General features: G+C 59.3%; 343 protein-coding genes, 43 pseudogenes and 1 other annotated feature. Of the genes and pseudogenes, 242 read left to right on the top strand and 144 right to left on the bottom strand.

Going from position 1 to position 461,373, the window contains the following annotated elements:
• Positions 1 to 534 precede the first annotated feature (534 nt).
• The 5 genes from ACLFLU_RS07350 (at position 535) to ACLFLU_RS07370 (ending at position 10,221) form a co-directional block, all read left to right on the top strand.
• The gene (locus tag ACLFLU_RS07350) at positions 535 to 1,515 is read left to right on the top strand and encodes an ArdC family protein (protein ID WP_426413919.1); all 981 of its coding nucleotides are present in this window, start codon (positions 535 to 537) and stop codon (positions 1,513 to 1,515) included.
• Positions 1,516 to 1,620: 105 nt separating this feature from the next.
• Positions 1,621 to 3,732 (top strand): ParB/RepB/Spo0J family partition protein, encoded by a 2,112-nt coding sequence (locus tag ACLFLU_RS07355; protein WP_426411634.1) that lies wholly within the window; start codon positions 1,621 to 1,623, stop codon positions 3,730 to 3,732.
• 261 nt (positions 3,733 to 3,993) lie between these two features.
• Positions 3,994 to 8,289 carry a strawberry notch-like NTP hydrolase domain-containing protein gene (locus tag ACLFLU_RS07360; RefSeq protein ID WP_426411635.1) on the top strand — a complete coding sequence of 1,432 codons (4,296 nt, stop codon included), beginning with the start codon at positions 3,994 to 3,996 and terminating at the stop codon, positions 8,287 to 8,289.
• Positions 8,290 to 8,587: 298 nt separating this feature from the next.
• Positions 8,588 to 9,640 (top strand): DUF7146 domain-containing protein, encoded by a 1,053-nt coding sequence (locus tag ACLFLU_RS07365; protein ID WP_426413920.1) that lies wholly within the window; start codon positions 8,588 to 8,590, stop codon positions 9,638 to 9,640.
• Between the two features lie 263 nt (positions 9,641 to 9,903).
• On the top strand, positions 9,904 to 10,221 hold the full coding sequence (locus ACLFLU_RS07370) for a DMT family transporter (protein ID WP_426411636.1): 318 nt from the start codon (positions 9,904 to 9,906) through the stop codon (positions 10,219 to 10,221).
• A 205-nt stretch (positions 10,222 to 10,426) separates the two neighbouring features.
• Here ACLFLU_RS07370 and ACLFLU_RS07375 read toward each other — a convergent pair.
• The 11 genes and pseudogenes from ACLFLU_RS07375 to ACLFLU_RS07425 form a co-directional block, all read right to left on the bottom strand.
• Positions 10,427 to 10,688 (bottom strand): annotated as a pseudogene (locus ACLFLU_RS07375) (IS30 family transposase); the annotation flags it as partial.
• Positions 10,689 to 10,808: 120 nt separating this feature from the next.
• Positions 10,809 to 11,711: a terpene synthase family protein gene (locus ACLFLU_RS07380; RefSeq protein WP_426411637.1), complete on the bottom strand. Its 903-nt coding sequence runs from the start codon at positions 11,709 to 11,711 to the stop codon at positions 10,809 to 10,811.
• Entirely contained in the window at positions 11,708 to 13,270 is a 1,563-nt protein-coding gene (locus ACLFLU_RS07385) for a hypothetical protein (RefSeq protein WP_426413921.1), read from the bottom strand. The genes ACLFLU_RS07380 and ACLFLU_RS07385 overlap by 4 nt, the downstream gene beginning before the upstream one ends.
• Positions 13,271 to 13,351: 81 nt before the next feature.
• Positions 13,352 to 13,515: pseudogene (locus ACLFLU_RS07390) on the bottom strand (polyprenyl synthetase family protein); the annotation flags it as partial.
• Positions 13,516 to 13,669: 154 nt separating this feature from the next.
• Positions 13,670 to 15,013, bottom strand: a complete 1,344-nt coding sequence (locus ACLFLU_RS07395; RefSeq protein ID WP_426411638.1) for a cytochrome P450 — start codon at positions 15,011 to 15,013, stop codon at positions 13,670 to 13,672.
• The gene (locus ACLFLU_RS07400) at positions 15,013 to 15,858 is read right to left on the bottom strand and encodes an SDR family oxidoreductase (RefSeq protein WP_426411639.1); all 846 of its coding nucleotides are present in this window, start codon (positions 15,856 to 15,858) and stop codon (positions 15,013 to 15,015) included. Before ACLFLU_RS07400 ends, ACLFLU_RS07395 begins: the two co-directional genes overlap by 1 nt.
• The gene (locus ACLFLU_RS07405) at positions 15,845 to 16,153 is read right to left on the bottom strand and encodes a ferredoxin (RefSeq protein ID WP_270163345.1); all 309 of its coding nucleotides are present in this window, start codon (positions 16,151 to 16,153) and stop codon (positions 15,845 to 15,847) included. Before ACLFLU_RS07405 ends, ACLFLU_RS07400 begins: the two co-directional genes overlap by 14 nt.
• Before the next feature lies 1 nt (position 16,154).
• Complete coding sequence (locus tag ACLFLU_RS07410) at positions 16,155 to 17,444, bottom strand: cytochrome P450 (protein ID WP_426411640.1); 1,290 nt, start codon at positions 17,442 to 17,444, stop codon at positions 16,155 to 16,157.
• Between the two features lie 93 nt (positions 17,445 to 17,537).
• Positions 17,538 to 18,740: a cytochrome P450 gene (locus tag ACLFLU_RS07415; RefSeq protein ID WP_426413922.1), complete on the bottom strand. Its 1,203-nt coding sequence runs from the start codon at positions 18,738 to 18,740 to the stop codon at positions 17,538 to 17,540.
• Positions 18,741 to 18,955: 215 nt separating this feature from the next.
• The gene (locus tag ACLFLU_RS07420; protein WP_426411641.1) at positions 18,956 to 19,543 is read right to left on the bottom strand and encodes a hypothetical protein; all 588 of its coding nucleotides are present in this window, start codon (positions 19,541 to 19,543) and stop codon (positions 18,956 to 18,958) included.
• A 685-nt stretch (positions 19,544 to 20,228) separates the two neighbouring features.
• Positions 20,229 to 20,776, bottom strand: a pseudogene (locus tag ACLFLU_RS07425) (IS6 family transposase); the annotation flags it as partial.
• A gap of 142 nt (positions 20,777 to 20,918) precedes the next feature.
• Between ACLFLU_RS07425 and ACLFLU_RS07430 the strand changes: the two are divergent.
• The 6 genes from ACLFLU_RS07430 to ACLFLU_RS07455 all read left to right on the top strand — a co-directional run bounded on the left by ACLFLU_RS07430 (position 20,919) and on the right by ACLFLU_RS07455 (position 26,927).
• Complete coding sequence (locus tag ACLFLU_RS07430) at positions 20,919 to 21,851, top strand: polyprenyl synthetase family protein (protein WP_426411642.1); 933 nt, start codon at positions 20,919 to 20,921, stop codon at positions 21,849 to 21,851.
• A gap of 596 nt (positions 21,852 to 22,447) precedes the next feature.
• Positions 22,448 to 23,377, top strand: coding sequence for a DUF2493 domain-containing protein (locus tag ACLFLU_RS07435; RefSeq protein ID WP_426413923.1), 930 nt, complete (start codon positions 22,448 to 22,450; stop codon positions 23,375 to 23,377).
• Positions 23,378 to 23,610: 233 nt separating this feature from the next.
• On the top strand, positions 23,611 to 24,057 hold the full coding sequence (locus ACLFLU_RS07440) for a hypothetical protein (RefSeq protein WP_426411643.1): 447 nt from the start codon (positions 23,611 to 23,613) through the stop codon (positions 24,055 to 24,057).
• A 562-nt stretch (positions 24,058 to 24,619) separates the two neighbouring features.
• Positions 24,620 to 24,940: a DUF736 domain-containing protein gene (locus tag ACLFLU_RS07445; protein ID WP_426411644.1), complete on the top strand. Its 321-nt coding sequence runs from the start codon at positions 24,620 to 24,622 to the stop codon at positions 24,938 to 24,940.
• A 534-nt stretch (positions 24,941 to 25,474) separates the two neighbouring features.
• Complete coding sequence (locus tag ACLFLU_RS07450) at positions 25,475 to 26,062, top strand: type IV toxin-antitoxin system AbiEi family antitoxin domain-containing protein (RefSeq protein WP_426411645.1); 588 nt, start codon at positions 25,475 to 25,477, stop codon at positions 26,060 to 26,062.
• Positions 26,055 to 26,927 (top strand): nucleotidyl transferase AbiEii/AbiGii toxin family protein, encoded by an 873-nt coding sequence (locus ACLFLU_RS07455; protein ID WP_426411646.1) that lies wholly within the window; start codon positions 26,055 to 26,057, stop codon positions 26,925 to 26,927. Before ACLFLU_RS07450 ends, ACLFLU_RS07455 begins: the two co-directional genes overlap by 8 nt.
• Positions 26,928 to 27,074: 147 nt before the next feature.
• On the opposite strand, the pseudogene ACLFLU_RS07460 reads toward ACLFLU_RS07455, so the two are convergent.
• Positions 27,075 to 27,158: pseudogene (locus ACLFLU_RS07460) on the bottom strand (type II toxin-antitoxin system ParD family antitoxin); the annotation flags it as partial.
• A 415-nt stretch (positions 27,159 to 27,573) separates the two neighbouring features.
• Here ACLFLU_RS07460 and ACLFLU_RS07465 point away from each other — a divergent pair.
• The gene (locus ACLFLU_RS07465) at positions 27,574 to 27,894 is read left to right on the top strand and encodes a DUF736 domain-containing protein (protein ID WP_426411647.1); all 321 of its coding nucleotides are present in this window, start codon (positions 27,574 to 27,576) and stop codon (positions 27,892 to 27,894) included.
• A 633-nt stretch (positions 27,895 to 28,527) separates the two neighbouring features.
• Here ACLFLU_RS07465 and ftsZ read toward each other — a convergent pair.
• The 5 genes from ftsZ to ACLFLU_RS07490 all read right to left on the bottom strand — a co-directional run bounded on the left by ftsZ (position 28,528) and on the right by ACLFLU_RS07490 (position 33,043).
• Complete coding sequence (ftsZ, locus tag ACLFLU_RS07470; protein WP_426413924.1) at positions 28,528 to 29,541, bottom strand: cell division protein FtsZ; 1,014 nt, start codon at positions 29,539 to 29,541, stop codon at positions 28,528 to 28,530.
• 201 nt (positions 29,542 to 29,742) lie between these two features.
• Positions 29,743 to 30,126, bottom strand: a complete 384-nt coding sequence (locus ACLFLU_RS07475; protein WP_426411648.1) for a hypothetical protein — start codon at positions 30,124 to 30,126, stop codon at positions 29,743 to 29,745.
• A 223-nt stretch (positions 30,127 to 30,349) separates the two neighbouring features.
• Positions 30,350 to 31,471 carry a hypothetical protein gene (locus tag ACLFLU_RS07480; protein WP_426411649.1) on the bottom strand — a complete coding sequence of 374 codons (1,122 nt, stop codon included), beginning with the start codon at positions 31,469 to 31,471 and terminating at the stop codon, positions 30,350 to 30,352.
• Positions 31,468 to 32,715 (bottom strand): type II toxin-antitoxin system HipA family toxin, encoded by a 1,248-nt coding sequence (locus ACLFLU_RS07485; RefSeq protein WP_426411650.1) that lies wholly within the window; start codon positions 32,713 to 32,715, stop codon positions 31,468 to 31,470. Before ACLFLU_RS07485 ends, ACLFLU_RS07480 begins: the two co-directional genes overlap by 4 nt.
• Positions 32,708 to 33,043, bottom strand: a complete 336-nt coding sequence (locus ACLFLU_RS07490; protein ID WP_027545516.1) for a helix-turn-helix domain-containing protein — start codon at positions 33,041 to 33,043, stop codon at positions 32,708 to 32,710. The genes ACLFLU_RS07485 and ACLFLU_RS07490 overlap by 8 nt, the downstream gene beginning before the upstream one ends.
• A gap of 189 nt (positions 33,044 to 33,232) precedes the next feature.
• Here ACLFLU_RS07490 and ACLFLU_RS07495 point away from each other — a divergent pair, with 189 nt between their 5' ends.
• Both ACLFLU_RS07495 and ACLFLU_RS07500 read left to right on the top strand, forming a co-directional pair.
• The gene (locus ACLFLU_RS07495; protein ID WP_426411651.1) at positions 33,233 to 33,508 is read left to right on the top strand and encodes a hypothetical protein; all 276 of its coding nucleotides are present in this window, start codon (positions 33,233 to 33,235) and stop codon (positions 33,506 to 33,508) included.
• Between the two features lie 81 nt (positions 33,509 to 33,589).
• Positions 33,590 to 33,744: pseudogene (locus ACLFLU_RS07500) on the top strand (DUF932 domain-containing protein); the annotation flags it as partial.
• A 188-nt stretch (positions 33,745 to 33,932) separates the two neighbouring features.
• Here the strand turns inward: ACLFLU_RS07500 and ACLFLU_RS07505 are convergent.
• A complete protein-coding gene (locus tag ACLFLU_RS07505) occupies positions 33,933 to 34,184 on the bottom strand; it encodes a helix-turn-helix domain-containing protein (RefSeq protein WP_027545514.1) in 252 nt (83 codons plus the stop codon).
• A 162-nt stretch (positions 34,185 to 34,346) separates the two neighbouring features.
• On the opposite strand from ACLFLU_RS07505, the gene ACLFLU_RS07510 reads away from it, so the two are divergent.
• The 8 genes from ACLFLU_RS07510 to ACLFLU_RS07545 all read left to right on the top strand — a co-directional run bounded on the left by ACLFLU_RS07510 (position 34,347) and on the right by ACLFLU_RS07545 (position 39,060).
• A complete protein-coding gene (locus ACLFLU_RS07510) occupies positions 34,347 to 34,619 on the top strand; it encodes a DUF2285 domain-containing protein (RefSeq protein ID WP_375865366.1) in 273 nt (90 codons plus the stop codon).
• A 164-nt stretch (positions 34,620 to 34,783) separates the two neighbouring features.
• Positions 34,784 to 34,978: a transcriptional regulator domain-containing protein gene (locus tag ACLFLU_RS07515; RefSeq protein ID WP_426411652.1), complete on the top strand. Its 195-nt coding sequence runs from the start codon at positions 34,784 to 34,786 to the stop codon at positions 34,976 to 34,978.
• Between the two features lie 163 nt (positions 34,979 to 35,141).
• Positions 35,142 to 35,555 (top strand): DUF2285 domain-containing protein, encoded by a 414-nt coding sequence (locus ACLFLU_RS07520; RefSeq protein ID WP_426411653.1) that lies wholly within the window; start codon positions 35,142 to 35,144, stop codon positions 35,553 to 35,555.
• A gap of 134 nt (positions 35,556 to 35,689) precedes the next feature.
• Positions 35,690 to 35,971, top strand: coding sequence for a helix-turn-helix transcriptional regulator (locus ACLFLU_RS07525; RefSeq protein ID WP_200471988.1), 282 nt, complete (start codon positions 35,690 to 35,692; stop codon positions 35,969 to 35,971).
• A gap of 22 nt (positions 35,972 to 35,993) precedes the next feature.
• Complete coding sequence (locus ACLFLU_RS07530) at positions 35,994 to 36,875, top strand: replication initiator protein A (protein WP_426413925.1); 882 nt, start codon at positions 35,994 to 35,996, stop codon at positions 36,873 to 36,875.
• A 291-nt stretch (positions 36,876 to 37,166) separates the two neighbouring features.
• Positions 37,167 to 37,631 (top strand): DUF2840 domain-containing protein, encoded by a 465-nt coding sequence (locus tag ACLFLU_RS07535; RefSeq protein ID WP_426411654.1) that lies wholly within the window; start codon positions 37,167 to 37,169, stop codon positions 37,629 to 37,631.
• Positions 37,628 to 38,140, top strand: a complete 513-nt coding sequence (locus tag ACLFLU_RS07540; RefSeq protein WP_426411655.1) for a S26 family signal peptidase — start codon at positions 37,628 to 37,630, stop codon at positions 38,138 to 38,140. Before ACLFLU_RS07535 ends, ACLFLU_RS07540 begins: the two co-directional genes overlap by 4 nt.
• Positions 38,141 to 38,394: 254 nt before the next feature.
• Complete coding sequence (locus tag ACLFLU_RS07545; protein ID WP_426411656.1) at positions 38,395 to 39,060, top strand: lytic transglycosylase domain-containing protein; 666 nt, start codon at positions 38,395 to 38,397, stop codon at positions 39,058 to 39,060.
• Between the two features lie 106 nt (positions 39,061 to 39,166).
• Here ACLFLU_RS07545 and tnpC (ACLFLU_RS07550) read toward each other — a convergent pair whose 3' ends face one another.
• The 4 genes and pseudogenes from tnpC (ACLFLU_RS07550) to tnpA (ACLFLU_RS07565) form a co-directional block, all read right to left on the bottom strand.
• Positions 39,167 to 40,702, bottom strand: a complete 1,536-nt coding sequence (gene tnpC, locus ACLFLU_RS07550; protein ID WP_426411657.1) for an IS66 family transposase — start codon at positions 40,700 to 40,702, stop codon at positions 39,167 to 39,169.
• 72 nt (positions 40,703 to 40,774) lie between these two features.
• A complete protein-coding gene (gene tnpB / locus ACLFLU_RS07555) occupies positions 40,775 to 41,128 on the bottom strand; it encodes an IS66 family insertion sequence element accessory protein TnpB (RefSeq protein ID WP_074124987.1) in 354 nt (117 codons plus the stop codon).
• Entirely contained in the window at positions 41,125 to 41,688 is a 564-nt protein-coding gene (locus ACLFLU_RS07560) for a transposase (protein WP_426413926.1), read from the bottom strand. Before ACLFLU_RS07560 ends, tnpB (ACLFLU_RS07555) begins: the two co-directional genes overlap by 4 nt.
• Before the next feature lie 210 nt (positions 41,689 to 41,898).
• Positions 41,899 to 42,000, bottom strand: a pseudogene (tnpA, locus tag ACLFLU_RS07565) (IS66 family insertion sequence element accessory protein TnpA); the annotation flags it as partial.
• A gap of 260 nt (positions 42,001 to 42,260) precedes the next feature.
• Between tnpA (ACLFLU_RS07565) and ACLFLU_RS07570 the strand changes: the two are divergent.
• The 14 genes and pseudogenes from ACLFLU_RS07570 (at position 42,261) to ACLFLU_RS07635 (ending at position 56,608) form a co-directional block, all read left to right on the top strand.
• A complete protein-coding gene (locus ACLFLU_RS07570) occupies positions 42,261 to 44,024 on the top strand; it encodes a relaxase/mobilization nuclease domain-containing protein (RefSeq protein ID WP_426411658.1) in 1,764 nt (587 codons plus the stop codon).
• A gap of 34 nt (positions 44,025 to 44,058) precedes the next feature.
• Positions 44,059 to 46,040 (top strand): annotated as a pseudogene (locus ACLFLU_RS07575) (conjugal transfer protein TraG).
• A gap of 6 nt (positions 46,041 to 46,046) precedes the next feature.
• Positions 46,047 to 46,475 carry a CopG family transcriptional regulator gene (locus tag ACLFLU_RS07580; RefSeq protein WP_426411659.1) on the top strand — a complete coding sequence of 143 codons (429 nt, stop codon included), beginning with the start codon at positions 46,047 to 46,049 and terminating at the stop codon, positions 46,473 to 46,475.
• Positions 46,476 to 46,675: 200 nt separating this feature from the next.
• Positions 46,676 to 47,596 (top strand): P-type conjugative transfer ATPase TrbB, encoded by a 921-nt coding sequence (gene trbB, locus ACLFLU_RS07585; protein WP_426411660.1) that lies wholly within the window; start codon positions 46,676 to 46,678, stop codon positions 47,594 to 47,596.
• The gene (locus ACLFLU_RS07590) at positions 47,593 to 47,934 is read left to right on the top strand and encodes a TrbC/VirB2 family protein (protein WP_426411661.1); all 342 of its coding nucleotides are present in this window, start codon (positions 47,593 to 47,595) and stop codon (positions 47,932 to 47,934) included. Before trbB ends, ACLFLU_RS07590 begins: the two co-directional genes overlap by 4 nt.
• Positions 47,934 to 48,197 (top strand): VirB3 family type IV secretion system protein, encoded by a 264-nt coding sequence (locus ACLFLU_RS07595; protein ID WP_375865381.1) that lies wholly within the window; start codon positions 47,934 to 47,936, stop codon positions 48,195 to 48,197. The genes ACLFLU_RS07590 and ACLFLU_RS07595 overlap by 1 nt, the downstream gene beginning before the upstream one ends.
• 9 nt (positions 48,198 to 48,206) lie before the next feature.
• Entirely contained in the window at positions 48,207 to 50,648 is a 2,442-nt protein-coding gene (gene trbE / locus ACLFLU_RS07600) for a conjugal transfer protein TrbE (protein WP_426411662.1), read from the top strand.
• Positions 50,645 to 51,376 (top strand): P-type conjugative transfer protein TrbJ, encoded by a 732-nt coding sequence (gene trbJ, locus ACLFLU_RS07605; RefSeq protein ID WP_426413927.1) that lies wholly within the window; start codon positions 50,645 to 50,647, stop codon positions 51,374 to 51,376. Before trbE ends, trbJ begins: the two co-directional genes overlap by 4 nt.
• Positions 51,376 to 51,759, top strand: coding sequence for a putative entry exclusion protein TrbK-alt (gene trbK-alt / locus ACLFLU_RS07610; protein ID WP_426411663.1), 384 nt, complete (start codon positions 51,376 to 51,378; stop codon positions 51,757 to 51,759). Before trbJ ends, trbK-alt begins: the two co-directional genes overlap by 1 nt.
• Positions 51,756 to 52,985 (top strand): P-type conjugative transfer protein TrbL, encoded by a 1,230-nt coding sequence (gene trbL / locus ACLFLU_RS07615; RefSeq protein WP_426411664.1) that lies wholly within the window; start codon positions 51,756 to 51,758, stop codon positions 52,983 to 52,985. Before trbK-alt ends, trbL begins: the two co-directional genes overlap by 4 nt.
• A 488-nt stretch (positions 52,986 to 53,473) precedes the next feature.
• Positions 53,474 to 54,157, top strand: coding sequence for a conjugal transfer protein TrbF (gene trbF, locus ACLFLU_RS07620; protein ID WP_027545494.1), 684 nt, complete (start codon positions 53,474 to 53,476; stop codon positions 54,155 to 54,157).
• Positions 54,154 to 55,149, top strand: coding sequence for a P-type conjugative transfer protein TrbG (gene trbG, locus ACLFLU_RS07625; protein WP_426411665.1), 996 nt, complete (start codon positions 54,154 to 54,156; stop codon positions 55,147 to 55,149). Before trbF ends, trbG begins: the two co-directional genes overlap by 4 nt.
• On the top strand, positions 55,146 to 56,357 hold the full coding sequence (locus ACLFLU_RS07630) for a TrbI/VirB10 family protein (RefSeq protein ID WP_426411666.1): 1,212 nt from the start codon (positions 55,146 to 55,148) through the stop codon (positions 56,355 to 56,357). Before trbG ends, ACLFLU_RS07630 begins: the two co-directional genes overlap by 4 nt.
• A 5-nt stretch (positions 56,358 to 56,362) precedes the next feature.
• Complete coding sequence (locus tag ACLFLU_RS07635) at positions 56,363 to 56,608, top strand: DUF2274 domain-containing protein (protein WP_426411667.1); 246 nt, start codon at positions 56,363 to 56,365, stop codon at positions 56,606 to 56,608.
• On the opposite strand, the gene ACLFLU_RS07640 is transcribed toward ACLFLU_RS07635, so the two are convergent.
• Complete coding sequence (locus tag ACLFLU_RS07640; RefSeq protein WP_426411668.1) at positions 56,575 to 57,564, bottom strand: LysR family transcriptional regulator; 990 nt, start codon at positions 57,562 to 57,564, stop codon at positions 56,575 to 56,577. The two genes, ACLFLU_RS07635 and ACLFLU_RS07640, sit on opposite strands and share 34 nt — an antisense overlap.
• Before the next feature lie 9 nt (positions 57,565 to 57,573).
• Complete coding sequence (locus ACLFLU_RS07645) at positions 57,574 to 58,203, bottom strand: acyl-homoserine-lactone synthase (RefSeq protein WP_426411669.1); 630 nt, start codon at positions 58,201 to 58,203, stop codon at positions 57,574 to 57,576.
• Between the two features lie 276 nt (positions 58,204 to 58,479).
• Between ACLFLU_RS07645 and ACLFLU_RS07650 the strand changes: the two genes are divergently transcribed.
• Positions 58,480 to 58,713, top strand: a complete 234-nt coding sequence (locus ACLFLU_RS07650; RefSeq protein ID WP_084302324.1) for a hypothetical protein — start codon at positions 58,480 to 58,482, stop codon at positions 58,711 to 58,713.
• Between the two features lie 130 nt (positions 58,714 to 58,843).
• Here ACLFLU_RS07650 and ACLFLU_RS07655 read toward each other — a convergent pair.
• Positions 58,844 to 58,975: pseudogene (locus ACLFLU_RS07655) on the bottom strand (transposase domain-containing protein); the annotation flags it as partial.
• Positions 58,975 to 59,697, bottom strand: coding sequence for a LuxR family transcriptional regulator (locus ACLFLU_RS07660; RefSeq protein ID WP_426411670.1), 723 nt, complete (start codon positions 59,695 to 59,697; stop codon positions 58,975 to 58,977). The pseudogene ACLFLU_RS07655 and the gene ACLFLU_RS07660, both read right to left, overlap by 1 nt.
• 468 nt (positions 59,698 to 60,165) lie before the next feature.
• Between ACLFLU_RS07660 and ald the strand changes: the two genes are divergently transcribed.
• The gene (gene ald, locus ACLFLU_RS07665; RefSeq protein ID WP_426411671.1) at positions 60,166 to 61,278 is read left to right on the top strand and encodes an alanine dehydrogenase; all 1,113 of its coding nucleotides are present in this window, start codon (positions 60,166 to 60,168) and stop codon (positions 61,276 to 61,278) included.
• A 248-nt stretch (positions 61,279 to 61,526) separates the two neighbouring features.
• Here ald and ACLFLU_RS07670 read toward each other — a convergent pair whose 3' ends face one another.
• From ACLFLU_RS07670 to ACLFLU_RS07680, 3 genes are all read right to left on the bottom strand, one after another.
• Complete coding sequence (locus ACLFLU_RS07670; protein WP_426411672.1) at positions 61,527 to 62,138, bottom strand: anthranilate synthase component II; 612 nt, start codon at positions 62,136 to 62,138, stop codon at positions 61,527 to 61,529.
• Complete coding sequence (gene pabB / locus ACLFLU_RS07675) at positions 62,135 to 63,529, bottom strand: aminodeoxychorismate synthase component I (protein WP_426413928.1); 1,395 nt, start codon at positions 63,527 to 63,529, stop codon at positions 62,135 to 62,137. Before pabB ends, ACLFLU_RS07670 begins: the two co-directional genes overlap by 4 nt.
• A gap of 113 nt (positions 63,530 to 63,642) precedes the next feature.
• Positions 63,643 to 64,002 carry a Dabb family protein gene (locus ACLFLU_RS07680; RefSeq protein WP_270163303.1) on the bottom strand — a complete coding sequence of 120 codons (360 nt, stop codon included), beginning with the start codon at positions 64,000 to 64,002 and terminating at the stop codon, positions 63,643 to 63,645.
• 1,444 nt (positions 64,003 to 65,446) lie between these two features.
• Here ACLFLU_RS07680 and ACLFLU_RS07685 point away from each other — a divergent pair.
• Both ACLFLU_RS07685 and ACLFLU_RS07690 read left to right on the top strand, forming a co-directional pair.
• Positions 65,447 to 65,683 carry a hypothetical protein gene (locus ACLFLU_RS07685; RefSeq protein ID WP_426411673.1) on the top strand — a complete coding sequence of 79 codons (237 nt, stop codon included), beginning with the start codon at positions 65,447 to 65,449 and terminating at the stop codon, positions 65,681 to 65,683.
• A 79-nt stretch (positions 65,684 to 65,762) separates the two neighbouring features.
• Entirely contained in the window at positions 65,763 to 66,197 is a 435-nt protein-coding gene (locus ACLFLU_RS07690) for a nuclear transport factor 2 family protein (protein WP_234685218.1), read from the top strand.
• 148 nt (positions 66,198 to 66,345) lie between these two features.
• Here ACLFLU_RS07690 and ACLFLU_RS07695 read toward each other — a convergent pair whose 3' ends face one another.
• Positions 66,346 to 66,975 (bottom strand): GntR family transcriptional regulator, encoded by a 630-nt coding sequence (locus ACLFLU_RS07695; RefSeq protein WP_426411674.1) that lies wholly within the window; start codon positions 66,973 to 66,975, stop codon positions 66,346 to 66,348.
• Positions 66,976 to 67,098: 123 nt separating this feature from the next.
• On the opposite strand from ACLFLU_RS07695, the gene bioB reads away from it, so the two are divergent.
• The 7 genes from bioB to panC all read left to right on the top strand — a co-directional run bounded on the left by bioB (position 67,099) and on the right by panC (position 74,326).
• Positions 67,099 to 68,136: a biotin synthase BioB gene (bioB, locus tag ACLFLU_RS07700; protein WP_426411675.1), complete on the top strand. Its 1,038-nt coding sequence runs from the start codon at positions 67,099 to 67,101 to the stop codon at positions 68,134 to 68,136.
• A gap of 3 nt (positions 68,137 to 68,139) precedes the next feature.
• Positions 68,140 to 68,493 (top strand): aspartate 1-decarboxylase, encoded by a 354-nt coding sequence (gene panD / locus ACLFLU_RS07705; protein WP_426411676.1) that lies wholly within the window; start codon positions 68,140 to 68,142, stop codon positions 68,491 to 68,493.
• Positions 68,494 to 68,570: 77 nt separating this feature from the next.
• The gene (locus tag ACLFLU_RS07710) at positions 68,571 to 69,725 is read left to right on the top strand and encodes an 8-amino-7-oxononanoate synthase (RefSeq protein WP_426411677.1); all 1,155 of its coding nucleotides are present in this window, start codon (positions 68,571 to 68,573) and stop codon (positions 69,723 to 69,725) included.
• The gene (bioD, locus tag ACLFLU_RS07715; protein WP_426411678.1) at positions 69,722 to 70,354 is read left to right on the top strand and encodes a dethiobiotin synthase; all 633 of its coding nucleotides are present in this window, start codon (positions 69,722 to 69,724) and stop codon (positions 70,352 to 70,354) included. Before ACLFLU_RS07710 ends, bioD begins: the two co-directional genes overlap by 4 nt.
• 587 nt (positions 70,355 to 70,941) lie before the next feature.
• On the top strand, positions 70,942 to 72,207 hold the full coding sequence (locus ACLFLU_RS07720) for an adenosylmethionine--8-amino-7-oxononanoate transaminase (RefSeq protein WP_426411679.1): 1,266 nt from the start codon (positions 70,942 to 70,944) through the stop codon (positions 72,205 to 72,207).
• Positions 72,208 to 72,603: 396 nt separating this feature from the next.
• The gene (panB, locus tag ACLFLU_RS07725; RefSeq protein ID WP_426411680.1) at positions 72,604 to 73,467 is read left to right on the top strand and encodes a 3-methyl-2-oxobutanoate hydroxymethyltransferase; all 864 of its coding nucleotides are present in this window, start codon (positions 72,604 to 72,606) and stop codon (positions 73,465 to 73,467) included.
• Between the two features lie 19 nt (positions 73,468 to 73,486).
• Entirely contained in the window at positions 73,487 to 74,326 is an 840-nt protein-coding gene (gene panC, locus ACLFLU_RS07730) for a pantoate--beta-alanine ligase (protein ID WP_426411681.1), read from the top strand.
• Positions 74,327 to 74,344: 18 nt separating this feature from the next.
• Here the strand turns inward: panC and ACLFLU_RS07735 are convergent, their stop codons facing one another.
• A complete protein-coding gene (locus ACLFLU_RS07735; protein ID WP_426411682.1) occupies positions 74,345 to 74,521 on the bottom strand; it encodes a hypothetical protein in 177 nt (58 codons plus the stop codon).
• Positions 74,522 to 74,560: 39 nt separating this feature from the next.
• Here ACLFLU_RS07735 and ACLFLU_RS07740 point away from each other — a divergent pair, with 39 nt between their 5' ends.
• The 3 genes from ACLFLU_RS07740 to ACLFLU_RS07750 all read left to right on the top strand — a co-directional run bounded on the left by ACLFLU_RS07740 (position 74,561) and on the right by ACLFLU_RS07750 (position 78,951).
• Positions 74,561 to 74,845 carry a hypothetical protein gene (locus ACLFLU_RS07740; RefSeq protein ID WP_426411683.1) on the top strand — a complete coding sequence of 95 codons (285 nt, stop codon included), beginning with the start codon at positions 74,561 to 74,563 and terminating at the stop codon, positions 74,843 to 74,845.
• Between the two features lie 317 nt (positions 74,846 to 75,162).
• A complete protein-coding gene (locus tag ACLFLU_RS07745) occupies positions 75,163 to 77,157 on the top strand; it encodes a methyl-accepting chemotaxis protein (RefSeq protein ID WP_426411684.1) in 1,995 nt (664 codons plus the stop codon).
• Between the two features lie 1,515 nt (positions 77,158 to 78,672).
• A complete protein-coding gene (locus ACLFLU_RS07750; protein ID WP_426411685.1) occupies positions 78,673 to 78,951 on the top strand; it encodes a hypothetical protein in 279 nt (92 codons plus the stop codon).
• 74 nt (positions 78,952 to 79,025) lie between these two features.
• On the opposite strand, the gene ACLFLU_RS07755 is transcribed toward ACLFLU_RS07750, so the two are convergent.
• Positions 79,026 to 79,214 (bottom strand): hypothetical protein, encoded by a 189-nt coding sequence (locus ACLFLU_RS07755; RefSeq protein ID WP_426414237.1) that lies wholly within the window; start codon positions 79,212 to 79,214, stop codon positions 79,026 to 79,028.
• Between ACLFLU_RS07755 and ACLFLU_RS07760 the strand changes: the two are divergent.
• Positions 79,204 to 79,557, top strand: a pseudogene (locus ACLFLU_RS07760) (polysaccharide deacetylase family protein); the annotation flags it as partial. The gene ACLFLU_RS07755 and the pseudogene ACLFLU_RS07760 overlap by 11 nt on opposite strands.
• Before the next feature lie 534 nt (positions 79,558 to 80,091).
• Here ACLFLU_RS07760 and ACLFLU_RS07765 read toward each other — a convergent pair.
• Positions 80,092 to 81,558 (bottom strand): PLP-dependent aminotransferase family protein, encoded by a 1,467-nt coding sequence (locus tag ACLFLU_RS07765; RefSeq protein WP_426411686.1) that lies wholly within the window; start codon positions 81,556 to 81,558, stop codon positions 80,092 to 80,094.
• A gap of 102 nt (positions 81,559 to 81,660) precedes the next feature.
• On the opposite strand from ACLFLU_RS07765, the gene ACLFLU_RS07770 reads away from it, so the two are divergent.
• The gene (locus tag ACLFLU_RS07770) at positions 81,661 to 82,287 is read left to right on the top strand and encodes an FMN-binding negative transcriptional regulator (protein WP_426411687.1); all 627 of its coding nucleotides are present in this window, start codon (positions 81,661 to 81,663) and stop codon (positions 82,285 to 82,287) included.
• Between the two features lie 29 nt (positions 82,288 to 82,316).
• Positions 82,317 to 82,943, top strand: a pseudogene (locus ACLFLU_RS07775) (LysE family translocator).
• 1,355 nt (positions 82,944 to 84,298) lie between these two features.
• Here ACLFLU_RS07775 and cysN read toward each other — a convergent pair.
• Positions 84,299 to 86,203 (bottom strand): sulfate adenylyltransferase subunit CysN, encoded by a 1,905-nt coding sequence (gene cysN, locus ACLFLU_RS07780; protein WP_426411688.1) that lies wholly within the window; start codon positions 86,201 to 86,203, stop codon positions 84,299 to 84,301.
• On the bottom strand, positions 86,204 to 87,139 hold the full coding sequence (gene cysD, locus ACLFLU_RS07785; RefSeq protein WP_426413929.1) for a sulfate adenylyltransferase subunit CysD: 936 nt from the start codon (positions 87,137 to 87,139) through the stop codon (positions 86,204 to 86,206).
• Between the two features lie 2,137 nt (positions 87,140 to 89,276).
• Here cysD and ACLFLU_RS07790 point away from each other — a divergent pair.
• Entirely contained in the window at positions 89,277 to 90,479 is a 1,203-nt protein-coding gene (locus ACLFLU_RS07790; RefSeq protein WP_426411689.1) for a methyl-accepting chemotaxis protein, read from the top strand.
• An 840-nt stretch (positions 90,480 to 91,319) separates the two neighbouring features.
• On the opposite strand, the gene ACLFLU_RS07795 is transcribed toward ACLFLU_RS07790, so the two are convergent.
• Positions 91,320 to 92,015 (bottom strand): response regulator, encoded by a 696-nt coding sequence (locus ACLFLU_RS07795; RefSeq protein ID WP_426411690.1) that lies wholly within the window; start codon positions 92,013 to 92,015, stop codon positions 91,320 to 91,322.
• 1,208 nt (positions 92,016 to 93,223) lie between these two features.
• Here ACLFLU_RS07795 and ACLFLU_RS07800 point away from each other — a divergent pair.
• The 5 genes and pseudogenes from ACLFLU_RS07800 to ACLFLU_RS07820 all read left to right on the top strand — a co-directional run bounded on the left by ACLFLU_RS07800 (position 93,224) and on the right by ACLFLU_RS07820 (position 97,445).
• Positions 93,224 to 93,418 (top strand): 4Fe-4S binding protein, encoded by a 195-nt coding sequence (locus tag ACLFLU_RS07800; protein WP_426411691.1) that lies wholly within the window; start codon positions 93,224 to 93,226, stop codon positions 93,416 to 93,418.
• A gap of 203 nt (positions 93,419 to 93,621) precedes the next feature.
• Positions 93,622 to 93,847 (top strand): annotated as a pseudogene (locus tag ACLFLU_RS07805) (Fe-S cluster assembly protein SufB); the annotation flags it as partial.
• A gap of 273 nt (positions 93,848 to 94,120) precedes the next feature.
• The gene (gene sufC / locus ACLFLU_RS07810) at positions 94,121 to 94,897 is read left to right on the top strand and encodes a Fe-S cluster assembly ATPase SufC (protein ID WP_426411692.1); all 777 of its coding nucleotides are present in this window, start codon (positions 94,121 to 94,123) and stop codon (positions 94,895 to 94,897) included.
• Positions 94,894 to 96,201, top strand: a complete 1,308-nt coding sequence (gene sufD / locus ACLFLU_RS07815; RefSeq protein ID WP_426411693.1) for a Fe-S cluster assembly protein SufD — start codon at positions 94,894 to 94,896, stop codon at positions 96,199 to 96,201. Before sufC ends, sufD begins: the two co-directional genes overlap by 4 nt.
• Positions 96,198 to 97,445, top strand: coding sequence for a cysteine desulfurase (locus ACLFLU_RS07820; RefSeq protein WP_426411694.1), 1,248 nt, complete (start codon positions 96,198 to 96,200; stop codon positions 97,443 to 97,445). Before sufD ends, ACLFLU_RS07820 begins: the two co-directional genes overlap by 4 nt.
• An 880-nt stretch (positions 97,446 to 98,325) precedes the next feature.
• Here ACLFLU_RS07820 and ACLFLU_RS07825 read toward each other — a convergent pair.
• On the bottom strand, positions 98,326 to 99,129 hold the full coding sequence (locus ACLFLU_RS07825; protein WP_426411695.1) for a calcium-binding protein: 804 nt from the start codon (positions 99,127 to 99,129) through the stop codon (positions 98,326 to 98,328).
• A 481-nt stretch (positions 99,130 to 99,610) separates the two neighbouring features.
• Here ACLFLU_RS07825 and nifD point away from each other — a divergent pair, with 481 nt between their 5' ends.
• The 8 genes from nifD (at position 99,611) to fdxB (ending at position 107,308) form a co-directional block, all read left to right on the top strand.
• Complete coding sequence (nifD, locus tag ACLFLU_RS07830) at positions 99,611 to 101,110, top strand: nitrogenase molybdenum-iron protein alpha chain (protein ID WP_426411696.1); 1,500 nt, start codon at positions 99,611 to 99,613, stop codon at positions 101,108 to 101,110.
• Between the two features lie 71 nt (positions 101,111 to 101,181).
• Positions 101,182 to 102,738 carry a nitrogenase molybdenum-iron protein subunit beta gene (gene nifK / locus ACLFLU_RS07835; RefSeq protein ID WP_426411697.1) on the top strand — a complete coding sequence of 519 codons (1,557 nt, stop codon included), beginning with the start codon at positions 101,182 to 101,184 and terminating at the stop codon, positions 102,736 to 102,738.
• Between the two features lie 94 nt (positions 102,739 to 102,832).
• Positions 102,833 to 104,503 carry a nitrogenase iron-molybdenum cofactor biosynthesis protein NifE gene (gene nifE, locus ACLFLU_RS07840; RefSeq protein ID WP_426411698.1) on the top strand — a complete coding sequence of 557 codons (1,671 nt, stop codon included), beginning with the start codon at positions 102,833 to 102,835 and terminating at the stop codon, positions 104,501 to 104,503.
• A 9-nt stretch (positions 104,504 to 104,512) separates the two neighbouring features.
• Complete coding sequence (gene nifN / locus ACLFLU_RS07845; RefSeq protein WP_426411699.1) at positions 104,513 to 105,916, top strand: nitrogenase iron-molybdenum cofactor biosynthesis protein NifN; 1,404 nt, start codon at positions 104,513 to 104,515, stop codon at positions 105,914 to 105,916.
• Entirely contained in the window at positions 105,913 to 106,308 is a 396-nt protein-coding gene (gene nifX / locus ACLFLU_RS07850) for a nitrogen fixation protein NifX (protein WP_426411700.1), read from the top strand. The genes nifN and nifX overlap by 4 nt, the downstream gene beginning before the upstream one ends.
• Before the next feature lie 7 nt (positions 106,309 to 106,315).
• Complete coding sequence (locus tag ACLFLU_RS07855) at positions 106,316 to 106,786, top strand: NifX-associated nitrogen fixation protein (RefSeq protein ID WP_426411701.1); 471 nt, start codon at positions 106,316 to 106,318, stop codon at positions 106,784 to 106,786.
• A 9-nt stretch (positions 106,787 to 106,795) separates the two neighbouring features.
• Positions 106,796 to 106,996 (top strand): CCE_0567 family metalloprotein, encoded by a 201-nt coding sequence (locus tag ACLFLU_RS07860; protein ID WP_426411702.1) that lies wholly within the window; start codon positions 106,796 to 106,798, stop codon positions 106,994 to 106,996.
• 12 nt (positions 106,997 to 107,008) lie between these two features.
• Positions 107,009 to 107,308 carry a ferredoxin III, nif-specific gene (fdxB, locus tag ACLFLU_RS07865; RefSeq protein ID WP_426411703.1) on the top strand — a complete coding sequence of 100 codons (300 nt, stop codon included), beginning with the start codon at positions 107,009 to 107,011 and terminating at the stop codon, positions 107,306 to 107,308.
• 491 nt (positions 107,309 to 107,799) lie between these two features.
• Here fdxB and ACLFLU_RS07870 read toward each other — a convergent pair whose 3' ends face one another.
• Positions 107,800 to 109,479 carry a carbohydrate porin gene (locus tag ACLFLU_RS07870; RefSeq protein WP_426411704.1) on the bottom strand — a complete coding sequence of 560 codons (1,680 nt, stop codon included), beginning with the start codon at positions 109,477 to 109,479 and terminating at the stop codon, positions 107,800 to 107,802.
• A 175-nt stretch (positions 109,480 to 109,654) separates the two neighbouring features.
• Positions 109,655 to 110,572 (bottom strand): TauD/TfdA dioxygenase family protein, encoded by a 918-nt coding sequence (locus ACLFLU_RS07875; RefSeq protein WP_426411705.1) that lies wholly within the window; start codon positions 110,570 to 110,572, stop codon positions 109,655 to 109,657.
• Positions 110,573 to 112,887: 2,315 nt separating this feature from the next.
• Between ACLFLU_RS07875 and ACLFLU_RS07880 the strand changes: the two genes are divergently transcribed.
• A complete protein-coding gene (locus tag ACLFLU_RS07880; protein ID WP_426411706.1) occupies positions 112,888 to 114,690 on the top strand; it encodes an ABC transporter ATP-binding protein in 1,803 nt (600 codons plus the stop codon).
• A 541-nt stretch (positions 114,691 to 115,231) separates the two neighbouring features.
• On the opposite strand, the gene hemN is transcribed toward ACLFLU_RS07880, so the two are convergent.
• From hemN to ACLFLU_RS07900, 4 genes are all read right to left on the bottom strand, one after another.
• Positions 115,232 to 116,566 (bottom strand): oxygen-independent coproporphyrinogen III oxidase, encoded by a 1,335-nt coding sequence (gene hemN, locus ACLFLU_RS07885; protein ID WP_426411707.1) that lies wholly within the window; start codon positions 116,564 to 116,566, stop codon positions 115,232 to 115,234.
• 103 nt (positions 116,567 to 116,669) lie between these two features.
• The gene (locus ACLFLU_RS07890; protein ID WP_426411708.1) at positions 116,670 to 117,542 is read right to left on the bottom strand and encodes a xanthine dehydrogenase; all 873 of its coding nucleotides are present in this window, start codon (positions 117,540 to 117,542) and stop codon (positions 116,670 to 116,672) included.
• 385 nt (positions 117,543 to 117,927) lie between these two features.
• The gene (locus tag ACLFLU_RS07895; RefSeq protein WP_426411709.1) at positions 117,928 to 118,131 is read right to left on the bottom strand and encodes a hypothetical protein; all 204 of its coding nucleotides are present in this window, start codon (positions 118,129 to 118,131) and stop codon (positions 117,928 to 117,930) included.
• Between the two features lie 9 nt (positions 118,132 to 118,140).
• The gene (locus tag ACLFLU_RS07900) at positions 118,141 to 118,731 is read right to left on the bottom strand and encodes a hypothetical protein (protein ID WP_234685252.1); all 591 of its coding nucleotides are present in this window, start codon (positions 118,729 to 118,731) and stop codon (positions 118,141 to 118,143) included.
• 278 nt (positions 118,732 to 119,009) lie between these two features.
• Here ACLFLU_RS07900 and ACLFLU_RS07905 point away from each other — a divergent pair, with 278 nt between their 5' ends.
• The 18 genes from ACLFLU_RS07905 to ACLFLU_RS07990 all read left to right on the top strand — a co-directional run bounded on the left by ACLFLU_RS07905 (position 119,010) and on the right by ACLFLU_RS07990 (position 134,191).
• Positions 119,010 to 119,324: a HesB/IscA family protein gene (locus ACLFLU_RS07905; protein ID WP_426413930.1), complete on the top strand. Its 315-nt coding sequence runs from the start codon at positions 119,010 to 119,012 to the stop codon at positions 119,322 to 119,324.
• A 17-nt stretch (positions 119,325 to 119,341) separates the two neighbouring features.
• Positions 119,342 to 119,632, top strand: a complete 291-nt coding sequence (locus ACLFLU_RS07910; protein ID WP_426411710.1) for a NifU family protein — start codon at positions 119,342 to 119,344, stop codon at positions 119,630 to 119,632.
• Complete coding sequence (nifS, locus tag ACLFLU_RS07915) at positions 119,629 to 120,822, top strand: cysteine desulfurase NifS (RefSeq protein ID WP_426411711.1); 1,194 nt, start codon at positions 119,629 to 119,631, stop codon at positions 120,820 to 120,822. Before ACLFLU_RS07910 ends, nifS begins: the two co-directional genes overlap by 4 nt.
• Positions 120,823 to 120,826: 4 nt before the next feature.
• Positions 120,827 to 121,051, top strand: a complete 225-nt coding sequence (nifT, locus tag ACLFLU_RS07920) for a putative nitrogen fixation protein NifT (RefSeq protein ID WP_426411712.1) — start codon at positions 120,827 to 120,829, stop codon at positions 121,049 to 121,051.
• On the top strand, positions 121,048 to 121,911 hold the full coding sequence (locus tag ACLFLU_RS07925; RefSeq protein WP_426411713.1) for an SIR2 family NAD-dependent protein deacylase: 864 nt from the start codon (positions 121,048 to 121,050) through the stop codon (positions 121,909 to 121,911). The genes nifT and ACLFLU_RS07925 overlap by 4 nt, the downstream gene beginning before the upstream one ends.
• Positions 121,912 to 122,294: 383 nt before the next feature.
• Entirely contained in the window at positions 122,295 to 123,791 is a 1,497-nt protein-coding gene (gene nifB, locus ACLFLU_RS07930; protein ID WP_426413931.1) for a nitrogenase cofactor biosynthesis protein NifB, read from the top strand.
• Positions 123,792 to 123,803: 12 nt separating this feature from the next.
• Positions 123,804 to 124,028: a 4Fe-4S binding protein gene (locus tag ACLFLU_RS07935; RefSeq protein WP_027545442.1), complete on the top strand. Its 225-nt coding sequence runs from the start codon at positions 123,804 to 123,806 to the stop codon at positions 124,026 to 124,028.
• Between the two features lie 135 nt (positions 124,029 to 124,163).
• The gene (locus ACLFLU_RS07940) at positions 124,164 to 124,484 is read left to right on the top strand and encodes a nitrogen fixation protein NifZ (RefSeq protein ID WP_426411714.1); all 321 of its coding nucleotides are present in this window, start codon (positions 124,164 to 124,166) and stop codon (positions 124,482 to 124,484) included.
• 248 nt (positions 124,485 to 124,732) lie between these two features.
• Entirely contained in the window at positions 124,733 to 125,092 is a 360-nt protein-coding gene (locus ACLFLU_RS07945; protein WP_234685258.1) for a DUF3024 domain-containing protein, read from the top strand.
• Between the two features lie 36 nt (positions 125,093 to 125,128).
• Positions 125,129 to 125,398, top strand: coding sequence for a hypothetical protein (locus tag ACLFLU_RS07950; protein ID WP_426411715.1), 270 nt, complete (start codon positions 125,129 to 125,131; stop codon positions 125,396 to 125,398).
• A 974-nt stretch (positions 125,399 to 126,372) separates the two neighbouring features.
• Positions 126,373 to 127,257, top strand: coding sequence for a nitrogenase iron protein (gene nifH, locus ACLFLU_RS07955; RefSeq protein WP_027545437.1), 885 nt, complete (start codon positions 126,373 to 126,375; stop codon positions 127,255 to 127,257).
• Between the two features lie 158 nt (positions 127,258 to 127,415).
• A complete protein-coding gene (locus ACLFLU_RS07960) occupies positions 127,416 to 128,096 on the top strand; it encodes a nitrogen fixation protein NifQ (RefSeq protein ID WP_426413932.1) in 681 nt (226 codons plus the stop codon).
• A gap of 685 nt (positions 128,097 to 128,781) precedes the next feature.
• Positions 128,782 to 129,972, top strand: a complete 1,191-nt coding sequence (gene nifV / locus ACLFLU_RS07965; RefSeq protein WP_426411716.1) for a homocitrate synthase — start codon at positions 128,782 to 128,784, stop codon at positions 129,970 to 129,972.
• Positions 129,973 to 130,165: 193 nt separating this feature from the next.
• Positions 130,166 to 130,507: a nitrogenase stabilizing/protective protein NifW gene (gene nifW, locus ACLFLU_RS07970; protein ID WP_426411717.1), complete on the top strand. Its 342-nt coding sequence runs from the start codon at positions 130,166 to 130,168 to the stop codon at positions 130,505 to 130,507.
• Between the two features lie 500 nt (positions 130,508 to 131,007).
• Positions 131,008 to 131,199, top strand: coding sequence for a hypothetical protein (locus tag ACLFLU_RS07975; protein WP_426411718.1), 192 nt, complete (start codon positions 131,008 to 131,010; stop codon positions 131,197 to 131,199).
• 228 nt (positions 131,200 to 131,427) lie between these two features.
• A complete protein-coding gene (locus tag ACLFLU_RS07980; RefSeq protein WP_426411719.1) occupies positions 131,428 to 132,537 on the top strand; it encodes an electron transfer flavoprotein subunit alpha/FixB family protein in 1,110 nt (369 codons plus the stop codon).
• Positions 132,538 to 132,548: 11 nt separating this feature from the next.
• Complete coding sequence (locus tag ACLFLU_RS07985; RefSeq protein WP_426411720.1) at positions 132,549 to 133,856, top strand: FAD-dependent oxidoreductase; 1,308 nt, start codon at positions 132,549 to 132,551, stop codon at positions 133,854 to 133,856.
• Positions 133,857 to 133,894: 38 nt separating this feature from the next.
• The gene (locus ACLFLU_RS07990; protein ID WP_027534368.1) at positions 133,895 to 134,191 is read left to right on the top strand and encodes a ferredoxin family protein; all 297 of its coding nucleotides are present in this window, start codon (positions 133,895 to 133,897) and stop codon (positions 134,189 to 134,191) included.
• 214 nt (positions 134,192 to 134,405) lie between these two features.
• Here the strand turns inward: ACLFLU_RS07990 and ACLFLU_RS07995 are convergent.
• Positions 134,406 to 134,932 (bottom strand): annotated as a pseudogene (locus tag ACLFLU_RS07995) (carboxymuconolactone decarboxylase family protein).
• 6 nt (positions 134,933 to 134,938) lie between these two features.
• Positions 134,939 to 135,493 (bottom strand): peroxiredoxin, encoded by a 555-nt coding sequence (locus tag ACLFLU_RS08000; RefSeq protein WP_426411721.1) that lies wholly within the window; start codon positions 135,491 to 135,493, stop codon positions 134,939 to 134,941.
• Positions 135,494 to 136,300: 807 nt separating this feature from the next.
• On the opposite strand from ACLFLU_RS08000, the gene ACLFLU_RS08005 reads away from it, so the two are divergent.
• Complete coding sequence (locus ACLFLU_RS08005) at positions 136,301 to 136,543, top strand: hypothetical protein (protein ID WP_426411722.1); 243 nt, start codon at positions 136,301 to 136,303, stop codon at positions 136,541 to 136,543.
• Positions 136,544 to 137,797: 1,254 nt separating this feature from the next.
• A complete protein-coding gene (locus tag ACLFLU_RS08010) occupies positions 137,798 to 138,004 on the top strand; it encodes a cold-shock protein (RefSeq protein ID WP_426413933.1) in 207 nt (68 codons plus the stop codon).
• A 659-nt stretch (positions 138,005 to 138,663) separates the two neighbouring features.
• Here the strand turns inward: ACLFLU_RS08010 and modC are convergent.
• From modC to ACLFLU_RS08030, 4 genes and pseudogenes are all read right to left on the bottom strand, one after another.
• The gene (gene modC / locus ACLFLU_RS08015) at positions 138,664 to 139,785 is read right to left on the bottom strand and encodes a molybdenum ABC transporter ATP-binding protein (RefSeq protein WP_426411723.1); all 1,122 of its coding nucleotides are present in this window, start codon (positions 139,783 to 139,785) and stop codon (positions 138,664 to 138,666) included.
• Positions 139,782 to 140,184 (bottom strand): annotated as a pseudogene (locus ACLFLU_RS08020) (molybdate ABC transporter permease subunit); the annotation flags it as partial. The gene modC and the pseudogene ACLFLU_RS08020, both read right to left, overlap by 4 nt.
• A gap of 546 nt (positions 140,185 to 140,730) precedes the next feature.
• A pseudogene (locus ACLFLU_RS08025) lies at positions 140,731 to 140,918 on the bottom strand (IS630 family transposase); the annotation flags it as partial.
• A gap of 37 nt (positions 140,919 to 140,955) precedes the next feature.
• Positions 140,956 to 141,381: a helix-turn-helix domain-containing protein gene (locus tag ACLFLU_RS08030; RefSeq protein WP_426411724.1), complete on the bottom strand. Its 426-nt coding sequence runs from the start codon at positions 141,379 to 141,381 to the stop codon at positions 140,956 to 140,958.
• Positions 141,382 to 141,645: 264 nt separating this feature from the next.
• Between ACLFLU_RS08030 and ACLFLU_RS08035 the strand changes: the two are divergent.
• A pseudogene (locus tag ACLFLU_RS08035) lies at positions 141,646 to 141,696 on the top strand (hypothetical protein); the annotation flags it as partial.
• Positions 141,697 to 141,754: 58 nt separating this feature from the next.
• A pseudogene (locus ACLFLU_RS08040) lies at positions 141,755 to 141,939 on the top strand (alanine dehydrogenase); the annotation flags it as partial.
• Positions 141,940 to 142,210: 271 nt separating this feature from the next.
• Here the strand turns inward: ACLFLU_RS08040 and ACLFLU_RS08045 are convergent.
• Positions 142,211 to 143,929, bottom strand: coding sequence for an MFS transporter (locus tag ACLFLU_RS08045; RefSeq protein ID WP_426411725.1), 1,719 nt, complete (start codon positions 143,927 to 143,929; stop codon positions 142,211 to 142,213).
• A gap of 594 nt (positions 143,930 to 144,523) precedes the next feature.
• On the bottom strand, positions 144,524 to 145,000 hold the full coding sequence (locus ACLFLU_RS08050) for an Lrp/AsnC family transcriptional regulator (RefSeq protein ID WP_426411726.1): 477 nt from the start codon (positions 144,998 to 145,000) through the stop codon (positions 144,524 to 144,526).
• A gap of 192 nt (positions 145,001 to 145,192) precedes the next feature.
• On the opposite strand from ACLFLU_RS08050, the gene ACLFLU_RS08055 reads away from it, so the two are divergent.
• The 5 genes and pseudogenes from ACLFLU_RS08055 to purU (ACLFLU_RS08075) all read left to right on the top strand — a co-directional run bounded on the left by ACLFLU_RS08055 (position 145,193) and on the right by purU (ACLFLU_RS08075) (position 153,229).
• A complete protein-coding gene (locus tag ACLFLU_RS08055; protein ID WP_426413934.1) occupies positions 145,193 to 146,671 on the top strand; it encodes an NAD-dependent succinate-semialdehyde dehydrogenase in 1,479 nt (492 codons plus the stop codon).
• A gap of 10 nt (positions 146,672 to 146,681) precedes the next feature.
• Entirely contained in the window at positions 146,682 to 148,082 is a 1,401-nt protein-coding gene (locus ACLFLU_RS08060) for an aminotransferase (RefSeq protein ID WP_426411727.1), read from the top strand.
• Positions 148,083 to 148,241: 159 nt separating this feature from the next.
• A pseudogene (locus ACLFLU_RS08065) lies at positions 148,242 to 149,108 on the top strand (bifunctional 5,10-methylenetetrahydrofolate dehydrogenase/5,10-methenyltetrahydrofolate cyclohydrolase); the annotation flags it as partial.
• Between the two features lie 689 nt (positions 149,109 to 149,797).
• A complete protein-coding gene (locus ACLFLU_RS08070) occupies positions 149,798 to 152,305 on the top strand; it encodes a GcvT family protein (RefSeq protein ID WP_426411728.1) in 2,508 nt (835 codons plus the stop codon).
• Positions 152,306 to 152,393: 88 nt separating this feature from the next.
• Positions 152,394 to 153,229: pseudogene (gene purU / locus ACLFLU_RS08075) on the top strand (formyltetrahydrofolate deformylase).
• 133 nt (positions 153,230 to 153,362) lie between these two features.
• Here the strand turns inward: purU (ACLFLU_RS08075) and ACLFLU_RS08080 are convergent.
• Positions 153,363 to 153,839: an Lrp/AsnC family transcriptional regulator gene (locus tag ACLFLU_RS08080; protein WP_426413935.1), complete on the bottom strand. Its 477-nt coding sequence runs from the start codon at positions 153,837 to 153,839 to the stop codon at positions 153,363 to 153,365.
• 830 nt (positions 153,840 to 154,669) lie between these two features.
• Between ACLFLU_RS08080 and ACLFLU_RS08085 the strand changes: the two genes are divergently transcribed.
• The 5 genes and pseudogenes from ACLFLU_RS08085 to ACLFLU_RS08105 form a co-directional block, all read left to right on the top strand.
• Positions 154,670 to 154,999 (top strand): transposase, encoded by a 330-nt coding sequence (locus ACLFLU_RS08085; RefSeq protein WP_426411729.1) that lies wholly within the window; start codon positions 154,670 to 154,672, stop codon positions 154,997 to 154,999.
• A gap of 90 nt (positions 155,000 to 155,089) precedes the next feature.
• Positions 155,090 to 155,443: an IS66 family insertion sequence element accessory protein TnpB gene (gene tnpB, locus ACLFLU_RS08090; RefSeq protein ID WP_426411730.1), complete on the top strand. Its 354-nt coding sequence runs from the start codon at positions 155,090 to 155,092 to the stop codon at positions 155,441 to 155,443.
• A 70-nt stretch (positions 155,444 to 155,513) separates the two neighbouring features.
• Positions 155,514 to 155,978: pseudogene (locus ACLFLU_RS08095) on the top strand (IS21 family transposase); the annotation flags it as partial.
• Positions 155,975 to 156,787: an IS21-like element helper ATPase IstB gene (gene istB / locus ACLFLU_RS08100; RefSeq protein ID WP_426411731.1), complete on the top strand. Its 813-nt coding sequence runs from the start codon at positions 155,975 to 155,977 to the stop codon at positions 156,785 to 156,787. The pseudogene ACLFLU_RS08095 and the gene istB (ACLFLU_RS08100), both read left to right, overlap by 4 nt.
• Before the next feature lie 130 nt (positions 156,788 to 156,917).
• Positions 156,918 to 157,372: pseudogene (locus tag ACLFLU_RS08105) on the top strand (IS66 family transposase); the annotation flags it as partial.
• 175 nt (positions 157,373 to 157,547) lie between these two features.
• Here the strand turns inward: ACLFLU_RS08105 and ACLFLU_RS08110 are convergent.
• Complete coding sequence (locus tag ACLFLU_RS08110; RefSeq protein WP_426413936.1) at positions 157,548 to 158,660, bottom strand: IS630 family transposase; 1,113 nt, start codon at positions 158,658 to 158,660, stop codon at positions 157,548 to 157,550.
• Positions 158,661 to 159,005: 345 nt separating this feature from the next.
• Positions 159,006 to 159,752, bottom strand: a pseudogene (locus ACLFLU_RS08115) (IS5 family transposase).
• 233 nt (positions 159,753 to 159,985) lie between these two features.
• Here ACLFLU_RS08115 and ACLFLU_RS08120 point away from each other — a divergent pair.
• The 3 genes from ACLFLU_RS08120 to ACLFLU_RS08130 all read left to right on the top strand — a co-directional run bounded on the left by ACLFLU_RS08120 (position 159,986) and on the right by ACLFLU_RS08130 (position 165,136).
• On the top strand, positions 159,986 to 161,377 hold the full coding sequence (locus tag ACLFLU_RS08120) for an FAD-dependent oxidoreductase (RefSeq protein WP_426411732.1): 1,392 nt from the start codon (positions 159,986 to 159,988) through the stop codon (positions 161,375 to 161,377).
• Between the two features lie 26 nt (positions 161,378 to 161,403).
• Positions 161,404 to 161,778, top strand: a complete 375-nt coding sequence (locus tag ACLFLU_RS08125; protein ID WP_426411733.1) for a cupin domain-containing protein — start codon at positions 161,404 to 161,406, stop codon at positions 161,776 to 161,778.
• Between the two features lie 2,128 nt (positions 161,779 to 163,906).
• Positions 163,907 to 165,136 carry a CaiB/BaiF CoA transferase family protein gene (locus ACLFLU_RS08130; protein ID WP_426411734.1) on the top strand — a complete coding sequence of 410 codons (1,230 nt, stop codon included), beginning with the start codon at positions 163,907 to 163,909 and terminating at the stop codon, positions 165,134 to 165,136.
• 35 nt (positions 165,137 to 165,171) lie between these two features.
• Here ACLFLU_RS08130 and ACLFLU_RS08135 read toward each other — a convergent pair whose 3' ends face one another.
• Together ACLFLU_RS08135 and ACLFLU_RS08140 are read right to left on the bottom strand one after the other, a co-directional pair.
• Entirely contained in the window at positions 165,172 to 165,366 is a 195-nt protein-coding gene (locus tag ACLFLU_RS08135) for a hypothetical protein (RefSeq protein ID WP_426411735.1), read from the bottom strand.
• Positions 165,367 to 165,509: 143 nt separating this feature from the next.
• Positions 165,510 to 166,673 (bottom strand): M24 family metallopeptidase, encoded by a 1,164-nt coding sequence (locus ACLFLU_RS08140; protein ID WP_426411736.1) that lies wholly within the window; start codon positions 166,671 to 166,673, stop codon positions 165,510 to 165,512.
• Positions 166,674 to 167,519: 846 nt separating this feature from the next.
• Here ACLFLU_RS08140 and ACLFLU_RS08145 point away from each other — a divergent pair.
• The 6 genes and pseudogenes from ACLFLU_RS08145 to ACLFLU_RS08170 all read left to right on the top strand — a co-directional run bounded on the left by ACLFLU_RS08145 (position 167,520) and on the right by ACLFLU_RS08170 (position 175,071).
• Complete coding sequence (locus ACLFLU_RS08145) at positions 167,520 to 168,290, top strand: hypothetical protein (protein ID WP_426411737.1); 771 nt, start codon at positions 167,520 to 167,522, stop codon at positions 168,288 to 168,290.
• Between the two features lie 378 nt (positions 168,291 to 168,668).
• Positions 168,669 to 169,377, top strand: a pseudogene (locus tag ACLFLU_RS08150) (transposase); the annotation flags it as partial.
• Between the two features lie 441 nt (positions 169,378 to 169,818).
• A complete protein-coding gene (locus ACLFLU_RS08155) occupies positions 169,819 to 170,280 on the top strand; it encodes a hypothetical protein (RefSeq protein WP_426413937.1) in 462 nt (153 codons plus the stop codon).
• Between the two features lie 675 nt (positions 170,281 to 170,955).
• Complete coding sequence (locus ACLFLU_RS08160) at positions 170,956 to 172,062, top strand: ABC transporter substrate-binding protein (RefSeq protein ID WP_426411738.1); 1,107 nt, start codon at positions 170,956 to 170,958, stop codon at positions 172,060 to 172,062.
• 216 nt (positions 172,063 to 172,278) lie between these two features.
• Complete coding sequence (locus ACLFLU_RS08165; RefSeq protein WP_426413938.1) at positions 172,279 to 173,280, top strand: ABC transporter ATP-binding protein; 1,002 nt, start codon at positions 172,279 to 172,281, stop codon at positions 173,278 to 173,280.
• A 12-nt stretch (positions 173,281 to 173,292) separates the two neighbouring features.
• Positions 173,293 to 175,071: an ABC transporter permease subunit gene (locus ACLFLU_RS08170; RefSeq protein ID WP_426411739.1), complete on the top strand. Its 1,779-nt coding sequence runs from the start codon at positions 173,293 to 173,295 to the stop codon at positions 175,069 to 175,071.
• 1,810 nt (positions 175,072 to 176,881) lie between these two features.
• Here the strand turns inward: ACLFLU_RS08170 and istB (ACLFLU_RS08175) are convergent.
• Positions 176,882 to 177,625: an IS21-like element helper ATPase IstB gene (gene istB, locus ACLFLU_RS08175; protein WP_426411740.1), complete on the bottom strand. Its 744-nt coding sequence runs from the start codon at positions 177,623 to 177,625 to the stop codon at positions 176,882 to 176,884.
• An 11-nt stretch (positions 177,626 to 177,636) separates the two neighbouring features.
• Positions 177,637 to 179,169, bottom strand: coding sequence for an IS21 family transposase (gene istA / locus ACLFLU_RS08180; RefSeq protein ID WP_426413939.1), 1,533 nt, complete (start codon positions 179,167 to 179,169; stop codon positions 177,637 to 177,639).
• Between the two features lie 822 nt (positions 179,170 to 179,991).
• Here istA (ACLFLU_RS08180) and ACLFLU_RS08185 point away from each other — a divergent pair.
• The gene (locus tag ACLFLU_RS08185) at positions 179,992 to 180,885 is read left to right on the top strand and encodes an alpha/beta hydrolase family protein (RefSeq protein WP_426411741.1); all 894 of its coding nucleotides are present in this window, start codon (positions 179,992 to 179,994) and stop codon (positions 180,883 to 180,885) included.
• Positions 180,886 to 181,169: 284 nt separating this feature from the next.
• Here ACLFLU_RS08185 and ACLFLU_RS08190 read toward each other — a convergent pair.
• Positions 181,170 to 181,346, bottom strand: a pseudogene (locus ACLFLU_RS08190) (IS5/IS1182 family transposase); the annotation flags it as partial.
• Positions 181,347 to 181,544: 198 nt separating this feature from the next.
• Entirely contained in the window at positions 181,545 to 182,027 is a 483-nt protein-coding gene (locus ACLFLU_RS08195; RefSeq protein ID WP_426411742.1) for a MarR family winged helix-turn-helix transcriptional regulator, read from the bottom strand.
• A 490-nt stretch (positions 182,028 to 182,517) separates the two neighbouring features.
• Between ACLFLU_RS08195 and ACLFLU_RS08200 the strand changes: the two genes are divergently transcribed.
• The 12 genes from ACLFLU_RS08200 (at position 182,518) to ACLFLU_RS08255 (ending at position 198,322) form a co-directional block, all read left to right on the top strand.
• Entirely contained in the window at positions 182,518 to 184,053 is a 1,536-nt protein-coding gene (locus tag ACLFLU_RS08200) for a porin (RefSeq protein ID WP_426411743.1), read from the top strand.
• 832 nt (positions 184,054 to 184,885) lie between these two features.
• The gene (locus tag ACLFLU_RS08205) at positions 184,886 to 185,920 is read left to right on the top strand and encodes an IS110 family transposase (RefSeq protein ID WP_426411744.1); all 1,035 of its coding nucleotides are present in this window, start codon (positions 184,886 to 184,888) and stop codon (positions 185,918 to 185,920) included.
• A 299-nt stretch (positions 185,921 to 186,219) separates the two neighbouring features.
• A complete protein-coding gene (locus ACLFLU_RS08210; RefSeq protein ID WP_426411745.1) occupies positions 186,220 to 187,407 on the top strand; it encodes a M20 metallopeptidase family protein in 1,188 nt (395 codons plus the stop codon).
• A 558-nt stretch (positions 187,408 to 187,965) separates the two neighbouring features.
• Positions 187,966 to 188,853, top strand: coding sequence for a LysR family transcriptional regulator (locus ACLFLU_RS08215; RefSeq protein ID WP_426411746.1), 888 nt, complete (start codon positions 187,966 to 187,968; stop codon positions 188,851 to 188,853).
• Between the two features lie 297 nt (positions 188,854 to 189,150).
• Positions 189,151 to 190,842, top strand: a complete 1,692-nt coding sequence (locus ACLFLU_RS08220; RefSeq protein ID WP_426411747.1) for an ABC transporter substrate-binding protein — start codon at positions 189,151 to 189,153, stop codon at positions 190,840 to 190,842.
• 1 nt (position 190,843) lies between these two features.
• On the top strand, positions 190,844 to 191,845 hold the full coding sequence (locus ACLFLU_RS08225) for an ABC transporter permease (protein ID WP_426411748.1): 1,002 nt from the start codon (positions 190,844 to 190,846) through the stop codon (positions 191,843 to 191,845).
• On the top strand, positions 191,845 to 192,777 hold the full coding sequence (locus tag ACLFLU_RS08230) for an ABC transporter permease (RefSeq protein WP_426411749.1): 933 nt from the start codon (positions 191,845 to 191,847) through the stop codon (positions 192,775 to 192,777). Before ACLFLU_RS08225 ends, ACLFLU_RS08230 begins: the two co-directional genes overlap by 1 nt.
• Positions 192,774 to 193,784 (top strand): ABC transporter ATP-binding protein, encoded by a 1,011-nt coding sequence (locus ACLFLU_RS08235; RefSeq protein ID WP_426411750.1) that lies wholly within the window; start codon positions 192,774 to 192,776, stop codon positions 193,782 to 193,784. Before ACLFLU_RS08230 ends, ACLFLU_RS08235 begins: the two co-directional genes overlap by 4 nt.
• Entirely contained in the window at positions 193,777 to 194,778 is a 1,002-nt protein-coding gene (locus ACLFLU_RS08240) for an ABC transporter ATP-binding protein (protein ID WP_426411751.1), read from the top strand. The genes ACLFLU_RS08235 and ACLFLU_RS08240 overlap by 8 nt, the downstream gene beginning before the upstream one ends.
• A gap of 490 nt (positions 194,779 to 195,268) precedes the next feature.
• A complete protein-coding gene (locus tag ACLFLU_RS08245; protein WP_426411752.1) occupies positions 195,269 to 195,559 on the top strand; it encodes a hypothetical protein in 291 nt (96 codons plus the stop codon).
• Positions 195,560 to 195,690: 131 nt separating this feature from the next.
• Positions 195,691 to 197,052: an amidase gene (locus tag ACLFLU_RS08250; protein WP_426411753.1), complete on the top strand. Its 1,362-nt coding sequence runs from the start codon at positions 195,691 to 195,693 to the stop codon at positions 197,050 to 197,052.
• 142 nt (positions 197,053 to 197,194) lie between these two features.
• Positions 197,195 to 198,322: a P1 family peptidase gene (locus tag ACLFLU_RS08255; protein WP_426411754.1), complete on the top strand. Its 1,128-nt coding sequence runs from the start codon at positions 197,195 to 197,197 to the stop codon at positions 198,320 to 198,322.
• Between the two features lie 261 nt (positions 198,323 to 198,583).
• Here the strand turns inward: ACLFLU_RS08255 and ACLFLU_RS08260 are convergent, their stop codons facing one another.
• Entirely contained in the window at positions 198,584 to 198,850 is a 267-nt protein-coding gene (locus ACLFLU_RS08260; RefSeq protein WP_426411755.1) for a transposase domain-containing protein, read from the bottom strand.
• A 643-nt stretch (positions 198,851 to 199,493) separates the two neighbouring features.
• Between ACLFLU_RS08260 and ACLFLU_RS08265 the strand changes: the two are divergent.
• Both ACLFLU_RS08265 and ACLFLU_RS08270 read left to right on the top strand, forming a co-directional pair.
• A pseudogene (locus ACLFLU_RS08265) lies at positions 199,494 to 200,050 on the top strand (recombinase family protein).
• Entirely contained in the window at positions 200,047 to 200,715 is a 669-nt protein-coding gene (locus tag ACLFLU_RS08270) for a recombinase family protein (protein ID WP_426411756.1), read from the top strand. Before ACLFLU_RS08265 ends, ACLFLU_RS08270 begins: the two are co-directional and overlap by 4 nt.
• A 123-nt stretch (positions 200,716 to 200,838) precedes the next feature.
• On the opposite strand, the gene istB (ACLFLU_RS08275) is transcribed toward ACLFLU_RS08270, so the two are convergent.
• Entirely contained in the window at positions 200,839 to 201,651 is an 813-nt protein-coding gene (istB, locus tag ACLFLU_RS08275; RefSeq protein ID WP_426411731.1) for an IS21-like element helper ATPase IstB, read from the bottom strand.
• Entirely contained in the window at positions 201,648 to 203,162 is a 1,515-nt protein-coding gene (istA, locus tag ACLFLU_RS08280; protein WP_426411757.1) for an IS21 family transposase, read from the bottom strand. The genes istB (ACLFLU_RS08275) and istA (ACLFLU_RS08280) overlap by 4 nt, the downstream gene beginning before the upstream one ends.
• A 299-nt stretch (positions 203,163 to 203,461) precedes the next feature.
• Between istA (ACLFLU_RS08280) and ACLFLU_RS08285 the strand changes: the two genes are divergently transcribed.
• Together ACLFLU_RS08285 and ACLFLU_RS08290 are read left to right on the top strand one after the other, a co-directional pair.
• Positions 203,462 to 203,755: a hypothetical protein gene (locus tag ACLFLU_RS08285; RefSeq protein ID WP_426411758.1), complete on the top strand. Its 294-nt coding sequence runs from the start codon at positions 203,462 to 203,464 to the stop codon at positions 203,753 to 203,755.
• A gap of 373 nt (positions 203,756 to 204,128) precedes the next feature.
• On the top strand, positions 204,129 to 205,487 hold the full coding sequence (locus ACLFLU_RS08290) for an IS5 family transposase (RefSeq protein ID WP_426411759.1): 1,359 nt from the start codon (positions 204,129 to 204,131) through the stop codon (positions 205,485 to 205,487).
• Positions 205,488 to 205,740: 253 nt separating this feature from the next.
• Here ACLFLU_RS08290 and ectB read toward each other — a convergent pair whose 3' ends face one another.
• Positions 205,741 to 207,003, bottom strand: a complete 1,263-nt coding sequence (gene ectB / locus ACLFLU_RS08295) for a diaminobutyrate--2-oxoglutarate transaminase (RefSeq protein WP_426413940.1) — start codon at positions 207,001 to 207,003, stop codon at positions 205,741 to 205,743.
• 840 nt (positions 207,004 to 207,843) lie between these two features.
• On the opposite strand from ectB, the pseudogene ACLFLU_RS08300 reads away from it, so the two are divergent.
• Positions 207,844 to 209,132 (top strand): annotated as a pseudogene (locus ACLFLU_RS08300) (IS5 family transposase); the annotation flags it as partial.
• A 360-nt stretch (positions 209,133 to 209,492) separates the two neighbouring features.
• On the opposite strand, the gene ACLFLU_RS08305 reads toward ACLFLU_RS08300, so the two are convergent.
• On the bottom strand, positions 209,493 to 209,774 hold the full coding sequence (locus ACLFLU_RS08305) for a LexA family protein (RefSeq protein ID WP_283039996.1): 282 nt from the start codon (positions 209,772 to 209,774) through the stop codon (positions 209,493 to 209,495).
• Positions 209,775 to 209,812: 38 nt separating this feature from the next.
• Here ACLFLU_RS08305 and ACLFLU_RS08310 point away from each other — a divergent pair, with 38 nt between their 5' ends.
• Positions 209,813 to 210,943 (top strand): IS630 family transposase, encoded by a 1,131-nt coding sequence (locus ACLFLU_RS08310; protein WP_426411760.1) that lies wholly within the window; start codon positions 209,813 to 209,815, stop codon positions 210,941 to 210,943.
• Positions 210,944 to 210,950: 7 nt separating this feature from the next.
• On the opposite strand, the gene ACLFLU_RS08315 is transcribed toward ACLFLU_RS08310, so the two are convergent.
• The 3 genes and pseudogenes from ACLFLU_RS08315 to ACLFLU_RS08325 form a co-directional block, all read right to left on the bottom strand.
• Complete coding sequence (locus ACLFLU_RS08315) at positions 210,951 to 212,051, bottom strand: D-alanine--D-alanine ligase family protein (RefSeq protein ID WP_426411761.1); 1,101 nt, start codon at positions 212,049 to 212,051, stop codon at positions 210,951 to 210,953.
• A 123-nt stretch (positions 212,052 to 212,174) separates the two neighbouring features.
• Positions 212,175 to 212,630: an aspartate 1-decarboxylase gene (gene panD / locus ACLFLU_RS08320; RefSeq protein ID WP_426411762.1), complete on the bottom strand. Its 456-nt coding sequence runs from the start codon at positions 212,628 to 212,630 to the stop codon at positions 212,175 to 212,177.
• Between the two features lie 965 nt (positions 212,631 to 213,595).
• Positions 213,596 to 214,734: pseudogene (locus ACLFLU_RS08325) on the bottom strand (transposase); the annotation flags it as partial.
• A 194-nt stretch (positions 214,735 to 214,928) separates the two neighbouring features.
• On the opposite strand from ACLFLU_RS08325, the gene ACLFLU_RS08330 reads away from it, so the two are divergent.
• From ACLFLU_RS08330 to ACLFLU_RS08340, 3 genes are all read left to right on the top strand, one after another.
• On the top strand, positions 214,929 to 215,057 hold the full coding sequence (locus tag ACLFLU_RS08330; RefSeq protein WP_426411763.1) for a hypothetical protein: 129 nt from the start codon (positions 214,929 to 214,931) through the stop codon (positions 215,055 to 215,057).
• Positions 215,058 to 216,691: 1,634 nt separating this feature from the next.
• Complete coding sequence (locus ACLFLU_RS08335; RefSeq protein WP_426411764.1) at positions 216,692 to 218,296, top strand: class I adenylate-forming enzyme family protein; 1,605 nt, start codon at positions 216,692 to 216,694, stop codon at positions 218,294 to 218,296.
• 114 nt (positions 218,297 to 218,410) lie between these two features.
• Positions 218,411 to 218,833, top strand: coding sequence for a transposase (locus tag ACLFLU_RS08340; RefSeq protein WP_426411765.1), 423 nt, complete (start codon positions 218,411 to 218,413; stop codon positions 218,831 to 218,833).
• A gap of 138 nt (positions 218,834 to 218,971) precedes the next feature.
• Here the strand turns inward: ACLFLU_RS08340 and ACLFLU_RS08345 are convergent, their stop codons facing one another.
• On the bottom strand, positions 218,972 to 219,769 hold the full coding sequence (locus tag ACLFLU_RS08345) for a hypothetical protein (protein ID WP_426411766.1): 798 nt from the start codon (positions 219,767 to 219,769) through the stop codon (positions 218,972 to 218,974).
• A 590-nt stretch (positions 219,770 to 220,359) separates the two neighbouring features.
• On the opposite strand from ACLFLU_RS08345, the gene ACLFLU_RS08350 reads away from it, so the two are divergent.
• Together ACLFLU_RS08350 and ACLFLU_RS08355 are read left to right on the top strand one after the other, a co-directional pair.
• Entirely contained in the window at positions 220,360 to 220,779 is a 420-nt protein-coding gene (locus ACLFLU_RS08350) for an SET domain-containing protein-lysine N-methyltransferase (protein WP_426411767.1), read from the top strand.
• Between the two features lie 424 nt (positions 220,780 to 221,203).
• A pseudogene (locus ACLFLU_RS08355) lies at positions 221,204 to 221,450 on the top strand (transposase domain-containing protein); the annotation flags it as partial.
• Positions 221,451 to 223,525: 2,075 nt separating this feature from the next.
• Here the strand turns inward: ACLFLU_RS08355 and ACLFLU_RS08360 are convergent.
• Positions 223,526 to 223,720 (bottom strand): IS3 family transposase, encoded by a 195-nt coding sequence (locus tag ACLFLU_RS08360; protein ID WP_426411768.1) that lies wholly within the window; start codon positions 223,718 to 223,720, stop codon positions 223,526 to 223,528.
• Positions 223,717 to 223,869 (bottom strand): hypothetical protein, encoded by a 153-nt coding sequence (locus tag ACLFLU_RS08365; RefSeq protein WP_426411769.1) that lies wholly within the window; start codon positions 223,867 to 223,869, stop codon positions 223,717 to 223,719. Before ACLFLU_RS08365 ends, ACLFLU_RS08360 begins: the two co-directional genes overlap by 4 nt.
• 1,621 nt (positions 223,870 to 225,490) lie before the next feature.
• Between ACLFLU_RS08365 and ACLFLU_RS08370 the strand changes: the two genes are divergently transcribed.
• The 7 genes from ACLFLU_RS08370 (at position 225,491) to tnpC (ACLFLU_RS08400) (ending at position 233,839) form a co-directional block, all read left to right on the top strand.
• Positions 225,491 to 226,192 (top strand): MmgE/PrpD family protein, encoded by a 702-nt coding sequence (locus ACLFLU_RS08370; RefSeq protein WP_426411770.1) that lies wholly within the window; start codon positions 225,491 to 225,493, stop codon positions 226,190 to 226,192.
• A 538-nt stretch (positions 226,193 to 226,730) separates the two neighbouring features.
• A complete protein-coding gene (locus ACLFLU_RS08375) occupies positions 226,731 to 227,624 on the top strand; it encodes an extracellular solute-binding protein (RefSeq protein ID WP_426411771.1) in 894 nt (297 codons plus the stop codon).
• An 888-nt stretch (positions 227,625 to 228,512) separates the two neighbouring features.
• Positions 228,513 to 229,391 (top strand): SET domain-containing protein-lysine N-methyltransferase, encoded by an 879-nt coding sequence (locus ACLFLU_RS08380; RefSeq protein WP_426411772.1) that lies wholly within the window; start codon positions 228,513 to 228,515, stop codon positions 229,389 to 229,391.
• A 311-nt stretch (positions 229,392 to 229,702) separates the two neighbouring features.
• Positions 229,703 to 229,818, top strand: a sequence feature (AL1L pseudoknot).
• Positions 229,819 to 229,989: 171 nt separating this feature from the next.
• On the top strand, positions 229,990 to 231,099 hold the full coding sequence (locus ACLFLU_RS08385; RefSeq protein WP_426413941.1) for an IS110 family transposase: 1,110 nt from the start codon (positions 229,990 to 229,992) through the stop codon (positions 231,097 to 231,099).
• 360 nt (positions 231,100 to 231,459) lie between these two features.
• Positions 231,460 to 231,885: an IS66-like element accessory protein TnpA gene (gene tnpA / locus ACLFLU_RS08390; RefSeq protein ID WP_234686067.1), complete on the top strand. Its 426-nt coding sequence runs from the start codon at positions 231,460 to 231,462 to the stop codon at positions 231,883 to 231,885.
• A complete protein-coding gene (gene tnpB / locus ACLFLU_RS08395; RefSeq protein ID WP_426411773.1) occupies positions 231,882 to 232,238 on the top strand; it encodes an IS66 family insertion sequence element accessory protein TnpB in 357 nt (118 codons plus the stop codon). The genes tnpA (ACLFLU_RS08390) and tnpB (ACLFLU_RS08395) overlap by 4 nt, the downstream gene beginning before the upstream one ends.
• Positions 232,239 to 232,360: 122 nt before the next feature.
• The gene (gene tnpC / locus ACLFLU_RS08400) at positions 232,361 to 233,839 is read left to right on the top strand and encodes an IS66 family transposase (protein WP_426413942.1); all 1,479 of its coding nucleotides are present in this window, start codon (positions 232,361 to 232,363) and stop codon (positions 233,837 to 233,839) included.
• A gap of 288 nt (positions 233,840 to 234,127) precedes the next feature.
• Here tnpC (ACLFLU_RS08400) and ACLFLU_RS08405 read toward each other — a convergent pair whose 3' ends face one another.
• Together ACLFLU_RS08405 and ACLFLU_RS08410 are read right to left on the bottom strand one after the other, a co-directional pair.
• Positions 234,128 to 235,237, bottom strand: a complete 1,110-nt coding sequence (locus ACLFLU_RS08405) for an IS110 family transposase (protein ID WP_426413941.1) — start codon at positions 235,235 to 235,237, stop codon at positions 234,128 to 234,130.
• Positions 235,238 to 235,492: 255 nt separating this feature from the next.
• Positions 235,493 to 235,692 (bottom strand): annotated as a pseudogene (locus ACLFLU_RS08410) (IS110 family transposase); the annotation flags it as partial.
• Between the two features lie 716 nt (positions 235,693 to 236,408).
• Here ACLFLU_RS08410 and ACLFLU_RS08415 point away from each other — a divergent pair.
• From ACLFLU_RS08415 to ACLFLU_RS08460, 10 genes and pseudogenes are all read left to right on the top strand, one after another.
• Entirely contained in the window at positions 236,409 to 238,295 is a 1,887-nt protein-coding gene (locus ACLFLU_RS08415; protein WP_426411774.1) for an IucA/IucC family protein, read from the top strand.
• A gap of 1,789 nt (positions 238,296 to 240,084) precedes the next feature.
• Positions 240,085 to 242,346, top strand: coding sequence for an acetate--CoA ligase family protein (locus ACLFLU_RS08420; RefSeq protein WP_426411775.1), 2,262 nt, complete (start codon positions 240,085 to 240,087; stop codon positions 242,344 to 242,346).
• Positions 242,347 to 242,452: 106 nt separating this feature from the next.
• A pseudogene (locus ACLFLU_RS08425) lies at positions 242,453 to 242,635 on the top strand (IS66 family transposase); the annotation flags it as partial.
• Between the two features lie 148 nt (positions 242,636 to 242,783).
• A pseudogene (locus ACLFLU_RS08430) lies at positions 242,784 to 242,954 on the top strand (ArdC-like ssDNA-binding domain-containing protein); the annotation flags it as partial.
• Between the two features lie 775 nt (positions 242,955 to 243,729).
• Complete coding sequence (locus ACLFLU_RS08435; protein ID WP_426411776.1) at positions 243,730 to 245,826, top strand: 3-hydroxyacyl-CoA dehydrogenase NAD-binding domain-containing protein; 2,097 nt, start codon at positions 243,730 to 243,732, stop codon at positions 245,824 to 245,826.
• A 221-nt stretch (positions 245,827 to 246,047) separates the two neighbouring features.
• A pseudogene (locus ACLFLU_RS08440) lies at positions 246,048 to 246,229 on the top strand (dicarboxylate--CoA ligase PimA); the annotation flags it as partial.
• Between the two features lie 42 nt (positions 246,230 to 246,271).
• A complete protein-coding gene (locus ACLFLU_RS08445) occupies positions 246,272 to 247,459 on the top strand; it encodes an acetyl-CoA C-acyltransferase (protein ID WP_426413943.1) in 1,188 nt (395 codons plus the stop codon).
• Between the two features lie 152 nt (positions 247,460 to 247,611).
• Complete coding sequence (gene pimC, locus ACLFLU_RS08450) at positions 247,612 to 248,802, top strand: pimeloyl-CoA dehydrogenase large subunit (RefSeq protein WP_426411777.1); 1,191 nt, start codon at positions 247,612 to 247,614, stop codon at positions 248,800 to 248,802.
• 176 nt (positions 248,803 to 248,978) lie between these two features.
• Positions 248,979 to 250,121 (top strand): pimeloyl-CoA dehydrogenase small subunit, encoded by a 1,143-nt coding sequence (gene pimD, locus ACLFLU_RS08455; RefSeq protein ID WP_426411778.1) that lies wholly within the window; start codon positions 248,979 to 248,981, stop codon positions 250,119 to 250,121.
• Between the two features lie 61 nt (positions 250,122 to 250,182).
• Positions 250,183 to 250,613: pseudogene (locus ACLFLU_RS08460) on the top strand (IS630 family transposase); the annotation flags it as partial.
• Between the two features lie 374 nt (positions 250,614 to 250,987).
• On the opposite strand, the gene ACLFLU_RS08465 reads toward ACLFLU_RS08460, so the two are convergent.
• On the bottom strand, positions 250,988 to 252,487 hold the full coding sequence (locus ACLFLU_RS08465) for a CoA-acylating methylmalonate-semialdehyde dehydrogenase (RefSeq protein ID WP_426411779.1): 1,500 nt from the start codon (positions 252,485 to 252,487) through the stop codon (positions 250,988 to 250,990).
• Positions 252,488 to 252,593: 106 nt separating this feature from the next.
• Here ACLFLU_RS08465 and ACLFLU_RS08470 point away from each other — a divergent pair, with 106 nt between their 5' ends.
• Positions 252,594 to 253,481, top strand: a complete 888-nt coding sequence (locus ACLFLU_RS08470) for a LysR family transcriptional regulator (RefSeq protein ID WP_426411780.1) — start codon at positions 252,594 to 252,596, stop codon at positions 253,479 to 253,481.
• 803 nt (positions 253,482 to 254,284) lie between these two features.
• Here the strand turns inward: ACLFLU_RS08470 and ACLFLU_RS08475 are convergent.
• The 6 genes from ACLFLU_RS08475 to ACLFLU_RS08500 form a co-directional block, all read right to left on the bottom strand.
• Complete coding sequence (locus ACLFLU_RS08475) at positions 254,285 to 256,030, bottom strand: gamma-glutamyltransferase family protein (protein ID WP_426411781.1); 1,746 nt, start codon at positions 256,028 to 256,030, stop codon at positions 254,285 to 254,287.
• Positions 256,027 to 256,551, bottom strand: a complete 525-nt coding sequence (locus ACLFLU_RS08480; RefSeq protein WP_426411782.1) for a bile acid:sodium symporter — start codon at positions 256,549 to 256,551, stop codon at positions 256,027 to 256,029. Before ACLFLU_RS08480 ends, ACLFLU_RS08475 begins: the two co-directional genes overlap by 4 nt.
• Positions 256,548 to 257,192 carry a GAF domain-containing protein gene (locus ACLFLU_RS08485; protein WP_426411783.1) on the bottom strand — a complete coding sequence of 215 codons (645 nt, stop codon included), beginning with the start codon at positions 257,190 to 257,192 and terminating at the stop codon, positions 256,548 to 256,550. The genes ACLFLU_RS08480 and ACLFLU_RS08485 overlap by 4 nt, the downstream gene beginning before the upstream one ends.
• A gap of 724 nt (positions 257,193 to 257,916) precedes the next feature.
• Complete coding sequence (locus ACLFLU_RS08490) at positions 257,917 to 259,572, bottom strand: amidohydrolase (RefSeq protein ID WP_426411784.1); 1,656 nt, start codon at positions 259,570 to 259,572, stop codon at positions 257,917 to 257,919.
• 28 nt (positions 259,573 to 259,600) lie between these two features.
• Positions 259,601 to 260,623 carry a CobW family GTP-binding protein gene (locus tag ACLFLU_RS08495; RefSeq protein WP_426411785.1) on the bottom strand — a complete coding sequence of 341 codons (1,023 nt, stop codon included), beginning with the start codon at positions 260,621 to 260,623 and terminating at the stop codon, positions 259,601 to 259,603.
• Between the two features lie 750 nt (positions 260,624 to 261,373).
• Complete coding sequence (locus ACLFLU_RS08500) at positions 261,374 to 261,994, bottom strand: helix-turn-helix domain-containing protein (protein ID WP_426411786.1); 621 nt, start codon at positions 261,992 to 261,994, stop codon at positions 261,374 to 261,376.
• 243 nt (positions 261,995 to 262,237) lie between these two features.
• Between ACLFLU_RS08500 and ACLFLU_RS08505 the strand changes: the two genes are divergently transcribed.
• From ACLFLU_RS08505 to ACLFLU_RS08520, 4 genes and pseudogenes are all read left to right on the top strand, one after another.
• Entirely contained in the window at positions 262,238 to 264,724 is a 2,487-nt protein-coding gene (locus tag ACLFLU_RS08505; protein ID WP_426411787.1) for a GcvT family protein, read from the top strand.
• Positions 264,725 to 264,811: 87 nt separating this feature from the next.
• The gene (gene purU, locus ACLFLU_RS08510; protein ID WP_426413944.1) at positions 264,812 to 265,666 is read left to right on the top strand and encodes a formyltetrahydrofolate deformylase; all 855 of its coding nucleotides are present in this window, start codon (positions 264,812 to 264,814) and stop codon (positions 265,664 to 265,666) included.
• Between the two features lie 25 nt (positions 265,667 to 265,691).
• A complete protein-coding gene (folD, locus tag ACLFLU_RS08515; RefSeq protein WP_426411788.1) occupies positions 265,692 to 266,582 on the top strand; it encodes a bifunctional methylenetetrahydrofolate dehydrogenase/methenyltetrahydrofolate cyclohydrolase FolD in 891 nt (296 codons plus the stop codon).
• A 77-nt stretch (positions 266,583 to 266,659) separates the two neighbouring features.
• Positions 266,660 to 267,533: pseudogene (locus ACLFLU_RS08520) on the top strand (DDE-type integrase/transposase/recombinase).
• 280 nt (positions 267,534 to 267,813) lie between these two features.
• On the opposite strand, the gene ACLFLU_RS08525 reads toward ACLFLU_RS08520, so the two are convergent.
• Together ACLFLU_RS08525 and ACLFLU_RS08530 are read right to left on the bottom strand one after the other, a co-directional pair.
• The gene (locus ACLFLU_RS08525) at positions 267,814 to 268,122 is read right to left on the bottom strand and encodes a hypothetical protein (protein ID WP_426411789.1); all 309 of its coding nucleotides are present in this window, start codon (positions 268,120 to 268,122) and stop codon (positions 267,814 to 267,816) included.
• Positions 268,123 to 268,743: 621 nt separating this feature from the next.
• A complete protein-coding gene (locus ACLFLU_RS08530) occupies positions 268,744 to 268,947 on the bottom strand; it encodes a hypothetical protein (RefSeq protein WP_426411790.1) in 204 nt (67 codons plus the stop codon).
• Positions 268,948 to 269,005: 58 nt separating this feature from the next.
• On the opposite strand from ACLFLU_RS08530, the gene ACLFLU_RS08535 reads away from it, so the two are divergent.
• Positions 269,006 to 270,031, top strand: coding sequence for a D-2-hydroxyacid dehydrogenase (locus ACLFLU_RS08535; RefSeq protein ID WP_426411791.1), 1,026 nt, complete (start codon positions 269,006 to 269,008; stop codon positions 270,029 to 270,031).
• 1,466 nt (positions 270,032 to 271,497) lie between these two features.
• Here the strand turns inward: ACLFLU_RS08535 and ACLFLU_RS08540 are convergent.
• The 3 genes and pseudogenes from ACLFLU_RS08540 to ACLFLU_RS08550 form a co-directional block, all read right to left on the bottom strand.
• Positions 271,498 to 272,658, bottom strand: a pseudogene (locus tag ACLFLU_RS08540) (IS3 family transposase).
• A gap of 187 nt (positions 272,659 to 272,845) precedes the next feature.
• Entirely contained in the window at positions 272,846 to 273,856 is a 1,011-nt protein-coding gene (locus ACLFLU_RS08545) for a cysteine synthase family protein (RefSeq protein ID WP_426411792.1), read from the bottom strand.
• 408 nt (positions 273,857 to 274,264) lie between these two features.
• A complete protein-coding gene (locus tag ACLFLU_RS08550; protein ID WP_426411793.1) occupies positions 274,265 to 274,756 on the bottom strand; it encodes a GNAT family N-acetyltransferase in 492 nt (163 codons plus the stop codon).
• A gap of 1,946 nt (positions 274,757 to 276,702) precedes the next feature.
• Here ACLFLU_RS08550 and ACLFLU_RS08555 point away from each other — a divergent pair.
• Positions 276,703 to 277,911, top strand: a complete 1,209-nt coding sequence (locus tag ACLFLU_RS08555) for an acetyl-CoA C-acetyltransferase (RefSeq protein WP_426411794.1) — start codon at positions 276,703 to 276,705, stop codon at positions 277,909 to 277,911.
• Between the two features lie 161 nt (positions 277,912 to 278,072).
• Positions 278,073 to 280,265: a 3-hydroxyacyl-CoA dehydrogenase NAD-binding domain-containing protein gene (locus tag ACLFLU_RS08560; RefSeq protein WP_426411795.1), complete on the top strand. Its 2,193-nt coding sequence runs from the start codon at positions 278,073 to 278,075 to the stop codon at positions 280,263 to 280,265.
• A 528-nt stretch (positions 280,266 to 280,793) separates the two neighbouring features.
• On the opposite strand, the gene ACLFLU_RS08565 is transcribed toward ACLFLU_RS08560, so the two are convergent.
• Positions 280,794 to 281,207 carry a ParB N-terminal domain-containing protein gene (locus tag ACLFLU_RS08565; RefSeq protein WP_426411796.1) on the bottom strand — a complete coding sequence of 138 codons (414 nt, stop codon included), beginning with the start codon at positions 281,205 to 281,207 and terminating at the stop codon, positions 280,794 to 280,796.
• Positions 281,208 to 281,855: 648 nt separating this feature from the next.
• Positions 281,856 to 282,242 (bottom strand): annotated as a pseudogene (locus ACLFLU_RS08570) (CopG family transcriptional regulator).
• 46 nt (positions 282,243 to 282,288) lie between these two features.
• Between ACLFLU_RS08570 and tnpA (ACLFLU_RS08575) the strand changes: the two are divergent.
• From tnpA (ACLFLU_RS08575) to ACLFLU_RS08590, 4 genes are read left to right on the top strand one after another with little or no spacing between them, the layout of a single operon-like run.
• The gene (gene tnpA / locus ACLFLU_RS08575) at positions 282,289 to 282,711 is read left to right on the top strand and encodes an IS66-like element accessory protein TnpA (protein ID WP_426411797.1); all 423 of its coding nucleotides are present in this window, start codon (positions 282,289 to 282,291) and stop codon (positions 282,709 to 282,711) included.
• Positions 282,705 to 283,058: an IS66 family insertion sequence element accessory protein TnpB gene (gene tnpB, locus ACLFLU_RS08580; protein WP_426411798.1), complete on the top strand. Its 354-nt coding sequence runs from the start codon at positions 282,705 to 282,707 to the stop codon at positions 283,056 to 283,058. The genes tnpA (ACLFLU_RS08575) and tnpB (ACLFLU_RS08580) overlap by 7 nt, the downstream gene beginning before the upstream one ends.
• 51 nt (positions 283,059 to 283,109) lie before the next feature.
• Positions 283,110 to 284,675 (top strand): IS66 family transposase, encoded by a 1,566-nt coding sequence (gene tnpC, locus ACLFLU_RS08585; protein ID WP_426411799.1) that lies wholly within the window; start codon positions 283,110 to 283,112, stop codon positions 284,673 to 284,675.
• The gene (locus tag ACLFLU_RS08590) at positions 284,672 to 285,274 is read left to right on the top strand and encodes a plasmid pRiA4b ORF-3 family protein (protein ID WP_426411800.1); all 603 of its coding nucleotides are present in this window, start codon (positions 284,672 to 284,674) and stop codon (positions 285,272 to 285,274) included. Before tnpC (ACLFLU_RS08585) ends, ACLFLU_RS08590 begins: the two co-directional genes overlap by 4 nt.
• Before the next feature lie 109 nt (positions 285,275 to 285,383).
• Here the strand turns inward: ACLFLU_RS08590 and ACLFLU_RS08595 are convergent.
• Positions 285,384 to 285,949, bottom strand: a pseudogene (locus tag ACLFLU_RS08595) (type IV secretory system conjugative DNA transfer family protein); the annotation flags it as partial.
• A 153-nt stretch (positions 285,950 to 286,102) separates the two neighbouring features.
• Here ACLFLU_RS08595 and ACLFLU_RS08600 point away from each other — a divergent pair.
• From ACLFLU_RS08600 to ACLFLU_RS08610, 3 genes are all read left to right on the top strand, one after another.
• Positions 286,103 to 286,753 (top strand): IS4/Tn5 family transposase DNA-binding protein, encoded by a 651-nt coding sequence (locus ACLFLU_RS08600; RefSeq protein WP_426411801.1) that lies wholly within the window; start codon positions 286,103 to 286,105, stop codon positions 286,751 to 286,753.
• On the top strand, positions 286,689 to 287,084 hold the full coding sequence (locus ACLFLU_RS08605) for a hypothetical protein (protein WP_426411802.1): 396 nt from the start codon (positions 286,689 to 286,691) through the stop codon (positions 287,082 to 287,084). Before ACLFLU_RS08600 ends, ACLFLU_RS08605 begins: the two co-directional genes overlap by 65 nt.
• Positions 287,085 to 287,161: 77 nt before the next feature.
• Positions 287,162 to 287,551, top strand: coding sequence for an IS4 family transposase (locus ACLFLU_RS08610; protein WP_426411803.1), 390 nt, complete (start codon positions 287,162 to 287,164; stop codon positions 287,549 to 287,551).
• A 172-nt stretch (positions 287,552 to 287,723) separates the two neighbouring features.
• Here the strand turns inward: ACLFLU_RS08610 and ACLFLU_RS08615 are convergent, their stop codons facing one another.
• Positions 287,724 to 288,899 carry a trans-sulfuration enzyme family protein gene (locus tag ACLFLU_RS08615; RefSeq protein ID WP_426411804.1) on the bottom strand — a complete coding sequence of 392 codons (1,176 nt, stop codon included), beginning with the start codon at positions 288,897 to 288,899 and terminating at the stop codon, positions 287,724 to 287,726.
• Between the two features lie 494 nt (positions 288,900 to 289,393).
• On the opposite strand from ACLFLU_RS08615, the gene ACLFLU_RS08620 reads away from it, so the two are divergent.
• The 3 genes from ACLFLU_RS08620 (at position 289,394) to ACLFLU_RS08630 (ending at position 292,857) form a co-directional block, all read left to right on the top strand.
• Positions 289,394 to 290,560 carry a M24 family metallopeptidase gene (locus ACLFLU_RS08620; protein ID WP_426411805.1) on the top strand — a complete coding sequence of 389 codons (1,167 nt, stop codon included), beginning with the start codon at positions 289,394 to 289,396 and terminating at the stop codon, positions 290,558 to 290,560.
• A 112-nt stretch (positions 290,561 to 290,672) separates the two neighbouring features.
• Positions 290,673 to 291,803: a succinylglutamate desuccinylase/aspartoacylase family protein gene (locus tag ACLFLU_RS08625; RefSeq protein WP_426411806.1), complete on the top strand. Its 1,131-nt coding sequence runs from the start codon at positions 290,673 to 290,675 to the stop codon at positions 291,801 to 291,803.
• A 331-nt stretch (positions 291,804 to 292,134) separates the two neighbouring features.
• Positions 292,135 to 292,857 carry a GntR family transcriptional regulator gene (locus ACLFLU_RS08630; RefSeq protein ID WP_426411807.1) on the top strand — a complete coding sequence of 241 codons (723 nt, stop codon included), beginning with the start codon at positions 292,135 to 292,137 and terminating at the stop codon, positions 292,855 to 292,857.
• Between the two features lie 275 nt (positions 292,858 to 293,132).
• Here ACLFLU_RS08630 and ACLFLU_RS08635 read toward each other — a convergent pair.
• Positions 293,133 to 293,333: pseudogene (locus tag ACLFLU_RS08635) on the bottom strand (transposase); the annotation flags it as partial.
• A 267-nt stretch (positions 293,334 to 293,600) separates the two neighbouring features.
• Between ACLFLU_RS08635 and ACLFLU_RS08640 the strand changes: the two are divergent.
• A pseudogene (locus ACLFLU_RS08640) lies at positions 293,601 to 294,817 on the top strand (IS110 family transposase).
• A 311-nt stretch (positions 294,818 to 295,128) separates the two neighbouring features.
• Here the strand turns inward: ACLFLU_RS08640 and ACLFLU_RS08645 are convergent.
• Positions 295,129 to 295,497: pseudogene (locus ACLFLU_RS08645) on the bottom strand (transposase); the annotation flags it as partial.
• A 204-nt stretch (positions 295,498 to 295,701) separates the two neighbouring features.
• On the opposite strand from ACLFLU_RS08645, the gene ACLFLU_RS08650 reads away from it, so the two are divergent.
• The 4 genes from ACLFLU_RS08650 (at position 295,702) to ACLFLU_RS08665 (ending at position 297,477) form a co-directional block, all read left to right on the top strand.
• Positions 295,702 to 295,926 (top strand): CoA transferase, encoded by a 225-nt coding sequence (locus ACLFLU_RS08650; protein WP_426411808.1) that lies wholly within the window; start codon positions 295,702 to 295,704, stop codon positions 295,924 to 295,926.
• Positions 295,914 to 296,183, top strand: a complete 270-nt coding sequence (locus tag ACLFLU_RS08655) for a hypothetical protein (RefSeq protein ID WP_426411809.1) — start codon at positions 295,914 to 295,916, stop codon at positions 296,181 to 296,183. The genes ACLFLU_RS08650 and ACLFLU_RS08655 overlap by 13 nt, the downstream gene beginning before the upstream one ends.
• A 210-nt stretch (positions 296,184 to 296,393) precedes the next feature.
• Positions 296,394 to 297,188, top strand: a complete 795-nt coding sequence (locus ACLFLU_RS08660) for a CaiB/BaiF CoA transferase family protein (protein WP_426411810.1) — start codon at positions 296,394 to 296,396, stop codon at positions 297,186 to 297,188.
• Positions 297,133 to 297,477, top strand: coding sequence for a CoA transferase (locus ACLFLU_RS08665; RefSeq protein ID WP_426411811.1), 345 nt, complete (start codon positions 297,133 to 297,135; stop codon positions 297,475 to 297,477). Before ACLFLU_RS08660 ends, ACLFLU_RS08665 begins: the two co-directional genes overlap by 56 nt.
• A gap of 518 nt (positions 297,478 to 297,995) precedes the next feature.
• Here ACLFLU_RS08665 and ACLFLU_RS08670 read toward each other — a convergent pair.
• Positions 297,996 to 298,307, bottom strand: a pseudogene (locus ACLFLU_RS08670) (KamA family radical SAM protein); the annotation flags it as partial.
• A 62-nt stretch (positions 298,308 to 298,369) separates the two neighbouring features.
• Here ACLFLU_RS08670 and ACLFLU_RS08675 point away from each other — a divergent pair.
• A complete protein-coding gene (locus ACLFLU_RS08675) occupies positions 298,370 to 299,101 on the top strand; it encodes an IS3 family transposase (protein ID WP_426411812.1) in 732 nt (243 codons plus the stop codon).
• A gap of 72 nt (positions 299,102 to 299,173) precedes the next feature.
• Here the strand turns inward: ACLFLU_RS08675 and ACLFLU_RS08680 are convergent, their stop codons facing one another.
• Together ACLFLU_RS08680 and ACLFLU_RS08685 are read right to left on the bottom strand one after the other, a co-directional pair.
• Positions 299,174 to 299,620, bottom strand: a complete 447-nt coding sequence (locus tag ACLFLU_RS08680; protein WP_426411813.1) for a hypothetical protein — start codon at positions 299,618 to 299,620, stop codon at positions 299,174 to 299,176.
• Between the two features lie 995 nt (positions 299,621 to 300,615).
• Positions 300,616 to 300,870 carry a hypothetical protein gene (locus ACLFLU_RS08685; protein ID WP_426411814.1) on the bottom strand — a complete coding sequence of 85 codons (255 nt, stop codon included), beginning with the start codon at positions 300,868 to 300,870 and terminating at the stop codon, positions 300,616 to 300,618.
• Between the two features lie 706 nt (positions 300,871 to 301,576).
• Between ACLFLU_RS08685 and ACLFLU_RS08690 the strand changes: the two genes are divergently transcribed.
• From ACLFLU_RS08690 to ACLFLU_RS08705, 4 genes are all read left to right on the top strand, one after another.
• Complete coding sequence (locus ACLFLU_RS08690; protein ID WP_426411815.1) at positions 301,577 to 302,605, top strand: radical SAM protein; 1,029 nt, start codon at positions 301,577 to 301,579, stop codon at positions 302,603 to 302,605.
• A gap of 160 nt (positions 302,606 to 302,765) precedes the next feature.
• A complete protein-coding gene (locus tag ACLFLU_RS08695; RefSeq protein ID WP_426411816.1) occupies positions 302,766 to 304,160 on the top strand; it encodes a hypothetical protein in 1,395 nt (464 codons plus the stop codon).
• Positions 304,161 to 305,995: 1,835 nt separating this feature from the next.
• Positions 305,996 to 306,256, top strand: a complete 261-nt coding sequence (locus tag ACLFLU_RS08700) for a hypothetical protein (RefSeq protein WP_426411817.1) — start codon at positions 305,996 to 305,998, stop codon at positions 306,254 to 306,256.
• Positions 306,253 to 307,020 carry an amidohydrolase family protein gene (locus ACLFLU_RS08705; protein ID WP_426411818.1) on the top strand — a complete coding sequence of 256 codons (768 nt, stop codon included), beginning with the start codon at positions 306,253 to 306,255 and terminating at the stop codon, positions 307,018 to 307,020. The genes ACLFLU_RS08700 and ACLFLU_RS08705 overlap by 4 nt, the downstream gene beginning before the upstream one ends.
• Before the next feature lie 1,057 nt (positions 307,021 to 308,077).
• On the opposite strand, the gene ACLFLU_RS08710 is transcribed toward ACLFLU_RS08705, so the two are convergent.
• Both ACLFLU_RS08710 and aepX read right to left on the bottom strand, forming a co-directional pair.
• On the bottom strand, positions 308,078 to 308,836 hold the full coding sequence (locus tag ACLFLU_RS08710) for a phosphocholine cytidylyltransferase family protein (protein ID WP_426411819.1): 759 nt from the start codon (positions 308,834 to 308,836) through the stop codon (positions 308,078 to 308,080).
• Positions 308,837 to 309,105: 269 nt separating this feature from the next.
• Positions 309,106 to 309,918: a phosphoenolpyruvate mutase gene (aepX, locus tag ACLFLU_RS08715; protein ID WP_426413945.1), complete on the bottom strand. Its 813-nt coding sequence runs from the start codon at positions 309,916 to 309,918 to the stop codon at positions 309,106 to 309,108.
• Positions 309,919 to 311,253: 1,335 nt separating this feature from the next.
• On the opposite strand from aepX, the gene ACLFLU_RS08720 reads away from it, so the two are divergent.
• Together ACLFLU_RS08720 and ACLFLU_RS08725 are read left to right on the top strand one after the other, a co-directional pair.
• The gene (locus ACLFLU_RS08720; RefSeq protein ID WP_426413946.1) at positions 311,254 to 312,333 is read left to right on the top strand and encodes a cytochrome-c peroxidase; all 1,080 of its coding nucleotides are present in this window, start codon (positions 311,254 to 311,256) and stop codon (positions 312,331 to 312,333) included.
• Between the two features lie 148 nt (positions 312,334 to 312,481).
• A protein-coding gene (locus ACLFLU_RS08725) for an IS3 family transposase (protein WP_426411820.1) occupies positions 312,482 to 313,593 on the top strand; the annotation gives its coding sequence in 2 pieces (ribosomal slippage) (positions 312,482 to 312,737 and positions 312,737 to 313,593; 1,113 coding nt in all).
• Positions 313,594 to 313,880: 287 nt separating this feature from the next.
• Here ACLFLU_RS08725 and ACLFLU_RS08730 read toward each other — a convergent pair.
• The 3 genes from ACLFLU_RS08730 to phnF all read right to left on the bottom strand — a co-directional run bounded on the left by ACLFLU_RS08730 (position 313,881) and on the right by phnF (position 318,783).
• Positions 313,881 to 315,473 (bottom strand): phosphotransferase, encoded by a 1,593-nt coding sequence (locus ACLFLU_RS08730; protein ID WP_426411821.1) that lies wholly within the window; start codon positions 315,471 to 315,473, stop codon positions 313,881 to 313,883.
• Entirely contained in the window at positions 315,470 to 317,530 is a 2,061-nt protein-coding gene (locus tag ACLFLU_RS08735) for a hypothetical protein (protein WP_426411822.1), read from the bottom strand. Before ACLFLU_RS08735 ends, ACLFLU_RS08730 begins: the two co-directional genes overlap by 4 nt.
• A 527-nt stretch (positions 317,531 to 318,057) precedes the next feature.
• Positions 318,058 to 318,783 carry a phosphonate metabolism transcriptional regulator PhnF gene (phnF, locus tag ACLFLU_RS08740; protein WP_426411823.1) on the bottom strand — a complete coding sequence of 242 codons (726 nt, stop codon included), beginning with the start codon at positions 318,781 to 318,783 and terminating at the stop codon, positions 318,058 to 318,060.
• A gap of 69 nt (positions 318,784 to 318,852) precedes the next feature.
• On the opposite strand from phnF, the gene ACLFLU_RS08745 reads away from it, so the two are divergent.
• From ACLFLU_RS08745 to ACLFLU_RS08810, 14 genes are all read left to right on the top strand, one after another.
• The gene (locus ACLFLU_RS08745) at positions 318,853 to 319,785 is read left to right on the top strand and encodes a transporter substrate-binding domain-containing protein (protein WP_426411824.1); all 933 of its coding nucleotides are present in this window, start codon (positions 318,853 to 318,855) and stop codon (positions 319,783 to 319,785) included.
• Between the two features lie 15 nt (positions 319,786 to 319,800).
• Entirely contained in the window at positions 319,801 to 320,472 is a 672-nt protein-coding gene (locus ACLFLU_RS08750) for an amino acid ABC transporter permease (RefSeq protein WP_426411825.1), read from the top strand.
• On the top strand, positions 320,472 to 321,137 hold the full coding sequence (locus ACLFLU_RS08755) for an amino acid ABC transporter permease (protein ID WP_426411826.1): 666 nt from the start codon (positions 320,472 to 320,474) through the stop codon (positions 321,135 to 321,137). The genes ACLFLU_RS08750 and ACLFLU_RS08755 overlap by 1 nt, the downstream gene beginning before the upstream one ends.
• A 28-nt stretch (positions 321,138 to 321,165) precedes the next feature.
• Positions 321,166 to 321,915, top strand: a complete 750-nt coding sequence (locus ACLFLU_RS08760; protein ID WP_426411827.1) for an amino acid ABC transporter ATP-binding protein — start codon at positions 321,166 to 321,168, stop codon at positions 321,913 to 321,915.
• 320 nt (positions 321,916 to 322,235) lie between these two features.
• Positions 322,236 to 324,065, top strand: coding sequence for a GntG family PLP-dependent aldolase (locus ACLFLU_RS08765; RefSeq protein ID WP_426411828.1), 1,830 nt, complete (start codon positions 322,236 to 322,238; stop codon positions 324,063 to 324,065).
• Positions 324,066 to 324,277: 212 nt separating this feature from the next.
• Complete coding sequence (locus tag ACLFLU_RS08770) at positions 324,278 to 324,895, top strand: Crp/Fnr family transcriptional regulator (RefSeq protein WP_426413947.1); 618 nt, start codon at positions 324,278 to 324,280, stop codon at positions 324,893 to 324,895.
• Positions 324,896 to 325,333: 438 nt separating this feature from the next.
• Complete coding sequence (locus ACLFLU_RS08775) at positions 325,334 to 326,860, top strand: porin (RefSeq protein WP_426411829.1); 1,527 nt, start codon at positions 325,334 to 325,336, stop codon at positions 326,858 to 326,860.
• 232 nt (positions 326,861 to 327,092) lie between these two features.
• Complete coding sequence (phnA, locus tag ACLFLU_RS08780) at positions 327,093 to 328,337, top strand: phosphonoacetate hydrolase (protein WP_426411830.1); 1,245 nt, start codon at positions 327,093 to 327,095, stop codon at positions 328,335 to 328,337.
• A gap of 16 nt (positions 328,338 to 328,353) precedes the next feature.
• Positions 328,354 to 329,802 carry a phosphonoacetaldehyde dehydrogenase gene (phnY, locus tag ACLFLU_RS08785; RefSeq protein ID WP_426411831.1) on the top strand — a complete coding sequence of 483 codons (1,449 nt, stop codon included), beginning with the start codon at positions 328,354 to 328,356 and terminating at the stop codon, positions 329,800 to 329,802.
• A 781-nt stretch (positions 329,803 to 330,583) separates the two neighbouring features.
• On the top strand, positions 330,584 to 331,972 hold the full coding sequence (locus ACLFLU_RS08790) for an LLM class flavin-dependent oxidoreductase (RefSeq protein WP_426411832.1): 1,389 nt from the start codon (positions 330,584 to 330,586) through the stop codon (positions 331,970 to 331,972).
• Between the two features lie 1,404 nt (positions 331,973 to 333,376).
• The gene (locus ACLFLU_RS08795) at positions 333,377 to 333,994 is read left to right on the top strand and encodes a nitroreductase family protein (RefSeq protein ID WP_426411833.1); all 618 of its coding nucleotides are present in this window, start codon (positions 333,377 to 333,379) and stop codon (positions 333,992 to 333,994) included.
• A gap of 386 nt (positions 333,995 to 334,380) precedes the next feature.
• The gene (locus ACLFLU_RS08800; protein ID WP_426411834.1) at positions 334,381 to 334,989 is read left to right on the top strand and encodes a CDP-alcohol phosphatidyltransferase family protein; all 609 of its coding nucleotides are present in this window, start codon (positions 334,381 to 334,383) and stop codon (positions 334,987 to 334,989) included.
• 188 nt (positions 334,990 to 335,177) lie between these two features.
• Complete coding sequence (locus ACLFLU_RS08805) at positions 335,178 to 336,548, top strand: hypothetical protein (protein ID WP_426411835.1); 1,371 nt, start codon at positions 335,178 to 335,180, stop codon at positions 336,546 to 336,548.
• Between the two features lie 50 nt (positions 336,549 to 336,598).
• Positions 336,599 to 337,699 (top strand): thiamine pyrophosphate-dependent enzyme, encoded by a 1,101-nt coding sequence (locus ACLFLU_RS08810; RefSeq protein ID WP_426411836.1) that lies wholly within the window; start codon positions 336,599 to 336,601, stop codon positions 337,697 to 337,699.
• A gap of 637 nt (positions 337,700 to 338,336) precedes the next feature.
• Here ACLFLU_RS08810 and ACLFLU_RS08815 read toward each other — a convergent pair.
• Both ACLFLU_RS08815 and ACLFLU_RS08820 read right to left on the bottom strand, forming a co-directional pair.
• Positions 338,337 to 339,062, bottom strand: a complete 726-nt coding sequence (locus ACLFLU_RS08815) for a GntR family transcriptional regulator (RefSeq protein WP_426411837.1) — start codon at positions 339,060 to 339,062, stop codon at positions 338,337 to 338,339.
• 828 nt (positions 339,063 to 339,890) lie between these two features.
• Positions 339,891 to 341,132 (bottom strand): cytochrome P450, encoded by a 1,242-nt coding sequence (locus ACLFLU_RS08820; RefSeq protein WP_426411838.1) that lies wholly within the window; start codon positions 341,130 to 341,132, stop codon positions 339,891 to 339,893.
• Positions 341,133 to 341,575: 443 nt separating this feature from the next.
• On the opposite strand from ACLFLU_RS08820, the pseudogene ACLFLU_RS08825 reads away from it, so the two are divergent.
• Positions 341,576 to 341,803: pseudogene (locus tag ACLFLU_RS08825) on the top strand (IS110 family transposase); the annotation flags it as partial.
• Positions 341,804 to 341,943: 140 nt separating this feature from the next.
• On the opposite strand, the gene ACLFLU_RS08830 reads toward ACLFLU_RS08825, so the two are convergent.
• The 14 genes from ACLFLU_RS08830 to ACLFLU_RS08895 all read right to left on the bottom strand — a co-directional run bounded on the left by ACLFLU_RS08830 (position 341,944) and on the right by ACLFLU_RS08895 (position 357,521).
• Complete coding sequence (locus ACLFLU_RS08830) at positions 341,944 to 342,669, bottom strand: HAD family hydrolase (protein WP_426411839.1); 726 nt, start codon at positions 342,667 to 342,669, stop codon at positions 341,944 to 341,946.
• The gene (locus tag ACLFLU_RS08835; protein ID WP_426411840.1) at positions 342,666 to 342,962 is read right to left on the bottom strand and encodes a hypothetical protein; all 297 of its coding nucleotides are present in this window, start codon (positions 342,960 to 342,962) and stop codon (positions 342,666 to 342,668) included. The genes ACLFLU_RS08830 and ACLFLU_RS08835 overlap by 4 nt, the downstream gene beginning before the upstream one ends.
• A 674-nt stretch (positions 342,963 to 343,636) precedes the next feature.
• Positions 343,637 to 343,813 (bottom strand): hypothetical protein, encoded by a 177-nt coding sequence (locus ACLFLU_RS08840; protein ID WP_426411841.1) that lies wholly within the window; start codon positions 343,811 to 343,813, stop codon positions 343,637 to 343,639.
• A gap of 200 nt (positions 343,814 to 344,013) precedes the next feature.
• Positions 344,014 to 345,144, bottom strand: coding sequence for a PLP-dependent aminotransferase family protein (locus ACLFLU_RS08845; RefSeq protein ID WP_426411842.1), 1,131 nt, complete (start codon positions 345,142 to 345,144; stop codon positions 344,014 to 344,016).
• Positions 345,145 to 345,155: 11 nt separating this feature from the next.
• Positions 345,156 to 346,739: a class I tRNA ligase family protein gene (locus ACLFLU_RS08850; RefSeq protein ID WP_426411843.1), complete on the bottom strand. Its 1,584-nt coding sequence runs from the start codon at positions 346,737 to 346,739 to the stop codon at positions 345,156 to 345,158.
• Position 346,740: 1 nt separating this feature from the next.
• On the bottom strand, positions 346,741 to 347,070 hold the full coding sequence (locus ACLFLU_RS08855; RefSeq protein WP_426411844.1) for a cupin domain-containing protein: 330 nt from the start codon (positions 347,068 to 347,070) through the stop codon (positions 346,741 to 346,743).
• 25 nt (positions 347,071 to 347,095) lie between these two features.
• Complete coding sequence (locus tag ACLFLU_RS08860) at positions 347,096 to 347,875, bottom strand: phytanoyl-CoA dioxygenase family protein (RefSeq protein WP_426411845.1); 780 nt, start codon at positions 347,873 to 347,875, stop codon at positions 347,096 to 347,098.
• A gap of 21 nt (positions 347,876 to 347,896) precedes the next feature.
• Positions 347,897 to 349,144, bottom strand: a complete 1,248-nt coding sequence (locus tag ACLFLU_RS08865; protein WP_426411846.1) for an MFS transporter — start codon at positions 349,142 to 349,144, stop codon at positions 347,897 to 347,899.
• Positions 349,141 to 350,457, bottom strand: coding sequence for a lysine N(6)-hydroxylase/L-ornithine N(5)-oxygenase family protein (locus ACLFLU_RS08870; RefSeq protein WP_426413948.1), 1,317 nt, complete (start codon positions 350,455 to 350,457; stop codon positions 349,141 to 349,143). The genes ACLFLU_RS08865 and ACLFLU_RS08870 overlap by 4 nt, the downstream gene beginning before the upstream one ends.
• A 596-nt stretch (positions 350,458 to 351,053) precedes the next feature.
• Complete coding sequence (locus ACLFLU_RS08875; RefSeq protein ID WP_426411847.1) at positions 351,054 to 352,661, bottom strand: acyl-CoA carboxylase subunit beta; 1,608 nt, start codon at positions 352,659 to 352,661, stop codon at positions 351,054 to 351,056.
• 1 nt (position 352,662) lies between these two features.
• Positions 352,663 to 353,166, bottom strand: a complete 504-nt coding sequence (locus ACLFLU_RS08880) for an acetyl-CoA carboxylase biotin carboxyl carrier protein subunit (protein WP_426411848.1) — start codon at positions 353,164 to 353,166, stop codon at positions 352,663 to 352,665.
• Position 353,167: 1 nt separating this feature from the next.
• Positions 353,168 to 354,643, bottom strand: a complete 1,476-nt coding sequence (locus tag ACLFLU_RS08885; protein ID WP_426411849.1) for an acetyl-CoA carboxylase biotin carboxylase subunit — start codon at positions 354,641 to 354,643, stop codon at positions 353,168 to 353,170.
• A gap of 1,340 nt (positions 354,644 to 355,983) precedes the next feature.
• Positions 355,984 to 356,922, bottom strand: a complete 939-nt coding sequence (locus ACLFLU_RS08890; protein ID WP_426411850.1) for a class I SAM-dependent methyltransferase — start codon at positions 356,920 to 356,922, stop codon at positions 355,984 to 355,986.
• A 392-nt stretch (positions 356,923 to 357,314) separates the two neighbouring features.
• Positions 357,315 to 357,521: a hypothetical protein gene (locus tag ACLFLU_RS08895; protein WP_426411851.1), complete on the bottom strand. Its 207-nt coding sequence runs from the start codon at positions 357,519 to 357,521 to the stop codon at positions 357,315 to 357,317.
• Between the two features lie 590 nt (positions 357,522 to 358,111).
• Between ACLFLU_RS08895 and ACLFLU_RS08900 the strand changes: the two genes are divergently transcribed.
• The 3 genes from ACLFLU_RS08900 (at position 358,112) to ACLFLU_RS08910 (ending at position 363,790) form a co-directional block, all read left to right on the top strand.
• Positions 358,112 to 359,092, top strand: coding sequence for a hypothetical protein (locus ACLFLU_RS08900; RefSeq protein ID WP_426411852.1), 981 nt, complete (start codon positions 358,112 to 358,114; stop codon positions 359,090 to 359,092).
• Between the two features lie 48 nt (positions 359,093 to 359,140).
• The gene (locus ACLFLU_RS08905) at positions 359,141 to 361,819 is read left to right on the top strand and encodes a non-ribosomal peptide synthetase (protein WP_426411853.1); all 2,679 of its coding nucleotides are present in this window, start codon (positions 359,141 to 359,143) and stop codon (positions 361,817 to 361,819) included.
• Between the two features lie 258 nt (positions 361,820 to 362,077).
• Positions 362,078 to 363,790 carry a type II toxin-antitoxin system HipA family toxin gene (locus ACLFLU_RS08910; RefSeq protein ID WP_426411854.1) on the top strand — a complete coding sequence of 571 codons (1,713 nt, stop codon included), beginning with the start codon at positions 362,078 to 362,080 and terminating at the stop codon, positions 363,788 to 363,790.
• A gap of 269 nt (positions 363,791 to 364,059) precedes the next feature.
• Here ACLFLU_RS08910 and ACLFLU_RS08915 read toward each other — a convergent pair whose 3' ends face one another.
• Positions 364,060 to 364,803 (bottom strand): outer membrane protein, encoded by a 744-nt coding sequence (locus tag ACLFLU_RS08915; protein ID WP_426411855.1) that lies wholly within the window; start codon positions 364,801 to 364,803, stop codon positions 364,060 to 364,062.
• 924 nt (positions 364,804 to 365,727) lie between these two features.
• On the opposite strand from ACLFLU_RS08915, the gene metC reads away from it, so the two are divergent.
• Positions 365,728 to 366,975 carry a cystathionine beta-lyase gene (metC, locus tag ACLFLU_RS08920; RefSeq protein WP_426411856.1) on the top strand — a complete coding sequence of 416 codons (1,248 nt, stop codon included), beginning with the start codon at positions 365,728 to 365,730 and terminating at the stop codon, positions 366,973 to 366,975.
• Between the two features lie 228 nt (positions 366,976 to 367,203).
• Entirely contained in the window at positions 367,204 to 368,634 is a 1,431-nt protein-coding gene (dctA, locus tag ACLFLU_RS08925; protein WP_426411857.1) for a C4-dicarboxylate transporter DctA, read from the top strand.
• Between the two features lie 124 nt (positions 368,635 to 368,758).
• Here dctA and ACLFLU_RS08930 read toward each other — a convergent pair whose 3' ends face one another.
• Complete coding sequence (locus ACLFLU_RS08930; protein ID WP_426411858.1) at positions 368,759 to 369,784, bottom strand: LLM class flavin-dependent oxidoreductase; 1,026 nt, start codon at positions 369,782 to 369,784, stop codon at positions 368,759 to 368,761.
• A 267-nt stretch (positions 369,785 to 370,051) separates the two neighbouring features.
• Between ACLFLU_RS08930 and ACLFLU_RS08935 the strand changes: the two genes are divergently transcribed.
• Positions 370,052 to 370,228, top strand: a complete 177-nt coding sequence (locus tag ACLFLU_RS08935; protein ID WP_426411859.1) for a hypothetical protein — start codon at positions 370,052 to 370,054, stop codon at positions 370,226 to 370,228.
• On the opposite strand, the gene ACLFLU_RS08940 is transcribed toward ACLFLU_RS08935, so the two are convergent.
• Both ACLFLU_RS08940 and hisC read right to left on the bottom strand, forming a co-directional pair.
• On the bottom strand, positions 370,214 to 371,236 hold the full coding sequence (locus ACLFLU_RS08940) for an LLM class flavin-dependent oxidoreductase (RefSeq protein WP_426411860.1): 1,023 nt from the start codon (positions 371,234 to 371,236) through the stop codon (positions 370,214 to 370,216). The two genes, ACLFLU_RS08935 and ACLFLU_RS08940, sit on opposite strands and share 15 nt — an antisense overlap.
• Positions 371,237 to 371,527: 291 nt before the next feature.
• Positions 371,528 to 372,628 (bottom strand): histidinol-phosphate transaminase, encoded by a 1,101-nt coding sequence (hisC, locus tag ACLFLU_RS08945; protein WP_426411861.1) that lies wholly within the window; start codon positions 372,626 to 372,628, stop codon positions 371,528 to 371,530.
• 1,816 nt (positions 372,629 to 374,444) lie between these two features.
• Here hisC and nifA point away from each other — a divergent pair.
• The 6 genes from nifA to queE all read left to right on the top strand — a co-directional run bounded on the left by nifA (position 374,445) and on the right by queE (position 380,041).
• On the top strand, positions 374,445 to 376,205 hold the full coding sequence (gene nifA / locus ACLFLU_RS08950; RefSeq protein WP_375865853.1) for a nif-specific transcriptional activator NifA: 1,761 nt from the start codon (positions 374,445 to 374,447) through the stop codon (positions 376,203 to 376,205).
• A gap of 192 nt (positions 376,206 to 376,397) precedes the next feature.
• Positions 376,398 to 377,240: an electron transfer flavoprotein subunit beta/FixA family protein gene (locus ACLFLU_RS08955; protein WP_426411862.1), complete on the top strand. Its 843-nt coding sequence runs from the start codon at positions 376,398 to 376,400 to the stop codon at positions 377,238 to 377,240.
• Positions 377,241 to 377,359: 119 nt separating this feature from the next.
• Positions 377,360 to 377,608 (top strand): hypothetical protein, encoded by a 249-nt coding sequence (locus ACLFLU_RS08960; RefSeq protein WP_426413949.1) that lies wholly within the window; start codon positions 377,360 to 377,362, stop codon positions 377,606 to 377,608.
• 705 nt (positions 377,609 to 378,313) lie between these two features.
• Complete coding sequence (gene folE, locus ACLFLU_RS08965) at positions 378,314 to 378,937, top strand: GTP cyclohydrolase I (protein ID WP_426411863.1); 624 nt, start codon at positions 378,314 to 378,316, stop codon at positions 378,935 to 378,937.
• The gene (locus tag ACLFLU_RS08970) at positions 378,934 to 379,398 is read left to right on the top strand and encodes a 6-pyruvoyl trahydropterin synthase family protein (protein WP_426411864.1); all 465 of its coding nucleotides are present in this window, start codon (positions 378,934 to 378,936) and stop codon (positions 379,396 to 379,398) included. Before folE ends, ACLFLU_RS08970 begins: the two co-directional genes overlap by 4 nt.
• The gene (queE, locus tag ACLFLU_RS08975; RefSeq protein WP_426411865.1) at positions 379,385 to 380,041 is read left to right on the top strand and encodes a 7-carboxy-7-deazaguanine synthase QueE; all 657 of its coding nucleotides are present in this window, start codon (positions 379,385 to 379,387) and stop codon (positions 380,039 to 380,041) included. The genes ACLFLU_RS08970 and queE overlap by 14 nt, the downstream gene beginning before the upstream one ends.
• Positions 380,042 to 380,167: 126 nt before the next feature.
• Here the strand turns inward: queE and ACLFLU_RS08980 are convergent, their stop codons facing one another.
• The 3 genes from ACLFLU_RS08980 to ACLFLU_RS08990 form a co-directional block, all read right to left on the bottom strand.
• Positions 380,168 to 380,608 carry a hypothetical protein gene (locus ACLFLU_RS08980; protein ID WP_426411866.1) on the bottom strand — a complete coding sequence of 147 codons (441 nt, stop codon included), beginning with the start codon at positions 380,606 to 380,608 and terminating at the stop codon, positions 380,168 to 380,170.
• Positions 380,609 to 380,779: 171 nt separating this feature from the next.
• Entirely contained in the window at positions 380,780 to 381,226 is a 447-nt protein-coding gene (locus ACLFLU_RS08985) for a hypothetical protein (RefSeq protein WP_426411867.1), read from the bottom strand.
• Between the two features lie 423 nt (positions 381,227 to 381,649).
• Positions 381,650 to 382,177, bottom strand: coding sequence for a transglutaminase-like cysteine peptidase (locus ACLFLU_RS08990; protein ID WP_426411868.1), 528 nt, complete (start codon positions 382,175 to 382,177; stop codon positions 381,650 to 381,652).
• 754 nt (positions 382,178 to 382,931) lie between these two features.
• Here ACLFLU_RS08990 and ACLFLU_RS08995 point away from each other — a divergent pair.
• On the top strand, positions 382,932 to 383,126 hold the full coding sequence (locus ACLFLU_RS08995) for a hypothetical protein (RefSeq protein WP_375849109.1): 195 nt from the start codon (positions 382,932 to 382,934) through the stop codon (positions 383,124 to 383,126).
• A 2,532-nt stretch (positions 383,127 to 385,658) separates the two neighbouring features.
• Positions 385,659 to 385,877, top strand: a complete 219-nt coding sequence (locus ACLFLU_RS09000) for a DUF7694 domain-containing protein (RefSeq protein ID WP_049823363.1) — start codon at positions 385,659 to 385,661, stop codon at positions 385,875 to 385,877.
• 126 nt (positions 385,878 to 386,003) lie between these two features.
• Here the strand turns inward: ACLFLU_RS09000 and ACLFLU_RS09005 are convergent, their stop codons facing one another.
• Both ACLFLU_RS09005 and ACLFLU_RS09010 read right to left on the bottom strand, forming a co-directional pair.
• A complete protein-coding gene (locus ACLFLU_RS09005; protein WP_426413950.1) occupies positions 386,004 to 386,675 on the bottom strand; it encodes a hypothetical protein in 672 nt (223 codons plus the stop codon).
• Positions 386,676 to 386,728: 53 nt separating this feature from the next.
• Positions 386,729 to 387,478: a hypothetical protein gene (locus tag ACLFLU_RS09010; RefSeq protein ID WP_426411869.1), complete on the bottom strand. Its 750-nt coding sequence runs from the start codon at positions 387,476 to 387,478 to the stop codon at positions 386,729 to 386,731.
• 691 nt (positions 387,479 to 388,169) lie between these two features.
• Here ACLFLU_RS09010 and ACLFLU_RS09015 point away from each other — a divergent pair.
• Together ACLFLU_RS09015 and ACLFLU_RS09020 are read left to right on the top strand one after the other, a co-directional pair.
• The gene (locus ACLFLU_RS09015; RefSeq protein ID WP_234684940.1) at positions 388,170 to 388,415 is read left to right on the top strand and encodes a hypothetical protein; all 246 of its coding nucleotides are present in this window, start codon (positions 388,170 to 388,172) and stop codon (positions 388,413 to 388,415) included.
• Between the two features lie 1,598 nt (positions 388,416 to 390,013).
• Entirely contained in the window at positions 390,014 to 390,739 is a 726-nt protein-coding gene (locus tag ACLFLU_RS09020) for a helix-turn-helix transcriptional regulator (RefSeq protein WP_027544409.1), read from the top strand.
• Positions 390,740 to 391,017: 278 nt separating this feature from the next.
• Here the strand turns inward: ACLFLU_RS09020 and ACLFLU_RS09025 are convergent, their stop codons facing one another.
• The 6 genes from ACLFLU_RS09025 to ACLFLU_RS09050 form a co-directional block, all read right to left on the bottom strand.
• Entirely contained in the window at positions 391,018 to 392,196 is a 1,179-nt protein-coding gene (locus tag ACLFLU_RS09025; RefSeq protein WP_426411870.1) for a hypothetical protein, read from the bottom strand.
• Between the two features lie 209 nt (positions 392,197 to 392,405).
• Positions 392,406 to 393,509, bottom strand: a complete 1,104-nt coding sequence (locus ACLFLU_RS09030) for a branched-chain amino acid ABC transporter substrate-binding protein (RefSeq protein ID WP_426411871.1) — start codon at positions 393,507 to 393,509, stop codon at positions 392,406 to 392,408.
• A gap of 601 nt (positions 393,510 to 394,110) precedes the next feature.
• Positions 394,111 to 394,821, bottom strand: a complete 711-nt coding sequence (locus ACLFLU_RS09035) for a MerR family transcriptional regulator (RefSeq protein WP_426413951.1) — start codon at positions 394,819 to 394,821, stop codon at positions 394,111 to 394,113.
• A gap of 56 nt (positions 394,822 to 394,877) precedes the next feature.
• The gene (locus tag ACLFLU_RS09040; protein WP_426411872.1) at positions 394,878 to 395,153 is read right to left on the bottom strand and encodes a hypothetical protein; all 276 of its coding nucleotides are present in this window, start codon (positions 395,151 to 395,153) and stop codon (positions 394,878 to 394,880) included.
• 466 nt (positions 395,154 to 395,619) lie between these two features.
• Complete coding sequence (locus tag ACLFLU_RS09045) at positions 395,620 to 395,796, bottom strand: hypothetical protein (protein ID WP_426411873.1); 177 nt, start codon at positions 395,794 to 395,796, stop codon at positions 395,620 to 395,622.
• A 348-nt stretch (positions 395,797 to 396,144) separates the two neighbouring features.
• Positions 396,145 to 397,110, bottom strand: coding sequence for a LysR family transcriptional regulator (locus ACLFLU_RS09050; protein WP_426411874.1), 966 nt, complete (start codon positions 397,108 to 397,110; stop codon positions 396,145 to 396,147).
• Positions 397,111 to 397,592: 482 nt separating this feature from the next.
• Here ACLFLU_RS09050 and ACLFLU_RS09055 point away from each other — a divergent pair, with 482 nt between their 5' ends.
• The 9 genes from ACLFLU_RS09055 to ACLFLU_RS09095 all read left to right on the top strand — a co-directional run bounded on the left by ACLFLU_RS09055 (position 397,593) and on the right by ACLFLU_RS09095 (position 405,964).
• Positions 397,593 to 398,228, top strand: a complete 636-nt coding sequence (locus ACLFLU_RS09055) for a NodA family N-acyltransferase (RefSeq protein ID WP_049823391.1) — start codon at positions 397,593 to 397,595, stop codon at positions 398,226 to 398,228.
• The gene (gene nodB, locus ACLFLU_RS09060; protein WP_426411875.1) at positions 398,183 to 398,881 is read left to right on the top strand and encodes a chitooligosaccharide deacetylase NodB; all 699 of its coding nucleotides are present in this window, start codon (positions 398,183 to 398,185) and stop codon (positions 398,879 to 398,881) included. The genes ACLFLU_RS09055 and nodB overlap by 46 nt, the downstream gene beginning before the upstream one ends.
• 15 nt (positions 398,882 to 398,896) lie before the next feature.
• On the top strand, positions 398,897 to 400,231 hold the full coding sequence (gene nodC / locus ACLFLU_RS09065; protein WP_426411876.1) for a chitooligosaccharide synthase NodC: 1,335 nt from the start codon (positions 398,897 to 398,899) through the stop codon (positions 400,229 to 400,231).
• Between the two features lie 50 nt (positions 400,232 to 400,281).
• On the top strand, positions 400,282 to 400,884 hold the full coding sequence (gene nodS, locus ACLFLU_RS09070) for a nodulation methyltransferase NodS (protein WP_426411877.1): 603 nt from the start codon (positions 400,282 to 400,284) through the stop codon (positions 400,882 to 400,884).
• A 180-nt stretch (positions 400,885 to 401,064) separates the two neighbouring features.
• Entirely contained in the window at positions 401,065 to 402,024 is a 960-nt protein-coding gene (gene nodI / locus ACLFLU_RS09075; RefSeq protein WP_426413952.1) for a nodulation factor ABC transporter ATP-binding protein NodI, read from the top strand.
• Between the two features lie 3 nt (positions 402,025 to 402,027).
• Positions 402,028 to 402,816 carry an ABC transporter permease gene (locus tag ACLFLU_RS09080; protein ID WP_426413953.1) on the top strand — a complete coding sequence of 263 codons (789 nt, stop codon included), beginning with the start codon at positions 402,028 to 402,030 and terminating at the stop codon, positions 402,814 to 402,816.
• Between the two features lie 188 nt (positions 402,817 to 403,004).
• A complete protein-coding gene (locus ACLFLU_RS09085) occupies positions 403,005 to 403,751 on the top strand; it encodes a sulfotransferase (RefSeq protein ID WP_234684947.1) in 747 nt (248 codons plus the stop codon).
• 506 nt (positions 403,752 to 404,257) lie between these two features.
• On the top strand, positions 404,258 to 405,052 hold the full coding sequence (locus ACLFLU_RS09090; RefSeq protein ID WP_084302125.1) for an SDR family NAD(P)-dependent oxidoreductase: 795 nt from the start codon (positions 404,258 to 404,260) through the stop codon (positions 405,050 to 405,052).
• A 306-nt stretch (positions 405,053 to 405,358) separates the two neighbouring features.
• A complete protein-coding gene (locus ACLFLU_RS09095) occupies positions 405,359 to 405,964 on the top strand; it encodes a TIGR00730 family Rossman fold protein (protein ID WP_426411878.1) in 606 nt (201 codons plus the stop codon).
• Here the strand turns inward: ACLFLU_RS09095 and ACLFLU_RS09100 are convergent.
• Both ACLFLU_RS09100 and ACLFLU_RS09105 read right to left on the bottom strand, forming a co-directional pair.
• Positions 405,961 to 406,343 (bottom strand): annotated as a pseudogene (locus tag ACLFLU_RS09100) (VOC family protein). The gene ACLFLU_RS09095 and the pseudogene ACLFLU_RS09100 overlap by 4 nt on opposite strands.
• A 3,068-nt stretch (positions 406,344 to 409,411) precedes the next feature.
• Entirely contained in the window at positions 409,412 to 409,693 is a 282-nt protein-coding gene (locus tag ACLFLU_RS09105) for a hypothetical protein (protein WP_426411879.1), read from the bottom strand.
• Between the two features lie 1,207 nt (positions 409,694 to 410,900).
• Between ACLFLU_RS09105 and ACLFLU_RS09110 the strand changes: the two genes are divergently transcribed.
• A complete protein-coding gene (locus ACLFLU_RS09110) occupies positions 410,901 to 411,206 on the top strand; it encodes an HU family DNA-binding protein (RefSeq protein ID WP_426411880.1) in 306 nt (101 codons plus the stop codon).
• Positions 411,207 to 412,343: 1,137 nt separating this feature from the next.
• Positions 412,344 to 412,736, top strand: a complete 393-nt coding sequence (locus ACLFLU_RS09115) for a hypothetical protein (protein WP_426411881.1) — start codon at positions 412,344 to 412,346, stop codon at positions 412,734 to 412,736.
• A gap of 707 nt (positions 412,737 to 413,443) precedes the next feature.
• Here the strand turns inward: ACLFLU_RS09115 and ACLFLU_RS09120 are convergent.
• The 4 genes from ACLFLU_RS09120 to ACLFLU_RS09135 form a co-directional block, all read right to left on the bottom strand.
• Positions 413,444 to 413,620, bottom strand: coding sequence for a hypothetical protein (locus ACLFLU_RS09120; protein WP_426411882.1), 177 nt, complete (start codon positions 413,618 to 413,620; stop codon positions 413,444 to 413,446).
• Between the two features lie 50 nt (positions 413,621 to 413,670).
• A complete protein-coding gene (locus ACLFLU_RS09125) occupies positions 413,671 to 413,877 on the bottom strand; it encodes a hypothetical protein (protein ID WP_426411883.1) in 207 nt (68 codons plus the stop codon).
• A 358-nt stretch (positions 413,878 to 414,235) separates the two neighbouring features.
• Positions 414,236 to 414,454 carry a hypothetical protein gene (locus ACLFLU_RS09130; RefSeq protein WP_426411884.1) on the bottom strand — a complete coding sequence of 73 codons (219 nt, stop codon included), beginning with the start codon at positions 414,452 to 414,454 and terminating at the stop codon, positions 414,236 to 414,238.
• A 584-nt stretch (positions 414,455 to 415,038) separates the two neighbouring features.
• A complete protein-coding gene (locus tag ACLFLU_RS09135; RefSeq protein ID WP_426411885.1) occupies positions 415,039 to 416,295 on the bottom strand; it encodes a right-handed parallel beta-helix repeat-containing protein in 1,257 nt (418 codons plus the stop codon).
• A gap of 614 nt (positions 416,296 to 416,909) precedes the next feature.
• Between ACLFLU_RS09135 and ACLFLU_RS09140 the strand changes: the two genes are divergently transcribed.
• A complete protein-coding gene (locus ACLFLU_RS09140; RefSeq protein WP_426411886.1) occupies positions 416,910 to 417,116 on the top strand; it encodes a cold-shock protein in 207 nt (68 codons plus the stop codon).
• Positions 417,117 to 417,524: 408 nt separating this feature from the next.
• Here ACLFLU_RS09140 and ACLFLU_RS09145 read toward each other — a convergent pair whose 3' ends face one another.
• Together ACLFLU_RS09145 and ACLFLU_RS09150 are read right to left on the bottom strand one after the other, a co-directional pair.
• The gene (locus ACLFLU_RS09145) at positions 417,525 to 418,895 is read right to left on the bottom strand and encodes a M16 family metallopeptidase (protein ID WP_426411887.1); all 1,371 of its coding nucleotides are present in this window, start codon (positions 418,893 to 418,895) and stop codon (positions 417,525 to 417,527) included.
• Positions 418,892 to 420,325: a M16 family metallopeptidase gene (locus ACLFLU_RS09150; RefSeq protein ID WP_426411888.1), complete on the bottom strand. Its 1,434-nt coding sequence runs from the start codon at positions 420,323 to 420,325 to the stop codon at positions 418,892 to 418,894. Before ACLFLU_RS09150 ends, ACLFLU_RS09145 begins: the two co-directional genes overlap by 4 nt.
• A gap of 897 nt (positions 420,326 to 421,222) precedes the next feature.
• Here ACLFLU_RS09150 and ACLFLU_RS09155 point away from each other — a divergent pair.
• The 3 genes from ACLFLU_RS09155 to ACLFLU_RS09165 all read left to right on the top strand — a co-directional run bounded on the left by ACLFLU_RS09155 (position 421,223) and on the right by ACLFLU_RS09165 (position 427,235).
• Positions 421,223 to 423,553 (top strand): prolyl oligopeptidase family serine peptidase, encoded by a 2,331-nt coding sequence (locus tag ACLFLU_RS09155; protein ID WP_426411889.1) that lies wholly within the window; start codon positions 421,223 to 421,225, stop codon positions 423,551 to 423,553.
• Between the two features lie 1,313 nt (positions 423,554 to 424,866).
• A complete protein-coding gene (locus ACLFLU_RS09160; protein ID WP_027544434.1) occupies positions 424,867 to 425,439 on the top strand; it encodes a GNAT family N-acetyltransferase in 573 nt (190 codons plus the stop codon).
• Positions 425,440 to 426,710: 1,271 nt separating this feature from the next.
• Complete coding sequence (locus tag ACLFLU_RS09165; RefSeq protein ID WP_426411890.1) at positions 426,711 to 427,235, top strand: hypothetical protein; 525 nt, start codon at positions 426,711 to 426,713, stop codon at positions 427,233 to 427,235.
• Positions 427,236 to 427,579: 344 nt separating this feature from the next.
• Here ACLFLU_RS09165 and ACLFLU_RS09170 read toward each other — a convergent pair whose 3' ends face one another.
• The 3 genes from ACLFLU_RS09170 to ACLFLU_RS09180 form a co-directional block, all read right to left on the bottom strand.
• Entirely contained in the window at positions 427,580 to 428,488 is a 909-nt protein-coding gene (locus tag ACLFLU_RS09170) for a LysR family transcriptional regulator (protein ID WP_049823368.1), read from the bottom strand.
• Positions 428,489 to 428,988: 500 nt separating this feature from the next.
• On the bottom strand, positions 428,989 to 430,176 hold the full coding sequence (locus ACLFLU_RS09175; RefSeq protein WP_426411891.1) for a diaminopropionate ammonia-lyase: 1,188 nt from the start codon (positions 430,174 to 430,176) through the stop codon (positions 428,989 to 428,991).
• Positions 430,177 to 430,275: 99 nt separating this feature from the next.
• Positions 430,276 to 431,817, bottom strand: coding sequence for an acyl-CoA synthetase (locus ACLFLU_RS09180; protein WP_426411892.1), 1,542 nt, complete (start codon positions 431,815 to 431,817; stop codon positions 430,276 to 430,278).
• A gap of 249 nt (positions 431,818 to 432,066) precedes the next feature.
• Between ACLFLU_RS09180 and ACLFLU_RS09185 the strand changes: the two genes are divergently transcribed.
• Positions 432,067 to 432,738: a TetR/AcrR family transcriptional regulator gene (locus ACLFLU_RS09185; RefSeq protein ID WP_375865986.1), complete on the top strand. Its 672-nt coding sequence runs from the start codon at positions 432,067 to 432,069 to the stop codon at positions 432,736 to 432,738.
• 112 nt (positions 432,739 to 432,850) lie between these two features.
• Here ACLFLU_RS09185 and ACLFLU_RS09190 read toward each other — a convergent pair whose 3' ends face one another.
• Entirely contained in the window at positions 432,851 to 433,129 is a 279-nt protein-coding gene (locus ACLFLU_RS09190) for a hypothetical protein (RefSeq protein ID WP_426411893.1), read from the bottom strand.
• On the opposite strand from ACLFLU_RS09190, the gene ACLFLU_RS09195 reads away from it, so the two are divergent.
• The 13 genes from ACLFLU_RS09195 (at position 433,109) to ACLFLU_RS09255 (ending at position 451,420) form a co-directional block, all read left to right on the top strand.
• The gene (locus tag ACLFLU_RS09195; RefSeq protein ID WP_198033740.1) at positions 433,109 to 434,260 is read left to right on the top strand and encodes an acyl-CoA dehydrogenase family protein; all 1,152 of its coding nucleotides are present in this window, start codon (positions 433,109 to 433,111) and stop codon (positions 434,258 to 434,260) included. The genes ACLFLU_RS09190 and ACLFLU_RS09195 overlap by 21 nt on opposite strands.
• A gap of 133 nt (positions 434,261 to 434,393) precedes the next feature.
• Positions 434,394 to 435,155: a 3-hydroxyacyl-CoA dehydrogenase gene (locus tag ACLFLU_RS09200; protein WP_426411894.1), complete on the top strand. Its 762-nt coding sequence runs from the start codon at positions 434,394 to 434,396 to the stop codon at positions 435,153 to 435,155.
• A complete protein-coding gene (locus ACLFLU_RS09205) occupies positions 435,152 to 436,327 on the top strand; it encodes an acyl-CoA dehydrogenase family protein (RefSeq protein ID WP_426411895.1) in 1,176 nt (391 codons plus the stop codon). The genes ACLFLU_RS09200 and ACLFLU_RS09205 overlap by 4 nt, the downstream gene beginning before the upstream one ends.
• The gene (locus ACLFLU_RS09210; protein ID WP_426411896.1) at positions 436,324 to 437,391 is read left to right on the top strand and encodes a phosphotransferase; all 1,068 of its coding nucleotides are present in this window, start codon (positions 436,324 to 436,326) and stop codon (positions 437,389 to 437,391) included. Before ACLFLU_RS09205 ends, ACLFLU_RS09210 begins: the two co-directional genes overlap by 4 nt.
• Positions 437,388 to 438,164 carry an enoyl-CoA hydratase/isomerase family protein gene (locus ACLFLU_RS09215; protein ID WP_426411897.1) on the top strand — a complete coding sequence of 259 codons (777 nt, stop codon included), beginning with the start codon at positions 437,388 to 437,390 and terminating at the stop codon, positions 438,162 to 438,164. Before ACLFLU_RS09210 ends, ACLFLU_RS09215 begins: the two co-directional genes overlap by 4 nt.
• Positions 438,165 to 438,176: 12 nt before the next feature.
• Positions 438,177 to 439,340 (top strand): acetyl-CoA C-acetyltransferase, encoded by a 1,164-nt coding sequence (locus ACLFLU_RS09220; protein WP_426411898.1) that lies wholly within the window; start codon positions 438,177 to 438,179, stop codon positions 439,338 to 439,340.
• An 89-nt stretch (positions 439,341 to 439,429) separates the two neighbouring features.
• Positions 439,430 to 440,641: an ABC transporter substrate-binding protein gene (locus ACLFLU_RS09225; RefSeq protein WP_426411899.1), complete on the top strand. Its 1,212-nt coding sequence runs from the start codon at positions 439,430 to 439,432 to the stop codon at positions 440,639 to 440,641.
• A 219-nt stretch (positions 440,642 to 440,860) separates the two neighbouring features.
• Positions 440,861 to 442,006: an acyl-CoA dehydrogenase family protein gene (locus tag ACLFLU_RS09230; RefSeq protein ID WP_426411900.1), complete on the top strand. Its 1,146-nt coding sequence runs from the start codon at positions 440,861 to 440,863 to the stop codon at positions 442,004 to 442,006.
• A 69-nt stretch (positions 442,007 to 442,075) separates the two neighbouring features.
• Positions 442,076 to 443,053 carry an NADPH:quinone oxidoreductase family protein gene (locus ACLFLU_RS09235; RefSeq protein WP_426411901.1) on the top strand — a complete coding sequence of 326 codons (978 nt, stop codon included), beginning with the start codon at positions 442,076 to 442,078 and terminating at the stop codon, positions 443,051 to 443,053.
• 35 nt (positions 443,054 to 443,088) lie between these two features.
• On the top strand, positions 443,089 to 443,760 hold the full coding sequence (locus ACLFLU_RS09240; RefSeq protein ID WP_426411902.1) for a nitroreductase: 672 nt from the start codon (positions 443,089 to 443,091) through the stop codon (positions 443,758 to 443,760).
• A gap of 1,173 nt (positions 443,761 to 444,933) precedes the next feature.
• The gene (gene glmS, locus ACLFLU_RS09245) at positions 444,934 to 446,760 is read left to right on the top strand and encodes a glutamine--fructose-6-phosphate transaminase (isomerizing) (RefSeq protein ID WP_426413954.1); all 1,827 of its coding nucleotides are present in this window, start codon (positions 444,934 to 444,936) and stop codon (positions 446,758 to 446,760) included.
• Positions 446,761 to 447,050: 290 nt separating this feature from the next.
• A complete protein-coding gene (locus ACLFLU_RS09250; RefSeq protein ID WP_426411903.1) occupies positions 447,051 to 448,241 on the top strand; it encodes an efflux RND transporter periplasmic adaptor subunit in 1,191 nt (396 codons plus the stop codon).
• A gap of 68 nt (positions 448,242 to 448,309) precedes the next feature.
• Positions 448,310 to 451,420, top strand: coding sequence for a MexW/MexI family multidrug efflux RND transporter permease subunit (locus tag ACLFLU_RS09255; protein ID WP_426411904.1), 3,111 nt, complete (start codon positions 448,310 to 448,312; stop codon positions 451,418 to 451,420).
• 259 nt (positions 451,421 to 451,679) lie between these two features.
• On the opposite strand, the gene speD is transcribed toward ACLFLU_RS09255, so the two are convergent.
• On the bottom strand, positions 451,680 to 452,072 hold the full coding sequence (gene speD / locus ACLFLU_RS09260; RefSeq protein ID WP_426411905.1) for an adenosylmethionine decarboxylase: 393 nt from the start codon (positions 452,070 to 452,072) through the stop codon (positions 451,680 to 451,682).
• Positions 452,073 to 452,770: 698 nt separating this feature from the next.
• Between speD and ACLFLU_RS09265 the strand changes: the two genes are divergently transcribed.
• Complete coding sequence (locus ACLFLU_RS09265; protein ID WP_426411906.1) at positions 452,771 to 459,238, top strand: amino acid adenylation domain-containing protein; 6,468 nt, start codon at positions 452,771 to 452,773, stop codon at positions 459,236 to 459,238.
• A complete protein-coding gene (locus ACLFLU_RS09270; protein ID WP_426411907.1) occupies positions 459,231 to 460,658 on the top strand; it encodes an MATE family efflux transporter in 1,428 nt (475 codons plus the stop codon). The genes ACLFLU_RS09265 and ACLFLU_RS09270 overlap by 8 nt, the downstream gene beginning before the upstream one ends.
• A 168-nt stretch (positions 460,659 to 460,826) precedes the next feature.
• On the opposite strand, the pseudogene ACLFLU_RS09275 reads toward ACLFLU_RS09270, so the two are convergent.
• Positions 460,827 to 460,979, bottom strand: a pseudogene (locus ACLFLU_RS09275) (IS630 family transposase); the annotation flags it as partial.
• Between the last annotated feature and the right edge of the window lie 394 nt (positions 460,980 to 461,373).

Genomic DNA, 461,373 nt, shown 5'->3' on the forward strand with positions numbered 1-461,373 from the left:
CAATACAGCTTTCACCATGCACACCTTACTCTGTGCTCTCCACCGGGCTGCGGCGCCTGATTTCGAGACGTTTCCCGGCATGCTCTGGTCCCGTTCCCCTTTCGGAGTCTCAGTCGTTTCCGACACCGGTAAGCCGGGCAAGTAAGAGCCATAACCAGCAGGCTCCATTCTTTCGAACACTCCCTTCTTCTCCACGCCTCAACGGCGCACGGCCTTCGGCTTCGATCCCTCGCGCTAGAGCTTTGGTGCTCCTCGCCGGGGGCACTCGGAAAAGGGGCTCGCCTGCGGCGATCGCTATCACTGCCCCGTTCCCGGGTGCCGCTATTGAACCGGTCTCGTCGCTGCACTCGGACCCGCGTGCCCCTTCGGGTCGCTATGCTCACGCTCTCCGGGTGCCATTTTCCGTTGATGCGATGCGCCCCTGGCGCACGCCTGGTCGGGCCTGCGGCCGAAGGAGATGGCGCAAGGGGCCGAGAGTAAGAGTGCAGGCTGGGTTTTTCCGTGACGGGTTACAAGCTGCGAGAGAGGCTCGCGGTGCCCGTCGCGGAGACCCGCGATGTCAAACCCTACTGCGAGCGCGCCGGCCAGGACCGGGCGAACCTCTATAACGAAATCACCGACAAGATCATTGCCGAGCTTGAGGCGGGGCGCGTCCCATGGGTTCAGCCCTGGGGTACGGCCGCGGCGAAGGCGCCGCTGGCCATGCCGAAAAATGCGTCGACCAATCGGCAATACAGTGGCGTTAACATCCTCCTCCTTTGGCAAGCGGCAATCGGACGCGGATTTAGCGGTCAAACTTGGCTGACATTTCGTCAGGCGCTCTCGCTTGGCGGTCACGTTCGCAAGGGAGAGCGCGGCACTACTATTGTCTTCGCCGATCGTTTCGTGCCCGATGACGAAAAGCGACGCGCCGCTGAGGCTGGCGAAGACGCGCAGGCAATTCCATTCCTGAAAAGATTTACCCTTTTCAACGCCGACCAGTGCCAGGAACTGGCAGATGGCATTGCGACCGCTGCGCCCCCGCCGCCGGCTGGCCTCATCGAACCGACGGTCGACGCCCTGATCAAGGCTAGCGGTATTCCATTTCGGATCGGTGGAGATCGCGCATTCTACGCAACAGCCGAAGACTATGTTCAGGTCCCGCCGCCGCAAGCCTATTTCGAACCCATCAACTGGCACCGCACGGCGTTGCATGAACTCGGCCATGCGACCGGACATCCCTCACGCCTCAATCGCGACCAGGGCGGTTCCTACGGTACGAAGAAATATGCCTTCGAAGAACTGGTCGCCGAGTTGAGTGCCGCCTTCAGCTGCGCGTCGCTCGGGATCGTCCCGACCGTTCGCCATGCCGACTACATCGGCTCTTGGCTTGGAGTCCTGCGCGAAGACAATCGGGCAATCGTGCGTGCCGCTTCGCAGGCGAGCAAGGCCACGGACTATTTGCTCGGCTTCGTTCCCGGATCCATTGAGCCCGCGTCGGGGAATTCGGTTGTCGCCGATCACGACGCGGCGTAATGCTTGGCCTCGTGTGGCCGCGCGAGAGTGAGAGAAAGGGAGGCTCTTTGTGACGGGTTGGAAGCCGAGAGAGAGTCTTTCGGCCGCCCGTCGTGGAGAGCCAAAATGACGAAAGCCGTACAAAAGATAAAGCTGTCGCCTTCCCGGGACATTCCCTTCAACAAGCTTGTACTCAGCCAGTCGAACGTTCGCCGGGTTAAGGCCGGTGTCTCGATTGAGCAACTCGCCGAAAGCATCGCGCAGCGTACGCTTCTGCAAAGTCTAAGTGTCCGGGCCGTCGTTGATACAGATGGCAACGAGACCGGCATGTTCGAGGTGCCGGCGGGCGGCAGGCGCTACCGCGCCCTCGAACTGTTGGTCAAACAGAAGCGCATGGCGAAGACCCAGCCTGTGCCGTGCGTGGTCCGCGAGGGAGGCATTGCGGAAGACGATTCGATCGCAGAGAACGATGAGCGCGTCGGCCTGCATCCGCTCGATCAGTTTCGCGCCTTCCGGACGCTCCGCGACCTCGGCATGAGCGAAGAGGACATTGCCGCGCGGCATTTCGTGGCGGTGGCAATCGTCAAGCAGCGCCTGCGCCTCGCTTCGGTCTCGCCGAAGCTGCACGAGGTCTATGCCGACGACGGCATGACGCTGGAGCAGCTCATGGCATTCTCGGTGAGCGGCGATCACGCGCGCCAGGAGCAGGTCTGGGACAATGTCAGCCGGTCCGGCTATCATGAGCCGTACCAGATCCGCCGCATGCTGACCGAGAACACCGTACGTGGGTCAGATCGCCGTGCGCAGTATGTCAGTGTCGACGCCTACGAGCGCGCCGGAGGTCCGGTCCTGCACGATCTGTTCGAGCATGACGACGGTGGCTGGCTCCAGGACGTGGCCCTGCTCGATCGTCTTGTCACTGAGAAGCTCAAGCGGGACGCCGAGGTGATCGCGGCGGAAGGGTGGAAGTGGATCTCGGTGGCAGTCGATTTTCCATTTGGCCACACCAGCGGCTTGCGAGAACTGGAGGGAACTCCGGCCTCGCTCAGCATCGAGGAGCAAGGCACAATCGATGCACTCAATGCCGAGCATGACAGGCTCGAAGCCGAGTATCAGGATGCTGACGAACTCCCCGAGGCGGTCGACCAGCGCCTTGGCGAGATCGAGGCGGCTTTGCTCGCGTTTGAGGAGCGGCCAATGATCTACGATCCGGCCGACATCGCCCGCGCCGGGGTCTTCATCAGCATCGATTCCGAGGGACGGCTCTCGGTGGATCGCGGCTACGTCCGGGCGGAGGACGAACCGACGGTCGTCGAAGCCGACCCCGGACAGGGCAGCACAACTGTTGACGGCGACAATGCCATCGGTCCGGTGCAGCGTACCGCCATCACCGTCGGTGGCGAGCCAACCGAGCCGGCCGAAGAGGATGAGGACGATGCTGCAAGACCGCTGCCGGACCGTCTGATCACCGAGCTGACGGCCTATCGAACGCTGGCGTTGCGCGACGCGCTTGCCGAGCATCCCGCGATCACGTTCCTGGCGGTGCTGCACAGTTTCGTGCTGGCGACCTTCTACAGGTTCGCATCATCCGCCAGTTGCCTCGAGATCGCGGTGCACACGCCGACATTTCCGGGCCAGGCTCCGGGATTGAAGGACAGCGCGCCGGCCAAGGCGATCGATACCAGGCACGAAGCCTGGAAAGCGCGGCTGCCCAACGATGCGAAGGAGCTTTGGGATACACTCACGGCATTGGACGGCAATGCGCAAGCAGCGCTGTTCGCCCATTGCGCGTCGTTCTCGGTTAACGCCCTCTATGAACCCGTGAACCGCTATGCCCAGGGGCGGGTATCGGCCGATGGGCTCGCGCGCAGGCTCGGCCAGGCCGACGTGCTGGCGCGGGCGGTCGGGCTCGACATGGTGCAGGCCGGCTGGAGGCCGACCGTCGACAACTATCTCGGCCGCGTCACCAAGCCACGTATTCTGGAGGCGGTGAGGCAGGCAAAGGGCGAAGCCTCCGCAGAACTGATCGACCATCTGAAGAAGGCCGATATGGCCAGCGAAGCCGAACGCTTTCTCGAGGGCGCGGGATGGCTGCCGGAGCCACTGCGCCTCACTGACGCTATCCAATCGGCAGACCAAGACGCAGACGCGGGCCCGCTTCCCGAGTTCCTCGTCGGCGATGAGGAGGGTCGCGAGACCGCAGACGACGTTCAGCCACACGGCATTGCCGCCGAATGAGTGGCCGGAGTGGCACGGCAATCCGGCCGTGCGCTTCCTTCGAAGTTGCTTCCGAAGCCCGGCATCGTGCCGGGCTTCTCGTTTTGGAATGCGGCTGCGGCGCCCCAAGCCTTGCGCGCGGCGTAGCCGCGTCCTCCCCCGTGCGGTGGCGGCAAGGGGTGAGCAGAGTGAGAGATCGGCCGGGACAGGTTTGAGCCGGTCGGGTCGAGAGAGCGCCCGTCGGCTTGAACCGTTCCCGCTCTCCTCGAAAGCTCAACCCCCATGATCAATCTGTCCTGCTCCGCGACCGCCGCGGCTGCGTCCTCCATCGCCCAAGCCGCGCGGCTTATCCTCTGTGACCTCGAACATGGCCGGCGAATCGACGCAGCAAGTGTTCTGCGTTCCGCCATGGAAAGCGCCTTCGGTGGCTCGGATGCCGCCGGCGCCTGGCATTGGAAGGCCGCCTATGAAGCCTGTGAGGCGGCAACCGTTCTTTTCCTTCGCAAGCATAGCCCCGCCATGCGGACCAAGGCGGGATCGCCGGCAGCGCAGCTCTCGATGCTGGCCAAGGTCGCAGGCCTGCTTCCAACCCATACGCGCAGGTCCGAAGAAAGCGAGGCGCTTCAGCAATTCTCGACGCCGATCCCGCTTGGCTTCGTCGCCTGCACCGCCGCCGGCGTTACCAACACAGACCTCGTGCTGGAGCCCTCGGCGGGCACCGGCCTTCTCGCCATCCTCGCCGAGGTCTCCGGCGGCACACTTGCGCTGAACGAGCTCGCCGAAACGCGCGCCGGGCTGCTCGATCTGTTGTTTCCCAACGTGACCGTCACGCGCTACGACGCGGCGCAGATCGACGATCATCTCGAGGCGGCTGTTGCCCCGAGCGTCGTGCTGATGAATCCGCCATTTTCGGCTCTGTCCAATGTGGATCGGCGGATGGCGGACGCAGCACTGCGCCATCTCTCCTCGGCATTGGCCAGGCTTCGCGACGGCGGCCGCCTCGTGGCGGTGACCGGCGCAAGTCTCGCCCCCGACAATCCAAGCTGGACCGACGCCTTCATTCGTCTCCAGGAGCGCGGCCGCGTGGTATTTTCGGCAGCGATTGCAAGGGCGGTTTTTGCCCAGCATGGGACGGCGATCGATACGCGGCTCACCGTCATCGACAAGCAGCCCGCGCCGGACAGAAGCGTCTTTCCAGCATGTCTGGGCATGGCGCCGGACGCAGCCACGCTGCTGGCATGGGTCCTCGAACATGTGCCGCCGCGGCTTCCGATCACTTCATCTGTTCTCGCTCCGGTCAGTTCGACCGTGCCGGTTCGGCGATCTGCTCCCGCCTTCACGATGCGCCCCTCATCCGGTCAGCGGCTCGACGATCCGGACAGCGTAGCGCTCACCTACCAGACGGTCGACTGGACCCCTCCGGACGGAGCTCATCTGACGGATGCCCTCTATGAGGACTACACCCTGCAATCGATCCGCATTCACGGATCGCAGCCGCATCCGACCAAACTGGTGCAGTCGGCAGCGATGGCCTCGGTTGCTCCGCCGAAGCCGTCATACCGGCCCCATCTCCCGGTCAACCTCGCTACCGACGGCCTGTTGTCGGACGCCCAGCTTGAAAGCGTGGTCTACGCCGGCGAAGCACATTCGGCCTTCCTTGCCGGCGCCTGGACGGTCGATGCGACCTTCGACGGTGTGGCAGCTGCGCGCGACGACGCTTCAGATGCCGTCCGCTTCCGCCGCGGCTGGTTTCTGGGCGACGGCACCGGCGCGGGCAAGGGCCGGCAGGTCGCCGGCATCCTCCTCGATAACTGGCTGAAGGGCCGGCGCCGGGCGGTCTGGATCTCCAAGAGCGACAAGCTGATCGAGGACGCACAGCGCGACTGGTCGGCGCTCGGCATGGAGCGGCTGCTGGTCACGCCGCTCTCACGCTTCCGCCAGGGCACTCCGATCCGGCTGTCGGAGGGCATCCTATTTACCACCTACGCTACGCTGCGCACCGATGAGCGCGGCGAAAAGCTTTCGCGTGTCCGGCAGATCGTCGAATGGTTGGGCTCCGATTTCGACGGAGTGGTTGTTTTCGACGAGAGCCACGCCATGCAGAACGCTGTGGGCGGCAAGGGCGAGCGCGGCGAGCAGGCCGCCTCGCAGCAGGGTCGCGCAGGTCTGCGGCTGCAGCACGCCCTGCCCAATGCACGAGTGGTCTATGTTTCCGCGACCGGCGCCACGACCGTTCACAACCTCGCTTATGCCCAGCGGCTCGGCTTGTGGGGCGGCGAGGACTTTCCGTTCGCCACGCGCGCCGAGTTCGTCGAGGCGATCGAGGCGGGCGGTGTCGCGGCGATGGAGGTGCTGGCACGCGACCTCAAGGCACTCGGTCTGTATGCGGCGCGTTCCCTTTCCTACGAAGGCGTCGAATATGAACTGATCGAGCATGAGCTCACCCCCGAACAGATCCGCATCTATGACGCCTATGCGGCCGCGTTCAGCATCATTCACAACAATCTCAATGCCGCGATGCGAGCGGCCAACATCACCGGCGAGACCGGGACCTTGAACGCCCAGGCGAAGTCGGCGGCCCGGTCGGCCTTCGAATCCGCAAAGCAGCGCTTCTTCGGCCATTTGCTGACGTCGATGAAGACGCCTTCCTTGATCTGCGCCATCGAGCGCGATCTCGGGCAGGGGCATGCCGCGGTCATCCAGATCGTCTCGACCGGCGAAGCGCTGATGGAGCGCCGGCTCGCGGAAATCCCGACCGAGGAATGGGGTGATGTGCAGGTCGACATCACACCGCGCGAATACGTTCTCGACTATCTCGCTCATTCCTTCCCGGTCCAGCTTTACGAGCCTTTCACCGACTCCGAAGGCAACCTCTCCTCCCGGCCTGTGTACCGTGATGGTCAGCCCGTGGAGAGCCGGGATGCGGTTGCGCGTCGCGACCGGCTGATCGAGAAGCTTGCCTCGCTCACGCCCGTGCCCGGCGCGCTCGACCAGATCGTCCAGCGCTTTGGCACCGACAGGGTCGCCGAGGTCACCGGGCGCTCACGCCGGATCATCCGGAAACATGACCGCCTCGTGGTCGAGAACCGCGCCGGTTCGGCAAACCTCGCCGAAACCGCAGCCTTCATGGATGACCTCAAGCGCATCCTCGTCTTCTCGGATGCCGGCGGCACGGGGCGCAGTTACCACGCCGAGCTGTCGGCGCGGAATCGCCGTCTGCGGGTGCACTACTTGCCCGAACCCGGCTGGAAGGCCGATGCAGCAATCCAGGGCCTCGGTCGGACCAACCGGACCAATCAGGCGCAGCCGCCGCTGTTTCGTCCCATTGCGACCGACGTGAAGGCCGAGAAGCGCTTTCTCAGCACGATTGCGCGCCGCCTCGATACGCTCGGCGCCATCACCCGCGGTCAGCGTCAGACCGGGGGGCAGGAGCTGTTTCGGCCCGAGGATAATCTCGAAAGCATCTACGGCCGTGATGCTCTGCGCCAACTCTACCTGCTCCTGGTTCGGGGCAAGGTGGATGGTTGCTCTCTTGAGATGTTCGAGAATGCGACCGGGCTGAAGCTCGTCGACTCCAATGGCATCAGGGATGACCTGCCGCCGATCACGACCTTTCTCAACCGTCTGCTGGCGCTGACCATCGAGCTGCAAAACGTGCTGTTCACCGCCTTCGAGCAGTTGCTGACGGCGCGGATCGAAGGCGCAATCGCGTCCGGAATCTATGATGCGGGCCTCGAGACCCTTCGCGCCGAAAGCTTCGTCGTCACGCATCGGCGCACCATCTACACCCATCCCGCGACCAGTGCCGAGACACGGTTGCTCACGATCATCCAGCGCGAACGCAACCGGCCGCTCACTTTGGATGATGCCCTCGGCCTCCTGCCGGATCGCCGCGCAGTTCTGCTGGTGAACGAACGTTCCGGCCGCGCGGCGGTGCAAGTCCCGGCTCCGAGCCTGATGCTGGACGACGGCGACATCGAGCAGCGCGTCAAATTGGTCCGGCCCATGGAAAGCCACAATGTCCCATCCAAGGCCATGGCCGAAAGTCATTGGATCGAGACAGACCGTGAGCAATTCAGTGCAGCCTGGACAGCTGAGCTCAAAGATGTGCCGGAGTTCACCGAGAGCACGATCCACGTCGTGGCCGGGCTGCTCCTGCCGATCTGGAAACGGCTGCCGAAGGAATCGGCCCGCGTCTACCGCCTCCAGACCGACGCCGGCGAGCGGATCATTGGGCGGAAGGTCTCGTTCGCCTGGGTCGCCGACGCGCTTTTGGGTGAGCGGCCGACACTCGAGCCTGAGGACGTGTTCGCCGCCTTGCGCGAAGGCCGCGCGTTCGTCGAGCTCGCTGAGGGCCTGACACTGCGGCGCGTCCGCGTCATGGGGACGCATCGCATTGAGCTCGCGGACTTCAACGACACCATGCGCGACCTCTTGCGGACCTATGGACTGTTCAGTGAGATCATCTCCTGGAAGCTGCGCATGTTCGTGCCCACCGATGCAAGCGGGGCCGTCGTGCTTGGCAAGGTGCTCGAATGCTACCCGGTCGAGCGCATCTGCGAACGCGAGGCCGCCTGATGCGGCGCGATGCTTCCGACCTGGCATGCCGCCTCGCGCGTGAGGCCGAGGCTGTGTGCCGCCACTCTCTCTCCAACCGCAAGCGCGAGGGACGCGACTGGCTGCTGGGCGATGTCCACAACCGGCCTGGCCGCTCCTTGTTTGTACGGCGGCACTGCTCGCACAAAGGACTGGCCGGCAAGTGGGCCGAACAGGGTGCGCGGCGGATGATGTTGCGCGTTTGCGCTTGGGTGCTGTCTCACAGACGGTTGACAGCTCTTGCGCAACCAACTGCCAGCGCAGTGCGGGAGGTTGCATGATGTCTCGCGACGCATCTCAACTGGCGCGCCGCCTCGCCCGTGATGCCGAGGCGGTCTGCCGCCATTACCTGTCCAATGGACGGCGCCAGGGCCGCTATTGGATCGTCGGCGACGTCCGCAATGCGCCTGGCCGCTCGCTGTTCGTCCGGCTCAGCGGACCGGACTCTGGTCCCGGCGCCGCCGGGCATTGGACCGATGCTGCCTCGGGCGAACATGGCGATCTCCTCGACGTGATCCGCGAGAGCTGCGGTTTCGTCGACTTTCGCGATGTCGTCGGGGAAGCACGACGCTTTCTGAGTCTGCCGCGCGCCGAACCGGGCGGCAGCCCCAAGCATGTGTGCACGCCTGTCCCCGCCGGATCGCCGGAGGCGGCACGGCGGCTGATCGCCATGTCGCAGCCGATCCGCCGCACGCTTGCCGAGACCTACCTGGGCCATCGCGGCATCGAGGCTGTCCACGACGCGGGCGCGCTGCGGTTTCATCCGCGCTGCTACTATCGCCCGGACGACGGTTCGCCGACTGAGACCTGGCCGGCGATGATCGCCGCCGTGACCGATCTTGCCGGTCGCATCACCGGCGCACATCGCACCTGGCTTGCGCCGGACGGCTCTGGCAAGGCGCCGGTCGACACGCCGCGACGGGCCATGGGCGGTCTCCTCGGCCATGCCGTGCGCTTTGGCGCGGCCGACGACGTCCTCGCTGCCGGCGAAGGCATCGAGACGATGCTGTCGCTGCGCTGTGCGCTGCCTGCCATGCCGATGGCGGCCGCGCTCTCGGCCAACCACCTTGCCGCCCTCCTGCTGCCGCCGACGTTGCGTCAGCTCTACATCGCCCGCGACGCCGATGCCGCGGGTGACACGGCGGTCGCGGCATTGACCCAATGCGCCGAAGCAGCGGGCATTGAGGCGCTTGTCCTGTCTCCGCGGACGCGCGACTTCAACGAGGACCTGCATACATTCGGCCTCGGCGCCTTGCGGGCGGCGCTGCGCATCCAACTCGCGCCGCAGAATGTCGCTCGCTTTATGTTGTTCGCCGATGTCGGGACGGCTTGACCGATCTGCGGTGCCGCCGGCTTGAACAGATGATGTCGTGTTGTCGGTTATGTTGCGGACCGCAGTCGAGTTTGGAAGAGCGCTACAGCCGGCCTTGCCCATCTCTGCCGAGATCCGCGGCGCAACCACTCGGCAGCGATCTGAGCGACAGCGACCGTGGCGCTACCGAATTTGGTAGGTCAGCTTTGACCAAAGCAGAACAGTTGATGATCGTAATCGACCTGCGGTTTGTGCTACGCGGCGCCTGACGAAAGGGATATCTGATGGCATGGCTATACATACTTCTGGCGGACATATTCGAGGTCGCTTGGCCTTTCATGTTGAAGCGCTCGGTCGGGCTTCCGAAATGGACAACAGTGTTTTCGGCGGTGGTCTTCGCTCTTCCGATTTTTCTTCTGTTGGGTGAATCTGTAAAGTGCTTGCCCGCTTCGACGGTTTACGCGGGCTTCGCCGGAATTGCGACCGTGGGGACAGCAATTGTGGGCATTGCGTTTTTCGGCGAGAGCGCAAATCCTGCTCGCCTCTGTTCGGTCATGTTGGTTGTTGTCGGTCTGGTCGGCGTCAAGTTGTTTTCGGAATAGTCTGTATTTGCATCGTTCGTAAACGGATCATCAGCCATGGCGAACCGAATGCGGCTGTCATGTGTTATCGAAGCGCGCACATTGCGGGAGTTGATGCGCTATGGAAAAACGCATTCCGGATGACAAGAGTTGAAATGTCGCAGCCCGCAGACATCCCGGAAGAGACCCGCTTCCAGCCGGATCTGCTGGCTTTCGAAGGGTGGATTCAACTCTGATTTGCAACGCTGCTTGCTGAGTTCCTCGAAGAAACTTCGAGGGGCGTTCTCAATCCGAGTCTCTTGCGTGGTCGGTCATAGAGGCGTTGCTCGCTCCATCGCAGGCGCTCTTCGGTGATGGTGCTGAAGTCGGTGTGCCGTGGCAAGTTACTTGCGTGTCCGTCCATTTGCGGTTTGGTTGCTGCCGCGTTGCCAAGCAGAGTATGGATCGGCAATGTAGAGCTCGGCCTGCAGGGCTGTGGCAATGAGCCGCCGTCCTTGCGCCGGCGCAGGGCGGTGTCGCTCATGCTCGCTCCATCCGTCGCATCGGGCGACGGCGTTGCGTCGGATCGGACCGACAGCAGCGCGCTCACGCTGCCACCTCCCGCGCGTTCAGGCCGGCGTACGCTTGCCTCCCCCCGCAGCGTCGTTGCGGTAGCGGCCGGTCGAGGTCTGGTAGTACTGCGCGCGCATGGCCGCCATGGCCTCGATCAACGGTCCCCACGGCGCGGGAAAGCGTTCTTCCGCCATCACCCGCTGCAGCATGCGCGTATGGCCGGCCAGCTCGTCGTTGAGGAACTCCACCACAGGCATAGCCGGATAGCGCTGCAGCAGCAGGATCGCCGCGTTGTCGGCCTCGCCGGCCGACCTGTCCTTGTCGCGTCCATGCAGATCGTTCTGCAGGCGCCCTATCGCGGAGATGAGCCGCAGGACCTGGCGAAACGGCGGACGCGCGCGCAAGATCGCCATGTCCAGCCCCCACAGCAATGACAGGCAACAGAACACGTTCGCGTAGGCGATCGAATCGATGCCGTTGTGCAGGTACTCGGCGTAGGACCAGCGTTCCGCCCCTGCCGCCTGCGCGTGTCCGGCGCGCAGCGCCGCGCAGTAGCGCAGGGTATCGTCGAGAAGCTGAGCATAGTCGCGACGATCGTAGGCGAGCGCGGCCAGCGAGGCGCGCAGCACAGCGCAGCCCTCGAATCCGGGGAGCGCGCACGGCACGCCCTGCGTCAGCGCCTGCTCCACCGCGGCGAGCTGCTCCGGCGCGATCAGGCCAAGGTCGTTGCAATCGTCGAGCCAGAACAGCAGCGCCAGTTCGCGATAGAACGCCACGATCAGCGTTTCGTCCTGCGGATCGCGGCCGGTGCGGGCGCTGGTGTCGCACAGGCTCGGGTGGATGCGCTGCAGGATGTACTGGCCGCCCCTGACCGCTTCCACGGCATGCTCGTCGGCGAACCCGGTCAGGGAACGCCCCCATTCCAGCACCTGCTGCAGCGCGCGTTCGGTCTGGATCATAGCGCCGCTCCTGCTCCCTCGGCCAGGACGCGCCGCCCCCAACGAAGCGCCAGCCACAACCCGGCGAGTTCGGCCACACGCACGACCCGGGTGGGGCAAAACAGTTCCTTACCGATCCACAGCGGCGTCTGCGGCAATGCATGCGCCGCATGGCGGGCGAGCATCCACTCCAGCGCACGCGCCACCGCCTGCGCGATGCGCCGGCGCCCTGTCGGCGCTTCGCTCCCGTCCATCACGTGCAACGCGAACAGCGCATAGGCGGTTTCCTCGAATGTGGACGCGCGACCGGCGCCCCAGCCGCCGTCGTCGCGCTGCGCCTGCAGCAGCGCCGCCAGCGCGCGCTCGTCGCGCCACCGGGGCTTGCCTTGCGCCAGCGCAGCGAACGCATGCGCGGTGGGATACAGCCACGAAACGTGCCATTTTTCGTTGTCCCATAGACCGTGTGGGTTGCGATTGGCCTCGACGTAGCCGCTGGTGCCGGCGGCGGGCTTTCCCAACAGTCGCAACGCATGCAGGGCATGGATGTTGGTCGACACCGAGGCATTGCGCTCGCCGGGGAAGGTGACAAACAGCTCGCCAATTTCGAATTGGCGCAACGCATCGACCGCCGGGTCGCGGCCTGCAAGGCGCAGGACGCACAACGCAATTGCGGTGTCGTCCGCATCGGCCGCGAAGTGCAAGGCCGGGCCCAGACCGCGCACGCCCAGGCGGGCGTCGAGCTGCGCGACGATCACGCGCACCGCCTCGGCGAGCGCGGGATGCGCGAACAGCCCGGCCAGATGCAGGGTGTACAGCGACCAGCATGGCTCGAACACATTGATCGGCCAGACGTTGGGAACGACACCTTCGATGCCGCTGCGCGTCGCCCGCGATGCCGCCTGCAGATATGCGTCGGCGCGCCCGACCTGCGGCGTGCTCCCCTGTGTCACGGCGTGCGCTCGCCACGCGGCGGTGGCCGCCGGACTGATGCCGATGCTGCCGTCATCATCCGGGCATGCGGTGGTCGGCGACGTCCCCCAGGCTTCCCAGGAGTGCAGCAACGGATGGCCGCTCGGCAACGTCGCCACGGCCCCCAGCTCGGCCCCCAGCTTGACCAGGCGCGCGTGCCGCAACGGCAACAGCGCCGGGTGGCGCGGAAACGCCACGCCGCCCGGCAGGGATGCGGCCTCGCCGCAAAATTGCGGCAGGATCAGCTCGGCGCCGATGGGCGCGTCGTCCGGCACTGCATGCGCGTAGGGATCGGGGTGGCGCTGGAGGAACCGGGTTGCAGCCTGGACTGCGTCGGCTGCGCCGGGAAGAGAATCAACACGCTGCAATGCCAGCAACGCCGCCCACGTGGGCGCATGGCGGAACAGCGGGAAGTCCGCGCTTCCCCATCCGCCATCGGCCTGTTGCTGCGCTATGAGCCACGCGTATGCGTCCTGCCGACCGGTGACGTTGCCGCGGAACTGCAGAGCTCGCGCCGTGTCGTAGACGGATGGACCGACGCTGCCGCCATCGCTCATCTCGCTCAGCAGGTGGCGCAATTCGGAAAGGATCTGTTCGGACAGCGCGTTCACGCGGAGTGTTCCTTCTGCAGACGGTTGACGAGAGCCAGGATCGGGCAGACGCGGCGCACGTCGCCGCAGGCCCGTCGCATGTTCGGCGCAGAGACGACGCGCCAGCGCCTGTTCGACCCGCTTTGCGCCGTCCTCATCGAGATCTCCGGCAGCAGCCTGCTGGATGCGCCGCGCGCCTGCGCGCGCAATCCGCCGAGCGCGGAAACGCCAGTTCGGTCGTCGTGTAGCGTCGAACCGGTCAGCATGTTGTTCATGTCCTCGTACCTGACAGGAGACGGCCACGGCGAGCGGCGAGCCGCCGCGGTGTTGCCGGCGTCGCACCGAGCGCGCGCGCCGACTGCAGCAATGCCGCGCGTCGCCGGTGCCGCTGCTTCGCCACACGGGGCGTGCGATGTCGGCTCATGAGAATCCGATGCGGATTGTCATGGACGGATGTGCGGTCGGGTAATAGCGCTGGCCCTTTTCGACGCGGCTCAGCAACCGCGGCCGTACCCCGGCCTTGTGCATGGTCAGCGCCAAGGCGATGCAGAACTGCACCAGTTCCAGCCATACCAGGTGGTAGCCGATGCAGACGTGTGGGCCGGTACCGAACTGTAGCATGTCCACCGGCCGGATCGGCTCCGTGCGTTGTAGCCACCGCGCCAGGCGGAACTGATCAGGCGCCTCGTGCAGCTGCGCCGAGGTCGAGAAATGCAGCAGCGGGATGCACAGATCGGTGCCCGCGGGAATGCGCCGTTGGCCGAGTTGCAAGTCCTGCAGCGCGCGACGCGGCAGGACCGTGGTCGCCGGATGCACGCGCAGCGTCTCGCGAAACAGCGCCTCGGCGACCGGACACTGCGCCAGGTCCGCGTGCCGGGTCGGCACCGCGCCCACACGTTGCGCCTCCTCGACCAGGGCGTCCCACAGCATAGGCTGCCGCGCCAGCTCGATCACCATCCAGGCCATCGTCGAGGCGGTGGTGTCGTGACCGCCAAGCAGCAGCAAGCGGATATTGGCGACCAGGACGTCATCGGAGAGCGCATCGTCGCTGCGATCGAAGGCGCTCACCATGTCGTTGATCAACCCGGTGCGCGCGGCATGCGCGCGCGCGTCGCGCACGTACTGGCGCAACTGCCTGTCGATCCAGTCGCGGGCGGCGCGGCCGCGCCGCAAGGGCAGTCCGGGCAGGTCGACCGGGGGCGCGACGATCAACTGCAGCAGTTGCCGGTACTTGCGATGCCATCCCGGCAGGTCCTGCGCGGGGATTCCCATGAGGCTGAAGATGAGCTTGAGCATCAGGTCGCCGGTTTCGCGCAGGATGGTGACGTCGCCGCGGTCGCGCCACGCCTGCACCCGCGCCCGGATGACGGGCGCGAACAGATCGCCGATGCCGGCCTGGGTCAGCCCCTTGGGCAGGAACGCCGCCTTGATCGCATCGCGCGCCTGCCGGTGCGCGCCGCCGTCCTGGGTGACCAACGTCCCGCTAAACAATTCGGGCGCGATGTCTTCGATCAGCGCCGAGGACACGTCCTTGTGCCGGAGCAGTGCGAACGCATCCGGATCCACGCAGGTCATCAGGTGTCCGGCAGGGCCGAAATTCAGCCAGAAGTGGCTGCCCAGCGTCCGCTCCGCGCGCCGCAGCAGGCGCGGCAGGTCGCAGACGATGGCGGGAAGATGCCCGACCAGGGGGAAAGCGCCGGGCACGACCGGGATGTCGCACCGCAGCCGGTGCCGACGGTCCAGCGGGTTGAGCAGCATGTCCATCAGCAGCGCGCCGCCGCGGCGGCTTCCGCGGTGTCGCCGGCAGGCCGCGCGGCGGGGCTGTTGCCGCCGTCGGCGTATGTTGGCACATGCGCCAGCATGCCGCCGTCGATGCACACCACCTGGCCGGTGATGAACGCAGCATCGTCGGAGAGCAGGAACGTCACCAGCGCGGCCACGTCCTCGGGGCGGCCGACGCGCGGCAGGAGCTGGTGACGGCGCAGATGCCGTTGCATGCGCTCGTCCAGCTTGGCGAGGAGACGCTCGGTCATGATGAGACCCGGCGCAACCGCGTTGCAGCGGATCTGCGCATGACCGTACTGGGTGGCGAGCGAGGCCGACAGCATGTTCATCGCCGCCTTCGACGCGGCGTAGGACGTCTGCGCGGTGTCACCGCTGAGCCCCTGGCACGACGACATGTTGACGATCGCGCCACCGCCGCGGGCGATCATCCGTGGGATGGCCTGCCGGCAGCAGAGCAGCGTGCCGCGCAGATTGGTCGCCATGGTCTGATCCCAGACTGTCAGGTCCAGGTCGAGGATCGCGCGGTCGCGCGGGGTCAGATGCATGGCGCTCGCGTTGTTCACCAGCAGGTCGACCCCGCCGAAGTGCCGCTCCGCCGTCTCGAACAGCGTTGCCACCGCCTGCGCATCGGCGATGTCCATGGCCAGGGCCAGCGCGTGGCCCGCTTCGGCCGCGATCTGCGCGGTGCAGGCGTTGGCCGCCGAGCCATCAATGTCGGCCACCACCACTCTGCCGTCCTCGCGCGCGATGGCGAGGGCGCATGCCTTGCCGATGCCGGCGCCGGCGCCGGTCACCACGGCCACCTTGCCTTCAAACCGTCCCATCGTGTCCTCCTGGATTGCGTTGGTCTTTCGCGGCGTGCCGCTCGGCCTCCGCCGGAGAAGGCGCAGGGTCGGCGATGGCGCGCTCGTCATCGCCAGCGTCGTTTTCGATGACCCGAATGGCGGCGACCGGGCACTGGCTGGCCGCGAGTCGCACGGCGGCGAGCAGCGCCCGCGGGACCGTCGCCACGCACACTTCGGCCACGCCGTCCGGCTCGCGCTGGCGAAAGGTGCCCGGCAGCGTCAGCACGCACTGCCCGGTGGTTCCGCACAGATCCTGGTCGACCACGACGTGCATCTCAGCCTCCCCGCGCATGCAGCCGCACCGGCAGCGCGCGGAACGTCCTAAGGAACGCGGAGGGCTCCCGGGTCGGCTGCTCGTCCAATGCCAGTGTGGGGAAGCGCGCCTCGATCCGCGGCAGGCTCTCGGCCAACTGCACCCGGGCCAGTTGCGCACCGAGGCAGAAGTGGATGCCGTGGCCGAAGCTCAGCATGATCTTCCCGTCGGTCGACATGCCAGGACTGGTGCCGTAGAACCGCGCGGGATCGAAGCGGTCGGGATCGGCGAAGGCGTCCGGGTCGCGATTGCCGGCCGCGATCAGCACGCGCACGTCCGCGTTCTTCGGGATCACCACGCCGCCCAGTTCGATGTCGCGCTGGGCGATACGCGGAATGGAGCTGAACATGGCGGGCGCGTCGCAGCGCAGGACTTCTTCGACGAATGCCTTCACCCCCACGGCGTCTCCCTGCAGCCAGTGCCGCTGTTCGGGATACGCCAACATCGCCAGGACCGCATGGTCGATGGTCGCAGCCGTGGTGGCGAAGCCGCCCAGCAGCATGCCCCACAGCATGCTGATCAACTCCGCATCCGACAGCGTGTCGGCATCGTCGTCGTGTGCGCCGACCAGCATTGACACGATGTCGTGGCGGGGATCGGTGCGCTTGCGCTGTATGAGGTCGCCGAAGTAGGCCTTTACCCTGGCGCTCGCCGCGTCCGCCGCGGCGAGCTGGGGATCGCTGGCGTGCGGGCTCAGGCCTTCCAGAATGGCGCCGATGCCGGCGGCGAGCCCGAACATGTCCTCCTGGGGCATGCCGAACAGTTCGGCGAAGACCAGCATGGGCAAGGCCAGCGCGAATTCCCGATGCAGGTCCACCGCATCCCCGCGCTCCAGCGCGGGCGCCATGCCGTCCAGTCGCGCTGCGGCGATGCGCGCGATGCTCGGCCGCAGGTTGTCGATCTGGCGTATGGTGAAATCGCGCGAGATCAACCGGCGCAGACGCGTATGCGTCGGTTGGTTCTCCATCCCTAGCGTGGACGCCAGCAGATTGAGCGACAGGCTGGTCGCCGCACGCGGGAAATAGCGCGCCAGTTCGCCCGGCGCCGGTCCCCGAAACGCATCGCCCGTGGCCTCGAGCGCCCAGTAGATGTCGGCGTGGCGGCTCAACAGAAAGAGGCCCGACGCCGCGCAATGCACCGGATCGTGCTCGCGCAACCACCGCATGAACGGATAGGGGTCGCAGATGCACGCCGGCGACGCCAGTTCGGCGAAGGCGTCCTGGCATGCTGCCGTGGTGTCTGGCACGTCCATCTTGTTACCTGTTGGCTGACTGATCTGACCGGCGCGCGCCAGGCGCGCTGGAAAATTGCGGAGAAGATCGCGATCCGCGGCGGCGTCCGCGCATCACCAGAGCACCGGGAACTCCTCGAACCCGCCAGTGATGATCTCCTTGCGCAACTTCAGTTCTTCGGGCGCCACAGCCAGGCGCAGCGCGGGAAAGCGCTGGAAGATCGAACCGAACACCAATTTGAGTTCGAGCCTCGCCAGCGCCACGCCGATGCACTGGTGCGGCCCGTGGGAGAACGCCAGGTGCGGCTTCCCGTCGCGTCCGATGTCGAAGATTTCCGGGTCGTCGAAATGGCGCGGATCGAACGACGTCGCCGGCAGACCGACCAGCACCTTGCTCTCCGCGGGAATATGCACGCCCGCGATGGTCACGTCGGTCCTCGGATAGCGCATGATGCCGTCCCAGCCCGCGCCCGGCGGGTACATGCGCAGGATTTCCTCCACCGCCTTATCCAGCAGGGATGGATCGCCGACCAGGCGTTCGCGCTGTTGCGGATGGCGGAGCATGGCCAGCAGGCCGAATTCGATCTGCGCGACGGTGCTCTCGTGCCCCGCCACCAGCATGCCCGCCGCCAGGCCGATCGCCTCTTCCTCGGTCGCCTTGCCCTGGTCGACCGCTGCAAGCAGATCCGTCAGTAGATTGTCGCCCGGATCCTGGCGCTTGTCCCGCATCTTGCCGCGAATGTAGGCGCGCAGTTCGTCCCAGGCCAGGCGCGACGCGCTGCGCGGGCCGCTTTCATGCTGGTGCGTCATCACCTCGTCGGACAGCCCGGCGAAAAAGACGTGATCCTCGTAGAGCACGCCCATCAGCGCGCTGATGACCATGGCCGGAAGCGGAAAGGAGAGGTGGCGCCGCAGGTTGGCGGGCTGGGGCTGGGCCGCCAGCGTCTCGAACAAGTGCGCGGCGATCGCTTCGGCCTGCTGCGTTAGCAGCTTCATCCTGCGGTTGCCGAAGGCCGGCGCCACGATCGCGCGTAACCGGGCATGCTCGCCCCCCTCGTGCGAGACCAGCCATCCCGGCGAACCGAGAATCACCGAATCCGGGGTGAATGCCGCCGGCGGCATTCCCGCGGGCCGGAACGCCGCGTCGGACAGTACCGCCTTGACCTCGTCGTAGCCTGTCACCCACCAGCCTTCGTGCCCGGACGGGAAGCGCACGCGGTGGATCGGACCGTTGGCGCTTAGCGCCAACATCTCGGGCGAGGGCTCGATGTGATCGACGCGCCACATCGGCAGCGTCGGCAAGGGTTGTTCGGACATCAAGGGTTGTTCGGACATGGTGGCACTTCACTCTCTCAGCGATCGAAGGGCGGAAGGTGACCGGCAGGCGCTGCGGGCAGCGAATGACGTAGGACGGCATGTCGACGACGTCCTCCGCGGCGATGCTCAGCGCCAGATCCTCCGCGAACAGCGCGGGGAAGGCGCATCGCAATTCCAGGCGTGCTAGCCGCGGCGCCCAGGCAGACATGCGGCCCCTAGCCGAACAACAAATGCGGGTTGTGCCGCCGGATGACATCGAACCTGTCGGCATCGCCATAGATCGACTGACCGTAGGGATTGGTGAAGGAGGTTCGACCGAACCCGCCACCGACGTGTCCGCCAATATAGCCTCCGGACCAGTCCCACACCGCCGGTGGCAGTTTCACGCCTGGCTCAAGGTCTGCCGCTTTGGTTGCATCGCTCGCGACGGGCGCAATTGTTGTGGCTTCCAAAAGAAGAACTCCAGATCGCATCCAACACTTCCCTGCATTTTTTCGGTCCACAACCGAGCGCCAAGTCATTGCCACTGCAAACCGTCGGAACGGACCAGACGCGAACAGCGACGCGCGCCGTGTCCGTCCCGAAGACCATCGCACTGCGATTGGTGATGATGCCGTGAACAGAGCAAATCGCGTGCCGAAGTGAATTCGCAGGCTCATCAGGCACTTCGTAGCGGCGCGTCGTGTCAGGTTTCCGGCATTGAGTCTCAATGCCGACAACCGGCGCAGCAAGTGTCCGACAAAGGCCTGCTCTTGCGGAATATGCGCGAGCATGTCGTCGAATACTTTCAAGGCGGCGGTCACGCGTCAGATCGATGGTCTGTCGAGATTGCCGAGAACAGAGCAACTGTCATGCCGGGGCGAAAATGCTGATACTCCAAGGATGAGCGTTACGGATGAGCATCGAATCGACGGCAATGGACGCAAAGCTGACAATCGTGTGCGATTGCGCACATTCTCAGTGCTAGTTCGATCAGTTGGGATGACTCGGAGGCAGCACACCGCGGGCTGCTTGTAGGTCCTGGAAACGGCATGACGCGAGCGCCCGCGTGCTGCATTTGAAAGGTGCTCGACCCGATTAGCTCGCATATTGCTGGGTTGTCCTTCAGACTGGTCGCTCGGAGATTTGACCGTGTTCATCCGTATCTGGCCGGTGACACAATGTCCGCAACTCAACCTTTGAACCTCGGGGCTCGCACCGGCGAGGCGCACCCTTCGTCGCCATCGAAGCATTCACTGCACAAATGCTCTGGTGGCACACCAATTGCTAATTAGGTCCCAGATCCCTGACCGGTCAGGTGTTCCGGTCCAAGCTCCAGTCGCGACTATCAACCATGACCAATAGCTTGAGATGGCAGCCCATCTGCGCAAGCGCTTTCGCGCAAAGGGTAAGGCGAACAGGCATCGTCAACGTCATCGACCGCTGAGCTGAAGGAGTCGATTATCAAAGGTTCGAGATTCGGCCGTCCCATCAGGCTCAACGGTTTCTCGATTTGAAAAGCTTCATGATCCGCTGGCGTCGCCGCGTCGGCTGATGAGAATCCTCGGCCCGATTGTTGAGAGATTTGTGCCAGCGATGTTCGACGTGAACGCCCATCATCGCCCTCGTCGCGCCCTACGAACGGAGCTTGTCAGCGATCATCACGCGCGGCGGGTGCCGGCGGATTTAAAGAGCTTCGTCATGAGCCGCTGCGCAGCGCGCGAGTCTCTTCGGCTTTGGATCAAGACGTCGAGAACGACGCCATTCTGGTCGACAGCGCGCCAGAGCCAATGTTGTTCGCGCGATCGAGATAACGAATTCGTCCAGATGCCATGCCGCCGCGAGTGGGAGTGCGCCGGTGGATCCCGATGGGAGAACGCCTTGCCGGATTTACGTCCCCACTGGCGCACGGTAGGTCACGCCAATGCCACGCGCCGCCAGCGTTTCCTCGACCATGCGAAAGCTTAAGGAAAGCCGGAAATACAACCAGACGGCATAGCTGATCACTTCCGATGGGAAACGATGCGCCGATAAAGAGGGCCCCGTGCGGTCGGCATGCCGGTCGCCAACCCCTTGGCCGTTCCAATTCGTTGACTTGACGGTGCCCCAGAATCTGAAGAGACGCAAAATTGGCCTTTCATTCGGCACCGGTTGAACCACGCCCAATTCCGGTTTTTGTCTCAAAAGTGGAGATGCGATATGATTTCGAGTCACCCAGTCGATGTGGTTGGCGGTAGCGACGAACTCATCGAGCAGGCGCTGCGAGCCGCGATGGGGAGTGCTCTGAGTCCGGAGTCGCCGACTCACTTGCGGGAAGCGCTAGAAGCGGCAGTGTTTCCAGGTGGCGCCCGGATGCGCCCCAGGCTCTGCTTGAAAGTCTTCAATGCATCCGGCGCAAGCCATCCGGAGCTGGCTGCAAGAGCTGCGGCAGCAATCGAATTGCTGCACTGTGCCTCGTTGGTCCATGACGACCTGCCTTGCTTCGATAACGCCGCGCTGCGCCGCGGCAAACCGACGGTGCACCGGCTATTCGGAGAGCCGACCGCCGTTCTGGCCGGCGATGCCTTGATCGTGACGGCTTTCAAACACCTCAGCCGGCAGGCTGCGCGGGCACCTGAGTTGGTCGCGCGCATGATCGAGGTGGTCGCGGAGGCGGTCGGGCCCAGTCATGGGCTGATCGCCGGACAGTCGATGGAGGCCATGACGCACGTCCCAATCGACCGCTATCACCATTACAAGACCGGCTCCCTCTTTGTGGCGGCGGCCACGTGCGGCGCCCTGACAGGTGGCGCTGACCCGGCCCCATGGGCGAAGGTGGGGGAACTGCTCGGGCATGCGTACCAGATCGCCGACGACATCGCAGACACGGTCGGCCGCGCCGAGGTGCTTGGCAAATTGCGTGCCGTGGACACGCAACTGAATCGACCCAATATCGTTCGCAGCCAAGGGTTGGATAGCGCAGCCGCCAAATTTTACGCCTATCTCGAACAGATAAGTGATACCATTCCTGCCAGCCCTCACAAAGGGTCCCTCGTTGACTGGCTGAACCAGGCGCTTTGCAAGGGCGTAGCGGGCCCGGGAAAAGCCGGACTGATCCAACAAGCGGCGCTGGAATGCGTCCAACCTTTATGAGAAATGAATTACAGCAAGGAAATCTGGTCGTTGGCTCCGTCATGGCTGGATGCGATCGACATCGAGGCTGGATTTCTGATCGCCGTGCTGAAGTCTCACGGGAAAAGCTAGAGGGCAGACGCTCATTGCTCGTGCAGAAGCGCGGCTCGCGACATTCGGCTGCGTCAAAGGCAATCTCCTGGTGGTCGAAATCCAACTCAGCCTTGCGCGCACAACTCGTGCCCGAGGATATCGCCCGCGTTCTGCCGCGTCCGAAGGGCGCTACGGGGGATAGCGCCACGCAATTTGAACTCGCTATCATCCTGACCGGTCATTGCGTGGGCTGCCTTTGCCAGACAGGGCCGCGTCCAGGGCCTTCTAGAGGGCGATCGGACGGCAAGCGGCCCGGCCCGGCAATGGCAGAGGTGCGGCTATTTTCCGCCGGCGCTCACGCGCCTTTGCATCGCGAAACAAAATAGCCGCACCTCTGCCATCCTCCGCTTCGCTGCGGCCCGTCGGCTGACGCCTCCGGGTTCTGGTCCGTTCCGCCCGCCGTCTGGTGATCGCCACGAAGGCCGCGATGGGCGCGGCCGAACGGCAAAGGACCCTAAGCCATGATGACCGAACACGACGACAGCCAGTTCGAACCGCCGCACGGCTCATCACCGACCGATCATATCCTCAACGAGCTTCAGCTCTATGGCCATCGTCCCTTTCACGACGAGCCTGACCCAAGGCCGCTCCCGGAAGCCAAGGCCATCACAGGCGCGATCGCCGACATCTTTGATGCGCTCGTGGCGACCCTGAGCGACACACGGCTTGAACCCGACCTCGAAGATCTCCTCTGGTCGACCGTCAATCTCTTCCATCGCGCCACGGGCCGCATCGAGCGCGAACTCGACGACAACGAAAAAGCCCAGCAAAAGAGCCAGCGCGAGCAGAATGGATCGGAGGTGCGATCGGTCGAACTGGAAAGGCTCACGGCCGAAGGCGTCACTTTGATCGAACGCCGCAACGCCATGGAGCTGTTCCGCGATCTGGCGACTGAGCAATTCGAGCTTCATACCGGTTCGCCCTGGCGCCCCCGTTCCGGGTCACTCGTCAATCATCGCACGCTCACCTCTGCGATGATCGACAGCCGCGATTTCCTGGCTGCCAAACGTCGCGCGGACACCGAGGCGTTGCTGCCGTCGGGACCCAAGATCGCGCTCACCGGTGGACTCGATTTTAACGACGTCGCCCTGATCTGGGACCGCCTCGACAAGGCCCATGCCAAGCACCGGAACATGGTGCTGCTCCACGGTGGCTCGCCGAAGGGCGCCGAGCTGATCGCCGCAAAATGGGCGACGAACCGCAAGGTTCCCCAGGTCGCCTTCAAGCCGGACTGGACCAAGCACGGTAAGGCAGCTCCGTTCAAGCGCAACGACGCCATGCTTGCAGTGCTGCCGATCGGTCTCATGCACTTTCCGGGCACCGGGATACAGGACAACCTTGCCGACAAGGCCAGGAAGCTCGGCATTCCCGTCTGGAAGTTCGGCGGCGCGTAAGCGCCGTCGCCCATCGGCTGCATCTTCGTCGAGGACCAAGTTCGCCAAGCAGATCAGTGCAAATTCTCTGATGCGACCGTATAGCGCTCGAGCAAAAGCTTCGGTTCTCTTGTCCGCTTCGACGGACGAGGCCACGCACTCGCACAGCGGCCCATTCTGCGCTATTATTCTCGTCGCGCCGTGGTGGTGGTGGAAGGCGCGAGCGTCATGTGTTTTGTCGCGGAGCCACCACCATGCTTATCATCGCACTCGCCCTCAATGTGCTTGGCATCGGCCTGTTCTGCTGGCTGGGTCTCATCCTTGCTGTCTACGCGCTGCCATATTTCGTTGCGCTTTCCGCAGGATTGTCGGCTGTTCACGTTGGGGCAAGCATTGCCTCCGCCGCTCTGGTCGCGATTCTTGCCGGCGCCGTGACCGTTCTCATCGGTCAAACCGCCTTGATCTGGGCTCGATCCACCTTCGTGCGCGCGGTGATTGCCGCAGCTTTCACCGTCCCGGCGGCTGTCGCGGGCTATCACCTCGCTCATGGCCTGTCGCAAATCGCGATGCCATCCTCACTTTGGCAGGATATCTTCAGCTGGATGGGCGCTTTTGCCATCGCCGGCATGGCGTGGAGACGGATAACCAGCTTTGCGGAGCCTCCGGCATTGGGCGAGGCTTTGCTGGAGGAACATCAGTAGCCCCTCTCGGCCGAGACGCGAAAGGAATGAGCCTTGGGTCTCGACGCTGAGGCTGCTCAGTTCCAAGCGCTGGCTGGATCGACGAGCTTGAGCGAGAAATAGTCGCGGCGTTCTCGAAGGCTTTGGCACCCGGCACCTGACCTCCCGGCGGAAGGCACCAGCCAGGGGCATCTCATCGCCGATGGTTCACGGCAAACGCGATCGCCCTTTCTTCGCTTTTGTTTCCAACTCTACGCCTGAGCGCAGCGACCTCTTGTGCAGCCCAACCGAGCGGCGCCACAACTTCTTCCGGGGATGCTGTTCAGCGCACGGACCACCTGGCCTCTTGATGGCTCGATCTGGCCGAAGAGCGGCTGCGCCTCGATCGCCTGAACGCAACGCCAGCGGCTCGACTTTCTTCCCCTGGGCTACGCCCATTCCTCGCGAGGCAAGAAAGTCGCCCCGCTGGCGTCCTCCGCTGCGCTGCGGCCCGCGGGCGGGTGCGTCGTCGATCGTCTTCGGCCTGTAGATCGCCATCGAGGCCGCGGTGGTCGCGGCTCGAAACTAGCTAAGGAGAAGTAACATGGCTACCATCGGTTCTTTCAAGAAGATCGGCAGCGACTTCCAGGGCGAGATCGTCACCCTCAGCCTCCAGACCAAGGGCGTCCGCATCGTGCCCGAGGCCAACCGCACCAACGAGAACGCCCCGAGCCACCGCGTCTTCGTCGGCCGGGCCGAGATCGGGGCCGCCTGGTCGAAGCGCTCCGAGGAGGGCCGCGACTATCTCTCGCTCAAGCTCGACGACCCCTCGTTCAACGCACCGATCTACGCGAACCTGTTCAACGACGAGGACGGCGACGGCTTCAGCCTAATCTGGTCGCGGCCCCGTAAGCACGGCGACTGAGGTCGCCAAAAAGCCCCGCCCGGTCCGCCGGGCGGTGCTTCTCAATTCGAGGCAACTGCTCGTTCGGATGCATTGCGGCCTGGTCGAGCCGCTCGGCTCCCCACCGGCTATTCAGTCTGCCGCGCGTCTCTTGTTGGCACCCGTGCCAGACGGCCGGGTCAAAAGGTCCGCCGCCTCAACTCCTAAACTGCGCGCAAGTCGATCGACGACGACGATGGCCCGCCGCTTAGCTGTGGCGTGTATGCATTTGAATTCTTTGGACGGTCTTTCGCTTCGCCGCATATCGGCACGAGGAGATCCAGACGACCAGCATGAGGCACGCGGCATGGCCTTCCCAGAAGCCCCCGTAAATTAGGGGAGGAGCACCGCCGGTTCTAAGGACCTTAGAATTGTTCAGTTATTTCAATATCCTGCACGATAGATTACCTTGCGCAATATCTTGACATTTGCAAGGTTTTCTATCATACAGGATTCATGAGAATGGAACCGGAACGCCAGGAGGATCGAGCGACTTTGCTTCTCCGGACGCGGGGCATGATGCGCCTTTCCGAATTCCTCAACGAAGGTATCACGGCAGCAACCATTTCCCGGATGGAGCGAAAGGGGGCACTCAATCAACTTGCTCGCGGCCTCTACCAGCTCCCTGACGCGCTCCTGGACGGCAATCACACGCTCGCCGTCGCCGCGAAACTCGTTCCTATTGGAGTCATTTGTTATGACTCTGCACTCGCCTTTCATGAACTGACAGACCGTATCCCGCGCTCTGTGTGGATGGCGATCGGCCCGCGTGATTGGCGGCCCAACATTACACGTCCTCGTATTGAAATCATGCGCTTCGGTCGCAAGGAGTTCGACTTGGGCGTTGAGCATCACACCATCGAAGGTGTTTCAGTGCCGATCTACACCCCGGCAAAAACCATCGTCGATCTGTTCAAGAGTGGCCAGCGCCAAAAGGCATTCTATAACGCATCCGCAGGCGTCACGCATGCCACGCAAGCGATGAAAGACGCTCTTCGACGGCACAAGGCGACACCTTCTGAAATCGCAAAATACGCCGTCGATGCGGGCATATGGCAAAAAATCGTTCAACCGCGTCTTGAGACACTAACAATCGATGCGTAAGCCGCTGAAGAACGTCGGAGCTTCCATCCGCGCCCGCCTCCTCAACCTTTCGAAAGAACGCAACGAGCCGTACGACCTTCTGCTTACACAATACGCGCTTGAAAGGTTGCTCTACCGGCTCAGCATCAGCAAGTACAAGGAACAATTTGCACTCAAAGGTGCGATGTTGCTGCGCTACTGGCTCCATGATCCGCATCGGCCAACCCGCGATCTCGACCTGCTCGGCTTCGGCGAGAGTGACCCACAACTGACGCGTGGCTTCTTCAAGGAAATTTGTGAAACTCAAGCTGTCGACGGCGTGACGTTCGATACCGGCAGCCTTGAAGTCGATACGGTCCGCGATGAGTCAGGCTATGGTGGGCTGCGCCTCAAATGCTACGCGACGATCGACGGGGCGCGTTTGCGCATCGTTATCGATATCGGCTATGGCGACGCTACCGAACCTGGACTGAATGAGATCGAACTGCTGACACTGCTCGATCAGCCAGCCCCGAAGCTGCGCGCCTATCCACCCGAAACCGTCATCGCCGAGAAGTTTCAAGCAATGGTGCATCTCGGGTTGGCAAATACGCGCCTGAAGGATTTCTACGATATCTGGGTGCTGGCCCGAACCTATGAATTCAAGGATGACCGCCTTCCACGCGCAATCAAAGCGACCTTCACGCGGCGTAAGACCAAGATCCCCGAAGACCGGCCGGATGCTCTCACGAAGGCTTTCACCGACGACGCGACCAAGGTTCAGCAATGGAACGCGTTCGTTCAGGACGTCGCTATCGATCCTGGACCGCTTGCCGATGTTGTCACCGCGCTTGCCATTTTCCTGATGCCGCATGCAGAAAAGGCGCGGAAATTGAAGGACGATTGATGGAGCTCTCATGGTTGCCCGGATCAAAATAACCGGCATCAACAGCAATCTGTTCAAAACCGCGCTCCACTGGCAGTGGCCTCGCAGTCTTGCAGCGCGAAGCTGCTCGCGTTCTTCGACAAGCCGCAGCCCTTCCCGCATGACTTCGCTGGCGGTGGCGTATCGGCCGCTAGCGACGAGATCTTTGATGAAGTTGTCGTAGTGCTTGCCGCCGATGTAGCTGGTGGCCACATGGTCCTCCTATGCTCATAGCCGGGTCATCTCATCGTGGCTGGCTCACCGTGTTCGCCCTTTCTCCGCTTTTGTTTCCAACTCTACGCCTGAGCGCAGCGACCTCTTGTGCAGCCCAACCGAGCGGCGCCACAACTTCTTCCGGGGATGCTGTTCAGCGCACGGACCACCTGGCCTCTTGATGGCTCGATCTGGCCGAAGAGCGGCTGCGCCTCGATCGCCTGAACGCAACGCCAGCGGCTCGACTTTCTTCCCCTGGGCTACGCCCATTCCTCGCGAGGCAAGAAAGTCGCCCCGCTGGCGTCCTCCGCTGCGCTGCGGCCCGCAGGCGGGTGCGTCGTCGATCGTCTTCGGCCTGTAGATCGCCATCGAGGCCGCGGTGGTCGCGGCTCGAAACTAGCTAAGGAGAAGTAACATGGCTACCATCGGTTCTTTCAAGAAGATCGGCAGCGACTTCCAGGGCGAGATCGTCACCCTCAGCCTCCAGACCAAGGGCGTCCGCATCGTGCCCGAGGCCAACCGCACCAACGAGAACGCCCCGAGCCACCGCGTCTTCGTCGGCCGGGCCGAGATCGGGGCCGCCTGGTCGAAGCGCTCCGAGGAGGGCCGCGACTATCTCTCGCTCAAGCTCGACGACCCCTCGTTCAACGCGCCGATCTACGCGAACCTGTTCAACGACGAGGACGGCGACGGCTTCAGCCTGATCTGGTCGCGGCCCCGTAAGCACGACGACTGAGGTCGCCAAAAAGCCCCGCCCGGTCCGCCGGACGGGGCTTCTCTCTCAGGTGCGCATCAATGCATTGTTGAGGCCACTGCCCTTCGGCGCCTCGCACTGGTCGCCTTTCGCGGCATACGTCGTCGGGATTTTGGCTATCGTCGCAGTTGGCTCCAGCGGGAATCTATTCAGCGCACGGAGGGGTAGCCACGCCCAGTGTGCGATGGCTGCCTTTCAATTCGACTGGATCGAAGCATCCAGGGAAACGTCCATAGCTGGACCGCGAACGCATCATGCCTTCCTGCCAGTTTTTAATCCAGACCTCCCCTTATGTTCTGGTCACGGTCGATCTTGAAGAAGGACCCCGCATGAACGCGCGCCTACGTTGCGATGGACAAGACCCTGCATCGGCTCCCTCGTTGTCTGTCGATTTGAGGTGCATGACGAAAACTGGATGTTTCCGATTTTCGTTCTGTCTTAGCGTCAACGCCGGCTGTCGATACAACGTCCATCTGGGGAGCCCTGCGATTCCATTCCGCATGGGATCGAAAACTTGATTCCGAAATTCTCGGTTGTCGACGCGAGCAGAAACTCACGCAGTACAGCTCGGTCAGAATCATTCAAGCCAGAACCGCTTGCCGCATCCTCGTTGATTCAACATTGCTGCATCGAACTGCGGCTCGAATCATTTGGTAGTTGGAAGATGCTTGTCCCAGCAATGGACTTATTCGCCGAGTCCAGATTATCGATGCCAGTTGCCACCACCGAGACACGGACGAAACCCTGCAGGCGTTCATCGAAAGTGGCGCCGACGATGATGTTGGCGTCCGGGTCGGCCCCTTCGCGAATGCGGCTAGCAGCTTCGTCGACCTCGAATAACGTCAGGTCCTTGCCGCCGGTGATTGAGATTATGAGGCCACTGGCGCGCTTGATCGAGGGATCCTCGATCAATGGATTGGAGATCGCGGCCATAGCGGCGGTGAGCACGCGCTTCTCGCCAGAAGCCTCACCCCGGCCCATCATGGCTTTGCCTTTCTCGCGCATGACGGAGAGAACGTCGGCAAAATCGAGATTGATCAGACCTTCTTTGACTATAAGGTCGCTGATGCAGGCCACACCCGAATAGAGCACTTGATCGGCGATGGCGAAGGCATCGTTAAATGTGGTCTTCTCGTTGGCCACTCGGACCAGATTCTGGTTTGGGATGATCAGCAGGGTGTCAACCGCGTTCAGCAGTTCCGCAATGCCCGCTTCAGCAACGCGCATACGGCGCTGGCCCTCGAAGTCGAAGGGCTTGCTGACGACGCCGATGGTGAGAATGCCAAGGTCACGCGCGATCCTGGCTATAACAGGCGCCGCCCCAGTTCCCGTACCGCCGCCCATGCCAGCGGTAACGAACACCATGTTTGCGCCGGTCAAATGATCCTGGATCGCATGAACTGCCTCTTCGGCCGCGGCGCACCCTACTTTGGAGTTCGAGCCGGCGCCAAGGCCTTCGGTCACCTTTGTGCCTAACTGGATGAGGCGCTTGGCCTTGGACATGCTGAGTGCTTGTGCGTCGGTATTGGCGACGACGAAGTCGACGCCTTCCAGCCCGGCCGCGATCATGTTGTTGACGGCATTGCCTCCGGCGCCACCGACTCCAAACACAATAATACGCGCTTTCATCTCGCGAATGTCGCTGATGTCGGTCACTTTTACCTCACGATTTCTTCGGCACGTTGGAACAGCGGACCCGGATTGTTACCGACGAACCTTGCGGTCTGTCTCTACCAGGATCGCAGCTCGCAGCTAGATATCCTAGTCGACGTGCGGCCTGTCCGTGGCTGTCGATCGAGGCGCCAACTCGGTCACCGGTCCGTAGAGCCGCTACCTCGTCCTCAAGCCGCGCTGTCGCCTCTCTAGCGGCATGGTCTTTGCGGTCGCCTGCAGCACATCAACCATCAGGCGTTCGGCGCGCTCGCGTTTGCGCTCCAAATCCGCGCCGTAACCGGCCGCCCTTGCGTCGAGCTGCACAATTTCCGTCTGCGACGCCTCAATGTTTTCCACTAATGGGACAATGTCGCCCGCGCGACGACCACCTCGTGGGCAGGGAGTATGCCTGACTTCAGCGAGATCAACGCTCACTAGCGCTTTGCTATTATCCGAAAGCGAGCGCGGCAATCTGAGTCGCTTGGCAACCGATCGGGCGGCCTCAGGTGAGATTTTCGGCCGGGCACCAAGTGCGACATATGTCTGGGCCTCAATGGGCATCGACTGTTCTCCTAGAACGAACCGGGAGGCAATCGGCTGTTAACCGAAAAGTAACCGCAAGGTAGGCTGCGTTGGTTAACAAGTCGTTAACAGCTCCGGCGAAGAAACAGGTCGCGTATCCATGCGGACTGACTTTTCAAAGCGGGTGTTCCGCAACGAGTCGTGATCTGATCAAAAGGCTATTGCGGACCATTTTCGCGTACCTTCTTTCCGCGGCTGGGTTTCATGTTTCGCCAGTGATGCGTCGTTCCAAGCCGAGCGGCACGATCCAGCCGCCTGCGCGGTCGTACCGGGCAAATTCATCAGGATGTACCGCAGCCAGGCGATTGCGCACGGCGTTTGGGTCTTCGTCGATGGCTGCGCGAATGAGATCGCGCTCGATCCCGACAAAGACCGGCCGGAGGTTGAGGCGAGCGAGCGCTTCCTGGTCGACGGGGGTGACATCGGCGTCGGTGACTGGTCCCGCGCGGGTAACGATGCCGCCGACAAGCCCTCCGATGGCGCCTGTCTTTTCCACTTCCCTTACCGCGGCGGCGTCGAGCAGTGCTCGCGCGTGTGCGAGATCGTCCTGGAGCCTTCGGGCAAAAGGTTGATGCGTGAGACGATGGAGAACGCCCGCCAATTCGGCATGTCCGAGCGGTTTGATCAAGTTGGCGACATGCAGCCGAAGAAGGCCGATGAAGAGCGCGTTTTTCTCTTCGGAAGCGATGGGCTCGCCTTCATCGACGGGATCGCGGACCGAGAGATGGACATCGGCTGGACCAGCTACAGCCATTCCCCAGCGCGTTGCGATCGCGATGCGCATCAACGTGACTTTGCGGCCTTGGGCGGTGACATCGATCCGTGCAGCTTGCGTCCATGCGCGATCCAGGGCCTTCGCGGGTCCTCCCACATCATGGCAGCCTTTCGCCTCGGCGACCGTCAGGGAGGATAGGTCAGAGGCGCAGGCGATCCAATCGGGCAGGTCGCCGCGAGAAAGGCGCTTGACCTTGAGCTGCCTGCGGCGGTCCAGGTCGATGGTTCGGCTACCGAGATGCGCAAAGATCGAAAGATTGAAGTGTCGCTCGAGATAGGCGCGGGCGACGAAGCGTCCAAACAGGCCTGAGAGCGCGACTTTGACTTCGCGCGCCTGCCCAAGTGGCTCCCTGAAGATGAAAGGCGTTCCCGCGCCGGTCGGCGCCAGCAGCGCGTCGAGAATAGACCACGCGCCATAGGCGGCGCCGGGTGTCTGCAGCACCTCCCGAATGCCGGCATCCTCGATATCGGAGACTTCAAGGTCGACGGTCGGGCCGGCGATGGGGCTCTCCGCCGCAGGATCGAAGCTATGAAGGAATGTCCGTGTCAAAGCGCCAGCGCTCGTTTGAGATCATCGTGCTCGAAAGCGCTGGCCATGCGATTGATCTCGGCCGCGCGGGTGCCGACTGCTTTGGCCGTGTCGCGCCAGGTCGCGGTCGCTGTCGCGACTTCCTTAATGATCGCGCGGGCCTGCGGCAGCGTAAGCCCAAAATATTCCGACGCGGCCTCAAGCAGGTCGAGCGAGCAGGTGCCTTCGTCGAGGTCGATGTTCGTCGTCAGCACCCGCGCCTTCACATCGGTAGGCACGGGATTGAGATCGTAAGCCGGAGAGAGCGACCATCCCGCCTTTCCCAACCACAGGAAACCGTGGTTGCGCAGATGATCATCGACATTGGAGATCAGCACATTGAAGACGACGCGCCTGTAGAGGGCATGGGCGTCCGTCTTTCCTTGCGCACCATGTTGCGAGAGAGCGTCGACAATCTCCGGGTAGCTGCCGCGCTCGCCGTCTTTGGCGCCCATCATCGCCATGGCGGACAGGAACGGGATGCGGACGGCGTCATTGCGATCGAAGCGGCGCGACAGCATGACGGCCTTGCCGGCCACCTCGATCAGTTCGTGTTGTGGGGTGGCGATGCCGGCCTTGCTGGCGAGCCGCAGCGCAATCTCCTCCCAGGTCTCCATGCTGTAGTCGTCGGTCTCCTTTGGAAACTTGGCGATCGAGAGATTGCCGTGTTGATCGATGACCGAGGCCTTCGGCCGCCCGCCACCGAGGGAGGAGCCGGGCGCGAAGATGAGCTGAAGATCTTCGTCCGTTTCCTCGTCGCGGAGAATGCGCTCGGTGATCTGGAGCAGCCGCCCGAGTTCGATGAGGGCCGGTACACCAGCGCGGGTCGGCGTCTGGAAAGTTTCGTCGCCGACCCAGCGGAAGCGAAGTGCGCCAAGTCGCGTTTCGTCGGCAACGCCCAGCAAATAGTCGCTTTCTGCAAGCGTGCGAACAGCGCGGCCTTCGCGGTCGGCGAGGCGGCGTTCGGCGCGCTGCATGAGGCGGCGGCCCCAGGTGTCAGGCGCGGAGTCGCCAATGGAGCCGAAAGTCGCCAGTCCGGCAGGAGGAGCAAAGGCGCCGCGCGTCAGGGCGAGGGCGGGTTCCAGCGAGAACCGGTCCGAGTCATTAAGCCATGCGCCATCGTACTCGAAGAGGATGGTCTCCGAGCCTCGAGCACGGTTGCTCCTCGCCAGTCCGATGCGGCGCGTGCGGCCGCCGAGATCGATATGCACCTCGAAGTCAGCCATCACGTGAGGCCCCGGTCTTGCGTTTGAGGTGGATATGTTTGGGCAGCTCGGCGCTGGCGAGCGCTTGGCCGACGCTGTCGTTGCTGATGTCGGCGAGCTTGATCAGGCCGTCGAGCAGGCCGAGCGCCTGGAGAACGCCGGCATAGATGCCGATGCTGACGTTGGTATCGCCGGCTTCGACTCTCTGCAGCGTCGAGCGGGACGTGAAGGCGCGCTCGGCGACGACGGCCATCGGCAGCCGCCGACGCCGCCGGGCATCGTGGATGTCCGCGCCGAGCTTGCGCAGGGCCCGCCGAACGGCGGCAGGGGGATTGTGAGGGGTAGGCATTTGTGGCCTTCATACTACATAATTGACGAATATGTAGCACGAAGATTACAAATTTTCTAGCCCATTAGGGTCGGTACCTCAGTATGGGGGACGGCTAAGCATTCACCCGAGCCCCCAGAATGCGCGCAAGACCCCGCACAGTGAGGCGGCGATCGAAGCTTATGCGGCGAGCGTCGCCGCCAAGTTATCTTGCAGAATCTGGTGGTCGAACCGGAGTTGGACAGAGAAGGGCGGCCACGGGTATTCAGACGGCTTGCCCGGCTTCTCAGAGTGAAGCGGAAGGAGATCAACAAGACCGAGCCGAGCCGCTGCATCATCGACACTGCGAATGTTCCGCACGAAAGCAGCCTAGACGAGAATGTCACGCCGGAAAATGTGGATCCCGCCGATCAGTTCGAGGCCTTCAAGAAGCTGGCGGAAGAGCGCGGTTTTGGTGCGGAAGAATTGCCGCCCGCTTCGGCATGACGTCGCATGTTGTCCTGCGGCTCGGCGCGGTCTCTCCGAAACTGATGCAGGTCTATCGCGATGGCGATCTGACCCTTGAACATCATCGAAACCGTTTTGGGCGAAGAACATCGCAAACCGGAAAGCATCTTTGATTTCGTGCAAGTCATTACCCACTTGCCCGCGGCAGGCTTCATCGGGATGCGCGCCTCGAACTGGAGGGCAAAGCAAAGCGCTTGATGGAACGGGCCATTTGATGACATGAGCCGCGCAGTCGGGAACGTTCGCGCGGCCTCGCTTCCAAGGCCCAATGCATCGCCGCCAATCCGGCAAGCCGGATCGGCGGCGGCGACGCGTATCCACGTCCGGCGCGCTCGTCGGGCCTCCAGCCCGGCTGTCGCGAGAGTCATGGGTTCGATGACTTAAAATGATTTTGCCGACCCGATCATTTCCGTTTAGCCGGCTTTGATCGGTCGCTTCGCGCGTCTTCGTCAGGAACTACCAATTCAACGTGACTGACACCTAACGTGCTGGCGAGCTCAAAAAGGGTTACGACAGTTGGGTTACGGCGGCCGCGCTCCAGGTCACTGATATATTGCTGAGTGAAGCCGGACATTTCGGCGAATTTCTCCTGCGTGAAGCGCTTCTGCTTCCGCAGTCTTGCGAAATTCCGGCCGACCAGCTTGCGCATGTCCATCGGCGCAAGTTGCGTTTTTACATACTATGAGGTTTATCTCCTATAGTATGTATTTCGAGCGGCTCGCTGGTCGGCTAGGTCCCAATGAGGCTAAAATGAGACGTCGGGACAATCTCGGCCTTCTAGGGAGATTAGAATCATTCGCTGTTTGTTGGGGTGGTCATGACAAAACCGCAGCTAGATCCTGACGTCGCGGATGTCGCGCCGAACGAGGCAACGCTGACCGCCTATGACGAACAGCATGTTGTCACGTACATTCGCCTTTTGCAGGCGGAAGGTCAGGGAGCGGACTGGCGGGAGGTTGCTCGAATCGTCTTGCACATCGACCCGGAGCGAGAGCCGGACCGTGCGCGGACTGCATATCAGAGTCATCTTGCGCGCGCAAAATGGGTGACCGAGCAGGGGCGTCTCTTACGCGGCGCCGGCTCAAAATAGAAGAAAATCGCCAGCTAACTTTTGTGGCCAAAACAATTTTCTCCCGCTAACCGGTGGTCATTCTCATGCACCACGTGGTGCCAAACTAGAGGCTTCCTACAACCGCTTCGTTCATAACTATTGCGCCGCAATCTTTGTTGGCTGCATGCAATGGGACGGAAGCAATGCCTGAATTCGACTGGCGATCGCCGGATTCGTTTAAGAGCCTGGAGAACGCTGAGATCACTCACATCGCCTGGGAAGGCCTGCGTATGAACGTGGACTACCAACGCGACTACAAAGCAATGGTTGCGAGCAGCCCCGATGGCGAAGTGACCGAGGAATTCAGGAGGAGATGGGGCATCTGCTTTCGCCCATGATCCGCAAAAGTCCTCCAAAGAGCAGGCGATCTTTTGGACACCTGAGGTTCTGGCGTCCGTCGTCCCGGTGACAAGTGCGCCGGCGGTTTCTCGCAAGTCAGCGCCTCCGCCACTGCTCGACTTCAGTGCCGGACAGGTGTGCCGCGCCGCCGACGGGTGGCACGTGGTGCTGCACATCGGGTCGGTGGAGCATCGCATCTGGTCAAAACAGCCGCTGACTGCAGGCACTTACTATGCGGCTGAGATGCCGCTTGACCGCGACTTCGAAGCGCGCGCGCACGCTGCCACGCGGCTATGGCGCGCGATGAATGGACGCGCGCCAGGACCTGCCTTCCGTCGCTTGTCAAATCAGCGGCGCGAACGATTATGCGCAGCCCTTCGAGCAGTCGCCGCGTATCTCGCGGGCGCGACCTATCGCAGCATCGCAGAGGCTCTGTTCGGCGAAAAGCGCATCCCCGATCGTGCCTGGAAAACGCACGATCTGCGCAGCCGAACAATCCGCCTCGTACAAAGCGGCCTTGCGCTCGTGCGCGGAGGCTATCGCAAACTTCTGCGGCCCGGGCGCAGGGACGTGTAGCGCTGCCCTTCAGGGGGTGCCGAAAATCGGCCTCCCAATATTCGGCATCCCCCTTCGCAGACCTTCTCCGCGATCGTGACCGTCGACGCGCCGCCGTTCGCACCGGCGCTCCAGATGGTCACGGAGCTTCTCACATGTCCGATCCGAACGCCGATCCGCCGCCTCGATACCTCCGTACATCCGAAGCCGCACGCTTTTTAAGTTTGTCTGGCCGCACGCTGGAGAAACACCGCACGTATGGCACCGGTCCCGAATATCACAAGATCGGCGGGCGCGTGGTCTATTCGGTTGCGGACCTGATGGCGTGGGCCAAACTGGGCAAAAAGAAATCGACGTCCGATCCCGGCAAGGGGACCGTGCTGCCTGCCAAGAAGCATCCGACCCTGCGCCCGTATGCGGGCCAGGAACGCCGCTGATCGTCCGGAAAGAGCACTGGCGATGCGACGCAAGCACTTATCCGAACGCGATCAACTGGAACTGTTTCGGGCGCTGCCTGGCGATCTCGCGCCGCGCGATGCGCAGGATCTGATGGCGTATCCGTTCTTTTCGCTCGCAAAGACGAAGCGCGTTGTGCCGATCGATTTTCGTGCGGGGGCAATCTCCATACGTGTCGAGGCCGTACTGGAACATGGCATGGCGACAATCTGGGATGCAGATGTCCTGATCTGGGCCGCCTCGCAGATTGTGGAAGCGCGGGACGCGGGGTTGAAGACCTCTCGCCTGATGGCCGCCACCCCGTACGAAATTCTGACGTTCGCAGGCCGCGGCACCAGCTCGCGCGACTACAACCGCCTGAAGGCCGGCCTTGACAGGCTGCAGTCAACGACCGTGTTGACGTCGATCCGCCAGATTGCGGAACGACGGCGGCATCGCTTCTCCTGGATCAACGAATGGAAGGAGACGGCTGACGCAAACGGGCGCCCGTTCGGGCTCGAACTGATCCTGCCCGATTGGTTCTATTCCGGCGTGATCGATGACGCGCTCGTGCTCACGATTGATCGCGAGTATTTCGATCTGACGGGCGGACTTGAGCGCTGGCTCTACCGTCTCGTGCGCAAGCATGGCGGCCGACAGCAGGGTGGCTGGAGTTTTGATCTTGTGCATCTCCATGCCAAGTCCGGCAGTCTCTCGCCACTCAAGCATTTTGCCTACGACGTGCGCCAGATCGTCGAGCGTCAGGCATTGCCTGGCTACCAACTCGTGCTCACGCGCGATCTCGACGGCGCCGAGCGGTTGAAGTTCGCGCCCGCGCCGATCAATCCATTCACCGAGAGACTTCGCAGGCGCGGGCTCCTTCCGAAATCGGGAGGCAACCTGTGAATCAGCTCGTGCTATCGGGGACCGCAACCCTCGTGCCATCGGGGACCCGACCCTCGTGCTATCGGGGACCAAAAGCAAATCTAAGTCCTTGTCCCCCAGCGCTTTCCAGCGACCGTAACTCTTCTAACCAGAAATCCTTCGGATTTCTTCTAACGGACCGCGCCTTCGAGCCTGATGAGGATAACCACCACGGTCCGCCTGTTCTGCCTCGCCACAGTGAGGGCGAGGACGCGTTGTCGCAATTCCGGTCCCGCCAGGCAATCAGAACCTCTCTGCACTCGGAGTATCGTCATGAACAAGTTCACCGAAGTCGAACTCCTTTGGCTCGAGAAGCGCATTGAGAACCGCATTCGGTTCGGCCACTCCGTGGAGGAGAGAATTCTCGATCGCCGTCGGCGCGTGCTGTCCTTTGCGCCGGGCAGCATCTTCGCGTTCGTCCGCTGGACATCAAACGACTTCGGAACAGCGATCTCACGGATCGATATTCTGCGTGCGGTCGCACCGGGACAACGATGCTCCACCGTACCCTATGTGAAGCCCGGCGGGGACATTCTCCTGCGCCTGTCGGGCTGGCCCAAGGTCGAACGGGTGCTTGAGTTGATCGACGCTGTCGAGGCACTCGACATCGATCCCGCCGACGCCGCGCCCGATTACTGGCACCACGTTCACAACCGCATGTCGGTCAATGAAAACCCTCGCCCCTACACGAAAGCGAGACACCAAGCGTGGCTCCAACGGCAGAGGACCATGCGATGACAAGTCCGTGGAAGATCTTGATCACGACGTTCGTCGGCGCTGCTGCCCTTCTCGCACCGATGGTTCTCGACCTGACGCCACTCTACGTCTGGAATGCGTCTGAGAGCGTGCCGATCGGCCTGTATCGTTTACAGCCTGCGGAAAAGCTGTTCGTGACGGAGCTTCTCGCCGTTCAGCCGCCCGAGCCGCTTGCAACCTTCCTCGACGTGGGCGGCTATCTGCCGGCGGGGATACCGATGCTCAAACGCGTGCTGGCGCTTCCGGGGCAGACCGTCTGCAGAATCGGGCTCGCAGTGACCGTCGACGCGATCGAAATGGGCGAGGCTCGAGATCGCGACGGCCGCGGCCGTCCGCTTCCGAAATGGCAGGGTTGCCGCGTCGTCGGCGAGGGCGAACTCTTTGTCATGAACTGGCAATCCGCCGACTCGCTGGACGGAAGATATTTCGGCTTTCTGCCGGCATCCGCCGTCCTTGGGCGTGCGCTCCCCGTGTGGACCTGGGAGAACTGACCGTGCCCGTGTTAGGACTCCGATCTGCTATTCCGCTGTTCGACCGAGTGTCGCCCCATTCCTCCGTCCCGGCCAACGATCGCGGAGCCCTCGCGCGCAGGGCCGGTCCAGCGCCCGCACCGGACTTCGTCCGTGGGCGGCCGATGGGCCGGCGCCAGGCGACCTTAGCCCGGAGGAGCACGAATACGCCGACATGCGGGCGTTCAGTCGGGACGGGCGTTTGCGCTGTCGTTGTGCTGTTCTTGGCGCTGACGATGGGTGACGCCGCTGCCTTCGCCGCGACACGATCCGCGGAGCAAACGGCGAGATTTCGGACTCACGACCCGTTTGCAGACTTCATCGACGAGGCCTCGCGTCGCTTCGGCGTACCGGTGTACTGGATACGCGCTGTCTTGGAGCTCGAAAGCGCTGGAGGTGCGCGCGCCAAGTCGCCGAAAGGCGCCATGGGGCTGATGCAGATCATGCCGAAGACGTGGGCCGAACTGCGTCTGCGATACGGTCTTGGCAATGATGCGTACAATCCTCACGACAACATTCTTGCTGGTTCGGGTTATCTGCGGGAACTACACGACCGTTACGGTTCGCCGGGTTTCCTGGCGGCCTACAATGCGGGACCTGGTCGCTACGAGGAATATCTCGCTGGTCGAGCATTGCCGGCTGAAGCTCAGGCATATCTGCAGAAGCTTGCCCCAATGATTGGCGGCGACGTTGCTGCTTCCAGGGCAGTCGTCAACTTGCGGCCATCGGCGGGGACGCTCTTTGTTGTGCTCTCCGAAACCTCCAAAAAATTCGCCTCGCCGCCGCCCCAGCATGTGTCAGATCGCGCTCCGATCGCAGTCTCCGGCCACGCCATTTCGGCCAATGTGCCCACCGCGACGGGCCTGTTCGTTACGAGATCTGATGCGGAAGGTCGGCGATGAGCAAACGCGTAAGCTCGCATAGATTGGCGTACCCTAGAGAAGAATGGACGGCAGGGCGAGGGCAGAGGGAAGGCACGAGGGTTAGCGTCCGGCTCTCGCACGTTGGTCAGGTATTGACATGATTTGTCGGTTTCCAGACCCACGGCAGCAGCTCGTCGAGACGGTTGATCGGATGTCCGTCGACCATGCGCGTGAGCACGTCGCGCAGGTATGCGTAAGGCTCGACGTTATTGAGCTTGCACGTTTCGATCAGCGAACACAGGATTGCCCATCGTTCTCCGCCGCCATCGCTACCGGCGAAGAGATGGTTCTTGCGGCCGAGAGCGACGGGTCGGATCGCCCGCTCGACGGGGTTCGTGTCGAGTTCGATGCGGCCGTCTTGCAGGAAGCGGGTCAATCCATCCCAGCGCGACAGCGCATACCGCATCGCTTCGGCGAGATTGCCGCGGCCGGGCAGTTGCGGGAGTTGCACCTCGAGCCAAAGGCGAAGGCCGTCAACGATCGGCCTGGCGAGTGCGCGCCGCGCGGCCAGCCGATGCGCCGGCGATTGACCGCGCACCTGCGCTTCGACAGCATAGAGGCCAGCGATGCGACGCAGGGCCTCGTGCGCGATGGGCGTGTCCTCGGCTTGCGCAACCTCGTAGAACTTGCGCCTGGTGTGCGCCCAACATGCAGCCAGAGTGATGGTTCCGGCGGCGGTCAGCCGCTCGAATCCCGCGTAACCGTCGACGTGCAGAACGCCCTTGAAGTGCGTCAGACGCGCCGCCGGGCGCTCGGCTTTCCGGTCGGGCGCGAACACATAAACCGCCGCCGGCGGCTCGGGTCCGGCCCAGCTGCGTTGATCGCGGGCATACACCCACAGCCGTCCGGTCTTCGTGCGGCCTCGGCCCGGATCGAGCACAGGGATCGGAGTATCGTCGGCAAACAGGTGGTCCGACGCAAAGATGTGCTTGCACAGCCGGTCGTGCAGGGCCCCAAACCACCAGCACGCGCCGCCAACCCATCCGGCGAGTGTCGAGCGTTCCAGTTCGACGCCATGACGGGCAAAAATCTGCGCCTGCCGATAGAGAGGTGTGTGGTCGCAGTATTTGCTGACCAGCACCTGCGCGAGCAGGGCTGGCGTGGCCAAACCGCCGGCGATCGGTCGCTCAGGCGCCGGAGCCTGGATGATCGTTCCGCAGCTGCGGCAGGCATATTTCGGGCGGCAGACGCGCACCACCCGCAACTGTGCTGGCACCCAGTCCAGCATCTCGCTGACACTCTCACCAATTGCATGCAGTGCGCCGCCGCAGCACGTACAGCTTTCACTATCGACGTTGAGCACGACCTCTTCGCGGGGCAGATGGTCCGGCAGCGGCTTGCGCTTCGGCTGCAGCTTCTGCGTCGACGCAGACTCCTCCACCGAGGTTTGATCTGCCTCGACAGCGGACAGATCGATGTCCAGGTCTTCAAGCCCAAGGGCGAGTTGATCGGCGTCGAGACGCTCGGAACGACGCCCAAATTGTGCGCGCTGAAGCTGATTGATGATCGCTTGAAGACGTTGGATCTCGCTGTTCCGATGCGCGATGACCGAGGCAATGTCGCGCACCAGGCGATGCAGAAGCGCAGTGTCCGACGGCAAATTGTCGAGGTCGAGCTGCATGACCGATTCTACTCGGGCATGCTGATTCGACGAAGCGGATTCCCAATGTTTTATGCGGGTTTTTGCAATTTTTCAGCCGGCGATTGCGGGGCGCCATCGACGCTCCGGCGTGCGCCAGTCGATGCCTTCGATCAGCATGGCAAGCTGCGCCGGGGACAGCGTCACCGTGCCGCCGGGATCGCTCATTCTCGGCCAGATGAAGCCGCCTTGATCGAGCCTCTTGCTGAACAGGCAAAGCCCGTTGCCGTCCCAGAACAGGATCTTCAGCGTGCTCGCCTTCTTGCCTCGGAAGGCAAACAAGTGCCCGGAGAATGGATCCTTCTTGAGGTGTTCCTGAACGAGCGCGGCGAGGCCGTCCAGGCCCTTCCGCATGTCAGTATACCCCAGCGCCAGATGCACTTTCACGCCGGCCGGCACGATCATCATCGAGCTGTCTCCTGCTCAATGACGTGGCGCCGGACTGCATTCGGATCGCTGCCGATCGGTGCGAAGACGCGGCGTCCGTCGTGCAGTTCGATAACCGTCATGCCGTCAGGCGGCTGCAACAGATCGTTCAGGACGAGCGTTGCGGATTGTGCGCCGGCGACCTTCACAGCCGCCAATTTCGCCGGCACTCGCTTGCTGAACCCGAACTGTACCCGCCACCGGAACAACATGCTGGTTACGATGCTGTGGCGCCGGCAAACCTCGGCAGCGGTGGCACCGGGGAGCTCGGACTCGGTCACGATCGCGAGCTTTTCCTCCTCACTGAAGCGACGCCGGTTGGCGCGTTCGTCGCTCGGCGGATCGGCGGTTGGTGCATCTGTCAAGCGGCTTCTGGCGCTAGCCCCCTTAGCAGCGCTGCTAACACTAGTGCTTATTAGTGGGCGGGCACTCGGATGAAGCTGCGTCCGCCAGTCGATTTCCACCTCATTGGCGTCGATCAGATCGCGCCACCGCTTCAGGCTGTGCTGCGATATGCCATGTGCTCGGGCATAGGCTTGCATGCTCAGTCCACACCACCTCATCGCTTCAACGTGTATTGCCCAGAACGCTTGGACGGCTCTGCAGCGCTGGTCCTTCGACACTGGACTCCGCTTCTTGCGGAGCCGCTCCCGACGTTCCTCGCGACGCAATTCCGCACGTACTTTCAGCGTTTCAGCGTCAATCAGATGCCGCAGCCAGCGTTCGAATGTGCCGCCACTGAGACGATGCTGACGACAATATTTCCGCTTGCTGAGACCGCTTCGGCACCACGCTTCAACGTGTACCAACCAAAAAGAACGGCGCGCTTCGTTCTTGAAATATTCCGTACCCACCGGAGATCCTCCAATGCAGCAAGGAACCCGATATGGAACGACGACGCGCTCTCGGAAAGTCGTGCAAGACTCGGACGCTTACGCACGAGGGCACGACGGCGAGATAAAAGCGGCTCGCCGGTCGAACCGCAAGCCATTGGCATGGCTTGGGTTCTGGCGTGCCGGTCGGTCGGGGCGCGTGCCGCGCCGTACATTTTGAACAGCGCAATCAAGGAGATTTTCGGCACTGTAACTGCCTTGGCGCCTTTCGAGGTCCGGCAATGACCCTGCGTGACAGCGATCTGCGCATTCGGCCCGGGCGCATCCGCAGCACCCGCGCGCCCAAGCCGAAGAGCTTCATCAACCAGGTGCTACGTGCCGCGAAGAAAGCCGGACACACGTCGGGTCAGGTCGGGCTTGGCAGGCGGTCTGCGGCCTATGGGCGCTCGACGTTTGGCCGCGGCCGGCTGTCCTTTGGCCGCAGCCGGTTGTTCAGTCCGACGCGGCGCGTTGTGGTGAAGGCGCGCATCGTGCGTCACAAGGGACGTTCGTTCCGCTCGGCGCCGTTGACGGCTCATCTCTCATACCTCAAGCGTGACGGCGTGGCCCGGAACGGCGAGCGGGCCGAGATGTTCGATGCTGGCAGCGATCGAGCTGACGGCGCGGCCTTCGCAGAACGATGCCAGGGCGACCGCCATCATTTTCGATTCATTGTCTCGCCCGAGAACGCCGGCGACATGACTGACCTCAGGGCCTTCACCCGTGATCTGGCCAAGCAGATGGAGATCGATCTCGGAACGCGGCTCGAATGGGTGGCCGTCGATCACTGGAACACGGACAACCCTCACGTCCATCTTCTCGTTCGGGGTGTCGATGAGACAGGCGCAGACCTCGTGATCTCCCGCGACTACATCAGCCGCGGCCTGCGCTCACGCGCCGAGCAGTTGGTCGCCATCGAACTGGGTCCAAGACCTGAGCATGAAATCCGCAACTCGCTCGAGAGAGAAGTCACGGCAGAGCGATGGACGCGGCTAGATCAGGAGATTCGGCTGGCAACTGACGAAACCGGCTATATCGATCTCCGCCCCGATAATCCCGGCAGCTCCGATCCCGAAATCCGGCGCCTGATGGTCGGCCGCCTTCAGCACCTGGAGAAGATGGGCCTTGCTGCGTCAGCTGCCCCAGGGGAGTGGATGGTCGGGCTCGAGGCTGAACGTAATCTCCGCGATCTCGGCATGCGCGGCGACATCATCAAAACTATGCATCGCGCCTTCAGCGAGCGTGGGGAAGCGCGTGGCGTGTCCGACTACGTCATCGAAGGTGGACAGCCAAGCTCCCAGATTATCGGGCGCTTGGTCGATCGAGGATTGCATGACGAGCTCACCGGCGAGGCCTACGCCCTGATCGACGGAACAGACGGGCGCGCGCACCACGTCCGGTTCCGAGGAATCGAAGCTTTCGAACATGCGCCATCCGTCGGCGGTATCGTCGAGGTCCGGCGCTTCGGTCCGGCCGATGATCCGCGCCCCACATTGGTGCTTGCCACCCGTTCTGATCTCGATCTTGGTGAGCAGGTCACCGCGAAAGGCGCCACCTGGCTCGACCACCGGCTGGTTGAATCCAACCCCATGCCGCTCGCCATGGGCGGATTCGGTCGTGAGACGCGCGACGCCCTCGAAGCTCGCACCGAGCATCTGGTTCAGGAAGGTCTGGCGCGGCGGCAGGGCCAGCGCATTACCTTCCAGCGTGATCTCCTGAACACGTTGCGTCGACGCGAGCTGGACGAGGTGGCAGCAAGAATCTCGGCGGCGACCGGCCTGCCTCACGTGAAGGGCGCCTCCGGCGAGCACGCGGCGGGCATGTATCGTCAGCGGTTGACGCTCGCCTCGGGGCGTTTCGCCATGATCGACGACGGGCTCGGATTTCAGCTGGTGCCCTGGTCGCGCGAGCTCGAGAAGAGGTTGGGCCAGCACGTTGCGGGCACCACGAAGGAGGGCGGCGGGATCGAATGGAGCTTCGGCCGGAAGCGCGATCTCAGCCTGTAGCTATCGTTGTCAATTCTTCGAAAGGTGTTCGGGAATGTCCGGAACCAAAATCTTGTGGGGACAGGTGGTTGTCGTTGGCCTGATCGTCTTGCTCGCCATCTGGGGAGCGACCGAGTGGACGGCTTGGCGGCTCGCCTATCAGCCGGAGCTTGGGCGGCCGTGGTTCGCGTTGTCGGGCTTCAAGATCTACTACCCGCCCGTCTTCTTCTGGTGGTGGTTCGTCTACGACGCCTATGCCCCTCAGGTCTTTGTCGAGGGTGCATTCATCGCGGCCTCAGGGACTTTTGTTTCAATCGCGGCCGCGATCGGCATGTCGGTGTGGCGGGCGCGCGAGGCCAAGAATGTCCAGACCTACGGCTCGGCGCGGTGGGCCGATCCGCGGGAGGTGCAGGCGGCCGGACTTTTGGGTGGGGACGGTGTCGTGCTTGGCAGGTTGGCGGAGGATTACCTCCGCCACAACGGACCGGAGCATGTGCTCTGCTTTGCACCGACCCGGTCCGGCAAGGGCGTTGGCCTTGTTGTTCCTTCCCTCCTCACGTGGCCAGACTCGGCAATCGTGCACGACATCAAGGGCGAGAACTGGCAGCTCACAGCCGGCTTTCGGTCCCGACATGGCCGGGTGTTGCTGTTCGATCCGACCAATCCAAAATCGTCTGCCTACAACCCACTTCTCGAAGTACGCCGCGGCGAATGGGAGGTTCGGGACGTCCAGAATGTTGCGGACGTGCTGGTCGATCCGGAAGGGTCGCTCGACAAGCGGAATCACTGGGAGAAGACCAGCCACTCGCTGCTTGTCGGTGCCATCCTGCACGTCCTCTACGCAGAATCCGACAAGACGCTCGCCGGGGTCGCGGCCTTTTTGTCGGACCCGAAGCGCCCGATCGAGGTCACGTTGAAGGCGATGATGACAAGCTCGCACCTTGGTGAGCAGGGGCCACATCCGGTTGTCGCCTCAACCGCGCGAGAGCTGTTGAACAAGTCCGAGAACGAACGTTCTGGCGTGCTTTCGACCGCGATGTCATTCCTTGGACTTTATCGGGACCCGGTGGTGGCGCAGGTCACGAGCCGATGCGACTGGCGGATCGCGGACCTGATTGCTGATGCTCGTCCGACGACGCTCTATCTTGTCGTGCCTCCGTCCGACATCTCCCGGACGAAGCCGCTCATACGTCTCGTGCTCAATCAAATTGGCCGTCGCATCACCGAAGATCTGCAAGCCAAGAACCGGCGCCACCGCGTTCTGATGATGCTGGACGAGTTCCCGGCCCTGGGACGTCTCGATTTTTTCGAGTCGGCGCTCGCGTTCATGGCCGGATACGGGATCAAGGCCTTCCTGATTGCACAGTCGTTGAACCAGATCGAGAAGGCCTACGGCCCCAACAATGCGATTTTGGACAATTGCCATGTCCGCGTGAGCTTCGCAACAAACGACGAGCGGACCGCAAGACGCGTTTCGGACGCGCTTGGGACTGCGACCGAGATGCGAGCCATGAAGAACTATGCCGGCCATCGGCTGAACCCGTGGCTTGGCCATCTGATGGTCTCGCGGCAGGAGACCGCACGCGCCTTGCTCACGCCCGGCGAGGTGATGCAGCTTCCTCCCACCGACGAAATCGTGATGGTGGCCGGGACGGCGCCGATCCGAGCCAGGAAGGTGCGCTACTACGAAGATAGGCGCTTTACCGAGCGCGTTCTCTCACCGCCAGAGCCGGTCAGGCTGGGGGTTCTTCCCGGGAAGATAGTTGGTCCAGCCTCAAGCTCCCCGCGCGAAATGGCGCAACCGTCCAGACCGACGAGTCCGAAACCGATGCCGCCAACAGCGGTCTGCGCCGGGAACCCGAGCTTCCCGACCACGTCGCCATCGTCAAAGAGACAACCGATGTGACGCCGACAGAAGAGTTTGCCGTCCTGGACGACGACGATGAGGCCGTGCGTCAAGCCCGGCTTCTTCGCCAGCAGATGCGGGGCGTGGCCCGCCAGGCGGCGCTTGACCCAAACGATGGCATTGATCTCTGAGGTCCCATGCGCAACCGCATGAACGTGTATTTCCCGCCGGAGCTTCTGATGCAGATCTCCGACCTTGCCGATCGCAAGAACCTCTCACGATCGGCCATTGTCGAGGCGGCCGTTATCTCGTTTCTGTCGCCCGATGGAGTGGATCGCAGAGAGGCGGCGTTCGCCCGCCGTCTCGACCGGTTGTCCCGGCAAGTGCAGCGACTTGAGCGGGATGTCGGGCTGACAGCCGAGACCTTGGCTCTGTTTGTTCGGTTTTGGCTGACGATCACGCCTCCCTTGCCGAACGAAGCCCAGGCTGCCGCTCAGATCAAAGGACGTGAGCGCTTTGAAGGCTTCGTCGAGACATTGGGCCGCCGCCTGCAAAAGGGCCAAAGCTTCTTGCGGGAGATTCCGGACGATATCGTTCGTGGAGCGCCCGAGGATTCCACCAACTGATTGCGCCGGCCTTGCTGGCTGCTCCGCCCTTTCTCTTTCTACGCCAGGCTACGACGAAGATGATTGCGTGATTGCAGGAAGGTCGTTGGTGGTTTTTCTAATGATCCCCATCCGAGGGCGCTGTTTTGGCCCTCGATCGGTGGAGGCAGGCAGTGGCAATCCATTCTCTTCAGTCGGAGGCGATCTCGCGTGGCGCGCGGATGCTCCGCAGCGCGCTGGGGCTCGCCATCGCGCGCTACCTCGAAGACGATGCGATCGTCGAGGTCATGCTGAACCCTGACGGCCGATTGTGGATCGACCGGCTCTCCAGCGGACTGACTGACACAGGTGAACAACTCTCCGCCGCCGATGGCGAGCGCATCATTCGCCTGGTAGCGCATCACGTGGGGGCCGAGGTCCACGCCGCCGCGCCCCGTATTTCTGCTGAACTCCCCGAGACCGGAGAGCGGTTTGAAGGCCTGTTGCCTCCTGTCGTCGCGGCACCAGCGTTCGCCATTCGCAAGCCAGCCGTCGCGGTCTTTACGCTCGACGACTATGCCAAGGCGGGCATCATGACGGCCGATCACGCCACGGCACTGCGCCAGGCCGTCGCCTCGCGCAAAAACATCCTGGTCGCTGGCGGCACATCAACGGGCAAGACCACGCTCACAAACGCATTGCTTGCCGAGGTCGCGAAGACCAGTGACCGAGTCGTGCTGATCGAGGACACCCGCGAGCTGCAATGCAAAGCACCGAATCTGGTCGCGCTGCGCACCAAGGATGGCGTGGTCTCGCTCTCGGATCTCGTGCGCTCCTCACTTCGATTGCGTCCAGACCGCATTCCCATTGGCGAGGTGCGGGGCGCTGAGGCTCTTGATCTGCTCAAGGCCTGGGGTACCGGTCACCCCGGCGGTATCGGCACCATCCATGCGGGCACTGCGCTCGGCGCTTTACGCCGGCTGGAGCAGCTCATCCAGGAAGCCGTGATGACCGTGCCGCGGGCCCTGATCGCCGAAACCATCAACGTCGTTGCGGTCCTGTCCGGGCGCGGTGCCGAGCGCCGGCTAGCCGAACTCGCGCGCGTCAACGGCCTCGGAGCGGCCGGGGATTACAGCCTTTCACCAGCAGGAGACCTCACATGAGCAATCGAAACATGAGCAATCGAAACCGAGTTCCGCCTTCGAGCGTTTCCATCGCTGCACTGGGTGCGGTCCTGTTCATGAGTTCGCCCGCCTGGGCCGCCGGCTCCAACATGCCCTGGGAGCAGCCGCTCAATCAGATCTTGCAGTCGGTCGAAGGACCGGTCGCCAAAATCATCGCCGTCATCATCATCGTTGTCACCGGCCTGACGCTTGCCTTTGGCGATTCCTCGGGCGGCTTTCGCAGGCTGATTCAGATCGTGTTCGGGCTTTCGATTGCGTTTGCAGCCTCGAGCTTCTTCTTGTCGTTTTTCTCATTCGGCGGCGGCGTGGTGGTGTGATGGACGAGCCCGTCGCAGGATTTATCGCGCCGGTGCACCGGGCTCTGACTGAGCCGATCCTGATGGGCGGAGCACCCCGGTCGGTTGCCATCGTTAACGGGACGCTCGCCGCAGCCCTTGGGCTGGGATTGCGCTTGTGGATCGCCGGTCTCCTGCTCTGGGCCATTGGGCACGCGGCGGCTGTATGGGCTGCCAAGCGAGACTCCGCATTCGTCGAAGTGGTGCGCCGTCACCTGCGCGTCCCAGCCCATCTCAACATCTAGAGCTCTCCCATGATGAATCTTACGGAATACCGCCGATCGAGCACGCGGCTTGCCGATTTCCTGCCTTGGGTGGCCTTGGTCGACGCGGGCATCGTCCTGAACAAGGACGGCTCATTCCAGCGAACGGCCAGATTCCGCGGACCGGACCTCGACAGTGCCGTTCCGGCCGAACTCGTGGCGGTGGCCGGTCGTCTCAACAACGCTCTGCGCCGCCTCGGATCCGGCTGGGCCGTCTTCGTGGAGGCGCAGCGCCACTCCGCCGGAGCGTATCCGCCCAACACATTTCCGGACGTCGCATCCGCGCTGGTTGATGCCGAGCGCCGGGCGCAGTTTGAGGAAGAGGGCGCCCATTACGACTCGAGCTATTATCTGACTTTCGCTTACCTGCCGCCGGTGGAGGATGCGGCCAGGGCGGAGCGGCTTCTCTATGAAGGCAGCAGTCGCAAGCCAAGTGCCGACGCGCGCGAAATGCTCAGCGGCTTTGTCGATCGAACCGACCGCGTGCTACAGCTCGTCGAGGGCTTTATGCCCGAATGCGCCTGGCTCGGTGACGAGGAGACGCTGACCTACCTGCATTCCACGATCTCGATCAAACGGCATCGGGTTCGTGTGCCCGAGATCCCCATGTATCTTGACGCGCTGCTCGCTGACCAGCCCTTGACTGGCGGTCTCGAGCCGATGTTGGGCGCGGCACATCTGCGCGTTCTCACCATCGTCGGGTTTCCGACAGCGACCACGCCCGGAATTCTCGATGACCTCAATCGTCTCGCTTTCCCGTACCGCTGGTCGACCCGGGCGATCATGCTCGACAAAACGGATGCGACAAAGCTCCTGACGAAAATCCGGCGCCATTGGTTCGCCAAGCGGAAGTCAATCGCCGCGATCCTGAAGGAGGTGATGACCAACGAGGCATCCTCGCTTCTCGATACCGACGCTCACAACAAGGCGATGGATGCGGACGCGGCGCTTCAGGAGCTCGGATCGGACCAGATCGGCGAGGCGTTCGTGACGGCGAGCGTAACCGTTTGGGGCCGAGATGCGCGCTCGGCCGACGAGAGATTGCGGCTAGTCGAGAAGGTCATTCAGGGGCGCGACTTCACCTGCATGATCGAGACGGTGAACGCCATCGAAGCGTGGCTCGGCAGCCTGCCTGGACAGGTATATGCCAACGTCCGGCAGCCGCCCCTCTCGACCCTCAACCTTGCTCACATGATTCCGCTGTCGGCCGTATGGTCCGGAGAGGCGCGGGATCATCATTTCAAGGCTCCGCCCCTGCTTTTTGGCAAGACAGAAGGGTCAACTCCCTTCCGTTTTGCGCTTCACGTCGGGGACGTCGGACACACGCTTGTGGTTGGTCCGACCGGCGCCGGCAAGTCGGTCCTGCTGGCGCTGATGGCGCTTCAGTTCCGCCGCTATCCCCAGTCTCAGGTCTTCGCCTTTGATTTTGGAGGCTCAATCCGGGCGGCAGCCCTCGCGATGGGTGGCGATTGGCACGATCTCGGCGGCGCGCTGTCGCAAGATGCGTCCGAGCCGGTCGCGTTGCAGCCATTGGCCTGGATCGATGATACCGCGGAACGGGCCTGGGCCACGGACTGGGTTGCCTCAATCCTTGCCCGCGAGAAGATCGAAATCACGCCGGAGGCGAAGGATCATCTATGGTCCGCACTGACCTCCCTTGCTTCAGCGCGCCTCCCGGAGCGGACCCTGACAGGGCTGTCCGTTCTGCTCCAGTCGACGACCCTGAAACGCGCTTTGCAACCCTATTGCCTCGGTGGGCCCTATGGGCGGCTGCTCGATGCAGAATTCGAACGAATTGGCGAGGGGTCGGTCCAGGCGTTCGAGACCGAGGGACTGATTGGAACGGACGCGGCGCCCGCGGTGCTGGCCTATCTGTTCCACCGCATTGGCGACCGCCTCGATGGCAGGCCGACGCTCATGATCGTCGACGAAGGCTGGCTTGCGCTTGATGACGCGGATTTTGCCGGCCAGCTCCGCGAATGGTTGAAGACGCTGCGCAAGAAGAATGCGTCTGTGGTGTTCGCCACACAGTCTTTGTCGGACATCGATGGATCTGACATCGCTCCTGCCATCATCGAGAGTTGCCCGACGCGATTGCTTCTTCCGAACGAGCGGGCGATCGAGCCTCAGATCACCGCGATCTATCGCCGTTTTGGGCTCAACGATCGCCAGATCGAACTCTTGAGCCGCGCGACGCCAAAAAGGGACTACTACTGCCAATCCCGCCGCGGCAACCGCATGTTCGAGCTCGGGCTCGGTGAAGTCGCGCTCGCCTTTGCGGCTGCATCATCCAAGACAGACCAGGCCGCAATCGACCGATTGGTCACAGAGCACGGCCGCGAGGCCTTTGTGCCTGCTTGGCTCCAGCACCGCGGAGCCGGGTGGGCCGTGGACCTCATTCCCAATCTTGGCAATCTGGAGAAGTCGCAATGAGCCGTCGTCGTCTCGGCCTGGCGATCAGCATCGTTGCTGTCTCGCTTCTGGCAACCGCGCCCAGCCGGGCGCAATGGATCGTCTTTGATCCCAACAACTACTTCCAGAATGTCCTGACGGCGGCCCGAGAGTTGCAGCAGATCAACAATCAGATCACCTCGTTGCAGAACGAGGCGCAAATGTTGATCAACCAGGCGAAGAACCTGGCAAGCCTGCCATATTCCTCGCTGCAGCAGCTTCAGAGCTCGATTCAACGCACCCAGCAGCTTCTCAGCCAGGCCCAGCGCATCGGCTATGACGTGCAGCAGATCGATCGGGCCTTCGCCACCAGCTACGGACCGGCAACCAGCAGCCAATCCGATTCAGCGTTGATCGCAGGTGCGCAATCGCGCTGGCAGGACTCGGTCGCGGGATTTCAGGACGCGCTTCGTGTGCAAGCCGGCGTTGTCGGAAATCTCGACACAAACCGCATTCAGACCTCGGCACTGGTAAGCTCAAGCCAGGGTGCAAGCGGGGCCCTGCAGGCCACGCAAGCTGGGAACCAGATCCTCGCACTCCAGGCGCAGCAGCTCGCCGACTTGACCGCTTCCGTGGCGGCGCAAGGCAGGGCTCAATCGCTCGAATCTGCGCGACGCGCCGTTGCTCAGGACCAAGGTCGCGAGCAGCTTCGCCGCTTTCTGATGGGTGGTCAGGGCTATCAATCCTCCAACGTGCAGATGTTTCATTGATGAGCAATCAGAAGGCGTTCCAAGCATTGTCGCTCGCCATCACGGTGATTGGCGGAGCGGCACTCATCGTCGCATGCACAATCCAGCTACGCGGTCCGGACAAAGTCATGGGCCCGAAGCCATCGAGCACAACAGCCAGCGGCACAATGGAATCCAATCTCACGCGCTGCCGTACTGTGACGTCAGAGCATTCTGCGGCATATCAGGATTGCCAAAGGATCTGGGCCGAGAACCGGCGCCGATTCTTCGGCCAAGGGGTGAGCTCGACCGGTCCCGCTGTCAATGATCCAGGCAGTTCGCCATTCGTGTCAGCGCCGAAAGATCAGAGCCGAATACCTCAAGGCTATCCCTCCGTCGCGTCACCCGAGGGAGGTGCCCAATGAGCGGCACGGGAATTATCGATCAGTTCCTCGAGACCTTCACCCGCTACATCGACAATGGCTTTGGGCTTCTTGGCAGCGAGGTCGGTTATCTTGCGACAACGCTGGCTGCGATCGATATCACCCTGGCCGCCCTGTTCTGGAGCTGGGGCACGGATGAGGACATCGTCGCGCGGCTCGTCAAGAAAACCCTGTTCGTCGGTGTGTTCGCCTACCTGATCGGCAATTGGAATAATCTCGCCCGTATCGTCTTCGAAAGCTTTGCCGGTCTCGGATTGAAGGCCTCAGGTACGGGCCTTTCGGCAGGCGATTTCGTTCACCCTGGAAAAATTGCTCAAGTCGGGCTCGATGCCGGCCGGCCGATCCTGGATTCGATCTCAAACCTGATGGGCTACATCAGCTTTTTTGAGAACTTTGTCCAGATCGTGGTCCTGCTGTTCGCCTGGGCCGTCGTCCTGCTCGCCTTCTTCATTCTGGCGATCCAGCTCTTCGTCACACTGATCGAGTTCAAGCTGACGACGCTGGCAGGGTTCGTGCTGCTTCCGTTCGGCCTGTTCGGCAAGACGGCGTTTGCGGCCGAACGCGTCCTTGGCAATGTCGTGTCGTCCGGCATCAAGGTGCTGGTGCTGGCCGTGATCGTCGGTATCGGCTCGACCTTGTTTTCCCAGTTCACCGCCGGCTTCAATGGCGGTCAGCCGACGATCGAAGATGCCATGACTCTGGTCTTGGCCGCATTGTCGCTTCTGGGTCTTGGAATCTTTGGACCCGGAATCGCGAACGGTCTGGTATCCGGTGGTCCCCAACTCGGTGCGGGCAGCGCGGTCGGTACGGGACTTGCGGCCGGCGGGATGGCTGCAGCAGGAGCCGGTCTGGCTGCCGGCGGTGTCGGCCTCGCCGGCGGAGCGATCGCAGGTGCGGCGCGGGGCGGCAGCGCGATCGCAAGCGGCGCGGCGGCCGCGTACCGGAGCGGCGGCATAGGTGGTGTTGCCGAGGCTGCTGCTTCAGCTTCTGTCAGTCCGCTCCGCAGAGCCTCCGCGGCGATCCACAGCGGCAGCCGGTCCATCACCACGACCTCTGCCAGCTCGGGCGAAAGCCCGCCGGATTGGGCGCAGCGCATGAAGCGCGCGCAGACTATCAGCCATGGAGTTTCGGCGGCAACTCATGCCGTCCGGTCGGCAGACCATGGTGGAAGTGGCAGCTCGATCGATCTGTCTGACGGAGGGCGCTAGATGTCAAAGTGCCCGTTTGCTGAGAAGCCGCGCGAATACGCCCACAGGACTGACCAGCCAAGTTCAAGCGCGCGCCCTGGTCGGCGCGCTTGGCATGGTCCGGCTTGGCAAGCTCTGGTGCTGGTTTCTCAAGCACTCTCGTTGAGCCTTACGCCCGCGCTTCTCTGGCAGGCCATGCATGACCAGACAGCGTCAGTGAGAGCGCCACTGCACGAGAGGCAACAAGTGTTCGAGATGTCGGCGATGCAAGATCGGCCGGACGCTTTCCTTACGCTGCCTCTCGTGCATTTGCTACCTGACCTCCGGGGTTTGAGCTCAAGCGTTCGCAGACGGCAATGCAGGGCCTGCCGTGTCTCGCGCTGCCTTTGCGTGTTCAGACACCTCGTGCGCGTCGAGCAAGCGACGTGATTGCAACCCTCCGCACTCGCCGCCTGGCCGCCATCGAGCGAAATGCAAGTCTCAATTTCGGTTTCTTGGGGAAATGACTGATGTTCAAGAGGTCTTCGGTTCACTACGGGCGAACGCCCGCGCCCGTGACGCCCTATCAGAAGGCGGCGCAAGCGTGGGACGAGCGCATCGGCTCGGCACGTGTGCAAGCCAGAAATTGGCGGCTGATGGCATTCAGCTGCCTGACGCTCTCGTGCGGCCTCGCAGGCGGGCTGGTCTGGCAATCAACGCAAGGAACAATCACGCCGTGGGTCGTCGAAGTCGATCGTCTCGGCCAGGCCCAAAGAATAGCTCCCGCGACCTCCGATTTCGAACCCAGCGATGCTCAGATTGCCTATCACTTGGCTCGCTTTATCGAGGACGTCCGCGGTCTGCCGGCAGACGGCATTGTCCTGCGCCAGAACTGGCTCAGGGCGTACGACTTCACCACCGACCGCGGGGCCGCCGCTCTGAACGAATACGCCAGGAGCAATGATCCCTTCGCAAGGCTCGGAAAGACGCAAGTCTCGGTCGAGGTCTCGAGCGTGATCCGCGCCTCAACTGAAAGCTTCCGCGTCGCCTGGGTTGAGCGCGGCTACGAGAACGGATCGCTTGGTTCAACGGAGCGCTGGACCGCCATTCTGACGATCGTCATTCAGGCGCCTCGCGATGCCGATCGGTTGCGCAAGAATCCTCTCGGCGTCTACGTCAATGCAATCAGCTGGTCGAAGGAGCTCGGGCAATGAAGCCGCAATTCTCTCAGGTCCCGACTGGCGTCTCTCCAGGATTATCGGGCAGGGCAGCCGTTTCATTGCTCGCGCTCCTCGCGTGCCTGCTTGGCGCCTGCTCGACCTATATTCCGCCCCAAATCACCTATGACGCCGACGTGCCGCCGTTGCCTCCGCTACCGGCCGATGTCGATGATCGGAGCCGGCCGCTTCACGTCCCGCCCGCCTGGAAGCCGGCGCTCGGCGGCAAATCGGGGACCAAGGAGGAAGCCGAGCCGGTCGACAGGGTCGACGCGGCCAATAGCGCCGCTCGCGTCCAGCCGCGCAAACGCGGGTATTTCAACGCCGCGCAGATCTACAGCTTCAGTCCCGGTGCCCTGTACCAGGTCTATGCAGCGCCGGGTCAAATCACGGACATCGCGCTGGAGGAGGGCGAACAGCTGGTCGGGTCCGGCCCGATCGCGGCTGGCGACACGGTGCGTTGGGTCGTCGGGGATACCGAGAACGGAAGCGGCGACACCCGCCGCGTCCATGTCCTGGTGAAGCCGACGCGCGCGTCGATCGAGACGAACCTCGTCATCAACACGGATCGGCGCACCTATCTGATTGAGCTTCGCTCGCGCGAAAAGCCCTACATGCCGTTGGTTGCGTGGTACTACCCGCAAGATCGGCAGGGGAAGAGACAATCGGCACCTTTGACACCCGCTTTGCCGGACATCACGCAGCGCCGGTTCCGCTACCGAATCGAAGGTGACAACGCTCCCTGGCGTCCCATTGCGGCTTATGATGATGGTCGCAAGGTCTACATCGAATTCCCGCAAGGCATCGTACAGGGCGAAATGCCGCCCCTGTTTGCCCTCGGCCCTGACGGCAAGACCGAGATCGTCAACTATCGGGCCTATGGCAATCTGCTGATTGTCGATCGGCTGTTCGCAGCCGCCGAACTCCGCCTGGGCGGAGAGCACCAGCAGAAGGTCAGAATTGTCCGGACCGACGGGAGCTCGACATGACCGACCGTCAGGATGAAGAACAACCGGCCGGCACGCAACGGCCGTCTCAGGAGCAGACAGAGCCGTTTCGGCTCCGGCCAGAATATCCGCGCGTGACTCGCCTTTCGCGCAAGGTCCTGTTGACCGGAAGCTCCCTCGCAGTATTCCTTGTTGCTGGTGCGACCTTCTGGGCGCTGCAGAAAAATCAGGCACGCGGTCCCAGGCCAGAAGAGCTCTACAGCACTGATCATCACAATGTTGCGGAGAGTATCACTGCGCTTCCGCAGGATTACACGATGGTGCCACGCCAGGTGCCGCAGTTGGGCCCACCGCTTCCAGGCGATCTTGGCCGCCCGATCCTCGCTGCTCAGGGGCAGCCGGCTGGTACCGCGGCAGGTTCGGCCGATCAGGAGCGGCAGCGGGAGAATCAGGAGGCAGAGGCGGCGCGCATCAGCCGTCTCTTTGCTTCCACGAATACGCGAGAGGCCTCAAATCCGACAGGCGTCGGGCGAGCAGTTGATCGCGCGAACATGGCTGCGCCGGGATTCAACAACGAGGAGGGTGCGCAGAATGCGCAGGACCGGAAGCTTGCGTTCGTGAATGCTGCCGTGGACAGGCGTACCACGAGTCCGGACCGAATCACGAAAGCTGCTTCACCTTATGTGGTGCAGGCAGGAACGGTCATTCCCGGAGCGCTGATCACGGGGGTCCGCTCCGATCTGCCGGGACAGATCACGGCACAGGTCACCGCGCACGTGTATGACACGCCGACGGGGCGCTTCCTGCTAATTCCGCAGGGCGCGCGTCTCATAGGTGTTTACGACAGCCAGATCAGCTTCGGCCAGTCACGTGTGTTGCTGGTCTGGACGCGGCTGATCATGCCCAACGGGCGCTCCATCGTCCTCGAGCGGCAACCCGGCGCGGATCCGTCAGGGTATGCAGGGCTTGAAGACGAGGTTGACAACCACTGGGGTGAACTCTTCAAGGCAGCCGCCCTCTCAACCTTCCTGGCCGTCGGCACAGAACTGGGAGCTGGCTCCGATACAAACAGCAACGATAGTGCGATCATTCAGGCGTTGCGACATGGCGCATCGGATTCGCTCAACCAAACCGGACAGCAAGTGGTTCGGCGCAGTCTCAACATCCAGCCCACACTCACTGTTCGGCCTGGGTTTCCGATCCGCGTCAACATCAACCGCGATCTCGTTCTGGAGCCATATAAAGGGTGATGCACATGCCAAAACTTAAAATCGGAGCGATCCCAGATGAAAAACCCGTCAAGATCAGTCTTGATCTGCCGGCGCCCGTGCATCGAGATCTTGTTGCCTATGCCGAAACCCTTTCGCGTGAATCGAGCCAATCTGTAGAGCCCGCCAAGCTGATTGCGCCGATGCTGGCACGGTTTATGGCCACCGATCGCGGTTTCAAAAAGCTTAGGCGTTCAAGTCACCCCTCTGCCGTTGAAGGCGGCGCAGGATAGCGTTCGGCCAAGAGATCCAGGAAGCGCGTAAGCGCCGGGTTCTCATTGTCCTTACGCCAGTACGCGTTAAAGCCCATACGGCTTGGTCCAGAACCGTCCTGGATTTCCCGATAGACCACGCCGGTGAAGTTGGCTCCCACGTCAGCTTCAAGGACCAGACTTATTCCAAGCTCCAAGCTGACGAGGCTCTTGATGATGCCTCGGCTGACATCATGCCGCTCGATTTTTGGCCGCCTCTCATTGGCAACCAGCTTTGAAACCAACAGCTCTTTCAAATCGCTTCCCGGATCACGTTGGCTTAGCAGAACTGTCTCGTTGTGAAGATCGGTCCAGTGGATAGCGTCGCGGATGAGTAGAGGATGATCCTTTGGAAGCACAATGAGAATGCGTTCGCTCCAAACCGGCAGCCTCTTCTGACCGGATAGCGTATGTCCTCCAGGAACGACGGCGACATCGATGGTGCCAATGCGAACAGAATCCATCAGACGCGTGCGCGGCTGTTCGGCTGTGGTGAGTGCGACCATGGGAGTTCGCTTCCTGAACTCCGCGAGGGTGGCTCGTAGATTGCCTGCAGATATTGAGGTGCAGAAACCCACGGAAAGGTGGCCCGCCTCGCCGCGGCCGCTCGATCGGCCCGTTGCGACCAGTGTGTCGAGCTGCTCAAGGATCATTCGCGACATTTGCAGGATCGTTCGCCCGGCGGGCGTTGGCGCAACTCCGCCGGTCGAACGGTCAAAGAGAGCCACTCCGACCAGGTGCTCAAACTGACTGATCGAGCGACTGAGCACCGAATGCTGCACGGCCAGGCATTCGGCCGCCTGTCGAAAACTTCCGCAGTCCGCCGCAGCGACCGCCGATCGCAAATGATGCAGACTAATATTGGTTGATTGCACAGGGCGAGACATGTCTCTTGAGATCGCGCCCGGCAATTTTGGGGAGGTTGAGGGGTTGAACATGCGAGATCTCTACGCAGCTTTCAGCGCCGGTTCCCAGAGCACAGGTGAGCGAAGTGTTCCGGTGTCGCGGACCCGGGATAGTGCGGCCGCGGAAATCTCGAGATAACCAGCGACTGCTTGGGTGTTTCCCAATGTCCTTGCCTGGCCCGCCCGTCGCAAGGGCCACCCGGCGCGTCGCAAAATGCGCTCCATCCGGGCGTCGGTCACCGTTATAATTTCTGTTAGCCGCCTCGAAAGGCCGAATTCGATCATGCCAGCGAAGAGCTCGTAGGTCGCGCTGGTCAACCCGCGCATCGTTCCGCGCGCTCCAGCGTCAACATTCAGCGCAAAACGGCTGCTTTCCCAGACCGAAGGAGCCGCTTTAAAGGGCTGTCCATCGAGCAGCACAGGGAAGGTATCGCGCAACATCGTCGGTCCGGTAGATGGAAGCAGTCGTACACAGCCCTGAACGCTGTAGTTGCTCGATCGCTGAATCAGGTAGACGGGACCGAGTGCATCGAATTCATCGATTTCCATGTCCCCGCTGGTCTGAACGTCCCATGCGAGTCGTTCCTTGAAAACCCGATATCTAAGTCGGTGCATCTCACAAAGGTCTTCAGCAAAGGCTCCATAGAACTCCTGTGTGATGATCTGCATCATGTTCGTGCCTCCAAAGCCGCAGGGCGGGTATTGAAGGGGAATTGCTGGGGATGTGCAGCCTCCTCAGTTAAGGAGGGTGTGATACCGAAATCCGACGCACGCATCCGGCGACCCCGGAATAGCAGGACGGTGCCGCGCGAGCATATTTAGTCGGTCTTCGCCCGTGGTGTCGCCGAACATCCTCAGAGCACTATCGACGAGTTTTTTGCTGTCGGCCTATATGGAGTGGCTAGAACTCGGGAACGAGGGGACATTCTATCGAGGATGACACACACCATGTCAGAAATCTCATGGCGACAGGATGGGGTCGATCCCGGCTGGTTCATCGCTGAGGGCATCGGATCAGTCCGAAGCACCGCCAGCTACGGACGACCAGGAGGTTGGTGGTTCCTCCCTGCCTGGTTGCCTGACACTGAAGAGAACGACATCGGACCATTCAGGACAAAAGCTGCAGCATTAAAAGAAGCCGAACGTCTGGCTGCCGCCCAAGATCAAATCGCCGGGAATTAATCGCGGTTTGGCATCTCGGGGGTGATGCCGGAACATCGTTTATCCTCGTTAGCTCATCTTGGTCGGCGAGCTGATGGGCTCAAGCCGCATGGGCGACGCTCTGAGGGCGCCAATTCCACGGCAGAAGTGCCTAGACGCGCTTGGCGCGATGACCCGGCAGACGGGCCAGTATGTCTGCGAGCCGGGCCTGGGGATCGATGTCGTTGAGCTTGGCGGAAGCGATGACGGTGTAGATGGCCGCGGCGCGCCGGCCGCCCGCATCTAGGTCTTTCGGCCAGCGGCAACAAAACGCGCGACGGCCTGGATCGTCGATCGAACGCCCAGCTTGGTCCTGGCGTTGTCCAGGTGAAATGCGACCGTATAGTGGGAGATGCCCATGATGCGGCCAATTTCCCAGGAAGACTTGCCCTGAGCGGCCCAATTCAGACATTGGATCTCCCGCCGAGAAAGCGAGACACCATCAATCTGATCGCAGGCACGCAGCTTACGTTGTGCATGTGCATGGAAAACCGTTGCCATAAAAGGAAGTATACGAGCATGCCGCCGTAGGGAACGTCCGAAGGACGCAGCTCGTTCGTTGGCGGCAAATGTGACCGTGGCAACAGCGACGCCGCTCTCGTGAATCGGAACGGTGAAGCCGCAGCGAATGCCAAATCGGGCGGCCTCCTCGAAAACCTGGCGGGCAGGCTCCGAATGTACTTCTGGTCCAAGACCAAGGCCCCACTCAAAGGCCTTGTCCCGGCGAAGGGATTGGATAATCACGGGGTCGAACCGATGATACTGCTTTTGGACGTAATGCGAAGTCCAACTTGATGGATAGGTCGAAATCAGAAGCGGCTGCGCGTCTGGTCTGGAAGGTAAAGCGAGGTAGGCGAAACAACACAGATCGAGCGCGGCAGCAGTTTCGGCCATCCCCAGCCTAAGGTCGTCGACGTCAGTACTTTCGATGAGTTGATCGATGAGAGCTTGGAAAACGTAACGCATTGTTCTTCTCGCTGCAGGCACTCGAAAAATCACACGTTTGACTTTCGCCTCGATCGGTAAACTCGGATATCGGGTTCATACGCCTTATCACGTCATGCCGCAGGACAACGCCTCCGACTTGTTTCAGAATATTGTGCGAACGCGGCGCAATCTGATCGCTTGCCTCCAATGATGAGGTCAAGTTTGCTCAGGTCAAGTCGTGCTTCATATCTTGTGATTGTTTTGATGCGGCGTCCCATAGCGGCGCGATCGCAGTGGCAAACAGTTTCCGCTCGACACGAGAATTCGGTCCGGTCATTCGCCACTTACGGCGGCTCATCGACGATTGCCATGTCGGTCTCGTTCGCCTCTTTGAAATCCTGCGTGATTGCACAAAAAATCGCGGAATTTCCGCGCGAGTTGGCTCCACTTTCGCAAGTTTGCACCGCGATTCCCACTAGAAGGGGGCCGTCCAAGAGGAGATTCCAAATGAAGGTCGGTGTTCCCAAGGAGATCAAGACGCACGAATACCGCGTGGGCCTGACTCCTGGGGCTGTCCGCGAATATGTGGCCGCAGGCCACAGCGTGCTGGTCGAGACGACGGCCGGTGCTGGCATCGGCGCTACAGATGACGTCTACCGCAAGGCCGGCGCAACGGTTCTGGACTCTGCTCGCGAGGTGTTTGCATCGAGCGAGATGATCGTAAAGGTCAAGGAGCCCCAGCCTTCAGAATGGGCCCAGCTGCGAGAGAACCAGATCCTCTTCACATATCTGCATCTGGCGCCGGACCCGGAGCAGGCTAAGGGCCTCATCAAGTCCGGATGTACCGCCATCGCCTACGAGACCGTGACTGGTCCGGCTGGCGGGCTTCCGCTGCTTGCGCCAATGAGCGAGGTTGCGGGCAGGCTTGCGATCGAAGCGGCGGGCGCGGCGCTGAGGCGGTACGCAGGCGGGCGGGGGCTGTTGATCGGCGGCGTGCCCGGTGTGCAGCCGGCCCGTATCGTTGTGATCGGAGGCGGGGTTGTTGGTGCACATGCCGCTCGGATGGCGGCGGGATTGGGTGCCGAGGTCACGATCCTCGATCGCTCGATTCCCCGGCTTCGCGAACTGGACGAACTATTCGAGGGACGCGTTCGCACCAGGTTCTCGACCATAGACGCCGTTGAGGAGGAAGTCTTTGCAGCGGACGTTGTCATCGGGGCGGTGCTCGTTCCCGGCGCCAGCGCGCCGAAGCTGGTCAGTCGCGGCATGTTGAGCTCGATGCGCAAGGGCTCCGTCATCGTGGACGTAGCTATCGATCAGGGCGGATGCTTCGAGACCTCGCGTCCGACGACGCATGCGGATCCAACCTACGAGGTGGACGGCGTCATTCATTACTGCGTCGCCAATATGCCCGGAGCTGTCCCGCTCACCTCAAGCCAGGCATTAAACAATGCCACGCTGCCCTTTGGTTTGGCTCTCGCCAACAAGGGATTCGCAGCAGTGCTCGAGAATCCGCATCTGCGCGCAGGCCTCAATGTCTATCGGGGCCGGCTAACTTATAAGGCCGTGGCCGAGAGTCTCGGCCTGCCCTTCTCACCGATCGAACAGGCCGCGGCCTGATCCCCAGAGGCTCCTTAGGGGGCGTTTTCCTCCCTTACTTGGGCCACTCCTTCCTCCGGAGTGGCCCTTTTTTTGGAGGAGAGCCAGCGCAACTCCGCGCAAGACAGCGTGACTTGCCCTCAGGCTGCGATTTCGCACGACCATCACCGCTGATGGGAGCGCCGGGCGTCGGCATCGGCCAGAAGCGGTGGACCCATTCGCGCGCGAGCGACATTGCTTGCGACGAGATCGAACCGCTGCCGAGCCAGTCACAGCGATCCGGCAGTTGGCTCGATCTTGGCCCAGGAAGCCTCCGTCAGGCGCAAGAAGTTCATAAGCAGCACGTGCCCTTGTTCCGTGAGTATCGATTCCGGATGAAACTGCACGCCAAATGTTGGTTGGAAACGATGTGCGAGCGCCATGACCTCGCCTTCGTCCGAACGCGCTGTCACCGTAAGATGCGGGGCGCGAGCCTCATCGAGCTCAACAACAAGAGAATGGTAGCGCCCAACGCGAAGTGGGGATGGGAGCTCCTTGAACAGCCCTCGACCATCATGCGTGACATACGAGGACCGACCGTGCATAGGGCGACGTGCACGCGCCACGCCTCCGCCGAAAACGTTCCCGATACATTGGTGTCCGAGGCAAATGCCGAGAAGCGGTACGCGACCTGAAAGCTCGCGAACGACGGCCGAGGATATTCCGGCCTCAAGTGGAGTGCAGGGACCCGGTGAGATGACCACTGCGCGCGGCTTCAAGCCAACAAGGTCCCTGACGCTGATCTCGTCGTTCCGGACCACCTCCGTTGCCTTACCAAGATTGCGGAAATAGCGGGCAATGTTGAAGACGAAGGAATCGTAGTTGTCGATGATGACAATCAAACTGCACCGGATCGTTCAGCACGAAACGCATCGAAGATGCGCTTCGCCTTGGCGAGCGTCTCCTCGTATTCGGCCTCTGGGTCCGACATCGCCGTGATCCCGCTGCCTGCATGAAAGACAGCCACATCGCCGTCGATCGTTACAGTGCGAATCGCGATGTTCGTGTCCATGTGCCCATTAAAACCAATGAAGCCGATCGCCCCGCAATAGAGCTCGCGTGCCACACGCTCGATTTCCGCTATGATTTCCATCGAGCGCACCTTTGGCGCTCCGGTAATGGAGCCGCCGGGAAAGCAAGCGCGAAGTAAGGTAACGGCGTCCTGGTCTCCTGCAAGTTCACCCGTAACGACCGACACGAGGTGGTGCACCGAGGCATAGGATTCGAGGTCGCACAGCGCTGGAACTTCGATCGAACGCGCAGTGCAGACACGTGACAGATCGTTGCGTAGGAGGTCGATGATCATGACGTTCTCGGCGCGGTCCTTTTCAGACGCAAGGAGGATTTCACCTCGGCGTTGGTCTTCCTTCCAATCAGCGGAACGCGCGATCGTGCCCTTGATGGGGCGTGTTTCGACCCGGCCTCCACCAAGCTTCAGGAAACGCTCCGGCGAGCTCGATGCGACGGTCAGCTTGCCATAGCGCAGGAGCGCCCCAAAGGGTGCGGGGTTCGATGATCGTAGCTGGCTGTAGAAGGTGAGGGGGTCGAAGGAAGTCGGCACCCTGGCGCTGAAGCGCTGCGCAATGTTGGCTTGGAAGACGTCTCCGGCCAGAATCAAGCCGACGACGCGCTTGACCGCCGCAACATAGTCCTCGCGGCTGAAGTTCGAATGCCAGGCGCGCACGCTGCCGGAGGATGTATCCCGCGGCGTCTCTGGGTTGGCAAGCAGTGCTGCAAATTCGTCGGCTCGACGGCGTGCACGCTCTGCGCGACGTACAGGATCCTGCTCCGGCCAACCGGTGGAAATGATCCGGCATTTGTTGTGCCGGTGATCATAGCTCACGACTACGTCATAGAAATGCAGGAGCGATTGGGGCAATCCCTGCCCGGGAATTGCGGGCGTCGGCAAGTGCTCTAACGTCCTGTTTAAATCGTAAGCAAGGAAGCCGGCTGCGCCTCCCTGGAACGGGGGCAGATCGGAGCGATGCTCTTGCAAATAGTTGGCGAGAAGGGCGCGAAGAGCTTCCCACGGGTCGCCCTCAAGAGGCTCTCCGTTCCAACGCGCCTGTCCGTCCGCGACCATAAAGGTACTGAACGGATCGCAGCTCAGATATGAATAGCGGCCGAGCAATTCATGCTTGGCCGCGCTATCGAGAAACGTAAGCTGCGGTCGATGAGCCAGACATCGCATCGCCATGACGGGCTCGATCCACGGCAGCTCGCGGACGTGCACTGGGCTGTCAATCACCGATGACTTGCCTGCTGTGAGATGTGTTCAGATTGTGATCCCGAGCCGACCGAGAGCGCTGGTCTGGGACCCGGGGACCCTTGATGCCGATTGTCAGGTTAGCCCCCGCCAGTCGGCTCGAGGCGCCGAGCAACTTGACCTGTTGCAGCCGTTGAGGCCAAACGCGCATCCGTTGATACGGTGTAATCGGCCGCAAACCGCAGCTCGCGGAGCGGTCGCACCCGGCTAATCGATTCCTGGTATAGGTCGTGAGCCCTGTAGGCTGCGAGTTCCCTCTCATTGTCGAACTCACCGTAGACCACTACGTCGATATCGTTGCCGAACTGATCGGTCTTGCGATTGCGACCAACCTCGAGCAGGCGCGCATGTGGGATTGTGGTGAGAACTGACAGGCCTTCGATCATTTCGTCGATCTGGGCCTTATCCTTGGCGGTAAACAAAACGATGTGACGAATCATGATGGACCTGGGGTGATAGGGAAGTAGACGCATAACTATCTTGGCCTTGAGCGCGCTGCAACATTACCGCAGGGGGTCGCAATCGCCGCAACGGCCTTGCTGCTGGAGCTTCTGCCCGCGGTCAAGCGGGGCGCCATTTGCGGAACGTGGCTGCGGTCCAGGCCCAGCGCAAGCCAGATCCCGCGACGTGAGCCGCCGGCACTCGGGCGGTCATCGTTGCCTCGGTGTGTCAGGGTGAAACCGCCCTCAAACCCAGCCACACGTCATCGGTCTTGCAGCTTTTCTTGTTGGGATCTCCGTAGACGAAGGTGCCCCGTGAATTCGTCGTTCGTCCATGCGGGTAGCGGTAGTCAACAGCACAATCGGCTCTCCCGGGAGGCGGTAGCCGCTCATGAGGTGCAACTCACGTCGGCGTTTTGAGGCGGTTGATGGTCGCGGCACGTGAGCGCTCCAGCTTTGTCGAGACGCCGTCGCGATCGGGCCGGCCACGACCTAGGCGACACGCTCAAGGCGTCGTCCTCAATGGGCCCGTCACGCGCAGCCACTCTAGGGGGTGCAGAAGCGAATTTTGGGCGACCGATTTACGATCGGGCTGAGCTGGTCGGATGTCAGCCGATCGCCCCTCTGCGGTAAGGCCGCTATGCCGGACCAATAGTCGATTTCTGCGATGAATTTCTGCGCTAAATAGAGAAACGTCGCATGACGTATGCGCTGGCAGGACGGAGATTGGCGAATTTCTTCTAGGACAAAGAGATAAACTTTGCGCTTATCGACGGTGCCCGATCGAACGGTGGGCAGGTCAAGGTCAAAGCAACGAGTGCAGGCGGAAATGGATGCCGAAGCGCGACGCGGATTGAGCTACGTCGCGCCCCCGCCGCTCGTCACAAGCCTGAGCCCTCCAACGCGCAATGGGAGATGCAGGAATTGGAGACGGACATGTCCAAAGCCCATCAAAAACTTCAGCGCAACACCGTCAAACGGTGCGCCATTTGCGCCGGAAAGTTTGGCCTTATTCGTTACTACTCTTCGCGAACCGCCCTCTGCTCAAAGAGGTGCGTTGAACACTTCAAGTCCCGTTGCGAAGCGGACAGCAATTGGTTGCGGCGATTACCCGCCGCCTGAGCGGACATCGGCGGCAGAGACGGCACCCGATCCGGAGGACGCGTCTCCTACTGCGGTCCGGAGTGCCGCATGTTTACTGCGGCGCCGAAATCGTTGACGTCGAACAGCGCGCGACAATCTCGCGAGCTGCGCACCGACCGCAGGGAAGGCGTGGATCTCCATCATGAAGTTTGTATTGGTCAATCACAGGGCCCCGCTCAACAGGGCGGTCTGCACCGCGTGTGCGGAAGTTCTCGGTACCGGATACCTGCGGGACGTGTCGACGCAGAGGCCGTACTGTGGTTACGATTGCTACCTTCGCTACGAAGCCAGGAGCCTGCTGATGCCCTGGCTGAAAATGTCATGTGCCGAAGCGGATGCCTCGAAGCGTCACGCCGCGCCGCTCGAACTCATGACGTCGTTTGCCGCAGCATCCTACTGGTATTCGATCTCACTTGCAGCCTTGCGGGTGGGGGAGCTCATGGCTGTAGAGGTGTCCAACACTGTGCGCGAGGGAACATGGACGTTTGGTTCACCCCCGTGGCGCGGCTACGGAGGTGGCCCCAGCCCACCGCAATGAGGTCCGCTGAGCTTGATGCGTCGATACAGATACCAAGAAGCAGCTCCGTTATTGCAAGCTGGTTTCAGGAATACCAAAAATGGCGGAGCATAGCTTCTGGCGCTTCTCGCGAACGTTGCATCGCGCGATCAATGACCGGCATTTTGAGGACATCGAGGCCCTCCTCGACGAAGAGGTCGACTGGGCGCTCTATGGTCCGATCGACATGTTTCCATTTCTCGGCGCTCGGCATGGCAAGCACGCCGTGCTCGACGTCATCCGGGAGATCTCTGACAATGTCCAGATTCGCCGTTTCGACCGCGAGAGGACTATGCTCGGCGTCGATTCCGCAGCCTCCATGCTGCGCTGTTCCCTGGCGGCGCGCAAATCCGACAAGTCCATCTCGCTGCGCGCGGCGCAGTTCGCTCAGTTCAAGGCCGGCGGCCTCATCAGCATGCGTGTGCTCGTCGACACCTTTGATCTCGTCGAGCAGGCACTTGGCCGGAAAATTCATCTCCCGAAGATGACAAACTGAGATGAGCGGCGCCAGCGGGTCTCTTCTCGTGGGGTCGACGATGGCGCGTGCGCGATGCTTACGCCGGACGCGATCGCGTCTTCAGGGTGATGACGGCGATCGGCGTCAACGTAGACAACTTCGTAAACGGACCGGAAGCCTCTTCCGGTCAGGAGGCGGGAAGGGCGAGGCGCTCAATGGTTTGAATGTGACGCGCGAGCAGGGTGCAGGCTTGATCGACGTTGCGGGCTCGCAGTGCCTGCAGAATCAGCCGGTGATCCTGATTGGACCGCGGTCGCCAGCCGGCACTTCGCGCCATTGCAAACACCAGCCGCGAATTTGCAAGCTGCAGTCCATCGAGACTGGCGAGCAGGCGCGGCATTGCGCAGGGTGCCACCAGCGCGTGGTGAAAGGCGCGGTTGGCCGTTTCAAAATCCTCAATTGTCTCGGCATTATCTCCTTCAATGAGGGCGAGCTCGATCCGTGCCAAGTGAGCCGATGTAAGCTTTGGAGCCGCATTGCGCAATGCGACCACTTCGAGCGCGGCCCGCATCTCGGCGATCTCCTTCATCGACTTGGTGTCGAGAGGAGCAACCCGCACACCGCGACGGGGCCGAGCGACGACAAGGTGTTGGGCTTCCAACTGCCGAAAGGCCTCGCGGACCGGAACGTGACTGGAATGGAACTGCCGCGCGACATGATCCTGCCGGAGTGGAGCATCTGGCTGCAGCGCGCCGCTGATAATGCGCGCACCGATCGAGTCAGCGATGCGGCCGGCAACCGTCGTGTTCTCGTCCATAGATTATCTACCAGAAAAACGAATGCGCTCACTTAGGACATCCTCTAGCATTGGTCGAGGGTAGTTATCATAGATAATCGCTCGCTTTATCTATGACTGATCGTGAATGGGGGCGTGGCTCTGATGGTTGCTGCTGTGGATGTGAAGCGAAGCGACGGAGCCAACAGCCCGCAGCTCCGCGGAGACTGGACGCGCGCCGAGGTTGAAGTACTCTATAGCCTGCCGTTTGCCGAGTTGATGTTTCAGGCGCAGAGCGTTCATCGGGCCAACTTCAATCCAAACCACGTCGAAACCGCAAGCCTGCTCAGCATCAAGACCGGCGGCTGTCCGGAGGACTGCGGCTACTGCTCGCAGAGCGCGCATTACGATACCGGGCTGAAAGCCAGCCGCCTGATGAATCGCGCCGATGTGGTCGCGACCGCGCAGCGTGCCAAGAACGCCGGAGCGACCCGCTTCTGCATGGCCGCGGCCTGGCGCAGTCCAAAAGACCGCGATCTTGATCAGGTCTGCGACATGGTCAGTGCGGTCAAGGATCTCGCCATGGAGACCTGTGTCACGCTCGGTATGCTGACGCCGAAGCAGGCTGCGCGCCTCTCAGAGGCCGGTCTCGACTTCTACAACCACAACGTCGATACCTCGGCGCAGTTCTACGGCAAGATCATCACCACGCGCACCTTACAGGATCGGATCGCCACACTTGCATATGTGCGCGAGGCGGGCATCAAGGTCTGCTGCGGCGGCATTATCGGCATGGGCGAGCTCGTCGAGGATCGCCTCGCCATGCTCGTCCTGCTTGCCAACCTACCCAGTCATCCGGAAAGCGTTCCGATCAACTTGTGGAACGAGGTCAAGGGCGTGCCGGTGAATGACACCGCAGAGCGCCCCGATCCCATCGCGCTGGCGCGTCTGGTCGCGACCACCCGCATCATGATGCCCAAGAGCGTGGTGCGGTTGTCCGCTGGACGTCAATACATGAGCGACGAACTGCAGGCGCTGTGCTTCCTGGCGGGCGCAAATTCGATCTTCATCGGCGACGTGCTGTTGACCACCAAAAACCCGAAAGCCGACCGCGACACGAATTTGCTGGCCCGGCTCGGCATCACGTCCCGACTTACTGAACACAGCAGCGCGCATGCTGCGCGCCAATTCCATCGAAGGTGACCAATGCAGATTACGGTGATGAAGGGCAAAATCCACAGCGCCTCCGTGACTGAAGCCGATCTGCACTATGAGGGCTCGATTTCGATTGACCGCGCGTTGCTGGACGCTGCGGGGTTCTTGATCAACGAACGCGTCGAAATCTACAACATCGACACCGGAGCGCGCTTTGCCACCTATGTGATTGAGGCGCCCCGGGGGTCCGGCATAATAGGGCTCAATGGTGCCGCCGCGCGGCTTGCGATGCCCGGAGATAAGGTCATCATTGTTGCGTATGCGACCCTTGAGGAGGCGGAAGCGAAATCGTTCAGGCCGCGCGTCGTGCTGGTCGACCGAGAAAACCGCATCCGGTCAGGTTGAAAACCAAAAGATCGGTCTTGGCGCCATTGTCCTTGGCGGCCAATGGAAGTTCCGTGCGACGATCCTAACAGCGAAGAATGAACTCAATCCATATGCCTAAAGTTGTCGACTATGCCGCGGCCTTGCATGCGCTGAAAGAAGACGGTCAGCTGCGCAGCCTCAAGCCGCGCGCAGGTGCCGATTTCGTATCGAACGACTATCTTGCGCTTGCGAGCGCTCCGCGCATGAAAAAGGCAGTGTTGGCGGCGCTCGAGGCTGACACACCGATCGGCGCGGGTGGGTCGCGGCTTCTGCGCGGCAATTGCGAGGAGCACGAACGTCTCGAAGCAGAAGCGGCACAGTTCTTTGGAGCCGAGACGGCGCTCTTCTTCAGCGGCGGGTATGTCGCAAACTTTGCTGTTTTGACAACGTTGCCGCAGCGCGGTGATCTCCTCGTTCTGGATGCTCTCGTGCACGCGAGCATCCACGAAGGCGCGCGGGCTGGCCGGGCCGACTTTCGCATCAGCGCCCATAACGAGCCTCAGTCGGTCGAAAACACAATCCGCGACTGGCGCGCCCAGGGCGGAATGGGCCGGGTCTGGATCGTGGTTGAAAGTCTCTACAGCATGGATGGCGACTTCGCGCCGCTTGAAGACCTCGTCGCTATCGCGGACCGGCACGACGGGTTCCTGATGGTCGATGAAGCCCATGCCACAGGCGTCTACGGGGAGCTGGGACGAGGACTCGCCGCCTCCTATGAGGGGCGAGGAAATCTGTTGGTCGTTCATACCTGCGGCAAGGCGTTGGGCGCTGCAGGCGCGCTCGTCGCGGCCTCAACGGCCATGCGCGACTTCATGGTCAATCGCTGCCGCCCGTTTATCTTCGCCACAGCGCCCTCACCATTGATGGCCGTTGCCGTGCGGGAGGCCCTGTTCATCCTGCAGCAGGAACCCGAGCGGCAGCAGCGTCTGGCCAAGCTTGTCGCGTTCACGCATCGGGAGATCGGCGTGCGCGGCGGGCAAATTCCTTCGGCCTCGCAAATCGTGCCCTATATCGTTGGCGACAACGCGCGGGCGATGCGGCTCGCATCGAGACTGCAGGCTCGCGGTTTCGATATCCGCGGAATCCGGCCGCCAACCGTTCCCGCGGGCACGGCCCGTTTGCGAATTTCACTGACACTCAACGTCGGGGAGGATGACGTGCGTGCGATGCTCGATGCGCTGTTCGAGGAGACGAGAGGTGAAGCCCGATGAGCCAGCAGATCGTCGTGACAGGCACAGATACCGGGATCGGAAAAACGGTGTTTTCCGCGGGCCTCGCCAATCTCCTCGGCGCGAATTACTGGAAGCCGATTCAGGCCGGCCTCGAGGGAGAGACCGATACTGAGGTCGTAACCCGGCTGGGCCGTATCTCAGCCGATCGCATCGTGCCGGAGGTTTACCGCCTTCGGACGCCGGTTTCTCCGCACTATTCCGCCGAAATCGACGAAGTTCGCATCGACGCGGATTCGCTCCATGTGCCGCAGACCGGCGAGCGACCGCTCGTGATCGAGGGTGCCGGCGGGCTCATGGTGCCACTGAACGGCAGCACGCTTTATATTGACATCTTCGAGCGTTGGCGGCTCCCCGTGCTGCTTTGCGCCAGCACGCGACTAGGGACGATCAATCACTCGCTGCTCTCGATCGAGGCTCTGCGAAAACGCCAGATCCATATTCTTGGGATAGCATTCATTGGCGAAAGAAATGCAGAAACGCAGAGTGCAATTCGCGAGATGGGTCGGGTGCGTTGCTTGGGGCGACTGCCCTGGCTTTCGCCGCTCACACCAGACACGTTGCAGGACGCGTTCAAGAGCTCGTTCCGAGCCGACGATTTCAGGCCATGATGCCAATCAACATGACCTCAACCCAAGAAGTCGTCGATCTGGCATCGGTTCACGCAGTACTGGATGACAGCTTGGTTTCAAAGAAGCTGGTCTGAGTCTCGGCTCATGGTCATAGACCCTGCAAATGGTGAAGCTCGTCGCGTCCCCTTCAATCCGCCGCTCGAAGCAAGGTACATGTCGGTTGACGGCTGCTTCGCAGGCAACTGCCTCTTCTGAACACGGGCGAGGATGGCGCTCTCCTTGAGAATATTCCACCAACGCTGGATGAGTTCTTTTTGATCTTCACTTCAGCGGCAAGGCCGGTTTTCCGACGATGCAAGAGAGCATGGGTTCGGGGCAGCACGATGAATGTCGACTATCATCGCTAGCTGCGCAAGGCATATGTAGGAAGCAAATAAAGGAGCAACAATGCGCCGCTTCTGCGTCAACCAGATCAATGCCTTCATGGTGGAAGCGATGAATGAGCACGATTTGCGAGAGCGATCGGGTGTGCGTTGGCGAGGGCGAGTGCCCGGGCTGTCTCCTCTCATTGCAAGCACACTAAGGCCCGCGTCCAAGGCCTCATTCCATGCCGATGATTTCAAGCCATGAAGCTAAAGAAGAGGTCGGCGATCTGGCATCCGTTCACGCAACATGCGCTTCAGGGCGAGATGACAAAGATTCTGCGTGGCGATGGCGCTTATCTCTACACCGCGGATGGCCGCCGTATCATCGATGCAATCTCGTCCTGGTGGGTCGTCACCCACGGTCATTGCCAACCGCACATTGTCAGTGCGATTCAGGAACAGGCGGGCAAGCTCAGCCAGATCATCTTTGCCGGCTATACCCACGATCCGGCTGAGGAGGTCGCGGCGCTACTCTTGAAGCTCGCACCCCGTGGGCTCGATCATGTCTTCTTCTCCGACAGCGGCTCTACCAGCGTGGAAGTCGCCTTGAAAATGGCGATCGGCTATTGGAACAATATCGGCGAGTCGCGGACACGCATTGTCGTGATGCAACATTCCTATCACGGCGATACAATTGGGGCGATGTCGGTGGGGGCCCGGGGCGTGTTTAATGAGGCATACGGGCCCTTGCTGTTCGACGTTACCGCAATTCCGTTCCCTGCGGAAGGCCGTGAGCAGGCAACCCTCGATGCACTCGAGTCCGCATGCCGAAATGAAATTCCCGCAGCCTTTATTGTGGAGCCTTTGATTTTAGGGGCGGGCGGGATGCTGATGTACCCCGCTTGGGTGCTAAGGGAAATGAAGCGGATCTGCCAGGCCTCTGGCGTCCTGTTCATTGCCGACGAGGTCATGACGGGCTGGGGCCGGACCGGAACGCTATTCGCCTGCGAGCAGGCCAATATCACCCCAGATATCGCCTGCTATTCGAAAGGCCTCACCGGAGGGGCGCTCCCACTGGCAGTGACGCTCTGCCGCGCGGATATATTCGATGCGCATTACTCCAAAGATCGTAGGCGTACGTTCTTTCATTCGAGTTCATATACAGCGAATCCTGTGGCCTGTGCCGCCGCAAAAGCGAATCTGGATCTGTGGCAAGATCAGGAATCTCGCCGGCGCGTCGCGTCTGTCGCCACAATGCAAGAGCATGCAATCGAGCCATTCCGCGCCGACCCGCGCTTTGCAAACGTCCGTCGGACCGGCACCATCACAGCGCTCGATCTGAAAACGAGCGATCCGGGGTATCTGGCAAACATCGGTCCGAAGCTTCAGGCCTTCTTCGAGCGCCGAAATCTCCTGCTGCGACCACTCGGCAACACGATCTACGTGATGCCACCTTATTGCGTCACGGCGGTAGATCTTGATCAGATCTACGCCGGGATCAGGGATGCTGCCGATGCGCTGGCTTGAAAGTGCGGCTCGAGCGCGAGCTAATGGAACCCAGCTGCTGCCGTAAGATGAATATGCTGGCCGAACCCGAACCTGCCGGTAGCTTTGGCAAAGCATCCGAGCCGCTGTCGCAGATATGCCAATGCTGGGCCCGGCAGCAACTCGCCAGATGTGAGAAGTTCGGTAGCGCGCTGTCGCGGTGGGGAGCCGGCGCGATGCAAAGTCGCTCCGCATAGATGTGGTGGTTGAAAAGCCTCCGCTTCTGATGATTGCGCAATCATTAGACGTTTCTATCTGTCCGCCGCTGCCTTTGGAAATGTGCCTTTCCGTTTCGCCTCCACCATTGACAGTCTTCTCTCACCTTCCGTAGGAAGCCTCGAGTCCGGGATGCGGGCAGTGGAGCGATCGGGATCTTAGATGAGCCACATTTCAGAGCAGCCTGTTGAACGTGTCACGATTCCAGTTCTGCAGCGATGCAAGGAGGAGGGGCGCCGTATCGTCATGACCACCGCTTACGACGCGGTTACGGCGCGCATCGCCGATCCCATCGTCGATGTCATCCTCATCGGGGACAGTGTTGGCAACGTCTGCCTCGGATTTGACAACACGCTGCCGGTCAGTATGGCCATGATGAACCATCACCTGGATGCTGTTGCGCGCACGAGAGCTCGTGCCTTGCTCGTTGCCGATATGCCCTTTCTCAGTTTTCACCTCAGCATTGAGGAGACGATACGCAACGCCGGGGGCTTTCTGCAGCGAGGCGCGGCAGCGGTTAAGCTCGAAGGCGGAGCGAAGCGCATCGAAATGGTCCGTGCCCTGGTCGATTGCGAAATTCCTGTGATGGGGCATCTGGGCCTCACTCCGCAGAGCGTCAATGTCATGGGTGGTTTCAAGGTGCAGGGCCGGAAGGCCGACGACGCTTTGCGCCTGCTCGACGACGCCCACCGTCTGCAAGAGGCTGGATGCTTCGCTCTGGTTCTGGAGGGCGTCCCGGCGGAGCTCGCCGCGCGCGCGACAGAATTCCTGACGATACCGACCATCGGAATTGGCGCGGGTCCCAGTTGCTCGGGCCAGGTGCTCGTATTCCATGATGTGCTCGGATTGACTGAAGGTCATCGGCCTAAATTCGTTCGCGCCTATGCAGAGGGTTTTCAGCTGTTGCAGGAGGCGCTGTCGCGCTGGGCCGCGGATGTCCGCGGCGGCGCGTTCCCGGGACCGCAGGAGTCCTACGGGCTTCCCCAAGGTCTTGGCGAAACGATCGCAAACTGGGCTCCCACCTAATCTGGTGAACAGCAAAGCAATGCAGACAATCACGACAGTCGTCGAACTTCGTCGCGCTCTTTCAAACGCCCGCAGGGCCGGTAAACGCGTCGGATTCGTGCCGACCATGGGCTATCTGCACGACGGCCATCTGGCGCTGGTCGAGGCAAGTCGGGCGCAATCTGACGTCACCGTTCTCAGCATCTTCGTGAATCCCACTCAATTCGGACCGAACGAGGATCTCAGCACCTATCCGCGTGACTTCACGCGCGATGAGAAGCTGTGCCGCGATGCCGATGTTGCCATCGTCTTTGCGCCGGATGCCAGCGAAGTCTATCCGGCTCAATTTGAGACCTTCGTCGAGCCGGGCGACCTGGCAAAACCACTCTGCGGAGCGTTCAGGCCTGGGCACTTTCGCGGTGTCGCGACGGTCGTCTGCAAACTGTTCAACATGGTGCAGCCGGATGTCGCGTTTTTCGGGCAGAAGGATTTTCAGCAATGTGCGGTCGTCCGTCACATGGCACTTGATCTCGATCTTCCGATCGAGATCGTTACCGTGCCGACGGTCCGGGAAGCGGATGGGCTCGCGATGAGCAGTCGCAACCGCTATCTGAGCGAGGAAGAACGTCGGCGGGCCCGTGCCATCAGCCGTGGACTGTTCGCCGCAGCGGACAAGTTTCGCTCAGGAGAACGCGACGTCGAAAAGCTGCTTGCAATCGCCAAAGGGCATTTGAACGAGGTCGATCGACTGCAATACCTTGAGCTTGTCGACCATGACACGCTCAAGGCCGCCCAAAGTCCGTTAAACCACCCGGCGGCACTGTGTGCCGCAGCCTATGTAGGCTCGACGCGGCTGATCGACAATGTGATACTGGCGTGACCGACTTCCTAGCACCAGCTAAGCGGATTTAGGTGCGGTGAAATCCGTCGGTAAATTCGCGCGAACGCGGAATTTAAGCGCCGAGCCGAGATAAATTGCATTAATCAGCATCCAGATGTCCTTACCATGCAGGGTTAAGCGCAGCCCCGTTTTACGAGCCGACGTTTGGCGGGCCGGCGAGAATGACGTGGTCAAATCCCTCTCAATTCCGGTGACGCGGCATAGGAGCAGGACATGGCAAGCCATTTTTACCGGTTCCGCATGGGCGCGTATGCCGAGACATTGTTTCAGCGCAGCAAGCGCGAGAAGCAGCAAATGATTTGGCTGCAGTACAACTTGATGCGGCTCGGGGGTGAAGTCGTGCGATCCGAGCGCTGGTCTATCGCGGCGGAGCAGCGAGTTCGGCATGAACAGGGCGCGGCCAAAATCGCCCGTCGAGGTGAGACGACCCTCGACGACCTCAAACGAATCGGCCGCGAAGCGTTTCCCGAAGCGCCGACCATGTGGCGGCAGGCGTGAACGATAGCAAGTTGTCGTTCTCTGAACATCCTGGTGAGCTGTCCACTGGGCCAAACCCCAACGTCTTCATGTTCTCCGACACAAACCGATCATGCAGAGAGTTGTAACGCGACAGGCTGCGTCGTGCCCGTGCTGCTGGAAGAAAAGTGTGTGCCTATAAACGCGAATTCAGAATTCCGAAATCAATCTAAATTAGCAAGCCACTCATCGACGAGCAGAGCAGGCCAGCTCCAGTTCTGCTCGATACTGAATGATCGCTTGTCGGATCAGCGACAACCAGCACCCTACCGGGCGCATAAAACTCATCACGGGGTAAAATGACCGGCGTAGCGAGCAGACTTGTCGGGCAGTTGAGGAGTTACCGGGGCTTCCGCATTGGGTTGCGCGGCCAAATGGCACTGCTCGGGATTTCGGGAGTTCTTGTCACAGGTGCACTCTGCGCTGCCGCCCTGAACTACGCGAGCCTGGTCCAGAGCGAGGCGAATGCCAGCAACAAGTTCAAAGCTCATGTCGCATCGTTGTCACAAAGCTTCCTGGAGTCACGACAAATCACGAGCGACTTCCTGCGCAAGCCCAGCGAAATGGCGATCGCGAAATATGCGAAGAGTCATGAGGAGCAGCTCGCAGACCTGAGCCGGGTCGAAGGTTTTGTGTCGGCTCTGCCCGACGACGACCCACGGAAGGAAGCGACCGCGTTGCGATCTGTGATCAATCTCTACGCGACGCGCTTTCAAAACGTGGTCTCGGCGCAGCGCAACCTCGGCTTCAACGAAGATGATGGGTTCCAGGGCAAGCTGCGCAAGGCCGTGCACTCCGTCGAGGAACGTCTAGCCGACCTGAACCAGCCACGCCTCACGATCTTGATGCTGACGATGCGCCGGCACGAGAAAGACTTCATTCTCCGTGGCGAAGACAAAGATGGCGATCGACTGGCTGACCGGGAGGAGGAATTCGAGATCGCGCTTGCTCAGGCGAGCCTACCCGCGGACATAAAATCCCAGCTCCTCGAACTGATCCGCGCATATAAGTCGAGCTTTCTGTCCCTCATGGTGACGCAGCAGGCGCTGAGCGATCAGGCGGACGATCTCGGGCAAATCTACGACCGCATCAGCCCAGCGCTTGCAAAAATCATGGCCGCCGCTGACATGCACTCGCAGGCTGCCGAAATGCAAGCAGAACAAATTCAGCGGAAGCTGGTTTGGCTGATCGGGCTTGCAACACTGCTCGTTGGCCTGCTCGCGTTGCTGTTCGGCCGGCGCGTCGCGAAGACAGTCGCTTCGATGACAGCGGCCATGCGCCAGCTCGGCGACGGCCGGTTCGACGTCGTTCTGCCAGGCCTTGGCCGTAAGGATGAACTTGGCGAGATGGCCGAAGCGGTCGAACTGTTCAAGCTGAAAGCGCGCGAGAGGGCGCAAGCCGAAATCGATGCAAAGGCTGAACAAGATCGTACCGCCGCCGAGCAGCGGAAGGCCGATATCGCTCGGCTCGCCGGCGAATTCGAAACCGCTGTGGGCAAGGTTATCGATACTGTCTCCTCTGCCTCCTCAAACCTTGAAGCCTCCGCCCGCAGCCTTACCTGCACGGCTGATCACAGCCGGCAACTCTCGGTCGAAGTCGCCAGCTCATCGGAGCAAGCATCTGGCAATGTTCAGCTTGTCGCGACAGCGACGGACGAAATGGCGGCAACGATCGTCAACATCGGCCGGCAGGTCGAAGAGGCCGCCGATATCGCGCGCGAAGCGGTTCGCAGGGCCGAACTCAGCGACCAGCGCATGGTCGGTCTGGCGGCTGCGGCGGAGCGGATCGGCAGCGTGGTCCAGCTGATCGCCACGATTGCGCGCCAGACCAATTTGCTCGCGCTGAACGCGACAATCGAAGCGGCGCGCGCGGGCGATTTCGGCAGAGGTTTCGCGGTTGTCGCTGATGAAGTGAAGTCTCTCGCAACGCAAACGGCGCACGCGACCGTCGAGATCAGCGAACACATTCACGGCATTCAGGTGGCAACGACTGACTCGGTCAGCGCAATTGCCGACATCGGCGTCATTATCGGCCGCATCTCGGAGATCGCCGTGACCGTGGTCAACTCCATCGCAGAGCAGGGGGCAATGAGCAAGAACATCGCGTCCAATTTGCAGGAAGCGGCAGCCAGAACCAGCCAGGTGGCGGCGAGTGCCATTGAAGTGACCAACGGCGCGAAGGAGACAGGAGGGGCGTCGATGCAGGTGCTGATGTCTGCCGAGCTGTTGTCTGGGGAAAGCGCGCGGCTGAGGCGCGAGCTCGGCAGTTTCCTCGGGAGGGTCCAGGCGGCTTAAGCTGGCACCTCAACGTCGCGAGCGGCCGGAGCCGGAACATCGATGCGTTTTCGAAGATTGCTCCAGTTTGCTTAAGGCAAGGGTGCGGGCGAAAGCGTCGTCAGGTGCGCGACCAAAGCCGTCGCACGTCCTGTCCCTCGATTAGCCGCCTGCATAGGAGATGACCGGCAACTCACCTCATCTTTGTCCATATTCCATTGTTTTTTGATCGCTCCTGCACCAGAGCTTCCATGCCGTTTCGATGCAGCCAAAGAAGTGCCCTTGCGAGCTGACGAAGATCGTTTCGGCTCGTACCCACGGGCAGTCGTCGTGCACGACGGAGAGCATCCGCAGCTTGCTTCTCCAATCGCGACAATTCCCGCTCTGTCATCGTCACTTAACCAATCTACACTCAGTCATACGGCACGCTGCTGAGTTGGCCCAACGGCACTCGGGTCCGGACAGACAGCAGCCGCAGATCTCAAGCACGCTGGCAGCGCAATCTGCGCCCGCGCCATTGGGGCTCGCTAGGGCACGTTGACGGGTGGCGTGGGCGCGGTCGGTCCCGGCACGAAACCATCCTGGTGTCGGCCATGGACCACCAGCGCAATTGCAAAGGTCACAAGGAGAATGATGAGTCCACGCATGGCAAAGAGCTTACTCCGCTAGCAGTATCGGATTTATGAAACACCTCGCACTCTGGAGCGTTTGAGAGTCGGCGTGCAAAACACGGCGACCTCCAAATCAGGCGAGCATGTTGGGCCGCAGAGACAGCCCGGATTAGGCTCGTCCTTCCGGGTCCTCAACGCCCTGTTCGTTGCAAAACGGCGCGCGGTCAACTGAGCGCGCTGGAAAAAAGCATGTCTTTCTGACAACAGCAGAAATAGTGCACGCGATTCGAATAATCATTTATGCGTTCGTCGATCAAACCGCGAAGGCAGCAATGGGGCTCATGGTCTTCGCCGCAACTGAAAGCGATGTATGCCCAATCACGACTTCGTCTCGGGTAGCCTCCTGGCACTGACCGCGGCCGGCGTTGCGCTGCTCTGCTCGAGCCTGCTTGCCTTGGTCTTGATCTAAAGCGAGTGCGTTGGTGGATTGCGTGCCTAGCCCGTGCGGCTTCGGGAGTCTTTTAATCTGAAGCTGCCGGTGAACCCGGCCGGTCAGATACCAATGACTATGGTTGGAACGGGACAACAAGTTCGTTGGATGTATACGGCTGAGGGAAAATGTTCAGATCGATGTTTGCAGCGTGTTTGTTGACTTGGTCCGTTGGTGCGGCGCAAGCGCAATACCTCGGACGGGTTCTAACCCAAACAACCAAGTGTCTCAGGCTACACCCGCAGCAATCGGACTCCCGCGCGAATCACTGTTAAATTGCAACCGAGTCGGGGGCGCTCCGCCAAGAGCCACCCCCGATCCTGCCAAAATTTCAGCTTAGGGGCTGATGGCACGCTTTGGTCGGTAACAAGCAGGACTATAACTCCTGACTCGCCCATAACGTCAAGTCGGCCCCACATTTAGAAAGGGGCCAGAATGGCCATCCACGTCGTCGGATATGATCTCCACCCTAAACAGGGTGAAACTTACAGCGAACTTATCGACGCTATCAAAAAGGTCGGTTCGGATTGGTGGCACTGTTTGGATTCCACTTGGCTTGTAGTCTCCACGAAGAACTCGGTTCAGATACGCGACGAACTTTGGCGACACATGAAAGCCGACGATCAATTGCTTGTTGTTAAATATGAGCCCCACGATTCAGCATGGGTAGGGTTTACCGGAAATTGCGGCGATTGGCTCAAGCGGAATATGTAGCAGTCACGAACATCCGTATTGCTCTCGGATTTTGATTGGAACGCCGAGCGTTATGAATCATGTTCAACCATCAATTAGGAATCCCGGCTCTTGCCGGGCTTCTGTTTCTTCTTCGCGGCCTTCTTCACCTTCGGCTTTGCCTTCAATGGCTCATGAGGCGTTTTCAGCGCGCCACGTAGCGCAGACTCGAAACGCTCTTGGGCTTCTTTCTCGAATTCGTCGTCAGTTTTGTGTTTGCCATGGAGCCTGCCTATTGCGCTCAACGGCGCCTCGTATAAAATGCCCTCAACGCCGTTTTTCGCTTTTCCCTATTTCGATTCGACGCCTGCGACGCTCGATCTTCTGCAGTCACGTGGCATCTTCGTCTTTGGCGCCGATCTTTGGGCGGCCGACCGGGAAAATATGACTCCGGAGCAGGAATTGAAGAAGGTGATCGAGCAACTCGAGATCACCAAAGAGGTAATCATTCTGCTGCACGATCCGCAGGCGTGGACGGTAGCTATGATGCCCGCGTTTCTGCGCTACCTGCACGACCAAGACTAGCAGGTCGTACACTTGGTGCCCGCTGCTGCCCCGGCCCAGACGCAGGCCGACGGAGCTCATTGATGCGAAGAGGTTTTGAGTTCCGCTTCGGAACCTCGGATCACGTAGAGTGCGGGCGGCGACCGCGCGAAAAAGGTGATCTCTTCGCATTAACCGCCCTCGAAATCACCATCGCTCCGCGACAATCGCCAGTCGCACAGACCAGACGCCGTTCTCAATTAGGACACTCGCAAGTTAAATTGGGACAGAGCCATTGCCTAGCTGAGCATTTTCCGACGCTTTGATGCAACGACCAGAAAGAGGCGGCCAAGCTTTCCTCTGGGCTGCTTCGGGCGGCCGAGCCCTCGGGAAACAACAACGCCGCTCGCTTGAAATGAGTGCGAGCGGCGTCGCTCCAGCCCCGGGAGGATGATGCAAAATCCCGGTAGCCGCTAAACTAGCATAACCTGTGCCAAAATACACGTTCCAAGGCGGGACGCGCGCGGCGGCAGATGACAACGCAGTATAACAATCCGCGACCATAACCCGCGCTGCGCCCCCAGTTGTCCTCGCGTGACAGGGAACGTTTGGAGCGGCATGGGGCCTGATGCGGAAGTGCTATTGTGCTCTCAGTGCACTGGCTAGGCTTGCAACACCGTGCCGGATCTCTCTTGCTTCAAGTGCGGCATAGCCGAAAACAAACCCAGCTCGCCGTTTCGCGCTTCCTCGCCCATTCTCGTATAGTCCGGAAACAGGATAAATGCCGACGCCTCTGTGCCGAGCGCTTCGTGCGATTGCGTCCTCCTGCGCCGCATCGAGTTTCTTGAACCAGGCCACCACATGGAGCCCGGCCTCGGAACCCTGCACTTCGATAGCGTCACCAAAATGTTCAGCGAATGCTTCAAGCAAGGCAGAGCGGCGCTGCGCGTTTTTTCGCCGCAGCTTTCTCACGTGCCGCTCGTAGGCGCCCGAGTATAGGAAGTTGGCCAGCGCCGCTTGCTCAACACTCGGCGAGTGCCGATCGGTAAGGCGCTTGGCCGTGCGGAAAGCGTGGATGAGCTCCGGCGGAACCACGACATATCCTAAACGCAGCAAGGGCGAGAGCGTCTTTGAGAGCGTTCCGAGATAGATGACGTGAGCCCCATCAGCGAAGACATGCAAGGGCTGAATGCGACCAATATCGTATCGGTACTCGCCGTCGTAGTCGTCGTCGATGACATAAGCTCCCTGCCTGTCGGCCCACTGCAGCAGTTGAGCACGACGCTGTGCTGAGAGAACGTGACCCAACGGATAGTGATGCGAAGGCGTCACATAGCAAAGCCGAGCTTTTTCGACATCTTTAAGGGCTTGTGTCTGCAATCCTTCTTCATCGACCGGGACGAATTGAGGCGCAGCCCCCGCACTCTCAAAAACATGCCGGGCGGCCCAATAGCATGGCGTCTCGATCACGAAGCGATCGCCGGGATCGAGCAATACCCGCGAGCACAGATCGAGACCCTGCTGTGATCCGTTGACAATGATGATCTGGTCGACGCCGCAGCGCAGGCTGCGCGCAGGCCACAGATAAGCTTGCAGCGCTGTTCGCAGCTCCATTGATCCCTGCGGGTCCTGATCGCGCAGACTGCGCGGACCAGGCGTCGTCAGGACTTTCGTCAGAGCGCGCCGCCAGGCCAGGCTCGGGAAATCGGCAGTTGCGACATCGCCGTAGCGAAAGTCGATCCGCAGGGGCTCGGTCGCGATCGGCGGGCCGGACAATTCGAAGAGCCGTCGCCCGAACGCCGATAGACGAGCGGTTCTTTGCGCCTGCTTGCCGCCTGCCCGTGACAGGCTCCCTGATCGAAGCGCAGGCGCGACGCAGGCCCGGCGACCCTGCCGCGTCTCGATGAAGCCTTCCGCGAGAAGCTGGTCGTAGGCGGCCGTAATCGTGGTTCGAGAGGCTCCAAATTCGGCCGCAAGGGCGCGGGTCGAAGGAAGCTGGTCGCGCGGTCTGTAGACGCCATCCTCGATCTGCGCCTTCAATGCTTCATAAACTTGCCGCGCCCCAGTTGGCTTATGGCACCGCTTTCCTGTCTCGGACTGGCCCACCAATATCGCTCCAAACTGGCCCTTCAAAGCGGCCCGTGTGCGGCCTAGATCATCAGGCATCAAGATCCGATCGACGTGTTCGGATGCGGGGGAGTTCTAGCAATGTATGTGCCGCCAGCCTTTCGCGTCGAGGACATCGCCGAGATTCATCGGACCATGCGTGAGGCCCGCTCGGCGACCCTTGTCACTGCAACCGAAGAGGGGCTGATCGGAACGCCGGTTCCGATGCTTCTCGACGAGACGGAGGGTGCGAATGGCACGCTTTACGCGCACGTGGCAAGGTCTAATTCACAGTGGAAGCTGCAGCCTTCCTGTGAGGCGATGGCCATCTTTGCGGGGCCTGAAGCCTATGTCACTCCGTCCTGGTACGTGACGAAGCAGGAGACGCACAAGGTTGTGCCGACGTGGAACTATGTTGCGATACATGCCTACGGCGCGATTGAGTTTTTCGACGATGCGGACCGGCTACTCGACCTCGTGAGACGACTGACGGACCGGCACGAGCAATCGCAAAAGGACCGCTGGGCAGTCGCGGACGCTCCGGCTGATTTCATCCAAGCGCAACTCAAGGCGATCGTCGGCCTACGCATGCCGATCACAAGGTGCGACGCCAAGCGAAAGATGAGTCAGAACCGCAATGCAGCCGATCGCGCCGGCGTCATCGATGGATTGTCGAGGAGCGATCGCCCTGAAGACCATATTGTGGCCGCTCTGATACCCAGAGGATGACGCTGGACCCTGCCGGGATGAGGTGAATGATGGTCGATTTTCAGGCGTTCCTGCTGTTCTTGGGAGCTGCGCTCCTGGTGGCGATCACACCAGGACCCGGGATATTCTACGTTGCGGCACGAACGTTCGCAGGCGGCCGTCAGCATGGTCTGGCATCGAGCTTTGGTACCGGTGTTGGCGGTCTTGTGCATGTTATTGCCGGGGCGGTCGGGATCTCTGGGCTCGTGATGGCGAGTGCGGAAGCCTTCACTATGCTCAAGCTCGCCGGAGCCTTCCATCTGACCTGACTTGGCTTCAAGACATGGAACGAAGCCGAGATCGTCGACCCGATCGGGGTGGAGATAGCCGGTGTCGGACGGGCATTTCAGCAAGGCATTATTGTCGAGGCGCTGAATCCGAAGACGGCTGCATTTTTTCTCGCCTTCATCCCGCAATTTATCGACCCAACCGCCGATGTCGCCCAGCAGTTCGTCATCCTTGGGACCATTTCAGTTGCGCTCAACACTGCTGCCGATGTGGTCGTGACCCATTGGGCCGCCAAAGCAAGAGCAGGCCTGGCGAAGCGACCGTCGACCCTCGCCAAAATGCGACAGGTATCTGGTGCAGCGATGTGCACGCTGGGAGCTTCATTCCTTATTGCGCGGCGGGCTGGTTGATCACCGGGCATCCATTCTGCCGCTACCGCCTGTCTCCGACGTTGCGGCACAATCTTTCGGCTTACTGCTCAGGAAAGACGACGCAGGACCACAGCGTGCATACGTCGCTCGCCTCGGGTCGCGCTAGTCTGGCGAGAGTGGATGTGCGGCATGTGGGTGGTCGGTTCGCTCCGTTGCCGTAACGGCCGGTCGCCACCCTTCACATCCCGAACAGCTCGGACATGAGTCATGAATCAGCCGAACGGCAAGCCGCGTCAGCGTTTTTGGATTTGTTTCGCCGCCCGCGGCTAGATTTAAAATCTTTTCGGCAAGGCATGCTTTTAAGGAAGACGTCCGCGCCGGTTCCGGCATCATTTGGACAGCATTGTCCAGGACGCGTCTCAACACGGCACGCAGGTGAGCATCTGAATTCGCAGCTGTCATGGAGGTAATCCAACGGATAAAATCTGTGCGGGTTGGCCTCGGCTCTCAGCCAGTGGTCCTGAGAAGATCCGTCGAAGCCCACCGTTCGATAGTCCCGTGTCGTCTAGTGATTGGTGCAGTCGGCTTGGTTGCCGTCACACCCGACACATACAAGAAACATGTTTAGCGGAGGTGACACTGAAGCTTGGAATGCGAATTCTTTGTTGGGTCTGCTTTGTCCAGAACGAAGCCGAGAGGGAGTGGGGTAACGACCGACCGAATCCCAGCAGATCGTGCCGCCTGCAGCACTGTTCAAGAGCACGTGGTCGACGTGATCAATGAATCTCCCCGCGGCGACATTTTTCTGCATAAATTATCCGAACCGGCCGAGTAACGTCGAATGCAAGCAGCTCGTTTGGGTAGGGGCAGCGGACGCTTGTTCGGCAGCAGAGCCGTTCCCCAACAACTGCTCAGAACCTTGTCGCACTGGCGCAGCAAAGGCCAGGGCGTACCTATCCCACGTGGCGCGATGCGGCGAGCCGGGCTGGCAGGCCGCGCGTTTGATCGACAGCGCCGTCTGAACCGGAGATACGAATCTTGTGGGTAAAGCTAACGCCGGAGACGAGCTCTACCACACCACAAAGGCGTCCTTCACAAGCGTGAACGTAGTCAGCTGTTCGTCGGTGCCCCGACTGACCCAGGAACGCGTGACATTACCCACAGAGGCCGAACCAAGCGCGCCGCGTTCGACCGAGCCTTTCATGATTGAGAACGTCGGGCCAGTCTAGACCGATCCAAGCTCGCTGCGATGTAAGGCCCGCAAAACGGGACGTCGCCGGATGGTGCAGGAGTTTGGCATCATGTGACGGCATGGTATTTGGTCCGATCAGCCAGATCAGGTTGGAGGTGAGAAATGTCAGTCCCTGGGCAAACAGCTCTGACAGCCGAGCCGGCTAGTTCTCAGTCCGGTTGGCCGGCACGATGATCCCTCGTGTGGCCAGGCAGCTTAGCACCGTATCGGCCAAGCGCTCCGGCTGCTGGTTCAGTGTTGTCAAATGGATCTCCGGCGCGCTCGGCGCCTCGTACGGCGCATCGATGCCGGTAAAATTCTTGATCGTGCCTGATTTCGCCTTGGCGTAGAGACCCTTCGGATCGCGCCGCACGCATTCGCCGATCGGCGTGTCCACAAAGACCTCGATGAATTCGCCGTCGTCCACGAGATCGCGAACCATGTCTCGCTCGGCCTTGTAGGGTGAGATGAACGAGCAGATCACGAGCAAGCCGCTATCGACCATCAGTTTGGCAACCTCCCCGGCGCGGCGGATGTTTTCAACTCGATCGGAGTCGGTGAAGCCGAGATCTCGATTAAGACCGTGCCTGAGATTGTCGCCGTCCAAGAGCATGGTGTGATACGACATCGCAAATAGCTTCTGGTCGACGAGGTTGGCGATGGTCGATTTGCCCGCGCCGGAAAACCCGGTAAACCAGATCATGCAGGGTCTTTGGTGCTTGAGAGCGGCGCGCTCCTTCTTGCCGAGTGAGAGCGGCTGCCAGGCTATGTTGGCGGCACGCCGCAAGGGGAAGGCAATCATGCCAGCGCCGACGGTCCGGTTGGTGTCGCGGTCGATCACGATGAAGGAACCGGTGCGCCGATTCGCTTCATAGGCATCGAAGGCTGCCGGCAGTACGGTTGCAATATTGCAGAAGCCGATTTCATTGAGGCTCAAAGTGCGGGCTGCCACGTGCGCGCCGGTGTTGACGTCGATCCGGTATTTCATCGCGGTGATGCTACCGGACGCAATCGATTGCGTGCCGATCCGAAAGGCATAGGACCGGCCCGGGACCATGGGCTCCTGGTCCATCCAGATCAGGTGGGCGGCAAACTGATCAGCGACCTCCGGTCGTTCCGTCGGCTTAGCGATGATATCTCCGCGGCCGATGTCGATCTCGTCGGTCAGCGTAATGGTCACCGCATCGCCGGCTTCGGCGCGCGCAAGGTCGCCATCGTACGTCACGATCTGCTTGACGCGCGAATTGCGTCCCGATGCCGGAATAACGATTTCATCGCCGACCGCAATGCTGCCGGAGACCACCGTTCCAGCGTAGCCGCGGAAATCCAAATTCGGCCGGTTCACCCATTGTACCGGGAAACGGAAGGGCAAGCCGGCCGTCTCGGACTGGATGTCGATATTTTCGAGATAGTACAACAGGCAAGGGCCGTGAAACCAGTCGGTATTGCGGGACAGGCGGATGATGTTGTCGCCGTATCGTGCGGAGATCGGGATAGCCGCGATCGACGTGAAGCCGAGGTTCGAAGCGAAATCGACATAGTCGTCCACGATGCGATCAAACACTTCCTTGCGGTAATCGACCAGATCCATCTTGTTCAGGGCCACGACCACGTGCCGGATGCCCAGGAGCGAGCAAATGTAGGAGTGGCGCTTGGTCTGCACCAGGACGCCTTTGCGCGCATCGATCAGGATGACCGCGAGCTGGGCGTTGGAGGCGCCGGTCGCCATGTTACGCGTATACTGTTCGTGACCGGGCGTATCGGCCACCATGAACGATCGGCGCGGCGTGGTGAAGAAGCGATAGGCGACATCGATGGTGATGCCCTGTTCGCGTTCGGCCTCGAGCCCATCGACCAGCAGGGCAAAGTCGATATCATCTCCGGTTGTGCCGTGCTTGACGCTGTCGCGCGCAAGCGCCTGCAGCTGATCCTCATAGATCGCCTTGCTGTCGTGCAGAAACCGGCCGATTAGCGTCGACTTTCCATCGTCCACCGAGCCGCAGGTGATGAAGCGAAGCTGATCCTTGCTGTCGGCGAGGGTGAGCTCTCGCAGCGCATCAGTATCCATTCAGAAGTAGCCTTCCCGCTTCTTTTTCTCCATCGATGCCACTTCATCGGTATCGATCAGCCGTCCCTGACGCTCGGAGAGCGTCGCAACCTGCATTTCCGCGACGATGTCCTTGATGGTGGCGGCGTCAGACTCGATGGCGCCGCTCAGCGGATAGCAACCAAGCGTGCGGAAACGCATCATCTTGAGCTCGGGCGTCTCGTCAGGAGCCAAGGGCAGGCGCTCATCATCCACCATGATCAGCGTGCCATTGCGATGGACCACCCACCGCTGTTTCGCGAAATAAAGCGGAACGACCGGAATGTTCTCCAGCATGATGTATTCCCAAACGTCGAGTTCCGTCCAATTCGAAATGGCGAACACGCGCATTGTCTCGCCTTTCCGGCTGCGAGTGTTGAAGAGATTCCACAGCTCCGGCCTCTGGTTGCGCGGGTCCCAGACATGTCCCTGCGAACGGAAGGAGAAGATGCGCTCCTTCGCCCGGCTTTTTTCCTCATCGCGCCGGGCGCCCCCGAACGCCGCGTCAAAGCCGTAAAGGTCGAGCGCCTGCTTGAGCGCGTCTGTCTTCATCACCTGCGTGTGCAGCGTCGATCCGGAATCTATCGGGTTAATGCCGCGCTCGATCCCGTCCTGGTTCACATGAACGATCAGGTTGATGCCGAGACGCTGGGCCGTCTCGTCGCGAAAGCTGATCATCTCGCGAAACTTCCAGGTCGTGTCGACATGCAACAGCGGAAACGGAACCTTCGCCGGATAGAACGCCTTCTGCGCCAGGTGCAGCATGACGCTCGAATCCTTGCCGATCGAATAGAGCATTACGGGCTTACTAAATTCGGCAACGACTTCGCGCATGATCTCGATGGACTCGGCCTCCAGCCGCCGCAGATGCCGCGGCAGCGTGTGCGTCCGTGGTTTAGTAATACTTTGTGCGTTCATTCTGAACATCTGCGGTTCCCCGCGCGGCAAGTCGCCGTATCGGTAATCTAACTTGCTCATAGGGCCGCTCTCAGGGTCCATAACGTTGAACAGCAATCACGCCGATTATCCGCGCGAGCTTTCGAAACTCATCCGGATCAAGTGTCTTGCTTACGTGAAGCTTTCGTTTCCGTGCCACGCCGAACGATCGAGAACGGAAAAGTAGAACAGGTGGCATCAGGAACGAAGCATCTGACCTGAGTGCTCGAAGCCATTGGTTATGAGATGAGGAGATCAAGATCAACACCTGAAGCGGTTGTCTCTATTCAAATTCTGGATGTGCTCCATCGACACAATGGATTTTACCAGTCGCACGAAATGGCGGATAACAAACGCTCAGTTGGAGAAATAGACCATCAGGCCGGTTTGCCTCGTATTCATGTGAGCGCCGTCTCAGATAGCGGACGTCGGTTCTTGACGCGCCTGTCATCGCGCAGCTTTTCGACGAACATCATCCGGCGAACGGCATTCATTTGACGTTTTGCAGAAGGCTTCGTGAAGAAATATTGACGCCGCTGTCGACTTGCCTACGCGCAAGTGTTGGGCCGAATTGCTTGAAGCGCATTTTCTGTAGAGCAGTCAGCCGCGACAGCACGTTGTGTTCGTCATGGAGATCAGCCTGCTCGTGGCCAAGGTTAACGGCGAATGCCCTCGCCGTACATGAACCGCCGGTAGTCCTCCCTCTGCCGACGGAAGCTGGTGCGATGTCTTGTAGCATCGCTCCTCCCAGACTAAACTTCGCCCGGCCCCAAAAGGGTCGGGCCCTTTTTAGTGCGGCCGGAGCCATCTAGCCCTCAGTGGGGCAGGGCTCGCAAGCGAGCTCAACGCCTTTCGGCGTGCCCTTGGGGCGCATCTGTCCATTCAAGCCAAGACCAGACTATCTATGGCTGGAATCGTATAGCGATCCGCCTTTGTATCGATGCCGTGGATACATTTGATCATAACAATCGATTTTACCGATCGACTTAAACGCTGGATACTCATCGCGCCGGTGAATTTCGAACTGAGGCGCCGCAGGTCGTCAAGGTCGATTGCCGATTGATGAGGCAGTCGGGCAGCCCTACGCAATCGGCTGGCCGGCAGGTCTCAATCTTTTAATTCGCGTGCCAGAAGGGTGCATGGGGCAGTCATGAGTATGAGTGGGGACGGGTCTACCGAAGCAGCCAGTCGAGCGCCTGAAACGAGCGTATCGAGCGACGGTGCTTTGTGCGCTACCCCTTCGACTTCTCTCGTTTCACCCGCGCAGACGCGTCAAAGGTTTTTCGTCGTCCCGGTGAGGACAAGGCCAGTTGAACCGCGCGCTGTAGAACGCATCGGGCCTAGTCCTCGTTGCAACTCGCGTGTCCAGGACCTTAAGCGGAGCATCGAGCTCCAAATCGAAGAGCTGGCAAGGCTAATAAATGACGGCAAAAACGGGCAAGAGGCGACCCAACTGCTGAATGAGCTCACAATCGAGCTCATAACCGCAGCGCTCGGTCTATGGGTAAACCGCGACGAGCGACCCGGCGGCGCGATCATAAGTGGTGGAGCTGGGCGAATCATACAGGACTACCGCAGCGTATGCGAACCAGAACAGCTATCGGTTTTGGCGCGAATCTTTGATGATGCAGCTGCCGCACTACCGGAAGAAATGCGAACCCCTGCTAACCGAAGGCAGATCGCCGCACTCATTCTGGGACGTGCAGCCATAGCTGAGTTCGAGCTGGGCTTGCTTGTCAGGTTTGTAGTCGCCGTTGCTTCTGCCGTTTGATCAAATCTTGCTGCGTCCCATGTGGGTTGGATCGAGGTCGGTTTCGTTGTTTAGATATATATAAATGCACACGGCGTTGCCGACAGGACAGTCACGTAAGAGAAGTCTTAATTGAGGTTCGATACGACCACTTACGCCGGATTCAATTGGGGAATTAGAAATATGTGGCTCAGTCGGATATCAAGTCTCGCTCTGGCATTGTCGGTCCCGGCAGCGACGGTTGCGGCTAATGCAGACTACCTATCACTTCACTTCTGGGGCGGGCTCGTTCTTGGCGGATTTATGTTGGTCCTTTCCGTCGTGACGTCGAGGAGAGGTGAGGCGTCCGCAGTGACCTTGGACGAAGCGATGGCGATCAAGGCTTTGGAAACGATCAAGGACGGTATCACGGTCTATGATGCGGACAAGTGCGTGCTCGCCAACGACGCTGCAGCCCACATGCTCGGGTTTTCCAGTGGAGAAGAGTTGAAAGGGTTGAGTATCGCCTCGCTTTCGCTGGATCCTCAACCGAACGGCAAGACTGTTGCGCAGATGTTCGAGCAGACCAATGAGGTTGTGACGCGGTCGGGCCACGTGGCGATCGAATGGTGGCTTCAGCGCAAAGATCAATCCTCCATTCCGGTCAGGATAGGTCTTGTTGTTTCGGAATTCACCGGCCGTCCGGTAGTCGTGTGTGTTTGGCAGGATATCACCGACCTGGTGCGGATGCGTGAAGAGAGGCTGGGTCTTGCGAAGAGATTTGATAGCGATGTGTCGCGGGTCGTCGACATTGTGGCGAGCTCAATGCAGGACATGCAAGCGGTCGCATCGGAAATTACGGCTTCAACGGGCGATGTCTGTCTTCGCACCGAAGCCATGACCGAAATGGTGAAAAAGACCGAAGGAAACTCGACCGCCGTTGCTTCGGCCGCTCAGGAGTTCTCGGCTTCGATTTCGGAAATCAGCCGACAAGTTTCGACGGCCGCGAACATTTCGCAAACTGCGCGCGACAAGACCGGACACGCTGAAGCAACGTTAGGTGAGCTTGTTGCTTCGGTGACGAAGATCAGCAGCGTCGTCCAAATGATCGAGGGCATAGCTTCGCAAACCAATTTGCTGGCGCTCAACGCAACCATCGAGGCAGCGCGAGCCGGCGAAGCGGGGCGAGGCTTTGCAGTGGTGGCTGGGGAAGTGAAGAATCTTGCCGCGCAGGCTGCAAAAGCGACGAGCGAGGTTGATGCTCAAATTCTTGCCATTCAACAAAGGACGGAACTGGCGACTGCGGCGATGAGTGACATCGCCGGCATCATCGAAAAGTTGCAGGAGATATCCAACAGCATATCGGCGGCGATAGAGGAGCAGTCGATCGTGACGAACGACATCTCGCGAAGCATTACCAACATCAGTTCCGATATGCGCGAAGCGTCCCGAGATATTGACCAACTCAACGATGCCTCGCGTGCCTCTGGCTCATCGGCGGGGCAGGCCATTGGGAAGATGAAGAATTTGAGCAGCAATATCGTTTCATTGCAGGGGCAGGTCAGCGACTTCTTGATCAAGATCTCGGCGTAACGTGGCGCGCTCAGTTCAGGTGCAGGTCAAGCAACCAAGTCGCCACGACGTCTGCTGAGTGGGACGTTGGTCGGCCAGGCGGAACTCTATAATCGGATCGATAACCGTTGTCGGTTCATCCGGGCACGGTTCGTAGGCCAGTTCGGATGCTGGTTCGATAGAGTTGCGATCGAGCGGTGCTGTTGTAAACCTCTGTTCCGACGGTAAGCTGGCACTCAGCGAGTGGTACGGAGTTTGATTGTCTAGCTCTGAGGGGCGACCGGTTGGCGACCTTACTTTGCAGGCTGCGATGAACGGATGGCGCGCCATCATGCGGCCGTCCGCATCCACGCCAGTACGTCGGCTTCGCGGTAGTGCCAATCGTTCATGCGGATCTCACTCGCGATCCGGGCTCCCTGGTCATCCGCTTCCAACGCCCTCGCGAGTTCAGTGCGTTCGTCATCCACCGAGACGGTTCCGCGAAGTCGGATGTAGAAAAAGCATCGCCTCGACATGAATCGCCTCCCGCATGGCCGCCGCAGTTCGGACAAATAAGGTGATCTGCTACTGCTGAAACGGAGCCAGGTTTAAGTTTGGGCCCAGTTCGCCAGAGGAGACAGACGATGAGGGGAAAGTTCCGGAAGAGCAGTCCATCTAGGTCTTGATGGAACACGCTGCCGGTCGGCTACGCCAGTCGAGCGTCCCGCTTGATCCGGGCTGCGGCAGTAAGTGAACCTTGCAGAAGGACCGTAAAGGGGGAAGAAGGATTGGGCAGGGGAACACCAGGAGCGCCAAAGGTGATTGACCATCGATCTTCGTGGGAATCATTGTCACAAACGATGAAAGTCTTGCTTTCAAGTTCTACCCATGGCGCGGCGGATGCGCGCCATTTAATTCAAGAGAGTAGCCGATGCTGCGCGCGGACCTGATCCGTAGCGTCGCGGCGGATCGCCTCAAATGTCCGCGCAAGCGATAGATTGCCGCCTCAAGCGCATTGGTCGAGACCTCATGGTCGAATGAATAGATGCTATCCTCCAGTGAGGCGCGCGGCACCGTGCGCCCAGCATGGCTGAGCAGATACTCAAGAACGCACAGTTCACGATGCGCGATGCGGAGCGGCCGTCCGTCCACCCAGGCTTGCCGGGCAATCGGATCGAATTCGACATTCCCAAATACGATGAGCGGGGCCGTCATTTGCTTCGATCGCCGCAGAATGGCTCGCATCCGGGCGATGAGCTCAACAGTAGACAGCGGCTTTGGCAGGAAATCGTCCGCCCCACCGTTGAAGCTTGCAATTCGGAGATCGAGCTCGTTGAGCCCGCTTATCACCATCGCGGGCATCGATCTGCCGTTTCGCCTCAATTGCTTCAGCCAGTCCAAGCCGTCTCCATCCGGTAGAGCCAGTTCGAGAAGAAGAATGTCATAGCATGCGCAATCAAGAGCTGCCGCCGCTTCGTCCAGAGTGCGTGTCACATCGACGGCGAACCCACACTCCACGAGTGCTCCTTGGACAGCCCGGGCAAAGGCGGTTTGATGATCAACCAGTAGCGTTCGCATTTCATCGTCTTTCGCCAATCTACGACGGGATGATTGAGCGGCTCATCGTCGACCGTGAGGCCACGCGGTTCTTGTAAAGCTCTCCCTTTGGAGCACACGCCGGAAGCCGGAACTGACGCAGAACAACAGTCGTCAACGACCAATCTATCCGATCCGTCCATCGGCCTATTGGTACCTTCGGCCGTCCGCTGCGGACGCTCGTGGTGATCTTGGCGTCAGCAGGTAGGGTCCGAATCATTGAAGGGATCGAGGGCCGTGATGATACCCTCGCGCATTTGCCCGCCAACGCTCCCAACGCGACAATATACGTCTTTCGAAAACACATGCCGAACCCTGGCGATCCCCAAAACCGAGTCACGTGCGCTCCCGACGCTGCAGCCTATCGAGAGACCGTGAACATTGGCCGGTGCATCCCGGCATTGGCACCAGTCACGCATGTGGTGCGAGCCAGCGTGGCCTGCATTCACCTCGCATAACGGATACCGGCGTAGCCTCGGATGTGGAACCTGAATTCTGATCGTTCTCCCATCCAGCAGGGGCGAGGCGAAGACGGCCATCCCTGCTCTCCAAGTGGCCGACTTGCTCCCGGCGCAAGGCGGGCGGCGATGGTTCTTCCGCCTGGCGCGTCGGCCATTTCAACAACGTGCCGCCGCGAGGCGCGTGATGAGTTTGCAGCGCAACCTTAAGAGCTTCAGACATTCGCAATTCTTGCTCGCTGTCAGGATGGTTTGGCGCGACCGAGAGAGTCTCGCAGCCCGTGTCGGAAAACCTACAATCTGACGCTACGTACGATTCAAGTCCATCCGCGGGCCCGGGTCAGAAATTTCCCGACATTCGCAGGCCCGCTTAAGCAGCGAGAGCAAGATATTGACCGGCGCAAGGCGTCGAGCGTCGGCAGAATTGGCTTGGAGCGCCCAGATATCGCCTCTCCGTCGGTTATCAGGATAACGGGCTTCGAGGCTGCGCTTCAGCAGGAGCAAATCAAAAAGACAGTCAAGGTGCCTCGTTAGGGGCGGGCCTTTCGAAAGCGTCGGAGCGTGCTGCCATTCGAGATCAAGCCCGTGCCTCGAGTGTCGGGGTTGGGACACACTGCTCGGCCGCATACACCCCGCTAGACCCAAAGGTACGCCAACCATGGCGCGTTGGCATTGGCACGAGCCTTGAAGGGGAGAAGGCGTCCGGCGTCGCATTTTCAGGAGATCACCATTATGGCGTACAAGATAGTCGCGTCCCAGTGCACCGCCTGCGGCGCATGTGACTTTGAGTGCCCCAACGGGGCAGTCAACCTCAAGCGCGACTTATATGTGATCGATCCGAAGACGTGCACCGAATGCGAGGGGCATTTCGGCACGCCGCAATGCGCTGCTGTCTGCCCGGTTCCCAACACGTGTGTCCCGGTTTAGCGGAGCGGCGATGCGCATGGTCGGCACCAGCAGCACGGTCGAGACACAATTGAGCCCTGCGGCCTTCCTTGTTGGCGGCCTGGTTAGAGTGACGGTCCGTTCCGCGTTAGGCCTGATTGAGTCGCTGGCCTATACGGTCGAGGGGGACGCCATAACCGTTGCCGGACGTGGCCGGAATGGTCTCTGCGCGTGCGGAGGCGCCAATGGTAGCCGTACAAGAGACGATCGAGTGCGTGAAGCGCATAGACGTCGACCAGTACCGTAATGGGTTTGAGACCTTGATCGGCTCCGAAAGGCTCCAAAGAGGTTGTCGGAAGATACCGTCAAATTCATCTCGCAGAAGACAGAACGAACCGGCCTGGATGCTCCTGTGGCAGGCTCGAAGCGTGTCGCCGCCGGCTGACCATGATCGCGCCGACCTGGGCGCGCTCCAGCGCGGCCTCACCCAGGAGGAGGCGGACGGCCCCGTCGTCAACGACTTGGTCAAGGACGGCTCCAGCAGCTGCCAATGGAATTCGCAGTGGAGGCGCAGAAGCTGATCTCGATCCTGCTGGAGGGGGCGGTCGGCTAGCTCTGACCTCATCCTGAGGAGGCCGCGCAAGCGGCCGTCTCGAAGGATGGATACCGGATTGATTGTTGGCCGCATCCTTCGAGACGCGCTTTCGGTGCTCCTCAGGAGGAGGAGATAGACGGAACGACACAATGACATTGCTTGAAGTGAAAGGCCTGAAGGTTCGTGTCAAGGAGCGTGAGATCCTCCACGGGCTGACCCTGACCGTGAACGAGGGCGAGATTCACGCGATCGTGGGGCCGAACGGCTCCGGCAAATCGACGCTCTCCCATGTGATCGCCGGCAAGCCCGGTTATGAGGTCACCGACGGCCAGATCGTGTTCAAGGGCGAGGACCTCCTGAAGATGGATCCGGAAGAGCGCGTCGCGAAGGGGGTGTTCCTGGCTTTCCAGTATCCGGTCGAGATCCCCGGCGTTGCCATCATGACCTTCCTGCGCACCGCGCTGAACGCGCAGCGCAAAGCGCGCGGCGAGAGCGAATTTTCGCCTCCAGACTTTCTGAAGAAGGTTCGCGAGGTCTCCAAGTCGCTGAACATCCCGCAGGACATGCTCAAGCGCAGCGTCAATGTCGGCTTCTCCGGCGGCGAGAAGAAGCGCAACGAGGTGCTCCAGATGGCGCTGTTCGAGCCGAGCCTGTGCATCCTCGACGAGATGGATTCCGGCCTCGATATCGACGCGCTGCGCATTGCGGCCGACTGCGTCAACGCGCTGCGTTCGCCGGGGCGCGCCATGGTCGTCATCACCCATTATCAGCGGCTCCTCAATTACATCGAGCCTGACGTCGTGCACGTGATGTCGAAGGGCCGTGTCGTGAAGAGCGGCGGCAAGGAGCTGGCGCTGGAGCTGGAAGCGTCCGGCTATGCCAATTTCCGAGGACGCGGCTTGGCCGTGTTGCGGATATTCCGATGACCCTGGCTCTGGCGAATACCAATCCCGAATGCCCGGCGAGAGACGTTTTTAACGCCGCGCTGGGACGATTACCCGGCGCGGGAGCTGTTGCCGATGCTCGCGCCCGCGCTTTCGACGCATTCGAGCGCGCTGGCCTGCCGCACCAGCGCCTTGAGGAGTGGACATACACTGACCTTCGCGTGCTGATGCGCGCGGTCCTGCCGCTAGCGCCGGTACCGGACGTTGCCGCGCTGGTGCGCGCAAAAGCGGCAGTTGCGCAGACGGCACTCGAAGGCGCGGCTAAGCTGGTGCTGGTCGACGGAGTGTTCGCGCCTGACCTGTCGGACCCGGCGGCGTTCGGCGAGGGCGTCGATGTCAAGACGGTGCCTGAGTTTCTGGAGTATCCAGCCGGGGCCGATCTGCTGATAACCTTCGCGACGGATCCGATGATCTCACTGAATGCCGCGATGGTGACTGACGGTGTCGTGGTCACGCTTGGCGATGGTGTCGAGCTGCGCCCTCCGATCCAGATCATTCACGTCGCGACTCAGGCTTTATCGTCTGCGTTCACACGCTCGCGTCTGAAACTTGGCAAGAGCGCACAGGCGACCCTGGTCGAAAGCTTTGTTGCTGCCGATGGCGCGAGCGCCTATCAGGTTCACGACGCGGTGATCGCCCAGATTGGGGAAGGAGCGAATCTTTCGCATTTGCGCGTGGTGGCTGACGCAGCTGGCGCCACGAACATCTCGTCAAGCATGATCACAGTCCATGAGAAAGCGACGGTCAATTCCTTCAACATGACCTATGGCGGAACTGTCACTCGCTACCAGGGCTTCATTACATTGGCGGGTGCGCGGTCCGATCTCTCCCTCAACTGCGTCAACCTGCTCAACGATACCCAGCACGGGGACACCACGCTGGTGATTGATCACGCCGCACCTCGTTGCACGAGCGAAGAGAATTTCCGCTGCGTGGTGGACGATCGAGGCCATTCCGTGTTCCAGGGACGGATCATCGCCAACGCGCAGAAATCGCAGGGCACGATGATGACGCGGGCGCTGCTCCTGTCTGACGAGGCCAAGGCCGATAACAAGCCGGACCTGCAAATCTTCGCGGATGATGTCACCTGCGGCCATGCCGCGACATCAGGCGCGCTCGACGACAGCCTCTTGTTCTATCTGCGCGCGCGCGGCCTGCCCGAGAAGGAGGCGCAGGCGCTTTTGATCCAGGCGTTTCTCGGCGAGGCGATCGAGGAGATCGCAGACGCTGGTCTGCGGGAGTTCGTGAGCGCGCGGGTCGCGCGCTGGCTGGAGACGCGGCGATGAGCACGCATCCGGCCGTTCGCGGTTCCACTTATGACGTGATGCGCGTTCGTGAGGAGTTTCCGGCGCTTGCCATTCGGGTGTATGGCAAGCCGCTCGTCTATCTCGACAATGCTGCGTCGGCCCAGAAACCCAGGACGGTGCTCGACCGCCTCATGCGGGCCTATACAAGTGAATATGCCAATGTGCATCGCGGCCTGCATTACCTCGCCAATGTCGCGACCGAAGCCTATGAGGGGGCGCGGACCAAGGTGGCGCAGTTCGTCAACGCCCGCCGTTCAGAAGAGATTATCTTCACCCGCAATGCCACCGAAGCGATCAACCTCGTGGCCTCTTCCTATGGGCAGCCGAATATCGGCAACGGAGACGAGATCGTGCTCTCGGTCATGGAGCACCACTCCAACATCGTGCCCTGGCATTTTCTGCGGGAACGCCACGGCGTCGTGATCAAATGGGCGCCGGTTGACAGCGACGGCAATTTTATCATCGAGGAACTCGAAAAGCTCCTCACCGCCCGTACCAAGCTGGTCGCAATCACGCACATGTCGAACGCGCTGGGCACTGTCGTGCCGGTCAAGGACGTGGTCAGGCTGGCCCACGGCCGCGGCATCAAAGTGCTGGTCGATGGTGCGCAGGGCGCCGTGCACCTGCCGGAGGACCTGCAGGACATCGGTTGCGATTTCTACGTCTTCACCGGTCACAAGCTCTACGGGCCGACCGGGATCGGTATGCTCTACGGCAGGCATGAGCGGCTTGCTGCGATGTGGCCCTTCAATGGCGGGGGCGAGATGATACGTGATGTGGCGCAGGACCGGGTCACGTATGGTGATCCTCCGCACAAGTTCGAGGCCGGCACGCCGCCGATGGTCCAGGCGATCGGACTGGGGGCCGCCATCGACTATGTCAACTCGATCGGTAAGGCGCGCATCGCCGCGTATGAGCAGGATCTTGCCGAGTACGCGCACGAGCGCTTGGGTGAAATCAAGTCGCTGCGGCTGATCGGCATGGCGAAGGACAAGGGGCCGCTGATCTCCTTCGAGCTGAAGGGCGTCCATCCCCACGATGTCGCGACGATCATCGATCGGCAGGGGGTTGCAGTGCGCGCCGGCACGCATTGCGCGATGCCGTTGATCAAGCGGTTCGGTGTGCCAGCAACGTGCCGTGCGTCATTGGCGCTCTACAACACGCATGCAGACGTTGATGCACTCGCGCAGGCCGTTATTGCGGCCGATGAATTGCTCGCATGAACGGGCGACCGCGCCCCAAGCGATAACGGATGGCTCCGTCGCATCGCCGCACCAATACGTGAAATCCTCATAGCGTGTGGCCTCTGCCGGCGCGGGTGAGGCGGTTCTTTGGCGCGACCAGAAACGAGGGCATGCGTGCTGGTGGACCAGGGCGCGGCATTGGCTGATGCGAGCGAAATCGAAATCCGGCGGTAGAGGTTCAGCTTCACAATCATCCCTGCCAAGTCACGTTTCAATCCGCAGGTCGTGCTCGCGGTCATGCGCGCTGGCTAGCGACATGGTGGGTCTTGGCGCGGCAAGGGAGATTTTGAGTCCCCTTAGTTGGCGCTATAACTATTTGATTTCATCGCATAAAACTGTTTTTTAAGAGGGTGGAATGGATGATGGAGATCCGGGAAGGGCAAGAAGGTCATCGCGGTGCTGCAGAGGGCGGTCGTGAACCACGAGGCAGAGAACGATTCCCTCTTCACCGATCCGGATTGCCACACCTTGAAGGACTATACGATGCGCGGGATCCAGACCGGCTTTCGCCCTTGCTGCTGTCGGGGCGAAGAGGTGGCCGCTATTTTGCCACCACAACCGACCGAACCGGAATCCCGGACTTCGCTTTCATGCCATTCGACGTGAAGCGTACTGCGGCTTCGGTGAAATCATCCCGATCTCGGATAGAGGCGAAAAGGTCAACTGACGACAGCAAACTCATTGATTGGAATTGGGGTATTTTCCCGACGCGCTTGAGGAGGATCGGGTCTGCGGCCAGCGCGCGAGGCACAGCTTCATCAAGCTGAACACGCTGTGCCTGCCATTGCCGTGGCAAGCAGCGGAAAGGGAAAGCGCCCGCCGGTGGGGGCGGGCGCAGGGTTCAGCACGGGTTTTGGAGTCAGTGGAATGTGAAGTTTCCTGCGGTCAGGCCCAAGCTGGCCAAGCCGTCCACGCTGTGCACATTGCTCAGGTGGGCGAACTCGTCAACGTGGTTCGCGGAGGTGACGTAGGCCAGATTCGCAGTCATGCTCTTGTATCCAAAGTAGACGATCATGTCGCCGGGGGCCGCGGAAATGGCACTGGCTGCGTCAGAGCCGTTGGAGAAACCCCGATCGGTGATCACCACGACATGTTCCCCGTGGGCACCTGAGGCTGGGCCACTGTAGAAGGTGTCCACCTGATTGCCAGACCGCATGCTGACGTGATTGAGGAAGTTCGCGTTGAGACCGTCGCTGCCAAAGCCAACCGCGTCAAATGCGAAGGTGTCGTGTTTTGGGTCGAAATCCACGATAGTGGTGTGGTCGGGGTCCGGCCCGTACTGTGGGTCTAGTCCGGGGACCGGGTTGTGGAATTGGAACGCAAAGGTGTCGTTGCCGGTGCCTCCCGTCAGGGAATCCCTGCCGTCACCGGCGAAGAGGACATCGTCGCCGGGACCTCCGTAGAGTTTATCATTGCCCTCATTGGCGACTCGCGGTTTGTCGGGACCGCTGTCGCCGTAGAGAAAGTCGTTTCCCTCCTCGCCGAAGACGTTGTCATTGCCCGCGCCACCGAACACTCGGTCATTGCCCTCGCCGGCCGAGATGACGTCGTTTCCGGCACGACCGTCGATCCAGTCATCGCCCTTGGGGTCGATGATTATATCGTTACCGTCGCCGCCAAAGAGACTATTGCTGCCCGGACCGCCAAGAATTGATTTGTCCACCGCGAAATACTCCTTGTTAGACAGCCCCCACCACGCCACCTGGTCCGTTCATATTGCTCATCGGCCAATCGGAATAATTTATTGTTTTGATAGAACGCATCGGCATGGTGGATACATCCATGTGCGCGTCTCTACCGCACCTCAGCGCATCAGCTGGTGCGACCCGGCTTGAGCGGTTGGCCGCCGGGCTATGACGCAGTCGCCAGCGGGCGCGCCAAGCCCACCCCAAGGCTACCGTTTTGCAGCCGAATATCAGCGGTACAATGCCACGCGCGCTGCTCGTTGTTTTCTATCGAACAGGCGCAAGCGAGTCTGTCCATGGCGAAGTCCTGATGTCGGCTTTGCAACACAGTCCGGCCGGGCTCGCCGACAACGCTATGTTCTTCCAACTCCGCTCGTTTTTGTATTTGCACGTGGCTGGCACGGTCGTTGCTAAACTCTTCGCTGAGCGCCGTATCGCTAACTCTCAAAGGATATCAGCATGAGCTTCGCTACGACCGAAAGCATTGAGGAGATCAAGGCCCGCAATAAGGAACTCATCCAGGACGTGTTGACGGTCTATCCCGACAAGACCGCGAAACGGCGCGCCAAGCACCTGAACGTTCATGAGTCCGGGAAGGCGGATTGCGGAGTTAAGTCCAATCTCAAATCCATTCCCGGCGTGATGACGATCCGCGGCTGCGCCTATGCGGGCTCCAAGGGCGTGGTCTGGGGACCGATCAAGGACATGATCCATATCAGCCATGGTCCGGTTGGGTGTGGCCAGTACTCCTGGGGGTCGCGGCGGAACTACTACGCCGGTACGACCGGTATCGATACGTTCGTAACCTTGCAGTTCACGTCCGACTTCCAGGAAAAGGATATCGTGTTCGGCGGCGACAAGAAACTCGTCAAACTCATTGATGAGCTGCAGGAGCTGTTCCCGCTCAACAACGGCATCACCATCCAGTCGGAATGCCCGATCGGCTTGATCGGCGACGACATCGAGGCGGTATCCAAGGCCAAGTCGAAGGAATATGGCGGCAAGACGATCGTGCCGGTTCGCTGCGAGGGCTTCCGCGGCGTCTCGCAGTCGCTCGGGCACCATATTGCCAACGATGCCGTACGAGATTGGGTCTTCGACAAGCTCACGCCTGAGAAATCCCGCTTCGAGCCGACGCCCTACGACGTTGCGATCATTGGAGACTACAATATCGGCGGTGATGCCTGGTCGTCTCGGATCCTGCTGGAAGAAATGGGGCTGCGCGTGATCGCCCAGTGGTCGGGAGACGGGTCGCTGGCCGAGCTCGAGGCTACACCGAAGGCGAAGCTCAACATCCTGCATTGCTACCGCTCGATGAACTACATCTCGCGTCACATGGAGGAGAAGTTCGGGATTCCGTGGTGCGAATACAATTTCTTCGGTCCCTCAAAAATCGCGGAGTCTCTGCGCAGGATAGCGGGCTATTTCGACGACACGATCAAGGAGGGAGCCGAGCGGGTGATTGCAAAATATCAGCCGCTTGTTGATGCGGTGGTCGCAAAATACCGCCCCCGCCTGGAAGGCAAGACCGTGATGCTGTTCGTCGGCGGATTGCGTCCACGCCATGTGATCGGAGCCTACGAGGACCTCGGCATGGAAGTCATCGGCACCGGCTATGAGTTCGGCCACAACGATGACTATCAGCGAACCGCCCAGCATTACGTCAAGGACGGCACACTCATCTACGATGATGTCAATGGCTACGAGTTCGAGCGCTTCGTTGAGAAGATGCAGCCTGACCTGGTTGGCTCCGGCATCAAGGAAAAATATGTGTTCCAGAAGATGGGTGTGCCGTTCCGGCAAATGCACTCCTGGGACTATTCCGGTCCGTACCACGGTTATGACGGCTTTCCGATCTTCGCGCGCGACATGGACATGGCTATCAACTCGCCAATCTGGGGGAAGACCAAAGCGCCCTGGAAGGCTGTCGCAGAACCGAGGCTCATGGCTGCGGAATAAGCGGCCTCTTCGCCTCTCGTCCGAGGCGTCGAGCCGACATTGACCACGATTTTCAAGAGGATTCCCACGAAATGGCGCAGAATGCAGAACACGTGCTCGATCATGTCGAACTGTTCCGCGGTCCGGAATACCAGCAGATGCTGGCCAACAAGAAGAAGATGTTCGAGAACGCTCGAGATCCCGCGGAGGTCGAACGCATCAGGGAATGGTCGAAGACGCCCGAATACCGCGAAAAGAATTTTGCGCGGGAAGCGCTGACGATAAACCCGGCCAAGGCTTGCCAGCCGCTCGGTGCGGTCTTCGCCTCCGTTGGATTCGAAGGCACGCTACCCTTCGTGCACGGTTCCCAGGGATGCGTCGCTTATTACCGCAGCCATCTGTCGCGGCACTTCAAGGAGCCGAGTTCCTGTGTCTCCTCGTCGATGACGGAAGATGCTGCGGTCTTCGGCGGCCTGAACAACATGGCCGATGGGCTCGCCAACAGCTATAACATGTACAAGCCCAAGATGATCGCCGTCTCCACGACCTGTATGGCGGAGGTGATCGGAGACGACCTCAACGCCTTTATCAAGACCTCCAAGGAGAGAGGGGCTGTCCCAGAGCATTTCGATGTGCCGTTCGCGCACACGCCAGCCTTCGTCGGCAGCCACATCACCGGCTATGACAATGCGCTGAAGGGTATTCTCGAGCATTTCTGGGACGGAAAAGCCGGGACAGCACCGAAGCTCGAGCGCACCCCCAACGCGAAGATCAACTTTATCGGCGGCTTTGACGGCTACACTGTTGGCAACACCCGCGAAATCAAGCGCATCTTCGACTTGATGGACGTCCGGTACACCATTCTCGCCGACAATTCCGATGTGTTCGATACGCCGACCGACGGCGAGTTCAGGATGTATGACGGCGGCACCACGCTGGAAGACGCCGCAAACGCGGTTCACGCCAGGGCGACGATATCTGCGCAGCAATGGTGCACGGAAAAGACGCTTGCGTTCATCGCCGGCCATGGCCAGGAGGTCCTGGCTTTCAACCATCCGGTCGGCGTCTCCGCGACCGACGAGCTGCTCATGGCGTTATCGCGCATCAGCGGCAAGGACATCCCCGAGGCGCTGGCGCGAGAGCGCGGCCGCCTGGTCGACGCGATGGCTGACTCCAGCGCGCATATCCATGGCAAGAAATTTGCGATCTATGGTGACCCAGACCTATGTTATGGGCTGACTGACTTCCTGCTCGAATTGGGCGCCGAACCGGTCCATGTGCTGTCCACAAATGGGAACAAGGCTTGGCACGATAAAATGCAGGCCTTGTTTGCGAGCTCGCCGTTCGGCCAGAACTGCCATGCCTATCCAGGGCGAGACCTCTGGCACATGCGCTCGCTGCTGTTCACGGAGCCGGTCGACTTCCTGATCGGCAATACGCATGGCAAATATCTGGAGCGCGATACCGGCACTCCGCTGATCCGCATCGGTTTCCCCATTTTTGATCGGCATCACCATCACCGCTCTCCGGTCTGGGGCTATCAAGGCGGCATGAACGTTTTGGTGAAGATCCTCGACAAGATCTTTGACGAGATCGACAGGAAGACCAGCGTGGCAGGCACTGACTATAGCTTTGACATCATTCGTTGATGACGAAAGACGCCTAAGTCATCGCCGGCAAACATCGGCGGTGGCTTAGCGCGCGATGGCTGATCTCATTAATCGCGATTGAGAGGAGAAACCGATGAGTTCGCTTTCGGCCAGAATCCTGGATGTCTTCAACGAGCCGGGCTGCGCCAAAAACGCCGACAAATCGGAGGCTGACCGCAAAAAGGGCTGCACCAAGCAACCTAAGCCGGGCAGTGCGGCGGGCGGGTGCGCCTTCGACGGCGCAAAGATCGCGCTGCAGCCCTTCACCGATGTGGCCCACCTGGTGCACGGCCCGATCGCCTGTGAGGGCAATTCCTGGGACAACCGCGGTGCAGTGTCATCGGGTGCCAGCATCTGGCGCACCGGTTTCACCACGGACATGAACGAAACCGACATCGTGTTCGGCGGCGAGAAGCGTCTTTACAAGGCGATCAGGGAGATTTTGGAGAAATACAATCCGGCGGCGATCTTTGTCTATCAGACCTGCATTCCGGCCATGATTGGCGACGACGTCCATGCCGTCTGCAAGGCGGCGTCTCGGAAGTTCGGCAAGCCCGTGATTCCGGTCAATTCGCCCGGCTTCGTGGGTTCGAAAAACCTCGGCAACAAGCTGGCCGGGCAAGCGTTGCTTGATCATGTCATCGGCACCGAAGAGCCAGACCACACCACGCCGTGCGACATCAATCTGATCGGCGAATACAACCTGTCGGGCGAATTGTGGCAGGTCAAGCCGCTGTTTGACGAACTCGGCATCCGCATCCTCTCCTGCATTTCCGGGGATGGGAAATATCGTGAAGTCGCCTCATCGCATCGGGCGCGCGCTGCCATGCTGGTGTGTTCGAAGTCGATGATCCATGTCGCGCGCAAAATGCAAGAGCGCTACGGCATTCCGTTCTTCGAAGGCTCGTTCTACGGCATCCAGGATTCCAGCGACGCGCTGCGCAACATTGCGCGCGTTTTGGTCGCGCGCGGCGCGCCGGCAGACCTGATCGACCGGACCGAGGCGGTGATAGCGCGGGAGGAGGCGCGTGCGTGGGCGGAAATCGGATCCTACAGGTCCCGCTTGGCCGGGAAGAGGGCACTCCTCATCACAGGTGGCGTGAAATCCTGGTCCGTGCCGGCCGCGTTGCAGGAGGCCGGTCTTGAGCTGGTCGGTACCAGCGTGAAAAAATCCACGGACGAAGACAAGGAGCGCATCAAGCAGCGGATGGGGCAGGACGCCCATATGATCGACGACATGGCGCCACGCGACATGTACAAGATGCTGAAGGGCGCAAAAGCGGACATCATGCTCTCCGGCGGCAAGTCGCAATTCGTCGCACTGAAGGCGGCGATGCCCTGGCTCGACATCAACCAGGAGCGCTCTCATGCCTATATGGGCTATTTGGGGATCGTGAAGCTGGTCGAGGAGATCGATAAGGCGCTGTTCAACCCGATGTGGGAGCAGCTGCGCCGGCTGGCCCCATGGGACGATACCGCCAGGGATGGCCACCCCATCCCCACGGCCCTTGCGCACGCGGACGGGCAGGCCGCCGAGACCCCTGCGCTTTTGGAGCCAAGCCGCCGCGCAAAAAGGGTCTGTCTCTGCAACACAGTCGATCGCGGTACGATCGAGGATGCAATCCGCTCGCACGGTCTGACCAGCGTCGAGGCTGTCAGAGAGCACACCGACGCATACGGGGGATGCTGCAGGCGCCGCATACAGGACATCCTGAGGGCGATGTCGGTCTCCCAGCCGCCTGCGATGCGGCAGGCCGCGGAATAGGATGGCGCCATGGCTAGCGTCAGCACTCCGAGCAAGGCCTGCACGGTCAACCCGCTGAAGATGAGCCAGCCCATCGGCGGCGCCTTCGCTTTCATGGGCCTGCGCGGAGCCATGCCGGTTCTCCACGGCTCGCAAGGCTGCACATCCTTTGGGCTCACGCTGTTCGTGCGGCACTTCAAGGAGGCGGTCCCGCTGCAAACCACCGCGATGAGCGAGGTGACAACCGTGCTCGGCGGGTATGAAAATATCGAGCAAGCCATCCTCAACATCCACAATCGAACCAAGCCGGAGATCATCGGGATCTGCTCGACCGGGGTAACGGAAACGAACGGCGACGACATCGACGGCCATATCAAGCTGATCCGCAAGAAGCATCCGCAACTCGCCACATTTCCTTTGGTCCATGCCTCGACGCCTGATTTCAAGGATGCGTTTCAGGACGGCTGGGAAAAGACAGTGGCGCGCATGGTCGAGGTGCTCGTAAGGGCGCCGACGATCGAGGCAGAGCGCGATCCCGTGCGGGTGAATGTCCTGCCTGGATGTCACCTGACGCCCGCCGACCTCGATGAGGTCAGGACGATTCTGGAGGATTTCGGGCTAAAGCCAAGCTTCCTGCCTGACCTGGCGGGATCGCTGGACGGGCATATCCCTAAGGAGTTTACGTCAACGACCATCGGCGGCATCGGCATCGAGGAAATTGCCAGCATGGGCCAGTCCGGCTGGACCATTGCCATCGGTGCGCAGATGCGGCGGGCGGCAGAAGCCATGCAGACTAGGACCGGGGTGCCGTTTCGCCTGTTTGAGCGATTGTGTGGCCTCATCCCCAACGATGACTTCATCGCGTTCTTGAGTGAGATCAGCGGCCGCCCCGTGCCACCAAAGTACCGGCGCCAGCGCGGGCAGCTCGGCGATGCGATGCTGGACGCCCATTTCCATATCGGCGGCCGTAAGCTCGCGATCGGTGCAGAGCCTGATCTCCTGTTCGACCTGTCCAGCATGCTGCACGACATGGGCGCGCAGGTCACGGCGGCCGTGACGACCACGCCCTCGCCCGTGCTGGAGCGAGTCAGGACCAAGGAGGTCCTGATCGGCGATCTCGAGGATCTGGAAGAGCGAGCTCGGAGAGGGAATTGCGATCTGCTGATCACGCATTCGCACGGCCGCCAAGCGGCGGCACGGCTGAAGATCCCGTTTCATCGCGCGGGATTTCCGATGTTCGACCGAATTGGCGCAGGCCACCAGCTGTCCGTTGGCTATCGCGGCACGCGCGATCTGATCTTCCATATCGCCAATCTCCTCATCGCCGACCGCGAGGAAAATCATCAGCCTCAGCCCGATAGCTGGCGGACCTCGACTCGGCCTCTAAACTCCGGCCGCAGCTTCATCGACGCTACAGAGAGTTCGATTCCATGAAGGTCGCATTCGCTACCCAGGATTTAAGCCGCGTCGATGCCCATTTCGGCTGGGCCAAGAACATTGTCATCTATGACGTCGGGCCGGACGGGCACGTCTTTCTGAAGGCGGTGCAGTTCGACGGCGATCTTTCGGAAGACGGCAACGAGGATAAGCTCGCGCCCAAGATCGAGGCGATCAAGGATTGCGCCATCCTCTATGTCGTTGCGATCGGCGGCTCTGGTGCGGCGCGGGTGGTGGCGAACAAAATACACCCCATCAAAGTGGACAAACCGGAGAACATCCTGGAGCTGCTGCAAAAGCTCCAAAGGATGCTGAGGGGAACGCCGCCCCCCTGGATCCGCAAGGCCCTGGCCAAAGCCAAGGAGCGGACGCTTGATTTCGAGGAATGAGGACCACATGACCAAGACCACGGACGTGGCGCCACGCGACAACGCTCTTGATGCGCCGTTCGTCAAGAAGCTGATCGGGATCTGGCGCGCTCAGGACGCCCACGGGGCATGGGAAGGCAAGAGCGATTTCGACCTGATCGAACCCTATATCCTGGGCAAGGAAAAACGGCAGGCGCTGCCGATTGTCGGTGATCCTGATCCGGATACGGTTTGGCGCTTGGAGCTGTTCTTCAACGCGGTCGCGCTCTCGATCGAGAAGGCGACCGGCGTGATGATCCAGCCGATATTGACGATGCATCATGAAGGCTTTGGCCGCATGGTGCTGATCGCAGGCCGCCTGATCGTCGTCAACAAGCAGCTGCGTGATGTGCATCGATTCGGATTCGTCAATCTCGAAAAGCTCGCCGCCCAGGGCGAAAAGTATATCGCGGACGGGATCGGCATGATCCGGAAATTCCCAGACGCGGCGAACTATTGAGGGCGGGACATGAGCGAACTTGAAACGCTGAAGGCAGACATCAAAAAGCTGTCGGCCAAAGCCACGCAGGCCAAGATGGATCTCCACGACCTGTCAGAGGAGCTGCCGCTCAACTGGAACTCGATCATGGCGGTGGCGCAAAGAGCGCATGAGGCGTTTGCCGAACTCGAGAAAAAGCGCGAGGATCTCAAGGCGCAGGAAAGGGCGTAAGGGTATACAAGCATGTCATTTGCAACGCGCGACGGCCGCGACTGGATACCCGATTATCTCGCATCGATCGATTCCGGGAAATGCATCGGATGCGGCCGCTGCTTCAAGGTCTGTGGCCGAAAGGTGATGACATTGAAGGGCATCAACGAGGAGGGCGATCTTGTCGACCTTGGCAGCGACGAAGACGATGAGATCGAGAAAAAGATCATGGTGATGGATGATGAGGGCGCCTGTATTGGCTGCGGCGCCTGCGCCCGGGTCTGCCCGGCCAACTGCCAGACTCACGTGCCCGCCGCGGCAGAAAGGGCTTGACGGCCGCCTCCGTCGTCTGTGCAGGAAGGAGACTTGGTGCGAAGGTGCGGTTGAGAGAATTCCGGCGGCCGCAACTTCACCAGCGTGTTCTTGGCGCAACGAGCCGCCAGCCGCGGACAATAGCTGGGCCGCGTCAATGAGCATCCGAGCACGCGAACGTGCCCTTATCCTCTGCCTAAATGATGATGTCCGGTCCGTAAAGTGCGCTCACTTCAGGTTGCGGTGATCAATGGGCGGACGAAAAAGACCGGCAAGGACTTACCCCAGCGAGGGGCTTGCTCAGCGAATGGGACAATGGAGATTGGCTCCGCGCGCGGCGTGAACGGCATTGCCGCCGTGGTCCCCGTCTCGCCTCATAGAGTAGCGGATCCCCCCGATGTTCGGACTGACCTCGCGGTGGCCGGGCGGCGGCAGAGTTCTTGGCGCAGCTCGCGCTTAGAACTCGGCGGCTCCTTCCGGCGTGGTACTCGCGGCAGAATCCAGCAACGGATCTAGAAGAATACTGATGTCGATACCAAGACGTTCAGGGCATGTCCGGTTTGGCGTGTGTATGTAATGGTTGTCGGATGATTGATGTATAGCAGGCCCAGGGTTGCATAAACTCCTGGCGCCAGCCGCGCAGTGTATCTTCCCCAGATCGCCGTACTGTCGCGATGGACGAGATCGCCTTTAGCCGCGGCCGCATCGACTGCAAAGTGGCTCCAAGCGATATTGGTGGCAGCAATGGCAATCTGATCACGGGGCCGGCTGCTAAATAGTCCTTTCGCATAAAGACGAAGCTCGAGATAGCGGCTGACCTTGTTGACGTCAGACGGAGCGTACATTGCGGAGAACCCACCATAGATACCCCGAGTTGGTGAACCTTGGGCATCAGATTGCAAAAACTGCCGGTCCGCGGCCACGTAGTAGGCGCTGTTCGCGTTGGCTCTCGGTTGGAGCGGATACGCCAAGTGCGGATAGCGGCTGTCGTTGAAACCGATTCCGGCCCGCAGCCAGGTCTCGGGCGACCCCGGAGCCGCCTTGTTCTTAAATCCAGTTTCATCGAGCAATAAAATGCCGGCGTTGGCCGTGCGCCAGTCCAAGCCAGTGGGATTTTCGGTTATGTGCGCCAACTGGCCATCCGGACTGACCGAGCGCTGGATCGAAAACTTGGTGTAGAGGCGATCGTCAAAATTGTACTTCACGTTGAGAGCCGGCGTCGGCGCGGAATCGTTGCTCATTCCGGCTTGGGACAAGATGACCGGCGTCGGCCCAAATGGATTCATTCCCAAGAACTCGTCATGATTTCTGAGGTAACCCATCTTGAGTTCGAACTTCCTGTCAAAAAACGTTTGGTAATAGGCAAATGTATTGATCCCTACTCTATCTGGCCCGGCGGGCTTCCAGGTCCAATGTTGTTGCTCGGCTCCCACGGTTATCTGACCATCGGGAATTCCAAATCGGCTGAGATCGTAGGTCACGATCATGAAATTGACAGTACCGAATGTCGGACTCTCGCCAACATACCGCTGATTGAAGATGGTGCTTTTGGATGCATGCGGCAGCCGATTGTCGATCAACGTGTTTTGCGTCCACCCCACATAGCCGATCCTTAAATCCGCAAGCGCAGATCTAACTCCGCCCTTGTCCTGATCGATCGTATCCGCAGGCCCAGGTATATTGAGCCAAATGCCTCTTTCACGCAGGTGATCGAACTTCGCGAACGGGTCGATCTTCTTTGGGGTCCTGGCCTCGGCAACTTTGTCTGGACGATCGTACCTTGAGTCAGGGATATTGGTCGGTTGTGCCGGCGCCGGGCTGCCGTCGAGATGCCTTGTTCGCTTGAGCTGACGGCTTCGGGTGGCCGCGCCACGCTGCTTTTGAAGGTGTTTTCCAGGAGCCTCATCCGGCATCTCGCTCCTGGTGTCTGATGCATTCTCAACTCCTGCCAACGCCGAACTGCAGAGACTCGCCGCAAAGGATACCGCGATGGCAAGCCCGGCTTGCGTCAGAGTAGATCGAGCGCTGAAGACCGGAGCCGCAGTCGAGCGAGTTCGAACCGACATCGCCACGCCCGCATGCGACGTGAGTTTCCCCTCCTTGTTGCTAGCCTTGATAGATTGTGCGCCGACCAGATCGGCCCGGAGCTTACTCGCAACGTCCGGAAGCTGCTGCGTCAGTAAGCGCGTCATGGACGTCCATGAGCAAGGGGAGATCGTTGTCGGAGGAGGTATCATCGCTCAAGGCGCCGGGACTGGATCTGTTCAATGCCGACAGCGGACCACGCTCGTGGATGCTGTCAGAGCAAACGAGCGGAAGAGACCGCGTCGGCGGGATCTTTGACGTCTCTGGGGAGCCTTAAGCGACCTACGCGGGCGGTTCCTTGGCGGCCTTTATGCGCGTCGAGCTCAATCGACCATCGGTGCTGACGGGCACCTCGCCAGCGACGGTGGCACGGCGAACCACACGACGCTGGTCGCCGTAGTCCCTGACCGCATAATGTTGCGTGGCGCGGTTGTCCCAGATCGCCACATCGCCCACCTTCCAACTCCACCGCACGGTGTTTTCGGGCGCGGTGATATGGGACTGGAAAAGGGTGAATAGCCTCTGGCCGTCATATTTCGGGACGCCAACCAAGCGTTGCACCACGTCGCCGAGCACCAGCGCGCGTTCTCCGGTTTCGGGATGGACACGCACGACGGGATGCTCGGTCTCATAGACCGTCCTGGCGAACACCTCGTCGAGATGCTTTTTGTCGGCCTCGCTGTTGGCCATGACGGAGTAGTCGAACGCATTGCTGTGAACCGCCCAGAGTTCGTCGGCAAGCCGTTGCAGCGGCGCGGAGAGGTCCAGATAGGCGGTCGCGGTGTTTGACCAGATCGTATCGCCGCCAAATTGTGGGATCACAACGCCCCGCAGGACCGCGATTTTAGGATAAGCCTCGAAGAAGGTCCCGTCGCTGTGCCAGAGGTCGGCTCGGCGAGGGGGGCGCGCGGAATCAATCTCGATCATCGATACCGTTCCCTCGACGACAGCGAGTATCGGATACGCCATAAGCGTTCCGAAGCGAAGGGCAACGCGCTCCTGCTCTGCGTTGTCGAGATGGCCCTGATCGCGAAAGAAGAGAACCTTGTGCTCGAGCAGCAGGCTGTTGATCGCGGTAATCGTCTCCGCCGGCAAATCGCCCGACAGCTTGATGTTCCTGATTTCAGCGCCGATCCGCGCCGCGCGCTTTGCGATATCAGCTTGCGGAATGATACTGTCGATCGAGGATATCTTGGTCATGCTGTCATTCTCCTGAAAACGCATCTGTTCGCAAAACGAACCTTTCGGGCTGGGACGCGAATGAGTCAGTCGCAGAATCGGACGGCACATGCAGCGTTTTCAGGTGCCGCTGCGAATGGACCCGTTGCCGCGGGTTTCACGCGATATCAACGAGACCACGATTGACCTGCACGACGTGTCATTTTCCGGTCGTTTGACATGCCCGGTCACCTCGAACAATTGCGAAGATTGGTAGTTGACCGAGACCCAACCCTATCCACGTTCGTGCGGGATCGACGAGGGAATGCTGCCGTCAGTTTCTTTGTATCCCCATGGCCACGACTCAGCAGGCGGGGCAGTAGAAGAGCTGATGATCTCGTTGTATTGCGTGGCCGCAGGTGTTTGACAATGTGCCATTGACGCAAGCGGCGATACAGCGCGCCATTCGTAGCGACTATGGCTTCATTGCGCGCGTGTGGCGCGGGTGCCCCGCGCAAGCATTGCCGGCGCCGGGTTGTTTCCCGATCGCGTGCTATTCGTGGGCGAGAAGGTCAAATCCATGCGGCGGTGAGCCGGATCATGGAGACGCTACAAAAGAACGGCAGATCCCGCTCTTGACGGTCCGAATATTCTTCTGGCCCCTGCGTTGGATGATGTTCAACACCAGCCAAAGTTACGGCAGTTTGGAACGTCACGGGCGCGACTTGCGACAAACCGGTCGTGGACCGCCGCAACCGGCCGCTTGTGTGAGCGAAATCGAATTGCGATGTGATTTCTATTGGGCGACGTGGCCCATACCGCCGCTCGCGAATGACGCCGGCCACACCTGAGCATAAAAGGCCCGCACGGCGGAGCCCCCGTGCGGGCCTTCCTGGAATCGGTCAATCTGGTTACTTCCGCCAGTCTAGACCGATCCAAGCTCGCTGCCATGTAAGGCCCGCAAAGCTGAAAGTTGCAAGCGGCTTGGGAGTTCAGCAGTTTTCTGTGCTTGAAACCGAGAGAGTAGCTGAGGACGGGCGGCGATTTAGCCGGCCGCCTGACAATACATGTCTAGGTTATGAGTCGTATGGGATGACGGAGATGAATTGGCTCCCATGACAGGCGCAGATCGAACGGATAAGTGAGAAGAGAGCGCACCAGCATCGCAAACGGGGCCTCCGTCTCGATGGTCGCTGTTTGCTGGACCGAACACTCCGGTGGAGGCGTCTCGTTCGCGACCTACAGTCGATCGTCACCTGCCGTACGCCTCGAAGCGCTTGACCTTGTGGTTCCGCGTTCGGATGGGGCGTTTGGCCGAGCGCTCCGAGCTCTAACGGTGTCGCGGTGATGTTCTTGCCCGTCGTCATGTGAATACTCCCTCAAGCTAGACACGCGCCTGTCATTTCGGTGGCGCGATACGCAATGCAAATCGCTTGCCGAAGGCAATGTGGTGCTTGACCGGCGAATCCAAAAAGGGCGGGCGGGGTGTCGCAACGCCTCACAGGCGCTCCGTCAGCAACTCTGCAGCGTATCCTGCGGTAACCGAGGCGAGACTGAGAAGCGTACGCTTTTGCGACATGCGAGGAGAATTTGCACGGCCGCCTCTTGTCTGAGAGGGTTTATGACTTTCAGACTTAACCCTCAGACAAGAGGCGTTCCGATGGCTCTGGTCAGCCCTGTGCTCCGGCGCTTGATCGAGGAGACGACTGTCCGCAATTCGCCACGCCGACTCCGGGCCAATCAGGATGCCCAGGGTTCGGACGCTAAGATGTCCTCACTCAGAGCTTGTAACAACCGCGTTACGTGCGCCCGCAGGAACGCCCTGCGCGCCAGTCAACTACTAACCTTAGCAATTGATGGTTTCGGCGCACACATGGCAATCGTGGGGGCATGGCGCTGCGCATGTCATGCGTCGAGGAAATCGGAATGCAATTGATGTCTGTGCGCGCGAACGAGCCTGATGGACATGTCGACTGGTCGTCTGCAACGACAAGGGGTACTCAAAGCGCTATCTCTTCTTTCTCACGGAAAGCCATGATGGACGTTTGGTCGCGGCCGCCGGGCAGGTGCGCGACGCCCTGCTTTCCGATGACTGCGATCCTTCAAAGGAGAAGTCTTCTCGCGAGCGGGGTGCTATGGAGGAAAAAAGGCCGAAGACGTATGGTGGAAGAGGCGGGGCGTTCCCGGTCGTCTCGGAATGCCAGGCTTCCAGGTCCGACCAACTTGGGCTGTTGGCGTCGAGCGTCTCGCTCGGCCGAGGGGTGCGGGCCGACCAGCGGTGATCCGTCGCGCCTTTGCGACGCTGCGGGTAATTCAGATAGAGCCGGCTTGCGCGGTGAGAATGGCCAGATTGCGCTATGACCGCTCCAGCTGATAAACCTCCTACCGCGATGCGGGTCGTGTTGCCCTTCGTGTTCCGGCACTGGCTGAAGCAGCCGGGGCATACCCTTGTCGTGGCCGGCGGGCTGCTCGGTGCGACCATCGCCGACTTATTCATGCCGGTGTTCTCGGGGCATCTGATCGATGGGCTGACGCGCGGCCCGTCCGATCCCGACGCGCGTCATGCGGCGCTGCTCGCATTCGGCGCCATCGTTGCGCTGGGCGCAGCGTCGATGGTGCTGCGACTGATCGGCCTGCAGGCGATCGTGACGTTCACGCTGAAGATCATGTCTGACGTGACGCAGGATGCGTTCACCCGCGTGCAGCGCTTCTCGACCGATTGGCACGCCAACTCCTTTGCGGGCTCCACGGTGCGCAAGATCACCCGCGGCATGGGGGCGCTCGAGCTGTTGAACAACACCATCCTGACGGCGCTGGCGCCTTCACTGCTGGTGCTGATCGGGTCGACAATCCTGCTCGGCGTGTATTGGGCCTCGCTCGGCCTCGTGGTTGCGCTCGGTGCGCTCGCCTATGTCACGATGACGGTGCTGTTCTCTGCGCGCTACATCGCGCCGGCCGCGCGTGTCTCCAACGCCTGGGACACCAAGGTCGGCGGCACGCTGGCGGATGCGCTGACATGCAATGCGGTGGTGAAATCGTTCGGCGCCGAAACACGTGAGGATGCGCGGTTCGCCCGCGTCATCAGCCGCTGGCGCGTGCGCGTGCGGCGGTCCTGGCTGCGCCACAATTGCACCGGCCTGTTGCAACTCTCGCTGCTGTTGTGCCTGCGCGGCTCGGTGATCGGCGGCTCGGTCCTGCTGTGGATGGCGGGGAACGCCTCGCCCGGCGACGTCACCTATGTGCTTACCAGCTACTACATCATCCACGGCTATTTGCGTGACGTTGGCATGCACATCAACAACCTCCAACGCTCGGTCAACGACATGGACGAACTGGTCGCCATCCACGACGAGCCGATCGGCATCGCCGATGCTGCTGGCGCGCGACCCATCGCGATCGAGGGCGGCGAGATCGTGTTCGACGACGTCACGTTCCACTATGGCGGCCATATCGCGCCGCTCTATGACGGGCTGTCGGTGACGATCCGCGCCGGCGAGCGGGTCGGTCTCGTCGGCCGCTCCGGCGCTGGCAAGACGACCTTCGCTAAGTTGGTGCAGCGGCTCTACGACGTCTCCGATGGTCGCGTTCTGATCGACGGCCAGGACATCGCAAAGGCCACGCAGCAATCGCTGCGCAGCCAGATCGCGATCGTGCAGCAGGATCCGATCCTGTTCCACCGCTCGCTTACCGAGAACATCGCCTATGGCCGGCCAGGGGCCAGCCGGGAGGCGATCGAGCAGGCGGCGCGGTTCGCAAACGCGCACGACTTCATCCTGCGGCTGCCGAGGGGCTACGGCACGCTGGTTGGTGAGCGCGGCGTCAAGCTCTCGGGCGGCGAACGGCAGCGCGTGGCGCTCGCGCGCGCCTTCCTGGCGGACGCACCGGTGCTGATCCTGGACGAGGCGACCTCGAGCCTGGATTCGGAATCGGAGGCGCTGATCCAGCAGGCGATGGAGCGGCTGATGAAGGGGCGCACCTCGATCGTGATCGCACACCGCCTGTCGACGGTGCGCAGCCTCGATCGCATCCTGGTGTTTGATCGTGGCGGTATCGTCGAGCAGGGCACACATGTTGCCCTGACCAAGCGGCCCGGTGGCATCTATCGCGGGCTGTTCGAGAGGCAGGTCACCGACTTCGGCCATATTTCGGCGGCAGGCTAGCCGCCGGCATCATTGCATTTGAGATCTCGGTCGTTTGAGACGAGGTCGCTGGTTTGCTCAGCGGAACCTCAAACGCCGCGATGCTGTTGGGATTGTCTGTTCCAATTATGCTTCGCGCATCTCGCCAGAGGGACAGCTTTCGCGCTGGTTGTGAGCGCTAGTCCATCTGGCTGAGTTGCTGGGGATGTCCAGATCGGAGGTTTGATGATGAAAGCTCGTCGCCGGGATGGAAACCTGCGGGGATGGTGAAACTGTTGTCGATGGATCTTCGCGAACGGGTGCTTGTCTATATTTGGAGCGGTGTTTCAGGTCGGGAGGTGACGGAGCGTTTTGGCGTCAGCGCGGCGCGTGTAAGTCACTGGCGAAACGCGCGAGCGGGAGCAAGGCGAAGTCCAGCCGCCAGAGCTCGGGGCGGTGATCGCTGGTCTCGCCGGATTGATGACACAGCCGAATTGCAAGGCAGCCCACTTGCATCAGGCAACCCATCACGGCCGGCGCTTGCCGGTTGTGGTTGCCTTCCACAAACGTCATCCGCAATGGATTAATAGGGTGAGCGGTCCAGATAAGCGTCGAATGCGGCAGCGACAGCGCGGAGCAAAAAACGGTGTTCCTGCCTTACGCGGATGATGCCGCTTTCGATGTCCACGACCCCGTCCTCGGCGAGCATCGGCAAGCGTTCAGCTGAATCGAGCAGGGGAACCGGATCAAAATCAAAGGCCGCACAGATTGTCGGAACATCAGCCTCCAGATCGCACATCAGCCGCTCGATGATCGCGGCCCGGACGCGGTCTTCGTTGCAGAGAGGATAGCCCTTTGACGTCGCCAGACGGCCAGCGCGGATGTGCCGCGTGTAGGAACCCGTTGCAACCTCGTTCAGGACATAGCCGTGGCCGACACGGCCGATGGCCGAGGCACCGAGGCCGATAACGGTTTGACACGTATCAGCCGAGTACCCCAACGAGTTACGTCGCAAGCGACCGGTCTTCTGCGCCAGCGCGAGTTCGTCGTCCGGCAAGGCGAAATGGTCCAGCCCGATTTGGCAGTACCCGGCAGCAACCAGCGTGTCGCCCACCGCCGCAGCCTGTTCGGCACGGGCAACCGTGTCCGGCAGTAGGGCCTCATCGATCAGACGCTGATTTTTCTTGTAGGAGGGAACATGCGCGTAACCGGACACAGCAAGGCGGTCGGGGCGCATCGCCACCACCGTCTCCGCGGTTCGGACGCAGGACTGCACCGTCTGATTTGGCAGACCATAGATCAGGTCGAAGTTGATGCGGGTTATTCCATTCCCGCGAAGATTTTCGATGGCGCCCGCCGTCTCCGCTTCACTCTGGACCCGGTTGATAGCTTTTTGAACGACCGGATCGAAGCTCTGCACTCCCAGGCTTGCGCGGTTGACGCCGGCGGCTCCGAGGGTTTCAGCCATTTCGACCGTGAAGGTGCGCGGGTCGATCTCGACGGCGACAGCAGCCCCTTCCCTGAAGTTGAAGCGGCGGCGCAGGACGTCCATCAGGGCCAGGAACTCGGATGGTGGGATGAGGGTCGGGGTTCCGCCGCCGAAATGCACGTCGCTCACGGGCAGCGCAGGCGGCGCTTGCGCCGCGACCAGACGGGTTTCCTCATGCAGGACCGCCAGATAGTCGAGGATCGGCGCATCCCGGCCAGTGCTGGTCCTCGGAAAGCCGCAATACCAGCAGATCGACCGGCAAAACGGAACGTGGATATAGAGCGACACGGCGTCGTCGGTCGGCAGGCGCCGCAGCCATTCCTCACAATCCTTGGGGCCGACCGCTGCCGAGAACTCCGGTACTGTTGGATAGATGGTGTACCAAGGCAGGCGAGCATCGTAATGCCTTTTGAGGATTGAGGTCTGCAACGTTACTGTCCCCTGCTAGCGCAGCTGCCCGCTGCGGGGCGGGTTTGTCGACACTGTCCAAAAGGCAAAGTGACGCGTTCCGGGCGGCTGTTGCGGCGGCGTGTCACGCGTGTCCCGACATTTCCGGTTCAACGACCCAGCCGAACCGCTGCGCCGCACCTCGAAGGACCGCACTTAGCGTCGCGTTGGCGATTGCCCGGCCGCGGTCGTCGATACCGGTCCATTGCGCCAGTACGCCGCGCGGGTCGATCTCGAGCAGCTTGACGCCGGAAGGAACCTCGGTCCCGTCACGGATGATGCCGCGCAAGACGCCATCGCGCGGCGCCATGACGGACACGCCGGAAAGATGGCCGAGCACGAGATCCTTGTCGACATGCGTTCCAATTGCGACTGACGTTCGCCAGGTGCCATCAAGGCTGGAATAAACGAAACGTTCGGCGCCGAGATCACCGAGCCGGCTCGCAATTCCGTCAGCCGCATCCGTCCAGCCGTTTCGCTGGACCAGGCCGATCCTGCCGGGCCGGGTTTCAATCGCGACATCGCAATTCGAGCTCTTGGAGAAGCCTGGGCCCAGACCTATGGTCAATCCCGCGAGGCGCCGCAGGTCGGGCCTGATCTGGCGCTTCTGCAGACGCGCGTCGATCAGCACATCAATGCGGCGGATCGGAAGGAGGTCGACAAGACCGAGACGGGAGACGATGATCCGTCTTCGTCGGCTTGCGTCCCCGCGGATCGCCCTGAGCACCTGCATGGCGTCGTCGAGGCGTTCACCCACAATATCTTCGACCTGTGCCGTCCCGGCGAACAGCGCGTCATGGAACGCCATCCTGCGCCGGATCACAGGCGGATCGGGATCATGCGACAGCACCACGCAAGTTCCGCCGCGCGCTAGCTGGACGGCGATCGCAGACGCAATCTCATTGGTGCCGAGGATGATCGCGAACAGTCGATCCTGATGATCAGTTTCTAAAGACATTCAGACCTCTAATCGAAGTGTCCTCGCTTCTGCAAACGCTGCCGACAAAGCAGTTGCGCTGGATGATTGCGTCGAACACCTGAGCAAGAGCCGCGCCAATTGACAGATGCCTTGGCTCTCTTGCCGCGAACGATTGCAGGACCGTTCAGCATGAGTTCTGTCCCAAAGCAACGAACGGCTTGCTGATGAATCGCGAACCTGTTTGGAAACCCACATCGCGCAGAAAGCCGGAAGCATCCACGTCGGTTCTTGGTCCGAAAGCGTTCAGTGCGCTAGTCCCGTGGGTTTCATCTCGCGATCGTTGACGAGGACGACAGCCGCGAAGCCATTGGTTGCCCTTGTATGGTGCTGGGGACTCTGTTCGTTGCACCGCAAGGGGGCGCCGTCAATTTGAATTCCAACGCAAGAAGTTCCTGGCCGCACCGGCATCTGTCCGATCGAGCCGCCGCGGATCCGCTTCGAGCGTCGCGCGGCCGTCGCGTTGATCGCGTCGCAACGCGAGCGGCTTCGCGCTCATCACTCCGATGGAAATGGACCGCGACATGCTGACGGCGCGACCTGTCGAGGAGGCCGCTTCGACGAGATCCAAAGTCAGCGCTCAGACCGGGCGGTTCTGGTTGCGGTTTTTCACGGGCCCCATCCGCTTCAGCCCGTCTTCGTAAGGGATCTCCTCATAGGAGGCATCGAGAGCCGTGGCTGCGTCGAGCAGGTAGTCCAGCTTGCCGCCTGCATCGAATTTCTTGAAGTCGTTCTTATCGAGCCCGGCCAGGTCCATCATTTCTTTCCAGACGGTCGATTCATCGCACGGGAGGATGTGGAAGGTGATGTCGCCGACCTTCGTCCGGTATTTCGCCAACAGATCTATATTGTTGCAGAACATGAAGTAGCGCCCGTCGGGCCTCAGCGCGCCGTCCAGAACGCTGCTGACGTCGGTCAGATAGGCCAATGAATGCAGATAACCGGCCAGCACCGGGATTGTGCTTTCGCCTTCCTGCGCGACCGTCAAGACCTGCTCGATTGAATAATCCGGCGGCCGCTTCTCGTCCGCGAGCTGGGCCTGGAACTTCAACGCGATATCGCCACGAAAACCGAATCGGCCCGGCCTGGTCGTCTCGCCCTTGAGAACGGCATTGAGAAGTCGCCCCTCCTTGTCCAGCCGGCCGAGCGCGGTGTTCTCGATTGCAGTCATGAAAATCGTCCTCGATCTAAGCTCATCGCCGGCCCACGACCGGCGCAGCACGGAAATGCAAATTGCTTGCCGACCCATGCACCGCATTTCATCTGTGTAAACGCCTGAAGAACGCACAAGCGCGCTTAAATCCCGAAATCGCCGCGTCGGGAAGCCGACACGAGTCGCAAAGCCAACAGGCGAGAGTTGAAAAACGGAAGCCTTATCAGGCGCGTGTGCGCTGGCATGCGAATTGCCAACTCGCAGTCAGCCGAGCCACGCGAGGTGAAAGAGTGAGCATGATCAAATTGACAGATAACGCACTGAATGCGGTCAGGGGGGTGATTTCAACATCGGGAGCAAGCGGCTTGCGCATCACGGTTGAGTCCGGCGGCTGTGCCGGGTTCAAATACATCATGGGCTTGGCCAATGAGACGACGTCGGACGATACCGTGATCGAGCGCGATGGGGTCAAGTTGTTCGTCGACAACGACAGCCACAAATATCTCGCCGGCACCACCATCGATTTCGTGCTGGCGCAGGAGGGCTCCGGATTCACCTTCGACAACCCGAACGCCAACGCGGGCTGCTCGTGCGGCAAATCCTTCGGCTGACGAAAGAGGTCGCAAGCATGCTGGCCGAATCCAAGCATCTGAAACAACTGCCGGCCGCCGAGATGGACCGGGAGCAAGTGATTCGCGCTGTGATCGAGGAGATCCGCCCCAATCTGAAACGCGACGGTGGTGACTGTCAGCTGGTTGCGATCGACGGGACCAAGATCATGGTCAAGCTGACGGGGGCCTGCGTGCTCTGCAAGCTGTCAGCTGCGACGCTGGAGGGCATTCAGGCGCGGCTGATCGAAAAGCTCGGCGAATTCGTTCGCCTGATCCCGGTTGCCGGCGCGCCTACAGCGCCATATTGAGCAGGTTTTCAATGGCTATTTATCTCGACAACAATGCGACGACCCGAACGGATCCGTCGGTCGTGCAGGCCATGTTGCCGTTTTTCGCCGAGCAGTTCGGCAATGCCTCCTCGGCCCATGCCTTTGGCAGGCAGGTCGCGGGCGCCATGCGGCAGGCACGCCGCAGCGTGCAGGCGCTCGTAGGGGCTGCCCATGATGACGAGATCGTCTTTACTTCCGGCGGGACGGAATCCAACAATGCCGCCATTCTCTCAGCGCTGGCGACGCAGGAGGGCCGGGACGAGATCGTCACCACCTCGGTCGAGCATCAGGCGATCCTGGCGCTGGTCGAACAGGTGGCCCAAAGCGGGGCCAAGGTTCATCTGATCGCGGTGGATTCGCGCGGCCGGCTCGACCTTGAGGCGTTTCGGTCGGCGCTTGGACCACGTACGGCGATTGCATCGGTGATGTGGGCCAACAACGAGACCGGCACCATCTTCCCGGTGGAACGTCTGGCCGGATGGGCGCGCGCCTCCGGCGCGCTGTTTCATACCGATGCCGTGCAAGCGGTCGGCAGGGTACCCATTGACCTGAAGGCCAGCGTTATCGACATGCTGTCGCTGTCCGGGCACAAGCTGCATGGACCCAAGGGGATCGGCGCGCTTTACTTACGCAAAGGCACGACATTCAGGCCGCTGATCCGGGGCGGAGGACAAGAACGCCGGCGCCGCGGCGGAACCGAGAACATCCCCGGCATCGTCGGTCTCGGAAAAGCGGCAGAGCTTGCTGCAGAGCGGCTCGACCGAGCGCGCGTTCGTGTTGCTGCGCTGCGCGATCGTCTGGAGCAGTCGATCTTGCAGAACGGTCGCTGCACGGCCCTTGGCGACCACTGTAACCGGCTGCCGAACACAATCAATATCGCCTTCGAGGGCCTCGAAGGGGAAGCGATCGTCCATCACCTCAATCGCGCCGGCATTGCCGCGTCGCTCGGGTCAGCCTGTCACTCAGGCGCGATGGAGCCATCGCATGTGCTGCGCGCCATGCATGTGCCGGCGAGCAGCCTGCCCGGCGCGGTGCGCTTTTCGCTGTCCCATGAAACCACCGCTGAAGAAATCGATCAGGTCGTGCGTGCGCTGTCCGACATCCTGGTCCGTCTGCGTGGCATGTCCCGAGAGCTCGCCCCGCTAGCAATCCGTAATTCCTGGAGTTGATCTCATGAAAGTCATGATCCGCCGCTCTCCCGAGGCGGGCCTGTCGATTTATGTGCCCAAGAAGGATCTTGAAGAGCGGATCGTCGAATCCGAGCACGAGACACTGTGGGGCGGTTGGATCAGATTAACGAATGGATGGGTGCTCGACCTGCCCGAGATGGCGAGCGATACGCCGCTGCCGATCACGGTCAATGCCAAAAGGATGGGCGGGGACGGCGATGAACGATGAGCGCAATGCCGCAAATCAACTGTCTCAAAGGGACGGATGCAGAGGCGCTGCTCGCCAATGTTGCGGCCAGACTGCATGCCGGCAGCATTGTTCCCTATCTCGGGCCCGGGCTCGCCGAGTTGTCCAAGCCTGACGTGCCAGTGACACCTGACGCGCTGGCGATCTTCTTCGGCACCAAGGTCGCGCTGCCGCGCCGGGCCCGCGGCAATCCTTGGGCTGCAGCACAGCATATCGAGAGCAACAAGCATCGGTCTACCGTGACAGGGTTGATGGCTCAGGCGTTTGCCGCACCGGTCGAGCCGACAGCCTTGCATCGTTATCTTGCTGCGTTACGCTTACCAATGATCGTCGATACCTGGTATGATGGCGCGATGCGCGCATCGCTTGGCAAGCGTGAGGGCTGGGGCGAAGTGCAAGGGATTACCCGCGCCGGCATCGGCGAGCTTCGCTGGTACCGTTTCTATGATGCCGATGGCAACGAGGTCGAGTCCCCGGCTGCCGGCGCCTGGACCACGGTCCTCTACAAGCCGCATGGCGGCGTGCTGCCGGCAAGGAACTTCCTGATCTCCGACGCCGATTATGTCGAGGTCCTGACCGAGATCGATATCCAGTCGCCCATTCCGGAGATCGTCAAGCAGCGGCGGCTTGGACGGAGCTTTCTTTTCATCGGATGTCGGTTCGACGATCAGCTGCTACGCATTTTTGCGCGGCAGATCACGAAGCGCTCGGCAGACGTTCACTACGCACTTGTCGAACCCGATGCCCTCTCGCGCAACGAGCTGAGATTCCTGCTCGACCAGGGCTTGACCCCGCTCGCGATTGCGATCCCGCGCGCCGTGGAGATCTTGCTGGCCAATTAGAGGCGCTGGCAAAGCGAAGCCAGTCCACCTCGCCCGGCCCGTGGCAGCCGTTCGATCACGGTGAAACGTGCTTGTGCCGCTGAGCAGGACCGCGTTGGTGGACAGGCGCCGTCATCGTTCTCAGCATCCCAACGCCTGTCGCATTTCCAACATGCCGCATGCTCGCTGTCGTGTGCCCAACAGGGCAGATCACTCTCGCTAACAGATTGGTACAAATAAGAAAACCCGTCGCCTGCCGCGATGGCATGTGAGTTGCTAATCCACGTTCAGGAGCTCGCTCAGGAGTGGCTCCGGAAAGCCTGTTTGGCTTGGAGAAAGAACTGAACATGGACGCAGTGGAGTGCGGCAGCAGCGCTAAAAATGTACGAGAAGGCGGCGAGGCCATGCTGGCCGCCGAGCCCAAGAGGTGCGGCACCTTGGTCAGTCGCGGCAAAGCGAGCTGCGGGGCACACGGGGGCCAAGGCGATCTGCCGCCGGCGATTTGGGAAAAGGTGAAGAAGCACCCCTGCTACAGCGTCGAGGCACATCATCACTACGCGCGCATGCATGTTGCGGTCGCGCCAGCTTGCAACATGCAGTGCAACTACTGCAATCGCAAATATGACTGCGCCAATGAATCGCGCCCGGGCGTCACCAGCGAGAAGCTCACGCCCGAGCAGGCGGCTAAAAAGGTGCTCGCGGTCGCCTCCCGCATTCCGCAGATGACCGTGCTTGGCATTGCCGGTCCTGGCGATCCCCTGGCCAATCCAGATAAGACCTTCAGGACTTTCGAGCTCGTGGCCAAAGCCGCGCCCGATATCAAACTGTGTCTATCCACCAACGGGCTCGCCTTGCCCGATCACGTCGATACCATCGCCCGGCTGAACATCGAGCACGTCACCATCACAATCAATATGATCGATCCCGAGATCGGCGCCCAGATCTATCCGTGGATCTTCTACAACCACAAGCGATACAGTGGGCTCGAGGCGGCGAAAATCCTGACCAGGCGTCAGCTCAAGGGCCTCGAAATGCTCTCCGCGCGAGGCATTCTTTGCAAGGTCAATTCAGTGATGATCCCGGGCATCAATGAGCGGCACCTGGTTGAGGTCAACAAAGCCGTGAAGTCGCGCGGCGCGTTCCTGCACAACATCATGCCGCTGATCGCAGTCCCCGAGCACGGCACCGTGTTCGGCCTCAAGGGTCAGCGCGTGCCGAGGACAAGCGAATTGAAGGCACTGCAGGACGCATGCGAAGGCGAGATGAACATGATGCGCCATTGCCGCCAATGCCGCGCCGACGCGGTCGGACTGCTCGGCGAGGATCGAAGCGCGGAGTTTACGAAGGAGAAGATTGTGACCATGACCGTCAACTATGACCCTGAGGCGCGCAAGGCCACCCAGGCTGGAATCGAGGAGGAACGCCGCGCCAAGATAATGCCAAGGCAGGAGGAAGTGCAGGAGCATGCAGGCGGGATAAGCGACATCAAAGTGCTGATCGCGGTCGCAACCAAGAGCGCTGGGCTCATCAATGAGCATTTTGGGCATGCCAAGGAGTTCCAGGTGTATGAAGTATCGCAATCCGGCGCCAAATTCGTCGGTCACCGCCGCGTCGATCACTACTGCCAGGGCGGTTATGGTGCGCAAGATGACCTTGCGGCCATCATCCGCTCCATCAATGACTGCCACGCCGTGTTCGTCGCTAGGATCGGTGGTCGGCCGACGGAAGAGCTCCACAAGACTGGCATCGAGCCGGTCGATCAATACGCGCACGAGTTCATCGAGACGTCCGCGATCGCATGGTTCAGCTCTTATCTCGAGAAAGTGAAAAGCGGCGAGATCCAGCATGTCGACCGGGGTGACGGAGCAATCCGGCAGGACCCGATGATGTCGGTGGCGTGAAGAGGACATCGGATGCCGTTCAAGATCATTTCTTCGCAATGCACAGGCTGCTCCGCTTGTGAGACCGAATGTCCCAACGTGGCAATCTTCGAGAAGGGCGGAACGTTCGTGATTGACCCGAAAAAATGTACCGAATGCATCGGTCACTTCGAGGAGCCGCAATGTGTTGCGGTCTGTCCGGTCGACAAGACCTGCGTCATCGACACCTCATTGCCGCGATACCAGCCGCCGGCCTGAACGAGCGTAAGCTTCATGGAGTTCACGTTGACAGTAGCTGAAGAGAAAATCGCCCGCTTCATCCCGGCAGGCGCGGCCACGGCGTCCAGCGAGCTTGCAGAATGCGGCCCGATCAAGTTCACGACGGAGTGATGCATGAGCAACATCGTCCGCGACAGTGACGTCATAGAGCTGGATGGACCGCCGGTCTTCAACCTTGGTGAAAAGGTGAAGGCCAATCGCACCGTTCGCAATGACGGGACCTACGCCGGCAAGGAGATCGGGGACATCCTGGCCAAGAAAGGCGAGGTCGGTTACGTCGTTTCCATCGGGACGTTCCTGCAGCAATTCTACGTCTACGGTGTCGAGTTTCTTCAAACCGGCCGCCGGGTTGGAATGAAATGCAAGGAACTTGATTCGGTGGACGCGGACTCTGAGCTCGACAGTCGGCCATTGCGGGAAGGGCCCCCATCATGATCGCGCACCTTCATTCGACATCCGAATGGCGCCCGCGGCTCAAATCCGCCGGCGATCCCATCAACGGCGGCTTGTTTCACGCCTGCGCGCCCTTGACGGCTCTTGTAGGCACTGGCCGCATCGGTGAGATCGTGCGTTTGAGAGCGAGCACGCAAGCGAACATTGGGACCTAATTTCCATAGTTTTGCCGGGCGGCCGGTCGGCTGCGCCTGAAGCGCAAAGAACGCGGCTTTAAGGGGGCTTTCACAATGAATGCTGCGGTCATGAAAAGGGCAGTCGTCGGCCTCAAGGCTCACCCGAACGAGGTCGATCGCAAGCGGATCGAATGCGCATTGGGCTCCCGCAGACGCTATCGTTATGTCTCACCCAGTGTGAAGCCGGTTAAGGGGGGATATCTCATCGAGAGCCCCTGCTGCTCACGCGACATCGACAAGGATGGCGGCGTGATCGATGTCGCGTTGATCCATCATGACGCCGTGTGCGGACTGTGGAAGATGTTTTGGAAAGACCATGCGCGAGGAATTTGGCAATTCCACAGCGTCCATCAGCGGCTGAGCGCAGCGACAGATGAGCTGAATGCCGATCTCGACCGGGTGTTCTGGCGGTAACGCTACTGTTTACGCACACAAACGATAAAGTCGGTCATGGCACTGGACGAAAACGAACTGATCGAACTTGAACAACTGATCACGGCGGCAGGAGGCCGCGCGAGCCCCCTGACCGAGCTGCGGCGCCGCTTTCCGCATCTCGCCCTGGTACGATGCGATGCCTCTGATGTCACCGAGCCGCCCTTTCGCAGCTCTCCGCATTATGACCTGCACTTGATCGACCGATCCGAACACTGCGTCCAGATCACAGCCGATCCGCTGCTGGCGATTGGCATTGTTTTGGCGGCAAGGGACCCTTCGGGGTGACTGGGGTTGCGCTCGCAGATGTTCACGGCCCTTTCGCGGGTGGGGGCAAAAGCGCATCACCGTTGCCGCCGTGACGAGTTCCGGGACGTGGAAAAGATCGCCGATGTCGTGCGCTGCCGCTTTCGCACCGATGAGGATCGAATTCGTGGAAACGATCACTGGCGCGTCCATCAACATGGGCATGCGCGCAGTTCTCTGCGAGGAACCTCTGGAACTTGATCGAAGGCAGCCGTTCCGGGAGCGGCGATGTGGGTCAGCTATTAATGTCTCGATCGCGATCTTCGCGTCGATTGTCGCGAAAAAGCCGCATGCGAGCGGCCTGAGTCAGGCTCTCGATGACCGATCAGCGCCCGCTCATGCTTCGCTTTCGTGAGGACCGCAGTCGGCACCAGGTGGAATACCAGCCAATCGATATCCCTGCGCACTGGCACTCGGAAGCGTCTCGGTTTCGATGTCGTGATGCAGCGCGAACGGGAAGACCAACCGGTCATCGCATCTTCATCAAGCGCGAACACCTGTCTTTGGTGTGCACGGGGCCGCTCGAACTTCGATGCTGATCGGAGCATCGCTTCTGAAAATCGTGCCGAGAGGCTCGATCGCAGTTGCATTTCAAACCATCCGCAGTTCCGTTTGGCGCACGAATGCGCATTCAATCTTATGTTTCGTCAAAAATTGTGAGCGCTGTCAGATTACACACAGCCGCACAGCTGCTGTCAGGTTCGAAACATCCCGCGCGATGAGAAATCTCGCGAAGTTGTAGTGCATCATCCGAAGCTTAAACAGGCCGCCGGCGTTGGCACGGCAGTTGCTACTGCGATGCAGCAACACTGAGTAAGGGCTGAGTGCACGCCGACGCGCAAGACGAGCGATGCTCTCCTACCCTTGGACCCGTGTGCCCCGTTTCTGAAAGAGAAACAAGCTCGCGTGCAAAACTGCACGCAATCTTTGGCAAATCGGTTGATGGAGAGAGCAACATGGCTTCACTGAGACAAATCGCGTTCTACGGCAAGGGTGGTATCGGAAAGTCGACCACGTCCCAGAACACGCTGGCGGCGCTGGCGGAGATGGGTCACAAGATCCTAATCGTGGGCTGCGATCCCAAAGCGGACTCCACTCGCCTTATTCTGCACGCCAAGGCGCAGGACACAATCCTGAGTCTGGCTGCCAATGCCGGCAGCGTCGAGGACCTCGAACTCGAGGACGTGATGAAGATCGGCTACAAGGACATTCGCTGCGTCGAGTCGGGCGGCCCGGAGCCCGGGGTCGGCTGCGCAGGCCGCGGTGTCATCACCTCGATCAACTTCCTGGAGGAGAACGGCGCCTATGAGGAGCGCGACTACGTTTCCTATGACGTCCTCGGCGACGTCGTCTGCGGCGGCTTTGCGATGCCGATCCGCGAGAACAAGGCGCAGGAAATCTACATCGTGATGTCCGGCGAGATGATGGCCATGTATGCCGCCAACAACATCTCCAAGGGCATTCTGAAATATGCGAGCTCCGGCGGCGTGCGGCTCGGTGGCCTCATCTGCAACGAGCGGCAGACCGACAAGGAGCTGGAGCTCGCGGAAGCGCTCGCCAAAAAGCTCGGCACTGAGCTGATCTATTTCGTGCCGCGCGACAACATCGTGCAGCATGCGGAGCTGCGGCGCATGACCGTGTTGGAATACGCGCCGGACTCCAAGCAGGCGGATCACTATCGCAACCTCGCGGGCAGGATCCACAACAATGGCGGCAAAGGCATCATCCCGACTCCGATCACCATGGACGAACTCGAGGACATGCTGATGGAGCACGGCATCATGAAGGCCGTTGATGAGTCCATCGTCGGGAAAAGCGCTGCCGAACTTGCAGCATCGTAAAAGGACGCAGCGCGACAGCACCGGCCCACCCAAATCCAAAAAGGAGGGCCGGCAGCCGGGCGAAAGGGTGGCTCCCAAGGGCCGACGCGGTGATGCAAACTTGACCAATGTGGAAAGGGTAGCGGACGCCCATGTTCGAAGAGCAGTTCTATCCTGTTATGGTTGTCGAGACGAATGATGGGAGCGTCCAGGGACGTGGCGCAATTGCCAGCTATCGCCTTCTGACCGGGATGCTCCCCGCAGATGCCGACACAAGCAATGACAGCAGTTTCGACCGCCATGTGCTGGCGTCCATTCTGGCTGCCGGTGCGATGGAAGGTGGTCTTCTGTTTGAGAAGGTCGGCCTGTCCAGCGATGAGCTGGCGGCTTTGCTCAAGCAAAATTTTCCGTCGGTTCGGATCAAAGGCGATGACTTGCTGCTGGGTTCCAAGCGCGATGACAACGACGAGGTTACAATGGTACGTGATCTCTTGCTCGCGCAACGATCGACGGAAGGGGACACCGGCCGTTGGCTGGCCGCGATGATCGCGCGCCGCGTCATGGAGCCGAATCATCTGTGGGCAGATCTCGGATTGCGCAATCGTGGTGAACTGTTGCGTCTCCTCAACCGCCATTTCGGGCCGCTCGCCAGGCGCAACGTCAACAACATGCGCTGGAAGCGTTTCTTTTATCGCAGGCTATGCGAGGACGAGGGGCTCATCTTGTGCACGACGCCGGTGTGCACAGAGTGCAAGGACTTCAACCACTGCTTTGGCGATGAAAGCGGTGAGAGCCGCATGGCCGAGCGCCGGCGTGACGTTCTGTTGGCGCCGGCCGCTCCGGTCGCGGGCGGCAACTGACCCGTATTCCCGCCTCCCGATAGGTAGTTCTTTGGCGCAACTGCCGCCCGACGGTCGCGCAGCTGGCCGACCAGGTGCAGGTGACGCGGCCCAATCTGGTGCAGCGGATTACGGCGCCAACCAGCGAGATGATCTTGTGCTCAAGGCCGGCTTGCGCCCAAGCTGTAGCGGTTTGACGGGCTCAGTGCTTTGGCCGGCGCGGACAGAGAGTGCGGCTGCGGCGATCTGTTCGGGCGAGGCTGCTCAACTCCGACGTCCCGGCGCCGGCAGGCCTCCGTCCATAAGATTGTGGATCAGTCGTGCAAGCGGTCCTGCTGCGTTTGAATGAAGCCTGATGTCTCACAACCGTTTTCGACACCGATACCACCCAGCATCCGACACGTTGCTTACGGCGGCGGCGTCCTTGTCACTATGACCGAAGCCGATCTCCTGACGCGATGTGCCTGGTTTAGCGAACCGATGAACCCTGACGCGTCGGTCTGACAGTCGATCCGCGCCGTAACCCGAACCGATCCAGGACGCAGAATGGAGAGAGCTCAACTGGCGCGTCTGTTTTGCGACACCGTCGTTCTGGCGACATCCGACTGCGGGCGAAAAATGATGGATCTTCAATAGTGTGGGACGCTGCGGGCGTGGCATGCGGTTTGCCAAAGCAGTCCTTGCCAAGCACAATCAGGAGGCTTCGTTGATTGACGCCAAAGCCATCGCTGCCAAGCCGGCATGGTCCGATTCGCTGTGGAACCAGCGGACCGTGCTCAATGACACCACGCTGCGCGATGGCGAGCAGGCGCCTGGTGTTGCGTTCACCACAGCTGAAAAGGTGGCCATCGCGCATGCGCTGGCGCGGGCCGGCATCACGGAGATCGAGGCGGGGACCCCCGCCATGGGCACTGACGAGATCGCGGCCATCCGCGCCATTGTCGAGGAGGGGCTGCCGCTCACCCCTATTGCGTGGTGCCGCATGCGTGAGGCCGATGTCGACGCGGCCATCGAGGCCAAGGTGTCGATGGTCAATGTTTCGATCCCGGCTTCAGACGTACAGATCGCAGCCAAGCTTGGCGGGAATCGCAACCAGGCCTTGCAGCAGGTGAAGCGGGTCGTGGGTTACGCCCGCGAGCGAGGGCTTGATGTCGCCGTCGGAGGCGAGGACTCCTCCCGCGCCGATGTCGACTTTCTCATCAGTCTCATCGCGGCTGCGGAAGCCGCGGGCGCGCGCCGGTTTCGTGTCGCCGACACGCTCAGCGTCCTCGATCCCGACTCCGCCTATGCGCTGATCGCGCGCCTGCGCGCCACTAGCGATCTCGAGCTCGAATTTCACGGCCACGACGATCTTGGGCTCGCGACCGCCAACACGCTCGCTGCCATCAGGGGCGGCGCGAGCCACGCTTCGGTCACTGTCATCGGGCTCGGCGAACGGGCCGGCAATGCGCCACTCGAGGAAGTTGCGGTCGCACTCAAACAGCTCTACGGGCGTGACACCGGCATCGTGCTGCCGGAGCTCACAGACGTCGCCGCGCTGGTCGCGACCGCGGCCACACGTGCGATTCCTCTCAACAAGGCGATCGTCGGGGAGCATGTGTTCACGCACGAATCCGGCATTCACGTCGATGGGCTGTTGAAGGACGAACGCACCTATCAAGCGCTCGACCCGCACTTGCTGGGTCGCTCCAATCGGATCGTGATCGGCAAGCATTCCGGGCTTTCAGCCATCACCACGCTGCTCGGGGAATTGCAACTCGCCGCGACCACCGAGCAGAGCAGACATATCCTGTCCCGAGTGCGAAAATACGCCGTCGAGCACAAGCGGCTGGTTGCGCGCGAGACGGTGGCAGCGATCTGGCGCGATGTTTGCCAATGCTCTTCCGATCGCACGTGAGTGAGCTCTCGGGTTTCACTTTGCCCGCCACCAAATCAATCTGAGCGCGGCCGAAGCTCTCACAGAGCTCGCTTGAAGTCCGAGGACAAGGGCTGTGCGGCCATCTCCAGGAGGGCCCACACCGCTTTTTCCGCGACCAACAGGCGCTGCCGGATCTCGACCGAGCGCGCGGGCCAATTCAGGGAGAATTTCGGTGAGCAACGCATCCCAGACGGCCGGCATCCTCGACCGCCTCAACAAGGCCTGCTCGGCTGAGGAGATCTTTGCGCTACTTGGCGTCGACTACGATCCCAGGATCGTCAATGTCGCGCGCCTGCATATCCTAAAGCGCTTGGGGCAACATCTCGCCAAGGAGCAATTCGCCGGTTCCGCAGAAGCGGAGATCGCTGCGCGCTGCAAGGCGATGCTGGAGCAGGCCTATGCAGATTTCGTGGCGTCTTCGCCGATCGACCAGCGGGTCTTCAAGGTCCTGAAGGATGCGGTCGCGGAGCCCAAGAGGCCGGCCGCCTTCGTGCCGCTGAGTACGCTGAAATAGCGTTCTCTTAAATGCCGTCTGCCTCAGAGCGAATAGCTGCGGCGCGCCTCGGCGCGCGCCTCTTCGTTCGGTCGAGTCTGTGGAGCGACGCGGGAGACGGCCTTGTCGCATTTCCGACGTATGACGCGGCCCTGTTGTCCCCGATGCCAAGAACCAAGTTAGCAACTGCGCCCAATTCATTCCTTTGGTGCATGACCTCGCGGTGTTCTCAGTTGGTATGACACTTGCTGCTCTGCACCTAAGTCCGCTCAACAACGAATCGAGCTTGTCCTGGAGAAGCGCATGCATAGCGTGCTCTGCATCAAACAGGTCCCCGACCCAGCGCAAATCCGCGCGCGGTTCCTGTCAAACACGATTGTGCAGCGGGGTGTACCGACAAACCGTCGCGAAGCCGTAGCCGCGGAGGCGTCCTCCAGTTCAGTGACTAGCCACCCCGTGGGATCACCGTGCACGCTATGGAACCATATTCACCTGAGCCCTGACTGCGGAAGGTGCGCACCTTGGGTGCCGAAGCTGCGGTGCTGTTTACCGAATGCTCCTTTGTCGATGACGCGACGCTACCCACGACGTACGCGCGCACGACCGCGATCTCGAAGACCAGGGAGCTATCTGGTGGCACCGCTGTCGTCTTCATTGGAAAGTCGGCCACTGACGGCGACATGGCCCAGATCGGCCCCCGAATCGCAACGTAGCCCTGTTTACTGCAGCTCAGCCACCTCGCCAGAATCGTCGGTCGCGAGCTCCGCGTCCGCAGCTTCTGATGCGGAGCACCGAGGGTACCGTCCTCCGCGAAGAAGGCCTTGGTTGTGAACCGCGAGCAACCGGCGAACACGCTCATCAGGGCCACGTTCAACCGACAGTCGAAGCCAGAGCCCAATCGTGTCGCGCAAGCGCGTGGATCGGAAGGAGAATGCAAAACCATGAGCAACGTCATCAAGGCTCCCACATCAGCCGCAGCGGGCCGCGCAGCAACGAAGAAGCAGTTGCCGGACCGGTTCAAAGCCTACAAACATGTCTGGGTGTTCGTCGAGCAGGAGCGCGGGCAGGTCCATCCCGTCTCATGGGAACTTATGGGGGCGGGCCGCAAGCTTGCCGACAGGCTCAAGGTTAAGCTTGCGGCTGTTGTCGTCGGCCCTGAGGGCGAGGCCACCCGCAACGCCGCGCTCGAAGCGTTCTGCTACAGCGCCGATTTGACGTATCTCGTGGCCGACAATGTGCTCTCGGATTATCGTAACGAGTCCTACACCAAGGCGTTGTCCGATCTCGTTGAGATCTACAAGCCCGAGATCCTGCTGTTAGGGGCAACAACGCTCGGTCGCGATCTTGCCGGCTCCGTCGCCACTACTGTTCTGACAGGGCTCACCGCCGACTGCACCGACCTCGACGTTGACCTGGATGGATCGCTTGCAGCCACCCGTCCGACCTTTGGCGGCTCGCTGCTCTGCACCATCTACACGCTGAACTACCGGCCACAGATGGCGACCGTCCGCCCGCGCGTGATGCCGATGCCGGAGCGTGTCGCGCGCGATCCCGGCCGCATCATCGTCCATCCGCTCGGCCTGGTGGAAGACGATATCGTGACCAAGGTGTTGTCGTTCATCCCCGACCGTGATTCGGCCAAATCCAATCTCGCCTATGCCGACGTCGTGGTCGCCGGCGGGCTTGGGCTCGGTTCTCAAGAAAACTTTCAGCTTGTGCGCCAGCTCGCCGGCGTGCTCGGTGCCGAATATGGCTGTTCCCGTCCGCTCGTGCAAAAGGGATGGGTCACCTACGACCGACAGATCGGCCAGACGGGTAAGACGATCCGGCCAAAGCTCTATATCGCCGCGGGCGTTTCCGGCGCGATCCAGCATCGGGTTGGCGTCGAGGGCGCCGATCTGATCGTCGCCATCAATACCGACAAGAACGCACCGATCTTCGACTTTGCCCACATCGCGATCGTCAGCGACGCCATGCATCTGTTGCCGGCGCTGACGGACGCGTTTCGTGCGCGGCTCTCGCCACATTCGCGCGACCGGATTGCGAGCTAAAGGAGGCTATCATGATCGAGGAAAGGTTCGATGCAATCGTTGTCGGCGCCGGTATGGCGGGCAACGCGGCGGCGCTGACCATGGCCAGGAAAGGTATGAAAGTGCTGCAGCTCGAGCGCGGCGAATATGCCGGATCGAAGAACGTTCAGGGGGCAATACTTTATGCGGAAATGCTGGAAAAGCTGATCCCGGAGTTCCGGGAGGACGCACCGCTTGAGCGACATCTGGTCGAACAACGGTTCTGGATCATGGATGATCGCTCCCATGTCGGGCTACATTACCGCTCTGAGGATTTTAATGAAGAGCGGGCTAACCGGTACACGATTATCCGGGCCCAGTTCGATCGATGGTTCTCCTCAAAAGTGCGCGAGGCAGGCGCGACCGTGCTGTGCGAGACCACCGTCACCGATCTTGCGCAGGATGCCTATGGCAGAGTCATCGGTGTTCGTACGGATCGCCAGGATGGCGAGATCCATGCAGATGTCGTGGTGCTGGCCGAGGGCGTGAACGGGCTGCTTGGCACGCGTGCGCGCCTGCGCGAGCGCCCGAAGCCTAACAAGGTGGCTCTCGCGGTGAAGGAAATGCACTTTTTGCCGCGCGAGACCATCGAAGCGCGTTTCAATCTGAGCGGCGACGAAGGCGTTGTCATCGAAGCTGCGGGCACGATTTCCGGCGGCATGACGGGAATGGGCTTCATCTACGCCAATAAGGAGTGCATTTCGCTCGGGATCGGGTGTCTTGTCGCAGACTTCCAGCGCACCGGTCGGACACCCTACGAGCTGCTCGACCACTTCAAGCGCCACCCATCGGTCGCGCCCCTGATCGAGGGGTCCGAGGTCAAGGAATATTCCGCGCACCTCATCCCCGAGGGCGGCTACAAGGCCATCCCGCAGCTCTACGGAGACGGCTGGGTCGTTGTCGGTGACGCGGCGCAGCTCAACAACGCCATTCATCGCGAGGGGTCCAATCTTGCAATGACGTCCGGACGGATCGCGGCCGAAGCGATCTTCCAGATGAAGTCACGCCGGCTTGGTATGACTGCGGAAAATCTCGCGCTCTACAAGAGGATGCTGGACCGCTCCTTCGTCTTGAAGGACATGAAGAAGTACAAGGACATGCCGAGGCTGATGCATACCAACTCGCAAAACTTCTTCCTGACCTACCCCCAGCTCATCTCCAAGGCGATGCAGACCTACCTTCGGGTGGACGGTACGCCAAAGTCCGAGAAACAGAAGTCGACGCTGAAATCCTTTGTCAATGCGCGGTCCTGGATAGGACTGTTCGGCGATGCATTCCGCTTCGCCCGCGCCTGGCGCTAATTGTTCGAAACGCGAACCCGAAACCAATGAGGCTGACTATGAAGGTCGAGCGATCAGTGCGTGTCGAAGACAAGTTATTTTGCAACCGCTATCTTGTGGACGCCGGACGGCCCCACATTAAGGTGCGCGCACACACCAAGCCCTCGCCGCAGCTCCTTGCGCTTTTGAAAGCCTGCCCTGCGCGCTGCTATGACCTCAATGACAAGGGCCAGGTCGAGGTCACCGTCGACGGCTGCATGGAGTGCGGCACCTGCCGCGTCATCGGCGAGCCCACCGGCGACATCGAATGGGGCTATCCGCGTGGCGGATATGGGGTGTTATTCAAATTCGGGTGAGAGGCCTACGGTTGCCTCCGCGTTATCGGTAAGGCGGAGAAGATCTCACGGACAGAGTCATTTGGCTGTACCTTGCGCGCCAGAGGCCGAAAGTCGACTGACGTTCAAATATTCGGATGCAAGGGCACGCTCGGCGAACTCAGCTCATGAATAATGGGCGTCCACCCCGCGCCTGGCCCGGGAGGGGCGAGGCGAAGGGTGCGGGGAGGGTGGATTACTCCGCCGCTTGTGGCGTACCACGCCCTGCCGGCTCGATCGCCACCGCAACTGACTGCACGACCGCGGCAAAGGGCACGGCCGTTTGAATTGCATCCAAGCTGACGCCGGATTGCCGCAGCGCCTTCTCATGGACGTCCATGCAGGCACCGCACCCATTGATTTGCGCTTACTGCCAGCGCCCACGAAATCCGTTCTGTCCACGGTCGGATTGCCAAGCCAATTCATGCGAAGCCGAGCGGGCGTTGTCTTGTATTCGGAATTGGAGGCGAGATGAACAAATCGGTAGTAGACGTTGTTCAGCACCATGACGGACCCTGTGGATTTCGCCGCCTCGACCGCCGCTGGCGCCATCGCCACGCCTGCGGCGGCTTCCATTGCGGCAGTCACAATCGGATTGCGGGTCCCGATCGCTCGCTAGTGACAGCTCATATTTGCTCTGTTTCGTCCGTCATCATCGACGCCAGGTTGAGCCTGACATCCTTCGAAATCCGGAATCTGGTCTTTCAACTGGTCGATCGACATGTCCCCTCAAGCAACTTTCAGTGTCTCCCCGCCGATCTCGCGATTGCAGGGGCAGAGCTCGTCAGTTTGCAGGGCGTCCAGGACACGTAACGTATCCTTCGGGCTACGGCCGACATTTGGATTCGTGGCATAGACATGTTGGATGGTATTCTCAGGATCGACAATGAAGGTCGTGCGATGGGCAACGCCCTCGGCCGAGCGGCCGCCAAGACCGTCGACGAGCGCGCCGTCCGTGTCGGCAAACTGCCAAATCGGCAGATGGTGCAGGTCCTTGTGCTCGCGCCGCCAGGCAAGCTTGCAGAACTCGTTATCAGTCGAGCCGCCGAGCACGACCGCACCGCGATCGGCAAAATCTTTGGATAGGCGGGCGAACTCGGCGATCTCGGTCGGACAGACAAAGGTGAAATCCTTAGGATAAAAGAAGATGATTTTCCATTTCCCAGGAAAGCTCCTTTCCGTCAGTGTCTCGAAGGCGCTCTGTCCCTTCTCTTCGTGCAAGTGAAAGCCGGGCTTTACGCCGGTGATTTGGAACGACGGCAATTTACTTCCGATTCCAAGCATTTTATCCCCACTCGTGTGCTTAGGGCGAACCCAGTGAACTGCATCAGCGAAGCAAACGATGTGCCATGAGATCGTTCGGCTGTCGCTCCTACAACATTCCTTTCGTGGTTATGACGGCTTCAGGCCATGCTGCGACAAAGGCTGTGGCTCCTGAATTCAACTGTCCTGGACCAGGAGATCCGGAGAACGAAGATCTATCGCGAGCTCCGCCGAGAGCACGCGACCAACAGGACGGGCGCCCGGCCCCACTCCGTGAGCAGACCCGCGATGATGTCTACGGCGAGAAGCAGAATCAGGCTGGAAGCAAGGTCCTGAGCTGGTCCACGCAGCAATCACTACGGCTGGAGTTGCAGCCCAGGGCAGGAATTGTGACTGCAAAAAATCCTCGGGCGATCGAGGTCTCTCAACGCTGGGCACCTGGGATTTGAGCTGCAATCCTGCGCTCAGGTTGCGCAGTTGAATGAAGCGGTGCCATCCTCGTCTACTCTGCCTGTAAATGACAACCAGGCGAATTCTCGATGGGCCTTTCATCCAAAGTCTCGGGGGGAAACCTGAGCATACCGGAGGGGATGATTCCGTTCTTGTGGGAACATGAAGTGCGGCCGACTGAGCTCAGGCTAATAGGCATACCTTTTGCTATTGACGATGAGCGATACACGTCGAGTCCGTTCGGATGACGGCGCCTTATATCTCATTCATTATTCTCGCTGGGCAATGCACTTGGCCTGGATCCGAATGAGCCTGCCCATACCCCAGCCCAAACCAGATGTCGCGCAGCGCTATCGGCATAGGAATCAGGAGGAATAGATGATCAAGGCAAGGAAGGAAAGGGTCCGCGAACTCATTCGGTCACTCGAATCGGTCAAGGTGCGAAGTCGCGCTCCCGGCGAAGAAGAGAGTACGTTCGAAGGCAGGTCGTCCTCCTTCGCGGAGACCCAGTCTAGTAAGAACGATGCAGCGCTTTCCCCGCGCGAAGCTGGCGGCGACATCCAGAGCGCCATCGATCACATGAGCGTCGCTGTCGGTGATGACGGCCATGTCGGAACTTAAGGCAGCACCCAAGTGATCCCAATCGTTGCCGTCCTGTCAGGCTCACGCGCAATGCGCTTCTCATGAAACGCTGGTGAGCAGCCGAGGCTAGAATGGCACGCTCCGGCGCCTCGCGCGGCTGGCGATTTGACGCTTCGGGCAACAGGCGCTCGATCTGCCGCTAGGTTGTTTGCCCAAACTGTGCCCCGGAGAACGGCAGTGAACGACGCATTGACCCAGCCGTTGACGGCGGATCCTGTCGAGATGCTGCAAGTTCTTGAGGGGACGAGCGATCGAGGACAGACCGGTTGATGCGGGTAAATCACCCTTTATGGCCCGCGACAGTCCGCGAGTTCCACCACGAACGAACGGCAGCGCATGTGCGGTACTAGGCCGATCGAAGCTGAGATCACATTGGCCATCGTTCGGCTATCAACGATGTGTCCGACCCGCTACTCACTATGTTCGGAGTCGCAACAAAGACTTGGCCGTAGCAGTGTAGAACCTGCTGCCGCGGAGCGGCTACGCTCGATCGCTACCGGCGCTCGCGCTGGCGATTGTGGAGCACTTTTGGGAAACGAGATTAGATGCGGAAGCGCTATGACGCCAACGTCTATGGCGTTGCTGTTCTCGTCGCCGTGCTCACCGGCGTACCTTTAAGCGGAATGACCTCGTGATGAGCCGCCAGGATCCAGCGGGTCGGCCAGCCGCTTTTGTTGAGAACGGTCCAGATCTTGCGAACCCAGGTGAATTGCGACGCTCGTCATTGTGTCTCCAGAACCTCGGGGCGACGTCGACGACCTGAATTTCCGGTTCGACGATGAAGTTCCCGGATTGAGGTGCGAGCGTGACCGGTCTGTTATCTTCACGACTCTTGATCCGCAGGCGCAGCAACGAGCCGATGAGATCGGCCGGAGCCGTACCCGCAATGCGTATTAGTTCGGGGACGGTGCCCAGACGTGGCTCAGGGCGTCGATAATCGCCGTGGCGGGTGTTCGGAGGTCTCGGAGCAACTACAATGCTGGCCTCAATCCGGCTGGGCTTTTATTGCAGAACGCCATCGCCCCCATACAGAATACGGGTTGGCCCGCCTGTCCTCCGGTGTGTTGTTCGGGGGCGCGACCAGTGCAAATCACAAGGCTGGCTCAAAGCTTGCAACAGGCGAGACGAAGCCGGACACATGGTACGGCGCGGGGCACTAAACCCCGCCGGTCACGGCGCCGGCCGTCTGCGCTCATGGAAGCTCGAGTCTGAGCACTGTTGGAGTTTGTGAAAGTGGCAATAGGCTTTGTGAAGTGGTTCAATCCTGAAAAGGGGTACGGATTCATCAGGCCCGAGGACGGCAGCGCTGACGTTTTCGTTCATATATCGGCGGTTGAAAAAGCGGGGTACAAAACTCTAGCTGAGGGCTCGCGCGTGAACTACGAGCTCGTCCCCGGCCGCTCCGGCAAGACGTCGGCTGAAAACCTTAGTGTTGGCTGAAGCCGGACCTCTGCCGTTGTTAGGCCAGCGCATCGGGAGGGGAGCCTGGTGTGCCACCCTTTCAGTTCAACTGACGTGTAGGTCAGGCCCCTTGGACCATCTGAAGCTGCTCGATGATCCATCCTCCTTCATGAAAGTCTTGGAGCCTCAGTCCGTCCAGCCATTCATGTTGGTCGATTGACCAACGCGAAAAGAAGTCACCTTCGATGGTACGCGGCGTACGCCGGAGTCGAGCGCACCGGGAAAGTGGTCGTGATGCGACACGCTTCTGCCTTTGAAGCAGCATCCAGCTTGCATGCGTTGGACGATGTGCTTGAACGAGCAGCGTTGAGCGCTGATCCGTCAGCAGATTAGCTTGACCGCTCCAGGTAAGGCGACCGTAGACGTCCGCCGACAGTCGCAGGTCTCGGGATTATAGATGAGGCTCGATCGAGTTTGATCTTGATGACAGGGAATGCCTATCGCATTGCGCTTCCTCTTGGAGATTGGGCCGAGCAGGGGGAGAGCGGCGACACCCGATCGATCGCGCGAGAGTCTGAGCTAGGTCCGCGAGCGCCAATCGGGATCATGTTCCAGACGGTCGAGGATTGCCTCGACGGAAATTGGGGGCGGGCCATGTGAGGTTCGCCATCAATATCTTGATTTTCTATTGGCTAGTTTCAAGCAGCGACGCTTGCCTGTCCGGAATTTCTTGTCGACCTGGAGATCTCTGGGGCTTGCGATGGCGCTTCAGCGGCCGCCGAGACGAGCGAGATGTGCTTGAGCTGGGCGAATACGTCCATTCCGTCCTTAAGCCGTAGCGCATCAAACGAGTAACGCGTGATGCGCGCCAAGATCTCTGAACCTGAGCTACCAGTGCCAAGCGCAAGCACCAGAGTGATCTCGGATGTCCCGAGCGGAAAACTGGCTTTAACCCGTGCCGGGAAGAAATTGATGATGGTGCTTGAGCGCACCGCCTCGCGCGAGACGCTGACTGCGATGCGCAGCCGCTGGTGCATGCCGGGTGCAAGCGGCGCCGCCGGCACCAAAAGGCGTGCAACTTTGAGACCGAGGATGAGTAGCCCATAGCGCCCGTCATAGCCGCCGACCACGGCATCAAGACTGACGGCGGCTTCGTGACCCGCCGCAAGGGGCAGCGCCAGATCACTCTGCAAGGTGCTCAGCGGCCCCGCCGCGGTGATCGCGCCACGCTCCATCATCACGAGGTGATCGGCGAGGTATTCGATCTCAGCCATGTCATGGCTGATGTAGATCATCGGCACGGAGAGCTTTTCATTCAGGCATTTTAGACATGGAAAAATCTCACGCTTGGCTCGGCGATCCAGGGTGGCAAGCGGCTCATCCATCAGAAGCACTCTGGGCTGCGACAATAGCGCGCGGCCGATGGCGACGCGCTGCCGCTCGCGGGCGGAGAGATGCGCTGGCGAGCAGTCGAGCAACGACGTTATGGCGAGCAATTCGGCCACCTCATCAAGCGCAATCGGCCTCGGCTTGCGTTTGGGGGCAGCGCAAAGCAAGTTGCGCCTGACCGACAGATGCGGAAAGAGGCACGGCTCATTAAGGACATAGCCGATCGGACGAAGATGCGGCGCGCGGAACGTCGTCTCGTCCTGCCACACCTCGCCATCGATGGCGCAAAAGCCGGTCGACAAACGCTCGAGCCCCGCAATGCAGCACGCCACCGTGGTCGTGCCGCAACTTGGCGCTCGGAAAATCCCTGCCACGCCTTTGGCCGGTATGCTGAACGCGACTTCGATCCGGCCCGGTCTCGCTGTCCTCACGTGCTCCTCCGTCCGAATTTATCGATTAGAGTCAAGATCAGGATGACGGCAAGGGCGAACATCAACATGCCGCCAGCAACCCAGCTTGGCTCGTGCCAGCGCGATGCTTTGATATAGTCGAAGAGAAAGGCAGGCAATACTTTGGTACGGGCCAGGAATGCTGCCGCCAATCATCAGCACGACGCCGAATGCGGCGACTGTATGCGCAAAGCCAAGCACGACGGCGGTCAGAAAAGCCGGCCGTGCTAAAGGTAGTGCGACCGTAAGGAAGGCATATGGCGGAGAGGCGCGCAGAGTGGCCGCAACTTCCAGCAGTCGGTCGCCCATGGTAGTGAAGGGGTTGCAGATAGGCTGCACGACAACAGGCAGCGCGCTCAAAACCGCTCCGATAACGAGCCCAGGTCATTCTCGATCAATTTGCGTAACCAGAAGCGATTAGTTGAGAGAAATTCTTGAAATGGCGCTGCTTGCGTGGTCTGCCCGAAAGAATTTTCGCTCGTGCCCCAGCACAGGATCGCCTCGGGCCGGCTCTTCTGCGTTAGCGGTATTCCAATCGCTTTGCTGGGCATCGGCGCGTTCGTGGCGAGGGCCACGGTAGTGTTCGCCACTTGCGGATTTCAAACCACAAGAAGCATCAGAATTGAACTAATAATGCTAAACTGGGCAAGCGTCATCGAAAACTCCTGACATGGGGCGCATGCGGCCTCTTTTTGGCTGCCGCGGCTCTTCTCCACATCCAGCAATCTGCGTGCCGTTGCGCGCTACTTGATGAAGACGAATCAACCACTCGTGCCGGCTTCGCCTCTGTAATGGACGAACGGCCTCGTCGCATTTCCGACATCGGCGGCTCTAACCGCACGCTGACGGTAGACAAAGATAGCGTCTTAAGACGATCGCGGCCCCCTCTCTTGTCATTGTGGGAACGTCTGCTGGAAGATGATGATGTGCTCTATACAGAGATGTGGTGCCATGCCTTTTGTAGTCATGCTCCTTCGGGCCGCTTGGCCGGGGCGCATCGGCAGCATCGGCTGACTGCGGTCCAGCGCCTGGATTTGCGACTTATCGTCCACGTAGAGAACGATGGCGTGCTCTGGCGGCGAGACATAAAGTGCCACGACATCGCACACCTTGGCCCCACGAAGTTTGGATCACTCGAGAGTTTGAACGTCTTCATCCGATGGGGCTGCAGTACAAAGGCCCGCCAGACGCGTTGCACCGTCGACACCGACAATCCGCTGGCCTTCGCCATGCCACGGAACTCCAGTGTGTGGCGTCCTCTGGAAGGCTCTCAAGCGTCTTCACGATCACGGCTTCAATGCGGGAGTCCTCAATCGTGCGTGGCGCCCCGGAACGTGGCTCATCATGCAGCCCGCCCACGCGCCGCTCCACAAAACGCCGACGCCATTTGCCTACCGTTGACCGGTCCAGGCCCAGCTTGGCCGCCACTTCCTTCTTCTGACCGCCTTCCGCGCAGGCCAGCATGATCCGGGCACTCAGAGCCAGCCCCTGCGCCGTCTTCCGCCGCATCGTCAGCGACGTCAGTTCGGCATGCTCATCATCGCTCAGTATCAGGCCAGCAAGTTGCTGGACCTCCATTGCAGGCTCCGTCGCTGGTTGCCTCCATTCTTGGCACAGCGATGCGAATCGACTGCGAATCTATGAAAGCGAACTTGTGACTCGGGACACTAGCTGCCAAGCTACTCTGAGCCGAGGATCAGGTCGACAACTCCTGGAAAGAGTTGTTAGGGGCAGCTGGCTTTTGACCCTGCTCCCCGTCGGCACCGAGATGAATTCGGGGGGCGAACATGGATCCAAAACAAGGGCCTGACTGCCGCGCTTCGCCGCGGAGCAGCCGAATCGATTAATCAAACAGGCCAGCCTCTGGTCCGCCGGAGTCTCAACGTCCAGCCGATGCTGACGATCCGTCGGGGATTCCCGTTGCGGATATTCGTCAATCGCGATCTGGTGCTCGAGTCAGGCGTTGAACAGCGCGATGCTGCCGTTTGGCTTGGCTCTCGCCAGCAAGGGATTCGCGGCGATTCCCGAAAATCCACATCTTCGCGCAGGCCTGAATGTCTATCGAGGCCGAGCTCACAAGGTTGTGGCAGCTAGTCTCGGCTGCCATTCTCTCCGATCGAACAGAACGCGGCCTGATCACCGAGGCCCCGCACGGACGTTTCCTCCCTGGCTTGGGGGCCACTCCTCAGAGTGGTCCGCCTTTTTTGGGACCCGGAGTTCCTATCAAAGCGGGGTCGACTTGCGGAAGCCTGGATGTCAGCATGGTTGTGGAGGCCGTCTCGGGCTCAGAAGTGGCGCCGCCACTTCCGGCGAAAGATCGTGTCGGCTCTGGCGAACATCAAACGCTGGTTTCAGCTTCATGCGCTGGCTGAGGCGCCGCGAAACCCTGCGTAAAACGTCATCGTCATCAGGGACGTTTTGGCTCTATTCTTGACCACGAATCTTTCCTCTCACCTCTGCCGCAATCATTGGGCAAGACCTCATTCGTAGCTCTATCCGGCGATTCATCCTTCCACCGCACCGACCCGAAAGGCCGCTCCAGCATGCGTCTGACACGCACGGGCTCAGGACCTATGTGGAAAGCAGCAGCCTTTCGGTCGAGTGCGCGTTCAGAGTGGGTCGCGCGGTTGCGCTGGCGTAAGTAATCGAGCCATGTCGGGCAGTGGTACCTTTCTGTCCACAGCTCCGGATCTGCAATGTCACGGGCGATCGACCAGCCATAGGCTCCGTTGCGCTGGCGAAATCGCTGGACCTCCTGCATCAAGTTATGGAAGGGACGCGCATTCTCCTGCGCGACGCGATATTCAACCTCCACCACAAGCGGTCCGCTGCGTCCGGTCAGCGCCAGCCGAACCTTCGGATCTTCAAGCATCTCGGGCTCTTCTCCCCGCGCTCTGATGCGCGGCATGGGCAGCCAAAGCCCGAGGAGAGGCGATGCAATCAGCAAGCTTGCCGACACTAAGAGCGCCACGTCGACCCCAGCGACATCTGTCACATGGCCCCAAGCCCAGCTACCGACGGCAATCCCGCCGGAACTAGCCGCCTGATAGGCCGCAAGCGACCGTCCAGCCACCCAGCGTGGCGCCGACAGCTGCACACCAATGCTAAACAGCACCCATGTCATCATCCACACAGCGCCCGCCAAGACCAAGGCGATGGTCGTGAGAACTGGCTCGCGGCTTAACGCCACTGCGACAAGCGCTCCGCCCATCGACACAGCGCAGGCACGGATCGCGGCCTCGCCGCTCATCCGCTTGCGTACCTCGGTAATGTTTAGCGCGCCAATCACCGCGCCGAGGCCAAAGGCGCTGGCCATCATACCGTATGTTTCTGCCCCTCCGTGCAGCAGATCGCGGGCGACCAGCGGCATCAAGGCAAGGATTGCGCCGCCCATCATACCAGTGACCATGGAGCGGGTCAGCACGATCTTAATTGACGGCGAATTGATGATGTAGCGCACCCCGGAAAGGATTGCGCGCTTGAGTTTTTCAGGTGGAAGCCGCGACGGCTCAGTGATGCGCTTCCACAGAAACAACGCAGCTATCAGCGGCAAATAGCACAGAGCATTAAGGGCGAACGCAGCCACTACGCCCACGCCGGCAACGACAACGCCGCCAATCGCAGGGCCGACGCTCCGTGCGATATTGTAGCTAATGCCGTTAAGCGCGACAGCCGCTGGCAGCGCTTCCGAAGGCACCTGCTCGCTAACCGAAGCTTGCCAGGCTGGTCCCATCAGCGCCCAGCCGCTGCCGACGGCAAAGCAGAGTGCAAGCAAGACATTCGGTGTGACCAAGCCCAGCCAGGCGAACGTCGTCAGTGCTGTCGCGCCGGCGAGCGTGATACCCAGCGACACCAGTACCACTATGCGCCGATCATGCATGTCGGCCACCGCACCGGCCGGCATGGAAATCAGCATGACCGGCAGCATCAGTGCGGTCTGCACCAGCGCGACTTTGTCGGCCGATGATGTCATCTGTGTCATCGCCCAAGCTGCGCCTACGCCCTGAATAAGAATACCAACGTTGGAGAGCAAGCTCGCAAGCCAGATGCGGCGGAAGGTTGGCAACCGTAACGGAGCGGTGATTCGATCGGCGACGACTGTCTGGGGCTTTGATGGAACCGTCATCTCGGCTCCAGTCTAATTTCCGACCGATCCCTGTTGAACCAGATCAGCCATCGTCGGTGAGAGTTCGCGGGCTTAAGCGTATTCTCACCCTCCTCTGCTGTGCACAGTGTGGGTCTCAAATCGTCACGACGCGGGCAGTTTTCTCGAGAGATACCTGCCAAGAGGTAATGCCGATCTTGTGCGCGAACCCTCGTCTTGCGGCCTGGAAGGCCGAGCGGTAGCCCCTCGTCGCCGCGGCTCATAACCTGCTTGATGTTGACTTCACAATTGAAGCCGCTCGCATAGCGGGTGGACATGGCGGTGATATCTAGGCCTGGTGCGGCGAGATCGCTTCCGTCAGACGAATCTCTTGGTCAACCCGATTTTGTGCACGTTTGATTGTCTTGTCGGGGCACTGAATTGCGCAACTGGACGATACCAGATATTTGTGGAATTGATGGTCTTTCGAAAACTGATCTGAGAGAGACACTTTCCTCACCTCAAATGTCGACAGCGGCATAGAGTAAATTAGAAAGAGCGCAGCTTCTGCGCGTTATATGCGAATGAGCGATGAAAAAGTGCGCGAACGCAAGGTTCGCTCGCTGAGCACCGCACTCACTCCTCGGCAGGAGCCTCAATCGGAACCGCAAAACCCGACTTCACACGGTCCATTATGACCATTGTCTTCACGCCCTTGATGTCCGCGTTCTCATAAAAGAATCGTCGCGTGAACTGTTCATAGTCTTCCATGCTTTGTGCGGTAACGTAGAGGACGAAATCCGAATCGCCGGTCACGTAAAATCCATTGACAACCTCGATTGACGATTTGATCGCCTTCTTGAACCTATCGATGATATCTGAGCGCTCACGTTCCAGACTCACCAGCACAAGCATTTGAATAGGTCTTCCTACGGCCTTTGGCGAAACAATCGAGACATCGGCTTCGATAATGCCTTCCGAGCGGAGCCTCTTCAGCCGTCGTTGACACGCTGTCGCAGAAAGTCCGGCCAGTTCGCCGATCACCTCGGAAGTTAGGCGGTTGTTCTTTTGCACGATCTCCAAGATCCGGGCATCTATTCGATCGTAGTTCATGATCTCTCTCCAGCCTTCGGGTGTGCTTCGCCGCAAAATGCCTGTGTTGTGCAGGAAATCCTCCCAACGACAGGAAAATGCGATGCAAATCAGTTCGCGACATCAGTATCCTGATTGCAGAGGCAATTTCAACAAATGACGCGCTTGGACACTCCAATGGCCCATCAAACCGTTCGGCACCAAAGTTCGCATTTGGCTGGCCTCGCTACCAAGCACCTGCAACATCTGCACCGTCGCGATTTCGTTGCGGGGGCTGCGCTCATCGATGGCCGATGGATTTCTGGCGAGCAACGAGATGTTGTGGTCGATCCGGCGACGGGGGAGGATATCGCGGATGTTGCTCATTGCTCTGCCGCGGATATGAACCAGGCGATTGCGGCAGCTGAACGATCGTTTCCCGCGTGGCGAAGACTCTTGCCGGCAAGGCGCGGGGCGATCCTTAGGTCTTGGGCGTCGTTGATGCTCCACCATTCGGAAGAACTCGCCATCCTCGTGACGAGCGAGCAGGGCAAGCCACTCGCCGAAGCCCGCCATGAAATTGCATACGGTGCCGGATTTATCGAGTGGTTCGCTGCAGAGGGCGAGCGCACCTACGGAGAGACTATCCCCAGTCATAAGCCTGAAAGTCTGCTTCAAGTCCGAATGCAGCCCATTGGTGTCGCAGGGGCCATCACTCCGTGGAATTTTCCTGTCGCCATGATTACGCGAAAGGCCGGAGCTGCTCTTGCGGCCGGGTGTCCGATGATCGTGAAACCTGCTCCCGAGACGCCGCTCTCTGCTCTCGCCGTGGCTCGGTTGGCCGAGCAAGCCGGTGTCCCGCCTGGCGTTCTTCAAGTGCTTACGGGCAATCCGATCGAACTCTCGACGCCACTGTTGCATGACAAAAGAATACGGGCTCTGTCCTTTACAGGTTCTACGGAGGTGGGGCGTCAACTACTGGGGGGGGCGGCCGAAACGGTCAAAAAGGTGTCACTAGAACTGGGCGGACACGCTCCCTTCCTCATTTTTGATGATGTCGACCTTGGGCAGGCTGTTAGGGGTGCGGTAGCCGCGAAATTTGCGACCTCGGGTCAGGATTGCTTGGCCGCCAATCGCATCTACGTCCAAAGACGCATCTACACTGCTTTTGTCGAGGCGTTTGCCGCCGCAATCGCCCAGCTCAAAGTCGGCCACGGTCTAGACCCTGCAACGGAGATAGGCCCAATGACCAAGTTAACGGTCGCAAACAAGTGCAGGACCCAAATCGATGATGCAGTGAAGAAGGGAGCGCGGGTTCTCTTCACTCATCAGGGCGCCGCGCTAGGGCTCAACTTTGTACCTCCGACGTTGCTAACCGATGTCACGGAAGAGATGCTCATTGCGCAGGAGGAAACATTTGGGCCGGTAGCTGCTGTACTTCCGTTCGATTCCGAGGAAGAAGTTATCAGCCGCGCCAACGCAAACGAGATGGGGCTGGCGGGATACGTCTACACAGACAGCCTACGTCGAGGCCTCCGACTTTCTGAGCAACTCGAGTGCGGCATGATCGGCGTCAATACGACGTCCTTCACCGGTCCTCCTATTCCCTTCGGCGGTTGGAAACAATCTGGGCTCGGTCGCGAGGGTTCGCGGCACGGTTTGGCGGAATACATGGAGCTGAAATACGTTTGTTTTGGCGATTTGGCGGCTTAGGAGAAGCTGTATGATAGATATCAAGACAATCGCTGAGCTCGATCGCTCCAGTGTTCTGCATCCTTTCACTCAACTCAAGGACTTTGCGAAAGGAAAACTCGGCGATCCTACGATCGTCACAGGCGGCCAAGGGATTCGCATTCAAGACGCCCAGGGACGTAGTTACATCGATGGTTTTGCCGGACTCTATTGCGTTAATATTGGCTACGGCCGCACCGAGGTGGCGGAGGCAATCGCGCGGCAGGCTTACAAGCTCGCATACTATCACACGTATGCGGCCCACACGAGCGAAGAGCTGGCGATTCTCTCGGGTCGTCTCATCGAAATGGCACCAGGCAAGCCAAGCAAGGTGTTCTTCGGACTATCCGGATCAGATGCCAACGAAACGCAGGCGAAGCTCGTCTGGTACTACAACAATCTACGCGGGCAGCCGAAGAAGAAGAAGATTATCTCTCGCGAGCGAGGATACCATGGCTGCTCAGTCATTTCGGGTTCAATGACCGGGATGTCGTTCTACCATGACCATATGGACCTTCCCTTTCCGGGCATTTTGCATACCGGCACGCCGCACCATTATTGGGGTGCTGAGCCAGGCGAGACAGAAGAATCCTTTTCTCGCAGGCGTGCCGCCGAGCTTGAACAATTGATCGTGCGAGAGGGGCCGGAAACGGTCGGTGCTTTCATTGCCGAGCCGGTGCTGGGTACCGGGGGGATTACACCGCCTCCCACCGGCTATTGGCGAGAAATTCAAGCTGTACTCAAGCGTTACGACGTTCTTCTGATCGCCGACGAGGTGATCTGCGGCTTTGGTCGAACCGGCGCAGACTTCGGAAGTATGCTTTATGGGATTGAGCCGGATCTGGTGACAGTCGCGAAAGGTCTGACGTCCGGCTACGTACCGCTCTCGGGAGCAATCGTCGGTGAAAAAGTTTACGCGGTTATGGAGGAGGCTGCGGATCGTGTCGGCGCGTTTTCACACGGTTATACTTATTCCGGCCATCCGATAGCGGCCGCTGCTGCCAACGCGGTTCTCGACATTTTCAAGAGCGACCGATTAACCGAACGCGCGAGGATCGTCGGATCGCACTTCCATAGTCGACTCAAGGAGCGTTTTGCTCAAATGGAGATCGTTGGCGAGGTTCGAGGTGTTGGCTTACTCGGCGCCATAGAGTTCGTTGCAGATCGCCAGACAAAACGGCGCTTTGATCCTGCGCTCAAGGTGGGAGCTCGCATTTCGAAGGCTGCTCGTGATCGTGGGCTCATTGTACGAGCAATGCCGCATGGAGACATTCTGGGATTTGCTCCGCCTCTCGTTGTAACCGAGTCTGAGATAGACGAGATTGTTGATCTGGCCTATCGAGCGACCAAGCAAGTAATGGACGAACTTGCGATAGAGTCAGCAAGCGCTTGAATGTGGAGGCCAGTTTGGCGCAACCAACGCCAAACACGTAGGTGTGGACGCATTTCCCTTGCTAATAGCGCGAGCCGATCGGAAAGAATACGGCTCGCGCGTCCCTTGGCGTGCTGTTGCAGCTTCTTGCTCCGGCGTATCGCATCCTCAAATATGATCATGAATGCTATCCGAATCGACGGAAAGGCCATCGCCAAGCTCCTTCGCGCTCGCATTGCGCGTGAGGTGGCGTTGCTCCAAGCCGAATACAATGTCACACCGGGTTTGGCCGTGGTGCTGGTCGGAAATGACGCGGCCAGTTCGGTTTACGTGAAGACAAAATCTAGGCAGGCCCAAACCGTAGGCATTAAGTCACGACAGTTCCTGCTGCCAAGCAATGTCCATGAAACCGTGCTGCTGGAATTGATCGGTCAGCTCAATGCTGGCGATTCCATTGATGGCGTCCTCGTCCAGCTTCCCTTACCGCGGCACATCGATCGTTGGCGCGTACTGGAGGCCGTCGATCAGCCAAGGACGTGGACGGCTTCCATCCCTACAGTGGGACGATTGGCCGCGGGTCGGCCAGCTCTCGCTCCTTGCACTCCGCTTGGGGTTGTCCATCTGATTAAGACCGTCGTGAGCGACTTGAATGGACTTGATGTTGTCGTCATCGGTCGCTCCAACATCGTTGGAAAACCTTTGGCTGTTTTGCTCGGCGATGCCGGATGTACCGTGACAGGAGCGCAGCTGCAGACGCGAAACCTGCCGGACCTCTGTAGGCAGGCCGATATTGTCGTCGTTGCCGCCGGTTGCGCAGGACTGGTCCGGGGCGATTGGCATAAGCCAGGAGCGGTTGTCATTGATGTCGGCATCAATCGGACGATCGATACGACTGGCACTGTCAAGCTTGTCGGAGATATTGCTTTCGCCGAAGCGAGCACGCGCGCGAGCTACATAACCCCGGTGCGTGGCGGTGTCCGGCCCATGACTGTTGCTTACTTGCTCGCGAACACCGTTAATGCTTCCGTTTCCCGGCGAGGCTTGTCGTTGGTGCTCAATCCCGAGGCCCGCCACCTTTTGCCATCGTCGACGGGGACCACGCGGGAGCAGGTCGATCTGCAGCGGGCAACTTAAGCTGCACACAGCCGCTCGATTAGAAGAGCCGTTGCGAGGGCATTGAGCAAGACCGAAGGATGCATTCGGCTCAGCATCTATCCCTTATCATGTCGAGCCGCTGTCCGCGCTTTTCTTTTCTTGAACGTGTCGACGCAACAATTTTCTGCATTTGTCGCCAAGGGCCGCCTTGGGGCTTTGCGCGCTTCAACCCGAGGCTAAGGACGCAAAACCTCCGCTTTCAGGTATCAGGCGCAGAATTTCTTTTCCGCACAGGGCCACATTAGCGAAATTCAGATCCACGGGCCGATATAATTTTGGCCAGAAACGACGCTTCCAGCTGACTAGTCCGCCATCAATGTGCGCGTTGGGAGATCAAATTTTGCATAGTTCCGCACAGTCTACGCGCTCGAATAGGCACGCCTCGTTCGTAAGCGGCATCCAGTACCAGGTGCAACCGTTGCGACCAGGCGCCGATGTCGGCCCAATGGGTCGTGAGACGACGGAACCGACAATCGAATCGCATATCACGACCTGCCACGCCGCCACCCCTAGAGCGATATCCGCTTGTCCATCCTCGGCTTCGCTCAGATCTGCTTGAGGCCATTGTTTTGAGTCCCAGAATGCAAAGCAAGCTGCCCACCCATGCGGAATTCGTCATCATCGGCGGTGGCATTATTGGTCTGTCCATTGCCTATCACCTCACGCGGCTTGGACATCGCGATGTCCTGCTGCTCGAACGCGACCAACTGACCTGCGGGACGACTTGGCATGCCGCGGGGCTCGTCACCCAGCTTCGAGCCAACGAGAACATGGCGAAGCTGGCCCAGTACACCGCGGGCTTGTTCCGTGAGCTCGAAGAGCTGACGGGCCAGCATACTGGCTTTCGGCAATGTGGGTCGATCACCGTCGCGGCGACACCCGCTCGGCTAGAGGAGTTGAGGCGAGGTGCCTCCATGGGGCGCTCCTTCGGACTCGATGTCGAGATCATCGACGCCGCCGAAGCCAAGAGACGTGTACCGTTGCTCGATGTAGCCGATGTACTTGGCGCGGCATGGATCGCGTCCGATGGTAAGACTAATCCGGTGGACACAGCGCGCGCGTTCGCGACCGGCGCGCGGCAGGGTGGCGCAAAGATACTGGAGCGCGCGCCAGTGATGCGCATCGTGGTCGAAAAAGGCCGGATCGTCGGCGTCGAGACGGCGGAAGGGATCGTTCGCACCGAAAAGGTTGTCATCTGCGCCGGGATGTGGAGCCGAACATTGGCTGCCGATGTCAATTGGACAGTGCCGCTGCACGCGGCGGAGCATTTTTACGTCGTGACAGAGGCCATGGCGGGCTTGTCACCCGATACTCCCACCGTGCGAGATCTTGATGCGTGCTTCTACGCAAAAGAAGACGCGGGCAAATTACTGGTCGGCTTCTTCGAACCGAAGGGCAAGCCCTGGGGCATGGCGGGGATCCCGGGTGAGTTCAGTTTCGATTCGCTACCCGACGACTTCGAACATATCGAGCCTCACCTCGCCAGTGCCGTGCGGCGCATGCCAGCCCTCGAAAATGTGGGGCTGCAACTCAGTTTCAATGGGCCGGAGAGCTTCACGCCCGACAATCGGTTCTTGTTAGGACCTGCCCCCGATATCGCTGGCCTCTATGTGGCCTCGGGATTCAATTCATGCGGTATCGAGTCTTCCGGCGGCGCCGGCAAAGTGATGGCCGAGTGGATGTCAACCGGCATGCCCGCTAACGACTATTGGGAGATGGACGTCCGACGAGCGATGCCATTCCAGCGCAATCGGCGATATTTGCACCACCGAGCAGGCGAAGCGGTCGGCCTCCTTTACGCTCTACATTGGCCTCACAAGTCACCCGAGACGGCCCGTAACGTACGCGTCTCGCCGCTGCACGATCGTCTAGCGGCCGCAGGCGCGAAGTTTGGCGAGGCTGCGGGCTGGGAGCGGGCGCAATGGTTCGGAAACCCCGAGGAGGCGGCGTACGCCCACGCCACATTTGCTCGCGACGACTGGTTCAAGTCGAGTGGGGCCGAACACGAGGCGACTCGTTCCGGAGTCACGCTTTTCGATCAAACATCCTTCGCGCACCTACTGGTGCAGGGCCGTGATGCGCTTTCCTTTCTGCAGGGTCTCTCTACTAACGACGTTGACGTGCCAGTGGGCCGCATCGTGTACACTCCGTGGCTCAATGAGCGAGGTGGCATGGAGTCCGATGTCACAATCGCGCGAACGGGAGAGGAGGAGTTCCTCGTCGTTACCGCGGCCGTGCAGCTCATCAGAGATCTCGCCTGGCTCCGAATGCATGCCAAAGGTGCCAGCCACGTATTCGTCACGGACGTGTCGTCGGGCTACACCTGCCTCTCTGTCATGGGCCCACATTCGCGAGAGCTCCTCACGCGCGTGAGCCCGGCGGATTTTTCTGAAGCCGCGTTTCCGTTCGCGACGGCCCGAGAAATCGAGATGGGCTATGGGATGGCGCTCGCTTTTCGCATGACCTTCGTCGGAGAACTCGGATGGGAGTTGCACATCCCGACCGACCAGTCGCTCGGTATCTACGATGCGCTGATCGCTGCGGGACGCGATCTCGATTTGCGTCACGCAGGCTACGTGGCACTCAACACGTTGCGCCTTGAAGCCGGTTACCGCGACTGGGGCGCGGACGTAAGTGATGAGGACTCGCCGCTCGAAGCTGGATTGGGATTCACAATCGCCTGGAACAAGGGAAACGATTTTATTGGGCGGGCGGTTCTCGAAACACAGCGCGGGCGGACTCCGCGCCGACGCCTCGTCCAGCTGGCCGCGCCCCGCGCGGTGCCGCTCATGTTCGGAACAGAGCCTGTCTGGCGCAATGGATCGCTCGTGGGATACCTGCGTTCCGCCGGCTTCGGCCACACACTGGGATGCGGCGTAGGCATGGGGTATCTCCACTCCGAGAGCGGGGTCAATGCCGAATGGCTGTCCGAAGGAATTTTTGAGATAGAGATCGCCGGCGAACGGCACGCGGCCATCGCTTCCCTTCGCGCCTTTTACGATTCGAATCGTACTCGAGTGAAGGGCGAGTGGCGGAAGCTTGAAGACCTCATCGCCCCAGAGCTCCTCAGAGCACGCTCTAAGGGATGACGCTCACCTCCTGCCTTCTGCAAAGCAGTTTATAAGGGGCCGCCGTCGGGCGGTTACTCCATGTCCGACCGATCCATGATTCTTCGCTTTGTCCTGCCCGGACCGGCCAGGCATCGTATCGGCGGTCTCAAGCCTTCTGTTTGATTCTGGCTGCAACATCCTCGATGCTCAGCAGTTCGACGATACCGAGGTCGGGCACTTCTTCATGCGCGTCGTCTTCGACCGTCTGGAGAAAGCCAAATCAGAAACGGAAATTGCTGCATCAATCGAGGAGCTCGCTAGGCGTTTCGCGATGACATTTACTTTGCGGCAGAGTTTTGCAAAGAAACGTGTGATGCTCTTGGTTTCGAAACTAGATCATTGCCTAGCTGATTTGCTTTATCGCTGGCGCATTGGAGAGTTGCCGATCGAGGTGACGGCAATCGTTTCCAACCACGGCGCGAGCACCTAGCCTCCACCGATCTTGCCGATTTGCAATTCTACCATTTGCCAGTCACCAAGCAGACGAAGATGGAGCAAGAGGCGCTAATTTGGGAGCTAGTCCAGAAGACTAATACGGAGCTTGTTGTTCTCGCGCGCTACATGCAGATTCTGTCGGACGGCTTCTCAGCCAAGTTGTCGGGACGCTGTATCAACATACACCACTCCTTCTTACCAGGCTTCAAGGGCGCCAAGCCCTATCATCAGGCTCACGAGCGAGGGGTTAAGCTGATCGGCGCGACGGCGCATTACGTAACCTCCGATCTCGACGAGGGACCGATTATAGAGCAAGATGTCGAACGGATCTCGCATCGCGACACGCCAGACGATCTCATCCGCAAAGGCCGCGACATCGAACGGCGGGTACTCGCCCGCGCCGTGCGACACCACCTTGTGGATCGTGTTATGCTGAATGGCAGGAAGACCGTCGTCTTCACTGGCTGATTGAGTCGTGACGTTCCAGGCCGACGACTCGATAGACCAAACGCCGATGCAGCACGAGAGTGAATGAGGCAGTGCGGTGTTTCGCATGCTATACGAAATTGAGAACAAGCTCCCAAAACGCAGACTTCAGCCATCAATCCTCGGACGGAACCTCAATTGGAAGGGCGAATCCCGACTTAACGCGGTCTATTATGACCATCGTTTTGACGCCCTTTATATCCGGGTTCTCATAGAAGAATCGTCGAGTGAATCGCTCATAGTCTTCCATGCTACGCGCGGTAACATAGAGGACGAAGTCTGCGTCGCCGGTGACGTAAAACCCATTGACGACTTCAGCTGACGATTTGATTGCCTTCTTAAACCGATCGATAATGTCCGAGCGTTCTCGCTCCAAGGTTACTAGCACAAGCATTTGAATAGGATTTCCTACCGCCTTGGGCGAAAGGATGGAGACGTCGGCCTCAATGATGCCTTCTGAACGGAGCCTCTTTAGTCGCCGTTGACACGCGGTGGCAGACAGGCCGGCTACTTCGCCGATCACCTCGGAAGTTAGACGGTTATTCTTTTGCACGAGTTCAAGGATGCGGGCGTCAATTCGATCGTAGTGCATAATCGGCTCAACCTTGAGTAAAGACGCCGCAAAATACCTGGCGATGCAGAAATTCATCCGAATGGCAGGAAAGTGCGGCGAAAAACGTCTCCAGCCACTATCCCTAATGGGTTGACAGTTTTCAACGGCCGGGATGGATGATTCTGGGTAAAGCTGGCATTCGATCGTCTTAGAACGCCCCACGTTCGACCTTCGCGCGTCTTACCGAAAGTCCCGGTGAGGAGGGCGGTTGTTTGAGGGCGCAACGCCACATTGGTTAGCTACTTGTAACGGGTGAGGCAGCAATGCGATATTTGACGCGAGGAATCGAGATTTCCGGCACAAGACCGCGCATTCAAGGCGCGGGAGAGAGGTGGAATTTGCTGGGTCACCGCACTCCGGAGGTCGCTCTTGCATCTTCATCTTGGTTCGGGCGGGGAGACAACCAGCAGCGTTGCTGCCCGGAGCTAACACTTTCGGCAAGTTCTGCCTTTATGGTATTATCGCACCAGCGCAGTATTGCAGAGCCGTGCTTTGCTTCTGTTGCTGATGGTGCGTTAGGGCTCAAACTGGCTCGAGACGCGTGGAGTGAGAGCCGTCAGGCGAGTGCCTCGGCTCGATCGCGTGCACTGTGATCGCTTCGGCCGCCGCATAACAATGAGCGTGTAGCGCTTACATGCGCTGATCCTTCCACTTGTGCTCGACGAAAAGCTCGGCTCACGAGGCCGCAAAAACGCGGAATCGTTTTCCGGGTCGCCAGGGGGTTATGATCGTAAGCGCGAAGCCGATACCCTGGCTTCAGAGTTAGAATGAATGTGCGAAGAAGCCTCCGGCTTGGAACGGAGGTTTGGATGGGATTGGACAGCAAAAAGGACGTCCATTTGGACGGCTCACCGGTAGGGCCGGTGAGCCGGCTGGAGGTCCTCGAAGGAGCGTCGGGGCGCCGTGTGCGTTCGGAGGCTGAGAGAGCCCGGATTGTCGCGGAGAGTCTGCTACCCGGTGCCCAGGTGTCCGAGGTGGCGCGCAAGCACGGAGGGACGCGCTGGCAGATTTTACGATTGGCGACGACGCTTTCGACAGCGAGGCATGTTGGCTCCGTGCGAGGCATCGCAGTCGACATTCGCACCGCTGGTCGTGGAAGATGCGTTGGAGGAGCGTCACGTTCCGGCGATCAAGCTTGAGATCGCGATCGGCGATGTCGTGCTGCGGACGGACACAGCCATAGATGGCGAGCAGCTGTGCCGGGTGATCCGTGCAGTGCGAGCGTCACGATGATCGCGGCCGGTGCCGATCTGAAGATTTACATCGCGACACGGCCGATCGACTTCCGCTGTGGCCACGATGGGCTTGCTGCGAAGGTGCAGGAGATGCTTCGTCTCGACCCGTTCAGCGGCGCAGCCTTCGTGTTCCGATCGAAACGAGCGGACCGGATCAAGATTTTGGTCTGGGATCGAACAGGCCTGGTGTTAGTGCACGAGCGTCTCGAAGGTTGCAAGTTCGTTTGGCCAACGATCGCAGACGGCGTGATGCGCATATCGCCGGCGATGTTCGCAGCCCTGTTCGAGGGGCTGGATTGGAGGTTGGTCCGCCCGGAAGAAGAACGGCGTCCCCAGGCGGCTGGATAACTGCGGCAGAATGACTCGGAAGCTATTTTGAACGTGGCACGCGCGGCGGCGATGTGCTCGAAATAGCGCCGACGATCGTCTCGACGTGTTCGTCGGCGGCACCCATCTCGTCACCCTGCCGCGTGGGCGGCCGCATCCCAACGGCAAGCACGACCAGGTCGTCGATTATCGGCACGTAATCCATTCCTTGCGGCGCAAGCCAATGGCGCTGCTCAATCTCGTTTACCGTGATCGGCTGTTCCCGCGCGATGCCTATCGCCGAACCTTCGATCGCTTGCGCGAACGATTGCCGGACAGGAAAGCCTGCCGGCTCATGGTCGATCTGCTCGCGCTGGCGCACGAGCGCGGCTGCGAGGCCGAACTCGCCGGTCAGCTCGCCGCCGACCTCGACACCGGCCAACTGCCCGACCTCGGACGGCTGCGCGCCCACTTCGCGCCCGATCCTGCCTGCGTGCCGCAGGTCATGGTGCAGCTTGCCCCGCCTGCCAGCTATGAGTGCCTCATCGGCGCCGGCCAGATCGGAGACGCCGCATGAACACGGCCAACACCGTCGACACCGCCCGCCTCAATCTGTTGCTCAACGAGCTGCGGCTACCCGCCATCAAGGTGCTATGGCCACAGTTCGCCGAACAGTCCGACAAGGAGGGTTGGCCGGCGGCCCGCTTCCTCGCCGCCATCGCCGAGCACGAGATCGCCGAACGCGGCCGCCGTCGCGTCGAGCGCCATCTCGTCGAGGCGCGGCTGCCCGCCGGAAAGACCTTCGACAACTTCGACTTCGAGGCTGTGCCGATGGTCTCCAAGGCGCAGGTGAGCGCGCTCGCCGCCGGCGATGGTTGGCTCGGCAAGGGCGCCAATCTGCTGCTGTTCGGTCCGCCCGGCGGCGGCAAGAGTCACTTGGCAGCAGCCATCGGCTTGGCCCTCATAGAGAACGGATGGCGCGTCCTCTTCACCCGCACCACCGATCTCGTCCAGAAGCTCCAGGTGGCGCGGCGCGAGCTCAACCTCGAGGCCGCCATCAACCGCCTCGATCGCTTCGATCTCTTGATCCTCGATGACCTTGCCTACGTCACCAAGGACCAGGCCGAGACCAGCGTGCTGTTCGAACTCATCAGCGCGCGCTACGAGCGGCGCTCGATGCTGATCACCGCCAATCAGCCCTTCGGCGAATGGAATAGGGTCTTCCCGGATCCCGCCATGACGCTCGCCGCCATCGATCGTCTCGTTCACCACGCCACCATCGTCGAGATGAACGTCGAGAGCTATCGCAGGCGTACCGCGCTCGAACGAAAACGCGGTCCAGGACGACCGCCCTCGCACGCGACACCAAAAACACTCGCTGATTGACGCTCCGCGACAATCAGAGCCAACAAAACTCTTGCGCGCGACAATCATCGCGGCAATCATCACCTCGCCGCGACACCGACTCGCCATCCTGATTGTCGCGCGCTTCCCACCCAGATTGTCGCGCTATAGCTCATCGCCGGACATCCGGCTGGCCGCGCGCAGGGAGCACTCGCTGCCCATGGTCGCCGCGTTAAAGCCTTGGTTCGAGAAACAGCTGTCGATGATCTCCAGCGGCTCGACGCTCGCCGAGGACATCCGTTACGCGCTCAATCACTGGCAGGGGCTGAGCCGCTTCCTCGAAGACGGGCGCCTCGAGCTCGACACCAACCCGGTCGAGAATGCCATCCGGCCAGTCTGCCTGACCAGAAAGAATGCTCTCTTCGCCGGGCCTGAGGTCGGGGCTGAAAATTGGGCCTTGCTTGCGTCGCTCGTCGCCACCTGCAAGCTCAACGATGTCAACCCGGCCGCCTACATCGCCGAAACACTCGAGCCATTATCGACGGCCATCCCCATAGCAGAATCGAAGACCTCATGCCGTGGCGATTCCGCAAAGCGTCAAGCCTGCGTCCATACGGTGGCGGCTAAGCGCTTACCTATGATCGCGCGGATCAATGAATTTATCGAAGCTATTTCGGGTAAATCAAAGTCATAGGAAGCACGATCGATTCCTTTCGGCAAGGAATTCGCAAGACGATTATGCGCGCGGATCGTTCAAGCGGAGATCGAGGGAGACAAGCAGTTTGGCGCTAGTCACGTGAATCTAAAGTTCGCCACATAAAGTCTGCTGAGCTTTGTGACAGAAGCGTTTGACGGAAGCCAAAATCTGGTCTGCGGACTTGGTCCATTTGAAGGGCTTCGGGTTTCTGTTGTGCAGGTCGATGAAGGTACGGATGTCTGCCTCGAGTTGCCTGACGGATGTGTGGACACCTCGCTGGATCTGCTTTCTGGTGAGTTCAGCGAACCAGCGCTCAACCTGATTGATCCATGACGCGGAAGTCGGCGTAAAATGGAGATGATAGTGAGGCCGGCGGGCGAGCCACGCTTTGATCTTGGGTGTCTTGTGGGTGGCGTAGTTATCCATGACGATATGGACATCGAGGCCTTCAGGAACTTGAGCATCGATCTCTTTTAAAAACTTCAAGAACTCGACTGCCCGGTGGCGCTTACAGCATTTTCCGATGACGAACCCCGAGGCGACATGGAGCGCTGCAAACAGCGAGGTCGTACCATGCCGCACGTAGCTGTGCGTGCGACGTTCCGGCACGCCAGGCATCATCGGCAAGACCGGCTGCTCGCGATCGAGTGCCTGAATCTGGCTTTTCTCATCGATGCTGAGGACAAGGGCTCGGTTCGGTGGGGATAGGTAAAGGCCGACGATGTCGCGTACCTTATCGACGAACAGCGGATCGCTCGACAGCTTGAATGTCTGGCTACGGTGCGGCGGCTGCAAGCCGAACGCCGACCACATTCTGCGGATCGTGGTGTGGGAAAGGCCAGTTTCCGTAGCCATCGAGCGGATCGACCAGTGCGTGGCATCGGCCGGCGTCGTACGCAACGTGCGCTCGATCACGGCAGCAACCTGATCGTCATTGATGGTTCGAGGCCGGCCAGGGCGTGCCTCGTCAAGCAGGCCATCAGAGCGATCCTTCAAAAATCGGCGGCGCCACTTGCCAACCGTGTGTTCGTGGAGGCCGAGTTCGGCAGCCACAGACTTGCTTGGCAATCCATCCGCGCATCGTAGGATCGCGCGGCATCGCTCAGATAGCGACCGCGCAACACGATGACGACGAACTTGCCTCTCCAAGTACGTCCGCTCCTGCCGGCTCAGCACCAACGGCGCGATCGGCCGGCCTCTCACACCTGCATTCGCCAGAAGCGCTCTCTTCTATAGAGGTTCGAGCTATCAACTAATGTGACGAACTTGCGTTCCAGATGACTAGTTGCCCATGTATGATCCTGTTCATTCAGACGGGAGCGGATGCAGGTAGCCATGCACCATGGACAACACATTCCAAATGGGAGCATTGCAGTCCTGAAATTGTCAGCGTGCTACCTTCGGTGCAATGCCGCCTCGCCCGCACTGTTAGCCTCGGTAAACCGAGCGACGGCCTTGCGATTATAATGGGTTGATGGCGTCATCACCATTTTGCAGCCACCGCTATACTCGAAGAACGCTTAAGACGCGCTCGGTTGTGCAATCCTCAGGTCTTGTAGACACTTATCGCATCCATAGCACGACAGCTGCGAGGGTGACGATTGCACGGTAATTGCGGGCAGTTTTTTTAGCGAGTTGCTACGCGTCGGAACTGCTCGAGCTTGCTGAAGCAACATTCTACCAGATGTCGCTGAGCGTAGAGATGCTTGTCGAGCAGATATCTGAGCGCTCGTGACCCGTTGTTGGGAATAACAACCAGCGCCCCCTTGTTGGCGATGGCTTGGCGCAAGTGGTCTGCATCATAGGCGGTGTCAGCCATCACGACCTCGGCAGGCAATCCCTCGATCAAGGCTGCGGCCTGCGGTGCATCACCCTTTTGACCAGCGGTCAGTGTGAAGCGCACGGGGCATCCCAAGCCTCGAATGGCCATGTGGATCTTGGTGCTCAAGCCGCCGCGAGAACGGCTGATTGCTTGATCTTCAGACCCGCTTTTTTAGCCCCGGCAGCGTGCTGATGGGCTCGGACGATGGTGGAATCAATGATCAGATACTCGAAGTCTGGATCGTCAGACATCGCCTTGAAGATACGCCACCATACACCTTTCGCGCTCCAGCGACTGAAGCACCGGAAAAACACTGCTTCAATCGCTCACGCTAGGGCGCGCCTGTACGCACCAGCCATAGAACACCCTCCACGAACATTCGGTTGTCGCGTCCCGTCGATCCTTCTTTGGTCGGCCGGCCAATGATCAGTAGCGCCATCCGACCCCACGTCGTATCGCTCAAAGCGCAAACGCTCCATGACACCCAAGACTGCCTCCCCAAAAAGCAGTCTTGGATCTGATTTGCCGCCTCAAGGGAATCTCAAGAGTCCACAGAACCTAGTGGTCCGATCGTTAATCGGTGTCGCTCGTCTGCTTCACGAATAAAAGCTTTGGGCTTTTCCGTTGAGTGCTGAATTTCGCCGTCGAAAGCCGCTGCATTGCGGTAATTCGGCTGCGAGGCTCCTGTAATATCGATACAGGTGAAAGCGACAGGCGAGGAATGGATAATTTCTGGTTAAGGCAAGCGTTCGATCGTCTTGGACAGTCCCAAGTGCGATCCTTGTCAACGCACGTTACGGCCGACGTGACGATCGTCGGCGGCGGTTATTTGGGCTTATGGACGGCAATCCGGATCAAGGAGAACTCGCCCTCGGCGAAGGTCGTAGTCGTTGAGCGAGATTTATGCGGCGCCGGTGCAAGTGGCCGCAATGGTGGATTTGTCACGAGCTACTGGGCCAAATATCTCTCCTTGTACAAAATATGCGGTGCAGATGAAGCAACTAGGATAGCGAGATGCTCGGCGGAAGCGGTGCTAGAAATCGGCGACTTCTGCCGAGAGAATGGCATAGACGCGGAATTCCGCGCGGATGGATGGCTGTGGACTGCGACTTCCGCGCCACAAATCGGCTGCTGGAATATCCTGGTCGATGAGCTTGCCAAGCATAATGTGCAGCCCTTTCAGATCCTTGACACTGCAGAGGTGGCGCGCTTGGGTGGGACCGACCGCAATCTGGCTGGGGTGTTCGAACCAGATGCCGCTACCGTCCAGCCCGCCATTCTTGCCCTCGGCCTGCGAAAGCACGCTCAAAAGCTGGGTGTGACGATCTACGAGCGTTCGCCTATGATCCGCTTGGAGCGGACCAGAACGCCAAAAGTGATAACGCGAAAAGGCTCGGTCACAAGCAAGACGGTCGTTCTGGCCATGAATGCTTGGGGAGCCCAGTTCCCCTATCTGCGGCGCAAAGTAGCCATCGTGTCTAGCGACATGATCGCGACGACGGCTAGGCCCGACAAGCTGAACGAGATCGGTTTTGCAAAAGGCATTGCAATATGTGATTCCCGAATGTTCCTGAACTACTACCGGAATACGCCGGACGGGCGCATCGTGTTCGGCAAATCGCTTGGGCATTTCGCATTCGCGGGGCAGGTGGCGGATCACTATGAAGGGCCATCGCCTAGAGCTGGCGCAGTCGAAGAAAGCTTTCGCAGGCTTTATCCGATGCTCAGCGGCGTGGACATCGAATCGTCGTGGACCGGTCCGATTGATCGATCTGTCGATGGCCTGCCGTTCTTCGGCCGCCTGGACAATCACCCCGAAATCGTTTTCGGCATTGGCTTTTCCGGCCAGGGAATCGGGCCGACCGTACTGGGAGGAAAGATACTTGCCTCCCTCGCTCTTGGCGAACCAGACCAGTGGTCCAAATGCGGACTGGTTCGTGACGATGTAGAGCGATTCCCAATAGAACCTTTCCGCTACGCCGGCTCCATCCTTATACGCGAAGCTTTGCGCCGCAAAGAAGAATTGGAAGACCGTGCCCGGCGCCCCGGCCCACTGACTCTTGCGCTAGCAAACCTCGCTCCCGTCGGTTATGTGCCTTCGAGGCGGGACTGAAACTCTCTATCGGACAGGAATAGATTATGATCCCCGTTGTTCTCAAAGCTTGCGCCAAGCTGCCCACTGACGAACTCGACAGCATCAGCCCTGTCTCTCGCCCGATCGGTGAACCAATTTCCATTATGCGCAGCAAAGTTGCCTTCAAATCGTCGGTGGACGCGACCAGCGCTGGCGTTTGGGAGTGCTCGCCTGGAAGATGGCGCCGCCAGGTTGCCGAGGCAGAATTCTCCACCTTTCTCTCGGGGCATTGCACGTTTACGCCAGATGGCGGTCTAACAATCATCCTCGACGCCGGTGACTCCGTATATTTTCATCCGAACACAAATGGGGAATGGAATATCATTGAGCCGGTTCGGAAGGCCTATGTTATCCTTGCAACGACACACCGGCCTGTCTGATCGGGCAAACGGCGACGGCGAGCGTCATCGACGCTCTATTCGTTACGTCCGGCGCACGGCAAGTGAAAGGGCTAGCCCTGACTATCGAGAAAGGGAACGTTTGAGATGATCCAACGCGTGCCCGGGGTGGCGCTTGGGTGCCAAGCAGCAACAGATGAGTATTTTGCAGCGAACGGAGAAATGCGTCCGAACGATCGAGCTACCATTCGGCCAGCGAGGATCTCGCCGGACGCCGGAAAACTCACCGGTTGAGAGGATTGTGCGAGTTGTAGGACTGATGCCAGTGCAGCCCACGACCTGGCCGCGGCAACCTCCCTTCTCGAACGCTCGACGTGATCTGAAGCAAAGATTGCCGCTTCCACAGCGCGATCTGAGACAGCTCAAGAATCTGCAGGACAATAGCCCGATCAATCCGAGCCCACCGATACTGATGCAAAGTCCCGCGCCAACATGAGCATCGTCGCCACGGCACTCGCTATGGTTCGGACACGCCAGCCTGCAAAGCACCGAGATCTACCTTCGCGCCGATCCGACAGAGAAGCTCGAAGCGCTCGCCGCCATGCTGCCGCCGATGCTGACGACCGGTCGATTCCGGGCGCCCGACAAACTCCCGGCCATGCTGAATGTAGCCTGACGCAAGCCGAATTATGCGGAGTGAAATAGGTGAGAAGACCGCGGCGCGAACCAACTTTCCGCCGCGCACTCCGCATAATCGTGGGCTCCGCATAATTGCGGAAGTCGACTGGCTTGGTTGCCACCATCACTCGGACAGTTCCGGACGGGCCGATCACCGGCTTGCCTTCAGCGCATGGACGATGGCCGCAATCATCGCCGTCCGCGCCTCGGCCGACCCGGATCGTAACGCCCTCGGCTTCGATCTCGATGCTTCCAACATAGGGTTTGGCCTTGCGTCGCACCATCTTACGCTCATGGCCAGCAAACGCGACTGGTGCTATGGCGTCTACCACCGCCGGTACAAACGGCGGATCGTCAGCCATCGGCTACGGCAACCGGCATGTTGCCGGCGCCAAGTGAATGGTTGTGCGGTCAGCCCGTGTCGCCGGCAATCTCGGAAACGACCGCGCCTCGCGCCAGCGTCCCCTCGGCGATCCGGGCCTTGTCGTCCCTGGAGAACCAACGACGTCGTCCATCTCCGTGATCACTTCCAGCCAGCGCGACGTCACCTCGCCTATCCCATGTGCCGCGAAAAGGTGGGAGCGGAACCACGGTTACCGCCGACCTGGCCGATCTGGTGATTATTGGAGTCGGCCTGCGCTGGAGATGGAACCTGCCGACCCTCGACAAGGGCATCGTACTTCACGAGCCAACCTCTGATGCATACATCTTTGCGGCAGGCGAGGGCATCTTCTGCGCGATAGTCGCCGCAGGAAACGATTTTACACTAGACTCGGCGATAAGTGTTAGGCAAGCGCGCCATACAAGAATTCTGCGCGATTGCGCGAAATTCGCTGATTGTTACGCAAGTTTCTTTCTTCGCGGTCGCAGAGTCCCACCTCTTAAGCGCGTAATTGCTGTGGCGCTCTACCGTAATTGATCGCTGGTCACCAATAACTTCTACAGTGCTCGGCCTGCAGAGCGTTGATCTCCGACGGACAGTAAAAGCTTCGTGTTCTTCAATTTCAGCCGTAGGATGGTCAACATTGGAGGACTTCGGCTGGCCGGGCCAGCTAATGTGTATTGAGGCCAGCGAGGTAAGAAGCCTGATCAGCCGCACCGAAGATCGCCTAAAGATTAAATGACTTCCGAGGCAGGCTCAACTTGAACGAATTCTCCGTGATTAAGGTGTTGGTCAGAATCTCAAATCTCATCAACGATGCGGGAGCGCGTCGCGTCAATCGACACCAACCCGTCCCTTGTCACTGCCACGATTGGATTCGCGGCGGATGTACTCGTAGTACTGCGAAATGAAACGAGCAACAGCACTAGCAACATCAGTGTCAGCCGCCCGGGGACTTCAGGGAAGCTTGACTGCGCGCGCAGAGGGCACTCTCCGCCCCGCCTGAGGTGCCGACACGAATTTAGCGCGCTCACAGTCATCAATCCAAATGAGACAGAGACTGCGAACGGACGTGCCCGTGTCGCAAAAGATCATCAGGAGAAAACCTTTATGTCGGCCCTGCCGCTCTCAGGCATCAAGATCCTTGACCTCACGCGCGTGCTCGCCGGGCCTCTGTCGGCCCAGGTGCTGGGCGACCTCGGTGCGGAGGTGATCAAGATTGAGCGGCCGGGCACCGGCGACGATGTGCGCACCCTCGACCCGCCTTACCTGACCGATCCTGAGGGCAAGGCGAACAACAACAATTCGTTCTACCTCTGCGCCAACCGCAACAAGAAGTCTGTCACCGTCAACATCGCCAAGCCCGAGGGGCAACAGATCATCCGGCAGCTCGCGAAAGACGTCGATGTCTTCATGGAGAACTACAAGGTCGGCGATCTCAAGCGCTACGGGCTGGACTACGAGACCATCAAGAAGATCAATCCCGGCATCATCTATTGCTCGGTGACCGGCTTCGGCCAGACCGGTCCGTACGCGTCGCGCCCGGGCTATGACGCGATCTTCCAGGCCATGGGCGGCCTGATGAGCGTCACCGGTCACGTGGACGGTGAGCCGGGCGCAGGGTCAATGAAGGTCGGCCCCTCCATCGTCGACTACATGACCGGCATGAACACCTCGATCGGCATCCTATCGGCGCTCTATCATCGCAAGGTAAACGGCGGGCAGGGGCAGCATGTCGACGTTTGCCTGCTCGACACGGTGATTGCCTCGCTCAGCCACTATTTGCAGATCTATCTCCTCAACGGCAAGATCCCGCCGCGCCGCGGCACTTGGGGCAATGGCGGCCTGCCGGCCGGCGTATTCCGCTGCGTCGACGGCGAACTGATGTTGGTGGTCGGCAATGACGGCCAGTTCGCGCGCACCTGCGCGGTGCTGGGCGCGACCGAACTCGCCACCAATCCAAAGTTCATCAACAACAATGACCGCGTCGTCAACGGCAAGGAGATTATGGCGATCTTCGCCGGTCTATTCCTGAAGGAAACGGTGGCGCACTGGCTGGAGAAGCTGGAAGAAGCCGGCATTCCCTGCGGCCCAGTCAACGACTTTGCGCAAGTGTTCGCGGACCCGCATGTGCAGGAGCGCGGCATACGGGTGAAGGTCAAGCACAAGTTCGAGCCAGAACTGTCCTTGATCCGCAACGCGCTGACCTTCTCCGAGACCCCGGTTACGGAATATCGCGCGCCGCCGCTTCTCGGCGAGCACACGTGCGAGATACTCTCGGCGAAGCTCGCCTATGATAACGCGACGATCGCTGCGCTCAAGCAAAACGGCGCAATTTGAAACGAAGGTCCCCGGCTTGGGCGACGTTCCACCGGCTAACCCGACGTGCGCAACAAATCGCCTGAGCGGTCGCAGGTCTCGGCATCTTGTTCACGATCGCCGGCGCGCGGCTCGGGCGCGGCGACCCGCGAGTGCCTGGCGCCCGACGCCAACACGACCTCGATGTCAACATCGCCAAGCGATCGGCTGCCGATGTTTGTGTTCGACACCGGCACGGAACTGAGCCGCATGATTCTGTCGCTCTTCAGCCGAGAGCGACAGACCAAATCGCGATCACATCGCGTCCGGCAAGTCGACCCAAGACGCCTTCATCAGGAGGTCAATCCGGGCGCTTGGCATGGGAACCCCAACGCGGATTGCGAAGAGTAAAGAGTTATGCACGATACAGCGCGTGCGGTGTACGGCTGAGTATCTCTGCCCCGCTCTTCGTCACCACGATGTGCTCGCTGCACCCGACTATGTAGCCACTCTCGCTGAATAAATGGAGTGGCATATGAAAGGTCATGCCGGTCTCAAGGACGTCAGCAGCACCCGGCTCTAGACTCAGGTTACCCCGGCCGCCCGACCACGCGGGACCAGTTGCGTATCCGGTCCGGTGGCGAAAGAGCTTCGAGCGCCCAGATCGTTCGATCAACTTGCGCGCGGCTGCATCCACCTCACCAGTGGTCACACCTGGTTTGATTGCAGCAATTGCTGCTTCAAGGGCTCCCACCGCCAAGGGGTACAACGATTCGGTCTCAGAATGTCGACCAAGAACGGCGCCTCGGCATAGCCCTGCGCTGTACCCCTGCTTCGTGCCTCCGACCTCCATCAGTGCGGGTTCGTTCATACTGATCGGATGATTTGCTGGGAGGACGTGCGGCAGCCTTGTACGCTCCCCGAATCCTAGAACGGCAAATACCAATCGACCTCCAGCATTCCGGACCTCTCCTTCCATGGCCGCGGCCACTTCCGCTTCAGTGACGCCGCCTCGCAACGAACGTTGGAACGTGTCCACGGCTAGATCGGTTAGGACCATCGCCTCGCGTATCGCAGCTAGCTCCAGCTCACTCTTCACAGCTTTTACTAAGTGGATCACACTAGTCGCGTCCGTGATTTTCAATTCTGGAAGTTCCGCCTGAAGTGCGCTCACGTCCGCGGGCGCAAGGTTCCAGCCGCCGAGCTCGAACCCCACTTTCTTTCCCTGGAGTCCGTATCGCCGAAGAACTTCAGCGCATACCTTTGCAAAGTCGTTCCGTTGGGTATAGGGAGCGATCTCTTCAATGCAGCTGCACGCTCGAATTGCATTTTCATCGTACTCTCGGACAACGTATGTTGGGGCACGCCCCGGCATCATGATCAGTGGGAACGGCGCAAAGTAGGCCCCAGCTGCTCCATCATATCCGGACAGATACTGAAGATGTGCGAAAGAGGTAACCAATAGTGCGTCGAGTTCGGCGCGTGCGACAGCTTCAAACACCTTTTGTTGCCGGCGCTCATATTCTGATCTCGGAAACGGGAGACCCGTCAGGGGAATCGGCTGGAATGTTGCAGTCATAGATTAGCTCCTCTTCGTTATTAAAGACGCTTCGTTGGATTGATCAGTTAGCCGATGCCGTGCAAATGTTGGACCGCGTATCGTATAAAGCTCTCGCGGCATTCGACTCGGGCAGCATACGTTCCGGTCTGAAATCCGAGCCTACCGGCCCCCAGAACGTTAGGCTTCTTGATGCGCCGAAAGTCGGCATTTGAAGTCGTTGTTTCGTCGAAACGCTGCGCTGAAAGTATGAAAGATCCGAGTTCTCTCCGCGCGTCCTGTTTCCGTGATCTTTGGTCAACCGAAAACTTCAATCTCTCGCTCAGATAGTACCCTCTATTCAATCTGAAGTCGGCCAGTATGCGCATTGCAGAACTGAATTCTGAACGAGTTAGCCCGGCCCCGTCCGGCTCGGAGTGAAGTGAGTCGGAAGCCGGATGCCGGAAATTGGCGCGTCCGAGAGACGCGAGGTTTTGTGTCATCGCGCGGGCCACTGACGGACCAAACCATGGTCATCTCGAAGTAGCGGGATCGCAAGACGCACGGAGACGCGCGGGTGCAGCGTAGCGCACGAACGATCTGCCACTTTAGTGGTCGGATCTCGACACGCGCTCTGAACTTTGAGTAAATCGCGCGGTCGAATTGCAGGCGCTCAAATGGTCGGTGTCATCCGCAACGACCGATAGCGTCGCAAGCTCTCGCGGAAGCAATCGAAGATACGGCGCGCAGCGATTTGACCATTTCTGGACGGGCTGTTCGTCTCGCGACGGTTGGAACAGGCAATTCGGTGCCAACCGAGGTTGCGCTGGATCGAGGCTTCAAATCCCCGTAACGAGACGCAGAATTTCGAGAATGGGGGGCACGTTGATGGAATTCGACTTTAGGAATGCGCTACACTCTTTTTGTGACATTACGAATTCCGGGTCTCTTATGACATCTCAAAGTCCACGGTCTATCGGCTTTCTCATTCTCGAACGCGGGCTTCCGCCTGGCACACCGCGTCCGGAACCGCTGCCCGGCTCGGTATTCGATCCCGCTACTTATGATTTGCCGATCATCACGGAAATGGTCCCCGGAGCCTGGACGGATGTCGTTGTCCGTGGAGATCCGGTGCTCGAGCCTGCCTACGTCGCAGCTGCCCGACGGCTGGTCGATCGAGGCGCCGTCGTAATAAGCTCGGACTGCGGCTTTTCTATACGGCACCAGGCAGCTGTGGCCGCGTCCGTGAATGTGCCCGTGGCGATGTCGAGCGTACTCCTGTTACCGACGTTGCTGCGCCAGCTGCCGGGTCATGCCAAGATCGCTCTTTTGACCTACGACTCATCCCATTTTGGCCAGGATCTGCTCGGGGTCGACGACCCGGCTGATCGGGCGAGGGTCATAATTGGCGGGATCGAAGGCACCAAGTACTGGCATGACGGCCTTAAGCGTCCGTGGCCTCCGATCGATGTGGCCGCCGTTGAGGCCGATGTAGGCGCCTGCCTCACGCGACTCCGGAAGACGCATCCGGAGATAGCGGCGGTCTTGTTTGAGTGTGCGACATTCCCACTTGTCGCGCCGGCCATCCGTCGCATTGCGAAGCTGCCCGTCTACGACATCACGACTCTGTGCTGGATGACGATCGCGTCGGTTGCTTGATCGCGTGTTTACATGTTGCGAAGCTGCCGCCAGCGTAGCGTTAAGGGCTGCAGCACCGCCATGTCTTTGTTATAACCGTGACCACAGCATTAGCGAACTTGCACATGCCGGGGAGGCAGAACAATTGGTGCCCGCGCGCCAATTTCTGGCCTTTGCGAAAGAGATCCTGCTCTGATGATGAACTCGGCAGGCGCGCCAGCTTATGACGCGTCGCCCCTTGATACCGGCCGTGAGATCGATTTTTCAACGGCTCTCGGGGGGCGGCTGTTGGAGGCCGACCAAGGAGAACGCGACGTCGGATTGGGAAACGAACTTCGAGCGTTGGCAGAAGCCATTCGCAGTGCGTTGCGGCTAGCGGACGCGCCCGACGACTAGGCGCGTCCCAAGTCTGGGTCGCTTGGGTCACAAGCGCGGCGGATGCGTCCGCGTTACATTGTGGGGCTGATCGGCCTTGGTGAGCGCAAGAGCATTTGACCGATGGCCCGACACCGTTGGAAAGAGAGCTGCTCAATCAGGCCGACCGGCTCGTCGGCGGCGACATTGCGGTGCCGGTTTTCACGTCACCGCGGTGCCCAAGAAGGGCGAAAACTCCGTCGGTGTCACGGCTCAATATGTCGCGGCTCTTGGCAAAACGGCAAATTTCCAAACGTCCGTGGTTCTAGCACTTCCACGCGGTGAAGTGCAGTGATGGTTGCATTGCGCCTCTTCGTACCCGAGAGCTCGACCAGAGATGCGCACGGTTGAAACGCGCCGACGTACCGGTCGAATATCGAACGCCACGATCCAAGCCTGACATCGCTTTGGCGAGATTGATCGCGCGATAGCAGCCGGCGTGCGCTTCGGTTCTGTGCTGGCGGATGCAGGCTACGGCCCCAGTGCGCGTTTCGACAAGGGCACTCTCGGCAGGCGGTCGCCCGGGGCCTGGCGTCCCCGTCACCTGATGGCGTGCCCGGTCGGCGTTAGGCAGATCTGGCCGGTTGCGATGCGAGGCCGTCCCCGCAAGCGGTCCATTCGATTCCCAGTGGCAAGACGTGAGCTGGTGCAACTGCCGCTCCGTCGTGGTCGATGGCCGCATCATGCATGGAAAGTAATCATCGGAACTGAGAGGCCCGACCGGGTCCGCTGGATTGGTCTCCAGCGGGGGGACAGCGGCAAGGCACTGCCAAAGCAGTTGACCGAGCTGAGGTCGGGAGTCGGACTGGCGCGAGAAGGCCAGGATCCGGACACAGAGCCGGGTTGCCTTGCCGCCGAACCTCAAGCGGGTGAACGCGGCGGCCAGCCAGGCCCCCAAACCCAGTTCACGGCCCTGCTGCACCATGTCGACGAAGACGCTCTTCTTCGGGCGTTCCGACGACAGAAGCGGCCGGGCGGCGCGGGGTTCGATGGGGTGACGGTGGCGAAGTACGAAGAAAGGCTGGAGGATAACCTCCGCGACCTCTGCGCACGGGCCCACACTGGTCGCTACCGGCCACAGCCGGTGCGGCGGGTCTACATCCCCAAAGCCGAGCGCGGTAAGCGGCCTCTCGGTGTGCCGGCGCTAGAGGACAAGATCGTCCAAAGCGCGGTAGCCGAGGTGGTGAGCTCCGTCTACGAGGCCGACTTCCTCGGGTTCTCCTACGGCTTCCGGCCGAGGCGTAATCCGCACATGGCGCTCGATGCTTTGCATACACCGATCAAGAGTCAGTGCGTGAACTGGGTGCTCGATGCCGGCATACCCAGCTTCTTCGACTCGGTCGACCAGGAGTGGCTGTTGCGGATAGTGGCGCACAGGATTGCCGATCCTTGCATTCTGCGGCTCATCGGGTTGTGGATGCGAGCCGGCGTTCTTGAGAGCGGCGCAGGCGCGTCTATGACGCGGGTTACCCTCAGAAAGAGCCGGGGGCGGGAAATCCGCCCGCCCGGATCCGTGAGGGCGAAAGCCGATTGGCTGAGCTACTCAACCACGATCGATCGGAGAAACTTGCGGCGCACTTTCTTCATGTTCGAATGATTCTTTGCGCAACCCAGACAGCTTGCTGCGAATTCAGCTCGAGACTGGCCCGATCGCGCAATACGATCGAATCGATGCTTCCTTGACGACGCGCGGGAAATGATTGTCTAACTTCCGAGGTGATCAGCGAACTGGCGGCGGCATCCAGCTATTCGGAAGATTGAGGATTCGGCCCGTTAACTCGCCCGCTTCACGCGCGGCATGCGCGACTGCCACTAGCTTCGCGAGGTAGAGTGCACTGTGAATTGACTAGAATTAGTGAAGCCTCTCTGAAAGTGCGACGTCGTGCACGTTTCGTATCCAGACAAAAGTCCCGCGCATGATAGTTGCGGATCGGCTTCGCAAAGAGTTTGTCAGCGGGGGCCAGTCTACCTCGCCACCTCGCAACGAATACTCACGCTGAACCGTCCCAGATCTCGCTAGAGTTGCGGCCGAGTTCCTCCGACCGCTCCAGTGTTAGCTTGGGGCCCTTCCGGAACTCAATTTCCCGCGTTAGATTTTCCGAGACGAGCGCACGATGCAAGCAGCTGGCGCCGAAAAGCGGCGCTCCCCCAAGATCAATGCAGGAAATCGGCGCTCTCTCTTGGGTTATAGGCGTATCCTTTCCTGATTGCTGGTCAGAATATCGATATTGGCCAAGTCGGCCAAGCGCAACTATTCCACGGGAGGGAAGCAATGGGTCATTTTGTGAACCGCCGGCGTTTCATGCAAGCCACTTCGTCAGCGGTCGCGGTCGGCGCGCTGTCTTCTGTCGCAGAGCGAGCCGCAGCGCAATCCGCTGGCGAATTGCGAGTGGTCCTAGGCGGCGGCGATTGGGGCAAAGCTAACGTCGAAGCCTATGTGAAGCCGTTCGAGGCTGAAACCGGAATCAAAGTAACGCCAATCACCGATGACCTCCCCCCTTCGCAGCTGCAATTGATGGTAACGACCAAGAACGTTACCGTTGACGTGTTCGACACGACGATGAGCGGCTTGTCGATCTCATCGGCGAAGGGCCATCTGGAGAAAGTTGACTACTCGATCTACAAGAAACAAGAGCTCGACGGCATTGTTGACTTCACGAAGACGCCTTTCGGCGTGGCCTCAATATTTTACTCATACGTGATGGTTTACAATACCGAGAAGTTCCCGACCAATAAGCCACGGCCGACTACGTGGGCTGAATTCTGGGACGTCAAAAAATTTCCCGGCGTTCGCGCGCTTATGTCCGGCCAATCGGGAAGGGAGGGTCCTTTCGAAGAAGCGCTGCTGGCAGATGGCGTTGCCGTCGATAAAGTTTATCCAATGGATATCGATCGGTGCTTTGCGAGTCTGGACAAGATCAAGCCTCATATCCGCAAGTGGTGGCTTAGAGGTTCCGAGATCCAGCAGATCATGCACGACAAGGCCGCGGATATTATGAGTTCTTACGACGGTCGCGCTCAGTTGCTCGTCGATCAGGGGGCGCCGATCGAGATCAATCGTAACCAAGCCAAATTGGGCTGGAACTATTGGGCGATTCCCAAAGGGAGTCCGAATGTGCAGAACGCTCAAAAGTTCCTCGAGTTTGCGACTCGTGCGGATCGCCAAGCGGCCTTCACCAAGTTGATTTCCTATGGTCCGAGCAACCTCAACGCCTACAAGCAGCTACCGGATACGCTCGCTCGTAAACTCGCCAACTATCCTGAGTACATGAAGAATAGCGTGCTCATCAACGTAGAATGGTACAGCGAAATCGGTTCTGATGGGCTTTCAAACGCTGAGCGCTTAGTCCAACGCTGGAACGAGTGGATTTTGCGCTAGAGCAGCCCTCCTCCCGCGCGAACTAATCGCGCGTTATTGACCTGACGGTGCGTCGCTTCCGTACTATTGGCGCGCCGCACTGGCATCCCTGCTGTAGCGGCTTCCGGAGTAGCGATCGTGAATGTGTATTTTAGTATCCCCCCCACCCGTGCCGAGGACGAAGTATTGAAGAACGCCTCCGCTTCCGCGCAAATCGAATTTCGCAGCGTCACCAAGATGTATGGGCAAGTCGCCGCTGTCAAAGAATTGTCATTGACAGTCTATCCAGGCGAGTTCCTGACAATTCTCGGTCCGAGCGGTTCGGGCAAGACGACAGCGCTAATGTTGCTCGCCGGGTTCGTGTCGCCCAGCGAGGGGGACATTCTTATCGCCGGAAAGTCGGTCTCAACAGTGCCGTCTTATCGGCGTGACCAAGGGATCGTCTTCCAGAGCTACGCGCTGTTTCCGCACCTTACAGTTCACCGAAACCTCGAATTTCCACTCGAGATGCGGGGGATGAACTCTGCCGAGAGAGCGATGCGAGTAGGTCGCATGCTGGATCGGGTTCACCTCAATGATTTCGGGGGGCGCATGCCTTCGGAACTGAGCGGAGGCCAACAGCAGCGCGTGGCGCTTGCTCGCGCCTTAATCGCCGATCCACCCATCCTTCTTCTCGACGAGCCGCTCGGAGCACTCGATCGCAATCTTCGGGAACAGATGCAGGGCGAGATCAAGAAGTTGCACAAGGAGTTCGGCAAGACGACCATATGCGTCACGCACGATCAGGAGGAGGCACTCACACTCTCGAATCGCATCGTTGTCATGCGTGCGGGGCGGATCGAGCAGAGCGATACGCCGGAGGCCCTCTACGACCGGCCCGCTACCCGATTTGTGGCAAAGTTTTTGGGCGAGGCCAACATTCTCGAAGATTCGGGATTTAAAGCCGAGTGCGGTACCGCGCAGCCGCCCGGCACCGTGGCCATGGTCCGACCAGAGCGTATTTGCATCGTAGCTCCAGCAGTGCGGAAGCGGCGGATCGATGCGGATCTGTATCAGTCGGTCACTGGGACAGTAGACGAAATCATCTATGCTGGGCCGGTGCGCAAATACCAAGTCCGGGTTGGAAGCAGCTTGCTCCACGTGCGCGAGCACGTCGCCTCGGAGCAGCATGTGTTTCGCCCGGGCGACGAAGTCCGACTGGAGTGGCTGCGCTCCGACGTCCGCTTCGTCACGGCGTAGGGGGCAAAGCTGATGAAGTCATTACAAAGATTGGGCCAAGTCCCCATCGTGCTCGCTGCGCCAGCACTCTCTGTCCTGCTGGTCGTCTTCGGTATACCGATCGTTCTACTGCTCCTGTCGAGCTTTAATGCGCCGGACTTCTCACTCGACAATTATCAGGCGTTTTTTGTCCAGCCGGCCAATGTTCGTGTGCTGATCCAGACCATCGAGATCAGCCTCGTCACCACCCTCATTTGCGTCATCATCGGCTATCCTACGGCCTATCTCATTGTGGCCGCCTCCAACCGGCTGCGGGTGGCACTCATCGTGCTCGTCGTCATTCCCTACCTGACCAGTGGATTGGTTCGCACCTATGCATGGATTGTGATTCTTGGAGATCGCGGCCTCATTAACAACCTATTGCTTCACCTTGGGGTGATCTCCACTCCGCTGCCCCTCATCTACAACCGAATGGCCGTTTATGTCGGCATGGTTCACATCATGCTGCCGGTGATGATTCTGCCCTTGGTCAGCGTCATGATGGGAATCGACAGGTCCTTTATGGCTGCGGCGCGCAGCATGGGCGCCAAGCCGTTCTCCGCGTTCTGGCGCGTGTTCTTCCCACTCAGCCTGTCGGGTGTTCGCAGCGGCGCGCTGCTGGTTTTTGTGATCTGCCTCGGCTTCTATATCACACCGCAAGCCCTCGGCGGGTTGCGCGACGCCATGCTTTCGACGTTCATCGTGGCGCAGGTGGCAGGTTCCTTTCCTATCGCGCGTATCGCCGCGTCGGCGTTTATCCTCCTAGTGATCGCTGTACTCGTGCTCTCTATCTTTGGGCTCGACGTCTCCGGTTCGCATGGTGGTGGAGCACAACAGGCGAGGAAGAGTTGGTTTAGGCGGCTTCTCTTTTTGGGCAGGCTGAGAGGCAATTTCGGTGAGTGTGCGACTCGTTATCGGGCAAAACGTTGGACGGCTAATCTCTATCAGCCCGCCGGGGACAGTGCATCGTCGACCACAGTCGGATCCGTGTTTATCGTGCTCGTCATGTCTTACCTTCTGTTTCCGGAAATCCTCGTAGTCATTATGTCGTTTGGTGCCGGATCGCTTCTACAATTCCCTCCTTCAGGGTTTTCGTTACGATGGTACAGCACGTTCTTCGGCGAACCATCCTGGATTGGTTCCGCCTGGATCAGCATCGAGCTCGCGGTTATGGTTGCCGTTTTGTCGACCTTCGTGGGGACACTGGCGGCCTACGGCCTCAGCAGAACCTCTCCTCGGCTGCGCGGTTTTCTGACCATGACTATCCTCACGCCGATTACCTTTCCAGTTATCGTCGTGGGCGTCGCGACCTATTTCGGATTAATTAGACTCGGGTTGATTGGGTCGTACACCGGCATCGTCTTGGCGCACAGCGTGGGGGCGATCGGCTACGTCGTAGTAATCGTCTCGGCGACTCTAGCCAATTTCGACCGACGCCTGGAGCAGGCGGCCAAAAGCATGCGAGCTGGCCCGGTGAAGACTTTCACAAGAGTGACGCTGCCGCTGATCCGCCCTGGGATTCTCGGCGGAGCCGTGTTTGCGTTCCTCCATTCCTTCGATGAGGTCGTCGTAACGTCGCTTATCAGCGGGTTCTCGATCCGCACCCTGCCGCTAAAAATGTTCGAGAATATACGTAACGAGATCGATCCGACGATCGCTGCAGTGGCGTCGCTGCTCATGCTTATACCCCTGCTTTCGCTCGTCGCCCTCTATGTCACTTGGTGGCGGGCGAGGCCGCATCCTAAACGCGGGCTCGCGATTCCTACCACTTAAACTCGGGGCAGAAAGCTCGAACGGCTGCTCAGTTCAGCACCGTTCGTCGCCGCAGCCGAGAATTGTTCATGCGCAAGATAGTGACATGCTCATGACTGCGGCCAACGGGATACGGAGATCGTCATGTCGCTCGAGCTGAGCCCGGTTGCCGTTTGAAGAACAAGAGCGTCCGTCATCGTTAGTTCGCAAAATTGCAGCATGGGGGCGTGCTTGTCGCGCTGTTGGATCAGGGCAATCGCATATTTTAACTCCGTGCCACTGCAACCCCCTTTGGAACCATGAGCAAAGTTCGTTCGAGCGGGCGTATCTGGCTCTTCTCGTCGGCGCAAAGCACCACAGCCCCGTCATGCGAATTGAGATAGACCCCGATCACGTCGCGCAGCTCCTCGACAAAAATGAGATAGTAGAGAGTTTAATGCTGCAACTATGGTGAGGCGACAGACCGAACAGTTGGAACAGGCGATCAATGGTGCTTTTGGCCATTACTTTTCTCTTTGGCGACGATGCGGCACCTCCGATAAGCAGGCTTTCAGGGTCGCGAGGCCAATGCGCGTCAGCTGTGCCAGCCAAGCGCTGAGCTTGGCAGCGCTGGGTCGACAATGACGTTGTGTTCAGTCACGCAACCAGCGGTTCCTGGGTCGCGCAGGATACGTCGACGAGGACGGCATTTAGCCAAGGGCAAGTCTCGGGTCTGCATCTGCGCGGGCATAGGCTGATGTATTACCAGGCGTCTATGAATGAGCGGCGTCTGCGGGCGCCTCACAAGGCGGCCGGCGCGATCACCTGAACGATCCATCTACGCGTTTGAGCGGGGCCAATCATAGCATCGATTCGACGGCCGCGGACGTGGCTATCGCGTGCCCACGCGCTGGTAAGCTTGTGCCAATAGCTTGACAAACAGTGCCTTGTGTTCTGGCCCATTAGTGACCGCCTCCATCCTCTTCTCGAAGCCCAGCCGGGCACGATCCAGTCCCCTAGGGCCGACGCCGGTAGGCCGAGAGAGACGGTAAGATTTCGCGGTCCGAAGGCCGCCGTCTTTCAATGCCACGGCTCCAGGCGGTCAGGCTGTACACTTTGCGTATTGTGATCATCAGCAAGGCGACGGGCAGTTTGGCGCGAGCCATGCCGTACCTGCGCGCGGGCCTATACATCAGGGCCGACCATAAAACCGGGGTGTCGATCAGAGACACCATCGGCGGCACGCGCGCGTCATAAAGCTACATAAAGCGCACGGCCCTGTCCGCGGCGTCGGGCTCGATCACGCCCGAGGTGATGCGGGTTGTTGGCCATCAAACCCACGGTTGTCCATCCACACGGGCCCAGCGCTGTATGAATCCCAAGACCGAGGCCTGCGCGCAGCATCAACGCACGCTGCCGGTATCCGTGATGCCCTGGGACGCGGGTGCGGCCCATCGCTCGATACGGCCCTGGAACATTGACAGGTCGCGTTTGGTAACCTGCGTTGCCTATGCTTCGTTCTCGACGAGCCGAAGCTGGGCCCCTCCTCAGGACGTTAAGGCTCCGAGGCCGCCGTCTTCGATCATGACCGGTCCGGCTGCGGATTCCGACGAAGTCGCCCGGGTGTACCGATATGAAGTCGCCCGGGGATTCCGAGACGATGTCGCCCACCTTTCCGATTGATCTCGCCCGGGGACGAGGCGTTCTGGCTGCCTAGGTTCTCTGGCATTGGGCGAGCCGCGCGGTCAACTGGAATCGCGGCTTGAACTTGTTGTGTTTCTGTTGCGGTTGCTGTGGGCATGTGGGCAACGCGGTGGCGTTGTCCAAGCGCAGCGGCATGTCCACAGCGGGCTCAGGCCTTTCGGGCGGATTGCCGGGTTCGGCGCAGGCTCTCGCCGGTAAGGTCGAGCCGATGGGCATTGTGGACGAGGCGATCGAGCACGGCGTCGGCATAGGTGGGATCTCCAATGAGCACATGCCACTGGTCCACAGGGAGCTGGCTGGTGACGATGGTGGAACGATGACCGTAGCGATCCTCGAGGATTTCCAGGAGGTCGTGACGGGCACCGGCGTCGAGCGGCTCAAGCCCCCAGTCATCGAGGATCAGCAAATCGACACGGCCGAACCCGCGCAATAGGCGCGGATGGCGGCCGTCGCCGCGCGCGAGAGCGAGGTCATCGAACAGCCGCGGAACACGTTGATAGAGCACGGAGCGATTGTCACGGCAGGCCTTGTGGCCGAGCGCCGAGGCGAGCCAGCTCTTGCCGACGCCGGCCGGGCCGCAGATCAGCAGGTTGGCATGGTCGTCGATCCAGCGGCCCTCGACAAGCTTGGCGAACAGCGGGCGGTCGAGGCCACGCGGGGTGCGGTAGTCGATGTCTTCGACGCACGCTTGCTGGCGCAGCTTCGCGTAGCGCAGGCGGGTGGCGAGCCGCTTGTCGTGGCGCAGCGAGGCTTCACGTTCGAGCAGCAGCGCGAGCCATTCGGCGTGACCGAGGCTTGCGGCCTCGCCGGTAGCTTCGATGTCAGCGAAGGCCTTGGCCATCCCGTGGAGGCCGAGGGCGTTGAGGTGGTCGAGGGTCGGATGAGTAAGCAAGGGGTGGTCTCCTAATTGTAGTAGCGCGGTCCGCGGATGTTGACATGCAGAATCGGCGCATCGTCCGCGGAGCGCTGGTGAGCAGGACGCCGATCGAGATTGTTGGCGAGGATCGACTTGACCGAGCCATAGGTGCGCGCGCCGATGTCGATCGCCCGCGCAGCCGCGGCGTCCAGCCGTTCGCGCCCATAGGAGGCGGCGAGCCTGAGGATGCCGAGGCAGGCGCGGAAGCCTTGCTCGGGGTGCGAACGCTCGTCGAGAATGATGTCGCACAACGCGCTGGTCGCAGGCCCGATCGCGGCCGCGTCCTGGCGGATGCGCACGATGGTCCAGCCGGCGTAGCGGCGATGGCTGGAGGCCATGTGCTCCGGCACGGTGGTGTGCTTGTGATTGCCGCTCATGCGCTGATGCGCGGCAATCCGCTCGCCCTTGTGGAAGATCTCGACGGTGCGGGCGGTGAACCGCACCTCGACCTCGGCACGCGCGAAGCGATGCGGGACGCTGTAGTAATGCTTCTCCACCTCGACGTGGTAGTCGAGGCTGACGCGGCGGATCCGCCACTCGGCGAGCACGTAGGGGCTCCCCGGCAACGGTTTGAGCGCCGGCCGGTCGACCTCCTCGAGCAGCCGGCGGCGCGTCACGCCGAGCCGCCGGATCGGCCGCTCCTCGTTGAGCCTCGTGAGCAGCTCGCCGATCGCCGCGTTGACCTCGGCGAGGCTGTAGAAGGTACGGTGGCGCAGGCGGCCGAGCAGCCAGCGCTCGACGATGAGGACGGCTTGCTCGACCTTCGCTTTGTCGCGCGGCTTGCGCGGTCGTGCCGGCAAGACGGCCGTGCCGTAATGCGCGGCCATCTCCGCATAGGTGCGATTGATCTGCGGGTCGTAGAGGCTCGCCTTGATGACCGCGACCTTGGTGTTGTCGGGCACCAAGAGCGCCGGCACGCCGTCGATCGCCGCCAAGGTGCCGACGTGGGCGCTGATCCAGTCGGCAAGCCCCTGCGTCCACGTAGCCTGCGCGTAGGTGAAGCTTGAGGCGCCGAGCACGGCGACGAAGATCTGCGCCATTCTGCGCTCGCCGGTGAGGCGGTCGACCACCACCGGCACGCCGTCGCCCGCGTAGTCGACGAACAATTTGTCGCCGGCTGTGTGCGACTGACGCATCGTCACCGACAGGTGGCCCTCCCAGGCGCGGTAAAGCTCACAGAAGCGCGAGTACCGGTATCCACCGGGCTCGGTGGCGATGTACTCCTCCCACAGGATCGACAGCGTCACGTGCTTGCGCTTCAGCTCGCGGTGCACGGCCGCCCAGTCGGGCTCGGCGGTGCGACGGTGACCCTGCCGGTTGCCATTGCCGGTCTTGGCGAACAGGCGGAGTTCCAGGGCCGTGTCCGTGAGCTCGTCGGGCAACGGCCAGGTCAGACCCGCGGCCTCGAACCGCCGGATCGCCAGCCGCACCGTCGAGGGCGCCGCTCCTACCCGTCGCGCAATCTCGCGGCTCGGCAGCCCAGCCGCCTTCATCCTGATCACATCGCGCACATGGCGCATCGCAAGCCTCTCCGTCGGCATCCAGGGTCCCCCTTCGCAAAGCCGAAAGGGTTGACCCTATGGAGCCAGAAGAGGCCTCGTCACCCGGGCGACATCATCGCGGAATGGTGGGCGACTTCATCTCGGAATGGGTGGGCGACTTCAAATCGGAATGCTGGGCGAGATCATCTCGGAATGCTGGGCGACATCGAGCGGAATCAGCATCCGGCTATGCGGATGTTGGCGGACCAGTCTGCGATGATGACGTCTCAGCGTCCTAGGCAAGCGGCATTGTCGCAAAAAAGCGGCTGGAGACGATGCCGAGAATCGGCACTTTGCCGCTGAGATCTGCGAATGCACAATGGTCGCCCAATGCCCGGAGCGCGGTAGCGCGCCGAGTCTGAAAGGTCGACGGGTTACTCCGCGAAGGGCGCGAACATTTGGGAATCGCGTCGTTCAAAAGTCTCGCGTTTTCGCATTTTTGCGCAGAATTTCGGCTTTACCATGCGCGATATCAGGGAACTCCGGCTTCTGAGGCAGATAGTATCGGGCGCAACAGACAAGCTTGGCCTGGCAACGATGTCTTGCCGATGGACTCAGGACGCTCCTGACGATCTCCGCCCGAGCGGTTAGATCAGCTGACGAATCCTGAGCGGGGGGGCCGGATCAACGTCAAGGGGCGCATGGATGGAGCACGCTGCATGTTCTCACGCGATGGGCGATCTTACGTCCACACGGCGAGGCGCTGCGATGTTCTTGGCCGATTTACCCGTCGACATCTGTGAATCCGTAGGTCGACGATATTGGATCGCAAGGTGGACGAGCATCGGGGACGCCCACCGCTTGCGTAGTGATTTGAATATCAAGAAGGGGGCCTTCGGCGATGCCGATGAGGCTTCTCTTTGTGCGCTAACGGCCTTTGAAGTCGCCAGGCGGCTCGTCGACGAAGACAATCCGCAAAGTGGAGACGTTTCCGCGAAACTCGAGGCCAGCATTCAAACGTTCGGAGTATCCCTGGGGCAAAAGATAGAGCGGCTACAACTTTTGTGCTGCGATCGATTCGAGCTTCCAGCCTACTACTTGCCCGCCGGTGGTTCCGATGTCCGCACACCGGCAGTCATTTGCATCAGCAAGGAAGACGAAACAGCAGCTGCGCTGCTCGCAAGGCTCCTGCCCGTGGCAATCTGTCGGGGGTTGTCAATTCTCGTTGTCTCTCACGAGGACGTCTCAAATTACTCAAATCGCAAACCGAAATTTTTATTGTCTTGCTGCTTGGATTATCTGTCAGATCAACCACAGATCGATGTTACTCGAATTGGCATCTACGGTGAAGGATTGTCGGCTGCTATCGCGACGGATTTTGCCGCGTCTGATCGCCGCATTGCGGCGGCCGTTTGCGACGCCGGTGTTTGGATTTGGGCGCGGAGTATGGCGTGCGTCGACTGGATGACGAGGACTAAAGATGGACCGAACGAGGAAATGGCTAGCACGTATCGCACGCAATTCTTGCAAAAATTGAGATGTCCAGTGCTTGTGGTCGCCGGCGGGCGCGGCATCATCAGTGTGCCGGAGGCGATCAAGCTGAAGGCCGACTGCACGGCGAGGCGCGTTGATCTGGAGTTGATCATACCACAGATGATCCAGACCCCCGCGGGAGACGTCGAGAACTTCGTAGCTTCCGACGATTGCATTTTCACTTGGCTAGAACGTAAGCTAGCAAAGTGGTCACCGCGATAGCTATTGCCCGAGCATTGCCATCCGGCTCCGCAGGTATGCGTCTCAATACAATTTTTTTCGTCGATCCCTTGCCCCGAAGCGCATATCAGGGGCAGCTATGCGTCAGATGACAATGCACTGCTGAAATGACCTTTCAGAAAGGGGGAAAGCCAAGCAACGCCGCGTACGAGCGAGGCGAGCACGTTGAGCGGCCGCATCAAAAGCGGGTCAAGCTCACCAAGGCGGCCGTCAAAGCACTGATCGGGCTATCCAGTCCTCCGTGAAGAACGCGGGCGCGCGCTGATTTAAGCGACCTTTTGAGCCGGGCCAGTTTGGGCGAATGCCCGGATGATGGCACGCAAGAGTGCTGCGAGCCATCGCAGGAGCAGGCCGAAGTTGTAGCCTGCAGCGGCGAGGATAGCGTTGATGCGGTCCCCGATGCGACCCTTGAGATAATTCCGGTCCATGCGGTGCTCGGCCTTTGCCCCCGAAGGGAATCCCTCCGATTCCGCCGGATCGGAACATGCTCTAGCTGTTGCCGTACCCGCGCAGCTGCCCATCGAAGTCTACTCGATCGCTATAGGCGATCTTACCCTGCGCCTAGAAATCGCGACTTGCGGCGCGATCATGCCGCCAATTCGGTATGCGTTTCCGTGAAGTTCGAATCCTTCGATTGCTATCTACAATACGCCTATGCTTAGTTTTTGGGATGCCAGCCGGCTATTCTTTGCAATCAGCTTTAGTCGTAAGTTCAGATAGTCGAGTGAGGCCTCATCCAGCCCGTCAAACATTGTCGAGTTGAGGGCTTCTCGTTTGTTTGAGAGTTTCGCAATTTCTGCGCGCGCCTTTTGAGTTAACGACATCTGGACGAACCTTGCGTCATCAGGCGATGGCTCGCGGGCCAGAAACTCGATGGTCTCCAATTTCTTCGTTTGGTTTGTGACGAAAGCCGGATGGATTCTGAGTTTATTAGCAATCGCTATTCCCGAGACGCCACGACCGTCGTCGAGTTCGTCGACCGCTAATAGGATCAACCACTGAGGTTCGGTTACTCCTAACATCTGAGCCCAGCTTTTGTGGATTTCTTCAAATTGGGAGTGAATCTCGACAATGTTCCAGACGAAGTCCCTGGCGGCTCTATCGAGTTTGTCGTCTTGGGCCATATTGGTCTTTCCGCCAAACTTGGTGCCCGACAGGGCGCACGATGATTGCCGAGGACAATTATCATCTCACACCCACTAACGAGACGCTTCGAAAGGCATAGGGGCCATGTAAGAATGTAATTGACTTATACAATTGATTATAGATACTAATCTCCAGATCGCGGGTCTCACTCTCACCCCTGACGGTCATGTTAACCCCCAAGAAGAACCCCCGGGATGCCCCTCGGGGGTTCTTTTTTGTCTTTGCTGCGAGCGCGAGCAAAAAACATCGAGGCGTTCAGCGTGTTGCCGAATTGCGACACGTCTGGTCAAAGTATCGATTCATAAAAATAATTAATTGATGCAATTGATTTCACCAATTAGATATCGAGCCTGACAGCGAGGGGGCGCCTCGAAGTCGTTCCGTCAAGCACCCGCCCAAGGGCTGAGGCTAGCACAGCGGATCTTTTGAGAAGGACGGAAACGACGTTTCCAACTTGGAGGTTCATTCATGAAAATCACGAACAGGCTTATCCTCGGATCAGCAGCGGTCTTTTTGACCGCGGGGGCCCAGGCAGCCGATCTTCCTGTGAAGGCGAAGGCAGTCGAGTACGTCAAGGTCTGTTCGCTTTATGGCGCTGGCTTCTACTACATCCCCGGCTCGGATACTTGCATTAAGCTCGGTGGTTACGTCCGCACCGAAGCGGTGTTGGGTAGCAATGGCATCTGGAACGTTCCTGTTTCCGGGCTGGGTGGCGCGCACGATCGCCTCAGCAACTACTACACCTCTCGTTCCCGTGCAGATCTCAACATTGATACCCGCACGGCGACCGAGTATGGCGTGGTTCGTACCTTTGCCGACCTGGCCTTTACCTGGACTGCGGGTGGCTACGGAGGTGCCGGAAGCACTGCCGTGAATGGCGCAACGGCCTACAACGGAAATGCGGTCGGGACGAGCGGCTCCGGCTCGATCACGGGTGGTTCACTCGGTATCTATTATGCTTTCATTCAGTTCGCTGGGTTTACCCTGGGTAAGGCGCAGTCGCAGTTTTCCTCACCTTGGGCCAATTATCCCGGGAGCGGTTTTGATGCTCTGCCGGGCGGCGGCGGGTGGGATGCAGTGAACCAATTCGCCTATACCGCCGATTTTGGCCAGGGTATCTCGGCCAGTTTCTCGGTTGAGGACCAGGTGGTGCGTGATACAACCAACATCTGGAACGTGAGCGGCGCAACCGCCGCAGGTCTCGCTACGGGGACGTACGGTACCAATAACATCGGCGGTTCACGAGCGCCTGACCTCGTCGCGATGCTTCGAGTCGATCAGGCGTGGGGCCTTTTCCAGGCATCGGTTGCGGCGCATGACAATCACGCTGCGTACTATGGCGTTGACGAAACGACCGGTCACCCGGGCGACAAGTGGGGCTGGGCTGGACAGTTGGCATTGTCGATCAAGAATCTCCCGACTGGCGCGGGCGATTCGATCAACATCCAGGGCGTGTATACGAACGGTGCAAGCGGTTACAACTTCCAGCCATATACATCCTACACTTACGCGATGTATGGTGGCAGCGGCCTGCCGGGCTCTTACCAGAGTGTCGGTCTTGCTGGTGTGTCTGACTCCGTCTTCGTCGCTGGCACTGGCCAAGAGTTGACGACCACCTATGGATTCAACGGCGCATATAACCACAACTGGAATCCATATTGGAGCAGCTCCGTCTACGGTGCATGGGCTGCTGTGAGATACAACGGCACGGCCAAAAGCTACATTTGCGGGGCAGTCGTCGGAACGCTTGCATTGTCTAGTGGCGTCGCAGGCTGCAATCCCGACTTCAACTATGCCGTCGTCGGTGTCGCCACACGCTGGACGCCCGTCAAGAACCTGACCTTCTCGGCCGACCTTGCTTACGGCATGCTCGACCAGAAGTATGCGAGCGGAAGCACCGTGGCTCTGCCTGTGCAGGCAGGCATCGCCAAGCCAGCGGCTTCCTACGAGTTGAAGGACCAGAACAGTATCGCGCTGCTGCTCCGCGCCCAGCGCACTTGGTAGATCTCTTGCCTCTAAGAAGGAGAACCCCTGCAGTTCTAAAAACCTAGTTCAACCTCCAAGAAGGCCTCCGGCATGCCCGCCGGGGGCCTTTCGATTCGTCAGCACCGAGCGCGCGTTGGAGAGGTGAGCCGGCTGGGGCCTTCGGCATAGTGGGCTTGTCCAAAACCGCATTCCGCTGAGCCATCTATTTTTGAACCGTAAGACGAACGTCTCGGATGTTCCCGCTTTCGTGCCCTGTTCGCTGCGAGTTAATCGGAAAACACAATGGCGGTGACCGAGACCAAGCGCTGCGCGCGCTATAGTAGATCCTGCTGCTTAGCTCAGCGGGCGGGAGCCGTCTGAAAAGTGGCCGCCTCTAGGGATCCACGCTCAATTCACCACGACGTGGATATTGGCGCTCTGACGTAGACGATGGTCGGCCCACAACAATTTGAAGCTGGCAATCGTCGACGCTGGTGATGATCGGCACGCGTTAAAGTACGAGGTATTCGCGATCCGCGGTACGCGCCGTGTTAATTTTGAACGGAGAACCAATTTATTATCGGGGTAGACTGACCGGCAGCGGACCGGGGATGGAGCGTCTGCACGTCCGACCGCAGAGAATATGACGGCCATGAGGCTGCTTGTATGCATTGCGGTCTTCCGCCCAATCCGCGAGGAAGTCCTGCGCCAAACCGTAAAACTCGGCTGAATGTCAGCGCGCTATACCAAAAACTTTGCCGATTTTCGCTTTCAAGACGGTGATAGCATTACTTATGATGGGGTGGACGCCCCGCCGACGGCATCGATGTGCCAAAGTGGAGGTGTTTAGCACCACTTAAGGGAGGCGTCCGTGGCAGAGGTTAGCATTATCGGTCTGGATATCGCCAAGCATGTTTTCCACGATCATGGCGCGGATGGGAAAGGACGGACTTTATTCAGCAAACGGATCAGCCGGGGAAAGTTGCTGGATTTCTTCGCGGCTCAGCCGATCTGCACAGTAGCCTTGGAGGCATGTGGAGGAGCTCATCACTGGGCTCGGCAGCTCGCGCAGCTTGGCCATAGCGTTCGGCTGATCCCTCCCGCGTATGTAAAGCCATTTGTGAAGCGACAAAAGAACGACGCGATTGATGCTGAGGCGATCTGCGAAGCCGCGCAGCGGCCGAGCATGCGGTTCGTTGCCGTAAAGAGCGAGGAGCAACAAGCTGCGGGCTTGGTATTTCGAACCCGTGACCTGTTAGTGCGGCAACGAACCCAGCTCATCAACGCGATCCGAGGACACCTCACGGAGTATGGTTGGATCGCGCCCAAGGGGCCATCACATGTGGCGAAACTTACCGACCACATCGAAGAAGAAGCTATGGCCAGTTCGCTTCCCGAAGCGGCCCGCCCCATGTTACGAGTGACGCTAGACCTGCTCGCCGAGTTGAATGGCAAGATCGCATATCTCGACCAAGAGATCGCTCGGCGCGCTCGCGAAGACGAGGTATCGCGCAGGCTGATGACCATTCCTGGCATTGGCCCAATCTCCGCCACCGCGATCGCCGCTCTAGCACCGCCGGCCGAGACCTTTTCCAAAGGCCGTGACTTCGCGGCATGGCTCGGTCTCACGCCTCTTCAAAGATCGACAGGCGGCAAGCAGAAGCTCGGTGCGACATCCAAGATGGGCGAACGCACGCTTAGGCGCCTCCTCATCATCGGCAGCAGCGCGGTTGTGCAACAGGCGAGCAAACGCGGTGCGCCGAGGGGTTCGTGGCTCGAACAGATGCTGGCTCGCAAACCACGCATGCTGGTAACGGTCGCCCTCGCCAACAAGATGGCGCGGATCGTCTGGGCGCTACTTATCAAGCACGAGAATTACAGGGCTCCGGTCGCAGCCAAGGCGTGATCCTGGCGGACCTGAGGTCGTCGGAGGTGTAGTCGGTCGAAGGAGAGTATGGCGCAACAGTCGGCGAGACGAGGCCGGAAGAACCAGGCGTACTCATCGTGCCCAGAGCCCCCTTTTATGATTTGGTTCCGGTCTGCGAACTCCCATACGGGCCCGCGGCTTCATCGCTGCACCATCAGAGGCCGGACAGATGGCAGCATCCGACTACGTGCCGATCGTCTTCAAAAATCGCTTGCATCTCGCGGGGCGTCCACAGATGAGTAATGGCCCCGTCGAGATGGCGGGGAAGGGGCCGATAAATGAGCATTCGCAGTAACGACCTTCTCTCAGATGCCGAGAGTGATGCGGTGATCGAGCTACGTCACGCCATGCATCGTGAACCTGAGCTATCCAATGCGGAATGGGTAACACAGCAGCGGATCTACGCTACACTGCAGCGCTTCGGCCTTAACGCCCCCAAGACATTTCACAATACTGGTCTCTACGTCGACATCGAAGGCAACGCTTCTGGCCCAAAGCGATCGGTCGCGGTCCGCGGTGACATCGATGCGCTGCCGATCCAAGAGGCGCGCGAGGATCTGCCTTATTGTTCGCAGGTCAACGGCGTCATGCATGCCTGCGGTCACGACATACACGGTTCTATCGCGCTCGGAACCGCACTCGCCTTGCACCGACTGCGGGACGACTTCGCGGGCAAAGTCCGCGTCTTCTTCCAGCCGGCCGAGGAGGCGGAGCCCATGGGTGGGCGTACGGTTCAAGAGAAAAACCTGCTAGACGGCATTCATTGTGCGGTCGGCTTCCACGTCAGTCCCGGAATTCCTGCCGGCATGTTCGCCGCACAGGAGGGCGCAGTAACCAAATCCGCCGACCAGTTCGATATCACCATCACTGGCAAGATGGCGCATGGTGCCTCGCCGCATAACGGCATAGATGCTATCACAATCGCCGCCGCCTTCGTAAACGAGGTGCAAAAGGTGGTCTCGCGCGAAATTCCGGTCGACGACGGCGCGGTCGTCACGATCGGCACTATTCATGGCGGCGCAGCGACAAACATTATTTGCCCGTCTGTTGTCATGAAGGGGACTATTAGGACAGCGAGCTCGGAACGCAGGGCGCTGCTGTCCCAGCGCGTCCGCGAAGTGGCCGAAGGCGTCGCTGCCATGCATCGCGGCCATGCCGAATGCGTTATTCGCCCGGGCGAGCCCGCTGTGTTCAATGACGCCGAGATGGTGAGGCGGTTCCGGCAGCTTGTCCAAGATACTGTTGGCCGCGAGGCTATATTCAACGACAGGAGGCCAGTAGCCGGCAGCGACGACTTCGGCTTCTACGCAGCGTGTGTTCCATCGATCTATTTTTGGTTCGGAAGCCGAGCGCCCGGCAATGAATCTTTTGTGCATACGCCGACATTCGGGGCCTCGGACGACATTATCGTCCCAACGACGAAGCTCACCGTCAGATACATTCTCGACCTACTGAATTATCAATAACGGCAGGAGTGCACCGGATTGCGATGCGTGTCGCCTCGCTCCTATTGTAGGCACCCCACGTCAGACTAGAACGGTGTCTGATCGAATATTACTGTGGAGCGGCGGCGCTCTTGGCGAGCGCGTGTTTCGCGCGCAGGCGAAAACCGGCGCATGAAATCACACCTCACAAAGAGCGGTAATGACTGGTGCGATGGGCAACACCGACTTGAACACGCCCCGCCACAGGCAGACGAAGGAAGATCTCACTGGACGCGGCCGGAATTACGATCGAGCGGATGCCCCCCGGGTTTGGCTATGACGATGCATCGCACAGTCACGGTCAGGTGCTGAAGCCATCCGGCCATTCCGCGCTGACAAGCCCGTTGCAAACGTCCGTCGCTGCGGGACGATCACAGCGCGCTCGTTATAAAGGCGGACGACGCCGGCTATCTAGCTAATATCGGTTCGAAGCTCCTGGCATTCTTCAAGGACCGTGATTTCCTGCTGCTGCCGCTCGGCAATACGATCGACGTTGGTCCGGGTTAGAACTGTAGGTTGGTTGCACAGAAAGTGTAGTCGATGAATTGGGACCAGATTCGAATATTCCTGGAAGTCGCGCGCACCGGGAAGATCTTGAAGGCCGCGAAACATTTACGCATCAATCATGCGACCGTCTCTCGTCAGCTCACCGCATTGGAACGGGATCTCGGCGTGCGGTTGCTCGAGCGTCATACCTCAGGCTCCAGGCTCACATCGGCAGGCGAAGCCCTGGCTGTGGCGGCAGAACGCGCTGAGAGCGAATTTCTTAAGGCCGCCGCCAGTATAAGTTGTGCCGGCGAAGCGGTTAGTGGCACGGTGCGCGTGGGAGCGCCGGACGGATTAGGTAATTATTTTCTAGCCGAACGTTTGGGAGCCTTGGCCGCCAATCATCCAGACCTCATCATTCAACTTGTGCCGCTGCCTCGCACCTTTTCATTGTCTCGTCGGGAGGCTGATATCGCGATTACCCTGGATCGGCCGAAGCAAGGCCGGTTGGTAATGTCGAAATTGACCGACTATACACTTAACGTCTACGCGGCGGAGCGCTATTTGTCGCGCGAAGGCCCGATAAAAACCCAAAGCGACCTGGCGGGGCGGCTGTTCGTCACGCATGTAGAGGACTACGTCTATAGCCGAGCGCTGGACTACGCCTCGGTTCTTGGCAGGATGACGTGGCGCCGATATGAGTGCGGAAGCGTGGTTGCTCAGATGGAGGCCGTGCGAAGCGGCTGCGGGATTGGCATTTTGCACGATTTCGTTGCCCAGCGGTATCCGGAGCTGCAGCGACTGCTCCCCGACGTTCGGTTCGCACGAAGCTATTGGCTCACCTCCCATCCTGACACGCACGAGACGCGGGGAGTTCGTGAAGTTCGTCGCTTCATACTGGCTTCAGTGAAGGCAGTGAGATCCGGCTTTGAGCCAAGCTAACCTCGCTGCACAAGTGGCGGCCGGACGGTCTCTTTCTCCTCAAGTCGGCTTTGAGCTTCGTCCCTGATATTCGAGTGAGCTGGTTAGGTGAAGGCGGTTGTCGTGACACGACTGATCACAGCAGGGCTTCAGGGACGCACGCCACGCCCGATCATCTCAAATGCAGGAAACGGACGTTCGAGAGAAGAGAATGCAGATATTCTGCGTCAATGGCCATTTGATTGCAACAAAGGCGCGCGGGACGTCAACTAGAAGTTAGGAGTGCCCGCCAAGTCGGATGGCATGGAGGGGACCGGGATGACGTCAAAGCAGGGCATCACAAATTATTCGTCTTATAGTCGCCGTGAAGTAATGATGGTGCTGCTAGCAGGCTCTGCAGCGCCATGGGTAGTGAATTCGAGCGCGATTGCGTCTTCGTGTGGCGATCGCATTGTGCGCCTTGGAGGAATCGCTGCCCCCCGCTCGCTAAATCCGTTCGCTAGTTGGACTGCATTCTACCCGCTTGTCTACACCTACGACTGGCTCGTTAGTCCCGAAGCTATCGAGTATCCTGATCGTAAGGGGTTCGCCAAGGAGTGGTCGGTTGCCGACGACGGCGTCACATGGAACTTTAAGATCTGGCCCGGGATGAAGTGGTCGGACGGCCAACCTGCAACGGCGAGAGATGCGGCATTCACCTACAACTATCTACGTGATTCTATTGGTACCCCGGACGAACTGGACGCGGGCTATAACAACACTAGCGGCTTTGAAGTCGTAAAGTCCGTCAAGGCCCTCGATGATGAGACGTTGCAAATCGTGACCAGGGTCCCAACTCGCTGGCCGCTCGAACGCTCGGCCCTGATCGTTCCCGAGCACGTTTGGAAGGGTGTCAGCTACGGTGAAGCGCGTAGCACTTTCCGCAATGCTCCGCCGCTAGTGGGAACTGGGCCTATGATTGTTTCGGAGTTCCAGCAGGGTCAATTTGCCCGTCTAACGCCCAATCCCTACTTCCGCGCGGGCCGACCGGCAACAGCGGGTATGATTTTCAGCTTCTTCAATACTGCCGATTCCGTCGCTCAAGGGCTGAAGAGCGGCAGCCTCGACTATGGCATGAACTTGACGGCTGCCCAGTGGGTGGACCTCTCAAAAGATCCCGGTATCAAGGTTGGCGAAGCGCCCACTTGGCAGCGCAACTATCTGGCCTTCAACACGCTCTCGGGGAAGGGTGCAGGAAGCACCAAGGCTCTGCAGGATCCGGCGTTTCGTAATGCGATCGGCTACGCGATCGACGTAAGGGCTATCGTCAATCGAGCCTTCCGCGGGCACGCAGATTCTGGTGCGGGGGCGATTGCACCGTTAGCCGTCGACTACTACTCGGACCTCGGCGGCATCCAACGCCGCTTCGATCTTGCCGAGGCAGGCAGGATGCTTGATGCCGCTGGCTATCGAGACATGAACGGTGATGGCGTCCGAGAGGACAAGGACGGCAAGAGTTTTCAGCTTGAGCTGATTACCGGGAATTTCTCGGGTAACCTCGAGATACCGATCGCGGCTGTGCAGCTTATCGCCGCTTGGCTGGCGCAAATTGGGATTCCCGTATCCGTAACTCAGCTCGATTCCGGATTGCTCGACTCTCGTACGGCGGCGCCAGCGAAGGGTGGCGGAGGATGGGACCTTCTTGTTGCTAACAGCTGGCCGTCCGTGAGGCCGCTGGCTCAGCTCCAGTTTGCCAGCGGCGCGCAAATCGGTAGTTCAAACAAATCGTACTGGTCGAACCAGGAATTTGACGCTCTCCTTTCGGATATCAATCTGACAGTGGAGCTGAAGAAGAGGCAGGGTCTGGTCGATCGGGCGGTACGCCTTCTCTACACCGAAGCACCTTATATCATCCTGTGTTATCCTTTCGTCTTCGAAGCCCATCGCAAGGATTGTTTCGAAGGCTGGGGGACTAAAAACATGCTGTCAATGTACGGCTATTTCCCGCTCGACCGTCTAAGGCCGATGTAAGATGGCTCTCCATGTGCCGGGAAGCCGGACAAGCCGACGCATCTGGCGCATTCTCAGTAGAGCGGCAGTGACGATTCTAATGGTGACGATCCTGAACTTCATATTGTTTAGGATAATCCCGGGTGACCCCACGAGCATGTTGCTTGCGGGGGCGCGCGACGGCGCAACCACCGAGCAGATCGAAGCGCAACGCCAGCGCTGGGGCCTTGATCGGCCGCTGATCCCGGATCAGCTCTTAAGTTATCTATCAACAACAGTCCGGGGGGACTTGGGTTACAGCTTTAAGTTCCAGGGCGCTCCTGTCTCTGACGTGATCGTTGAACGGTTGCCTGCCACCATAGTGCTCGTGGGGCTGGGCCAGTTTATCGCGATCGGTTCTGGAGTGATGCTCGGCATCTATGCCGGTTGGCGGCGGGGAAGTGCCATAGATCATGTAGCCACAGCCACCTCTCTGGCGCTGTATTCCACTCCTCCGTTCTGGCTCGGTATGGTCCTGGTGGTCGTATTCAGCACGGGATTAGGCTGGTTTCCTGGCTATGGTGCATATTCGCCATCGCTCGCGTCTGTGAGCTACTTTGAATGGCTCACCGACCGCATCCGGCATCTCGTGCTTCCGACCTCCACGCTCGCACTGGTCCTTATCGGGCAATACGTACTCGTGGCACGCGCCGCGATGAGCGACGTCATAACCGAAGATTATATGGTCACCGCCCGGGCCAAGGGATTGACCGAACGGCAGATGCTCATGCGCCACGCATTCCGCAACGCGATGCTGCCGGTGGTGACCCTGGTCACGCTTAACCTCGGCTACGTGGTGGCGGGTGCCGTCACCATTGAAGCAGTGTTCGGTTGGCCGGGCGTCGGCAGCCTGACGGTCGAAGCTCTCAACGCGCGGGACTACCCAGTCCTTCAAGGCATCTTCCTGTTGCTTGGCGCGTCGGTCGTTGTAGCAAACCTCGTCGCCGATCTGGCCTACAGCCTTCTCGATCCGCGAGTCCGGTAATGAGCGAATCTACTATTGCGTCTCCGTTGCGTCTACGAACGCAAGCGATCAAGGGCTTCCTGCGCCAATTTCTTGGTCACGCCGGAGCTCAACTCGGTTTGTTGGGTCTGGCATGTTTCCTGATCGTGGCAGCGGCACCAGACGCTATCGTGGGGCCGCTCGAGACCGCAGCGAGCGCAACTGGTGATTTCCTTGCTCCGCCCCAAGGTTCACATTTGCTGGGGACAGACGAAGTCGGTCGGGATGTGCTGAATCTAGTGGCCCATGGTGCCCGAGTCTCGCTCACGATCGCGCTGCTGGCGACCGTGATAAGCCTCATCGTCGGAACCACGATTGGAATAATGTCAGGCTACTATGGTGGGACGGTCGACGCTTGGCTGATGCGTTTGACAGATTTTTTCTTTGTCGTTCCGTCCTTCGTTCTGGCTCTTGTCATTACGCCCGTGGTTCTGGAAGCGATTGGGCGTCGTGGCGTTATTCTCGGTTTCCGTCCTTCTCTTTTGGTGATCATTCTGGTCATCGGCTTGACCAGCTGGGCTTTTGTTGCGCGCATCGTTCGAAGCCAAACACTCTCACTGCGAGAACGCCAATTCGTGGAGCGCGCCAAGGTTGTTGGTACTAGCCATCTCAATATCATGGTGCGACATCTTCTGCCGAACCTCGTGCCGCAGGTCGCAGCCAATGGAGCTCTGGTTGTGGCCGGCGCGATCTATACCGAGACCGCTCTCTCATTCCTCGGGCTCGGTGACCCTTTGCAGCCATCGTGGGGTACCTTGCTTTCGCTCGCGCAGCGCGCTGGTGCCGCCAGCACAGGAGCCTGGTGGTACCTCGGCTCCCCAGGGGTGTGCGTACTGGCGGTTTCGCTCAGCTTCGTCCTGATCGGAAATGCTCTCGACGACACGTTTAACCCGCGGCGGAGGGTAATTCCATGACATTCGTCGCCCCAGAAAAGACGTTGCTTCTTGAAGCGGACGGGCTCTCTGTCGACTACCAGCTCAGGGGCGTTCCATCCCGTGCGATCGAGAACGTAAGCTTTACGCTCCGAGTAGGAGAGGCCATTGCCCTTGTGGGTGAATCGGGCTGCGGTAAGACCACGACCGCTATGGCGATAGCGGGTCTCTTGTCGCCAAGCGCGCGCGTCTGTCGTGGTGAGATACGTTATCGCGGAAAGCGGCTGCCGATTGACGACGATCCGGCCATGCGTCCACATCGCTGGAACGAAACGGCCGTGGTCTTCCAGGGCGCGATGAATGCTCTCAATCCTGTTCACCGCATCATCAAACAGATCGCTGAGCCATGCATGCTGAAACTCGGCCTGTCGCGTGGCGAGGCGACTGCACGGGCAAGAGAGTTGCTGGAGTTAGTCGGCATTCCCGCCGATCGCGGTGTCGCCTATCCCCACCAACTGTCGGGAGGTATGCGTCAAAGGGTGATGGTCGCGATGGCACTCGCATGTCACCCCTCGATCGTCATCGGCGACGAGCCGACCACGGCGCTCGATGTCATCACACAGGCTCAAATTCTGAAGCTGCTAGGGGAGTTGCGAGCGAAGCTCAACCTTGCCCTTATTTTGATCACCCACGACTTGTCTGTCGTCGCTGAATCCTGTGATCGCGTGATGATCATGTATGCCGGCCGTATTGTTGAGGATGACGCTGTAGCCGAAATCTTCGCCAAGCCCAAACACCCCTACACCCAACTTCTGATCGAATCGATCCCTGATCCAGCGAACGGCAAACGTATGATTCGACCTATTCCGGGCGATCCCCCCAATCTAATGAACCGGCCGTCTGGCTGCGCCTTCCATCCACGGTGTCCGTCCGCAATGGCAATTTGTGAGACCGAGGTCCCCAGTCTCAATGAGTTTGGGCAGGGCCGCGTCGCCTGTCACCTCCATCGGCCCTTGAAGCAACAGGACAAGGTGCACGCTCATGGCTGACGCCGCCAACATTTTGCGTTTGGAGAACCTGCAGGTTCATTTCCCGATCCATGGCTCACTGTTAGACCATGTCTTGGGTCGATCCGCTGGCGTTGTGCGCGCGGTGGACGGGATTGACCTCACCATCGGACGCGGCGAGATTGTGGCCTTGGTCGGAGAATCAGGAAGCGGCAAGACGACGGTGGGCCGGGTTATCACAAAGCTTGTGCAGCCGACAGGCGGCAGGTTGCTGTTCGAGAACCGCGACATGACCTCTGAGCAGGGCTTCTCCGCGTTGCGTCCCTACCGGAATCGAGTGCAGATGATTTTCCAGGACGCCTATCAGGCGCTCAATCCGCGACACACCGTCTTCGATATCGTGGCGGAACCGTTGCGATCACTGCGATTGGTCGGGAATACAAAACAACTGACAGAACGAGTGAACGAAGCTCTCGCATCCGCCGGCCTCAATCCACCCCGTGATTTCTTCGCTCGCTTCCCAAACGAGCTGTCCGGCGGCCAGCGCCAGCGGGTCGTCATCGCCGGGGCGCTCGCCGTTAAGCCCGATCTCATCGTTGCAGACGAACCGGTCTCGATGCTCGATGTCTCGATCCGCGCGCAGATTCTCCAAGTTCTCGTCGACCTGCGCCAGCGGCACAATACGGCACTGTTGTTCATCACCCACGACCTGCCGCTCGCTTGGTTACTCGCTGACCGGATTGCGGTCCTCTATCTTGGGCGGTTGGTCGAGATTGGCAGCGCCGACGAGATCACGTTCAGCCCCCGCCATCCATATACGGTCGCACTGAGCAATGCCACGCCAAAGTTGCGTCCCGGGGCCCATCATCTTGAGCTGCTCTCGTTACACGGCGATGTCCCTAGTGCCGCTCGCGTACCGAATGGGTGTCGTTTCCACCCTCGTTGCCCAATGGCTATCGATCGATGCCGTCAAGAGGAGCCGCCGGCCATCGAAGTGGGACCGCAGCACATCGCCGCGTGCTGGCTCGCAAAATGAAGGCCTATCTCACGGTTCTCAGCTTAGGGCGTCAACTATCAGCTAGCTCGACTGTTTAGTTGGAGTTCAAAATGACCAATCGCGGCTCGTGAATATCTCCGCAGGATAGTGGTCTGCGGGTCTGGGGGCGCTGAATGAGAGTTATGATGCACGGGAGGAGGGACACGGCGAACGCCAGAAAATAGTCTCCCCACTTCATCGAGGAAGTTTCCAACAAGCGGTACTTCCATAGTTGGCAACCCGAGGGCCAGCGGTTCGATGTCAATATGTCTGGTAGACTAGCGCAACACCATCCTAGTCACAGTCCAACCGTTCGGCAGGCATTCTGCACCACCGGGCACAGTTGCCCTATGCATAGGAACAGACGCTCAGCGCGGGATGATGCAGTCTTTATGCGTCAATTGCTAAATGATCGGACAAAAGGGCGCGCAACACCAACTAGAATTGCGGGGGGCTACCTCGATTTATCGAAGTTCGGCAATCTAGGCGCATGTTCCAAGAGCCACACCATCGTTATACCGGAGCGCTTCTTACCGCCGTCCCGGACCTCAGGGGCCCTTACTTCGCGGGTCGGGTTTCCGGGATGCTTCCGGCGGTCATCAATCCAAGCGCAGAGTGCCTCTTTCAAAATCAAGGCAAACGTAAGCTCGTGTTTTCTGAACATCAGATCGAGCCGCTTAAGCGCACTCAGTCAGGTCATCTGTTGTCGCATCCGAACGGAAGCCCTGGAGTGCCGTCAACGGAGGTGAACCGGAAGCAAAGTCGTCCAGACCAGACCTAGGTCGCCCTCGCGGGCGCCAAGCAGACCATCCATCTGAAACAGTTAGCCGAGTAAGGCACCATCAAATGAGATTAAGCGAGTATGCCGATTACGATGCCACCGGATTAGCCTCTCTCGTGAGAGCAGGCGAAGTGACGCCCGTTGAGTTGATACGCTTAGCACGTCAGGCGCACGACGAGGTCAATCCCGGCATCAATGCTATCATTGAGTTCTATGAAGACGCTGAGGATGTGACCGCTGCTCAAGGAGGCCTCTTTCATGGCGTACCCTTCCTTCGCAAGGATATAGGGGCCACGGAAGCTGGACGCCTCCAGGAATGCGGGAGCCGGCTGTTCAAGGGCTGCCGTCCGCAGATTGAAAGCTATTTCTTCCGTCGCGCACGAGAAGCAGGGCTTCGCACAGTCGGGAGAACGACACTGCCAGAGTTTGGTACATCTGGAATGAGTGAATCTATCGCTAATGGCATCACCTACAATCCATGGAGTGTAGAACGCTCCGCAGGCGGCTCATCTTCAGGATCTGCTGCAGCGGTGGCCGCCGGCATTACACCTATTGCTCATGGTAGCGATGGCGGTGGATCAATTCGGATTCCGGCTTCTTGGTGCGGCCTTGTCGGGCTGAACCCATCACGCGGGCGAATTTCTGGTGGCCCAAACCGCCAGGATGTATCGTTTGGTCTTCTCCGCGAGTTTATTCTTTGTCGGACGGTGCGTGACATGGCCGCGGCGCTGGACGTTTTTTCGGGCCCACATCCCGGCGACCCTTTTATCATCGTCCAGCCAAGCCGCTGCTATACCGAGGAACTCTCGCGGCCTACTGGAAGGCTGAGGGTTGGAGTCGCCACGATCAAATGGGGCGCAGCCGTCGTTGAGCCGGAGATCCGCCAGGCAGTCGAGGCAACGGCTGCGCTCCTAGACGAAATGGGGCATGAAGTCACGGACATGCAGCCGCCGTATGAGTCCGATGAGTACTTCAGAATATTCGATACCAAGCGGAAACTCAGCGCGAATTCACTTGAGACCGCGGCGCGGGCCATCGGACGGCAAATCAATGCTGACACTTTGGAGCCCTTGAACCTCAGAATTCATGAACTAGGCCGCAACTCTCAGGTAGGGGACGTAGTAGAAGCAATACGGAGTTTTCGATCTCGCGTGGGCGAAGCAATCCATTCCTTTGATATTCTGCTGACTCCCACAATGCCAACCGTCGCACTCCCACACGATAGCATATATTGCCCGACGAGCCCGACCCTCTCCGTGGAGCAGTTCGTAGAGGCGATTGACACGCTTTATCCGTACCTGGGCATCTTCAATGTCACGGGTCATCCATCGCTTTCCCTTCCCCTCGCGCAAAGTGCCAGTGGGCTGCCAATTGGCATCCAAATCGTCGGCCGGCTTGGCGACGAGGCCACGTTGGTGCGAGTTGGACGCGATCTGGAGGAAGCCAGGCCTTGGAGCAATCGGCGACCAAACGTCAGAGCAGGGGCGGTCTGAAACTGTCAACTGCCGCGCTGCTAGCGCAGATTTGCCATGACGAATATCTGCTCAACCGTCTAGCGCTTTTGCAACAGCCAAATTCACCCACCAACCCGCTGTGACGGGAAGGGCAACCGAACAGACGAAGACGAGGACACGAATGAAAACTAGTCAGTGCTTGGCATCGAGAGCAGTGAAACCGCGGGCGCGCGATCTAGGATTACCGTTCTCCGGAAAAACCGGCCCCTTCAACGCCATAACAGATGTTGCCGGTGTGGAGGTAGGATACTCGACAGTGATCAGTGATTCACGGGATTCGGGTAAAGGACTGGCGCGCACTGGTGTCACCGCCGTCCTTCCAAGAGGACGCAGTGGCCCTCTGCGAGCGCCGGTCTGGGCTGGATTTCATTCACTTAATGGAAACGGTGAAATGACCGGAACCCACTGGATTAGGGAGGCTGGCTATTTTACCGGACCAATTGGCATCACTAATACCCACAGTCTAGGAACCGTTCATCAGTCAATTCTGCAATGGATGATCGAGAAGCCGGCAACCGGCGTTGGTCCCTATAAGTTCATGCTGCCCGTGGTTGGCGAAACATGCGATGCCTACCTCAACGACATGGACGCCTTCCATGTTACGCCGGCGCATGTAATGGAGGCTCTCGATAGCGCTTCCCGCGGCCCCTTGGCCGAGGGTAATATTGGCGGCGGCACTGGAATGATCTGCTTCGAATTCAAGGGAGGCACAGGTACGTCGTCCCGCGTCGTGGAACTGTTCGGTTCGAGCTACACCGTCGGGTGTATCGTACAAGCAAATTTTGGCGTTCGACCTCTGTTGAAAATCCTTGGCGTACCCGTGGGAGAACATCTCACCTCGAACCGGCTATGGTCCGGTGAGCACGGTTCGATCATCGCCGTAGTGGCAACCGATGCGCCTTTGATGCCCACCCAGTTGGAGCGGCTCGCCCGGCGGGCCGGCATCGGCATCGGCCGCACTGGCACTCCGGTCGGAGACGGCTCCGGTGACCTGTGCCTTGCCTTCTCCACGGCAAACCTAACGCTGAGTGAGTCGGCGGTCTCACCCGCCATCGGTGATCTCGCTTTCCTGCCGAACAATAGGCTCGACACGCTGTTCGAAGCCACGGCTCGGGCCGTGGAGGAAGCGATACTCAACGCGATGATTGCGGCCGAGTCGATGGTCGGACGCGAGAACAGGCTTGTTGCGGCCATCGAACACGACTCTATGAGGGAGATTATGCGTGACTATGGACGACTGAACGCATAACCCGGATGGAAGCGTCCGAGCCAGCGGCCGCCTTTTTCTCCTTCGTTGAGAAGATAGAATCACTTTCCGGCTCGGCGTGGAGAAGGATCCCCGAACACTGTTTGCGAGGCATATCGAATGATTTGGGTGATGGTAGGACTGGATGCGGCTCGGGAGTAAGTTGAGCAGGTCCGAGCATCGGGCCGGTGCAGCTGCAGGCCAGTTCAGTCCATAGCGTCTCACGTGGACGCCAGCGCGCATATCTCGAAAACGCATTGCACCTCATCGAGGCTCTAAGCCCTGTGCTAGCAAAAACTGGATCGCTTTCCACCCGATCCCGGGTGAACTCTCGCGGCGGCCAGGGGTCAACCGTGGATTCCGCTCAATGTCGCCCAGCATTCCGAGATGATCTCGCCACCATTCCGATTTGAGGTCGCCGTCGGCGAGCTGTAGCTCGAGCTGGTCCGGCAATGCGCCTCGCTCGGAGGATAGTCCGAACTGCTCGTGCCGCAGCTTCTTGATCGTGAGCTTGAGCTTCTCGATCAGCAATGTCCCGGACTGGGCCTCGGCTTCCGGGCGGCCAAACGGGCCGCTCGCTCGCCGCGCATCATCGCCTGCAGCGTGGTCACATCGTCGGGAAGAGAATCATCAGCGCCCATCGCCGACCAGAAAATCACAAGACGCGATCTCTGTCCGAACCGCTGATCCTGCCACCGATTCAAATCCCGGCGATCAGCCTGCCGCCTGCGGTCAGTATGTTGCGGCAGCCCCCAGTCGATGCCCTCCAACGAGGGGATCGAGAGATACCCATAAGAGTGATGATGACGTAGCCAACTCCGAAGAAGTGGAAGTTATCGATCCGCGCCACCCGCTTTATGGCCTGCGCTATCGATTGATCTCGAGCGGCAAGGAGACGACAACACGTGGAGCGTGCAGGGGTCTCTTTGCACATGTACATTACCGATTCGGTCTCCGCTTCTTTTGCCGCTCGGGTTACGAATCTCGAACGAAATAGCTTTCTGCGCGCCGCGCCGACCAAGCTGAGCCTCGAGGCGCTGCAGGACTTAATCGCGTTGGCCGAAGAGAGCGGCGCACATGCCCATCGAATCTCGAGAGGTCTGGCGCAGTCTGCCGGAATCGCTCCGGCAAATGATCGCAGAAGATCTCGGCCAAGTCCTGCGGGAGATGAGCGATGGGCTCGGAACTCGTCAAGCCGGATCACCTGGACCGCAAAGCAGTGGTGTATGTGCGGCAGTCGACACCGCACCAAGTGATCACCAATCAAGAAAGCCTGCGGCTTCAGTACGCCCTCTCGCAGCGCGCTCGCGAACTCCGATGGCGCGAGGCGGACCTCGACATGATTGATAGCGATCTTGGGTTAAGCGGCGCTACGGCAGCCCACCGGAAAGGATTTAAGGACCTGGGCGCGCGGGTCACTCTTGGTGAAGTTGGCCTTATCCCGTCGATGGACGTGACGCGCCTGCGCGCAATTGTTCGGATTGGTACCCGCTGCTTGATGTCTGCGGGCACCGCCATTGTTTGATCGCCGACCGGGATGGCGCCTATAGTTCCGGAACGCCCAATAGGCGCCTTCTGCTGGGCTTGAAGGGATCGATCTCAGAGCTGGAATTGCACACGATCAAGAGCCGGATGACGACTGGGCGTATGGCAAAGGCCGAACGCGGCGATTTGGTCGTGCAATTGCCGGCGGCCCCTGTCCGCGACCCTCCTAGGGTGGTCACGAAGTGAAAGTGCGGACGGCCGCACAAGCGATGCGAGCCTTTGTTGGCCGTGGCTTGGCACTGCCTCGCCATTGCGATCTGCGCTTGCAACTCGCGACGGTATCGGCCGTGACCGCAATCCTCAAGAATCCGGCCTATGCAGGCACCTTCGTCTATGGAAGGACTTGGCAGAAGCCGTCCAAAATACCGGGAGAGCGTCCACAAAAAACTCCGCGTCGTGGAACGGACTGGAGGATCGTGGTGAAGGGAAGGTACCCGGCCTATATCGATTGGGAGACCCTCGAGAAAATCCAGGCGACGCTGCACGACAATCGTGCGGCGCACCAGCACATCAAGAGCCGTGGCATCCCGCGTGATGGGGCCGCCCTGCTCTACGGTATCACCTATTGCGGCGAATGCGGACACAAGATGACCGTGCGTTACAAGGGCGGTAGCCAATATGTCTGCAATCATCTGAAAATCCAGCGCGGCGTGCCGGAATGTCAGAATCTGCGTGCTGCACCGATCGACGCACAGGTTGCCGTGGCATTCTTGGAAGCGATGGCACCGGCGGAAATCGATGCGTTATCCAAAGCGCGTAAGACCCATCTTGAGTCCGCAAAAGCACTGCGCTACGCTGAGGAGCAGCAGATTGAGAGGCTGCGCTATCAGGCAGCCCAGGCTGAGCTATAGCGCGACAATCTGGGTGGGAAGCGCGCGACAATCAGGATGGCGAGTCGGTGTCGCGGCGAGGTGATGATTGCCGCGATGATTGTCGCGCGCAAGAGTTTTGTTGGCTCTGATTGTCGCGGAGCGTCAATCAGCGAGTGTTTTTGGTGTCGCGTGCGAGGGCGGTCGTCCTGGACCGCGTTTTCGTTCGAGCGCGGTACGCCTGCGATAGCTCTCGACGTTCATCTCGACGATGGTGGCGTGGTGAACGAGACGATCGATGGCGGCGAGCGTCATGGCGGGATCCGGGAAGACCCTATTCCATTCGCCGAAGGGCTGATTGGCGGTGATCAGCATCGAGCGCCGCTCGTAGCGCGCGCTGATGAGTTCGAACAGCACGCTGGTCTCGGCCTGGTCCTTGGTGACGTAGGCAAGGTCATCGAGGATCAAGAGATCGAAGCGATCGAGGCGGTTGATGGCGGCCTCGAGGTTGAGCTCGCGCCGCGCCACCTGGAGCTTCTGGACGAGATCGGTGGTGCGGGTGAAGAGGACGCGCCATCCGTTCTCTATGAGGGCCAAGCCGATGGCTGCTGCCAAGTGACTCTTGCCGCCGCCGGGCGGACCGAACAGCAGCAGATTGGCGCCCTTGCCGAGCCAACCATCGCCGGCGGCGAGCGCGCTCACCTGCGCCTTGGAGACCATCGGCACAGCCTCGAAGTCGAAGTTGTCGAAGGTCTTTCCGGCGGGCAGCCGCGCCTCGACGAGATGGCGCTCGACGCGACGGCGGCCGCGTTCGGCGATCTCGTGCTCGGCGATGGCGGCGAGGAAGCGGGCCGCCGGCCAACCCTCCTTGTCGGACTGTTCGGCGAACTGTGGCCATAGCACCTTGATGGCGGGTAGCCGCAGCTCGTTGAGCAATAGATTGAGGCGGGCGGTGTCGACGGTGTTGGCCGTGTTCATGCGGCGTCTCCGATCTGGCCGGCGCCGATGAGGCACTCATAGCTGGCAGGCGGGGCAAGCTGCACCATGACCTGCGGCACGCAGGCAGGATCGGGCGCGAAGTGGGCGCGCAGCCGTCCGAGGTCGGGCAGTTGGCCGGTGTCGAGGTCGGCGGCGAGCTGACCGGCGAGTTCGGCCTCGCAGCCGCGCTCGTGCGCCAGCGCGAGCAGATCGACCATGAGCCGGCAGGCTTTCCTGTCCGGCAATCGTTCGCGCAAGCGATCGAAGGTTCGGCGATAGACATCGCGCGGGAACAGCCGATCACGGTAAACGAGATTGAGCAGCGCCATTGGCTTGCGCCGCAAGGAATGGATTACGTGCCGATAATCGACGACCTGGTCGTGCTTGCCGTTGGGATGCGGCCGCCCACGCGGCAGGGTGACGAGATGGGTGCCGCCGACGAACACGTCGAGACGATCGTCGTAAAGGCGCACCCGCAGCTGGTGACCGATCAGGCGTGACGGCACGGTATAGAATACCTTGCGCAAGGTGAAGCCGCCGCTTGACGTCACGCGGACAATCACCTCCTCGTAGTCCGAGGTACGGCGATCTGGCAACGCCTGCAGGGTGGCGCGCTCGTGGTCGATCCGCTTGGCGTTGCGGGCATTGCGGCGGCTAACGATCTCGTCGATGAAGCCGCGATAGGCGGCGAGATCGTCGAAGTCGGCAGTGCCGCGCAACAGCAGCGCATCGGCGATCGTCCGTTTGAGATGGCCATGCGAGCTCTCGATCGCCCCGTTCTCGTGGGCGATGCCGCGATTGTTGCGGGAAGGCCGCATGCCGTAATGGGCGCAGAGGTCCTCGTACCGCCGGGTCAGATCGTCCCTCGCATTACGATCGAGATTGCAGAAGGCGGCCGACAGGCTGTCGGTCCGATGCTCCCGCGGTGCCCCACCGAGCGACCACAGGGCATTCTGCAGCCCTTCGGCCAAAGCGACGAAGCTCTCGCCACCGAGCACGACATGGGCGTGCTCAAATCCGCAATAGGCCAACCGGAAGTGATAGAGGCGATGATCGAGCGGCACGCCCGCGATGGTGACCCCAAGCTCGCCCACGTCGGTGAAGTCGGACAGGCCGACCTGACCCACTTCGTGGGTCTGGCAGAAGATGACCTCTTGCTCCTCGCCGTGGATCGCCCGCCAGGCGCGGACCCGGCGCTCCAGCGTGCGGCGGATTCCAGCTCCGAGCTCAGGATGGCGCCGTAACATCTCCTCGAAGATCGCAACCGGCCGCACGCCGGGGGCGGCCTTGAGCATTGGCACCACTTCTGTCTCAAACACACTGGCCAACGGGTCCGGCCGGCGACGACTGCGGGCGTCCTTCTTCTGCGATGGAAGGCGAATATCCTTCTCGATCCGATAAGCGGTCGAGGTGCTGAACGAGGCCTTGGCGGCGGCCACGGGCGGGGTATCGGTCTGACGGTACTTCATGTAGAGCCTCATCTGGTGATCTGTGACGTGTTGGCCTGGCAAACGAGTGATTCCTCTTGGCGGAAGAACCACTTGCATAACCAGCCAGCCGCGATCACCAGACGGCGCGGTCCTCTGTGGATCGCGCCGTCGCCGGGCTCGTAACTCCGGTCGGGCTACGCCCTCCCTGCGTCACGAGCCCGGCGAAGCTCTCTCATCCTGATTGACGCTCCACTGTCACTTTGATTGTCGCGCCGCAATGAGCGCCAGTTCAATCGCGCCGCCCCCCAACAACCGGCAGGTGACTGGCGAACTGGAACGGCGGTGGGAAGCCGCTCTATTTTGCGCGAGCCGAGGAAGCGTTGACCCAGGGCAAGATACCCAAGGCCAATGAGCCCTTGGGCGTTCCGCACGATCTGCGTGCCAAGGTGATAGTCCTTGGAAATCGCCTTCCTGCGCAATGGGACAACCCGGCGACCCGCAGCGACCACCGCAAGGTGCTCCTACGCTGTCTGATCGAGAAGGTCGTCATGCGTCGCTGCGCCCGCGATAAGCCTGAGGTGCGCATTGTGTGGCGCGGCGGCGCTACCACCGATCTTGTAGTCACACTACCTGTCAATGCTGTCTCGAATCCTGAGTTCTTAGTCTCGCGATGATCATACCAAAATGGTCGCATGAGCTTTGGCATGGTATTGATCAGCGGCAAAGGCTCAGCGAGTCGAGACGTCAAAACTCGCCAATCACAGCGAATATGGTCGTCGATCTGGAGGGGCGAGGACTCGGCTTCGATCTTGCAAGACACCTCAATACCTCTCTCTTGGATGCGTACTTCGCAGAACGAGGCCGGGGGCTCGCTAACTAGTCGTCCGTGAAGAGCGGCTAAGCGACTGAGCCAGAATCTCATTTGTCTTTGTGCACGGTTTTGGGATTGCAGGGTTTTGATGCGTCGGGCATCGGAACCTTGCAATTTCATTTTGAGGATTTCGTCGAATCGCCAGTCATGATTCCGTGGTCGCATCGGAGGTGGCGATGCGACCGAAGAAGCACAGGACGACGGGATCGGGCGATCTGTTCGGGGCCAGGCTGGACCAGATCGTCAACATGAAGCACGAGCTGGTTCAGCTCGCCGGCAACGTCGATTGGGACTGGATCGACGGCGAGATCGCGCCGCTCTATAGCGAGAACGGTCGGCCGGGCATCGCGACGCGCTTCGTGATCGGGCTGTTGCTGCTCAAGCACATTTACGGCCTGTCCGATGAGGGGGTGTGCGAGCGTTGGGTCCACGACCCGTATTTCCAGTACTTCACCGGCGAAGAGTTCTTTCAGCACGCGTTCCCGCACGAGCGCTCGGACCTGAGCCATTGGCGCAAGCGGCTCGGCGACAAGCTGGAGCTGTTGCTGGCCGAGAGCCTGCGGGTGGCGCACGAGGCCGGCGCGTTACGCGGCCAAGACCTCAAGCGGGTCACGGTCGATACCACCGTGCAGCCAAAGGCCATCACCTTCCCGACCGATGCCAAGCTGCTGCATGCGGCGATCAAGGGGCTCAACCGTTTGGCGAGGAAGTACGGGGTCAGGCTGCGGCAGTCCTATCTTCGCATTGCCAAGACCGCGGCCATGATGGCGGGGCGCTACGCCCATGCCAAGCAATTCAAACGGCATCAGCGGCAGTTGCGTATCCTGCGCTCCCGGCTGGGCCGGATCATCCGTGATATCCGCCGCAAGATCGAAGGTCAGGCCGTGAGTCAGGCCGTGCTCGAGAACGCCTTCGCCCTCCCGCTCGGCCGGGCCTCGCAGATCCGCTCGCAGCAGCAGCGCCAGCGCGGCTGGAAGCTCTATTCCTTTCACGCCCCGGAGGTGGAGTGCATCGGCAAAGGCAAGGCCGCCGCGCCTTACGAGTTCGGCGTGAAGGCCTCCATCGTCACCAACAACCGCCGCGCTCCCGGTGGCCTGTTCGTGTTGCACGCCAGGGCGCTGCCCGATAACCCGTACGACGGTCACACCTTGCGGGACGTCATCGACCGCACCGAGATGCTCACCGGCTGCGCGATCGAGCGGGCTTATGTCGACACGGGATACCGCGGCCACGACGCACAAAATTCCCGCCGAATCTTCATCTCCGGCCAGAAGCGCGGCGTCTTCGGTGTCATCAAGCGCGAGCTGCGCCGCCGCTCCGCCATCGAACCCATCATCGGACACCTGAAGGCCGATGGTCACCTCGGCCGCTGCTATCTCAAAGGGCGCGCCGGCGATGCGGCTAACGTCATCCTCTCCGCCGTCGGCTACAACTTCCGCCGCATCCTCGCCAGGCTGAGAGTTCTTTGGCGCCTCTTCCTGGCCACCCTCATCGCTGCCATCAGCGACCGCTCATCGCTGCAAGCGGCTTCTTAACGGACGACTAACTAGCGGACAGCAGTTTCGCTAGACGCGGGCATTGTTGTGGCCTGCTTTCAGGTGGAGACTTGGGACGATCTATTGCGAAGAACGGCCCAACGAGGCGATCGACAACCAGCCGCCGCAACGCTGCTGAAACGCGATCCACAACCAGCCCGCGACCATGATGATCAAGCCAGAAAACCCGACCCACCGATGGTCGAAACTTCGGTCTTACTGCAAGCTCGATCGGCGTCTACGACACCGTGTATTAGCTGCTCTTGGCCAACTTCAGCGTTTCGGTCAACGACTCCTCAAATATATCGAGGCCTTGCCTTAGCGTCTCGTCGTCGATCGTGAGTGCGGGTAAGAACTTGACCACCTGATCAGTGGGCCCGCACCTTTCGACAATTAATCCCTTTCCAAAGGCCTTGCGTGACGTACTCTCTGCGATTTCGGTATTCTTGCAATCGAACCCTAGTGCCATGCCCCGCCCACGAACTGAAAACGTACTTCCATGCTCGCGCGCAACGGCCTCTAGTCGGCTTCTCATAAGGTCTCCCATGCGTCGAACTTCCTGCGAGAATGTCCGACAACGCCAATATAGATTCAGAGCAGCCTTTGCAGATACAAGTGCAAGATTGTTTCCCCGAAAGGTACCAGTGTGTTCTCCCGGCCGCCAGGCATCCAGCTCCTCTTTGATTAACAACATTGATAGCGGGAGACCGAATCCACTTAGCGATTTTGACATCACCACAATGTCTGGCGACAACGTTGCGAACTCGAAACTGAAGAAATCACCTGTACGGCCACAGCCCATTTGGATATCGTCAACTATGAAAACAGCCCCAACATCTTTTGCTATGGTCTGAATAGATTGCAGCCATTCCCTGCTGGCTACGTTTATCCCGCCCTCTCCCTGAACAGTTTCGACGAGAATGGCAGCTGGCCGATCAATACCGCTGCCTTGGTCCGCGAGCACTTTTCGAAGGTAATCAGCCGTATTATTGGCAGGGCCAAGATAGCCGTCATAGGGCATAAAAGTCGCGCAATATAACGGAACGCCGCTGGCTGAGCGGTAAAAGAGATCGCCGCTCGCAGCGATCGCTCCTAAACTCATGCCGTGGTATCCATTTGTGAACGAGATGATATTCTGACGTCCAGTGATTTTGCGTGAGAGCTTTAGAGATGCCTCGATCGCGTTTGCCCCTGTCGGGCCCGTAAATTGAAAACGGTATTGTAGATCCCGCTTCTGAAGTATGACAGAGCTGAAGGTCTCCATAAAGTCGATCTTTGCAGGAGTAGCTAGGTCGAGTCCATGGACCACGGCGTCCGAGGCTAGATAGGCGGTAATTGCAGCTTTGATCTCGTGGTTGTTGTGGCCATAATTTAGCGTTCCAGCCCCGGAGAGGAAGTCAATAATTTTTCGACCGCTCTCTGTTAGCATTATAGAGCCGCGGGCTCGACTGAAAACGGCCGGAAATGAACGTGAGTACGTACGAACGTTCGATTCCAGAGCTTCGATACTTTTCATTTCAAGCGGCCCGCTAAATCGACTCATGTGGTCATCTCCCTCTCGTCTCTTTCGCAACCAACTCGGTTCAATGGACAAGCACGCTCCCAAGTCGCCGCCCGCTGTGGAGTGGCAACCGGAAGTTCGCCCGACGTCTCGATATGTTTTCTATACCGTGACGCACGTCTGCCGGATGCGGCTCCTACCACTTGCCTGACGATCCTGGAGGAAGAAACCTACTCAATTCGGTAGTAATCCTCGCGTTTCGGATCTTCCCTGTGAGTCTTATCCAGTCTGAGTTCGCCCTCGCCGTTGGGTGAAGTGCTCCCCAACTTTGGACCAGCCGGCGTTGGAGTGTTCCAGCGCTACGCGCCCCATTCGCGGAATCGCCTGTGGATGGTTGATCAGCGATATCGGCGGCTTGTTGCCGATCGTTCTATTTGCACGGACCTAATTGTGCCGTAGCGTTTGAGAGTTGCTCACAGGACCCGTCTTCAAGAGGTTCCTTATCGAAATCATTCTTCGTTCGGTCGCCGAGCGTGCGTTCATGGAAGGCGAGTGATGCCGCTTTCCGCTGTTCGCGGATGGATCGCAAGCAAATCGATGTTTGGAGGTTCCAGCATGGATGTTTGACCGGGCAGTAGGCCTAACGCCGAGCAGTCGTCTGTCAGCATCGACGCACTAGCGGGGCTCTCGGCGCTTCTCGATCTGGCGTTAAAGGCCTGAGAAATAGGCAGAAGTCGTCTCGATAAAGCATTCGATTTTGCAGGAAAGCTGGGTGTCGGGCCGCGCTTTCTTGCGTTTTGGACTTCGCTTTCGAGCGATTCGTGATTGCCTGATGGCGGGGCCTTGGAGAAGGCGATGAGCAAACCGCGCGATGATCGCCAGAAAGACCTGTTGCTTCCGGCCCTTTGATCAAATCGTCGACGTCGGCCACCCGCTGGTGCGGTTGGCGGCGCTGATTGACTGGAAGTTTCTGGATGGCCGCTTTGGTTCGGTGTGCCAAACCGGTCCGGGGCAGCCTGGCCTGCCGACGCGGCTTGTCGCCGGCCTGCTCATCCTGAAGCACATGCACAATCTCTCGGATGAGGTCTGTGCGCCCGCTGGATCGAGAACCCCTATTACCAATACTTCTGCGGCGAGTTGAGCTTCTGCTACCGGCTGCCGTTCGATCGATCGTCGATGACGCGCTGGCGCCAGCGGCTCGGCGAGGAGCAGCTCGTCGCGCTGATCCAGGAAAGCCTGTCGGTTGCGCATAAGACTGGCGCGATCGGTTCCAAGGACCTGGAGCGGGTGGTGGTTGATAACACGGTACAGCCCAAGGCCGTTGCCCATCCGACCGACGCGCGGCTGATGCATCGGGGCATCACTAAGCTCGTCGGATTCGCCAAGCGCAACCGTGTGCCGCTGCGCCGGAGCTATCTGCGCCTGGCGAAGCGCGCCGCCATCATGGTCGGCCACTATACCCACGCTCATCAGTTCAAGCGCGCCCGGCGCCAACTCAAGTCTTGCGGACGCAACTTGGCCGGATCATCCGCGACATCCGCCGCAAGATTGATGGCGATGTGGCGCTGGAAGCTCGCTTCGGCCCGCTGCTCGATCTGGCGTAGCGGGTGCGCACCCAGGATCAGCATCAGCGCGGCCCCAAGGTCTATGCGTTACATGCGCCGGAGGTCGAGTGCATCGGCAAGGGGAAGGCCCGCGCGCCTTACGAGTTTGGCTGCAAGGTCAGCATCGCCACCCCCGTGACGTCCCCGAAGGGCGGACAGTTCGTGCTCCATGCCAAGGCCCTGCATGGCAATCCCTTCGACGGGCACACGCTCGGCCCCGTAATCGCCGACATGGAGAAGCTCACCGGCGTGGAGGCTCGCCGCATCCACATCGACAAAGGGTACCGCGGCCACAACCACCCGCACCGGTTCAGGGTTTGGATCTCGGGTCAGGCCCGCAGCGTCACGGCGTCCATCCGTCGAGAGATGAAGCGTCGCGCGGCTGTCGAGCCTGTCATCGGCCACGTCAAGGCCGAGCACCGCATGGACCGGAATTATCTCAAGGGTCGCATCGGGGACCGCATCAACGCTATCCTCGCCGCTGCAGGCTACAACTTCGGCCTGCTCCTGCGACGGCTCGCAGAACTCTTGCGTGCCATCATCCGGACCTCGCCGAAACTGTCCCGGCTTAAAAGGTCGCTTAAATCAGCGGTCGTCAGCGTTCTTCACGGAGGACTATCGACTACGCAGCACATATCGACGAGATGCTGCCAGTCCCGGCTGCTGCGAACGAGGTGCAAGACCTCGCGGGCGCAAACCGCACCAATCCTACCGACGCACGCCTCCACCATCATCTGCTCGAAGCAATGCGTTTGCCACCGCCGGCGGTTAAATGGCCGAGATCATCATCGATCACTTCCGGGGCGGACACAAGACTGGACAACAATTGGCGGCAAGGGTCGTGAACATAGTCGTACATCGCGCGGGGATCAAGCGACGAGTGACACTACTAGTGGTTCATCACAGTGATTTTGACGTTTTGATACCGAGCCATTCGAGGATCGGCAAGTTTTCGGGTGGCAGGAGAATCTCGATGCTTCGGGGAACGCCGGGCTGACGGCGAATGAAACCGTTTCGTTCGAGGGTGACGATCATTTGGTGGACTGACGGCGGGCTGACGCGGAAATGGCGCTGAATGTCGGCTTCGGCGGGCGGCTGTCCGAACATGTACGAATAGGTATGGATGAAAGCGAGGTAGTGCCCCTGCTTCTCGGTTAAGCGCGCGCCTGATTTTTGACTCATGGATCGATTCGTCCCGGCCTCCGACAAGGAGGCAAAGCATGAATGTACGTTATCGGGTCGAATTGAGCCAAGCCGAGCGCGACGAACTGACGACGATGCACGGCGGCGGCAAGCACGCCGCCCACAAGCTCAAGCGGGCGCAGATTTTGCTGGCGGCCGATAGGGGCTGCAGCGACGAGGAGATTGCCCGGACCGTGAGTGTCAGCCTTTCCACCGTCAGCCGGACCAAGCGCCGCTTCGTGGAAGGCAATCTGGAGCGGGCCTTGAGTGAGGAGCCGCGTCCGGGCGCAGAGCGCAAGCTGACCGGAAAGGAGGAGGCCCTGCTGGTGGCGACGGCATGCGCCAAGCCGCCTGCCGGCCGCAAACGCTGGACGCTGACGCTGCTGGCCGACACGATGGTCAAGCTCACCGATCACGACAGCCTGTCGGGCGAGACCGTGGGTCGCCGGCTGGCCGAGAACGACCTCAAGCCATGGCGCAGGGACATGTGGTGCATTCCCCATGTCGACGGCGAATACGTCGCCCGCATGGAGGACGTGCTCGATCTCTACGCCGAGACGCCGGATCTCGCCCTGCCGCTGGTCTGCTTCGACGAGACCCCCGTCCAGCTGATCGGCGAGGTGCGCCAGCCGGTCCCGGCCCAACCGGGACAGCGCGAGCGCTACGATTACGAGTATCGCCGCAACGGCACCGTCAATCTCTTCGTCACCTTCGATCCGTATCGGGGCTGGCGCAACGTCAAGTTCACCGACCGCCGCGCCGCCGTGGACTACGCCCACTGCATGCGTGAGCTCGTCGACGTCCATTATCCCGACGCCGCCTGCATCCGTGTCGTGCAGGACAATTTGTCGATCCATAAGCCTGGGGCGCTGTATGAGGCCTTCGCGCCCGCCGAGGCCCGACGCATCCTGTGCCGCCTCGAATTCCACTACACCCCGAAGCACGCCAGTTGGCTCAACATGGTTGAGTGCGAGATCAGCGTGCTTCAGCGCCAGTGTCTCGGCCGCCGCATCGACGACCCCAAAAGGCTCCGAAATGAGATCACAGCATGGCAACGGCGGCGAAATAAAACCCGAGCCCGAATCAAATGGATGTTCACAATCGACAAAGCCCGCGCCAAACTCGGCCGCGCCTATCCAGCCACCGCCAAAGAGTCAAAATCACTGTGATAGACCACTAGGATGTCACTGGTGATGCCACTCCATAGCGGATCCGGCTCGTCTCAATTTTACGCACCTCTTCTCGGTGCCGTTGATATACTTCATTGGAGGCAGCCAGCCGAATGATGTGGCAGAGGTCGAAGCCAGCGTTTGCAAGAATCTTGGGAAAGATGCTTCCTGACGTCAGCCCCGGGACCACGTTGACTTCAAAGAAGTAAACACGTTGCTGCTTGTCGACGATGAAATCGATGCGCCCAAATGTATGGAGCTTGAAATCTCGAGCAATCTGCGTGGAAATCGACGCGATACGAGTTTGAAGGATGTTATCTACGTCGTGGAACTCAACAGAGTAGCTGCCCTTCAGCGTTTTCTGATCATACCCAAGGAAGCCAGAGGGATTGTTGATCCGCGCAATCGGTAGGGCCGAGACTTCATGGCGGTCGACTAGCACGCCGCAGGTGTACTCTGTTCCAACAATTCGCTGCTGAACCAAGAACGAAAAGTCATAAGGAGCGATCCGTTGGTAGTAAGAGCGGAGGCTGACTTCTGAGAGTTCGTCTATGCATTCGGTTAGGAAGGACCCTCCTAGCGTATTCGGTTTGAGGACACACGGGCTAGTAAGACGCCGCAGGGCCTCTGCGATGCCAGAGTCAAGATTGCCTTGGGTGACCTGAACCGTTGGAATGGCGGTCAACTCGGGGCAAAGTCGATTGGCAACTATGCCTTGCAGATATTTGTCTGCTGAGAGCACGGCCGCAGTCTTGTCACCAAAGCTACCCGGAATATCGTAGAATTGGGAGAGAGCCTGGATCTGGCCATCCTCTCCGTCTTGGCCCTGAAGAAGTGAAAAGACAAAGAGGCCGTCGTTTTTTAGTAGTTGAGCGAGAGAAGCAAGCGGATACAACTCGGCTCGAGCGGTGAATTCGTCGTGCTTGGGAAGGCGCCTTGATTCCAACACGAGCCTGAGGACGTCCCCGAATCGGGAGATGTAGTAGACTAATGCAGGCAAAATATCGGTATCGAGAGCATTGTTGAGGGCGTCAGCGACGTCATTATACATCGCAATCGACCAGTCGTGCTCTACGGAACGGCCGCCATACATGAGCGCCAATTGCATAGCAAATTACTTTCCAGGTGAGTTGCAAGGTCAGGTCCATGAGAGGGCTCGGAAAACTCATGGCATCTGAGCTAGGGCAGAATGGGTCTCCGCTTCTTGATGCTCGATCTGCCCAGTGAGCTATCAGCAATTAGCCCGACTCGGCAGTTTCAAGGCGTTGCCATCAGGAGGGGTCTCGCGAACAGTGAATGTCATTATTCCATCATGGTTGATCCCAACATCGTAGAACATGCGTTCACGAATGGAGTTGTCTCGGTTGAACGTTAGCACTCGCGGGTTCATCTTTGCGATTTGATCCTTCTCAACGTAGGCGGAGGAGCAAATGATTACCTCATCTCCGGTTTGGCAGGTACGGGCAGCGGCTCCATTCAACACACAGCAACGAGACCCCCTCTCACCGTAAATGACGTACGTGCTGATTCGCGCGCCTGACGCCTTGTTCCAGATGTCCACGAACTCCAGTGGGAAAATCCCCGCTTCATCGCAGTGATCTGGATCCAGAGTTATTGAACCGTGGTAGTTCAAGTCCGCATCGGTTACGGTGATGCCATGAAGCTTAGCGGCGACGACTTTTCTCATATAGATCTCCTCGTATCGGGTATGGATCACCACGCCGACGAGCGACAACGAGAAGCTTGGTCGCAGGGACCGATCGTCGCGACGGAGATCCTAGCATCGCACGTCCTAGGTTGGTCGGCCGTGAGGGCAGAAGGCATTAGCCGGGCTGACTGGTGGCTTATCGCCGCAAGTCATTTTGCGGCAGACCTGATATGGCGATATGGTTCTTTCCTCTGTTGAATTGACGTTCCACAAGACGCGCATGCCGATCAGCTCTTGCCGCCACGCAATGAGACCAGCAAAGCGCGTGCCAGTTGGCCCAGTCCAACCGAAAAGGAAAGTCTTTGCTTGCTTCTCAGCCAGTTGGCCTGAGGTCGAGAGAAGGGAATAGAAAGAGCCTTGGTCGCGGCCCCGACAAACTGACAGGATATGTCGGATAGCGTACTCGGTCGTGCTACGTTGACGCTGCGTCATCGACGGGTCGATGCCGCGAATTTTTCAATCACCAGTTTGAACATCATGAGCCTGGACGTAATCGGCGTAAGGCATCCTTCGCGCCTGCCGTCTCGTGGCGACGAGAAAACACGCTCTCGATGGGTCGGTCGCGCAGGTTGCCGCAATGCTCGTCAGGAAGTGATGGAAGGACAATGGGCTTCGCGCTTGTTAGTGAGATATTGGATTGCCGAGCACAATTGGCGCGGCATATAGACGTCACTAACCACTTCGGCGGATGTCCACCTTCGCAGACAATAGACCTCGCGTTCGTTCTGTGGCTGCGGTCGCGGTTGTCGATTGTGTCGGTATCGGCTCCCCGACGTTGCCGCCTGCCGAGACATGGGTTTTTCCTGATTCGGGTGTCAGGCGCTGAACGCGCCGGAAAGCAGGGCAGCTAATGTCGTTCGATCCTTTAGTCCTCCGTGAAAAACGCTGACGACCGCTGATTTAAGCGACCTTTTAAGCCGGGACAGTTTCGGCGAGGTCCGGATGATGGCACGCAAGAGTTCTGCGAGCCATCGCAGGAGCAGGCCGAAGTTGTAGCCTGCAGCGGCGAGGATAGCGTTGATGCGGTCCCCGATGCGACCCTTGAGATAATTCCGGTCCATGCGGTGCTCGGCCTTGACGTGGCCGATGACAGGCTCGACAGCCGCGCGACGCTTCATCTCTCGACGGATGGACGCCGTGACGCTGCGGGCCTGACCCGAGATCCAAACCCTGAACCGGTGCGGGTGGTTGTGGCCGCGGTACCCTTTGTCGATGTGGATGCGGCGAGCCTCCACGCCGGTGAGCTTCTCCATGTCGGCGATTACGGGGCCGAGCGTGTGCCCGTCGAAGGGATTGCCATGCAGGGCCTTGGCATGGAGCACGAACTGTCCGCCCTTCGGGGACGTCACGGGGGTGGCGATGCTGACCTTGCAGCCAAACTCGTAAGGCGCGCGGGCCTTCCCCTTGCCGATGCACTCGACCTCCGGCGCATGTAACGCATAGACCTTGGGGCCGCGCTGATGCTGATCCTGGGTGCGCACCCGCTACGCCAGATCGAGCAGCGGGCCGAAGCGAGCTTCCAGCGCCACATCGCCATCAATCTTGCGGCGGATGTCGCGGATGATCCGGCCAAGTTGCGTCCGCAAGACTTGAGTTGGCGCCGGGCGCGCTTGAACTGATGAGCGTGGGTATAGTGGCCGACCATGATGGCCCGCTCCAGGTCCTTGGAACCGATCGCGCCAGTCTTATGCGCAACCGACAGGCTTTCCTGGATCAGCGCGACGAGCTGCTCCTCGCCGAGCCGCTGGCGCCAGCGCGTCATCGACGATCGATCGAACGGCAGCCGGTAGCAGAAGCTCAACTCGCCGCAGAAGTATTGGTAATAGGGGTTCTCGATCCAGCGGGCGCACAGACCTCATCCGAGAGATTGTGCATGTGCTTCAGGATGAGCAGGCCGGCGACAAGCCGCGTCGGCAGGCCAGGCTGCCCCGGACCGGTTTGGCACACCGAACCAAAGCGGCCATCCAGAAACTTCCAGTCAATCAGCGCCGCCAACCGCACCAGCGGGTGGCCGACGTCGACGATTTGATCAAAGGGCCGGAAGCAACAGGTCTTTCTGGCGATCATCGCGCGGTTTGCTCATCGCCTTCTCCAAGGCCCCGCCATCAGGCAATCACGAATCGCTCGAAAGCGAAGTCCAAAACGCAAGAAAGCGCGGCCCGACACCCAGCTTTCCTGCAAAATCGAATGCTTTATCGAGACGACTTCTGCCTATCTCTCAGGCCGATCTGCATTCTTCACAGACCGACCCGATACTAGTCGACCAGGAGTCCAATTATGCGCCGCGGCAACGGCAATAACTACATGTTGCTCGAACTCAAGAGCAGCGTCAACGAGTATGGGTTGGATCTGTCGCGCAAATGGTCGCGCAAATGGTCGCGCAAATGGTCGCGCTCGGTCCGCTAGGAGGAGCCGCCGTGGGGAGTCGGTCGGTTGACTATATTAGCCCCATCTGCTTCGTGAAGGCTAGAGACCGTTATGAGGAATTCCCGATCTTCGTGTCGACGAGGCGGTCAAGGTAGTGTTCGACAAGGTCAGTGAACTGGACAGCGCGCGACGGGCGCTCTGCTGAATCCACGATTACAGCCTCGGTCTACCGGTGAAGCAGGCCAACCGCGACACATCCTGGCAGTGACCAAGCTACTTTGGCATCGACTTCACATTGAGAACCGGCGGCGCCCATGCCCATAGCAAGGTGGCTGTGGCGGCGAGAAGCAGCGTCACTGGCGAAGATCTAGACAGTCGCTGCAAAGCGCGACCAATGGTTGACGCTGACGCCCAACACCAAGGGTTGTAACCTGGGACAGGTTCGAGGCGTTTCCCAGATTGGTCAGCAGCAATGTTCCGACCAGTCTGCATCACCGCGCGCCCAAGCATGTTGACGCCATGTTCGCCGGTCCAGCCCGGTGCAAGCACTGTGGCCGCAAACTCACACTCCTCTACTTCGGCAGGAAAACCACCTGGGAACCGTTGGGTTCCCGCCGCACGGTACGCACCTCCGGTGCTAGAGGTTGTGGCTGATAAGCGGGGGCATAACCTCTGAACTTGATCTCATCGTGGACTCCCGCAACGAGTTGCGCTTGCTCAAGCGCTGGCGCAGGCGCAACAGCACCTGGGCCGATATCATCCAGGCAGTGCTTCGGTTTGTTCTGAACGCCAGCGACGATTTGATTGTTGACCTCCTCAACCGTACGGCCCCGAGACAGGCAATGGCAACCGCTCGACCGGCAAGCGCGTAACATCAATGCGATCGAGATACCGCAACCCGTTGTTCAAGCTTGAACACGGGATCGTGCCTTGCTCAGAAAACACCGCAAAAATCCTGACATCGCAGACGCTCCGGCTGGCCGCTGAAGCCGGCCAGATCGAATCTATCGATCCTCCGCCGAATGGTCCTTGTATCGCCCGCGTCGCTCTCCCAACGTGCGATCCTTGTCAGAACGGGCGCGGCCGAACGAAGCATTCCCGCGGGATTGAATCCCAACCGGCAAAACGCTTCTCATCAATGACATAGCCAGGTGAGTTTTCCGAGCACTCGTAGTGCCTAGGATAAAAAGTGGTGATCGTGGTGGGAAGTTCACATTGTGGAGCATGAGTGACACCCCTGCTAACGTAGCGGTTTGTAGATGACGAATATTCGATAGCCGCCCCCGCTACAGTGCTAACGCTTGGCCACTTTTGAATGCTGAAACTTGGCAACATCGGCTCTTCAAAGCGCAATGCACTTTCCCCACCAGAACAGGTAGTGGCACATCCTTGTTGATGACGTACGATCTGTCTCAGCCCGCTGTCTAGTCTATGAGACGTAACCCGTAACGACTGAGAGTAACCCTTAACGACCAAGGAACGTACAGCATTGGAAAGCGTGCTGCGGCTCAAAATTCGCTACACCGGGGGCGCTCTTGTGGCTGGCAACTCAGTGCGCAGTTGCGTCTATTTGCAGACCTAGCGTTGTCTGCTCGAAAATCGAAAATCCGAAGGTTTCTCCAACGATGATCCCCACAAAATCAACACAGCCTCAGTTGCAAGAGCGCGTCGCGATGGCGCTGCGCAAGATAGAGGAGCAGGAATCCGCGTATGAGACGATCACGATAGGACAATTGGTTTCGAGGCGCGCAAAGACGCATGGCTCGACGATCGCGATCGACGTCTTCGAACGCGATCAGCGTGCTACCTACGCCGAAATGGACCATGCATCCAACAAATATGCACATGCGTTGCGCTTGTTCGGTGTACGCAAGCGCGATCGCATCGGGGTGATGCTGCCAAATCGAATCGAATTTCCGATCCTATGGTTCGCGATCGCCAAACTCGGTGCGGTGATGGTCCCGATCGACATGCGCTACACCCCTAGGGAGATCGAGTACGTTCTCAGCGATACGCAGGCCAAGTTCGCCTTCGTCGACGAGTCTGCATGCTCTGTGTTCTTCTCGATGGATCCCTGGCCGCAAGACCTCGCCAGCGAGCGAGTTATTCTCATTGGACAGCCTTCCGATGGAGCAACCATTTCCCTCGATGGTTTGCTCAAGGGCGTCGACGGCTCACGGGTGGAAGAAGATATCCGACCCGATGACTTGTTGAACATTGAATACACCTCCGGGACAACCGGCTTTCCGAAGGGCTGCATGTTGACGCACGATTACTGGGGTGTGAGCTCGTACCAGGGGACGTGCGGAGACGGGCAAGCATACCAGAGGTATCTGTCAACACAATCGTTCTCCTACGGGGATACTAAACAGTATCTTCTGAGGTCGTATCGACAGGGCGGCACCCTTTACCTCGCTGGGACATTCAGTCCGACACGCTTCATCGGCTGGCTCAAGCAGTACCGAATTGAGTGGTGTGTGTTTTTCGAGCGTGTCGCCCGCGAGGCCGAGGCGACCGACGAGGACGGAGCGACAAACTTGAAGCAGACCCTCAATTGGGGCTGGACTCCTGATACGGTACGGAAATTTCGGCAGCGCTTTCGAGTGATTACTCAGGATGCTTTTGGGATGACAGAAATTTGGTTCGGCACACAAATGCCGAACAATTTGGATGAGATGGCCGAATCTGGTTCGGTGGGACTTCGTGCGCCGTTTCGTAACTTAAAGTTGATGAGTGACGATGGTACTCCCACTCCGGTGGGCGAAGTAGGCGAGCTGTGGGTCAGTGGTCGCGGAATCTTCAATGGCTATTGGAATCGGCCGGAAGCGAATGCCGCCTCGTTCAAGAAAGAATGGTTCAAGACGGGAGACCTGCTTCGGCGAGACGAGTTGGGCTTTCATTGGCTGGTGGGACGCACGAAGGACATGATCCGACGCTCGGGCGAAAACATCGCTGCGCGTGAGGTTGAGGCGGTCATCCGCGAGATTCCCGAGATCGCGGATGTAGCCGCCGTGCCCGTTCAAGATGCCAAACACGGTGAGGAGGTCAAGATTTGTGTGGAGCTGAAAGAAGGTGTCACGCTTGGCGATCTATCCGTGGAGCGCATCGTCGAACATGCTCGGGCTCGTCTTGCCGTGTTCAAGCTGCCGCGGTACATCGCCTTCACTCCGGTGCTGCCCAGAACTACCGCTAGCAATAAAGTGCTCAAACGTGAGCTGATGGCCGTGAGTAATCCGCTCGCCGGTGTTTACGATACTGAGGAGAAGCGCTGGAGGTGAAGCCGCCCTTTCACCCAGTCCTGTCCACACTGGTGCTGGTTCGGCGCTTTATGACACCCGAAGCGCTACGATGACACAGGCCGTCCGCCGTCAACTCGACGTCGCTGGGGAAGTATGCCGAGATCACTGCCTCCCTCCGGCGGCAGCCGCCTTGTGGAGTTCGGCGGCGTTTCTGAAGATACGACCTTGAGCCCTAGCCTTAAGCTCATCTGGCGAATGCAGGCCAAGGTGCTGGGTGCCGAGCGTTGGCGCCGGTGGAGTTACGACGAGAAGGTTCGTCTGGTTGAGGAGATCTTGCAAGCTGGCGAGACGGTGTGCGAGGTTGCGCGCCGGCATGGAATGGCTCAGAGCCCGCTGCTCACCTGGCGTCGGCAGGTGCGCCAGGGCCGCCTAGGCGGCGAGGCTGTGCCGGCTCTTGTTCCCGTCGAGATCACTTCCACGCTGGCTGCGGCGTCGACGGTACCGCAGCCGTCATCTTCACCCCGGACGAATTCGCCAACTACCCGAAAGGCTGACCTCAATACCATCATGCTTTAGTTCTTAGGTGAAGACCCCCATAGAGCTTGATAAACGGGCGCAGCGCATGGCGGCTATCGGTCGTGGAAACGGAAATCCGATGCGGGGAGTGCCATTTGCAGCGACCGTTCGGCTGTGGCTGATGCCACGTTCTTGCGGTCAAGCAACGGACTCGATCGTCATCCGGCACAGAATTGTAATATCGTAGACGGGCAGCTTCGCAATGCGACGGATGGCCGGCGCGACAAGTGGGAATGTCGCACACTCAAACAAGACCGCCGCTATCTCCGGATGCGTCTTCCGGAGTCGCGTGAGGCAGGCGCCTACATCGGCCTCAACGGCGGCCACATCGATCGGAGGCCACGGACGCTTAAGGCCGTCATGCCAGTACTTGGTGCCTTCGATCCCGCCAATTATGACCCTCGCCCGATCAGCCGGGTCGTCGACCCCGAGCAGATCCTGGCCAAAATGGGATGAGTCGTAGGTCAAAAGAGCGATCTTGGCACGACCCGGCAGCTGGCGCAGCAACGTCGGTAACAGGAGTACGCTCGACATCACCACGGGCACATTCACGGACGCGGCCACAGCTGCCTGGTGCCGTATAGAAAAGCCGCAGTCCGAGCTTATTACGACGGCGCCTCGATCGACCAGCCGCCGGGCAGCTGCGACGTAGGCAGGCTCGAGCGCCGGATCTCCACGGACAACGACATCCGTCCAGGCTCCGGGGACCATTTCCGTGATGATCGGCAAATCATAAGTAGCCGGATCGAATACCGAGCCGGGCAGCGGTTCCGGACGCGGTGTGCCAGGCGGAAGCCCGCGTTCGAGAATGAGAAAACCGATAGACCGCAGAACTTGAGATGTCATAAGAGACCCGGAATTGGTAATCTCACCGAGAAACTGTAGCGCATTCCTAAAGTCGACTCCATCCATCGCGACAGCCAGTACCAAAATCAACCATAGATCGCCGTTCCTCGATTGCTCCGGCGCGAGCTTGCGACATAGTCGGTCCGCATGGGAGGGCCGCACATCTGAGCTTTGAAACGCGACCACGTGATCGCATCCATTTGCTCGCTGTTCTCACCCGTTCGCCACCGATGGGCTTCATGAGTCTTGCGCTCCAGCGACTTTCTCCGGTGGTTTGCTCGCGTCAGTGCCAAGCGTGATAACGTAAATCACACGTCTTGCCAAACTGGTACAGAATTTCGGTCCAATGGCCTGCTCATCTCATATCACACGCGCGAACCGAACCCTTTCGCTCGGATAGAGACAGATCGCGGATCAGGTCGTCTTCCCCCGTAGTGTGCCGAAGTCGCATAGAACGCATTACTATACGATAGTGACTTCTATGCAGTCCACCCACGCGTATTTGCAGCTACCTTTCTGCGTAGGTGGCAAGAATTTGGAGATCAGTTATTTCTACTCGCGCCGTTCGCCAGGGCCGCCCCCGACTTCTTTTAACTCAGCGTCGCCGTGATGAACGCGTCGCACGCCCATGCCAACTATAGCGAGCACAATGCAACAGACAGTTCTAAGCAGGACACACAATGGCAGATGATGTTTTTGACCGCAGCAACGCTGTATATGTCAAACCTGTGCCAAAAAAAGGTCGTGGAGTGTTTGCCAATATTTCATTCAAGATTGGAGATGTAGTAGAGCGGGCACCAACGTGGGGATTCGATGCTTCTCAAGCCGAACTGCTAGATCGCACCGGAGTTTTTGAGTACTATTTTGTACGGAGTGACCGTCACCTCAGGGAAAACCGTCTGATAGGCTACGTCGTTTTTGGTGTCATCTCGTTGATGAACCACTCCTCGAACCCGAACACAGAAATCGTTTGGACGGATACCGCGTCGGGCGCCTGGGCGAGCAGTAGGGCAATAAAGGATATAAGTGTGGATGAGGAAATAACACACCGCTACACGAATGTGTCCGCATATCCTGATACTATCGTATTTATTGATTAAGCCTCAAGATCGCTGCCGTCGCGCTTAGAAGATTCAACAGCATAACCGAGATCGTTAATCCAAAGCCTTCGGGATGTTAGCCTATCCAGCTACATGGTTCGTCATGATCGTCTCAGCTGGAAGACCTGCCCCTGAGTTTTTATCAAGCGGCGGTTAGAATCTTTGCTTTTTTGAAGCGAGACCGAAGCTTGGACCACCAGAACTATGTCTTTGCGCCTCTGTCCACGTTGGCCAGCTGGCTGCGCCGACGTGAATTTGCTGGAGAATCGGCGGACTGTTGCCCATCGAGCCGTGGGACCGTTCTTCGTTATGGTATCTGCGCCAAGTCTCCACCTTTTGCTGGGCGTCCGCAGGGGACAGTAACAAAGAACGTTGAGATTCGGCTTGAAGCCGCCATCGAAGCCATCGATGAACGTCTTGTCGGTTGTCGAATAGCGCCGCCGAACGAGCCCTGCGCAGTATCGCTCTGGGCCGGAAGTCATGGCTGTTCTGTGGCTCCGACCGCGGTGGTGACCGCGCCACCATGATATACAGCCTGAGCGTCACGGCCAAAATGAACGACGTGGATCCACAAGCCTGGCTCGCCGACGTCCTGGCGCACATTGCGGCACATCCGGCCCAAAAGCTCGAAGCGCTGCTACCCCTGGAATTGGCGCGACCAGAACAAGTAAGCTAATCAGGCTGCCTGAATATCGGCCCTGCGGTCCTCGTCGGATGCTTACGACGAGTTTCAATAATCCTTGACCGAAACTCTCTTAGGGACTAAGGCCCCGGCCGCTTGAGGTAGGCCTCGGTGAATTTACAAAGATGCTTGCTCGCAGTTGCGCGCCTCATCAGGTCAGTATGCAGCGGAATTCGAGATGTCGCTCGCCAACGGCATCCGGCGGCAGCTCTTAGCGCTGCGCCTTGTGTTGAGGAAAGACGGACTCGAGATACGTGGACTGGCAATCCATACTTCACTTGAACAGCTAGGGCGCTCCAGGTGCAATCCGGTGCAAACCTTGCTAGCGTAGACTTACTTTACTCCACACGATACAGGACCAAGTAGCGACCCACTTGTCCGGCCGTTAAAGACGAGTTTGTCAGTCTGCGGGATAACGCGGGGGCATAGTCGTCCTTACATGCAACATCGATCCAGCCCGCTGAAGATTGCTCGACCGCCCATCGGTGCAGAGCAGCGCTTCTGTTCGTAATAGTGCAGTCGCAGGAGATCTTCGAACGGCTGCGCCTAGCTGCGGTGGGCGGACGATCAAGGCGTCCAGCGAACTTGGGTTTCGATAGGCCCGATGTTGTTAGCCCGAGTCCCGCACCATCGAGTTCATTGTCGCACAATGCGGCGCGACGGAATGCTGCGAAGTGTGGTTGGCGACGCTAGGCCAGCCAGGTCGCAAACATCGTCCCATCAGAGTAGGTAGTCTCCCGACACTCCTTGATGATGTATTGTCCATTCGTTATAGGAGATAGGGCACAGCAATGAAAAGCTTAGTCAATCCGTTGCACGTCTCGCGGTTCATCCAATTGTACGACGAGGCAGCCGACCGGAAGGGTATCAAACTTTCGATAGGATTCGACTTTCATGAGTATGTCTCGATAACAGGGGCAACTCCAACGAAAGGAAAGACATACCCATTTTTCCGGCCAGATCGTTCGCCGATCAAAGCAGGCGAGGGATATTGGCTCGTAGGTGTCGACACGAACAATGAGATCGTTCTTGTAGAGGCAGCTCGGCTATATGACCTCTCGCAGAGCAACCTCGCCGAACATCTCCAATCTCTGAAATTCTTTTACGCAGACCCGGCCAAACATGCACATCCTCAGGATCGCTGCATCTGCAGGGCACCAAGCGCACGGCAGATCACCGGAAAGGTAGTCTTTCACGGGGACATTTGGGTGCGAGCAGATTTTAGGGGACAAGGTATAACGAAGATCATGTCGGGAATAATGAGGGGCGCGTCACTCGCTATGTGGGCTCCTGATTTTACGTGCGGACTCGCTGGTCGCTGGTCGGTAGATAAGCGCGTCTACGATGTAGCGCACTCTGAACCTAGTGGATCTGTACTGCGGCTTGTGGCGGAGAATATTGTGGAAGACGAATGGCTCTTATGGACCACCGGTGAGGAGTTGAGAAGCTTGATCGACGGTCACGACCGAGGAGCGTCGGCAGTATCATCGCCCACTCTCGCGAGCAGCTTGTTAGCTAGCGATGGTCCCACCTTCTAGGAGTAGCGGCAAAGCACGACGACTGAGGGCAATGCCGATGGTGCGAAGCCTCGGTCAAGGGCTCGACCGGTGACTGTGAGATGATACCGTGGATGCTGGGCCATTTGCGGTAGTTGTCTTGTAAGTATGGCCGGTGTTAACCATATTTGCGCTTGTCTCAATAAAAGGGGTGGCGTTGTTGGAAGACAATGCAGCGAATAGGGCTTGTAAAAGCCGGGCCAACACTGCCGCCGGATTACTTCGGGATCATGCATTCGAAGGAAGCCCCCGTCCTGCGTGGGTGGTTTGCCAATTGGCTGCTGTTCGGTTGGCTCGTCGGGAGTTTCACCGGTTCACATTCGTGCGCCTGGCCTGGCTCACTGTTGTGATCTAAAGCGCGCTCGTGTCCCGAATTCAATCGTCATGCGCGACCATCTGGCCGAGCTCTCTTGTTGCTAGATAGCTCCGTCCGGCCGAGCCGTCTTGATGACCGCATTCACGCCCGCGCGGGTGCATCACTTCCTTTGCGCGACAACGCATCTGTCACCTAGTCGGGTGTGATCTTCCCCCGAAAAATTGTACGGGTGCAGGCGGCTTTTGGCTCCATCTCGACCGGGGCGATATATCCGATGGTGGAGCGGAGCCTTGTTCGGTTGTGGACGGCTTCGATGAAGACAAAGATGTCGCGCTGGGCCTCGGCACGGATGTTGTAGTCGCGATGATGAACGAGCTCGGTCTTCATGGCATGGAAGAAGCTTCATTGGGGGCATTGTCGTAACAATCGGCCTTGCGACTCATCGATACTGCGGTGCCGACTTTGATGAGAGCGTTACGATAGACGTGCGAGGCATACTGCACGCCGCGATCGAGTGGTGGATCAATCCAACTCATGTGCGGGTTCCGGCAAAGATCGCGATCGACTTTTTAAAATGTCGCGCTCCATGCGCAGCCGTTCGTTCTCCTGACGCAGCCGGGCGACCCCCGAAGCTTGGTCCGCCGATATCGGCGTCGCTTGCCTGGTGGGACGTCACACCGCCGACGCCCGCTCTTGGCGGAGCTTATCAACCCAGCGCCGCAGTACCGAGCCGCGCAGACCGAGTTCCTTGGCAACAGACCCAATCGAGCGCCCGCTCGACAACGCCAGGTCGCGGCCTGGCGCTTGTACTCTTCGGTAAATGACCGATGGTGGATGGTGGCGTTCCATTCGATACCTCAGCGCTCAACGAGCCTACTACAGGTGTCCACTCGTTCGGAGGAGTTGCAGGTCAGCCGGCGCTGGCCGCTCCAGAAGTGTGGCGTGCGCGTTCCAGATAGTGGCGCGCGATGTCCACGTTGCTTCATGTCGGCCGTCTGATTGGTCAGGGCGACCATAAATGCGCTGAGTCCGCTTCATGTCCTCTCGCTGTCAGCACCGCTACAGAGCGAGAAGCGTTTCGCACATCACCAGTTGCGTTGGTCCGGTATCGGACATTGGCGAGCGCAGAAGGCGACGGCTGCTATAGAAGAGACGATGGCAAGAAGAGGTCTGATATGGCTGAGCCACGGTTGGCACAATCGTTGCTAATGAGAAACGGTAACACTGAAGGAGGTCTGAGTGCATTCAAGCCGCAAACCGCGCGACGCTCTCCGCCCGATGAAGCGGTGTTCAGGAAGGAGAGAACGGAGCGTGTGTCCGCTCACACAGCTTGGCTTTTAGGCCGCCCAAGCTTTTGAAAGAAATGGCGGATAAATGTGGGTCTTTCTACGGCCGCTTCCAACTTCACGATCCGCAGTACGTGGGAAGCATGTAGGATGTTGCTCATCACCGGAATCGGCGCACGACAACAGTCGTGTATGATACGTCACGGACGCTCGCAGCTCATACTTGCCGATACTGCGCTGTATCAATCCCTGTTGATCGGTGACCGTCGGTGCAACCGCTCGACCGAGCGCTCCATGACCAAGCCTTCGAGGGCCAAGGTTCGTGGCGTTGATTTCATTGAGTGCTTCTCAGCGAAGGAATCATCACTCTCTTGGGACCTCGCTAGATAAGATACCTTCAGCGAGCAGCCGATTGATCGCATCCGCGCGGTGTGGTCCTGACTCGCAGTGAGGCTGCAACCGATCAGACTGGAAAAGAACTTTCGACCATGATTCCTAGAGGCGCTCATAAGTGAGTGCCCCGATGCTGGATTGCCGTGCGATGTGTGGGCCGATGTGGCGACCGGATGCTCCGACATTGAATCTTTCGTGCGGGCCCGGAGTCGGTAGTCGTGCTGCGGTTCATCGCCATGCGCGCGGGGAATGGCCTGAGCCAGCAGGTCTTGACTAAATTTTATTAAAAGTCGCATGGAGATTGCCCTTGGCACAACAGCACCATCTTTCGACCGAAATCCCGACTGCAGAAGCTGCTGGACGGGTGAGGACGAATGGTCTCCTGGATGACGCGTCCTGCCGCGATGCGATGCCTGTAACGCAAAGCTGTGTGACGGCACAGGTCGCAGATTATGTATCGAGGATCAGGTACGAGGACGTGCCCTCAAACGTCATAGCCTGGGCGAAATGGCTTGTTGCGGACAATGTCGCCTGCGCCGTCGCCGGTGGCCAGACGGGCATAGCGGCCAGGTTCCTCGATTATCAAGAAAGCCATGGCGGCAGGCCTGCGGCAGCGGTGCTCGGCCGGCCGGCGCGTCTGCCTCCTCCCCAGGCGGCCGCCGTCAACGCCTATGCGGCGACGCTGCTGAGCTTCGACGATTCTCTGGTCAGGCTGGGCCATCCGGGAACGTCGGTGATCCCTGGTGCGATCGGGGTGGCCGAAGAGCTCGATCGGCACGGCAGCGAACTGCTGGTGGCGATCATCGCAGGTTACGAGATGTCCTTGCGATTGGGGAGTGCGATCCGGCCCTCGCCGGAGCGCGCCGCCGATGTTCTCGGCCTCGCCACCTGGCAGATCTATGGTGCGGCCAGCGCGGTCGCGCGCCTTCATCGCCTGTCGTCCGAAGCAACGCGCGACCTCTTCGGCCTCGCGGCGCAGCACGCGCCGGTGCCCTTCCTGCGGAAGTTTCACGGCCGCCCGATGCCGTGGCTGAAGAACAATTACGGTTGGGCAACGATGGGCGCCGTCACCGCCGGCGCGCTCGCCGCGCGCGGCTTTGCCGGAAGCCGCGACATCTTCGATGGCGAGACCGGCTTCTGGCGAATGGCGGGATCGGGCCTATATGCATCGAGGTCGTAACCTTTGGGGAAATCGTTCGCGACTTCGCCGGGAAGTGGCCGGATACAATCATCGAAGCGCAGTTCATCTTCCCATGCTCATTGCGCTCGAACTGTTGGGACGGTCCTCTGCCGAGGGTCTGGTCGAAAGCGCGCTTGAAGAGCCGCAAGCGCGGTGCTGGCGGCGAAGGTTTCTCTGTCGCTCCTGTCGGGTGCGGACGACGCTTTCCTCGGGCGGTCGCTGCTACCGTTCCGCTTGAAGGTTATCCTGACCGACGGATCCGTTCGCGAAGGCTACGCAGAGATTCCGGGGGCAGTGCCGGGGGACCGCCTTTCGGGCCCGATGAGATCGCGCGCAAGTTCCACGTGTTGGTGACGCCAAACCTTGGCGTCGCTCAGGCGGAGCGGCTCCTCCACGCTCTATTGGATATCGAGACGAGAAGCGCGCGCGAGATTGCCGCGCTGGCACAGCTAGGCTGGCGCAAGAGCAACCGCGATCAAGGAGGGGAAGTCCGATGAATGGTAGTCTGAGGCTTGGTGCGATTGTCGTCGCATCTCTGATGGTGTTTGGCGCCGGCAGCCAGGCGCAGCAGCGGCCTCTGGTCGTTGTCACCAGCGGCGGGACCTTCGAGCGAGCTCTGCAGACGGCAATCCGCATCGCGCCAGTCAGCGCCAGCCTCGGGCCGCAGTGGGCGCGCCTCGCGGCCATGCGGCAGGCCAGAAGCGTCGAATGGGATGTGGTGACCGCCTTTCCGGAGGATCTGATCGATCGATATCAGGAACTGCTCGAGCCGATCGAGTGCGCCCGGATTCCCGCCGCGAAGGAGACCCAACTGCCCAAGACCTGCACTCCGCATGGCGTGTTGCGAAGCATCGGAGCGGGGGTGCTGACCTGGAACACGGCCCATTTCAAGGAGAAGGAGCCGAAGAACTGGGCCGATTTCTGGGATCTGAAGAGCGATCCAGGTCCGCGAAGCCTGCCGAGCACACCCTCAGCCCATCCGTGGTTGCTGATCGTCGCCCTGCTCGCCGACGGTGTTCAACAGGAACGGTTGTTCCCGCTCGACGTCGAGCGCGCGCTCCGCAAGCTGGAGGAAATCAAGCCACACGTCTCTGTCTGGTGGAGTACGGGCGAGCAGAGCCAGGCTGCGATGCGCGATGGTGACGCAGTGATGGGCCTGCTCTGGGTCAGCCGCGTCGTGCCGTCAATCGCGCAAGGCGTGCCGTTGCGCTTTTCCTATGATCAGTCGATTCAGAACGCCACGTACTGGAGCATCGTCCGCGATGCGCCGAACCGCGACGGCGCCTATCGCTTCCTCGAATTCTTTCTGCACAATCCGAAGGAACATGCGGCATTCACTAAGGAGGTCGGGGCCGCAACTCCCAGCCCTGGAGCCCGTGAATATCTCAGCGAGGCGGAGTGGGGCTCGATGCCGGCCAACCCGGCGAATTGAAGCAGGACCATCGAACCGGACGCGAAATGGATTGCCGATAATCAGGAGATGATCTCCCGCCGCGTGATGGACCTGCTCAGCAAATGACTGCGGATGCAAGCCGCGCGGTTGCCATCGTGACCGGAGGCAGCAGGGGCGCCCCTCAAACTTGAACGCCGATTGACAGTACCCATCGTCTGCCTATTTCGCCGCGCGCAGCACGTTTTGACTGACGATCATGGAGAGAAGCTATCCAAGGAGGAAAAGTCATGATCTACGTCGGCCCCCATGTTTCGCTGAATTCCGCTGGATATGTGCGGTGGACGAGACCGTAAAGATTATCCGGGAGGGAGCGACGTCGGCGGACGCGCCACCGATTGTGCAGTACCTCGAACCATGGGCTGGTCGAGTTGTGCGCGTGGGCCTGGAGGCAGGACCGACTTCAGCACGGCCAGCCGCAAATCTAATCGAACTTGGGCCGCCGGCCGTCAGTTTGGAAGACCGCTAGGCTAAGGCGGCACTTTCAGCCATGCCTCTGAAGGCCGATCGCAACGACGCCCGTGGGATCGCACAGATGGTGAGATCGGGATGGTTCAAGCCTGTTCATGTCAAGAGCATCGGCAGCTAAAGGCCGCGGACGTTGCCAGCTGCTCGCAAGCATCTCAACCGCCCCATCGCTCCCGCAGAGCAAGTCCGCCGAGGACTTCTGCGTCCGCTCGGTCTCAAAATCGGAACCGTCTTGCGGACTCTGTTCGCGACGGGAGTTTGTGAGTTGGTCGCGATGACGCCATGCTGGAGGCGATTATATATCCGCTGCTTGCCGACGCGAAGCGCTGATGCGAGAGTGCACCCGACTCCATCGTCCGGTTCTGAAAGGCTGTGCACAGCGACCCGGCTTGCTGGCTCTTGATGACCGATGCCAGGATCGGTCCGGTCTTTGGGTTGATCTTCCGCTCCACCGTGGTCGATCCTTGGCGATTCCGGCATTCCCAATCCGTGGGCGCCTACTGGTCTCCGATGAAGGATTGGGCGGCGCGTGTTCTCGCGATATTGAAAGAGCATAAGGTTGAAGGACGGCTGAGCTGGCTCGAAAGCATGGGATCTCCGAAGCGACGATCTACAATTGGAGGGCCAGAGTTGCTGCTCAACGAGTGGAGACTACCATCATTCGCAGGTTGCCAGGCTAAAGGCAGAGCGTTAGATCATGATCATGACGAAGGCAGCACAGCACCTTTTCGACAGCTAAACGGGATAGAAGCACAAGTTGACTCAGATCGGAGGCGTGACATCATGAGCCAAACTAATAACGTTTGTAAGCCGTCAGATCGCATCTACGTCGGACAATCCAAGATAAATGGGTTCGGCTTGTTTTCGAGAAAAACCATAACGAGGGGAAATGTCATAGAAAAGCTCGAAGGCGTAGTCTATCCAAAGGCAACCAAGAGAACGATACAAATTGATCGCAATAGACACCTTTGTAGTGAATACATAGACTTCATCAATCACCGTTGCCGCCCAAATGCCCGCCTTCAGGTGGAAGGTGGTGGCATTGTCCTGATTGCAATTGAGGAGATTGGTCGCGACAGGGACGAAGTAACGATCGACTACAACTGCTCCGAATACTCTCTCGCTGAGAGCTTCTCGTGTCGATGCTGTGAGCCTCCCAGATTTATCGCTGGATACAGTTACTTGCTTGAAACTGGTCAGGGCGACTATCTAAGTCGAATAGAACGATTCGTGCTGCCGCATCTGTTGTCGATCTCCTCCGAATGTTTGTCTAACAACTAGATTTTGAACCTCCCCGGGGTGCCAGAGGCTCCAAATCCTGAGAGGAGGGAGCTATGATGAACGAGGCGACAAGCCGGACCCGAGCGGTTCCTATGGTCTGGATCACGCCAGCGAACACCCTTTCGCGCAGGGCGGCAGTGACGTCGATTGGATCGGCTGCACGCCGCAGAGGCTGCACGACTGGGCCAATAAGGCCGAGGTCGATAGCACCCAGCGGGCCGCCACCCCGACCGACAGGCCCGAGAACGCTGAAGGGGCTGGAAAGGGGGAAGCGCGAGCTTCGGCAGGCCAAAAATCCTGCGCACGGCGAGCGCTGTTTTGCGATGGCGGAGCTCAATCGCCGGTCCAAGCCCATGATCGCCTTCATCGACGATCATCGTGGGGTGCATGGGGCGAGCCGATCTGCAAGTCTTGCCGAGCGTCCCCTCGGCTTACCACGCCCATTTCGCCAAGCGGCAAAGCGGATTCAGCCTGAAATAGCTCACCAGTTTCGTAAGACCGTATGTCCGCCTCTTCCGGTGGGGTAGCTCGCCCTAAACTGCGCGTCCGAGGGTTGCTCGGGCGTACCGAGCCGATCCTCATCACAGGAGGACGAGCCGTGGCAGAATATAGGGAAGCATTTGTCGGAATCGATGTGGCCAAGCTGAGAAATGCCGTCGCGATTGCGGATGCAGGCCGGGAGGGGGAGGTTCGGTTCTTCGGTGAGGTCGATGCTTCCCCCACCAACATGCGCCGCGTCATAGGGCGGATTGCCAACCGGTTTGACCGCGTCCACTTCTGTTACGAAGCCGGCCCAACTGGCTATGGTCTTTATCGCCTGATCCGGTCGCTCGGCCACGAATGCACGGTGGTGGCGCCATCGCTGATCCCGAGGAAGCCGGGCGATCGTGTGAAGACCAACCGCCGGGACGCCGTTTCTCTCGCGCGGCTGCTGCGCGCCGGCGAGCTAACGGCTGTGTGGGTTCCCGATAAAGGTCACGAAGCGATGCGCGATCTCGTTCGTGCCCGATCGGCAGCGGTTGAGACGCTGCGGATCCACCGGCAGCAGGTGAGCGCCTTCATGCTCAAGCACGGCCGTACCTATCCCCGCAAGAAGGGCTGGACGATGCGCTATTTGCGTTGGCTCCAGGAGCAGCAGTTCGATCATCCCGCACACCAGATCGCGCTCCAAGAAATGGTCGAAGCAGTTCGCATCGCAAGGGAGCGGGTCGATCGGCTCGAGCGCACGATCGAAGAGTTCGTCTCGGCCTGGTCTCTGGAGCCGCTCGTGCGGGCGCTTCAAACATTGCGAGGCGTCGATCTGATCGTCGCGGTGACATTCGCGACCGAGGTTGGTGACGTGAGCCGTTTTGAGAGCCCACGTCAACTTATGGGTTACCTCGGTCTGGTGCCAAGCGAGCGATCGACGGGAGAGTCCGTCAGACGTGGCGGCATCACCAAGGCCGGCAACGGCCGCGTCCGCCACATGTTGGTCGAGAGCGCCTGGACATATCGACACCCGCCGAAGATCGGCAAGACAAAGCTATACCGGCTTGAGCAGGCATCGCCAGCAGTGCGAGAGATCGCGTGGAAGGCGCAGAGCCGCTTGACGGCCCGCTACCGGAAGCTGGCTGCGTGCGGCAAACGAACAACGGTGGTCTGCACTGCCATCGCCCGTGAACTGGTCGGATTCATGTGGGCGGTCGCGAGGCAAGTGCCGACGGCCTAATCAGGTACCCTTCTTATCATCGTGCATGGGCGGAGGCGGAATCACGGCAGAGGGAATGCCCGTCAGACGCTTTGTGGCCGGCAAGAGCGCCGACGCCCGTTGTAAGATAGGAGCAGACCTCGGACGCACAATCGGGAATGCGGTAGCCAACCCGCGCATCAGAGCTTGATCACCGACGTCCTTCGGTTCCGCCTCCACCTATGCACGATCATCTTTATGAACAGCCGATCGACGATCGGACGATGCTCTGCGTTCTAATCCTTGACAGCGGACATCAGAGCGTTGTTTTGACCCCACCTTCTCGTGGCGCGAGGGATAGGCGAGGTTCACGATCTCTTTGAAGGGGATCGGCTCGTGTCTATGCTTGACCATACGCTTAAGTCGGATGCGGCGCCGGGCCGGCTGGAAGTGATCACGGAGGCAGGACGCCGCCGTTGGTTCTCCAGGGATGACAAGGCCCGGATCGTCGAAGAGACGCTGGTGCCAGGTGCGGTGGTTTCCGACGTTGCTCGACGACACGGGTTAACACCTCAACAGGTGTTCACCTGGCGGCGGCAAGCGCGCCTGCCACAGGTAATGAAGGCCGACGAGCCGCAGTTTGTCCCGGCGGTGGTGGATGCAGCCGCAGCGGCGATGGCCCCTGATCGCAAGGCCCAGCGATGCAAAGCCAAGCCGGATCTCGGGAGTATCGAGATTGAGGTTGATGGCACCATCATCCGGGCCGGTCGCGGCGCGGACGCAGCGATGATTGCCGCCATCGTCCATGCGCTGAAGGCAGTTCGGTGATTGGCCCGTCCGGAACTGTCCGGGTGATGGTAGCGACCAAGCCGGTCGACTTCCGCAAGGGAATGGAGGGGCTTGCCATGTTGGTGCGCGAGCACATGAAAGCCGATCCGTTCTCAGGTGCTGTTTATGTGTTCCGTGCTAAGCGGGCGGACCGGATCAAGTTGATCTTCTGGGACGGGACAGGTTTGTGCCTGTTCGCCAAGCGGCTCGAGGACGGCGTCTTCCGCTGGCCGAAGATCGAGGATGGTGTGATGCGTCTGTCCGCGGCGGAATTGTCGGCGCTGCTCGAAGGGCTTGATTGGCGGCGTGTCCACGAGGCACGGGAGACGATCGTCCCGACGCAAGCCGGATAATTGTGGGCCGCGCTGCGGCGAAGTGAATCAGGGGCATCGAGCACGTCGCCAGGTGGGCGCGAACATGCTCTGATTGGCCTGTGAGCGATAACCTTCCTGATGATCCCGAGACGCTGAAGGCGATGCTGCTTGCCGAGCGGCACGAGAGCGAGCGGCTGCGCCAGATCATCAAGGAGTTGCAGCGTCATCGCTTTGGCCGGAAGGCAGAGTCGCTTCCCGAGGAGCAGATGCTGCTCGGTCTCGAGGACGTCCAACAGGTTACGGCCTGTACGGAAGCCAGCCAAGACGAGACAGCTCCGGAAGGCCGGGCGGAGCGGGCTCGCAAGCGCCGCCACAATCGCGGAGCACTACCGGCGCATCTGCCGCGGATCGAGGTCGTAGTCGACCTCGACGCCAAGACCTGTCCCTGCTGCAAGGGCGACCTGCACCAGATCGGCGAGGATCGGAGCGAGCGGCTCGACATGATCCCGGCCCAGTTCCGTGTTCTCCTCACCCGGCGTCCCAAATACGCCTGTCGCGCCTGTGAAGACGGCGTCAGGCAGGCTGAAGCTCCAGCCCGGCTGATCGAAGGCGGTCTGCCGACCGAGGCAACCGTTGCCCAGGTGCTGGTGTCTAAATATGCCGATCATCTGCCGCTGTATCGGCAGGCCCAGATCTATGCCCGCCAAGGCATCCATCTCGACCGGTCGACGCTCGCGGACTGGGTCGGGCATGCGGCCTTCCATCTCCGTCCGCTGCATGAGCACCTTCTCTCGGCGCTTCGCGCGAGGTCCAAGCTGTTTGCCGACGAGACGACAGTACCGGTGCTCGATCCTGGTCGAGGAAGTACCAAGACTGGCCAGCTTTGGGCCTATGCCGCCGATGACAGGCCCTGGGGCGGTCTCGATCCGCCTGGAATAGCCTACGTCTACGCACCCGACCGCAAAGCCGAGCGGCTGTTCAACCATCTTGCCGGCTTCAAGGGCGTCCTACAGGTCGATGGTTACAATGCTTACCCAAAGCTTGCCGAGCGAGGCGAGGTCGAGCTCGCATTCTGCTGGGTACACATGCGGCGCAACTTCTACGAACTCGCGGTCGCCGGTCCCGCTCCGATCGCCAGCGAGGCGCTGAAGCACATTGCCGCATTCTACGCGGTCGAGAAGGAGATCCGCGGCCGCAGCCCGGAGGAGCGCCGTCTTGTGCGTCAGCAGAAAAGCCGCCCGCTGGCCGATGCCTTCGAGGCCTGGCTACGCGCCAAGCTGGCTCTCATCAGCCAAAAGATCAAGCTCGCCGCCGCCATCCGCTACGCTCTCTCGCGCTGGCAGGGGCTGACGCGCTTCATCGATGATGGCCGCATCGAACTCGACAACAACACGGTCGAACGCTCGATCCGTGGCATCAAGCTCAGTCGCAAGAACGCGCTCTTTGCCGGATCCGACGGTGGTGCCGAACATTGGGCGGTCATCGCGTCCTTAGTCGAGACCTGCAAGATCAACGACGTCGATCCGCTCGCCTATCTCACCGACGTATTGACGAGGATCGTCAATGGTCACCCAAACCGCGAACTCGACCAGCTTCTTCCCTGGGCCTATCGCGCGCAATCCCTCAAAGCCGTGGCCTGAGAACGACGCTCTGATGTCCGCTGTCAAGGATTAGAACGCAGAGCATCGTCCGATCATCGATCGGCTGTTCATAAAGATGATCGTGCATAGGTGGAGGCGGAACCGAAGGACGTCGGTGATCAAGCTCTGATGCGCGGGTTGGCTACCGCATTCCCGATTGTGCGTCCGAGGTCTGCTCCTATCTTACAACGGGCGTCGGCGCTCTTGCCGGCCACAAAGCGTCTGACGGGCATTCCCTCTGCCGTGGTTCCGCCTCCGCCCATGCACGATGATAAGAAGGGTACCTGATTAGGCCGTCGGCACTTGCCTCGCGACCGCCCACATGAATCCGACCAGTTCACGGGCGATGGCAGTGCAGACCACCGTTGTTCGTTTGCCGCACGCAGCCAGCTTCCGGTAGCGGGCCGTCAAGCGGCTCTGCGCCTTCCACGCGATCTCTCGCACTGCTGGCGATGCCTGCTCAAGCCGGTATAGCTTTGTCTTGCCGATCTTCGGCGGGTGTCGATATGTCCAGGCGCTCTCGACCAACATGTGGCGGACGCGGCCGTTGCCGGCCTTGGTGATGCCGCCACGTCTGACGGACTCTCCCGTCGATCGCTCGCTTGGCACCAGACCGAGGTAACCCATAAGTTGACGTGGGCTCTCAAAACGGCTCACGTCACCAACCTCGGTCGCGAATGTCACCGCGACGATCAGATCGACGCCTCGCAATGTTTGAAGCGCCCGCACGAGCGGCTCCAGAGACCAGGCCGAGACGAACTCTTCGATCGTGCGCTCGAGCCGATCGACCCGCTCCCTTGCGATGCGAACTGCTTCGACCATTTCTTGGAGCGCGATCTGGTGTGCGGGATGATCGAACTGCTGCTCCTGGAGCCAACGCAAATAGCGCATCGTCCAGCCCTTCTTGCGGGGATAGGTACGGCCGTGCTTGAGCATGAAGGCGCTCACCTGCTGCCGGTGGATCCGCAGCGTCTCAACCGCTGCCGATCGGGCACGAACGAGATCGCGCATCGCTTCGTGACCTTTATCGGGAACCCACACAGCCGTTAGCTCGCCGGCGCGCAGCAGCCGCGCGAGAGAAACGGCGTCCCGGCGGTTGGTCTTCACACGATCGCCCGGCTTCCTCGGGATCAGCGATGGCGCCACCACCGTGCATTCGTGGCCGAGCGACCGGATCAGGCGATAAAGACCATAGCCAGTTGGGCCGGCTTCGTAACAGAAGTGGACGCGGTCAAACCGGTTGGCAATCCGCCCTATGACGCGGCGCATGTTGGTGGGGGAAGCATCGACCTCACCGAAGAACCGAACCTCCCCCTCCCGGCCTGCATCCGCAATCGCGACGGCATTTCTCAGCTTGGCCACATCGATTCCGACAAATGCTTCCCTATATTCTGCCACGGCTCGTCCTCCTGTGATGAGGATCGGCTCGGTACGCCCGAGCAACTCTCGGACGCGCAGTTTAGGGCGAGCCACCCCACCGGAAGAGGCGGACATACGGTCTTACCCAGTTTCGGCGGGCTATTGAACCGGCTGATGTCGCCGGTCGCCGCCACGATGCCGGCGGCGACCGACAGATTCGCGCCGGTAACCGCTATCAATCAGTTGACCTCGGAATTGTCGATGGGCGATCTCGCGGTCGAGCAGGCCAGGTCTTCCGCTCAAGCTCGCGGACGTGCCGATCGATCGCGAGCGCTCATTGTCTGGAAGCTGTTGAGCGGCCACCCACACCCGGCCGCGAGCGTCGAACAGATCGGCGCGCGGGCACACTTCGGGACCAGGTGCGCGTGCAGGATCGAATACACCTCGTTCTTGAGCCGCGCGCGATGCCGCACGACCTGGTGGCGCGTGACAACAAAAGTGGGCGTTCACATCATGCACTGGCGGTGCCACGCTCGCAGGCATTTGCAGAGCGCACTATGTCCGGTTCCAGACCCATACGGTCGAGACTCGACATTCCGCCGCGCAATCATTCCAGCGGCTGGCGGAAAGGCGAAATGTCCCCCCTCTTTGTCTCTCACATTAAGCACGATCGCGCACGATGTCGTGGCACACCGATTGCTGAGAGACCCCCGGGGCTTGTTATCGCTACTGGCGGCGGAGGAACATCCAAATTGATCATTAAGGCCAAATCGTTGGGTGCGGTTCCAATTCAGGCTGTGCCACTCCTGCCTTTGTCGAATGATGACATGGCAGGTTGTTCGTCTATGCCGTACGGCATCGGCACGCCCTTGCAGAGGTTCTCCCAGAGCCACAAGCGGAGACAGGACAGTAAATCAGCGGACGTAGAGCTCGAGCGGCATTCTGTTCTCATGCTACTCTCCGCCCCGTCAATGGGCTTGGCGTTCGTTATCCTGCTCTGTCACATCAATTTTCGGTCGAAGGTGTTTCGAATTCTGGGGCTGATGTCGGCGCGAGGCATTGACCTCTCAAGTCGCAGCTCATGCAACTGGCCGCGAGGCTCGAAGAGGCCATTCCTGCAGAAACCTAGTGGGGCGCTCAGCTACCACGCCACGTTCTTCCCGGAGAGCGCGCCGTCCTGTTTGCTCGCCATTTTGCTGGAGGAAGTGTGATGGAGGAGAGGATAGCTTCTTCGGCAGATGCGGGGTTTAAGGCGCGCACCTCGCGGTTTTGGTTGGGCGCATCGCGCAATGCCATCCGCCGGTTGGTCCGCTGTCTATTCGCCGAGCGGCTTCTTGACCCAGATGCATTAATGTGGGCTCGGGAAAGCAACGAAGCATGGCTCCCCCTTTGGCGATCACGCGAGGTCCTGCATTTCACGGATTTGCACCGTGCGCCTGCCGGAACGTTTCAAAATCGAGGTTCAATCGAAGTAATAGACGAGACCGGCGCTCGCTACCGGATCGACAATCCTTCCGATCTCATCGGACAGATCGCGCCCGCTTTGGCGCTCGCGCCCGCAACGGACGACGTTCACCGTCTAATCCGTGACGTCGAGGACAGCATGCGTAACGACGCCCTCGCACGTAATTACCGGGAACACTGGAGCGCAGAGCTTCGAGCTAAAATAGCCGAAGCAGGAGCCCGGGATTTCCTAGAGTATCTCGAGAATCTGCCGCCGCACCTGAGGGCAATTACTCTCGATCAGTGGGGGGCGCTGGAGGGTCACCCCTTCTACCCGACATGGAAGGCCAAATCCGGCCTGCCCCCCAAGGACGTCGCTGCTTTATCTCCTGAGTTCGGTGCTCGCGTGCGCGTCCGAATTGCCGCGCTGCGTAAAGAATGGTCCTATGTGGAGAAGATGCCGCATGTCGGCAGCTATTCAGAATGGTTCTCACAAAATTTCCCGGAGCTCTGGTGCGCCTGGGTCGAAAGCTTGAGCAAACGTGGAAAGTCCGCTGAGGACTGGCTGCCTTTGCCTGTCCATATCTGGCACCTAGACAATTGTCTGCGACGTGAATTCGCGTCCGAGATAACTTCCGGAGTTTTCGATCCGAACGGCCCGGAGATCGTAACGCTGCCGTCAATGTCGTTCCGCACAATGCTGCCGGATACTCAGGAGCCGAGACCATTTATCAAATTGCCGGTGGCGATTTGGATGACCAGCGAACAGCGCATTCTGCAGGCCAAGTCAATTTACATGGGACCGCGTCTCAGCACTTTGATCTCTGAAATTCTATCAAACGAGCGGTGCCTCTCGGACAGGTTGGAGATCTTCGCAGAAGAACTGGGGGCAATCCTTCACCACCCCATAACAGGCGACGAGCATCCGGGCCGCTTTCTTTCAGTTGTCTACCGCAACTCTGGTGCATTGACGCGAAATGATGGACTATTGCCAGTCACAGTCGCAGCGCTCCTTACGGCGAGCCCGATCGACGGTCGCCCGCTCATTTGCGAATTGATTGCGAGAGACAGCGGTGAAATCGAAGCTGTCGTGTCTTCGTTCTTCCGTGCCTATGTGGGGACAGTGATCGGGCCGATACTCACCCTGTATCTGCTTTACGGAGTAGCCGTTGAGGCGCATCAGCAGAACAGTACAATTCTATTCGACCAAATCGGCCGCCCCAAAAAACTGCTACTCCGTGATTTCGGCGACGCTCGCTGCTTTGTTCCCCTGCTCAAGGAACGAGGGTACGATCTTAAGCCCTTCACTCGGGCGGGGATCTTACCAACCGCCTTTGACGACGATATCAGTATCGTGCGCTCATTCGTCATCGACGCGTGCTTCGTCTGCCACCTTCATGAGGTCGCACTGTGCCTCAACGAAATGTATAAACCGTTAGGCACATGCTTTTGGCACATCCTACGGGAAGAAACCGAGGCAGTCTTTGACGCGCTGAGGCCGCGCATGATGTCGGATGCATTTTGGCTCGAAGAACGCAAGGCGTTCCTTGACGATCCTTGGCGGACCCGCTCGGTGCTGAGGATGCATCTGGAGCGCTATCGGGACTTTCGAGTTGAGCACGAGTTGCCAAATCCGCTGGCGGGAGTGAAATGATTATGTCCCTGCGGCGTCTCGTGGCTTCGGACCTCTCACATAGATGCAACCCTCTGCGAACTACCGGTTTCGGGCTTCTTGCGCTCTACGTCCGCTCGAAAAAGGAATTGGCCATAAGTGTCGGCGCGGAGCGAGCTGAAGAAGCGTTTTCCTCCTTCAGAGCAGGATCTATGATGCGCAGGCTACCCCGCGAGTGGAGATCGCCATACGTGCTGCCTTGGTCTTCAAGCGTATTATTGATGCCCCGGCCAGTGCCGCACCGGGGCCTCCTGTTGGGTGGAGGGCCCTTCCGGCTTTCTGGTTGGCAGGATGAGGTCGTCCATGATCTCAAACGAAGAGGGCCGCCCGTGGAAAAGTTGTTCGCATCGGTTTGGATGTATCAAAGAGGATATTCAGTTGCTGGGCGTCGACGGGGGAGCAGCCGGTCTCGCGACACACCTTGAGATGTGGCCAGGATCTGGTGTTCTTCAGTCGTCCGAAGTTGCCGCCGGGCAAACAAGCTGGCGCCGATGGTTCGAACCTGTTGGTCAGCCGGTGAACGGGTTATGGGCTGCTAGTAGAGCCGTATCGATGCCGAACTTAGCATAGACGTGAGAAATGCAGAGAGCTTAGGGCCAAGCTGGCAGGCCAAACCGTTGATGCGACTTTCTTGCCCTGCGCTTGCTGCCCATTCCGCGCAAAACAAGAAAGTGCATCGCTTATAGCCCTGGATCGCAATCGACGCCGCGGTGGTCGCGGGCTCAAAGCACGGCAGGAGAAATGACATGGCTAACATCGCGAGACGGTTAGCAACGATTTCCAGGGCGAGATCATCACCCTGGGGTTGGCAGGCTGTTGGTATCTTCGGCAAAGGCCAACTCTCCAACGAAAGCGGGAGCCGCCGCGTCTATTTGGGCCGGACGAGATCGAGGCTGGCTGGTCGAAGCGCTCGGAGGGAGGGCCCTGACTATCTCTCACTCAAGCTCGATGATCCTTCCTTCAACGCACTGATCGACGCCGACCTGTCCGACCAAGTCGTCGAAGACGCAACCTGCTCTGGTTATGGCCGCGGAAGAACGGTATGTGACAGACTTCCGACAGGGCGGAGGTTATTCGGCCGCAGCCGAGTTGTAGTGCGGCCGCTGCATCGGGACAGTCTGTCTATGCCTCAGCAAACCGCCTCACTTGCGCTCACACCCGTGCTCGGACTGGGAGACCGGTCGAATGAGAAATCCTCGCTTTCGTCTAATCGCGTGGTGAATTTCGGCCATGTGATGGCCTACATCGAAGAAACGCGGCCGCTGAGCCGGCTAGTATACTCCCAACAAAAGAGGTGATTGCCTGAAGAGGGGCCAATAACTCGGTCGCGACACCTGGCGTCCATTGTCTCTTGCCCAGATGCTTTTACCCATTCGGCTGCTCGGAGTGCTGATTGTCGTGCTGTTTGCCTTGATCCATCGTTCGATGTGGCGCTGATGCAGCTTCGATGTGCGTCTAGTTGGAAATTTTCTGCTCTTTTTTGCGATGTTGATCGCCGCGTCTCTGCGTTCACGGTTCACAGAGGGCGCTAGCATTGGACACTGGTGATCCCAGTAGGTTATGGCCGGCGCAGACACCCTTGCTGAGTATTCTATGTAAGACTATGGGTGTGCCCCTCATTGATCTCACTTCAGCCGTCGGCTCGCGACGACTTAGGGCGTCGAGCAGTGTCTTGAGGTCCCGGCAAGCGAGAGGCGCAAAGCTGAAACCATGAAGCACAGAGTCTCGGCGGAAGAGCTAGAGTGAAGAACTAGAGGGAAGAACTGGAACTATGGAAGCACACGTATCGACTCCCGCCGTTTCACCGAATAATTGGTCACCAGCGCCCGATGCGAGCCATATCGTTAGCGGCATTCATGCGATGCTGCACCCGCGCAATATTGTACTGGTCGGCGCCACCGACAAGCCGGGCAATTATGCCGAGCGCATTTGGAACAATCTCATCAAGTACAAGTATCGGGGCGGGCTCTACCCTATAAATGCACGGAGGGACGTGGTCTGGGGAGTGACTTGCTACAAGGATTTTGCTTGCCTTCCGGAAAAGCCGGACCATGTGCTTGTGCTGGTTCCGGCGCGTTTCGTGGCTCAAGTCGTGCGGGATATTGCTGCGGCAGGCGCTCGGTCCGCAACGATCGTCTCATCGGGCTTTAGCGAGCTGCAGGACGAGGAGAGTCGGCGGCTTGCCGCCGAACTCAACGTCGCGGTGCGTGAGGCAGGAATCGCAATAACGGGCCCAAATTGCCTCGGTAATCTGAGTGCGGGCGAAAAGCTCTTCACCAATATCGATGACCGGATCGTGACTATGGACCAGGGGGCGGTTGCAATCGCTGGCCAATCCGGAGCCATCGTGATGATGATTCGTCAGGCGTTGGAGGATCGCGGCGTCGGTGTTGGCTATATGGTCACGACAGGCAATGAGGCCGGGTTAGAGACCGCGGACCTGATGACATATTTTGCCGCCGATCCTTCCATCCGAGTGATCGTGGTTTACCTCGAGGGCGTGCGCAACACTCAGGCGTTTCGGAATGCCTGCAAGGCAGCGCGTGCTGCTGGCAAACCTGTTATCGCGTTGAAACTCGGGACTTCCGAAGGCGGACGCGCCGCCGCCATGGCGCACACCGGCTCGCTGGCGGGATCCATCGAGTCCTTCGATGCAATATCGACGCGCGAGGGAGTGATCCGAGTGCGTGGACTCGACGAACTTGTGGAAACCACCGAATGTTTCGTTCATGCGAAACTGCCTAAAGGCAACCGCCTTGCTGCGGTGACGCTGTCCGGCGGAAAGCGTGGGCTCTTGATTGACGCATTCCATTCGGCGGGGCTCAAGTTTCCCCCGCTCAGTAAGGACGCCAGCGAGAAGCTCGCAACGATGCTCGGGCCGGGCTCGATCATTGGCAATCCGCTGGACGCGGGATTTGCTGCAGTTGTCGATCCATCAGTTTACATGAAATCGATCGAAATCATGATCGACGACCCAGATATTGACATCGTCATCATTGATGCCGACTTGCCGAAGATTCCGCATGAATTGCGCGAACGCAATTTGCGCATCGTCAACGGTATGGCGGGCAGCGCGACGAAGCCCGTAATCTACATCAGCCCGGTGTCCATGGGCTTTACCGAACATACAACCGCCTTGCGCAAGACATTGCCTAACATCGCTGTCATGCAAGGTATGGACCGCGCGGTCGGCGCAATCAAAGCGCTCATCGATTATGCGGCACTCGAAAAGGATGTGCCCGACATTATTTCCTCGTCCAAACCCCAGGCCCGGGCTCTCCTGGAAAAGACCTTGAATCGTGCCAGCGGCGCCGCGCTCGACGAGATCGCCTCCAAAAAGCTACTCAAGGCTTATGGCATTCCGATCTCGAAGGAGGCGATAGCACGGACGGCCGACGAGGCTGCAAACGTCGCCAGGAAGATCGGCTTTCCCGTCGTGGCCAAAGTGGTCAGCCCGGACATTCTGCACAAATCGGATGCCGGCGGCGTGGTGCTCAATCTCAAAAGCACGGTCGAGGTAAAAAGGTCGTTCAACGACATCGCAGCCCGTGTCAAGAAATTGAAGGGAAAGCCGCACCTCGAGGGCATTTTGATTGCGCAGCAGGTCAAGGCCGATCTCGAGCTCGTGATAGGCGCCTCGCTTGATGCCGAGATGGGACCGGTGGTGCTATTCGGTACGGGTGGCGTCGATATCGAGTTGATGAAAGACGTAGCGCTCGCTGGCGCGCCGATCGATGTCGCCGAGGCCGCAAAGTTAATCAGTCGCACCAAGGCCGGCGTGAAGATAAAGGGCTACCGCGGCAAACCGGCCTTGAACGAAGGCTCTGTGATCAAGGCGTTAATCGGACTCTCCAATTTGATTGCCGATGCTGGAGGTCGCATCGCCTCGATCGACATCAATCCATTTCTACTCACTGCCAAAAGCGGGGTCGCGGTGGACGCACTCGTAGTCTTGCGGAACCATCCAAGCAAGCGCGAGGAGAATCGTAAGACTTGCATGAGTCGGCTCGATGATCCGTGGAACCACTACTGAACAAGAACAGGGCATTCTCCCCTTAGGGGGATGCGGGCCATCGAATTCGAACACAATGGCGTCGCGAGTATACGAACGGAGCTTGAGGCGCGAACGGGCGTGTTCCATCAGAGTGTCCAAATATGCCGATCATCTGCCGCTCTGCCGGCAGGCCCAGATCTATGCCCGCCAGGGCATCGCTCTCGATCGATCGACGCTGGCGGACTGGGTAGGACATGCCGCCTTCCATCTGCGCCCGCTGCATGAGCGCCTTCTCACGGTGCTTCGCGCGAGGTCCGAGCTGTTCGCTGCCTCGCAATCACGCGACGTCGATTCCGCCTGAAGAAGCTGAGACCAAGAGTGCCGGTCGGGTTTTGCCGTGACGGGGTACAGGCCGCGAGAGAGGCTCGCGGTGCCCGTCGCAGAGATCAACGACGTCCAATCAGCAAGAAAATTATAGCTGGCTTACCTTCCGCCAGGCGCTCGTTCGGTGGTCACGTCCGCAAGGGCGAGCGTGGCACTAATGTTGTCTATGGCAACCGTTTTGTACCGATCCACGAAAAGCGGGGCCCGCGAGCGAGAATGGTGAGGAAGCGCAGGCCATTCCGTTCCTCAAGCGCTTCACGGTCTCATTCTCGAACACCTCGAAGTCGCCGCCGGGTCGAGCGGATCAGCTAGCGGTTGACTGCCTGAGTCCGGACCTCAAGTGCAACGGTTGCGCGGTTAGGTTAACGCACGCCTCGCGGTTCGCCGAGCTCGGCGAGATCGCTCTGAGTGACCTTCGATTGACTACGGAGGGCGTCTGGTTTTTGGCTAACGCCGCTACGGTGCTAGGTAATCGGCACTCGCAAACAGCGCAAAATCCGTCGAATGGATCGCTCGGAATCGAGTAGCCCGGACGTCTCATGATCAACTCGGGCCGAAAAAGGAGAGCTTGCGCAGAAATTAAGCGTAGATCTCCGGGCCATTGCACTAATCGATATGGACATCCTGTTACTCTACTGCTTCCCAGCTGAACCTGTTCGGATGGGTTCCAAGACGGTTGTCCGAACGACATGGTAGCTGCATGCTTAGACACTTTTACCGCTTCCGCATGGTCCAAGCATGCCGAGTGTTTCCGATGCAGCAGGCGGGACTTGCAGCAAATGATCCGGTGGCGGTGCAACCTGATGCTGCTCGGACCCGAACTAGTACGGCCGGGTACCCAACAGGACGACCCAACCAGTTCGGCAAGAATCAGTCTCCCGGAAATCGTACCTTGCGACTCACATGCGACGGCAGGGCGCATGTCTGGCAGTCAACATCACCACGCTGGGTTCGAGGCATCGCACCGAGCGTTTGACCCTTGCTAGCTGAACTGGTCCGCTACCCACCCGATTGTATTGTTTCACTGAGGATCCCACCGTGAGCGAAGTGGTAAAGCTTGAGCGTCATGACGAAGTCGGGATCGTCACGGTCAATAGCCCGCCGGTCAATGCGCTGAGTGCCGCAGTCCGCGGTGGGATCCTCGAGTGCATCAAGGCCGCGATCGCCGATCCCGCGATCAAGGGCATCGTGCTGACCTGCGCCGGCCGCACCTTCATCGCCGGTGCCGATATCACCGAATTCGGCAAGCCGCCGAAGGCGCCCGGCCCGAACGAAGTGCTGGCCGAGATGGAGGGCTCGCCGAAGCCGATCGTGGCTGCGATCCACGGCACCGCGCTCGGTGGCGGCCTCGAGGTCGCGTTGGCCTGTCATTTCCGCGTCGCCGTGAAAGAGGCAAAGCTCGGCCTGCCCGAGGTGAAGCTCGGCCTGCTGCCCGGTGCCGGCGGCACCCAGCGCCTGCCGCGCGCGGTTGGCCCCGAGCTCGCCGTGAAGATGATCGTCGGTGGTGATCCGATCGGTGCTGCCGAAGCGCTCAAGAATGGCCTGATCGAGGAGATCGTCGAAGGTCCGGCCTCCGGCGGCGAAGCCTTCGTGCGCAAGCTGCTCGCCGAGAAGCGCCCGCTGCGGCGCCTGCGCGACGACGATTCCAAGATTGCGGCGGCCAAGGCCGACCGCTCGATCTTCACCAATGCGGTCGCGGCCATGACCAAGAAGGCGCGCGGCCTGGAGGCGCCGTTTGCCGCCGCCGACGCCGTCGGCTACGCCATCGACCTGCCGTTCGACGAGGGGCTGAAGAAGGAGCGCGAGGGTTTCCTCAAGCTCGTCTCCAGCGACCAGTCCAAGGCGCAGCGTTATGCCTTCTTCGCGGAGCGCGAGGCCAGCAAGATCGCCGGCGTCCCTGAAGGCACCAAGTCGCGGCCCGTGAACCGCGTCGCCATCCTCGGTGCCGGCACCATGGGCGGCGGCATTGCGATGTCCTTTGCCAATGCCGGCGTGCCCGTCACCCTGATCGAGACCGGCGAGGAGCAGCTCAAGCGCGGCATGGGCATCATGCAGAAGAACTGGGAAGCGACCGCCGCGCGCGGCGGCATCCCGGCCGACGCGCCCGCCAAGCGCATGGCGCTGATCAACGGCGTCGTCGGCATCGAGAACGTCGGTGATGCTGACCTGGTGATCGAGGCCGTGTTCGAGACCATGGCGGTGAAGAAGGAAGTGTTCGGCAAGCTCGACCAATACGTCAAGCCCGGCGCCGTGCTCGCCTCCAACACCTCCTACCTCAACATCGACGAGATCGCGAAGTCGACCAAGCGGCCGCAGGACGTGCTCGGCATGCACTTCTTCTCGCCCGCCAACGTCATGAAGCTGTGCGAGATCGTGCGCGCCGACAAGACCGCGCCGGACGCGCTGGTTACCGCCGTGAACATTGCGCGCAAGATCGCAAAGGTGCCGGCCGTGGTCGGTGTCTGCGACGGCTTCGTCGGCAACCGCATGCTGGCCCAGCGCGGCAAGCAGTCCGAAAAGTTGTTGTTCGAAGGCGCGCTGCCGCAGCAGGTCGATGCTGTGGTGACGAAGTTCGGCATGCCGATGGGACCGTTCGCGATGGGCGATCTCGCCGGCCTCGACATCGGCTGGCGCTCGCGCAAGGACCGCGGCATCAAGTCGGAGATCGCGGACGCGCTGTGCGAGGCGGGCCGCTTCGGCCAGAAGACCGGCAAGGGCTACTACAAGTACGAAGCCGGCAGCCGCTCGGCGCTGCCCGATCCGGAAGTCGAGAAGCTGATCGACGAGACGCTTGCCCGTCTCGGCCGCAAGAAGCGCGTCGTCAGCGATGACGAGATCCTCGAGCGCATGATGTATCCGATGATCAACGAGGGCGCGAAGATCCTCGAAGAGGGCATCGCCGCGCGTCCTTCCGACATCGACGTGGTCTGGCTCTATGGCTATGGCTGGCCGATCTACCGCGGCGGCCCGATGTTCTGGGCCGACAGCGTCGGTCTCAAGCACATCGCCGATCGCCTGGCCTTCTACGCCAAGGAGACCAACGACCCCAGCCTCGAACCCGCTCAGCTGCTGAAGAAGCTCGCGGCCGAAGGCAAGACGTTTGCCTCGCTCGCGGCGGAGTCGAAAGCGGCGTGATGCCAGCTGCCAATCCTTTCGTTGTCCCACGTTGCGCGATTGCGCGACGTGGGTGGCCCGAAAGGCCTGACCGGGAAATCATCTCGCCTTCGAGTACGCTGCTCGTTGGACTCTCTGATGCGCATTGCGCGTTAGAGCTCGCGACAGAGCGTGTCATCGGGCGCGCTTTGCGCGGAGCCCGGTGGTCGCACGCCGGAATGATGAGTGATGTGTTGCGGGACATGACCCATCCTGGCGAACAGTATTATCCCGAGGGCGCGCGTTGGAACGGCAACATCGTCCAAGGCACCCTCCCTGACCAATTGTCGAAGGCAGCCGCTGACTACGGCTCGCGCACGCGCTCGAGTTTCGCGACCGCCCGATCAGCTGTACCAAACTCGCCGCTATGGCCAACGCGGCAGCAGAAATCGTCACAATCCACCCAACTCGCATCAGGAGATCGTTCTTGACCGACGCTGTCATCATTTCCATCGCCCGTACCCCGATTGGAAAAGCTTACCGTGGTGCGCTCAACGCCACCGAGGGCGCGACCCTGCTCGGCCACTCGATCGGCGAGGCCATCGCCCGAGCCAAGGTCGATCCGAAGGAGATCGAGGACGTCGTGATGGGAGTGGCGCTTCAGCAGGGTTCAACCGGCAGCAATATCGCGCGCAAGGCGCTGCTGCGCGCGGGCCTGCCCGTCACCGTTGCCGGCAGCACGGTCGACCGGCAATGCGCCTCTGGGCTTCAAGCCATCGCGCTCGCCGCGCGTTCGGTGATCTTTGACGGCGTCGAGATTGCCGTCGGCGGCGGTGGCGAGTCGATCAGCCTCGTGCAGAACGACAAGATGAACTCGTTCCACGTGCGAGATCCGGCGCTGCTCAAGATCAAGGCCGATGCCTACATGCCGATGATCGACACGGCCGAGGTCGTGGCCAAGCGCTACGGCATCTCGCGAGAGCAGCAGGACGAATATTCGCTGGAGAGCCAGCGCCGCACCGCAGCCGCCCAGCAGAGCGGCAAGTTCAGGGAGGAGATCGCACCGATCACGACCCAGATGGCGGTGACGGATAAGGCGACCGGTGCGGTCTGCTTCAAGGAAGTGACGCTGTCGCAGGACGAGGGCCCGCGCCCCGAAACCACGGCCGAGGGACTGGCCAAGCTCAAGCCCGTGCGCGGCGAAGGTTTTACCATCACCGCCGGCAATGCCAGTCAGCTCTCGGACGGCGCCAGCGCTTCCGTAATTATGAGCGACAAGGAAGCGGCCAAACGTGGCCTGCAGCCGCTCGGCATCTTCCGCGGTTTCGTCACCGCCGGCTGCGAGCCGGATGAGATGGGCATCGGCCCGGCGTTCGCCGTGCCGCGCCTTCTCAAGCGCCACGGCCTCAAGGTTGAGGACATCGATCTCTGGGAGCTGAACGAAGCCTTCGCTGTGCAGGTGCTCTATTGCCGCGACAAGCTCGGCATCGATCCCGACAGAATCAACGTCGATGGTGGCGCGATCTCGATTGGCCATCCCTACGGCATGTCGGGAGCGCGCCTGACCGGCCACGCCTTGATCGAGGGCCGTCGCCGCAAAGCCAAATACGCGGTCGTCACCATGTGCGTCGGTGGCGGTATGGGCGCGGCGGGTTTGTTCGAAGTCTTGCCGTAATTCACATCGTCACTGCCTAATTATGCAGTTGCGCACGGGACCCATACTCCGTAGCCGGGGTAAGGGCACAGACGGCAATTGCCTTCGCAAAACGAAGGCCGGTGCTAATGGGTCCTGACTTTCGCCAGGACGATGAGGAAAAGGAGGATCCGATGGATCTCGCATTCACGAAGGAAGAGCAGGCTTTTCGCGAGGAAGCACGGCAGTTCTTCCGCGAAAACGTGCCGCCGGATACAAGGCGCAAGCTGATAGAGGGCCGCCACCTCTCCAAGGACGAGATGGTGACGTGGTGGCGCATCCTCAACAAGAAAGGCTGGGGCGTTAGCCACTGGCCCAAGGAATATGGCGGCACCGGCTGGACAAGCGTGCAGCATTACATCTTCACCGAGGAACTGCAGTCCTATCCGGCACAGCCACCGCTCGCCTTTGGCGTCAGCATGGTCGGTCCTGTCATCTATACCTTCGGCAATGAGGAGCAGAAGAAGAAGTACCTGCCGCGTATCGCCAATGTCGACGACTGGTGGTGCCAGGGTTTCTCCGAGCCTGGATCGGGATCGGACCTCGCCTCGCTGAAGACCAAGGCCGAGCGCCGTGGCGACAAGTGGATCATCAACGGCCAGAAGACCTGGACCACGCTGGCTCAGCATGCGGACATGATCTTCTGCCTCTGCCGCACCGATCCCGCCGCCAAGAAGCAGATGGGCATCTCCTTCATAGTCTGCAGCATGAACTCGAAGGGGATCACGGTACGTCCGATCCAGACCATCGATGGCGGTACCGAGGTCAACGAAGTGTTCTTCGACGACGTGGAAGTTCCTTACGAAAACCTGATCGGCGAGGAGAACAAGGGCTGGGATTACGCAAAGTTCCTGCTCGGCCATGAACGGACCGGCTTGGCTCGCGTCGGACTCTCCAAGGAGCGGCTGCGCCGCATCCGCGACTTGGCCTCAAAGCTCGAGTCCAGCGGCAAGCCGCTCATCCAGGATGCCGCGTTCCGCGAGAAGCTGGCGGCCTGCGAGATCGAGCTGAAGGCACTCGAACTCACCCAGTTCCGCGTCGTCGCCGACGAAGGCAAGCACGGCAAGGGCAAGCCCAACCCGGCGTCCTCCGTGCTGAAGATCAAGGGCTCCCAGTTACAGCAGACCACCACCGAGCTCTTGATGGAGGTCATCGGGCCGTTCGCCGCGCCCTACGATGTGCACGGTCATGATGACTCGAACGAAGCCATGGAGTGGACCGCCCAGATCGCGCCCAACTACTTCAACAACCGCAAGGTCTCGATCTACGGCGGCTCCGACGAGATCCAGCGCAACATCATTGCCAAGGCGGTGCTAGGACTTTGATCCGCGAAGGAGCGTAACAAACGATGTACGGGTGGGGACCGATCACGCCGCGGCGGTCGTGCACGGCAGGCGGCTGCGTTAACTAAATACCGCCCCAGTGCGCAATTGCGCACAAGGCGGGGCTGACGTTTGAGGGTGGGTGAGGGACGGCAGTTCCCGCCGATTTGGAGAACAACATGGATTTTGACTTGTCCGAGGAGCAGCGGCTCCTCAAGGAAAGCAGCGACGGCCTGCTGACCGACTCCTACGATTTCGAGCAGCGCAAGAAGTACATGAAGGAGAAGGGCGGCTGGAGCACAACGGTCTGGCTCAAGCTCGCCGAGCAGGGCCTGCTCGGTTTGCCCTTCAGCGAGGCCGACGGCGGCTTCGGCGGCGGCGGCGTCGAGACCATGATCGTGATGGAAGCCCTCGGGAAGGCGCTGGTGCTCGAGCCGTATCTGGCGACGGTCGTGATCGGCGGCGGCTTCCTGCTCCACGCCGGAACCGACGCGCAGAAGGCCGCGCACGTGCCAGGGATCATCGACGGCAGCAAAACACTCGCCTTCGCCCAGCTCGAGAAGAACTCGCGCTATGATCTGTTCGACGTCACCACGACCGCGAAAAAGAAGGGCGAGGCTTGCGTCATCAAGGGCGAGAAGTTCGTCGTGCTCAACGGCGAGAACGCCGACACCCTGATCGTCACTGCGCGCACCAAGGGCGACCGCCGCGACCAGTCAGGCATCGGCGTGTTCCTGGTCCCGGCCAACGCCAAGGGCGTCAGCAGAAAGGGCTATCCCACGCAGGACGGCCTGCACGCCGCCGACATCACCTTCACCGGTGTCGAGGTCGGCTCCGACGCCGTACTCGGCAACCCCGAGGATTCGCTCGCGCTGATCGAGCGCGTGGTGGACGAAGCTCGCGTCGCGCTCTGCGCCGAGGCGGTCGGCCTGATGGACGAATCGCTTAAGACCACGGTCGAATACATCAAGACGCGAAAACAGTTCGGTGTCGCGCTCGGCTCGTTCCAGTCGCTGCAGCACCGCGCTTCCGACATGTTCGTCGCCACCGAGCAGGCGCGCTCGATGTCGATGTTCACGACCATGGTGAACGACTTCGAGGACGCCAGGGAGCGCAGCAAAGCGATCGCCGCGGCCAAGGTTCAGATCGGCAAATCGGCCAAATTCGTCGGCCAGCAATCGATCCAGCTTCACGGCGGCATCGGCATGACCATGGAGGCGAAGATCGGCCATTACTTCAAGCGCCTCACCATGATCGAGAACACCTTTGGTGACACCGACTATCACGAGCGCCGCGTCGCGGACGCGGGCGGGTTGATTTAGCCTCCGCAGTCATCCTGGCATCCTCGATCGGCGGAAGCTGGCGCTGACCGCCGGCTCGATGCGACCTCGACGGTGGAAAGCGCATCAAGGCAGGATCGACGTCACGCGGCTGGTCTTCATCGACGAGACGTGGATCAAGACCAATATGGCGCCGCTACGCGGCTTGGGGGCCTTGGGCCGCGCCTCCAAGCATCTGCACCTTTCGGCCATTGGAAGACCATGACCTTCATCGCGGCGCTGCGTCACGATCGGATCAGTGCGCCTTGGGTGATTAATGGTCCGCATCGATGGTGAACTCTTCACGCTGTATGTCGAGAAAGTGTTGGCACCCACCCTCGCACCGGGCGAGATCATCGTTCTCGACAATCTTGCAGCCACAATGGCGCAGCGGCTCGCAAAGCTATCCACGCCAGAGGCGCCCACCTTATCTTCTTGCCGCCCTACAGCCCGACCTCAACCCGATCGAGCAGGTCTTCGCCATACTCAAGCACCTCATGCAAGCCGCAGAGCCTCGTGACATGGAGGCAACCTGCCGGAAAGTTGGTAAACTCCTCGATCTCTTCTCCCGAGAGGAGTGCACCAACTACTTCAACAACCCAGACCATGTTTCCTTGTAAAATACATCATGCTCTTCTAAGATTCGGCCGACGAGCATCCTGTGCAAAGGGCGCCGGGGGAACGAGAAGCGGGTGTTGTGGGCCGCGCCGATGTTGAAGACATCGAAACCCCGCTGCACAAGGCTCTTCTTGACGTGCGCAGCCGTTTCTAGGACCCTCCCATTTCGGTTCTAACGCTCGGATATTGCATGCAAACGCCGGGACACGCGGGGAGACGCTCGCGGAGCACACGATTTTTCGGCCCCGCCGTCAACTCATCGTCGGCATGACGAACTCAGCTCCTGACCGAATGCCGGTAGGCCACCGTGTCGTAATCGTCTTTAGTTTGGTGTAGAACCGTACCCCCTCCGGTCCATGCATGTTGTGATCACCAAATAGAGACGCCTTCCACCCGCCGAATGAGTGGAATGCCATCGGAACCGGTATCGGTACGTTGATGCCAATCATACCGACTTGAATTTGATGCGCAAACTCGCGCGCGGCATCTCCGTCCCTCGTGAAGATGGCGGTGCCGTTGCCGAATTCGTGTGTGTTAATCATATCGGCGGCCTCGTCGTATGATTTGGCGCGTGCCACGGCGAGCACCGGTCCGAAGATCTCCTCCTTGTAGATCTTCATATCAGTCGTAACGTGGTCGAACAGCGTTCCACCCATGAAATATCCCTTGTCATAACCCTGGCGTCGGAAGTCCCGTCCATCAACAATCAGTTTTGCTCCTTCCTCTACGCCGGCGTCGATATAGCCACGGACCTTGTCGAGATGCTGCTTGGTCACGAGGGGTCCCATCTCGGCATCGGGATCTGTTCCCGGGCCGATATTCAGAGCGCGAACCTTGGGTGCAAGTTTTTCGATCAGCCTGTCGGCCGTCGCCTCTCCGATCGGGACCGCAACCGAAATCGCCATGCAACGCTCGCCCGCGGCGCCGTAGGCGGCGCCCATCAAGGCGTCAACCGCCTGATCCATGTCGGCGTCCGGCATGATGATCATGTGGTTCTTGGCGCCGCCAAGCGCCTGAGATCGCTTTCCGTTTCGCGTGGCCGTTTCGTAGATGTAACGGGCAATCGGAGTGGATCCGACAAAGCTCACTGCCAATATGTCGGGATCGGACAAGATGGCGTCGACCGCTTCCTTATCTCCATGAACGACATTGAAGACGCCGTTGGGCAATCCGGCCTCCTTCAGCCACTTCGCCAGTATGAGCGAGGCGGACGGATCGCGTTCGGACGGCTTGAGAATGAAAGTGTTGCCGCACGCGAGGGCGACTGGAAACATCCACATCGGAACCATCGCCGGAAAATTGAATGGTGTAATCCCGGCAACAACTCCGAGCGGTTGACGTAGAGAGTAACTGTCGACACGATTTCCGACGTTCTCGGTGACCTCTCCCTTGAGATGCTGAGGTGCGCCGGTCGCAAACTCCACGACTTCCATGCCGCGCTGAATCTCCCCCTTTGCGTCCGAGAGCACCTTCCCGTGCTCGGCCGTGATCACTTGGGCGAGTTCGTCGATCCGATCCTCCAGAATTCGCAGGAAGCGGTTGAGAATTCGGGCGCGGCGCAACGGGGGAGTGGTCGCCCAAGCCGGAAACGCCTTTCGTGCCGCCGCCGCCGCCGCACGGACGTCTTGGACCGAAGCCAATCCAAGCGTCCCCGACTGTTCGCCGGTCGCGGGATTGTATATGGCCGCGGCACGGGTGCCGCGGCTTGGCACCAGCTCACCATTGATGAAATTCGGGATCTTCGTCGGCATTTGAGCATTTCCCTGCAAACAGAGCTTGATCGCCGTTGGTATGCAGCGCATAGAATTGTGCATCAACGAGCGAATGTGCGGCTCCGTTGTGCAGAAACTGTAGTCGATGGACTGGGAACGCGTTCGAATATTTCTGGAGGTCGCGCGAGCAGGACAAATCCTGAAGGCCTCGAAGAGTCTTGGATTGAATCATGCAACGGTAGCGCGGCAACTTAGTGCCCTTGAGCGAAGCTTGAACGCCAAGCTGCTCGAACGACATACGTCTGGGTGCATTCTAACCGCGGCGGGCGAGTCGTTGGTCACGGCAGCGGAGCGCGCGGAGAGCGAATTTCTCAGAGTAGGCTCCAGCATCGGCGCTGCCAGCCAAGCACTCGCAGGTACGGTGCGCGTCGGTGCACCCGACGGTCTTGGCAACTATTTCCTTGCAGATCGGCTGGGCATGCTCGCCGCGAAACATTCGAGGCTCGTCGTTCAATTGGTGCCGTTACCACGAACATTTTCACTGTCGCGGCGAGAGGCCGACATCGTTATTACGTTGGATCGCCCCAAACAGGGACGATTAATCCTGTCGAAGCTGACCGACTACACACTCAGCGTCTATGCGGCGGAGCAATACCTTTGGCGCGAGGGCCCGATCATAAGCCAGGACGAACTAGCCGGCCGTTTGTTCGTGACGCATGTCGAGGACATGACTTATAGCCGCGCCTTGGACTATGCTTCCGTTCTCGGTCGCCTCATGTCACGTCGATACGAATGCGGCAGCGTGGTCGCCCAAATGGAAGCGGTTCGCGCCGGGCATGGCATAGGAATCCTCCACGACTATGCAGCGCAACGGTGTCCGGAATTGAAGCGCTTGCTGCCGGAGCTCCGGTTCGTGCGCAATTATTGGATCACCTCTCATCCCGATACGCACGAGACACGCCGGGTCCAAGAGGTGCATCGGTTCATCTCCGGATCCGTGAAGGCCGCGAGGGCCTCGTTCGTATCGGACTGATGGCCGACCAGAGGCGGATGCATCGAACGGCTTCTCGAGATTAGTACCCGCTTATCGGAGGAGGCGGCGTCAGATGGCAATCAAAAGCACAAGGGATCCATCGGTTCGGTGCGGATGGCCGGATCGAGAGAGATTTCGTGATCACCAGGACTCTCACGAAACAATTTAGCCGATAACGGAGCTGGTCCAATGGGCGTGCTTGGAAAGACCGCCTCAATAGTCTCTTTGGCGGGTACGTATTGTCACCGTTCAGGACAAACACCAGTACACTTTCACGGTACGCATCCGACGGATTGTCGGGAGTTAGCTGAACGTCGCCGCCCGCGACTTGAACGAAGTGCCTATTGTCTGCTGCCTCGGATGTGACGATAACACCCCTGATCCGCTCTGCTGTTTTTGTCAGTCGAGTCAAAGACTGGCGTATCCCCAGCTGATCGATTAACTCTTCCGTGCGCAGAACCAGGGTGCTCAATGCATCGCCAGCGACGTCAGCGTCGGCCCGCGGCGGAAAGCACTTTCGAGGGGCGCCGCGTCAGAGTCGGTGTGCCATCTCGCAAGCAGACGGCACTAGCATCGCCCTAGCTAGGGTGGGCGCGTACAGACGTCGCTCACTCGTTCTCACGCGTGGTGAAGGGGGGAGGCGCACGGCTGAGCTGATCTCCGCCGAGGGCGGTCACCAATACCGCCTCACGGCAGCCAAACAGGTATCCGTTCTCGCTGATTAAGATCATGGGCCGCGTCGAGGGCCTCCTCGGCCACCACGAGAAGCAATCCGAGGAAATAGCGATGCATCCGTGACCTTTCTATCGGCCAAGCGCATAGGCCGGGCGACGGGGATCCGCGGCGGCTTCGAGCGTTCCCTCAGGCCGTTGGCGGGCGACGCATACCGCACCCGCGCGCCACGCCCAGTCCGGCCAGACCGCAACGTCGTGACCCAGCATCCGGAGATCGGAAATCTTTTGCGGGCCAAGTCGTTCTTCAATGTTGAGGCGGCCCGGATACGCAGCGTGCGGTTCGAACGAGTCTGGGAAACTGTAGCTCGCGAACCGAGCAGCCTCGACCGCGGCTTGCGGCGGCATTCCGAAGACTTCTAGGTTCAGCCAGACTTGGAGCAGGGCCTGGAGTTGCACATCGCCGCCCGGGGTCCCCATGGCGGTGAAGCCGCCATCCGCCGCTCGGGCAAGGAACGGAGCGGGTGTGAGGCGCGGCCGCTTGCCGGGCGCGACGCCTGAAGGGTGCCGCGGGTCGGCCCACGACTGGCTGCCCCTGGAAGACGGGCACAGCCCGGTTCCGGTGACCACCGGTGTGTCGTAGGAAACGTCGCTGGGTGTGGCGGAGAACACGTTGCCCCGACGGTCGATAACCGCGAGGTAGGAAGTGTCAAGCGGGGCGAGCTTGGGGGCCGTGAGGACCCCGCCGTCGATCCTCACATCGCCGCCCAGGTCGCCAGCGGGTGGCATGTCGGGCCAGGCCCGGCGCGGGTCAATGAGCCTCCGCCGGCCGGCGGTGTACGCCGGGTCGAGCAGCGAGCCCAAAGGAACATCGGTGAAGCGCGGGTCACCGAAGTAGCGATGCCGGTCGGCGAAGGAGAGCTTGATGGTCTCGACCAGGGTGTGAACGTACGCGCTGCTGTTGTGGCCCAGACTAGCCAGGTCGACGCCTGCCAGCATCGTCAGCATCTGCAGCAGCGCCGGGCCCTGGCACCAGGGGCCACAGGCGTACATCGTCGATCCGCGGAAGTTGGCGCTGACCGCTGGCTCTATGCCGACCTGGAAGTCCGCCAGGTCCTGCATCGACAGCAAGCCGCCATTTTGCTCGTGGAAAGCCACGATCGTTCGCGCGATGTCGCCGCGATAGAAAGCGTCCCGAGCAGCCTTCAGGCCTTCGACTCGGCTCCGGCCCCGCGCCGCCCTTTCGCAGTCGACCATGTACTGCAGAGTGCGGCCAAGATCGGACTGAACGAACACATCACCGACCTCGGGCGGACGTCCCCCCGGCAGATAGATCGCTGCGGAGCTGGGCCATCTCGCATAGCTCTCGGCGTAGGTGTGCAGCAGCTCCGCCATGAGCGGATACATGACGAAGCCATCACGTGCGAAACCGATGGCGCTTTGCGCCACCTCCGAGAAGCTCATGGTGCCGTAGCGAGCCAGGGCCGTGATCCAGGCGTCCGGCGCCGCTGGAACGACAGTCCGCAGAACCCCCTCCGGGATTGCGCCGCCGTGCTCGCGCATGAAAATATCTGGATCGAGGGCGCGAGGCCAGCAGCCCAGGCCGGTGATGGTGATTACCTCGTCGCGTTCGGCCAGGTAGAGAATGATCGGCGCGACGCCGGCGACGTTAACAAGCTCGCTCTGCACGACGCCCAACACTAGGCCCGCGGCCACGCCAGCGTCGATCGCGTTCCCACCGCTTTCGAGGATCTGCAGCGCGGACTGCGCCGCGAGATAGTGGCCCGCGGAAACGACATGGGTCGTCCCGGCGATGGTCGGACGCATCGAGGCGAGGCGATGGGCCGTGCCCAGCCCCGACAGGGAATCGATACTCATGGCGCGACCTCGCATGGGATTGTCGCCGCGCGAGGCGCGTAGCGCTGAGCCAGCACGGCGCGTACGGCGAGCTGGATCTGGTGGAAGGGCACGAGCGTCAGGATCACCCCGCCGCCCGCCGCGAATGAAAGAGCGCCTGCGATCGGCACACCGGTCGCCAGGCTCTTCTTGGAGCCGCGGAAGGCGATGGCGATCTCGTCCTGCCGAGAAAAGCCGAGGCGGCGCGCGCCCCAGATCATGGCGACCAGCATAACGGCGAGCAGCATGCCACTGAGGACCCCGGCCACCATTAGGTCGCCCACCGAAACCCGTGCCCAAAGGCCGTCGATCGCCGCGGCGCCGAACGCGCCGTAGATCACCAGCAGGATCGATCCACGATCAAAAAGGCTCACCAGTTGACTATGGCGGCCAACCCAGCCGCCGATGAGCGGCGGCAGCGTGTGCCCGGCGAAAGCCGTCAGAATGCCGGCAGTTAACCAGTCGGGCCTCAGACGGCGCAGGGCGGTGACGAGCGTGGTCATGAGGCGAGCAGCAGTGGGGTCAGGAGATAGGCGAGCGGCTTGGTGACCGCCTCGTCGCCGGGGTGATAGCGGCCTGGCTCGTGCAGAAGGTTCAGGGTGCCCAGGCAGCGTCCGTCGAACAGGATCGGCGTATTGATCACCGAGCCCAGCCCGAGACCCGCCAGTTTCGCATGGTCGTCGAAGGCCCATTCAAGGTCGTGCGGTTGGCTTCCGATGAACACTTCGCCCCGCACAAGCACATGCTCGGTCCAGGGCAGCCCGCGCTTCGACTTCCTGCCTCCGGCGGGATAGGCCTCGGCGTGGCTGCTGTAGAGACGCTCGAGCTCCACGGTCGCGGCGTGCAGACGCATAACGGTCAGCAGCCGATGGCCCAGTAGACGTTGGGCGATCTCGTCGATGACCGGCAGAATCGCCGATTTCGGGCCAGTCTTCGCCGCCTCGGTGACCCGCGACAGGTCGTCGCCGCCAATCACAGGAGCACCACGCGCAAAAGGGCCTCGATTGGCCTGGGCGGCGACGAGAGCGTGTTCGTCTCGTGCATCATCATTGCGATCACGAAGTTCTGCGCCATGCCTGAGTTTCCCGTTCCCGAATTCCTGACGATTCCGCTCCACGGACGTCCAGCCCTGCCGGAAATCCATCCGTCGGCCCGCTCTCAACGGTTCGCTCGGGCATAGCAACGCCGCGGACAAACCAAAATACATTCGGGCCGCGGGGTTTTTGGGTGAAATTTATCCATCAGCGCGGAATTGCAGCCGGGCCGCCAGCCCTGGCGCTGGAATTGATCGACAGGGGGTTGGCACACCTGAGCAGGGAACGAGTTGGGGCGCTCATCGACGATCGGCGGGGTGCGATCTCGCGAAGGCGCCATGACGCGACAATTGCGTGGATCGTAGCCTTGATGGGCGCTGGGCACGCGTGCGCGAATGCTGGAGATGGGAATCGGCGGAAGAGCCGATCTGACGAGGCCGTGGCGGCGAGCTCCGCAATGGAAATCTTCAGACGCGGCGAAGCACCGCGATTGCCGCCTGATTGGCAGCCTCATCCGGTGCAAATATTCTTGCGCGTTGGGGCTGAACCATAACTAACACCGGTGCAGAACAACCTATCGGCGCAAAATGGTGGTAGCTCACAGACCAGCCGCTCTTCTATCGCCGTGAGCTTGGTCCGCGGGTCTTTGGCGTATGCGGCCGGTCGGCCACGGCGCCGCGGCCGTGCCAACGCCGGATCGTGGTCTCGCCGACCGCGAACTCGGCCGCCAATCGGCGACCGACCTCTTACCGCGCTGGATGGAGCCTTGCGTCCTTGGCGTCGTCGCAGAAGCGGTTACGCATTCTCGCATTCTTGACGGTTTGGTTATCGGCGCTATGCAGCCTCGCGTCCGGTCGTCGCTTCATGGACCGAGCACTCCCAAATTCGTTCTCCCTCGACATATGTGCCGAGGACCTTGAGATCGAGCACGTGCTCGGGATTGACGGTACGTGGGTTCCTATCGAGGAGTACAAAATCTGCATATTTGCCGACCTCAATGCTCCCGATTTCGTTGTGCTTTCTGAGATGGAAGGCGGCGTCGATTGTCACGGAGCGGAGGGCCGAGTCGATGTCCATGATCTGATCCGGACCAATGACGTTTCCGGCGCGGCTTCGACGAGTGACCGCGAGATGTAGGCAAAGGAGCGCGTGCGGCCAAGTCATTGGCGGATCGCAGTGAAGCGAACTCCGCATCCCCTTTCGGACGGCGCTTCCGGCAGGCACAAACTTTGCGGCCGCTTCCGGTCCAAGGAGCGCGTCGCGGAGTGCTTCGCCCCAGTAATACAGGTAAGGCAAGAAGAAGCTGCAGACGACGCCGAGCTTGTTGCAGCGGTCAATTTGGTCTTCGCGCAACGTTCCGCAATGCTCGAGCCGAAATGGACGCTTTGCTTCGGGAAACTCACTGAGCGCCACCTCGTACGCATCCAAGACCGCGTCGATCGTGCGATCGCCATGCGTATGGACCGACATTTGATGCCCACGGGCTGCGTAAGCCCTTATTATTCGCTTCAGCTCTTCGGGCTTGTAGTTCATATGACCCACGCTATCGCGCGGAAGACCCATGCTCGTAAGGGTGATTTCATTGTTGAGGTATGGCTTCGTCAACCACACGTTCCCCATGAGGACTGAGCCATCACCCCACATTTTGATACCGGCCATCGCGAACCGATCGTTTCCTCCCTCAAAGGGAATAGTCTCGATTCCTTCGGGAACGGCTCTTTGATAGCAAAAGACCCGAATGGGCATTTGCTCCCGTTCCAGAGTCTTCTTGTAGAAGACATTGGTCATCGGTGTCAGTCCCATTTCCGAGCTGGTTGTATATCCAGACTTTGAGAACTTCCACAGCCAATCCCGCAGCGAGTCTATACCCCGCTGCTCGCCACAGATCGCATAGAAACTCTCGACGATGTATTCGCGCGAGCGCTCCTCAAATTTCCATGGTTCACCATTCTCGTCGTAACGAACATGCCCACCAGGAACGACGGGGGTCGCCCGAGTAATCTTAAGTGCCTTAAGGGCCGCCGTGTTCAGAAATATTCCGTGCATGTTTGACACCTGCACGGCGATCGGAATTGTCGGTGAGAGTTCGTCTAGCTCTGCTTTGCTAGGCTCTTTGGCGCCCGCGTGGAGCTGGGCGTCAAGGCCTAGGAACCAGAGGAAATCTCCTTCCTTTGCCTTGCTAATTCTTCGTCTGATCTTGGCGAGAGCCGCCTCGTAGGTAGGGGTGTGCACAGATCGAATATCGACGACCGGATCGCCCCAACACAGAGCGCTGAGCAGAGGATGACCGTGTGCCTCGACAAAACCAGGTAACATCGTGCGCCCGTCGAGATCGACCATGGTGGTTTCGAGACCACGGTAGCTACTTACGGCTTCCCAAGATCCCACGGCGACGATTTTCCCCTTGGATATCGCGACCGCTTCAACTTGCATCTGGTCGCGATCCATCGTGACGATCGGCCCGCCGTGAAAAATCGTGTCTGTACCCACCTGTGCTCCTCCTGACTGCTTCCGGGCGTCAAGCGCCGTTGGCTTGCCGTTCAAACATTTCCGCGAGTCTGCCGGTTGGCAGTTCGCCGCGCATTCCTATGAAGACGAGTTCACTTCTCTGATCGCCCGAGGACGAATGGCGTAGATCGATCGTCGAGCGCTTGCCGATCAGCTGGAAAACGCCGCTCTGATCGGTTAAATCCGAAAATCGAACGATGCCCTTCGCGCGCAGGATGGAGGCAGGAAGAACCTTTACGATCGCAGCGAAGTTGGCTTCGCTGCCGACATTACCTGACCAGGACCAGCTCTCAAAGGTGCTTGAGTGATCACGAGTCGTGTAGGTGCCACAGGCGGCACAAGTTCGATCCCGGCATGGGCTTTCGGCTTGGTCACACCGAAATGTTGTCTTCCGACTCGAACGGAGCTGGTGGCGCGCCTCCACGTCGCTATCAGAGAGCAACATGAACGCCGGAAGGACGGCATTGCGCGTTCTTATAATTCTCATCGTAGGCAGTGCACCGCGGAGCGTTGCGATAACTTCGTCGACGACTGCCGGCGTTACCAAGTCGGTCTTGTTGAGTAACACATAGTCCGCGACAGCGGCCTGATCGATCGCCAACTCAGTGTTTTCGAAGTTGAGGCCCGGAAAGTTCTCGGCATCGACAACGCAAATCGTACGATCAACCTTTAGCCGGTGAGACACCGCCGGCTGCATAAATGCATCGGCGATAGCCATCGGATTCGACACGCCACTCGATTCTAGCAAAACTCCGTCGAACCTCGGCTCTGTAGAGGCGATAGACAGAACTGAACTTACGAGATCATCCTTGATGCTGCAGCACACGCATCCATTTGTAAGAGAAATGATGGACTCGCTCTGCGATGCAACGAGCTTCACATCAATATTGAGCGCGGCAAAATCGTTGACGAGAACAGCCAGCCGCTGCCGAGTCTGCTGCAGCATGTTGTTCAGAAGAGTCGTCTTACCGGCACCTAGAAAGCCGGACACAATCGTAACCGGTAATTGTTGCTCCCGGGCGAAATGCAACATTGCGGCATATCCTCGGAGCCTGCGGCAACGGGTTACGCTCCGCCGTCGCCCACTACACTGTTCCTGCACGAAGTGCGCGTGGTTGGATCACCACTGAAATTCGCAACGACGAAACCACCGTGTAAATAAATTATCGTTTTAGTTCTGTCAATGTGAATATTTCGACAGAAATTTCATGAGTGTAACTATGCTAGCCGTCCGGCCGAAGAGGCTGACGTCACTTTGCAAGCCAAAGCGAAAGGGCAATGGCAAAGACCTCATCACCGCCCGCGAACCGGTTGAGATGACACCAACTCATCCCTGCGGAGTGGGCCAAAAAATTTCGAGGGGCCCGCATCCCTGGCGATCAACCAAGCAGAGGATCGCCTTCGCAACTACCGAAGGCGCGCCAGGAAATAATGGGCTCGCTGCGGGCGAGGTCGACGCTTCAATTGACATGCGCCTCTTCACGGCGCCAATCGTAAGCCGTTCGAGCGTATTCATTTCTGTGGCGGGCCGGGCCCTAGCTATGGCCTTATCGTGTGGCCCGGTCGCTCGGAAATGGATGCACGATCGTTGCACCATTGCCGTCGCAAGGAGGCCAGGTGATTAAGTGATGACGAGCCGCCGATACTCCGTTTCTCTTGCCCGGTTGTTATAGGACGGCCGAGGGGGAACGATTGGTTGCCTGCGCTGTTCGAGCACCTTGCGCAGGTATGGGCTGTGTCGCATTACGCTTTAAGCGACGTTTCGATGAGTCTCGCTTGATTGCTAGTAGTGGGGGGGAGTGATCACCCACACGACCTTAGCAGGCACCGTCCCGGGGTTCGCGCAGCGATGTTGCGAAGTGCTGCTAAAGGAGAAGCTGTCTCCTTCCTCGAGCTGAAACAGCTTCCCGTCAACCCACAGGTCCAGTTGTCCCGCGATAAGCACCCCCGCCTCATTGCCATCATGACTATATTCCCCGCTGTCGGCGCCCGGCTCAATTGTGCTCATGAGCAGTTCTAGCGGGCCGGCGAGGTTGGGAGACAGAAGCTCCTCGGCGATGCCGAGACCGGTGAAGGTCAATCGGCGGCGGTGCGCCTTGCGAACGACGACGTCCCGTTCGTCGGCCGTGGCCTGCATGTTGCCGTTGAAGAACCAGTTCATGTGCACGCCGAGAACGTCGCTTAGCTTTTTCAATACCCCGATCGGCAGCTTCGATTGGTTTCGTTCGAGTTGACTCAAGTAGCCGACCGAAATGTCGGCGGCTTGGGCAAGCTCTGCCAGCGTCAGCTTCTTGATCTTGCGTAGCTCGCGAATCTGTCCGCCGACAGCAGCCTCCAGATCCAGTCCGCCTTTCGTTTCGGAGGCGGCCCATTCATCAGCTGCGCGTATCGATCTAATCGCCATCGTCTCTCGTCCCTCAAGGCGGGGCGCGTTGCTGTCACGACAAGCCGCCCTAGAACCCGGTGAAGCAAGCCACTTTCGACAGTCAATCACGGCTTCGCTGAAATGCCTGTAACACGACTGCGAAACGGCCCCGATTCTTTATATGAGACAACTTGAGAAAAAAATACCTATAAGTATGAAATTACTATTCACAATTGTGAAAAAATGATATAAAAGTTCACAACTGGTCGTTGGAGCTCAGATATGACGGATCTTCCAAAGTTGGCTCAAGTCGTCATTGTTGGTGGCGGTATCATGGGTTGCAGCCTGGCCTACCATCTGACTCTTCGCGGTTGGACCGATGTCGTTCTGCTTGAGCGTAAGCAACTCACCTCCGGGACGACATGGCATGCCGCTGGTTTGGTTGGTCAGCTCGGGGCAACCCACAATCTGACGCGGTTGGCCCAATATACAACGGAGCTCTACGGGCAACTCGAACGAGAGTTGGGTCAAAACACTGGCTACCGGCAGATCGGGTCATTGGCAATTGCGACTCATCAGGAGCGCTTCGAGGAGCTGAAGCGCGGAGCGTCAATGGCTCGTTGTTTTGGCCTGGAAGTAAACGTCCTCACCGCGAAGGAGGCGGGCGATCTTTGGCCATTGATGTCAACCGAAGATCTTGTGGGTGCGGTCCATCTTCCCAAAGATGGCCAGACCAATCCAGTGGACACGACACACGCACTGGCGAGGGGGGCCAAGATTCGAGGGGCGAAGATATTTGAGGGCACGGCTGTAACCGAGATCATGATCAAAAATGGCAGCGCGGTCGGTGTTCGCACCAAGGACGGCGAAATCGCCGCCGAGTTTGTGGTCAATTGCGCGGGCATGTGGGCGCGGGACCTCGGCGCAAGCGTTGGGACGACGGTGCCGCTTCACGCGGCCGAACACTTCTATATCGTCACGGAGCCGTTGCCCGACATAAAAAGGCATCTTCCCGTGCTGCGGGACGCCGATGCCTGCACGTACTTCAAGGAGGATGCCGGCAAGTTGCTGGTCGGCTGGTTCGAGCCGGTTGCAAAGCCTTGGGGAATGGAGGGGATACCCGAGAGTTTCGAATTCGATACCCTGCCGGACGATTTCGAGCACATCGAGCCGCTACTTGAGGGGGCGATCCGTCGCGTTCCGATGCTGGCGAAGACAGGAATCCAGCTGTTCTTCAACGGACCGGAGAGTTTCACCCCGGATGATCGTTATATGCTGGGCGAGACGCCAGAGGTCCGAAATCTATTCGTGGCGGCAGGCTTTAATTCCATTGGTATACGTTCGGCGGGTGGAGCAGGCAAGGTGCTTGCCGATTGGATCGTCGATGGTCACCCCCCGATGGACCTGTGGGACGTCGATATACGACGCGTGATGCCGTTCCAATCGAACCGGCGCTATCTCCGGGATCGAACGGTCGAGTCGCTTGGGTTGCTGTACGCGATGCACTGGCCGTTCCGGCAGGCGGAGACGGCGAGAGGTGTCCGACGTTCGGCGCTCCATGATCGCTTGCTCTCGCGGGGGGCCTGTTTCGGTGAGGTCGCGGGCTTCGAACGACCCAATTGGTATGCGCCAAATGGGTGCGAGGGCAAGTATGAATATAGTTTCGGGCGGCAGAACTGGTTTGACTATTCCGCGGAGGAGCATCTCGCGGTCCGCGAGAGCGTCGGGCTGTTCGACCAATCATCCTTCGCCAAATTCGTGTTCGAGGGGGAGGACGCCGAGCACATCCTAAATCGGGTCTGTGCCAATAATGTCTCCGTTCCGGTCGGGCGCATCGTCTATACTCAGTGGCTCAATGATCGTGGTGGCATCGAGGCGGATCTGACGATCACCCGCGAAAGCGAAAAGCGCTTCCTCATTGTAACTGCGGTCGCCACCCAAGTCAGGGACTTCGCCTGGTTGAGGCGCAACATTCCGGAAGGTGCACGGGCGCTGGCCGTCGACGTCAGTTCGGCTTACTCGGTCCTCGGCGTGATGGGTCCGAAGTCCAGGAGTTTGTTGAGCAAGCTGACGGATGCCGACCTGTCGAACGGTGCGTTTCCATTTGCGACCTCCAAGGTCATCGATCTTGGTTATGCCAAGGTGCGGGCAAGCCGCATCACCTATGTCGGCGAACTGGGGTGGGAATTGTACGTTCCGACGGAGTTCGTCCAGGGCGTATTCGACGTTCTCGTCGAAGAGGGGGCTTCATTCGACATGCGCCTTGCCGGCTACCATGCGATGAATTCATTGCGAATGGAGAAAGGCTACCGGCACTGGGGCCACGACATCACCGACGAAGATACCCCGCTGGAGGCCGGGCTCGGCTTCGCGGTCGCTTGGTCGAAGCCGCAAGCGTTCATCGGGCGCGATGCCCTGCTGCGTCAAAAGGAAGTGGGACCCAAACGCAAGATGGTCCACGTAGCGCTCGAGGATCCTGCGCTGCTGCTGTACCACAATGAACCGATTTGGCACGGCGGTCGGCTCGTAGGGCGCGTCACGTCCGGCATGTACGGTCACAGCATCGGAGCCTCTCTTGGTCTGGGCTATGTCGAGAACCCCGACGGCGGAGGAGTGGATGCGGCCTATTTGCAGAGCGGCAGGTTGGAGGTCGAGGTCGCCGGCGTGCGTGTGCCCGCCCGTGCTTCGCTACGCGCGTTCTATGATCCCGCCAACAATCGGGTGAAGAACATCGAAGGTGCCGTGGCCGTGTCCGCGGCGGCGTCCTGATCGGTAGGTGTCATGTCTGGAATCAGCATCGTATCGGCCCGCCCCCACGCACAGAGTTCGCCTCTCTCTGGATCGTCCAAGGAGCGAATCAATTGTGCCAACTTCGTCCTGACGTTTTCCTGCCCGGATCGGATCGGCATTGTTCACGCTGTCTCTGGCTTCCTCGCCACCCACGGATGCAATATCCGAGACAGCGCTCAATTCTCCGATCGCGGTGCCGGCAAACTGTTCATGCGCATTTCGTTCGACGCGCTGAATAACATTGCAATCTCACGGTTGCGGTCGGAGTTTTCCGACGTTGGAAAGTTGTTTGACATGACGTGGCAACTGCATGATTTCGGATCGAAGCCTCGGCTCATGATTATGGTCTCGGGGGCGGGGCATTGCCTAAACGACCTTCTGTTTAAATATTCCACTGGAATGCTAGAGGTCGAGATTCCCTTGATAGTTTCGAATCATAAGGCGTTTTGCCGCCTCGCTGCGTCCTACGACATTCCTTTCCATCATCTGCCGATCACCGCCGAGACAAAGCTGTCGCAAGAGGCAAAACTGATGGAGCTGGTCGAGCAGGAACGCATCGATTTGATTGTCTTGGCCCGATACATGCAGGTCTTGTCGGATGGGCTCTGCCAGAGGATGTCCGGCCGGGTCATCAATATCCATCATTCGTTCTTGCCAAGCTTCAAGGGAGCGCGGCCGTATCATCAGGCCCAGGCAAGGGGCGTCAAGTTGATCGGCGCGACGGCCCACTATGTCACGGCAGATCTGGATGAGGGGCCGATCATCGAGCAAGACGTCTTACGCGTTGATCACTCCCTCACGCCCGAGGAACTCTCGGCGGTCGGACGAGATGTGGAGGCCGCAGTATTGACACGAGCCGTCAAGTTTCACGCGGAAAACAGGATCCTATTGAACGGCGATCGCACGGTGGTCTTTCGATGAGTATCATGATGCGGGCAAACGGGACATGAGCGCAGTGGTGATCGATGGCGTTGCCGCCGCGAGGCAGCTTCACACCGAGTTGCGCGGTGTGGTCCAAACTCTCGTGGAGCGGGGGGCGACCCCTGGTCTTGCCGTTGTGCTGGTTGGCGATGATCCTGCAAGCTCGGTTTACGTTCGCAACAAGGTGCGTAGGTCGTTCGAAGCGGGATTACGCTCGTTCCATCACGAGTTGCCCGCCTCGACCAGCGAAAGTGATCTTCTCGCGTTGATCAAGCGCCTGAACGTCGCCGAAGACGTTGACGGCATTCTCGTCCAACTACCACTACCCTCTCACATTGATGCCCAGAAAGTGACTGCCGCCATCGATCCGGCGAAGGACGTCGACGGTTTCCATCCCATTAATGTGGGCAACCTGTCGCTCGGCGCGCCCACTTTGGTCGCCTGCACGCCACTCGGCTGTATGCTTTTGATCAAGGACGTCCGTAAGAATCTTGCCGGGCTTTCTGCGGTCATCGTTGGCCGTTCAAACATAGTCAGCAAGCCGCTGGCACAACTCCTGTTACGGGAAAACTGCACGGTTACCATAGCGCACTCCAAGACCGAGGATCTGCCTTCGGTCTGTTGTCGTGCGGACATTTTGGTTGCCGCGGTTGGGCGGGCGGGGCTCATTCGTGGCGAATGGATTAAGCCTGGTGCAATTGTCATCGACGTCGGCATCAATCGCATCGAACGCGACGGCAAGCAGCAGTTGGTTGGCGATGTGGATTTCGAGAGCGCGCGCAGCGTCGCGGGCGTGCTGACACCAGTGCCGGGCGGAGTGGGGCCGATGACAATCGCGTGCCTGCTCAGGAATACGATCGAGGCCGCCTGCCGCCGCCGCGGTATTTCTTTGCCGCTTGCGACTGGTACGGACTAATCGCACGATTCGAAGGAAGCGCTGTGGGACAAATTCTACACGGCTGCGCCACCACGACGGAGGCGGTCCGTTGAGCAATACAAAACAGTCAAGAGAGCTGAAGAGCGCTGGCTAAGCGCTGCGTGATCAATCCCAAGACCATCGCCAAGTGGAAAAGGCGCGGCTCCGTCAGTGATCTGAAGACTGGACCCAAGGAGCCTAAGTCCACCTTTATAGGACGAAGCCATCATCGTCGCTTTTCGCAAACATACGCTGTTGCCGCTCGACGACCGTCTCTACGCTCTTCAGGCCATGATCCCGCATCTGACCCGCTCATCGCCTCATCGATGTCTTCAGCGCCACAGCATATCGCGGCTGCCGGACGTAAAAGTTGGCAAAAAGGCATCAAACGCAAGTTCACTATCCAATCGGCTACTTTCACATCGACTGAGGTCCACACCGCCGAAGGCCGGCTCTATCTCCTGGCCGCTATCGATCCCACCTCGAAGTGCGCCTGCACAGAGTTGCACGAGAAAGCCACACTAAGCCCGTCGCCGCCGACTTCTTGCAGAATCTCATCAAGGCCTTGCCTTATAAGGTTCACACCGTCCTCACGGACAATGGCACTCACTTCACCGATCCAGCCGGCGGCAGTTGGACCGCGGCTGAAATCAAGCAGAAGATCGAGCGGAAGGAGCCCTTCTGGGCGCATGCTTTTGTCGTGGCCTGCGCCCGCAACGATATCGAACATCGCCTCACCAAGCCCAAACATCCCTGGGCCAAGCGTTTCCACTACGAGACTCACGTCGATCTCCGCAGCCACCTCTCAGACTTCGTCAACGCCTACAAATTCGCCAAGCGACTCAAAACTCTCAAAACCTTCACACCGTTCGAGTTCATCTGCAGGGCCTGGACAAATGAGCCAGAACTAACCTCAATCCGCTCCAGAAAATGCCGGGACTAAACATCTAAAGTGGCCGCCAACGAGGAGCCGCAGTCTATGAATCTCAATTGCTTACTGTGGAACGAAGTCCACGATGGCCTGAAAGCCAGCAGCAATGTCGGGCGGTCAGCAAGCGAAGACGCGCCACCAGGTTTTGTCCCGGCCTCTTCGCTCGCGATTTTGGATGGATGCGCTTCACCTCGGCGATCGGTTCGCAGGTAAGAAACGCGAAGATGTCAGCGGTAATTTCGCCTTGCTTCCACCGGGCTCGCGCTACCGTGTTGTTAATGGTGCGATTGGAGGCACACGTCAGCTATGCGCCAGATCATCCTCTGCAGTTTGCACAATGCCGGTACTGACCTGAAGTCGAAAGCCCTCGCCTTTAACCCTGGCGACCGGATCGTCGACGGGGCGACCTGTTCGGTGAGCCGCGACGGAGCCGAGCACTATCACTTCGCGATTGTGGGCGATGCGGGGCGAGGCCAAACCCGTGCCGCTTCGCACTGCCGTGCGGCGCAAGCTGTTCGGGAAGCTGAAGCTCCGCGTCAACGGAGCCAAGAGCAAGGTGGCGGGGGCCACGGCATCCAAGTTCTTCGGCTTCTCATTCTGGCTAGCCAAGGGGCATGGTCCGACCGCGCACGGTACCACAGGCCATGGAAAGCATGAAGGAGCGCGTGCGCGAGCTGACCCGGCGCAGCGCCGGCCGAAGCCTTGCGCTGTGCACACCGCTCGGAACGTATGTCAAGGCTTGAAAAGCTTACTTCTGGCTCGCGGACGCGCCCCGGGCGTCCGCCGATAACGGCCGCTGGTCCGTCAGCTCTCCGGGCCGTACAACTCAAGCACTGGAAACGAGGCGAGGTCATCTACCGCGCTGTTGGCTCGCGGCGTGCCATCCCAAGTTGCCAGACTGGTTGCCGCCAACAGCCGGCGCTGGTGCCACAACTCGGCGATGGCGCTCAACAGGGCGTTGCCGAACGATCCTTCAAACGGCTGGGAGTTAGCCGGCTAACCTCAACCCATCGAAGCGCCCGGTGCGGACCCACATGCCGAGTGGGGTGGCAGGGGACGCGGACGACCTCCGCGCGCCGATGCTGATTGATATATCAATTCGACGAATCGGTTGTGACGGGACGAGATGTTGTGAAGGAAGTCATTGGAGATGAGCGATCATCGATGATGTTTTGCTCAGCTGCACGATGTTCCGCTTTGACCCAGCATAAGGGAAATATTTCACGGTGCCTAATACTGCTGATAATCAGGCGGCAAGGCCGAATCGTAAGCAAATTCGGTGCGATCAATGCAAAGGCGCAGAATTTCGGACAGCGGCGGCGCCACATCAAAGAATTTCAAATTTGCTTTTCGATAGATTTGCGCAGGATGGTGTGGAACGGCATTTGCTGACGCCAATCCCAGGCGCTTCGCCGAGTTCATGAAGGCGCGCATACCTTCGTTCCTTTGAAGCGGTGTGTGCAGCTTCGCTCTGATTCAGCAGGAGGGTGTCTTGTTAGAACAGGAACTGGTGTCGAGGCACCACCCAACGCACAACCATGAAGGTAACAGTAACATGTCGATTGAAAGCCCACCCTTCACCATTGTCATAAACCTCCCTAACGCCGAAGCTTTTGCGCGAGTGTTGGGTGAGCGTTTTCCGCAAGTCCGAGTCATTGTGGCGCCGGATTCTGAGCGGCTAGAGCGATACATAGGTGAGGCGCACGCGTTGCTTGCTTTTCATTTCCCAGTTGAATTGTTCGACAGGGCAACGAAACTGCGTTGGTTCCAATCCCTTAGCGCGGGTGTTGATTCCATGTTGCCGATCCGTGACACGGCAGATGATATAATCGTGAGCAATGTTCGTGGAATGCATGGCGGCTTAATCGCGGATTACGTGATGGGCGGCGTGACGATACTGAATTGGGATTTCCGCAAACTTCTGAGCGACCAGGCAGAGCGCAAATGGAACTTTCGATCCGTAACGCCATTGGCCGACAAAACGCTTGGCGTTGTCGGTTTGGGTTCGATTGGGGCGACTATCGCTCGGCGCGCGAAGAGCGCGGGGATGACTGTTTTGGGTGCGAAGCGGGATATTTCGGTCCCGGTCGAAGGTATAGACCGGTTGTTCCGCTCCGATGAGCTGAAGGATTTACTGCCGCTCTGCGACTTCGTGGTTCTGGCCGTGCCGGCTACGCCGGAGACAATCGGTCTTATCGGAGCCGATGAGATCGCATGCATGCGACGTAATGCATTCTTGATCAACATTGCCCGGGGCAGCGTGGTCGTGGAGTCCGAATTGATTGGCGCCCTGCAGGCGGGCACACTAGCGGGTGCGATGCTCGACGTGTTCGAGCGCGAGCCGCTGCCGCAGGACAGCCCGCTGTGGGGCATGGCGAACGTGATTGTAACGCCCCATATTTCGGGAATCGTCACTGACTACGTGGAGCGAGCATTTGAAATTGTTGCAGGGAACATCGAACGCTACCTGAAGGGACTGCCGCTGAAGAATTTGATTGATCTGCGACGCGGCTATTGAGCGTTTGACGTGAGCACCGCGAATATGCGCGACTTGCTTTCGCAAGGTGCCAAGCTTTGTTGGCTCAGCGAGCTAGCACATTGCCGGCTTTCTGGTGGGTGAAACGGGAGCGTCTGAACGGCAGTCTGATAGTTGAGTAGTCATAGTCACAGTTGAGACATCACGCGAACGCCAAGCCCGCTCTCGACGATTGCACTGCCCAGCAAGACCACACGTAAAATCAGGAGCCCACATTGTAAGGGACACACCGCGCGATATCCCTGACATGATCTTGACCATACCCTGTCCTCTGAAGTCTCTGCACACCCAAATGTCGCCGTGGTAGACCACCCTACCAATAATTTTCCGGGCGGTTGGGGCTCTGCAAATACACTGATCCTGCGGATGCGCATGCTTGGTCGGGTCAGCGTAGAAGAATTTCAGGGATTGAAGATGTTCCGCAAGAGTGCTGTTCGAGAGGTCATACAATCGAGCCGCCTGTACAAGAACGATCTCGCTATTCTTGTCGACGCCTACGATCCAATACCCCTCGCCTGGCTCAATGGGTGAGCGATCTGGCCGGAAAATCGGGTATGTCCTCCCTTTTGTCGGAATCGCTTCAGTCATCGACACATACTGATGAAAATCGTATCCCATCGAAATCTTGACGCCTTTCCGAATGGCGGCGTCGTCATATACGTGGAGAAAGCGCGAGACTTGTAACGGATTGGCTATGCCTTTCATGGCTGGATCCTGTCTACTGTCGCGACGAGCGCGTCATGGCGTTTCAAGCGATTTAGTAGTACGTAGTGCGCCGCCAATTCGTCTTGAGAGACTACCTACTTTGGTGGGATTTATTGCAATATAAAGCGGCACCAATTCGCCTGGCGTTTAACGTGGCAGAACGTGCTCGATGAGGTGGCATCGAGCGGCGGTACAGTTTATCAGCCTGTGTCAGCTGACGAACCAGCACCATCACATTCCGTTTGAATGACTAGACGCCTGTAGTAGGCTCAAGAAGGCTGCTCCATTGAGCGCTGAGCATTGGAGGGCGCTGGTTCGCGCTGTGGTGAGACCTGGGCTGCCATAATCATCCCTCCGTCTCGGGAGACTAGCGGACGCCATCCCTCCCACCCTTACATCGAGGGATCCAGGCTGTGCCATCTAGAAAAACAGCACACAAGTCATATCCCGCTGCTGGTCTCCAAGCGCTGAGGCACGCCTGTCTGAGTGCTTGGCTCGCATTGGCTTTCACATCGGGGGGGCGCCTCGGCGCCGATGGCCGCGAGTTCGCGCAAGAAGCCAGAGAGATGACTTTCAGGCTCACCAATGAACTCGCGCCAAATCAAAGGCCCCCGGCCGGCATGCCGGAGGCCTTCTTGGAGGTTAACCTAGATCGATAAAGCCAATTCTCAGTGGCTGTCAAACTTGCTCGGCACTGACCTGCCACTGAATTTTCATCCAGCGGTAGTTAGAGTCTCGGAGTTTTATACGCCAAGTGGCGCGGGTGGAGCAACGGACGATCGGCGGAGCTGGTCGGGGTTGCGCAGCCGATCGTCCGTTGCGGTGAGGTGCGGCGTAGGCCGCGGGGGTCAGGTACTTCAGCGACGAGTGGGGACGCTTGAGATTGTAGTCGGCGATCCAATTGGCGATCTTAGCGCGGGCGTCATCGAAAGCGAAGAACAGGGTCTCGTTGAGCGGCTGATCGCGCATCCGGCTATTGAAACTCTCGACCAAGCCGTGCTGCGTCGGCTTTCCCGGCGCGATGAAGTGCCAATCGATGGCTGCGTCCTTGCACCAAGCGAGCATAGCATTGCAGGTGAACTCGGTGCCATGGTCTGACACGATCATTCCTGGCTTGCCGCGTCGCTCGACGATTGCCGTCAGTTCGCGGGCCACGCGCCGCCCCGATATCGACGTGTCCGGAATGGCGCCCAGGCATTCCTTGGTGACGTCGTCGACGATGTTGAGGATGCGGAAGCGTCGGCCATTGGCGAACTGGCCGTGGACAAAGTCCAGCGACCAGCGCGCGTTCGGCCTCGCCTCGACCAGGATCGGGGCACGGGTCCCCACGGCCTTGCGGCGTGCCCGCCGCTTGCGGACGGTGAGCCCTTCCTCGCGATAAAGCCGGTAGATCCGGTTGATTCCCGATGGCTCGCCCTCCCGCCGCGGCAGGACGAACAAACGGCGATAGCCGAAACGCCGCCGCTCGCTGGCGAGATCGCGCAATCGTTCACGCAGAACTGCGTCCGGCGGGCGGCTGGAGCGATAGCGGATCAACTTCCGATCCGCCTCCACGATCGAGCAGGCCCGCCGTTCCGACAGGCTCATGACGGCCTGCAGATGCGCGACCGCATCGCGCTTGGCGGCGGGCCCTGCCATTTTTTTGAAGGAGCTCGCGAAGTGCGGCCGCATCGAGCATCTGCTCGGCCAGAAGCTTCTTCAGCTTCCCGTTCTCCTCCTCCAGGGCCCTCAACCGCTTCGCGTCGGAAACGTCCATGTCGCCGAATTTGGCCTTCGAATTGTAGATCGTCGCCTCGGAGATCCCGTGCTTGCGAGCCAGATCGGCCGTCTCCGCCCCGGCCTCATGCTCCTTCAGCCCGCAATAATTTGCTCTTCCGCTCTTCCGTGAACCTTGCTCGCTTCATCTGTCCGTCCTTCTTTGGGCCGAACTCTAACTCCTTCGGGAGGAAATGCGCAGTGGCCGGTCAACCTCTTCCAGGATGTTTACGCTGGGCCGGGAAGATTCGGACGGCCCGCATGTCAAAAGGTGGCAACATGTTCTGCTTCGAGAATTGCACAAGTGAAGTGAGGCGGGCGGCGCGACCGTCAACCTCAGGCTGCACTCACCTTTCCGAAGAGCCACTTGTCCAACTGGGCGGCGATCGTTGGATCGAGCAAGCTGCGCTTAGCCATCCAGTCCTCGTCGAAAATCGTGCTCAGATATTTTTCGCCCCCATCGGCGACCACTGTCACAACCGTACCAGTGAGCTTGCCTGCGGCGATGAATTCCAGGGCTTTGTAGATAGCTCCGCCGGAAGACCCACCGACTAAAAGTCCTTTGCGCCGAGCGATGTAACGCGCGGTCTCGAAAGCTTGAGTATCGGTCACCTGTACGCCCTGATCGATGCATTCATAGTCCAGGACTTTGCCGACCGCATCACCAGCGGGCATGCCAGTGCCCGACTGGTAATAGGGATGCGCGGGTTTTCCGAAAATGATTGATCCAGCCGGCTCCACGGCGATCGTGCGCATCGTCGTCTTGTGGCGCTTGAGCCGTTGCGCAATTCCGGTCATGGACCCGCCGGTCCCAACGCATCCGACAAACGCGTCGATGCCGTCGGGAAGTTGAGAGATCAGTTCTTCGACGAGAGCGGAATAGCCTTCCGGATTTGCGGGATTGTCAGATTGGTTCATGAATAGTGCGCCGCTAAGATCTGCGGCGAGCTGCGCCGCTAGGCGCTGCCTCTCGACAACGGCGACTTCGTTTTCCGCAAACTCGCCTTCAACATAGCGAATCTCAGCGCCGAGGGCCTGCATCATCCGGACTTTGTCGGGTGCCGCATGGTGATCGACCACGGCGATAAAGCGCAGGCCAAAGTCCAACGCGGAGAGAGCCAAGCCTACACCGGTGTTACCAGAAGAGGATTCAACAATGGTGCCGCCTGGAGCGAGGCGCCCATCCTTCAGTGCAGCCACAACCATGCTTCGCGCCATGCGGTCCTTCATCGAGCCGCCGGGATTGTTTTTTTCCATCTTTAGCATCAAACGAGTGTCCCGGTTGGGAATGTCAATCGACATTACCGGGGTCTGCCCGATCAATTGCGTTATGGTCTTGTGAAGCATAGCATGCCTCTCATCCTGCTTCTGTAACGAGTGGACCACCCTTGTGCTGCTCCACGGCAATGCGGGCGGGCCGAGGCTAGCCGTGGAATTTTTTCGAGGTGCCCCAACTGCCGCCGCGATAGGCTGGTTCTAGTCAGTAGCTTGCTGGGCGCGGATGTGCTTCACCGCATATTCGATCGTACCCTTCACACTCATTGCACGAAGGAGGAGATGCTGAGGATTCCGCGCATGGACGGCATGGAGACGCTGCGGCGCGGGCGAAGATCCGCAATCTGCTGCTGAGAACGTCCTCATCCAAGCAGGCAATAACCGCCAGTCGCGACGGCGACGGCAATGTAGGCTCGCTCAGATTTGGGGGCCCCGAATACCTTGCCACCACGAGGGCCAAAAGGAACACAAGGATCACACCTATCCTCCCAAACCGATCTTATGTTCAAGAATGTTTTGAGTGCCGCTTGGGCCGAAGTGAGTCGCGCCCGTATCCCGAAACCCCGACTTCAGGTAAACAGCTCTAGCTGTCTCATTGCGTACGTTGACGCCAAGCATGAGACTGTTAACACGTGGACGGTTTGTAGAGACCCATCGAGCGGCAAGTTTAATCGCTGCCGTACCGTATCCATTGCCCTGGTATGCTCGGTCCACGCAAAGGCTGTGCAAAGTCATAGCGTTTGGGGGGGCCCATTCAGGCAACGCCGCCCCTTCACGGAGAACAAAAAAGCCTACAACCTCATCGCTGGCGACGATTGAGAAGGGGTGCTCAAGGCAGGGCCATGAACTATTTCGAAGTTCGGTAAATACTAAATCAAGTGAGTCTACAAAGTCTTCTTGCTCGGGCTCGATCTTTAAACGGGCGACCACCGCGCAATCAAAACGAGACAGGCTTTTCAGCGTCGCGCACATACTAGGTCTCCACATCAGCCACCGTTTCAACCTTGGCGAAAGAGAGAAAACGATATCTCGCTCACGACATGAATATCGTTGGTAGCTCCCTGACACGGTAGACTCTCAAAACTCGTGCCAATTGACCAAGACCAATGATTGTCCATTTATAGTTATCAATTTCAACGGCTTACATGAGTGGCGGCAAGACGAGGCGCTGACTGCATATGTCGCGGCCTCGACAATCCTAACAGACGATTGTCTGGCATCGCACGATGCAGTGACCCTCTGCCTCTCTTAGGTGAGAGCTTGTCTGCCCACTCTCCGGTTCAATTCCGACGCGCCACGTTTGCCCGGGCCGCCAAGATTCAGTCCGTCGATAAGCACGTTTACGATGTATCGCGCTGTGAGCCCGGGGGATCGATATTGCGGCTGGTGGACGAAGATATTGTGGACGACGACTGGCTTTTCTGGACCACCCGTGAGGACTTGATCAGGTTGGTTGATGGTCACAACAACAGCGCCCCGGCAGTATCGTCGTGATCTTCGCTGGTGCACAGCCTCGCTGACGACCGTACAGTGCTTTATGAGCACTGTCGCGCGCTCATGCGAGCAACGGCTATTTGGCCTAACAGGGACGAGGTGTATCGTAGGCTCTGTACACGTAAATAAGTGTACACGAGCCTTCGAGTTTCTTTTCGCAAGCGTCCGCGCAAGTCGAGCCTCCGCAGCTCGTGACTTTTGGTGTGCTAAGCGCGGGCGATGCTGAGACAGCCTCGAACTCTCGACAGAGAACGGCAGAACTCAATTTGCCGGATACATGTTAACCTAAGCGTCGCCAAGCCCATGTAGCGCTCGCCCCTCGCCGAAAGCGGGGGCAGTGAATCAAACGTTTGAAAGTCGACTGGTTGAAGTCACGAAAAAATCGAGCCTTGGACAGGAGCAGAGTCAGGCCTATGAGTGCCGCGTCACTGCGTCACTCCCCGATCAGCCCGGCTACATGGAGCTCAATGAACCGGTGGGGTAATGCCCACCATCTCGCGCAATAGCTCCATCTCCAGTCGCCTCGAAAGGCATGCAGATTCACTATTTCATGCATTAGCAGTATTCCTGTCAGCGGCCGCATCTGCCAGCCAAGGACCGATCATAAGGCCGCATTGCCAATGCTCATTCTGATGCAGCTCGAGGCGCTTAGGAGGTGGCGTTTCTCCAGGGAGTTCCATGTCCAAAGAGCCATCCACATTCGTCCGTCGCAAAGCAGACCATACGTTTATCTTTGCTAGAGCGGCCTAAGCTTGCCGAAAAGCAAGGAGGCATACGTCGGTACCGTCTCGTGCGGGTACTTGTACCTAGATCGTTCAGTGCGTTCCACAGCTTGCCCCAAGTCTATTCGCTCTGGCTAATTCGCTGGGTGATCCGTTCTGCCAACATGACGCGCGAATCCCGTTACGACAGGAGGAGCCTTCATACTAACAACGTGTGATCGTTGTTTGGTGTCTAACAGGAACTACACGGCCTCGTTCGAAGCACTGGCTTTGGACTTGCGGCAAGCGTCACCAGAGGCGACATGGGCTTTAGCAGCATTGGCACGACAGTTGCTAGTGAGACGGAGCAACGCTGAGTGAGGCCAGAGCGCAAACACATACAACGGGCGATGCTCTCGATCGTTGTACCGATCGGTAATCCGAGAGAGGTATGCAAGTCCGTGCCGCAAAGAAGAGTTTATCGTCGTCCAGTACGTGCTTATTTCGAAGCGAAACACCTTCTGGCAATCGCGGTGTTCACCGTCACGAACCTCTTCCGTAGTAAATCGGGAGAGCGCATATCGCGCAGAGCTTGTTCCGGAACGCGGATACGAGCCGGCGAGCCATCTGTGGGTGCGCTAGCTCTTGCCATAGGTATACCGACGCCTCCCGGCCGTCATTGAATCCGATGTCGCACGATGATCGTCATTCAGGAGAAGTCTAATGCGCGAGGCATATATCTACGATCACGTTCGTACTCCGCGCGGCCACGGCAAATCAAACGGTGCGTTACATGAGCTGACTGCACTTCAGTTGGCCACCGTGCCGCTCCAGGCGCTTAGGCGACGGAACAATATTCCACAAGATGTGATCGACGATGTCGTCCTCGGTATCGTCGATCCTGTCGGCGAAGCGGGCGGTGACATGGCCCGGCTTGCAGCGTTGAAAGCGGGTCTTGGAGAGACGGTACCCGGCGTCCAGATCAATCGCTTCTGCGCCTCGGGCCTTGATGCGGTGAACTTCGCGGCCTCCCAGATCGTGAGTGGTCAGCATGAGCTCGTGATTGGCGGTGGCGCGGAATCCATGAGTCGGGTCGGCATGGGTGCATCCGGCGGCGCCTCGTCAATAGACCCCTCCATTGCGATACCCACCTATTCCGTGCCTCATGGGCTTGCCGCGGATCTGATTGCGACCAAATATGGCTTTTCGCGCGAGGACGTTGACCGCTATGCGGTGCAGAGCCAGCAGCGGGCGGCGGGAGCGTGGCTCGAGGGTCGCTTCAGCAAATCGATCGAGGCGGTCAAAGATATTAACGGGCTCATCATCTTAGATAAAGACGAACACATTCGCGCGGCTACGACCATGCAGTCGCTGGCGCAGCTACGTCCGTCCCTCGTGGATCTCGCACAGACGAGTGGATTCGATGCGGTCGCCATCCAGTCGCATCCGGAAATCGAACGCATCAATTATGTACATCACGCAGGGAACTCTTCCGGGATCGTCGATGGCGCTGCTGCGGTGCTGCTCGGGAGCAAGAATTTGGGGAAAAAATACGGGCTCAAGGCGCGAGCGAAAATACGGGCTTTTGCCAATATCGGTTCCAAGCCCGGGATTATGCTGACCGGTCCTATCGATGTTACCAGAAAGTTGTTCGAACGCTCGGGTATGAAGAAGTCGGACGTGGATCTCTTCGAGCTTAACGAGGCGTTCGCTTCGGTGGTGCTGCGCTATATCCAAGCGCTCGGCATTGATAACGACAAAATCAATGTCAACGGCGGCGCGATTGCACTTGGCCATCCTCTCGGCGCAACTGGTGCGATGATCTTAGGCACTGTGCTTGACGAACTCGAACGCAGCAACCAAGCGACCGCACTGGTGGCACTCTGCATTGGTGGCGGCATGGGAACGGCCACGATTATCGAACGGGTGTGAGGTAGCATGAATCAACTGGATCACATCGCGTAACTTGAACCAGTGAAGGGCGAAGCAGAACCTATGTTTATCAAAAAACATTTGGGGTTCGGACGCATCGCCAATTCTCTCCAGGAATCGCTGCATGCATGATGGCAGTCGGAGTAGAGGGGACCAAAGATATGGCCTTCAAGAATTTTCAAGTCGTAACTGACGTTGATGGCGTTGCCTTGGTGACTTGGAGCACTCAAGGCCATTCTATGAACGTGCTGGACGAGGTTTCGAGCAATGAGCTTGAAGAAGTCGTCAAGCAAACGACCGCTGATACCACCGTGAAGGGGGTGGTCATCACCTCCGGTAAGGCTACGTTCTCCGCCGGGGCCGAGATCTCGAGGCTGGACGGAATGTACAAGGAATACGTCCGGGTGCTGAAGGAGGAGGGCGAGGTTGCCGCGAATCAAAGGCTGTTTGCCCAGAGCCGGCGACTGTCGCTCGTCTTCCGGTCGATCGAGACTTCAGGCAAGCCGTGGGTCGCTGCCATCAACGGGCGTGCGCTAGGCAGCGGATTCGAGCTGACGCTATGCTGCCATCGTCGCGTGGCGGCCGACAATCCGACGACGCAGCTCGGCTTCCCCGATATCAAGCTTGGCCTGTTCCCTGGTGCAGGCGGCACCCAGCGCGTGCCGCGGATGGTTGCGCCACAGCAGGCGATGCAGATACTGATCAAAGGCGACACGATAGATCTTGCGCACGCCCATGCGCTGAGACTGATCGATGCCATCGTGCCAGCCCGCAATCTGGTTAAGGAGGCGAAGGATTGGATCAAAGGCGGCGGCCAAGGGGTCGCTCGCTGGGATGAGAAGGATTTCAGGCTGCCCGTCGGTCCAGTCTATTCCCACGCCGGCAAAATGGCATTCCACGCGGCCAATGCCATCTACCGGTGCGAAACCTACGACAACTACCCCGCCAAGCGCGCGATCATGAGCTGCGTTTACGAAGGACTACAGCTGCCGATAGAAACGGCGCTACGCGTAGAATCACGGTATTTCGCAAACGTCCTGCGCGCGCAAGTAACGCGCGGGATGATCCGGACTCTATTCCTCTCGATGGCGGAACTACAGCCAGGTCGCCGTCGTCCACAGAACGTGCCTCCAAGGAAGGTGAAGAAGCTCGCTTTGATTGGCGCTGGCTTCATGGGCGCAGGTGTCGGGTACGTCTCGGCGCGCGCCGGCATCGAGGTGGTCCTAATCACGCGGCATCAAGAGAGCGCGGATAAAGCGAAGGCGCACGCTGATTCAATGTTCAACGATCTCATCCAGAAGGGTGGAGCCAGCGAGAACGATCGCGACGAGACGCTCTCGCGGATCATCCCTACCACTGATTACGCGGCAATCATGGATTGCGACCTTGTGATTGAGTCGGTGTTCGAGGATCGTAAAGCCAAGGCCGGGGTGTACGCGAAGGCGCAGCCGTTCCTCAAGAAAGGCGCGATCTTCGCTTCCAACACCTCGACACTGCCGATCAGTACCCTGGCCGAGTCATTCACGGAGCAAGGTATTTTCATTGGTATTCATTTCTTCTCGCCAGTCGAGAAGATGAGGCTGGTTGAAGTCATTCTTGGCACGAATACCGGCAATCTCGCGCTTGCGACGGCGCTCGACTATGTTGATCAGATCAGCAAGATCCCGATCCTCGTCAACGATTCTCGCAGTTTCTTCGCCAATCGCTGCGTGCGGCGCTTTATCTCTGAAGGAATCGAAATGTTCTTAGAGGGCGTGCCGCCAGCAATGGCTGAGAACTGCGCCAAAATGGCGGGCATGCCGGTCGGGCCGCTCTCATTGGTTGATGAGGTCGGGCTGGATCTCCGATTGAAGGTTATGAGAGCGACCGAAGCCGATCTAGGACAGAACGCGGTTGACCCCGCGCAGAAGCAACTGATGGTCGAGCTAGTCGTGAACCAGGGGCGTCTTGGGCGCAAGAACCGCAAAGGCTTTTATGATTACCCCGAGAAGGGGAAGGGCTCAAAGACGCTTTGGCGGGGACTTGCCGACCTGCAGCCAAATCATCTCGATCCCGATCAGATTGACGCCGAGGAGCTTAAACAACGCTTCTTAGTCGTGCAAGCGGTGGAAGCCGCGCGCACAATGGACGAGCGCGTTGTTACCGATCCCCGCGACGCGGATGTGGGCTCAATACTGGGCTTCGGTTTTCCGCCGTTTACCGGTGGCGTGCTGTCCTATATCGATTTGATGGGTACAGCAAACTTCATCAGGCTCTGCCACATGCTCGAAGCCAAATATGGCCCCCGGTTCGCCCCGCCAAAGCTTTTGCGACAAATGGCGGACAAACATGAAAGCTTCTACAAATCTCTCTAACTTCAAGATCGTAAGTGCAGGATGTGAGGACAAGAAGCAATCCTCACCGGAGTTGCTCTTCATCCAGAATTTCGGGGCTGTTTCCGAGACATCATTGATGTCTACGAGAGCCGCCCGTCCGTTTATGCAAGTTTTCGAACAAAGGACGCTTGGCTCCATCTTTGGTTGGACAATGCAATTAGGCTTGAGTCAAAGCTTGACCCTCTTCGACGCGGGGTGAAGGGCCAACATGGGCGGTTCAAGCTTACCCATTTGAGTTCGCCGGACCACCGAGCCTCTCTTGCGCTGCAGAACGCTGTCGCCGCTGAAGCTTTGAATCTCACAATTTATGCACCGGCATCGCCCTGCTACCGTTTGCATCATACAGAGTGCAGGGGACGGCTCCGCAAGTCTGTCGAGACGGAGCGATGATCGTGACAGCCCGGCATCACCATAGCGACGAGCCAGCGCTCTCCTAACACTCAACGCACTGTTGAGCAGCCGAAGGGCTAATCATTTCAAACCGTTTTGAGCCGTCAGCTGATTCAGTTATCGTCGTCTCAACTCTTCGAGGTTCACCGAGCAAGATGGCAGTGGGACATGTAGCCGGTGTCGTGTGGTCTTGTATTTCATCAGATCACCTGAAAGGCCGGCTTTTACAATACGCCCCACATCAACAGGTGCCCCATTGGCCCAATAGGTTACTTCCAAGTTGGGGTCGTCGTAGGAAAGCAGGACGCATGGAACGACGGCCAAACAGAGTCCGATCGCACAGAAGTGGCGATGGTGACCGTCCATGATCACAGAATGGCTGCGTTCAACTAAGATCGGCTCCGTCCAGCTGCCCTCTTCTTTGATTGCCTTTGCCAGCAGCCTAGCTCGTTCAATGTCAATTTCTTCGGTGGGCCTCAGCCGCGTGACTGGCAGATTGATTATGGAGTAGTGCGATCCAGCGTCATCCATTTAAGTAACCGTCTCCCATCTTCGCTACGCCACGGTGCGCTTGGATAAACACAAGCGGTGTGTGAGAAAGCTCTGACGAGAGTATGAGCAGGTATCGTGCCAAAGTAAGCAATTCTGAGGGCACTGATCGCAAGGCCGCTGCGCCTTATATCTAAGCAGCGCTTCGTGACTTTTCGTAATGCATTTTGCGGCGGGGATGCACGTGAGTGCGAACCACGACTGGCGCGTTCGGCCCGGCACAGGTTGTCGGAAATCTTACGCATCGAGTCTCTTTATCGTAATATTGACACGCCTGACCAGCATCGTATCGGATGGCGATGATCTCGTAGAATCGCTCTGTACCGCTCCTTCGAGAAACGCAAGCTCAAGCCATCTAGGTCCTTCCCTGTTGCCGTTTTGCATAGCGAGCCACTGACGTTCTATTTCAGATCTCTGCCGTGAGCCTGTCGATGCAACAATTGCGCCAAGTCAAATATGGAACAGCGAACCTGACCAGGTGCTCGATGGTAGTGTGTTGTGGATCGGGTCGGGCAAACGCTCGAGAACCGACGAGCGAATGGGTCTGAACGCAGCCGGTGCGTCTTCATTCCGATTTATCATCGGACACCACGCGTTGTTGTTAACCTCAGCTTTTGAACGCCGTGCACGTCATCCGGATTTCCCCCGGAGCTTCGGTCCTTGACTGAGCCGCTGCCCGAGCGCCGCGACGAAATTGTCCCACCGCGCCCTGCGCTCTCGCCGTTTTCGCGGCCGGTTCGGGGAGCGGTGGTGTCGTCGTGAGCCAGAATCGAACAAACAAGGCCAATGTCTCGACTGAGATCCCGATGTCGCGCTCCAGCCGCGCGATGCGGCGATCGACTTGATCGAATCGCTTGGCAATCGCCGCCTCCCGCCGCTCGTCGGTGTCCTTGAGAGGAAGGATGCGATGGCGGCCTGGCCGATGAGCGACAGCGATTGCTCACGGCGAGTCGCGTAGGCCGACAGGGCTTCATGGTAAGCGTGGCGTTGAGGCCCTTGAGAATTTTTGTACTCAATCCTGAGAGCACCGCTAGAAGAGTCATCTTCTGCAAGGGTGCTCACAATGGACGACCAGTCGGACGACATAAGACGACCGTTGTCACCGCGTATCGAAGTGTACGCAGGCGAAGGTCGAAAGCGCTGGCCGGACGATTTGAAGGCACAGATTGCCGCGGAAAGCCTTGAGCCGGGGGCGATTGTCACAGATGTCGCGCGTCGCCATGGGTGCCGGCTCCAGCAGGTGCACGACTGGCGGCGCCGGGCGCGTTTGGGCCAGTTGGTACTGCCGGCTTCGGCGGACACGCTGTCGTTCGTGCCGGTGGTATCGGAATCAGCGCTACCGGCGGCCGCAGAGCCCACCGGGTCGCCGGAAGCAGCCGTAGTGACGGTTGAACTCCAGGGGGCACGCGTGGAGGTGCGAGGGACGCCTGGCCTTGCTGTGTTGAGTGATGTGTTCTTGGCGCTTCGACGGACACGTTCATGCTGACGCCGCCCGCGAGCCTCATGATTTACGTGGCGACGCAACCTGTGGACTTCAGAAAAGGTGCGGAGGGCTTGGCGCTGTTGGCGAAGGAGACGCTGGGCCATGACCCGATGAAGGGCGTGGCGGTGGTGTTCCGTGCGAAGCGCGCCGATCGGGTGAATATTGCCGTCTGGGATGGCAGCGGCCTTGTGATGTATTGGAAGCGGCTCGATGGCAGCGGCTTCAAATGGCCTCCCATCGTGGCCGGCGTGATGCGGATGAATGCCGCCCAGCTGTCCGCGCTTCTGGCCGGCATGGATTGGACGCCGATGCACGCGCCTCAAATCCCGCAGCCGAAAGCACTTGCATAGGACATAAAATCTTCGCCGCATCGAGGCGCGAAGCATGGCAGACTCGGGCCAATGAGTGATTTGCCTGATGAGCTGCCGAGCGATCCCACCGAGTTGCGTGTCTTTGACGCGGCTCTGCTGGATCGTTGCGCCAGGCTCGAGCGGTTGCTCAAGCTTGCAAAAGATGCGCAGTTCGGTCGGTCCTCGGAAAAGCTGGATGCTGATCAGCTTCAACTTGTTTTGGAGGATATCGATCAGGCCGTTGCGGCTCTCGAAGCCGCCGAGGGTCGCGCCAATCCCAAGACATGCGAGAAGAGAGCTGCCGCGCGCAGAGCCAACCGTGGTCAGCTGCCGGAGCATTTGCCGCGCATCATCGATACCCTGATGCCCGCTGCAACCTGCTGCCCGTGCTGCGCAGGCGTCCTTTTTGAGATCGGTCACGATGAGAGCCAGAGGCTGGACGTCGTGCCGGCGCAGTATCGCGTCATCGTCACCCGCCGACCCAAGCTGGCCTGCCGCGCCTGTCACAGCGTCGTCCTCCAGCACGCCGCTCCCGAGCGACTGATCAGGGGTGGATTGCCCACTGAGCGGCTGGTCGCGCATGTGATCGACGCCAAGCATCATTGGCATTTGCCGCTTTACCGCCAGGCGCAGATGCTGGCGACGCACGGAATAGCGCTGGACCGTTCCACGCTCGCCTTCTGGGTCGGCTATGCCGCCCAGGAATTGAAGCCCTTGTGGCATCGTCTGCGCCAGCTTCTGCTCGCCTCTTCGAAGCTCTGTGTCGATGAGCCTCCCGCACCGGTGTTAGATCCGGGGCGCGGCAGGACCAAAACCGGCTACTTCTGGGCGCTGTCACGCGATGACAGGCCCTGGGCCGGACCTGACCCACCTGGCGTGGTTTACGCTTATGCACCGAGCCGCGGGGCCATTCATGGCTTGCGCTTGCTCGAGGGCTATCGCGGCATCATCCATTGCGACGGCTATCAGGCTTACAAGACCATGACCCGAGAGACGCGTGCGGACGCCCTGTCCGGGACGCTCGCCTTCTGCTGGTCGCATCTGCGGCGCCAGTTTGTGAAGATCGAGCGCGAGGCTGCTCCGGCGCCGGCTCCGGTTGCCCGCGAGGCCCTTGAGCGCATCGCCCAACTTTACGCGGTCGAGAAAGCGCTCCGCGGCCGATCGGAGGCCGCGCGCCGTGCTGGCAGGCAGGCGCATGCCCGACCTCTGGCTACAGCCTTGAAGCAGTGGTTTGAGGCCAAGCTTGATCATCTTGCGCAGAAGAGCGACACGGCAAAGGCTTTGCGTTATGCGCTGCGTCATTGGGACGGCCTGACGCTCTACCTTGACGACGGGCGCATCGAGATGGACACGAATGCGGTCGAACGTGCGATGCGGCCGATCAAGCTCAACGCCAAGAACTCCCTTTTTGCCGGTTGCGACGAGGGCGCCGAGAATTGGGCAGTCCTGGCTTCGTTAATCGAGACCTGTAGGCTCAATGGCGTCAGCGCCGAGCACTGGCTTGCTGACGTTCTCGTGAAGCTCGTCAATGGCTGGCCTGCGGCGCGACTGGACGAACTGCTCCCTTGGGCGTCGATCTACACGATGCATGCACATGATCCGAGGCTGGCGGCATGAGCCCGAACACGACCGCGGTCCGGATCAAGGTGACCCTCAAGGACGTGAAACCGGAGGTGATGCGATGCCTTGTCGTGCCGCTTACGCTGCGCCTTGATCGGCTGCATCTGACGCTTCAGGCGGCGTTTGGCTGGACGAACAGCCATCTCTTCGAGTTCCTGGCCGGCGAAGGACGTTGGGGTATCCCTGATCCCGATGGAGATTTTGGTCCTCAGCCCATCGATGCCCGCAAGACGCGGCTCTCTAATATCGTTCAGGAGACCGGCGTGAAGACGATCCATTATCTCTACGACTTCGGCGACAGCTGGGATCACGTGATCAAGCTTGAAAAGTGGTTCGACAACACGACAACGGAGGGACTTCCGTTCTTGCTCGAGGCCGCCGGCCGTTGTCCTCCGGAAGACGTCGGCGGTGCGCCAGGCTATGCCGAATACCTCGACGCCATCAGCGACCCCACCCATCCGGAGCACGAACATATGCGCCTCTGGGGCCCGGAGCAGTTCGATCCCAACGTCGTCGACCGGAAGGTGCTTGAGGCCGCTGTCAATGCGTTGTCCGGCATATGGAAGCCGCGCCGGCGCACCACGCGGTCAAAATAGACGTCAAGCGCCAATCAAATTGGCCTCAGAGCTACGCTTACGCTTCATGACATCAGGATCGAGACACACCGATACCTGGGCTTTCTTCTTTGGCGTGCTTATGCCCGTCTCACAATCCGAGATCGTCGCCCGGGCGAGCGATGCCTGGCGCGCGACGCCCTGCATCATGTCATTGAGGCGCCCGATCGGCGGGGCATCTTCCTCGAGTTCGTCCGCAAAATCCGAGGTGAACTCGTTATCGAGAGTTCTCTCCTCTCCACGGTGTCACGAGCCAGTTCCGGCTGCTGCCGACGGTCGGCGGACTTCGAATCCTCTGCGTCGGTCGTGTCGTCGATCGACGTCGGCCGTGCGGTTGGGGGCGGCGGCAGTAGCCGTTTACGCCAATCGTCCGGGCGTTGTCGTTCGGCTAGGTTAGGGCCGGCGGTGCCAGGATGCGCCCCTGAAACCGTCGGTCCTCGTAATAGCGCGCCTTCTTGGCGCGGATCGGATGGAGGCCCGACATCATGACGATCTCATCCGATGGTGGAGCTGCATCATCTCGCCGGGGGGAAGCAGCGGGCGGGCGGTCTCCGACCGAGACACCATGAGGTGACCAAGCCAAGGGGCCAGCCGGCTGCCGGCATAGTTCTTCATCGCCATCACCTCGGTCGCCATGCCCAATGCGTCGGACAACCGAATCGTCATCCCCTCTACAAGTATGCGTCCGCTGAAGCTTTCAATTGCCCATAACTTTGACCACTCGGGCTGATCCGCTGATCGGCGGAATCTTGAATCGAAAGAATCACTTGTGATTCCTTGCTGAGCACCTGATTCGCGATGGGGTGCTCTATGGGGCTGACATCAAGGGATCGATCGGCAAAAGATCGTTTGCGGTCCTTGGAAGGTGAATGTTGGATTGATCGAGAGAGTAGTGGACGCGAGTTTAGGGACGCGCGGCTCGGCGACAGATTCCGTAAACTGCTCACGCAGATTGGAAGCGCCATGGGACAAAGCATTCCGCTCGTCTGCCAGGATTGGGCGAATACCAAGGCAGCCTACCGCTTCTTCTCTGATGACCGGGTCAGCGAAGCGGACATTCTGGCCGGCCATCTCCAATCGACACGTGATCGTGCCGCCGCCACTGAAGGTCTCGTTCTTGTGCTGCACGATACAACCGAGTTCAGCTATCAACGCGAGAAGTCAGAAGCGATTGGCATCACCAAGAGCATAAACAGTGGACGGGATAAGGCGGGTCGTCTCAGATCGCACATGGTTTGCGGCATCCTGATGCATTCGAGCCTCGCGGTGACAATCGAGGGGGCGCCGCTGGGGTTGGCGGCCGTTAAGTTCTGGACCCGGAAGAAATTCAAGGGGACGGCAGTGCTTAAAAAGTCCGACCCGGATTCCCATCGAGAAAAAGGAAAGCGTCCGGTGGTTGGAAAATCTCAAGCAGTCTACGCAACTATTGGATCATCCGGGACGATGCATCCATATCGGTGATCGCGAGAGTGACATCTACGAGCTCTTCTGCGCAGCACAGGAGATCGGCACTCATTTCCTGATCAGGACCTGCGTCGACCGCTTGGCTGGAGACGGGGATCACACGATCGCCGACGAAATGGACGAGGTCGCCGTCAAAGGGCTCCATCGCATCCAAGTCAGAGACAGCAACGGCGATCCCGACCAAGCCATTCTTGAGATCAGGTATCGCAGGATTCGCGTCCTGCCGCCGATCGGAAAGCAAAAGCGCTATCCCGCTCTGACCCTGACGGTGATCCATGCCGAAGAGCGCGGGACGCCGAAGAACAGAAAGAGATCTATTGGAAGCTGATCACCGACCTGCCTGTTGGTTCGCGGACCGACGCCGTTGAGAAGCTCGAATGGTAAGCTTTGAGATGAAAGATCGAAGTGTTCCACAAAATCCTCAAATCAGGCTGCAAAGCTGAGGAGTCGAAGCTCAGGACCGCCCAGCGTCTGACCAATCTGATCTCGCTCTTTTGCATCCTGAGTTGGCGGGTCTTCTGGATGACGATGCTCAACCGTTCCGCCCCAGACGCGCCGCCAACCCTCGCATTGACTGCGACTGAAATCGGCGTGCTCGATCGCCTCGTCAACGACAAACCAAAAGCAAGACAGAAAACGCTCTCACACTATCTGATCAAGATCGCCCGGCTCGGCGGTTATCTCGCCCGCGCCAGCGATCCGCCGCCCGGCAATACCGTCATGTGGCGCGGGCTGTCACGCCTGACCGACATTGCGCTGGGCGCCATGCTAGGAGGAGAATTTGTGGGTAATTGAAAGCCGCTGAAGGCCGCCTTGTCAGGTGAGGCGCGATATTGAGGACTGTCCTTATGGACAGTGATAAGCTCAGTGCCCTGGTCGAGCGGCTCGAAGTGGTGGACACGGGTCGGCCTGAGATTGCCCCGTCGATACCTCGAACCATTAAGCGTGGTTTACGTGCAGTTGCGCATCAGCCCAGGAGAACATCCGACATTCCTTCAAGATCGCGCCAAAGATCTTCAGCGCTCTCAAGGCCAAGGCTAAGTCGGATATGGCTTTGGTGCTCGCCTGTGGGCATTGCCTGCCGCTCGCCTGCGACAATCATGTGCGCGACAATGCTTCGTGTACCTCCCCAAGAAGCACCGATGACAAACATCCTCAACTGGTCGAGAGCACGGTCAACCTTGCTGACATCGACGCCCTGCAGTAGCAGACTGAAAACACCGGAGCAGCCCGCGAAGTCACGCTGCCATAAGGCATGTCCAGAGAACGAAGGAAGAGATGGATGCAAGACCTTAAAACCTGACTTTTCCAAGCGATGCGCGAATAGCTCGCTAAGTGCGCCCGCGTGCCTTATCCGAAGAGCCATCGTTTGGATGCCGCGTAACGCCTGCGAGCAATCATCGGGGGATGTGCCTATCCCCAGAGCACCCAAAGTGCTCCGAAAACGTGCATACAGATCAAGATCATTAAGAACGATCGCACCGAGAAGTAGGTCGGAGTGACCACCTGCATATTTGGTAAGCGCCTCGGCCACGATATCCACGCCCAGGCTTAAAGGTCTACACAGCAAACCAGTCGCCCATGTATTGTCGCATCCCAGAAGCGCACCAGATCTTCTGCACCTCGCTGCGATGGCCGGGATATCACATATTTCCATCGTGGTTGAGCCCGGCGACTCAACCCAAACTAGCTTGGTTGCGCCAGGTCGCAACTTGGCGTCGAGGTCGGCGAGACGAGTCGGGTCAAAGTACTCTATATCGACCCCAAAGGAGTGAAGGATCGTCCGCGCGAATAGCTTCGCCGGAGGATAGACATTGTCGGCGATCAGCAAATGTTCGCCATGGTTCACCAGGGCCAGCATAATGGTTGTTATCGCGCACTGCCCCGACGGCACGATGATCGATCGGCTGGCGGAATGAATTTCCGCCAGCTGGTTCTCCAACGTTCGTGTTGTTGGAGTTCCAGCGAGGCCATAAGTATAGCCATCCGGCGACCGCGTCGCACGCGCGCGATAGGCCGCAGCGCTTGGGAAAACAATCGTTGAAGCTCGATAAACCGGTACCGAGAGACTGACAAATCCTTCGAGCGACGCGGGTGGCGGAACGACGCACAGCGTATCGTTGTTGTTCGAGCTGATGTCCATTGGGGCCCTAAAGTCAAACGCTTCTGCTTTTCTGCCGGGACCTATCGCGTCCCCCCGGAGAGGGCCGGCCGGTATCGTATGAGCTGCCCGCGAGCGGCAGGTCTCGAAGGCTATTAGGTAAGCATGGCGCGCGCTCCATGTGACAGAGTCTGATCGTTATCCATCACGATCATGCTGATGTGCACTTTTGCCAATGGCTCCATCGACTTCATAGGATGCTTTTGACCACCGCCGGTTGCAACCATTGGGTCCTCTTTTAGAATCGTCTGGAGCGTTAGAACGATTGGTAGCCGTTGTGTCAGGCCGATCCCGCTACGCCATTTTAGCCGAGTATATCTGGTATGTCGGCGCCTTGGCAAGTCCGTTGACATAGCAGGTATATTGGGTAGAACTTTATCAAGCGCAGCTTCAAGCCGCGGCAGAACGGCCCTCATACCGGCCAGACGGCTGCGAATTCGGCCTCATGCAAATCAAATTAAGCGACGGAGAACAACATGGCATTGCCTCCCCACTGGCCGGGTGAAGCAGAGGTTGGAGTCCGCATTGCACGGCTGCGCGCCAACATGGCAGATGCAAATGTCGACGCCGTGATTCTGACGTCGCGGCAGAATTTTGAATATTACTCCGGGTTCAGGACGCTATTCTGGACTTCGGATACCAGACCGCTGTTAGCGATTGCGCGACGTGACCGCGCGGGGATTGCAATAATCATTAACGGCTCGGAAGAGCGCAACGCGCAAGCATGGCCGAAACGCCATGTACAGCCCATGTATTATCATGGCTACACCGAGGTCGCAGTATCCGCCGCAGGCGAGTTTCTGAATGATCTCCCAGCCGGTGCTGCTGTTGGATTTGACTATGGACCCGACATGTTCGGGCGCGGATCGATCGCACTGATCGATTACCTGAGGTCGGCGCCGCGCAATTTTAGGCTATCGGACCAGGCCGACCTTATCTGGCAGCAGCGGCTCGTCAAAAGTCAGCACGAGCTGGCCACCAAACGTGAGGCCTGTCGCATAGCAACGAAGAGCTTTTTTGCTGGTTTGGCCGATCTGCGCCTCGGCATGAATGAATATGAGTTCGGCCAATTGCTCAAGCAGCGAATGATCGCGCTGGGGGCCGATAGCGTGGACTGGCTTCCAGTTCGCTTCGATCCCGCAGGAAAGAGTTACGCACAACCGAACCACGACGTTCCATTGGCCCGCGGCAACTTCATCTGGGTTGATATGGGCGCTCGCCGTGCCGATCAGATCAGTGATCTGGATCGGATCGCGAAGGTCGGTAGGGCAACGCCAGAGCAGGAAGACCTCTACGGATTCGTGAGAGGCGTGACAATTCGACTAGCAGAGAAGGTAAGGCCTGGGATGACCGGCGCCATGGTCTATCGTCTCTTTGAGGAACTCTGGTCGGAGCGCAAGCTGTCTCGCCTGACGGCGGCAGGTCGCGTCGGCCACGGCTCAGGTATCGCGTTGACGGAACCGCCATCATTGATGGCCGGCTCGAACGAGATCATTCTGGAAGACATGGTCCTGCATCTTGAACCCAAGCTCGAAATGGCCGGCGGCGTATATCAGACTGAAGAAGTCTTTCGAGTTACCGAAAGTGGTCCTGAATTTCTGAGCGACATCGCACCCGAGCGATTGCCCATCGTCGATCTGTAAAATCTATCTCAAGCCCGCATGGTCCCGCCCTATTCGTCGACCTGCAAGCGAAGAAAACTCCCTTGCGTTGCCGAGCGATGACAGGCAGATCGCTTACTGAACAGGGTCAACCATGAAAAGCCGCGTGTGGAGCAAGATCGATTTTTCGGCAACTGGAATGCAGGCGGACTATGCCCGCGTCCCATATTCGTCCGACATATCCGCCTACGGCTGGATACCTGTTCCCATACTCTGTTTCAACGGCGGTAGCGGACCAACGGCACTATTGACAGCAGGAACGCACGGCGACGAGTACGAGGGCCAAATCGCGCTACGCAATCTCGCGCGGGAGTTGTCTTCAAGCGCAAATCTGCGTGGTCGAATCATTATGCTTCCCGCTCTGAATTGGCCCGCCGTTAGCGCTGGTCGCCGGAATTCTCCGCTGGACGGCGGTAACCTCAATCGCGAGTTTCCGGGCCACGCAAATGGTGGGCCAACCGCAATGATCGCTCACTATGTGACGTCAGAACTTTTTCCTCTGGCAGATGTGGTCATCGATCTTCACTCCGGAGGCCGGTCGCTGGACTATTTGCCGGTCGCGCTCGCGCGCTCCGGTCGGAACGACGCTGAGGCTGCGGCGATTTTGCGGCTTCTGAAAAGCTTTGACGCACCATTTGGGGGGATTACCGATGGTGCGGCTGCAGGTGCCGGGTCAACCCTCTACGCCGCTGCTGAGCAACACGGAATTCCTGCTCTGACGACTGAGCTGGGCTTCGGGGCCACTCTCTCGCAACAGGGGCTGCGGATCGCTGAGCGTGGCCTGAGACGGGTTCTACACGATTATGAAATTCTTCCGGTTATGGATCGCATCGAGCCCGGCTCGTCCGTGATTCTCAAATATCAAAGCCCTCGCAACTCCATCTACGCGCCTTGCGACGGCCTGTTCGAGGCATTCGCCAAGCCTGCCGATGAAGTCAAGGCGAACCAGCCGGCGGGACGTGTCTATCCATTAGGTGATGTTGCTGCCGAACCGGTCGAACTGAAGTTTCCTGCCTCTGGTGTCGTTGCTTACCGACGCTTTCCGACTTTGGCTCACACAGGTGATGCGCTTTTTGGTCTAATGTCGGTGATGGAGGATTGTGGCGTGATACTCGCGCTCCATGGCCATGCCCCGCGCGTTCCGCGAGCGAACTCCGTATCATTCGCTTCAACAGAGCATGATCTGGCAGGGTCAAAGCCGCTTCCGAAATCAGCCTCGGACTAAGAACTGAAAGCGATGACGTTTCACAACATCTCATCGGCTTAGCAAAAGCCAAGCAAGATTTCGTCTTTTGTATCCTGGAGATTGCTACTGGGCCAATTTCCAGCTGGGTACTAATTAACGCAAACGATTGACAGAAGATGACAAGCATACTAGGTATGCCATCGCCTAGGCTACATGTTCGCCCCTCACGGGGCGTCGTTCGACTATAGAGATTGCCAGGGACGGGCAGCTCAATTGGCCGCAATCGGAATACGAACACGTTAGGCCAGAGCGAGATCGGAACGAAATGTCGGTAGCACCTTCTCGTCTCCGTCCCAGCTCATCGCTCCACGTGACGGTGCGCGAGAAGATTCTGAAGCGCATCTCCAGTGGGACTTATCAGCCGGATGCTCCAATTCCGTCCACTGCCATGCTCGGAGAGGAATTCGGAGTCAGCCTCATCACGATCAAACGCGCGCTTCGCGACCTACAAGCTGCTGGCGTGATCGTCTCAGTTGCCGGTAAGGGTACATACGTCAAGAAGCAGGCCAGGATTCTGCGCACGCTGGATCTGACGGCTCCCTCCTTTGAGGGGACCACAATGCAATTGCTTTCCATCACACGAGAGAGGATTTCAGATCCGGCTATGCTTACCTTCGGCCCGCCGAAGGAAGCGATGCTGTGCGTCCGCAAGACGATATTTATCGACGATGTGCCGTTCTTGTATGACTCGACCTATCTGTCTGCAGATGTCGAGGGTGAGATCGTAGATGAGTTTGCTGAGCGTTTTGTCACTGAAGCGCTGCGTCGTCACAACATTCTCGTGACAAATACCGATCTTATCATTGATGCCGCTCCCGCCACCGGGCAGGTCGAAGAAGTATTCGGAATCCCAACTGGATATCCCATTCTCCGACGGTTTTACAAGTTCAGTACGGATACTGCAGGCGTCTCGGTCTATGGTGTTCTCCAGGCGCCATTCGACCGTCTTTCCTGTTCTGTCAGTTTTCCAGCGCGCGGACGCGCCTCGCGCGCAGCCGGACCGGGCGTCAATGCTTCACGGCGTCGTTCCTAGCACCCGCAAGCACTCGACGAAATTTGTACTTTGTTAAGCTCGCGCATAAGTGGCGAGACGCGATGCGTGATGCTGCGGCAGCAAATCTGACCACACAGCTCAAGCGCGCGCCAATTCTAGTTCTGTGCGTCAAGTTCAGCAAAATTGATCATGGGGTCCGGCCGAGCCATCCCCTCGGAGCCGCCGCCGTCGCTCGCTTGCCCAAAAGCGTAGCGCTGGCGAGCGACGGCGGCGGAGAGGGGTGGCTCGCATCCCCTTGGTGGGCCTGAGCATCGTCAGGCCGCCTGGCGTAACGTCTCCTTCTTGTGCTCCTTCAACAGATCCATGTTGAGATAGCGATGATCCTCAAGCCACGCCTCATGGCGCTCGACGGTCAGCGCCCGCACCAGCCGTAAACAGCTCTCGGCATTGGGGAAGATTCGCACCACATAGGTGCGCCGCCGGATTTCCTCGTTGAGACGTTCCAGCATATTGGTAACCGGTATGAGATGTCTCGGTGCCAACGTTCCCGCTGCGGTGTTCTACATCGTGCCGTATGGTGCGACCACCGCGACAGAGGCACCGGGAGAACGAAGTGCGGGCAGGCCGATGTTATTCGATGAGCCGAGAGCTCGAGTTAGTAGCTGGCCGCCTCTGCGACTCGCCCGGTTGCCCCGGGAGCACGAATCCGTAGTTGTCGTGTCGCCCGCAGCTCCCGTCAGTCATGTGTCTGGCAGGAGGTGCGAATGCGACGGGTGATTGGCATCGACGTCCACCGAACTTTCGGCGAGGTGGTGTTTTGGGGGGACGGCAGGTTCCGACATGCGGGCCGCATCGATATGACGCGGACTGCGCTGGAGGGATTTGGCAAGACTCTGCTGGCTCGTGATGAGGTGGTGGTCGAAGCGACTGCCAACAGCATGGCGGTGTCGCGGGTTCTGGCGCGGTTCGTGGCACGGGTGATTATCGCCAATCCGCTGCAGGTGAAGGCGATCGCCCAGGCTCACGTTAAGACCGACAAGATCGATGCCGGCACGCTCGCCAGTCTGCAGGCGGCCGGGTACCTGCCGCAGATCTGGACGCCTGACGCGGAGACCGAACGCAAGCGTCGGCTGGTGGCGCGACGCTACCAGGTCGTGCGGCATCGCGCGCGGCTCAAGAACGAGGTCCATTCGATCCTTCACGCGCACCTAATCCCCGAAGTGCCCGCATGCCGATCTTTTCAACGCCCGCGGCCGAGCGTGGTTGGCCACCCAACAGCTGCCGGACGATGAGCGCGCGGCCATCGATCGGCACGTCCGTGAGCTTGACCGGCTGGCGGAAGACCTGGCTCTGCTCGACCGCGAGATCGCGCAGGACGTCATCGACGATCTCGCGGTCAACAGATTGATGACGATCACCGGCGTCAATCTGGCGGTTGCCGCCGGCATAGTGGCGGCGATCGGCGACATCAGCCGGTTCGACAGCCCGCAGAAGCTAGTGAGCTATTTCGGGCTTAACCCGCGGGTGCGGCAGTCGGGACTGGGAGCCGCCCATCACGGTCGATCAGCAAGATCGGCCGCGGTCACGCGCGCGCCATGCTGGTCGAGGCGGCCTGGGCCGCAGCCAAGGCACCCGGTCCACTGCATGCTTTTTTCGTGCGGATCCGCGCCCGGCGTGGCCATCAGGTCGCCGCGGTGGCCGTGGCTCGCAAGCTCACGGTGCTCTACTGGCATTTGCTGACGAAGGGCGAGGATTACTGTGGGCGCGCCCGGCGCTGGTCGCCAACAAGACCCGCGCGATGCAACTTCAAGCTGGACATCCGCAACAGAAGGGCAGCCGGCGTGGACCAGCCTATGCCTACAACATCAAGGCGCTGCGCGACTGTGAGATGTTGATTGCCGCCCAGGCGGAACGAGGCTACGAACGATTGGTGTCGCAATGGAAACCGCGGCGGCAAAAACCCGGCGCGCGGGCGCCTCAGCTCGGCAGGACAAAATAGGCAGTCCGGTGACGCTTGCAGCCGACGCGTCACGCTTCGCCACGAGGTCGCCCGCGCCCGACAACCATAACCGCCGCTGACGGCAAGTGCCAGCCAGGAATGCAGTCCCGTTCCACGCCAGCATGCCGCCGGTCTCGGGCCGGTCAAGGCCAAGCCGTGCGGTGGCCGCAAACGCGGCAAGGCTTGACCGCTCCTGCGCGCGGCAGCTGCGAGATCGGTGGCCGGGACGGAAGAATGGCCCGCGGCGCGGCCGAACAAAAGAATGGACGCGATTTCCGCAATCGTCATCGCGGCGCGGTCATAAAAAATCGCTTGTCCATCTCATCCGTCGACTTCATGTGCTGGCGGTGCAGCAGCGGCAGCCGGAAGTAGGTCAAGGTCTCTTCGATGTTGTCCTCGACCCAGCCGGTGAGCTTGGGGTATTTGCCGTCCCATTTGCCAAGCCATGCCGCCAGATCGCGCCGCTCCTCGCCAAGATCGCGCCGGTCGTACATCCAGCGCAGCTCGAGCAGGCAATCGTCGTCGACCTTGCGGGGCACATAGTCGAGCGCGTTGCGCAGGAAGTGCACAGAACGGCGCTGCCAGAACACGCCAGCCAGGACTTCGGCGATCGCCTTCTTTAAGCCGGGATGATCGTCGGAGACGGCGAACTCGACGCCATGCAGACCGCGGGCCTTCAGCGCTTTCGTGGCTCGCCGGTCTCATCAAGCTGGTTGGACCGGTCGAGGGTCCGCCGTTGCACGCTCCTGACTTTCAGGTCGGAATTCTTGCCGGCTTATGGGGTTTTATCGCCGCGGCTTCTTAGGCGTTTGTGAGAATGCAAGGTGGAGCAGGGCGGTCGTGGTCGCTTAGCATATTTGTTCGAGGCGCTTGCGCGGAGCGACATGAGGCACCGCATTGGCGTTAACCGCTTCTGGCCGAACTTTCCAACCGGCATTTACGAGACCAAAAAAGGTTGGCTCGGTGTTACGACAATCACTCCTGCACAATGGCGCGCGCTCTGTGATATGCTCGGCTTATCTGAATTGCGGGACGATTCAGCTCTGATGCTCGGCCAAGACCGCCTGCAACACCGGGAAAAAATGAGCGGCAGTTCATGCCAAGGCTGAAGGCGCGAACAGCGCAGGAGTGGTTTGCGGAGGGATTGAAGCGCAAGATTTCAATCGTGCCAGTACCAGAAATTTCCGATCTGCTGCAGGCCGCGGAGAAGAGACAGCGCGGCGCTATTGTGCCCGTGCTGCTCGGCGAAGAAGAGGGTCTGACGACCGGCTCGATGCAGCGACTGACATTGACGCCGCCGCGCCGAGGCGGAAGGGTTCCGGCTCCCGGTGAGCAGCAGGCTTCGGGAGCGCCCGAAGGCACCTGAGCCGCGCTGCGTCGTCGTCCAGCCGCAGCGTTACTGAGAGCCCGCCCTCGCATGGGATTCGTGTCATCGACTTCACGATGGGGTGGGCCGGTCCGTTGTGTACGCGCACACTGGCTGATCTCGGTGCGGATGTCATCAAAATCGAAGCCGTCCAGTATCCCGACTGGTGGCGCGGCGTTGACCGCCGGCCGGCCTACGTCGACATACAAGATGTACGAAAAGACGCTGCGCTTCTGCATGATAAACCGCAACAAGCGCGGTATCACACTCGACCTAACGCGCCGGCAGGGCCGTACTCTCGCCAAACGGCTTATATCGCGAGCCGATGTCGTCGTCGACAATTATTCGGTCGATGTGCTGCCGAAGCTCGGACTCGGGTATGACGTGCTCAGAACGCTCAATCCTCAGCTCGTCATGATGTCGATGTCAGCCTTTGGCTCGAACAGCATCCATCGCAATTGCCGGGCCTACGGCTCGACGCTCGAGCAGGGTTCGGGGTTGCCGAGCGTGATCGGCAAGCCGGACGGGCCACCCCTCATGAGCCACATCGCGTTCGGCGACTCTGTCGGCGGGTTGAATGGTTGCGCTGCAGTTCTGATCGCATTGATGCACGCCCGCAAAACCGGGCAGGGGCAATTCATCGATCTCTCGCAGATCGAATGCATGATGCACTTTGCGGCGCCCTGGATCACTGTCCATTCGATCGGTGGTACGCCGCCGGTAAGGTACGGCAACCGACATCCGCAGTTCGTGCCGCATGGTTGCTTCCGGTGTGCTGGAGAGGATAACTGGATCGTGGTAGCCGCGACCGAGGAAGAAATGTGGCAGAGACTTGCCACCCTTATTGGCCGGCCAGACTGGGCCGCGGACACATCGCTGAAATCTGCGGAAGCCCGCCGCGGCATTGAGAATCTGATCGAGAGAACTGTCGAAGCATGCGGATCAGGCGATGCACGAGTTGCAGGGCGCAAGGGTCGCCGCCGGCGTGGCCCGCTTGCCAATTGACCTGCTCAACGAGCCACATCTCCAGTCCCGTGCGTTTCTACAACATCTCAAACGCGCTTTCATTGGCCCGCATCCGCAACCCTCGATATCGATTCGCGAAGGTGCGCGGCCATATCCGATCCGCGCAGCGGCACCGACGCTGGGGCAACATAATAAAGAGATCCTATCAGGGCTTCTCGAGCTCTCCGACACCGAGATCGAGTACTTGGCGAAGGAGGGCATCATCGGCACCCAGATGCTATCAGACGCGGAGCTCGCAAAATCAAAGAAGGGGTCGTCAGACCGATAGGTCGACGTTAGCCAGATTGACGAACCTACAGAAGTTGCAGTGCAGCATCGAGTGCTCCGTGATTCATGAGGCCGCGCATTCTTTGGCAACGTGGGCACGCCGGCTTTGATCGCAGCGCGATGATCACGGTATCTGCATTGCTCGAGCGATCGCACTCCGAGATCATCAAGCGGGCGACCTCTCTGCCAGAGGGATCCTTCCGAAACTGATCGGGCACTGGCTCGGCCCGCCGACCCTGGGCCCGTGTGGCACACGATCTCCTTGATCGGAATGCCCTACGCACTTTCCCATACGCTCCACGCGATTGCGCGCTACAATTACGATCCCAGCCACGCCTTGGACGTCGCAATTTCGTGATCGGGCAACAGCGTCACGATCTTGCGCCGCTCAAGGTCACCGAACGAGTCTTGGCGTAACGTCGTTGCGGTAGAAGGTCCAACCGTTGATGCCGAGGCGCTGAGGGGCCTTCCTGCTCCACTCGCTCTGGGTAGGAATCCAGCAACAGGCGCCTCTCGATCTCATCCCTCTGGCAAATCATCCAACCAGCAGGCGCCCTCGATGTGTGGCCGGGAAAAGATCTTTCCGATCTTTTCAGGGGTCTTGCTTTGATGATAGCGCATATACACGCGGCCGTCGGGTCCGAGGTCGAGGATCTCGATCTTCCCCGTGTAATGGGACATAATGAATTTGAATGTCTTTTGGATGCCGCTGAGACGTTGATTAATACCGCGCGCAATCTCTAGTCCGCGACGCAATGGAACTTGAAAATGCGACGTCCCTTTCACCGGCTTGCCCTGAAAGAGATAATAGGGGCGAACACCCATCTGGTGACTGGAGTGCACCCCAAAAGTGAGACACGGGAAATTAGGGACGGTTCTCTAACGGAGAACATATGCCCAACAAATCACCCCGTATTTTTAGCCGAGAGTTCAAGCTTGAGGCGGTCCGTCGCATTCTGGCGGGTGAACGCATAAGGGCTCTTTCCCAGGAGCTGAATGTGCTGCGTAAGGACCTCTACGCATGGCGCGATCTTTTTCGCGCCGGTGGGGCGGAGGCGCTGCCGCCGATCGGCCGGCCGCGCAAAAGCGATGCCGTTGCGCCGAACGTGAAGGCGCCGGCACGCGATGTTGCTGCCAGCGACCCTGGTGCGCCGGAGCGCATTGCCGAACTGGAGCGCAAGATCGGCCAGCAGCAGATTGAATTGGATTTTTTTTCGGCAAGCCTTGCGGCGGGTCAAGGAAACACGTCGGCCGAGCACCAGGCCTGGCGTGACGGGATCTACGCGGTCATCCAGGCGATGACGATGCCCCTGCGGCAAGGCGAACTGACGATCGAGCGGATGTGCGTGCTGGCCGGCGTCAATCGGGCTGGCTATTACCGGCATTGGGCGGCGTCCGCGCCGCGTGCCGAAAAAAACGGCGTGCGGGACGCGATCCAGCAGCTGGCGCTAGAGTACCGGCATTACGGCTATCGCCGGATCTGCGCACAATTGCGGCGTGAGGGCTTTGCTGTGAACGGCAAACGCGTGCTGCGCCTGATGCAGCAGGACAATCTGTTGTGCTCGCGGCAGCGGCCGTTCGTGCCTGTCACGACGGACTCCAAATGCCAGATCGGCAGCAGATGATCAAGAATTTTGTCGAGTTTGGCGCTGCTGAGCATGAACGGGTCGCCTCCTGATAGCAGCACGTTCGTCATCTCAGGATGGTCCCCAATATATTGCACAACGCGGGCAAATCGGACCCGATTTCATCGGGATCCTTGCCGATAGCGCGTTTGCGAAGCAATAGCGGCAATATGATGCGCAACGGTCCGTCACCAGCAACAGCCCGGTCTGGGCGTACTTGTGCTGGAGTCCTAGCACTACCGTGTTATCGTGCTCGCGGCTAGTATCAAGACTGCCGGAACTATCGAACTCCTTCAACGAGGGATCCACGATGTACTTGAGCTGCTCGTAGTGACCACTGTTGGTGATCTGTTCACGATAGAAGTTTGTAACATGATGACGCGTCATGCTGTTGGCTTGCAGTTCATCCTCGGCAACGATGCGAGTGCCTTCGATGAACTTTATGACTGCTGTGTGAGGCCGCGGGACTGCACCTGCAGCATCTATCGCGTTGATCTGGATCGTTCTAGCAAGTGTCATTTGATCACCTCGTCCGGAGACAGGGAGACCTGGTATGGTCAATCGAACATTTCACCGTCCCCCTAGCAATAACCGCGCCACCAAAGACGTGTGCGAGCGTTGCTCGACGAAAGGCAAAGCACACTTTAGTGCAGCGTCGGTGGATACCTGCGTCTTTGCGTGGCGTTACCAACATAGACGTCTTCAACCGAACACAGCTGGCAGACAGTACGGCAGGTCGAATGACAATCAGGGGCCTCACCCGGAAATCCGCCTCATTAGCCATCAGAGGCGCCGCCAATTATCTGCTCTCGTTGCAGCTGGCGAACCCAGCAAAAGGCCGTGGAAGCAATGGAGCCGATCAACATCACTACGACAGCCATGTGGGCCAGAGCAGCCCTGCGCCAGGGGGCTGACACATCGTCGTGTGATTTCCTGAGGACGACCAGGACAGGATAGCGAGTGCTCAACAGGACGAAGCTCAATGTCGAACGCGGTTGAGCGGCGAGTTGAAGCAATGCGCAGTTGGGCTGTTGTCGAAGAGTCCTGAAAAGGGCAGCGCCAGACAGGTCACGATCCGTGTAGCTGCTGCCATCCGGGTTGCACGCGAGGATGATGCCAACCGCACTCGCAATTGCGACGGAGCCGTTAGGGGCAACGTCAAAAACCCGCTATATAACTGCAAGAAATAAGCTGTCGTCTTCCGGGCCGGTCCCAGCGGGATCACCCTAGTGATGGCAAGATGCGGTTAATACATGTATCGCTCCTCTGGAATATCAGCTGATGGTCGCCGAGCAGCGTCCGCCACAAGGTCGGCGCATCGAAGCTGCCGGATTTCGATGTCACGTCGAGGCCGGCTCAGCGGTCGCCCCGAATGGTCGATTGCGGAAGATCTGGCATGATCCGGGCCGTCACATCGAAGGCATACGCACCGACAATCGTGATATCGGCGACTGCTTCTCGTGGACCCGCGACAAACCTCATGCGATCGTCCTGCGCGATTGTGCGCCGACCTGTCAGGCTACGCGCCTCATGCCCGCGGTTTCCGGACTGGCGGAAATATCGAGTTCGATTTCAGGCGACAGCTCGACGATGGTTTCTGGATGATGGCCATTCTCGCGCAAGGCGTATTTGAATGCTTGGGCGCGATTCACGAAGATGCCGCCAAAAATGCCGTTCTGTTCTAGGGCAACCCAGTTGCCAAAACGATTCGTGCCAACAAAGACGGTCAGCGGTACGGGCTTGCACGAAGGAGGTTCGTCCAGCTTCATGATCATCATCCTCCTAAGCTCGAATGGCATGCTCGTCAGCCGACCTCTGCCGAATTCATAGCGTTCAAAGGTCGTCAGCGCAGGACCGTTGGGATACAGCGCTCGAATATCTGCCTCTCGTCAAATCTGTTTCCGCTTGCGGCGACTTGCAGCAACACGTCGTGGTCTGTTGCTGTTTGGAAGCGACAGCTATTCGGTTCGGATTGGGGTGGTCGCGGCATCCGCGAAATTGAGTCGGCGTTGCAACTTTGCAAGCGCTCGGCAGCGCATTCATCAGGATCGATCTGGCGAGTTTCATTGGCAACTCCGAAAAAACCCACCGTATTGGCGGCGGCTTCTCTTTCGCTTCAGCAATCGGTGTGCCACCCGCTGAGTCTGATCGGCGAGCCGTGGTTTACGATCGCGCGTCTGACAGCGTCCCTTGCACGCGGCGCCAATCGAATGGGTGCTACGCGACAAATCGTTCTGGGTACGCGGGCGTCCCGCATTACTGGGAGAAGGTTAGAAGATGGCATGTCGGAAGCGGGGGGACTGGCTTGGCAGGCTACGGGCGTGCGCGCGCGTCTGTCTGAAACCAAACACGCCTGATGTCGGGAATCCGCTGTTTGGAGCGCGACATTGCACCCTCAAAGTCGTCGGCGATTCGGTGCGTCGCACTGGCATAAATCCTGCTGCAACCTTTCTGGGAGAAAGCCAGGAGGACGCTATGCCACTCGATCATCCGCTACCCATTGTCGTCAACCATGCGAGAATTTGTGTATCGTTCTACTGCAATCTCCATTGCGAGCACTGCTATGTTCCGGAAGAGTATCGGGATCAATACAAGCAGCTTTTGGAGCCGTCACAACTATCTATCGAGGAGATGACGGAGTTCGTCGACCTTCTCGTCGACAAATATTCACTGAGAAAAGTCTCTTTGACGGGGGGCGAGCCGCTTCTCAAGCGCGTGTTTCCGCGCACGGCGGCCCTGATGGTCCATGCGAACAAGCGAGGCCTTCAGGTCCAGTTGAATACAGGAGGCCTCGGCCAGATTCCAATTTATGACGTCGTCTCGTTCTTTGACGATCGCGAGAAGCTGACGTTCCAGTTCAGCTTTGACGGTGCGAAGCGGAACACGGTGGACCGCTTCCGAGGCAAGGCGGGTGTTTACGATTCTGCGCTCCGGCAGATGGCTGAGGCGGCCAATTGCGGGGCCGTGGTGCAGGCCAGGATGACTGCTAACCGGCACAACATCGGTGAGGCGCTCGAGGCCTACCGGCTCCTGTCGTCAATCGGCATCTACTCCTTCAGGGTCAAGCCGATGTTCGCCTCGGGCGTTGCCCTCGGCAATGAGGATGCGCTCTTGGGCTCGGCTGACGAAATTCGAGAGCTGCAGGAAGCCTTGATGGGGATTGCTGCGCAGCCCAGCTCAGCGCGCCTCGAACTGCCGCCGCCGATTTTCGTCGATACGTCGCTGCCACGGCCAAATGTCAGATATACCGAATGCGACTGTGGTGCCACCGCGGTCTACCTCGCTACAAACGGCGATTTGTATCCCTGTTCCTTCGTCGTCGGGGATCCCGATAGCTGCGAGTTTCTCCTCGGCAATATCCGATCGCCGGAATTCGACCTGGAGAAGGTTTGGCGTAGCTCGCCGGCTCTCAAGAAATTTCGGGCGAACAGCAGCTGCGGCCGATGCCCGAGCCAGGTCGCCCTCCTGAAGAATGTCGAGAACCGTACGCTGGCCTGCGCCTGACCCGGCGAACGATGAATGAAAAGCGGTCTCCATATCGGCGGTTCTCGGTGCGCGAGGAGGCAGAATTCCACCTTGTCAGCGTCGGTCGGGTCGACCCAGTGTCTGCCCTCATCGCGTCCGAAGTTCTGATTGAGGCAAAAGTGAGAGAGTATCAGAAGGCATGCGAGGAGATATCATTCTCGTCGGGCTCGGTGCTTATGCCCGGGCGAAATATATTCCTCTGATCGAGGATGCCGTCTCCAGCGGTCGAGCAGCCGCGTTCCATATCATCGAGCTCGACAGTGCGCGAGACGACGTGGATGCCTTTTTCCGGACCCGCGCCTGCAAGCCGGCGAGCGTCTCATCGGTACCCGATCTCCGGCGAGGGGCGATATGGTATTCCGGCCATGGGGAAGACGTCCTGACTGCTCTGGGACGTCCAGAGACGAAAGTGATCATCGCGACCGAACCCAAGGCTCATTTGGGTTACCTTCGTGCGGCTCTTGGACTTGGCCTTGATTGCCTGGTCGACAAGCCGGTCATTCTTCCGATGGGGTCGAATGGACGCCCTGCAGCGGACCGTCTGATTGGTGCGGTAGCCGAGCTCAAGGAGATCTGCAATCGGACTGGCGGCCGTTGCGTGGTCATGACGCCGCGCCGCTACAACGCAGTGTACGAATTGATTGGACGCTATGCGCGCCGCGCCTCCCGAAACCTTGGCACGCCGGTCACCTATATTGGTATCGAGCATCACGCGGGAGTGTGGAACACGGAGGAGGAGATCCTCTCCCGGGAGGATCATCCTTACCGCTACGGCTACGGAATGCTTTGCCATTCCGGTTATCACTACATCGACATTCTCTCCGGTCTCCTGGCTCACAATGAGCACCACTTCGGGAGGCTGGCGTTCGAGCTGCATGTCCACCGGGCGACCGCCGCCGACCACGTCGGGCAGATTGGCCCGGATCCGGTGAGCAGGCTTCGCGGCGACGCGCCAGGCGCTCGTCGACTGTTTCCCGCGCCGCCGTTCTGGGGTGAGACGGATATTGTCTCGTCCGGAGCCGCACGCCGTCCCGGAAGCCGCGAGACCGTCTGCCTGTTTCGGCTCGACCTTCTGCAGACCAGCGTGTCGCTGCGCAACTGGCGGCAACTGCCAGCCGATGTATACAACAAAAACGGACGGTACGGGTCCGAGACCATCCGCTTGAATATCGGGCCCTTCGTAGCGATCGAGGCCAGGATCTTTAAGCGCGAACATTTGAGCACGGAAGCTCATCCGCAACTGAGAAGGGAGGCGCACATCACGCTTTGGCGGAATGCCGGTTTCCTCGGCGGCGCAGCCTTACGCGAACGGCTATATCCCGCGCGGGACACCCTTATCCGAAACGCTGATCTGGGCGCTGGCCGCAAAAGGCTATTTGACGATTGGCTGGCGGGACGGAGCGACAAGAGTTCCCTCGATTCGCACACGCGGACGATATCGCTCTTTACTCATTATTTGGCGGCGCTCACGACAGATGGAGCGAACAAAGATCGAGCGACTCTATCACGCGCCATCAATAAAGAGCCGGCATGAATGTCGTCGCTCCGACTTCAACGCGCCGTCGGCATTCTGGGCTCGCCTTGTTCGCCGGAAACGGTCCGACCTTGGCCATCGTTGATCGTGACCGGGAAGGGAAGGCGCGTGGCCGTGGGTACCGCATGCCAGATGTATTTTCCGACCAGCTGCGAGACGAATGATCAATGGTGACCGTCACGACGTCCTATTTGACAGTAGCCATCCTCTGCCTAGCAACTACGGGCATACAGGCAGTCTGCTCATGTTCGGCTGGTCCAGTTGCTTCGACAAAATCCGGGGTGCCTCTTTCTCGTCAACGAGCACGACATCCGCTATGTGGGCCTGGACTTCGAACATCTTTGCGCTGAACGCCGGGCTGACCTGGCCAATGCCCGCATCGCCGATCGAACATCACCTTTCTGGGAAATACGTCAGGAACATACCTGTTCAACCTGATTAGGCTCGCCAAGAATCGAGAGACTTTTGACATCGTCTATCTCGATGGTAGCCATTCAATCTATGTCGATTTGGCGGCCGCGATCGCAGCAGTGCGGTTGTTGAAGCCTGGCGCCTTGTTCCTTTTCGTTGATGTGAGGTTTTCCTTCGGAAGGAGACATTTGATCCAGACCACAACTCAATATGCGGACGCCAATGAGACCAGACAGTTGACCGAGGATGAGGCCGGCGAACCTCACGTACCGATCATACTCCGAGACTATCTGATCCCTTTGTTCAGCTTTGAGGTGGAGCGGTCGTGGTCGGATCCTTATTGGATCGCACTCCGAGCGCCCAAATCTGCTCCGCGGATGCGGCTTTGACGGCTCTTCCACGATCGGGCTCCGCGATCGACGCCTGCACCGCTGTCACGACGAAGCCGGCATGGTTCGCCATCTTGGCACGCCTGAAGTTGCCGCGATGGTCATTCGAGGCCTTGGACTTGCAAACGTTCTCGACTGCCGTGTCGTCGTTCTTTCGAAAATCGATGATCGAGCTATGATCAAGGAGCCGGCCGGCAAATGAGCTGCCAGCTCGACACGACGTGCTTCCCACTCCAGGTGGCGGCTGTGGGCCGAGATCACGCAGCCCTGCAGGCAAGTTGTGCCCCGATGTGCTCGATCATGGCCTTTGGTTTCTGGTTCACAGTTTCAATTTTTGCAAACTATCCCCCTGCGTCCGTTGCTAAAGTGAACGACAGCCATGCTGTTTCGTGTCAACGGCCTTGATATGCTGAGCCCAGTCAGGATGGCGTTGCTAGCTTCGCTGCTCTTATTGCTGAGCACTATCTTCGATTTCCCACGCTCAATCGCGGCCGCTCCAGTTCCTGCGGCCATCTAGCTGCCGGAACGCGAAGGGTACGCGCTCTCGCATTATCACTCGTGCGCGCAACTCATGGACCATGCGGAAGGTGACGCCCTCCGAAATCCTGCGCAATGGCGCAAAAATTGCTGGATTTCTGCGTGATCTGATCCTGTGTTGCGAGCTTGAAGCAAAAGGAACTGCTATCCGGATTAGAAAATGGACTTAGGCGATTGCTAAGGGAGTTCGGTGTCACCAAAGAAGTCATGCTGCACGTATAAATCTCGTGTAGGCCTTATGATTAGAGCCGATCGCAAGCATAAGACGGCGGCCGGCCACAGCGCGCCAATCGAGACAAAAGTCGGCGGTGGCATTGGCGGAAGGATGACAATTATACGCCGGAGTTGCGAACGATCCTGAAGTTAGCTTGCAAGGTATTTGCATCGCGCGAAATGATCATAAGGCCTCAAAGAGCGGGGCCTTTGAATGGCCTCACTGCAAGAGAACCGAACCGTCTTGAGTTGTCTGCACGCAACGAGACTTAAATTGCCGGCCAAATGACTAAGAAGAGCATCTGCAGCGAGCCCGTATTTGCAGAGGCGCGCGAGCGATCCGTGTGCGGATACGGCCCTATCGGTGAGGTTATGGCGGCAGATCTTCATCGCGGGGACGCGCAGCCGGATATTACCGGAAGCGTGCTTGAGCAGGCGCTGGAAGATTTCCACTCTCGCGCTGGCATCGAGGATTTGGACATGTATGTGAGCTACGGCCTCGCGAGCGTTATTCCGGCGAAGCTTTGCGGCGAGGGCGCTTCATGAGGATCGACTGCGAGGTGCATGCTTTCCGACTTATGAGCCGGCAGGCTGCGCCCGCCATCGACGGCTCCATGGAAACGCTGGAAGGCGCCACGCGCGCGTCCAAGAACGCTGGGTTGGTCCTGGTCCAGCCTGCCTTCCTGAACGACGATCCGGCCGAGCTCTTCGCCCAGGCGAGCCAGTCCCGGGTGCCGGTGAGGCTCGTTCCGCCTCTCGTGCAACCGCTGGGGCCTAAGGTGCTGGAGGAGTGGGCTCGATCAGGTGCAGTGGGTTTGACGATAACCCTCACCGATCCAGATCCATTGGCCGAATCCCCTCAGGCCGTCCTCCGGATGGGCTTGCGCTTGGAGGTGTCGGGTGGCCTCGAAGGACCTGAGCACCTCACAGAGTTGCTTCTCGCGGAGAGCCATCGACTGGTCTTCCGCGGTTTCGGACCTGCGGACAGCACCCGGGATCCCGCCTGGGATCCTCGCCCTGCACGACTCCTGGCGCTCGCAAAGGGAGCAGAGGTGTGGGTGAAGCTGTCCGGGATCGGACGCGTCGCAGATGGCTGGGCCCATACAGCTGCGGGCAGGATGCTGCGGGAGCTCGGGCCGAAACAGCTGCTCTGGGGCTCGGAGTGGCCGCACGTCGCAGCCGCCCACGCCTACGCGCCATCCTATGCGCAGACACTTGAGTGGCTTGAGGAACTCGTCCCAGACGAGAACGCTCGAGCGCGGATCCTGGGCGAGACGCCTGCCGCCCTCTACCGACTTTCCGTGTCTTAAGACCTGCATGCCGAAATGACGAAATGAGCATTGTCCACCAGAGCGCGGGGCTCGCTGCCGAAAGAGGTTTCGCCCAAGGAATTGGCAGATCGAAGCGGTCCATCAAAGCTTTCCAAGAAGCCACACCGAGTGCGGGTAAAACCAGTCGAGCGGAAGAGGAAGCCGGCACCGCATAGGTTTGGCTATCGATGCAGAAATGCAGACCAGGGGTGGAGGTTATCTATTGAGGGGCTGATGACATGTCCGATCGATTTCCAATCTTCGAAGTTATCTTGAAACAGCGCAGACGAAGATGGGTGTGGTCGGTCCGCACGACCGGAGGCACGCTGGTCATGACAGGTTCAAGAAGCAGTCGATCCGCTGCTCGCTATGAAGCCGACCGGGCGCTCTTTTTGATGCTGCTGAGCGCGCCCTATCATTCGCGGCTCTCGGAGCGAATGATCCAGGCTAATCAACAGGCTCGCGCGCGGCGCTCGTTTCCGCCAAAACTTTAGAGTCACTTGACCTTCGGAAATCGCGCGCTGGTAAGCCGTTTCCGTCGGGTCCTGGACTTAGCGGGAGCCGGCCAGATAACGGCGGTGATGACGGTTCCCCTCAACCGCTCGATATGGCTGCAGCTGTGGTTTCGAGGAAGAGCGGTCTCAATAGCGCGGGTCTGCTACTTGAGAGGAGCCGCGATTGCTCACGCGATGTCAAGCGGCTTCGAGGAGGGCGGCCTTTCTGCAAAGACGGACGAGCCACCGGCAAAAAGCCCGAGAGATTTCAGAATTGTCGCTGCGGTCGACGCCATAGGCCCGATATTGCAACCCGCTGCCAGTCCGAGATCCCGGTACCACGTGCAGGACGTTTCCGCGCACCAAATCGCTGACAACAATTTCGGGCGCTACCAAAAGGCATTTTCCCCGTCATGACCGCGGCAAAGCAAGGTAATTGTGATCGTATCGCGTGCCCGCCTTGACGTCTGCGGACCGCGCCGAGGGCGCTTCACCATCGTTCGCTGGCCACCTCGACCTGCCACTTAGTCTGAAGTTCATTCGACACGACCGAAGGCGTTCGTTCAGGCGAAAATGCGCTCCGCCGCGCGCAGATCGTCGACGCTGTCGACTTCGTACCACTTGAGATCGTCACAACGTGCCACTGCGAGCTTTAGACCCCGTCTTTCCACCAAGTCGGCAAGAAGCTCCTCGATGTATGCCTGCCTAGCTCCCGAAGCGATGATATCGTCGAGCGCCGGGACGATTGTTTCCCGGAGGGTCGACGCCGAGAACCGCAGCAGGTTCATCGTCTTGAATAGACTTGGACCATCCGCTGCAATGTTTGCGGCGGTCTGCTTCATGCGGAAAGCTGAGATGAAGCCGCTATCCGACAAAAGGACTGCTGACCCTTCCATCAGCTCGTCGAAGGGAGCTACCGCAGCCATATCGGACGCCGGCCCGAGCAGAAGGTAACGCAACGCATCCTTCTCGAAAAAGACATCACCCTCGAGAAGAAAGCAGTCGCCCGAAAGAAGTGCGTCGCGTGCCAACCATAAGGAATATGCGCTGCCGGTGTGGGCGAAGACAGACGACTCCACGTATTTGATTTTGAGTTTCCCAAAGCAGCTGCCGCAGGCATATTGAATAGCGTCTTTCCGATAACCGACGACGATCGTCACCTCCTCGACACCGACCGCTTGCAGATTGTGGAGAGCGTTGTGAAGGATCGGAGTGCCGTTGATCTCGACCAGGGGCTTGGGACGCAGATCTGTCAGCGGACGCAGGCGCGAGCCCAAGCCGGCCGCTAGAATGACGGCCTTCTTGGTAGCATTGCTGGCCATCGAATGTCCTTTCATTGGCAGGGACCCGTCATTTAAGGCGTTAGGCGCTGATCGCGACCTGAAGATCCGTGCGGAGAAACCAAAAGCAGCGGCAACGCAGAGAAAGTGATCAATGAGAGCCCTCGCGCTATTTTGTGAAATATCCGGTGTCAGGAAGGCAACCTCAAGCGTCGATGGACACTCCCGTGAAGCATGTGACGATGGGAAGCGAGTCTTGCCTGGCAGGACTTGGTCAAGGGCGGGTACTGCCAGTAGGGGGGTGGGATAGGTCAGGTGAGGTTGAGATATCGCGCTTCCGCATGGGCAAGTTCGTCGTACCTCAACAACTCAAAAATATCGTCGAGAGCCGCGATATTTGGCTCAATGCCGGCAATGCTTTCTTCTGCAATGATGCGATCGCAGACGTGTCGCATGGCCAGAATTGCAGCTCGCACGGAGTGGTTGGCCCAAATCACTGTGGAGATGCCGGCATCACGGTATGCAGAGACAGGTGTCCGATAGTATTTCGTTGGAACGATCACAACAGGCAGGCGATTTCGCCAGGCAGTTGCAAAAGAGATGATCTCCTCAGCGGTGCTCTTGCGCGAGTGAATGAGGATCGCATCGGCACCCGCCGCAGCGTAAGCGGCAGCACGTGAAATTGCTTCGTCCAATCCATGGCCGGCTATCAGCGCTTCGGTCCGCGCCACCAGGACCAAGTCGTCCGCCACCGTATCCTTTACGGCGCGGAGTCGACCGGAGAACTCGTCGATATCGGCTAGCGGATGCCGGTCTCCAACAAACGAGTTGATCTTCGGAAAACAGCTGTCCTCCAGCGCAATCCCGGCAGCGCCACGCTGTCGAAGTTTGCGTGCCACAAGGCGCGCATTGTTGAAATTCCCGAATCCGCCATCGCCGTCAACCAGCACGGGCAATTCGGTCGAGTCCACTATGCGCTCGACCACATCGACGAACTGGCTCCACGAGGCCTCGTTGGCATCGCGGTAGCCCAGAGAGCTTGCAATGGACAGGCCCGAGGCCCAGAGACCTTTGAAGCCGGCGCGCTTGGCGATCGCGGCCGAAAGCGCATCATGAGCTTCCATCAGGAAGAAGAGGTCGCTCTTGGAACAGATCTCAGCGCGAAGCTCTCGTGAGAGTGACGGGCCTGCGCGTCGCTCTGGATGATTTACGACGGCCGAGTTTGGTTGGTATTGCATGCCGGTTCCTTGCAGGTTCATTCGACCTGTCGGGCGTACAGTGCGTGCTTGGTCCAGTTCTCGATGACCAAGTCGTTTGGGCGATCCCGCAGCTCAATCCACAGCTGACACACGTCCGTCATCTTGATCAATGACCAGCGTTGGTAGTTGACCGCGGCATAGCGTATGCCGTCTCCTTGGAAGGCTTGAGTTGCGGATGCCACCCGATCGCAAGACATTTGCTCGTTACTCGGAAAACCTCCAAGAGCCTTTGACAGCGAGCGAGTCTCACTAGCGCGCCGCTTCTCGCGTTCGCGACCCGCGGAAAATCCAGACATCTCGATTAACACCTGACGCTGCAAAGCATGATCCGGCAAGTTGGAAAGACGTTTTTTATTCCCGGTGAGGCGTTGCCGTCGTTTACTTTGCTTGCTTGTCTCGCTCTCGGCACAGATGTAGTGAGCAAACGCGTCCCAAGCCGTGCGCGGTCGATATCAGCCACTGTCTGGGCTGATCGAAACAGAAGTGTCATATTTCCGACGTGGGCAGCAATTGCTTTGTGGCGCGACGCAATCGACCGTCGATGCTCTCAAGTGCTTCTCCACGTAGATTTCGCGAGCGCCCCAATTGGTACGGGACTTGCTGTGCTCATCCCAAGTCAGAAGTTATGGAGCACCGCGTGCACGGTATCGTCGCCATGAAGCAGGTTGCCGACTTCTCACAATCCTGCGTGCGTCCGGTAACCTATAACTCTTAGGCCAGAAGGAAGCGTATCATTTATCAGCTCTATCGTAGCCGGACTTCCCGCGGACGCAGCCCGCGTGAGAGGCGGCGACCTGATCCCACGGCCTATTGAAGAACGAAATGATCCTCGACTTCGCCTATGTCGTCCGTGAAACTCACAGAGGTCGGCCGCTGGCACCACTTTGACGCCACTCTCGCGCGTGTGGCGGCGCGCGTTCGCGCGACCAAATTTGGCCAAGTGCAGCATCAAGGTGCGGGCGCACGAGTCGCGCCAAGCGGGCTCAGGTTAGTCGCATTTGGTACCAGCGCATGTTTCGAAAATCGGCATAGGTCTCATAAGACTACTATGCGTGAACAAAGACTGGGGCATTTTGCTCTCCTGTGAATACTTGCCGTGGGACGTGAAGCATGAATATCAAGTTGTGTTGGATCGCGCTGGTCTGGGCGGCCGCGGAATGCGGCGTCGCTCCTTCCAATTTCCCCGGACTAGCATCGATGATGTCCATTGGGAGACATTTATCCGTCCGAGAACTCCGCCTTGTACGCAAGTTATGTGTTGCTGCCGTTGCGATTCTGGTCTCATCGCCATCCGGTGCAGATGATGATCTGATGAAGGCCGCGAGGCGCACTTTCAAACCGATCCCGCCGGTCGTGGCTGCGGTGAAGGACAATCCTGTCACCCGCGAGAAGGTCGACCTCGGTAAGATGCTATTCTTCGATCCGCGCGTGTCCGGTAGCGAGATTATTAGCTGCAATAGCTGTCACAATCTAGGTACAGGCGGAGTGGATGCCGGGCCGACCTCGGTGGGGCACGGCTGGCAACGAGGGCCACGTCGGGCTCCAACCGTCTATAACGCAGTATTCAATGTAGCGCAGTTCTGGGATGGACGTGCCGCAGACCTCAAAGCGCAAGCAAAGGGTCCCGTGCAGGCGAGTGTCGAAATGAACGCGAGCCCAGATCATGTGATCAGCACGCTAAACTCGATGAGCGACTACGTCGTCATGTTCAAAAAGGCGTTTCCAAATGAGGAATCGCCAGTCACCTTTGACAATTTCGGAAGGGCGATCGAGGCCTTCGAAGCGACTCTCATTACGCCCGCGGCCCCTTTGGATCGGTACCTTGAAGGTGATTCGAATGCTCTCGATGATCAGCAGAAAGCTGGATTGAAGCTATTCATGGAAACCGGATGCTCGTCTTGCCACAATGGAATCAACGTCGGTGGACAGGACTATTTTCCGTTTGGCGCGGTCGAAAGGCCAGCCGCCAGCCTGCTTCCGACCGCCGACAAGGGCCGATCCGCGGTTACCAAGTTGGCCAGCGACGAGTACGTTTTTCGCGCAGCGCCGTTGCGCAACGTCGCGTTGCGACCGCCGTATTTCCATTCGGGTCGGGTCTGGAGCCTTAAGCAAGCTGTCGGCGTGATGGCTGAAGTTCAGCTTGGCGCCAAGCTTAGCGATAAGGAAGAGAACGACATTGTCGCGTTTCTGAATTCGCTGACCGGGCAGCTGCCCAAGATCGAGTATCCGATATTGCCCACGAGAACCGACACGACGCCTCTGCCATCTACAGAAAAATAGCATCTTCCATTACTGTAGCTGAGCTGCCCGGTTTTGTTTGCTGAGAGGATGACGGAGGGTGCGGGCGTCAGCCACAGCCTCTGACCTGCTCCCCTGAAACGCCCCCGGTTTTGAGTTAGGGTTCTGTTCTCCACCGAGGAGACAGACGATGCGTAAGAGCAGGTTCACGGAAGAGCAGATCATCAAGGTCCTGAAGGAACATGCTGCCGGGATGTCGGCGAGCGATCTGTGCCGCAAGCACGGCATCAGCGACGCGACTTTCTACAAGTGGCGGTCGCGCTATGGCGGGATGGAGATCTCCGACGCCCGCAAGCTGAAGGCCCTGGAAGAGGAGAACCGCAAGCTAAAGAAGCTGCTGGCGGAGTCGATGCTGGACGCGTCGACGCTGAAGGAGATGCTCGGAAAAAACTTCTGACGCCCGGTTTGCGGAGACGTGCTGTGACCTGGGCGATCGATGAGAAGGGCTATTCGCAACGGCGGGCCTGCAGGCTGGTTGGCCTGCAGCCGAAGACCTATCGCTATGCCTCGATACGGCCGGACGATGGACCGTTGCGGACGCGGCTGAAGGAATTGGCTTCGCAACGGCGCCGCTTCGGCTACCGTCGCCTGGGGCTGCTATTGGCTCGGCAAGGGGTCCGGATCAATCGGAAGAAGCTGTATCGGCTCTACAAGGAGGAGCGGCTGACCGTGCGTAAACGTGGTGGCCGTAAACGGGCACTGGGCACCCGGGCGCCGATATCGATCCCGCAGGATCAGAACCTGCGCTGGTCGCTCGACTTCGTGATGGACACGCTCTCCAGCGGCCGGCGCTTCCGCGTCCTGACCCTGGTCGATGACTTCACCCGGGAGTGCCTCGGCCTGGTCGTCGACACCTCGCTCACCGCCTTGCGTGTGGTGCGCGAACTTGGCCAGATCATTGAAAGCCGCGGCTGTCCCCGCATGATCGTCAGCGACAACGGCACCGAGTTTACTTCAAATGCGATGTTGGCCTGGCAGGAAGAACTCGGGATCGAGTGGCATTACATCGCGCCCGGCAAGCCGATGCAGAACGGCTTTATCGAAAGCTTCAACGGCCGCCTGCGTGACGAGTGCCTGAACGAGCACCTGTTCGCCAATCTCAACGAGGCCCGCCAGATCATCGAGGAATGGAGGATCGACTACAACACCAACCGACCGCACACGAGCCTCAACGGGCTCACACCGACCGAGTTCGCAACCCGCCCCAACAGGGGCCAAACCCAGAACGGACTCTACTTATAAACGAGGGCAAATTGGGGAGCAGGTCACCTCGCTTTAAAGGCCGAACTTATGACCGCGCCGTCACCTCTTGCCCAACCAGCGAAATATCTCGGCGTATAAGGAGCACATTTGGATTGGAAGGAGGGTTTATGGGCAAAGCGCGAGCTTCCTGAAACGTCATGGAGGCGGCCCTCAAGAAAATTGGAAACTCGCAAGCTGGATGGCTTTGCTGGCGTTAGGTCGCTGTTCGCGCCATCTGCACAGGCGCAGCCCGCGGGTCGGTGCGGCGGTACTCCTCAAGTCAGTCCTTAATGTTCCGCGCAGCGCGCCGAGGCGAGGGCGGCCGCAGCCAGGACCTTCTTTTGGTCAGGACGCCAGCCGGCAGAGACCCCGAGAAGCTTCAACGAGTGCAGTCCGACCGCGACGAAATAGTTCAAGCCCAAAGGCGTACCGAATCGTGCGATTGCCGACTTTCGTAGATCGCGAATCGGCTCGACATAGTCCGGCGCCCCGGAAAGAAGTTGATCGAGATTTCGGAACAACGTCATTTCGACCTCAACAAGATCCAGGAGTTTGATATCCGGAAGCGCCGACCGCCGAAATTCCAGCCGAATTGATGATTCCAACGATACGAAGTCCTTGTAGCAGTGGTCGAGACCGGCATACTCAAAATCAATCATAGCGAGGTTGTGACCGGAGCCATCGACGAATATGTTATTGGCATTTAAGTCGCCATGACCGAAGCACAGTTTTATTTCTCCTGAGCCTTTCTTTGCTAGGCTACGGCGAAGTGATCCACACTCGAACGTCCCAAAACGGATTGTATCTGTTGATACGGTACTCGACACACCTTCTTCAGCGCCGACCTCCGACAGGACTGCGCGCAAACCTGCCAACCGTCGATCGTCTTTCGACAATTTGTACTCCTCGGAGTTCGAGAAGTAGTCGTCAAGCCGTTGCGGCTTGGTTTTCTTCAGATTGTACCAACCCGTCGTATTTGATGAAAATATGCGCTGGACTGCAGCGGTGACGGCTGCTGCATCGCCATCTTTCAGTTTATCCGTGAGTGTTACCACCCCATCAGCACGCCCGAACGCAAATGCATAGCAAGCACCTGCCCATTCTCCTGCTTCTCCATAGCCGATCAGATCAACGCGCATATCGTGCGACAATTGTAGTCGAACGAACGAATTGTACCGTGTCGCCTCGCTTGAAACATTGGCTTTTCGACTGAACTTCAGAACGAATGGGATGTTTTCGTAACGCGTGGACCCGAAAAACTCGAGGCGAAAAACACTGGAGCCGGAAAACCCACCGGTGAGTTTATGAAGTCGAACTTCAATGACCTCATCGTCAAGTTCATCATTCATGAAACCAAAAATGCATTGTTCAATGATCGAAGTTAGCTCGGGCTCAACGTCTGCGAACTCAGGCCGCACTGCGGGCGTCGTGAAGCTTAAATTCCTAAAGGGCAAACGCCGCACTTGCGATGCCAATGTCTTTCCGAGATAGTGTTGATACTCGATGTTCGACAGATGCGTTTTTGTAACAAGCATGTCCGGGTTTGGTATTCGCACTCCGAGCTGATCTATACTGAACGTTGCCAGACTATAGAGCGCAAAAACCGTGTCGGTGTGATGTGGCTTCAGTCGACTGATTTGCTCGATTCCGAGATTATCCCTGGCCTTAACCGCGCCACCTCCGCCTACCTCGAAAACATTGTCAAATATCGCGACATGAGGTCTCTTCTTCAGAAGGCTGTCGATGTCATCAAAGTTTTCCTCAACCTGAATGTCGACGTCGATACCTGCTGCACCAAACGCCCCCTTCCAAACCGCGACGAAACGGCCTCTGCGATCGCGATCATCCTCAACAAGCAGAACTCGAAAGTGACGCTTCATACTGCACCTTCGTTGTCGTTTAGAGGAATGGAGAATGCTACGCCGAAGTGTGAATTGCCAAAACCATCATCCGCTATGGGCGCTGCAGACGCACTTCCGCCAACCATACGCAATTGAGCGGCCAACAAAAACAGGCCGAAGTGGTAGGTGGCAGATCTGCCGTCTTTGATCGGTGAAACGCAGACCTGCGAAAGGCGCGTTGCCTGTTGCAGCGCACCTTTTGGGCGGTAAAGGATTTTCATCGTTGTGATGTCGGAGGGCTCATCATAATCCGTTTCCACGCTGACGTCTTCAATCAGTAAGGGCGAGTGACCCACATTCGAACCTAGAGTGTCAAGAATCTCTAGAACCAACCCATAAGAGCGCGGCGAGGCCCGGTGTTCTCGCCCCTGAATACTAACCTTTTCGCAAAGGGATCGAATAAGGGGGGACGTCGTCGAGCTTGGCACTGCGCTCACCATGGCGTCGGTTAGCTCGTCCACATCCTCCAAGTTTCGAAAACGGTTTTCGCTATCTTGAACGATCGAGTACGATGACAGAAGGGACCGAAGCTGGCCCGCGCGCTGTTCGTCTGTCTCCTGAATCTCTCTGATGATCGCCTCAATGCGATGACGAGCGGCATGCACGTAGGACATTCGCGATAACCATGATCGATCATTTGCCAGCTCGATCCTCCGGATCACCTCACCACACGTGATCGAGACGCGCTCGAAATACTGTCCTTCAGTGACCAATCGTTTTGCCCGCGACGAAACGAACTCGATCACAGCGCTCTTTGTACTGCCCACCCAAATCGGCCTTGCGTGAGCGGCGTCGCTGAACTTGCCGATGTCGTTGTTTAGGAGCGGTCGCTCGGCAGGATCAACAGTGCTCTGATCGCGATGCTCCTGCCACAAAGGTTGGTCAGCAACGTAAGACGCCACACATAACGAACCTTCGTTCGCCAGAGGAATGGCAACGTGGCGATAGGTCGAGGGAAAACCGACCGAAGCGATCTCAATAAATTCCTTGTTGAAGGGATCAAAGCGCCAGATTGCCAACTTTTCGGCCTGGCTTGCTTGTATAACTTCGCGAAGAAAAGGCTCCAGAATGTTGCGTATTTCAAGCTCCAGTGCTGCGCGGCTCTCGACTGGCGATGTCCCCAAGCGCTCTTCGGCATCTTGAGCGGCGCGCATGACCTTAAACAGGGGATCTTCGCGTTCAGCGGATGCCCGCTCACGCAAGCTCGTTGATATGAGCTTCGTTGCGTTATGGACCGCGTCGAGACTGAGCCGGTCGCCTCCCTTAATGAAAATCAGGACAGCTTGCCTCGCAACTTGGAACCCAGTGTCTTGACCTCCCCGATCCAGGAAAAAATGCTCCTCCGTCAATGTATTGATACAATAGTATATCTTTGGTTTGTCTATGTATCCGTAGTTGACTGTTTTTCTTGCGATTGACCCAAACAGGTCTTTCAGGAAATCCTTGTTCTTCGCGATTTTTTTCAAAACGCCCGATGAGCCGCGATCGATTTCGATGATATCGTCTATCTTTTGGACAGTATCCAGTTTCAAAAATGGATCTCTTTGAAGTCCAAGCAAGATATCTATGCCCAGGCGCCGTCGAATTTCCGCGAAATGATGATCGTAGTCAATTATGTCGCGGCCCGTTTTGCTGCTCACGAATTCGCGAACAAACCTTCTTGAAACGCTTTCGATGAAGTGCTCGCGAGAGCCGCTCACGTGGTAAAATACCAAAAAGGTACGGCGGATCTGTTCTATCAGAAACCGACTAATCTCAGCATGCGGGGCCCAACGGACTACCGCGCTCTCGGAGAGAGAATTCTCCGAATATTCGTCGGTGATCTCTGATTCTCTTTCTTGTAGGTCATTCCTGTGTCCGAACCTTCGAATCCTCCCATGAAAAATTTCGAACGCAAGATAAGGAAAAAGCAAGTAGGGGGATTCCGCGGCATGCGGGTCGGAGAAGTGGCGCCGCTGCCGCATGTAGAACAATAGTTTTCCATCTTCGGGTATTGCGCGCGCTATTTCTGCAATGACCTCGTCGACGATATACATCTTGTTTGAGCTAAGAAGTTCATCTTGAAGGTGCAAAATGGATCGTAGGTGCTCTTGCACGTCGACTCGCTTTCAGGTTCAACCAATACGTGAAAAATTGAAAACTTAAGGGGGGCTCGCCGTGAGGTAAAGGCTAATCGTGATAGTTCCGACAAATTTCCGGCGTTTGACTGGATGAAGAGAAATATCGTTGATCCCGAGTTCGACTGCAGTTTCTCCTTCGCCTCATCGGGTTGTTGGCCATCATTCCATGTTTCCTGGCGCTCGAAAGTGCCGCGGACGATTCTACGTGCGGCCGCGCTGAGATTGCGTGTGTGTCACTGCTCACCCAGCGGCGAATTTGGGCCGATGAAGACGTGCCCGCGCTTCAACCGCAACATTGCGTCCAGCTTGACGGTCAGGCCATCATGAATGTCCGAAAATCGAAACTCTATGGTGCGAGGAAGCGATTTTTGACACTTTTGAATTTGCCGCAAATGTGGAGCAGGCTCGGATTTATGCCTCCGCCTGTTCTGATGGAGGGCGATTTAGACGGTCAAGCGCACTCGCTCGCAGCTGAATACCGTAGTCCCGTAGATGATTGGGTCATTGCTCTCGTCGGCGTCCAGACGCTGACATTCAAAAATGGGCTGGCTTGGCAATTGTCGCAGCAGCCGCGCCTCTGCAGCTGTCGGTAGTCGGCCGATGATCGAGGTACTCACTCGGTGATAGTCGGAGACTCCGACCGTCGCGAGCGCCTCCGTCACTGATGGGCTGGCTCTCAAGGCCTTCTCGAATCCCTCAAAGCGTGGAAGAGGAAAGTAGTTTCGGTCGTGCTTGACGATTTGTCCATTTGCATATCCCAACAGCTCCATGAACATCGCGAAGCTACCGCGCCGCAATTTGAGAAAATCTCGTATCTCATCATCCGCAGCGACGACCTCGATTGTTAGGATCTCCTGGCCCGGCGTAATGTTGTTGGCTACGAGCACATCAGTGAAACGCGCGCGGCGGGCGATCTGGTAGGAAACCAAATAGGCGTCATGCACAAATGTGCCGCGGCCCTGCTCGATGCGGATCAAGCCGCTCTGCTGTAGCGCACCCAGCGCCCGCCGCACCGAATAACGTGTCGCACCTAATTTCTGCATCAGTTCGACCTCGGTCGGGATTTGGCCTCCGACTCCGAAGTCGTTGTTCTCAATAGCTGTTCGAAGCCGCGACGCAATTTCGCGCCAGCCGAGCGCAGTGCTGTTGGCCACCTCGCTGTTACTCATTGAGCCTTCCCAAAAAAATTACCTCTGCTCGCACGCGAGCTGTCATAGCACCGTCACAGGATTAGTTCAATGGTTCGAACCAATTCACAAACCTTTTTCAAAAGGACGCTGGCCATGAGCTTCAACTTCAGTCGTCGCAATTTGTTTGGAACGGGGGTGTTGGGCGGTGCCGCAACGCTCGCGGCCACGACCACGCTCATCTCCCCCACACCGGCGCGAGCGCAGGGGAGTAGCGGCGACAAGCTGCAGCAGGTACTGGCCCGGGGCCACCTCATCGTAGGGACCGGCAGCGATCTCCCACCCTTCTATTTCACCAATGAAAACGGAGATTTCGACGGGCTTGAGATTGATCTGGCAAGGCTTCTCGCCAAGGGCCTGTTTAACGATGAAAGAAAAGTGGAATTCGTTGTGCAAACATCGGACTCCCGCATCCCGAATCTCTTATCGAACCGCGTCGATATCACCATCCAAAATCTGACTGTGACCGCGCCGCGCGCTCAGCAGATCGATTTCTCTGTCACCTACTATCGGACTGGCCAGGGTTTGCTGATGCGCAAGAGCGGCCCCTACAAGTCATTCGACGAGCTGAAGGGCGCCGGCGCCCGCGCGACCATCAGCGCTTTGCAAAACGTTTTCATCGCCGACTGGGTCCACGAGATCCTGCCTGATGCAAAGGTTGTGCAGTATCCGACGCCCGACGCGGCTCTCCAGTCGCTCAATGCCGCGCAGGCGGATGCGCAGTATGTCGATCACAGCCAGATCGACTACATGCTGGCGAATATGCCCGACCGCTATATCGACAGCGGTTTCACCCATAAAGCGGGTTCGCTTGCCTGCGGCATTGCCCCTGGCCAGTTTCGATTTCTCAACTTTGTCAATACGGCGCTGCGGGAAGCCATGATCGGCGTCGACTATACGCGCTATGCGGGCATGCTGAAGAAATGGCTGGGCGTGACAGTGCCCACTCCGAAGATCGGATATCCACACGAACTGATCTCTTGAAGAGTGACTGCGGCGATGATGCGTTACAATTGGAATTGGCAAATCATCTGGCAATATCGAGCGGCGTTGTCCGACGCGCTTGGCCTTTCGCTGATGCTCGCTGCGGCTTCGATTGTCATCGGCTTGGCATTCGGCCTCTGTCTTGCCTATCTCAATGTGGCATCGTCGACTCGCATCCGCGTTGCCGCCTCGATAGTGGGACGGATCATCCGGTCAACCCCGTTGCTACTCTTGGTCTTCACGTTTTATCTGGTCCTCCCGCAATGGGGTATCCGCTTATTCAGTCCTTACTCCGCTTTCGTCGCGGCTTTGTCGATTACTGCTGGAGGCTATCTAGCGGAGAACTTTCGCGCCGGCCTCGAGTCACTGCCGCGGCATCAGATGGATGCGGCCAAGAGTATCGGGTTAACCGGCTTGCAACGCCAGTTTTATGTAGTTCTACCACTTGTGGTGCGTCACGCCCTTCCCGCCTTAACCAATAGTATTGTTGCGACCTTCAAGGATACTTCAATTGCTTCCGTCATTGCGGTCGCAGAGCTCACGTATGTCGCAAAGGAAATCAGCACCAATTATTTCCGGGTTTTCGAGGCTTGGTCGGCTGTTTCCCTGATCTATCTCGTTGCCTCTGCGCTGATCGCGCTGACCCTGCAAATCATTGAGCGGCGCCTGCCCGGAAGGAGTGCCTGATGTCCGATCATCCTGCGCTCCTTGCATTGTGGAACAGCCGCTTCGCACTCCTCAACGGGCTTGGAGAGACGTGCCTCGCCGCTTGCCTATCTGTGGGGCTTGGTGTCGCAATCGGCGCCCTGGCCGCCGTTACGGCGGTGTTTGGCTCGCAAGTTCTACGCGCGGCCATTGGCCTCTACATTTATCTGCTGCGCGGCTTGCCCTTGCTTGTCATCATCCTGTTCGCCTACTTCGGCGTCGGCGCCCTTTGGCCGGCGCTGCCGGCTTTTGCTCTGACAATAGCGGTTATGGCGTTATTCGCCGGCGCGCAGTTCGCCGAGATCTTCCGCGGCGCCATTCAGGCAATTCCCCATTCGCAATTCGAAGCCGCCAAGGCGATCGGACTGACATTTCCCGCTCGCATCATACTCATCGTTTTGCCGCTGGCGCTCCGGCGCGCCATTCCCTCAGCCACAAATATCGCAATAGAGATCATCAAGTCGACGACGCTGATCTCCGTTCTTGGGGTAAGCGATCTCTTTCTCGCTGGCCAGCAGGTTGCCATCCGCACCTTGTACATTCCGGAAACCTATCTGCTCCTCTGGCTTACTTACGTCGTGCTGTGCCTTGTCACCGCGGTTCTCGGCAGCCGGTTGGAGCAAAGATTTGCGCATATTAACTTCTAATCAAAGCCCGATACTTTTCATCGAAGGCTTGAGCAAGCTCATCGGCTCTCGGTCGATCCTAACAGACGTTAGCCTCAGTGTGCGTCCTGGTACTGTCACCGCACTGATCGGCCCGTCCGGCGCCGGTAAGTCGACCCTGCTCCGCTGTATCAATGCGCTTGAAGACTATCAGACCGGCGAGATTCGCCTTGCTGGTAAGCAACTTAGCTATGCCGGCGAAGGCCCCGCGCGCCGACGTCTGCCGGACCGTTTGTTGGCGGCCGAGCGGTCGCGTATCGGCATGGTGTTTCAAAGCTACACGCTCTTTCCGCACCTCAGTGTTGAAGACAACATTACTCTCGGTCTGCGTCACGTAAAGAAGCTTTCGCGTGCCAAGGCAGCAGAATTGGCCGATCAATGGCTGGCGCGAGTCGGGCTACCCGGTTTTCAGCATCGCTATCCGCACCAACTGTCCGGTGGGCAGCTGCAACGCATCGCGATTGCCCGTGCCTTGGCGCTTGAGCCGGAATTGCTTCTCCTAGATGAGGTGACCTCAGCGCTCGATCCGGAACTCACTGGCGAGGTCCTCGGAGTCATTCGTGATCTGGCCTCCGTCGGCACCACGATGTTGGTTGTGAGCCACGAAATGGCATTTGTTCGCGAAGTAGCCGACGAAGTCGTTCTTATGCGCGACGGAAGGATCGTCGCCGTAGAAACACCGCTTGCGCTGTTCGAGCCGTCGTCCGCTGCTGCTGCCTTTATCAATCGACTGACCTGGTCCACGCGGTCGACGGCCTGAAAAGCTTGCCCGCTCCAATCGAGGAAATCTTGAGATGCCAAAACCCCCGACAATCCAGATCGTCAGTAGCTTATTCGAACCGTGGTGGCCTGCTCGGAAGGAACGGTTCGAATCCGATGATCACCGTCGCTGCCAACCCGAATTGGGGTCCTTTGTGAGCCCAGGAAAAAATACCGGCGCTGGAAGTCATACGGCCTGAGCGCCTGCATCCAAGTTCGGACTGTGGCGTGTGATTCCTACCGCACGATCTCGCTTTCTCCCAAAATCTCGGCACTTGCTAAAGGACCAGCCTGCGTTCGTGCCGGACTGGAAAAGGACTGATGTTTAAACTTATCCTGATCAGCGATACACATTTTTCCGCCGACCACGGCTGCATCAACGCCGGTTGGAAGGATCTTGCGTCCTGCATTCAAGGCGCGCAGCCAGACCTCGTCATCCATACAGGCGACATAGTCTTCGACCGCCCAGACTGTCGCGAGGATCATGCGTACGCGCGCAAACAGCTCGATGCCCTAGGATCAAAATGGCTGGCCATTCCCGGCAACCATGATGTAGGCGATGGCCCACCAGCGGCTATGACCATCACCCCAGCGCTTGTCGATGCTTTCGTCGAAACATACGACGCATCACATTGGAGTCTCGATATCGAGAAGTGGCGGCTGATCGGCACTAACAGTATGTTGTTCGGTTCGGGCCTTCCGCAGGAAGAGGCTGAATGGACCTTCCTCCAACAAGCACTCGCGGGAGCCGGGTCACGGGAAATTGCGGTCTTCGTCCACAAGCCGATTTTCCTCACGGCTTCTGACGAGCCGCAGGCTGGTACTGCCACCCTACCTCAGAACGCCCGCACCAGACTATGGGATCTTCTGCGCCAGCACGCAGTGCGTCTCGTCGTTAGTGGTCATCGCCATGAATACCGTGTCGTGAATCGTGACGGTATCCAGTGCGTCTTTATTCCGACCGCATCGCGTCTAGCGCTCAACGAGTCGACGCCACCCTTCCTTCCGAAGGGAACAACCGCCGGTCTTGTTGAATGCATCATTGACGACCGAACAATTCTGCATCGCTTCGTCGGTATAGGCGGTCCCGAATCGCCACATGAGCGCTCGGCGACCATTGACATGCGCAGCGACGTTCTTGCGCCGTCCTCTGAGAGAATCATAGCTGCGATGGCCGCGGCTGCTCGCGCGCCGCTTGCCTTCTTACGCAGCGAAGATGTTCAGCAGCACAAGCTGATCAAGCGCTTAACAGAGATGTTCGGTTTCGAAGACGGACTATTCCTGCCGACTGGAACGCTCGCCAATCAAATCGCGGTCCGGCTCTGGTGCCAACCCGGCGAGGCGTTGCTCGCAGATCCCGAAAGCCATGTTGCGAGCAGTGAGGCGGCTTCGGTTGCGGGGCTCGGAGGTGCTGTCATACGGACAATTACTGGAGAACTGGGTCATCTGCCCCCGGACGCGATCCCAACCGCCATCAAGGCGCTTCCAGGCTCTGCACCGGAACGCGCGCTCCGCCTCGTGTGGCTCGAAAATACCCACAATCGCGCCGGGGGGACGGTCATGCCCGCTGGCTGGCAGGAGAAAATCGCTGCGATCTGCCAAGCGCACGGACTACCAATCCACCTCGACGGGGCCCGCCTGTTCGATGCGATTTTCGCCTCCCAAGCGCGCCCTGAGCAAATGACCGCTGGTGTTTCCAGTCTAACGCTTTGTTTGAACAAGGGGCTAGGAGCTCCACAGGGCGCGATGCTCCTCGGCAGCCACGATTTCATTGCCCAAGCCGTACGCGTCCAAAAAATGTTTGGTGGCCTGTGGCGCCCGGTCAGTGTTCTCGCAGCCGCAGCTGCCACTGCGCTGGATGAGTGGACCGAACGCGTCGAACGAGCGCACCAACGTGCTCGACAACTGGCCAAGATCTTGGAGAGTGGTCTGCCGGATGGCGTGTCAGTATGTCCGCCGCAAACCAATATCGTCATGCTCCAGCTACGGTCGGATGCCGAAGCCGCTGACGTTATGACCTCGCTGCGATCGAAGGGCCTACTAGTGTCCAACTATCGTCGCGGCCGCTTGCGGCTCGTTACGCATTGGGGCATCTCAGTTGACGACGTTGAAGGTGCAGCCGCCATTATCCGAGGTGTGCTGAGCCAATGACCGAGGATCATGCAAATACACTTGTTGGGCATGCCAACGGCCGTCATGGTTGCCGGATGGTATGGCCCGAGGGACTGAGATCAGGCGCCAGAGAGGCGAGCTTGCGTCCTCATTCGCGGCGGTTTGCCAAGAATGCGATTCTCGCAAATCTCTCTCTTCAAGATCGAGCGGCAATAGGCAGGCTCCTTGAGCCCGTCGTTTTAAGGGAACGTATGGTTCTGCATCAGCCGAACCGATATCCTGATTACGTCTATTTTATCGAAACGGGCCTGGCCTCATTGAGAATTGCCGAGGCGGGAAGGACCTTCGAGACAGCCTTGATAGGACATCGTGGTGCCGTCGGTGCCTCGCTGTTGCTGGGGGGGCACCTTTTTACGCATCAATCTGTTGTGTTATTTCCCGGAAGCGCCCTTAGGATTCGTGTTGAGGACTTGCGGCAGCTCACGAGCGAGCACCCTGAATTGCGTGAACATCTATCTCGGTATGTTCGAGCGCTAACTTCGCATTGTATTCAGACAGGTTTCTGTGGAGTTTGGCACCATCGGGAACGCAGACTTGCAAGCTGGCTGTGTTTAGCGAGTGATACTGCAGACTCTCACGTGCTTCCGGTTACCCATGATTACCTTTCGTCCGTCTTGGGAATGCCACGAGCGGGGATCACGGAGACGCTAATCAAATTCGCAGAAGAGGGCCTGATTCGAAAAACGAGAGGCATCTTGCAAATCGATGAACGCAAGTGCCTCGAGCAAAAGACGTGCAATTGTTACAAGCTCATTTCTGGCGCGTATGCGCTTTCCGAAGCGATACCGTCGGAATATCCCGCGGCCTAGCTGAGACAACGTTCTGGCTTACCGATTACAGGCAACGGAGCCAGTACGCGTAGCTGCAACAACGCGTCAATCCGTCTGCGACTAGCTTCAGCACAATTCGATTCAACATTCTTTCAGCAGCGCAGTGCCATTGCAGACGCTCGGCCATAGCTGGCCTCGGTCGGAAACAAACATTTCTGAGGCCGCCAAAGCACGCCCACCAAGAGCTTACGCGCTTTCGTCTGATCCATACAGTGTTCGCCCACCGATCGCGCGCGCAATTTGGCATCATAATCATGCGAGAGGCGGAATGATCCGCACCGCGACGTTAGCTGCTGGATCTTGTCAGTTGGCGTTCGAGAAGAGCCCTGTAGTTCGCAATGACATAGGGCAGGTGGCTGGCCTCCTCCGCAACAGTCGAGCGGCCACGTTGAGACGAAAGAAATTGGGGGACTTTTTATGAAGATGGCGAAAAGCCTGTTGCTCAGCTCGACCGCGGGTCTCATTGCGCTAAGCTCCGCGCAGGCGGCAGACCTGCCCGTGAAGGCGAAGGCAGTCGAGTACGTGAAAGTGTGCACTCTCTATGGTTCTGGGTTTTACTACATTCCCGGTACCGATACCTGCATCAAGCTGGGCGGTTATCTACGCGCCGAAGCCGCTTTCGCTTCAAACTCCGTGTATGATGCCGGCAACACTGGTCTGGCCGGCGCACATAACCGTCTCAGCAACTACTACTACGCCAAATCTCGGGAAACTCTAAACATCGATACGCGCACGGCGACCGAGTACGGCGTCGTTCGCACCTACTTCAATGGTGTATTCACCTGGATCTCGGGCACTTACACGGGGGCAGGCACAACTGCCGTGAACGGATCGACTGCCTATACGACATCGACTGGTTCTCAGGTCGGTGGTGGTTCGCTCGGGGTCTTTGCCGCCTTCATCCAATTCGTTGGCTTTACGATGGGTAGGGCCGTCTCACAGTTCTCTGCACCTTGGGCCAACTATCCGGCCAACAATTTCGACGGATTGCCGGGCGCCGCAAGCTGGACCGCTGGTGTGAACCAGTTCTCCTACACCGCTGACTTCGGTCAAGGGGTTACGGCTTCATTCTCGGCCCAGGATCCGGTTGCAGAGTCGACAAATATCTGGAACGTGAGTGGCGCGACGTTGGCTGGTCTCGCAACCGGTGCGTATGGGGCCAGCGACATCGGTGGTTCGCGCGCACCGGACCTGATAGCAGCGGTTCGCATTGATCAGGCTTGGGGTCTTTTCCAAGGATCGTTCGCCGCGCATAACAATCACGCCGCCTACTACGGTGCGACCGAGGCGAGCGGCTATGCGGGTGACAGGTGGGGTTGGGCTGCTCAGTTAGCCTTATCGATCAAGAACATCCCGACCGGATCGGGCGATACAATCAACATGTCGGCGGTCTACACCGATGGTGCAAGTCGCTACAATTTCCACGACCAGATGAACACCACGACGTTCGCGATGTATGGTGGTGCGAGACTAGCGGGCGCTTACCAGAGCGTCGGCCTTGGTGGTGTTTCTGACTCGGTTTTCGTGACCGGCTCTGGCCAGGAGCTTACCAGAACCTTTGGCTTCCAAGGTGGCTATACCCACAATTGGAATCCAAACTGGGCCACTAGCATCTATGGCGGGTGGGCAGCTGTACGGTACGACAACGCAGCCAAGGGCTACATTTGCGGCGCGTTCGCCGCGAACCTCGCGCTGTCGAGTGGCGTAGCCGGTTGCAATCCTGACTTCAACTATGGAGTTATCGGTTCAACGACTATCTGGACTCCTGTCAAAAATCTGAGCTTCTCGGCCGACCTCACTTACTCGATGCTCGACCAGAAGTATGCGAGCGGGAGCACGGTGGCGCTCCCGCTTCAGTCAGGCGTGGCCAAGCCCGGCGTGGTCTACGAGCTGAAAGATCAGAATAGCTTGACCATGTTGCTCCGCGTTCAGCGCAACTGGTGAGCCTCTGTGAAATCAACGGAAGGAGAAAGAAACGTTTGACCTCCTGGAAGGCTCCCGACATGCCCGTTGGGGGCCTTCTACAACTCTGATGCAATTTCGGCGACGATGTTGCCGCGCTGGTCGTCTCCGAACCCTTGTCGCGACACCGGCAATCAAATGTGGCTGCGGCTCGCCGGCGCATCCGATCATGGCAAGGAACACGTCGCGCCGCATTGAGCGCGAGAGGAGAGCGATGATGAGATCCCACGGAAGCACTATCTCCGCTAATGGTCGCACCTACATGGCGCCAGAGCGGCCCACGGTTGTGATTTGTCTGGATGGTTCAGAGCCAGGTTATATCGAGAAGGCGATCGAGGCCGGAATGGCGCCGACGTTCGCTCGATTCATGAAGGACGGAACTCATGTCCACGCAAACTGCGTCATTCCAAGCTTCACGAATCCGAACAACCTCTCGATTATCACCGGGAGACCTCCGGCAGTTCACGGGATCGCAGGCAATTATTTCTATGACACGGCCAGAGACGCCGAAGTGATGATGAACGACCCGCGTTTTCTCCGCGCGCCGACGATTCTGGCCGCCGCGCATAACGCTGGTTACAAGGTCGCAACTATCACCGCCAAAGACAAACTGCGCGCACTTTTGTCGGACGGGCTGGACTGCTCCACTGGCCGCGCCATCGCTTTCTCCTCGGAAAAAGCCGACCAGGCGAGCATTGAGGAAAATGGGATCGGCCAGGTGCTAGAATTCGTCGGCCAAGCATTGCCGGAGGTCTACTCCGCAGATCTGTCGAGATTCGCATTCGCTGCTGGCGTGAAGCTCTTAGAAGTCCATCGGCCCGACCTGATGTATCTGTCGACAACGGATTACATCCAGCACAAGGCGCCACCCGGTGCGAAGATCGCAAACCAATTCTATGGGATGATCGACGGCTATCTAGCGTCCCTGGATGCGCTCGGCTGCAACATCGTGGCAACCGCCGATCATGGGATGAACGACAAGCACCTGGCCAATGGCGCACCTGACGTCATTTACCTTCAGGATCTGATAGACGAGTGGATTGGTGAGGGCAAGGCGCGCGTGGTTCTTCCAATCACCGATCCTTACGTCGCCCATCACGGCTCGCTTGGCTCGTTTGCGACTGTTTACATCGGCGAATGGCCGGCTGAAGAATTGCTGCAAAGGCTGCGGCTTATTCACGGCGTCGACCTGGCTTTGATGCGCGAAGAGGCCTGCGCACAATTCGAACTTCCGCCCGATCGGATCGGCGATATTGTAGTACTCTCGTCGAAGCACAAGGTGCTTGGTAGCAGCCGCGGCCGCCACGATCTTTCAGGCCTGGACGAGCCACTGCGCTCCCATGGCGGATTGACTGAGCAGCGCGTCCCGCTGATCTCGAACCGAAAGATCTCGCTTCCGCCGGACCATCCGTTGCGAAACTTCGACGCGTTCGATGTCGCACTAAATCGCATTCAGTGAGAGCAAGGGGGTCATCATGAAGGTCCAGGCGCCAGCCTTCAGGTACGAGCAAATGCGTATCGCAGGAGCTCGGATCGATGTCGAAGAACGGGTCGAGGTATTCAATCCGTACACAGGGAGGCCTATCGGCTCGGTGCCGGCTGCTCGTCCGGAGCATGTGCGCGACGCTTTCGCGAAAGCCAAGACATTCAAGCCGAAGCTCACACGCTACGAACGTCAGCAGATACTGCTGAAAACGGCTGATATCCTGGCGAGCCGCAAGAGCGTCTTTGCGGGGTTGATCACCGCCGAATCCGGGCTTTGCTGCAAAGACTCACAGTACGAGGTAGGTCGCGCCTATGACGTGTTTTCCCTTGCAGGGCAGCTGGCCATCCGTGACGATGGAGAAACCTTCTCCTGTGACATCAGCCCGCACGGCAAGGCGCGCAAGATCTTTTCGACCCGAGCGCCGTTGCTTGGTGCGATTTCGGCGATCACCCCGTTCAACCACCCGCTCAATACGGTGAGCCATAAGATCGCACCAGCGATCGCGACCAATAACCGTATCGTACTGAAGCCGACCGAGCTGACGCCGCTGACAGCGATCGCGTTGGCTGATGTGCTCTACGAGGCCGGCTTGCCGCCGGAAATGTTATCGGTAGTGACGGGCAATCCCCATTCGATGGGCGAGGCGATGATCACTGACCCGGATGCTGATCTCGTTACCTTTACCGGATCGGTCCGCGTCGGAAAGCACATTGCCGCTACGGCAGGATACAGGCGGATTGTGCTTGAGCTCGGCGGTAATGATCCCTTGATTGTCATGGAAGATGCCGATTTGGAAAAGGCCGCGGAGCTGGCCGTCATCGGAGCCACCAAGAATTCCGGCCAGCGCTGCACGGCGGTCAAGCGCATCCTGTGCGTGGAGGAAGTGGCAAATGAGTTCTCTGCACTGGTCCTTAAGAAAGCCCGCTCTCTAAAATGCGGGGATCCCATGGACCCCACGGTCGATGTGGGCACTGTCATTACTGAAGTGGCAGCAAAGGAGTTCGAACGTCGCGTCAATACGGCCGTTCATGATGGCGCTCAACTGCTTCACGGCAATGACCGCAAGGGTGCGCTTTATCCGCCAACGGTCGTGGATCATGTTCCCCACACAAGCGAGCTGGTGATGCAGGAAACGTTCGGACCGGTGGTTCCGATCATCAGGGTCCCAAATGACATCGAAAGCGTGATCAGCATCTCCAATTCAACCGCATTCGGTCTGTCCTCAGGTGTCTGCACGAACCGGCTGGACTACATTACGCGGTTTGTGAACGAGCTCGACGTAGGTACCGTGAACGTCTGGGAGGTACCCGGCTATCGGATTGAAATGTCGCCATTCGGCGGCATAAAGGACTCCGGCCTTGGCTATAAAGAGGGCCTTTTGGAATCTATGAAAAGCTTCACTAACATCAAAACCTATTCGCTGCCCTGGTCCGGGTAGGTTCTTTGGCCTGGCAACAATAATTTACAAGGCAAGGACCGAGTATTGGTGTGCAAACCACGGAGATCTGAAATGTCGATGTTATCTGTCTCAGCGAACCTCGAACATATCTGAGTGAAAGAAATCTGGAGTTGGCCTCAACACAAGCGCGCCAATCGCCCACTCCATTCCTGTGACCTTGAAGAGCAATTTCAACGCTCGACGCCGCCAGTCACACTGAACGCGCCTCAGGTGGTGTCTGTCGAAAGTAACCCAGCTTGTCTAGCATTGGCTAGTGCGAACACGACGTTGCACCGGGTTCGTTGTTTCCAGTGTTCGGCCGGTGAGCGCAGTCCCTCAAGGGCTGATCATGGCGCGAGGCTGGTGTGCAGCATTCTGGTTCGCCAGCTTCACAATAAACGAGACGAATAGAGAGTTGCTTGCTCCGGTTCCGATCACGTTTGCCAGATCCTCAACATGAGGCGCGAACCGCGACGTCGCGTCTCCAATTTTGGCAGACCGATCTCCCCAATGCCGAAATGTGAGCCTGCTCAAATCTAAGAGTCTCCTCCACCAAAGCCGTGACCTTCTGCCTCATTAGATTATCACTGTTGTGGCCGCGATGGCGATGTAGCAATCTACGCCCCCGGTCAACCACCAATACTGGCAATTGCTTTGAAGAGCAGAAGGGGTCACCTATCAGCTGATGAACGTTGGACCTCGCCAAGCGCCAAGCAAGCGGGCAGCTGCGGCATCAAGCGACGAGTTGGCGAGCGTAGTGCGATTCAAAGAGAGATAGGGCATGCGGCGCAATGATGAAATGAAGCTTGGACTGTACCTCGTTCAGGCGGGATATCACGCAGGTGCATGGCGGGATCCGAGCGTGCCCGCGCATTGCGGAGTTGATATCGACTTTTATGCTCAAATGGCAGCCCTTGCCGAAGGGGCAGCATTTCACTTCGTGTTTCGCGCCGACAGTCCAAGCGTCGCAGATCAAGATCACACGACCATTGCTCGTCTAAGCCGGAATGACGGTTTCGAGCCAATCACGCAGTTATCAACGCTTTCGGCGAAAACACAACGAATCGGCCTCGTCGCAACAGCAACGACGACGTACCATCAACCCTACCATCTTGCGCGCACGTTCGCTTCCCTTGACCATCTGTCGCGAGGACGAGCAGCCTGGAACATTGTCACCTCGGAGCAGAAATTCGAAGCCCCAAATTTCGGCGATGAGGAACTTCCAGATCATGACACGCGCTATGCTCGAGCCAGAGAGTTCGTAGAAGTTGCCAAGGGACTCTGGGATACGTGGGAAGATGATGCTTTCGTCCGCGACAAGAAAAGTGGTATTTACGCTGATACCACGAAGCTACACTTGCTTAACTACCGCGGGGACTATCTGTCAGTCAGAGGCCCATTGAACATCGCAAGGTCGCCACAAGGATACCCCGTGTTGATTCAGGCTGGGGCATCCGATGCCGGGATACGGTTCGCTGCGGAGGTTGCAGAAGTTGTATTTACCGCTCAGCCAGTCTTAGAAGATGGTAAACGATACTATGCGGCGCTCAAAGAGAAAGCGCGCGCATTTGGGCGACAGGATGATCAGGTGCTAGTCATGCCTGGGATCGTCCCGATCGTTGGAAGGACCAAGCAAGAAGCAGCTGAGAAGCTTGAACAACTACAATCATATACTCACATCGACGTCCAAATTGGAGTGGCCGATCGTTTGCTGGGGTTTGTCACCGACCTGCGTTCAATGGATCTCGACGCATTGGTCCCAGAGACTTTACCGCAAACCAATTTTACCCAAAGTCGTCAGAAGGTGCTTCTCGACCTGGCCGTACGCCAGAAATTCACGTGGAGGCAACTGGTCCGTTCAATATCAGATAGCTGGGGCCATCTGATGGTTGTCGGAACGCCGGACGAAATTGCCGACACCATGGTGACGACATTTGATGAACATGCGGCTGATGGGTTCAACGTAATACCGGCGACGGTTCCCGGCGGACTCGACGATTTTGTTGAGCTCGTTGTTCCTGAATTGCGACGGCGAGGCAAATTCAGATCCGCATACTCCGGCCAGACTCTGAGAGAGAATCTCGGTCTCACGCGGCCACTCAATCAGTTTGCAAGCACGTATCGCCAGTCGTCCGTTGTTTCGTCGCAGGCATACACTCAACCCCATTGATCTGGCCTCGCAACGGAGTTCCCGGCTCTGCTGGAGAGGCAGCAGAAGTTTCACGCTTCAGGCAGTCCCCGGGGGAAGTGGTTCATCCAGGAACTGCGCGGAAGAAGCGCTGGAGTGAGGAGGGGCCTCTGATGGCAGGTGATGCTCACATCATGTTATCGATTCCTCTGAAGTACCGGTTTGCTTGTGATGGCCCACTTAGCTGACAAAGCTATCCACCCAGCCCGTGTTTCGGAAGCGCCGTCAAAGGGCAGAACTTCCGGGTCCCAGTATCCGTTGTTCTGTAACTCCTGTGAGCTCCCATTTCTTCAGTGGTCAGCGCGCGCGGCCGTAGCGGGTCGGAATGTCGGCCTAGGCGTTGCGCGGGAATTCCTCGGTCTTGCGGCCCTTCTTTGGCACCAAGCAGTGGACGCTCTCGATCGTCGAGGTGGCGAAGGGGCAAGCTGTAACGTATGTCGCTGAGGTGGAGCGGCCTGTCTAGACCGATAGTCGCGGCCGCATGGCGGCAATAATTCATGGCACCCACGCCGCCGATTAACTCGCCTTCGGCTGGCGGCCATGGACGGGCGTGGTTCGATTTGGCTTGGAAGGAACGCTACTGATATCGGGGTGGCGTAGCGCGACAGCCGAAACAGCAGCGAACTGCGGCGCGCCCGATGGTCGAAATGCGATTACGTCGACAGCGGATAGCGGACATGTCCAGTTGGGCGGAATCATCGACCGGACCAGCCGCGATCGTGTTGATCTAGCACGTGCATGGGAAGTCTTGTAGGCGACGCGATGCTCCCGCGGCCAAGGATCAGTCCCCTCGAGCGGGATGGCGGCTGCCGTCGTCAATGATTCGGTGATGATGAACGGCGGCTCCAGATCATGAGCGACCCGTACGCCGATCTGGCGGGGCCGCCTTCCACTTCAAGGGGAAAAGGTTGTACAACTGGCTGCTCTTGGGTCTGACCAGAAAGGATTGTTCCAGCACATCGGCCAAATGGGTCCGCGGATTCGCGTTCGTCGATCTTTACCATAGTAATCAGCGACGCAAGAATTGTCCGGGCAGCTACGACATGTCGCGACGTGCCCGACGATTGTTTTGAAAATGTCTGCCGTCGGGACTGGCGGTCATGCGAGCGCATGAGCACTCGATAAAGCGGATCTTTGGAATCGCGGATGTCAGTGTCTCGAAACGGTCTCTTGAAGAATCGTGTCGCGTTTGCCTGTTTTGGTGCGGATTATACAGATGAAGCGACTTTGGATGGCAAACAATTTGCATAACGTCTGGCGCCCGCCCGGAAATCGTTGTGGCCTATAATCTCTGATGTTGACGGTTCGGTTCTATCCTGCCGTCTTCCGTCTGATTATTTCGATCGACGCCGTAGGTTCGCGGTCTGCCGAGACAAGGAGGAAACATTGACCGTTCAAAAGCCTTCTAATGGCCGTGCGCCCGATCATCCAGCGGATCGGATATTCGTCAACCGCTGGTCGCCACGTGGGTTTACTGAGGATCAGATTCCGGAAGCAGTTCTGAACACCTTCTTCGAAGCCGCACGGTGGGCGCCGTCCGCTTTTAATTCTCAGCCATGGCGATTTCTGTATGCCTTGCGCGGCCGCTCAGAGTTCGAACGGTTTCTTAGCCCTCTTATTGAGTTCAATCAGGGTTGGGCGCGACAGGCGGCGGCGCTGATTTATCTGCTGTCGAGAAAGGAATTTACTGCGCCTGGGAAGACCAGTCCGCAATTATCGCGCACGCATTCCTTCGACAGTGGCGCCGCCTGGGCCAATTTTGCCAACCAAGCCACGGTCGCTGGTTGGGCCGCACACGGCATGAGTGGATTTGACGTGGTGAAGGCGCACACTGAGCTTGAGGTGCCCGAGGGGTTTGCGGTCGAGATCGCAATCGCCGTTGGGCGCAAGGGCGACGGCGCACAGCTGCCGCCTGGTCTATTGCAGCGTGAACAACCGAGCGGCCGTTTACCCATAGGTGACTTTGTCGCCCGCGGTGTGTTTCCCGATCGCTTCAGAAACTGAGGGGTGGACTAAATCTCTAAATTGACACGCGTGGGGGACGCCCTGGAAGCCCCGCACCGCTAGAGCAATTACCATCAAGGTCCCAGGCAACAACTAGAGTTAGTAGTTTACGGAGTTGTCAGATCGCGTCAACTTTGAGTTAGACAAAGGTCCACAAGCTTCCCGAACAGCAGAGAGTTTGGTGGTGCACTTTACGATGACCTCCACGCTTGGCGCTCGCAAGGGGCCTCGTCTGTTCAAGGCGCATGAAGAGTTCAGCGGCCTTTGCGAGCCAAAGCCGCCGGCGAGGATGGCTGCGCCCCAACCGGTCTTGGTGTGGCCGAACATGTCTTCCAGCTGGCCAATTCGATCCACTCTACGCCATGCCTTAGAGGATGGAGGTGGAGATGGTTCGTTACCTTATTGATCCAGCAAACGCGATCACTACAGTCGGGATTCTGCTTTCCACCATTGGCCTTGACTTTGCCGTGTTAGGGCGGCCGGAGCTCGCTGTCGCGATCGTACTCTGGGCAATGCTGGCGGATCAACTCGACGGCGTTGTTGCGAAGCATACGCCCAATCGATCGGGCGATTTTGCCAAGATGGGCAAAAGCCTCGACGGCTTTGCCGACCTACTCTACGGCGCCGCCTTTCCGGCGGTCATTGTGCTTAAGGCGAGCGCATCCTACCTGTCCTTGTTCGCCGCCGCGGGCATACTAGTGGCGGGCACAGTTCGGCTTAGCTATTTCAACAACTTTGGTCTTTCCAAGGACGGTTGCTTTATGGGCGTTCCGTTGTCCTATGACGTTCCATTGCTCGCAATCCTGTTTCTGGTTCGGCCATGGCTCGAAGTGGGAGCTTTTATACCTATCCTCAACGCGAGCCTTCTTCTCCTTTCTGCACTACACGTAGCGCCGATCCGCGTGCCGGCCCCGAACAACGTCATGTACGCGTTCATTGCGCTTTACAGTATTGCCGCGTCGGTCGCACTTGTCAGTTGGGGGGCGGCTCGATGACGTCGCTTACTCCAACGGATCGACTGCGCACGAATCGTCATCTCGCTCGGCAGCCAGGTTGGATTTATCGGGAGCTAGGGGTCGAGCCGATCATCAATTGCGCCGGCGTGCGCACAAATTATGGCGGGAGCAGTCCGGGGCCAGACGTAGTGCTTGCGATGGAGGCAGCGGGCGAAGCGTTCGTGGACATGGACGAACTGATGGCTGGCGTGGGGCAGCGTCTTGCAGAACTTACCGGGGCCGAGTGGGGTATAGTGACCTCGGGCAGCGCGGCCGGCCTGGCCCTCGCAACCGCCGCCTGCATCACGGGGAACAATCCACAGCTGATGCTTGCGTTGCCCTGGCACCTCGGGCCGCAGCCCCGTGTCATCATGCCTGTCGGCCATCGCTTCGCCTATGACCACGCTATTCGCATGACAGGGACTCGGATCGTGACCGTCTCAACGCTTGATGAGCTGATGAGGACCCTTGAGGCTGAGGCTGCAATGGCGTGCACCTTGGGGCGCAAGGATTTGCGCGAACTCGGTTCTTTCGAGCAGTTCGCGACCCTGTGTCACCAGTCAGCTGTTCCGGTGCTCGTGGACGCAGCCGCCCAGGCTCCGGCCTCGCCTGACCCATGGCTGTCTCGAGGAGCTGATCTCGTCGTGTATGCTGGCGGCAAATATGTCCGCGGCCCTCAATCGACAGGTTTCCTTCTCGGCAAGAAAGCGCTCACTCATTCGGCATGGCTCCATGCGGCGCCGCATCAGGCTTGGGGACGCCCGATGAAGGTTGGGAAAGAAGAAATCCTTGGCGCAGTTACGGCTCTTGATCGATGGCTCAGCCGTGACAACACCTACGATCAGAATCAATGGTCGAACCGCTTGCATGCGATTGCATGGCACCTTCGAGATCTGCCGGGAGTCGCGTCAGATATATCGCCCGGGAGCGTCGAAACAGTCGTCCCTCGGTTACGGATCTCATGGAAAGTCGATACCTATCCTATAACCAGCGAGGACATTCGCCAAGATTTGCTCCATCACAAGCCGAGAATAATGATTCACGATTTTTGGGCAACTGAGAATTCCATCACAATAGATCCATTCAATTTGTCCAAATGCGAAGCGTCATTGGTTGGGGAGGCTCTCTCGGGGGTGTTTGGGCGAGCACCAACACGCCCTCCGCGCTCATCGTCCGCCGCTGCTCCATCCATCGACACGACCGGCGAATGGCGGGTCCTCATAGACTTTCTCCATGGTAATGCCGAACATTGCCTTTGTCTCACGCAACAAGGCGGTGAAATCCGAGGGAGTCATTCGGCGCTCGGGTCGCTTGGCGACGTAATCGGAACTGTAGAACAAAATCGAGTTAGCGCGATCTCTCGTCATTCGACAACGCCTATGGCGACATATTACCGGTTTGAAGGCGCGGTCGCTGGCGACAGTATGTCCGGTACCTTGCAACTCGGCGCAGCTGCTGACGAGCATCTTGGACCTGTGTTTCAGTCGCAATTCGGCGCCGGGAACTGGCGTGCCGTACGAGCCAACACGCCGGTGCGATCCTCAGGAGTAAGTCCGTAGTGGGGATCCCGGCAGGTGAATTTGCATCGATGCTGTTTCGAGTTGGGATCGTGGCAGTCGCCGGCGTTCCGTGTTCCCTGCTGAGGCACGCGATCAAAGCCTTGCAGGACCATCCGCGATTGGCCTACGTGGCGGCGCCAAACGAGGGGCCCGCGCTAGGGATCGCGTGCGGACATGAACTGGCCGGTCGGAAAGCGGCCGTAATTCTTCAGGATTCCGGCTTTGGGAATCTCATCAATCCCTTAACTTCACTTGCCTTAACATATGGGCTGACACCCTTAATCATTGTTAGCCGTCACGACGCCCGCACGGACGAGTTGCAGCACCGTGCTATGGCCGAGCTGACGGATGTCATCATCGATCATCTTAAACTTCCGCATATTAAGATTGCAGCCGAGACTGTGGATTTCAGTGTTCTCGCAGATGATTTGCTTGCCGCTCGGTCAGAACGCCGCCCCATAGTGCTCAGTGTCGCGCGTGGAGCCATAACGGGCTCAGATATGCCGCCACCGCTTGCGGCGCGAGATCGCTCTTTGACCCGGGCGCGCGCGATCGAGGTCCTGCTTGAACGGATATCCGAGCACGTACCCATCATTGCTACGACTGGGTTCATCGCCCGCGAACTTCGCCGGGTCAGGGATCGCGGGCGAAATTTCTATATGCTAGGATCAATGGGGCATGCCGCCGCCATCGCGTTGGGGTTTGCACAAGGAGAGGCGGCGAGCATCGTTCTCGACGGTGATGGGGCTGTTCTCATGCATCTCGGACTCTTGGCGACCACAGCGGCGGAAGGTGGACCGGGTCTCCTGCATGTCATCCTGGATAACGGAGTTTACGAGAGCACGGGTGCCCAAGCCACAGCTGCATCCACTGTCTCACTGAGGGACATCGGTGCGACCTGTGGCTACAAAACCGCCAGCGAGTGCGTCAGCGAGTGTGAGCTCCGCGTCACCTTCAACCATGTCTTGGCCTGGCCCGGACCGCATCTAGTCATTGCGAAGATTCAATCGATCAGCCAGCCCACGCCCGAGACTATTTTCGTACACAAATCGGCAGAACAGATTCGGGATGAATTCGTCCGCTACAAGGCTATGGATCCGGTGTGCTCGCGCGCGAGCGATCAACTTATGTCGGAGACGTCGTGTGGCTAGTCATTTTTTGGTTATCTCGCGTTTCGTGTCGGCATTATGAGAGGGGCGTATCTGAGGCAGTAGCGCTGCCGGTAAATTGGGGCGCTTTTCACCCAGGTGCAGCGCACGACAGCCTGCGATCGTCGGGCGACGAAGGCCGATCAACGAAGTGCCGATCTTCTAGGGCAGCGAGCGTCGTTCGGGCGCCGTCCATCGCGCGCGTGGGAGCGCGGACACTGCGCAATGTGCATAGTGTGCATAGATCGCCATCGACGATGGAGTTGCCGAGCGGAATGTGCTGCAGCAAAACGGCTGAACTGCGCGATCCAGCTCAGATAAGGCGCAGAGGGGCCTTGCTTGTGACCGAACGAGAAAAAGCATCTTGGAATGCGATCCATCTCGGCGCCCAATGCCCGGTTACGAAAGGCGGTTGAGCATCCCCGCGACAAAAATAGAACTCTTGCAACGTGCCCCTCGTAAGCGCGTAGGTCATTGGCAGCTTCGCGCTTACGATTCTTCCGGCATTGCGGCGCAAGGGCTTCCCGTGTCCGCGCCAGAGGAACGAAACATTCTCGGCGGATGAATCCAACTGTGGCCGAGCCCAGCTGACGTAAGGATGTTTCCGCCACGTAAGCTCGTCCGACACATAAATGCGAGTCTACACTGTCAATCGCACACGCTCGCAGCTGAACACTGTAATTCCGTAGATGATTGGATAGTTGCTCTCGTCGGCCTCCACGCTATGACATTCAAAGATCGGCTGGCTCGGCAATTGTCGCAGCAGTCGAGCCTCTGTCGCCGTGGGTAGTCGGCCGATGATTGAGGTGCTGACGCGTTGATAATCGGTGATCCCGACCCGGGTGAGCGCCTCCGTCACCGATTGGCTGGCTTTCAGCACCTTGTCAAAGCCCTCAAAGCGCGGCAGGGGGAAGTGTTGTCTGTCGTGTTTGACGACTTGCCCATTCGCATATCCCAAGAGTTCCATGAACACAGCGGATCCGCCGGGCGGCAACTGTAGGAAGTCGCGCACGTCCTCATCGGGATCGACGATCTCGATCCTTAGGATCTCTTGAACCTTCGTGATGTTGTTGCCGATAAGAACGTCAGTGAATTGCGCGCGGCGGCCAATGTTGTAGGAGACTAGATAAGCATCGTGCACGAACGTGCCGCGTCCCTGCTCGATACGGATGAGGCCGCTCGTTTGTAGAGCACTCAGCGCGCGTCGCACCGCGTAACGCGTTGCCCCAAATTTGCGCATCAGTTCGGCTTCGGTCGGGAGTTGGCTTCCGACGCCGAACTCATTGTTATCAATTGCCGTTCGAAGACCTGACTCGATATCCCGCCAGGTGGGCACAGCTCTGTTAGCCATCTCGCTTTCGGTCATCGAGCCTTACGCAAGAAAGTTCTACGGTTCAAAGTTGGTCTTGTTAAAGCGCCCTCACAAAAGTTAAATGCTGCGAACGAATTTGCAAACCTACCTTTCTGGGGAGTTGATCCTGAGCCCGGGCTTCAATCGTCGGGATATGTTTGAGATCGGGCCTTCCCAGGTGTTCTTGTGGCGCTCGCGGCTAACCGCGCCTTCCCCCACATAAGCGCGGGCCCAGGGGCATACCGGCGAAAAAGCTGTCAATTGGCGCCCAAATTTGGCGTAGCACGTTCGACGATTGTTTCAGAGCCCTGGTGCGCATGCTGAGGGCTTGGTCGAGAGACATCCCGCTCGAAGGAGCCACCACGAAGGCTGGCGCGTACCGTAGATGGCTCGCCGTGTGCTGAAGCCGAGCAGCCAGCAAAGGCCGATCGTCCTGGTATCGAACTGGATAGGCATCGCATCGGCATTCGTCGTAAAGCCTTGGTGCTTGGCGCGACCTCGATGGCATGGTCGTAACGCCACCAAAGACTGCCGGCCGGCGAAGCCGACGCGGCGAGCGAAGACGCCGCAGGCCACGGCTGCTTTCAACGGGCCGGCGGAGGCTGCGTGGAAGGTCCAGGTTGGATTGGCGCGCAGCGTCCGGTTCTGCTGGCGATCGGTATGACGACGTCGCGCGGATGGCTGAAGGCATGGAAGTTGAATCCGTTCGGCCGACAGTACCCCGCCGCTCTGCTGATGCGGACGGACTGGACTTTCACGTCAGTTTGGTCGAGCACCCACCGACCCGCTCACGGTTGCAAGCTCCGACGCATCTCAGATAAATCGTAAGGAGGAGCCCATTCGCTAAGCTACCATCTGCACTGGGAGGGCGGAATAACCGTGCACGAAGTTAGAGGCGACTCGTTCCGGCTCGCCGACCACCCTGATGTCGAGGCGCCTGTTCAAAATTTCCTCCCAAAGGATCTTCAGCTGCAGTTCGGCAAGGTGTCTTCCGACGCAGCGATGGATGCCGAATCCGAACGAGAGATGTTGCCGTGGGTTCTTCCGATCGATGATGAAGCTGTCAGGCTGGTCTATGACCTCATCGTCCCGGTTCCCGGAAATGTACCACATGACGACCTTATCGCCTCGTCTGATTTGCTTGTTACGTATCACGATATCGACCATGGCAGTGCGGCGCATGTGTGCGATCGGCGTTTGGTAGCGTATGATCTCGGAGACGGCATTCGACACGAGCACAGGATTGTCGCGTAGCTTCCGGAGCTCCGACGGATTCTGGTTCATGAACAATACGCTTCCACTCATCGAATTGCGCGTGGTGTCATTCCCGCCCACGATCAGCAGGATGAGGTTGCCCAAGAACTCGCGTGGCTCCATATTCCGAGTCGCCGGTGAGTGCGCCATCATCGAAATCAAGTCGGCGCAGGGCTCGGCATTTTTGCGCTCGTTCCAAAGTCGTGTGAAATAGTCCAAGCACCCGGACAGGACTGTCCGTCGCTTTTCCCAGGTGTCGATCTCGTGGCCAGTTCGCGGAGTTGTGGCGGCGACGTCCGACCAATAGGTCAGCAGCCGCCGATCCTCAAATGGAAAATCAAACAGCGTCGCCAACATTTGCGTCGTCAACTCGATCGAGACCTTATCGACCCAGTCGAAGGTTTCATTGCGCGGCAAGCCATCCAGAACGGCCTTGACCCGCCGACGGATCAGGCCCTCGAGTTTGGCCAGATTCTCCGGCGCCACGATCGGACTGATCGTGTTGCGCTGTTCGCCATGTTTCGGAGGGCTCATCTTAATGAAACTCGGAGTCCAATACTCCTCCGCCACATCGACGATCGTGACGCCTTGCTCTGACGAGAACACTCCGTGACTCATGTTGACTGCAACGATGTCGTGGTATTTTGTTATGGACCAATATGGACCGTAGGGGCTATCGCTACAGTAGTGGATGGGATCTTCCTTTCGTAACCGCTCGAAGTAGGGCCAAATGCTGTCATCCTGAAAGCGCTTGACGTCGCTGACATCCAGATCGCTCAGTAGAACATCATATGCGCCCTGGCGCGCGTGACCTGCCAATATTGTATTCATGATCGCCCTCCGGCCTTAACCTCTCATCTTGCTTTCGTTCGTCTGGGCGAATGCCCTGGGTGGTTCTGAGAGCTTCCGACGATTTTATTGGATGGACCGACCCATCATTTTCCGCTCGCTGCGGCGCTTTCGGTCGGGAGCGATTGATCGGTTTGAATGGTCGAACAATATCGCAAGCCGGAGCGCATCTCCCCTATCATGATTGGGAGGCGCGTGAGCTTGCGTTCACTGCTATAATCGTTCTTTGCACAACCGCTCAGCTTGTTGCCGCGTCATCGCGAGCCATCGCTGAATTCTGGTGACGGCTTGGCCGGTCAGGAGGCGCCGGCTGTGGGTGGACTGACCTCGATCCCCTCGCTGAATGTCAGATCGGGAAGGGTTGGCCAGCGATTGTGGCCATCGAGACGAACCAGCGTTCTGCGCGACCGCTCGATCTGCTGGCGTTCTTAGCTCGGCTCGCTCCGTGCCTGAGCGGTATCGAGGCGTGCGCGACTGCGCACCATTGGGCGCGCGAATTGATCGCGCTCGGCCACCAAGTCTGGCTGGTGCCGCCGAGCTACGGCAAGGCCCACCTTAGGCGCGGGAAGAACGACGCGGCCGATGCAGAAGCAATCTGCCAAGCGGTGACGCGACCGAGCATGGGCTTCGTGCCGGGAAAGAGCGAAGAGCAGCACCTACGCCCTCTTCGCAGTGGATGTCCACCACCGACTTCTTGCCGGTTTCCCGGCGCACACTGTAGTGCTCAATCTGAGGGTGGCGCATAGGCATCCGGGTCATGAACGCTCCTGAAAAATGAAATTACCGGTACTACTTATGCAGCCCTGCCGAGGAGCGGAATGATGTCGTCGAGCGTCGTCATGACAGCGACCGATTCGTCTTTTGGCAACGAGGCGTCACGGCAAAACCAGACTGCTCGGCATCCCGCGCCGCGTGCGCCCAGAACATCCGAGCGAAAGCTATCGCCTACCATGATGACGCCGTCTGGCGCCTCACGCAAAAGGTCTAAACAGGCTTCAAAAGCGGCTTGGCTGGGCTTGCGATAACCGCATTCGCCGCAGAACATGACAAGATCGCAGTTGCGGCTGACATTTGTGTGCCGAGCGACCTCGGCTCGCCACAACTTGTGGCTCGTTCCCCAAGGCGTATTGGACAAGATCGCCGTCCGGTAGCCCGTTTGGCGAAGGGTAGCAATGACTTTCTCCGCCTCTGGCATGAGCTCGCCACTAGCAAAGATTCGTTTGCAGAGGCGCAGCTCGAGTAGCGCTGCATCGGCGTCATCCATGTCGGGTGCCAGTACGCATCTCAACCGGTCCGCGAAAGAAACCACACGACAATCCTCGCGCTCTCTGTTCAGCGCCTGCAACGTTGCGCCAGCGATGGATCTCGGCGCTGTGACAGTGGCCAAATCTGTAAAGCTGGACGGATCGGTGAGGAAATCATGCAAGAACTCAACCTGTGCGGCCTCGGTCCGTAATGGATAGTCGCAGAGGGTGTTACCCCAGTCGAAGATGATGGCTGTGGGATTGCTCGTCTTCATGGAAGCGCTTTCAGCCGATCCAGAAACGCTCGCCACTGGCGGAGAATAATTTCTGGATCTTTGCCCTTACGCCAAAGGTCCTTATCTAAATCATTTGACGCGTGCTTGGCTCGCATGCAGTCTGGTGAAACTTCGCCAAATATCGCATCGCCTTCGGCGGTGATAAAAAAGCAAATATCGAGTAGTTCAATTTCGCACGATGCCAAGACTCTCGCCAGCGCCTTGAAGGCTCGCAAAGCCAAATGCCTGGCAGCATCCGTATCGATGAAGCGGTCCGCGAGCCAATTCGGCATGCATTCGTCCCGATGTGGTAGTGGGTTGCGCCAATCGAAGCGCACATAGGGTTCGTGTCGCTGATCGGGTCGGAGGTATCCGCCATGACGCGTTGGGAAAGTCTCCAACCCGAGGTATATATGTTTTGGTGTCCCGACATAAGCCGCCTTTCACGATGACCTCGATAGGCGGAGCCGCAACTCGCCGACTGATGTAATAGTCTTCACCGACGTGAACGATCGTGGAAGGCACGCCCTCGGTCTCTAGCATCCGCCAAAGCCGCTCGCTGATCCGTAGGCGTAACCAGTCGGTGCCCTCAACTGTGGCAGCGCGATTTGCGGAGTACGAAAACAACGTGGGCTTTAGACGCACGATGACGCTTTGATCGTCGATAACGCGGATCACCTTCGATTCGCCCTCTGTCAGCAAAGGCAAATCGTCGAACTTGGAGCGCCAATGGTCCGGATATGGAAACGCGGCTCGTTCAATAGGCTGCATTAGGAGTTCCATCTATTCACTATGTTTCTGCGTACAGGGGCACTGTCCTGTCGTACGCACGGGGCTTCGTGTTCGTACCGCCGAGGGCATCCCGACGAAGGCTGTGAGCGACCGCGACCGCACCGCAACCGTCCGGACGTCCCGTTGCACACCACCTCGTTCCGATTACAACGGGGTGGCGCAACGTCGGGTATTGTCAGGCGCTGGATCCGCCCCAAATCACCGATTGCTCAGTGATGTCCTTCCAACACGCAAATGGCGTGCCGAAGTGAAACTGGCGCTTTTGCAGACCCTTAATCCAAGCATCTTCAAGAGCCTTGAAGCGTGCGTCGCGCCACATTGCTCCAACTGTCTCAAAACCGACAATCGACACTGAAGGATATCCGACAATGTCAGTTGGATTATAATGTACCCCGATTGTGGGGCCACGTACTTGGTTGGAAGGGGCCGCTCCGTTTGATAGGCGGAGCCCATGATGACGACGAAGACGAGACGCAGGATCGACGCGGCACTGAAGGCAAAGATCGCGCTGGAAGCCGTGCGGGAGCGGGACGTTATGTGTGTGAAGCTTAGTCAGGTCGCGTGCAAGGTATCCAATCGCGCCAGGCCCTGCTCGATGAGCGATGCGGGGAGATAGCTAAAACACAGGCGTACATGATCGCCACTTCGTGGGCCATAATTGCGACCATTTATGAGATGAACGGCGTGCTCGTGACGTGCAGCCTCAATGAAAGTTTCAACCTCGATGCCAGCGGCCAACCGCACCCAAAACGAGAAACCACCGCTTGGTACGACATACTCTGGCTCGCAAAATCGGCTAAACAGCAAGAGTGTATGCAGGATATCCCGCTTGGCCCGATAATGCTGGCGCAGGCGCGCAATGTGCGCATCAATGGCGCCCGATTGCAACAACGCTAGAACGATATTACTGACGATGGGGCTTACGCCGCCATCGCATTTTAGCCGTGCAAGCCGGTTGATGATGTCCGACTCGGCAAGCACCCAGCCTACCCGTAACCCCGGTCCGGCGACCTTGGAGACGCTATGGATGTTGATCACGTTGCCGCCTGGTGCCAGCCAATCAACCGTGCCGTTATAGGGCAGCTCCGCATACACAAGATCCTGTACCAACGCCACGCCATAGTGGTCCAGCAGCGCTGCGACCCGGGCCATATGGGTGCGCGACATCTGGCGCCCAGTCGGGTTATGAAATGCTGGCGTCGTATAGAAAAGCTTGGCGCGGGTATGACTACGCAACATTGCCTCGAGTTCATTCAGATCGACCCCTTCTGCGCACATACCGAGCTGGAGGATGTTCGCACCCACGATCGAAAACGCTCGCAGTGCGCCCAAATAGCACGGGTCCTCGGTCAGGACGACATCGCCTGGGTCGATCCAAGCGTCGGCAATCAACTGTAAAGCCTGCGAAGCGCCACCCGTCAGGATAACTTGGTCATGGCGCACACCGTAGCGCCCTGCGAGCTTTGTACGGAGCTCGGGTAAACCCAGCGCATCCGTATACTGCGGCAGATCGGCGGGGGCGACCCCGGTATCCCGGTTAAATGCATCCGGCCAGACCAGCTCTGTAAACATCACCGGATCGGGGAGGCCGTAACCGAAATTGATGGCGTGCTTCGCTCCTGAGTAAGAGAACGGGGCAAAGCCCTGAGCGACGGCGCCACGGTTGGAGGCCCGCGAAGTCATGGTTTTGTCTCTCAAACAGATTGCCTCACCTGTTCTGTGCGAAAACGCGTGTTGTACGCTGCAATGAAGTTCGCAGATACCGCCGCACTGAAATACGGGAAGTCCACCCTGGCGTCCGGCAGGGCGGCTGTTGCAGCAGGCTTCTTGAGGGACGGCTGCCAGGCCGCGCCGAAGAAATTCTGACCGTAGCGTATCGCTAGCTCAGGTACCACGGGATAAAGCAGACTCAGGAACAATGAGACCTTCGCGGCATTCCACATACCATTATCCTCGCGCGCAAAGTCGGCCACCTCCAGGTACATATCGATGATATCAAGCGCGTCCCAGAAACGCAGTGACTCGATCGCATCGGCATAATCCTGAACCAGGCTGCAGAGAGTAGGGCAGACGTGCTTGCTGTCGACTATGCGTGCGTTGTTGGCTGAGTGGCGCAACGCATCCTCCCAGATCCGAAGGCGTGACGCTGCCATGATCAGGCTCTCGACATCGAAGTCGTTCTTATTGCTGTCGAATGGCTTGGCCACGCGCACCAGCGCGTAGCGGACTACGCTGGCGTCCACCTCTCGCGTCACTTCATCGGCCCAAAGGGCATGGTCACGACTGGTCGAAAACTTTTCGCCCTCGAGCTTGTAGAAGTCCTGGACGGAATGATTGTTGGGAATTGGGTAGCCGCGCGCGAGCAGGGCGCCTGTCACACCTACCGTGTAGTAAAAACGGTTATCCTGGCCCATGAAAAACAAAAGCTGGGTGTTCGGATCGCGCAATGCCGAGTCGGCGTCCAGATTGTCACGGTCGCATAGCTCGCGAATTCCAGTGTCGAAACTCCACAGGCCCTCAAACCATGTGAGGAGAGTTTGGCCAATCAAATGTTCAGGCTGTGTTAGCTTGACACCATGACCGAAGTGGCGCGACATCGGCAAGGCATGTACGGCCCCGGCCAACCAGGTGCGCGCCTTGTCGCGGATAACCCCGGGCCAGGCGCCTTGTCCAATGGCTTTGTCCAGCACCTGAGCCAGCCGGGGCATATCAAACACGGCCTGCTTGATCGGCCTTAGCCCAAGTGTGCTGCCGCACGTGGTGTGCCGCGCGTCGCGTAGGGTGTCGTGCTGGACAGCTAGGCCACAGTTTTCGCACAAATTACTGTCGGTCGTCGCATCGCATGCCGGACAGGTGCCAACTGCAAGCGAGTCGGCCACGAATTCGTCGCACTGTTCGCAATAGAGCTGGACACCGTCGCGCACGCCGACATAGCCGGCCTCCTGCAACTCGCGGAAAATCGCCAGCGCATTCTCTTTGTGGATCTCGCTAGACGTACGCACAAACGCATCGGGCGTGATTTGCACCGCGCGCAAGCACTGCAAGATCTCGTGAATGTGTTTCTGTGCGACATCGCTAACCGGTTGGCCGAGTTTTCGTGCTTTCACCAGTGTGTACGTGCCGTGCTCATCCGCCCCCGTAATATAGTACGCGCGATGGCCGGCCATACGCTGAAAGCGCGTGAACATATCGGCGAGTAGGTATACGCCGCCGACGTGACCGAGATGTAGCTTCCCGTTGGGGCAAGGGGGAGCGGGACAGACAAAATAGGTCCGCATGTCAATCCCACCAAATAGATAGAAATTTGAGAGGACTGTCCTGACACACGTTACGGATGGTGTGCTGCTGGTATGGTTGCATGTAGCACAACGTCGTCTCGCTCACCGGCCTTTTCTGACCGCCAGCTTCGAACTCCCCACGCCCGGAAATCACGACCCACAGTTCGTGCTCGTGGTGCCCGTGCGGATCGACCGCCCCGCCGGGTGAGACCTCCACCACCGAGGCGCCGAACCCGGGACTGAGACCATCCGGAAGATGCTCCAACAGGCGGCAGACCAGCACGCCATATTCCGTTCGCATCAATGAATGATCGATCTGCTTGGTGTGCACGACGGTCCTTCCTCCGAATTCGCACTCAATCGCGATAGAATATGCCGTTAGGTGTGTTCAGGTTTTCCGGATCCGATGGCTTGCCTTCCGGTGGGTTGTAGGCGCGCTTCATGCGCATATACTCGGCACGCGTTGGACCTCCCGTCGATGCGCGCTGGAACACCAGATAAAGCGCGCGGCGGGGGCGATCGCTCTTATTTGGCAGTGAATAGTGGGGGGCGTAATCGTCGAAAATAAACACATCCCCGGCTTTCCATGACACCGGTTCCCATGTGAAGGTCTCGGCGACCTCTGGATTGATCACACCGCCGGCATCCATTGGAAACACTCCCTCCTTATGGCGACCTGGCGTGAAGAAAAGACCGCCGTTGTCAGGCTCCGAATCGTCGATGGCAATGGCTGCCACTGCATGCACCATGCGTTCCGGTATCTTGTGCGGGATATGATAAATGTCCTGGTGCGGGCGGTAGCCGCCGCTATCAGGATACTTGAAGATCAGCAGCTCCTTTAGCATCCGCGTGTCCTCATCGAGTAGCGTCTCGACAGTCGTGCGAATGCGGCCGTCGGCCAACAGCGCCGCGCGCAGAGCGTCATGGTAATCCAAGAAGTTCTCCACCTTTGAGATAATCTTGCGATTGCCGGCTGTCTTCTCGAACCACATCATCCATTTGTCGGCGCTTACATCCCAGCGCGCGACGTCGTCCACGAAATTGGACATCCCGTCGCGAGCGGCTGGATCGAAGAAGCCTTCGAGCCGGAGATATCCGTCCTGTTGCCATTTCACTTTTTGCGACTCGGTCAGCATAGGCGAGCTCCTCTCCAAAAATTACAGGTCACCAGTTGTAGCCTTCACTCCAAGCGCAGCTACCAGCAGCGCATTCAAGGCCGTCGCGCCCAGTAGCGTCAGCAACATCGCGTCGGGACCAAATCCGCGGATCAACTGCCCGCCGAGCAACGGAAAGCCGAACAATCCGAGGAAATATGCCAGCGTGAAGATTTGTGAGGTGACGGGCACGGACACCCCGTGGTCGCCAGCAAGATTGACGGCCATTCCGTTCAGGGTGGAGTAGGTGAGCCCATAGCCTGTCGCGAAAATTGCCGTGGCCACGATATAGAGCGGGGTGCTGCCGGTATTGACAATGAATAGTACCAGTGACGCACCAGTAGCTCCGAAGAGCATGAACGCAAGTCGGTGTACGGGCAGGCGGCCCATCACGTGGGCGAGCGAGAAGCGCAGCGCTACGCTAGAGGCGGTAAATATCAAAAAGAACAAATCGGAATTCAGGTGACGTGATGCGGCATAGGCACTCTGATACATCGACAGTCCCGAAAAAGTGCAGGCGGCAATCGCAATCATAGCAATGGGGGCAGCCGTGGATTTTCGAACGAGCGCTACGGTTGCAGTTACCGTGATTTCGATATGCGGCATCGGCACTGCGGACAGGCCCAACATGGCACGTCGTGCGACTTCTACGCAGATGGTCGCGATGACGCATGCTATCGCGAACAGGACATAGACCATGGCCAAAGAGCCGGTGACGTTTGCCAAGAAGTGACCGAGTGGAGCGGCTAAACCGAGCCCGGCCATTTGAGAGCCGGACAAAATGGTTAAATATTGGATACGTGCGGCGGGCCGTAGATGGCGAATGATCTGCAACGGCGACAAGATGAAGGACACCGACCATCCCGCGCCCATCAGCATGCTGCCAGCATAAGCTGCTCGCTCATCGAGGACTGCGCCGGCAATGAGCAGCATGGCTAGCGCCATGGCGATCGAGGCGGCGGCCACCGTCGGCATTATGCCGATACGCTGCGCGACCCAGCCTGCCGAGCAGCAGCACACGATCGTCACAACCATGGCGCTGGAGATCAGCAAGCCTGCGGTTTCACTGCTCTTACCGAGCGCCTGCATGTAGTCCGGCAATAGGAAGCTCGTGCCGTAAGCTGCAGCAATAACAATCGACGCGACCAGAAATGGTCCAAAGGCGCGGTGGTGTAGCCTGACAGATAGCTGGTCCGCAGCGGGGGCATCAACACGACGGTTGTGGAGGGGGGAGAACGATGCTTGGCTCATGTGATTGCGGCCATGTGTTGCGTGGACGGCATCGCATCCCGACTGCCTGATTCGGGCATGTCTGAAGTGTCATAACCGTCCAGGATCTGCCGATCTGACGTATCCAGATAGAACGGTTGTCCGAGCAGGCTATTGATGATGAGGCTGCTGCGGTATGCGACCAGCGATAAATTGACGCTCTGCAGCCCATGCTGCAGGCGGCTTTGGTTCTGTAAATATACCGGCCCTGGCATGTGCTGATCGAACCGGACCGCGTAGTCCGGGCCGACGACAGGCAGGCTATCCTCCATGCGCGCGCCGCGGAGGAGCGTTTGCAAGAAGGGCGGGGTGCGCGGCTGGAAGCCTGTGGCGAGCACTATGCGATCAACCAGGATGCTGTGATTTCGCTGCGTCGCAATCCCATTCAGATCGACTTGCCAACGTTTGTTGTGGGACGTGATGTCCTTTAGGACAACGTTGGACAACAAACGAAAACTGTCATCCAGCGTGCCTGCCACGCCGCGTTCGTACAACATGTCATAGAGGCGATTGCACAACTCGACGGAAATGCCGTCGCTCGTCAGCTTCTCGTGCTCCACGATGGCACGACGTTGCTGGAGCGGGAGAGCGTGAAAACGCCGGCTGTACCCCGGCATGTAAGCCTCGTTTACGAAACTGTTGTCGTCCATTGCGAACAGGTTTGTCCGCGACGTCACCCAGGTAATCCGGGCCGCTACGGGACGACTAAGCATGTGCTCAACAATCTCAGCGCCGCTCTGACCACCTCCCACCACGAGCACATGCTCGCCGACGTAAGGTGGATCCCGCTCGAGATAGTCGGCCGCATGATAGACGGCGTTGCCGATCAAGGGCCTAGCACACGCGGGAATCTTCGGCTCTACGCCAACTCCTATCACCACAGCGCGCGCAAGGTATGTGGTTGTGCTGGTGTTGACGCGGTAGCCGTCCCTGAAGGGTGCAACGTCGACCACCTCTTCGCCAAAGCGGAGCGTCTTGAGCCGTCGTGCGACCCACTGGTAATAGTCGGTAAATTCCCGCCGTGAGGTTGAGGCGTCGCGTCTGTTGACGAAGCTGTAGAGCCGCCCGTGCAGTGCTAGGTAGTTGAGGAAAGAATAGGGGCTGGTAGGGTCCACCAGGGTCACGCAATCCTTAAGCGGCGACACTTGTAGCCGGCTGTTCGGCAGCGCCAGTCCCGGATGCCAACAAAATCCCTCGCGTTTCTCTAAAAATAGCGCGCGTAGCGGGGTAGGTTCAATCAGTGCCGCCAGGCTGAGGTTGAACGGGCCGATCCCGATGCCAATGACATCAAGCATATCCACAGAGGCCTCTTTCACGCTCGTGTAAAACCTATCGGGCGAAGGACATCGCCTGCTCGAATTGGCAGCGTACAACCTGACGTCACGTGCGATACAAGCGCCTTCGGATGATTCAGCTCGATACGGACTTCAGCTGTATCGGCGCCGTGAAAGGCTAACCGAATTCGAACGCGCAGGAGACTTTACGATGCATGGCGCGGTGCTGTGGCTGCTGATCTCCTTGGTCCGAAGAAGCGCGATATCGAGACTCGCCTGACGGCGCGGTTTTCGTGCCTCACTCCACCAGCAGACGCACAGACAACGATCAGCTTTCTTAACCTGTCCGCGGCAGAGGCGTTTCGCCAATTTCATCGGGGCGCGGCGCCTTTGCCTGCCGTCTCACGGGCTCGCAACCGATCCATATAGGCAGGGCAACGGAGGCCGAAGATAGAATGCTTAACCCAACTTCTGTTCACCTAGGGCGTGATCCCGCTTGAATTGCTTTCAGGATAAAATGCTCGACCTTACCCAGCGCCGTTCGAGGCAAGACCCTTATGATGACGGACATCCGGAGCAGGGGCATCTCGCCCCGTGCACGGCCTTCGCTGTCACCGTCACATTCGGAATACGCCGTAATGCGGCGAGGTGATTGGGCTGTTGAGCGAGGCACTCAGAACGATTGCAAGCGCGTTCCTGGTATCGATCGGATCAAGAATGCCGTCATCCCACAACTCGGATGTCGCATAATACGCGCTCGACCGCTCCCGATATTCTTCCACGATCGGCTGGCGAATGGCTGCCAACTCCTCCGTGGAGAGGTGCCCATCGTGACGGGCCAGCTGTCTTGCCTTGACATGTGTGAGCACGCCCGCTGCCTGCTCGGCGCCCATCGCCGAAATCTGAGACTGCGGCCAAGTGAACACAAAACGCGGATCGAAAGCCCGTCCGGCCATCGCGTAGGTTCCAGCTCCGTGGGAGGCGTTACAGACGATTGTGAATTTCGGCACCGACGCGCCGGAGACGGCCATGATCAGCTTGGCGCCGTCCTTGGTTATGCCACGCCGTTCGTAGTCGCGGCCCACCATAAAGCCGGTCGTATTCTGCAAAAAGAGCAGAGGTGTTCGCGACTTGTCGCACAGTTGGATGAAGTGAGCGCCTTTCAGTGCGCTTTCGCTCAAGAGCACACCGTTGTTTGCGAGAATACCAACCTGATAGCCATGCAGACGCGCGAAGCCACACACAAGAGTCTCGCCATAATTTGACTTATACTCGTGGAACCGGCTGCCATCAACCAGACGGGCGATGATCTCCCGCATGTCGAACTGCGTTCGGGGATCCCTCGGAAGAATACCGTACAGTTCGGATGCACTATAGGCGGGCGGCTCCGGAGCGGCCCGGTTGACCGGGGCTTTTACAGGGTCACTGAAGCGAGCGACGATATCTCGGGCAATTGCAATCGCATGCAGCTCCGAACTTGCAAGATAGTCGCTCGTCCCCGATACGCTGGTATGCAAGTGAGCGCCGCCGAGTTCTTCGGCGGAAATCTCTGCACCGGTGGCAGCTTTGACGACCGGAGGACCGCCCAGAAATATCGCTCCGGTGCCCTCAACAATGATGTTGTAGTCGCTAAGCGCCGGGACGTATGCGCCGCCGGCGCTGCAATGGCCCATGGCTATACCGACCTGCGGTACTCCCATCTTTGAGAGAATGGACTGATTGCGGAGGATTCGACCCGCGTGATAGCGATCAGCAAAGAACTCCGCCTGTAAGGGCAAGAACCCGCCGGCACAGTCGCACAAATGAACGACCGGCAGGCGATTCTCGATCGCGATGTCCAAGGCCCGCACGATCTTCTTGACCGATAGCGGATACCACGCCCCGCCTTTGACGCTAGGGTCATCTGCGTGGATAACGACCTCTCGACCCGCGACAATGCCGATCCCAACGACCTGAGCGGCGCCGGGCACCTCACCATCATAGGCTTTGTTAGCCGCCAGCGTCGAAAGCTCGAGGAACGGGGTTTCCGGGTCAAGCAAAGCCTCGATCCGATCACGCGCAAACAGCTTGTTTTGCCGCTTGAGACGCTCAAGATCCCGTACCGGACGCGCGAAGCGGGCGGCATGCTGGCGCTCCTCCAATTCTTTTGCAAGTCGCCTGTTATGAAGTTCGTTGAGCCGATAGTCTTCCGAATTGACATCCACCAGAGACGAGAGCTGCTGCATTTTAGGTCCGCTCCTTGAGGAGCGTAACCAGTACAGCATCCTGCTCAAAGCTCTCGCCCTCCTTGACGTGAATACGCTCGACAATGCCATCTTGCGGAGAACGTATGACGGTCTCCAACTTCATGCTCTCGATCGTCATCAGGGCCGTCCCGGCAAAAACGGCCTGACCAGGCGAAACCCGAGCGCTAATGACGACGCCCGGCATTGGCGCGCGAGCGACCGCTTGGCTTATCTCCTGCTTCGACGTAGCAAGCGTTCGCAATGGGTCGCGGTAATGCAAACTGCGCGTTTCGCCACTCATGTGCACGTGAATGGTTTCGCCATCAATGGCGAACCTGACGGGCTGGCTTTCACCCGCAATAAGAACGACACCGAAGCCGTCACCGCGATGGGAGAACGCGACCGGGGCAATCACCCTGTCATGCAAGCAGAGACGGTAGTCCTCTCGGCATCGTGACAGCCATAGCTGGTATTCGACGCCATCGACCTCAAAAGAGTGATTCACGTTAGTTTCTCCAACTGCCCAGCGCCGCGTGAAGGTCGGACACGGCATCTGCCGATTCGCGGACCGGTCCGGTCAGGAGAGCGCCTGCTGCCAGAAAGGCCGACAAGTCGGCCCGGGGCTCGCCTGCGGCGATATGCGGATGTTCCTCAAGATAACCCGTGTGAATGTGTCCATGCAGAAATCCGTCGTCCGCGAGGATTCGGGCAAGGAAGCTTGCGTTGGTTGCGCAGCCGAGAAGCACCAAGTCCCGCATCGCGCGATGCGCCTTTTGCGCAGTCTCGATACGGGAGGGCGAATGCACGATGATCTTGGCGAGCAGGGGGTCGAATGCTGTCGTGATCTTCTGACCTCGCGAAAGGCCGCTGTCGATGCGTATACCGTCGCCGTCGGGGTAGTCGAGCACAAGGACCTTACCTGTTGTTGGCGCGTATCCGCGCTCCGGCGCTTCGGCACACAACCTGGCTTCGATCGCGTGTCCGCTCGGCACAATGTCGGACTGTGCCAATCTGAGTGGACGGCCCGCAGCGATGTGGATCTGTTCAGCAACAAGATCAACGCCGGTGATCATCTCGGTCACGGGATGCTCAACTTGCAAACGTGTGTTCATTTCGAGAAAATGGAACTCTCCTCCGCCAAGGATAAATTCGACAGTGCCTGCACTGTGATAGTTGGCTGCGCGGGCGATGCCGACGGCGGCATCGCAGATCCGTTGACGCAACTCCGACGACAGCCCCGGCGCGGGCGCCTCTTCGATGACCTTCTGAAACCGACGCTGGATCGAGCACTCCCGCTCGAACAGATGAGTAACGTTTCCGAAGGCGTCGCCGAGCACCTGGACTTCGATATGACGCGCGCTTTCGATATATCGTTCGACATAAAGCCGCCCATCTGCGAAGTAGCGCTGCGCCTCGCTGCGCGCCTGCGCAATTGCATCCTCCAGGGCGCCGGTGTCGCGCACAATCTGCATGCCCTTGCCGCCACCGGCCGCGGAAGGCTTTACGACCAAAGGGGCTCCCAGGGCCCGGGCTCTGCGCACGAAGGCCGTTGGATCCTCTTCCTCGATGGTGCAAGGAGCGACTGGAAACCCGTGCCGCTGTACGAAGTTCCGAGCCCGGATTTTGTCGCCCATCAGTTCGATGCTTTCGGGGGCAGGTCCGATGAACGTGATGCCGGCGCTCGTAACGGCCCTGGCGAACTCCGCGTTCTCCGACAGAAATCCATAACCTGGATGCAGTGCACCAGCGTTCGCTTTTCGGGCGGCGGCGATAATCTGCGGGATGTCGAGATAGGCCGCAATCGGCGTGCGTCCTCCGATCGCGATGGCTGCATCGGCCATGGAGACGGCAAGCGTGCCGGCATCAATGTCGTGGTAGACGATCGCAGAACGAAGCCCCAGCTTGCGAAGGGTCTTGATGATACGAACCGCGATCTCCCCCCTGTTGGCGATCAGAACGGTATCAAAAGGCAGTTCGCGCATGTCCGTACCTTCTGCTGCATGGTGTGCTCGACGACAGACGTTGCGCTTGGACGCGACGATCGTCCTGTCAGCCCCGCGTCACGTATCACAACCGTTGATCGGTCGGTCTAAGGCGGCGGCACGCACTCGTGCCGCGGCACGAATACGATCAAGCGAAACCAGCTGGTCGCGCATACCTCATCTCGGGCCGCCATTTCCTGTGGCAGCATCCCGAACTGAGATGATTTGGCGACATGGCACGCTCAAGCGGTGGATATTGGCTTTGAGACAGGCCGCGACGGCGTCCTCATCAGGTATGTGGGCGCCGCAGAGGCGAAACGCGTCCGGTGTGCACGCCTGTCGCGCCTCCGCTGGGACCGGCCGATCTCGCGCACCTGCACTTCCGCAGCACAAAGCTGTCGTCATCGCAACGCCAAAAAGAACAATCGTAGAGCGATGCGCTCTGGGGCGCGACGACCCGGTGGTTCGCTGCTTGTGGTTCAATGGCTATCCTCTGTCGGTGTGATCTGCGATATTGTTCATGCTGTTGGAAACGACGCCAGCGCGGAAGAGACGCCGACGTCGCTCTCAGCTGCAGGAGCGGTTGGCGTGCTGCCGATGTTGCGTCCTCGCATCGGAAATCGTGCGATGGGCGAGCTTGCGTTCAAGCCCCGCCGCGATGCGAGAATGCCGCGCTCCGATTTCAGGTCCCCGGTTCACCCGAGCGGCCGCTCGACCGGCGGTCCGCGCGTGGTGCCCCCTTGGCCGTGTGGGAAGTGCACGGGCATCAGAACAGAGTGTCGCGATGCAGGTTCGAGAGTCTGTGAGGTTCACTATTCTCATCATGCGCCAGGAAGTGACCGACGGTCGGACCTGGTCCGACGCCTTACCCGTATGATGATACAAACTCACGTTACGTGCGATTCAAGCCCCTTGAGAGCCGCTCGCGAGAATAGGTCGAGACCGTCACGCTGCCAGAAGGGTCTGTGCCGAACAAAGTACCTGCCCAATGCTCGAGGCGGTCCGCATTTGCCGTTGCCGCGAGCTCATGGGATATGCAGAGCGAGAGCGCCCTTGCAGGCGCCGGGCGAATGAAGGCGTCTTGGGGCGCGCCATACGCCTCAATGGCAAAATGCTGCCTGGGAATCACAGCGAGGCCCGAACAGGGTGCAGGCCAATCTCCTCGCGCTGCTCGATGCGCGCCTATCGCCTGGACCCGGTACCACCGTGCATGGCGGAAACGCTTGTCGCAGCCGTGCAGTCAAGCCTCATCATGCTCCACCTCGAAAGGACGGGAGCATGATCCACTTCGGTGCGCCGTTCCGGGGGCGCACGCGCGGCTATCCTCGCAAACACGAACGTTAAGGCTCGAGTGCGATCTGCAAGCCTTCGTCACCTCCAACGTGAACGTAACGCGGCCCGATTGGCCGACCTCGACCGCTGGCGACGGTGACAATGTCTTCCAGGGGAGCGGCGCGTGCATCCGATTCAGGGCGGGACAAGATCAGATCGGCGTGGAACAGACCTTCCGATTCCAGTCCGGTCGCATCGATGCCAAGAGCTGCCAACGTGGCCAAAGTCCTTTCAAATTCCTCAGCATCGCGAAATCGACGTTGAATAAATGTCGCGCCAGCAAGACGTTCCGTCACAAGACCACGCTTCGCGAACGTCGTAGCCAAAGAATCAAAAGGAAACATCCGCAGCACGAAAGAGATGATCCATGGACGTTTCTCTGTCGCATCGAGAATTTTGCTGAACGTCTTCTCGGTGACGTAGCCGATGCAGCCCGTTGACATGATGATATCGATGGAGCGGAGAATACGCGCGCTCTCGGTCGAAAGCGGTTCCTTTTCAAGGTCGGCGACAATACCTTGCTCAAGGAGACCAACGCCCGTTGCATAACTGACGGCCGGTGCTGATACATCGAGACCGATAAATCGCGCAAGTCCAACGTCAGGCCAAGCCGAATAGAAATTGCGATCGAGACGCACCAGTGTTTCGGAACTGATCGCCCTCATCTCGCGTCGGGCATAGCGGTGACGCAAGCCGCCGAATGTCAGTGGAAACCGATGCACCGCCGCGTTGATGCCATATGAACAGCCGACATCAAGCACGATCGGCTTAACGCTGGTTGCCGAAGCTTTCGCTGCCAGAATCTGACGCACGATCGGCTCAGCCACATCCGGGATCATGTAATCCAAGCCTCCCAGGACAGAGAAATACGCTCTTGGATCATCCGAAGCATAGATGTCATCGAAGACAGCTTTATCTTGATTGATACGCGAAAAATCTGTTCGCAACCTCACGTCTCCACAGTTCAATTTGCACGTAAGCCCGAGGCTCTTGCCTCGACCGGTACTCTCTTATTGCAGATGTTGGCCGATCTATGAACCTCACGGTGCTTTGCGTTCTGCCTAACCCCAATTCCTTGAAAGATGAGCCAGTCATTCTCCCTCCGCGAGGCCTGTAGCTTGTCGCATTGATGCTGACCCTGCACATTGAGGCGGGGTGAAGACGTAGAGCGATGGCCAATCCGTAGCGACAAGCTGCGCAGAAGGACGCTTTCCAAGATGCTGGGGCGGGGTCGAGGCGGGCTGCGAGCATCTTCTCGACATAACGCCCACTGCAATAGTCGTTCCACTCAGCTTCGCCCTCCGCCTAGGTCTCTCTATATGCCGAGGAGCCGGATGCGCTAAGAGCTCCAGCTCATGACGGTGTCATGGACCAATCGGACCGTAGACACGATCTCTACAATAGTCGCCGCGATCTTCCCTTCGCAACCGCTCGAAGTAAGGTCATTGCTGCCATTTTGTAGTGGCTTGACCTCGCTCGCATCCAGACCGCTCAGCAGGACATCAGATGCCCCCGCGCGCACGTGACCTGCCAGCAGTGTATTCATGATCGCCCTCCGGTTTTTACCTCTCATCTTGCTTCCGCTCGCCTGGGCGAAGTCCCACGGCGGCTCCGAGAGCGTCTCGCGATTCTTCGAACCGACCCGTCATTCTCCACCCGCTGCGGCGGTTTCGGTTATGAGAAGTTTTATCGGTCCAAATGGAAGAATATCGGAAGCCGGATCGCAGCTCCCTACCATAATTGGGAGGAGCGTGAGCTCGGTTCACTTCTATAATCTCTGCTCGCGCAAGCACTCAGCTTGTTGCAGCTTCATCGCGAGAGATCGGACAAATCTCGCGTCCGCGCTGCACAGAACAGCGTGCTCATGATGACGCTCTGCCCTTCGACAGGTTCAAAATGAAGTCTGGGCAATGTCAGGCCCGGACTGGAGGCGACTTCGAGACAAGCATGTCAGAGATCACGCGTCGTAATGTGTTAGCCCTTGGAGTTTCAGCGTGGCTTCCGGTGATGTCCGGAGGCCCGGCGCGATTCGCCGGGCCGGACCGAATCCCGGTTCTTGACCGAAAGTGGAATACCTATTTGAGCGAAGGTGAGACGGACCCTCGAAGCCACCCAGCTATTGGGGCGCTGAGAGCCATGATGGTGTTTGTGGACTTCGCTGACGCACCCGGCGATGTCGGCGGCACGGAAGGGATAGCCGATCTTCTCACCGGACACGGTAGGGCCGAGAAATGGTTTAGGGACCAGTCGTACGGGCGCCTCACTTTCGAGATTGCCAGAATTCCTGGCTGGCGACGCATGCCGAAGCCCTCCACCAGCTACACCGGCGCCAACAAACCTTTTACCTTCCAGCAGCAGAAGGACTATATCTCAGACGCCGCAGCACTTTTCCCAGAACTCGATGTCCGAACCCACCCCCTGTTGCTTGTCGTTGGCGCGAAGACCGACGGGATTGCTATTTCACCAACTTTTATCGCCACGCCGATCAATGCACCTGTGACTCCAACGGGGCCGGTTCGTTGGGGCGTGACCTTCGGCAAGGACAGCTATACCAACAACCACATGAACCTGTGTCATGAGGTGTGCCACACCCTCGGGTTGCCTGATCTCTATAACTTCGAGCCACCGCGATTTACGATCGGCTCCTGGGACATCATGGGCGATATCTTTCGGGGGACTTCGCTGATCGGCTGGCATCGCCACAAACTTGGCTGGCTTGCAGACGAGCGCAAGGCGTACCTGGCGCACGGTGAGTGTGAGACTGTCCTCACACCATTGCCAGGCAGCACAGGAACCTCGATGATTGTGGTACCAGCCGACGGTGCGTCGAATCCATCGAAAGTGTACGCGATCGAACTTGCTCAGCCGATTCGAGGCCACGATGGCACAACCACCGGCGACGGTGTCCTTGTCTATAGCGTTGATGCCGTCATCCCGACTGGACAGAGCCCGGTGAGCATCGTGCCGGCTAAAACGACGGCGAACTTCAACTACGGGGAATTGTTCGAAGCGCCGTTTTCCTCAGGATCAATCCTCGATGACCCTACGTTGCCGTTCAGTCTTTCGATCAAAGCCAAACGCGAGGACCGCTACGTTGTCGGCGTGAAGGTGCGCTAGCCGGAGTTTTCGCAATGCTATTTCTAAGCGACGACGAGCTGCGCCCGCATGACTGTTGCCCATGAAATGTTGGCGCCTCGGGAGAGCTTTTGGCGACAGCGGCTTGAGCGGTTCAAGTCATTGCAGCTTCCCTTTGTGTCGTCGTCACAAGAGGTGTCGCCCCGACGGCAGTCGAGCGCTTGGCTGAACCCTGATGCGTTGGTCGAATTGCTGCCGATCGATCGCACGGAGTGCGTACTAGCGGCTTTCCTGATCTATCTTGCCCGCATCACGGGTGAATCTCAGCTTCAACTCGGCTGGGAGCCCGCACCTAAGCGGCCGCAAGCGGGCCTGAAGGCGGGTGAGGCGCTGGTCGCCTCCGTCGTGCCAATGGAGGTGGCCATTGATCTTGCTCATGACTTTGCGCAGGTGCACAGGGTCGTAGCGGCCGAATGCGCCGTTCTGAGAGCGCACGATAGTTTTGCCTTGGACCTGATCGCGCGCTGCCCGACCTTGCGGGAGATCGGGATGGTACGGTCCTGCCGACCCTGGCCGATTGGCATCACCATCAGCGACATCGGCTCTTCCGCTGCTGGTGATCTGGCGTCGCGCCCGAGTTCGGACGCGGCTCCATGTGGTGATTTGCTGACGTTGGAAATCCGCGTGCTCGATGGAAGCTTTCGATGGCACTTTGATGCAAGTCGGCTGCCATCCACGCAAATCGAGCGGATGACGACGCATCTGAACAATCTCTTGCACGCCGTGATGGCCGATACAGAGCAGCCGCTGGGACGGCTTGCGCTGTTGTCAGGTGAAGAGCGCACCTACCTCTTGGAGGAACTAAACCGAACGGCTGAGCCCTATCCGTCGCATAAGTGCATCCATGAGCTGTTCGAGACCGAGGTCTGGAAAGTGCCGCATGCGGTAGCGGTGGTCGATGCGGAGACAGACTTAAGTTATGGCGAGCTCAACAGCCGGGCGAACCGGCTGGCGCATCATCTCATTGGGCTTGGACTCAAGCCGGGGGATCGCGTCGCGACCGTGTTGGATCGCTCCATCGCCCTTGTCGTGGCGCAGCTGGCCATTCTGAAGGCAGGCGCGGTCTACGTACCGATCGATCGGGGGCTTCCATCCGCGCGACAGAGCTGGATGATGATTGACTGTGCTGTGCGCCTGGTGCTCACGGCAACCGACAGTGACGGCGAGGTCGAGGCTGCCATTCCTGTTCAGGCCATTGAGCCAATCATCGCTGGAGAGGGATGTGATGCCGATCCAGGCTTGACATTGGCCGCCGAGGCCACCGCCTACGTGATGTACACGTCGGGGTCGACTGGCGTTCCCAAGGCGGTTGCTGTTCCTCATCGTGCCGTCAACCGGCTTGTGATCAACAATGGATATGCGGAGTTTAGCTGGAGTGATCGGGTAGCGTGGGTGGGCAATCCCGCCTTTAGCATCAGTACGCTGGAAGTCTGGGCGCCACTGCTCCACGGTGGGCGCCTGATTGTTGTTCCACACACTGCCGTTCTGCAGCCGGATATCCTGTGCGGGCTGGTTCAGCAGAACAGCGTCACCGTGCTGCATTTGACAGCCGGACTGTTCAACCGGAGCGCCGATCATTTGGCGCCGGTGCTGGCGAGTTTGCGATTGCTATTGGTTGGCGGCGGTGCAGTCGATGTGGCGGTGGTCGCACGGGTGTTGCGCCAGTGTAGGCCGCAACGTCTATTGCACTGCTATGGCGCAACCGAGACATCGACCTTTGCGACGGTCTGCGAGATCACCGCGATCGACGAGACAGCCGGTCGGCTGCCGATCGGCCGGCCGATCGCCAACACGCGGATCTACCTGCTGGACGCTGATGGCGCGCCCGTTCCGTTCGGGGCGGTGGGGGAGATCCATATCGGCGGCGCCGGCGTTGCCCGCGGCTATCTGAACCGGCCCGAGCTGACCGCGGAGCGGTTCGTGGCCGATCCGTTCAGCGGCGAGGCCGGCGACCGGTTGTACAAGACCGGCGATCTCGCCCGCTACTTGCCGGACGGCAATCTGGAGTTCCTGGGCCGCAACGACGATCAGGTCAAGATCCGCGGCTTCCGGATCGAGCCGGGCGAGATCGCGGCACGGCTCGCCGAGCACCCGCTGGTGCGCGAGGCGGTGGTGGTGGCGCAACACGATGGTCGCGGCGAGCCGCGCCTGGTTGGCTATGTCGTTGCGGCAGAGCATGCGACCGACGCCGATCTGGCCGATCTGGCCGCGACGCTGCGCCGGCACCTCAGTGCGCGGCTGCCGGACTACATGGTGCCGTCGGCGCTGGTGCGGCTGGCGGCGCTGCCGCTGACGCCGAACGGCAAGCTGGACCGCACCGCGCTGCCGGCTCCGGACGATGCGGCCTTTGCGCGGGCCAGCTACGCAGCCCCGCAGGGCGAGATCGAGACCGCGCTCGCGCAGATCTGGGCCGAGCTGCTCGGCCTCGAGCGGGTCGGACGCCACGACCACTTCTTCGAGCTCGGCGGCCACTCGCTGCTGGCGGTGCAGCTGATGGCGCGTCTGCGGCAGCTGTCGCTGGGGGTGGAGGTGCGCACCCTGTTCGCAAGGCCCGTGCTGGCCGATCTGGCGGCAAGCCTGGGCAGTCATCAGGAAGTGGCGGTCCCGGCCAACCTGATCACCGAACAGAGTGCGGCGATCACGCCGCAGATGTTGCCGCTGATCGCGCTGGCGCAGGACGAGTCTGCAGGATCGACTGGCGCGGCTTGAGGCCGATCGAATACGGCTGCTCGCCTGAACCGACCGGTTCGGAGCGGCCCTGACTTTCGCGCATCTGAAATGCGTAATCGTCCTTGACAAACTGGCTCGATTTGGGCGACTTTCGCGCATCCGAAATGCGGGCAAGTCTGTGACGATCCTCCTGGTCGGTGAGACCATCGACAGGCGACGCGCCCATGTCCAGGCGTGCTCATTCAGCTCGTCCGCGGGGTCTATGCCCAAGCCAATGCCGATGTCGACACGGCGGTCTTGGCCCACGCCGTGCGCATCGCACATTATCTCTACCCGGCCGCTTATCTCTCGTCCGCCTCGGCTGCACTCCTGCGGCCAACCTCTGACGGTCGGCTTTTCCTCAGCGGACGTCGCAATCAGCACACCAGGATTCGCACTCTCGAAATCGTCCAGAACGAGGCGCCGGCACATCCGTCGACAGCGCCTGCGATCGTAGGCGACGATCAGGGCGAGATCAGGATCGAGGTGTCGTCGCCGCGCCAGCGGTTCCTGGAAGCTTTCCGCCTCCGAAGCGAGCACGCCAGCGCGATCACCGACGAGCTTCGCGCGGACATGGCCGCGCAGCTGGTCGAGGAGTTTGGATCACCACGAGCGGCGGCGGACGCGCTCTGGGCTTTGGCTCGCGAGAACGGATGGTATCGCGAGGGCGAGGGCGCCGAGCGCTACCTGACGACATGCCCGGCGCTCGGCAAGGCCGCTGCGAACAAGGCGGCGCTTGAGCGGATCGTGGCCTGGCATGGCGAGCCCCTCGGCCGCCTGACGCATGACGGCTTCGAATGGCGCTGGAAGGCTGCGGCAAATACGGCGACGCCGCTCGTCCGCCAGACGGCGCCCGGCAGGCTGCCAGCCTTTGTGGAGTCCCTCTTGCCGGAAGGCTGGCTCGCCCAGGTTCTTCACGAGCGCGATAATCGCGACGCCATTCGGCGCGGCAAGCGGTTCACGTCGAACATCGCGGTCGTTGCCACCAAGAAGGAGCTAGACGCTCTGCCGCTCGACGTCCTGCAGGCGCCGCTCGCGAAGTTTGCCAAGCGCGGGCAGTTCATAGGACGCTATGTCGGCCCGTCGAGGGGTGAGCTGGAGCAGAGCTTCGAGGAGAATCTCGCGCAACTATTTGAGCGCGCGGAAACGCCTCGTCTGTCCGGCGTGCAGATCAAGGCGCCGATGTGCCTGACGTCCGACGGCGCGCTGATCGCGGCGATCGACGCGCCGTTCACTCACATCCTCAAGCCCGCCGGGACGGCCGGCTTCGAGGCGCTGCCAATCGTCGAATGGATGTGCCTGGAACTCGGTCGCGCAGCGGGGTTTGTCGTTCCCGACGCGGCGCTCGTCGGCATGCCCGACCGCATGGCGCCTGCGCTGGTCGTCGAGCGGTTCGACATCAGGCGAGATAAGGCTGACAAGCGCCGCCTTGCGCTCGAGGACTTTTGCTCGGTGCTCGACTTGCCCGCGTCGGCCAGGTACGACGGCACCATCGAGCGTGTGGCGCGCGGGCTTCGACCGCTGTCCACCGATCCCGCCGACGATCTCGATATTCTATTCCGGCGCGCACTGTTCGCGTGGTTGATAGCCGACGGGGACATGCACCTCAAAAACCTGGCGCTGCTGAGTGTCGCCGCGCCGGGCGCGCGGCAATTTGAAAGCGTCCGGTTCGCGCCGCTCTATGATGCTGTCACCACGCGGGTCTTTCCCGGCCTCGCCAGCGATCGCATGGCGCTAAAGCTGAACGGGGAGGACGAACGGCTCACCCCGCGTGATTTTCTGACGCTCGCCCGCACGATCCAGCTTTCCATCGCGCGTGCGGAAGAGGCTATGGCGAGCGTCACGGCGGCGACGCGCAAAGCCGCGGGCGCCATCTCGCTGCCAGCAATGGCGCGGGACGGCGAAGGCGCCAAGTCCATAGAGGAGCGCGTCAAGGCAATCGTCGCCGAGCGATGCGGCGCGTTCGCATGAGCTCGGGCGCACAATATCGCACACGGAAAACGCCGCGTCAGATGCTCGGCAAGGAGCACCGCCACAGCCACGCCAGCGCCATCAGACCGTTCCCGTTGGCGGTCACCTGAACACACTCAACCGATGCGACACGCAAGCTTAACGTCGTGGCGCAACACCTGGCCTGCACGAGAAGGCGCGCAGCTCATTGTTGGAGGCAAATGAACAGCTGAAAAAAGAGCCCCGGCCTGGGGCCGGGGCTCTCGATCCGCCGCTCTAACGCGATGGAGTCAGTATTTGAGAACGACCGGGCCCCAGAACTTGTAGTTCAGCCGCGCGGTCAGCAGGTCGAAATCCTGCCCGACGCGATCGCTAGCGACCGCACCCGCGGGGGTGCTGAAGTTCACGTTAGCGTCGTGCCGGAATATATGGTCGTACTCGACGCCGACCGACCAATTCGGCGCGAAGCCGAGTTCGATGCCCGCCCCGACCACGCCGCCCCAGCGGGTATTGTCGGTGCTCGCCAGCGGCGCGCCGGCGAGAGTGTTGATCTGATAGGTATTGCCGGTCACCGCGGCACCGCCCTTGGCGTAGAGCAACACGTTGTTGATGGCGTAGCCGACCTGGCCCGTAAGCAGGCCGAACGACCCGGTCTTGGTCTGGTTGATGTTCGTCGGGAAGGCGGCGCTAACATTGGAGCCGCTGAAATCGGCCCAGTTGCCTTGGCCTTCGACACCGAAAACCACCTGGCCCGTCTGCCAGCGATAGCCGAACTGGCCTCCAACGGTTCCGCCGCTCGCGTCGTGAGAGCCCTCGGGCGTGACGCCTCCAAAATCCCAGGAGCTATGGGTCGAACCCCAGCCGCCATTGGCACCAAGATAGAAACCGCTCCAGTCATAGATTGCGGCCGCGACGGGTGCTGGCATCGGCGGTGCCTTGGTGTAGATGGGCTGCTGAGCGAGATCGGCGGCGAATGCGGGCGCTGCCCCGATCAACCCGACGATGCTGGCAGTCACAAGCAACAACTTCTTCATTTCGAATACGCTCCTTCACATGTCCCCTGCGCCACGCGCGTCTTAACAGTGCTGTCGCGAATTGCTGTAGCTGTCGCGCAACATTCTCGCTTCCAGAAGCGCTTGAATCTAACGCCGCGTCAGGTTGCGCGCTCATCAATCATGATCAAGCCGACAAACACGCAGTAGGTCCACCGTGTATCGAACCCAAGGATGTACGCGTCAACTCCGGCATGAAGTCGTGGCGTCGTTGCACTCGAACCAGAGCGATCACGACAGGCGCGCACACTGAAGCAGCGACGATCGCAGAGAATCGAGCGAGCGCTATCATGTCGTTCCATTTCCTCTGATCGTCACCCGGAAACCGGACGCAGCCACTATCTGGTCCCTCATGATGGATCACGTCACGGTCCGTGAGTGGGCTGAACGTTTAAACGATCAAGACTGCACTGGCATCAAACGCGGCACGCGCGCTGCTCGTCGACATCGTTCACAACATCATCTGGAAAAAGCCAGTTCGAACATAGTCGCCCGATGGTGGCGGGTTCTCAACACGATGTGTTTCGTTCGCGACAAAGCGCGCGCGACGTCCACGTCGCTGCGCAGTCACGATGAGCCGTTGCGATCGAGGGCCCAGCAGGTTTGGCCCGCCTCTTGCTTCGATGGCGCTTAAAGAACTTGGCTCGACTTAGTAGGAGCGGTGAATGCCGGCCTGTTGGCGGATCTTACAAGGGAGCGTGCTTTGATGCTGCGCCGTCCTGATGTGCAACCAATCTTGATGAGGCGCACGCAACGCAGGTGGTTCTGGTGCGAAGGAGCGAGCCGATTTCATTTAGAGCGAGGAGGCGACCTACGAAAACGACTCGCATCGACTAGGCCCATCCGAACCGCACCTGGTGTCCTTCCCCCCGGCCAGGCCGAACACAATCTCAGAAGAAAGAAGCAATGAAGTACCTGGAGGACAGCAAGGACCTGGACATCGAGACCCGGCTTTCTCGTCTCGGTCGTGCGCCCGCCGAACATTCGGGGATGGTCAACATGCCCGTCTACCGGGGCTCCACAGTTGTTTCGGAATCCATGGAGGAATACGAATCGCGCAGGCAGAGCGATCCGACGGCGAACTACGGCCGCTTTGGCTCGCCTCTGTCCCGCGCACTCGAGCTTGCCGTTTGCGAACTGGAGGGCGGCTATCGTTCGCTCCTGTTTCCGTCGGGGCTCTCTGCCTGCACGCATTCGCTTCTCGGCGTTCTGCGCGCAGGCGACCACGCTCTGATCAGCGATGGCGTCTATACACCTCTCAGGACATTTGCAGACGAGGTTCTCTCAAGACTTCAGATCACGGTGCAATACTTCTCTCCAACGCAGCCTGCAGGGCTTGCGGCGAAAATCACCCAGAAGACCCGGGCCATCTATCTGGAATCACCTTCGTCCCTCACGTTCGAGGTGCAAAATGTCCCTGCGCTTACTGCCATCGCCCGTCGCGCCGATGCGCTAGTGGTCATGGATAACACATGGGCAACGCCCCTGTATTTCAAGCCGTTTGCGCACGGCGTCGACATCTCGATCCAAGCGGCGACCAAATATATCGTCGGCCATTCAGACGCGCTGCTTGGTGTCGCGACCGCCAACGAATCGGCGTGGTCGGCGTTGCGATCAAGTGCCCATGATTTCGGGGAGATCGCTGGGCCGCACGACATCTATTTGGCCCTGCGGGGACTGCGTACCCTGGCCGTCCGCATGAAGCGTCATTGGGACAATGGCCTCAAGCTGGCCCAAAGCCTTCAGTCGCATCCAGCCATCGACCACATCTTGCACCCGGCGTGTCCGGACGATCCTGGCCATGCGCTTTGGAAGCGAGACTTTTCGGGGGCGAGCGGCCTCTTTGGCGTTGCGCTGAAACCGATGTCGCAGCCGCAGCTTTCGACTTTCTTCAATAGGCTGCGGCTTTTTGGCATCGGCTGGTCCTGGGGCGGATATGAAAGCCTCGTGATGCATGTTGACCCAGTGAAACGCGCGGAACCATCGCTTGCTCTCGCTGGACCGCTGATTCGGGTTCACGCGGGCTTGGAGGACGCAAGCGACCTGATCGCGGATATGTATCAGGCGCTCGCTGCGGCTTGGGAGACAAGAAGCAGTCGCCTTGATCCGGACAACGATGATGCGCTTGTCGCTGAGCGCTCCAAACGAGCTTAAGCGCAGTCAACTCGAAGCCAATCCTTGGCCTGGCCAAGACAGAAGTCGGCAGTGAACGAGTCGTAAAGGAAACGCCATCGGCGCTTTTTGATGAAGAGCGAGAGACCCGCTCGTCATCGAGATGCTCTGGCCTACGATTCCTTGGTCAGAAGTTCGCTCGCGGGATGGTGTCGGAACTGCTCCGATAACCCGTCAAGCGGGATCGCCGCCAAACCTGGGAGGAGCGTTATGACAACCATTGCAGCTGCGCCAACCGCGCGGGCTTCTCGGTCATGGTATAAGGTCCTCTACGTCCAGGTGTTGTTGGCAATCCTACTCGGCATCATCGTCGGCTGGGGCTGGCCGTCGCTTGCCACCTCTGACTGGATGAGGGCGCTCGGCGACGGCTTCATCAAGCTCATCAAGATGGTGATCGCGCCGATCATCTTCTGCACCGTGGTCTCCGGCATCGCTCATATTCAGGATGCGAAGAAGGTCGGCAGGGTGGGGATCAAGGCGCTGGTCTATTTCGAGATCGTCTCCACCCTCGCGCTCGTGATTGGTCTCGTCATGGGCAATCTGTTCCAGATCGGCCGCGGCCTTGCCGCCAAGCCCGATGCGACCGCAGTCGCCAATTATGTCGAGCAGGCGAAGGCGACCAAGTTCGTCGACTTTGTTCTTAGCATCATTCCAGACAGCGTGGTCGGCGCGCTCGCGCGCGGTGACATCCTGCAGGTGCTGCTGTTTGCGATTCTGCTCGGCTTTTCACTGATGGCGCTCGGAGAGCGCGGCGAGAGGCTGCGCAGCACGATCGACGACGCCGCGCAGGCCGTGTTCGGCGTGATCGCCATCATTATGAAGGCCGCGCCGATCGGAGCGTTCGCCGCCATGGCATTTACAATTGGCAAGTTCGGACCCGCGGCGCTGGCCAATCTGATCGGATTGATCGCGCTGTTCTACGCGACCGCCGCGCTATTCGTGATCGTGGTTCTCGGCCTGATCGCGCGGTTCGTCGGCTTCTCCATCTTCAAGTTCATCGCCTATCTCAAAGACGAGCTCTTGATTGTGCTCGGCACATCGTCCTCAGAGAGTGCGCTGCCACAGTTGATGGAGAAGCTCGAGCGGCTGGGCTGTTCGAAGCCCGTGGTCGGCCTCGTGGTGCCGACCGGCTATTCCTTCAATCTCGACGGCACCAACATCTATATGACGCTCGCGACGTTGTTCATCGCGCGCGCCCTCGGGCTCGACCTCGCTTTCGACCAGCAACTCACGATTTTGATCGTGGCGATGCTGACCTCAAAAGGGGCGAGCGGCGTCACCGGAGCTGGTTTCATCACGCTGGCAGCGACCCTGTCCGCGGTCAACCCGGCTCTGGTGCCAGGGATGGCGATCGTGTTCTCGATCGACAAGTTCATGAGCGAGGTGCGCGCACTCACCAATATCATAGGCAATGGCGTTGCCGTTGTGTTCGTGTCCTGGTGGGAAGGCGAGCTCGACCGGATCACGCTGCATGCACGCCTCGGCCGCCAGGCCGATCTGCCCGATGTGGAAACGGCGTTCGCGACTGCTGACGCCGTTCCTGCCTCGGAGGATACGCGCAATTCAGAGATCACGCGCGCAAGAGGAGGAAATTGGACTGAACGTGCGCGTTGCAAACGCGGACGAACGCATTCGTCGTGATGCCTGTTTCAACGCGACCAACGCCTGGTGGAGTAGGCGAAGGTCGAGGTCGTGGGTGATTCCGCGCATAGACCAAACGCGAACGAGCAAAGGCGAGCTGCTGTTGAAACGGCGGAATGATGACTCAGGATTGGTCGAGCAACTCGGATTGGATCGTCCTCGCGGTGTAGAGGGAAGCATCTAGCGGCAAATTACCAAATGCGAGCTGACAAAGCAGGTAATTTGCGCCTGCTTCCTCCAGCTGATGAAGCAGAACGTTTCGAACGGAGCTCGGCGTTCCGACGACGCACAATTCGCTCTCGATTGCCGCATGGAATGTCAGCGGAAGGGGTTGTGGCGTCGGGATGTCATTGCGCTCGTAAAGGAATTTGAAGCTCCGCAGCCATTGCTCGTAAGCGGATCTGGCCAGCGAATAAGCGTCCGCCTCAGATCGCCCAATCACGATCATGCGCAGCAATCCAACAAATGGCCCACGATCAGGGGCGCTGGGGCTGCGCTCTCGATGGGTGTGGTAGGCATCGGTAATTTGGCGGACGCCGGCGGCGGGCCCAACGCAGGCGAGGTTTGCGCCATTGCCCGCGGCCCAGATGGCCGTCTCGGGCCGATTGGTAGTCACCCATATGGGGGGAGATGGACGCTGGTGAGTCGTTAATGTCAGAGGAACCTCACTCAACTGGAAATGTCGGCCTTGGTAGGACAGAACTCCACCCTGCATGGCCTTCTGGAGAATGTTGTTGGCTTCCTCATATCGGCTTGGCGCCGCATCCTCGCAAATTCCAAAGTAGCCCAACTCGACCGGCAGAGCGCCCCGCCCGAGACCCAGCTCGAGCCTGCCGCCGCTCAATTGATCGAGCATGCAGATCTCTTCAAAAGCGCGGAGCGGGTGATAGAGGTTAAGCAGCATCACCAATGGGCCAAGACGGAGGTGCCGCGTACGCTGCGCGAGACTCGACAGGAAAAGACTAGGTGAAGGGCCTCTTCCATGGGGCGTGCAATGGTGCTCTGCCACGTGATACGCATAGAATCCGAGGCGGTCGTATGCCTCCGCCAACATGAGCCGATCTTCGTATTGATGGCCAATATCGCGGCCGTCGTCGTCCAGGTGATCGAAAATGCCGCAGGTGAGTTTTGACGAAGGCTGGTGTGTCATTGGAATATATCCTTGCTGAGGGGGAAGGCCTGCTCGTTTTCAGGGCGGGACTTAAGGCCCGTATTTGTTTTGGCCGCATCTCGCGAGCGTCAGGTCTGAGCTTTGATAGGTGCCGTGCGGTCGAGCGACGAGATCGTTGTTCCGTTCCGCCTCCGTGACGCTGGGGTAAGCGCTCGATGCGCGGCCACTTGGTCGTCAGCTGTAATAGGTCAATGCATGGCTTGAGCCGCTATCATCGTTTTCTCGTTCCATCAGTGGGATAACGAAATGAGTGGTATCGACGCGCGGTTGGCTATCCACCTCGCTTCAGGCATTCTGAGATCGCCGCAAACTGCAGCTAATGCCAATGCTGATGCGGATGCAGTGGTCAAGGCCGTCATCTGGAGACTCGGCAACGAGTCACGGTGGCTTGGTGTACCAAATGACGACTTAGGGATGGCCTAGCAGCTCGGATTGGATGGTTCTTGCGGCGTATAGGGATGCATCTAGTGGTAAATTCCCAAATGCGAGCTGGCAAAGCAGGTAATTTGCGCCTGCCTCCTCCAGCTGATTGAGCAGAAGGCGTCGGACGGGCGTTGGTGTTCCGACGACGCACAATTCGCTCTCGATTGCCGCATCGAATGTCAGCGGAAAGGCCTGTGGCGTCGGGATATCATTGAGCTCGTAAAGGAATTTGAAGCTCCGCAGCCATTGCTCGTAGGCGGATCTAGCCAGCGAATAAGCGTCCGTCTCGGATCGCCCAATCACGACCATACGCAGCAATCCAACAAGTGGCCCGCGATCAGGGGCGCTGGGGCTGCGCTCTCGATGTGTGCGGTAAGCATCGGAAATTTTGCGAACACCGGCGGAGGGACCCACGCAGGCGAGGTTCGCGCCATTGCCGGCGGCCCAAATTGCCGTGTCGAGCCGATTGGTGGTCACCCATATCGGGGGAGATGGACGTTGGTGAGTCGTTAATGTCAGAGGAACCTCGTTCAACTGGAAATGTCGGCCTTGGTACGACAAGGCTCCGCCCGTCAGGGCCTTTAGGAAAATGTCATTGGCTTCCTCGTACCGGCTTGGCGCCGCGTCCTCGCAAATCCCGAAACAGCTTAACTCCACTGGAAGGCCACCCCGTCCGAGACCCAGCTCGAGCCTGCCGCCGCTTAATTGATCAAGCATGCAGATCTCCTCAAAAGCGCGGAGCGGATGATAGAAGTTGAGCAGCATGACAAATGGGCCGAGACGAAGGTGCCGCGTACGCTGGGCGAGACTCGACAGGAAAAGACCCGGCGAAGGACCTCTTCCATGGGGCGTGCAATGCTCTGCCACGTGATACGCATAGAAGCCGAGGCGATCGTATGCCTCCGCCAAGATAAGGCGATCTTCGTATTGACGACCAATATCGCGGCCGTCGTCGTCCAGGTGGTCGAAAATGCCGCAGGTGAGATTTGACGAAGGTGTCATTTGCATCGATCCTTGTTGGGGCGGAATGCCTGCCCGTTCCCCAGGAGGGCTTAAGGGCGCCGCATTTATTATGGCCACATCTCACGACCGTCGGGTCTGAACTTCGATGGGTGCCCGTGCGTCGAGCGCACGAGATCGTTATCTCGATTCAGCCCTGCACACGCGCAGGGGTAAGCACTCAATGCGCGGTTACTTGGCCGTCACCTGCATGGGTCCTTGCTTGGCTCGAGCCGCTATCATCGGCTTCCTGTTTCATCAGCGGTATAACGAAGGGAGTGGACATCGACGCGCGGTTGGCTATCCACCTCGCTTCAGGCGTTCTGAGATCGCGGCAACTGCAGCTAAGAACGAGTCCATTTGTTCGTTTGTGCCAATGCTGATGCGGATGCAGTGGTCGAGGCCGTCATCTGGAAAAACGGCAACGAGTACTCCTTCCCTCTCCAGTGCGGCGTGCCACCACCTGCCGTCCTGTCCGTTCGGGACACGCGCCAGCAAGAAATTGGTATGAGAGGGCGCGACGCGGAACCCGAACTGACGCAGTGCGGCCGCAACCCGTTCTCTCTCGTGCCTGATATGTCTATGGTTCTCTTCGTAGGCCGCGCGATGTGAAAGGATGCTGACGCCGACCGCATGCGCTATGACATTCATGTTGAAGACGTTCTGGATGTTCCGCAGTCGTCCAATAAGCTCTGGATGACCAAGGCCAAAGCCGACGCGAATGCCGGCGGCCGCATAGCTCTTTGAAAGCGTTCTGAGGAGCAGGAGATTGGGGTAGCGGCGGACGAGCCGTAGACCGTTATCAGGTGCGAAGTCGACATAGGCTTCATCCAACACGACCAAGCGGTCAGATTGTGCCACGAGGCGTTCGATGTCGGCGATGGGGGCGAACGTCCCAGTCGGATTGTTGGGGTTGGCTAACAAGATGAACTTGGCGTCCTTTGCCGGACCGAAGAGCAGCTGATCAATCGGGATCGAATGCGAGTCGCTCCACAAAACTTCAAGAAATTTAGCGCTCTGCAACACAGCTAGCTTACGATTGAACGAAAACCCGGGAGACAGCATTGCGACGCTGTCGCCCGGCGCAAGAAAGGCCCTGTAGATCAGGCCGAGAAGCTCCGACGATCCGTTGCCGGCGATCACATGGTCCTTTGAGAGGCCGTAGGCATTGGCGGCAGCCTCCCTCAAGCCGATGTTATCGTCTTCCGGATACAGATACTGACGCTCGAGCGCCGAGATCGCACTTCGCCATACCATTGTTGGTAGTGGAAATGGGTTCTCATTGGTGTTTAGTTTCACGTAACGCGCATCTGGCGCCCGCTGGCCGGGCGACTGGGCTTCTAGGTCCTTAGCCGGCTGCGCCAGAGAAGAGAGCACACTTTGCAGTTTTGCATCGACCATATTCTTGTCCCTCTTGATGCGCAGACGGCAGTCGCCATTAGGAGTGTGCTTGACGGTCTAGCGAGAAATCCGTTTCGTGCACCTGACGTGGCGTCGCTTGGCTCGTTGGCGGTGCACGAGCCAAAAAGCGGCGGTTAAGATGCAGCGCATCGCAAGAACGATCTGGCTGTTTGTTCGCGACGGTGCGATCGCTCTGTCAATCTCAGCCGACTGCGCGCAGCCGAGCCGGGTCGCTAAGCCAGCCCTTGCAGTCCCAGCACGATCGAGCCGCAAGCCTTGGTTTGAAAGTCGGTACATTGGCAGCGTCATGCGATGCTCCCCGGCGAGGCACTGACCTACGCCGGCTTTTCTGAAGGCCGTGGCGACCTGTTTGCCGAAGCTACAATTTGACGCTACGTGCGAATCAAGTCCTGTCGACGTGCTCGTCGCACGAATTCGCGCAAGCTCGTGGCTGAACGCTCGTTGGGCTGAGCTCGGGCTTTGAGAGCGCGCGCGGCGAATCAAGGGGCGGTTCGGCAGGTGTCACGGGGCAAGATCGGTCGCCGGGGCGAGCGCTGGACGGTTCTCGGGCAATCGACCGTTGGAATTCCGCCCTTTGTCAGAAAGCAAACACAGCCCATGTCCTGAGTCCGCGCCCCTTCGCGAGACGACATTTGGCTTCGAACTTCTACGTTGTTGATTGCAGTGGCCCAGATCCTGCAACGCGCTCAAAGATGGCGCTATGGGAACAAAGTGTGTGTTCGTGCCTCGGTCCTGGCGAAGAACGTGGGAAATTCAGTCGGGCCGGAGCCGACGACTGGCGCCCATCGGCCTCACGCTTTTCGAAGGCAGCATCCCGGAGCGAGGACGCAAGACGCTGGTTCCGGCCGCGGCTTCGCGCAATCCCGAGTGCCTTTCTGGAGCGCGTCTCGGGCAGCCGGCTGGCCGATGGCGCTCTGCACGCATCCGCCGCTTCAACGTGAGCGATCCAGCTGCGACCCTGCAACCAGTGTCAAGATCGAGGTCAATCGCGGCAGATATCGGCAGCTATTATTCGCCGCACTAGACGTCGAAGAATGGCTCGCGGGTCGCATGCATCGATCGACACTGGTAGCATTCCTGCGACGGCGCCGGACGTCACCAAGCGCGCCGTTGACGAGTTCAGTCAAGACTTCGCTCGGCCGATTCCACTTGAATCGGGGACCCGATGTGAACCGCGTGGTCCTGTTCGTCAGCTAAGAGCAACCGCCGACATCGATACTCTGATCGCCGGCGTTTGCGCGTTCGCCTGCCTTTGCAAGCAGCGATCAGCCTCCTTGCAAAGCGAGGTTCCCGATTCTTACGAGCGAAATCGCACGCACCAGCACACCGCGTCAGATTCCGGGCAATGTCGATTGCATGCGCGAGCAGGCGTTTTGTCGCAGGTGAGGAATGAGCATCCCTGCAAAACATCGGCGCTCCTCGCATGGGACTGCACCAGAAGAGACCGCTAGCATCGCATTTCAATGGTTGGCCGGGAAAAAATCCCATTCTGATCGGGAAAAAGATGACGCATGCGCCAAATTGTTATTCAAAGGTTGCCGACGGCTCGCGGTCGGCTACAGATGGAGTCGGAAAATCGTTGATGCAGGTCCATGGAACTCGTGCCGCGCACTGTGAACGCAGGACGACCTCATAACAAGGACGTTAGGACCACGATGCGTTTATAGCAGTGCCATGAAAGAGCGCTATGTCTAGCTAGCGACCTGAATTGCGCACGAGCATCAGGCGCAGCATCAAACTCGCAAAATCCAAACAAGATGGTAGGGAGGATGCTGAAAATAACGGAGACGTCGTCATGTTGAACATCGCTTCCGCACACGAAAGGCCTGACTCAGTGTCGGAGACGAGCCAAACTGTTCCCATTGTAACGCTGCACGAAAGCGCCGTTGTCGGGATCTTCGAAATCTCGAAGATACTCGCCGCCCCCTGCCGGCTCGAGCTCACGTTGGCCAACGTCGTGGATATTCTGCATTCGTTTGTTCAGATGCGGCACGGCATCGTCTCGCTTTTCGACCATGATGGCCAGCCAGACATTACGGTCGGCGTCGGCTGGACCGAAGGCAGCGACGAGCGGTACCGGACGCGGCTCCCACCGAAAGCGATCGATCAGATCGTGGCGACGGACATGCCGCTCGTGGCCGAGGACATCGCAGTCCATTCGGCGTTCACGACGGCCGACCTCGAGGTGCTCGGTGCCACCGATAACGCACGGGTGTCGTTCATCGGCGTTCCCATTCGGATCGACGCGAAAGCAGTTGGCGCGCTGACCATCGACCGTGTTCTGGACGACAGCTCAAGCATACGGCTCGAATACGACGTGAGACTTCTCACCATGATCGCCAATCTGGTCGGGCAGACCGTGAAGCTGCATCGGCTCTTTGCGACAGACCGCGAGCGACTGATGGCGGAAAAGGATCGATTGCAAAAGCAATTGGCCGAAATCCAGCAACCCGCTCGCGAGCGCAAGAAGGTCAATGTGGAAGGCATCATTGGCGATAGTCCGGCGCTTCGCGCGCTGCTCGACAAGATCGCGGTGGTTGCCAAATCGAATAGCACGGTTCTGCTGCGCGGCGAATCCGGTACCGGGAAGGAGCTGGTGGCCAAGGCTATTCACGCCCTCTCGGCGCGCTCCAAGCGGCCGTTCATCAAGCTCAACTGTGCGGCGCTCCCCGAGACCGTTCTGGAGTCCGAATTGTTCGGCCATGAGAAAGGTGCTTTTACCGGCGCCTTCAGTTCGCGCAAGGGGCGCTTTGAGCTGGCCGACAAGGGTACGCTGTTTCTGGACGAGATCGGCGAGATCTCGCCCTCGTTTCAGGCAAAGCTGCTGCGCGTCCTGCAGGAGCAGGAATTCGAGCGTGTCGGCAGCAATCAGACCATGAAAGTCGACGTTCGCGTCATTGCAGCCACGAACAGAAACCTGGAGGAAGCGGTCGCAAATAACGGGTTCCGCGCTGACCTCTATTACCGTGTGAGCGTGGTTCCCTTGCTGCTGCCGCCCCTGCGCGAAAGGCGCAGCGACATTCCGCTGCTTGCCGCCGAGTTTCTCAGGAATTTCAACAGCGAAAACGGCCGCACGTTGACATTCGATCAAGGTGCGACGGACATTTTGATGAATTGCGGGTTTCCGGGTAACGTCCGTGAACTCGAAAATTGCGTGCAGCGGACAGCGACCCTCGCCCCAGGACCTTCGATCTGCAGAGACGACTTCGCCTGCTGCCACGGCCAGTGCCTTTCGGCGATGCTGTGGAAGGGGGGATCTGAAGACGTGGCGCCGCATGCGCGCCCGACTTGCGCAGGGGCCCCGAAGCCGAGCAGCGCTGAAGCCGGTCGGTCGGCCGCCGGCGCTGTCCCGCCTGTCCGGGACGCGCAGGCTGGGCTGGGTCCAGCCGGCGCCGCCCTCGTCAGTACCGGACAGATGACCGATCCCGAGCGCGTCATCGCGGCCATGGAGCGGTCGGGTTGGGTTCAGGCAAAGGCGGCGCGCCTGCTTGGCGTTACTCCCCGCCAGATTGGCTACGCGCTGAGGAAATACGGCATCGAGATCAAGCGTTTCTGAGCGATGAGCGGTGTGGTGTCGGTGCGACCATAGCGCTGTCGCGATGACGACGAATGTCCGAAATGCGTCTGCACGTGTTGGAGCACGTCAGGCCCTCAGAACTCGTTGTTTTCATGGACTCATGCCTTAAATCGCAAATGGTACGCCATTTGCTGTGCTTTCTCCGGATTTTGAAAGTCTCTGGAGAAGCACATGCACAATGTCGTCTGCATCAAGCAGGTCCCTGATTCCGCACAGATCCGCGTGCACCCTGTGACCAACACGATCATGCGCCAGGGCGTACCAACCATCATCAATCCTTACGACTTGTTCGCGCTCGAAGCTGCGCTCGATCTGCGCGACAATTTTGGTGGTGAGATCACCGTCCTTACAATGGGCCCACCCTCGGCCGAGGACACTCTACGGAAAGCCCTCACCTTCGGCGCCGATCGCGCGGTGCTGCTGACCGACCGTTGCTTCGCGGGTGCGGACACCCTGGCAACCACCTACGCGCTCGCGACCGCCATCCGCAAGATCGGCAAGGATTATGGCCAGCCTGACCTCATATTCACGGGCAAGCAAACAATCGATGGCGACACCGCGCAGGTCGGGCCAGGTATCGCAAGGCGGCTTGCTGTCCAACAGCTAACCTATGTTGCCAAGATCATGACTGTCGATCTCACCGCGCGCACAATCGAAGCGGAGCGGCGCTCCGAGGGCGGCACCCAGGTGCTGCGCGCAAGGCTGCCGTCGCTCATCACCATGATGGAAGCGACCAATCAGATTCGCCGTGGCGCAATGGCAGATGCATTGCGCGCCGCTCGAGCGCCGATTGTAAAATGGAACGCCCAGGAGGCTGGCGTCGAGGATGTTTCAAAATGCGGTCTCAGGGGCTCGCCAACCGTTGTTAAACGCGTGTTCGCGCCCTCGGCACGCGCTGAGAAGGCAGCCATCGTGGATGCTGCCGAGCAACCGGCGCAAGCCTTGATCGACACCATTTTCAAGCAGAAGCCCAAGCTTGAAACCGAGCTTGCCGCTCTGGCCCGAGGCTCATGACCCGGGGAGAGGTTCGCGCGATCGGCAAGAACGAGCAGCGGCCGTCGACGAGCTTACGCCGGGGCAGAGTAGGTGGGTGGACAGAGCGTTAAGCCGAAAGTTGCAGGCTACGAGTGGCGATGATCCTGCGATTCCACTGCGCCGTCGAACATTTGGACGTGTGGAGTGCAAGCGGACATGGCTTCTCCTTCGTGATCGCTTATGCGAGCCGCGCAGGCCACGGCTTTCACGGACGTCCCGGCTATGTGGCGTCATGGCGCCCGCTTCATCGAAGTCGTAGCGCAATCAAGATCGCTGGCTCGCCCTTCACAACGTTCGCCGATGCCGAGCAAGCCTGCAACTCGACGCTGAAGCATCTGACAGCGTGAAGCTCAGAGCCGATGCGCTGCACCGAACGGGAGCGTCAACAGCATATGGTGATTGGCCCCACCAGGTCGGCGAGAAGACGTCGCACAGTTGCGGCCGAGACGTTCTTTTTCTGGCGTTGCCTCTTGGTTTCCAGATCGAGCCGCTCGGCCGCGGACTCTAGCCCCACTTAGGGTCCACTTAGGGGGAGCGTCATGTCTCTGGCAGCCGATTGGGTCGCAGAATGAGTGGCCGTTATCAGTCGCCGTCGGGTCGAAGACGTCCATGTCTGGGGGCGAATGCGGCGACGTATTCCATCCGCACGAGCGGCGCAAAGCCCATGGTCTCCTTCGGGCAACCTCGCGCAGCGTCGTATCCGGCATGCTGATTGCTAGAGATGAGAAGACCCATTTCAACAATTGCGGTCCTCGCAGCGACCAGCCCAGGAGTTCATCTCAGATGTATCGATTTGTACAAATTGAAAAGCGTGCGCCTGCACCGCTGACTAGCGTCCGGTCTTTGAAGTGCTCTCAATCGCAGCTTATGCCCCAAATGCGTTTTGTCCAGGCGGCCATTCCTCAGTTCTTTCGGCCAACGGATCAGATGTGGTAGGCGGATCACGCGATCGGACCGCAGATCAGTGCTCGGCGGAAACAGGGCAAAGTGTCAGGCAGGACGTTTTGATAAGCTCAACGCAGGCAATTCGTAAACGCCTCCTCGAAGCTGGCGTGTCGTTTGCGCCAAACGCCAACATCGCAAAACACCTGCTGCCCGGTGACATTGAGGTGATACAGACCGAGGTCGAGCGGCACATGCAGGCCGTGCTGGATGCCCTGGTCATCGATACCAATCGCGACCACAATACGCAGGAGACCGCGAAGCGAATTGCCAAGATGTACGTGCGCGAGGTGTTTGCCGGCCGCTTTGAGGCTGCCCCCGAGGTCACGGAGTTTCGGAACGACAGCGGCCTGGATGAGGTCTACTCGCTTGGCCCTATCGCAGTGCGTTCGGCGTGCGCCCACCACCTTGTCCCCGTCACCGGCCGCATGTGGGTCGGTGTTCTGCCTGGTGACAAGCTGATCGGTATCAGCAAGTTTGTACGCCTCGCCAACTGGATCTTGTCGCGACCCCACCTGCAAGAGGAAGCGACCGTCATGCTGGCGGACGAGCTCGAGGGCCGTCTCAAGCCGAAGGGATTGGCCGTCGTCCTCAAGGCACAGCATCAGTGCATGGTCTGGCGCGGTGTTCGCGAACCCGGAACCATCATGACGACCAGCATCATGCGCGGAGCCTTCCGCGACAGCAAGTCAATGCGTCGCGAATTTGTGGCGCAGATCAAGGACTTGGCGTGACATACCTATCGACGAAGACATACGGCCATGAGGTCGGCCTATCTGCCACATTCCGCCAGTGGCGCGCAAAGTCGCATTGTCGCCTGCTGCACGGTTACTCGCTGTCGTTTCGTTTCGAGTTCGAAGCCAACATCCTGGATGACAAGAATTGGGTCGTCGATTTTGGCGGCCTCAAAGAGCTGAGGGCGATCCTCGAAGGTACGTTCGACCACAAGACGGTCGTGGCCGCGGACGACCCCGAGCTTGAATGGTTCCGCGAAGCCGCACGGCGCGGCTTAGCGGACATCATTGTGCTGCCGGCAGTTGGCTGTGAAAAGTTTTCCGAACACGTCTACCGTGTCGGCAGCAACTGGTTGCTAAAAAAAGGACTTGCTCCACGTTGCCGGCTGGTGTCAGTCGAGGTGAAGGAGCACGGCGCGAACAGCGCTATCTATCGGGAGGCAGGCCATGCTGCCGATTAACGAAATATTTGAAACCATCCAAGGGGAAGCCTGCAAGGCGGGCACACCGTCCGTGTTCGTACGGTTGCAGGCATGCCCGGTCAGGTGTCCCTGGTGCGACACCAAGCACACTTGGTTCGTCGATCCAGAGCGGCGGGTGTCGATAGCCGATATGATGATCAAGACCGAGGACACCAACACCTGGGCCATGATGTCGCCGGAAGACGTCCTGCTCGCGGTGCAGACGTTCAGCGCCCGGCATGTCGTGATTACGGGTGGCGAGCCCGCGCTGTACGACCTGCGGCCACTGACCACGCTGCTCGTCGGTTCCGGATTCTCGGTGCAATTGGAGACATCGGGCACCCAAGCCATTCAGGCGCATCCCTACACATGGGTGACCGTTAGTCCGAAAGTTGGCATGCCGGGTCGGCGATCCGTTCTCGGTGAGGCCTTGCTGCGTGCCAATGAGATCAAACACCCGGTGGGCAAGCCTGCCGACATCCAAAACCTGCTGAGCCTGCCTATCGAGTATGCGCTCAAGCCAGAGATATGGCTACAACCATTGAGCCAAAGCCGGAAAGCGACGGAGCTGTGCATCCGAGAGGCAACTGTACGCAACTGGCGCGTCAGCATCCAAATGCAGAAGTATATCGGCGTGCGGTGAATCCCGCTAAAGCAACTGTCACAAAGTCCACGTTTGCTACCGCGGAAATGGTTGTGAATTCGGACAACTTGACCGAAAACCGGGCTCCTCGAGCAAACCGAGCAGGAGCCGGGCAAGGCAAGCCGCTTATTGGCTCCTCACAGGAGCCTTGAAGAATCCTTCCTTTGCCAGGCGAAGATGTCTGTCCAGTGTCGTGTGCAGCGACGCACGAAGCTCAAGCGGGATCGAGTCGTCTGTATCGATTAGTTCCCGAATCTTCAGAAACATGCGGTCGATTGAGGTGAGCGTTGTCGTCATTCGCCCGGGTATCATCTGTTCTTCCTTAGCAACAGCCGCCGACGTCAAGCGAATAGCCAGATATTCTGCCGGCTCAATAATCTCGGCGGTGGCAAGCCAAGCCAGCTTTCGCCGCAACCGCAAGCCTACAATCTTACGCAGCGTAAGGTTCAAGCCCTTTCGATGGCCGAGTGGAGCTTTTTTCACTCTCAAAACAACAAAATGTGCCTCCTCGCAATCACCGGCATTGAGACAAGCGGCTCCATCGTCATGGCTAACGGTCGAGACCACGTCTGCGGGCACTTCCACAGGCCCCGTCAAGCTCCAATAGGCCGGGCTTCAGTTTTGCGACCGATCATCGAGTCTTGACAGACATCAACCCGTCGCGGATGCCAGTGTAACGAGACCCCGGTCGTGTCTGATTCCGCGGGCACGGAATGAGGTAGGTCGAGGGAAATCGCGTCAGGAGCGGATGATTGTCAGGCCGGCATTCTCTAGCGCTTGGAGAATCTTGCTCGCAAGGGCCAGCGCGTCAGCCTGCCCCTCACCGACCAAGTCAGCCGCCAGCGTCCGGGCAATCACATCGTGCGCATCCTCACGTTTGAGCGCCTCGAGCTCGGCATATTCGCCGCAGATCTTGCAGGCGATCACCGGCCGACCGCTCCAGGGATCGTGCGTTGCAACTTCGTACCATTTGTCGGCCTCACATTTCGGGCAGCGCATAGGTGAACTCTCCTGATACGGTTCAGCGTGATCGATCCGCTTGATCTGCCTTTCGCTCCAAACCATGCATCTCGTCTGCTGCTGCCAAATCGAGGTTGAAGAGCCGATCTCCTCGAAATGCTTCGGGGATACGATGCGGGGGACAGTGATAGCGAATCTGTTCCCCTTCAGGTTGGAGGAGGACAATACCGACGGCACTGCAAATCGCGGTCCGTGAGAGCGTCCGATCGGCTCTGATGTTCATTCATCGTGATCATCCTTCTTTTCTCGGAGCGGCCAAAAGAGGCGTGATGTCCGCCGGCTCTGCCTGCGAAGCTCCGCAGATCCCAGACGCGCGACCACGCCAGGCAAATATCCAAGGGACAAAGAGAATGGATCAATCAAAACGGGGCCTTGAGAGAGCGATCTCACCACCGCGCGATGCGGTCTGATTGCCAGCGATATCGCCATAGCTGACGGCCGCCGATCAGAGTGCGGACCGCAGATCAGTTGCGGCGCCGGTCGGAGACCGACCGGTGGCGCGCTGAACGAAGTCACCCAGGGGTTCGATCATCTGCAGTGCGCCCGTGGCGCTAGCCGGGAACATCTCCGATCTCCTCCGTGAGGCGCTTACTCGCCGCGCTGCGCGATAGTACGCCAATATCGCGGATCGCCTGGCGACTGCACTCGAACCCAGCGATAGGGAGCACGCGACCACGATCGGATCTGCGGGGTCAGATTGTCCAGCACGAGGTCGCCGCTCTTAGTCCGTACCACCAGGACCAGATGATGTTTGCCCGAGGCGGTCACGACCTCGGCGAGCAACAGCGCTCGCGGCGGCCATCCACGCTGTAGAAGCTGGTGGCGCTTGCTGACGGCGTAGTCGTTGCAGTCGCCGCGCTCCGGATCAATGAGCCAGGCTTCCACGGGGGGACCGGGTTCACTGGCTTCCGGGATAATGGCGCTGTTCACCGTCTGGTTAGCTTCTTTCAAATCTGCCCACCGTGCCTCGGTCAGGTGGACCGGACCGCCGCGAAACAGGAGGCGGAGGCGGCATTCATTCTGATAGCGCAGGCAGAACATGGTGTATGCCATAGGAGGGAGCGCCGGACGGTCAAGCTTGAGGTGCGGAGACGCCGACACCGCGATCGCCGGCATACCCGACGATCTCTGATCGGCAGATCGAGCGGCCGTCATCGTTTGAGAGCCCATTGTGGTGGCTGCGACTGCAGCCAGGATTAACGTCCTGCGCATGCTGTAGCTGACGCACGGCCGATCAGACCCGAGGTCACGAGCACGAAACGACAGATCCACTGCGGCGGAGCTACGAGGCGCAGTGACCCGAGGAACGCCATCATCCAAAGGGTCTGTCGTCCGCAGCACCTCTGCGACGCCGCGGTCCGCCAGTCATGCGCAGATCCACTCCGTACCGGCAGCCCGTGCGCCGTGCCCCCCGAAACTGCAAGACATGTGCAACCCCCTGTGACTGCGCGGGAAGAGATCGAGGACGAGCAAAGGCCCGCCTGCCTGATCCGAAAAACGTACAATCTGACGCCACGTGCGATTCAAGCCCCCATGAAGGTCGTGCGAGCGTGTTCGGGCTCACGCCGTTCCGCGGACAATTCGCTGCGCAGAAGTGGTCACCAGATCCCGGTCCGCAGGGCGGTCCAACCGCCGACGACTCTTCACTTGTCAGCGCGGAGAGTCCGTTCCGACAACCGGGACCTCCGCTAGTTTTGCCTCTCAGGCATTACTGCCAACGATCTTCGCGACATCAATAATGTCCGCCCTGCCAAAAATGGCGCCACTTCCCATATTGAAGGTAGTGTGACCCACGCCCGAGAAGTTCCTACGTATCACCACGGATGTCGGGCGCCGCTTCACCTGGCCTAGCCGTTGCATATCCATTTCAATGAAGCGCAAAGGCTCATCGAGCGGTCCAACACACTGGCGGCAGCGAGCTCAGGCGACGCTTGCCAAGGCGGAGTCGTTCGATTGTCCAAAGTCAAAAGCCAAGCTGCTTAAAATCGCCGAGGAATATCAAAAGCTGGAACGGTGGGCCGACGAGCGGGAAAGATTGAGAAGAGATGCCGACGAGGAGCAATGAATATCTTCAATCCGGTGGCCTTCCGAGAAGATCTCTCTCGGCTCTGGCCCGCAGCATTTGAAGTGACCGCGACCCATGCGCTCGCACCCTTGACACCCGACGCCCATAATCCGCACGTTGCCTTCGATGTCGGGAAGCCGAAGGAGGTCTCACCGACTCGAATTCGATGGATCTTTTAGTTGGATCTAGCAATGCGACGACAACGCGTGCTGTCGCCCAGCGGCATCGAACTAGACGTTCGGATAGGCTCGCGTACCCGGAAGTGAGCACGCGCGTCGCCCCCGCCCATCCTGAGACGCGACGGATCATCGCGGCAGCCTTCAGGGTGGCACGTATTTTGCTGAAGCCTTCTGAGGGGAAAGGCTCTCCAGCGCCTATGCCTCGCCGGCCCGACGCGCCTTTTTACCCGGCAAGGCGCGTCGGGCTTTTTCGTGCTGCTCAGCCGAGAGACGCACAATGAGCTGTATCAACCAGCATGCGACATCCCTGGCCGTGTTGAGCATCGACGTACGTCGTATCGGGTTCGCAGAACTTCGGACGTTGTCGGGCAGGCGAGACATAGACCTTCATGCAGGGGTACTGACGACACCTCGCGGCACACATTCAATGACCGTCGCGAAACCTCTCTGCCAATTTCCGCGGCACATCATTTGCAACAATCATCGTGGGCATGGACGTGGGCTCCCTCAGCGGCACGTCGATGCCCCCAACCTCACCAGGTTGGGCCCGACGCACCTCCAGCCTGCTCCGAGGGCGTCGGGCTTTTTTATGTTGAGACACTGCGATCGTTTTCATCCTTGCTATCGACCGCCGACATCGCTCTTGGGACCAGGGCGTGGCACGAGCCGAGCAGTGCTGCGGCTCAGGATCCATCTTCCAGTAGCGGGGCTGAATGTCCCAAGACGGTCATCATGGTCGCCGAGTGAAGATGAACGCCGACAAGCCCGAGCGGGTGAGGCGGGCCCATCCCGACGCCGCAAAAGAGGCTCGTGCGCAACTGTCGTCGGAAGATTTGGGTCATTCTCCGGGTACTTGGCTAGTCCAAGAGCCGGCACAGGCTTACCGCAGCGGCAAGACTGGCAGCGATGAACGCCTCAGGACTGTCAACGCAGTAGGCGATAAGCATGGCCCACAAGCTCACCGAAAACGCGATGCCCCAAATCACTTGTATCTGTCTTTGGCGCGGGCGAGGCTCGGCGAGCCGGGTCGTCGGCGCATTAAGCGCAGCACGCACCTGTGGCGGGTTGCAGTCGCCCATCGAAAAACCCCGGCAAGTCCGTAGATGCTCATCCAGACAAGCGCGGCGAAAATTGCCGCTAGCGACCAAAGTTGTGGCGTGCCCGACTTCAGGGGGAGATCACAACGCGCCGCTCGCAGCGGGTCCTGCACGTTGATCAGGCGTCGTCTTGGTTCCCGCCGGTGCATCATCAGCACTCATCTATCCCTAGTGAATCGAGGCGAGCGTCGCATCCGCGCGAAATCGGATGTCACCATGGCCAAGCGAAACGGCCCGTTGCTCGCAAATTGATGATCGGAACGGCCAACGCCCGGCCGACCTCATCGACAGCCGATTAGGACGTTAAGCCAGGCTGAGCCCTAGACGGTCTCGGATTGGTCGATGAAGGTATCGGTTCGATCGTGATTGCGACCGTCAAGCGCATCTCGGACAATTGCCAAGCCGCGATTCGTCCGCTTGTTGATCTGCGTGGGTCGAGCAAGTGTCATCGAGTGATCCCGCGTTGGTGGGCTATGCGCAAGCGTTCGCTGCCGCATATTCTGCTCAGCAATTGGCGTGCCGCAGGAAGCGGTGCTGTAGGCGTTCGTTGACGCAAGAAAGCCTAGGGTTTGGCGTCGCCGCGGCAAATGGTGTCGCGCTTATGGTCCGATTTCCGACATCTTCGTCACAAACCGGACGTGAATGCTAAGCCGTTTGCGTCAACCAAACTCGTGTGAGGCAATATCGAGGTTTAATCCCGCGGTTTGGAGTCCACGACATTTTTGGATTGACGCGTTCGCAGCCCGTGATTTGGTTCTTGCTCCAGGCGTCCCGGCGGAGATATTCGAATCTGCAGCTGCCCAAGCTCTTTCGGAATGCGTCGCCGAACGCCACTTTCCCACAGACTGATCATTCGAGAGAGAGAGTGATGCAGCGACGAATGCGAGCGCGAGCTTGACTGACCTGACAAACTCAGCGGCTGCGGCCACATAGATGACGTATTGGGATTGTTTCAGGCTGACTTATGTGCGGTAGCATTGGGTAGAGTCGATGAAGCACCGGCGAAACCTTCGTGTGCGCCGACTTCAGAAGAGTTGAAAAGCCAAGGAGGACGCGTGAGAGCGCAGATCATAGATAGGCTGGAGACCGGCCGCGTACAGCATGGGCAGTTCGCCAGCGCGCCAGGGTCAGGTCCTTGTGGTCTCTTTTTTATTCAAGGACCTTGCGGCTGTAAACTGCAGATCGCAGCCTTGGTCCGTCCGGGATGGGAGCACGTCTCCGTCTCAACGCCGCGACGTTGTCCGAACTGGGAAGAGATGTGCTTCGTCAAGGACCTGTTTTGGGATGAAGAGGAATGCGTCATGCAGCTGCACCCGCCATACTCGCAATATGTGAACAACAGCAGGTACTGCCTGCACCTCTGGAAGCCCATTCGTGAGAATATTCCAAGGCCCCCGGCATCCTTCATAGGCGTCGTCGGCCTCGGACCGTCCGAGGCCGCGTCGCTGTTGGCACAAATGAGAGCACGATCTTAATCGGATGTGTGTGTGGTTGGCACCCGGCCCAATGCACCCGGACGCTGGACCTCGTCGGTCCACGTCTGCTATTTCAAGATGGAGAGGGCCCGTCGACTGCACGGGTCAGCGACTCATCGCTTGGCCTCAAAATGAGCGCGCCGGCATGAGGCTCAATTCGAGGTCTCGGAACAGGGTGTAATTCCGCCGAATCCATTGGTGCAGCTCCGTGGTCGAATCCCTTTCGTGGCGCAAATACCCCGTAAAGGAAAACGTCAGGCGATCGATATAGGTCTTCAGAAATTGCGGCAGTGCGAAGATGCGCAGCACAGGAGCGCGGTCCATTGCTTCGGGCAACTCGCTGCGCAGCACGAACTGATTATGGACGGTGATCAGCGCAGGTGGCCGGATCTGGTGCCGCAACACCTCATAGCTCCGTGAGGAGACGCGATCGGCGCTCCCGACAAAGAGGATGATTGGTGCAACCCGGTTGCGTACCGCCTCCCTCATGAACCCAATCTCGATGCACATTTTGAAGAACTCGTCGAATGCGTGGAACCCGAGATCAATCACCTTCGCGACCCCGTCGTCCAGGATGAGACGGTCCATCAACTGCATCTTGCCCCAAGTGTCTGTCACATCTGCCGTCTCGGTAATTGTGGGCAGGTAATCGACCAGCGACGGCTCCCTCAAACTGATGTCGAAGGAGAGCACCGATCCGTTCTTGAGCAACAAGAACTCGCTCAAGAGCCGCGCGATCAGAGTCTTGCCGACCTGCAGGCCGGGAGAGCAGATGATGTAGACCGGCGTGGGCGGCATCTCCAGCGACATCATACGACTTCGTATATTCCCCAAGGTGCATACCAAAAGGGCTACGTTTCACTGCTGCGGGGCCTTGATGTGGCGCCAGTCACATCGGTCAAATTGATGCGGTCATACTCGGACCAGACGTTGGCCAGCCAGTGCCGGACATAGCCCCGCAGCACAAAGGAGTAGTTCGCGATCTCATCGAGCGGTCCCTTGTTTGCGACGAAATTCACGAACGAAACGGATGCGACCTCGACCTGCTCATAGGCCATCTCGTTGAGTTTCGGAATCGTCAGTTCGGTGGCGCCCTTGATGCGGTGAAAATACGAGTCGTAAGTCGACTGATCCCATTGAAAGAATTGAGTATCGTTGATGAAATTCTTGACGAGGAAGTATTTCGCGCCGTTCATGAAATTGGAAGTTTCGGCGATCTCGTCCAGAGAGGCGATCGAAGGGCCAAGGATATGAAAGACGGCAAAGGTGATCTGACCAGACTTTACTGAATCCAGGAACCCGATGTCCCGCAACGAGTTCAGAGCGACCGATAGCAAACCTGCGCGGACGTCGATCACGGTGACCGACAGCCCGGCGTTCAGGGTGTCGAAGATCCTCATCTGGTCTGCCGTCGTCGTCATATCGACGATCTCAGTGATGTCGGAATGAAAGCGCTTCAGCGTACCTCGCGGTGACTCCGTGTCAAAGGCGCGGGTCTGCACCTTGTTCACGCTGAAATAGTCCAGAAGCGTCCGACATACGGTCGTCTTGCCGACCCCACCCTTGTCCGCGCCCACCACAATCACAACCGGCTTCGCCATCGAATTCCCTTTAAGACACGCGCTATGCCAACCGCGAGGCGCGATCGACAGTCTTTGCTTTGGACGTGAACATGGCAGAAAGAAGAGGTCGTCGAAGTTTTGCAAATTTATGCGAGCGAGGTCTGACGTGGCAGCGCTCTACGTCAGGTTTGCGGCCATCTAACAGCTCGGAGAATCCGGACTGCGGCCTTCATCGTCGATCTGACGTGACGTCAGGTTTGAACTCGGAACGCCAGGCACATTCGGCGTCTATCGCGTATGGGCAACAGAGAGCCAACGGTGCGGCGTCACATGCCGCCTGCTCGCTTGCAGGCGAGGGGACCACGCAGAGATATCTTGGGCAAAACGAGAGCGGTCGCGAAAGCTAGACAAATTGGATCGGCGGCAGGACCAGCTTGGCCGAAAGAGGGCATCGTGCCTCGGTCGAATCAAGAGAGCGCCTTTCGACTGAAGTGTTACCTTGATGGACGTGTCGACGGCTTTACAGTTGAGCGACATTGCGCAGCCAAGTGTGCAGCATGAGCGTCGACATAAGCCGCCGCGGGGTTGTGAAATGAGCGCACATCATGCTAGGGCCGTCGCAAGGCTGACGCCGCCGCAGGACGGTTCGCTGTTTTGTCGGTCATAACTTGGCCGTCAATTCGCGAGATGACGTTTGCGGGCGGGCCTACAGCTGAAAGAAGGAAGAGGGGTGAGTCAGGCTGAAATGGATGTCGTCGAGCACATGCTCGCCTCGCTAACTACATGCGCGCTTCAGACCCGGGTTGCCCCCAGTAACGAACAGGTTGCGCATCATTTCGAGCTCGCCTGCAAGAGAGTTGGACTCCTTGTTACGCCGGCGTCTGCCATTCGAATCTTCAAGCGCCTCGCGCACGAGGTTCAGAAGGCAGAGTCGATTCTGGAATTCGTCGGTCCTGATACCGGTGAGTTGCAATGAGCAACCAATAGAGTTGTTGTGAGTTTGCGAGCGGAACCACTGTCCGTGCACGCAAAAGCCCTCGGCGTACGTCGGATGTAAACGGCGCCGAGGGTGTTGCTCGCGGGTCGCGCATTTGGATTGTGGCGCATTCCCGTTGGGCGCGAGGTAACGTTCCAGGATGACGCGATGCTGGTCCGCGGCACAATCCCCGTCGTCACACTTTCTGTATCTGGTGCAACGCAACCGGGCCTGTTGGCAGCAACCATTGCGACGTTTGGTCCGCCGCGTGACACACGATCGCGGCTTGATAAGCCCAATCGAGGAGTAGTGCCGCTTCAGATTGCCAGGGCGTCACGCCAAATTGTCGGAAACCGCGCAGGTCGGCGGCAGCTCGTTCCTCGTGCGATAAGCACCGGTCTATCGTACAGATCTTGAAGGTGGCGGCCATTCAGCCGCGTGTGTCGTCCAGCATCCAGTCAAGGCGAGCTGGCCGACGATCCGCAAGTCGACCAGCCACGGCTGAGTACGCAGTGCCATCGAGTGGGAGCGCGATCGCTGATCGCAACCCAGAGCATTGGTGCCGGACCGGGATGTTGGATGGCTGTTGGCTGGAACTGAAACGGCGCCCGCTCTGGCGGTCGGCCGCGCTCAGCAGCTCTCGACCATACGCTTCGCCGCGCATGGGATTACAGGGGCGCCCCTTTGTGCCGCAGACGGGCTACGTATCTTGTTGTTGGCAGCTTTGCTGACCTGCAAATGTCGCTTCTGTAGCAAAGCGCAGTGTCGCATTCGGACGAATGTCGGAGTTGCTTCGATCCTCCGACCCGCCGAATGACCGACGAGTGGCTCAACACACGGCTTTCAGACGTGAATTCATGACTGCCGGAAATTGGTACGACACTTGCTGTCCTAAGGCCAGCTCGGAAGTTCCGGAGTCCCGCATGCACCGTTTCGTCTCGATGAAGCAAAGTTGCAACTGCGCGCGGGTCCGCGTCGGACGCGCTGAGGCGCTTGGTCATTGGCGCTTGAGATGGCATGCGGTTCTTGTGCGAGGTTCTCGTCTTCGGCAACGGCCATCTCGTGCGGCTCGCCGAGGGCATCTTCACCAGCATCGAACAAAGAGAGCGGATGCGCTTTGCTCTACCGTGGATCCGGGTTGCGGAAACGCAAATAGGCATCCCGAGGCTCCGCCACCGCTATGGCGCCTGCGATTGCACAACCGCACTCTTTTAGAAGTCGGTCATCCTCAACTCAGCGAGGAGCTGGCCGGCAGTCCGATAGCGGCCGCTCTCACTGTTCATGATAGCCGGCCCTGCGCGCTGCGACGAGCCGAATCGCAGCTGTCCACACGACAGTTAAGACGTGGCGGGCTTAATCCGTCGACACGCGTCCGCGGCCTTCTCGACTCGTCGCTGCTTCGAGGCGCCTATCCCTTCCGAGCGCGTTTCGGGAGAGCTTACCCAGCTCTGGAACTGCGTGCCGCAGCGCTCGAGCGCTCGCATTGCAAAGACGCGAAGCCCAACGGTGAAGGCGAGTGAACGACGCCCGCCCTCACCAAGCTCTGCGCGCAATGACGCAGTACGACTTTTGGGCCGTGGGGCCTCGTGAGGCGCTACATGGATCTTTTCAATTTCATCGAATGCGCCAAGGCAACTCACTCTATCAAGGTCTTGTTCGACCTTCTCGTAAGCTGTGCGAGTGAGAAAGGCTTCAGTGAAGTCGCTTATGGAGCCCTCACTTTCGCGGAGGCATGTGGTCTGCCTGAATATCTGCCCTCCGGGGTAACGGTAACCTTCCCGTCCGATTGGTGCGGCCGGTACGTTGAACGCAAGTACCGTGTCATCGATCCGGTGGTACGACGGGCGCCAACGCTTTCGCGGCCGTTCCTGTGGGATCAACTTGCCAAAAAATGTCAATTGCAACCCAGCGAGCAGCGCGTACTCGCAGAAGCCAAAGAGGCAGGTCTGAAGCACGGTATGAGCGTGCCGTTGTACGGACCATTGGGCCAAGTGGCTCTGGCATCCTTTGCATCCCCGTTCGACGATGCTGATCCGCAGTGCCAGATGAGTCATCTCAACGTACTGGCCTGGCACTTCCACATTGCCCTTGCTGAGATCTCGCGGCCCTCCGCTAGCGGCTCAAATTGCGAAGTTGCACTGTCTGAGCGGGAAAAAGATTGCTTGCGATGGGTGGGAGAGGGCAAGTCCTCCTGGGAAATAGGCAAGATACTCGAGGTGAGCGAGAATACAGTCAACTTCCATCTCAAGAACGCGATACGAAAGCTCGGGACTTCAAACCGGACCCACGGAATTGCAAAGGCCATTCGCCAAAACCTCATTTGAATGCCCGGCCCGCCCCTGCACCGACAGTATCATTCGGTAAGGGACGACCGTCCTGCCCGCGATGTGCAACCGACCAAGGTGGACATCGCCTTGAGCCGCACGTCGCCGTGGCGAGCGGTGCCCGTGGACGGCCAATTTCGCAGCTTCCTTACCGCCAAGGAAGGGTTGAGCGGAAGCCGAGTGTTTCAGCAAGCAGGGGCTTAGGTTCGCACGGGCAGTGACGGATCAGTCCTGATCGTGCCTGCGCAGACAAGGCTGCGCGGCGGCGCAAACTGCTGTCATTTCTGTGGTGGCGGCAAGGTCATTCCCGCGTTGGTCCAGCTACCAAATATTGGTCCTGACAGATTCTTCTGCAGACCGATCAGCACGCCAACGGGACCTGCGTGGCCGTGGCGATAAGCCATGACCACAGACCGATCATCGCTAGAGGTGAACTGGAATGTCCCGGTAAAATGTCGACTTCGCAACACCGCAATGTTTGTGCTCCGACACAATGGGCAGCTGGTTGGCGGAGGACCAGCGGCCTCGCGGCCAGAAATCGGTGCAGTCGATTCGATCAACTCAGATCGCTTGGAGTAGTTGTCGAGTTCCCCTCGTTCGGGAGCGCTGATCGTACCGGCGGCGATCTTCAAGTTGAGGTCATACATCCGATCGATCTCCGCGTCGCGCTGCTGACGCATCTGCATCGCCGCACAATGCGCAGCTTGTGCTTGCCGTTGCTGCTCGGTGAGTTGGGCCAGGCGCAAGTTGTCGCCGTTATCCGCGGCTCGCTGAATCTCATCTGCCAGAAAGCCTTGACTGGCATGATAACGTCGATCCGCATCCTCGCGTCGCATCATCTCATCCAGCAGCTCGGGGGCGAGATCGTTCATCTGCCGGACTTTGCTCTCGCTAACGTACGTCTCGTTGCCTTGTGCATCAACATAGATGAGGCTGGAATAGACCGGTGCCGCTTCGATCGTCCACACGGGAGGATACGGTCCGTCAACGAACCCGAATACTGTGTCATTTAAGGTCCCGCCGCCCACGTAATAGTGAGCCGGTGTCTCCCGATACTCGAGTTCGTGTTGCAGTGCTAAGCCGTTCGAGCCACGATGATCGATGACGTCTTCAATGAACAGCACGCCAGGCGTACCCGGATGCGTGTCAGTATATCTCTTGGCTTGTTCATAACGAAGAGTGCGACGCTGCGTTGTTTGTGGCGCGGGTCCATAAACGTCCGCCAGAAACGTGACGGTCGCGTCAATGGACCCCAGCTCCGCGGTATCAGTCGGAACTGGGGTTGGAGCCTCTGGCGTTTCAAATGGCTTCCATGCAGACATTGCTTGGGGCGATCGATCATCAGCCTCACCTGGCGCGGCATGTTCCTCCACCGCGGCAAGCAGGTGGGAATGTTGAGCACTGGCTTGAGCTTCAGCGAAAACAAGCATGCTACAAGCTACAAATATCTTACGCATTGGAGAGCCTCCGTTTTGGTGTGGTGCAGCCCAGGTCAACAAGCGCGGAGAACCGCACCAGTTGACCAGCTGGCTCGACTAGTGAGAGTGCCGAGGAAGTCCTGTTACGGGGTGCGAAAGTCACGAGCGTGCGCGCGTCCCCTTGACATGTGCATCAGGGTATCGAGCGGCTGAATGAACCCATCGAACCGTGATGAGTTGCGTTCAATTCACTCGGCCTGTTCGACGATATTGTCTTGCCAACGGTAGACAATGAAGCCGGGAGCCGAATTGTCGCCCTTGGCGTCGAACCGGACGGCACCGATCACCGTGTCAATTGGCTGCGAACGAAGCGCAGCTGCTACTTTCGGTGAATCAAAAGTGCCGGCGCGCTTTGCGGCCTTCGCCCATGCCTGCACAGCCGCATAGGCGTAAAGCGAATAACCTTCCGAAGACCGGTTGGAGGCCTTGAGACGTGCCACGACGCTCGCCGCCTCAGCATTCTTGGTGGGATCCGGCATAAAGGTGAACAGTGTTCCGTTTCCGGCTTTGCCCGCGATCATCGAAAAATCGTGGGTCATCAGAGGATCATTGGCCATCACGGTCATACCTGCACCTGCTTCTGAGGCCTGGCGCACGATCAGCCCGATCTCATTGTAGTAGCCACCGATGTAAGCAAGTTTGATTCCGTCCGCTTTCATCCTCGAAACCAGGGCCATGTAATCCTTCTCCCCGGCCACGTAACTTTGTCGCTTCACATCCGATACCCCAACCTCCCGAAGATGAGCCGCGACGACATCGGCGATGCCTTTGCCAGCGGTGCTCCTGTCGTCAAGGACGGCAATCTTGGTGTTGGGAAAATGCCGTCGGATATATTCGGCCGCCACGACACCCTGCTGGTCGTCGCGCCCACAGATACGAAACACGGATTTGATGCCACGCTCCGTGAGCGCGGGATTGGTGGATCCTGGCGATATCTGAATAAGTTGCGCCTCGTCGTAAACGTTGGAAGCCGGTATCGACGAGGAAGAACAAAAGTGGCCAACGACCAACTTGACCTGATCTGATGCAAGCCGATTGGCGACTACGACCGCCTGCTTGGGATCGCACGCGTCGTCGGCGACGCTCAACACGACCTTCGTTCCTGGAAGGAGGCCTGATGCATTCAAATCGTCGACGGCGGCAGCAGCACCGTCCCGCATCTGCGCTCCAAGCGCAGCATTGCTTCCAGTCATCGGTCCTGCCACAGCAATATTGACGTCGGCCGCAGATGCAACGGACATCAAAGCAAGGAGTGGAATAGCTGCGAGAGAAATGGCGCCATGGATTGACATTATGGGAGTCCATGCGGGCTTGAGTTTGTGGCTGGTTTTGCCTTGAAAAAGTTTTGCTGAGGCGTCGAACAATGACAGCCGTCGGACCGGCGGCCCTTGCTGTGAGCCGTTCTCCGCCCGGTGCTCGCGCGCGCGCCGTGGTAAGCGAAAGATGGGCCGAAGGATGCCCCAGAGATCCGTTCTTCCGGCAGGCACTCGGGCAGGGTCAGACGAAAGCTGGCTCGAACCGCACTCGCGGTCGGCGCAAACGCGCTGATCAGACTCTAGTAGCGCCATAACGATCCTTCATTGCTTGTCGAACGCCGAGAACGCAGCTTGGAAAACCAGGCGTGCGGGGCCAGGGCAACCCTCGCCCGTGAGAGCGTTCCGTGCGTTAATCCGGTATTAGCCAGATTCCATCGTACAATCTGACGTTACGTCCGATTCAAGCCTGTTCGAGAGACGCATCTCTCGAAGGTCGCGAGCGGTTCTCGTGGAAGGAGCGACAGCAACTAGGTTGATGGGGAGGCACGGAAGGAAGAGGCCGAGCCGGAAGCGCAGCAGTCGCGACGTGCGGCCGCCAATCATTCGAATGAAGCACGCACCTGAATCGGCGGCTGCGTTAGTGCCTGTCCTGCAATGCGGCCATTGCGAGATCAAGGTACTGCATCAGGCTGTGGTTCCAGCCGGCCAGGTTGCGCGGCGTGCTCAGTCGCGCAAGAACTTTCAGCATGGTTGAGGCCGCCGGGTCAGTCCCCGCAATTTCTGTGATGAGCGCGCGCGCCTTCAGCGCCACGGCAGCGGCCCGCTCACCGCAAGGGTGCTCGCCACGATCGACACAATCGCGCAACTCATCCCGGATCTTTCGCCAGCGCTCTTCTCGATCAACGCCGAGCGCGCAGGTGCATTGCGCAGTCTGGGGGCGCGCTTCAGCGCGCGAAGCTGCATTCAGAGCAGCAGGCAGCTCATGCATGCTGACTTGCGTGTCAGAGTCCGTCGTCATGTTACGCAAACGATCCCGCAACTGGGTCGTGCGCGTGACCTGAAGTTCAATTTGCTCCAAATGCTTGCGCAGGAGGTCAGTAAGTGACGTCTTGCCTCCCATTGCCGTGCGAATATCATTCAGCGAAAAGCCGAGCTCGCGCAGCGCGCGAATTTGCGACACTCGTTGAATGCTTTCGCGTTCGTACATTCGATGACCGCCGTCCGTGCGTTCGGACGCGCTGAGCAGACCCGTGTGCTCGTAGTGATGCAGCGTGCGTACCGTTACCCCGGTAGCCTCCGCAAGTTCTCCAATGCGCCAGCGACGCCTTCGTGGTGTAGCTTTGATCATGATGTTCAATTGGCAAGCCTACAACCTGACGTCACGTGAGAATCAAGCTACTTGAATTAGCTGGTTGGGCAGTCGTCCATTCTGGCGCAAGCAGGCTGGCTCTGCTCCGATCGCTGCTCAACCGAGTGGGCAGATGGAAGGGCGTCGAGCAGGAGCATAAGGGACGCCAAGCCGGATTGGCTTGCTGCTGTACGCTCCAAAACAAGTTTGGCGATTGTGATCCGGTTTTCAGGCGTTCGCATAGATGCCGGTAATGACGCGATGGCTTTATCAAAGATCGCGCCGAGGACCGTGAGATCTTCCGGATCGTAGACACCACTATACTGCAGCAATGTTCGGCTCCCTGTTTGTGATCGTTAGCTGGCCGAGGCGCTTGACCGCGCCGTTGGGCGAAAAGACGACAGATCGGCGGCGTTCAGTGCGGAAGGCGCGATACGCACTCAAGTGACGCGGTTGAGCAACAGCGACGGACTTGCGTTGCCTGAAATCCAGGCAGCCGATGGCAGGCGAATCCGGACAATCGAACGCTCTGCGGAATCTCCAGCTGACTGGTGCGCGAAACTGACGGCGAACTGTTCGGGGCAGCGCATCGCGGCGCCTGAACGATCACCGCGAGGGGCCGGCGGTGCGCGGTGATGGCAAGTGAGAAGACCGATGAGAGCGGGTGGTTTGCGGCCCGTCATTGAGGGAGAGCAGGCGCTCATTTGCGCGAGGGGTGAACGACTTTCGAACTATCATTCCCGTGCCCATGCGGATACCGGAGCGGGATGACCGGCTGATATCTGCGCGGTGGTGAGTTCAGGGGGACACCGGCTGGCGCAGGCGCGAGGCGGCTTTCGCATGATCTGGAACGAGATCAACTTGAACGTCCGTGTAGCCCTTGGCGTGTTCGACATATGAATCGGCCGCAAATTGCGCTTCGCCAGTCGCACCAACTGATTCGCAATTTCGTCGTCGATCGACATCGATCAGCACTGTCAGAGACCAATGACATGTTGGCTCCATTCCTAGAGACTATCGCAAGCGACACATTCCATGTCGATGAGAACGACGGGACTGCGCGGCTATCACCAAAGTGGGGCGTCGTCAAATTTTCGCGGCGACTGGGTGATGTTGACGCAGCACACCTTTGCGCCATCAGCAGCCCGAGTGTGTTGCGTCTGCGCAGCCCTTCGCTCTCGGCTCGGCGTCATGCGCCGGCTCGGATGGCGGGGCGAAACAGTTGAACGCGAAGATGCAACAAGAGAACGTTTGGCTCCTTCTGCCGCCGTTCACTAGCAGGTCGCTTTCAGTTCACATCTGAACTTTGCAATAGTGTTCCATTCACTTGGAAGGCGAATGCTCTACCAAGGCCTTTCGAGTTGCTGCAGTCGCGCGCGCCGAAGGCATGCGCGAAGCCTGCTCCAACAATATTGTCCGCATCCAGATGCTCGCCGGATCGGTATTGTGAAGGGCCGGCCATTGAACGGCCTCTGTGAAAGACGGAATTGGCAGCGGAAGATCGACGATCCGCAGGGGCGTCGTCTTTCCGTAATGCCTGGCGAGCAACGAGGGCATCGTGCCTATACGAGCAGTGCCCAGGAGCATGGGTGGAATCATGCTGAAGCTCTGCACGACAACCTCGATGCGTCGCTTGAGACCGTGCTCAATCAAGAACCATTCCTCGATCGAAGGCCTTCGGGTACGCCCGAATTTAGCCGCTACGTGTCCCATCGACATGTATTTCTCGAACGTCAGCTTGCGTGAGAGCTGCTTGTTGCTCCGGCACCCCACGCATACGAGTTTTTCCTCGAACAGCGTCGCTCTTGGATGGGAGCGCGACATGTACATTTCCGGCAAGACAAGGAAGTCAATCTCACCGCGCTGGAGAAGCTCATCGGGGTCGTCGGCGAGGGGCAGAAAGTCGAACGCAACGCCAGGTGCCTCCCGTGCGACTCTCTCCACGATGGCCTGAAAAAACACGACCATGACGAAGTCGGAAACGCCGATCCTGAACCTGCGGTCCGATAGAGCTGGATTAAACGCATCCCGCGAAATAATCGACAGCTGGATGTGCAGCAGGGCTTCGCGAATTGGGCCGGCGAGTCCTTCGGCGCGTGGTGTCGGGACGAGTTCTCGGCCTCTCATCGCGAATAGATCGTCGCGAAAGTAGGAACGCAACCGGCCAACCGCCGCGCTCATGGCCGGCTGGCTCAAGTTGATTCTGCGCGCTGCCGCCGTGAGATTGCGCTCCGTCATCAGAGCGTCGAGCGCGACGAGAAGGTTCAGATCAAGCCCTTTGAAACGCATGGTGGGAAGTATCCAGCCCGTGGATGTCTACCATAGAAACAATCGATTTTACCAATTTGATGCAGTGCGAGATACCAAAAACGTCGGATCGGAGTAAGGCGTACCACAATGATTATTAATCGTTGGACCAGCCCCGAGAGGGATTATCTAGCATCCTCTAAGTATCCACCGCGGCTCATCTCGAACGCGACCCCGCCGTTCCTCGGTCCGCTTACGGATGTCAAGCACGCTGGCGGCGCGTCCAAATGGATCGCGGCTCGAAGGCGATCTGCCCAAAGCGCGGCTGAAATATCCGCCCGATCTCATGCGAATGGCGCCGCGCCTCAATGTCATCTGCATCGTGAACGCGGCTCCTCCGACCGGTGGGCACTGGCCAACGCGCGCCGAGGTGTCCCGTTGGCGCATGAATGCGCCGGCGAGAATGAGTGACGCGCGTGCACAAAGTACCAGATCAGATCTCGAACGTCGCAACGGGGACCACCATGAACATTGCCATATCCAACGATACAGGAGTGTTCTCCACGCACTCCAAAGTCCGGTGGAGGGTGTGCTGGGAAAACGAGTTGCAACTTGCTGAACACATCGAACTGTCCGAGTTCTTTCGTAAGACGTACGGGCCGACCGGTGAATTCAATGCAAAGCCGTTCGAAGGCGGACGAAGCTGGGCCGGCGCGAGGCCCGAGATTCGTGTCATCGGCTACGATGCGCACGGCATCGCAGCTCATATCGGCGCACTGCGCCGCTTCATCAAAGTCGGGGACGTCGACCTGCTCGTGGCTGAGCTAGGATTGTACGGTGTTCGTCCGGATCTGGAGGGGCTGGGGATCACGCACTCAATGCGGGTGATGTATCCGGTGCTGCAGCAGCTCGCGGTCCCGTTTGGCTTTGGTGCAGTACGGCAGGCGTTACAGAAGCATGTGACCAAGCTGGTCGGCCGTCAGGGTCTCGCGACGGTTTTGCCGGGAGTGAGCGTGCGTTCAACGCGGCCGGATATTCATCTCGACTTGCCGCCGACTCGTACCGACGACGACTTGGTGGTTCTGGTCTTCCCAATCGGACGTCCGATAAGCGAATGGCCGGTCGGGACCATGATCGATCGGAACGGGCCAGAGCTGTGACCTGTCCCGGCCGCTTGTCGGAAGCGCGAAGCGAGCACGTTAGCGCCACCGGAGATCGTAACGTTTACCTGACCTTTGACGACGGTCCGGATCCACGTTGGACGGCGTCTATCCTTGATGTTCTTGCCGAGCACGAGGCTCCGGCGACTTTCTTCGTCATCGGGACGTGCGCGGCAGCTCACCCGAAACTGATCCAACGAATAATCGCAGAAGGGCATGAAGTCGGAAACCACACGATGACACATCCCGATCTCTCCCGATGCGAACCAGCTGAGGTGCAACATGAGATTCAGTCGGCGAGCGACGTCATCAGGACGGTTTGTCCCGAGGCGTCACTGCGGCACATACGTGCGCCGTATGGCATCTGGACTGACCAGGTATTCGCGATGTCAACCAAAGCCGGACTGGTTCCCTTGCACTGGTCAGTAGACCCGAGAGACTGGTCTCGACCCGGGGTTCCGGCGATTGTTGACGCAGTGCTGGCGTCGGTCCGGCCCGGTGCTGTTGTGCTCTTGCACGACGGATGTCCTCCCGTCGAGCGCGAACAAGCCATCGATTGCGGTCGCGATCAGACCCTCGAGGCGCTTTCCCGGCTCATTCCGGCATTGGGCGAGCAAGGATTCGCCATCTGCTCACTTCCTCAGTCTCATTGAAAAAGAGCCGCCCCCATGAATCTGCTTGCCACAACAAGCGTTGTCGCCGTGTCGTCCTATGCCCTGCTGTCCGCCATCTACAGGAGCATGCAGACGCTCAACGCGCTCCGAACACAGATCCCGTCGCCGACTGACGAGGCTTCCGAGACCGGCCCGCTGCCGAGCGTCGATGTGATCGTGCCCTGCTTTAACGAGGACCCGCGCACGCTGGCGGCGTGCCTGGAGTCGATCGCAAGCCAAGACTACGAAGGGCAAGTGCGGGTGTACGTGGTAGATGACGGCTCGGAAAATCGTAGGTACCTGTGGCCTGTACAGGACGCCTACACAGATGATCCGCGGTTCAGCTTTATGTGGCTGGGAAAGAATGTTGGCAAGCGCAAGGCGCAAATTGCAGCGCTGCGCCGCTCGTCCGGCGATTTGGTTCTCAACGTCGATTCAGATTCGACAATCGCCGTCGACGTGGTGACCAAGCTTGTACGGAAGATGCAAAATCCAGCGGTTGGCGCTGTTATGGGGCAGCTCACAGCCAGCAATCGAAGCGGCACGTGGCTGACCAGGCTGATAGATATGGAGTACTGGCTAGCCTGTAATGAAGAGCGTTTGGCGGAAGCTCGCTTCGGAGCCGTCTTGTGTTGCTGTGGCCCGTGCGCCATGTATCGCCGATCGGCGCTCGATTTGGTCCTCCACGAATACGAGACGCAGTATTTTCGAGGAAAGCCAAGCGACTTTGGCGAGGATCGCCATCTCACGATCCTGATGCTCGCGGCGGGATTTCGAACTGAGTACGTTCCTGATGCGATCGCAGCAACCGTCGTTCCGGATAGGCTGGTGCCATATCTGCGTCAACAATTGCGGTGGGCACGGAGTACCTTCCGGGATACGGCGCTTGCGCTACCCCTGCTGCCACGCCTCGACTTCTACATCACGCTGGACATTGTCGGGCAGAACCTCCTGCCGCTTCTGCTCGGCGTTTCAATACTGACCGCGCTTGCGCAAATCGCACTGACGAGCGAGTTGCCGTGGCCGACGGTACTGATCATCGCGTCAATGACCATGGTTCGCTGCAGCTTGGCATCATTTCGTGCCCGACAGCTTCGCTTTCTCGCTTTCGCTTTACACAAGCCGATCAGCATGTTCCTGTTACTTCCTGTGAAGGTATATGCGTTGTGCACATTGAGCAACAGCGATTGGTTGTCGCGCAAGTCCGCCATCATGCCAGATTCAAGTGAAGGCCAGGCCAGCATGCCGAGGCAGAGCGCCAGGTTAGATGCCACAGGCCATTCGGGTATTGCCCCGTCGATGGGGGAAACGGCCACACGTGCACATGCGTTTGACGTTGACGGTACCTGACAGGCCTGGAGGCGACGCGTAATTGTGCGCGTCAAAGAGGTGAAAAGCTCGTGAGCCTAGACAAGAACTATCAGTTGCTAGAGCGAGAACTGGTCGCCGATGATCCGTGGCGTCTGGACGCGAATCCGTTCGAGCGGGAGCGATACACGCAAATGCTTCGGATGTCGCTCTCCCGCCAAAGCATCACAAGCGCGTTGGAGGTCGGGTGCGCTGCGGGCGCATTCACCGAGATGCTCGCGCCTCACTGCAAACGGCTCACGGTCGTCGACGTCGTGCCGCAGGCCATTAGCCGCGCACGTTGCCGGACGGAGAGATGGTCACACATCGGCTGGAAAGTCGCTGACCTCCAACACTTTTCACCACCAGAGCGGTTCGACCTTATTGTTGTAGCAGAAGTCCTCTATTACCTCAGCGACACGCTGGAGATGCGCACGGCGGTCGACAACTTGGTCGGAATGCTCGCGCCAGGCGGGCTTGTGGTGTTCGGATCGGCGCGCGACCACATCTGCCGACGCTGGGGACACGTGGCCGGTGCAGAGACCATCATCGCCATGTTGAATGAAGCGTTGGTCGAGATCGAGCGTGTCCACTGCCAAGGTGAGTCGGATAACGAAGATTGCTTGATCGCCAGCTTTCGGAGGCCGTCTGCATAAGCAACCCGCTTCGGAGGCTGACAAATGACTATGTCAGAGTTGCCGTATCGCAGACGGATCGCATTGCGGTTGTTGAAGGCGAGATCAGCGAGCTGGTCCGGCCGACAAACTGTAGCAGAAGGAATAGAAAAAATGCTTGGCGGCGTCGACGCAGCGCCAATCTCGAGGCAAACAATCGCGATGGAGCCGGCGCCGGTCACGCCGGCTGACAGGGGGGCCGGGCGCGTATCGAACGTGGCTATCGATTTCACGGCCGTGAAAAAGTCCTATGGCGAGAAGGTGGTCGTCGACCAGCTGTCGTTCACGGTGGCATCGGGAGAGTGCTTCGGCCTGTTGGGACCGAACGGCGCGGGCAAGAGCACGATTGCGCGTTTGATTCTCGGGATGTCCACGCCCGAGGCTGGCAAGATAACCGTGCTCGGCGAGAAAGTGCCGGCACGCGCTCGATTGGCGCGCAAGCGCATTGGCGTCGTTCCGCAAGCTGACAATCTTGATCTCGAGTTCACCGTACGCGAAAACCTGCTGGTGTTCGGGCGCTATTTCGGGATGACAGCAAAGGATGTCGAGAAGATCACTCCGTCCCTTCTCGAGTTCGCCCGCCTTGAGAGCAAGGCAGACGCGCGGGTGACCGAACTGTCCGGCGGCATGAAGCGGCGTCTTACGCTGGCGCGGGCGCTCATCAACGATCCGGAGATCCTTATCTTGGATGAGCCGACCACCGGGCTCGATCCGCATGCGCGGCATTTGATTTGGGAGCGGCTGCGCGCGCTGCTGTCGCGCGGCAAGACGATTCTTCTGACGACGCACTTCATGGAGGAGGCGGAGCGATTGTGCGATCGCCTGTGCGTCCTCGAGGCAGGACGCAAGATCGCCGAAGGGCCGCCACACACATTGATCGACGAACAGATCGGTTGCCCAGTCATTGAGGTCTACGGTGGCGATCCGAACGAGCTCTGCGGACTCATCAAGCCGCTCGCTCAACGCACCGAAATCAGCGGCGAGACGCTCTTTTGCTATGCGCCAAATCCAGAGCAGGTGCTCGCGCGGCTGCGTGGGCGGACCGGTCTTCGTCTGCTTCAGCGGCCACCGAACCTCGAGGACGTCTTCTTACGGTTGACCGGTCGGGAGATGAGGGACTGAATGATGTGGGAGCAGTATGCGGCGGCTCTGCCCGCCAATGCGTGGAACTGGAGCGCCGTATGGCGCCGGAATTATATGGCTTGGCGCAAAGCGGCGCTGGCATCGCTTCTGGGAAACCTCGCTGAGCCCATGAGCGCCTTGTTCGGTCTCGGCTTCGGCCTGGGACTGATGATCGGCCAAGTCGATGGCATTTCATACGTCGCCTTTCTGGCGGCTGGGATGGTCGCGACAAGCGCGATGATTTCGGCGACCTTTGAAACCGTCTATGGGGCCTTCGCTCGGATGAACGCCCAGCGCACCTGGGATGCCATCCTTTGCACGGAGCTTACGCTTGGCGACGTCGTTCTCGGTGAATTGGCGTGGGCAGCGACAAAGGCTGTTCTGGCAGGAACGGGAATTACGATTGTAGCCGCCGCCCTGGGCTATGCGGCGTGGCCGTCCATCCCTTATGCGCTGCCAGCTATCGCGCTCACTGGTGTTGCCTTCGCCAGCCTCGCCATGGTTGTGATAGCGCTCGCGCCCAGTTACGACTACTTCGTGTTCTATCAGACCCTCTTTCTCACACCCATGATGTACTTGTGCGGCGCGATCTTTCCCGTTGCTCAACTGCCCATCGCGCTGCAGCGCGTAGCAGAGGCGTTGCCCTTAGCACATTCGATTGACCTCATTCGGCCGGCAATGCTGGACCGGGACGCCAGCAGCGTCGGCCTGCATGTGGGCGTACTTTGCATATACACTGTGGTCGCGTTCGTCGTATCGGCTTTGCTGCTTCGCCGCCGGCTGATGCGTTGAACAAACCATGCCCCACATAGTGTGAATCAGTTCTGCGGAAATTTGCGGGTGTGGAAGCCAGCGGCAAGAATGCTCGTATCTCACCGATATATCCCGCCTTGTGGAACGATAGTATCACGTGCGGGCTGATCTAGCCTCATTGGTTAGGGGCCGAACTGTCTCGACCGAGTCAATCAGGAGCTGTCACAATGTTGAAATCGGAACGATCGCCTGAGCCATTCGTCATCCTCGCGATGCCGAGGAGCGGCACCCACTATCTGGAAGAATTGCTCAATGAACATCCGAACGTGGTGAGCAACGGGGAATTGCTCAATGAGTATGATCCAAATTGGCCCGACAAGGCGCGGCTCCTACGTAGCGATCGTGAGCTTCTGGAGTGCGCCTACTTGCGCTATCCAACGCCGAGCGACAAAATCGATGTGACTCATGTTGGCTGCAAGATCAACGAACCGCAGTTTCATGACCGTCCGGGGATGATGGCTGAGCTGGCCGGTTGGCCGCGCCTTAAGGTCATCGTGTGTCGTAGAAATCCGCTGGAATCGCTCCGCTCACTCGTGCAGGCGAGGCAAACCGGTGAATGGCTGAAATACAGCTCTGATAGCGACGACTCGCAACCGCCACTCGTCAGCCTAAGCGTCAGCACCTGCGAAACCTACTTCAAGACCACCGCCGAGTTCCACGATAGGATCAGGCAGTCCTTCGCGTCGACCAACATCCTCGAGCTGGAGTATGAGACGCTTCTTCGCGAGCCGCACCTGTGCTTGGAGTTGGTTTGGGAATTCCTCGGGGTTCGTATGCGGAATGTTTCCGGTCGCGTCAAACTTCAGCGCCAGGAAGTGCGGCCGCTCGACCAAACCGTAGAGGATTTTGATGAGTTGCGTCGCCAATTCAAAGAGGGACCTTACGCTAGGTACTTTGAGGCTGTTGACGCCTGAGGATGGCCTTCTATTCCTCGGTGCCCGCGTTCGAATGCCCCTTGGTGGATTGGGGCAAGAGCAGCGGTATGAACCGCTGGGGTTGCTAGCGAGCGGGCGTCTTGAATTGGCAGGCACTACTGGATGGCCGGATGGGTGCCATCCCTCCTGTTGCTAATAGCTCCGCGAGGATCGGGACGAGCCGCGTGCGGCGGCATTCAACATCGGCAGGACCTTCACTCGCGCGTTCAGCCCAGATCTACGCAACGAAGTTTTGCGCAGCTGTGCGCGAAAAGAGTGAAGGTCATTTGCCGCGGTCCTCGCGTTGCCGCTGTCGGAAAGCCAACGGACTTGATGTCTGGAACTCGCCAAGCAGGTCGTAAACCACGGGGCCTGGCTTCGCAACACGCGTGAATCACTCTGTCGGTAGAGATGGCCCAAATCCTGCACCAAGAAGGTTGAGTGTAACCTGATAGGAGGCGTGTTTGAGGGCCGATCTGCCGAACAAGGATGCGGTCGCCAGACGAATGTCGGTTGACAACGAGGGCAGTTCATTCAAATCGGACAAGGCACGCGGCCGGCGGAGAGACCGAAAGACGCTGCTCCTGACCGGAGCATCGCGTGGGATAGGTTACGCCACCGGAAAGCTGTTTTCGGAAGCAGGCTGGCGGATCATCTCCTGCGCGCGGCAACCGATCGATGCCCGGCGATGTCCTTGGGAGGCCGCATCCGACAATCATGTCCAGCTCGACCTCAGCGAGCATCGGTTGCTGCCGCGCGCTATCACCGAGGTTAAAGAGCGCCTCGCGGGCGCGCCGTTGCACGCCTTGGTCAACAACGCAGCGATGTCACCGAAGACGACGAGCGGCGCACGACTAACATCGTTGGCGACATCGATCGAGACCTGGATGGACGTATTCCATCTCAATTTGGTGGCTCCAATTCTGCTTGCGCAGGGGCTCTTTGGCGAATTGAAAGCCGCGTCTGGATCGATCGTCAACGTGACCTCAATTGCAGGCTCGCGGGTGCACCCCTTCGCCGGCAGTGCCTACGCGACTTCGAAAGCCGCTCTTGCGTGTCTCACGCGCGAGATGGCTCACGACTACGCGCCGCATGGAATTCGTGTGAATGCAATCGCCCCGGGCGAGATCAAGACGGATATTTTGTCACCGGATACGGAAGCACGGGTCGTACCGAACATTCCGCTGCGCCGGGTGGGGACCCCTGAAGAGGTCGCTAAGGTCATCTTCTTCCTGTGCTCGGATGACGCCAGTTATATCACCGGCGTCGAAGTGCCGATCAATGGTGGCCAACACCTCTGATCGGCTGAAGATGGACCGATCGGTGCACGACACAAGCCCGTCTCTCTGGCCGACACCTGCGACCGTCAATCGAAACTGCAATGAAGCGACACGTCAAAGAATTCAGGTCTGCAACCTGGCCAGGAGATCCGTTGCCCGGACGAAGGTGCAACACATTTGCTCGTGCGGTCGCGTTGCCGAAGAGCGCCGTTTGCGATCAGGAGTCGTCAACCCAAAGCTTGCCTGTTCAGATGCAAATTGGCTCCCGTCATTCAACGCAACACCTTGGACTAGCGAAAGACTTCGCTGCAAAGCACCATGGTACCAATGAGCACGATCAAAACCGTCTGTGTCTATTGCGGCTCCGGTCCCGGGACCAATTCCCACTTCATCGAAGGCGCCAAGGCATTCGGCAAGGCACTCGCCGAGAACAACATCCGCCTGGTCTATGGCGGCGGTTCGCTTGGCCTGATGGGCTCGGTCGCCACCTCCGTGCTCGATCACGGCGGCATGGTAACCGGCATCATTCCCGAATTCCTGCGGAAGCGCGAGAATGCGCTGACCCGCGTGCAGGAAATGATCGTCACGCCCGACATGCACGAGCGCAAGCGGTTGATGTTCGAGCGCTCCGACGCCTTCGTAGCACTGCCGGGCGGCGTCGGCACGCTGGAGGAGCTGGTCGAGCAACTGACCTGGAAGCAGCTCGGCCGTCACGCCAAGCCGGTGCTGCTCGCCAACATCGCCAATTTCTGGGAGCCGCTGTTCTTGCTGCTGTCGCACATGCGCCAGATCGAGTTCATCCGCACCGGCTTTTCCGTCGATATCCTCAAGGCCGATCGCGTCGAGGACATCCTGCCGAAGCTGAAATCGGCGGCGGCCCAGATCGCCGAGGCGGAAAAGCAGCTCGAGCCGGACATCGTGCGGAAGCTCTAAGATTTTTCAGCCGGGAACGTCCCGTTTCGATCCGGTTGCCATCAGGATCGACGACGAAGGCTGCGTAGTAGCGCACGCGGTCGTGCGGGCGGAGGCTCGGTGCGCCATCGGATGCGCCGCCAGCCACAAGCGCGGCAGCGTGGAATGCATCGACCTCGGCCGTAATCTTCGCCCGCAGGCAGATATGCACGCCGCTCTCCGGTGCTACGTACGGCATCGCCTCGCGCAGATTGATCCAGAACTCCGGATAGGCCTTGCGGAAGCCAATTGTGCGATGCCGTGTGACCAGGCGCGGGAGCCCGCGGGCAGCGAGCGTGGCGTCGTAAAATCTTGCAGAGCGTTTGAGATCGCTGACGCCGACGGAGATGTGGTCGATCATTGCTAGTGCTCCCCCTCTCTCCTCCTCGTCATTCCGAGCGAAGCGAAGCAATCCGGACTGTTACCGCGGAAAGACTTTTGGATTGCTTCGCTTCGCTCGGTGTTTGTGGTGCCGCCGGTATGTCCGCCGCCGCAGCCTACGCCGGCGCACCGACTTCACACGGTAGCAGGCCGCGTTCACCCAATGTCACTGTAGAGACTTGCCGCCACGGGCATCCGGCGGATTTTCTCGTAGTGCAAAATTGCGGGCCTAAGGTCCAGTGTTCTTTCAACGCATTTAGGAAACGAAATGTGCCGAGCAGGCTGATCACGTGGTGGCTCTATGCAAAAAGCCCGTTGAACTCTCCTGATACTGACTATTGCACCTCAAGACTGATGGAACTCGGAAGCCAAATGCTGGCGTATCGCCACCGGTTTAGTTTTCGGCGGCGGGTACTTCAGCCGCTCTGCGAGGACGCGCCGTCATTCGTCTTCCCGCCTAGCAGCTTTCCGGTCTTTCGATCTACGAAGTGCAGCTGGGAACAGGCGGGGCAAAACACGCCTTGAAACTGGTGTTCGGCCGCATCGTCGTCAATTAGCCGGTGCTGAACCATAACTCGTGTGATCGGGCAGAGGAAAGTGATGGTGCGCATATCTGCCCCATGCTGCTGGGCTCGAGTGAACAGGAAAACGGCCCGGCTGTGCGCGACCTCGCAACCAGTATAGCGCAGGTCCGGGCGTGGCACTCGGGATCAATCCAAACTACGACGCCTGAACCGCGGCCGCCTTGTTCTCGCGCAAAACGCCATCACACATTGTTCAGGTCGATGATCAATGCGTCGATTGGCAGGACGAATGTCTCGCGCAATCTTCTTCAATCGGAGTGAACCGAACTCCAAGGTGCTGCGCCATCTCGATGGACAATGGCATATACACGGATAACCGTCGGTCAGGAGCAGCCTTCTGACGAAGTGTGCTTCAGGAGCTGCAAGCGCTGCGCAAGAGTCCGGGAACAAGCCAGGTTGGACATCACCGCTCGCTGCAATCTCCAGCGACGGGCTGGATGAACATGGCTCCGCCATCCGTCCACCCGCGGGCACCAATAGAGTCCGGTTGCCGGTCATGCGGGAAACTTGCGTCTTTGGCGCTAGAGAGCGCAAGCAGCCGCTGCTGCGTGATCGCTCAGGAGAGTTGCGCTCGCGGCAGTTTCCGTACGCGGCCCGGTCGGACCAATCGCATCGACACAGTTGGCGGCCTTATTCGCGCCTATGGCATGGCGGGGCCGGCTTAGTTCGATCGTGGCTACCTGCGAATCGTGCTGGCAACTGCATTGCGACTAGCAGGAGGCAGTCCTGGAACCAACGATTGCTTGTGAAACGCACATAGCTTTTTCGGCCCTGAAGAGGGCGTGTCGCTGAACTCGAAACCTGGCTGATATCTCGATCCATCGAGGATGCTTGCTCGCGCAAGTCGCTCAGGAGCGCCGGAGCCGGAGAGTGGCATGGCGCTCACGAGAACGTGGCGAAGAGCAAGAGAGCGCCCCAAAGCACCAAGCTGAGGAGAAGCGCCGCGAGCGGCCACCGAGTCCAAGTTCTCAGGGGCTGCGAGGCATCAGGAGATAAATAGCCGTCGCCCTCATTCAGGTGTAGTCTTGGTGTGCGCCAGTGCATCATTCATCTCCTATTTCGTGTGCTTCAATTGTCGACGAGGGGCCGAACTCGTCGGCCAGAACGAACGCGACCCGCTGCCGACCAGTCACGATTCTGGTGTTGACAAGCTCCGATGCGGTCATCAGCCGAGCAAGTCTCATGCGGCGCAGCGCCTGGTTCTCGGGCTCGATTGTTGCCCAAGAGTGCCGCGATAAGTGTCTTCGTCGGCTCGTTCCCGCTCCTCAGCGGCCGAGGTCGCGCGCAGCCAGACGATCAGGCTTTTGCAGCACGAGGCAGGAAGTGAGCTCGGCTCATGTCGAGAAACTCGAACATCACGGACCGGGCTCGTCATAGCTGAACTCCGCTGTCGACCTAGATGATGTTCTAGCTGGACATCCTGCGGCTCGTTGCCAGATCAATGAAGGATCGCTTTGACTGCCTCGAAGACCTCTGACAGCTCAGCATTGCATAGGAGACGCTCTAGCTTGGTCCGATCCGGTTCCGTTCGTCGGAATCGCCCAGCGGACAATCTCGGCTTGCATCGCCGGCGCGCCATTTAAGGTCGAAGTAACGGTCGGTTCGGCGGTCCATGGTGGATCAGGTTCCTCTCTGTGAATCGTTTACAGCGCCAAGGCTGGTCAAGCCGGCGAGGGGTCATAGTCAGCGTAGCTGACCGTCAGCTGACGGACTTGAGGGTTTATGCGAGCGCGAGCCGCTTTAAGGGCACGCGTTGGCTCGCCGCGATGGCGGGCCTCCAGCACGCCAATGCGATCTTGGCGACCAGCGGCCAGGATTGGGCCGGAGGCCAGACGACCGGCTTCGCACGTTCCCAATTTGACATTTTTTCATAAGCGCTGATCGAGCGTCCGAACCGCTGGTGCTGCACAACCGAAAACAGGACGCGCCGTGTCGGAGAGTATGGAAGCTCGTCGTAGGGATTCAACGCGGCGGCCGAAAAAGCTCAACCTGAGTGCTCCAGACTTTGCCCATCGCAGCTTGCTGCGTTGACGCATCACGGTCGGCGCGTACGCCGTCAGCGCGGGCGCGTCGCCCGCGAGCAGGGCGAATGCTTTCTGACGGTGCTGAATTTGCGCAGATAGTCAGAACGCCTTCGACTTGGAAAAGGTCGTTTGCGCCGCGGTCCAAACGCGAGGGCGGCCGGCGCTCGTCTGCTCGCCTTCAAACCCCAGCTTGAGCCGATCCAACTGAGCGCAAATGCACCGCCTCCTGAATGGTCTGATCCTGACACCGCTGCTGGCCGAAGAAGTGCGGACGACTGAATGTCACGCGGTTTGCATCGGCGCATTTCCTGCCCAAACGACCGTGCTCTATAGGTCAGCAAGGAAATGGCCGTTCCACACCACCCCTCTTGTCACTTCGGGGCTCCATATTTCACGCAAATGGTGCAAAAGTTAGGGATTTCATGGAAAATTACGCCTTTTCATGCCAAGCTGTGCTCAACACCAAGTTCGCTACGGCCGCCTTCATCGCTACCTGATCCATTACGTTCTGGCGGAAACGCGGCTTCAATTCGCCGGGCATGATGTTTCCGGTCTCCGCGGCCATTTTGGATAACATCAACGCTTATCAGCGGATTCTTGAAAGCTATTCTGTCCGCCTGCTCCCCTTCATCAAATGGAAGGCGACGGGCGAACGGAGTGTTCGCGTCCTCAGCAAGACGGCAGATTTCTAACGCTTCTTCGATGCCACTGCCACGCCTCACGCCGAATTTCTCTATGAATGGCGTGGCAAGGACAATCGATACAGATCTTCCGGCGGAGACGAGATATCTGGTATCTTAGGATACGTTCAGGCGTAGCGTGACGGAGATCGTCGACATGCGGGGCGGCACTGTCGATCTATTATTTCGCTTCTCCACCAGAACAAGGGTGTTCTGTCGATACGTGGCCGGGAAAAGGAATTTGCCAAACTGACCGACAACGAGGCCGCCGAGAATCGAGGTGAGCTAGGAATTCGTTTCCTGAGTGACTGCATCCGAGTGCAGGCGCACACCGAGATGATTCAGCGCCGCGCGACCAGGTCCCAGTGCCACATCGCTCCTATCGCATGCGAGTCACACTTGACGGCGCTACTATGGCGCGCCCCCGAACATCGGGCCGCCATTGTGTCCGGAAAACCCTTCAGTGTTTCAATTGTAGTTGACTGAATAGAAGGCAGCACTTTTGCAGATATCAGGACGGAAGTGAACTCGCAAAAGCAGTTTATAAATCGCACGAAATGCGACGCGTCGCAACATTGCTAATTTGATCTTTCGTGCTAGAAGCCCCGCTCAACAACGAGTGGAGATTTCCAATGCCGAAGAAAGTGAAGAAGGTAGTCCGCCGCGAGTACACGAAGGCGGACGTCAAAGAACTTCGCGCGCACTCCAAGGCTAGGGTGCCGGTAGCGAAGATCGCGAAGTCTATGAAAAGGACGGAAGGTTCTCTCCGTCAAAAGGCAATCAAGCTCGGTATCTCTCTAGGGCATCGCCGGTAAGAGAGAGGGGATCAGCTTTGTGCTTCTGTCCCGACGCCACCAGTATTCGCGGGCCCCGAGTTTCCTTCAGAGGTGACCTGTCCGCGCGAGCGTTACGAAGTTTGAAATAAAATGAGGCCCGCTCTGCGATCATCACTCGTCTGCGAGATCCAAGAGGGATTGGCTCTGATTGCTGCGCTGACTGCTGCATCGGCCAATTTCAAACATTGACCTGCATACCGAATAGGGCATGCGCCGTCCACCTGTGACGCGTGAGCGAATTCTGGAAACAAAGATCGTTGTGTTTTTGCTTCCGATAGGGTTTAACCCCGTCGACTTCACCACCTCAGTGAACGAAAGCAATTTCGTGTAGTTTTGCCGTGCTCGAACAAGAGGAAAAAAGAGCCGGCGATACATCACGCACTGTATCGTTCGGCGCTACAAAGGAATTCATCGTGGCCAAGATGACCAAGAACCAGCTCATTGACGCAATTGCGCAAGGAACGCAAGTTTCCAAAAGTGACGTAAAGGCCGTCATCGAGCAGTTGGCGACCGTCGGCTACAAGGAGTTGAACGAGTCTGGCGAGTTCGTCATCCCCGGCTTCGTCAAGATGTCGGTCGTGAACAAGCCTGCCACTGAAGCCCGCAGCGGAATCAATCCTTTCACGAAGGAGCCGATGGAATTCGCAGCCAAGCCAGCCAGCAAGTCGGTCAAGGCGTCGCCGCTCAAGGTTGCTAAAGACGCAGTCGCGACATCATGAGGTCGGCTGCCGTGGATCGCGCTACGTGGCGTTGGTGCGAGGACGGATGGCGGACCGAGGTTGCCACTGCCGGCGTAGGCATGCCGTAAGAAGCTCATCGGCCAACAGCTGGTTGTCAGCCGAGCGAGTGCTGACTCGCCTGGCAGGGAGCCGCCAGTTGGGAAACGCAGTCCGGGACGACGGTCACGACCAGACGTGCGGATCGTTGGCGAAGACGAAGCGGATCTCGCTCGTCTTGCCGCCAGTCGAGAGGCGCTGGCGAGGCATGGCCGTCGGCGGTAGATGTAAAATCGTCGCGATAGGTAACGCCAAAAGTAAAAGCAAACCCTAATGGACGCCGCGGCGCGCGAATTGGTGCGATCCGAACGTTGCTTTCACCGAGCCCGAGGAAAGACGCCATTCATTCCGGCGATGCGACGATCGTGGCCTTTGCGCTTCCGGCCGTAGTACTGCGCCGAAACGAACTAAGCCGGACAATGGCTGCGGCCTTGGTGTGGCGGATGGCGCCTCGTAGCCGTTGTGACGCTGCTGCCTACGACATGCCGATGATGATGGTTGTCATGACAGCGCTGTCGGCGTCGGATCGGCAGCTGCATCATCATTTGGGGTAATCGGCAGCAACCGGCAGCCGCCTGGATCCCGCGAACTCATACGGACGTTGATGATCGGCGCCGATCGGCCGGCGGTTCTTGACGTCTTGAGCCAACGGCCTGTCATCGGCAGCAATGCCGTGGGAAGGACTCGGCACTGCGCGGAACGGACGTGGTCTGCGCCCCAGTCGGTGAGTTGCTTCGGTATGGCTACTCGGACTATGCAGGTATCGTCGAGGGGCCGTTGCACCTTGCGATCGCGAGGCGTAGTTTGGGTTTCGGCCAGTCCTATTTATACCAGCATAGCCCGCCCATTATTCCAGTTTATGGACATTCAGGTGGTCATTCTTGCTCGGATGCGCAGGGTTGTTGACGAGATCTGCGAGTATGTGTCCCGGTACGACACCGGCGGCCGGACCAATGTCGCCTCAAAAGTCCTGGGAGCAACCACCGGGGGAGAGACGTCGACCGACTGTGTACGGCAGGTTCGCCGCGAAGCGCTCTCGAAGGCGCCGACGATGTGGCGATAGTCACAAGAGGGTGCCGCGTGAACTTCCAGGTCACGGTTCTTAAGATCCTGGTGAGCTATCCGGATGGGTTTGCCGTGATGGCGGACTTGAAGCGCGACATGGCGATCCTAGCGACCAGCGGTAGCGATTGGGCCGAACGTACCCGACGACTGGGTTCGCTTGTGCCCGACCTTGACATCTTTTCGCAAGCCTTGATTGAACGTATCAACGGCGGGTGGCGCATAACGGCAAAGGGACGCGCCGTCTTGGAGTTCATGGAAGCGCGCCCCAGGCGTCCGGAGCCCGCAAAAGGTCCGCCCGAGTGCTCCATCCCCGCTGCCCCGCTGCCGGTGCTCGCGCGCTCAGGTCGGCACGGGCGGCGGCAGCGCCGCCGCTCCGACCACGCGCGAAGAAGCGCAAACGCTTCCTGATCCGCTCGCACAAAAGGGACATTCGGCCGGACCGCAGGTTCACAGGATCAAGGCAGGCGTCAGCCCGCGCCGATAATCCGGTCTACTCGCATGGTCCCGTTGGTTTCGAGGGCGTGCTCTAGAGGCTTGATTGGACAACACTCCATCGCAGGGGGAGAAAAAGAGGACCACGATCAGGAAACTCGCGCGATTTGCACTACCATTGAAGCGTGGCCGTGAAAATGCGCCCAGAAAAACGCAGCTGGTCTTCTCGGATTACACAACCGGGACAATCCACAAATCTGCTGGGTTAAAGACGAACGGCTCTCGTGTTTGCGCTAGATCAATTCAACCTGCCCGGGAACCGATACTGTTTTGCACATGCCAAAACCGCTCGCCGACTGAGCTGTTGCGGCTGCGTGGCTTGGGAGGTCCGGACACCTCCTCGCCACGCTCCTCGCGAAAGGGTGGGAGAAGTGCAAGATCCAGTCAGAAACCAAAACTGCCGTCCTCAAATCTTCCTTGTTGATGAGACGAGCGCGCGCACGATCGCAGCAGCGCAAGTGGCCTCAACTGACGCATGGCTTGAGGCATGGCTTGCCCGCTTCCTGCAGGTCCTCAGACAACTTGGAAAGCGAGGCTCCGCCTAACGCAAACCGGTCCGAATTCCCAGAGAGACGGAAGCACGTTGTAGCGCAATCCGCGCTGTTTGCGCCAAACCTTCGGCTCTAGGGTACATTGACCGGTGGCATGGATGCGGTTGGGCGCGGCACGAAACCAATCTGATGCTGGCTGCGCGCCGCCAGCATAATCACAAAGGTCACAAAGAGGATTAGCAGGCCGCGCATCCAAAAAAGGCTCCAATATCGGTAGCCGATATATGAATTCGTTGACGTGAGTGCCATAGCGGCGCTCCTGCGCGCGTAGGCCGTCGCCATCGACACGGCCGTACCGGCTAGGAGGCCGATATCATCGGCCTGGGGCTCTCGAACACCATGGGAAAAATCGACGCTCGCAAGCTTTCGAGCGCGCACTCTTCCTCCGACAGGCGTCTGCAGACGTACTGCCGGTCGCATTCGGTGAGCTTGGTCTTCAGCAGTCTTCGGTGGCGCTGGATGGCGCTCAGATGTGTGCGCATGCGCGCCAAATTGTCGTCCATCATGGCCGTCATCCTTCCAATGCTCGTTGATGATGCTTTTCGCTTGCCTGATCGGCCTGAGCTTCCGATCAATTCAAGAAGGTCAGTCGGCTCAAGCGAAGCAACCGAGAGCGAGAGCGCTTGGTTTCGCGCTCGACAACTAGTCGAGCCCCAATTCCGTGCTCAGCCGGCCTCACATGCGTCTCGGACGCATGCCACTTGATCCAGTCGCGTTCAACCGCCAATGTCAGGCCCGTTCGGAAGCCGCCGCCGGTGCGGCTGGCATTGCAAAGGAACGGGCCATTGGTTGGGCTCGATGCCGCCAGCGATCGCTTGCGTGCCGCGGCTTCCGGACCAGCGAACGGGTGGCCTGCACCGAACTTCATCCAGCTTCGCCCGGACCTGAAAAGATCGATGCGGGCGGCGCGGTACGCGGAATCGGCAGCGGACGCTCCGTCGGGCGTGGCGCCCGCGCGAGATTTCCGCCCTTCACGTCATAGCTGCCGGCCAGCTTCAGCAACCGCTGCCTGGTGAACGGATCGGCCCGCTCGGCGAGATCACGCGCCTGCTGCGCCAGTTTTCTGTAGAATTCATGCCCCATAATGCACTCTTACTGGCCGCCCGGGATCCTGGGCGTGGCGTCAAGCCGTCGCTCCGGAAGACTGCTGATCCAAATTACTCATGCCAGCCCTCTCAAATCTGAGATATTCCTTTATTTGCGCCGCAAGAGCGCTAAATGTCCCGCATTCACGATCGAAAAATGCATTCTTTGGTTGCAGCAGCAGGAATAGGGCGCCGCATCCGAAAGTCTTTTTGCGTTAGCCCATTGAAGCAGCGCGGCGCAGCAAGAGCTGCTTTCGTCGGCACAAGCCGGGCATTTTGTTTTGAACCGATCGCAGCTGCCGATGAGGTCTCAATCAGTTCGGAGAATATCGTGTTTCGTGGACGGAGACTTGGGCGAGCAGGAGGCTGAACGAGACCCGCCAAAGCTTCGAGGCAGTTGCGCTCCTGCAAAAAAATCGATGCGTCTCGGAGTGAGGATCGACTGGCCTGAACGCTCAAGGCGTGCTTTGAAGCGCAGCTGCCACGGACCGGCAATTGGTCGGCCGGAAGAGGGAGAATTCCGCGGCACTTCGGCCAGATGCGTGCGCGTGGTCGCAGCTTCGCTGGATCCTATCGGAAAATTCAAATGTGGCCGGGACCTGTGTTGGCGGTGACCAATGCCGGGACATCATCCGCCTGGAAGGGACGATGAATAGCCGCCTTCGGAAGAGCGCCAAAAGATCTAACGACGCTTTCATCCAGCCGGAATCCGTTGATCCGCGGCGCGGGCCTCGCGATGTTGCCCGCACACATGCGTCTAAGCATGGCTAGGCAGAGGTCTTGCATTTCCCGATTTACGCCTCCCAGCGCGCCAAAGACATGCCCACTCTCGGCCCTGATCGGGGTTTCAATGTTGTCGAAGTAGTTGCCCTCAATCAGGCCTTGAACAGATGGTCCGGCGTCCAGCGCGTGGAAGAAACCATTGCGCTGCAGCAGCTCGGTGTTGTGGAAGTAGTTGTTCACCAGGTGAATGACCGACCGTAGACCGTCAATGTGCGGAGCCCGTCCGGAGACCTCATGGAAGTAGTTGTTGGCAACCGTGATCGACTGAGGACTGCCAAGAAAAAGAAGGTTCCAGTAATGCGCTCCGTTGCAATAAGAGGAGTAGTTATCCCTGCCATCAAAATCGTTCCACGAGACCGTGATATTCGTCGTCTCCCCAAGGCCGCCGGCAATCATCTGGCGCCCGATGTTATGAAAACGGTTATGATCGATCCAGACCCGGTTCGCTCGCGAAATCGCAATCGCATCGCCCGCGAAGACAATGCCGGGATTGATGTCAACGATGGTCAGATTGCGGACAATGACGTTGCTCACACCATTCAGTCGCAGTCCCTTGCCCCTGATTGTAGCGCTTGATCCGACGCCAATCACGGTCTTGTTTGATCCGACCTCCAAGGGATGTTTGCCCGCCTTATCGAAGCTGACTTCCATTTTGAGCTTGCCGTCGCAGTGCGTGTCGAGCCCATCCAGGAGGAGAAGCGATTCACCCTTGTAGGGCGTCTGACAGGTGTTGCTGTATTGGCAACCCGGACCCTCGCCGCGCCCTTCCGCTCCTGTGAAGTCTATGGTCCCGACAATCTGGACAACGCGCGGACTATCGTCCTTGCAGATTCCGGAGCTATACGAACGACACAATTGATAAGTCAGATCTTTGAGTGAGTTGACCTGAACAACTTCGCCTCCCAGGCCGCCCGTGGTTCCAGCACCAAATCCCTGTGCGCTGTCCCATCTCGGATTGCTCGCTGCGATAGCACCGGAGATCCCAACAATGCCGGCGAGTCCAGCGAGCATCCCCAATAACTGTTTCAGCTGGCACACCGCTTGCCTCGTAGACATCGACTCTCCATCGGCAAATGAAAGAAACGTTGAAACGACCCATCGTCCCAACGGCCAGCCACGCGGATCAGTCTTTGTGGCATTGTTTGCATCCCGGCTCGACGGTGCAGATCCTGTGATCCATCTAAATGCACCGGCCTAGCATGTCACAAGAAAAATCTGGAACGTAGTGCACACGTTCCGTGGTCTGGCAGTGGATGGCCCATTCCCATAAGATTCAAGTCTGACAATGATTGAGCGGCCCGCCCGGTCCGCAGAGGTCTGCTGATCAATTGGATCGCTGCCAACGTCAGTCGCAACGAACTTCAACATCACCTGGATAAGCCGATCCAGTGAGTCTCGTGATGTGATCTACACAGGACGGATGAGTACAGGAGAGAGCGGTCGAAGTCATCGCCTTCCGTATTTTGTCGTACCAGGGTTGTCGGATTGAAGACATTCGCTGCGTGGCACTCAAGAACGACAGACAAAGAATCCCGCAAATCCGCACCAAACACACGGTCTTCTACAACTATTCACAGCGCGTTGGGAGCGGCACGCGAGTTGCTGAGGTGAGCAACGCGGCTGCTAGATCGCAGCGCGCGATTCAGTCTCGTTTTTAAGGAGCAAAGACAGTGGCGACTGGAAGCGTGAGATGGTTCAACCCGACTAAAGGCTACGGCTACATCGTGCCGGACGATGGCGGCCGTGACGTGTTTGTTCATATCTCTGCGGTGCAGAGGGCTGGCTTGGTCCTACTCCCACAAGGAGACAAGATCAGCTATGAACCAAAGATCGGCCGCTCGGGGAAAATATCAGCCGAAAACCTGCGCCTCATCTAGCTTCTGCTTTGGCAAGCGGGGGCTGAGGTCAGGGGCATATTGGTGTGCGCCTTGTGCTTTCATGACTTGGTTTCACTTTTCCAAAGTAAGTTTCTGGCGACGCTTATCCCATAGGGATATCGATCATCGTTTTCGAACGAAGGGCCGGCTCCCAGCCGGCGTCAATACAGTTGCCAGTTGGGAAGCTTCGCCAGCAGATATCGCTCGACGGCTTTGTTCTTTGTCCGGCCGCGCTTGAGGCGCAGGCGAAGCCGGGTCAGCATGTCGGGTTGGCGATGGCAATGTCGCGGGACGACCCGGAGCAGAGTGTACCAGCGTGGGCGCCGAGAATTACCAAGCATACATATCGATAACGCGGCGTCACTGACGTTGATGGCCGGGACAAGCCCGGCCATCGACGTGCGCCAATCAGTCTGACTTCGGCGCCGGAACGCCGGCAGGCAGCGCCGCAGCTTGCGGCGGCCGGCCGACAATGACGGTGAGCAGGCCCTGGCCCCACAGTCGCTTGGCGGCCGCCTTGGCGTCGTCCAGCGTGACCGCATCGACAATGGCGTTGCGCTTCTCGATATAATCGATCGGCAGCTGATCATGCTGATCTTGCAGCAGCGCATAGGCCAGCTTGGAGGAGGTGTCGAGCGCCAGCATCTGCGAGCCGTTGAGGTACGACTTGGCCTCGTCGAGCTCTTTCTGCGTCGGGCCCGCCTCGGCGATGCGGCGTACCTCCTTCTCGACGACGTCGATGGTGTCGCCGGCGCGGTCGGCGCGGGTGCCGGTGTTGCCGATGAACAGCGCCGAATGCTGCATCCAGAGCAGCGAGTCGAACGCCGAATAGGCGAGGCCCCGCTTCTCGCGGACCTCGCGATAGAGCCGTGAGGACATCCCGCCGCCGAGGATGTGACTGACGACATAAGCTGCCATGAAGTTCGGGTCGTTGCGCTTCACGCCGGGACCACCGAAGGTGATCACGGTCTGCGGCACGTCGAGCGGCACGAAGGCGCGCTGCGGCGGGTTTGCCGCCGCGATGTCGGGGACTGGTACCAGATTGGCCTTGGCGGGCAGGGCGCCGAAGGTGTGGTCGAGCAGTTTGCCGAGCGTGTCCGGATCGACGTCGCCGACGACGGCGACCTTCAGCGTGTCCTTGGCTAGCACGCGGCCGACATAGTCCTTCATGTCGGCGATCGTGATGGTCGGCACGCTCTCCAGCGTGCCGTTGGTCTGCCGCCCGTAGGGATGATCGCCGAAGGCGACCTCCAGGAACTTGCGGTTTGCCAGCGACGTCGGGTCGGTGGTCTGGTGGCGCAGACCGGCGATCACGTGCGAGCGAACGCGCTCGACATCGGCGGCGTCGAAATGCGGCGAGGTCAGCGCGGACCGCAGCAGGTCGAAGGCCTCATCCTTGTTGTCGCGCAGCATGCGCAGGCTGCCACGGAAGGTGTCGCGGCTGGCGCTGAAGGAGAGCACGATGGCGCGGCGATCGAGCCGCTCATGGAACGTCTTGGAATCGAGATGGCCGGAGCCCTCGTCGAGGAGGTCGCCGACGAGATTGGCGACGCCGGGCTTGTCCCTGGGATCCTGCGCCGAGCCGCCGGCGAAGGAATATTCCATCGCGATCAGCGGCACGGTTGCGTCCTGGACGAACCAGGCCTCGATGCCGCCCGGCGAGATCAGGCGCTGAATCTTTGCGGCGGCCTCGGAGGGGAAGGTCTGAGTCAAAGTGAGCGCTGCGCCGGCGGCCAACGACAGAACGATGCGTCGGGAGTGAAGGAAGGGATGGGTCACGAACGTTTCTCCTCGCGCTTGGTGGTAGTCTTTGCGCCAGTCTTGGCTGTGCTGGTGTCCTTGATCAGATAGCCGGTGACCGAGCGCTTCTTATCGAGCCATTTTTGCGCAGCTGCACGGACTTGTACGTCGGTGACGCCGCGAATTCGGTCCGGCCAGCTTCGGATGTCCTTGACGGAGAGCCCGGTGCTCAGCGCGCCGCCATACCAGCCCGCCAGCGCCGCCTGGTCGTCCTGGGCGTAGATCGTTCCTGCAATGAGGTGCGTCTTGACTCGCTCGAGGTCCTCGGCGCGGATCGGGTTCTGCGCGATGTCGGCGATGACGCCGTCGATCACCTGCTCGATGTCTGCAAAGCTGACGCCGGACTTCGGTGAGGCCGAGATCGCAAACTGGGTCGGGTCGAGCGAGATACTGGAATAGCTGGCGCTGGCGGAGACCGCGAGCGGTTTGTCGACGACGAGGGCGCGGTAGAGATAGGAGTTGCTGCCGCTGCCCATCAATTGCGCCAGCACGTCGAGTGCCGCACTCTCGCCGGCCGCGGCCGTCGTTGCCGAGGGCACGAGGTAATAGCGTTGCACGCTGGGTTGCTCGACGCGCGGGTCGGACAGCGTGACGGTGCGCGGTGCGGCCGGGTCCGGCTCCTGCGGGCGGATACGCCGCGTCGGGATCGCAGGCTGGGCCGGGATCGAGCCGAAATTGCGTTCGACCAGCGGACGTATGTCGGCGGCCTCGACGTCGCCCGCGATCACCAGGATCGCGTTGTTCGGTGCGTAGAAGCGGCGATAGAAGGCGAGCGCGTCCTCGCGATTGAGCTTTTCGATCTCCTGGTGCCACCCGATGATCGGGCGGCCATTGGGATGGTTGAGATAGAGCGCGGCCATGATCTGCTCGTTGAGCCGCGCGTCGGGGCTGTTGGCGACGCGCATGTTGTACTCTTCGAGCACGACGTCGCGCTCGAGCAGTACGTTTTCGTCCTTGAGGATGAGGCCGTTCATACGGTCGGCCTCGAACTCCATCACTGTCGGCAGTTGCTCGCGCGGGACGCGCTGAAAGTAGCTGGTGTAATCAAGTGAGGTGAAAGCGTTTTCGTTGCCGCCGACGCGAAACACGGTCTTGGAAAATTCGCCGATCGGGTGCTTTTCCGTGCCCTTGAACATCAGATGCTCGAGAAAGTGGGCAAGCCCGGATTTGCCGGGCGGCTCGTCGGCGGAGCCGACCTTGTACCAGATCATCTCCGTGACCACGGGCGTGCGATGGTCCGGGATCACCACGACCTGAAGCCCGTTGCTGAGCGTGAAGCTGGCGGGGGGCGCCGACGTCAGCGTCGTCTGGGCAAATGCGCTGCCGGTAGAAAGACTGCAAGTGCTGAGCAGTGCAGCAAGAAGGCAAGCCGCCGATCGGTATGAGGGTGTTGGGATTCGTGTCAACATCCGAACCCAAAGATCCCAGGAGAAAGCACGATAAAGCGCTCGGCATTTGGCTCTATTATAGCCATCGACATAGTTCGTCAGCTGCTGGATCGGCATAGCTGTTCAAAAGCTCCATTGCGGTTCGTCAGGAATGCGGATGAGTGATGAACAAATTTCATCTCTCGGTGGCTCTAGACTCTCGATCATCCAATCGAGAGTCTTTGCGTTTCGGCAGGACCTTGTCGGTTCAACGCGATGCGCATTCCCCAAAGCATTAGCCGTGCCAAAGAGGAAACTTCGCAAATACAAGGAGCACGTCGAACAAGCGATGTTGCGTCTCTGACATGGTCGTATATCGGACAATGCCAATCTTTATCCCGAAACGGTTCAGGGAAGTGAATGCCTTTCAGACCTACCACCGCCTTCAGAAATAGAGCAGGAGACTGATGGTGCCGCTCGAATCCTGACGCAAGTCAATTGCCCTCACACGGCACCCACTCAGTGTCACAGTACTGGAACGATAATGATTGCTCGTCACCGAAGCGGCCTGGTAAATCCGCATCGTGGTAAGCCGCGCAATCGGACCCTCGTGCTAGTGATCCGGTGTTGCATTCACGGATGCGTCGCCCCTCTAGCTCATGTGATGCGCTCACCTTTTGTTGTTTCGACTAGGCGGAGCTGCGCAGCATGACTCTTTGAGAGGCTGACGCGAAGATTGTTCTGGAGCAGCCGCGCGAGCCTGCACCGCAGAAGTCATTGACCAGCAACGGCGCGCTGTTGTCATATTTGATTACGAATATCGGTAGTTGACGACGACGCAGAAGTCAGCGCCCATCATCCGTTTTTGCCAATATCCATTTGCAGCGTATGACCTTGGGTCGCATCCTTGCGGCGTCTTGGCCGAAATCCCTCTGATGCATGCGTGGGAATGACTGTAAAAGCGCCAAGTACGAACTGCAGCTCGCCAGCGAACTGAAGGGCGCCGCGCCAACGTCAATGATGAAATCTGCGGAGCAGCGTTCACTTCGAAAGAATGAACTTGAATCGCATGCTGCGTCAGGTTGTAGGCTTCGTGTCTCGACCGAACCACATCATGCAAACCTCGATCGCAAATCGAAAGCGAACGCCAATGCCAGCCCTGGGAGTGAACGGGTGTCTAAAGCAAGCTCGCCGACAAAGTCGCAAGCTGGAGCGCCAACGCTCTCCGCTCCCGATGATGATCCCTATCTTTGGCTGGAAGAGATAGAGGGCCGGCGCGCGCTAAACTTTGTCGAGCGGCAGAACGACAGGACGTTGCGAGCGTTTGGCGGCGCGACCTTCGAGCGGGATCGCGATGTGCTGGCGTCGATCTACGATCGGCCGGACAATATTCCCTATATCGCGCGGCGTGGTGGCTATCTCTACAATGTCTGGAAGGACGCCAGCAATCGACGAGGCCTCTGGCGACGGACCACGCTAGACGAATTTCGCAAGCCGAACCCGTCCTGGGAAATCTTGCTCGATGTCGACCAGCTCGCGGCAAAGGAAGGTGAGGACTGGCTTCTGAACGCGACGGCTTCACTGCCGGGAGATCATCCGCGAACCATTGTGAGCCTGTCGCGCGGCGGCAGCGATGCCGTCGTCTTGCGCGAATTCGACCTCAATGCGAAAAGCTTTGTGGCCGACGGCTTCACCCTGCCGGAAGCGAAGAGTAGCGCCACATGGGTCGATCCCGATACGCTGCTGTTGTCCAGCGCGCATGGCGACGGCATGGCAACCACATCGGGCTATCCGAGGACAGTGCGGTTGTGGCGCCGCGGCGAACCCGTGGATCGCGCGGCCGTGGTGTTCGAGACGGCGCCCGATCGCATGTGGGCCTTTTGCGAAGTCGATCGGACTGGAAAAAGGCCACGCGTCTGGTTCTTCGATCAGCTGGACTTCTTCAATCTTGACGTCTGGCCCGGGACCGAAACCGGCGCGAGCGTGAAGCTCGATCTTCCCTCCGACATCTGGCTCCGGGCGCACCGGGACTGGTTAATCGTCAAATTGCGCTCGGCATGGAGGATTGCCGGCGTCACCCACGCGCCTGACACCGCGCTTGGCATATCGCTGTCGGCCTTTCTCGCCGGCGATCGCAACTTCACGGTCATTTTCGCGCCGCGCCCGCGCCGCGCGCTGCAGGGATTTTTCTGGGCCAGCGGCAAACTCGTGCTTTCCATCCTCGACGAGCTGCGACCTTCATTCGAGACTTGGACGCCCTCGTCTGCGGGCTGGAGCCATGAGGAGCTGCGCGGCCTTCCCGGCATCGGCGTCGTCGACGTGTGGCCCCTCGATTGCGATCGGTCCGAAAGCAACGGCGACCTGCTTGCCTGTGTCCAGGATCCGCTCACGTCGCCTTCGCTGATGCTGATCGAACGGAGTGTATCGAGCCCAATCGTGCTGAAGCAGGCGCCAAAGACGTTTAGCCCCGAGGGCCTTGTGGTTACGCAGCACGAGGCTATCTCGATCGATGGTGAGCGGATTCCATATGTGCAGACCGGTCCCGCCGCGGAGAGCGGCAACGCGCCGGTCCATATGAGCGGCTACGGCGGCTTCGGACTTTCCATGAGGCCGTACTACAATTCGGCCCTCGGCAAGCTCTGGTTGGAGCGTGGTGGCACGACCGTACAGGCGAACCTGCGCGGTGGGGGCGAGTTCGGCACACGTTGGCACGACGCCGGACGGCTTGCTGGCAAGAAACTGTCGCATGATGACTTCGCGGCCGTGGCCGCCGATCTGGTGCGTCGCGGCGTGACTGAGCCGAGGCGGATAGCCGCCGAAAGTGGGTCGAACGGCGGCATCCTCATAAGCAACATGCTCACGCGCTATCCGGCGCGGTTCGGCGCATTGTTTTGCACGATTCCTCTGATCGACATGCGTCGCTACACAAAGCTCCTTGCCGGTGCGAGCTGGATCGCGGAATTTGGTGATCCCGACAAGCCTGCGGAGTGGGAATGGCTCAAGACGTATTCCGCCTATCATGCGGCAAGACCGAGTCAAAACTATCCGCCGATCCTGATTGCCACCACGCGGCGCGACGATCGGGTTCATCCGGCGCACGCCCGCAAGATGGTCGCGAAACTGCAGGTGATGGGCTACGAGGCTTATTTGTACGAGGCAGCCGCGGGGGGCCACGGCTATGGCAGGGACAACAAGGAGCGTGCCAGCTTTCAGGTGCTTGGTTTTCGGTTCCTGAGGAGCAAGATCGGCTGGTTGGATGAAGAGGCCTGAGCGAGCTTCACCCTTAACCTACGGCAAGCGCTGATCGCGCGGGGCTCAAATCTTGGGCGCAGACGGGGAGAGGGGTGCCGTCACTGCTCCAGGCTCTGGCGAAGGTGAGAACGCCATGAGAGTGGTAGAGGTATTCTACAGCGATAGTCGAAATGAGCGCGGCAAGGACATGCTCCGCCGCTTAGGCCTCGATGACCGGGCCGAAGTGGATCGGCCGGGCCGGCCAAAAGCACGGCACGGCCCACGGAACGCCTTCGCGGCATTTTGGCTCAAGGCGTCGCGTCCTGCTTCGACAGCCGAAAAAGAGCGCGAAAGCGGACAGTCCGCATCATTGCTGCGCTTGCGCAGGCGTGCTCCTGATCGGCAAGTTCGGCCGCCAAACCTTCCCGAGATCGTCGGGCGCAACGCCGCCGCGGCCATCACTGCGGCACGTCACAGCTGGTCGCGCTCGACGAGGCTCGATGAGCGGCTTCGAGCAAGTCAACGAATGACTCCGACCGGAGAACAGAATCGATGAGATGGCGCAAGATGGTGTTTCGACCAAAGCTCGGCACCTTCTTTAGCTTCCCCCAAATTCGAGGGATGCCTGCAACCGTGGTCGAGGAAACAAACGATCCGTTCGTCGCAAATATAAGAAAGCTGGTTTTTCAACCACGACAAAAATGAGTGCGTCTTCGACTCGCGCCGTAGTTCATTCTCTGAGACTATTGGTGCCAACCGGTTCGTTCATAGTGGTGGGTTGATGAGATCGAATGATGTCTTCGACGAACTCCACAACTCCGATCCACCCGGCACGATGCGACATGCGTGCCGTTTTGTTGACCTAATTCACATCGTGTCCTCGTGCTGACACCGGCGATCGTGAAACACTTAAACGATTGTTTGGCGTCGCATTAAACACCCGCCGGCCCGCTCGCATGGACCAAAATGCTACCTGCGTCAATTGGCCGCCAGTTTGATCGAGCTCATCTAGCTCGCCAAGCAAAGCAGGATTCCACCGAACGACTCATAGGGGCGCCGCATCGGATGCGGAATGTGTTTGGTGACCAGGCCGTTGCGTTGGCCAAACAGCGCTCTAGCTTGAGGCCGGATTACAATCGAAAGCTCGCGTAGATCAGCGGGAAGGCAGGTTTCGATTATGTCTTGAGCCAGAACCATCAGCTAAGCGCCAAGTGAAAATCTAGCGACCTCTCAATGGTGTGAACGAAAGCGTCATTGGACTTTCAAAGTAACAGCATATCTACTTTGAGTTGATGGCTGCGGGAGCTTCTGTCTCCGTTGCTGCCGCTGAACCACGTGGTGGAGGATGTGACATGGTGAAGACGAGTGAGGTGTCCGTCGATGATGCCGCAACGGTGACTCAGATGGTCAGTGCTCTGCTTGCCGAACTTGGGGCCGGTCACGTGCAGGCCGGAGTAGATACTCGACTGGTTGCCGACCTGCTGGCCATGAAAGAGCGCATCTCGGGGTTTCTTGCTTTTACGGAGGAACGCCCCGTCGGCCTCATCATGCTATCGGAAAGTGCCGCCCTCTTTGCGCGCGGAACCTACGGCATTATCACTGAGCTCTACGTGGTGCCTGACCAGCGATCATCTGGTGTTGCGATGGCGCTCATCGACGCAGCCGTTACCCTTGGGGCGACAAAAGGCTGGGGCCAACTTGAAGTCGGGGCGCCAAGGCAGCCGATGTGGAGCCGCAGTCCCAACTCAGCATTGTACCTGAAGCTCGGCTTCTCAGAGATTGGCCCGCGTCTCAAATTGCCATTGCACGGCTTAGCTGGTCCACGTGGGCAGGGTAGTCCTGCGGCCCCATCGGGGCTAGATCCTCGGCGGCGACGCACACCGCGGCGCCGTATCCCGAATTCATCCGATGCAAGAGTTGCATAAATTGTGCGTAGCACATTCGGTGGATTGTGGCGGCTATGTCGTGCCGCCAGGCGAGGTTGATCTCTCACGGGGAAAGGCGGACATGCTCATTGGCGTCTTACACGACCGGATCGAGCATATGCCTAGCTAAGCCCTTCGCGGCTTTTTAATTGAAGCCTGCAAACGTGGAGGGCCCTCAGCCGAGCCGTTCTTGCAGGCCAGAACTCCGACGGTGACTTCTATTTCTGACAACTCCATTTCGAATTGGGCCGGCCTGCACGATCAATCGCCATCGGATCGATCCTTGCGCTGGCGAATGCGTATGATGTCCCTATGGCGGCAGGACGATGCAATACCCATCTCGCGAAGACAGCCCATACGCCGGTAAATTCCGGCAAAGGGAGTCCCGGGCCGCGATCAAAAGCCTCGGTGGCAGATGATTGCCGAACGTTCGCATTCTATAGACACCTGTTCGACCTCTCCCACGATCAATTATGTTACCACCTTGCGTTCTTCTTCGGGCGTCCGAGTCTTCAAATGAAATGCACACACCCTGAAGACGAGATCAGGACGCGAGTTAACGGTTGCCCTGCGCACAAGCGGGCCCCACAACGTAAGTTATCCATTGTCGCGATAAAGTTAGGCTCGAGACCGGGTTTGGAGTCTGCGTCTTTCTATTCACGATGCAGCATTTGTGCGTGATACCGCGTCTTGCGCAAGAAAGCGTTGAACGATTGAGGAGCGCTTGAGTGAAACCCACGATCTCTTTCATGCAGCCGCCGATTCGCAGGCCAAAGCGCAAGCGGAAAGCTGCATTTGACTGTTCGCGAAAATACCGGCATCTCGCGACAACGGGCTGAACTCGACGGGCCCCCGTGCAAGCCACGACTGGATATCTAAATATCGGATAGCGAGGCATACAGCCCTGCTGTTGGTTCGCTATCGAACAGCTCCGAACCGTTTTGCGGCGAAGAAGCGCCGAAAGCGGACACGCGCTCCCAATAACGCCCGTGCAAGGAGATCACTGGAGTTCGACGAGAGCGATCTTGCCAAGATGGCAACTCCCTTTGGCACCGCTCACTCTTTGGATCGCAACTTCGGATCGTTCAGTTTCAAGGAAATATGGGTATCAGGGCCTCGCCGCGCCGGCTTGTTAATGCGCCTTATGGGATAAAACCATGCGCTCAGACAAAGTTGCGCAAGGCTGCGCGCTCGGCTCCGGATGCTCTTGACCATTGCCCTTTATCGCGTCACGAGAAAAACCAACACGGATGAGAATGGCAGGCTCAGGGATGACGAATGTGATTGATCAAGTGAGCAGCTTGGAACCACCCTCTGTCTTGCACAGGTCGTCAAGACGTTTTGCGTCGGTCTTCGCGCTCGTGGCGGTGTCCATCGGCCTGTGCGCCGGAGCAGCCTATTATTGGATCAGTGTCGAAGAGTTTTTCGAGAAGCCGTCGGCTCATGAAGTCGTCCCAACGACAGGCCTGTCACCTGAAGATAGGGAGGCACTTTTGGAAATTCGGTCCGAGCAGCAGAAGGCAAGTGATCAAATTGGAGAGATCAATCGTAACATCGGTGCGCAGCAGGACGATTTGAAACGCATGGCAGATCAGATCGAGGCGCTGACATCGAGAATTGAGTTGTTGCAGAAACCGGCCGTCGCTGCCCCCGTTCTTCTCGCGCCTTCTTCTCCCCCGCCTTCCCATCCCGTTTCGAGCCCGGCCAAGCGAGCCGTCCAACCCGCTAAGCCAGAAGGGCCAGTCTCAGTCGGGGGTAAGCCACTGATCTCCGAACCGAGCACGAACCAGCGTTGATGATCAGGCGACGCCTTTCGCGAAGGGTGGAAGGGTGTTGTGTTTCGGCGAAACGAAGACTGGCTGCGGGACGTTCGTCGACGAATGGAGATCGAGGACGGCGTCATCCGATTCCATTTTTTCCGAGAAAAGGGGTGTCGCAGCCTCCACCGAATTCGGTATGAACAACCTGCTCGAAGTCGGCCGGGTAGACAACGAAGATCCCGCCTGGCTCAAGCACTGGCACCCAAGATAAGCCAATCAGGCTACCGCTCACGCGGATGCGTCTCAAGTCGGTGACTCGATAGATCGTGGATCACCACGTGCTGTGGTTGATTACGCCGCGCATTCAAGTTCAGGCGAACTCATGCGATACGGGAGGCCTCCTGCACAAAAATGTTGCGCATCCAAATGCTCGCCGGATCAGCGTTGTGAAGAGCAGGCCACTGGACGGATTCGGTGAACGCAAAGTCCGGCAAAGGAGCTTGGATCGTTCGCAAGGGCATCGTGTTCTTGAAATGCTTGAACATCCTCGATGGCATTGTCGCTATGCGATCAGTTCCCAATATCAGGGGTGGGATCAGGCTAAAGCCCGGCACAGCGACTTCGACGCGAATCTTGAGATCATGCTCGAGCAAAAGCCATTCAGCGAACGAAGGTCTGATCGTCGGCCCAAACCTGGCCGTAACCTGTCCAATCGATAAGTATCGCTCCAATGTAAGCGGCTTAGCTAGCTGCTTGTTCTTGGGACAGCCGACGTACACGAATCTTTCGTCAAACAGCGGCATTTTGGGATGCGTGTGCGACATGAACAATTCCGGACAAACCAAGAAGTCAATCTCACTCCGCCGGAGAAGTTGATCGGGGTCCTCTTCGGGTGGTAGCAATTCGAAGGAGACGGCGGGCGCTTCCTGCGCGACGCGGTCCACGACCTTTCGAAGAAACACGGTCATCATGAAATCTGACAGGATGATCCTGAAGCGACGAGTCGACTGCGCCGGCTTGAATCCGTCGGGGGAGATAATGGAGAGTTGGATGTGCGACAGAGCCTCCCGAACCGGGGCAGCAAGCGCTTCGGCTCGCGGCGTGGGCACAAGCTTGCGGCCCATCATCGTAAAGAGCTCATCGCGGAAATAGGCGCGCAACCGGGCCACGGCTGCGCTCATGGCCGGCTGACTCAGGTTGATTCGCCGCGCCGCCGCGGTGAGGTTCGGCTCCGTCATGAGAGCGTCGAACGCGACGAGAAGATTTAGATCAAGGCCGTTGAAACGCATGGTGCGAATTTATCCATCGTGTGGATGTGCTTCATCTAAACAATCGATTTTACCTGCTCACGGGAGTGCGGCAAAATTTTAGATGGAGTGTTAGAGTTAAGACATAGCAGTTCGATGACGAACTGCTGCATACAAAGGGTTGGAAAAGCTATACCAAGGTTTGCCGTGCGCGACCCGGCGAACGCCTGCCGCTTCTATATCAGCTCCTTGCTTCCGTAGAATCGTGGGGCCCTCCGACTTCGCTTTGGGTTTGGCGCGAAACGCGAGCGGGCGACTGCAGCTATCAACTGTAGCTGCAAACCGGCGAAGGAATCGCGAACCATTCCAGAGTGGAGAATCGGGTTTGAAATCCACATGCAATGGCCGGTGGTTGCAAGGCATGTGAAAAACCGAAAGCCCTGTCTCATCGCGACCGCCGCAGACAGAGCAGTCACGCGCGGCCACTGCAAACCACATAAACGTCGGACAACTCGGCATGCTATGTGCTCTCCTTCGTCGGTTCAGCCGGTCACGTCCTCGGGGCGAGCGCCCACGAGCTTCTCATAGAGCACTGGATCAGTCGCGCCCTCGGTATTGATCAGGAAGACACGGGCATTTGAGTCGAGCCCGATCTCCGAACGCAACGCTGGATCACCCGCCACCTTTGCCAATCCAGCGAGACCTACTGCGCCACTTTCGCCGGCGACGATCGCCGGATCCCCGTCGACGGGATAGGCAAGCGCCTTCATCATCGTAATCGCCTCGTCGTCCTCGATGGTCATAAAGGCATCGGCAACGCGCGAGAGAATGCGCCAGGCAACAAGTGATGGCTCGTAGCATTCAAGCATCGCCATGACGGTTGGTCTGTCGTGCGGCACCTTCACGATCTGGCCGGCCTTGGCGCTCTCGAGAAGGCAGGCGGCTCGATCCGGCTCCACCACAGTGAAGAAGGGTCTGTCCTTTCCGAATACAAGCGAAAAATGAGCGGCAGTGGTCGCTGCGATGCCGCCGACACCGGCCTGGACAAACACGTGGGTTGGAGGCTTTGGCAGTGCGCCAAGGGCCTCACGAAGTAATGCTGTATAACCTTGCATAACGAGGTGAGGGATCCGTTCGTAGCCTGGCCAAGATGTGTCGGAGACCACAATCCAGCCCCGTTCGCTGGCGAGTCTAGATGCCGACGCAACGGAATCATCGTAGTTGCCTTGAACACGTTCGATACGGGCACCATACCGCGCGATCGCTCGGCAGCGCTCGTCACTCACTCCAGCATGAACGAAGATGACGCAGTTTGCGCCCACGAGTTGGGCGCCTTGTGCAACCGATCGGCCGTGGTTACCGTCCGTGGCGCACGTCAGGGTTATTCCGGCGGCGACTGTGGCGACTTCCGGTGAGCGCCACTCAGAAATGTCTACTGGACGGCCCCATCGTTGCGACGCGAGCCCAAGGACAAGCTGTATGACCGCATAGGCTCCCCCGAGTGCTTTGAAGCTACCGAGACCCAGTCGTTGTCCTTCGTCCTTGGCGTGGATAGATCCGACATCCAGACGACGGGCAAGGGCAGGAAGTGAAACCATCGGGGTAGGGGCGGTCCCCTGCCTATGCTGGAGGAAGCGCTCCACTGCCTGGGCAGCCTCGATGCCGAGAGCATCGGCATCGGAGGAATCGAGCGACAAGCGATAGTCACTGAGCGTATTGCGGAGCAGCATGGCGTTGTGTTGTGTTGACCAAATTCAGCGGCATACATACGACAGGGCATTGGCGAGGCCGCAGACTGGAGCGGTTCATTCCATTCCAGGCGCTTGATGTCAGGCTGCCTTCTCCGACCAATACCGATTACGCAATTCCTGCTTCATGAGCTTGCCCGTCTGTGAACGCGGGACTTCAGGCACAAAATCGATGCTGCGGGGCGCCTTGTAGCCGGCAACACGATTCTTCACGAAGGCGATGATTTCTTCCGCCAAGTTCTCGCTGCCGTCTGTGCCAGGCAGCAATTGCACTATGGCTTTGACCTGTTCGCCCATATCAGGATCGGGGATTCCGATGACGGCTACGTCCGCGATAGCAGGATGAAGCACCAGAACGTTCTCAATCTCTTGAGGATAGATGTTGACCCCGCCTGAGATGATCATGAACGCCTTGCGATCGGTCAAGAAGAGGTAGCCGTCCGCATCGACGTGTCCGATGTCGCCGACAGTGGTCCAGCACGGATGCGCCGGATGTTGCGCGGCCCGCGTCTTTTCCGGCTCGTCATGGTAGACGAACGGCATCCTATCGCGTTCGAAATAGATGGTACCCGTCTGACCGGCTGGAAGTTCGCTGCCGTCCTTATCGCAGATGTGGATCTTCCCCAGCACGGCGCGACCGACGGAGCCGGGCTTCCCGAGCCACTCGTCGGGGCCGATCACGGTCATCCCGTTCATTTCGGTGGCGGAGTAGTACTCCCACAATATCGGCCCCCACCACTTCATCATCACTTGCTTGACTTCAACGGGACATGGTGCGGCAGCGTGAATCGCGATCTGCAAACTGCTCACGTCATATCGATTCCGAACTAACTCGGACAATTTGAGCATCCGCACAAACATGGTCGGCACCCACTGACTGTGGGTCACCTTGTAGTCTTGGATGGCAGCCAAAGCGGCTTCGGCATCGAATTTGTCCATAACGAGTGCGGTGCCACCCAGCGCCTGGACGGTCGCGCAGGTTCGTAGCGGCGCTGCATGATAGAGAGGCGCAGGGGACAGATAGATTGTCCTCTCATCAAAGCCAAAATTCGACGAAAACATCTGCACCATTGTGTCGCCAGGGTCGGAAATCTGTCGCTCCGGCAACGCATGTCTGACGCCTTTTGGCCTCCCGGTCGTGCCGGAAGAGTACAGCATGTCGGCGCCGCGCGGTTGAGACGCCGGGATCGTGGCGCGAGCGGTTTCCAGTATCTGCTGGTACGGTTCGTAACCTGACAGATTTCCCTCAGAACAAACGCGGTGCCTTAGTTTTTCGTGGGCGTCGATTTTTGATGCCGTCTCGAATCCACCACGTCCGACGAACAACGCCGCCGCGCCGGAATTTTCGAGCATATAGTCGACTTCACTGGGGCTCAGCCGAGAATTGATCGGCAACAGATATAGGCCCGAGCGCTGAGTGGCCCAGTAGATATCGAAAATCCAAGGGCTGTTGTCAGAGAGTACGCCCACAACGTCGCCGGGCCGCAAGCCGGCGTCGAAGAGCCAGTTTGCAGCCCGTCGCGACCGATCCTCCAATTCGGCGTATGTCACGATCTCACCGGTTGCCGTCATGATGAGGGCAGGGCGGTCCGGATTTGTTAGTGCGTGGGTGCCCGGATACATCAACACATCCCTGAATGTCGCCTTTCCTACAGAGAGGCGAAATTTGGATTTCGAACGGAATTGCCGCGACCGAGCACCCGAGGGCGCCCCCCTCCACGGGGGTACTGGCTGCATCGACGGGCCGGGCGAGCTCTGCAGCTCCCGGCCCTTGAACTGATGACGATTCGAGCCTAGTCAATAACTGACATTGATGTCATATTACTGGGTTCCGAGCTGGTGGTCAAGCGGCCGCGGTGCTATGGGTGGCAAATGCTGGAGACCGATTCTGCGTTGGAGCCGTTAGCCCCTGCCACCGCGAAGGGGGCGGCGATGCGTCAGCGCCTGCTGAACGCCTCGGCACGCGTATTCGCGCGCAAAGGATACGAGGCCACCCGGGTCCAGGACATCGTCAAGATCGCTCGAACGTCTTACGGCAACTTCTACCGGCACTTTCGAAATAAGGACGAGATTCTGCTCGCCGTTTTGCAGCCATTGGTCGACGAGATCTACGTCGCGAGCAAGCGAAGGTCGGGCCGCTCATTGCAGACAACCGAAGCCGAGTTCGTTGAGAATACCATCGCTTATCTCAAGATCTATGCCCGACATCGCAAGCTGTTGCGCGTCATGCGCGAGGCGGCAGCTCGCGGAGAGAAAGCAACATTCCTTTCTCTCTATGTCACCGAACGTAGCCGCTTCGTAAGGCGCACCGCGACTTGGCTGACTCGCCTTCAGGGATTAGGTGAACTAAGCCGTGAACTCGATCCTGAAATGGCTGCTGAAGTGCTCGGCGCCACGATGGAGCAGGTTGCCTATATGAAGTTTGACCTCGCGTCGGAAGATCCAAGCGACGCGGAGATTGCGCACATAGGGACACACTGCGCAAAGGTCTGGTATCGAGGCGTGTTTGGTACCGCCAAAGACGATCCCGCCGCTCCCAACTAGCATCCGTTCTGCCATTGATGCGAGCACGCGTGTCGTAGCCAAACAGGCGTGACGCTGCTCGTTCATCAAATCTGCCCAGTGATCGCGACCAGCGTTCGAGCGCTGACAATCATCAATAAAAAGCCAGGTGGACGGACTTGGCCCTGCGCTCCATGGGAGCCGGCTTGACGAGGCGGCCTGGCAATAATATGACATCAATATCACTTTTAAGCGCCGGGACAGAAACGCGGAAATTCAGCAGGGAGGAGCCGGTCATTTCGGCGGAAAATGTAATGAAGCCAAGTACTTCATTGTCCTTCCCTTTAGTGCTTAGCGCAGTCGCGCTCGCTGTCCTGGGCTCGTCTGGGCGAAAAATCGACAGGCGCGCGTCGTGATCCTGACTGAAACGCAAGCCGCTATTCGCGACGAAGTGCGCAAGTTCGCGCAGGCGCGCGTTGCGCCCTTCGCTCGCGACTACGAACAAGCCAAGGAATACCCCGCGCGGTTGTTTGAGGAGCTCGCGAGCCTTGGACTTATGGGAATGACAGCGCCCGAAGCGGCCGGAGGAGCCGGCGCCGACTACGTATCCTATGCACTCTCGCTTGTTGAAATCGCCGCGGCCGACGGTGCGCTATCTACCATTCTGAGCATTCAAAACAGTCTGGTCGTTTCAGGCTTACTCAAGGACGGCACGCCGGAGCAGCAAGCAAGATTTCTGCCCTCGCTCATCTCTGGCCGAATGATTGGCGCATTCGCACTGACCGAGGCGGGAGCGGGTTCGGATGCCTCCGCATTGAGGACCCGGGCTGTTCGCGTGGGACATGGTTACAATCTAAACGGAGCGAAGCAGTTTATCTCGTCGGGGCGAACTGCCGGCCTTGCGATCGTGTTCGCCGTAACCGATCCTGCTGCAGGCAAGCGCGGTATCTCGGCTTTTCTGGTCCGCACCGACAGTCCTGGCTACAGCGTCGAGAGAATCGAACGCAAGCTGGGGCAGGCCGCATCCGACACCTGTGCCATTCGGTTCGACAACGTTTTCGTCGAAGATGCAATGCGGCTCGGTCCGGAAGGTGCCGGCTACTCCATCGCGCTCTCCAATCTTGAGGCCGGTCGCATCGGCATTGCGGCACAATGCGTGGGAATGGCACGCGCCGCTCTCGACGCGGCGGTAAAGTACGCTGGCGAGCGAACGAGTTTCGGGTCGCCAATCATAGCGCATCAGGCCGTCGGGTTTCGTCTTGCGGATCTCGCCGCAAGACTGGAGGCCGCTCATCAGCTCGTGTTGCATGCCGCGGCGATGAAGGATGCAGCTCTTCCATGCCTCAAGGAAGCGTCTATGGCGAAGCTCGTCGCCTCCGAAACGGCCGAGGCGGTGGTTTCGGGTTCGCTGCAGACCTTCGGCGGCTACGGCTATCTGGAAGATTATTCCATCGCGAAGATCTATCGAGATGTGCGCGTCTGTCAGATCTACGAAGGCACATCGGATATCCAGCGAATGGTCATTGCGCGCGACCTCGCGAGGGCCGCGGCAGCGCGCGACTAACAACGAAGTGCACTGAGGAGCCTCCGTGTCAGATCCAGCCGTCATCGCAAGCTACGCAAGTACGCTCATTGGCGGCGGCGAAGCGATGGCGATGGCCATCGAAATTTGAACCTCGAGAAAACGGAAAAGGTGCATGCATATAGAGGGAACAGCCGCAATCGTCACGGGCGGCGCTTCCGGTCTCGGAGGCGCCACGGCCGAGCGACTCGCGGCGGCGGGCGCCAAGGTGACCATCTTGGATCTTAACGCCGCGTTGGGAGAGGCTCACGCCAAGACGATCGGCGGGCAATTCATCAAGGTCGACGTGACCGACGAGGACGGCGTCGAACAGGCGCTCGAGTCAGCAGAGCGCATGCACGGTAAGGGGCGCATCCTGGTCAACTGCGCCGGCCTCGGCCAGCCCGGTAAAGCTATCGGTCGAGACGGCAGTGCGCTTCCGCTGCGCGATTTCGCCAGGACCATCAACATCAATCTGATTGGCAGCTTCAACATGCTGTCGAAGTTTGCCGCCCGCCTTCATACGGCCGAACCGGACGGTGAGGAACGGGGCATCATCATCAACACTGCCAGCGTTGCTGCGTTCGATGGCCAGATCGGCCAAGCCGCCTATTCAGCATCGAAGGGCGGAATTGTCGGCATGACGCTGCCTCTTGCGCGTGAGTTCGCGCGCTATGGCATTCGGGTGATGACGATTGCGCCAGGCATCTTTCTCACACCACTGCTGATGTCGCTTCCTGAAGAGGCGCAGACGTCGCTGGGCAAGCAGGTGCCCTTTCCGAGCCGGCTCGGTCATCCGTCCGAATTCGCTCAGATGGTCGAGTCCATCGTCACCAATCCAATGCTCAACGGCGAAACCATCCGCCTCGATGGCGCAATCCGAATGGCACCCAAATGAGCGGGGCTGGCGTGGAGCGTACTCAACAGATTGCCGATCGCGTTGAGCGCTTCGTTCGGGATGTCGTGGTCCCGTTCGAGCGTGATCCTCGCCGTGATCATCATGACTGTCCCAAGGACGAATTGGTCATCGAGTTGCGAGAACTGGCGCGGGATGCGGGCGTATTGACGCCACACATCCTGGCCGACGGGTCGCATCTCTCGCAGGCGGAAACCGCAATCGTCCTGGCCAAGACAGGCCTATCGCCACTTGGCCCCCTCGCATGCAATACGGCGGCTCCCGACGAAGGCAATATGTACCTCCTGGGCAAAATTGGCTCGCCGGAGATCAAGGAGCGCTTTCTAAAACCGCTCATTGAGGGTCGCGCGCGGTCCGCCTTTTTCATGACCGAACCGGCCGAAGAGGGGGGAGCAGGGTCCGACCCATCGATGATCACCACGACCTGCCGTCCGGATGGCAACCAGTGGGTTGTGAACGGGCGCAAGGCGTTCATCACAGGTGCTCGCGGAGCCAAGGTCGGCATCGTGATGGCAAAGGCCGAGGAGGGCGCCTGCATGTTCCTGGTCGATTTGCCTGATCCAGCAATCACCATCGACCATGTGCCCAACACGATCGACAGTTCCATGCCGGGCGGTCATGCCGTCCTGACCATCCGGAATCTGCGCATCCCGGCCGATCAAATGCTCGGACACCCGGGTGAGGGCTTCAAATATGCGCAGATCCGCCTTTCGCCGGCCAGGTTGTCGCACTGCATGCGCTGGCTGGGCGCCTGCATTCGCGCGAACGAGATCGCGACCGGCTACGCCAACCGCCGGCAGGCGTTCGGTAAGACGCTCATCGATCACGAGGGAGTTGGCTTCATGCTTGCCGACAACCTGATCGACCTCAAACAGGCTGAGTTGATGATCTCTTGGTGTGCGAGCGTCCTGGACACGGGATCGCTCGGAACAAACGAGAGTTCGATGGCAAAAGTCGCCGTGAGCGAGGCGCTCATGCGGGTCGCGGATCGCTGCGTCCAGGTGATGGGCGGGACGGGTGTTACTAACGAAACCATCGTCGAGCAGGTATTCCGCGAGATTCGTGCATTTCGGATCTACGACGGTCCCACCGAGGTGCACAAATGGTCCCTCGCCAAGAAGATCAAGCGCGACTGGCAGAAGGCGAACCCATGAGCGCTCTCGACGATGCCGCCAACTTCGGATTGGCAGAGCCATCCGATGCCTATCGCCTCGACGAGGACTCCTTGTCGCGCTGGATGGCGGCTAATGTCGACGGGTTTCGAGGACCTCTCAACGTCTCGAAATTCAAGGGAGGTCAGTCGAACCCGACTTACCGTCTTCAATCCGCAGACGGCGTCTACGTGCTCCGGCGCAAACCCCCGGGTCCATTGGTGTCCGGAGCGCACGCCGTCGATCGCGAGGCGCGCGTACAGCGCGCGTTGTCGCAGGTCGGGTTTCCTGTGGCACGCATTTACGGCTATTGCGCCGACACGTCCGTCATTGGAAGCGAATTCTATGTGATGCAGCTCGTGGAGGGCCGAATCTTCTGGGACGCCACCTTCCCGGAAGTGGGCCGAGAAGCGCGCCCATTCTACTTCCACGCCATGTGCGACGCCATCGCGCAACTCCACTCCGTTGCCCCGGCGTCGATCGGCTTGGGCGACTATGGAAAGCCAGGCAGTTACTTTGCGCGGCAGATCAGCCGGTGGTCGCGACAGTATCAGGAAGATCCGGAAGCCGGGCGCGACGCAAACATGGATCGTCTCGTCAAGGAGCTTCCGGGAATGGTCCCGTCGGGTGACGAGGCCTCCATCGTCCATGGCGACTTTCGCTGCGACAATCTGATCTTTCATCCAAGTGAGCCGCGGGTGATCGCGGTGCTTGACTGGGAGCTCTCGACTCTCGGACATCCGCTTGCGGACTTCGCATACCACGCGATCATGTATCGTATGCCTCCTCATATCGTCGCCGGTCTTGCTGGAGCGGATCTGGCCGCGCTCAACATCCCCGGAGAAGCGGAATACATCGACAGGTACTGCCGCGCGACCGGCCGAGAAGCGATTTCAGACTGGCACTTCTACGTCGCATTCAACTTCTTCAGGCTTGCGGCAATCATGCACGGCATTGCGGGCCGGGCGCTGCGCGGTACGGCCTCATCGACCCAGGCTATCGAGCGGGGGAAGACCTTTCCGGAGCTGGCGGCGCTCGCTGCTCGCGCATTGGAGAATCTAACATGAGCGCTCCGGTCGAGTTTTCCTGCGCCGAAAAGATCGTCAAGTTGACGTTGTCGCGCCCGAACCACGGCAACACGATTGACCCGGCGATGGCGCTCGCCCTTTTGCAGGCCGCCGAACGCTGCGACGACGATGCGGATATCCGATGCGTCATTCTGACGGGGCGAGGAAAGCTGTTTTGCGGCGGCGGAGACGTCGGTGCCTTCGCCGCAGCCGGCGCCGACGCGCCGGCCTTCCTGCGGGATCTAGCCGGAACCTTGCATGCCGCGATCGTGCGCCTGATGCGCATGCGAAAGCCATTGATTACGCTCGTGAACGGGCCCGCAGCCGGAGCCGGCATGAGCTTGGCCATGATCGGCGATTTCGCGTTGGCGGCACGCTCAGCGCATTTTAGCGCTGCCTATACCGCGTTGGGTCTCAGCCCGGACGGAGGAATGAGCTGGCTGCTACCGCGGGTCGTTGGCCTTCGGCGAGCTCAGGAGATCATTTTGTCCAACCGTCGCGTGTCGAGCGACGAGGCAGAGCGGATTGGTCTCGTTACGCGGACCGTCGAAGACGAGAAATTGGCCGCCACGGGCGCCGAAATCGCTGCAAAACTCGTCGCAGAACCGATAGCCGCGCTTGGAGCCGCGCGCGGTCTGTTGCTCGAAAGCTACAATAGCACGTTGGAGGCGCACCTCGATCGGGAGATGCGAAGCATCGCCGAGTTGGGCGGCTCCGACGAGTCGCGCCGTCGTGTTGCGGCATTCGCCGCTCGTCGCAATTCAAACGGATGAAAGGATCAGGCGATGGCAGAAGCTTATCTCGTTGAGGTGGTACGGACAGCTGGTGGCAGGCGTAACGGCAAACTTGCCGGCTGGCATCCGGCCAACATGGCTGCCGAAACACTTAACGCGGTCGTCGATCGGTCGGGGATCGACCCGGCCGCCGTCGAGGATGTGATCCTGGGTTGCGTGACACAGGCCGGCGAGCAGGCGTTCGCCTTCGGGCGGAATGCGGTGCTTGCCTCCAAGCTCCCGGAATCCGTTCCGGCCGTGACGATCGATCGGCAATGCGGCAGCTCGCAGCAGGCGGTGCAGTTCGCTGCGCAAGCGGTGATGTCGGGCACTCAGGATGTAGTGATAGCCGCCGGCGCGGAAAGCATGACTCGCGTTCCGATGTTCTCGAACATTTCGTTGCACCAGAAGGAAGGCATTGGAGCCGGCCCAATCAGCGACCGCATCCAGAAGCGGTTCGGCGTGGAATCCTTCAGCCAGTTCGAGGGAGCCGAGATGATCGCAAGGAAATACGGGTTTGATCGGCTGACCTTGGACCGGTTCGCGCTCGAAAGCCACCGGCGCGCGGCGGAGGCAACGAAATCCGGAGCCTTCAAGAGCGAGATCGTTCCGCTCAAGATCGAAGGGGGAGAGCACATCGTCGATGAAGGAATTCGATTCGACGCTTCGCTGGAGTCGATCGGCTCGGTCAAGCTTCTGAAGGAGAACGGCGTCGTCAGTGCCGCCAACGCGAGCCAGATCTGCGACGGCGCCTCTGCTGCACTGGTCGTCAGCGAAAAGGCCCTCAAGGACCACAATCTGAAGCCGATCGCGCGTATCGTTGGCCTCACGGTGACCGCCGGCGACCCCGTCATTATGCTTGAAGAGCCGATCAGCGCAACCCGTCGGGCCCTTTCAAAGGCCGGAATGAAGATCGGCGATATTGACCTCTACGAAGTCAACGAGGCTTTCGCACCGGTGCCGCTGGCCTGGCTTCAGGCGATCGAGGCCGACCCCGCAAAGCTCAATGTCAACGGCGGCGCGATTGCACTCGGTCATCCCCTCGGAGCCTCGGGTACCAAGCTCCTGTCTACTCTGGTCCATGCTCTCAGGGCTCGAGGCAAGCGATATGGCCTTCAGACGATGTGTGAGGGCGGAGGCATCGCCAACGTGACCATCATTGAAGCGTTGGGATGACCTTCCAGACACGCTGGCAGGTCGCGATCAAGAGCCAAGAGTAGAACGTCAAAGCAAAATAGAAGTGATACCCCACAGGGAGAGATGACATGTTTGCAAGGATTTTAGGGGCGACTGCCCTGGCGACAGCGGCAATCGCGCTCGCCTCGGGTACGGCACTAGCCCAGAAGAAATACGATACGGGTGCGTCCGACACAGAGATCAAAGTCGGCAATCTCATGCCTTACAGTGGTCCGGGATCCGCCTACGGCGTCATCGGCCAAGTGCAGGCCGCATACTTCAAGATGATCAACGATAAGGGGGGCATCAACGGACGCAAGATCAACTTCACTAGCTATGACGACGCGTACTCGCCTCCCAAGGCTGTCGAGCAGACGCGTAAGCTGGTGGAGGGCGATGAAGTGCTGCTCATGTTTGATCCGCTCGGCACGGCGAACAACACAGCCATCCAGAAATACCTGAATTCAAAAAAGATCCCGCAGCTCTTCGTCGCCTCCGGCGCTACCAAATTCAACGACCCCAAGAGCTTCCCCTGGACCACGGGTTGGCAACCGTCCTACCAGAGCGAGGCGCACGCTTACGCTAAGTATATCTTGAAGGAAAAGCCGAACGCCAAAGTCGCGGTCTTCTTCCAAAATGACGATCTTGGAAAGGATTACCTGAAGGGCCTCAAGGACAGGCTCGGTACGAAGATCGTCGCCGAGGAAAGCTACGAAACTTCGGAGCCGACGATTGACAGTCATATCGTCAAGCTCAAGGCGACGGGCGCCGACACGCTGGTCAACATCAGCTCTCCCAAATTTGCGGCTCAGGCAATCAGGAAGATCGCTGAAGTCGACTGGAAGCCGCTGCATATCCTCAGCAACGTTTCGGCGTCGGTCGGCAGTGTGATCAAGCCTGCCGGCTTCGAGAACGCGCAAGGCATCATTTCTGCCACTTACTTGAAGGATCCGGCGGATCCGCAGTGGGACAATGATCCCGGCATGAAGGAGTTTCAGAGCTTTCTGAGCAAATACTATCCAGAAGGCAACAAACGCGACATATTGCTGATCACCGGCTACGCACTTGCGGAGACGCTGGCGCAAACCTTGAAGCAGTGCGGTGACGATCTCACGCGCGAGAACGTCATGAAGCAGGCTGCGAACCTGAAGGAATGGCGCACCGAGGCGCTGTTGCCGGGGATCTACGTGAACACGTCGCCGACTGACTTTGCTCCGATCAGCCAACTTCAGCTGATGCGCTTTAGCGGCGAAAAGTGGGAGCTGTTCGGAGATGTGATCAACGGGGATGCGGCGGACTAAATCCGTCGCAGAGAACCGCGGCGCATGCCTCCGACCCAGCATTTGAACTTTGACTGTGTCGTAAGGCATGCGTGGCGGGCTGCAATCGCCAGAGTTCGGACAAGAAGAACTCCGGACACCCTGCAGCGGGCCATCCGATCGCACATCGCCGGGAACTGTTTCGAATTCAAGCGGCAGCGAGCGCAATTGTTGCGTTCGTAGAAACGATGAGTAAGACGCATGATCAACTATCGACCCTCCTGGCTTGAGTCTGACCTCGAGATGTATCGAGACACCGTGTCCCGCTTCATCGACAAGGAAATGGCGCCGCTGGATGAAGAGGCGCGCAAACGCGGCAATGTCGGGCACGAACTCTGGCTGAAAGCCGGGGCACTTGGGCTTTTGTGTTCGGACATTCCGACCGAATATGGCGGCGGCGGGGGTGATTTTCGGAACGAAGCGATTTTTTACGACGCTATGGCACGCCGCGGCCTGACGGGAATGAATCCGTCTGTCCACACGATCGTGGCCCACTATCTGCTGAATCACGGGACGGAGGAGCAAAAACGGGAATATTTGCCGCGCCTGGCGCGTGGAGAGTTGGTCGGAGCCATCGCGATGACCGAGCCGGGTGCGGGCTCGGATCTTCAATCCATTCGTACCCGTGCGGAAAGGCGCGCCGATAGCTATGTGATCAACGGTTCCAAGACCTTCATCTCCAACGGCCTCCTTGCAGGTTTAGTGCTCGTAGTCGTGAAAACAAATCCGACCGAGCGCGCCAGCGGAATGTCGATCATTTTGGTCGAGACCGCGAAAGCTCCCGGCTTTAGGGTCGGCCGCGTGCTCGATAAGATTGGCCTTAAGGCGCAGGATACCTGCGAGCTGTTCTTCGACGAGGTCGTGGTGCCGGCCACAAATCTGCTTGGTGGAATGGAAGGGCGTGGTTTCTATCAATTGATGTCGGACCTGCCTTATGAGCGGACCATTATCGGCGTGATGGCGGTTGCGGCAATGGAGGGCGCTCTTGAAGCCACGCTTGCTTTCGTCCGGGAACGCTGGGCTTTCGGGATGCCGATCGCTGAATTCCAGAACACCAAATACAGGCTGGCCGAGTTGGCGACGATCACAAAGGTCACGCGCTGCTTCGTCGACCAGTGTGTCGAAGCATTGGTTTCTGGCACACTCGATGCTGCCACGGCGTCGATGGCTAAACTCTGGGCGTCAGAGCAGCAGGGCAAGGTCATCGACGAGTGCTTGCAACTGCATGGTGGCTCCGGCTTCATGAACGAGTATCTCATTGCACGCATGTACGCCGACGCACGCGTGCAGCGCATTTACGGCGGGACGAGCGAGATGATGAAGGAAGTAATCTCGAGAGCGCTCTAGATTATCGGAGCTATTAGAAGTGACTCGACGACTGAACCCCCGGTGGGCCGGCGTGCTCAGGAGGATGCCATGAAAGCAGTGTTGGTCGAAAAGTTTGATCGTATCGAAAATATTGTCATCAAGGATGTGGCTAAGCCGGACTTGTCAACGGGAATGGTCCGCGTTCGAATCCAGGCAGCGGCCGTCGGCTTCGTGGATGGCCTGAAGGTGCAGGGCTTGTACCAGACAAAAGATCCTTTGCCATTTACGCCCGGGTCGGAGTTTGCGGGCATCGTCGACGAGGCGGCCGCAGATGTTGGGGGCCTCGCACCCGGTACGCCCGTCATCGGCATGGTCAGAAATGGTGGCCTTGCCGAGTATATCTGCGCACAGGCCCAAGATCTTTTCGTTACGCCAAAGGGCATAGCGCCAGAGGTCGGCGCCTCGTTCTTCGCCAATTACCTCACGGCGCTGTACGCGCTTAGCGCCCGGGCAAAGCTACAGGGCGGCGAGACACTTTTGGTTCTGGGGGCCGCCGGCGGGGTGGGAATAGCGGCTGTTCAGGTTGGAAAGTTGTTGGGCGCCCGCGTCATTGCGGCCGCTTCGACTGAGGAGAAGCGACAATTTGCGATTAAATATGGGGCAGATGCGGGCGTGGATTATACGCATGAAGGGTGGCGTGACGAACTCAAGGGACTGACCGGCGGTCACGGCGCGGATGTGATCTACGATCCCGTCGGAGGAGATCTGAGCCTGCAGGCATTCCGTTCGATCGCCTGGAATGGCCGGCACCTGGTGATCGGCTTTGCTTCCGGAATTATTCCAGCGCTGCGGTTCAATCTGCCTCTTCTAAAAGGAGGGGCGCTGTTGGGGGTCGACCTGGCGCAGATTGGTCGTCGTGAACCGGATGTGCGAGATCAAGTCATCGCCCAGCTATTCGGTTGGTTGAGCAAGAAGACACTGGTTCCGGTCGTAGGAAAGGTCTTTGCATTCGAGGAATTCCACGATGCGTTCAAAGCAATGACGACCCGCTCGGCCCTAGGAAAGATGGTCGTCAGGATCGGCTGACGATTCTCCTCGATTAGGTCTTCGGAGAAATCCTCATGAAAGTGTCAGACGCGCTGAACTCGAGGACCTCTGTGCGGGCATTCTTGGACTTCCCGGTCCCTATGGAGACTGTCCAAGAGATCCTGCTCACGGCCAGCCGCTCACCCTCCGGCGGAAATCTACAGCCGTGGCATGTCTGGGCGCTTGGCGGCCAAGAGCTCGCACGCTTCAAGGGGTTGATGGCCGAGCGGATCAAGATCAACCCGATGGGCGAACAGCCAGAATACAAGATCTATCCGCCAGAACTGAAGGAGCCCTATAGAACTCGGCGATTCAAGAATGGCGAAGATCTCTATCGCACCATCGGGGTTCCGCGCGAAGACAAACCTGCACGTCTCAATCAGCTTGCAAAGAACTTTACCTTTTTTGGTGCGCCTGTCGGCCTGTTTTTCGCCATCGATCGCCAGATGCAGCCTGGGCAATGGGCCGATCTTGGCATGTACATGCAATCTATTATGTTGCTCGCTTTGGAGAAGGGATTGAGTACCTGCCCGCAAGAGGCGTGGGCGCTCTGGCACAAGACCGTCGCGGAATTCATCGGGCTGCCTTCCCATCTGATGCTCTTTTGCGGCATGGCTCTCGGCTACATGGACCCGGAACATCCGATCAACCGTCTGCGCGCAGATCGTGCCGGCCCATCGGAATTCATGACGATCCGTGGATTTTGATTAGGCGGGCTCGACTACGACGGAAGTCGCCCGATATCGAGCGTCCGTAAACTGATCAACGGCTTCGCCAGGAACATGCAATATCCGTTTTTGGCAGTGACCTGATGATGTACGACGCCACATAAGAAGGCTCACTCTGCATGAACATGGGAGGCAGGCCCGTGAGGGACATTGTGCAATCATCGCAATTAACAGGGCGAAGCCGCACAACACCTTGAACGAAGCCCGCCATACCGAACTTAAAAACCTCTTTGATTGATTCGCGGCCTTACCTGGCTCGCACGGAGGTCGGCGATCTCGAAACCGCGAAGTCGCCATTGATAACGTGACATGAGCCGCATTTTGACAGCTATCCATAGTGTAGATGCGGCCCATCAACATAATCGATTTTACCAATCCTAGAAGATCCCGCATAAGAAAACGTCTCGGTTTGGAGAAAAGCCTTCGGCCAATCAGAATGGTGCTCAATCTTTGCCTAGAGCCGAGGGAATATTTCGGTGCTTGCCGAGCATCAACTCAAGCGCATTTTCAGTCCGGCCAGGTGCTTGGGCGGTTACTCGGTCGGTGGGGCCTACCACTGTCGACGGAAACCGACGGAATGTAATAGCGCCGTCCTCCGAGACTGACTTCTGCCAGGTCACCCAAGGCGGCCGGGGTTCTTTTTGTGTGCCATGTGCGAGCGACAGCTTCGAGATGGATAATCCTCTATCCAGCTATCCGCTTTACGAATCTCTTGAGAAGGGGGCAGGGCCATCATGCTTGGCTCTCAATCCTGCCGACGATGATGAAGTTCATGCCGACAGATAGCTGGACTCCCCGCGGGTCGTCGATCTGCATCGAGTGTCATCGATGTTTGAGTGGCAACTTGCGTGATGTGTCCACGCGTCGGCCATACCGCGACTACGATGTTGTTTCCTTGCCGGAAGAAGAGGCTGCACACGCGATGGCGCTCTGTTCACCACGCGCTCGCGCCTTACCGCCCCCTGCTGCCGCGACATGCTGGCATTCGATCGTGCTCGCCAAAACCGCGCTTCGGCTGGCGAAGCTTGTTCTGCCCCGCAGAATCCGAACGACCCAGATCCACAGCAATCTGAGCACCTTCAATCGAAGGTCTCGAGAAGAGCGTAGCTGTTCTGAAAGCATTATTCTTGAAATTGGGGGATGTTGACCCGCATGTGTGGGATTGTAGGCATTTTGGGGCGCGAACCCGTTGCTGAGCGGCTGATCGAAGCGCTCACTCGGCTGGAATATCGCGGCTACGATTCAGCGGGAGTTGCAACGCTCGACGGCAATCATCTTGAGCGCCGGCGCGCCGAGGGCAAGCTGAAAAATCTTGAGGCCAGCCTACGTCGCAATCCGCTACCGGGTCACACTGGTATTGGTCATACCCGCTGGGCCACTCATGGTAAGCCCACGGAGTCCAACGCGCATCCGCATACGACGGACAATGTCGCGGTCGTCCATAACGGAATCATCGAGAATTTTCGTGAGTTGCGCGCCGAACTTGAGCAGAATGGCGCTAGATTTGTTTCCGACACTGACACCGAGGTGGTGGCGCATCTGGTCGAATCCTATCTGAAGATGCGCTACTCGCCCCAAAAAGCAGTGAAAGAATCCCTACCGCGACTGCGCGGTACGTTTGCCCTGGTATTCCTGTTCAAGGAGCACTGCGATCTCATGATCGCTGCCCGGAAGGGATCCCCGCTCGCGGTCGGCTATGGCAATGACGAAGTGTATATCGGTTCGGATGCCATTGCGCTCGCCCCGTTCACCGATGCCATCACTTATCTTGAAGATGGGGACTGGGCCGTGTTTACCCGCAAGATCGGCGTCATCTACGATTCCAAAGGCGCAGTCGCGCACCGCGAGACGCTGAAATTGGGTGTGTCGTCGTTCCTGGTTGACAAGGCGAATTATAGACACTTTATGGCCAAGGAGATCCATGAGCAGCCGGAGGTGGTCGGACAGACGCTGGCGCGCTATATCGACACGGCCTGCGAACGTGTTGCGCTGCCGGTCAAGCTGCCGTTCGACTTCAGAGAGGTCCGGCGCATCACGATCACTGCTTGCGGCACAGCGAGCTATGCGGGCAACGTCGCAAAATACTGGTTCGAGCGCTTTGCGCGCGTGCCGGTTGAAGTCGATGTCGCGTCCGAGTTCCGCTACCGCGAATCGACTTTGCAAAGAGGTGATCTCGCGATCTTTGTTTCGCAGTCAGGCGAGACGGCGGATACGCTTGCCGCGCTCCGCTATGCCAAGGCGGAAGGGGCACACACGCTCGCCGTCGTCAACGTACCAACATCGACGATCGCTCGCGAGAGCGAAACCGTGCTGCCGACGCTGGCCGGCCCCGAGATCGGCGTTGCCTCGACCAAAGCCTTTACCTGCCAACTGATAGTGCTAGCCGTGCTTGGAGTCGCGGCCGCCAAGGCGCGCGGCGAACTGTCCGAGGATGAGGAGATCGACTTGGTGCGTGGCTTGGTTGAAATTCCTCGCCTGATGTCGGCAGCGCTCACCACCGAGCCGCAGATCGAGAGGCTTGCGAGCGACATCGCGAAAGCGCGCGACGTGATCTACCTTGGTCGCGGTACGAGCTTCCCGATCGCGCTAGAGGGCGCACTGAAGCTAAAGGAAATCTCCTACATCCATGCAGAGGGGTATGCTGCGGGCGAGCTCAAGCACGGGCCGATTGCGCTGATCGACGAGACTGTGCCAGTCGTGGTGATCGCACCGCGTGATCGTTTATTCGAGAAGACGGTCTCGAACATGCAGGAGGTGGCAGCGCGCGGCGGCAACATTGTCCTCATGACCGATGCCAAGGGCGCTGAAGAGGCGACACTGGATACGTTCGCCACCATCGTGCTGCCGGACATGCCGGCCGCCTTCACGCCGATGGTCTACGCGATCCCCGTGCAACTGCTCGCATACCACACGGCCATCGTGATGGGCACGGATGTCGACCAGCCGCGGAATCTCGCCAAATCCGTTACCGTCGAATAGGGAGCCGGTCGATCGCTTCCGGTCCTCAAACTGGCCTAGACAATCATGTCTGAGCATTCACGTCCGGCCAGCCCGCTGAGGCTGGGCTGTAAAGATGCCAGCGTCTCCCTCTCGCGACCTCGCCAAAAAAGGGTGACAAAGGATTATGAAGCAGTTTTCAAGCATCGACGAAGTCATGTTCTCCGATCTGATTCAGAACGCGACTGATGCGGACGTCACGACGCCGCAATTGCTTCGCATCTGGGCCACGCTTCGGCGCCCGGGGCAGGCGATTGCAGGATGTGCATGACATGAACATCGTAGCCGAACATAAGATTTCGGGCGAACCGATTGATAAAGCGCCCAAGCGCCCGGGCCAGCCGGTGCTTTGGTTCATCATCGTCGGCGTGCTGCTCGGTGCGCTGGTCGGTGGCCTCGTCTGGTTCAACTACTTGCGTGGCCAGATGATCAAGCAGTTCTTCGCCAACAACAAGCCGCCGCCGACCTTGGTCAGCGCAGCCGAGGCGAAGTCCGAGGTGGTGCCGAACCTGCTCACCGCAGTCGGCGGCCTTACCGCCGTGCACCAGGTCGACGTCAGTGCCGACGTCAACGGCCGCGTCACCGAGATCAAGTTCGAGCCGGGCGCGCATGTCGAGGCCGGCACGCCGCTGGTGCAGCTGTTCGATATGCCGGATCAGGGCGACCTCGCCAACTACAAGGCGCAGGCGACTGTCGCGCAGCTGTCGCTCGACCGCGCCAAGCAGCTGGCATCGCGCCAGTTCGGTCCGCAAGCGACCGTCGATTCCGCGCAGGCCGCCTATGACCAGGCGCTGGCCGGCATCGGCAAGACCGAAGCGCTGATCTCGCAGAAGCTGGTGCGCGCTCCGTTCTCCGGCGATCTCGGCGTCCGCAAGGTCGAAGTAGGACAGTATCTCACGGCAGGCACCGCGATCGTCTCGCTGACCGATCTGTCGGAGCTGTGGGCGAACTTCACGGTGACGGAAAAGGATTCGGGCAACCTCAAGGTCGGCCAGCCGGTCCGGCTGAAGGTCGATGCTTATCGAGGCCGGACCTTCGACGCAAAGATCACCACGATCGAGCCGCAGATCGCGACCGAAACCCGCAACATCCGGGTGCAGGCGACGGTCGCGAATCCGGAGAAGATCCTGAAGCCCGGTATGTTCGTGACCACCACGGTGGTGTTGCCGGACAAGCCGGCGGTGGTCTCCGTTCCGGAGACAGCCGTCGACTACACGCTCTACGGCGACTCCGTGCTCCTGATCACCGAGAAGAAGGAAGAGGACGGCAAGACCGGCCTGAGCGCGGTGCGCACCTTCGTGCAGACCGGAAACCGGGTCGATGGTCGCGCTGAAATCGTCAAAGGCCTGAAGCCGGGCGACAAGGTTGTCGCCGTCGGTCAGCTCAAGCTGCAATCGGGCTCGGCCGTGTCGATTTCGACCGACGCGGCCCCGCAGATCCCGGCGCAGCCGCCGCGCCACTGACAATGCACTCGCGTGATCCGGTCTGACCGGATCACGTTCTTGAAACAAAAGAGATCGAGTTCGCCGCGATGACCTTTACCGATATCTTCATCAAGCGACCGGTTCTGTCGGTCGTCGTCAGTCTGCTGATCCTGCTAATTGGCCTGCGCGCGGCGATGGTACTGCCGATCCGGCAATATCCGAAGCTTTCGAACACGGTCATCAACATCACGACAGTCTACCCCGGCGCGTCTGCGGACCTGGTCCAGGGCTTCATCACGACGCCGATCGAGCAGGCGGTCGCTTCCGCCGAGGGCGTCGACTACGTTACCTCGTCCTCGGTGCTCGGCACGTCGACGATCCAGGTCTACATCAAGCTGAACTTCGATCCGAACCAGGGGCTCACCGAGGTGCTCGCCAAGGTGAATTCGGTCAAATATCTGATCCCGAAGGAATCCAACGATCCGGTCGTCACCAAGACCACCGGCCAGACCACGGCCGTGATGTATATAGGCTTCTCCTCTGAGGAGCTGTCGGGCTCGGCAATCTCGGACTATCTGACGCGCGTCGTGCAGCCGGTGCTGTCGACCGTCGATGGCGTGGCGTCCGCCGATATCCTGGGCGGCCAGACCTTTGCGATGCGGTTGTGGCTCGATCCGGTGAAGATGGCCGGCCACAACGTGTCCCCGGCTGATGTCGCGGCCGCGATCACCGCCAACAACTTCCAGTCTGCGGCCGGCCAGACAAAGGGCTACCTCATCCTCTCGAACATCACGACGAACACAGGCCTGACCGACGTCAACGAGTTCAGGAAGTTGATCGTCAAGGCCAAGGACGGCGGCTTCGTGCGGATGGAGGACATCGCCACCGTCGAACTTGCAGCCCAGAGCACGGACGCCAGCGTTGCCTTTAACGGCGAGCACGCGATCTTCATCGGCGTGAACGCAACGCCGCAGGGCAACCCGCTGACTCTTGTGAACGGTGTGCGCGCGCTGTTCCCGGAGCTCGAGCGCAATCTGCCACCGTCGATGAAGATGAAGGTCGCCTACGACTCGACCAAGTTCATTCAGTCCTCGATCGATGAGGTCGAGAAGACGCTGGGCGAGGCCGTGATCATCGTCATTATGGTGATCTTCCTGTTCCTGGGCTCGTTCCGCTCGGTGATCATTCCGGTCGTCACCATCCCCCTGTCGATGATCGGCGTCTGTACGCTGATGCTGGCGCTCGGCTTCAGCTTCAACCTGCTGACGCTGCTCGCGATGGTGCTCGCGATCGGCCTCGTGGTCGACGACGCCATCGTGGTGGTAGAGAACATCCACCGCCATCTGGAGGAGGGCAAGACACCGGTGCAAGCGTCGCTGCAAGGCGCGCGCGAAATCGTCGGTCCGGTCGTCTCGATGACCATCACGCTCGCCGCTGTGTATGCGCCGATCGGCTTCCTCGGCGGACTGACGGGCTCGCTGTTTCGCGAATTCGCCTTCACGCTGGCGGGCTCCGTGATCGTGTCCGGCGTCATCGCGCTGACGCTGTCGCCGATGATGTGCTCGGTGCTGCTCAAGAACACCGAAGAGGGCCGCTTCGCCAAGTTCGTCAACAAGGTGTTCGGCGCGCTGACGCGTTGGTATGGCCGCAGGCTCGACCGCTCGCTCGACTATAAGGCCATCACCGGGCTGGTCGCGGTGACGATCCTTGGGCTCGTCGGGTTCCTCTACATGCACACATCGAAAGAGCTCGCGCCCGAGGAGGATCAAGGTATCGTGTTCGCGGTGATCAAGGCGCCGAAATATGCGAACATCGACTATCTCGATTTCTATGGCGACAAGCTCGACAAGAAATTGCGAGGTTTTCCTGAGACCGATCTGCGCTTCGCCCTGAACGGCATCAACGGTCCCCAGAACGGTATCGCCGGCATGCTGCTGAAGCCGTGGGATGAACGGAATCGCTCTTCGATCCAGTTGGTTCCGCTGGTTCAGGCCGAGCTCAGCAAGATCGAGGGCGTCCAGGCGTTCGCCTTCAACCTGCCGCCGCTGCCCGGTGGACCCGGCGGCCTGCCGGTGCAGATGGTGATCAATTCGACCGCGGGCTTCCAGGCTGTCTATGAGCAGATGGAGAAGCTGAAGGGCGCCGCGCGCAAGAGCGGCATGTTCATCGTCTCCGATAGCGATCTCGCCTTCAACCAGCCGACCGTGAAGGTGAACGTCGACCGCGCCAAGGCCCAGGATCTCGGCATCAACATGCAGAACATCGGCAGCGCGCTCGCGATCCTGGGCGGCGGCAATTACATCAATCGCTTCAACCTGGAGGGCCGTTCCTATCAGGTGATCCCGCAGGTACCACGCGCCCAGCGGCTCTCGCCGGAATCGCTCGGCAATTACTACGTGGCGACCAGCGCCGGCCAGCAAGTGCCGCTATCGACGGTGGTGTCGATCGAAACGTCGACCGCTCCGAATTCATTGACCCACTACAACCAGCTCAACTCGGCGACCTTCTCGGCCGTGCCGATGCCCGGCGTGACCGTCGGCCAGGCCGTCGACTTCCTTGAAGGTGAAGCCAAGAAGCTGCCGCAGGGCTTCAGCCACGACTACCTTGCCGACTCCCGGCAATACGTGCAGGAAGGCAACCAGCTCGCCGTAACCTTCAGCTTCGCGCTGATCATCATCTTCCTGGTGCTGGCGGCACAGTTCGAGAGCCTGCGCGACCCGTTGGTCATCATGATCTCGGTGCCGATGGCGATTGTCGGCGCGTTGATCCCGCTGTTCTTCGGCGCAGCGACCATGAACATCTACACGCAGGTGGGTCTGTTGACCCTGGTCGGCCTAATCACCAAGCACGGCATCCTGATGGTGGAGTTCGCCAACGAGCTCCAGCTCAACGAACGGCTTGACCGCCGCTCGGCGATCGAGATGGCGGCTCGCATCCGACTGCGGCCGATCCTGATGACGACGGCCGCGATGGTCACCGGCCTGATCCCGCTTCTGACCGCGACCGGCGCCGGGGCGGCCAGCCGCTTCTCGATCGGGCTCGTGGTTGTCGCTGGCATGTCGATTGGCACGCTGTTCACCCTGTTCGTGCTGCCGGCGGTCTATGTGGTGCTCGCGGCCGACCACCGTCCCCCAGGCCAGATCCGTGCGGAACAAGCAGCTCGAAGAGCTGAGTCTCGGCTCGAAGGCGATGCAGCTGACCTGAGGGCGCTCGATTGAAGATCCAAAACGGCAATGGCCATTGCCAAGGCGCATCCGCGCCGAAGCAAGTGCTAGTTGTGGCAAAGGGACGCTACCATTGGGCAGGCTTGCGCCATAAGTCCGTGCAATCTTTAATGATGGTCGATATTGACGGCCAACAAATAAGCATACGTCAGGAAACCCCGCGGTCGAGTTTTGATGCTAGAGTTAGTCCAAGATATTTTTTCGATTGAGGCAGCGAGCTCGATGCCCTCACCCGAGGGATCGACCATCTGCTTCAACTGGTTGGCTTGATTGACACACCTCTCCGGAAGCTGCGAACGTCCGACCGTTCGGGCTGAAAGGCCGCAACTAGTACTGGCACGGCGCTCGCAGGATTGCTGTCGCCACATACGAAAACATCAACGGCCGCGTAGGATCTCTCAGGCCAAGTATGCAAGGTCATGTGCGATTCAGCCAACAACGCTATTGCCGAGACGCCGTGGCCCGGACAAAACTTATGAACATGAAGGTGGAGTAATGTCGCACTCGCCGCATGGATGGCTTTTCGGATGGCGTCTTCCGCAAGGTCCGGATCGTCGAGGTTTTTCGCTCCCCATAGCTCGATGAGCATATGCGTCGCACCGGTTGACAGAGCCGGTGGTACTTCCTCTTCGTTATCAATAATCATTAAGCAATCTCCGTTGAATTGACGGCTCAATAAGATGAGCTATTCGGGATTTAGGTGACGAGGTGATCAGGCCGCGTGTTTTGCCGGCACGTGCATGACCTCAATACCGCCGTCGTATCCGACAACTGCGATGACCTTCGGCAACTGATTTGCGCCTTTGAGCCGAGGCCAAGACCTTGATGTGGCGATCAGCAGCTTGAGCACCATCGGCCCTGGCAGTGATTGGCGACTGTCTTCGTCCGCCTTTGAGCGCTTGACGACTGCCCTCCAGCGGCTGTGAAAACGACGTTGGTCTCGTGGAAACGGTAACATGTGTCTGTATTGGTTCTTGCACAAACGATGTTACCGCTTGAGCGCCATAGGAATCCGCAGCCCGGCGAGGGCCAAGTCCGCTTTCATGAGGAGAGCACCAAACCATAGTCCAGGCGCCCGTTGGTTGCCGGTGCCATGCAGACCCACGCGTGTCGACTACAAGATCCGGTAGGTGCCAACGCCAATTTGGGGACCTAGGGTCCGGCCGCGTTCCCCTGACGATCATCGAGGTAACAGTAGTGAACGCAAAGGACGGCAAGCTAAGAAACGGACAAACCGGCACACTATGACCAGCCGATACCGGGGGCTACGCACTGCATACCCTCAATCAGGATCGTCGGTGTTCTGATTTAAGGGCCCCAGAAGGCGATGAATGGGGGACGCGTATGCCTGGCCGAGATCTATTCAAAAAAAATCAGTTTGTGGAACGTCAACCGATTGAGGCGATCACGGCGATCGATCGCCTTGCAAGATCGGATCCGGAGAGGATTGCGCTGAGAATCGGCGCAGACGAACTCACTTACGAGGTGCTGCGACTACGATCGGATGCCCTCGCAAGGAGGCTACGAGAGCATGGCGCTCGGGGCGCGGTCGTCGGATATTGGGGTGAGCGCGGCTTCGACTGGGCGACGGCGGTCGTCGCAATTTTGAAGGCCGGATCAACGTACCTACCGCTCGATCCATCGTTACCGGCTTCACGTACATCGTTCATAATTGAGCAGAGCCGCTGTGCTTTGATTATCGGCCCCGACCAGCAGCATTCGCTCAGCCTGTTCCGGCCGAGCAGCAAAGGCACTACCCAATTCATGCCGATAGAGGCGGCGCTGCGTGAGGGCCAACCTTCGTCTTTCGTGCCATCATCGAGCTCGGATGGACTCGCCTACATTCTGTTTACGTCTGGTTCGACGGGCCAGCCCAAGGGCGCAATGATTGCGCATGCAGCCTTAAACAATCATTTGGCGGCAAAAATTGATGCCCTGGCCCTCGCTCCGACGGATTGCATCGCGCAGACGGCATCGCATTTCTTTGACATCTCGCTGTGGCAACTTCTGGCAGGGCTTTGCGTCGGAGCCAGTATCGCGATCATTGATGATGCGACACTGAAATCGCCAGTATCTCTTCTTAAAGCAATTCAAGGGCACGGCGCGACGGTTGCTCAATTCGTCCCGTCAATGCTTGCAGTATTTGTTGAATATCTGCAGCCCCTTGCGGCGGCAGAGAGAGCTCTGGACACTTTGCGCATTATTTCTACGGTTGGAGAACCCCTGACACCCGGACTGGCGCGCGCATGGCTTGCCTTATATCCGCAGGTCCCCATTCTAAATCACTACGGGCCGACCGAGTGCGCCGACGGCGTTACGCACAATCTGGTTTCAGTACCGCCCGCGGTGGCAGACACTTATGTTCCGATCGGCAAGCCGATTGCGAACCTTGAGGTCTATGTCACCGATGGATCTCGTCTGTGCGACACGGGAGAGGTCGGCGAAATCTGTGTGAGCGGCGTTGGTGTCGCTGCTGGTTACGTCAACGACGATGTTCGCACCAAGGATGCCTTTGGGCCAAACCCGTTCTCCAACAACCCGCGGTTCCGGCGCCTATACCGGACAGGTGATCTCGGGCGCGTCCGTTCCGATGGTCTCTTGGAATGCCTCGGTCGACGGGACCGTCAGGTCAAAATCCGTGGGCACAGAATTGAGCTGGGAGAAATAGAGGCCCGCCTCTGCGCTCATCATTCGGTACATGGCGCTGTCGCGGTCGCCTCCGTCTGCGCAGGCGTAAAACTTATGGCGCGCGACATAACAAGCGCGGAGCGGGAAACTGGATCGAGACGGCTAATCGCATATGTGTCGGCTCCGGCTGAAGTGACGGAAGCCGAGCTTCAGAACTTTGTTGCCGAAACGCTTCCTACCTACATGCTGCCGGAAAGGATCATCCACGTCGGCGGTATTCCGCGGACCAGAAACGGAAAAGTCGATTTTGGAGCATTGCCGGACCCGAGCAGTGTTCGTCCTTTATTGCCGACGCCATTCGAGGGGCCGCGAACAGAGCTCGAAGCCCAGCTTTGGCAAATTTGGGCAGGCGTTCTGCGCATTGAGAACATTGGCGTGAATGACCAGTTCATAAGCCTCGGCGGCGACTCGCTCCGAGCAATGCTCATATTGGGACAATTGCAGACCCAGCTCGGAGTGAGAACGGATTTCAGGCTGGTCCTGAATGGAACGATACGGTCTCTTGCGGCTTCGATCGCGTCCCGAGTCGAATCCAAACCGTGCACAGCCCCCGCGTACGGAAAGCTTGCGCGAGCACCTCTAACGCGAGTTCAGGAACACCTATGGTTTCTTTCCCAGCTCGATCCGTCTGCCAGGAACTACATCATTCAAGGCGGCCTGCGAATAAGAGGCTTCATCGATCTGGCCGCATTCAACCGTGTCTGGACCGATGTCGTTCATTTCCATCAGGCACTCTCTGCACGATTTATCGACGAGGATGGTCCGGTTCAGCTTTTTGATGATCCGCAATGCGCAAATCTTGAGTTGACTGACGCATCTCATCTCACAGCGCAGCAAGCCGAGGAGCTGATCACAGAGTTTCGACAAACAGAGCTGAGCGGCAGCTTTGATCTCAGCCAAGGTCATCTGTTTCGCGCGCGCATGATCCGTTTTCGCCCTGACCACCATCTGATACTGATCACCGCTCACGAAATTATTATCGATGCGTGGTCGATCTCTGTTCTGCTCAGAGACCTTCGACAAAGGTACCTACATGCTGAGGCGTCGTTGCCAAAGAACCGCGCCTCCCTTTCGACCTACGCGGTTTGGGAAAAGCAGCACGCGACCCCAGAGGCGATGGCCAACCAACGCAGCTATTGGCGCCGTCAGATTGGTGATGATCCGCCGGTGCTTTCGCTTGGAACAGGACAAGCGCGACCGCGGGAAAATTCTCACCGCGGTGCCTCGCATGCGGTGCTGCTAGGCAGCGAGCTCTCCAATCAGGTACGGGAGTTTGCGCGCCGAAATAGATGCACAACGTCGACAACGCTCCTTGCGTGCCTCAAGCTACTGCTACGGATGTACAGCGGTCAGGACGATGTAATCGTCGGCATACCGCACGTCGTACGGGATCAACCCGGCAGTGCCGACATTGTCGGCTTTTTCCTGAATATGCTGCCGATCCGTTCCGCGATCGATGTCGGTCAGTCCTTTGCGGTTCATGCCCTGCGCGTCCAGGGCCTGGTCAGCGATGCCATCGCAAATTCGGCATATCCGTTCGGCTGGATGGTAAAGGATAGCCGACTATATCGCGAAGCGGAACGATCGCCGATCTTCCAGGTCATGTTCAACATGTACTCCGAGGCCGCGGAGCCACCGGATCAGCATGAGTTCGATCTGACATTCCGCGAATACGACACCGGCTACGTAAAATTCGATCTGACCTTGTACGCACAAGATCAGGGCGATGAAATCGCCCTCCAGCTAGCTTATGCCGAAGACATCCTTTCCAGCGATCTCATCGTCCGTATGGCTGATAATCTGCGCCGTCTGATTGCGGCCTGCGTTGAGAATCCACTTGCGCCCGTTAAGGATCTGAGCTGTCTCAGCGGGGCGGATGTCGTTATGCTGGACTCGCTGGACGGCTCGGCGCAGTCATACGCGGCTGAATGTCCACTTGTCGAAGCCTTCGAGCAAATCAGTGCCACTCATCGCAGCCAAGTGGCATATTTGGGTGATTTCGGTGAGATCACGTTCGGCGATCTGCGTGAGCGCGTAACAGCAATCAGGTCCTTACTGGAGGCGTCTGAGGTGGGGGCTGGCGACAGGGTCGCCATGCTGGTCGACCGGTCGCCTGACGTGGCCGCTGTTATTCTTGCGGCACGAGCCTTGCAATCCATCGTTGTCCCCATATCGCCGGATTATCCGCGTGATCGGATGGACCTTATCCTGCGAGATAGTCGGGCAAAGCTTTTGGTTCACGCAAGTACCACTGACCTTGGTTTTGACCTGCCGTCGATTTGTCTGTTGACCCTAGAAGGGTGCGGCACGCTCGCGCACAAGTCTGAGTGCGGCGACAAACCATCAGATCAGGGAATTGCGAGCCTTATATACACGTCGTCCTCGACCGGGAAGGCGAAGGGGGTTCTCATACCGGAGCCGGCAATTCTTAATCGACTGAACTGGATGTGGCGAACCGCTCCGTTCGAGAGCACCGACGTGATGGTTGTCCAGAAGTCCGCATCACTTGTTGCGTCCGCTTGGGAATACTTCGGTGGACTTCTAAGAGGTGTGCCTGCGCTGATCCTGACCCGTAGGCAGTTGCTGGATCCAGATCTGCTGTTGAGCACGTTGGCGGAACGTCGCGCGACACACTTATTTGCCTCGCCGCCACTCCTGAGCGGCCTCATTGCCTCCCAAGAGCGGCAGCCAAGATCCACTTCCTTGCGGTTCGTCACGAGCAGCGCTGAACCGATGTCATCTTCGCTCCCAGTTCGCTGGCGTACGCATTTCCCGGACGTGCCGTTGTGGAACTTCTATGGTGCTACGGAATGTGCGTCCAACGCCGCAGTCTACAAAACGTCGGATGCCGACGACGGCGTGTCGCTCGTCCCCGTTGGGCGCCCAATCGATAACGTCAAACTCTACGTGCTCGATGCCGCGTTGAAGAGAGTCCCTGTCGGAGCCGCCGGTGAGCTCTGCATCGCGGGGCGCTGCGTAAGCGCTGGGTACTGGAGGGATCAAGAGCGGACAACACGTTGCTTCGTGCCAAATCCTTATGGTGACGGACAGTACAGCGTCCTTTATCGAAGCGGCGATATTGCCCGCATCTCAACCAGCGGCCTTCTCGAGATTTGCGGCCGATCGGACAATCAGATCAAGGTACGGGGGTATCGGATTGAGCTGGAGGAGGTGGAAAAGGCTCTTGAGTCTCATCCCGCAATTACAAAGGCCGCGGTCGCTGCAGATGGCATGGTTGGCGATCGTCGTTTGATCGCCAGCGTGATTCCCGCGCGCGACAGTCTAAGCTCGGAAGAGATTGTCACCCATCTTAAGCACTCATTGCCGTCCTACATGATTCCCGCCGCCTTCCGTTTTGTTGACACTATCCCCCTCACGACAAGCGGAAAGATAGATCGTGCCGGCTTGTCGTCCGTTCCTTACCGCGAGGTCGGGCCTGCTCCATCTGCCGAGCCCAGCACGCGGAAGGAGCGTATTCTTGCTGGGATCTGGCAAGATCTATTGGGCATCGAGCGGGTCGGAATTGATCAGGTGTTCTTTGATGTCGGTGGAGATTCTCTTCTAAGCGTGCGCTGCGTCACGTTGGCGCGCAAAGCCGGGCTGAATCTTACTGTTGACCAACTCTATCGAACGCCGACAATTAGGGAATTGGCGGCAGATGGAGCGACGATTGCACTCCATACCGCCCCTTCCGTGGACGGGGCGTTGCCGGTTACCCCCGCAATCGCATCTTGGAAGCCTCTTGTCGGCTTCGATGAGCACTACAACATAGGCGATCTGTTCTTCCTGCCCGGCGGGATGCTGGATATCCGGCTGCTGGAGCGCGCCCTTGCTCATGTCATGGATAGGCACGAAGGCCTCAGGCTCCGTATCGCCCGAACCGACGATGGTCTACGTCTGACGATCGCAGCTTCCGTGGCCGAACGTCTCGTCGAGGAGATCAATCTTGGCGGAATGACCAGCCTGCGGCAGCGTAAGGCAATCGAGAGCATCTCAGCAAGACGTCAACATATGTTTCGTTTTGACGGCCAGACGCCTCTTGTTAACGTCACGGTGTTCCGCACATCGGAAGGCGGCGATTACTATCTGCTGGTCTTGATGCATCATTTTGTAGCGGACGGGATAGGCTATCGACTGTTCCTTGAAGCAGTGGATGCGGCCTACGACGCTCTTGGCTCAGGCCACGCCGTAAGCGGCCCCGAGACCATGCAAATGCTCTCTCCATGGTTGAAGCGCCTTGAGCAGTACGCGAACAGCGAGGCGCCAGCCGAACTCGAATACTGGGAGAGGATCGACTACGATCAGTTCAATTTGCATGTCAGCCCCACGCCGGCGGGTAGCGCGAGCTTTTCGCAAGTGACCGCAAGAGAGCTTCACTATGCACGCCTTGAAGGTCGCGCGGATGACGCGAATTGCCGAGTCCTTTGGGAAGATCAGGCCAAGCACCATCTGGAGATTGGCAAAGAAGCGACAGCTGATCTGCTCAATATCGCAGCCAGATCGACGCATTGTAAGGACATCGACGTATTTCTTGCCGCGATATCCGGGGCCTGTGGGCGTATTTTCGGCAACTATTCGCTCTGGATTGATAGCCTTACCTCGACCCGAGGTCGGCTGTTTGAAGATATCGATCCATCGCAGATCATTGGCCATATCAGCGAGCTCGTTCCGCTTTCCTTGAGTCTCGCCGGAACGGAGGCTCGTCCCGATCGTGCTCGTTCAATAAACCGCCAGCGCAATGCCCTGCCGCGCAGGGGAGTAGGATTTCGGGTTTTGAAATTTGTAAACCGAGATCCAGCCGTGCGAAGCCGGATCGATCGTCTGCCCTTACCTAAAATCGGACTGAATTATCGAGCGGGTTTGCAGCACCATTTTCCGCGCCGCCTCCTAGCCCAGGACCCGTCTCCAATCTGGATCGGCGAAGACATGGATGAAGCCGCCGCGAGCCACCTCTTCTGGTTCGACGTCGGATATCAAGCCGGCCGTCTACAGATTGAAACAAGGTATGATCCAACCCAGATCGGTTATGAGGTGACCCATAACCTTTGCACGGTGTTGCAACAGGAGCTGTTGCTGACGATCAGCGAATTCGGAAGAGCCGGCGACACCGTCATCCATGAATGAGCCGGATGCGGAAGTAGCGGTCGAGTGCGATCGAGATGTGATGGCAAAGAAGGCGCAGAACATCGATCTATCGGATCCCAATCTGGCGAGCCTTATCCTGCGGCTCGCAATTCCGTCTATTGTTGGCCTATCGATCAACGCGGTACAGCAGGCCGTCAATGCGATCTTTGTTGGTGCACTTGGTGCGCAGGCGATCGCAGCTGTCAGCATGACCTTGCCTGTCGTGGTCCTGCTGACGGCAGTCGGTCAGGGAATCGGTGTTGGAACAGCCTCGTTCATATCTCGCCATCTTGGTGCTGGTGAGTACCTGGAGGCAAGTAGGGGCGCGAGTACCGCACTGGCCCTGGCCGCTCCGATTGGTATCATGTTTACGGTTCTCTTACTGCTAAACTTGCGACGGATCTTCGTAACGCTCGGGGCAACTCCAACCATCATGCCCGTGGCGCTCGACTATGCGGCGACGCTATTGTTCGGGTACACCCTGATGCTTCTAAACATCGTCAACGGCTTCATCGTTAGAGCCGAGGGCAACACACGTTTCAGCATGTGGACGATGCTTACCGCCTTCATACTGAACGCGGTGCTCGATCCGGCCTTCATCTTCGTACTGAACCTCGGTGTGCGAGGCGCAGCCCTCGCAACGCTGGTATCTCAGATCGCTGCCATTAGCCTCTATATCGCGCATTTTTCGAAGCTAGGCGGGATAGTCCTCGTCAAGATTTCTTACGTCTCATTGCAAACAAGTCGCATCAGACAGATCGCGTTCATAGGTGCGCCAGCCACCATGACCGGCATTTTGTCTGCCATTGCCTCCATGCTCTTGTACGGAGCTGCTGCGCCGTTCGGAGACGACTGCATCGCCGCCATGGGAATAGCTGTGCGATTGCTGACGATCGGCGCACTGCCTGTCACCGGCTTTTGTATGGGCTCTCAAGCTGTCCTGGGTTTCGGTTGGGGCGCGCACGATCTTCCCCGCGTATGGAAGACCGCAAAGCTCATGCTGTCCATGACTGTCGCGCTTTCGGTTGCGTATTCTGCGGCCGTTGTGAGTTTTGCCCAACCGTTGGTCAAACTGTTCAGCGACAACGAGAACGTCACGAAAATTGCCGTCTTGACCTGTATCGTTTTCCATCTCTTTTTTTGGCTTTTTGGTGTTGAGAGTTTCGTGACGACGATGCTTCAGTCGTTCGGGAGGGCACGCCTCAGCGTGATTGTGTCCTTGGCGAGGCACGGCTATTTCTTCATACCGGCCGTACTGGTGTTGCCAGTCGTATCGGGTTTCAACGGACTGTTGGCCAGTCAAGCAATCGCTGAGCTGGGTGCTGGAATGATTGCAACGATTGTCATGTTCCAGCAGTTTTCTGAGCTCAGACGAGCACTCGGGCGGCCTACTTCAAGAGGGATCGATATCGCGGGTTGACCTGACCACGGACATGATCGCGGTCCGGAGCATTGAGCCTACAGAACTGTGGAGGTGGTGCTCTCCAAGAAGTGACGCACGTCGTGTGCAAGAGCCATGCAGCTATGGTGGTAGTTTTCGGCCTGTTCACTTGTGGTGCTCGTGCGGCTGGGCTTCGCCAGGGTTGTGTCCGGGACGCGGCTCTTCGCTCATCGCCCGCTCCATATTGCCTTCCTCGAAGCGGCCCTTGGTCCGCTACGCGGTTGAACCGCTCACGCCAACACTCGCGGCGATCTCCTCGTCGCCCGGCTCGGCATCAGCGGCCAGCAGAACCTGTACACGTGAACAAGGTCCATCAGGCCATCACCCCGGGGTCGAGCTCGGAAGACGAGGTTTGGCTACATCTCGAATGAAATGGAGACCGAGCACGGGGTGATCTGAGTCTGAGGCGTCGGCGAAGACAGCGTCAAGGCGTTCACGGACTTCACAATCGAAAACCTCATCGAGCTGATCAGGTTCTACAAAGAAAGTCGTGGACCGCTCGTCCGGTGACTCTGCGGCCTGCGCCGAATGGATACGCGCCAGGCGTTGAAGGTAACGCTTAAGCGGACCGATACTCCAGGCAACACCGCGAGATGAGCCCTCAATCGCTACGAATTGGCTGGCTGCGGCAGACGGATCGAACCTGAAAATGACAGGACTGCGTCAGACGTTCCACCTTGCAGAGAGTTCGTGA

This window comes from Bradyrhizobium ganzhouense (assembly GCF_049949285.1).
Classification (GTDB): Bacteria; Pseudomonadota; Alphaproteobacteria; order Rhizobiales; family Xanthobacteraceae; genus Bradyrhizobium; species Bradyrhizobium ganzhouense.

What these genes read in the sequence shown, in the direction of transcription:
- ACLFLU_RS08620 (WP_426411805.1), top strand. Translation starts at nt 289,394, where the DNA reads ATGGCATTGCCTCCCCACTGGCCGGGTGAAGCAGAGGTTGGAGTCCGC.
- ACLFLU_RS07855 (WP_426411701.1), top strand. Translation starts at nt 106,316, where the DNA reads ATGACCAAGACCACGGACGTGGCGCCACGCGACAACGCTCTTGATGCG.
- ACLFLU_RS08530 (WP_426411790.1), bottom strand. Translation starts at nt 268,947, where the DNA reads ATGCGCGCCTTCATGAACTCGGCGAAGCGCCTGGGATTGGCGTCAGCA.
- ACLFLU_RS07570 (WP_426411658.1), top strand. Translation starts at nt 42,261, where the DNA reads ATGACCCTGCGTGACAGCGATCTGCGCATTCGGCCCGGGCGCATCCGC.
- ACLFLU_RS08705 (WP_426411818.1), top strand. Translation starts at nt 306,253, where the DNA reads ATGAGGATCGACTGCGAGGTGCATGCTTTCCGACTTATGAGCCGGCAG.
- ACLFLU_RS07360 (WP_426411635.1), top strand. Translation starts at nt 3,994, where the DNA reads ATGATCAATCTGTCCTGCTCCGCGACCGCCGCGGCTGCGTCCTCCATC.
- ACLFLU_RS07450 (WP_426411645.1), top strand. Translation starts at nt 25,475, where the DNA reads ATGATGCGCCTTTCCGAATTCCTCAACGAAGGTATCACGGCAGCAACC.
- ACLFLU_RS08235 (WP_426411750.1), top strand. Translation starts at nt 192,774, where the DNA reads ATGACATTCGTCGCCCCAGAAAAGACGTTGCTTCTTGAAGCGGACGGG.
- ACLFLU_RS07980 (WP_426411719.1), top strand. Translation starts at nt 131,428, where the DNA reads ATGAGCAACGTCATCAAGGCTCCCACATCAGCCGCAGCGGGCCGCGCA.
- ald (WP_426411671.1), top strand. Translation starts at nt 60,166, where the DNA reads ATGAAGGTCGGTGTTCCCAAGGAGATCAAGACGCACGAATACCGCGTG.
- nifE (WP_426411698.1), top strand. Translation starts at nt 102,833, where the DNA reads ATGAGTTCGCTTTCGGCCAGAATCCTGGATGTCTTCAACGAGCCGGGC.
- ACLFLU_RS08380 (WP_426411772.1), top strand. Translation starts at nt 228,513, where the DNA reads ATGACCGATGCCAGGATCGGTCCGGTCTTTGGGTTGATCTTCCGCTCC.
- ACLFLU_RS08335 (WP_426411764.1), top strand. Translation starts at nt 216,692, where the DNA reads ATGGCGCTGCGCAAGATAGAGGAGCAGGAATCCGCGTATGAGACGATC.
- ACLFLU_RS08865 (WP_426411846.1), bottom strand. Translation starts at nt 349,144, where the DNA reads ATGAGCCAAGCATCGTTCTCCCCCCTCCACAACCGTCGTGTTGATGCC.
- ACLFLU_RS08870 (WP_426413948.1), bottom strand. Translation starts at nt 350,457, where the DNA reads ATGCTTGATGTCATTGGCATCGGGATCGGCCCGTTCAACCTCAGCCTG.
- panB (WP_426411680.1), top strand. Translation starts at nt 72,604, where the DNA reads ATGAGCCACATTTCAGAGCAGCCTGTTGAACGTGTCACGATTCCAGTT.
- ACLFLU_RS08045 (WP_426411725.1), bottom strand. Translation starts at nt 143,929, where the DNA reads ATGACGGTTCCATCAAAGCCCCAGACAGTCGTCGCCGATCGAATCACC.
- ACLFLU_RS07510 (WP_375865366.1), top strand. Translation starts at nt 34,347, where the DNA reads ATGACAAAACCGCAGCTAGATCCTGACGTCGCGGATGTCGCGCCGAAC.
- ACLFLU_RS07905 (WP_426413930.1), top strand. Translation starts at nt 119,010, where the DNA reads ATGATCAAATTGACAGATAACGCACTGAATGCGGTCAGGGGGGTGATT.
- ACLFLU_RS07545 (WP_426411656.1), top strand. Translation starts at nt 38,395, where the DNA reads ATGGGTGACGCCGCTGCCTTCGCCGCGACACGATCCGCGGAGCAAACG.
- panD (WP_426411676.1), top strand. Translation starts at nt 68,140, where the DNA reads ATGCAGATTACGGTGATGAAGGGCAAAATCCACAGCGCCTCCGTGACT.
- istA (WP_426413939.1), bottom strand. Translation starts at nt 179,169, where the DNA reads ATGCGCCATGTGCGCGATGTGATCAGGATGAAGGCGGCTGGGCTGCCG.
- glmS (WP_426413954.1), top strand. Translation starts at nt 444,934, where the DNA reads ATGTGTGGGATTGTAGGCATTTTGGGGCGCGAACCCGTTGCTGAGCGG.
- ACLFLU_RS09030 (WP_426411871.1), bottom strand. Translation starts at nt 393,509, where the DNA reads ATGTCAATCCATGGCGCCATTTCTCTCGCAGCTATTCCACTCCTTGCT.
- ACLFLU_RS07515 (WP_426411652.1), top strand. Translation starts at nt 34,784, where the DNA reads ATGCCTGAATTCGACTGGCGATCGCCGGATTCGTTTAAGAGCCTGGAG.
- ACLFLU_RS08060 (WP_426411727.1), top strand. Translation starts at nt 146,682, where the DNA reads ATGATAGATATCAAGACAATCGCTGAGCTCGATCGCTCCAGTGTTCTG.
- ACLFLU_RS08830 (WP_426411839.1), bottom strand. Translation starts at nt 342,669, where the DNA reads ATGAAGACGAGCAATCCCACAGCCATCATCTTCGACTGGGGTAACACC.
- ACLFLU_RS09010 (WP_426411869.1), bottom strand. Translation starts at nt 387,478, where the DNA reads ATGGCGAAGCCGGTTGTGATTGTGGTGGGCGCGGACAAGGGTGGGGTC.
- ACLFLU_RS09250 (WP_426411903.1), top strand. Translation starts at nt 447,051, where the DNA reads ATGAACATCGTAGCCGAACATAAGATTTCGGGCGAACCGATTGATAAA.
- ACLFLU_RS09175 (WP_426411891.1), bottom strand. Translation starts at nt 430,176, where the DNA reads ATGCTGCTCCGCAATACGCTCAGTGACTATCGCTTGTCGCTCGATTCC.
- ACLFLU_RS09090 (WP_084302125.1), top strand. Translation starts at nt 404,258, where the DNA reads ATGTCGGTTGACAACGAGGGCAGTTCATTCAAATCGGACAAGGCACGC.
- ACLFLU_RS09220 (WP_426411898.1), top strand. Translation starts at nt 438,177, where the DNA reads ATGGCAGAAGCTTATCTCGTTGAGGTGGTACGGACAGCTGGTGGCAGG.
- ACLFLU_RS08875 (WP_426411847.1), bottom strand. Translation starts at nt 352,661, where the DNA reads ATGCAGCAGCTCTCGTCTCTGGTGGATGTCAATTCGGAAGACTATCGG.
- ACLFLU_RS08550 (WP_426411793.1), bottom strand. Translation starts at nt 274,756, where the DNA reads ATGTGCGCGACGCTGAAAAGCCTGTCTCGTTTTGATTGCGCGGTGGTC.
- ACLFLU_RS07935 (WP_027545442.1), top strand. Translation starts at nt 123,804, where the DNA reads ATGCCGTTCAAGATCATTTCTTCGCAATGCACAGGCTGCTCCGCTTGT.
- ACLFLU_RS07370 (WP_426411636.1), top strand. Translation starts at nt 9,904, where the DNA reads ATGGCATGGCTATACATACTTCTGGCGGACATATTCGAGGTCGCTTGG.
- ACLFLU_RS08775 (WP_426411829.1), top strand. Translation starts at nt 325,334, where the DNA reads ATGAAGATGGCGAAAAGCCTGTTGCTCAGCTCGACCGCGGGTCTCATT.
- ACLFLU_RS08680 (WP_426411813.1), bottom strand. Translation starts at nt 299,620, where the DNA reads ATGACACTTGCTAGAACGATCCAGATCAACGCGATAGATGCTGCAGGT.
- ACLFLU_RS07400 (WP_426411639.1), bottom strand. Translation starts at nt 15,858, where the DNA reads ATGGGACGGTTTGAAGGCAAGGTGGCCGTGGTGACCGGCGCCGGCGCC.
- ACLFLU_RS08545 (WP_426411792.1), bottom strand. Translation starts at nt 273,856, where the DNA reads ATGCTTCACAAGACCATAACGCAATTGATCGGGCAGACCCCGGTAATG.
- folD (WP_426411788.1), top strand. Translation starts at nt 265,692, where the DNA reads ATGAGCGCAGTGGTGATCGATGGCGTTGCCGCCGCGAGGCAGCTTCAC.
- ACLFLU_RS08995 (WP_375849109.1), top strand. Translation starts at nt 382,932, where the DNA reads ATGAAGCGCAAAGGCTCATCGAGCGGTCCAACACACTGGCGGCAGCGA.
- ACLFLU_RS08695 (WP_426411816.1), top strand. Translation starts at nt 302,766, where the DNA reads ATGCGAGGAGATATCATTCTCGTCGGGCTCGGTGCTTATGCCCGGGCG.
- ACLFLU_RS07720 (WP_426411679.1), top strand. Translation starts at nt 70,942, where the DNA reads ATGAAGCTAAAGAAGAGGTCGGCGATCTGGCATCCGTTCACGCAACAT.
- ACLFLU_RS08375 (WP_426411771.1), top strand. Translation starts at nt 226,731, where the DNA reads ATGGTGTTTGGCGCCGGCAGCCAGGCGCAGCAGCGGCCTCTGGTCGTT.
- ACLFLU_RS09020 (WP_027544409.1), top strand. Translation starts at nt 390,014, where the DNA reads ATGGATCTTTTCAATTTCATCGAATGCGCCAAGGCAACTCACTCTATC.
- ACLFLU_RS07355 (WP_426411634.1), top strand. Translation starts at nt 1,621, where the DNA reads ATGACGAAAGCCGTACAAAAGATAAAGCTGTCGCCTTCCCGGGACATT.
- nifT (WP_426411712.1), top strand. Translation starts at nt 120,827, where the DNA reads ATGAAAGTCATGATCCGCCGCTCTCCCGAGGCGGGCCTGTCGATTTAT.
- ACLFLU_RS07795 (WP_426411690.1), bottom strand. Translation starts at nt 92,015, where the DNA reads ATGCGAACGCTACTGGTTGATCATCAAACCGCCTTTGCCCGGGCTGTC.
- ACLFLU_RS08615 (WP_426411804.1), bottom strand. Translation starts at nt 288,899, where the DNA reads ATGGACATCAGCTCGAACAACAACGATACGCTGTGCGTCGTTCCGCCA.
- sufD (WP_426411693.1), top strand. Translation starts at nt 94,894, where the DNA reads ATGACCCTGGCTCTGGCGAATACCAATCCCGAATGCCCGGCGAGAGAC.
- ACLFLU_RS09000 (WP_049823363.1), top strand. Translation starts at nt 385,659, where the DNA reads ATGTGCTTCGTCAAGGACCTGTTTTGGGATGAAGAGGAATGCGTCATG.
- ACLFLU_RS09095 (WP_426411878.1), top strand. Translation starts at nt 405,359, where the DNA reads ATGAGCACGATCAAAACCGTCTGTGTCTATTGCGGCTCCGGTCCCGGG.
- ACLFLU_RS08655 (WP_426411809.1), top strand. Translation starts at nt 295,914, where the DNA reads ATGCCAAGGCTGAAGGCGCGAACAGCGCAGGAGTGGTTTGCGGAGGGA.
- nodC (WP_426411876.1), top strand. Translation starts at nt 398,897, where the DNA reads ATGAATCTGCTTGCCACAACAAGCGTTGTCGCCGTGTCGTCCTATGCC.
- ectB (WP_426413940.1), bottom strand. Translation starts at nt 207,003, where the DNA reads ATGAAAAGTATCGAAGCTCTGGAATCGAACGTTCGTACGTACTCACGT.
- ACLFLU_RS08485 (WP_426411783.1), bottom strand. Translation starts at nt 257,192, where the DNA reads ATGGATTTCCGGCAGGGCTGGACGTCCGTGGAGCGGAATCGTCAGGAA.
- ACLFLU_RS09120 (WP_426411882.1), bottom strand. Translation starts at nt 413,620, where the DNA reads ATGGCACTCACGTCAACGAATTCATATATCGGCTACCGATATTGGAGC.
- tnpA (WP_234686067.1), top strand. Translation starts at nt 231,460, where the DNA reads ATGCTTGACCATACGCTTAAGTCGGATGCGGCGCCGGGCCGGCTGGAA.
- ACLFLU_RS07880 (WP_426411706.1), top strand. Translation starts at nt 112,888, where the DNA reads ATGACCGCTCCAGCTGATAAACCTCCTACCGCGATGCGGGTCGTGTTG.
- ACLFLU_RS07660 (WP_426411670.1), bottom strand. Translation starts at nt 59,697, where the DNA reads ATGCGTTACGTTTTCCAAGCTCTCATCGATCAACTCATCGAAAGTACT.
- ACLFLU_RS09265 (WP_426411906.1), top strand. Translation starts at nt 452,771, where the DNA reads ATGCCTGGCCGAGATCTATTCAAAAAAAATCAGTTTGTGGAACGTCAA.
- cysN (WP_426411688.1), bottom strand. Translation starts at nt 86,203, where the DNA reads ATGGATACTGATGCGCTGCGAGAGCTCACCCTCGCCGACAGCAAGGAT.
- ACLFLU_RS08130 (WP_426411734.1), top strand. Translation starts at nt 163,907, where the DNA reads ATGTCGGCCCTGCCGCTCTCAGGCATCAAGATCCTTGACCTCACGCGC.
- ACLFLU_RS09235 (WP_426411901.1), top strand. Translation starts at nt 442,076, where the DNA reads ATGAAAGCAGTGTTGGTCGAAAAGTTTGATCGTATCGAAAATATTGTC.
- ACLFLU_RS08850 (WP_426411843.1), bottom strand. Translation starts at nt 346,739, where the DNA reads ATGCGGACCTATTTTGTCTGTCCCGCTCCCCCTTGCCCCAACGGGAAG.
- ACLFLU_RS08145 (WP_426411737.1), top strand. Translation starts at nt 167,520, where the DNA reads ATGGAATTCGACTTTAGGAATGCGCTACACTCTTTTTGTGACATTACG.
- tnpC (WP_426411657.1), bottom strand. Translation starts at nt 40,702, where the DNA reads ATGCAGCTCGACCTCGACAATTTGCCGTCGGACACTGCGCTTCTGCAT.
- tnpB (WP_074124987.1), bottom strand. Translation starts at nt 41,128, where the DNA reads ATGATGATCGTGCCGGCCGGCGTGAAAGTGCATCTGGCGCTGGGGTAT.
- ACLFLU_RS08750 (WP_426411825.1), top strand. Translation starts at nt 319,801, where the DNA reads ATGATGCGTTACAATTGGAATTGGCAAATCATCTGGCAATATCGAGCG.
- ACLFLU_RS08730 (WP_426411821.1), bottom strand. Translation starts at nt 315,473, where the DNA reads ATGAAGCGTCACTTTCGAGTTCTGCTTGTTGAGGATGATCGCGATCGC.
- cysD (WP_426413929.1), bottom strand. Translation starts at nt 87,139, where the DNA reads ATGAACGCACAAAGTATTACTAAACCACGGACGCACACGCTGCCGCGG.
- trbK-alt (WP_426411663.1), top strand. Translation starts at nt 51,376, where the DNA reads ATGAGCAATCAGAAGGCGTTCCAAGCATTGTCGCTCGCCATCACGGTG.
- ACLFLU_RS08465 (WP_426411779.1), bottom strand. Translation starts at nt 252,487, where the DNA reads ATGCCGACGAAGATCCCGAATTTCATCAATGGTGAGCTGGTGCCAAGC.
- ACLFLU_RS08085 (WP_426411729.1), top strand. Translation starts at nt 154,670, where the DNA reads ATGGGATTGGACAGCAAAAAGGACGTCCATTTGGACGGCTCACCGGTA.
- nifN (WP_426411699.1), top strand. Translation starts at nt 104,513, where the DNA reads ATGGCTAGCGTCAGCACTCCGAGCAAGGCCTGCACGGTCAACCCGCTG.
- ACLFLU_RS07900 (WP_234685252.1), bottom strand. Translation starts at nt 118,731, where the DNA reads ATGACTGCAATCGAGAACACCGCGCTCGGCCGGCTGGACAAGGAGGGG.
- ACLFLU_RS09165 (WP_426411890.1), top strand. Translation starts at nt 426,711, where the DNA reads ATGACGAATGTGATTGATCAAGTGAGCAGCTTGGAACCACCCTCTGTC.
- ACLFLU_RS08600 (WP_426411801.1), top strand. Translation starts at nt 286,103, where the DNA reads ATGGGGCTGACATCAAGGGATCGATCGGCAAAAGATCGTTTGCGGTCC.
- tnpA (WP_426411797.1), top strand. Translation starts at nt 282,289, where the DNA reads ATGGACGACCAGTCGGACGACATAAGACGACCGTTGTCACCGCGTATC.
- ACLFLU_RS09080 (WP_426413953.1), top strand. Translation starts at nt 402,028, where the DNA reads ATGTGGGAGCAGTATGCGGCGGCTCTGCCCGCCAATGCGTGGAACTGG.
- ACLFLU_RS08770 (WP_426413947.1), top strand. Translation starts at nt 324,278, where the DNA reads ATGGTTCTGCATCAGCCGAACCGATATCCTGATTACGTCTATTTTATC.
- tnpC (WP_426411799.1), top strand. Translation starts at nt 283,110, where the DNA reads ATGAGTGATTTGCCTGATGAGCTGCCGAGCGATCCCACCGAGTTGCGT.
- nifK (WP_426411697.1), top strand. Translation starts at nt 101,182, where the DNA reads ATGGCGCAGAATGCAGAACACGTGCTCGATCATGTCGAACTGTTCCGC.
- ACLFLU_RS08360 (WP_426411768.1), bottom strand. Translation starts at nt 223,720, where the DNA reads ATGAAGACCGAGCTCGTTCATCATCGCGACTACAACATCCGTGCCGAG.
- ACLFLU_RS07990 (WP_027534368.1), top strand. Translation starts at nt 133,895, where the DNA reads ATGAAGGTCGAGCGATCAGTGCGTGTCGAAGACAAGTTATTTTGCAAC.
- ACLFLU_RS08350 (WP_426411767.1), top strand. Translation starts at nt 220,360, where the DNA reads ATGGCAGATGATGTTTTTGACCGCAGCAACGCTGTATATGTCAAACCT.
- ACLFLU_RS07455 (WP_426411646.1), top strand. Translation starts at nt 26,055, where the DNA reads ATGCGTAAGCCGCTGAAGAACGTCGGAGCTTCCATCCGCGCCCGCCTC.
- ACLFLU_RS07695 (WP_426411674.1), bottom strand. Translation starts at nt 66,975, where the DNA reads ATGGACGAGAACACGACGGTTGCCGGCCGCATCGCTGACTCGATCGGT.
- ACLFLU_RS08480 (WP_426411782.1), bottom strand. Translation starts at nt 256,551, where the DNA reads ATGACCACGCTCGTCACCGCCCTGCGCCGTCTGAGGCCCGACTGGTTA.
- ACLFLU_RS08660 (WP_426411810.1), top strand. Translation starts at nt 296,394, where the DNA reads ATGTACGAAAAGACGCTGCGCTTCTGCATGATAAACCGCAACAAGCGC.
- istB (WP_426411731.1), bottom strand. Translation starts at nt 201,651, where the DNA reads ATGAACACGGCCAACACCGTCGACACCGCCCGCCTCAATCTATTGCTC.
- ACLFLU_RS08835 (WP_426411840.1), bottom strand. Translation starts at nt 342,962, where the DNA reads ATGCCGAATTGGCTCGCGGACCGCTTCATCGATACGGATGCTGCCAGG.
- ACLFLU_RS08500 (WP_426411786.1), bottom strand. Translation starts at nt 261,994, where the DNA reads ATGGCGATTAGATCGATACGCGCAGCTGATGAATGGGCCGCCTCCGAA.
- ACLFLU_RS07745 (WP_426411684.1), top strand. Translation starts at nt 75,163, where the DNA reads ATGACCGGCGTAGCGAGCAGACTTGTCGGGCAGTTGAGGAGTTACCGG.
- queE (WP_426411865.1), top strand. Translation starts at nt 379,385, where the DNA reads ATGCTGCCGATTAACGAAATATTTGAAACCATCCAAGGGGAAGCCTGC.
- ACLFLU_RS07530 (WP_426413925.1), top strand. Translation starts at nt 35,994, where the DNA reads ATGCGACGCAAGCACTTATCCGAACGCGATCAACTGGAACTGTTTCGG.
- ACLFLU_RS09130 (WP_426411884.1), bottom strand. Translation starts at nt 414,454, where the DNA reads ATGGGGCATGAATTCTACAGAAAACTGGCGCAGCAGGCGCGTGATCTC.
- ACLFLU_RS08230 (WP_426411749.1), top strand. Translation starts at nt 191,845, where the DNA reads ATGAGCGAATCTACTATTGCGTCTCCGTTGCGTCTACGAACGCAAGCG.
- ACLFLU_RS07415 (WP_426413922.1), bottom strand. Translation starts at nt 18,740, where the DNA reads ATGTCCGAACAACCCTTGCCGACGCTGCCGATGTGGCGCGTCGATCAC.
- ACLFLU_RS08555 (WP_426411794.1), top strand. Translation starts at nt 276,703, where the DNA reads ATGCGCGAGGCATATATCTACGATCACGTTCGTACTCCGCGCGGCCAC.
- ACLFLU_RS08330 (WP_426411763.1), top strand. Translation starts at nt 214,929, where the DNA reads ATGCGCCGCGGCAACGGCAATAACTACATGTTGCTCGAACTCAAGAGC.
- ACLFLU_RS08685 (WP_426411814.1), bottom strand. Translation starts at nt 300,870, where the DNA reads ATGAAGCTGGACGAACCTCCTTCGTGCAAGCCCGTACCGCTGACCGTC.
- ACLFLU_RS08745 (WP_426411824.1), top strand. Translation starts at nt 318,853, where the DNA reads ATGGTTCGAACCAATTCACAAACCTTTTTCAAAAGGACGCTGGCCATG.
- ACLFLU_RS08200 (WP_426411743.1), top strand. Translation starts at nt 182,518, where the DNA reads ATGAAAATCACGAACAGGCTTATCCTCGGATCAGCAGCGGTCTTTTTG.
- ACLFLU_RS09055 (WP_049823391.1), top strand. Translation starts at nt 397,593, where the DNA reads ATGAACATTGCCATATCCAACGATACAGGAGTGTTCTCCACGCACTCC.
- ACLFLU_RS07940 (WP_426411714.1), top strand. Translation starts at nt 124,164, where the DNA reads ATGAGCAACATCGTCCGCGACAGTGACGTCATAGAGCTGGATGGACCG.
- ACLFLU_RS09160 (WP_027544434.1), top strand. Translation starts at nt 424,867, where the DNA reads ATGGTGAAGACGAGTGAGGTGTCCGTCGATGATGCCGCAACGGTGACT.
- ACLFLU_RS07945 (WP_234685258.1), top strand. Translation starts at nt 124,733, where the DNA reads ATGAATGCTGCGGTCATGAAAAGGGCAGTCGTCGGCCTCAAGGCTCAC.
- ACLFLU_RS07430 (WP_426411642.1), top strand. Translation starts at nt 20,919, where the DNA reads ATGATTTCGAGTCACCCAGTCGATGTGGTTGGCGGTAGCGACGAACTC.
- ACLFLU_RS08160 (WP_426411738.1), top strand. Translation starts at nt 170,956, where the DNA reads ATGGGTCATTTTGTGAACCGCCGGCGTTTCATGCAAGCCACTTCGTCA.
- ACLFLU_RS09185 (WP_375865986.1), top strand. Translation starts at nt 432,067, where the DNA reads ATGCTGGAGACCGATTCTGCGTTGGAGCCGTTAGCCCCTGCCACCGCG.
- ACLFLU_RS08210 (WP_426411745.1), top strand. Translation starts at nt 186,220, where the DNA reads ATGAGCATTCGCAGTAACGACCTTCTCTCAGATGCCGAGAGTGATGCG.
- trbG (WP_426411665.1), top strand. Translation starts at nt 54,154, where the DNA reads ATGAAGCCGCAATTCTCTCAGGTCCCGACTGGCGTCTCTCCAGGATTA.
- ACLFLU_RS09180 (WP_426411892.1), bottom strand. Translation starts at nt 431,817, where the DNA reads ATGTATCCGGGCACCCACGCACTAACAAATCCGGACCGCCCTGCCCTC.
- ACLFLU_RS08245 (WP_426411752.1), top strand. Translation starts at nt 195,269, where the DNA reads ATGTTCCAAGAGCCACACCATCGTTATACCGGAGCGCTTCTTACCGCC.
- ACLFLU_RS09135 (WP_426411885.1), bottom strand. Translation starts at nt 416,295, where the DNA reads ATGTCTACGAGGCAAGCGGTGTGCCAGCTGAAACAGTTATTGGGGATG.
- ACLFLU_RS08675 (WP_426411812.1), top strand. Translation starts at nt 298,370, where the DNA reads ATGCCCAACAAATCACCCCGTATTTTTAGCCGAGAGTTCAAGCTTGAG.
- ACLFLU_RS07490 (WP_027545516.1), bottom strand. Translation starts at nt 33,043, where the DNA reads ATGCCTACCCCTCACAATCCCCCTGCCGCCGTTCGGCGGGCCCTGCGC.
- ACLFLU_RS09230 (WP_426411900.1), top strand. Translation starts at nt 440,861, where the DNA reads ATGATCAACTATCGACCCTCCTGGCTTGAGTCTGACCTCGAGATGTAT.
- dctA (WP_426411857.1), top strand. Translation starts at nt 367,204, where the DNA reads ATGACAACCATTGCAGCTGCGCCAACCGCGCGGGCTTCTCGGTCATGG.
- ACLFLU_RS09200 (WP_426411894.1), top strand. Translation starts at nt 434,394, where the DNA reads ATGCATATAGAGGGAACAGCCGCAATCGTCACGGGCGGCGCTTCCGGT.
- ACLFLU_RS08305 (WP_283039996.1), bottom strand. Translation starts at nt 209,774, where the DNA reads ATGAGTCAAAAATCAGGCGCGCGCTTAACCGAGAAGCAGGGGCACTAC.
- ACLFLU_RS07640 (WP_426411668.1), bottom strand. Translation starts at nt 57,564, where the DNA reads ATGTTCAACCCCTCAACCTCCCCAAAATTGCCGGGCGCGATCTCAAGA.
- trbJ (WP_426413927.1), top strand. Translation starts at nt 50,645, where the DNA reads ATGAGCCGTCGTCGTCTCGGCCTGGCGATCAGCATCGTTGCTGTCTCG.
- ACLFLU_RS08030 (WP_426411724.1), bottom strand. Translation starts at nt 141,381, where the DNA reads ATGGAGGTCCAGCAACTTGCTGGCCTGATACTGAGCGATGATGAGCAT.
- ACLFLU_RS08940 (WP_426411860.1), bottom strand. Translation starts at nt 371,236, where the DNA reads ATGCAAATGACACCTTCGTCAAATCTCACCTGCGGCATTTTCGACCAC.
- ACLFLU_RS08885 (WP_426411849.1), bottom strand. Translation starts at nt 354,643, where the DNA reads ATGCGCGAACTGCCTTTTGATACCGTTCTGATCGCCAACAGGGGGGAG.
- ACLFLU_RS07435 (WP_426413923.1), top strand. Translation starts at nt 22,448, where the DNA reads ATGACCGAACACGACGACAGCCAGTTCGAACCGCCGCACGGCTCATCA.
- nifH (WP_027545437.1), top strand. Translation starts at nt 126,373, where the DNA reads ATGGCTTCACTGAGACAAATCGCGTTCTACGGCAAGGGTGGTATCGGA.
- speD (WP_426411905.1), bottom strand. Translation starts at nt 452,072, where the DNA reads ATGATTATTGATAACGAAGAGGAAGTACCACCGGCTCTGTCAACCGGT.
- ACLFLU_RS07820 (WP_426411694.1), top strand. Translation starts at nt 96,198, where the DNA reads ATGAGCACGCATCCGGCCGTTCGCGGTTCCACTTATGACGTGATGCGC.
- ACLFLU_RS07985 (WP_426411720.1), top strand. Translation starts at nt 132,549, where the DNA reads ATGATCGAGGAAAGGTTCGATGCAATCGTTGTCGGCGCCGGTATGGCG.
- ACLFLU_RS08340 (WP_426411765.1), top strand. Translation starts at nt 218,411, where the DNA reads ATGCCGAGATCACTGCCTCCCTCCGGCGGCAGCCGCCTTGTGGAGTTC.
- ACLFLU_RS07485 (WP_426411650.1), bottom strand. Translation starts at nt 32,715, where the DNA reads ATGGCTGACTTCGAGGTGCATATCGATCTCGGCGGCCGCACGCGCCGC.
- ACLFLU_RS07535 (WP_426411654.1), top strand. Translation starts at nt 37,167, where the DNA reads ATGAACAAGTTCACCGAAGTCGAACTCCTTTGGCTCGAGAAGCGCATT.
- ACLFLU_RS09240 (WP_426411902.1), top strand. Translation starts at nt 443,089, where the DNA reads ATGAAAGTGTCAGACGCGCTGAACTCGAGGACCTCTGTGCGGGCATTC.
- ACLFLU_RS07750 (WP_426411685.1), top strand. Translation starts at nt 78,673, where the DNA reads ATGGCCATCCACGTCGTCGGATATGATCTCCACCCTAAACAGGGTGAA.
- ACLFLU_RS08140 (WP_426411736.1), bottom strand. Translation starts at nt 166,673, where the DNA reads ATGACTGCAACATTCCAGCCGATTCCCCTGACGGGTCTCCCGTTTCCG.
- ACLFLU_RS08565 (WP_426411796.1), bottom strand. Translation starts at nt 281,207, where the DNA reads ATGGATGACGCTGGATCGCACTACTCCATAATCAATCTGCCAGTCACG.
- ACLFLU_RS08590 (WP_426411800.1), top strand. Translation starts at nt 284,672, where the DNA reads ATGAGCCCGAACACGACCGCGGTCCGGATCAAGGTGACCCTCAAGGAC.
- ACLFLU_RS08895 (WP_426411851.1), bottom strand. Translation starts at nt 357,521, where the DNA reads ATGAATACACTGCTGGCAGGTCACGTGCGCGCGGGGGCATCTGATGTC.
- sufC (WP_426411692.1), top strand. Translation starts at nt 94,121, where the DNA reads ATGACATTGCTTGAAGTGAAAGGCCTGAAGGTTCGTGTCAAGGAGCGT.
- ACLFLU_RS08125 (WP_426411733.1), top strand. Translation starts at nt 161,404, where the DNA reads ATGATCCCCGTTGTTCTCAAAGCTTGCGCCAAGCTGCCCACTGACGAA.
- ACLFLU_RS08790 (WP_426411832.1), top strand. Translation starts at nt 330,584, where the DNA reads ATGCGGCGCAATGATGAAATGAAGCTTGGACTGTACCTCGTTCAGGCG.
- ACLFLU_RS07690 (WP_234685218.1), top strand. Translation starts at nt 65,763, where the DNA reads ATGGCGGAGCATAGCTTCTGGCGCTTCTCGCGAACGTTGCATCGCGCG.
- ACLFLU_RS08720 (WP_426413946.1), top strand. Translation starts at nt 311,254, where the DNA reads ATGTCCATTGGGAGACATTTATCCGTCCGAGAACTCCGCCTTGTACGC.
- ACLFLU_RS09025 (WP_426411870.1), bottom strand. Translation starts at nt 392,196, where the DNA reads ATGCGTAAGATATTTGTAGCTTGTAGCATGCTTGTTTTCGCTGAAGCT.
- ACLFLU_RS08005 (WP_426411722.1), top strand. Translation starts at nt 136,301, where the DNA reads ATGATCAAGGCAAGGAAGGAAAGGGTCCGCGAACTCATTCGGTCACTC.
- ACLFLU_RS09005 (WP_426413950.1), bottom strand. Translation starts at nt 386,675, where the DNA reads ATGCCGCCCACGCCGGTCTACATCATCTGCTCTCCCGGCCTGCAGGTC.
- ACLFLU_RS08255 (WP_426411754.1), top strand. Translation starts at nt 197,195, where the DNA reads ATGAAAACTAGTCAGTGCTTGGCATCGAGAGCAGTGAAACCGCGGGCG.
- ACLFLU_RS09255 (WP_426411904.1), top strand. Translation starts at nt 448,310, where the DNA reads ATGACCTTTACCGATATCTTCATCAAGCGACCGGTTCTGTCGGTCGTC.
- ACLFLU_RS07925 (WP_426411713.1), top strand. Translation starts at nt 121,048, where the DNA reads ATGAGCGCAATGCCGCAAATCAACTGTCTCAAAGGGACGGATGCAGAG.
- ACLFLU_RS07800 (WP_426411691.1), top strand. Translation starts at nt 93,224, where the DNA reads ATGGCGTACAAGATAGTCGCGTCCCAGTGCACCGCCTGCGGCGCATGT.
- ACLFLU_RS07445 (WP_426411644.1), top strand. Translation starts at nt 24,620, where the DNA reads ATGGCTACCATCGGTTCTTTCAAGAAGATCGGCAGCGACTTCCAGGGC.
- trbL (WP_426411664.1), top strand. Translation starts at nt 51,756, where the DNA reads ATGAGCGGCACGGGAATTATCGATCAGTTCCTCGAGACCTTCACCCGC.
- trbE (WP_426411662.1), top strand. Translation starts at nt 48,207, where the DNA reads ATGATGAATCTTACGGAATACCGCCGATCGAGCACGCGGCTTGCCGAT.
- ACLFLU_RS07395 (WP_426411638.1), bottom strand. Translation starts at nt 15,013, where the DNA reads ATGGACATGCTGCTCAACCCGCTGGACCGTCGGCACCGGCTGCGGTGC.
- ACLFLU_RS08960 (WP_426413949.1), top strand. Translation starts at nt 377,360, where the DNA reads ATGATCCTGCGATTCCACTGCGCCGTCGAACATTTGGACGTGTGGAGT.
- ACLFLU_RS08070 (WP_426411728.1), top strand. Translation starts at nt 149,798, where the DNA reads ATGCAAAGCAAGCTGCCCACCCATGCGGAATTCGTCATCATCGGCGGT.
- panD (WP_426411762.1), bottom strand. Translation starts at nt 212,630, where the DNA reads ATGAGAAAAGTCGTCGCCGCTAAGCTTCATGGCATCACCGTAACCGAT.
- ACLFLU_RS07525 (WP_200471988.1), top strand. Translation starts at nt 35,690, where the DNA reads ATGTCCGATCCGAACGCCGATCCGCCGCCTCGATACCTCCGTACATCC.
- ACLFLU_RS09210 (WP_426411896.1), top strand. Translation starts at nt 436,324, where the DNA reads ATGAGCGCTCTCGACGATGCCGCCAACTTCGGATTGGCAGAGCCATCC.
- fdxB (WP_426411703.1), top strand. Translation starts at nt 107,009, where the DNA reads ATGTCATTTGCAACGCGCGACGGCCGCGACTGGATACCCGATTATCTC.
- tnpB (WP_426411798.1), top strand. Translation starts at nt 282,705, where the DNA reads ATGCTGACGCCGCCCGCGAGCCTCATGATTTACGTGGCGACGCAACCT.
- trbF (WP_027545494.1), top strand. Translation starts at nt 53,474, where the DNA reads ATGTTCAAGAGGTCTTCGGTTCACTACGGGCGAACGCCCGCGCCCGTG.
- ACLFLU_RS08195 (WP_426411742.1), bottom strand. Translation starts at nt 182,027, where the DNA reads ATGGCCCAAGACGACAAACTCGATAGAGCCGCCAGGGACTTCGTCTGG.
- ACLFLU_RS09125 (WP_426411883.1), bottom strand. Translation starts at nt 413,877, where the DNA reads ATGATGGACGACAATTTGGCGCGCATGCGCACACATCTGAGCGCCATC.
- ACLFLU_RS08000 (WP_426411721.1), bottom strand. Translation starts at nt 135,493, where the DNA reads ATGCTTGGAATCGGAAGTAAATTGCCGTCGTTCCAAATCACCGGCGTA.
- bioB (WP_426411675.1), top strand. Translation starts at nt 67,099, where the DNA reads ATGGTTGCTGCTGTGGATGTGAAGCGAAGCGACGGAGCCAACAGCCCG.
- ACLFLU_RS07790 (WP_426411689.1), top strand. Translation starts at nt 89,277, where the DNA reads ATGGCGATCAAGGCTTTGGAAACGATCAAGGACGGTATCACGGTCTAT.
- ACLFLU_RS08135 (WP_426411735.1), bottom strand. Translation starts at nt 165,366, where the DNA reads ATGCGGCTCAGTTCCGTGCCGGTGTCGAACACAAACATCGGCAGCCGA.
- ACLFLU_RS07380 (WP_426411637.1), bottom strand. Translation starts at nt 11,711, where the DNA reads ATGATCCAGACCGAACGCGCGCTGCAGCAGGTGCTGGAATGGGGGCGT.
- ACLFLU_RS09050 (WP_426411874.1), bottom strand. Translation starts at nt 397,110, where the DNA reads ATGCGTTTCAAAGGGCTTGATCTGAACCTTCTCGTCGCGCTCGACGCT.
- ACLFLU_RS07365 (WP_426413920.1), top strand. Translation starts at nt 8,588, where the DNA reads ATGTCTCGCGACGCATCTCAACTGGCGCGCCGCCTCGCCCGTGATGCC.
- ACLFLU_RS08860 (WP_426411845.1), bottom strand. Translation starts at nt 347,875, where the DNA reads ATGCTGACCGAGTCGCAAAAAGTGAAATGGCAACAGGACGGATATCTC.
- ACLFLU_RS07590 (WP_426411661.1), top strand. Translation starts at nt 47,593, where the DNA reads ATGAGCAATCGAAACATGAGCAATCGAAACCGAGTTCCGCCTTCGAGC.
- ACLFLU_RS07910 (WP_426411710.1), top strand. Translation starts at nt 119,342, where the DNA reads ATGCTGGCCGAATCCAAGCATCTGAAACAACTGCCGGCCGCCGAGATG.
- istB (WP_426411731.1), top strand. Translation starts at nt 155,975, where the DNA reads ATGAACACGGCCAACACCGTCGACACCGCCCGCCTCAATCTGTTGCTC.
- ACLFLU_RS08560 (WP_426411795.1), top strand. Translation starts at nt 278,073, where the DNA reads ATGGCCTTCAAGAATTTTCAAGTCGTAACTGACGTTGATGGCGTTGCC.
- ACLFLU_RS07875 (WP_426411705.1), bottom strand. Translation starts at nt 110,572, where the DNA reads ATGACCAAGATATCCTCGATCGACAGTATCATTCCGCAAGCTGATATC.
- ACLFLU_RS07475 (WP_426411648.1), bottom strand. Translation starts at nt 30,126, where the DNA reads ATGCCCATTGAGGCCCAGACATATGTCGCACTTGGTGCCCGGCCGAAA.
- ACLFLU_RS09215 (WP_426411897.1), top strand. Translation starts at nt 437,388, where the DNA reads ATGAGCGCTCCGGTCGAGTTTTCCTGCGCCGAAAAGATCGTCAAGTTG.
- ACLFLU_RS08475 (WP_426411781.1), bottom strand. Translation starts at nt 256,030, where the DNA reads ATGAGTATCGATTCCCTGTCGGGGCTGGGCACGGCCCATCGCCTCGCC.
- nifD (WP_426411696.1), top strand. Translation starts at nt 99,611, where the DNA reads ATGAGCTTCGCTACGACCGAAAGCATTGAGGAGATCAAGGCCCGCAAT.
- ACLFLU_RS07860 (WP_426411702.1), top strand. Translation starts at nt 106,796, where the DNA reads ATGAGCGAACTTGAAACGCTGAAGGCAGACATCAAAAAGCTGTCGGCC.
- ACLFLU_RS07740 (WP_426411683.1), top strand. Translation starts at nt 74,561, where the DNA reads ATGGCAAGCCATTTTTACCGGTTCCGCATGGGCGCGTATGCCGAGACA.
- ACLFLU_RS08990 (WP_426411868.1), bottom strand. Translation starts at nt 382,177, where the DNA reads ATGCCGGCGATCGCGGTGTCGGCGTCTCCGCACCTCAAGCTTGACCGT.
- ACLFLU_RS08800 (WP_426411834.1), top strand. Translation starts at nt 334,381, where the DNA reads ATGGTTCGTTACCTTATTGATCCAGCAAACGCGATCACTACAGTCGGG.
- ACLFLU_RS08690 (WP_426411815.1), top strand. Translation starts at nt 301,577, where the DNA reads ATGCCACTCGATCATCCGCTACCCATTGTCGTCAACCATGCGAGAATT.
- ACLFLU_RS08120 (WP_426411732.1), top strand. Translation starts at nt 159,986, where the DNA reads ATGGATAATTTCTGGTTAAGGCAAGCGTTCGATCGTCTTGGACAGTCC.
- ACLFLU_RS07950 (WP_426411715.1), top strand. Translation starts at nt 125,129, where the DNA reads ATGGCACTGGACGAAAACGAACTGATCGAACTTGAACAACTGATCACG.
- ACLFLU_RS08290 (WP_426411759.1), top strand. Translation starts at nt 204,129, where the DNA reads ATGCGACCGAAGAAGCACAGGACGACGGGATCGGGCGATCTGTTCGGG.
- ACLFLU_RS07770 (WP_426411687.1), top strand. Translation starts at nt 81,661, where the DNA reads ATGTATGTGCCGCCAGCCTTTCGCGTCGAGGACATCGCCGAGATTCAT.
- trbB (WP_426411660.1), top strand. Translation starts at nt 46,676, where the DNA reads ATGCTCCGCAGCGCGCTGGGGCTCGCCATCGCGCGCTACCTCGAAGAC.
- ACLFLU_RS08935 (WP_426411859.1), top strand. Translation starts at nt 370,052, where the DNA reads ATGAGTGGTATCGACGCGCGGTTGGCTATCCACCTCGCTTCAGGCATT.
- ACLFLU_RS09270 (WP_426411907.1), top strand. Translation starts at nt 459,231, where the DNA reads ATGAATGAGCCGGATGCGGAAGTAGCGGTCGAGTGCGATCGAGATGTG.
- tnpB (WP_426411730.1), top strand. Translation starts at nt 155,090, where the DNA reads ATGATCGCGGCCGGTGCCGATCTGAAGATTTACATCGCGACACGGCCG.
- ACLFLU_RS07870 (WP_426411704.1), bottom strand. Translation starts at nt 109,479, where the DNA reads ATGACGCGCTTACTGACGCAGCAGCTTCCGGACGTTGCGAGTAAGCTC.
- ACLFLU_RS08650 (WP_426411808.1), top strand. Translation starts at nt 295,702, where the DNA reads ATGAGGCACCGCATTGGCGTTAACCGCTTCTGGCCGAACTTTCCAACC.
- ACLFLU_RS07465 (WP_426411647.1), top strand. Translation starts at nt 27,574, where the DNA reads ATGGCTACCATCGGTTCTTTCAAGAAGATCGGCAGCGACTTCCAGGGC.
- ACLFLU_RS07560 (WP_426413926.1), bottom strand. Translation starts at nt 41,688, where the DNA reads ATGCAAGCCTATGCCCGAGCACATGGCATATCGCAGCACAGCCTGAAG.
- ACLFLU_RS09225 (WP_426411899.1), top strand. Translation starts at nt 439,430, where the DNA reads ATGTTTGCAAGGATTTTAGGGGCGACTGCCCTGGCGACAGCGGCAATC.
- ACLFLU_RS07505 (WP_027545514.1), bottom strand. Translation starts at nt 34,184, where the DNA reads ATGGACATGCGCAAGCTGGTCGGCCGGAATTTCGCAAGACTGCGGAAG.
- ACLFLU_RS07680 (WP_270163303.1), bottom strand. Translation starts at nt 64,002, where the DNA reads ATGATTCGTCACATCGTTTTGTTTACCGCCAAGGATAAGGCCCAGATC.
- tnpC (WP_426413942.1), top strand. Translation starts at nt 232,361, where the DNA reads ATGCTGCTTGCCGAGCGGCACGAGAGCGAGCGGCTGCGCCAGATCATC.
- ftsZ (WP_426413924.1), bottom strand. Translation starts at nt 29,541, where the DNA reads ATGAAAGCGCGTATTATTGTGTTTGGAGTCGGTGGCGCCGGAGGCAAT.
- hisC (WP_426411861.1), bottom strand. Translation starts at nt 372,628, where the DNA reads ATGGTCGATGCAAAACTGCAAAGTGTGCTCTCTTCTCTGGCGCAGCCG.
- ACLFLU_RS07405 (WP_270163345.1), bottom strand. Translation starts at nt 16,153, where the DNA reads ATGCACGTCGTGGTCGACCAGGATCTGTGCGGAACCACCGGGCAGTGC.
- phnF (WP_426411823.1), bottom strand. Translation starts at nt 318,783, where the DNA reads ATGAGTAACAGCGAGGTGGCCAACAGCACTGCGCTCGGCTGGCGCGAA.
- ACLFLU_RS08495 (WP_426411785.1), bottom strand. Translation starts at nt 260,623, where the DNA reads ATGTTGCATTTCGCCCGGGAGCAACAATTACCGGTTACGATTGTGTCC.
- ACLFLU_RS08220 (WP_426411747.1), top strand. Translation starts at nt 189,151, where the DNA reads ATGACGTCAAAGCAGGGCATCACAAATTATTCGTCTTATAGTCGCCGT.
- ACLFLU_RS08625 (WP_426411806.1), top strand. Translation starts at nt 290,673, where the DNA reads ATGAAAAGCCGCGTGTGGAGCAAGATCGATTTTTCGGCAACTGGAATG.
- ACLFLU_RS08845 (WP_426411842.1), bottom strand. Translation starts at nt 345,144, where the DNA reads ATGACTTCGCGGGCCTCCAACCGTGGCGCCGTCGCTCAGGGCTTTGCC.
- ACLFLU_RS08665 (WP_426411811.1), top strand. Translation starts at nt 297,133, where the DNA reads ATGCACGAGTTGCAGGGCGCAAGGGTCGCCGCCGGCGTGGCCCGCTTG.
- ACLFLU_RS09170 (WP_049823368.1), bottom strand. Translation starts at nt 428,488, where the DNA reads ATGCGTTTCAACGGCCTTGATCTAAATCTTCTCGTCGCGTTCGACGCT.
- panC (WP_426411681.1), top strand. Translation starts at nt 73,487, where the DNA reads ATGCAGACAATCACGACAGTCGTCGAACTTCGTCGCGCTCTTTCAAAC.
- ACLFLU_RS08805 (WP_426411835.1), top strand. Translation starts at nt 335,178, where the DNA reads ATGGACGAACTGATGGCTGGCGTGGGGCAGCGTCTTGCAGAACTTACC.
- ACLFLU_RS08170 (WP_426411739.1), top strand. Translation starts at nt 173,293, where the DNA reads ATGAAGTCATTACAAAGATTGGGCCAAGTCCCCATCGTGCTCGCTGCG.
- ACLFLU_RS08365 (WP_426411769.1), bottom strand. Translation starts at nt 223,869, where the DNA reads ATGAGTTGGATTGATCCACCACTCGATCGCGGCGTGCAGTATGCCTCG.
- ACLFLU_RS08955 (WP_426411862.1), top strand. Translation starts at nt 376,398, where the DNA reads ATGCACAATGTCGTCTGCATCAAGCAGGTCCCTGATTCCGCACAGATC.
- ACLFLU_RS08915 (WP_426411855.1), bottom strand. Translation starts at nt 364,803, where the DNA reads ATGAAGAAGTTGTTGCTTGTGACTGCCAGCATCGTCGGGTTGATCGGG.
- ACLFLU_RS08820 (WP_426411838.1), bottom strand. Translation starts at nt 341,132, where the DNA reads ATGAATACAATATTGGCAGGTCACGCGCGCCAGGGCGCATATGATGTT.
- ACLFLU_RS08470 (WP_426411780.1), top strand. Translation starts at nt 252,594, where the DNA reads ATGGACTGGGAACGCGTTCGAATATTTCTGGAGGTCGCGCGAGCAGGA.
- ACLFLU_RS08905 (WP_426411853.1), top strand. Translation starts at nt 359,141, where the DNA reads ATGACTGTTGCCCATGAAATGTTGGCGCCTCGGGAGAGCTTTTGGCGA.
- ACLFLU_RS07685 (WP_426411673.1), top strand. Translation starts at nt 65,447, where the DNA reads ATGCCCTGGCTGAAAATGTCATGTGCCGAAGCGGATGCCTCGAAGCGT.
- ACLFLU_RS07710 (WP_426411677.1), top strand. Translation starts at nt 68,571, where the DNA reads ATGAACTCAATCCATATGCCTAAAGTTGTCGACTATGCCGCGGCCTTG.
- ACLFLU_RS07580 (WP_426411659.1), top strand. Translation starts at nt 46,047, where the DNA reads ATGCGCAACCGCATGAACGTGTATTTCCCGCCGGAGCTTCTGATGCAG.
- ACLFLU_RS08710 (WP_426411819.1), bottom strand. Translation starts at nt 308,836, where the DNA reads ATGGCCAGCAATGCTACCAAGAAGGCCGTCATTCTAGCGGCCGGCTTG.
- ACLFLU_RS08225 (WP_426411748.1), top strand. Translation starts at nt 190,844, where the DNA reads ATGGCTCTCCATGTGCCGGGAAGCCGGACAAGCCGACGCATCTGGCGC.
- ACLFLU_RS08815 (WP_426411837.1), bottom strand. Translation starts at nt 339,062, where the DNA reads ATGACCGAAAGCGAGATGGCTAACAGAGCTGTGCCCACCTGGCGGGAT.
- ACLFLU_RS08240 (WP_426411751.1), top strand. Translation starts at nt 193,777, where the DNA reads ATGGCTGACGCCGCCAACATTTTGCGTTTGGAGAACCTGCAGGTTCAT.
- ACLFLU_RS07635 (WP_426411667.1), top strand. Translation starts at nt 56,363, where the DNA reads ATGCCAAAACTTAAAATCGGAGCGATCCCAGATGAAAAACCCGTCAAG.
- ACLFLU_RS07645 (WP_426411669.1), bottom strand. Translation starts at nt 58,203, where the DNA reads ATGATGCAGATCATCACACAGGAGTTCTATGGAGCCTTTGCTGAAGAC.
- nodB (WP_426411875.1), top strand. Translation starts at nt 398,183, where the DNA reads ATGGCCGGTCGGGACCATGATCGATCGGAACGGGCCAGAGCTGTGACC.
- pimC (WP_426411777.1), top strand. Translation starts at nt 247,612, where the DNA reads ATGGATCTCGCATTCACGAAGGAAGAGCAGGCTTTTCGCGAGGAAGCA.
- ACLFLU_RS08050 (WP_426411726.1), bottom strand. Translation starts at nt 145,000, where the DNA reads ATGAACTACGATCGAATAGATGCCCGGATCTTGGAGATCGTGCAAAAG.
- ACLFLU_RS07960 (WP_426413932.1), top strand. Translation starts at nt 127,416, where the DNA reads ATGGTTGTCGAGACGAATGATGGGAGCGTCCAGGGACGTGGCGCAATT.
- ACLFLU_RS07595 (WP_375865381.1), top strand. Translation starts at nt 47,934, where the DNA reads ATGGACGAGCCCGTCGCAGGATTTATCGCGCCGGTGCACCGGGCTCTG.
- ACLFLU_RS09155 (WP_426411889.1), top strand. Translation starts at nt 421,223, where the DNA reads ATGCGTGGGAATGACTGTAAAAGCGCCAAGTACGAACTGCAGCTCGCC.
- ACLFLU_RS07890 (WP_426411708.1), bottom strand. Translation starts at nt 117,542, where the DNA reads ATGTCTTTAGAAACTGATCATCAGGATCGACTGTTCGCGATCATCCTC.
- nifX (WP_426411700.1), top strand. Translation starts at nt 105,913, where the DNA reads ATGAAGGTCGCATTCGCTACCCAGGATTTAAGCCGCGTCGATGCCCAT.
- phnA (WP_426411830.1), top strand. Translation starts at nt 327,093, where the DNA reads ATGATGAGATCCCACGGAAGCACTATCTCCGCTAATGGTCGCACCTAC.
- ACLFLU_RS07440 (WP_426411643.1), top strand. Translation starts at nt 23,611, where the DNA reads ATGCTTATCATCGCACTCGCCCTCAATGTGCTTGGCATCGGCCTGTTC.
- ACLFLU_RS09035 (WP_426413951.1), bottom strand. Translation starts at nt 394,821, where the DNA reads ATGATCAAAGCTACACCACGAAGGCGTCGCTGGCGCATTGGAGAACTT.
- ACLFLU_RS08930 (WP_426411858.1), bottom strand. Translation starts at nt 369,784, where the DNA reads ATGACACACCAGCCTTCGTCAAAACTCACCTGCGGCATTTTCGATCAC.
- ACLFLU_RS08755 (WP_426411826.1), top strand. Translation starts at nt 320,472, where the DNA reads ATGTCCGATCATCCTGCGCTCCTTGCATTGTGGAACAGCCGCTTCGCA.
- ACLFLU_RS07630 (WP_426411666.1), top strand. Translation starts at nt 55,146, where the DNA reads ATGACCGACCGTCAGGATGAAGAACAACCGGCCGGCACGCAACGGCCG.
- ACLFLU_RS08080 (WP_426413935.1), bottom strand. Translation starts at nt 153,839, where the DNA reads ATGCACTACGATCGAATTGACGCCCGCATCCTTGAACTCGTGCAAAAG.
- ACLFLU_RS08165 (WP_426413938.1), top strand. Translation starts at nt 172,279, where the DNA reads ATGTATGGGCAAGTCGCCGCTGTCAAAGAATTGTCATTGACAGTCTAT.
- ACLFLU_RS07540 (WP_426411655.1), top strand. Translation starts at nt 37,628, where the DNA reads ATGACAAGTCCGTGGAAGATCTTGATCACGACGTTCGTCGGCGCTGCT.
- ACLFLU_RS09205 (WP_426411895.1), top strand. Translation starts at nt 435,152, where the DNA reads ATGAGCGGGGCTGGCGTGGAGCGTACTCAACAGATTGCCGATCGCGTT.
- phnY (WP_426411831.1), top strand. Translation starts at nt 328,354, where the DNA reads ATGAAGGTCCAGGCGCCAGCCTTCAGGTACGAGCAAATGCGTATCGCA.
- aepX (WP_426413945.1), bottom strand. Translation starts at nt 309,918, where the DNA reads ATGGAAGCTCATGATGCGCTTTCGGCCGCGATCGCCAAGCGCGCCGGC.
- ACLFLU_RS08505 (WP_426411787.1), top strand. Translation starts at nt 262,238, where the DNA reads ATGACGGATCTTCCAAAGTTGGCTCAAGTCGTCATTGTTGGTGGCGGT.
- bioD (WP_426411678.1), top strand. Translation starts at nt 69,722, where the DNA reads ATGAGCCAGCAGATCGTCGTGACAGGCACAGATACCGGGATCGGAAAA.
- ACLFLU_RS07650 (WP_084302324.1), top strand. Translation starts at nt 58,480, where the DNA reads ATGTCAGAAATCTCATGGCGACAGGATGGGGTCGATCCCGGCTGGTTC.
- ACLFLU_RS08735 (WP_426411822.1), bottom strand. Translation starts at nt 317,530, where the DNA reads ATGTATATCGTCGACGAGGTCATTGCAGAAATAGCGCGCGCAATACCC.
- ACLFLU_RS09085 (WP_234684947.1), top strand. Translation starts at nt 403,005, where the DNA reads ATGTTGAAATCGGAACGATCGCCTGAGCCATTCGTCATCCTCGCGATG.
- ACLFLU_RS08315 (WP_426411761.1), bottom strand. Translation starts at nt 212,051, where the DNA reads ATGCAATTGGCGCTCATGTATGGCGGCCGTTCCGTAGAGCACGACTGG.
- nodI (WP_426413952.1), top strand. Translation starts at nt 401,065, where the DNA reads ATGGAGCCGGCGCCGGTCACGCCGGCTGACAGGGGGGCCGGGCGCGTA.
- metC (WP_426411856.1), top strand. Translation starts at nt 365,728, where the DNA reads ATGAAGTACCTGGAGGACAGCAAGGACCTGGACATCGAGACCCGGCTT.
- ACLFLU_RS08420 (WP_426411775.1), top strand. Translation starts at nt 240,085, where the DNA reads ATGGAAGCACACGTATCGACTCCCGCCGTTTCACCGAATAATTGGTCA.
- ACLFLU_RS08415 (WP_426411774.1), top strand. Translation starts at nt 236,409, where the DNA reads ATGGAGGAGAGGATAGCTTCTTCGGCAGATGCGGGGTTTAAGGCGCGC.
- ACLFLU_RS08900 (WP_426411852.1), top strand. Translation starts at nt 358,112, where the DNA reads ATGATGGTGTTTGTGGACTTCGCTGACGCACCCGGCGATGTCGGCGGC.
- nifA (WP_375865853.1), top strand. Translation starts at nt 374,445, where the DNA reads ATGTTGAACATCGCTTCCGCACACGAAAGGCCTGACTCAGTGTCGGAG.
- nifB (WP_426413931.1), top strand. Translation starts at nt 122,295, where the DNA reads ATGCTGGCCGCCGAGCCCAAGAGGTGCGGCACCTTGGTCAGTCGCGGC.
- ACLFLU_RS08215 (WP_426411746.1), top strand. Translation starts at nt 187,966, where the DNA reads ATGAATTGGGACCAGATTCGAATATTCCTGGAAGTCGCGCGCACCGGG.
- ACLFLU_RS08700 (WP_426411817.1), top strand. Translation starts at nt 305,996, where the DNA reads ATGACTAAGAAGAGCATCTGCAGCGAGCCCGTATTTGCAGAGGCGCGC.
- ACLFLU_RS09150 (WP_426411888.1), bottom strand. Translation starts at nt 420,325, where the DNA reads ATGTTGACACGAATCCCAACACCCTCATACCGATCGGCGGCTTGCCTT.
- pimD (WP_426411778.1), top strand. Translation starts at nt 248,979, where the DNA reads ATGGATTTTGACTTGTCCGAGGAGCAGCGGCTCCTCAAGGAAAGCAGC.
- ACLFLU_RS08765 (WP_426411828.1), top strand. Translation starts at nt 322,236, where the DNA reads ATGTTTAAACTTATCCTGATCAGCGATACACATTTTTCCGCCGACCAC.
- ACLFLU_RS08310 (WP_426411760.1), top strand. Translation starts at nt 209,813, where the DNA reads ATGAATGTACGTTATCGGGTCGAATTGAGCCAAGCCGAGCGCGACGAA.
- ACLFLU_RS07410 (WP_426411640.1), bottom strand. Translation starts at nt 17,444, where the DNA reads ATGGACGTGCCAGACACCACGGCAGCATGCCAGGACGCCTTCGCCGAA.